This is a genomic window from Desulfatitalea tepidiphila, assembly GCF_001293685.1.
GTDB lineage: Bacteria > Desulfobacterota > Desulfobacteria > Desulfobacterales > Desulfosarcinaceae > Desulfatitalea > Desulfatitalea tepidiphila.
In genome coordinates, this window is record NZ_BCAG01000003.1 from 1,038,089 (window position 1) to 1,499,461 (window position 461,373).

At 52.9% G+C, this 461,373-nt stretch carries 441 protein-coding genes, 6 tRNA genes, 2 pseudogenes and 1 CRISPR repeat array (2 of these 450 only partly in view); of the genes and pseudogenes, 286 read left to right on the forward strand and 163 right to left on the reverse strand.

Translation table 11 applies throughout. The features are described 5' to 3' along the window. The 15 genes from csm4 to DFT_RS09260 all read left to right on the forward strand — a co-directional run. Positions 1-365 carry the 3' end of a type III-A CRISPR-associated RAMP protein Csm4 gene (gene csm4 / locus DFT_RS09190; protein WP_054030904.1) on the forward strand. The gene continues 613 nt to the left of window position 1, outside the view, so the window shows 365 of its 978 coding nt (coding positions 614-978); its start codon lies off the left edge, out of view; the stop codon is at positions 363-365. Continuing rightward, on the forward strand, positions 355-1,863 hold the full coding sequence (gene csm5 / locus DFT_RS09195) for a type III-A CRISPR-associated RAMP protein Csm5 (protein WP_054030905.1): 1,509 nt from the start codon (positions 355-357) through the stop codon (positions 1,861-1,863). The genes csm4 and csm5 overlap by 11 nt, the downstream gene beginning before the upstream one ends. A 46-nt stretch (positions 1,864-1,909) precedes the next feature. After that, positions 1,910-3,157, forward strand: coding sequence for a TIGR02710 family CRISPR-associated CARF protein (locus DFT_RS09200; protein ID WP_152971914.1), 1,248 nt, complete (start codon positions 1,910-1,912; stop codon positions 3,155-3,157). A 296-nt stretch (positions 3,158-3,453) separates the two neighbouring features. Next, a CRISPR array of direct repeats spans positions 3,454-5,467; the repeat unit is 36 nt; unit sequence ATCTGAAGAACTGACCCGATTAGAGGGGATTGAGAC. Between the two features lie 140 nt (positions 5,468-5,607). Next, the gene (locus DFT_RS09205; protein WP_054030907.1) at positions 5,608-5,916 is read left to right on the forward strand and encodes a single-stranded DNA-binding protein; all 309 of its coding nucleotides are present in this window, start codon (positions 5,608-5,610) and stop codon (positions 5,914-5,916) included. A gap of 504 nt (positions 5,917-6,420) precedes the next feature. After that, a complete protein-coding gene (locus DFT_RS09210) occupies positions 6,421-7,194 on the forward strand; it encodes a PEP-CTERM sorting domain-containing protein (RefSeq protein WP_054030908.1) in 774 nt (257 codons plus the stop codon). Between the two features lie 157 nt (positions 7,195-7,351). After that, positions 7,352-8,179: a LamG-like jellyroll fold domain-containing protein gene (locus tag DFT_RS24970; RefSeq protein WP_076750473.1), complete on the forward strand. Its 828-nt coding sequence runs from the start codon at positions 7,352-7,354 to the stop codon at positions 8,177-8,179. A gap of 661 nt (positions 8,180-8,840) precedes the next feature. Beyond that, complete coding sequence (locus DFT_RS09220) at positions 8,841-9,185, forward strand: single-stranded DNA-binding protein (protein WP_054030910.1); 345 nt, start codon at positions 8,841-8,843, stop codon at positions 9,183-9,185. 15 nt (positions 9,186-9,200) lie between these two features. After that, positions 9,201-9,341: a hypothetical protein gene (locus DFT_RS26200; protein WP_161807117.1), complete on the forward strand. Its 141-nt coding sequence runs from the start codon at positions 9,201-9,203 to the stop codon at positions 9,339-9,341. A 64-nt stretch (positions 9,342-9,405) separates the two neighbouring features. Next, positions 9,406-10,275 carry a hypothetical protein gene (locus tag DFT_RS09225; RefSeq protein ID WP_152971915.1) on the forward strand — a complete coding sequence of 290 codons (870 nt, stop codon included), beginning with the start codon at positions 9,406-9,408 and terminating at the stop codon, positions 10,273-10,275. A 147-nt stretch (positions 10,276-10,422) separates the two neighbouring features. Further along, a complete protein-coding gene (locus DFT_RS09230; RefSeq protein WP_054030912.1) occupies positions 10,423-11,250 on the forward strand; it encodes a RecB family exonuclease in 828 nt (275 codons plus the stop codon). Continuing rightward, positions 11,228-11,518: a hypothetical protein gene (locus DFT_RS09235; protein WP_054030913.1), complete on the forward strand. Its 291-nt coding sequence runs from the start codon at positions 11,228-11,230 to the stop codon at positions 11,516-11,518. The genes DFT_RS09230 and DFT_RS09235 overlap by 23 nt, the downstream gene beginning before the upstream one ends. Next, the gene (locus tag DFT_RS09240; RefSeq protein WP_054030914.1) at positions 11,515-13,392 is read left to right on the forward strand and encodes an ATP-dependent helicase; all 1,878 of its coding nucleotides are present in this window, start codon (positions 11,515-11,517) and stop codon (positions 13,390-13,392) included. The genes DFT_RS09235 and DFT_RS09240 overlap by 4 nt, the downstream gene beginning before the upstream one ends. 91 nt (positions 13,393-13,483) lie before the next feature. Further along, the gene (locus DFT_RS09245) at positions 13,484-13,960 is read left to right on the forward strand and encodes a hypothetical protein (protein ID WP_054030915.1); all 477 of its coding nucleotides are present in this window, start codon (positions 13,484-13,486) and stop codon (positions 13,958-13,960) included. 346 nt (positions 13,961-14,306) lie between these two features. Next, a complete protein-coding gene (locus DFT_RS09255; protein ID WP_054030917.1) occupies positions 14,307-15,236 on the forward strand; it encodes a DUF932 domain-containing protein in 930 nt (309 codons plus the stop codon). Positions 15,237-15,558: 322 nt separating this feature from the next. Next, on the forward strand, positions 15,559-16,836 hold the full coding sequence (locus tag DFT_RS09260; protein ID WP_152971916.1) for a hypothetical protein: 1,278 nt from the start codon (positions 15,559-15,561) through the stop codon (positions 16,834-16,836). 108 nt (positions 16,837-16,944) lie between these two features. On the opposite strand, the gene DFT_RS25755 is transcribed toward DFT_RS09260, so the two are convergent. Continuing rightward, entirely contained in the window at positions 16,945-17,400 is a 456-nt protein-coding gene (locus tag DFT_RS25755; protein WP_152971917.1) for a DUF4156 domain-containing protein, read from the reverse strand. Positions 17,401-17,740: 340 nt separating this feature from the next. On the opposite strand from DFT_RS25755, the gene DFT_RS09270 reads away from it, so the two are divergent. From DFT_RS09270 to DFT_RS27260, 6 genes are all read left to right on the forward strand, one after another. Next, on the forward strand, positions 17,741-18,016 hold the full coding sequence (locus tag DFT_RS09270; protein WP_054030920.1) for an HU family DNA-binding protein: 276 nt from the start codon (positions 17,741-17,743) through the stop codon (positions 18,014-18,016). An 86-nt stretch (positions 18,017-18,102) separates the two neighbouring features. Then, positions 18,103-19,206 carry a PAS domain-containing protein gene (locus DFT_RS09275; RefSeq protein ID WP_054030921.1) on the forward strand — a complete coding sequence of 368 codons (1,104 nt, stop codon included), beginning with the start codon at positions 18,103-18,105 and terminating at the stop codon, positions 19,204-19,206. A gap of 74 nt (positions 19,207-19,280) precedes the next feature. Then, the gene (locus DFT_RS26490) at positions 19,281-19,493 is read left to right on the forward strand and encodes a hypothetical protein (protein ID WP_076750401.1); all 213 of its coding nucleotides are present in this window, start codon (positions 19,281-19,283) and stop codon (positions 19,491-19,493) included. A 492-nt stretch (positions 19,494-19,985) separates the two neighbouring features. After that, on the forward strand, positions 19,986-20,753 hold the full coding sequence (locus DFT_RS09285) for a DUF5131 family protein (RefSeq protein WP_054030923.1): 768 nt from the start codon (positions 19,986-19,988) through the stop codon (positions 20,751-20,753). Between the two features lie 196 nt (positions 20,754-20,949). Further along, positions 20,950-21,558, forward strand: coding sequence for a DUF488 domain-containing protein (locus tag DFT_RS24980; RefSeq protein WP_076750475.1), 609 nt, complete (start codon positions 20,950-20,952; stop codon positions 21,556-21,558). A gap of 37 nt (positions 21,559-21,595) precedes the next feature. Beyond that, the gene (locus tag DFT_RS27260) at positions 21,596-21,715 is read left to right on the forward strand and encodes a DUF4186 family protein (RefSeq protein ID WP_152971918.1); all 120 of its coding nucleotides are present in this window, start codon (positions 21,596-21,598) and stop codon (positions 21,713-21,715) included. 541 nt (positions 21,716-22,256) lie between these two features. On the opposite strand, the gene DFT_RS09295 is transcribed toward DFT_RS27260, so the two are convergent. Continuing rightward, entirely contained in the window at positions 22,257-23,162 is a 906-nt protein-coding gene (locus DFT_RS09295; RefSeq protein WP_083453407.1) for a tyrosine-type recombinase/integrase, read from the reverse strand. Between the two features lie 161 nt (positions 23,163-23,323). Here DFT_RS09295 and DFT_RS09300 point away from each other — a divergent pair, with 161 nt between their 5' ends. Further along, entirely contained in the window at positions 23,324-24,958 is a 1,635-nt protein-coding gene (locus DFT_RS09300) for an IS1634 family transposase (protein ID WP_054030144.1), read from the forward strand. On the opposite strand, the gene DFT_RS09305 is transcribed toward DFT_RS09300, so the two are convergent. Then, on the reverse strand, positions 24,909-25,541 hold the full coding sequence (locus DFT_RS09305) for a hypothetical protein (RefSeq protein ID WP_054030926.1): 633 nt from the start codon (positions 25,539-25,541) through the stop codon (positions 24,909-24,911). The two genes, DFT_RS09300 and DFT_RS09305, sit on opposite strands and share 50 nt — an antisense overlap. Before the next feature lie 379 nt (positions 25,542-25,920). Between DFT_RS09305 and DFT_RS09310 the strand changes: the two genes are divergently transcribed. From DFT_RS09310 to DFT_RS09320, 3 genes are all read left to right on the forward strand, one after another. Continuing rightward, positions 25,921-26,196 (forward strand): HU family DNA-binding protein, encoded by a 276-nt coding sequence (locus DFT_RS09310; RefSeq protein WP_054030927.1) that lies wholly within the window; start codon positions 25,921-25,923, stop codon positions 26,194-26,196. A gap of 125 nt (positions 26,197-26,321) precedes the next feature. Continuing rightward, the gene (locus DFT_RS09315) at positions 26,322-27,419 is read left to right on the forward strand and encodes a PAS domain-containing protein (RefSeq protein WP_054030928.1); all 1,098 of its coding nucleotides are present in this window, start codon (positions 26,322-26,324) and stop codon (positions 27,417-27,419) included. Between the two features lie 90 nt (positions 27,420-27,509). Continuing rightward, entirely contained in the window at positions 27,510-27,932 is a 423-nt protein-coding gene (locus DFT_RS09320) for a PilZ domain-containing protein (RefSeq protein ID WP_054030929.1), read from the forward strand. 97 nt (positions 27,933-28,029) lie between these two features. Here DFT_RS09320 and DFT_RS09325 read toward each other — a convergent pair whose 3' ends face one another. From DFT_RS09325 to DFT_RS09335, 3 genes are all read right to left on the reverse strand, one after another. Then, positions 28,030-28,743, reverse strand: coding sequence for an FHA domain-containing protein (locus DFT_RS09325; RefSeq protein WP_054030930.1), 714 nt, complete (start codon positions 28,741-28,743; stop codon positions 28,030-28,032). Between the two features lie 22 nt (positions 28,744-28,765). Next, complete coding sequence (locus tag DFT_RS09330; protein ID WP_161807118.1) at positions 28,766-30,445, reverse strand: ATP-binding protein; 1,680 nt, start codon at positions 30,443-30,445, stop codon at positions 28,766-28,768. Between the two features lie 592 nt (positions 30,446-31,037). Further along, the gene (locus DFT_RS09335) at positions 31,038-31,457 is read right to left on the reverse strand and encodes a response regulator (RefSeq protein WP_054030932.1); all 420 of its coding nucleotides are present in this window, start codon (positions 31,455-31,457) and stop codon (positions 31,038-31,040) included. A gap of 294 nt (positions 31,458-31,751) precedes the next feature. On the opposite strand from DFT_RS09335, the gene DFT_RS09340 reads away from it, so the two are divergent. Next, complete coding sequence (locus DFT_RS09340) at positions 31,752-32,777, forward strand: GGDEF domain-containing protein (RefSeq protein ID WP_054030933.1); 1,026 nt, start codon at positions 31,752-31,754, stop codon at positions 32,775-32,777. Between the two features lie 160 nt (positions 32,778-32,937). On the opposite strand, the gene DFT_RS09345 is transcribed toward DFT_RS09340, so the two are convergent. From DFT_RS09345 to DFT_RS09360, 4 genes are all read right to left on the reverse strand, one after another. After that, positions 32,938-33,873: an HD-GYP domain-containing protein gene (locus tag DFT_RS09345; RefSeq protein WP_054030934.1), complete on the reverse strand. Its 936-nt coding sequence runs from the start codon at positions 33,871-33,873 to the stop codon at positions 32,938-32,940. A 186-nt stretch (positions 33,874-34,059) separates the two neighbouring features. Beyond that, positions 34,060-34,278, reverse strand: a complete 219-nt coding sequence (locus DFT_RS09350; RefSeq protein ID WP_054030935.1) for a hypothetical protein — start codon at positions 34,276-34,278, stop codon at positions 34,060-34,062. Between the two features lie 496 nt (positions 34,279-34,774). Further along, a complete protein-coding gene (locus DFT_RS09355; RefSeq protein WP_054030936.1) occupies positions 34,775-36,112 on the reverse strand; it encodes a sensor histidine kinase in 1,338 nt (445 codons plus the stop codon). Then, positions 36,109-37,293: an HDOD domain-containing protein gene (locus DFT_RS09360; RefSeq protein WP_152971919.1), complete on the reverse strand. Its 1,185-nt coding sequence runs from the start codon at positions 37,291-37,293 to the stop codon at positions 36,109-36,111. The genes DFT_RS09355 and DFT_RS09360 overlap by 4 nt, the downstream gene beginning before the upstream one ends. A 742-nt stretch (positions 37,294-38,035) precedes the next feature. Between DFT_RS09360 and DFT_RS09365 the strand changes: the two genes are divergently transcribed. Continuing rightward, entirely contained in the window at positions 38,036-38,794 is a 759-nt protein-coding gene (locus DFT_RS09365) for a DUF5131 family protein (protein ID WP_054030938.1), read from the forward strand. 192 nt (positions 38,795-38,986) lie between these two features. Here the strand turns inward: DFT_RS09365 and DFT_RS09370 are convergent, their stop codons facing one another. Next, complete coding sequence (locus DFT_RS09370) at positions 38,987-39,460, reverse strand: hypothetical protein (RefSeq protein WP_054030939.1); 474 nt, start codon at positions 39,458-39,460, stop codon at positions 38,987-38,989. Between the two features lie 305 nt (positions 39,461-39,765). Between DFT_RS09370 and DFT_RS09375 the strand changes: the two genes are divergently transcribed. The 6 genes from DFT_RS09375 (at position 39,766) to DFT_RS26495 (ending at position 43,861) form a co-directional block, all read left to right on the forward strand. After that, the gene (locus tag DFT_RS09375; protein WP_054030940.1) at positions 39,766-40,524 is read left to right on the forward strand and encodes a helix-turn-helix transcriptional regulator; all 759 of its coding nucleotides are present in this window, start codon (positions 39,766-39,768) and stop codon (positions 40,522-40,524) included. 116 nt (positions 40,525-40,640) lie between these two features. Further along, positions 40,641-41,141: a VOC family protein gene (locus DFT_RS09380; protein ID WP_054030941.1), complete on the forward strand. Its 501-nt coding sequence runs from the start codon at positions 40,641-40,643 to the stop codon at positions 41,139-41,141. Positions 41,142-41,162: 21 nt separating this feature from the next. Then, positions 41,163-41,537, forward strand: a complete 375-nt coding sequence (locus DFT_RS09385; protein ID WP_054030942.1) for a response regulator — start codon at positions 41,163-41,165, stop codon at positions 41,535-41,537. 439 nt (positions 41,538-41,976) lie between these two features. Next, positions 41,977-42,303, forward strand: a complete 327-nt coding sequence (locus tag DFT_RS09390) for a hypothetical protein (protein ID WP_054030943.1) — start codon at positions 41,977-41,979, stop codon at positions 42,301-42,303. A gap of 267 nt (positions 42,304-42,570) precedes the next feature. After that, complete coding sequence (locus DFT_RS09395; protein ID WP_054030944.1) at positions 42,571-43,407, forward strand: SDR family NAD(P)-dependent oxidoreductase; 837 nt, start codon at positions 42,571-42,573, stop codon at positions 43,405-43,407. 277 nt (positions 43,408-43,684) lie between these two features. After that, positions 43,685-43,861, forward strand: a complete 177-nt coding sequence (locus tag DFT_RS26495; RefSeq protein ID WP_200907047.1) for a hypothetical protein — start codon at positions 43,685-43,687, stop codon at positions 43,859-43,861. A gap of 69 nt (positions 43,862-43,930) precedes the next feature. Here DFT_RS26495 and DFT_RS09400 read toward each other — a convergent pair whose 3' ends face one another. After that, complete coding sequence (locus tag DFT_RS09400) at positions 43,931-44,212, reverse strand: HU family DNA-binding protein (RefSeq protein WP_054030945.1); 282 nt, start codon at positions 44,210-44,212, stop codon at positions 43,931-43,933. 421 nt (positions 44,213-44,633) lie between these two features. Between DFT_RS09400 and DFT_RS09405 the strand changes: the two genes are divergently transcribed. The 4 genes from DFT_RS09405 to DFT_RS09420 all read left to right on the forward strand — a co-directional run bounded on the left by DFT_RS09405 (position 44,634) and on the right by DFT_RS09420 (position 48,576). Continuing rightward, positions 44,634-45,785 (forward strand): sensor histidine kinase, encoded by a 1,152-nt coding sequence (locus tag DFT_RS09405; RefSeq protein ID WP_083453411.1) that lies wholly within the window; start codon positions 44,634-44,636, stop codon positions 45,783-45,785. Positions 45,786-45,869: 84 nt separating this feature from the next. Continuing rightward, on the forward strand, positions 45,870-47,207 hold the full coding sequence (locus DFT_RS09410; RefSeq protein WP_054030947.1) for a sigma-54-dependent transcriptional regulator: 1,338 nt from the start codon (positions 45,870-45,872) through the stop codon (positions 47,205-47,207). Between the two features lie 265 nt (positions 47,208-47,472). Further along, positions 47,473-48,051: a CBS domain-containing protein gene (locus tag DFT_RS09415; RefSeq protein WP_054030948.1), complete on the forward strand. Its 579-nt coding sequence runs from the start codon at positions 47,473-47,475 to the stop codon at positions 48,049-48,051. A gap of 120 nt (positions 48,052-48,171) precedes the next feature. Continuing rightward, the gene (locus tag DFT_RS09420) at positions 48,172-48,576 is read left to right on the forward strand and encodes a GreA/GreB family elongation factor (RefSeq protein ID WP_054030949.1); all 405 of its coding nucleotides are present in this window, start codon (positions 48,172-48,174) and stop codon (positions 48,574-48,576) included. A gap of 55 nt (positions 48,577-48,631) precedes the next feature. Here the strand turns inward: DFT_RS09420 and DFT_RS09425 are convergent, their stop codons facing one another. From DFT_RS09425 to DFT_RS09435, 3 genes are all read right to left on the reverse strand, one after another. Then, entirely contained in the window at positions 48,632-49,483 is an 852-nt protein-coding gene (locus DFT_RS09425) for a YitT family protein (protein ID WP_054030950.1), read from the reverse strand. Between the two features lie 9 nt (positions 49,484-49,492). Then, complete coding sequence (locus DFT_RS09430; RefSeq protein ID WP_054030951.1) at positions 49,493-50,557, reverse strand: lipid II:glycine glycyltransferase FemX; 1,065 nt, start codon at positions 50,555-50,557, stop codon at positions 49,493-49,495. Between the two features lie 366 nt (positions 50,558-50,923). Beyond that, positions 50,924-51,208, reverse strand: coding sequence for a hypothetical protein (locus DFT_RS09435; protein ID WP_054030952.1), 285 nt, complete (start codon positions 51,206-51,208; stop codon positions 50,924-50,926). A 463-nt stretch (positions 51,209-51,671) separates the two neighbouring features. Here DFT_RS09435 and DFT_RS09440 point away from each other — a divergent pair, with 463 nt between their 5' ends. From DFT_RS09440 to DFT_RS09470, 7 genes are all read left to right on the forward strand, one after another. Then, entirely contained in the window at positions 51,672-53,000 is a 1,329-nt protein-coding gene (locus DFT_RS09440; RefSeq protein ID WP_054030953.1) for a PAS domain S-box protein, read from the forward strand. Positions 53,001-53,181: 181 nt separating this feature from the next. Beyond that, the gene (locus DFT_RS09445) at positions 53,182-54,387 is read left to right on the forward strand and encodes a CaiB/BaiF CoA transferase family protein (RefSeq protein ID WP_054030954.1); all 1,206 of its coding nucleotides are present in this window, start codon (positions 53,182-53,184) and stop codon (positions 54,385-54,387) included. A 62-nt stretch (positions 54,388-54,449) separates the two neighbouring features. Further along, positions 54,450-55,790 carry a CaiB/BaiF CoA transferase family protein gene (locus DFT_RS09450; RefSeq protein ID WP_054030955.1) on the forward strand — a complete coding sequence of 447 codons (1,341 nt, stop codon included), beginning with the start codon at positions 54,450-54,452 and terminating at the stop codon, positions 55,788-55,790. Between the two features lie 120 nt (positions 55,791-55,910). Next, positions 55,911-56,423 carry a TRAP transporter small permease subunit gene (locus tag DFT_RS09455; protein WP_054030956.1) on the forward strand — a complete coding sequence of 171 codons (513 nt, stop codon included), beginning with the start codon at positions 55,911-55,913 and terminating at the stop codon, positions 56,421-56,423. Between the two features lie 72 nt (positions 56,424-56,495). After that, on the forward strand, positions 56,496-57,815 hold the full coding sequence (locus tag DFT_RS09460; protein WP_054030957.1) for a TRAP transporter large permease: 1,320 nt from the start codon (positions 56,496-56,498) through the stop codon (positions 57,813-57,815). Positions 57,816-57,891: 76 nt separating this feature from the next. Beyond that, a complete protein-coding gene (locus tag DFT_RS09465) occupies positions 57,892-58,923 on the forward strand; it encodes a TRAP transporter substrate-binding protein (protein ID WP_054030958.1) in 1,032 nt (343 codons plus the stop codon). A 369-nt stretch (positions 58,924-59,292) separates the two neighbouring features. Next, the gene (locus DFT_RS09470; RefSeq protein WP_054030959.1) at positions 59,293-60,078 is read left to right on the forward strand and encodes an enoyl-CoA hydratase/isomerase family protein; all 786 of its coding nucleotides are present in this window, start codon (positions 59,293-59,295) and stop codon (positions 60,076-60,078) included. A 287-nt stretch (positions 60,079-60,365) separates the two neighbouring features. On the opposite strand, the gene DFT_RS09475 is transcribed toward DFT_RS09470, so the two are convergent. From DFT_RS09475 to DFT_RS09495, 5 genes are all read right to left on the reverse strand, one after another. Further along, on the reverse strand, positions 60,366-61,187 hold the full coding sequence (locus DFT_RS09475; protein ID WP_054030960.1) for a hypothetical protein: 822 nt from the start codon (positions 61,185-61,187) through the stop codon (positions 60,366-60,368). Between the two features lie 753 nt (positions 61,188-61,940). Beyond that, positions 61,941-62,390, reverse strand: a complete 450-nt coding sequence (locus tag DFT_RS09480; RefSeq protein WP_054030961.1) for a CHC2 zinc finger domain-containing protein — start codon at positions 62,388-62,390, stop codon at positions 61,941-61,943. A 589-nt stretch (positions 62,391-62,979) separates the two neighbouring features. Further along, the gene (locus DFT_RS09485) at positions 62,980-64,146 is read right to left on the reverse strand and encodes a tyrosine-type recombinase/integrase (RefSeq protein WP_161807119.1); all 1,167 of its coding nucleotides are present in this window, start codon (positions 64,144-64,146) and stop codon (positions 62,980-62,982) included. Between the two features lie 117 nt (positions 64,147-64,263). Further along, positions 64,264-64,512 carry a hypothetical protein gene (locus DFT_RS09490; protein ID WP_054030963.1) on the reverse strand — a complete coding sequence of 83 codons (249 nt, stop codon included), beginning with the start codon at positions 64,510-64,512 and terminating at the stop codon, positions 64,264-64,266. Positions 64,513-64,517: 5 nt separating this feature from the next. After that, complete coding sequence (locus tag DFT_RS09495) at positions 64,518-65,042, reverse strand: hypothetical protein (RefSeq protein ID WP_152971921.1); 525 nt, start codon at positions 65,040-65,042, stop codon at positions 64,518-64,520. Between the two features lie 214 nt (positions 65,043-65,256). Here DFT_RS09495 and DFT_RS09505 point away from each other — a divergent pair, with 214 nt between their 5' ends. Beyond that, positions 65,257-66,591, forward strand: coding sequence for a hypothetical protein (locus DFT_RS09505; RefSeq protein ID WP_054030966.1), 1,335 nt, complete (start codon positions 65,257-65,259; stop codon positions 66,589-66,591). 62 nt (positions 66,592-66,653) lie between these two features. On the opposite strand, the gene DFT_RS09510 is transcribed toward DFT_RS09505, so the two are convergent. From DFT_RS09510 to DFT_RS27265, 6 genes are read right to left on the reverse strand one after another with little or no spacing between them, the layout of a single operon-like run. Next, positions 66,654-66,848, reverse strand: coding sequence for a hypothetical protein (locus DFT_RS09510; protein WP_054030967.1), 195 nt, complete (start codon positions 66,846-66,848; stop codon positions 66,654-66,656). Continuing rightward, the gene (locus DFT_RS09515; RefSeq protein WP_054030968.1) at positions 66,839-67,048 is read right to left on the reverse strand and encodes a hypothetical protein; all 210 of its coding nucleotides are present in this window, start codon (positions 67,046-67,048) and stop codon (positions 66,839-66,841) included. The genes DFT_RS09510 and DFT_RS09515 overlap by 10 nt, the downstream gene beginning before the upstream one ends. Further along, complete coding sequence (locus tag DFT_RS09520; RefSeq protein ID WP_054030969.1) at positions 67,045-67,293, reverse strand: hypothetical protein; 249 nt, start codon at positions 67,291-67,293, stop codon at positions 67,045-67,047. Before DFT_RS09520 ends, DFT_RS09515 begins: the two co-directional genes overlap by 4 nt. Next, the gene (locus DFT_RS26205) at positions 67,280-67,486 is read right to left on the reverse strand and encodes a hypothetical protein (RefSeq protein ID WP_054030970.1); all 207 of its coding nucleotides are present in this window, start codon (positions 67,484-67,486) and stop codon (positions 67,280-67,282) included. The genes DFT_RS09520 and DFT_RS26205 overlap by 14 nt, the downstream gene beginning before the upstream one ends. Next, positions 67,483-67,965 carry a hypothetical protein gene (locus tag DFT_RS26210; protein WP_076750477.1) on the reverse strand — a complete coding sequence of 161 codons (483 nt, stop codon included), beginning with the start codon at positions 67,963-67,965 and terminating at the stop codon, positions 67,483-67,485. Before DFT_RS26210 ends, DFT_RS26205 begins: the two co-directional genes overlap by 4 nt. A gap of 1 nt (position 67,966) precedes the next feature. Then, the gene (locus tag DFT_RS27265; RefSeq protein ID WP_076750479.1) at positions 67,967-68,221 is read right to left on the reverse strand and encodes a helix-turn-helix transcriptional regulator; all 255 of its coding nucleotides are present in this window, start codon (positions 68,219-68,221) and stop codon (positions 67,967-67,969) included. Between the two features lie 85 nt (positions 68,222-68,306). Here DFT_RS27265 and DFT_RS09535 point away from each other — a divergent pair, with 85 nt between their 5' ends. Together DFT_RS09535 and DFT_RS09540 are read left to right on the forward strand one after the other, a co-directional pair. After that, positions 68,307-68,882 carry a hypothetical protein gene (locus DFT_RS09535; RefSeq protein WP_152971922.1) on the forward strand — a complete coding sequence of 192 codons (576 nt, stop codon included), beginning with the start codon at positions 68,307-68,309 and terminating at the stop codon, positions 68,880-68,882. A gap of 43 nt (positions 68,883-68,925) precedes the next feature. Then, positions 68,926-69,480, forward strand: a complete 555-nt coding sequence (locus DFT_RS09540) for a M48 family metalloprotease (RefSeq protein WP_054030973.1) — start codon at positions 68,926-68,928, stop codon at positions 69,478-69,480. 45 nt (positions 69,481-69,525) lie between these two features. Here DFT_RS09540 and DFT_RS09545 read toward each other — a convergent pair whose 3' ends face one another. From DFT_RS09545 to DFT_RS09570, 6 genes are all read right to left on the reverse strand, one after another. Then, positions 69,526-70,599: a type I restriction endonuclease gene (locus DFT_RS09545; RefSeq protein ID WP_054030974.1), complete on the reverse strand. Its 1,074-nt coding sequence runs from the start codon at positions 70,597-70,599 to the stop codon at positions 69,526-69,528. A 97-nt stretch (positions 70,600-70,696) separates the two neighbouring features. Then, positions 70,697-71,398, reverse strand: a complete 702-nt coding sequence (locus DFT_RS09550) for a hypothetical protein (protein ID WP_054030975.1) — start codon at positions 71,396-71,398, stop codon at positions 70,697-70,699. A gap of 69 nt (positions 71,399-71,467) precedes the next feature. Next, positions 71,468-72,421 carry a S1 family serine peptidase gene (locus DFT_RS09555; RefSeq protein ID WP_054030976.1) on the reverse strand — a complete coding sequence of 318 codons (954 nt, stop codon included), beginning with the start codon at positions 72,419-72,421 and terminating at the stop codon, positions 71,468-71,470. 63 nt (positions 72,422-72,484) lie between these two features. Then, entirely contained in the window at positions 72,485-73,357 is an 873-nt protein-coding gene (locus DFT_RS09560; protein WP_054030977.1) for a hypothetical protein, read from the reverse strand. Between the two features lie 314 nt (positions 73,358-73,671). Continuing rightward, on the reverse strand, positions 73,672-76,050 hold the full coding sequence (locus DFT_RS09565) for a P-loop ATPase, Sll1717 family (protein ID WP_152971923.1): 2,379 nt from the start codon (positions 76,048-76,050) through the stop codon (positions 73,672-73,674). A gap of 309 nt (positions 76,051-76,359) precedes the next feature. Next, positions 76,360-76,782 (reverse strand): hypothetical protein, encoded by a 423-nt coding sequence (locus DFT_RS09570; protein ID WP_054030979.1) that lies wholly within the window; start codon positions 76,780-76,782, stop codon positions 76,360-76,362. A gap of 1,167 nt (positions 76,783-77,949) precedes the next feature. Here DFT_RS09570 and DFT_RS09575 point away from each other — a divergent pair. From DFT_RS09575 to DFT_RS09585, 3 genes are all read left to right on the forward strand, one after another. Next, a complete protein-coding gene (locus DFT_RS09575) occupies positions 77,950-78,642 on the forward strand; it encodes an SOS response-associated peptidase (RefSeq protein WP_054030980.1) in 693 nt (230 codons plus the stop codon). A gap of 117 nt (positions 78,643-78,759) precedes the next feature. Then, positions 78,760-78,966, forward strand: a complete 207-nt coding sequence (locus DFT_RS09580) for a type II toxin-antitoxin system HicB family antitoxin (protein ID WP_054030981.1) — start codon at positions 78,760-78,762, stop codon at positions 78,964-78,966. Further along, the gene (locus tag DFT_RS09585; RefSeq protein ID WP_054030982.1) at positions 78,963-79,187 is read left to right on the forward strand and encodes a type II toxin-antitoxin system HicA family toxin; all 225 of its coding nucleotides are present in this window, start codon (positions 78,963-78,965) and stop codon (positions 79,185-79,187) included. The genes DFT_RS09580 and DFT_RS09585 overlap by 4 nt, the downstream gene beginning before the upstream one ends. A 56-nt stretch (positions 79,188-79,243) precedes the next feature. Here DFT_RS09585 and DFT_RS09590 read toward each other — a convergent pair whose 3' ends face one another. The 31 genes from DFT_RS09590 to DFT_RS09735 all read right to left on the reverse strand — a co-directional run bounded on the left by DFT_RS09590 (position 79,244) and on the right by DFT_RS09735 (position 108,568). Next, positions 79,244-79,435 carry a hypothetical protein gene (locus tag DFT_RS09590; RefSeq protein ID WP_054030983.1) on the reverse strand — a complete coding sequence of 64 codons (192 nt, stop codon included), beginning with the start codon at positions 79,433-79,435 and terminating at the stop codon, positions 79,244-79,246. Between the two features lie 22 nt (positions 79,436-79,457). Beyond that, the gene (locus DFT_RS09595; RefSeq protein WP_054030984.1) at positions 79,458-80,156 is read right to left on the reverse strand and encodes a hypothetical protein; all 699 of its coding nucleotides are present in this window, start codon (positions 80,154-80,156) and stop codon (positions 79,458-79,460) included. An 84-nt stretch (positions 80,157-80,240) separates the two neighbouring features. Next, the gene (locus DFT_RS09600) at positions 80,241-80,456 is read right to left on the reverse strand and encodes a hypothetical protein (RefSeq protein ID WP_152971924.1); all 216 of its coding nucleotides are present in this window, start codon (positions 80,454-80,456) and stop codon (positions 80,241-80,243) included. Next, positions 80,453-80,794, reverse strand: coding sequence for a hypothetical protein (locus DFT_RS09605; protein ID WP_054030986.1), 342 nt, complete (start codon positions 80,792-80,794; stop codon positions 80,453-80,455). Before DFT_RS09605 ends, DFT_RS09600 begins: the two co-directional genes overlap by 4 nt. Positions 80,795-80,925: 131 nt before the next feature. Next, on the reverse strand, positions 80,926-81,459 hold the full coding sequence (locus DFT_RS24990) for a DUF2793 domain-containing protein (protein ID WP_235506201.1): 534 nt from the start codon (positions 81,457-81,459) through the stop codon (positions 80,926-80,928). Further along, complete coding sequence (locus DFT_RS09615) at positions 81,414-83,642, reverse strand: hypothetical protein (RefSeq protein WP_054030987.1); 2,229 nt, start codon at positions 83,640-83,642, stop codon at positions 81,414-81,416. Before DFT_RS09615 ends, DFT_RS24990 begins: the two co-directional genes overlap by 46 nt. Then, positions 83,635-83,841 (reverse strand): hypothetical protein, encoded by a 207-nt coding sequence (locus tag DFT_RS09620; protein WP_054030988.1) that lies wholly within the window; start codon positions 83,839-83,841, stop codon positions 83,635-83,637. Before DFT_RS09620 ends, DFT_RS09615 begins: the two co-directional genes overlap by 8 nt. Next, positions 83,832-84,179, reverse strand: a complete 348-nt coding sequence (locus tag DFT_RS09625; protein WP_200907048.1) for a hypothetical protein — start codon at positions 84,177-84,179, stop codon at positions 83,832-83,834. The genes DFT_RS09620 and DFT_RS09625 overlap by 10 nt, the downstream gene beginning before the upstream one ends. 7 nt (positions 84,180-84,186) lie before the next feature. Next, the gene (locus tag DFT_RS09630; RefSeq protein WP_054030989.1) at positions 84,187-84,975 is read right to left on the reverse strand and encodes a phage/gene transfer agent baseplate hub protein; all 789 of its coding nucleotides are present in this window, start codon (positions 84,973-84,975) and stop codon (positions 84,187-84,189) included. Continuing rightward, complete coding sequence (locus DFT_RS09635) at positions 84,965-86,632, reverse strand: hypothetical protein (RefSeq protein WP_054030990.1); 1,668 nt, start codon at positions 86,630-86,632, stop codon at positions 84,965-84,967. The genes DFT_RS09630 and DFT_RS09635 overlap by 11 nt, the downstream gene beginning before the upstream one ends. After that, complete coding sequence (locus DFT_RS09640; RefSeq protein WP_054030991.1) at positions 86,629-87,624, reverse strand: hypothetical protein; 996 nt, start codon at positions 87,622-87,624, stop codon at positions 86,629-86,631. The genes DFT_RS09635 and DFT_RS09640 overlap by 4 nt, the downstream gene beginning before the upstream one ends. Before the next feature lie 9 nt (positions 87,625-87,633). Then, positions 87,634-88,569: a hypothetical protein gene (locus DFT_RS25770; protein ID WP_152971925.1), complete on the reverse strand. Its 936-nt coding sequence runs from the start codon at positions 88,567-88,569 to the stop codon at positions 87,634-87,636. Further along, entirely contained in the window at positions 88,455-90,506 is a 2,052-nt protein-coding gene (locus tag DFT_RS09645) for a hypothetical protein (protein ID WP_054030992.1), read from the reverse strand. Before DFT_RS09645 ends, DFT_RS25770 begins: the two co-directional genes overlap by 115 nt. 3 nt (positions 90,507-90,509) lie before the next feature. Then, the gene (locus DFT_RS09650) at positions 90,510-91,118 is read right to left on the reverse strand and encodes a hypothetical protein (RefSeq protein WP_152971926.1); all 609 of its coding nucleotides are present in this window, start codon (positions 91,116-91,118) and stop codon (positions 90,510-90,512) included. Next, positions 91,066-91,416 (reverse strand): DUF1799 domain-containing protein, encoded by a 351-nt coding sequence (locus DFT_RS25775; protein ID WP_054030994.1) that lies wholly within the window; start codon positions 91,414-91,416, stop codon positions 91,066-91,068. The genes DFT_RS09650 and DFT_RS25775 overlap by 53 nt, the downstream gene beginning before the upstream one ends. 26 nt (positions 91,417-91,442) lie before the next feature. Next, positions 91,443-91,766 (reverse strand): hypothetical protein, encoded by a 324-nt coding sequence (locus DFT_RS25780; RefSeq protein ID WP_054030995.1) that lies wholly within the window; start codon positions 91,764-91,766, stop codon positions 91,443-91,445. Between the two features lie 12 nt (positions 91,767-91,778). Beyond that, complete coding sequence (locus DFT_RS09665) at positions 91,779-92,726, reverse strand: phage tail tube protein (protein ID WP_054030996.1); 948 nt, start codon at positions 92,724-92,726, stop codon at positions 91,779-91,781. Between the two features lie 40 nt (positions 92,727-92,766). After that, complete coding sequence (locus DFT_RS09670) at positions 92,767-93,243, reverse strand: hypothetical protein (protein ID WP_054030997.1); 477 nt, start codon at positions 93,241-93,243, stop codon at positions 92,767-92,769. A 16-nt stretch (positions 93,244-93,259) separates the two neighbouring features. Then, complete coding sequence (locus DFT_RS09675; RefSeq protein WP_054030998.1) at positions 93,260-93,655, reverse strand: hypothetical protein; 396 nt, start codon at positions 93,653-93,655, stop codon at positions 93,260-93,262. A 68-nt stretch (positions 93,656-93,723) separates the two neighbouring features. After that, positions 93,724-95,832 carry a prohead protease/major capsid protein fusion protein gene (locus tag DFT_RS09680; RefSeq protein WP_054030999.1) on the reverse strand — a complete coding sequence of 703 codons (2,109 nt, stop codon included), beginning with the start codon at positions 95,830-95,832 and terminating at the stop codon, positions 93,724-93,726. Next, a complete protein-coding gene (locus tag DFT_RS09685; RefSeq protein ID WP_054031000.1) occupies positions 95,829-97,364 on the reverse strand; it encodes a phage portal protein in 1,536 nt (511 codons plus the stop codon). The genes DFT_RS09680 and DFT_RS09685 overlap by 4 nt, the downstream gene beginning before the upstream one ends. Continuing rightward, positions 97,361-97,576 carry a hypothetical protein gene (locus tag DFT_RS09690; RefSeq protein ID WP_054031001.1) on the reverse strand — a complete coding sequence of 72 codons (216 nt, stop codon included), beginning with the start codon at positions 97,574-97,576 and terminating at the stop codon, positions 97,361-97,363. The genes DFT_RS09685 and DFT_RS09690 overlap by 4 nt, the downstream gene beginning before the upstream one ends. 282 nt (positions 97,577-97,858) lie before the next feature. Continuing rightward, positions 97,859-98,446, reverse strand: a complete 588-nt coding sequence (locus tag DFT_RS09695) for a hypothetical protein (RefSeq protein ID WP_054031002.1) — start codon at positions 98,444-98,446, stop codon at positions 97,859-97,861. A 72-nt stretch (positions 98,447-98,518) separates the two neighbouring features. Continuing rightward, complete coding sequence (locus DFT_RS25785; protein WP_152971927.1) at positions 98,519-100,099, reverse strand: hypothetical protein; 1,581 nt, start codon at positions 100,097-100,099, stop codon at positions 98,519-98,521. Between the two features lie 296 nt (positions 100,100-100,395). Continuing rightward, a complete protein-coding gene (locus tag DFT_RS09705) occupies positions 100,396-100,641 on the reverse strand; it encodes a hypothetical protein (RefSeq protein WP_054031004.1) in 246 nt (81 codons plus the stop codon). 2 nt (positions 100,642-100,643) lie between these two features. Further along, the gene (locus DFT_RS26965; protein WP_161807120.1) at positions 100,644-101,375 is read right to left on the reverse strand and encodes a terminase gpA endonuclease subunit; all 732 of its coding nucleotides are present in this window, start codon (positions 101,373-101,375) and stop codon (positions 100,644-100,646) included. Continuing rightward, positions 101,278-102,606: a phage terminase large subunit family protein gene (locus DFT_RS26970; RefSeq protein ID WP_054031006.1), complete on the reverse strand. Its 1,329-nt coding sequence runs from the start codon at positions 102,604-102,606 to the stop codon at positions 101,278-101,280. Before DFT_RS26970 ends, DFT_RS26965 begins: the two co-directional genes overlap by 98 nt. Positions 102,607-102,609: 3 nt before the next feature. Continuing rightward, positions 102,610-103,353, reverse strand: a complete 744-nt coding sequence (locus tag DFT_RS09720) for a hypothetical protein (RefSeq protein ID WP_054031007.1) — start codon at positions 103,351-103,353, stop codon at positions 102,610-102,612. Further along, positions 103,350-105,086 carry a ParB/RepB/Spo0J family partition protein gene (locus DFT_RS09725; RefSeq protein WP_054031008.1) on the reverse strand — a complete coding sequence of 579 codons (1,737 nt, stop codon included), beginning with the start codon at positions 105,084-105,086 and terminating at the stop codon, positions 103,350-103,352. Before DFT_RS09725 ends, DFT_RS09720 begins: the two co-directional genes overlap by 4 nt. Further along, positions 105,079-106,596: a hypothetical protein gene (locus DFT_RS26215; RefSeq protein WP_054031009.1), complete on the reverse strand. Its 1,518-nt coding sequence runs from the start codon at positions 106,594-106,596 to the stop codon at positions 105,079-105,081. The genes DFT_RS09725 and DFT_RS26215 overlap by 8 nt, the downstream gene beginning before the upstream one ends. Before the next feature lie 310 nt (positions 106,597-106,906). Then, positions 106,907-108,568, reverse strand: a complete 1,662-nt coding sequence (locus DFT_RS09735) for a DNA primase family protein (RefSeq protein WP_235506202.1) — start codon at positions 108,566-108,568, stop codon at positions 106,907-106,909. A 394-nt stretch (positions 108,569-108,962) separates the two neighbouring features. On the opposite strand from DFT_RS09735, the gene DFT_RS09740 reads away from it, so the two are divergent. The 21 genes from DFT_RS09740 to DFT_RS09840 all read left to right on the forward strand — a co-directional run bounded on the left by DFT_RS09740 (position 108,963) and on the right by DFT_RS09840 (position 128,590). After that, a complete protein-coding gene (locus tag DFT_RS09740) occupies positions 108,963-109,235 on the forward strand; it encodes a hypothetical protein (protein ID WP_152971929.1) in 273 nt (90 codons plus the stop codon). A 319-nt stretch (positions 109,236-109,554) separates the two neighbouring features. Continuing rightward, positions 109,555-110,085 (forward strand): DUF2569 domain-containing protein, encoded by a 531-nt coding sequence (locus DFT_RS09745; protein WP_054031011.1) that lies wholly within the window; start codon positions 109,555-109,557, stop codon positions 110,083-110,085. A 208-nt stretch (positions 110,086-110,293) separates the two neighbouring features. Next, complete coding sequence (locus DFT_RS09750) at positions 110,294-111,259, forward strand: hypothetical protein (protein WP_054031012.1); 966 nt, start codon at positions 110,294-110,296, stop codon at positions 111,257-111,259. 552 nt (positions 111,260-111,811) lie between these two features. After that, entirely contained in the window at positions 111,812-112,090 is a 279-nt protein-coding gene (locus DFT_RS09755; protein WP_054031013.1) for a hypothetical protein, read from the forward strand. Positions 112,091-112,095: 5 nt separating this feature from the next. After that, a complete protein-coding gene (locus tag DFT_RS09760) occupies positions 112,096-113,574 on the forward strand; it encodes a phage portal protein (protein WP_054031014.1) in 1,479 nt (492 codons plus the stop codon). Beyond that, positions 113,567-114,655, forward strand: coding sequence for a S49 family peptidase (locus DFT_RS09765; protein WP_054031015.1), 1,089 nt, complete (start codon positions 113,567-113,569; stop codon positions 114,653-114,655). The genes DFT_RS09760 and DFT_RS09765 overlap by 8 nt, the downstream gene beginning before the upstream one ends. A gap of 2 nt (positions 114,656-114,657) precedes the next feature. Next, a complete protein-coding gene (locus tag DFT_RS09770) occupies positions 114,658-115,032 on the forward strand; it encodes a head decoration protein (protein ID WP_054031016.1) in 375 nt (124 codons plus the stop codon). Between the two features lie 3 nt (positions 115,033-115,035). Beyond that, a complete protein-coding gene (locus DFT_RS09775) occupies positions 115,036-116,046 on the forward strand; it encodes a major capsid protein (protein ID WP_054031017.1) in 1,011 nt (336 codons plus the stop codon). Continuing rightward, positions 116,046-116,360, forward strand: a complete 315-nt coding sequence (locus tag DFT_RS09780; protein WP_054031018.1) for a head-tail joining protein — start codon at positions 116,046-116,048, stop codon at positions 116,358-116,360. Before DFT_RS09775 ends, DFT_RS09780 begins: the two co-directional genes overlap by 1 nt. Beyond that, on the forward strand, positions 116,357-116,824 hold the full coding sequence (locus tag DFT_RS09785; RefSeq protein WP_054031019.1) for a hypothetical protein: 468 nt from the start codon (positions 116,357-116,359) through the stop codon (positions 116,822-116,824). Before DFT_RS09780 ends, DFT_RS09785 begins: the two co-directional genes overlap by 4 nt. Before the next feature lie 15 nt (positions 116,825-116,839). Continuing rightward, a complete protein-coding gene (locus DFT_RS09790) occupies positions 116,840-117,787 on the forward strand; it encodes a phage tail tube protein (RefSeq protein WP_054031020.1) in 948 nt (315 codons plus the stop codon). 21 nt (positions 117,788-117,808) lie between these two features. Further along, a complete protein-coding gene (locus DFT_RS09795) occupies positions 117,809-118,078 on the forward strand; it encodes a hypothetical protein (RefSeq protein ID WP_054031021.1) in 270 nt (89 codons plus the stop codon). A gap of 14 nt (positions 118,079-118,092) precedes the next feature. Beyond that, positions 118,093-118,479, forward strand: coding sequence for a DUF1799 domain-containing protein (locus DFT_RS27270; RefSeq protein WP_369688322.1), 387 nt, complete (start codon positions 118,093-118,095; stop codon positions 118,477-118,479). Beyond that, positions 118,382-118,942, forward strand: coding sequence for a hypothetical protein (locus DFT_RS25790; RefSeq protein ID WP_054031022.1), 561 nt, complete (start codon positions 118,382-118,384; stop codon positions 118,940-118,942). The genes DFT_RS27270 and DFT_RS25790 overlap by 98 nt, the downstream gene beginning before the upstream one ends. Next, positions 118,939-120,906, forward strand: coding sequence for a hypothetical protein (locus tag DFT_RS09805; protein ID WP_054031023.1), 1,968 nt, complete (start codon positions 118,939-118,941; stop codon positions 120,904-120,906). Before DFT_RS25790 ends, DFT_RS09805 begins: the two co-directional genes overlap by 4 nt. Positions 120,907-121,091: 185 nt before the next feature. After that, positions 121,092-121,514, forward strand: coding sequence for a hypothetical protein (locus tag DFT_RS09810; protein WP_054031024.1), 423 nt, complete (start codon positions 121,092-121,094; stop codon positions 121,512-121,514). Positions 121,515-121,528: 14 nt separating this feature from the next. Further along, on the forward strand, positions 121,529-121,780 hold the full coding sequence (locus tag DFT_RS25795; protein WP_152971930.1) for a hypothetical protein: 252 nt from the start codon (positions 121,529-121,531) through the stop codon (positions 121,778-121,780). Beyond that, the gene (locus tag DFT_RS09815; protein WP_054031025.1) at positions 121,777-124,188 is read left to right on the forward strand and encodes a DNA primase family protein; all 2,412 of its coding nucleotides are present in this window, start codon (positions 121,777-121,779) and stop codon (positions 124,186-124,188) included. The genes DFT_RS25795 and DFT_RS09815 overlap by 4 nt, the downstream gene beginning before the upstream one ends. A gap of 503 nt (positions 124,189-124,691) precedes the next feature. Continuing rightward, on the forward strand, positions 124,692-125,165 hold the full coding sequence (locus DFT_RS09825; protein ID WP_054031027.1) for a hypothetical protein: 474 nt from the start codon (positions 124,692-124,694) through the stop codon (positions 125,163-125,165). Then, the gene (locus tag DFT_RS09830; RefSeq protein WP_054031028.1) at positions 125,149-127,023 is read left to right on the forward strand and encodes a phage terminase large subunit family protein; all 1,875 of its coding nucleotides are present in this window, start codon (positions 125,149-125,151) and stop codon (positions 127,021-127,023) included. The genes DFT_RS09825 and DFT_RS09830 overlap by 17 nt, the downstream gene beginning before the upstream one ends. Positions 127,024-127,372: 349 nt before the next feature. Then, on the forward strand, positions 127,373-128,590 hold the full coding sequence (locus DFT_RS09840; protein WP_076750674.1) for a tyrosine-type recombinase/integrase: 1,218 nt from the start codon (positions 127,373-127,375) through the stop codon (positions 128,588-128,590). Positions 128,591-128,620: 30 nt separating this feature from the next. Here DFT_RS09840 and DFT_RS09845 read toward each other — a convergent pair. Then, positions 128,621-128,718 (reverse strand) — tRNA-Sec (locus DFT_RS09845). A gap of 74 nt (positions 128,719-128,792) precedes the next feature. Between DFT_RS09845 and larC the strand changes: the two genes are divergently transcribed. The 43 genes from larC (at position 128,793) to DFT_RS10065 (ending at position 181,383) form a co-directional block, all read left to right on the forward strand. Continuing rightward, positions 128,793-129,971, forward strand: a complete 1,179-nt coding sequence (gene larC / locus DFT_RS09850) for a nickel pincer cofactor biosynthesis protein LarC (RefSeq protein ID WP_054031031.1) — start codon at positions 128,793-128,795, stop codon at positions 129,969-129,971. A gap of 145 nt (positions 129,972-130,116) precedes the next feature. Then, positions 130,117-130,578, forward strand: a complete 462-nt coding sequence (locus DFT_RS09855; RefSeq protein WP_076750489.1) for a phosphatidylglycerophosphatase A family protein — start codon at positions 130,117-130,119, stop codon at positions 130,576-130,578. Positions 130,579-130,949: 371 nt separating this feature from the next. Beyond that, positions 130,950-131,597, forward strand: coding sequence for a signal peptidase I (gene lepB, locus DFT_RS09860; protein ID WP_054031033.1), 648 nt, complete (start codon positions 130,950-130,952; stop codon positions 131,595-131,597). A gap of 80 nt (positions 131,598-131,677) precedes the next feature. After that, positions 131,678-132,616 (forward strand): aspartate carbamoyltransferase catalytic subunit, encoded by a 939-nt coding sequence (locus tag DFT_RS09865; RefSeq protein WP_054031034.1) that lies wholly within the window; start codon positions 131,678-131,680, stop codon positions 132,614-132,616. Then, the gene (locus DFT_RS09870; protein ID WP_054031035.1) at positions 132,600-133,910 is read left to right on the forward strand and encodes a dihydroorotase; all 1,311 of its coding nucleotides are present in this window, start codon (positions 132,600-132,602) and stop codon (positions 133,908-133,910) included. The genes DFT_RS09865 and DFT_RS09870 overlap by 17 nt, the downstream gene beginning before the upstream one ends. A 122-nt stretch (positions 133,911-134,032) precedes the next feature. Beyond that, entirely contained in the window at positions 134,033-135,433 is a 1,401-nt protein-coding gene (locus DFT_RS09875) for a sigma-54-dependent transcriptional regulator (protein WP_054031036.1), read from the forward strand. 590 nt (positions 135,434-136,023) lie between these two features. Then, the gene (locus DFT_RS27450; RefSeq protein ID WP_083453420.1) at positions 136,024-136,632 is read left to right on the forward strand and encodes a prepilin-type N-terminal cleavage/methylation domain-containing protein; all 609 of its coding nucleotides are present in this window, start codon (positions 136,024-136,026) and stop codon (positions 136,630-136,632) included. Between the two features lie 364 nt (positions 136,633-136,996). Then, positions 136,997-137,758 carry an ABC transporter ATP-binding protein gene (locus DFT_RS09885; protein WP_054032421.1) on the forward strand — a complete coding sequence of 254 codons (762 nt, stop codon included), beginning with the start codon at positions 136,997-136,999 and terminating at the stop codon, positions 137,756-137,758. After that, a complete protein-coding gene (locus DFT_RS09890; protein WP_054031037.1) occupies positions 137,733-138,536 on the forward strand; it encodes an ABC transporter permease in 804 nt (267 codons plus the stop codon). Before DFT_RS09885 ends, DFT_RS09890 begins: the two co-directional genes overlap by 26 nt. Beyond that, a complete protein-coding gene (locus DFT_RS09895; RefSeq protein ID WP_054031038.1) occupies positions 138,533-139,354 on the forward strand; it encodes a hypothetical protein in 822 nt (273 codons plus the stop codon). Before DFT_RS09890 ends, DFT_RS09895 begins: the two co-directional genes overlap by 4 nt. Before the next feature lie 119 nt (positions 139,355-139,473). Next, the gene (locus DFT_RS09900) at positions 139,474-140,406 is read left to right on the forward strand and encodes a glycosyltransferase family 2 protein (protein WP_076750491.1); all 933 of its coding nucleotides are present in this window, start codon (positions 139,474-139,476) and stop codon (positions 140,404-140,406) included. Positions 140,407-140,408: 2 nt separating this feature from the next. After that, positions 140,409-141,602 (forward strand): glycosyltransferase, encoded by a 1,194-nt coding sequence (locus DFT_RS09905; protein ID WP_076750492.1) that lies wholly within the window; start codon positions 140,409-140,411, stop codon positions 141,600-141,602. Positions 141,603-141,889: 287 nt separating this feature from the next. Beyond that, positions 141,890-144,073: a hypothetical protein gene (locus DFT_RS09910; protein ID WP_152971932.1), complete on the forward strand. Its 2,184-nt coding sequence runs from the start codon at positions 141,890-141,892 to the stop codon at positions 144,071-144,073. Further along, positions 144,070-144,795: a hypothetical protein gene (locus DFT_RS09915; RefSeq protein ID WP_054031041.1), complete on the forward strand. Its 726-nt coding sequence runs from the start codon at positions 144,070-144,072 to the stop codon at positions 144,793-144,795. The genes DFT_RS09910 and DFT_RS09915 overlap by 4 nt, the downstream gene beginning before the upstream one ends. 13 nt (positions 144,796-144,808) lie before the next feature. Beyond that, entirely contained in the window at positions 144,809-145,336 is a 528-nt protein-coding gene (tssJ, locus tag DFT_RS09920) for a type VI secretion system lipoprotein TssJ (protein ID WP_054031042.1), read from the forward strand. Next, positions 145,333-146,721, forward strand: a complete 1,389-nt coding sequence (gene tssK, locus DFT_RS09925) for a type VI secretion system baseplate subunit TssK (RefSeq protein WP_076750493.1) — start codon at positions 145,333-145,335, stop codon at positions 146,719-146,721. The genes tssJ and tssK overlap by 4 nt, the downstream gene beginning before the upstream one ends. Before the next feature lie 7 nt (positions 146,722-146,728). Then, positions 146,729-147,406: a DotU family type IV/VI secretion system protein gene (locus DFT_RS09930; protein ID WP_054031044.1), complete on the forward strand. Its 678-nt coding sequence runs from the start codon at positions 146,729-146,731 to the stop codon at positions 147,404-147,406. After that, the gene (locus DFT_RS09935) at positions 147,407-150,895 is read left to right on the forward strand and encodes a type VI secretion protein IcmF/TssM N-terminal domain-containing protein (RefSeq protein ID WP_054031045.1); all 3,489 of its coding nucleotides are present in this window, start codon (positions 147,407-147,409) and stop codon (positions 150,893-150,895) included. Continuing rightward, positions 150,883-151,617, forward strand: coding sequence for a TagF domain-containing protein (locus DFT_RS09940; protein WP_054031046.1), 735 nt, complete (start codon positions 150,883-150,885; stop codon positions 151,615-151,617). The genes DFT_RS09935 and DFT_RS09940 overlap by 13 nt, the downstream gene beginning before the upstream one ends. 59 nt (positions 151,618-151,676) lie before the next feature. Continuing rightward, positions 151,677-153,344 (forward strand): type VI secretion system protein TssA, encoded by a 1,668-nt coding sequence (tssA, locus tag DFT_RS09945; protein ID WP_054031047.1) that lies wholly within the window; start codon positions 151,677-151,679, stop codon positions 153,342-153,344. 183 nt (positions 153,345-153,527) lie between these two features. Further along, on the forward strand, positions 153,528-154,016 hold the full coding sequence (gene tssB / locus DFT_RS09950) for a type VI secretion system contractile sheath small subunit (RefSeq protein ID WP_054031048.1): 489 nt from the start codon (positions 153,528-153,530) through the stop codon (positions 154,014-154,016). A 14-nt stretch (positions 154,017-154,030) separates the two neighbouring features. Further along, on the forward strand, positions 154,031-155,521 hold the full coding sequence (gene tssC, locus DFT_RS09955) for a type VI secretion system contractile sheath large subunit (RefSeq protein WP_054031049.1): 1,491 nt from the start codon (positions 154,031-154,033) through the stop codon (positions 155,519-155,521). 27 nt (positions 155,522-155,548) lie between these two features. After that, positions 155,549-156,064, forward strand: coding sequence for an Hcp family type VI secretion system effector (locus DFT_RS09960; protein ID WP_054031050.1), 516 nt, complete (start codon positions 155,549-155,551; stop codon positions 156,062-156,064). Between the two features lie 72 nt (positions 156,065-156,136). Beyond that, entirely contained in the window at positions 156,137-156,550 is a 414-nt protein-coding gene (tssE, locus tag DFT_RS09965) for a type VI secretion system baseplate subunit TssE (protein WP_054031051.1), read from the forward strand. 18 nt (positions 156,551-156,568) lie between these two features. Next, positions 156,569-158,302 carry a type VI secretion system baseplate subunit TssF gene (gene tssF, locus DFT_RS09970; RefSeq protein ID WP_054031052.1) on the forward strand — a complete coding sequence of 578 codons (1,734 nt, stop codon included), beginning with the start codon at positions 156,569-156,571 and terminating at the stop codon, positions 158,300-158,302. Beyond that, positions 158,266-159,306 carry a type VI secretion system baseplate subunit TssG gene (gene tssG / locus DFT_RS09975; RefSeq protein ID WP_054031053.1) on the forward strand — a complete coding sequence of 347 codons (1,041 nt, stop codon included), beginning with the start codon at positions 158,266-158,268 and terminating at the stop codon, positions 159,304-159,306. The genes tssF and tssG overlap by 37 nt, the downstream gene beginning before the upstream one ends. A 46-nt stretch (positions 159,307-159,352) precedes the next feature. After that, positions 159,353-161,971: a type VI secretion system ATPase TssH gene (gene tssH / locus DFT_RS09980; RefSeq protein ID WP_054031054.1), complete on the forward strand. Its 2,619-nt coding sequence runs from the start codon at positions 159,353-159,355 to the stop codon at positions 161,969-161,971. A 3-nt stretch (positions 161,972-161,974) separates the two neighbouring features. Further along, on the forward strand, positions 161,975-164,095 hold the full coding sequence (locus tag DFT_RS09985) for a type VI secretion system Vgr family protein (RefSeq protein WP_083453421.1): 2,121 nt from the start codon (positions 161,975-161,977) through the stop codon (positions 164,093-164,095). Between the two features lies 1 nt (position 164,096). Then, on the forward strand, positions 164,097-164,624 hold the full coding sequence (locus DFT_RS09990; protein WP_054031056.1) for a DUF6484 domain-containing protein: 528 nt from the start codon (positions 164,097-164,099) through the stop codon (positions 164,622-164,624). Between the two features lie 18 nt (positions 164,625-164,642). Further along, positions 164,643-165,662 carry a DUF2169 family type VI secretion system accessory protein gene (locus DFT_RS09995; RefSeq protein ID WP_054031057.1) on the forward strand — a complete coding sequence of 340 codons (1,020 nt, stop codon included), beginning with the start codon at positions 164,643-164,645 and terminating at the stop codon, positions 165,660-165,662. A gap of 182 nt (positions 165,663-165,844) precedes the next feature. Continuing rightward, a complete protein-coding gene (locus DFT_RS10000; protein WP_054031058.1) occupies positions 165,845-166,927 on the forward strand; it encodes a beta-ketoacyl synthase N-terminal-like domain-containing protein in 1,083 nt (360 codons plus the stop codon). Positions 166,928-166,943: 16 nt separating this feature from the next. Continuing rightward, positions 166,944-167,324 carry a DUF4150 domain-containing protein gene (locus DFT_RS10005; RefSeq protein WP_054031059.1) on the forward strand — a complete coding sequence of 127 codons (381 nt, stop codon included), beginning with the start codon at positions 166,944-166,946 and terminating at the stop codon, positions 167,322-167,324. A 17-nt stretch (positions 167,325-167,341) separates the two neighbouring features. After that, positions 167,342-168,490 carry a hypothetical protein gene (locus tag DFT_RS10010; protein WP_054031060.1) on the forward strand — a complete coding sequence of 383 codons (1,149 nt, stop codon included), beginning with the start codon at positions 167,342-167,344 and terminating at the stop codon, positions 168,488-168,490. A 104-nt stretch (positions 168,491-168,594) separates the two neighbouring features. Continuing rightward, positions 168,595-169,548 (forward strand): hypothetical protein, encoded by a 954-nt coding sequence (locus tag DFT_RS10015; protein ID WP_054031061.1) that lies wholly within the window; start codon positions 168,595-168,597, stop codon positions 169,546-169,548. Then, positions 169,548-170,927: a hypothetical protein gene (locus DFT_RS10020; RefSeq protein WP_054031062.1), complete on the forward strand. Its 1,380-nt coding sequence runs from the start codon at positions 169,548-169,550 to the stop codon at positions 170,925-170,927. Before DFT_RS10015 ends, DFT_RS10020 begins: the two co-directional genes overlap by 1 nt. A 219-nt stretch (positions 170,928-171,146) precedes the next feature. Continuing rightward, positions 171,147-171,923 (forward strand): hypothetical protein, encoded by a 777-nt coding sequence (locus DFT_RS10030; protein ID WP_054031064.1) that lies wholly within the window; start codon positions 171,147-171,149, stop codon positions 171,921-171,923. A 335-nt stretch (positions 171,924-172,258) separates the two neighbouring features. Further along, positions 172,259-172,726, forward strand: coding sequence for a GspH/FimT family pseudopilin (locus DFT_RS10035; RefSeq protein WP_054031065.1), 468 nt, complete (start codon positions 172,259-172,261; stop codon positions 172,724-172,726). Continuing rightward, positions 172,713-173,624 carry a PilW family protein gene (locus DFT_RS10040; RefSeq protein ID WP_054031066.1) on the forward strand — a complete coding sequence of 304 codons (912 nt, stop codon included), beginning with the start codon at positions 172,713-172,715 and terminating at the stop codon, positions 173,622-173,624. The genes DFT_RS10035 and DFT_RS10040 overlap by 14 nt, the downstream gene beginning before the upstream one ends. Positions 173,625-173,636: 12 nt before the next feature. Then, a complete protein-coding gene (locus DFT_RS10045; RefSeq protein ID WP_054031067.1) occupies positions 173,637-174,062 on the forward strand; it encodes a prepilin-type N-terminal cleavage/methylation domain-containing protein in 426 nt (141 codons plus the stop codon). 49 nt (positions 174,063-174,111) lie between these two features. Next, positions 174,112-174,648 (forward strand): PilX N-terminal domain-containing pilus assembly protein, encoded by a 537-nt coding sequence (locus DFT_RS10050; RefSeq protein ID WP_054031068.1) that lies wholly within the window; start codon positions 174,112-174,114, stop codon positions 174,646-174,648. 101 nt (positions 174,649-174,749) lie between these two features. Beyond that, on the forward strand, positions 174,750-178,448 hold the full coding sequence (locus tag DFT_RS10055) for a pilus assembly protein (RefSeq protein ID WP_161807122.1): 3,699 nt from the start codon (positions 174,750-174,752) through the stop codon (positions 178,446-178,448). A gap of 268 nt (positions 178,449-178,716) precedes the next feature. Then, positions 178,717-179,451, forward strand: coding sequence for a hypothetical protein (locus DFT_RS10060; RefSeq protein WP_054031070.1), 735 nt, complete (start codon positions 178,717-178,719; stop codon positions 179,449-179,451). Between the two features lie 105 nt (positions 179,452-179,556). Beyond that, positions 179,557-181,383 carry a GspE/PulE family protein gene (locus tag DFT_RS10065; protein WP_054031071.1) on the forward strand — a complete coding sequence of 609 codons (1,827 nt, stop codon included), beginning with the start codon at positions 179,557-179,559 and terminating at the stop codon, positions 181,381-181,383. Positions 181,384-181,477: 94 nt separating this feature from the next. Here the strand turns inward: DFT_RS10065 and DFT_RS10070 are convergent, their stop codons facing one another. The 5 genes from DFT_RS10070 to DFT_RS10090 all read right to left on the reverse strand — a co-directional run bounded on the left by DFT_RS10070 (position 181,478) and on the right by DFT_RS10090 (position 186,084). Continuing rightward, complete coding sequence (locus DFT_RS10070; protein ID WP_054031072.1) at positions 181,478-182,539, reverse strand: LysM peptidoglycan-binding domain-containing protein; 1,062 nt, start codon at positions 182,537-182,539, stop codon at positions 181,478-181,480. A 235-nt stretch (positions 182,540-182,774) separates the two neighbouring features. After that, on the reverse strand, positions 182,775-184,421 hold the full coding sequence (gene groL / locus DFT_RS10075; RefSeq protein WP_054031073.1) for a chaperonin GroEL: 1,647 nt from the start codon (positions 184,419-184,421) through the stop codon (positions 182,775-182,777). A gap of 36 nt (positions 184,422-184,457) precedes the next feature. Continuing rightward, positions 184,458-184,745: a co-chaperone GroES gene (gene groES / locus DFT_RS10080; protein WP_054031074.1), complete on the reverse strand. Its 288-nt coding sequence runs from the start codon at positions 184,743-184,745 to the stop codon at positions 184,458-184,460. Between the two features lie 285 nt (positions 184,746-185,030). After that, entirely contained in the window at positions 185,031-185,300 is a 270-nt protein-coding gene (locus DFT_RS10085; protein ID WP_054031075.1) for an FmdB family zinc ribbon protein, read from the reverse strand. 232 nt (positions 185,301-185,532) lie between these two features. Continuing rightward, a complete protein-coding gene (locus DFT_RS10090) occupies positions 185,533-186,084 on the reverse strand; it encodes a hypothetical protein (RefSeq protein WP_054031076.1) in 552 nt (183 codons plus the stop codon). Positions 186,085-186,237: 153 nt separating this feature from the next. Between DFT_RS10090 and DFT_RS25005 the strand changes: the two genes are divergently transcribed. Then, complete coding sequence (locus DFT_RS25005) at positions 186,238-186,336, forward strand: 30S ribosomal protein bS22 (RefSeq protein ID WP_073474648.1); 99 nt, start codon at positions 186,238-186,240, stop codon at positions 186,334-186,336. Positions 186,337-186,442: 106 nt separating this feature from the next. On the opposite strand, the gene hflC is transcribed toward DFT_RS25005, so the two are convergent. Together hflC and hflK are read right to left on the reverse strand one after the other, a co-directional pair. After that, positions 186,443-187,420 (reverse strand): protease modulator HflC, encoded by a 978-nt coding sequence (hflC, locus tag DFT_RS10095; RefSeq protein WP_054031077.1) that lies wholly within the window; start codon positions 187,418-187,420, stop codon positions 186,443-186,445. Next, positions 187,417-188,448 carry an FtsH protease activity modulator HflK gene (gene hflK / locus DFT_RS10100; RefSeq protein ID WP_054031078.1) on the reverse strand — a complete coding sequence of 344 codons (1,032 nt, stop codon included), beginning with the start codon at positions 188,446-188,448 and terminating at the stop codon, positions 187,417-187,419. The genes hflC and hflK overlap by 4 nt, the downstream gene beginning before the upstream one ends. A 371-nt stretch (positions 188,449-188,819) precedes the next feature. Here hflK and DFT_RS10105 point away from each other — a divergent pair, with 371 nt between their 5' ends. The 9 genes from DFT_RS10105 (at position 188,820) to murI (ending at position 194,640) form a co-directional block, all read left to right on the forward strand. Then, a complete protein-coding gene (locus DFT_RS10105; protein ID WP_054031079.1) occupies positions 188,820-189,137 on the forward strand; it encodes a DciA family protein in 318 nt (105 codons plus the stop codon). 4 nt (positions 189,138-189,141) lie between these two features. Beyond that, entirely contained in the window at positions 189,142-189,864 is a 723-nt protein-coding gene (locus tag DFT_RS10110; protein WP_054031080.1) for a tRNA1(Val) (adenine(37)-N6)-methyltransferase, read from the forward strand. A 116-nt stretch (positions 189,865-189,980) separates the two neighbouring features. Then, a tRNA-Ser gene (locus DFT_RS10115) sits at positions 189,981-190,072 on the forward strand. A 64-nt stretch (positions 190,073-190,136) separates the two neighbouring features. Further along, positions 190,137-190,230: transfer RNA gene (locus tag DFT_RS10120), tRNA-Ser, on the forward strand. Positions 190,231-190,606: 376 nt separating this feature from the next. Next, positions 190,607-192,283, forward strand: a complete 1,677-nt coding sequence (gene dnaX / locus DFT_RS10125) for a DNA polymerase III subunit gamma/tau (RefSeq protein ID WP_054031081.1) — start codon at positions 190,607-190,609, stop codon at positions 192,281-192,283. Between the two features lie 11 nt (positions 192,284-192,294). Beyond that, positions 192,295-192,606, forward strand: a complete 312-nt coding sequence (locus DFT_RS10130; RefSeq protein WP_054031082.1) for a YbaB/EbfC family nucleoid-associated protein — start codon at positions 192,295-192,297, stop codon at positions 192,604-192,606. Positions 192,607-192,805: 199 nt separating this feature from the next. Further along, positions 192,806-193,405: a recombination mediator RecR gene (recR, locus tag DFT_RS10135; protein ID WP_054031083.1), complete on the forward strand. Its 600-nt coding sequence runs from the start codon at positions 192,806-192,808 to the stop codon at positions 193,403-193,405. Further along, positions 193,395-193,814, forward strand: a complete 420-nt coding sequence (locus tag DFT_RS25010; RefSeq protein ID WP_076750677.1) for a YkgJ family cysteine cluster protein — start codon at positions 193,395-193,397, stop codon at positions 193,812-193,814. Before recR ends, DFT_RS25010 begins: the two co-directional genes overlap by 11 nt. Before the next feature lie 40 nt (positions 193,815-193,854). Then, positions 193,855-194,640, forward strand: a complete 786-nt coding sequence (murI, locus tag DFT_RS10140) for a glutamate racemase (protein WP_054031084.1) — start codon at positions 193,855-193,857, stop codon at positions 194,638-194,640. Between the two features lie 72 nt (positions 194,641-194,712). Here the strand turns inward: murI and DFT_RS10145 are convergent, their stop codons facing one another. From DFT_RS10145 to DFT_RS10190, 10 genes are all read right to left on the reverse strand, one after another. Further along, the gene (locus tag DFT_RS10145) at positions 194,713-195,270 is read right to left on the reverse strand and encodes a response regulator (protein ID WP_054031085.1); all 558 of its coding nucleotides are present in this window, start codon (positions 195,268-195,270) and stop codon (positions 194,713-194,715) included. A 40-nt stretch (positions 195,271-195,310) separates the two neighbouring features. Further along, positions 195,311-196,252 (reverse strand): CheR family methyltransferase, encoded by a 942-nt coding sequence (locus DFT_RS10150; protein ID WP_083453427.1) that lies wholly within the window; start codon positions 196,250-196,252, stop codon positions 195,311-195,313. 49 nt (positions 196,253-196,301) lie between these two features. Continuing rightward, a complete protein-coding gene (locus tag DFT_RS10155) occupies positions 196,302-197,447 on the reverse strand; it encodes a protein-glutamate methylesterase/protein-glutamine glutaminase (RefSeq protein WP_054032423.1) in 1,146 nt (381 codons plus the stop codon). Positions 197,448-197,504: 57 nt separating this feature from the next. Continuing rightward, positions 197,505-197,978 carry a chemotaxis protein CheW gene (locus DFT_RS10160; protein WP_054031086.1) on the reverse strand — a complete coding sequence of 158 codons (474 nt, stop codon included), beginning with the start codon at positions 197,976-197,978 and terminating at the stop codon, positions 197,505-197,507. Positions 197,979-198,061: 83 nt separating this feature from the next. Further along, entirely contained in the window at positions 198,062-201,469 is a 3,408-nt protein-coding gene (locus DFT_RS10165) for a hybrid sensor histidine kinase/response regulator (RefSeq protein ID WP_054031087.1), read from the reverse strand. A 322-nt stretch (positions 201,470-201,791) separates the two neighbouring features. Next, the gene (locus DFT_RS10170) at positions 201,792-202,544 is read right to left on the reverse strand and encodes a response regulator (protein WP_054031088.1); all 753 of its coding nucleotides are present in this window, start codon (positions 202,542-202,544) and stop codon (positions 201,792-201,794) included. A 418-nt stretch (positions 202,545-202,962) separates the two neighbouring features. After that, entirely contained in the window at positions 202,963-203,727 is a 765-nt protein-coding gene (locus DFT_RS10175) for a succinate dehydrogenase/fumarate reductase iron-sulfur subunit (RefSeq protein ID WP_054031089.1), read from the reverse strand. After that, the gene (locus DFT_RS10180) at positions 203,724-205,637 is read right to left on the reverse strand and encodes a fumarate reductase/succinate dehydrogenase flavoprotein subunit (protein ID WP_054031090.1); all 1,914 of its coding nucleotides are present in this window, start codon (positions 205,635-205,637) and stop codon (positions 203,724-203,726) included. Before DFT_RS10180 ends, DFT_RS10175 begins: the two co-directional genes overlap by 4 nt. 15 nt (positions 205,638-205,652) lie before the next feature. Further along, positions 205,653-206,294 carry a succinate dehydrogenase cytochrome b subunit gene (locus tag DFT_RS10185; protein ID WP_054031091.1) on the reverse strand — a complete coding sequence of 214 codons (642 nt, stop codon included), beginning with the start codon at positions 206,292-206,294 and terminating at the stop codon, positions 205,653-205,655. Between the two features lie 197 nt (positions 206,295-206,491). Next, positions 206,492-207,040, reverse strand: a complete 549-nt coding sequence (locus DFT_RS10190; RefSeq protein WP_054031092.1) for an HD domain-containing protein — start codon at positions 207,038-207,040, stop codon at positions 206,492-206,494. Positions 207,041-207,421: 381 nt separating this feature from the next. Between DFT_RS10190 and tolQ the strand changes: the two genes are divergently transcribed. The 14 genes from tolQ (at position 207,422) to rpsI (ending at position 218,240) form a co-directional block, all read left to right on the forward strand. After that, positions 207,422-208,147 carry a protein TolQ gene (tolQ, locus tag DFT_RS10195; RefSeq protein WP_054031093.1) on the forward strand — a complete coding sequence of 242 codons (726 nt, stop codon included), beginning with the start codon at positions 207,422-207,424 and terminating at the stop codon, positions 208,145-208,147. Positions 208,148-208,226: 79 nt separating this feature from the next. Then, on the forward strand, positions 208,227-208,658 hold the full coding sequence (gene tolR / locus DFT_RS10200) for a protein TolR (RefSeq protein WP_054031094.1): 432 nt from the start codon (positions 208,227-208,229) through the stop codon (positions 208,656-208,658). A gap of 11 nt (positions 208,659-208,669) precedes the next feature. After that, the gene (tolA, locus tag DFT_RS10205; RefSeq protein WP_083453428.1) at positions 208,670-209,539 is read left to right on the forward strand and encodes a cell envelope integrity protein TolA; all 870 of its coding nucleotides are present in this window, start codon (positions 208,670-208,672) and stop codon (positions 209,537-209,539) included. Between the two features lie 37 nt (positions 209,540-209,576). Further along, positions 209,577-210,875 carry a Tol-Pal system beta propeller repeat protein TolB gene (gene tolB / locus DFT_RS10210; protein ID WP_083453582.1) on the forward strand — a complete coding sequence of 433 codons (1,299 nt, stop codon included), beginning with the start codon at positions 209,577-209,579 and terminating at the stop codon, positions 210,873-210,875. A 36-nt stretch (positions 210,876-210,911) separates the two neighbouring features. Then, complete coding sequence (gene pal, locus DFT_RS10215) at positions 210,912-211,472, forward strand: peptidoglycan-associated lipoprotein Pal (RefSeq protein ID WP_054031096.1); 561 nt, start codon at positions 210,912-210,914, stop codon at positions 211,470-211,472. 144 nt (positions 211,473-211,616) lie between these two features. Then, positions 211,617-212,504, forward strand: coding sequence for a tol-pal system protein YbgF (gene ybgF / locus DFT_RS10220; RefSeq protein WP_054031097.1), 888 nt, complete (start codon positions 211,617-211,619; stop codon positions 212,502-212,504). A 120-nt stretch (positions 212,505-212,624) separates the two neighbouring features. Beyond that, positions 212,625-213,131 (forward strand): crossover junction endodeoxyribonuclease RuvC, encoded by a 507-nt coding sequence (locus DFT_RS25015; RefSeq protein WP_076750499.1) that lies wholly within the window; start codon positions 212,625-212,627, stop codon positions 213,129-213,131. A gap of 90 nt (positions 213,132-213,221) precedes the next feature. Then, a complete protein-coding gene (gene ruvA, locus DFT_RS10230) occupies positions 213,222-213,836 on the forward strand; it encodes a Holliday junction branch migration protein RuvA (protein WP_054031099.1) in 615 nt (204 codons plus the stop codon). A gap of 16 nt (positions 213,837-213,852) precedes the next feature. After that, positions 213,853-214,893, forward strand: coding sequence for a Holliday junction branch migration DNA helicase RuvB (ruvB, locus tag DFT_RS10235; protein ID WP_083453583.1), 1,041 nt, complete (start codon positions 213,853-213,855; stop codon positions 214,891-214,893). Between the two features lie 47 nt (positions 214,894-214,940). Then, positions 214,941-215,747 (forward strand): SAM hydrolase/SAM-dependent halogenase family protein, encoded by an 807-nt coding sequence (locus DFT_RS10240; RefSeq protein ID WP_054031101.1) that lies wholly within the window; start codon positions 214,941-214,943, stop codon positions 215,745-215,747. A gap of 155 nt (positions 215,748-215,902) precedes the next feature. Further along, entirely contained in the window at positions 215,903-216,940 is a 1,038-nt protein-coding gene (locus DFT_RS10245) for a hypothetical protein (RefSeq protein ID WP_152971935.1), read from the forward strand. A gap of 11 nt (positions 216,941-216,951) precedes the next feature. Beyond that, positions 216,952-217,299, forward strand: coding sequence for a bactofilin family protein (locus DFT_RS10250; protein ID WP_054031103.1), 348 nt, complete (start codon positions 216,952-216,954; stop codon positions 217,297-217,299). 87 nt (positions 217,300-217,386) lie between these two features. Further along, on the forward strand, positions 217,387-217,824 hold the full coding sequence (rplM, locus tag DFT_RS10255) for a 50S ribosomal protein L13 (protein WP_054031104.1): 438 nt from the start codon (positions 217,387-217,389) through the stop codon (positions 217,822-217,824). A gap of 20 nt (positions 217,825-217,844) precedes the next feature. Next, on the forward strand, positions 217,845-218,240 hold the full coding sequence (gene rpsI / locus DFT_RS10260; RefSeq protein WP_054031105.1) for a 30S ribosomal protein S9: 396 nt from the start codon (positions 217,845-217,847) through the stop codon (positions 218,238-218,240). Positions 218,241-218,327: 87 nt separating this feature from the next. On the opposite strand, the gene DFT_RS10265 is transcribed toward rpsI, so the two are convergent. The 6 genes from DFT_RS10265 to DFT_RS10290 all read right to left on the reverse strand — a co-directional run bounded on the left by DFT_RS10265 (position 218,328) and on the right by DFT_RS10290 (position 226,505). Next, the gene (locus DFT_RS10265; RefSeq protein WP_054031106.1) at positions 218,328-219,299 is read right to left on the reverse strand and encodes an ABC transporter ATP-binding protein; all 972 of its coding nucleotides are present in this window, start codon (positions 219,297-219,299) and stop codon (positions 218,328-218,330) included. Beyond that, complete coding sequence (locus DFT_RS10270; protein ID WP_054031107.1) at positions 219,296-220,303, reverse strand: ABC transporter ATP-binding protein; 1,008 nt, start codon at positions 220,301-220,303, stop codon at positions 219,296-219,298. The genes DFT_RS10265 and DFT_RS10270 overlap by 4 nt, the downstream gene beginning before the upstream one ends. Before the next feature lie 41 nt (positions 220,304-220,344). After that, positions 220,345-221,475: an ABC transporter permease gene (locus DFT_RS10275; protein WP_054032425.1), complete on the reverse strand. Its 1,131-nt coding sequence runs from the start codon at positions 221,473-221,475 to the stop codon at positions 220,345-220,347. Between the two features lie 50 nt (positions 221,476-221,525). Next, complete coding sequence (locus DFT_RS10280) at positions 221,526-222,485, reverse strand: ABC transporter permease (protein WP_054031108.1); 960 nt, start codon at positions 222,483-222,485, stop codon at positions 221,526-221,528. 14 nt (positions 222,486-222,499) lie between these two features. Continuing rightward, positions 222,500-224,602 carry a peptide-binding protein gene (locus DFT_RS10285; RefSeq protein ID WP_054031109.1) on the reverse strand — a complete coding sequence of 701 codons (2,103 nt, stop codon included), beginning with the start codon at positions 224,600-224,602 and terminating at the stop codon, positions 222,500-222,502. A gap of 214 nt (positions 224,603-224,816) precedes the next feature. Further along, on the reverse strand, positions 224,817-226,505 hold the full coding sequence (locus tag DFT_RS10290) for a hypothetical protein (protein WP_054031110.1): 1,689 nt from the start codon (positions 226,503-226,505) through the stop codon (positions 224,817-224,819). Between the two features lie 230 nt (positions 226,506-226,735). Between DFT_RS10290 and larE the strand changes: the two genes are divergently transcribed. Then, on the forward strand, positions 226,736-227,572 hold the full coding sequence (larE, locus tag DFT_RS10295; protein ID WP_076750679.1) for an ATP-dependent sacrificial sulfur transferase LarE: 837 nt from the start codon (positions 226,736-226,738) through the stop codon (positions 227,570-227,572). Positions 227,573-227,586: 14 nt separating this feature from the next. Here larE and DFT_RS10300 read toward each other — a convergent pair whose 3' ends face one another. Further along, positions 227,587-227,802, reverse strand: a complete 216-nt coding sequence (locus DFT_RS10300; protein WP_054031112.1) for a hypothetical protein — start codon at positions 227,800-227,802, stop codon at positions 227,587-227,589. A gap of 503 nt (positions 227,803-228,305) precedes the next feature. On the opposite strand from DFT_RS10300, the gene DFT_RS10305 reads away from it, so the two are divergent. From DFT_RS10305 to DFT_RS10325, 5 genes are all read left to right on the forward strand, one after another. After that, positions 228,306-228,776, forward strand: a complete 471-nt coding sequence (locus DFT_RS10305; RefSeq protein ID WP_054031113.1) for a GNAT family N-acetyltransferase — start codon at positions 228,306-228,308, stop codon at positions 228,774-228,776. Between the two features lie 114 nt (positions 228,777-228,890). Beyond that, on the forward strand, positions 228,891-230,117 hold the full coding sequence (locus DFT_RS10310) for an FtsX-like permease family protein (protein ID WP_054031114.1): 1,227 nt from the start codon (positions 228,891-228,893) through the stop codon (positions 230,115-230,117). A 55-nt stretch (positions 230,118-230,172) separates the two neighbouring features. Beyond that, positions 230,173-230,625: a hypothetical protein gene (locus tag DFT_RS10315; protein WP_054031115.1), complete on the forward strand. Its 453-nt coding sequence runs from the start codon at positions 230,173-230,175 to the stop codon at positions 230,623-230,625. Positions 230,626-230,769: 144 nt separating this feature from the next. Next, on the forward strand, positions 230,770-231,480 hold the full coding sequence (locus DFT_RS10320; RefSeq protein ID WP_054031116.1) for a DUF6901 family protein: 711 nt from the start codon (positions 230,770-230,772) through the stop codon (positions 231,478-231,480). Between the two features lie 396 nt (positions 231,481-231,876). Further along, the gene (locus DFT_RS10325) at positions 231,877-233,304 is read left to right on the forward strand and encodes a DEAD/DEAH box helicase (protein ID WP_054031117.1); all 1,428 of its coding nucleotides are present in this window, start codon (positions 231,877-231,879) and stop codon (positions 233,302-233,304) included. A gap of 16 nt (positions 233,305-233,320) precedes the next feature. Here DFT_RS10325 and thiL read toward each other — a convergent pair whose 3' ends face one another. From thiL to DFT_RS10350, 5 genes are all read right to left on the reverse strand, one after another. Next, complete coding sequence (gene thiL, locus DFT_RS10330; RefSeq protein WP_054031118.1) at positions 233,321-234,298, reverse strand: thiamine-phosphate kinase; 978 nt, start codon at positions 234,296-234,298, stop codon at positions 233,321-233,323. Positions 234,299-234,311: 13 nt separating this feature from the next. Next, the gene (locus DFT_RS10335) at positions 234,312-235,889 is read right to left on the reverse strand and encodes a type VI secretion system contractile sheath domain-containing protein (protein WP_054031119.1); all 1,578 of its coding nucleotides are present in this window, start codon (positions 235,887-235,889) and stop codon (positions 234,312-234,314) included. 21 nt (positions 235,890-235,910) lie between these two features. Continuing rightward, a complete protein-coding gene (locus DFT_RS10340; protein ID WP_054031120.1) occupies positions 235,911-236,894 on the reverse strand; it encodes an FHA domain-containing protein in 984 nt (327 codons plus the stop codon). A gap of 35 nt (positions 236,895-236,929) precedes the next feature. Further along, positions 236,930-238,498, reverse strand: coding sequence for a tetratricopeptide repeat protein (locus DFT_RS10345; RefSeq protein WP_054031121.1), 1,569 nt, complete (start codon positions 238,496-238,498; stop codon positions 236,930-236,932). A 67-nt stretch (positions 238,499-238,565) separates the two neighbouring features. Then, positions 238,566-239,621 (reverse strand): polysaccharide deacetylase family protein, encoded by a 1,056-nt coding sequence (locus tag DFT_RS10350; protein ID WP_083453431.1) that lies wholly within the window; start codon positions 239,619-239,621, stop codon positions 238,566-238,568. A 209-nt stretch (positions 239,622-239,830) separates the two neighbouring features. On the opposite strand from DFT_RS10350, the gene DFT_RS10355 reads away from it, so the two are divergent. From DFT_RS10355 to DFT_RS10370, 4 genes are read left to right on the forward strand one after another with little or no spacing between them, the layout of a single operon-like run. Continuing rightward, positions 239,831-241,450, forward strand: coding sequence for a serine/threonine protein kinase (locus tag DFT_RS10355; protein ID WP_054031123.1), 1,620 nt, complete (start codon positions 239,831-239,833; stop codon positions 241,448-241,450). Then, a complete protein-coding gene (locus tag DFT_RS10360) occupies positions 241,443-242,171 on the forward strand; it encodes a Stp1/IreP family PP2C-type Ser/Thr phosphatase (RefSeq protein ID WP_076750501.1) in 729 nt (242 codons plus the stop codon). The genes DFT_RS10355 and DFT_RS10360 overlap by 8 nt, the downstream gene beginning before the upstream one ends. Next, positions 242,168-243,100: a S1 family peptidase gene (locus tag DFT_RS10365; RefSeq protein WP_054031125.1), complete on the forward strand. Its 933-nt coding sequence runs from the start codon at positions 242,168-242,170 to the stop codon at positions 243,098-243,100. Before DFT_RS10360 ends, DFT_RS10365 begins: the two co-directional genes overlap by 4 nt. A gap of 2 nt (positions 243,101-243,102) precedes the next feature. Next, the gene (locus DFT_RS10370; RefSeq protein WP_054031126.1) at positions 243,103-244,365 is read left to right on the forward strand and encodes a serine/threonine-protein kinase; all 1,263 of its coding nucleotides are present in this window, start codon (positions 243,103-243,105) and stop codon (positions 244,363-244,365) included. Positions 244,366-244,580: 215 nt separating this feature from the next. On the opposite strand, the gene DFT_RS10375 is transcribed toward DFT_RS10370, so the two are convergent. Beyond that, positions 244,581-244,657: transfer RNA gene (locus DFT_RS10375), tRNA-Arg, on the reverse strand. 125 nt (positions 244,658-244,782) lie between these two features. Here DFT_RS10375 and DFT_RS10380 point away from each other — a divergent pair. The 15 genes from DFT_RS10380 to DFT_RS10450 all read left to right on the forward strand — a co-directional run bounded on the left by DFT_RS10380 (position 244,783) and on the right by DFT_RS10450 (position 263,215). Further along, the gene (locus DFT_RS10380; protein WP_054031127.1) at positions 244,783-245,748 is read left to right on the forward strand and encodes a sigma-70 family RNA polymerase sigma factor; all 966 of its coding nucleotides are present in this window, start codon (positions 244,783-244,785) and stop codon (positions 245,746-245,748) included. Positions 245,749-245,817: 69 nt separating this feature from the next. Beyond that, entirely contained in the window at positions 245,818-247,551 is a 1,734-nt protein-coding gene (locus tag DFT_RS10385; protein ID WP_054031128.1) for a tetratricopeptide repeat protein, read from the forward strand. 137 nt (positions 247,552-247,688) lie between these two features. After that, the gene (locus DFT_RS10390) at positions 247,689-248,354 is read left to right on the forward strand and encodes a DUF4292 domain-containing protein (RefSeq protein WP_161807123.1); all 666 of its coding nucleotides are present in this window, start codon (positions 247,689-247,691) and stop codon (positions 248,352-248,354) included. Positions 248,355-248,478: 124 nt separating this feature from the next. Next, positions 248,479-248,946 carry a Mut7-C RNAse domain-containing protein gene (locus tag DFT_RS27280; RefSeq protein WP_369688325.1) on the forward strand — a complete coding sequence of 156 codons (468 nt, stop codon included), beginning with the start codon at positions 248,479-248,481 and terminating at the stop codon, positions 248,944-248,946. A 149-nt stretch (positions 248,947-249,095) separates the two neighbouring features. Continuing rightward, a complete protein-coding gene (locus DFT_RS10400; RefSeq protein ID WP_054031131.1) occupies positions 249,096-249,971 on the forward strand; it encodes an Mrp/NBP35 family ATP-binding protein in 876 nt (291 codons plus the stop codon). Between the two features lie 32 nt (positions 249,972-250,003). After that, a complete protein-coding gene (locus DFT_RS10405; protein WP_152971937.1) occupies positions 250,004-250,780 on the forward strand; it encodes an ATP-grasp domain-containing protein in 777 nt (258 codons plus the stop codon). Beyond that, positions 250,767-251,945 (forward strand): deoxyguanosinetriphosphate triphosphohydrolase family protein, encoded by a 1,179-nt coding sequence (locus DFT_RS10410; protein WP_054031133.1) that lies wholly within the window; start codon positions 250,767-250,769, stop codon positions 251,943-251,945. The genes DFT_RS10405 and DFT_RS10410 overlap by 14 nt, the downstream gene beginning before the upstream one ends. Positions 251,946-252,039: 94 nt before the next feature. Further along, positions 252,040-252,471 carry a LapA family protein gene (locus DFT_RS10415; RefSeq protein ID WP_054031134.1) on the forward strand — a complete coding sequence of 144 codons (432 nt, stop codon included), beginning with the start codon at positions 252,040-252,042 and terminating at the stop codon, positions 252,469-252,471. Between the two features lie 122 nt (positions 252,472-252,593). Then, on the forward strand, positions 252,594-255,218 hold the full coding sequence (mutS, locus tag DFT_RS10420) for a DNA mismatch repair protein MutS (RefSeq protein ID WP_054031135.1): 2,625 nt from the start codon (positions 252,594-252,596) through the stop codon (positions 255,216-255,218). Between the two features lie 392 nt (positions 255,219-255,610). Further along, a complete protein-coding gene (locus tag DFT_RS10425; RefSeq protein ID WP_054031136.1) occupies positions 255,611-257,536 on the forward strand; it encodes an N-acetylmuramoyl-L-alanine amidase in 1,926 nt (641 codons plus the stop codon). 51 nt (positions 257,537-257,587) lie between these two features. After that, positions 257,588-258,379 (forward strand): enoyl-CoA hydratase/isomerase family protein, encoded by a 792-nt coding sequence (locus tag DFT_RS10430; RefSeq protein ID WP_054031137.1) that lies wholly within the window; start codon positions 257,588-257,590, stop codon positions 258,377-258,379. A gap of 100 nt (positions 258,380-258,479) precedes the next feature. Then, the gene (locus DFT_RS10435) at positions 258,480-259,781 is read left to right on the forward strand and encodes a phenylacetate--CoA ligase family protein (protein ID WP_054031138.1); all 1,302 of its coding nucleotides are present in this window, start codon (positions 258,480-258,482) and stop codon (positions 259,779-259,781) included. 85 nt (positions 259,782-259,866) lie between these two features. Further along, a complete protein-coding gene (locus DFT_RS10440) occupies positions 259,867-260,298 on the forward strand; it encodes an ACT domain-containing protein (RefSeq protein WP_054031139.1) in 432 nt (143 codons plus the stop codon). A gap of 324 nt (positions 260,299-260,622) precedes the next feature. Then, positions 260,623-260,874 carry a hypothetical protein gene (locus DFT_RS10445; RefSeq protein ID WP_054031140.1) on the forward strand — a complete coding sequence of 84 codons (252 nt, stop codon included), beginning with the start codon at positions 260,623-260,625 and terminating at the stop codon, positions 260,872-260,874. A gap of 28 nt (positions 260,875-260,902) precedes the next feature. Further along, on the forward strand, positions 260,903-263,215 hold the full coding sequence (locus DFT_RS10450; RefSeq protein ID WP_083453433.1) for a GspE/PulE family protein: 2,313 nt from the start codon (positions 260,903-260,905) through the stop codon (positions 263,213-263,215). 179 nt (positions 263,216-263,394) lie between these two features. Here DFT_RS10450 and DFT_RS10455 read toward each other — a convergent pair whose 3' ends face one another. The 8 genes from DFT_RS10455 to DFT_RS10490 form a co-directional block, all read right to left on the reverse strand. Continuing rightward, on the reverse strand, positions 263,395-265,236 hold the full coding sequence (locus DFT_RS10455; RefSeq protein WP_054031141.1) for a M48 family metallopeptidase: 1,842 nt from the start codon (positions 265,234-265,236) through the stop codon (positions 263,395-263,397). Between the two features lie 16 nt (positions 265,237-265,252). Next, entirely contained in the window at positions 265,253-265,819 is a 567-nt protein-coding gene (locus DFT_RS10460) for an epoxyqueuosine reductase QueH (RefSeq protein WP_054031142.1), read from the reverse strand. Continuing rightward, the gene (locus DFT_RS10465) at positions 265,816-266,523 is read right to left on the reverse strand and encodes a YggS family pyridoxal phosphate-dependent enzyme (protein WP_054031143.1); all 708 of its coding nucleotides are present in this window, start codon (positions 266,521-266,523) and stop codon (positions 265,816-265,818) included. Before DFT_RS10465 ends, DFT_RS10460 begins: the two co-directional genes overlap by 4 nt. Next, positions 266,513-267,163 carry a Maf family protein gene (locus DFT_RS10470; RefSeq protein ID WP_054031144.1) on the reverse strand — a complete coding sequence of 217 codons (651 nt, stop codon included), beginning with the start codon at positions 267,161-267,163 and terminating at the stop codon, positions 266,513-266,515. Before DFT_RS10470 ends, DFT_RS10465 begins: the two co-directional genes overlap by 11 nt. Before the next feature lie 136 nt (positions 267,164-267,299). After that, on the reverse strand, positions 267,300-269,270 hold the full coding sequence (locus DFT_RS10475) for a methyl-accepting chemotaxis protein (RefSeq protein ID WP_054031145.1): 1,971 nt from the start codon (positions 269,268-269,270) through the stop codon (positions 267,300-267,302). Between the two features lie 145 nt (positions 269,271-269,415). After that, positions 269,416-270,411: an ABC transporter substrate-binding protein gene (locus DFT_RS10480; RefSeq protein ID WP_054031146.1), complete on the reverse strand. Its 996-nt coding sequence runs from the start codon at positions 270,409-270,411 to the stop codon at positions 269,416-269,418. A 346-nt stretch (positions 270,412-270,757) separates the two neighbouring features. Beyond that, a complete protein-coding gene (locus DFT_RS10485; protein ID WP_054031147.1) occupies positions 270,758-271,183 on the reverse strand; it encodes a hypothetical protein in 426 nt (141 codons plus the stop codon). A gap of 206 nt (positions 271,184-271,389) precedes the next feature. Continuing rightward, positions 271,390-272,433 (reverse strand): 3-deoxy-7-phosphoheptulonate synthase, encoded by a 1,044-nt coding sequence (locus DFT_RS10490; protein ID WP_054031148.1) that lies wholly within the window; start codon positions 272,431-272,433, stop codon positions 271,390-271,392. A 492-nt stretch (positions 272,434-272,925) separates the two neighbouring features. Between DFT_RS10490 and DFT_RS27285 the strand changes: the two genes are divergently transcribed. From DFT_RS27285 to yjgA, 3 genes are all read left to right on the forward strand, one after another. Next, complete coding sequence (locus DFT_RS27285) at positions 272,926-273,918, forward strand: peptidylprolyl isomerase (protein WP_054031149.1); 993 nt, start codon at positions 272,926-272,928, stop codon at positions 273,916-273,918. A gap of 124 nt (positions 273,919-274,042) precedes the next feature. Beyond that, complete coding sequence (locus DFT_RS10500; RefSeq protein WP_054031150.1) at positions 274,043-274,384, forward strand: hypothetical protein; 342 nt, start codon at positions 274,043-274,045, stop codon at positions 274,382-274,384. A 22-nt stretch (positions 274,385-274,406) separates the two neighbouring features. Then, positions 274,407-274,919 carry a ribosome biogenesis factor YjgA gene (gene yjgA / locus DFT_RS10505; RefSeq protein ID WP_054031151.1) on the forward strand — a complete coding sequence of 171 codons (513 nt, stop codon included), beginning with the start codon at positions 274,407-274,409 and terminating at the stop codon, positions 274,917-274,919. Here the strand turns inward: yjgA and hemW are convergent. After that, entirely contained in the window at positions 274,912-276,075 is a 1,164-nt protein-coding gene (gene hemW, locus DFT_RS10510) for a radical SAM family heme chaperone HemW (protein WP_054031152.1), read from the reverse strand. The two genes, yjgA and hemW, sit on opposite strands and share 8 nt — an antisense overlap. Positions 276,076-276,115: 40 nt before the next feature. Continuing rightward, a complete protein-coding gene (locus DFT_RS10515; protein WP_054031153.1) occupies positions 276,116-276,550 on the reverse strand; it encodes a hypothetical protein in 435 nt (144 codons plus the stop codon). Positions 276,551-276,823: 273 nt separating this feature from the next. On the opposite strand from DFT_RS10515, the gene DFT_RS10520 reads away from it, so the two are divergent. The 5 genes from DFT_RS10520 to recD are packed head-to-tail and all read left to right on the forward strand — an operon-like array spanning position 276,824 to position 283,868. Then, positions 276,824-278,107: a flagellar hook-length control protein FliK gene (locus tag DFT_RS10520; RefSeq protein ID WP_054031154.1), complete on the forward strand. Its 1,284-nt coding sequence runs from the start codon at positions 276,824-276,826 to the stop codon at positions 278,105-278,107. Positions 278,108-278,151: 44 nt separating this feature from the next. Next, positions 278,152-278,418, forward strand: coding sequence for an EscU/YscU/HrcU family type III secretion system export apparatus switch protein (locus tag DFT_RS10525; RefSeq protein WP_054031155.1), 267 nt, complete (start codon positions 278,152-278,154; stop codon positions 278,416-278,418). Continuing rightward, positions 278,415-278,804, forward strand: a complete 390-nt coding sequence (locus tag DFT_RS10530) for a UvrD-helicase domain-containing protein (RefSeq protein ID WP_054031156.1) — start codon at positions 278,415-278,417, stop codon at positions 278,802-278,804. The genes DFT_RS10525 and DFT_RS10530 overlap by 4 nt, the downstream gene beginning before the upstream one ends. Before the next feature lie 46 nt (positions 278,805-278,850). Next, entirely contained in the window at positions 278,851-281,997 is a 3,147-nt protein-coding gene (recB, locus tag DFT_RS10535; RefSeq protein WP_054031157.1) for an exodeoxyribonuclease V subunit beta, read from the forward strand. Next, positions 281,994-283,868, forward strand: coding sequence for an exodeoxyribonuclease V subunit alpha (recD, locus tag DFT_RS10540; protein WP_054031158.1), 1,875 nt, complete (start codon positions 281,994-281,996; stop codon positions 283,866-283,868). The genes recB and recD overlap by 4 nt, the downstream gene beginning before the upstream one ends. Here the strand turns inward: recD and DFT_RS10545 are convergent. From DFT_RS10545 to DFT_RS10550, 4 genes are all read right to left on the reverse strand, one after another. Then, positions 283,861-285,198 carry a hypothetical protein gene (locus tag DFT_RS10545; RefSeq protein ID WP_054031159.1) on the reverse strand — a complete coding sequence of 446 codons (1,338 nt, stop codon included), beginning with the start codon at positions 285,196-285,198 and terminating at the stop codon, positions 283,861-283,863. The genes recD and DFT_RS10545 overlap by 8 nt on opposite strands. Positions 285,199-285,271: 73 nt before the next feature. Further along, entirely contained in the window at positions 285,272-285,454 is a 183-nt protein-coding gene (locus tag DFT_RS25805) for a hypothetical protein (protein WP_152971938.1), read from the reverse strand. 57 nt (positions 285,455-285,511) lie between these two features. Further along, on the reverse strand, positions 285,512-285,667 hold the full coding sequence (locus DFT_RS26220) for a hypothetical protein (RefSeq protein WP_161807124.1): 156 nt from the start codon (positions 285,665-285,667) through the stop codon (positions 285,512-285,514). An 18-nt stretch (positions 285,668-285,685) separates the two neighbouring features. Beyond that, positions 285,686-287,644 (reverse strand): aconitate hydratase, encoded by a 1,959-nt coding sequence (locus DFT_RS10550; RefSeq protein WP_054031160.1) that lies wholly within the window; start codon positions 287,642-287,644, stop codon positions 285,686-285,688. A gap of 511 nt (positions 287,645-288,155) precedes the next feature. On the opposite strand from DFT_RS10550, the gene DFT_RS10555 reads away from it, so the two are divergent. Beyond that, positions 288,156-288,392, forward strand: a complete 237-nt coding sequence (locus tag DFT_RS10555; RefSeq protein WP_054031161.1) for a hypothetical protein — start codon at positions 288,156-288,158, stop codon at positions 288,390-288,392. A 212-nt stretch (positions 288,393-288,604) separates the two neighbouring features. Next, the gene (ilvA, locus tag DFT_RS10560; protein WP_054031162.1) at positions 288,605-289,834 is read left to right on the forward strand and encodes a threonine ammonia-lyase; all 1,230 of its coding nucleotides are present in this window, start codon (positions 288,605-288,607) and stop codon (positions 289,832-289,834) included. 81 nt (positions 289,835-289,915) lie between these two features. On the opposite strand, the gene DFT_RS10565 is transcribed toward ilvA, so the two are convergent. Beyond that, positions 289,916-291,079 carry a cation:proton antiporter gene (locus DFT_RS10565; protein WP_054031163.1) on the reverse strand — a complete coding sequence of 388 codons (1,164 nt, stop codon included), beginning with the start codon at positions 291,077-291,079 and terminating at the stop codon, positions 289,916-289,918. Positions 291,080-291,091: 12 nt separating this feature from the next. Next, positions 291,092-291,574 carry a cation:proton antiporter regulatory subunit gene (locus DFT_RS10570; protein ID WP_054031164.1) on the reverse strand — a complete coding sequence of 161 codons (483 nt, stop codon included), beginning with the start codon at positions 291,572-291,574 and terminating at the stop codon, positions 291,092-291,094. Between the two features lie 336 nt (positions 291,575-291,910). On the opposite strand from DFT_RS10570, the gene DFT_RS10575 reads away from it, so the two are divergent. From DFT_RS10575 to DFT_RS10590, 4 genes are all read left to right on the forward strand, one after another. Then, a complete protein-coding gene (locus DFT_RS10575; protein ID WP_054031165.1) occupies positions 291,911-292,252 on the forward strand; it encodes a hypothetical protein in 342 nt (113 codons plus the stop codon). A 106-nt stretch (positions 292,253-292,358) separates the two neighbouring features. After that, positions 292,359-292,577 carry a hypothetical protein gene (locus DFT_RS10580; protein ID WP_054031166.1) on the forward strand — a complete coding sequence of 73 codons (219 nt, stop codon included), beginning with the start codon at positions 292,359-292,361 and terminating at the stop codon, positions 292,575-292,577. A 480-nt stretch (positions 292,578-293,057) separates the two neighbouring features. Beyond that, on the forward strand, positions 293,058-293,306 hold the full coding sequence (locus DFT_RS10585) for a hypothetical protein (protein ID WP_054031167.1): 249 nt from the start codon (positions 293,058-293,060) through the stop codon (positions 293,304-293,306). 419 nt (positions 293,307-293,725) lie between these two features. Then, on the forward strand, positions 293,726-298,195 hold the full coding sequence (locus DFT_RS10590; RefSeq protein WP_054031168.1) for a YCF48-related protein: 4,470 nt from the start codon (positions 293,726-293,728) through the stop codon (positions 298,193-298,195). 100 nt (positions 298,196-298,295) lie between these two features. Here DFT_RS10590 and asd read toward each other — a convergent pair whose 3' ends face one another. Then, the gene (asd, locus tag DFT_RS10595) at positions 298,296-299,414 is read right to left on the reverse strand and encodes an aspartate-semialdehyde dehydrogenase (RefSeq protein ID WP_054031169.1); all 1,119 of its coding nucleotides are present in this window, start codon (positions 299,412-299,414) and stop codon (positions 298,296-298,298) included. A gap of 209 nt (positions 299,415-299,623) precedes the next feature. Between asd and DFT_RS10600 the strand changes: the two genes are divergently transcribed. Further along, a complete protein-coding gene (locus DFT_RS10600) occupies positions 299,624-300,091 on the forward strand; it encodes a hypothetical protein (RefSeq protein ID WP_076750684.1) in 468 nt (155 codons plus the stop codon). Between the two features lie 18 nt (positions 300,092-300,109). Here DFT_RS10600 and DFT_RS10605 read toward each other — a convergent pair whose 3' ends face one another. Then, positions 300,110-301,024: an adenylate/guanylate cyclase domain-containing protein gene (locus tag DFT_RS10605; protein WP_054031171.1), complete on the reverse strand. Its 915-nt coding sequence runs from the start codon at positions 301,022-301,024 to the stop codon at positions 300,110-300,112. A 196-nt stretch (positions 301,025-301,220) separates the two neighbouring features. Here DFT_RS10605 and DFT_RS10610 point away from each other — a divergent pair, with 196 nt between their 5' ends. Together DFT_RS10610 and DFT_RS10615 are read left to right on the forward strand one after the other, a co-directional pair. Then, a complete protein-coding gene (locus DFT_RS10610; protein WP_054031172.1) occupies positions 301,221-302,042 on the forward strand; it encodes a YpsA SLOG family protein in 822 nt (273 codons plus the stop codon). Between the two features lie 266 nt (positions 302,043-302,308). After that, positions 302,309-303,631 carry a DUF1015 domain-containing protein gene (locus tag DFT_RS10615; protein ID WP_054031173.1) on the forward strand — a complete coding sequence of 441 codons (1,323 nt, stop codon included), beginning with the start codon at positions 302,309-302,311 and terminating at the stop codon, positions 303,629-303,631. 159 nt (positions 303,632-303,790) lie between these two features. Here DFT_RS10615 and DFT_RS10620 read toward each other — a convergent pair whose 3' ends face one another. Both DFT_RS10620 and DFT_RS10625 read right to left on the reverse strand, forming a co-directional pair. Next, positions 303,791-304,225 (reverse strand): DUF3783 domain-containing protein, encoded by a 435-nt coding sequence (locus DFT_RS10620; protein WP_054031174.1) that lies wholly within the window; start codon positions 304,223-304,225, stop codon positions 303,791-303,793. Positions 304,226-304,240: 15 nt separating this feature from the next. Then, positions 304,241-304,894 carry an O-methyltransferase gene (locus tag DFT_RS10625; RefSeq protein WP_054031175.1) on the reverse strand — a complete coding sequence of 218 codons (654 nt, stop codon included), beginning with the start codon at positions 304,892-304,894 and terminating at the stop codon, positions 304,241-304,243. Positions 304,895-305,155: 261 nt separating this feature from the next. On the opposite strand from DFT_RS10625, the gene mutM reads away from it, so the two are divergent. Continuing rightward, positions 305,156-305,983, forward strand: coding sequence for a bifunctional DNA-formamidopyrimidine glycosylase/DNA-(apurinic or apyrimidinic site) lyase (gene mutM, locus DFT_RS10630; RefSeq protein WP_054031176.1), 828 nt, complete (start codon positions 305,156-305,158; stop codon positions 305,981-305,983). A gap of 209 nt (positions 305,984-306,192) precedes the next feature. On the opposite strand, the gene DFT_RS10635 is transcribed toward mutM, so the two are convergent. Further along, the gene (locus DFT_RS10635) at positions 306,193-306,501 is read right to left on the reverse strand and encodes a hypothetical protein (RefSeq protein ID WP_054031177.1); all 309 of its coding nucleotides are present in this window, start codon (positions 306,499-306,501) and stop codon (positions 306,193-306,195) included. A 114-nt stretch (positions 306,502-306,615) separates the two neighbouring features. Between DFT_RS10635 and DFT_RS10640 the strand changes: the two genes are divergently transcribed. After that, positions 306,616-307,341: a uracil-DNA glycosylase family protein gene (locus DFT_RS10640; protein WP_054031178.1), complete on the forward strand. Its 726-nt coding sequence runs from the start codon at positions 306,616-306,618 to the stop codon at positions 307,339-307,341. Here the strand turns inward: DFT_RS10640 and DFT_RS10645 are convergent. Genes DFT_RS10645 through DFT_RS10655 form a run of 3 tightly spaced genes read right to left on the reverse strand, consistent with a single transcriptional unit; the run spans position 307,338 to position 311,150 of the window. Then, positions 307,338-308,522: a geranylgeranyl reductase family protein gene (locus tag DFT_RS10645; protein ID WP_054031179.1), complete on the reverse strand. Its 1,185-nt coding sequence runs from the start codon at positions 308,520-308,522 to the stop codon at positions 307,338-307,340. The two genes, DFT_RS10640 and DFT_RS10645, sit on opposite strands and share 4 nt — an antisense overlap. Next, complete coding sequence (locus DFT_RS10650) at positions 308,519-309,391, reverse strand: RluA family pseudouridine synthase (RefSeq protein WP_083453584.1); 873 nt, start codon at positions 309,389-309,391, stop codon at positions 308,519-308,521. Before DFT_RS10650 ends, DFT_RS10645 begins: the two co-directional genes overlap by 4 nt. 19 nt (positions 309,392-309,410) lie before the next feature. Further along, complete coding sequence (locus DFT_RS10655) at positions 309,411-311,150, reverse strand: ATP-binding protein (RefSeq protein ID WP_054031181.1); 1,740 nt, start codon at positions 311,148-311,150, stop codon at positions 309,411-309,413. Positions 311,151-311,411: 261 nt separating this feature from the next. On the opposite strand from DFT_RS10655, the gene DFT_RS10660 reads away from it, so the two are divergent. From DFT_RS10660 to DFT_RS10670, 3 genes are all read left to right on the forward strand, one after another. Then, entirely contained in the window at positions 311,412-311,897 is a 486-nt protein-coding gene (locus DFT_RS10660) for a ferritin family protein (RefSeq protein WP_054031182.1), read from the forward strand. A gap of 399 nt (positions 311,898-312,296) precedes the next feature. Continuing rightward, positions 312,297-312,710, forward strand: a complete 414-nt coding sequence (locus DFT_RS10665) for a tellurite resistance TerB family protein (protein WP_054031183.1) — start codon at positions 312,297-312,299, stop codon at positions 312,708-312,710. A 17-nt stretch (positions 312,711-312,727) separates the two neighbouring features. Then, positions 312,728-313,777, forward strand: a complete 1,050-nt coding sequence (locus tag DFT_RS10670; RefSeq protein WP_200907050.1) for a calcium:cation antiporter family protein — start codon at positions 312,728-312,730, stop codon at positions 313,775-313,777. A gap of 127 nt (positions 313,778-313,904) precedes the next feature. Here the strand turns inward: DFT_RS10670 and DFT_RS10675 are convergent, their stop codons facing one another. After that, positions 313,905-314,318: a helix-turn-helix domain-containing protein gene (locus DFT_RS10675; protein ID WP_054031184.1), complete on the reverse strand. Its 414-nt coding sequence runs from the start codon at positions 314,316-314,318 to the stop codon at positions 313,905-313,907. 272 nt (positions 314,319-314,590) lie between these two features. Beyond that, positions 314,591-315,637: an HDOD domain-containing protein gene (locus tag DFT_RS10680; RefSeq protein WP_054031185.1), complete on the reverse strand. Its 1,047-nt coding sequence runs from the start codon at positions 315,635-315,637 to the stop codon at positions 314,591-314,593. A gap of 239 nt (positions 315,638-315,876) precedes the next feature. Between DFT_RS10680 and DFT_RS10685 the strand changes: the two genes are divergently transcribed. Beyond that, entirely contained in the window at positions 315,877-316,854 is a 978-nt protein-coding gene (locus DFT_RS10685) for a quinone oxidoreductase family protein (RefSeq protein ID WP_054031186.1), read from the forward strand. A gap of 157 nt (positions 316,855-317,011) precedes the next feature. Beyond that, positions 317,012-317,512, forward strand: coding sequence for a dihydrofolate reductase family protein (locus DFT_RS10690; RefSeq protein ID WP_054031187.1), 501 nt, complete (start codon positions 317,012-317,014; stop codon positions 317,510-317,512). 226 nt (positions 317,513-317,738) lie between these two features. On the opposite strand, the gene DFT_RS10695 is transcribed toward DFT_RS10690, so the two are convergent. Then, a complete protein-coding gene (locus DFT_RS10695) occupies positions 317,739-318,011 on the reverse strand; it encodes a hypothetical protein (RefSeq protein ID WP_054031188.1) in 273 nt (90 codons plus the stop codon). A gap of 235 nt (positions 318,012-318,246) precedes the next feature. Between DFT_RS10695 and cysS the strand changes: the two genes are divergently transcribed. After that, positions 318,247-319,635: a cysteine--tRNA ligase gene (gene cysS / locus DFT_RS10700; protein ID WP_054032428.1), complete on the forward strand. Its 1,389-nt coding sequence runs from the start codon at positions 318,247-318,249 to the stop codon at positions 319,633-319,635. Between the two features lie 2 nt (positions 319,636-319,637). Then, entirely contained in the window at positions 319,638-320,519 is an 882-nt protein-coding gene (locus DFT_RS10705; protein WP_054031189.1) for an NUDIX hydrolase, read from the forward strand. An 89-nt stretch (positions 320,520-320,608) separates the two neighbouring features. On the opposite strand, the gene argF is transcribed toward DFT_RS10705, so the two are convergent. Then, on the reverse strand, positions 320,609-321,526 hold the full coding sequence (gene argF / locus DFT_RS10710; RefSeq protein WP_054031190.1) for an ornithine carbamoyltransferase: 918 nt from the start codon (positions 321,524-321,526) through the stop codon (positions 320,609-320,611). A 275-nt stretch (positions 321,527-321,801) separates the two neighbouring features. Between argF and DFT_RS10715 the strand changes: the two genes are divergently transcribed. The 6 genes from DFT_RS10715 (at position 321,802) to DFT_RS10740 (ending at position 326,435) form a co-directional block, all read left to right on the forward strand. After that, entirely contained in the window at positions 321,802-322,314 is a 513-nt protein-coding gene (locus tag DFT_RS10715) for a PocR ligand-binding domain-containing protein (RefSeq protein ID WP_054031191.1), read from the forward strand. Positions 322,315-322,363: 49 nt separating this feature from the next. Next, the gene (locus DFT_RS10720) at positions 322,364-322,807 is read left to right on the forward strand and encodes a hypothetical protein (RefSeq protein ID WP_054031192.1); all 444 of its coding nucleotides are present in this window, start codon (positions 322,364-322,366) and stop codon (positions 322,805-322,807) included. A gap of 37 nt (positions 322,808-322,844) precedes the next feature. After that, on the forward strand, positions 322,845-323,792 hold the full coding sequence (locus tag DFT_RS10725) for a tRNA dihydrouridine synthase (RefSeq protein WP_161807126.1): 948 nt from the start codon (positions 322,845-322,847) through the stop codon (positions 323,790-323,792). 60 nt (positions 323,793-323,852) lie between these two features. Further along, positions 323,853-324,284, forward strand: coding sequence for a hypothetical protein (locus DFT_RS10730; RefSeq protein ID WP_054031194.1), 432 nt, complete (start codon positions 323,853-323,855; stop codon positions 324,282-324,284). Between the two features lie 62 nt (positions 324,285-324,346). Then, entirely contained in the window at positions 324,347-325,435 is a 1,089-nt protein-coding gene (locus tag DFT_RS10735) for a lytic transglycosylase domain-containing protein (protein ID WP_161807127.1), read from the forward strand. A 61-nt stretch (positions 325,436-325,496) separates the two neighbouring features. After that, positions 325,497-326,435: an Hsp33 family molecular chaperone HslO gene (locus DFT_RS10740; protein WP_054031195.1), complete on the forward strand. Its 939-nt coding sequence runs from the start codon at positions 325,497-325,499 to the stop codon at positions 326,433-326,435. Between the two features lie 7 nt (positions 326,436-326,442). On the opposite strand, the gene DFT_RS10745 is transcribed toward DFT_RS10740, so the two are convergent. From DFT_RS10745 to DFT_RS10765, 5 genes are all read right to left on the reverse strand, one after another. Continuing rightward, positions 326,443-326,982, reverse strand: a complete 540-nt coding sequence (locus tag DFT_RS10745; RefSeq protein WP_054031196.1) for an NUDIX domain-containing protein — start codon at positions 326,980-326,982, stop codon at positions 326,443-326,445. A gap of 3 nt (positions 326,983-326,985) precedes the next feature. Continuing rightward, a complete protein-coding gene (locus tag DFT_RS10750) occupies positions 326,986-327,609 on the reverse strand; it encodes a tetratricopeptide repeat protein (protein WP_054031197.1) in 624 nt (207 codons plus the stop codon). 133 nt (positions 327,610-327,742) lie between these two features. Further along, entirely contained in the window at positions 327,743-328,324 is a 582-nt protein-coding gene (locus tag DFT_RS10755; protein ID WP_054032430.1) for a lipid-binding SYLF domain-containing protein, read from the reverse strand. 216 nt (positions 328,325-328,540) lie between these two features. After that, positions 328,541-329,077: a hypothetical protein gene (locus DFT_RS10760; protein WP_152971941.1), complete on the reverse strand. Its 537-nt coding sequence runs from the start codon at positions 329,075-329,077 to the stop codon at positions 328,541-328,543. A gap of 49 nt (positions 329,078-329,126) precedes the next feature. After that, entirely contained in the window at positions 329,127-331,544 is a 2,418-nt protein-coding gene (locus tag DFT_RS10765) for a hypothetical protein (protein ID WP_054031199.1), read from the reverse strand. Positions 331,545-331,978: 434 nt separating this feature from the next. On the opposite strand from DFT_RS10765, the gene DFT_RS10770 reads away from it, so the two are divergent. After that, a complete protein-coding gene (locus tag DFT_RS10770) occupies positions 331,979-334,075 on the forward strand; it encodes a hybrid sensor histidine kinase/response regulator (protein WP_054031200.1) in 2,097 nt (698 codons plus the stop codon). A gap of 25 nt (positions 334,076-334,100) precedes the next feature. Here DFT_RS10770 and DFT_RS10775 read toward each other — a convergent pair whose 3' ends face one another. Beyond that, positions 334,101-335,240, reverse strand: coding sequence for a DNA-methyltransferase (locus DFT_RS10775; RefSeq protein WP_076750503.1), 1,140 nt, complete (start codon positions 335,238-335,240; stop codon positions 334,101-334,103). A 241-nt stretch (positions 335,241-335,481) separates the two neighbouring features. On the opposite strand from DFT_RS10775, the gene DFT_RS10780 reads away from it, so the two are divergent. Further along, a complete protein-coding gene (locus DFT_RS10780; RefSeq protein WP_076750505.1) occupies positions 335,482-338,271 on the forward strand; it encodes a UPF0182 family protein in 2,790 nt (929 codons plus the stop codon). A gap of 53 nt (positions 338,272-338,324) precedes the next feature. On the opposite strand, the gene pgm is transcribed toward DFT_RS10780, so the two are convergent. Then, positions 338,325-339,965, reverse strand: coding sequence for a phosphoglucomutase (alpha-D-glucose-1,6-bisphosphate-dependent) (gene pgm / locus DFT_RS10785; RefSeq protein WP_054032431.1), 1,641 nt, complete (start codon positions 339,963-339,965; stop codon positions 338,325-338,327). A gap of 259 nt (positions 339,966-340,224) precedes the next feature. On the opposite strand from pgm, the gene aceE reads away from it, so the two are divergent. The 3 genes from aceE to lpdA all read left to right on the forward strand — a co-directional run bounded on the left by aceE (position 340,225) and on the right by lpdA (position 345,758). Beyond that, positions 340,225-342,909, forward strand: a complete 2,685-nt coding sequence (aceE, locus tag DFT_RS10790; protein ID WP_054031201.1) for a pyruvate dehydrogenase (acetyl-transferring), homodimeric type — start codon at positions 340,225-340,227, stop codon at positions 342,907-342,909. Between the two features lie 85 nt (positions 342,910-342,994). Continuing rightward, a complete protein-coding gene (locus DFT_RS10795) occupies positions 342,995-344,320 on the forward strand; it encodes a 2-oxo acid dehydrogenase subunit E2 (protein WP_054031202.1) in 1,326 nt (441 codons plus the stop codon). A 16-nt stretch (positions 344,321-344,336) separates the two neighbouring features. Continuing rightward, positions 344,337-345,758: a dihydrolipoyl dehydrogenase gene (gene lpdA, locus DFT_RS10800; protein ID WP_054031203.1), complete on the forward strand. Its 1,422-nt coding sequence runs from the start codon at positions 344,337-344,339 to the stop codon at positions 345,756-345,758. 149 nt (positions 345,759-345,907) lie between these two features. Here lpdA and DFT_RS10805 read toward each other — a convergent pair whose 3' ends face one another. Beyond that, the gene (locus DFT_RS10805; RefSeq protein ID WP_054031204.1) at positions 345,908-346,375 is read right to left on the reverse strand and encodes a universal stress protein; all 468 of its coding nucleotides are present in this window, start codon (positions 346,373-346,375) and stop codon (positions 345,908-345,910) included. Between the two features lie 255 nt (positions 346,376-346,630). On the opposite strand from DFT_RS10805, the gene lpxD reads away from it, so the two are divergent. Together lpxD and DFT_RS10815 are read left to right on the forward strand one after the other, a co-directional pair. After that, a complete protein-coding gene (gene lpxD, locus DFT_RS10810) occupies positions 346,631-347,665 on the forward strand; it encodes a UDP-3-O-(3-hydroxymyristoyl)glucosamine N-acyltransferase (protein WP_054031205.1) in 1,035 nt (344 codons plus the stop codon). 88 nt (positions 347,666-347,753) lie between these two features. Continuing rightward, a complete protein-coding gene (locus DFT_RS10815; RefSeq protein WP_152971942.1) occupies positions 347,754-348,146 on the forward strand; it encodes a hypothetical protein in 393 nt (130 codons plus the stop codon). 23 nt (positions 348,147-348,169) lie between these two features. On the opposite strand, the gene DFT_RS10820 is transcribed toward DFT_RS10815, so the two are convergent. Together DFT_RS10820 and DFT_RS10825 are read right to left on the reverse strand one after the other, a co-directional pair. Beyond that, the gene (locus tag DFT_RS10820) at positions 348,170-350,662 is read right to left on the reverse strand and encodes an ATP-binding response regulator (RefSeq protein WP_054031207.1); all 2,493 of its coding nucleotides are present in this window, start codon (positions 350,660-350,662) and stop codon (positions 348,170-348,172) included. Positions 350,663-351,004: 342 nt separating this feature from the next. Beyond that, positions 351,005-351,081: transfer RNA gene (locus DFT_RS10825), tRNA-Arg, on the reverse strand. 99 nt (positions 351,082-351,180) lie between these two features. Here DFT_RS10825 and tadA point away from each other — a divergent pair. The 4 genes from tadA to DFT_RS10840 all read left to right on the forward strand — a co-directional run bounded on the left by tadA (position 351,181) and on the right by DFT_RS10840 (position 353,257). Next, complete coding sequence (gene tadA / locus DFT_RS10830) at positions 351,181-351,699, forward strand: tRNA adenosine(34) deaminase TadA (RefSeq protein WP_054031208.1); 519 nt, start codon at positions 351,181-351,183, stop codon at positions 351,697-351,699. 118 nt (positions 351,700-351,817) lie between these two features. Beyond that, positions 351,818-352,273 carry an adenylosuccinate synthetase gene (locus DFT_RS27455; RefSeq protein ID WP_439950909.1) on the forward strand — a complete coding sequence of 152 codons (456 nt, stop codon included), beginning with the start codon at positions 351,818-351,820 and terminating at the stop codon, positions 352,271-352,273. Continuing rightward, entirely contained in the window at positions 352,216-353,109 is an 894-nt protein-coding gene (locus DFT_RS10835) for an adenylosuccinate synthase (RefSeq protein ID WP_439950912.1), read from the forward strand. The genes DFT_RS27455 and DFT_RS10835 overlap by 58 nt, the downstream gene beginning before the upstream one ends. A gap of 71 nt (positions 353,110-353,180) precedes the next feature. Further along, positions 353,181-353,257 (forward strand) — tRNA-Pro (locus DFT_RS10840). A 260-nt stretch (positions 353,258-353,517) separates the two neighbouring features. Here DFT_RS10840 and DFT_RS10845 read toward each other — a convergent pair. From DFT_RS10845 to DFT_RS10875, 9 genes are all read right to left on the reverse strand, one after another. Continuing rightward, complete coding sequence (locus DFT_RS10845) at positions 353,518-354,549, reverse strand: GTP pyrophosphokinase (RefSeq protein ID WP_054031209.1); 1,032 nt, start codon at positions 354,547-354,549, stop codon at positions 353,518-353,520. Positions 354,550-354,656: 107 nt separating this feature from the next. Next, positions 354,657-355,292, reverse strand: coding sequence for a hypothetical protein (locus DFT_RS10850; protein WP_054031210.1), 636 nt, complete (start codon positions 355,290-355,292; stop codon positions 354,657-354,659). 382 nt (positions 355,293-355,674) lie between these two features. Continuing rightward, complete coding sequence (locus tag DFT_RS25810; protein WP_152971943.1) at positions 355,675-356,037, reverse strand: hypothetical protein; 363 nt, start codon at positions 356,035-356,037, stop codon at positions 355,675-355,677. A gap of 116 nt (positions 356,038-356,153) precedes the next feature. Further along, positions 356,154-356,636 carry a hypothetical protein gene (locus DFT_RS10855; protein WP_054031211.1) on the reverse strand — a complete coding sequence of 161 codons (483 nt, stop codon included), beginning with the start codon at positions 356,634-356,636 and terminating at the stop codon, positions 356,154-356,156. Positions 356,637-356,720: 84 nt separating this feature from the next. After that, entirely contained in the window at positions 356,721-357,293 is a 573-nt protein-coding gene (locus DFT_RS25815) for a hypothetical protein (RefSeq protein WP_076750507.1), read from the reverse strand. Positions 357,294-357,376: 83 nt separating this feature from the next. Then, positions 357,377-358,504, reverse strand: coding sequence for a hypothetical protein (locus tag DFT_RS10860; protein WP_054031212.1), 1,128 nt, complete (start codon positions 358,502-358,504; stop codon positions 357,377-357,379). Positions 358,505-358,582: 78 nt separating this feature from the next. Beyond that, positions 358,583-359,089, reverse strand: a complete 507-nt coding sequence (locus tag DFT_RS25025) for a HEPN domain-containing protein (RefSeq protein ID WP_076750509.1) — start codon at positions 359,087-359,089, stop codon at positions 358,583-358,585. After that, on the reverse strand, positions 359,089-360,168 hold the full coding sequence (locus DFT_RS10865; protein ID WP_054031213.1) for a tyrosine-type recombinase/integrase: 1,080 nt from the start codon (positions 360,166-360,168) through the stop codon (positions 359,089-359,091). Before DFT_RS10865 ends, DFT_RS25025 begins: the two co-directional genes overlap by 1 nt. A 368-nt stretch (positions 360,169-360,536) precedes the next feature. Then, on the reverse strand, positions 360,537-360,998 hold the full coding sequence (locus tag DFT_RS10875; RefSeq protein ID WP_152971944.1) for a hypothetical protein: 462 nt from the start codon (positions 360,996-360,998) through the stop codon (positions 360,537-360,539). Between the two features lie 21 nt (positions 360,999-361,019). On the opposite strand from DFT_RS10875, the gene DFT_RS10880 reads away from it, so the two are divergent. From DFT_RS10880 to DFT_RS10980, 22 genes are all read left to right on the forward strand, one after another. Continuing rightward, complete coding sequence (locus tag DFT_RS10880) at positions 361,020-361,307, forward strand: helix-turn-helix domain-containing protein (RefSeq protein ID WP_083453439.1); 288 nt, start codon at positions 361,020-361,022, stop codon at positions 361,305-361,307. Positions 361,308-361,357: 50 nt separating this feature from the next. Beyond that, complete coding sequence (locus DFT_RS10885; protein ID WP_054031217.1) at positions 361,358-361,846, forward strand: hypothetical protein; 489 nt, start codon at positions 361,358-361,360, stop codon at positions 361,844-361,846. Beyond that, positions 361,824-362,027: a hypothetical protein gene (locus DFT_RS10890; protein WP_152971945.1), complete on the forward strand. Its 204-nt coding sequence runs from the start codon at positions 361,824-361,826 to the stop codon at positions 362,025-362,027. The genes DFT_RS10885 and DFT_RS10890 overlap by 23 nt, the downstream gene beginning before the upstream one ends. Positions 362,028-362,142: 115 nt before the next feature. Continuing rightward, on the forward strand, positions 362,143-362,367 hold the full coding sequence (locus DFT_RS10895) for a hypothetical protein (protein WP_054031219.1): 225 nt from the start codon (positions 362,143-362,145) through the stop codon (positions 362,365-362,367). A gap of 15 nt (positions 362,368-362,382) precedes the next feature. Continuing rightward, entirely contained in the window at positions 362,383-363,522 is a 1,140-nt protein-coding gene (locus DFT_RS10900; RefSeq protein WP_054031220.1) for a DUF932 domain-containing protein, read from the forward strand. Positions 363,523-363,576: 54 nt separating this feature from the next. Beyond that, a complete protein-coding gene (locus tag DFT_RS10905; protein ID WP_152971946.1) occupies positions 363,577-363,801 on the forward strand; it encodes a hypothetical protein in 225 nt (74 codons plus the stop codon). After that, positions 363,782-364,177, forward strand: coding sequence for a hypothetical protein (locus DFT_RS10910; protein WP_054031222.1), 396 nt, complete (start codon positions 363,782-363,784; stop codon positions 364,175-364,177). The genes DFT_RS10905 and DFT_RS10910 overlap by 20 nt, the downstream gene beginning before the upstream one ends. A gap of 4 nt (positions 364,178-364,181) precedes the next feature. Further along, positions 364,182-365,045: a PD-(D/E)XK nuclease-like domain-containing protein gene (locus tag DFT_RS10915; protein WP_054031223.1), complete on the forward strand. Its 864-nt coding sequence runs from the start codon at positions 364,182-364,184 to the stop codon at positions 365,043-365,045. Then, positions 365,032-366,021 carry a hypothetical protein gene (locus DFT_RS10920; protein ID WP_054031224.1) on the forward strand — a complete coding sequence of 330 codons (990 nt, stop codon included), beginning with the start codon at positions 365,032-365,034 and terminating at the stop codon, positions 366,019-366,021. The genes DFT_RS10915 and DFT_RS10920 overlap by 14 nt, the downstream gene beginning before the upstream one ends. After that, positions 366,018-366,470: a hypothetical protein gene (locus DFT_RS10925; RefSeq protein WP_152971947.1), complete on the forward strand. Its 453-nt coding sequence runs from the start codon at positions 366,018-366,020 to the stop codon at positions 366,468-366,470. Before DFT_RS10920 ends, DFT_RS10925 begins: the two co-directional genes overlap by 4 nt. Then, positions 366,470-366,688 carry a hypothetical protein gene (locus DFT_RS10930; RefSeq protein ID WP_054031226.1) on the forward strand — a complete coding sequence of 73 codons (219 nt, stop codon included), beginning with the start codon at positions 366,470-366,472 and terminating at the stop codon, positions 366,686-366,688. The genes DFT_RS10925 and DFT_RS10930 overlap by 1 nt, the downstream gene beginning before the upstream one ends. Next, complete coding sequence (locus tag DFT_RS10935; protein ID WP_054031227.1) at positions 366,685-366,981, forward strand: hypothetical protein; 297 nt, start codon at positions 366,685-366,687, stop codon at positions 366,979-366,981. The genes DFT_RS10930 and DFT_RS10935 overlap by 4 nt, the downstream gene beginning before the upstream one ends. 13 nt (positions 366,982-366,994) lie before the next feature. Further along, positions 366,995-367,906, forward strand: coding sequence for a hypothetical protein (locus DFT_RS10940; RefSeq protein ID WP_054031228.1), 912 nt, complete (start codon positions 366,995-366,997; stop codon positions 367,904-367,906). Continuing rightward, a complete protein-coding gene (locus DFT_RS10945) occupies positions 367,903-368,511 on the forward strand; it encodes a RuvC family protein (RefSeq protein ID WP_054031229.1) in 609 nt (202 codons plus the stop codon). The genes DFT_RS10940 and DFT_RS10945 overlap by 4 nt, the downstream gene beginning before the upstream one ends. Positions 368,512-368,619: 108 nt before the next feature. Beyond that, positions 368,620-368,871: a hypothetical protein gene (locus DFT_RS10950; RefSeq protein ID WP_054031230.1), complete on the forward strand. Its 252-nt coding sequence runs from the start codon at positions 368,620-368,622 to the stop codon at positions 368,869-368,871. Positions 368,872-369,137: 266 nt separating this feature from the next. After that, entirely contained in the window at positions 369,138-369,296 is a 159-nt protein-coding gene (locus DFT_RS26225; RefSeq protein WP_161807128.1) for a hypothetical protein, read from the forward strand. Positions 369,297-369,349: 53 nt separating this feature from the next. Further along, positions 369,350-369,994 (forward strand): ParB/Srx family N-terminal domain-containing protein, encoded by a 645-nt coding sequence (locus tag DFT_RS10955; RefSeq protein WP_054031231.1) that lies wholly within the window; start codon positions 369,350-369,352, stop codon positions 369,992-369,994. A gap of 3 nt (positions 369,995-369,997) precedes the next feature. Continuing rightward, positions 369,998-370,759, forward strand: coding sequence for a GREB1-related protein (locus tag DFT_RS10960; RefSeq protein WP_054031232.1), 762 nt, complete (start codon positions 369,998-370,000; stop codon positions 370,757-370,759). A 3-nt stretch (positions 370,760-370,762) separates the two neighbouring features. Then, a complete protein-coding gene (locus tag DFT_RS10965; RefSeq protein WP_054031233.1) occupies positions 370,763-371,452 on the forward strand; it encodes a hypothetical protein in 690 nt (229 codons plus the stop codon). Further along, on the forward strand, positions 371,415-373,376 hold the full coding sequence (locus tag DFT_RS10970) for a terminase gpA endonuclease subunit (RefSeq protein ID WP_054031234.1): 1,962 nt from the start codon (positions 371,415-371,417) through the stop codon (positions 373,374-373,376). Before DFT_RS10965 ends, DFT_RS10970 begins: the two co-directional genes overlap by 38 nt. Continuing rightward, positions 373,377-373,610 carry a hypothetical protein gene (locus tag DFT_RS10975; protein ID WP_152971948.1) on the forward strand — a complete coding sequence of 78 codons (234 nt, stop codon included), beginning with the start codon at positions 373,377-373,379 and terminating at the stop codon, positions 373,608-373,610. Positions 373,611-373,776: 166 nt separating this feature from the next. Beyond that, entirely contained in the window at positions 373,777-375,801 is a 2,025-nt protein-coding gene (locus tag DFT_RS10980; RefSeq protein WP_054031236.1) for an ATP-binding protein, read from the forward strand. A 110-nt stretch (positions 375,802-375,911) separates the two neighbouring features. On the opposite strand, the gene DFT_RS25820 is transcribed toward DFT_RS10980, so the two are convergent. Further along, positions 375,912-376,175 (reverse strand): hypothetical protein, encoded by a 264-nt coding sequence (locus DFT_RS25820; RefSeq protein WP_152971949.1) that lies wholly within the window; start codon positions 376,173-376,175, stop codon positions 375,912-375,914. Between the two features lie 207 nt (positions 376,176-376,382). After that, the gene (locus DFT_RS25825; protein ID WP_152971950.1) at positions 376,383-377,816 is read right to left on the reverse strand and encodes a hypothetical protein; all 1,434 of its coding nucleotides are present in this window, start codon (positions 377,814-377,816) and stop codon (positions 376,383-376,385) included. Positions 377,817-378,020: 204 nt separating this feature from the next. Between DFT_RS25825 and DFT_RS10990 the strand changes: the two genes are divergently transcribed. The 25 genes from DFT_RS10990 to DFT_RS11105 all read left to right on the forward strand — a co-directional run bounded on the left by DFT_RS10990 (position 378,021) and on the right by DFT_RS11105 (position 398,470). After that, positions 378,021-378,584 (forward strand): hypothetical protein, encoded by a 564-nt coding sequence (locus DFT_RS10990; RefSeq protein ID WP_054031238.1) that lies wholly within the window; start codon positions 378,021-378,023, stop codon positions 378,582-378,584. After that, positions 378,581-380,059, forward strand: a complete 1,479-nt coding sequence (locus DFT_RS10995) for a phage portal protein (RefSeq protein ID WP_054031239.1) — start codon at positions 378,581-378,583, stop codon at positions 380,057-380,059. The genes DFT_RS10990 and DFT_RS10995 overlap by 4 nt, the downstream gene beginning before the upstream one ends. Next, positions 380,037-381,926 (forward strand): phage major capsid protein, encoded by a 1,890-nt coding sequence (locus tag DFT_RS11000; protein WP_054031240.1) that lies wholly within the window; start codon positions 380,037-380,039, stop codon positions 381,924-381,926. Before DFT_RS10995 ends, DFT_RS11000 begins: the two co-directional genes overlap by 23 nt. Positions 381,927-381,964: 38 nt before the next feature. Beyond that, positions 381,965-382,258, forward strand: a complete 294-nt coding sequence (locus tag DFT_RS11005) for a hypothetical protein (protein WP_054031241.1) — start codon at positions 381,965-381,967, stop codon at positions 382,256-382,258. 16 nt (positions 382,259-382,274) lie between these two features. Continuing rightward, on the forward strand, positions 382,275-382,748 hold the full coding sequence (locus tag DFT_RS11010) for a hypothetical protein (RefSeq protein ID WP_054031242.1): 474 nt from the start codon (positions 382,275-382,277) through the stop codon (positions 382,746-382,748). Positions 382,749-382,761: 13 nt separating this feature from the next. After that, a complete protein-coding gene (locus DFT_RS11015) occupies positions 382,762-383,712 on the forward strand; it encodes a phage tail tube protein (RefSeq protein WP_076750511.1) in 951 nt (316 codons plus the stop codon). 18 nt (positions 383,713-383,730) lie between these two features. After that, positions 383,731-384,033, forward strand: a complete 303-nt coding sequence (locus DFT_RS11020) for a hypothetical protein (RefSeq protein WP_054031244.1) — start codon at positions 383,731-383,733, stop codon at positions 384,031-384,033. A gap of 113 nt (positions 384,034-384,146) precedes the next feature. Further along, on the forward strand, positions 384,147-384,443 hold the full coding sequence (locus tag DFT_RS11025) for a DUF1799 domain-containing protein (RefSeq protein WP_054031245.1): 297 nt from the start codon (positions 384,147-384,149) through the stop codon (positions 384,441-384,443). Next, entirely contained in the window at positions 384,355-384,984 is a 630-nt protein-coding gene (locus tag DFT_RS11030) for a hypothetical protein (RefSeq protein ID WP_152971952.1), read from the forward strand. The genes DFT_RS11025 and DFT_RS11030 overlap by 89 nt, the downstream gene beginning before the upstream one ends. Then, positions 384,981-387,005 carry a phage tail tape measure protein gene (locus DFT_RS11035; protein WP_054031247.1) on the forward strand — a complete coding sequence of 675 codons (2,025 nt, stop codon included), beginning with the start codon at positions 384,981-384,983 and terminating at the stop codon, positions 387,003-387,005. Before DFT_RS11030 ends, DFT_RS11035 begins: the two co-directional genes overlap by 4 nt. Before the next feature lie 3 nt (positions 387,006-387,008). Continuing rightward, positions 387,009-387,605: a DUF2460 domain-containing protein gene (locus DFT_RS11040; protein ID WP_054031248.1), complete on the forward strand. Its 597-nt coding sequence runs from the start codon at positions 387,009-387,011 to the stop codon at positions 387,603-387,605. Then, on the forward strand, positions 387,595-388,218 hold the full coding sequence (locus DFT_RS11045) for a DUF2163 domain-containing protein (protein ID WP_054031249.1): 624 nt from the start codon (positions 387,595-387,597) through the stop codon (positions 388,216-388,218). Before DFT_RS11040 ends, DFT_RS11045 begins: the two co-directional genes overlap by 11 nt. Next, on the forward strand, positions 388,218-389,792 hold the full coding sequence (locus DFT_RS11050) for a phage tail protein (RefSeq protein WP_054031250.1): 1,575 nt from the start codon (positions 388,218-388,220) through the stop codon (positions 389,790-389,792). Before DFT_RS11045 ends, DFT_RS11050 begins: the two co-directional genes overlap by 1 nt. Continuing rightward, the gene (locus DFT_RS11055) at positions 389,776-391,404 is read left to right on the forward strand and encodes a LamG domain-containing protein (RefSeq protein WP_054031251.1); all 1,629 of its coding nucleotides are present in this window, start codon (positions 389,776-389,778) and stop codon (positions 391,402-391,404) included. Before DFT_RS11050 ends, DFT_RS11055 begins: the two co-directional genes overlap by 17 nt. Positions 391,405-391,427: 23 nt before the next feature. Continuing rightward, the gene (locus tag DFT_RS11060) at positions 391,428-391,721 is read left to right on the forward strand and encodes a hypothetical protein (protein ID WP_054031252.1); all 294 of its coding nucleotides are present in this window, start codon (positions 391,428-391,430) and stop codon (positions 391,719-391,721) included. A gap of 5 nt (positions 391,722-391,726) precedes the next feature. Further along, positions 391,727-392,398: a hypothetical protein gene (locus DFT_RS11065; protein WP_054031253.1), complete on the forward strand. Its 672-nt coding sequence runs from the start codon at positions 391,727-391,729 to the stop codon at positions 392,396-392,398. A 54-nt stretch (positions 392,399-392,452) separates the two neighbouring features. Then, entirely contained in the window at positions 392,453-392,854 is a 402-nt protein-coding gene (locus DFT_RS11070; RefSeq protein WP_054031254.1) for a hypothetical protein, read from the forward strand. 139 nt (positions 392,855-392,993) lie between these two features. Then, entirely contained in the window at positions 392,994-393,335 is a 342-nt protein-coding gene (locus DFT_RS11075; protein WP_054031255.1) for a hypothetical protein, read from the forward strand. Continuing rightward, positions 393,332-393,754, forward strand: a complete 423-nt coding sequence (locus DFT_RS11080; RefSeq protein WP_054031256.1) for a D-Ala-D-Ala carboxypeptidase family metallohydrolase — start codon at positions 393,332-393,334, stop codon at positions 393,752-393,754. Before DFT_RS11075 ends, DFT_RS11080 begins: the two co-directional genes overlap by 4 nt. Beyond that, complete coding sequence (locus DFT_RS11085) at positions 393,744-394,274, forward strand: hypothetical protein (RefSeq protein ID WP_054031257.1); 531 nt, start codon at positions 393,744-393,746, stop codon at positions 394,272-394,274. The genes DFT_RS11080 and DFT_RS11085 overlap by 11 nt, the downstream gene beginning before the upstream one ends. Positions 394,275-394,387: 113 nt before the next feature. Beyond that, a complete protein-coding gene (locus DFT_RS26740) occupies positions 394,388-394,492 on the forward strand; it encodes a TraR/DksA C4-type zinc finger protein (protein WP_235506254.1) in 105 nt (34 codons plus the stop codon). Positions 394,493-394,875: 383 nt separating this feature from the next. Further along, positions 394,876-395,157, forward strand: coding sequence for an integration host factor subunit alpha (locus DFT_RS11090; RefSeq protein WP_054031258.1), 282 nt, complete (start codon positions 394,876-394,878; stop codon positions 395,155-395,157). A 693-nt stretch (positions 395,158-395,850) separates the two neighbouring features. Further along, positions 395,851-396,741: an HDOD domain-containing protein gene (locus DFT_RS11095; RefSeq protein ID WP_054031259.1), complete on the forward strand. Its 891-nt coding sequence runs from the start codon at positions 395,851-395,853 to the stop codon at positions 396,739-396,741. Between the two features lie 88 nt (positions 396,742-396,829). Then, complete coding sequence (locus tag DFT_RS11100; RefSeq protein WP_235506205.1) at positions 396,830-397,660, forward strand: MBL fold metallo-hydrolase; 831 nt, start codon at positions 396,830-396,832, stop codon at positions 397,658-397,660. 351 nt (positions 397,661-398,011) lie between these two features. Continuing rightward, positions 398,012-398,470, forward strand: a complete 459-nt coding sequence (locus tag DFT_RS11105; protein ID WP_054031261.1) for a hypothetical protein — start codon at positions 398,012-398,014, stop codon at positions 398,468-398,470. Here DFT_RS11105 and DFT_RS11110 read toward each other — a convergent pair. The 3 genes from DFT_RS11110 to DFT_RS11120 are packed head-to-tail and all read right to left on the reverse strand — an operon-like array spanning position 398,467 to position 401,096. Then, on the reverse strand, positions 398,467-399,219 hold the full coding sequence (locus DFT_RS11110) for a PilZ domain-containing protein (RefSeq protein ID WP_152971953.1): 753 nt from the start codon (positions 399,217-399,219) through the stop codon (positions 398,467-398,469). The two genes, DFT_RS11105 and DFT_RS11110, sit on opposite strands and share 4 nt — an antisense overlap. 14 nt (positions 399,220-399,233) lie before the next feature. Further along, positions 399,234-399,671 carry a response regulator gene (locus DFT_RS11115; RefSeq protein ID WP_235506206.1) on the reverse strand — a complete coding sequence of 146 codons (438 nt, stop codon included), beginning with the start codon at positions 399,669-399,671 and terminating at the stop codon, positions 399,234-399,236. Positions 399,672-399,731: 60 nt separating this feature from the next. Further along, positions 399,732-401,096, reverse strand: coding sequence for a sigma-54-dependent transcriptional regulator (locus DFT_RS11120; protein WP_054031264.1), 1,365 nt, complete (start codon positions 401,094-401,096; stop codon positions 399,732-399,734). 548 nt (positions 401,097-401,644) lie between these two features. On the opposite strand from DFT_RS11120, the gene DFT_RS11130 reads away from it, so the two are divergent. From DFT_RS11130 to DFT_RS11145, 4 genes are all read left to right on the forward strand, one after another. After that, positions 401,645-402,979 carry an ATP-binding protein gene (locus DFT_RS11130; RefSeq protein WP_054031266.1) on the forward strand — a complete coding sequence of 445 codons (1,335 nt, stop codon included), beginning with the start codon at positions 401,645-401,647 and terminating at the stop codon, positions 402,977-402,979. 86 nt (positions 402,980-403,065) lie between these two features. Then, a complete protein-coding gene (locus tag DFT_RS11135) occupies positions 403,066-404,523 on the forward strand; it encodes a tetratricopeptide repeat protein (RefSeq protein WP_054031267.1) in 1,458 nt (485 codons plus the stop codon). 4 nt (positions 404,524-404,527) lie between these two features. Then, positions 404,528-406,072, forward strand: a complete 1,545-nt coding sequence (locus DFT_RS11140; RefSeq protein ID WP_054031268.1) for a glycosyltransferase family 2 protein — start codon at positions 404,528-404,530, stop codon at positions 406,070-406,072. Between the two features lie 25 nt (positions 406,073-406,097). Next, entirely contained in the window at positions 406,098-408,119 is a 2,022-nt protein-coding gene (locus DFT_RS11145) for an O-linked N-acetylglucosamine transferase, SPINDLY family protein (protein ID WP_439950913.1), read from the forward strand. A 298-nt stretch (positions 408,120-408,417) separates the two neighbouring features. Here DFT_RS11145 and DFT_RS11150 read toward each other — a convergent pair. The 3 genes and pseudogenes from DFT_RS11150 to DFT_RS25830 form a co-directional block, all read right to left on the reverse strand. Beyond that, a pseudogene (locus DFT_RS11150) lies at positions 408,418-408,990 on the reverse strand (IS1634 family transposase); the annotation flags it as partial. A 212-nt stretch (positions 408,991-409,202) separates the two neighbouring features. After that, a complete protein-coding gene (locus DFT_RS11155; RefSeq protein ID WP_054031270.1) occupies positions 409,203-409,529 on the reverse strand; it encodes a DDE-type integrase/transposase/recombinase in 327 nt (108 codons plus the stop codon). Between the two features lie 81 nt (positions 409,530-409,610). Next, positions 409,611-410,438 carry a hypothetical protein gene (locus DFT_RS25830; protein ID WP_152971954.1) on the reverse strand — a complete coding sequence of 276 codons (828 nt, stop codon included), beginning with the start codon at positions 410,436-410,438 and terminating at the stop codon, positions 409,611-409,613. 24 nt (positions 410,439-410,462) lie between these two features. On the opposite strand from DFT_RS25830, the gene DFT_RS26230 reads away from it, so the two are divergent. The 6 genes from DFT_RS26230 to DFT_RS27295 all read left to right on the forward strand — a co-directional run bounded on the left by DFT_RS26230 (position 410,463) and on the right by DFT_RS27295 (position 414,390). Then, positions 410,463-410,612 (forward strand): hypothetical protein, encoded by a 150-nt coding sequence (locus tag DFT_RS26230; protein ID WP_161807130.1) that lies wholly within the window; start codon positions 410,463-410,465, stop codon positions 410,610-410,612. Between the two features lie 135 nt (positions 410,613-410,747). Next, positions 410,748-411,014, forward strand: coding sequence for a hypothetical protein (locus DFT_RS25835; RefSeq protein WP_152971955.1), 267 nt, complete (start codon positions 410,748-410,750; stop codon positions 411,012-411,014). 29 nt (positions 411,015-411,043) lie between these two features. Then, on the forward strand, positions 411,044-411,328 hold the full coding sequence (tnpA, locus tag DFT_RS25035; RefSeq protein ID WP_268750686.1) for an IS200/IS605 family transposase: 285 nt from the start codon (positions 411,044-411,046) through the stop codon (positions 411,326-411,328). A gap of 105 nt (positions 411,329-411,433) precedes the next feature. Then, positions 411,434-411,694, forward strand: coding sequence for a glycosyltransferase family 2 protein (locus DFT_RS27290; protein WP_369688326.1), 261 nt, complete (start codon positions 411,434-411,436; stop codon positions 411,692-411,694). An 803-nt stretch (positions 411,695-412,497) separates the two neighbouring features. Beyond that, positions 412,498-413,964, forward strand: coding sequence for an IS1380 family transposase (locus tag DFT_RS11175; protein ID WP_054030223.1), 1,467 nt, complete (start codon positions 412,498-412,500; stop codon positions 413,962-413,964). Positions 413,965-414,156: 192 nt separating this feature from the next. Beyond that, a complete protein-coding gene (locus DFT_RS27295; RefSeq protein WP_200907052.1) occupies positions 414,157-414,390 on the forward strand; it encodes a glycosyltransferase in 234 nt (77 codons plus the stop codon). Between the two features lie 185 nt (positions 414,391-414,575). On the opposite strand, the gene DFT_RS11180 is transcribed toward DFT_RS27295, so the two are convergent. After that, entirely contained in the window at positions 414,576-415,754 is a 1,179-nt protein-coding gene (locus DFT_RS11180) for a glycosyltransferase family 2 protein (protein WP_054031274.1), read from the reverse strand. Between the two features lie 371 nt (positions 415,755-416,125). On the opposite strand from DFT_RS11180, the gene pseB reads away from it, so the two are divergent. The 17 genes and pseudogenes from pseB to DFT_RS11265 all read left to right on the forward strand — a co-directional run bounded on the left by pseB (position 416,126) and on the right by DFT_RS11265 (position 438,494). Continuing rightward, positions 416,126-417,145, forward strand: coding sequence for a UDP-N-acetylglucosamine 4,6-dehydratase (inverting) (gene pseB / locus DFT_RS11185; RefSeq protein WP_054031275.1), 1,020 nt, complete (start codon positions 416,126-416,128; stop codon positions 417,143-417,145). Positions 417,146-417,154: 9 nt separating this feature from the next. Continuing rightward, the gene (gene pseC / locus DFT_RS11190; protein ID WP_054031276.1) at positions 417,155-418,321 is read left to right on the forward strand and encodes a UDP-4-amino-4,6-dideoxy-N-acetyl-beta-L-altrosamine transaminase; all 1,167 of its coding nucleotides are present in this window, start codon (positions 417,155-417,157) and stop codon (positions 418,319-418,321) included. 24 nt (positions 418,322-418,345) lie between these two features. Continuing rightward, complete coding sequence (locus DFT_RS11195; protein WP_054031277.1) at positions 418,346-419,386, forward strand: N-acetylneuraminate synthase family protein; 1,041 nt, start codon at positions 418,346-418,348, stop codon at positions 419,384-419,386. Continuing rightward, positions 419,383-420,012: a pseudaminic acid biosynthesis-associated methylase gene (locus DFT_RS11200; RefSeq protein WP_054031278.1), complete on the forward strand. Its 630-nt coding sequence runs from the start codon at positions 419,383-419,385 to the stop codon at positions 420,010-420,012. The genes DFT_RS11195 and DFT_RS11200 overlap by 4 nt, the downstream gene beginning before the upstream one ends. 5 nt (positions 420,013-420,017) lie before the next feature. Further along, positions 420,018-421,082, forward strand: coding sequence for a UDP-2,4-diacetamido-2,4,6-trideoxy-beta-L-altropyranose hydrolase (pseG, locus tag DFT_RS11205; protein WP_054031279.1), 1,065 nt, complete (start codon positions 420,018-420,020; stop codon positions 421,080-421,082). Between the two features lie 17 nt (positions 421,083-421,099). Further along, a complete protein-coding gene (locus DFT_RS11210) occupies positions 421,100-422,146 on the forward strand; it encodes an N-acetylneuraminate synthase family protein (protein ID WP_076750694.1) in 1,047 nt (348 codons plus the stop codon). A 75-nt stretch (positions 422,147-422,221) separates the two neighbouring features. Further along, positions 422,222-422,926, forward strand: a complete 705-nt coding sequence (locus DFT_RS11215) for a class I SAM-dependent methyltransferase (protein ID WP_054031281.1) — start codon at positions 422,222-422,224, stop codon at positions 422,924-422,926. A 4-nt stretch (positions 422,927-422,930) separates the two neighbouring features. Further along, on the forward strand, positions 422,931-423,833 hold the full coding sequence (locus tag DFT_RS11220; RefSeq protein WP_054031282.1) for a methionyl-tRNA formyltransferase: 903 nt from the start codon (positions 422,931-422,933) through the stop codon (positions 423,831-423,833). Further along, a complete protein-coding gene (locus DFT_RS11225) occupies positions 423,830-424,447 on the forward strand; it encodes a class I SAM-dependent methyltransferase (RefSeq protein ID WP_054031283.1) in 618 nt (205 codons plus the stop codon). The genes DFT_RS11220 and DFT_RS11225 overlap by 4 nt, the downstream gene beginning before the upstream one ends. Positions 424,448-424,686: 239 nt before the next feature. After that, positions 424,687-426,345 (forward strand): B12-binding domain-containing radical SAM protein, encoded by a 1,659-nt coding sequence (locus DFT_RS11230; RefSeq protein ID WP_054031284.1) that lies wholly within the window; start codon positions 424,687-424,689, stop codon positions 426,343-426,345. A 69-nt stretch (positions 426,346-426,414) separates the two neighbouring features. Then, a complete protein-coding gene (locus DFT_RS11235; protein WP_054031285.1) occupies positions 426,415-427,113 on the forward strand; it encodes a WbqC family protein in 699 nt (232 codons plus the stop codon). Continuing rightward, positions 427,110-427,817: an acylneuraminate cytidylyltransferase family protein gene (locus DFT_RS11240; RefSeq protein WP_054031286.1), complete on the forward strand. Its 708-nt coding sequence runs from the start codon at positions 427,110-427,112 to the stop codon at positions 427,815-427,817. Before DFT_RS11235 ends, DFT_RS11240 begins: the two co-directional genes overlap by 4 nt. 4 nt (positions 427,818-427,821) lie before the next feature. Beyond that, positions 427,822-428,502, forward strand: coding sequence for a PIG-L deacetylase family protein (locus DFT_RS11245; RefSeq protein WP_054031287.1), 681 nt, complete (start codon positions 427,822-427,824; stop codon positions 428,500-428,502). 105 nt (positions 428,503-428,607) lie between these two features. Further along, positions 428,608-434,394 (forward strand): glycosyltransferase, encoded by a 5,787-nt coding sequence (locus DFT_RS11250; RefSeq protein WP_054031288.1) that lies wholly within the window; start codon positions 428,608-428,610, stop codon positions 434,392-434,394. 71 nt (positions 434,395-434,465) lie between these two features. Next, positions 434,466-434,825, forward strand: a pseudogene (locus tag DFT_RS11255) (ISNCY-like element ISDol1 family transposase); the annotation flags it as partial. Positions 434,826-435,001: 176 nt separating this feature from the next. After that, complete coding sequence (ptsP, locus tag DFT_RS11260) at positions 435,002-437,287, forward strand: phosphoenolpyruvate--protein phosphotransferase (protein WP_054031290.1); 2,286 nt, start codon at positions 435,002-435,004, stop codon at positions 437,285-437,287. Positions 437,288-437,477: 190 nt separating this feature from the next. Next, positions 437,478-438,494 carry a cyclic nucleotide-binding domain-containing protein gene (locus DFT_RS11265; RefSeq protein ID WP_054031291.1) on the forward strand — a complete coding sequence of 339 codons (1,017 nt, stop codon included), beginning with the start codon at positions 437,478-437,480 and terminating at the stop codon, positions 438,492-438,494. Between the two features lie 12 nt (positions 438,495-438,506). Here DFT_RS11265 and DFT_RS11270 read toward each other — a convergent pair whose 3' ends face one another. Genes DFT_RS11270 through DFT_RS11285 form a run of 4 tightly spaced genes read right to left on the reverse strand, consistent with a single transcriptional unit; the run spans position 438,507 to position 441,424 of the window. Next, positions 438,507-438,824: a hypothetical protein gene (locus DFT_RS11270; protein ID WP_054031292.1), complete on the reverse strand. Its 318-nt coding sequence runs from the start codon at positions 438,822-438,824 to the stop codon at positions 438,507-438,509. 36 nt (positions 438,825-438,860) lie between these two features. Then, a complete protein-coding gene (locus DFT_RS25490) occupies positions 438,861-440,504 on the reverse strand; it encodes a universal stress protein (protein WP_083453447.1) in 1,644 nt (547 codons plus the stop codon). A 23-nt stretch (positions 440,505-440,527) separates the two neighbouring features. Beyond that, on the reverse strand, positions 440,528-441,181 hold the full coding sequence (locus DFT_RS11280; RefSeq protein ID WP_054031293.1) for a DUF1638 domain-containing protein: 654 nt from the start codon (positions 441,179-441,181) through the stop codon (positions 440,528-440,530). A gap of 15 nt (positions 441,182-441,196) precedes the next feature. After that, on the reverse strand, positions 441,197-441,424 hold the full coding sequence (locus DFT_RS11285) for a hypothetical protein (RefSeq protein WP_054031294.1): 228 nt from the start codon (positions 441,422-441,424) through the stop codon (positions 441,197-441,199). 240 nt (positions 441,425-441,664) lie between these two features. Here DFT_RS11285 and DFT_RS11290 point away from each other — a divergent pair, with 240 nt between their 5' ends. From DFT_RS11290 to DFT_RS11310, 6 genes are all read left to right on the forward strand, one after another. Next, positions 441,665-443,050 carry a sigma-54 interaction domain-containing protein gene (locus DFT_RS11290; RefSeq protein ID WP_054031295.1) on the forward strand — a complete coding sequence of 462 codons (1,386 nt, stop codon included), beginning with the start codon at positions 441,665-441,667 and terminating at the stop codon, positions 443,048-443,050. Positions 443,051-443,255: 205 nt separating this feature from the next. Continuing rightward, positions 443,256-443,453, forward strand: a complete 198-nt coding sequence (locus DFT_RS25050; RefSeq protein WP_076750518.1) for an FmdB family zinc ribbon protein — start codon at positions 443,256-443,258, stop codon at positions 443,451-443,453. Between the two features lie 67 nt (positions 443,454-443,520). Next, positions 443,521-445,602 carry an ASKHA domain-containing protein gene (locus DFT_RS11295; RefSeq protein ID WP_054032432.1) on the forward strand — a complete coding sequence of 694 codons (2,082 nt, stop codon included), beginning with the start codon at positions 443,521-443,523 and terminating at the stop codon, positions 445,600-445,602. Between the two features lie 13 nt (positions 445,603-445,615). After that, positions 445,616-446,596, forward strand: coding sequence for a 4Fe-4S dicluster domain-containing protein (locus DFT_RS11300; RefSeq protein WP_054031296.1), 981 nt, complete (start codon positions 445,616-445,618; stop codon positions 446,594-446,596). Beyond that, the gene (locus tag DFT_RS11305) at positions 446,593-447,075 is read left to right on the forward strand and encodes a FeS-binding protein (protein WP_235506207.1); all 483 of its coding nucleotides are present in this window, start codon (positions 446,593-446,595) and stop codon (positions 447,073-447,075) included. The genes DFT_RS11300 and DFT_RS11305 overlap by 4 nt, the downstream gene beginning before the upstream one ends. Before the next feature lie 97 nt (positions 447,076-447,172). Beyond that, positions 447,173-448,501 carry an adenylate/guanylate cyclase domain-containing protein gene (locus tag DFT_RS11310; RefSeq protein WP_054031297.1) on the forward strand — a complete coding sequence of 443 codons (1,329 nt, stop codon included), beginning with the start codon at positions 447,173-447,175 and terminating at the stop codon, positions 448,499-448,501. Positions 448,502-448,523: 22 nt separating this feature from the next. Here DFT_RS11310 and DFT_RS11315 read toward each other — a convergent pair whose 3' ends face one another. The 9 genes from DFT_RS11315 to DFT_RS11355 form a co-directional block, all read right to left on the reverse strand. Beyond that, positions 448,524-449,243 carry a glycosyltransferase family 2 protein gene (locus DFT_RS11315; protein WP_161807131.1) on the reverse strand — a complete coding sequence of 240 codons (720 nt, stop codon included), beginning with the start codon at positions 449,241-449,243 and terminating at the stop codon, positions 448,524-448,526. A 74-nt stretch (positions 449,244-449,317) separates the two neighbouring features. Continuing rightward, entirely contained in the window at positions 449,318-451,270 is a 1,953-nt protein-coding gene (locus tag DFT_RS11320) for a glycosyltransferase family 4 protein (RefSeq protein WP_054031299.1), read from the reverse strand. Between the two features lie 178 nt (positions 451,271-451,448). Continuing rightward, positions 451,449-452,624 (reverse strand): class I SAM-dependent methyltransferase, encoded by a 1,176-nt coding sequence (locus DFT_RS11325; RefSeq protein WP_054031300.1) that lies wholly within the window; start codon positions 452,622-452,624, stop codon positions 451,449-451,451. 108 nt (positions 452,625-452,732) lie between these two features. After that, positions 452,733-454,202, reverse strand: coding sequence for a tetratricopeptide repeat-containing glycosyltransferase family protein (locus tag DFT_RS11330; protein WP_054031301.1), 1,470 nt, complete (start codon positions 454,200-454,202; stop codon positions 452,733-452,735). Continuing rightward, entirely contained in the window at positions 454,192-457,248 is a 3,057-nt protein-coding gene (locus DFT_RS11335) for a tetratricopeptide repeat protein (RefSeq protein WP_076750520.1), read from the reverse strand. The genes DFT_RS11330 and DFT_RS11335 overlap by 11 nt, the downstream gene beginning before the upstream one ends. 270 nt (positions 457,249-457,518) lie before the next feature. Further along, a complete protein-coding gene (locus DFT_RS11340) occupies positions 457,519-459,291 on the reverse strand; it encodes a tetratricopeptide repeat protein (RefSeq protein ID WP_054031303.1) in 1,773 nt (590 codons plus the stop codon). 501 nt (positions 459,292-459,792) lie between these two features. Next, positions 459,793-460,176 (reverse strand): flagellar biosynthesis regulator FlaF, encoded by a 384-nt coding sequence (flaF, locus tag DFT_RS11345; protein ID WP_054031304.1) that lies wholly within the window; start codon positions 460,174-460,176, stop codon positions 459,793-459,795. Further along, a complete protein-coding gene (locus tag DFT_RS11350) occupies positions 460,157-460,555 on the reverse strand; it encodes a flagellar biosynthesis repressor FlbT (RefSeq protein WP_054031305.1) in 399 nt (132 codons plus the stop codon). The genes flaF and DFT_RS11350 overlap by 20 nt, the downstream gene beginning before the upstream one ends. Positions 460,556-460,870: 315 nt before the next feature. Then, on the reverse strand, positions 460,871-461,373 hold the 3' portion of the coding sequence (locus DFT_RS11355; RefSeq protein ID WP_054031306.1) for a flagellin N-terminal helical domain-containing protein. Its footprint extends 343 nt past the window's final position; the window shows 503 of its 846 coding nt (coding positions 344-846); its start codon lies off the right edge, out of view — the gene reads right to left on this strand; its stop codon occupies positions 460,871-460,873.

Below are 461,373 nucleotides of genomic sequence, written 5' to 3' on the forward strand. Positions count from 1 at the left end.
GGTTCGGTGCTGATCGCACCACCGGCAAGGGGCAGTTCAAATTCGAGCGTGATAATACCTTTGATCCGGCCCCCTTTCTCGCCGAAGGCACTCATCGGCTCTCCCTTTCGGTATGCGCGGCCATGGACATGCGTTCTTTCGAAGGCTATTGGATTCCGTTCGTCAAGCATGGACGTGCCTGGAACGGTTTCGGTGAAAGCAATCCCTACAAAAAGCCGTTTATGGCTTTTGCCGAGGGCAGCCTTTTCAAACGAATGCCGAAAAGTGGCTACCTGCTTCGAAACATACATAGTGACCCGGGAATCGTTCAAGTCTGCTGGCCTTTGACGATCCCCGTTACCCTGGAGGAAAATCATGCGGACTGACTTTTTTAAGGTGGATCTTCTATCACCTGTCCACATCGGCACCGGGGATGAGTTGGACCCCATGAGCTATCTCATGCGCAAAGAAAACGGCGCAATAAATTGCCATGTTCTCGACACCAACGCCTGGGCCAGAGAATATCCCGATCCCGCGGAACTGAGCACCCTGTTTTCAGGTACCAATGTTCCGGCCATGCGTGGGTTTCTTGCCAATCACATTGAGCCAGCTCTTTTTGGCACGCGGCGATTGTTGATCAAAAATCCAAAGATTTATGATGAATACATGCAAAAGCTGTCCGATCAAAGGACCAGCCATCAATTGCTCTTCAGTCCTCATACCACTTGTGCGGACCGGATACCCCTGATACCCGGCTCCTCGCTCAAAGGCAGTCTGCGTACCGCCGTTATCGATTGGCTGGACCGTGAGAAGCGTTTGGGGCTGAAAGAGGCCAGAGAAAAGGACCGCAAAGGCCTGGAATATATCAGACGCCTTGAAAGCGCACTTGGCCCGGTAACGGATAGCGCCTTTAAGCAGCTCAAAGTAGGTGATGTCAGCGGCTATTCAGACAGCACATGTTTGGTGCAACCCCTTGAACTGCGGCGTAAGCAAGAAAAATCCGCCACCCCGAAAAGCATGTGTGAGGTGTTGCCCAGCCGGCTTCTTGGGGAAGAAGGGCGATCGATTCTATTTCTTAAAATCGGACTTGGTTCACCGCTCAAAGCCGCCGACAACCGACTGACACTGAAAAATGGTGTCAGTTGGACCTGGACTGAATTGTGCGAATTGGTGACCAGCTATTACCGGTTGCGTTTCGAAGAGGAGAAAACCAAATTCTATGGGCTTTCCCATTTCGCCCCGGCAAAACCCGCAATGGAAAGCCTCGAAAAAGAATTCAATACCGCGCCGGGACAAATGGTGTTGCGGGTCGGGCATTATTCACAGGTTGAATTCGTCACCGTCCGCAACAACAAACCTTTTACGCGCAAAGGTAAACAGGGCACTCCCATGCCCTATGGCACTACCAGGACCCTTGCCGACGGCCTGTACCCCTTTGGATGGATCAAGCTCACGCCGTGCAGCGAAAGTGAATACCGAAAGGGGAGCATCGCCTGCGAAGCCGCAAACAAAGCTTCTGAGCAGGAGCGGATCGTCCGGCGCCGGGCGCTGGAGGCGGAACGTACGCAGCGGCTTGCGGAAACCCGTGATCGTGAAGAAGAAGCCCACCGCCAGGCCGAACGCGAACGCCGACAGCAGGCGGAATTGGAGGCATTGCCGGAAGATGAACGCAATGTGCTCTTGTTGGAAAGAGGCGATCTTGACGAGCAGCGGATTTCAGCGCTGGTTCAAAAAATCGACTCATTCGATCCGCAGCTGCAAGTCAAGGCGGCCAAAGCCTTGAAGGAGCTCTGGATCAGCCAGAAGCGCTGGACGAAAAAAGAGTGCTCTAAAAAGCAGCTTATAAAAGTCGCCGCAATAAAAACGATTTTAGGTGAAATATGATCTCTTTATTGGTGAGAACACCGGCACGAAAGGCATTGATATATCCATGACGCTATCCACAGATATCCGCCTGATGATCGTCTCCCTCGGCGGATCACCCGAACCGATCCGCTTGAGCATAGGGCGCTACCGGCCCGAACAGGTGATCTTTTTTGCCTCACATGACTCGGCGGCGCTGGCCGGTGAAACCCTGGCCGCGCTGGACTACAAACCCCGCCTGGCCTTCGAGATCACCGAAGATCCCAACTCCTTGCTGGAGTGCTTTCGCAAGGCCCGGCAATGTGTCCAGCGCGCCCGCATAAGCGGCTTGGCACCGGACCGGGTCATGTTGGACTACACTGGCGGCACCAAGGTCATGACCGCGGCCCTCCTGCTGGCCGGCATCGATCAGCGTTACCATTACAACTACGTGGGCGGCGACCGGCGGGACAAAGAGGGCGTGGGCGTGGTGCTCAGCGGCCACGAGCGCCTCTTCACCGAAATGAGCCCTTGGGCGGTATGGGCCGAGGAGGAGCGGCGCCAGATCGTGACCCTTTTCAACCGGCGCCGCTATGCGGCGGTCATCGAAATCATCGATGGCCTGCTGGAGAATGATCTGCCGACATCCATCGGCGGTTATTTTAAATTCGTGCGTCAGGCGGCTTATGCCTTCCTGCGATGGGACCAGTTCGAACTCAAGCAGGCCATGGGCCAACTGCAAAAAGCACAGGATCTGCTGGCCGCCCACCGCCGTGATTTTCCCAACGCCGAACTCGATGCCTTCCGGGACGAACTCGGCCTGCTCAGCATGCGTCTGGAGGATATCCTAACGCAGACCAAGGACCTCATGGAGCCCCATCCGCTGCTCGTGGCGGACCTGCTCAACAATGCCCGGCGCCAGATGGCCGACAAGCGCAACGATGACGCCGCGGCCCGCATCTACCGCGCCCTGGAACTATACGGTCAAATTTGCTTCCGGCAATCGACGGGACTGGACAATGACGCGGTGCCACCGTCCGCCGTGCCGGCTGAAATTCGGGCAGAGTTCGAAGCCAAATACAGGGATACGAAAACACAAAAGCTCAAACTGCCCCTGCAAGCCACCTTCCGCTTTCTGAGACACAGCGGGCATGAGGCCGGCGAACGCTTTCAGGCCCGCCAAAATGAGATAAAAAAAATTCAATCCAATCGCAACCACTCGATCCTGGCCCACGGGTTGAAACCCGTAAGCGATAAAGCCGTTGAATCGGTTTTCGCGACCGTTGCGGCGTTTTTGGAATTTTTGGACCCTTATGATTTTCCGCAGCTACCATAGCCGCTGAAATGGGCTCTTTGACAATTCGTATCCCTTTTCAAGACACGGTTCAATGCCCCGGCAACCGCTTGCGCGCCGGCCGGGGCACATATAAGGTGTATTTCCAAGGTTTGGCGGGATGATCAGAACGCATAGAAGGAGGTGCGTGGAAATGAAAATTAAAAAAAATTTCAAGAAGATAGATTTAATATCAAGGGGCATTCAGCGCGACGGCCGTTTCCCGGAAGCCGATTTCGGGCATGTGCGTGGATTTGCCATCGTAACGAACCGGAAGCTTTGTGGAAACTGAGGGGGCAATCTGAAGAACTGACCCGATTAGAGGGGATTGAGACATCTCGACATAGACCGAAGGGATCACCGTTTTGATCTCAAATCTGAAGAACTGACCCGATTAGAGGGGATTGAGACCCATGTAGATTGTGTCGCGGATTGGTTTCATTGATCCGATCTGAAGAACTGACCCGATTAGAGGGGATTGAGACATGATCCAGGCCCAGGCGGCCGTTGCGATGATGGCATCTGAAGAACTGACCCGATTAGAGGGGATTGAGACACCTTCTTCGGTCCGTCTTCGACCACCTCGCGCTTAATCTGAAGAACTGACCCGATTAGAGGGGATTGAGACAAGGTGGCCCTTGATTATGTCGATTGGGTCTTCGATTTATCTGAAGAACTGACCCGATTAGAGGGGATTGAGACATCCAGCTCGGATCTACGGTTTCAAGATGGGATTTTATCTGAAGAACTGACCCGATTAGAGGGGATTGAGACCTGATGAGTTTTCGCAGATCGTCAGAAACCTTGATTTCATCTGAAGAACTGACCCGATTAGAGGGGATTGAGACTCAATAGCTATCTCCGGTCGCTTCGGGCGGGGAAGACGGATCTGAAGAACTGACCCGATTAGAGGGGATTGAGACGTGATGGTGCGCGGCTTTTGTTCCTGGCGTGATTCGTATCTGAAGAACTGACCCGATTAGAGGGGATTGAGACTTTAAACTTCCCCGGGCAAATGATTTTGCATTCATCCGATCTGAAGAACTGACCCGATTAGAGGGGATTGAGACAATATGGTCACACGGATAGGATCACGACGTTTACCATATCTGAAGAACTGACCCGATTAGAGGGGATTGAGACAGGTTGGCACCGCTCAGGTAGGCACCGCGCAGGTTGGCATCTGAAGAACTGACCCGATTAGAGGGGATTGAGACCCTTTCGCTGACTGGCATCGTTGATTGCATTTGCTTTCATCTGAAGAACTGACCCGATTAGAGGGGATTGAGACATATTCATGGTTTTCACAAGATGAAATAACACTTTCAACATATCTGAAGAACTGACCCGATTAGAGGGGATTGAGACTCTTTATTTGCCCACAAAACAAATTTTACTATATCAGATCTGAAGAACTGACCCGATTAGAGGGGATTGAGACTCAAAGAGTTGATGGTCGGTGAAGTCTGTGGTAATTGTATCTGAAGAACTGACCCGATTAGAGGGGATTGAGACTTTAGGGCTTCTTTTATGGCGTTCTCGCAGCCGTTGAAATCTGAAGAACTGACCCGATTAGAGGGGATTGAGACTTTAGGGCTTCTTTTATGGCGTTCTCGCAGCCGTTGAAATCTGAAGAACTGACCCGATTAGAGGGGATTGAGACCTAAAAAAGCAAGCCAATGTCAAGTAAAATCTTACTCATCTGAAGAACTGACCCGATTAGAGGGGATTGAGACTCCTTTCCTCCAAAAAATGTTGGCAAATCCTCATCGGTATCTGAAGAACTGACCCGATTAGAGGGGATTGAGACGTGGTGGCGTTCTGCTTAAAGTGCTGAAACAATGCAATCTGAAGAACTGACCCGATTAGAGGGGATTGAGACTACCTCCCCATAGCGTTAAAGATTTCCCAAACGATATCTGAAGAACTGACCCGATTAGAGGGGATTGAGACCAATCCACGGCTCTCCAAAACGTAAGACCAGGACGATCTGAAGAACTGACCCGATTAGAGGGGATTGAGACACTTATGCCGTGGCGATCCCGGCTATCAACGCTGAGAATCTGAAGAACTGACCCGATTAGAGGGGATTGAGACTCTTCATCCCGGCGCTTCATGTTCTGCCCGCGCATATCTGAAGAACTGACCCGATTAGAGGGGATTGAGACTTAAAGATTTCGTACCAAAACCAGGCCCAGGCCGATCTGAAGAACTGACCCGATTAGAGGGGATTGAGACACATTTGTGGTTTCATCTGTTACCCTCCATAGCCTTTAAATCTGAAGAACTGACCCGATTAGAGGGGATTGAGACCAGCGCAGCGCATCCTTATCACTGCCTGACGATCTTCGGCGAAAAACGGCAACGTTGCAATCGTTGCCAACCGGTGTGCCTCCCTCGTAGGATCGCCCTCATGGAGATCATGATGTTGGATTTCAACAAGGAGGTGGCCCATGAAGGGTGCATTTGACAAGTTGGCCGACCCCGAGATTTTCTACTCCAGCGAGGGCGACCCGGTAGCCACATTCAACCTGGCCTTCAGGTCATCCAAGAAAAAGACCGGCTGGATCAAGATCACCTGCTTTCAAAAGCTGGCAGAAATCACCGAACGTCATCTGCACAAAGGCGCCCGGATCGCCGTGGCCGGCATCTTGGAACAGAACAAGTGGGAAACCGATGAAGACGCCGCCCGCACATCGATCCAGCTCATTGCTAATACCATCGAGTTTATCAAAACAGACGGCATCCGCCACACCCAATGATTTTTTATTGTTGATTGTACTTGGCAACCATAAAAATATCTGCTCAACAGGGATTGCAAACGTTTGGAATCCTCCGGCAATTCGCAGAATGTTGACAGAAACGACAACCAATTAGGTGTTTAGGGTGTTTTGAGGTGTTTAGCTGGAGGGTTAACACCTAATAAATGGGTTATTGCATTGTTTTATTTATGAAGATTTGATTCGATTATTTAGGTGTTAAGGTGTTTAGGGCGATTTCGGCTGTTGGATTATTATTCTCGCATCATAGGCTCGAACATACCTGAAGTCCTCACCCGAATTGATTGGGCGGAAATTAACATCGTTAAAATTACTATTTTCTTTTCAATCTAATAATATCCTAATAATGATATGACATTAACGCATGATAAAATAGCCTAAAGCTGGGTCCTTTGCTGCCCTGAACCTTTTGGAAACAGAAAGCCCGAATGAGGAGCATGGTGCTCTTGATTCGGGTTTTTTTTATTCTTACCAGAGGAGACAGAAATGAAACGGATTGCATTGATGGTAGTTGTAGGGGTTTTCTTGTTTTCTGGAATAGCTAACGCTGCTTTGACACTGATAGGTACGGCCAGCTATGACAGCGACGGTAATGGTACCCCTGAAACCTATAACCTTATCCATATGGACGACGGCCCGTTCGGCCCTATCACCTGGCTGGATTATACGAAAGAAGGTGATAACTGGCAGAACCAGATGAATTGGGCATCCGGGCTGAGCTTCGCAGAAGCAGATATTCAATTGAATCCCGGCTACAAGTCGAGCATTGACTGGAGCACGGGGTGGCGGCTGCCGGAGACCGATGAGAGCCAGGCCAACCTGAGCGGCGGTTTCGGCTATGAGGGACCAGACGGGAACGGGTACCACGATTACATGTATGGTTACAACATGGTCAACTCAGAGATGGGTCAACTGTATTACGAAGAGTTGGACAACAAGGGATACTATGCAACCGACGGCACGAATCCACAACCCGGCTGGGGGCTAAATAACACAGGTGATTTCAATTACTTGCAGGCCTACAACTACTGGTCGGGTACGGAGTCTTCTCCGTACGACGCGTGGAACTTCAACTTCAACGTCGGCAGCCAGGGCAGCTACAATAAGGGCGGCCACCTCATCCCCTACGCGTTAGCGGTTCGCCCGGGCGATGTCTCCGCCGTTCCTGTGCCCGGCACGGTGCTGCTTCTGGGAACTGGCCTTGCGGGTTTGGGGGTCTTTCGTCGGGGTCAAAGGCGGAGACATTGGGTCATTGGGTGATTTGCGTGATTTGGTTATTTGGGGGTGCAGGGGGGTAAATTTTTTCATTATTAAGGCAATTTATTCTTGCTGGCTATGTGATTTGCCTTAGATCGATCATAACATTTTCGAAATGTTTACCAGATCCAATATGCCTCAGTGAGAAGGGAAAAAAGAAATGAAAAGCATCTTATTATTATGTCTCTTTTCACTATTTTATTACTGCCCTGTTTCAGCTAATTTGAATGACGGCCTGGTAGCTTACTACCCTTTTAATGGGAATGCTATTGATGAAAGTGGTAATGGTAATCATGGAGAGGTATTTGGAGCAAGTTTGTGCCCGGATAGACACAATACTAATTATAGTGCTTTCAGTTTTGATGGGATTGATGATTGCATTTTTGTGGGTAGCAGTAGTGAAAGCAGTATCAATATTTCAGGTGCAATTTCAATTTCAGTCTGGGTAAAGCCAAGTGAAATTCCAGATGGAAAGAAAATGATAATAGGAAAATCGAATTATTCGTATTATACCAATTACATTCTTAGATACGTTGGCGGCGGTTTGCAGTGGGAATATGATCAATGGAACAATACTGTAGATAAAGTATTAGAAGTTGATGCCTGGAATCACATTGTCGTAACCGCAGACAATCCTATTGGTTTAAAAAAAATTTACATTAATGGAGATTTAGTTTATTTTAAAACGATAACTACGATGCACTCCCATGGGTTAGTAGTTGACTATCCCTTAACTATTGGATGTGCATGGTACACCCCTCCGTTTCCTCCGACGACAGAGAATTTTGGAGGCCAAATTGATGACATACGCATTTACAACCGTGTCCTCTCAGAAGAAGAAATCAATCAGCTGTTTGGAGAACCCGGATCTATAAGTGTGCCTGCCCTATCCGGATGGGGCATGATCATACTTTTTGCACTTCTTCTGGTATTTGGATTTATGGTCGTGATGAGAAGAAACGTGAGTCTCAATACAAACATAACCTAACGAATAAGAATAGATCATGAGAGCGCAGCGAACAACGATCTTATCCTGTGGAACAAGTGCTATGATTCTTTAGCACTGAATCAAAAAATAGAGTTTAATCCTATTAAAAAAGAAGTACAGAACTCGATATTCTATATGCGCACGGATGTGAGGAATGTCCGGTTCATTTCTCGCTTTTCTGTTTTTGGCCGCCTCCACAATATCTGGTGGTGAGCCATTTATTAAAAGGTGGTGGGAAAAATTATCTTTACATATGTGCCGCTTGTAAAAACGTAGAGTAATCACACGCAATTTGGACTTCCGAAAATTCGTAGATACAATACCAGGCTCAAATTGAGACGCAATCGATTCAACAGACCGGTAACATACAATTTAGTTGTATAATTCCACGCAAACACCCTAAACACCTTAACACCTGCTCGAAGATCACCAACAACCGATTGAATATATGCCATTTATTTCCAAAAATAGGTGTTTACCCCCTGCCTGAACACCTATAAACACCCTAAACACCGTATAAATCTATCCTTTCGCAGCAAGAAACCACGCCATTTCCACGCCATGATCCATCATGTCTTCGTCTATCCATATATATTAATCCCCAATAGACCACCAAACCCAATCCACCCAAATCCATCAACCCAACCAAGGAGGCAAATCCATGATCAATCAACTGATCCTGATTGGTAATCTCGGGAAAGACCCAGAATCTTTTTTCGGGAGCGAAGGGAACCAAATCACATCATACCCTCTTGCATTCAAATCGGGACGCGACAAAACCAGCTGGATCAAATGTGTCTGTTTCGACAACAACGCCGAGGTCGCTGAAAAATACCTCCATACGGGCGCCCGTGTATGTGTTGTCGGGTATCTTCAGCAAACAAAGTGGAAAACCAACGATGGCGAAAACCGAAGCAGTTTCGAGATGATTGTAAACAAGATTGAATTCATCAAAACAGACGGCAGAGGATTTGGAGACAACCCAGCCGATGATGTCCCTATCTGAACCACAAGGAGGGCGATGAAAACAAGAACCGTTGAACTGATCATCGCAATAGGACTTGAGCTGCTCGACTGGCTCAAAATCATACTCACGGAGAAACGGAGGAACCATGACGGCAAAAGAGATACAGAAAAGAAACCAGAAGGCGGAACAACTTAAAGTGCTGCAAAGCGATGACGGACAATACTTTGTCGAAAGCAGCGAGGGCAAGATTTTATACAACGTGATCATCAGCGATGCCGGAGATAGCTGCACCTGCGGCGACTATGCCCGCAATGTGAAAAAGGCACCTGATTTTAAATGCAAGCATATCCTTGCCGTGTACAACGCCATTCCCCAAAAACAGGTCGAAGGGGCCACTTTCTTAGAACGACAAGCTCCAAAACTGGATGAACGCTGGATCACCAAGATCGAGGGGAAAGAGTTCGTCAAATATCCGGGCCTGCTCGATCTGGGACACCAAAAGGGCATATCGAGCATCGAAGTAGAAATCGTTCAGATGCCCACCGGGGACAATGGCCATTTTGCCGTCTGCCGGGCAACCGTGATGTCAAAGTTGGGAGAAACATATTCTGACATTGGAGATGCCAATCCTTCTAATTGCAGCAGCAAGGTGTCGAAACATTTACTCAGGATGGCCAGCACCCGTGCCATTGCAAGAGCGCTGAGGTCCTATACCAACGTGGGCATGACGGCATTGGAAGAGCTTGCCGACATCAATGAAGCGATCAACGAAGGGGGAAATCATGAGCATCCTAAAGCGCAATCCAGACCGGCGAAAAAGGCTCCTTCCAAGGCGCCGAAAAAGAGTGCACCTGAAGATGACCAACCGAAATCAGACACAGAGCCGGTGGCACCTGCCGTGGAAAACCAAAATCAACCGGAGCCTTCTTCAAACACTGCTTCAAAGAGTCCTGCCCGTGCTGGGATGAGTGAGGCGCAGCGCCGTGCCATATTCAATCTGTCCAGACGCCGGGGAATCAGCGTGGAAGAGATCGAGTGCATGGTTGAAGAATCCTATGGTGTCACGCTCGACAACCTAACGAGCAGCGATGCCTCGGCCTTCATCCGGCAACTGCAGACTGCTGCCTAACCTAAAGATAGCAGATCCTTAACGTATGCCATTTTAAAGGCGATAGGCAGATCCTAACTCGCGCCAACCGGATGCCTATCGCCTTTGTATTTTAACAAATACGCAGCAACTGCGCTTTTAGGATCAACCTAATGGAGGTGACTTAAAATGGTTTTAAGTGAATTGCGGCAAACGCCCCACCTGTCGGCATCGAGCATCAACGAATATGTGGAGTGCTCGTTGCTGTATAAATACGGGCGCATCGACAAACTGCCTATGGAATTTAAATCCGATGCCCTTGAGTTTGGCACCTGCATTCATCGGGTGCTCGAAGCATATTACAGCGCCAAGATGATGGGGGACCGGATGCTGTTAAAGGACGTGCATGAGTTTTTCGTGTTCACCTGGCTGGATATGGCAAGGGGCCGCGATGACATCCGGTATGCGGACGGTAACGATTACAACTCCCTTTTGATGTTTGGAAGAGATCTACTGACTGCCTGGTATACCAAGTTGCCCGATGACGATTTTACCATATTGGCTATCGAGGAAGCGTTCAGTTTCAACCTGCCGGGCATCGATATTCCCATCATCGGGGCCATGGATCTGGTCGAACAGGACAGCTGCGGCACCATCATCATCACGGATTTTAAAACCAGCGGTCGGGCCTATTCCAAAGACGAAGTCGATCAAAACCAGCAGCTGACTATGTATCAAATCGCCGCCAAACAAAACGGTTATGCCGATCATGAAATTCTGCTTCGATTCGACACCCTGATCAAGACCAAAACGCCCAAATTCGAACAATACTGGACTACCCGAACTGAACTCGATGAACGGCGCCTGATCAAAAAGGCCGCTCAGGTGTGGGACGGGATCTCAAAGGGAGTCTTTGTGGCCAATGACACCAGCTGGAAGTGCAAGGGGTGCGCCTATAAACAGGCATGTGACGCCTATCTGGAAGGAGAGGAATATGACCAAGCGAGCCATCCATGACGTTCAATCGTTTTTAACGTTCATGCAGTCAGACGGGGACCGGGTCTATCAGATTGTGAATGTGGAGCTGTTGCTCAGACGCCATCCACCCGAGGCGGTCGTGTCATTTTTGCAGGAGCTTCACAAAGATTACGGCAAAGCGCTGTCCAAACTGATTCAGGAGGACAAGACCAGTTCCCGGATCAATGAGCTGGTGGCCAAGCGCTTCCGCATCAAGATGGCCATCAACACGATTCGCAACCTTGAAAAGGAGGATCAGGCAGCATGAGCGAATTGAATCCCAAACAACAGGAAGCGGCACAGTTTAAAGAGGGCATTGCCGCTGTGATTGCCATTCCGGGATCAGGAAAAACGAAAACCATGTTAGAGCGCATAAAATACCTCGTAACTGAATACGGCATACCGCCCGAACATATCCTGGGATTGACCTTTACCAGAAATGCAGCCGACGAAATGCGATCACGCCTGGTGCCGGTATTAGGGGAGATGTCATCACGGGTCCGGTTGTCCACCATCCATTCATTCTGTCTGCATCTGCTCAAGGTCGAGGGCAAAGTCTTTGAAATCCTATCCGGCAAAGAGCAGCTGGTGTTCATCAAAAACGTCATGAAAGGTCTGAAGTTAAAGGATTTGACTGTGGGCACCGTGCTGAGAGAAATCTCTTTGGCCAAAAACAACATCATCGACCCGTTAGAGTTTAAAGCGCTTTTTGAAGGGGATAAGACCATGATGCGCATTTCCGAGATCTATCAGGCATACGATGAAGCCAAGGAACACAAACTACTTCTGGATTTTGATGACCTGCTTCTTGAAACCTACTTTCTGCTGCGGGATAACGATGAAGTACGAGCGAAATACCAGGGCAGCTTTCAATCGATCCTCGTCGATGAATTCCAGGACACCAACCCGGTGCAATTCGAGTTGCTGCGCCTGTTGATTCGGGAAGACAGCGGTCATGATCCGGCAAGCTTCTGGGTAGCTGGCGATGATCATCAAGCGATCTATTCATTTACCGGTGCATCCGTTGGCAATATCCTCAACTTTCAATCGATGTTTCCCGGCTCCCGTCAGTTCATTCTCGACTTGAACTATCGTTCCACACCTCAGATCCTGCGTGCCTGTCAAAACCTGATCCGTCACAACGTCAAGCAGATCCATAAGGAATTAAAGACCGACAACGCCGATGGAGATGATGTCGTTGTGCTCGAAGCGTCCAATGAGGAAACGGAAGCCATGGGCGTGGTCAATGAAATCGTGGATCTTATCGAGCGCCGCGGGTATCAATACAGCGATATTGCCGTGCTCTATCGAGCCAATTTTCAATCCCGGTATGTGGAAGAGGCCTTCTTGCAAAACAAGATCCCGTATCACATTCAAAGCGGGCGCACCTTTTATGATCGATACGAGGTCAAGTGTTTGCTCGACTATCTGCGGGTGATCCATGCCCCTGACAGCGATGAAGCAGACGAGGCGCTACTCAATATCCTCAATGTGCCGGTCCGTTATGTGAGCAACCAGGTCAAGGACCAATTGAAAGAATACTGCCGGAAGCGGGGGATTCATCTGTATGCGGGATTAAAGTCCCTGATCATCACGGTGCCGTTCGTCCGCAAGCTGGTTAAAGAGATGGTGGCATTCATGGATCCGTTGATTGAAAGCGCCGAAACATTAGAGCCCGTGCAGGTCATACAGAAAATTCGCATCATCTGGGACTATGATCGCTTTATCGTGGACGAAGACATTCCAAGCCCAGATGACATCAAGATTTCAAACATCAACCAATTGCAATTAGCGGCCGCCCGTTATTCAAACATTGCCGCCTTTCTCGAATATGCCGACAGCTTCACGGATGAGACAGTCAGCGATGATAAAGAGGGCGTGAGTTTAATGACCGTGCATAAGGCAAAGGGTCTGGAGTTTGCCGTGGTGTTCGTCATTGGTCTGGTTGAGGGACTGATGCCAAGCGGTAAAGGAAACCTTGAAGAAGAAAGGCGCATATGTTTTGTCGCCATCTCAAGGGCCATGAAACTGTTGTTTGTGTCATACCCATTGAACTATCTGGGGCAACCGGCCAAAAAGTCCCAGTTTCTGGATGAAATGCTCGGCAAGCGTGACGTCGACCTGCATAAATCCGCCGCTTAAAACCCCGCACAACCGCTACAGCACCCGTTCTGTCGTTACCCCGCATATCATATAAAACAGCAATCCATACCTATATAAAGGAGGTCCAATCGTGGATTTTCAGCTGATTCATTTCAGAGACGCAGACAGGATCATCGAGCAAAAGGCAATGGTCTCGGATGTGGCCATGACCATGGAATATGTGTTTACCGCCCTGCAAGGATCGCTTTATCGAAAAGAGCTGCTTCGTCTTGCCCTTGATGAGATGGGATGGCGTGAAAGCGGATGTCTTAATGTCATCGCCGGCCGCCGTTACCAATACAAGGGGTTCAAGCACGGTGTTGCCATCGATGGGCATTTTAGCGCTTACGAATACATCCTGGAGGGTCTGATGCGACTTCAAATCGGGTATGACAAGGGCAACATCGAAGCAGGAATTCTCATGCTGACGGCCAAACGCAGCGAAAAAAGTCCCTATGGCGATATCGTAAACATGGTCAAAGAGGATGTGGATTCGCTTTATCCGACCATATCCATGCCCGTATCGATCTGTCTGTTTGATTTGGGAGAACCTGAGCTGCCCGAATAGATGGAGGTGATGACATGGCCTACCCATTTGAAAAGATGGCGACCCGCAAGCTGAGAAGTAAAATGCATGATAAATGCAAACGGGATCGTTGTCATGGTGATCAATTTGATCATACAGAATCAAACCCATCGAACATCAATCCTCGCAGATCCAATCCCACCCATTGTAAAATCAACGAGAACCAATCCAGCCGGTAATCATCACCGACAATCAATAAATTCAAAATTTCCGGAAGCCACCCGTCCGCTCGTATGGATACGCACCCTGTAGAGTCGTCAGGGAAAATTTAATGCGCCAGGTGGTGAAAGGCGCATCTTTCGGAAATCAACCTTTAAAGGAGAATCGTATGAAACCCAATTTGACTACTCTTGGCAAAGTGTTCGATCGCGTGGATGCAATGTCGGCAAACTGCTTTGATCAGAACATCGCCGTGCCGGACATATCGTTTGATAACCTGGACATCGTTCGCATTGCAGGAGAGCCCCATCCGCTAAGACCTGTGGCGCAACGATCCATATCCAATCGCCTGGGGATTCCATACCCCTATTTGACCAGATGTCCTGCCGATGTGCAGGCAATGAACCTGAACCACTGGATCAAGCATGAGAAAAATGACCAATTGCTGTTCCGGTTCGATGGCCAGGAGGTACGGGCCGTGTTTACCACCAAGTATATTCCCGTGGATAATTTCGAGGTGATGGAGCGTCTGGATTCTCTGGGATACAAACCCGAGACCCCGGTTCAATGTCATCTGGATACAGAGTTCATGTCGTTGAGCATCCCCGATGGCGCAAAGGCGTTTGACATCAACGGAGACAAATTCAAACCGGGCATCTCCATATCCAATTCTGAAGTGGGCCTGGCATCGCTATCCATTGCGGCGTTTGTGTTGAGACTGGTCTGCACCAATGGTCTGGTGGCCAAGTCGGACGTGTCGGCGTCGTATCGGCATGTCAGCACCAAGATCCTGAATGAGTTTCCCCAGGTGATGGATAAGGTGTCATTTGAGTTGGGCGCTCAGCGGGAACAGTTCCGGTTGTCGCTGGAATCCCGGGTGGATAATCCCGAATCGACGCTGGCCAGTTTCAATCGTCAGTTTGCGTTGAACGGTGGTGAAAAGGACGCTGTGGAGTGGGCATGGCCTCAGGAAGCGGGAGAGACCATGTTCCATGTGGTCAACACGTATACCAGAGCTGCACAGAAGGAGGATTTGCCGGCCGAATCCAGTTTTCGACTGTCGCGTGTCGGCGGAAATATTTTGGGGATGTTGAACTGAAAAACGAACTGTAGTTCGTTTTCTGTGTGAAGGAATATGGCCCGGTGGGTATGGAGGGGACACCGGGCTTTATCTGTAGAAATCGATCTAAAATTTTTGACAGGTCGCCGTCAAAAAATAGGCAATTTTAGCGATAAGTCTGCACCGTTGATATTCATGCGACAAAACATGTTTGAGTAAGAATATCGTGTAACTCATTAAGATATAAAAATTATATCATTAAAAAATATAAAAAGGCATAAAGGTCATGTGTGGCATGTCGATTGCAAATTTATGAAAAATGATCATTAAATTCGGCAACTATAGTTTGGAGATTAAAAGTATGCTCATGACGCGACGAATAATCTATGTGTTTATCTGTATTGCCCTTTTGGGGATTACGTTTAATTGCGGTGGTGGTGGCGGAGGTGGCGGAACATCCTCAAGTCCTAACGACGGCTCCACAGAAGTAACATTGAAAGGCACTTTCGAAGGGGGGCTTCACGCGAAAAACAATTGGCTGGATTCTCTCTTTTCTATTTTTGCGAAAGATGCCATCGCTTTAGATGAGGATCAAGTTTCCAAGGTATTAATCTTCACCGCAGGATCATATACTTATCAGACGGCAGATGTTGTTGATGGAAGCTTTAGTGTCGATGTGCCCAGAAGCAATCCGGTTGGGATGATATTTGTTGGGCAAAATAACGATTATCTGGGATATCTTTATCTGACATCCAACATCGCTTCTTTGCCGATGAGCAAAGTGCACAGTAGTGTTGCCACCATTGACTTGGGAGCGCTATCTTCATCTGGTCTCGTTGTCGAACCGGCAAATAATCCATTTGAAAACGAGATACTTATGACTGATGATGAGTTAAATGCTTTATCACAGTTTAATGGATTGTTTGCAGAATTAATCAAATTTCCTGACATCGACGGCAATGGAACTATCGATATTTTAGAAAATAAAACATATTTTATGGAAATAGGATATGGCGTACTTGGCGGAAGATATGATGGACTGTTAACACCCACAATTAATACCCAACTTGAAATTTACCAACTTCACTTTTTTACCAATATCGATAATTGCCCTGAATCTGTTACACTAACTGGTCCAAATGGATCTCCCTATTCTGATCCCACATCAATTGATCGTGTTCAAATCGGTTCTTATTGTACGCACAGGACTATTCATTATTCCACACCCGGTGATTTCGATATCCCCTTCAACGGAAATTATATTATCGATTATCCTGGTGAAAGGCTGACGTTTAGCGTGCCTGATCAAGCCCTTATTTTGGATAATATGATAACTATTGTTCCCACAGTGACGCTTGATGAAAATGAAATTATTCAAAAAATATCATGGGTATATCGTCTCGCCGACGGATTGGGGCCATCAATTGATCCAGAATCGATTATTACACAAATTCAAATTACTATTGCGGACAATGAATTCTCAGCTGAGGGGCTTTTCAGCTCTTCCTTGATTTTTTCAACTTCAACCACTGAAATTGATTTATCCGGCGAGGAAATTTATTGGGGTGATGTTGGAGCAGTAAATACAAGCTATTTTGATGTGTTTGGAAACGGTTATTCGATAAAATGGTATAGGTAAACTTATATCAAAAGATCAGCCAAATTATGTTAGTTGGACTTTTAACAAGTGTCCATCTATAATTAAGAAAATTGAGTTGAGATCAAGGCACACGAAAAATTTAACCGTTTATGGGCAATGATATGCGTTGCCGGTAACGGTTGAGGTATAGCCCCCGTAAATTGATTGCCAAACAATGTGTGTCCCATTTAGTTGTGCCGCTTTTTCCTTAGCTTCATTTTTGGCATTATTGATCCCGATCGGTGAGGCAAGATTCCCCCATCCTGATGTTCCGGTTACAGTTCCTAAGAATTTACAATTGGCAACCATTTGTTGATCTGCTTCCTGAACTTGAGCTGCATTCGGAGAAGGGGCCGTTGCGCATCCAAAAAGGGTAATGTGACCAAGCAAGATCAATAGACAATAATTTTTCATAGCCATACTCCCTGAAGTGTCGTCCCGTTTGGTGATTACCTCATTAAAGATAATAGAATTCCCCCTAAAAATGACCACATCAAAAAGAGCACAATGCCAGCCGGGATCAAAGCTAAAGAAAACATTATGGCCAACTTTACCAATGACCAAAAAGGAACATCAATATCAATAAGTTTGACTGATTGGACATTTGATATTTTCTGTTGTTCAGCTGCCCACTCCATCTCTCTCTGGACCAGTGCTTGCTCGGGGGTTGGAATTGAGCCTCGCATTTTATTTTCTCCTTTTTGGGGTTAAAAAAGGCGAGCTGCTGATTAATTAGTTGAAGCATATAGGAAGCTGGGGGGAGTTTCAATATGGGTTTGATTTAATAACCATTCTGTGTCTTTCTATTCTCGATGCCTATCAAGTCTCTTCTGAACTTGGATTTTGTGGATAAATGGCCAGAAAACTGAACCATCTCAGCTAATACCGATACCAGGGAGACACCATGAACAAACTCGAACTCATCCAGGCCCTGAAAGATACCCAGAACCTGACCAAGACCGAAGCAATCAAGTGTGTCGATATATTTTTCGGTGAAATGGCCAAAGCGCTTGAAAAAGGTGACCGGGTTGAAATCCGGGGATTGTGCTCGTTTCACATCAAAACATATGATTCATATACCGGGCGCAATCCGAGATCGGGTGAGAAGGTCGTCGTCAAACCAAAGAAGCTGCCCTTTTTTAAAGTGGGAACGGAGTTGAAGAAGCGGGTGGATCGATAATTGCTTTAAATTAACAAAAGGGCGCATCCTTGAAACTGCATCGAGAACTTGCATTGATCTGATTTTGATCCTGAAGAGGTGTCAATATGGAATCGAAACCGTCATACGCAGAATTAGAGCAAAGGGTCAAAGAGCTGGAAAATGAACTTCAAACTAAAGAGCAATTCTTCAACAATATCCTGAATCAGATCCCTGACATCATTTTCGTCAAAGACGACAGTCACCGCTGGGTAATGTTAAATGAAGCTTCGTGCAACCTTCTTGGTCACCCAAGGGATCAATTGATTGGCAAAACCGATTATGATTTCCACTCAAAAGAGCAAGCGGACGTGTTCTGGGAAAAAGACAACGAGGTGCTTTATTCAGAATCTCTCACCGTAAATGAAGAATTGATTACAAACGCTCAAGGAGTTGTTCGAACAATCCTGACCAAAAAATCCGTATTCAAGGACGACAACGGAAATAAATTCATAGTTGGCATCTCCCACGACATCACCGAAAAAAAGCAAGCCGAGCAAGCGCTGGCAGATTCACAACGCCGCCTGGCTGACATCATAGAATTTTTGCCTGATCCAACGTGTGTCATCGACATCGAAGGACGTGTGGTGGCATGGAACCGGGCAATGGAAAAGCTAAGCGGCATCAAGAAGGAAGAGATTCTCGGAAAGGGCGATTATGCCTATTCCGTCCCATTCTACGGAGAACCGCGTCCCACCCTCATCGATTTGGTATTAAAGCCGGATAGGGATTATGAAAAGCAATACCTGTCTATAAAGGAAATTAACGGTGACTTGTTTGCCAGTGTTGCCTTCAGCTCATCACTTGGAATCGACGGAAGATATTTTGAGGGGACCGCTGGAAAGCTTTACGATTCAGAAGGCAATGTGGTCGGGGCAATCGAAACCGTGAGAGACATTACCGCTATGAAACGCGCCGAGCAGGAGCGGGAGCGATTGATATCAGAGCTCCAAGACGCGCTGGCCAATGTTCGGACGCTGAAAGGACTGCTCCCGATCTGTTCAGCGTGCAAGAAAATTCGAGACGACAAGGGATATTGGACCAGGATAGAGGCGTACATAAAAAGACATGCGGAGGTTGATTTCAGCCATAGTCTGTGCCCCGAATGTGCGGAAAAATTGTATGGCCATGAGGATTGGTTTAAAAAACGAGAGGATAAACCCAAAAAATAGCTATGGGCAGACCTCTGTTGAAACTTGCTCCCTATGCGGGAAACCGATAGAGTTCAATCTCTTGGATAAAATCCATGAACCGTGAATACGGCGACAGAAAGGCCAGTCCTTTGCCAGAAAAAACTGATCCGATCATATGTTCAGGCGATACCGAGCAAATCGTTATCAATGTTCCATGCCGGCTGATCGAAAGAGCGCAGAAATACGCTGATGAGCATGGTAATACCGTCACAGGTGTGGTCATCGAAGCCTTGGATGCGTTGTTGGGAGGAAGAACAACCAGATGATTTAATCACATGCGCCCCAAAATCAGCGGCATCCTATAGGTTATACTTGCAGTCGGCATCTATGCCTGGAAATTCAGAGAGACGCCCCTGTGCCGACGATGAATCATGTTGCCCCTTGGCATCGGCGTCGGCTACGCCGTTTATTGGGTGGTGAGACGGATGGTCTGATATAGTAAAGGCCAAAAGCATGTCCGAGAGAATCACCACCTCCCTTACTGCCCTGAAAAAAATCCGCATTTCGATCACTTTTCAAATCGATGGATAAGGACCGTCAATACACACAGGACAAAGTCATTGATGCCATCCGAGTCCATGCACTTGATTTCAGCGTTTTTGACGTTTTTCGATTTCATCATATTTGATTATTCCAAAATTGATCTCAATGAGCATGCCTTTAGTCTAAGTCAATTTTGCCGATAATAACTGTGGCATATAAAGCAAAACGATATTCCCGATTCAAACTTGATCCTAAATTTTCAAGGAATCAAACCAATGGCAAAACAGAAAATTCGAAATCCAGAAATGGGAGATTCCGGCAAGAGCTGGAATGTCGTGACCGGTTGCGACAAATACAGTGATGGTTGTCTGAATTGTTATGCTGTAGATCAGGTTAAATGGTTAGCGAGATTAGGTCAGGACGTCTACATTCAAAATGGGTTCAATCTTACATTGCACCGCGACAGATTGAATTGGCCATTAACCAAATTCGCCAAGAAACCAAAGAAACCCGCTAAGAGCTTCGTAACTGAGATGGGGGATTTATTTCACGTTAATGTCCCTGATAGCTTCATTAAAGAGGTTTTCGATGTGATGCTTCAAGTTCCCCAACACAGATTTTACGTCTTGACCAAACGGGCGGAGCGATTCGGTCAATTAGCGCCGCAACTTCCATGGAGACCCTGGATGTGGGCTGGTGTCACAGTTGAATCCGATAAATATTTGGAAAGAATTGATGATCTCAAAAAACTTCCACCCGAGGTCAATAAATTCGTCATGATGGAACCACTGTTGAGTCCGATGCCAAAAATTGATCTTTCTGGAATTCACTGGGTTGTTGCAGGAGGTGAAACTAACTCAAAAGGGAAATTCCGGCGCATGGATGAAAAATGGGTTATAGACATCAGGGATCAGGTTAAGGCAGCAGGCCTTCCTTTCATGTTCAAGCATTGGTCTGGATATAAGCATAATTCAAAACCGGCGTTGCTTGAAGGTAAGATTTGGGATGAATATCCGTTAACGTTGATGCGAAACGTTAATTGATTCGTTCTCCCTATTGATTGAAGTATAAGGACTTCCTATACACCCAAGACAGTGGAAATGGCACCGGATTAAAAAAGGGCGGTTGCGAATGATGAGATTGGTTTTGTGGTGGAGTTGGTGCTATTTGACCATTCTCCAGCGTGATTTCAATGCTCCTGCCTATAAAACCACAAATCAGAGGTAGTGATAAAATATTATGCATAGAATCTATACCATTGGTCATTCAAATCACGAGACCGAACACTTCATCCGACTGTTAAAGATGCATGGAATAACAGCTGTTTGTGACGTTCGTTCAGAGCCGTACAGCAAATATAATCCTCAGTTTAATCGTAATTCAATTAAGCAGAGTCTGGGTGACGCGGATGTCGAATATTTCTACTTGGGAAATAGACTCGGAGCGTGGATTGATGACCCCACCTGCTATATAGACGGAATAGTACAGTATGATCGAGTAGGGAAAACCAAAACTTTCAGAGACGGGTTGGATTGGATAAAAATAGAGAGTAATAATTACAACTTAGCCCTAATGTGCGGAGAAAAAGAGCCCGTAGGATGCCATCGGATGTATTTAGTATGTCGTCACATTCGGGGAGAATTTGAAATCATGCACATCTTGGCGGATGGAAATTTGGAAAACAATCGCAAAGCGGAACAGCGTATGATGAAGGATCTAAAAATTCCTGAAGTGTTGACCTTCGACGAGATTGGCGATCCGATAGAAAGGGCCTATGTGGAAATGGGCAAAATAAGTGCGCTCAAACATCCGAAAAATAAACACAAAAATTATTCAGGAAGAAAATAACAAAAATAAAACGCATAAAAACTAACCGCGTACGCATTTGTCCGATGATTTCATCACCACCAGGTTAGCACCTTGGCACCGGCGCTGGCGTTACCCGAAAAATGATGGCAAGCAGACGCCGATGAGAGGGCACTCGGTGTTTATTGCCGGCCTGTAATTTACTCAATTCAAATCAAATAGCGCTTTCCAAAATCAAAAACCCAGTTTTATGGAGAAAGGATTACAAACGTTTGTAATCCCTCCTGTTCATAGTCCAGCATGCGACCGCTACTTTTTGCTGGCCAGGGCTGTGGGATGTCTGTGGAAATGGAACCGGATTGAAAAAGGGAAGGGCGCTTACGGAGGATGAGATCGGGGTTGTGGTGGAGTTGGGTGGGGGCCAGATCTAATCGCGTGGGGCAGGTGGGGGCTGCAAATTCACTGAGTGAAAAACTGAGTGAAAATGGTATAGGGTATTCCGGTTTTCCCCTATTTTTACCCACATATTCCCGCAAATACTCACTCAGTAACATTTCGAAAATATTACAAATATAAGATATTATTATAAATACCAAAATCGGCACTACTGCCTTTCACGCCGGCGACAGGGGTTCGAATCCCCTTGGGGACGCCATAATTTCAAATAGTTACAGTTCGCGAATAAGCCGATTGGGGAGTTGACGGCTCCCCAGACGGCTTTTTTCGTTGTGGGTTTTACATTAGCCAGATTGCTTATGATTCACCGGCATCGAAATCACTTCCGCGCCGCTGCACTTCAAATCCTCCAAGGCATTTCTGACCCTCTCAATTCCGATGCTATGCAAATAACGCACAGTCGTATTAGGGCTCTGATGCCGAAGGATTGTTTGAATCACCGAAACTTCATATCCAAGATTGAACAATAGCGATGCGGACAGGTGCCGAATCGCATGGAAACCGAAACGGGTCACGCCAGCTTTGTCGCACAGCCTGTTCATCAGGTGCCTTCGGTGTTCAAATGGTTTTCCGTAATATTCCCGGCAAAACTCTATCTGATCAAGGCATAGAAACACATGGGGCTTGTCCTTGATAGGCCGGTGTTCCCACCACCATAGCATCGATTTTCGCAGTTCTCTGGTCATGGGCAACCAATCATACTCGTAGGTGCCACCTTGGCGCTTTCGGGTCCATAGTCTCACTCGGCTATTACCAAAATCGATGTCCTCCCAAGTCAGACGGAAAATTTCACCTCGACGAGCCGCCAAATGGAGAAAGGCCAGTAGCATGACCTTGTCCTGTCCTTCGGCAATCGCGTAAGCTTTCCAGAAATCTTCCTCCGGTGGGACGTATCGTGGCTGCCGTATTTCAGCCATTCGTTCGACAAGACAGGGATTGGGGCCGGGAAGGGGAGGGTCCATGTATTTCATTCCCCAGTTCCATCCCGCTACCAGGTTTTTCCTGTCCTTGTTCGAAGCGTACCCGGAGCGCTGCTCCTTCTGTTCAAGGATGTAGGTCATAATCTTTGCCGGCTTGAGATCGGTAACCGGCATTGCGGGCGCTATCGTTTTGAACAGGCGTTTGAAAAGAGAGCGCTTTTCGGCATAAGTTTTGGCTGAAAAGCTTGACCGGCAATAATCCAGATACATCTGAGCCCGGGTTCGACAGTCATAGGCATAAAATTGCTTCTAAAATTCAATAACTGCCTGTTTTTTCATGTTCGGGTTCCAGTTTGAACTCAGAATGCATAGGCACACGAAAATTCATATTAAGCTTGACTTAACTGTAATTACATGCTTTTAGAATAGGCATGTATCTGCGAACCATAAAGCGCAAAAACAAAGACGGCTCGGTCGTAGAATATGTCCAGCTGGCCAACAACGTCTGGAACAAGGATAAGGGCTTTGCCCAAGCGCAAGTCATTCACTCCTTCGGCCGCAGCGACCAACTTGACGTTGAGGCTTTAAAGCGCCTGATAAAAAGCGCCAGCCGCTTTCTCGACCCGCAAGATGCCATCCGTCTCGAACGTCAAAGCAGCGATCTAAAATTCATCAGCAGCCGGCCTGCCGGTGGTGCCCATCTATTGAAGGGCCTGTGGCAAAGGCTCAATATCGACGATTGCTTGAAAAAGGCCCTGGATCAGCGATCCTTTACCGCTCCGGTGGCCGATGCCCTGTTTGCTATGGTGGCCAACCGGGCGCTTGCGCCGTCATCAAAGCTGGCCATCGAACAGTGGGCGGCCGAACAGGTATATCTTGGCGACCATCCAGCGCTGCAGGTCCAGCACTTTTACCGTGCCATGGATTTTTTGCTCGAGCACGGCGAAGCCATACAAAAAGAAGTATTTTGGTCCACGGCCAATCTGCTCAACCTGACCGTCGATCTGATTTTTTTCGATACCACCAACACCTATTTCGAGATCGATGAGCCGGGGCCTTCGGATTTGAAGGCCTACGGCAAATCCAAGCAAAGGCGCGATGATCTGCCCCAGGTAACCATCGGTCTTGCGGTCACCCGCGAGGGCATTCCAGTGCGCTGCTGGGTGCTGCCGGGCAATCAGCACGACAGCCAATGCGTCGATCAGGTACAAAAAGACCTGAACAGCTGGAACCTGGGCCGGGTAGTCTGGGTGATGGACCGCGGCATGAGCAGCGAGGAAAATCAGCGCATTCTGCAGCGTGGCTGCGGCCAGTACATACTGGGTGAAAAGCTCAGCGGCAATCATCTCAATGAAGCGGCGCTGGCCACACCGGGACGCTTTAAAGTCGTTTCCGACAATCTTCACATCAAAGAAGTCTTTGCCGGTGAAGGCACCGGCCGGCGCCGCTATGTGATTGCCTACAATCCGCAGCAGGCAGAGCTTGACCGCATCAATCGAGAGCAGATCCTCGAACGCTTGTCTTGTGAGCTGGAAGTTCTCAATCGCAAGAATAAAACCAAGGCTCAATGCAAGTTGATGCTGCACCGCTCCATGGGCCGTTATGTCAAAGAGCTAAAAAGCGGCAAGCTCAAAATCGATAAAGCCAAAGTTGCCCAAGACGAAAAGCTTGACGGCAAGTATCTGCTGTCCACAAGCGATCAGCATTTGTCAGCCGAAGATATCGCCTTGGGCTACAAACAGCTGCTGGAAGTTGAACAGGCTTTTAGAACACTGAAAAGCACCTTGTGCCTGAGGCCGGTATATCACTCCAAAGACGATCGCATCCGTTCCCATGTTCTTATCTGCTGGCTGGCGCTTTTGCTGATCCGCATCGCCGAAGTGGAAACCGAGCAGACCTGGCCCAGGATCCGTAGGCAAATGCAGCAGCTAAATTTAATCGAATTTTTTGACAATAATGGGCGTATTCTACAGCACACCGAACTGACCGCCAATCAACGCAACATATTGAATAAGCTTAAAATAAAACCTCCCAAACGGGTCCTGAAAGTCGATTTGGCCTCATAATTTCATAGGCACTACGCTGAATTTCATTCGGTCTGTATCTGACTGATATTTTGCCGTTTTCCCGTTTTCGTGTAACTATGACTGTCGAACCCGGGTCCAGGTATCGCTTTGACTTGGCCACGTCGGCCCGCTTGCGCTCTTCCGGGGGCATGGACTTCCGGACCTGGTCCATCTGCATGATGATTTCAAGCAGCTTTTGGAAACCTGCATAATAGATCTTGTGTGCCGCTGTCTGGCTTACCTCATACTTTACCGCAAGATCCGCATAGCTCATTTTCCCGAAAAACCGATCAATGAAAATCCCGGTCTGTTTGTGGTTGTTTTCGTAGTGCCGGAAAGGATTTTCATTTTCGGTGCTGAAGGCTTGCGCCTCTTTGGATGATAGCCGGGGATCACCAGCCTTGTCTTCCCCGGTTGATAGATTGGACTCCTGTTCCTCCCTCGATCGAGGATAAAGGGTGACGGTGTCCCCTTTCCATTTTTCATAAAGGGTTGAGTTCCCTTCGGCAAGGTACAGCTCAACCGCCCGGCAAGGAACCTTGCAGGTTTTCCTCTTTTTGCTTTTGATACAAAGGTCATGCATGAGTTCACCGTGTCCGGGCGATCGATCGGCCCCGAAGGTACGGCCGAAGGATGTTTTGAGCCTTTGTTGAATACCAGGCGGGCTCATCCGTGCATTGAGGCAGCTTGATATTCAAGAGGCCGTCCAAGGACAGGGTATAGGCCTGTGACACATTCGGTTACTCGATGCGCAGGAACTGCGTTTTTTCTGGAAGGGGCGCTTTTGGTATAAATGCTTGACAGTTGGGCACTTATAAAATTAGATATCTATTAAATTTCAAGTCGTTAATGGCAATATAAATGCAGGTGCTCTTAGATCCCGGAAGCGCCCAGAGATGTCATCGCATCCTTTGCAGGTTACACACACAACAATGAATTCATGCCGATAACAGGGAGTCATAATGAACAAACTCGAACTGATCCAGGCCCTGAAAGATTCCCAGAACCTGACCAGGATCGAAGCAACCAAGTGCGTCGATATATTTTTTGGTGAAATGACCAAGGCGCTCGAAAAGGGTGACCGGGTTGAAATCCGGGGATTGTGCAGCTTTCATGTCAAGAAATATGATTCTTATGCAGGGCGCAATCCCAGATCGGGTGAGACGGTCGTTGTTAAACCCAAGAAGCTGCCGTTTTTCAAGGCGGGAACGGAGTTGAAGCAGCGGGTGGACAAATAGAGAGGCAAATCAAGTAGATCGATTCATCGAATCCGATGAGTAACGTGGCATTAAAAACAATACGGCATTTGTCTGCATTTCAACGGTTGTAGTGAGCCTTTGTCGAATCATGAAAGGTGGCCAAAATGACGTCGAAACCATCCTATGAAGATTTAGAGCAAAGGGTCGCAGAGCTTGAAAAAAAGCTGGAGACAACAGAACATTTCTACAACAACATCCTGAACAGCATTCCGGACATCATATTCATTAAAGACGACAGTCACCGTTGGATTCTTTTAAACGATGCCTCCTGCGAAGTTCTTGGCCACGAGAGAGGCGAACTGATTGGCAAAACCGATTATGATTTTCATTCGAAAGAACGGGCCGATGAGTATTGGGAGAAGGACAACGAAGTGCTCTTCTCGGAAAGCCTCAATGTAAACGAGGAACTTATTGCGGACGCCCATGGAAACGTTAAAACTATTCTGACCAAAAAATCTGTATTTAAAGACGATATCGGCAATAGATTCATAGTGGGTATTGCTCATGACATCACCGAACAAAAGCGGGCCGAACATGCGCTGGCAGATTCAGAACGTCGTTTGGCCGATATCATCGAATTTTTGCCTGATTCAACATGGGTCATTGATATCGAAGGACGCGTGGTGGCATGGAACCGGGCAATCGAAAAGATGACCGGCATTAAGAAGGAAGAGATCTTGGGAAAAGGCGACTATGAATACTCAATCCCTTTTTACGGAGAAAGACGTCCAACCCTTATCGACTTGATATTAAAACGGAATCAAGAATATGAAAAACGATATCTATCGATCAGGGAAACGGATGGGGAATTGGCCGCAAGTGTCTCTTTCAGTCCATCGTTTAGGACAGGGGGCACTTACCTTGAGGGCAAAGCTGCCAAATTATATGACGCAGAGGGCAATGTGGTCGGAGCAATTGAAACCGTCAGAGACATTACCGCAATTAAACGCGCCGAGCAGGATCGGGAACGCCTTATTACTGAGCTCAAAGAAGCACTGGCCAACGTTCGGACGCTCAGCGGACTATTGCCGATTTGTTCATCGTGCAAAAAAATTCGAGACGACAAGGGATATTGGACCAGGATCGAGGCGTACATCAAACGGCATGCTGAAGTTAATTTTACCCACGGCCTATGCCCCGAGTGTGCTGAAAAGTTGTATGGCCGTGAGGATTGGTTTAAAAAGGGAAAGTCCACAGAATAGCTCTGGTATCTGAATTGTATGAACGTATTGAAACAGTTATCACAATGATTTCGGTATGCTCAATAACCTGAATTAGACGAGAGAGAACGAATGTATCAATCCGAACGGTATGATATTACGATTCGTAAACTCATCGATTTGATTTTACAAATGACCCCAGATGAGCGGGGTTTGCTGCTGAACGAGGCAGAACGGATCAAAACCAAATTCCGTGCTACTCGCCGCAACTGCTGCATGCCGATAGCGCTTCACTATGGTGAGGAGGTCCATAATGCCACCATTACCAACCTGAGCTTCACAGGTGCCTTCGTGGAATGCTACATTCCAGTGAAAATTGAAGACCCGGTCAATATCGAATTTAAAAACGTTGATGGTTCACAGAATCTGAAGTTGGGTGCCCGTATTGTTCACGCCACCAAATGGGGAATAGGCGTTCGATTTAGCACAGTACGTTCTTTGCAAGCCCGTTTTTTGCAGAAATGTCTGGACGAGTTTCGGCAAAACGAGTTTTAACAATCGAAGAAACGCACGCCTTTCGCAAATAGCATTCGGGCAAATGGGGTTTCAGTCTTACTGCAGATGAGAAGAGAATTCGAAGGCAACTGGGTATCTATTTAGAAGGACGTTTGAAGCTGCGATATTGCATTTCGAGAGGGCCGATTTTAATTGTATCCTGATGTTTGAGTGTGGTCGGTTTGTTTATCGGTATGCCGTTGACCTTGGTTTTCAGTCTTCCCCCAACGTGTTCGATAACATAAATGTTTTGATTTTTTTTGATCCTTGCACTGGGTTTACCGGCAAAAAATGACCAAAGGCCGCTGATTTTTATCTTGTCCTCGTTGTTTTTACCGATCGTTATAACCTGTTCTATCAGATCATAATCCTCACGGGCGGCATTTAAGAAAAAAAGGTAATTGTAATAGTTCCAACCGGATTGGAATTCCTCTTTTTCCAATACCATGGTCTGATCCGATTCCCGGCGGGACATAGAATTTATATTTAGTTCATTTTCCGTGGCCTCCATTGACAAGGATTCGTATAAGTCAACGATCAGAATATATTTACCAACGGTGATCCAGTCCTGATGAGCCAATATGCTTTTTTCTATGCGCTCATCATTGACGAATGTACCGTTTTGGCTTCCCAAATCTATAAGCGTTAGCTGCTCATTTACCAGTTTGACGGCGGCATGATGTCCGGAAACGGACATATGGTCTATACAAATGTCATTGTCGGGATGACGTCCAATGGTTACTTGCTTTCCGGGTGCAACCCGATGATGGCTAAGCACCCTGTTGTTCATCGTCAGATACAAGCGAGCCATCATTTCTCCTATGTCAGATAGATCAGGCGAAAAAAATCATCTGAAATTTCGAACCGATGCCTTCTCTGGATTTGAATGTTAATCTGCCACCTGATTTTTCGACGAATTTTTGTACCATTGGCAAACCCAGACCGGTTCCTTTTGTTCCCTTGGTCGTAAAGAACAAATCGAGCACTTTGTCCGTTTTAGAGGAGGGGATTCCGCATCCATTGTCAACGACACTGACCGTTAAACACCGATTCGCTTTAACTTCGGTGCTGATTCGAATCTTTCCTCTTTTCTTGTCCTTTATTGCTTCGGCTGCATTGATGACAAGATTTAGCAAGGCTCGTTGAAATTGGATCTCATCCATCATCCAGACTGGATTTTCGGCGGACAAGGCAAAATCAAAAGAGATGCCTTCATGAGAAAACCTTCTCTCTAATGAATGACGGTATTTCATAATCGCCTTGTTAATATCGGTTGGCCTATTTAAAAACTGATCTTCTTTGACATAATCCAAGATGTCGGTGGACAGTTGATTGATGCCTGCAAGGCTTTGCTGCATCCACTGCCAGCATTTTTCCATCTGGCCATCCTCGGACGCGGCAATATGACGATCCATTAACTGCGAGGCGCTTTGGTTAAGTGCTATCAAGTTTTTGATATTATGTGCCAAGTTTCCAATGGTTAAGCCGACCCCGGCCATGCGTTCGTTTTTCAGTGCTTTTGCCAGGAAGCGGATGTTGTCTATGTTTAATGCCAACTCATTTGCTACGGCGGACGCGAAGGTCGCATCGTCCTTGGTGATTGGCGCAATCAAATTGTCAGATTGGGCATAAAGCAGTCCAAGGACATCGTTCTTTCCAACTATTGGCACACAGATGATAGACCGCAGATTGTGAATTCTTATTGAATCTGAATCCTTAAATCTCAAGTCCTTGCTGACGTCTTGGCTCACCAAGGTGATTTTCTCTGAAAGTACCCAGTCAAATAGCGTGCGGCTTACAGGGATTTCATTTTTAGTTGTATTTTGATCTCCATTCAATTTTGAGGCCACAATTTTATAGGATCCATCAGCGTCTGACTTTCTGACTATTAAAGCACAATTGGCTGATGGGATGGACTCCATGATGAGGTCAAGCCCTTTTTCATAGATTTTGGCTACCTCATTGATCGTTCGAAGATGATCACTGAGCTGATAGAGCATCGAAAGCCGTTTATAATCTGATCTGTCAGGCTCAATGGCTTTGTTGGAGACCTCTGTGGCTGCGTTTTGTAAAAAAAACCGAGCGGCATGTTCTGTATTTTGAGCCCACAGCTCACTGAGCTTTATCTCTTCATTGCTGATCATTATGGTATCCGTGGCCGAGAAGGAAGGATCAATCAACAGATCGTCAACGGTTTCAGGCTGCAATAAAAAAAGAAACCATCGGTTCCCGACACGTATCTTATCATGACTCTTGAGTGCTGCTTTTTGAATGGGTTTATTGTTGAGGAAGGTCCCGTTTTGAGAATCCAGATCTTCAATAAAAAAACTGCCATTTTCGCTGGTGATCACAGCATGCTGACGCGAAACAGTCTTGCCTGCGATTTTAATATTACCCGTTGGATCCCTGCCGATAAAGGTTTGTTGATCCTCGATCAATATTGGCCGGGAAAACGACTCAATAGGATAGGGTATTAGATATGCTTCTACCTTATGATGATTCCGTCCAGACACGTACAATCCCATGCAACATGATTGGATATGACGTCACGAACGCAATTCAAATGGATTTTTATAACTTTTAAATTTTCTCCTCCAATTGTCAAGCATCTTTACGGTGCACTCTCTGGCCAAAGATCGTATTTGATAGCGAGTTACTACCAATACCGCATTTATCCATCGTAGACTTTCTATCAATATTGCGCTCAGGTGCGAAAAATGACAAAGTTCTGAGGCGAAACAGGCCCACGCTTTGGCTCGGTTTATATCGTTGATTGACGATTCCTCGCTCAAAAAGGACTTAAACACATGCTCGCCAAAATCATTGGCATTTTATCCGGCAGTCACACTATGACAGGTCAACCTATAAGTCTGAATGATATCGGCAATTAGATCGATTGTTAGTGCATGATATCAAATACGGATCCTCTTTTTAAGATTCCTGCAAAATTGGCACCAATACGGCCGCAGGGGTGGATACGGTCCTGATCCCGGGCATGGTTTTAATGTTTCGATGAGAGAGGGTTTTTGCGATTAGCTCGAAAATTTCATTATGTTCCTGGGTCATTGGACGATGTTTATAATGAAATTGAAAGTTGCAGGATGGCTAAATTTTTGCGGAAGAATTATTATCTGTCAAAATTTTTTGGATTTCCAGGTGCAGTCCAGAAAAACTGTATGGCTTTTGAATGAACGAACTTGCCTTTCCTGAAACGACATCATTTAAATGATCTTTATAATTGTAACCGCTGACGAATATCACCGGAATGTCCGGTCGAATGCTACGAATGTGAAAAAACGCTTCTTTACCGTTCATGCCCGGCATTAGCATGTCAAGTATAACGACGTCTATGTCATCACACTCCTGCTTGAAGAGATCAATTGCCTGTTTGCCGCTTTCTGCACATATGACCTTATAGCCCAATCTTTTAAGCAACTCACAAATGGGTTCAATTATGGTGAGTTCATCGTCAACTAACAAGATTGTATGCCTGGTTTTAATCGGTCGATTCTCATCTTCGCCCATAAAAGTTTTCTCCACTGGGATAAATGTCAAAAACACCCCCAAAAATCTTAATTATCATGATATACTAATTAGTTAAAATAGAATTAAAGAAATTTTTTGCTCAATATAGAAGCAGCATGATATTGCTAAATTTTAAAAATGAGGTTCAAGCCTGAAAAAACCATACGATCCCGAGAGACACAATGAACAAAAAAAGTGCGGCAACTTGCCTCAATTCAAAGTCTAAACATCAGCGTCATTAATCTATCTATATGTTATTAATTATAAAAACTCATTGAATCGGGGTATTATAACATGGCGAATAATTTAAATGATGAGTCCAAGGGCTTGGTCCGCATCGTTCTGCCTTTGATGGCCAAGCATAAGGTGCCGATCACCCCCCAAAACTACGCCGTCTGGTATGCTTATGTCAGCGGGGAAATCGACGAGCTTCAAAAAATGCTTGATACAATGATACAAAATCAGGCTTCGTTTACCGATGAAATCAATGAGAAGCTCTGCGCAAAATTTGGATTCATTACCGAGGTGGGTGAAATCAAAAAACTTCGGGATGAATTGTTACAGGTTCTGTTGGCCATTTTAAATGACATCGCCGAGATTAACGGTGAAACCGCGCATTATGAGTCGTTTTTATCCAAATCCGTCGAGTCGCTCTCAAAGGAAGTGTCGGTTGAAGACCTCAGAACCATCGTTGAGTGCATTATTTCAGAAACAAAGGCGGTTGTAGAATTCGGAAAGGCTACGCAGGAAAAGATACAAAACATCACAAGCGAGCTGAAGGCACTGAAAAGGACTTTCGAACAAACACGCACCGAAGCTTTGATGGACTTTCTGACTGGCGTCGCCAATCGAAAGGCATTTGAGGAGGAGTTGATCAAACTGATTAGCGAGGCTGCTGCATCAGCAAAAGAATTATGTCTGCTGGTTTTGGATATCGATCATTTTAAGCAATTTAATGACCAGCATGGGCATGCCGTGGGCGATGAAGTGTTGAGATTTACAGCCCAGAAATTGAAGAGCCGGGTCAGGGGCAACGATTTTGTGGCCAGAACCGGTGGAGAAGAATTTGCCATTCTTTTGCCTGAGACGTCACTGGCTGGGGCCCAAGCAGTTGCTGAAAACATAAGGAGTTTCTTTTCAACAGCGACGCTTAAAACTTCAGGGGGCGATAAAAAGTTGGGCAGGATAACGGTATCCATAGGTGGTGCACGATACAGGGCAGGTGAAACAGCAGAATCCTTTGTGCAGCGTTCCGATAAAGCCATGTATGCCGCAAAGGTGTCAGGCAGGAACCGTGTGGTATTAGCGTCTGACAATTAGCTCACAACGGATTGTTAAACCAAAATCGCTGCCGATTCTAAAAGCGGGAACGGATTTGAAGAGGCGGGTGGATCGATAAATTGCGGCACCAGGGGGGTTGAAGGATTGAGCGAACTGTTGACATGAACAAGTATCGTATTCTCATAGCCGATCGCATACATTAAGAATAATTATATTTCCGTTGTCCTATTAAGCTCAAACATAAATCCCTAAAGATTGCTTTGTCGAATTTTCCATCTTTTTGCATCTCATCTTGAATTACCCTCAAGGCACTAAAAGAACCTTCCTTTTTCCTATGTGTCCTTTCGGTGTTCGTTAAATTGTCAAAACTGTCTATCAACCCGAGTAAACGCCCATCGAATGTAATATTGGTTATTCCTCGGGGATAGCCACTACCGTCTAAGCGTTCATGATGTTCAAATACTGCTGCTGCAATCGATGGATCGATCTGCTTGTTTTCGATAATGATGTCATGGCCTATAGCCGGATGGGTTTTGTAAATATTGAACTCGGTATCTGAAAGCTTTCTATTCGATTCAGCTACCATCTTGGGAACCTTGGTTAAGCCGATGTCGTGTAAAAGCGCGCTAAGGCTAAGCTTTTTGGCAATTTCATCATGGAATTTATTGTAAATACAAAAATTTAATACAATAACCATAACATTTGCAGAGTGTTCGACCAGGGTTGTACCACCGAATTGAAGGCCTTCGATTTTCCGCAATAACTCGGATGTGTTTGCATACTCACTATAGATAATATCGATGGTTTCTGGTAATATTTCAATTTCTTTACCCAACGGTTTTTGAAACACTTCGTTCACAATTTCACATAAAGCCGACTTTATACTCAACAAATCACCTGATTTTATTCTATCTTTGAGCTTCTTGATTAATCTTTCTCGGACTTCATTCAGAGCAAACTCCTTCATCTCTGAAGGAATATACAACTGAGGAAATGAATCCTCCAAAAGGCGTTTTGAATCGATCTCGATTCTTTCGGCCTTATACAGGATAAAATCTCCGGTTTCGTTCTTAATAAAGAGGGGGGTTTCAAAATAATTATAGGTTTGGGATTTTTTGATCGGCAAATAATCCATATATGCAACTTATTCTATGAGTTAGGTGGATTTGAGCCTTAATTATTTACCTGGATACCAAATGATCGGTATCAATGAGCCAATAGCTGAATTGGCCTCTTTATTCCAATCAATTCTTATTTGAAATACTTGCCATGATAGTTCTCCAATACGATGTCGCTCTTTGGGCACGAGACTTTTAGAACATCAACCAGTTACTATGATCGATTTTGCTTTTTCCATTTGATTCGGAAACAAATCTGCCGGGACCTTAGGCTTGCCAAGTTTTTTAAAAACCACAAATCTGGCACATTGGGTATTGTCGCCCTTACAGTATTTTTTCTTCATCGATTCAGCAAGTTGAGGCATATTTGCCATTTTGTCATTGAAAAATACACAACCTGCTACACATTCGCACTCTGCCATTTTCGCACCTTCCTTTAAAATGCTTTGATACTATAATTAATTATATTTAACGGTACGTTACAAGGATCTAAAACTTTACTTGTTATTTAGTCTGGGCGATGGCGTAGTGAATATCGGCATGTAAAATTATTTCTTTAGCTTGAATTCCGAAGAACTGTGAGACCCTGCACTCCGTCCGATGATTTGAATTGCTGGCGGGGCGGTTAAATTTGCCGTAACAGAAAATAAAAAGGTAAAAAGTGGAACGGTTCCAGAAATCATCGGTATCGTTCGTTGACATGATAGGTGTCGGATTTCCCGGTTCGAAATCTGGCCGATCTTTACTTCTACCCTATGATCATTTTTTGAGTCAGGCGAGTAGCCTCAGCGTGCCGATAAAGCCATGTATGCCGCAAAGGTGTCAGGCAGGGACTGTGTGGTCGTCAAATAGTTGATAACCAATCCTCAAAGGGCTTTATGACAGGGCTCTATTTGCGATATATATGCACGTGTCCAATCAACGGGCCAGCGGCAGATAAATGGTTACGGTTGTTCCTTTGCCCACTTGCGACTCGATGGTGATCTCACCGGCGTGGTTTTTCACAATTCCGTAAGCGGCTGCCATGCTCAGACCGCGTCCGGTGAATTTAGTGCTGAAAAATGGATCGAAAATATGCTCCATCGTGCGCTGATCCATTCCTTTCCCGTTGTCTTTAACCTTAATCTTAACATATTCACCCGGTGCCAGCTCTATCAGCTTCGGATCATCTGTCAATTCATCGATTGAAATTTTTTCCGCGCTAATGACCACCTGACCATCGCTTTCCATCGCTTCAATGGCATTTGTGATGATACCTGAAAGCGCTGATTCCATTTGGGTGCAATCGACCTTGACATAAAACGTATTTTCCTGAACCGTAGATACAAACTCGATGGGACTATCCAATGACTTTTTGGCGCCACCCAAAGCACTCCTGACCAACATGTCGACCAAGGTCTTTTCGGTCAGGTACTTTCCGCCACGTGCATAGGCAACCAATTTGAAGGTCAGATCTTGCATTCTCTTGGCGACAGTTTCCAGGCGCTTTAAATTGCTGCCAGGGTCCTGGCCCTGGGACATTTGCAGTTTAATCAAATCCACGCTGCCGATCAAAACCGCCAGCGCGTTATTAAACTGATGCGCGACACCTCCTGCCAACGTTCCAATGGCATCCATTTTCCGCGCGTTGAGCAGTTGAAGATCACGCTGGCGCAACTGATCGACTTTTTCTGCCACCTTTGTGTGCAGCTCCGCATTCTGGCGCTGGAACATGTCCAAGTATTCGAGACTTTCCAGGGTATTTGCGGCATTTCTCAGCAACAGGGAAAGGGCTTGCATGGATCCTTCTGGAACGCTGCAGTTTTCAATCGGCAACAAGCCAACGAACAACCCGCGAATCCGGCAATACGTCGCCATGACATGCAGCACAACCCGGTAGCGCCGGTCTTGAGAGTAGATCATGATCCCGCGCCGCTCTCTAAGTGCCCAGGAGACGTGATCATGGCTGACCAGGGACTCGAACTGATTTTCAAGCACCCCCTGGCTCTCCGGTGGGATGCAGCATGCAATGCTGAGATTGGATGTTAGCTGGTCAACTTTATAGATGGCACTGGTGTCAAATCGCATCAGCTGACTGCTTTGCTGCGCTGTCAGTTTGATGAGCTCCTCGGCGCCTATGCGATTATCGACATGTTTTTGAAAATCACCTACCTCAAGCACCTGCTCCATGGCGCTTAACATACAGCGGTTCTTTTCTTCCTGTGCAAAGAGCAGCAGATCATGGCCATCGGCAGGTGTCTTTCGCCTATCATTCATTCGGCAAGTCCCCAGTGAGGCGTCCCCATGATGTCCATCTGCTCGATGGTCTGACCGATGGATATCTTCAACGCGTTTGGTGACAGGTTCAATCGGTTCCAGACCCTTGCATCGAAATGCGGGACCGCATGCTCGCCGCTATGACCCAGACCCAGTGCGTTGACGGCAAGATCCGCCATTTGCACGATGCCGGGGCCGGTTGGATCCGGACAGCGGGAGGGACGATGATGGTACACGATGCAATCGGTCAGGGTCTCGGGCAATTTCCACTTGTCTAAAAGCTGGGCAGCGATTTGTTCGTGATTGATGCCCGAACACTCGGTTTCGATCTCATATAAAGATAACCCGGTCTTTCTGGCGAGCTCCAGACACAATCCTGCCTGTTCGGGAAAATAACGGTACCACACCAGGCGGCCGATATCATGAAGCAGGCCGGCAACGAACATCTGCTCCGTATTGGGCCGATTAAGCCGCGCTGCCATTATTCTGGAAAGCAGCCCGCATGCCAGGCTGTGGCGCATAAAGGTGGACATATCGACCAGGTCTTTGGGTATGTTGCTAAACAAACGCATGACACTGATACCCATGATCAATGAACCGACTTCCCGTGTGCCCAAAAGCGCTACGGCACGGGAGACGGTGTCGATCCTGGAAGGAAAGCCAAAGATGGCCGAGTTGGCGATTTTCAGCAGTATCGCTGCCAGACTCGGACTCGTGTTGACCACCTCGGCAAGGTCGTTGCCCGAGGATCTGGGATTCGCAGCCACCTCATTGAATTGCGTCACTATTTGAGGTGACTCGGGCAGTTGTATCTCGGAAAACCGGATTTGGGTTTGAACGGCCCTGTGAAGGTCAAATCTAAAATCAGGTGAAAGTCGCTTCGGATCCTCAAATCCCAGCATGAAATTATGCTGGAATCGATATTCTATTGCCGACTTGATAATGGTAACGATAGCAGGATGCTCGGTATCGACGTTTTGCAGCATCCTGACAAGAGCCCCCTCGATGGCTTTCCGTTTAGGATTTTGCCCATCCAATGGAGCGGCAGCCGATTCTATCGGCCCCTGCACGTCAACTTCAGCCACCCCCCACATTTTGAGCAAACGTATCTGTTCACGATCGACCGCTTTGCCTTTGGTCAATAACAAACGGCCGTTGATGTCCCGCACATCTTGACTCAAGATGCATCCGGAGCCCAATTTATCCAAAGCAACAATGCCCAAAAAAGTCTTCCTAACCTGATATTTTTGGAGTTATTTCGTTATTGGTGCGCTTTGATGATCTTCAAAAATGGCTCCCGTCATGGGTGTTGTCTCTGCTTAAAATATTTTTCTAAATCGAATACAGTAAGTTATAAGCAAATTGAAAAGTTTTAGTTTAAAACACCACAACGATTCCGGCGTATTTATAATCCTGGATTTTTCATCGGCCCTGCACGGTAATTACTTGAGTTGTCAAAAAAATGTTCGTGAGACGACAGGCATCCAATAACTTTTTTACAGCATTCGATTGCCATCTGTTACATAGGGTGGGTTTAGGAAAATGGCCTGGGCGTCGGGTACGCTATTTATTGGGTGGTGAGATGAATGGCCTGATATAGAGTAAAGGCCAGAATCATATCCGAGAGAATCACCACCACCCTCACCTCCCTTAAAAAAATCCGCATTTCGATTACTGTTCAAATTGACGGATACAGACCGTCAATACACACACAGGACAAAATTATTGATGCCATCCGAGTCCATGCACTTGATTTCAGCGTTTTTGACGTTTTTCGATTTCATCATCCTTGATTATTCCAAAATTAATCTCAATGAGCATGCCTTTAGTCTAAGTCAATTTTGCCGATAATAACTTTGATATATAAAGCAAAACGATATTCCCGATTCAAACTTGATCCTAAATTTTCAAGGAATCAAACCAATGGCAAAACAGAAAATTCGAAATCCAGAAATGGGAGACTCCGGCAAGAGCTGGAATGTCGTGACCGGTTGCGACAAATACAGTGATGGTTGTCTGAATTGTTATGCTGTAGATCAGGTTAAATGGTTAGCGAGATTAGGTCAGGACGTCTACATTCAAAATGGGTTCAATCTTACATTGCACCACGACAGATTGAATTGGCCATTAACCAAATTCGCCAAGAAACCAAAGAAACCCGCTAAGAGCTTCGTAACTGAGATGGGGGATTTATTTCACGTTAATGTCCCTGATAGCTTCATTAAAGAGGTTTTCGATGTGATGCTTCAAGTTCCCCAACACAGATTTTACGTCTTGACCAAACGGGCGGAGCGATTCGGTCAATTAGCGCCGCAACTTCCATGGAGACCCTGGATGTGGGCTGGTGTTACAGTTGAATCCGATAAATATTTGGAAAGAATTGATGATCTCAAAAAACTTCCACCCGAGGTCAATAAATTCGTCATGATGGAACCACTGTTGAGTCCGATGCCAAAAATTGATCTTTCTGGAATTCACTGGGTTGTTGCAGGAGGTGAAACTAACTCAAAAGGGAAATTCCGGCGCATGGATGAAAAATGGGTTATAGACATCAGGGATCAGGTTAAGGCAGAAGGCCTTCCTTTCATGTTCAAGCATTGGTCTGGATATAAGCATAATTCAAAACCGGCATTGCTTGAAGGTAAGATTTGGGCAGAATATCCACCATCTTTGCTACAATGAACAACGGAAATAGGAGTTAGAATTATATTCTCCCCAAAATTATCGGCATCATATCCGGAATCCTCGCAGTCGGCGTCTATGCCTATGCCGGCCGTGAATCATGTCGGAGTGGATTTTAACGGCGAGGGTAGAAAAAAACAGGATATGGCTTAGTGCGCTGATGTATCATTTTTCAACCGGACGATCAGTATTTTAATCAACTTGCTCTTCTTGTTCAGCGAACAACACCGTATCTGTATCTACATCCGCTTCCTCTGATTCGATTTCAATTCCGAAAAAGTGGATTCCTTCTAAATTCATACTATTGAGCCAACTCAACGCCGCTCGGTGCTTTTGCTCGAAATACTCGGAGAGCCATGCGATTTTCAGAATTTTAAATCCGCCGGCACTAATATTTAATTCAGTGAGACTGGTAAATTTGTTTTGCGGGGGGCCAATCAGGAAGAGCACGTATGCGTCGGTTCGTATATCCTTGCAAAGGGTGCCGCTTTTGATGTGTCCCGCGCGAACCTTTGGCTCGATGCATGTAAGCTGCATTCCGATGCAATCCCCGATGCGCCTCAAATTTTCCGGGTGCACATACCATTTATCTAAAAAACTTTGACCGCTGCTCGGACCGACAAGGGCCACTTTTTTGAGCCTGCACGAAAACAGTTTGTCATCCATGATCCCTCAATTGATGGTTGGGGAACAAGAAGGCGTTTTTGTTTCATTTTTAAATTGTTAGAGTAGGTGACAAGGCCAGATTGTGATCATTTACGTGTTGACTAAAAATGTTTTCAGATCAACTGTCACAAGTGACAGGTGCCGGCTTAACGTGCCGTATCCATAAGATAAAAAATATCCGATGGGGATTTACAGAGCCTTGAAATTAACATATCATAAATTTGTCCAATCAATTCTGATATCACAATTCGATCTTATGGCGGCCTCACATTGATCTGCCCACTTCAAACGAGGAAGGGGTAAAGATGATGCGAAGTGATCTGCTGGAACACCTGTCCTCCTGCGATCGTACCGAACTGATGATGCTGAGTCATCAGTCTCTTAAATGTCAGACCAAAGACCAATTGAGCAGGCTTGTACTGGATTTGAAAGGCCTCATTGGATTCGAAAACGCGGTCTGTGCCCAAGCCAAAATCCCCGATGCCTTCCTCGATCCTGACGCGCGGATAGAGTATCTGGATGTGAGTTATCCGGGCGGCTACATGGATCTTTACTTGGAAAAGAAGTTCCAACTGACCGATGCCGTTTTGTGTGAATTTTTGAACCACCTGTCACCGGTGAACTGGGGGAGTTTGAACCGAGACTATGGGTTTGACTATGCTGCCTCGGTGCGGGCAATTGACTACAATATGCGGGATGGGTGGACCCATGGCATCATCGACCCGTCCACGATGACCAGCACCGTCTTTTTCCTGGGCGGCCCAAAAGCGGATGCTGACATCCGGTCCCAAGCCGTTTTATCCTATATCATCCCTTTTTACGCGGAGGCCTTCAAAAGGGCTTTCGACACCACGATAAAGCCCATCCAAAGTCTAACCCAAAGAGAAATTGAGGTCCTCAGGTGGATAAGGGAGGGTAAAAGCTCCTGGGAGATGTCCGTTATTTTAAAGTGCAGCAAGCGGGTGGTCGATTACCATGCAAACAACATAAAACAGAAGCTCAACGTCATGAATCGCGCGCAGGCCGTAGCGGTTGGTCTTCAACGCGGCATCATCCAATTCTAATTTCACATCGATCAAGAAAATGCTGAAGTTGATTTCAGCCATGGCCTGTGCCCCGAGCTCCCGAAAAATTACATGTTCGAGAAGATTGGTTTAAAAAAATCGAGAGGATAAAACATATGCCCAAAGGAACAAAACACCGGTTCGCGCACGTCTGCATATTGGTAAAGGATATCGATACGGCCATTGAGCACTATACACGCATCTTAAAGGCGGTGGCGCCGCAGATGCTCGCGGAGAAAGTCGTCAAGCAGGAAGGGCGCATGGGTAATGACCACTATCTGACGGCCTTCTTTCCCGCAATCGGAGAGGCCTGCGATATCCAATTGCTGCAGCCGGTAAATGCCGATTCGGCTATCGCGCGGCGGTTGGCTAAACATGGAGAGGGCGTGCACCACATTGCTTTTACCACGGGCCATCTTGAGGATACCTTTCGAGAACTCAAAGAGCAGGGGGTGCAGCTGCACGGTGATAATTTTCTCAAGGACGGCAGCAACCCGAAGCTACAACTTGTCTGGATACATCCGGAATACGCCCACGGCGTGCTGATCGAGGTGATGGACGAGTATCGACTGGAGGATGGGTTGATTAAGGAAGTGCAAGGCAGTGTGGAAGATTGAAAGATTGCTGAGGCTGTTGAGGTGAACAAGTATCGTATTCTCATAGTCGATGACGAGCAGGCCATTCGTGATGTACTAAAAGAATGGCTGGAAACCAACGGTTATGAAGTGGCCGTCGCTCTGGGCGCCGAGGATGTCATTTGGCTGTCGGACTGGCAATGGAAGGGTTTTGACTGTATCGTTACCGGGATCAATCAACCCGGCTTAAATGGTTTGGAATTTACAAACCTTGTAAAATGTTGTGATGGTCCCCCAGTTGTCGTCATGACTGGATACCAATCTGAAGAAGTCAGGCCAATCGCCTGCAGGCTCGGTGCAGCGGCCTTTATGAATAAACCGTTTAATCTTGATGATTTTTTGCAAATTATTGATGACTGCTGCCGAAAGAGGCATTAACACCCTCCGTCCTAAAATCATCAACGAAGTTCTGGCGGCGTGTCCTCCGGTTTTGAATCACGGGGCGGCATTTTCAAAACAGCTTGACATAATATCCCATAACAAGCATTGTCCAAATAGTTCCTTTAATCCCACCTTTCATTGAACAGTTCCATAACCTTGGCTTTCCGGAGTCGAATATGGCCGGACAACTGCCACAGGATACCTGTTTTGGTGCCTCAAAGGTTTGGCGCGCCCTTTCAATTCAATTTATCGGTCCCTACGTAAAGTTGGAGCGACTCAAATTACCTGATTAAGCCTTCAGGGAACTGATCGTCTCTTGGAGGCAGGGTGTAGATCGTTATTCCGCATTGATTTGAAACTGTATTACGGTAGCGGTCTTAAGAGTATATTTTTCAGAAAGAATCTTCAAAACCCGGCAAATAATAAGGAGGACTCTATGACTGTTTTAGCGATTGATATCCAATACCCATTAAACAAAAACACAGAAGTCGTGGCTGCATGGTTCAGGGCCATAGAAAAATATCCGCAGCCAGAAGGTCTTTTTACTACGTTGCTGGACAATGTTGTTAGGGTCGACAAAAAGGGCGTTAAGGTCTTGGCGGCGTATCTGATCAATCCTGGAAAATATGATGGTGCGTCTTCCTATTGGGTCAATTTTATGAAAGAATATTGGGATATTGAAGGCTTTAGTTATGAATTTTCAACCTGGCTGACAATAGAGGAGGCAATGGGGGTAATCGACCAACAGGCACCTGGAAGATAAAATGCTACCCAGTTGTCAGCAAGAATTTAGTCTGACGATAAAATAGGAGCCAAACCATGAATGAATAAAAACATATTGAACTCGCACATGTCCTTAATACACTCCCGAATGGATTTCCAGCAACCGATTCGGGTGTGGAAATCCGCTTATTGAAAAGGATTTTCCGACCGGAAGATGCCGAACTCTTTTGTGATTTGAGGCTGGATTTTGAAACACCAAAGCAAATATCTGCGCGAACAGGCAGGCCCCTTGAAGGATTAGAGCACCATGATGAGTATTTTTAAAGACAAAGTGGCTATCGTGACAGGAGGGGCGGGTGGTATCGGAAAAGGTTTATGTGAAGAACTCTGCAAGCATGACGCCATAGTGATCGCTACCGATATCAACGACAACAAATTGAAAAAAACAGTGAAAAAAATATGCGATACCTATGGCAGGTGTTCGGCAGTGACATTTAGCTCGACAGACTATGATGCCTTTAAAAAGTGCATTGAAGACACGGCAGCACGCGAGGGACGATTAGATTATATTTTCAACAATGCCGGTGTTGGCATCTGTGCTGAATGTCATGTAAGTGAGGTTGAACATTGGAAACAAGTGCTGGATGTAAACCTCTACGGGGTGATATATGGATCTTTGATCGCCTACAAAATAATGGAAAAACAGGGTTTTGGCCACATTGTGAACATGAGCTCGGTTGAAGGGCTGATACCATTTCCCCTGGCATCTCCCTATGTGACAAGCAAGTTTGGCGTGATGGGGCTTTCACAGGCCATGTGGGTCGAAGGTCATGATCTTGGAATCAAAGTAAGCGTGGTATGCCCTGGTTTCATTAAAACCGATATTTTCGATGTTTCTCCAATGATTGGAGTGGATGTGACGAAATGGCTGGCGGCTAATGCAAAATGGGAACGGTTTGGAATCTCCCCCGAAAAATGCGCCAAGCTTATATTGACCGGGGTTGCAAAGGACAAAGCCATTATCCCTGTCACCTTTTTAGCGAAATTCTTCTGGCTGCTGGCCCGAATTAGCCCAAACTTAATTCTCAAGACGATTTTAAAAGATTTTCGGACTTGGCGGAAGGCGGTCCGAGTCCCATTATGAGACTTCAGGCACCTTATTGCCCTTCCGATTGAAGAGATGCTGAGGGCAATTGTTGCACCTTATTGTTGTTTGCAAACAAGTTTCTCAATTGCGCAAACATCAATCAGTACCGGGATTCGGTCGGTGTCGCCCTGGGTATGTTGAGAGCAACAATGACGGCATTATGCAACCACTGGCATATACAGCCTGAAGCCAATGGCTTTAATCAGTGAGGCATGGCAGAATTTGGTCCGCGTGTGATTCTCTTCATATAAAAATTGCAACAGGAAGGACCCACATGCTCAGTAAACCTGAATCGAGCAAATGTTCAGACGATACCGAGCAAATCGTTATAAACCTTCCTTGCCGGCTGATCGAAAGAGCGCAGAAATATGCCGATGAGCACGGCAACAGCGTCACAGGTGTGATCATCGAGGCCCTGGATGCGCTACTGGGAGGCCGGACAACCAGATGATTTACTCAGATGCTCCCCAAAATCATCGGCATCATATCACTAGACGACCCAATTTTGATTTACCATTTTTCATTCACCCCGATCCACCCGCTCCTTCAGTTCCGTTCCCACCTTGAAAAACGGCAGGCGTTTGGGCTTGACCGTTACAATTTCTCCGCTTTTGGGGTTGCGCCCCGTGTAGCTATCGTACTCTTTGACTTTGAAGGAACACAGCCCCCGGATCTCCACGCGGTCGCCGTTGATGAGTGCATCTGATAAGTGGTTGAAAAACAGGTTGACCACGTTTTTGGATTGCGCCCTGGAAAGTCCTTGCTCCTCTGCCAACTTCGTTATCAATTCGAGTTTGTTCATGGATACTCCATGGGTAATGGTCATTGGTAGGATTCCGGATTTGTATTGCCATATGGGCTAACGGTCAAGAATATAATGGGAAAATGGTTTAAGAGGATCATTTCATTATGCCGCATTGCTCGAAAACATTACACAATCCGTAAGGCCTGGAATACCCCATCGATGACCCGGGGGTACCAACCATATGCACATCTGATATCAATCAAAAATCATCGTCTGAAAATCGAATGGGAAATCGGTCTCAAAGGTATTGAAGGAGCGATGGCTAATGAAATTTGAAACCAAATGCGAAACAGGGTAACTTCATTGCGGTATAATTAAAATTGCCGGTGACCTGGACAGGGATCAAACCATAATTTTTACCGGCAAGCCCTTCCCCAATGGACGGACCCATTGCGGAAGGGAAAAAGGAGTATGGACAATGGTGGACCGGAGTGTTGTAGAAGAGCAGTTAGAGCTGATCGAGCGCAACAAGGAGCTCTCCTGTCTATACGAGATCGCCAAGATCATCGCCCCTTCGGACAGGTCCTTCTCAGACGTATTACAGGCAATAGTTTCCATATTGCCATCGGCCTTTCACTATCCTGGAAGAGTGGGGGCTAGCATCCGGGTAGACGACCAAGTATTCACGACAGACGGTTTTAGTCCAACCACCAGCAGAATAAACGCCACACTGACGATTGAGGGGCGCCCCAAGGGAATGATCGAGGTCTTTTACAAGCAGTTTAAAGAGGATGCGGATGGTGATGGGCAAGGCCATTTTTTGACGGAAGAAACCAACCTGCTGCAAACCATTGCACGCCAAGTCTCCTTGATGATCGAGATAAAGCTGGCCAATGAAAAACAGGCCCGGCTGGAAAGTCAGTTGCGTCATGCGGATCGTTTGGCCAAAATCGGGCAATTGACGGCCGGCGTGGCCCATGAGCTCAATGAGCCGTTGTCGGGCATTCTGGGTTTTGCGCAGTTGGCATTGAAAAAGATCGATACCCCAGAGCAGGCTGCCCGTTATCTGGATCGCATCGTGCAGTCGTGCCTGCATGCCCGCGAAATCATCAAAAAAATGATGCTGTTCAGCAGTCCCATGCCCCAGCACATGGTGCGGGTGGATTTGAATCAGTTGCTGACTGATGGAATGTCATTCATTGTTCCCCGCTTCGAGGGATCCGGGATTCGGTTTGATGCTGATTTTGATCCCGCTTTGCCGAACATCTCCGCGGATGCGTCCCAGATCACCCAGGTATTGGTCAACTTGGTGATCAACGCGATCCACGCCATGCCCGATGGTGGCGTCTTGACGGTGAAAACCGTTTGTATTGAGGGCAAATCCTGCTTAATCGTGCAAGATACCGGCGTCGGAATGGATACCAAAACCCTGGAGCAGATTTTTTTGCCGTTTTTCTCCACTAAGGATGTGGACCATGGCACTGGCTTGGGACTGTCTGTCGTCCACGGTATTCTATCCGCTCATGACGCGACCATCGATGTTCAAAGTCAATTCGGTCGAGGTACTGTTTTTACCATCGCTTTTCCGGCTATCGAAGGAGGTGATTGCGGCAAAGGCGGCGATCCTTGACACAGACATACATTTACGTTTGCAGCGTACCAGGTTTTCCGGATAATCCTGCGCGGCATTTTTTAGGGACCATGGAGGAGGAATATGAGTGGCGCGGACGATTTTAATGCGCAAGATTTCAGCATCCTGGTGGTGGATGATTCGGTCGATGCCCGCGAGGTGATCCAGGCCAATCTGGAAGACGAGGGTTATGCCGTGCACACCTGTTCCAGTGTGGATCAAGCGTTACAGATGTTGTCCCAATCCGACTTCGATATCATTGTCACCGATCTGAGAATGCCCAGAGTCAGTGGTTTGGCGCTGATCCGCCACGTCAGGCAACACCTGCCGGCCGTGGAGATCATGATGATCACCGGGTATCCCTCTATCGAGGGCGCCGTCGAGGCGGTCAAAAGTGGCGCCGAGCACTATCTGGCCAAACCTTTCACCGATTCGGAACTGATCGAAGCAGTGGGTGCCATCGCAAGGAAGGTGCTCCGCAAGCGATTGGCGCACGACAAGGTTACGCCTGCAGAAACCTACGGCATCGTGGGCCAATCGTTACCCATGCAAAGGGTTTTCCGGTTGATCAGCAAGGCCGGACTCACCGATGCGAATGTCCATATCAGCGGGGAGAGCGGCACGGGCAAGGAGATGGTGGCACGGGCCATCCATTACGCCGGAGCCCGCCGCACTGAGCCATTTGTGTCGGTCAACTGCACCGCAGTGCCGGAAAGCCTGATCGAAAGTGAGTTGTTTGGCTACGTCAAAGGCGCATTCACCGGCGCCGGCAATGCCCGCACCGGTTTTTTCGAAATCGCCAATGGCGGAACCCTATTCCTGGACGAGATCGGTGACGCCAGCCTGGCCATGCAGGCCAAACTGTTGCGCGCCATCCAGGAAAAAACCATTTACAGGGTGGGATCCAGCCGGGCCATTCATGTGGATACCCGTTTGATCTGCGCGACCAATAAGGATCTGCTCCAATTGATAGGCAATGGGCTTTTTCGTGAAGATTTGTACTATCGCATCAACGTGATCGATATCCCCCTGCCGCCCTTGCGCGACCGCGGCGATGATCTTTTTTTGCTGATAAAACACTTCCACGCCAAGTTCACCAAAGAGATGGGGGCGGATGCGCCGCGGTTCAGCGATGAGGTGCTGCGCCGCTTGAAGGCATATCGATGGCCGGGCAACGTGCGGGAGCTGGAGAACCTGGTGCAGAAACTGGTGTTGATGGCCGACGGCCCGAAAATCGATGTGGCAGATTTGCCGCCTGCCATGAAAAGCTGGGTCGAACCGTCCTGGCGATTGGACCGCAGCCTGGCCGAAATGGAAGCCGAGTACATTCGGCAGGTATTGGAAAGCGTCCATGGCAACAAATCAAAAGCTGCCGAGATCCTAAAAATAGACCGAAAGACGGTGCGCGATAAGCTAAGATAAGATAAAGCGACTACCGGCAACGCACAGATGGGGCAAATTCTCCCACTGGCCGCTTTTTTCCCATCTGCACCCTCCAGTGTCTCTCCGTAGTCGTCCATCCCACAAGCACCCATAGTCCCCCCGTCGGGGCTATCCGCAGATGGATCAACCCATTTTACTCTCCTTTACGATGGCATGATAACTGCTCTCATGAAAGGCATCCCGGCGCCCAATGCTTGTTTCGCGCCTTTCCCGCAATTTTTTGGTCGATTCATGGAGAGTGAAAATGGAAAAGATGAAAGTAAGAGAACTGATGCGTCCCATCGATGAGTTCCCCCGCATTTCCAGCCGCGCCACATTTATGGAGGCGGTGGAGAGCCTGGACAGCGCGGATTTGGCCTTCAGGGCCGGCAAGGCCCCCGAACGCATCGTGCTGGTTTCTGACGAGCGGGGAAGGATCATCGGCAAACTGTCTCCGATCGATGTGGTCAAAGCCCTCGAACCCAATTTCAGCTATATCAATGATCTGAAAATCGGGTTCCACAAGCATTTGGTGCAGGCGTCACTGGATTCCATGAAAGAACTCTATCGGGTTTGGCATAATCCCCTGCTCGACCTCTGGCAGAAGGCTACCAGTATCAGGATTCGTGATTTCATCAATAGGCCGCAACCCGACCAGATGGTTCACGCAGATGATACCATGGACACTGCCTTTCACCGTTTTGTGGAAGGACGCCATGGTTCGCTATTTGTGCGAGACGGTGGGGAAATTGTCGGCCTGATCCGATTCTCGGATGTCTATCGAAAAATTAAAGAAGCCATGCGACTGGCGCCTGTTGGTGAGGCTACGGCCGAAACGGTGTAATGACCATATGGGTGCGACTATCGCCCGGGCCACCAGGGCTCATATTCGCACCCGCTCGACTTTAGGGGGCTCGATCCAATCAATACCATTCAAGAAAAGACGTGCAGCTGGAGGTGACGCGTGAGTTACAGTCCCATCTATATTACTGCGGAAGACAGGGCACGCGTGGAGTGGTTGATGCTGTTTTACGACCTTTTCACGGAGGAGGAACAGAAAAGGATTCGACGTCTGTATTATGAGGTTTCCCAGGGCCTAGTGGTCAGTGCGGACCAGATTCCGAGCAATGTGGTAACCACCCATTCGCGCATTAAGTTGGAAGAAATAAAGGGCGACACGGAGGTCGCCCTTTATTTGGTGTTTCCAGACGAGATGAAGCAAGGCTTCGGCCGAGTTTCAATATTGACAGCTATCGGGGCCGCGCTTTTGGGACGCAGGGTAGGTGATATCGTCGAATGTCAGACCACCACGGGGGTCCGCCGATTCGCGATTACATCGACCAAACATTTCAATCGAGACAGTGTCTGAAGGCAAGGTCGGCGCTCGACAGGCGAACCGTCGGGCAACCATACAAATCTCTGCGCTACCATTGGGGTTGATTACCGATCCTCAAGCCGGTGACGTCGCCGGCCGTCATCATCGCTATGAATGCATCAGGATCCTTTTCCAATACGATCTTTTTTAACGAAGCTATGTCCTTTCGATGGATGACCGAAAACAGGATCGTCTTTTCGGTTCCGTGATAGCCACCCTTTCCATTCAGTTTTGTAATGCCCACCTGATAATTGTGCGTCAGAATATCTGCAATCGCATCGCAGTGATTGGAAATGATGATAGCAGCCTTCCGTTTTTTCATGCCATGATAGATGGCATTTGTCGCCTGCATCGCAACTATCGCGTATATGAGCGAATATAAGACCTTGTCGACGGGAAAAAGAAGTGCAGAAACTGCCAATACGCCAATATTGATCACCACGGCACCAGTTCCTATCGAAAGCGAGAAGAGCTTGTGAAATATGACACCGATGATGTCGCTGCCTCCGGTCGAGCCACGGGAGCGTAATATAATCGCCATGCCCAGACCGGTTATGCCGCCTGCAATCACGGCATTAAGCATTTGATCGGGGACTTCTATCTGAAAATCGACCAGGTAAAGCATTGCAGAATAAATCAACATGCCCCACAACGAATACAAAAAAAATCTAATGCTGACAAAGTATAACCCCAATAAAAAAATCGGGATATTCAGCAATAGGTAGATGGTGGTTAATGATAGCGCAGGATGAAGATAATATAAGATCAAGGCCGCTCCCGTCAGTCCCCCCGATAAGAAACCTCGAGGGATCAAAAAGGCTTTGACGGCAAATGCGCATATGCTGCTGCCCAGCGTCAGCAATAAGGTTTGAAGTAGGCTGTCTTTCAATATTCTGATCATGATGCTCTCTTAGTTTTCTGCACAGGTGGTTTCCCAGTTCCGAAATGCAAGATAGGCGGTTTCGTCTACTGGATAATCCCAGGTACCGCTGTGATGCACAATTTGGCCGCCGAATCCAGATTTGAAGAGGTATAAGCCATAAAAGGTGAATTGCGGATCGGCTACGGGAGAGACGGCGCCCATATCGTACACTCGACAATTATATGCTCTGGCACACTGAATCGCTTTCCAGTGAAGTGCATAAGAGCCCATGTAATTTCTCTTGATATTGGCAGAAGCACCGTGAAGAAACAGCGCTCCGTTTTGGGAAATAACGATAATGGCACCCGCCAATACGTCGCGGCCATGGGTTGCCATAAGCAAAAATATCTCAGAGTTACCCTGGTGTTCTTTGTGGGCCGAAAATAAAGCCTCAAAAAAGCGGTATTCACTCATCTGAAAACCGTTGCGCTGCGCTGTTTGGCGATACAGGTCGTAAAAAATCGGCAGCTTTTCTACCGAGAATGCACTTACCCGCACACCTTTTCGATGCGCAAGTCCTATATTGTATCGAGTCTTGGGCTTCATTCGAGAAAGCACGTGCGCTTCATCACCCTCAATGTCTACAATGCAGCTGTGGGCAACCGTCATGTCCACCGGCGCTTTTTTCAACTTCCAGTTTCTTGTGCCAAAATTCATGCGTATTTCTCGAATTCTGGGGTCGGGGTAATCGTACCGCTGGCATTTTTCGATTTCACGTGCGTATGACGATTCCCAAGGCAGATCATAGCGAATGAAGGCAACATCCTTCTGCATCTGAGTGATCAAGGACTCTGACATGGATTCCAGAAAGCGTCCATAATCTTCCGGCTCCGGTGCGAACTCCGGTCCCTGTGGGACGTACAGACCAACCGTGTTGCGGCCAATCGATTTGGCCAACACGAGCAGGTCTCTTCCCGACTTTGCACCGTCCAAATCGAACGCATAGGTCTTCCACCCCAATTGCCTCTTTACCGTCTCCCAATAAATACTTTGGAAAAGGATGTCAGTTGGGTAAAGCTTTTGCGAATCCTTGGGCTTCAGAATCACGTCCACGGCCTATCACACTCCTCTTTTTGTTTTGCGCTTGCAATATTTACAACGCGTTTGAATTATTGAAAATTTTCCAGCCCTAAATCCTTATGATTAAAAGTCCTGAAAATGAAGAGCACCTCAAGCCGTCACCTATCGCAACTATTGTGCCTATTGTCCGCCCCCAATTTGTGTGACGATTGAATGGAAAGGTAACTTATTGTTATTAAACGCGATGATTCAATTTTACATAGCAGATAAGACTATGGCTATAGGTGATCGAGCTGCACATTGAAATTTGATTCGATGGATTGGTTGGGAGTTTTTTGGCCAGTGATCCTATTTTCCCCAGTCTCCATAAGATGATCATTCAACTTTCGGGATAGGTTTTTAACCGGTCAACAATTTGTTCTTTGACAAGCCAACACACTGCAACGCTGCGTCCATGATCGCGTCGAAGAAGGCAATCGCCGTCTTTTCGCAGAAAGTGCCCAACTGCCTGAGCCTATCGGTGGCCAGCATCAAAATGCGACATAGCGCCTCGATAAATGAGATGTCGGCCATCCCATATCGATGCATGAGCGGCGCGATTTTAAAACTGCCAAAGAAGTCATCGTTTTTGCTTTGAAAATGAACAGAATCTTGCGACTGAGAGGGGATGGTGGTTTGGTCCATTTGAGCCCTTCTTTTCGTATTTATTGCGAATTTTCGTAAATCCACCATAAATCAATAAGTATGGTTCATCAATTATATTAGTATGAAAACAATATCATAGACCATATTTCATCCTCTCAATCGATAACCGAAAGTTGAGAAATTATTAATGACTGCTGCCAAAAGAAGCATTAACACCCCGCTCCCCAAAATCATCGGCATCGTATCTGGCATTTTGTTCGTTGAACTCTTTCAGAAACCCGTGTTCCTTGAAAAAGCTAACAAGGTACGGAAACCTCAGAATTTGAATGATGCCGATTCTATTTAATGATATGATATTTCTTTAAATATTTGCTGAACTGGCGATCATCAGCGAAAAATGGGGAAATTATGATTTCTTAAAATATCCCCTTTTCAATACCTTGGTTTTGTAGGTAGGCACATTTTATAGTGTCGGAAATATTTTTTAGAACGGGGTTCAAAAATGAAAAACGGGAAAATGGATTATAAACCTGAACATAATCAACATCACAGGCTGAATAAGCAATCATCGTTGAAAAAGAAAAAATTATCATTGCAGAGCAACCTTGACCTACCAGCTGACTACATGAGGTTAGTCCTCGAAAATACACATGAAGCCATCATGATCATACAAGATGAAAAATATAAATTCATAAATCAAAATTTTGCCAACGTATACGGTTATTCGCCGGAAGAGATGTATAGAAAGAGTATAAAGGATATTGTTCATCCAGAAGACTACGAAAGAGTCCGTAGTAACTACTACAGACGCCTTAAAGGGGAACAAGTTGAAAAGTATCCATACAGAATTATTGATAAATCAGGGAACATTAAATGGATGGAACTAAGTGGTGTGGAGATATTATGGAAGGGAAAACCGGCTGCTTTAAATTTTATAACCGAGATAACGCGTAGAGTTATTGCCGAGGAAGCACTTAAAAAGTCGGAACGTCAGCTTTCCGATATTGTTAATTTTATGCCACAAGCTCTATTCGCGATAGATAGAGAAGGCAAGGTGATTGCTTGGAACATGCGGATGGAAGAATTATCTGGAATCAAGTCGTCCGATATGATCGGTAAGGGCAATTTTGAATATGCCCTTCCGTTTTATGGGCAGAGAAAACCGATCCTAATAGACCTAATTACAAGGCCGGATATTTCCGCTGATAAGGACTATTTATCCATAAATAGAGGGAAAAATTTTCTGCATGCTGAAAAGTTCATTGAAAATAATGGAAATCCTCTTTGGTTACAGATCGAAACCAGTCTGATACATGATCACGAGGGAAATGTTCTCGGAGCAATTGAATCAATCCAAAACATAACGAATTTGCGAAATGCACAGAAAGAGTTGAAGGAACAGACGGTGCATCTGGAGGAGGCCAACACGGCCCTTAAGGTGTTGTTGAGGCATCGTGAGGAGGACAGAAATGAAATAGAGCAAAAGTTTGTCAGCAACATTAAAAACCTTGTAATGCCCTACTTAGAGAAGCTGAAGACAACCGGTTTGAGTACCAATCAAACAAACTATCTATCGATAGCGGAACTACACCTTTCAGAGGTTTTGTCACCCTTCCTGATAAAAATGGAACGGGGCAAGACTGGACTTACACCGAGGGAAATAGAGATAGTCGCGCTCGTGAAAGACGGTAAAACTACAAAAGAAATCGCACAGCTGCTGTGCATTGGAGAGACGACTGTCAACAATCATCGACGACGGCTTCGTGAAAAAATGGGACTGAGAAATAAAAAATCAAATCTTCGTTCACACCTATTGTCTTTTGAGGAATGATCCAACGATATAGTCATTATTAGATTATTCTTTGGTTATTGCATCTCCCTGCCTTTCTGTTAATTTGTACACATAAAAATCAAGTTACTGCTTGCCTACAGTATCAATGAAGCGCTGTCGGTCTACCGATCAGGTAATCACGCATAATTTCATATTGCGCGATAAGGAGGATGTTCAAAGTATGGGGAAGCAACCGTTCGAAGGCATCAGGGTTCTTGATCTGTCCAATTATATAAGTGGTTCATTTTGCTCCAAGCTTTTTGCAGATTACGGGGCTGATGTCATTAAGATTGAAAAGCCGGGCAGGGGGACATTGACCCGTCACATGCCTCCATATATCGGAGACTTACCAGATATCAACAAAAGCGTTTATTTTTTATACCTCAATACAAACAAAAGGAGTGTCACTCTTAATCTGAAAACAGATTCTGGGAAAAAGATTTTTGGTCAACTCATACAGGACGCTGACATTTTGTTGGAAAGTTTTTGCCCAGATACAGCGTCGCGATTAGGACTAACGTATGACGTGATAGAGAAATTGAATCCAAGTTTGATCATGGCCTCTGTTACAAATTTTGGGCAAACAGGGCCTTATCGTGACTTTAGGGCGTCGGATTTGGTTCATTATGCCATGGGAGGTGCGATGTACTCTACGGGCCTTCCAGAGATGGAGCCCTTAACCAAGGGGCCCAATGCCCTGCTATTCGAGACAGGATTACAGAGTTGTTATGCTGTTTTAGGAGCCTACATGGCAGCGCGCCATGATGGTGTCGGCGACCACATCGACATTTCCATAATGGAAGCACAACTAGCCGGATGTGAGCGAAGGACGGCTAATTTGCTCACTTATCAATATACTGGCGATTTTACCCGACGCACCACTCCTATTGCAGGCCTCTTTTCGACGGTTCCCCCATTGTTGCCCTGTAAGGATGGTTATGTAACTGTCTCGATTGGACCTAAGAATTTTTCAAAATTTCTTACTTTGATGGGGCGACCAGACCTTGCCAATGATCCAAAATGGGACGCTAACAATATGGAAGTATCGTCTGAGGTGTTGAAAGTTTACCACGATTGTTTTCTAAAAAAGACAAAGATGGAATGGTCTGAGATGTTTCAAAAGGAGGGTTTGATTTGTACTCCGTTGAGCACACCAGAAGACGTTTGTACTGATGAGCATTGGAAATCACGGAATTTTTTTGTGGAAGTTCCATATTCTTCGAAAGAAATGGTAAAAATTCCCCGCGGTTTTGTTCGTGCAGAGTCCGAATGGTGGAAGATAAGGAGGCCAGCCCCTTCGCTTGGACAACACAATAAGGAAATTTATGGCGAATTGGGTTATAGCATTGAGGAATTGGTTGCACTGGAAGCGCAAGGAATAATCTAATCTTTGAAATTATATCAAAATGTTGGAGGTGGTGCTTGCGGATTAGGCACAGCAAAGAAGAGATGAAAGCGAAAAGATTTCCCTTGGAAGGTATTAGGGTGTTGAGTTTGACACAATCGTGGACTGGTCCATTCGGAAGCATGTTGTTGGGCGATTTAGGTGCAGAAGTATTAAGGTTAGAACAAATCCAATATATCGGCGGATTGACACGGGGTGTAGAAGCCAGGCCCAACGAGGAAAGGTGGTTAAACGACAAGGGTGGGGGGATCATGCAATATGTGGATCGAAAGCCGTGGGGGCCAAACGGCGAGTACCCTTGGAATCGATTCAGTTTCGGCAATTGCCACCTGCAGAATACATACAGCTTCACGCTCGATTTTTCCCGACCTAAGGGGTGGGATTTACTTAAAAAAATAATCAAACTAAGCGATATTTTCATAGAAAACAATACCCCCACCACAGCACCAAAGTTGGGATTCACATGGGATTTTCTTCATGAGATTAATCCAAAACTTATTGTAATTCGTTCGCCTGCATTCGGTCTAAGTGGTCCACATACGAACTGGAAGGGATTTGGAAGGAACGTTGAAGGGGCAATTGGTCACGCTTGGTTGTGCCGGTATTCCGAGGCACCTGAGCATTTAATCAGTAATAGGCAGACATATCTCATGGACAATATGGGGGCCCATACGGTCGCCACGGCCGCAATGATGGCGCTGCTGGACAGAGATAAAACAGGGGTCGGTTCCCACGTTGAAGTGGCACAGGCGGAGGCTGCAATGGGTGCTTTACCAGCTCCCTGGATCGACTATTTTGCTAACGGAAAAGTGCGTTCAGCAAAAGGTAACCGTCTTGATACGGCTGTGCAGGGTTGTTATCCGACTTTGGGGGACGACCAGTGGGTAGTTATTTCAATTGGCAACGATGAGCAATGGAAAGGCTTTTGCAAAGCCATAGGGAATCCACCATGGACGAAGGAATACCGCTTTAGCGATCTGGTGGAAAGACTTAAAAACCAGGATGATCTTGATGCTCAAATTAGCAAATGGACACGTAAGCGCACAAATTATGATGTTATGTATATTTTGCAAGCACATGGGGTGGCTGCTGGTCCAGTGACGACGGAAAAGAATATTTTCGAGGACGGCCACTTGAAGGACCGTGACTTTTTTATTGAAGAGACCCAGAAGTGGTGCGGGACTCACCTGTATACAGGGTACACTGGAAAATATAACAAAACACCGCGAAAGAGCCGCGCGGAGATGCCGCCTTGCTGGCTCGGAGAACATAACGAGTATGTTTTTAAGGATCTCTTGGGGCTTTCCGAGAAGGAGTATGCTGATCTGGAAAGGGAGCGTTATATAGGAACCGAAGTCTTAGCTGAGGCAAAGGTTAGCCTATAGGAATGGTTGGATTGCGATTCCAAACATCTTACTGATACCAAAAAATTAGCGGAAAATCTCATTTGAGAAAGCGGTTCATGCACTTGTAGCCACTTAGAAAAAAGGCCGGAGGAAGAGCTTATGTTAAAACTTCTCATAAATGTAATCAACCGAATAAATTACATTGTGGGGCTTTTACTAGGGCTTACGATTCTCTTAATAGCTGCACTTGTCGTCTATGAGGTGACGTGTCGCTATTTTTTTAATGCGCCGACGCTCTGGTCCATGGAGATCAACGAGTACCTTTTTTGTGCGGTTTCTCTTATGGGCGGAGGGTACTGCCTGCTGAAAGATGGTCATGTTCGGGTTGACCTACTGTACCCAAGGCTATCAGCAAAGGGACAGGCTGTTGTGGATTTCTGCACATTCCCGTTAGCACTACTATTTTGTGTGCTGCTGGTTTGGCATGGTTGGCAGGAAACCTGGGGTGCTTTTGTAGGACATCATTTGTCCGATTCGGTAATGGCAATGCCTCTTTGGCCAGCATGGCTCACTGTCCCTTTGGCAGGCTTCTTGATGGGCATCCAAATTATATCGAGATTACTTGGCCATATAGACAACCTGATGTCTACGGATGCAGCGGAGCAGGGCTGATCTTAATAGTGCCGTTTGCGCATCTGTTAAGGTCAATCGCATATTGGATTTCAAAAGGGAAGGTAATTAATAATGGAAATATGGATCCTTTCTATTATAACCATCACCAGCCTTGCTGTACTACTTATTTTTGGTTTTCCTATATCATTTACAATGGCGGGACTTGCGATTTTCGGAACCCTTTATGTGTGGGGGCCAGCTGGACTCTATATGGTTGCTGCCAGCGCATTCGGAAGCGGGACTCATTTTACTTATATTGCCATCCCCCTTTTTCTTCTAATGGCCCATTTTCTTAAATCCAGCGGATTAGCAGAGGACTTGTACGAAACCATGTACCGCTGGTCGGGCCATTTAAGGGGAGGGTTGGCCGCCGGAACAATTATTATTTGTGCAATATTTGCGGCAATGGCTGGTATCAGTTCGGTGGCAACCGTCACAATGGGATTGATCGCCCTGCCTTCGATGCTAAAGAGAGGCTATGATAAGTCGTTGGCCTTGGGAAGTATCATGGGGGGAGGCACATTAGGTATCCTTATTCCGCCTAGCATTATCATGATTATTTATGGCGGAGTTGCTGAAGTATCAGTTGGTCAACTCTTCATGGGTGGCGTCCTCCCAGGTATCCTGATATCGCTTTTTCTTATTCTCTATGTTTTAATAAGATGTTGGATTAATCCCAGCATGGGGCCTCCGGTTGAAACGAATTTTACCTTTAAAGAAAAACTCGTGATATTAAAAGGGGTTATCCTTCCGGTTCTTCTGGTTATGTTAGTCTTAGGCACAATCTATCTTGGTATATGCACACCTACGGAAGCAGCCGGCATCGGTGCGTTTGGTGCATTTTTATGTGTGATAATCTATCGACGCCTGACGTGGGACACTTTAAAAAGTGCGATTTTGGATGTCACAAAGACAAACGCTATGATCATGTGGATCATTATCGGTGCAGCGTGTTTTGCAAAATTTGTTGCTGTATCTGGACTTCAAGACAGCATCTTCGAGTTAATGGTCAATTTGGATATATCACGGTGGTGGATTATCATTTTTATGCAAATGGCCTTTTTCATCTTAGGTATGTTCCTTGATCCAGCAGGTATTGTCACTTTGTTAGGACCACTTTTCGTGCCGATTGTCATTAATTTGGGATTTGATCCCCTTTGGTTCGGTATACTTTTCGTTGTCAATATGGAAATCGGTTATTTAACCCCACCCTTTGGATTTAACTTATTTTATATGAAGGGAGTCGCACCGCCCGAAATCACAATGAAGGACATCTATCGTGCGATAACACCTTTTATAGCCATTCTTTTGCTTGGATTGATAGTACTAATGATTTTCCCACAGATTGCGTTGTGGTTGCCGAGTATGATGACTGAAGGTGGGGCCAGTTAGAGCTCTACTTCATTGTATATAAAATCGGAATACGAGAGAATAAAACGCAATAACCAAAGGAAAGGAGAAAAATGTGATGCGCAAAAATTGGATGGTCAGTTTGCTAATCGTGATAGTGTCATTGTCTTTTTTTATGTTGGCAAATGTAAATCATTTGCATGCGGCTAAAAAAACGACCATAAAGCTACAGACAGTATATCCAGCATTGAGCCAGACTGCTACGAATCTCAAATTTTTCGCCGAGAGAGTCGATTTGTTGACCAATGGAGAAGTGGAAATCAAAATTTTCTGGCCTGGACAAATGGTCGGTGCAAAAGAGGGACTGTCTGCAGTACAGCGAGGAATGATAGATGCCTTTTTTGCTGGTATGGGGCTCTATTTTTCAGGGATAATTCCAGAAGCGGCTGGTGTGTGGCTTCCCTATGGGTGGGGTAATACTAACGAATTGTTTGATATCATGTTCAACTATGGATATCTTGATTTATTAAAGCAAGCATTCGATCAACATGAAGTTCACTATGTGGCTCCAATGTGCGTCGGAACTCAGGGATTAATTACCAAATTCCCGGTAAGAAAACTGGAAGATGTCAAAGGGAAAAAAATACGGGCGGCGGGCATGGCTGGCTATACGGTCAATGCTTTCGGAGCCGCTCCTGTAAATCTACCCCCAGCCGAAATATATACCGCACTTCAAAGAGGCACAGTTGATGGAACCACTTATCCCTGGTATACTATTGAAGATTATAAATTTTACGAAGTGGCGAGTTATATTAGTACTCCTGGCTTTTTTACTCCTGGTGTGTGCGATCTGATAATGAACAGGAAAGTATGGGAAAAACTCACCCCGGAGCAACAAAAAGCCATTGATACTGCCGGTATTGAGATGTTTCACAACTCAAAGAAGTTAAACGATGAATCGGATGAAAAAGCGCTGGAATTTTGCAAAGCTCACAACGTTGAAAACATTATTCTTAGTGACGATGAATTTCAGCGTTTCAGAAAAGCTGTTGAGCCCGTTTATGAAGAGCATGGGAAAAAGTCAGAATTGTGCGCCAAACAGCTCGATATTATCAATAAATACCGAGAACAGGCAGCATTAAAAAAATAACTAATGGGTTAATCTACAAAATATTGCTGCCACCAGCACAGCAGAAAAAAGAGCGCCTTTTTTTATAGAGAAATCCCTTTGATATACTCCTGAAACTTCCCCTCCATGAGCAAGTGGAGGGGAAGTTTTCTTTAGGTATTACTCCATAATCTGTGTAATTTGGTCAGATGCGATTCGGTTCAGCCAGAGCAACAGACTTGGAAGGTCAACAAAAAACAAGCAAGAATTCCTCCGAATCGCGGTTGTTGTTAGGTACGATTATATGATCCGTGAATTAATTAAAACCATCTGTCAATATCATATTAACCTTCTGGGATTGTTTAATAATAAAAATTTCAATAAGCAACTTGGCTCGTAACGGAGTAGAAAATGAATTTTGAAAATGTCCAATTAGAAACATCAAACCATATTGCCACAATTAAGTTGAATATGCCTGGGTCGTTCAACACACTTACAGACGAACTGAAGGCCGATCTTTTACGGGCGATAGAGCTATGCGCCGATGACGACGACACCAAAGTGGTAGTCATTACCGGCTCAGGAAAGGCATTTTGTGCCGGAGGAGATATAAACCTGTTTAAGGACTCTTCGAATGTGTCAGACAGGCTCAGGCAAGGATTGAAAATAGTTAATCTGATTATAATCGGAATTCGCAGGATGCCGAAACCTGTGATAGCGGCCATCAATGGAGTGACGGGTGGCGCAGGCGTCAGTATTGCCGCTGCCTGTGATTTGAGGATTTGCGCGTCGTCCGTAAAATTTAAAATAGGCTATACCTCGATTGGCTTAATCCCAGATGGGGGGTGGACTCTTTTGGTGCCGCAACTTATCGGCTTCAGCAAAGCTACTGAGTTGGTTTTGCTTGATTCCCCGTTTGACGCCGAGAAGGCACTTGAGTATGGTTTTGTGAACATAGTGGTGCCTAACGAACGGCTGGATGAGGAAGTCTATGCTGTGGCTCAAAAGCTGGCTAAGGGGCCTTCTGTTTCTTATGCAATTACAAAGGGCAATCTGAACCATGCAATGTATGGTTTGTTAGAAAGACAGTTAGAGCTTGAAAGGGAAGGCATGATAAGGGCAGGAAGGACGGACGACTCGAAAGAAGGGTTCAAGGCATTCCTGGAAAAGAGATCCCCCAGTTTCAAAGGAAAATAGACAGCTGTGATCAATGAGCCCCCTTCAGTTTCGTCTGTGCCAGCTAACAGATTGAATCATGTTTCACTTTGGCATCGGCGCCGGTTACGCCGCTTATTGGGTGGTGAGATGGATGGTCTGAAAATGCCAATCCCTACTCACTTGGGGTATAGTTTGCGTGTTGGGTATAGTGTTGGGTATTAAAAATCAGCCAAAAAAAGGGCTTAGATCGATCTCTAAATTGAAAACCAATAAATAGTCTGTGCTTATCTTAAAAAACAACCAATCTAAGAACTCGGAATTGAAAATCATTTTGCTATTTTTGACATGCTATTTGTTCTCTTAGAATTTCTTACATTGTGATTTAACCTACTGATATTTATTTCTATAGATTGAATAGAGGAATAAATCGAAGCGATATGCGGTTGCAGTTGAAGTTGAATTGCAATTTCTTCAATCTTTCTACGATTTAAACCAACTGCTTTTAGTATCTCATCAGTGGTTTCTGTCTCGAAAAGTAATACGTCAAATAACAAGCAATCTCCTTGGGGGGAAAAACCAATCGTGGTTGAATGGCCAGCGTCGTGAAACGTAGGGTTCTTTTTGTGTTTTTGATATGTTATCCAGTCATATTCTGGAAATGCCTTCCTTGCCAACGCTTCCTGCCATTCAGCAAGATAAAAACAACCACCGAAACATTGATACCACCTATAAGTATTTTTTTGTGGGTAATATTTGGACTCAATACGGTTATATTCTTTTTGATATAGTAGGTTAATTTTCTTTAATTTTTTATCTTTTGTATCTTGAAAAAGATCACCGTCAAAATCAGCATTATCGAGATCAACACCCATGTTACTTAATTTGTTAAAGTAATCATTAGATAATTTAGAATACTCTGGATCTTTCATCAGTTTTTCAGATGCATATTCACCATGAGTATCAAATTTCGTATATTGCCATGGACCGTGTCCATTCTTTGCATCCCATAGTGGCAAATGTTTCCATTTATCATGACGCTTCGAGAATCGGAGCATTCCCTTATCAAGAAGTTTTTTTACCTCAGAATCTTTAAGGTGGGGCTCGACAAGTTTCCAATCCTTTTTAAAATCAAAAACTTTGATTTGCACATTTCACCTCCATAATTATTGCGTGATAGTTTGTGTATCGGCTGTAATGCGATTTTCCTAAGAAATTTTTTTTAATCTATAAATCAATGAGATAAGAGCGCGTTTAAATGCGGTCTAAATTTATAAATCAATCCAGCCGGCGCTTGAGATCGGTGTCGGGTACGCCGTTTATTGAGTGGTGAAACGCGCTATTTTCATGGGTCTCGAACGATGAAAACAGCTCAACCACGCCGTAAATCTGCCCTCAAAGTTGACGGCTTTTTTGACGGCTTTTGGTTCCCCTAAACGGATTTTAACGGTCAAAAAAGGTAATAAAATCAGGCAGGATACGCGTTCGCACGGCCTTTCACGCCGGCGACAGGGGTTCGAATCCCCTTGGGGACGCCATTTTAAATACAGTGGGTTATGCTACACGACCCACGTTCTAGCCAAGCCGGACGTAAAATCCGGACGCAAAACGGCATCAGGATCGCCCTCCTGATGCCGTTTTGCTTTTATCGAACGGTATTAGGACGTCAACCCGTAATCATGCACGATTTGGCACCTGTGCAGGTCCTCTTCTTCTGTCGTGTTGTATCCGATAAGGATGTAAACCCCGTTGGATGTTGACCGCAGTTTATGCTTATTTAGCAATTGCAGGCCATGACGGATAAGCGGCTCGTCGCCCACCATAAACATCGGCTATGAAGATGTTGATGTCCCAATCGAACAGAATAGAAGCATAGGTCAAATCGGCATGGAATATCGGATTGTTCAAAAAGCTTCATCGCCGTTCGCCTCGCCCCAGAGCATGGTCTGCACCTTGCGGGTCCCCATGCCCTCCCAGGCCCGGGCCAGGTCGGCCGGCGCGACCGGCTTGTCCCCGGAGGACCGGGGGGCTTTCTTCTTGAGGGGGGCGTCGCCGTCTTGACGCCTGCCGCGGCCCTCGAGCGCGATGCCGTACTGCCGGCAAAACGCCTTGAAGTCGTCGGTCAAGTTCCCGGTGCCGGCCGCCTTGGACCACAGCTTGATCAGATCCCCGCCGACCCCGCAGGCCAGGCAGTTAAAGACATCCTTTTCGACGTTGTACGAAAACGACGGATTGGAATCTTCATGATAGGGGCATAGGCCGTGGAGCTCCGGTCCGCGCACCGACCGGACCTGGAAGAGCTTGCGGGCGATCTCTTCCCGCTGCTGGTACGATAAACTCAGCGCCTTGCCCATTTGCCACCCATATTAAATAAATAATAAAAAACAAACACATATAAAACCGCAAGCCATGGTGCAAAAAAGCCTCATTCCAAAATCAAATCCAAATGGTGTTTTTGCGTGCGAAAGCCACCCGGGCCTGCTGAAACCGTAACTGGGGGCACCCTCCGGAAAGGACCCGCACTGCTCCCCCCGGAAGGGACTGGAGGGTCCGCTTTTGGGCGGCCGGGTGACTTCCAGGGGCACGGGGCCTGCGGCGGCCGGGCACAAAAAAAGCCTCGGGCGGCCGTCTCGTGCGACCGTCAACGAGGCTATGCATCAAGGAAAAAGAATGATAAGGAATGCTGTCGATTTGATGTTGCCTGCCGGTAAACTCGGTGTGCTTTCTGGCCACCCGCAGTGGGGCCAAATTGGGGCACTTTTGGGGCACTATTTTAGATGGTGATGAAGCGGATGATGTGCTATAAGGGGTTGAAAAAGTTGGGAGTGATAGCAAGAAAAGTGGCGGAAGTGCATGGGAATCGAAACCATTTTCCGGTTTCTATCCCGCAGCAATTAAAAGACATTTTTTCCACTTTTTTTCTTTTGGACTCGTTATGGGATTTCATCCCTGCCTCATTCGTTTGTTGCGCTCCATCAATTCACGTTTTCTCGCCAAGGTAATTTCGGCATAATGCCGCAATGAATCGCGCCTGGCGTGACCCGTCAGCATCTGCAGTTCGTCGATCGTTCCCCCCGCCTCCAGGAAGTGGGTGCAGCTGGTGTGCTTGCATCCGCGATAGACCCATATCCTTCTCACTCCGGCGGCATCGCAGGCCGCGTACCAGACCTTGCGTAACGACTCGAGCGTATAGCGCCGGTGATCCCGGCGCGCCCGGGCGTTGACGAACAGGTAGGGGCTATCGGTGTCCTGCTTTAACAGGTGCCTGGCAATGTCCGTGAAATCGCTGTCGCAGGGCACGTAGTGCTCCTTCCAGGTCTTGGTGGCCTGCACGACCTGGCGCTTGGACAGGGTGCGCCGGATCCAGAAGGCATTGTTGATCTGATCGTAATCGGTCTTGTACAGCGCGCAGGCCTCCCCCGGCCGGCGATAGTGCATGTTGAGCCACTGGAACACCGGAAGGTGCTCGGGCGGTATCTCGGCCAGGACCTTGTCGCGCTCCTGGTGCGTCAGCCATTCCGGGATCCTCTGAACGATGCCGTATTGCTCGCGCCTGGGAAAGGGCGGGATGCGCGGAATGCGCTCGCAGCGCCAGGCGTAGCCGAGCATGGCGCGAACGGCCATCATCACGTTGAGCCGGCCCTTGGGCTCGAGCTCGATGGTGGCCATGAGCTTGTTGAGCGTGTCGTGCTTGATCTCGTGCAGACGCATTGGATTCGCCTTGAAAAAGGGTTCGATCCAGTTGCGGAAATAGCTCTCGTAGCAGTGGATCGTGGCCGGTTTTCGTTTCGGCATGACATCGTCGCGCATCCACTCCTTGTAGAACTCGATCACGTCGGACCACAGCTCGCCGGTGAACTCCTCGAGGCGGAACTCGCACTTGCCGTCGAGGTATTGCTCCCAGCGGGCCTGGATCAGCGATCGGAGTTTGACGGCCGTCTTGTAGCCATTGCATCGCCGCAGGTCCGGCCGGCCATCCTTGTCGTAGTGGGTGCATGCCATGAACTCGCGCTTGTAGCGCCTGATTTTCACCGCCTTGCCGACCTGGCCGGCCCTCCAGGAGACCACCCACCGGCCCCGGTCGGCCTCGAAATAGATTGATCCGCCCATATAGTTCACCCCCATCTGTTGACTGTCATGGAGGTGATTATGAATCAACGCGGCGTTCATTGGCAAATCAAGTTCGCTATTTTTTGATCCTGTTCAAAGCCGGCGGTCACCCACCAGCTAAAATAAACTCATCTGCACCGGGCGCGCGGGCTTTGGCGGCGCCTGCGCCGGCCGGTCCGCCGACCTGGTGAACAACCCGGTCTTGTTGGGGATGTATTCCGGCGAAATTGGCGGCGGGTTGATGTTGAGCCGCGGGTTTTTCGCCATCACCTCGCCCATGCAGACCGGGCAATACCTGAGAAAGCGCATGTAGCGCTGGTTGTGCTTCGGGCAATAGTTGCTCAGCTCGTGCCAGTAATCGGCCATTTGCGTCACCATCCCACCGGCTTGCGTCCCGGCCGCTTTTTCGCCAGAAGATAGGCCAGGGGCGGTTTGCCGGCATGGGGCCGGGCCGCGTACCAGCGGCGCGCGCGGGAGACGACCCGCGACTTGCACGTGGCGCAAAACGGCGATTTCAGGCCCACCGGCGGCCGGTTGCATCCCGGCACGGCGCACACCGCGCCCCGGGGCGGCAGATCGAACGGGAACCGGCCTCTTACCCTGGTCCGGATCGCCGCGTTGCCCGGCTTGGATCGGCCGGCGGCAAGGGCCCTGGCGGCCGCCTCGTCCGGCCCGCGGCCGCCGTACATCAGGCGGCAGGCGTCGCACAACGCGTTGCCCTTGTCCTTGCCCGCCAGGGGACAGGGGCGGCCCGTGTCCGGCCGGCACTTGCAAGGGCTGGCCAGGATGCCCGGCTCCAGGGGATTGACCCGCCGCGCGCAGCCCGCATCGTCCAGCAAGGGCGCCGCATGGAACTGACCGGGGATATCGCCCGAGGACCTGCTCGATCGCAGCATGGCCATCTATCCTTTCGCCACCGGCGTGCCGGGCAGGTGTTCAGCCCCGGCCGGCGCCCGGCAACTCATCGCCAGCAAGCCACCGGAAACGACAGCCTTTCCCCTGCGGCGATAAACGTTGGACATTTTTTCCCACTTCATGTACATAGCCACATTTGTTTCCATATTAAAACGGCACGTTAGAAAATCTTTCCACTTCAAGCGCGGAGGTGTCATGCGAAAGTTCTCCTGGTCCAACCTGTTGATCCTGGTACTGGTGGCCGTGCTGTGTGCCTGTTCGGGCGGCGGAAGTGATGACGGGAACGAAAACGGTGGCGACATTGTCCGTTCCTGGGGAACGGCCGAGACGCTTGAAACCAGCAGCCAGGACGCGGAAGCTCCGCAGATCGCCATGAGCGACGACGGCACGGCCATCGCCGTGTGGCGCCAGTTCGACGGCACGCAATACGACATCTGGGCCAACCGCTATGACGGCAGCTCCTGGGGCACGGCCGAACTGATCGAAAGCGATGACACAGGCGACGCGGAATTTCCGCAGGTCGCCATGGACGTTGACGGCGGCGCTATCGCCGTGTGGGGCCAATTCGACGGCACGCTTACCAACATCTGGGCCAACCGGTTCGACGGCAGCGCCTGGGGCACCGCCGAGCTGATCGAGCACGACGACACCAACAACGCGGCATTTCCGCAGGTCGCCGTGGACGCCGACGGTGGCGCCATCGCCGTATGGGAGCAATACGACGGCACGCGCTTCAGCATCTGGGCCAACCGCTTCGATGGCAGCGCCTGGGAAGGGGCCGGGCTGATCGAAACCGACAATGCCGGCGACGCATCTAAGCCTCAGGTCGCCATGAACGAAAGCGGCCAGGCCATGGCCGTGTGGAAGCAATCCGACGGCACCCGGAACAACATCTGGGCCAGCCGGTTCAACGGCAGCACCTGGGACACCGCCGCAATGATCGAGGACGAAAATCTGGGCAGTGTGAACAGTCCCCAAATCGCCATGAGCGCCGACGGCCGGGCCATCGCCGTGTGGGACCAGAACGACGGGTTCCGGGACAACATCTGGGCCAACCGGTTCAACGGCAGCGCCTGGGGCACGGCCGAAAAGATCGAGGACGAAGACCTGGGCCATGCGAGAGACCCCCAGATCGCCATGAGCACCGACGGCGACGCCATCGCCGTCTGGCATCAATACGACGGCTTCCGGTTCAGCATCCGGTCCAACCGGTTCGACGGCGGCGCCTGGGGCACTGCCGTGCTGATCGAAGACGACGACACCGGCCACGCGACTTTTCCGCAGGTCGCCATGGATGCCGACGGGTGCGCCATCGCCGTTTGGTATCAGTATGACGGCCTCTGGCACAACATCCAGGCCAACCGCTTCGATGGCGCAACCTGGACCGGGGCCGAAATGATCGAAGACGACGACACCGAAAACGCATATGATCCGCAAATCGCCATGACCGCCGACGGCAACGCCATTGCCGTATGGCAACAAACCGCCGACGGCAACCACGACGACATCTGGTCCAACCGCTACGAATAACGCAGCGGCCACCGGCGCCGGCGCGCCCGGCGCACACCCGAACCAAGCGAGCGGGAAGATTCTCATGGCCAGATGCCCCTGTCCCGGGCCAGCCACTCGGGGATTTGCATGATGCAGTCCACATTGTTTGGCAGCATGCGCAGGTCCTTGACCAGGCTCTTGGGGATCCTCACCGTGCTCTCCCCGTCGTAGACGAACCAGCACGCATCCGTTTCGCCCTGCAGCTCGCCGCAAAACTCCACCGTCTTCACGTCCATGGCCGGGCTCCTTTCGCAGGGGGGATCGCCTTGGCCGCGTTTGTCCGGGCCGGGCAGCGGGGCGGCGCATCGGGCCGAAGATCGCAACTGTCCCGGCACCAGCGCGAGCCCGACTCCACGCACGCTGCGCAAAAGGCCGCGTGCAGGGCCCTTTTCCGGGCGAGCTCGGCCACTTCCTCGGGGAACAGAACGTGTCTCATGGCGCCATCTCCTTTAAAGGGTGGACCCGGGCGGCCATGGAGGCCCGCCCGGGCGGGGGATAAGGAGGGGCCGATACTGGCGCCTCGGACCCGGGCGCTGGGGCGGCGGCAAAGCACGAGAGGGTGGCGGTCTCGCGCCTGGCGGCCGGTGGAAGATTGGCGATGGAGAACAGCAGATAGGCGATGCAGCCCAGAACGAGGATGAGAACGGCGGCCTGCCGGACGATGGCCTCAACCCTTGCCATGGCACCGCCTCCTTAATTCCTGGAAAAAATCATAATTGACCCAGATGCCGAACGACGCGCGGTCGCCGAGCCGCCGGTTGAACGCGTTCTGCTCGTCGTAGGTCATTTGCAGGTAGGCCAGCGGGCCCTCGCCGCTGCGGCCCATGCGGTAGAGCACGCACAAGTGCCTGTCCGGACCTGTGCACGGCGTCATGGCTCCCTCCGCGTGCCCGCGTCCAGGAGCTGATCGAGCTCGTGGCGGGCCTTGTCGTGGGCGTTTCGAATGCGGATCAGCTCGGTCGTCTCCAGCCGGCCGTCCTTTCGCGCCTCGCGGATCCGGGCGCCCAGCTCGCCGATGGCCACGGCCAGGTCGGCCAGCTCCAGGTCCGGGCACCCCTTGTCCGACGTGGCCGTGCCGTCTTTTTCCACCACCGCCAGGCCCAGGGGGGCGGCCAGAAGATCCAGGGCCGCGTGGGCCACGTCCCTGCGGCCGTGATCGTCCAGGGCGTCTAAAAACAGCGCCACCTGGTCGAGCACGTTTCGGCGCGTCACCCCGCAGTGGCGCGGATCGGCCGCCCACATCTGCATGTAGCGGGTCGTTCGGCCGAAAATCTCGTGCATCCGGCCGTCGGAAAGGGTTTTGCGGGCGATGTGGAAAATCTGATGGCTCTGGTATTGGTACCGGTACCGCATCTCATCCCCCTTGGCCTGGGGTTCGTTTTGCGCCTGTTTCGAACTTTTCTGGGCAACAAGCCCCCCGGTAAAGATCTGAAAGAGCGGCCCTGATCTCATCGGGCGTGCCGTCGAGCCAGAGCTGCGGTTCAGTGCAGGTCACCTGGGCCAGGCGTTTGGCAAGCTTCCAGGATGGTCGGCGACGCCCATTCAGAATGTTTGAAATGTACGGCTGTGTGGTGCCTGCGGCCTGGGCTACTTGGTTTTGTGTTTTCATACCTCGTTGAAATATTACGTGACGTAATGCAAGTCAAGCGAAAAATTACACCATGAAATGATTAACTGTGATATTTCACCTTGGAATGAATACTGATATCAAAAAATATAAGAAAAACTTCTGCTTAGCCGTTAAGAACTGGTTTTTTACCAAATATAACCCAGTTAAAAGAGGCGATGTAACTGCGGCTGCGGAATATTTAGAAATAAGCCAGCCTCTGATGTCGCTTATTCTGGCTGGCGAAAAATGGTGTGGGGAGGAAACTAAGCGCCGTGAAATCGCCCAAAAAATCGGCATCCCCTACGAAGAAATGATCGGCCTGAAAGCCGGAGGCAACGATCAGACGCCCTGCCCAACGGAAAGCACCTGCCCATCTGAACAAAACGAAAAGACCGTCGATGAATCGATGGCTGAATTGATGAAATTGCCCCCAAAGAAGAGGGGGATCGAAATCGTCATGCTCGCCGCCGCCAGCAACATGATCACGGACGTCCAGGTGTCGCATGGCGACCGCGAACGCAGCGACAAGTATTTCGGCCCCCTGAAACGCTATTGGGATGGCGAAATCACCGAACAAGAACTATATGACGAGTCCTACCAATTCTTTAAAAGAATCAGGGAAAAAGCGGATAAACTGCTCAAGGAACATGGTCTGAAGTAGGGACGTTTAAGATGCAAGCCGGTAATCATTCTTAGGGGTGGGAATGATCTACACTGCTATCAAAACGCTTGAAAAGCGCTGGCCACTGTTCAACCGGGAACCTCTCACAAAAGCGCACTGCCTCAAATTGCTCGAAGAGATGGGCGTCATCGCGCTTGAGGACAGGCAGGTGCCGGAAGCGATGGCCTTGTGGTACCAAAAAAAGGCCTTCGTGATCTACAATCCCCATCTGAGCGACAGCGACCTTGTGCTGAACATCGGGCATGAGCTCGGCCACTTCGCTCTCGGCCACATCAAATCCACCCGCCTGCCGATACTATCGCGCATATTCAGCAAAACCATAGAAGAAAAAGATGCCGGCATCATCGGATTTCTCATGTGGGCGCCGACCGCCGAGCTTTGCCGGATGTACGACAAGGGGCGGCTCAATATCGAGGAGCTCTACCGTTACGTCAAATTCAGGGACGGTGACATCGAGGAGGACAAGGCGCTACGGCTGTGCCACAGCCGTATCCGGATTTTCAACGGATTGCAGCGAACCCTCCGGCAGCTCAGGATGCCGGTGCAATTCCGCGTGCCGCCGTATTTTGGGATCTAAGCGGGGGGTGCTATGCGATCTGGGAACAGAAGACCCCTTTTTTAATTATTTTATATATGTTGTTAAAATTTCAAGAATTTTGTCAGCATGTTGATAAATATCAACGGTTGACTCGATCGGGATTCTTGTTTCAACTTTGTTAACATCGAAAACGCCGAGATATTTGTTTTTGCTGTTAAACCACAATCGACAAATTGGCTTCCTGTTATTATCGTCAAGCAGAATGCCCATATAGGATTTGGTGTCTCTGTGCATGATTCGTGAGGGAACAACTTTTTTTGCGCAGATTGCCCTCACTATATTCCAGCCATCCAGTTCTTCATCAGTAGTAACTATGTCATTTCGTGTCGATTCCTGGCCTGATTCAGAAGCTACCTCTGGAACGTTTTCAGTTGTTACATTTTCATTTTCCAGAGCGTAACGGAGTCGGTCGCTTACCTTATCGCTAAGAAACTGATGAAAAGCCTTTGCCACCAACGGGGTAAATAGTTCTCTGTAAGTGGATGTAAATCTGCTGCTTGGAATTACCCGCTGAAAAAAGAACCTTACAAACTCTTCATCGGGGGACTCTGATTGAATTTGAATAACCTTTTTAATCTCGGAGGTATATTTGAGCTCACTTGCAGTACTGAGCATGCGATCAAGGTCAAAATCCTCTTTTGCCATTTTTTTGACCTCGAACAGGGCATTAGATTTTGGGTTGGAAAGGTCAAGTTCTAAAAATGGCTTGTTATCCATCCTATTAGTTTCTTCTAGATCAGAAAAAAATTTGTATTGGATTCCATTCGTTAAAATGGCAATGCGCGCTTTTGTTACGCTAAAGTAACGATAAAGCTGGCTCATGCATTCTTGGGAAAGGTCACTATTTGCCTTTTTGCATTCGAATAATATGATGGTCTCTCCATCTCGCATTATTGCATAATCAACTTTTTCCCCCCTTTTAGTACCAATATCAGCAGTGAATTCTGGAACGACCTCCTTGGGATTAAAAACATCATAGCCAAGGGCAGCAATGAAGGGCATGACAAGAGCGTTCTTGGTGGCTTCTTCAGTCTGTAGGTGGTCTGTCAATTTTGGAAGCCTCTGGATCAATGCTGCAATTTTTTCATCGAAGCTCATGTTTAATCCTCCATTCATTCATAGCGCTCATTTTTCTTTTGGAGCTAACGACAAGCTGTCGGGCGGCATGGCCCTCGCCGTACCGACCAGCGTCAGGTTAGGCATTTTTTGGTATCCAGTTTAGCTGATTAGCATGAAGGAACTCTAACGTATTGTTATATTTCGTTCTATTTTTTTCGTCAGCCTTACGCTTCATTGCCTCTAGTGGCCTGATGAATACACTTTGTCCGTTTATTTGCCCGTTGTTGAAAGCAAAGGCATAGACTGGGCCGCTCAATTCTGAATTAATAATCCCATCGCCAGGTATCATCCTGTAGACTAAGCGTTCATGAGCTGGCAAGCCTATTCGATCTAGTTGCTTGATTGCGGACGGAGTAAGAACGAACCCTAACCAATTTTGGCCTTCTCCATATCGGTAGGCCTCAATGAGTGCTGGGCCTATAAATACGTTGCGTTCAAGTTGAGTGTACAAATCACCGCAAGAGATGGCTCCACGAACTGGGATTTGATTCATAATCAATTTTTGAAAGAAAAGGCGACCGGCTTGCTCAACTAAAGCGAATTCTTGTGCGGAATTCGACTGTGAAAAGATTATAAAAGTGTCAGAAAACCACGAAAACGAAATACCATGTTTTCCTTTATCGTTACGCGAAATATCTATGCTATCGAGCGCTTTCTCGTATAGAGGAAGTATCTGGTTAATGCTTTTAGTTTCGACTTGTCGTGCGAATCCAAGTAAATCTAAATAGCAAAACCATCTAGATCGATATCTTAATTCTTTCGGTAAATTTATCTTCATCGCGTCCACTGCCTAACGTCGTCTTCAGGGGCTGCAACGGCCTATCAGCAGTCCGACTGAAAGATATGGTTAGAGGTTCTCGTTCGATTTTACTTTTCGCTGTATTTCTACAACCATGCTTCTAAAGTCCTTTTGATCTTCGGAAAAAATAATGTCCATCACATAATCGATTGGAACAATTTTGGTGATGCCTGTATTTTCAATCAACAGAAGCTTTTCGTGCTGTTGCTCCTGATCAGTTTTTACTTTGTCCATTCTTAATGGGCTTGGTACAAATTCAGTAACAATTCCTAACAATCCAAATCTCCACCCTGCAAGCAATGGCCCTTTTTCCGAACGCTCTATAAGAACATACGCTGGACCGCCGCTGTTACCACCAAATGCCTGACAGTCAATGAAATATGCTTTTTGCTTTCCTCCAGGAAGCATTATCTCGCTTTCAGGAATTAATGATATAGTCCCGAATCTAGAAAGAACCATATTTGGTCCTTCCTCAGCAAATATGTATGGAACCAATCCTAAGGTAAATACCTGGTCTCCTTGTGCCACTTTGTATTTCTTTAGCCACTCAGAAGATGCAATAAACTCATCATCAGATGTTTCAATGGGCTTTACCCCAATATCTAATCTATCCATAATATTAAAAATATTTAATAGGGCAACCGCAAGATCGATCGACTCGTTTGGGTGCTCTATCCATCTTTTTCCCTTAATAGTATAGGTGGGGAAATTGATTATTTCTGCCCCTATTTTTTCTTTCAAATTGAATCTAATTGAAAGAGGGGTCGATGGATTTTCAAGAACTGGTTTGATTACATGTTTGGCAGATATTAAGTAGCAGAAATAGTTATTGTCTTGCTTCATAAAGAGCAAGAAACCTGTACCTACAGGTTTCCTATTTTTCATAACGAAGACGCAGGAATTTCTTACCCATTCTGGGATTGTAAATACCCCAGCTATAGTGGTTTGACAGAGCGTAAACAATAGAACAAACGTAATCGTAACCATCTTTACAATACGCATATGCTCTCCTTTAACGTCTTTCTTTGGGGCGGCATGATCCTCGCCGTCCCCAACAGAAAAATGCTATGTGCGCATTTTATAAAGGTTTTCATTAATTTCAAAGATCGCTGCCTTAAGGACCTGCAAACATATCTTAGCTGTATGCTCTCTTGGATTAAAACCTGAACTCATCTGCTCGAACGGATGTATATAATTCCTGAAATCCCTTAATGAGTGACTAAATTTTTGAGTATCATGTTGTATAAGGCCAAGATCTCTTGCTACATCGATAAAAGCGCTAAGGCTCCAATCATGGAACTGCTTAACTTTTCCGTTTCCATCTTTGGGTGATGATTTGGCCATATTGAAATTTTTTGGATACTGAATGGCAAGACCCAAAAAAATACCTTCAAGGGTACTACCTGCAAGAAGAATAACTGCTAAAGGCGATCCAGATGAGAAGCATTTTTCAATCTCTTTTATTCTATATTGCAAAACATCTGAAACAACACCTTCAAGCCCTATACCTTTAACATTCACGTCATTGAATTCTCGATTGAGAAAATCATTCTCTGTTTCTTCAGCAATGTCGCAATCATCAATTTCAACTTTATCCAGTTTTTGAAATATGATATCTGCGCCATTCCGTACAACCTTCCATTTATCAAAGGCCAAGAATTGGTTAAAATCTTTTATATATGAGTCCAGCGCACCATACTGGCCGATAAAATTGACTGGTGCAAATACATTCTTTATACATTTATCTAATTCTGGAGTGCCATTAATCACCTCTAATTTTTGATCCGTGAAATACCAACGCGAGGGAAAACCTTGTCCATAAGAATCATTAAAACCCAATTCATTAAAAAATTGAACAATCTTAGGTCCAGATCTGTATTCCGTCTCCTCATTTATTAGCTGTCTGAGTTTTTCTAATGTCTTCTTACTAAGAATCATTGTATTACTCTAATTTCACATGCATTAGTGCATTAGGGGACATACATGAAAGTATAAAAAAACATGGACGGTGTACAGGGTGTACAGGGACGCCTTCAGATTTGTACATTTGCAATCCATTTTCTGCAATATAGCTCGGGTAATGTAAAAATCCGAAGGGCGTCCCTTAAATCCACGTCCCTTAAATCCCCCAAAATTATAAAGCCAGAGATTTTTAAAATTTTTTAATTTAAATCTTCGTTAAAAAGTATAACGGCATTGTCACGGGCGGCATGCGCCGCTGCCTTCCCGTTGACATTTTGGTTCGATGATTCCTATGGAGCTATATCAAGTGCACGATGGAATGCAGGATGCACATAAAATGCTTTCTTTGAACTTTCTATATTTGGTAAATAAATTTTTAATTTTTCAATATCATATGCCAATTCGAATGAATATTTAACTTCATCACCAAATTTCACGCCTAAAAACGAAAACCATAGCAAAATATCTATAATCTCATCTATATTTTCAGACTGCACATTCGAGTCCAGAAAAATTAACTCTATGTCATCTCTAGAAATACTCGGTTCTTTTCCAATGAACAGCTGAATTAATTTAGGATATTTTGGGAAAACGTCTCTGATTTCATACTTCAAGTTATTAAATTCATCTTCAGAGTAGCCTTTCTCCGCAAATAATATATCATCTTCAGTAACCCGATTATGCTCTCTGCTAATTGCCGTTTGAATACATTTTGTTATGAAATTAAGAACAGACCTTGGATGGTAAAATGACCTTTCCAGAATATATCTAAAAGATTCCATTCCTCCAACATGAACCTCAAATAATTTTTGCCAAATATCCCTAAAATTTGTATCTATTATTCCTTCCGTTGCAACAAACCTTTTTCGTACCAGCTCCTCAAGTAATATCTGATCAGACCAATCGAGGTTCGCAATTGATTCCTTACCTCTATCTGGCGTATGCTCAACCAAAAGATCACAAATATCTTTCCGCAGAAAAACTACACTATTAAAATTCACATCGTTTGATTCTAATTGACGTTGTATTTTTCTAGTGGCATTTAATAAGCTTCTAACTATGGCTATATCTGCTTCTGTTGCCCCCTTCATAGACCAGCCCTTATCAATATTATCAAATAATAGCCAAACTTCTTCTTTGTCTTTTATGTGCCCAATCACCAAGTCATTTAATTCTTTTACCTCAGATTGATATATCATACGGGTTATGTCTGGGGACTTAAGTTTTCCCTGCAGTTCTTTAGGATATGCATTAACAATTTTTTCGACAAGTGCGAGAATGCGTTCAGAGAAATCCCCACCAGAATCATACTGATGCTTTTCAAATTCAAATTTCAAGTTATCGTAATTTTTTAAACTTCGCGGATCCTGCCATGCACTACCGCGTTTGTTTTCAAGAATCTTTTTTGAAAGCTCCAAAAGGATCAGATAGTTCCAGAACGATGTCAATGTGTGCAACTGCAATCCTTCGCTCAAATTATCAATTACAAACTCTTTGAGTTTCGTAAAATGGTGTCCTTCTGGTTTTAAATCCAGAACTATTGCATTTTTATTGTTAAGGACATCATTTCTAACGCCATAAAATATGGCTGTTTTGCCAGATCCTTTTCGTCCTACAACTAATCTTGTATTTCCTGACCTAGTTTGAAGAAACTGTGGAGTTTTTACGAAATACTGCCTTAGCGACCTTATTTCATTTTCAGCTGCAATATTTCCTATATTTATTTTTTCTAAGAGTCCTTTTATTGGAGTACCCGTCAATTCAGGTTTATAATAAAGTGATTCTGAAACTTCTCTGACAAATTTGTTGATAATATTAGGAATGGCATTATGATCCTGATAAATCACCATAACATCACGATAATCAATTGGCTGAATCGTATACCCTTCCTGCAACATAAGTACATGTTTACCTTTTGCCATCGCCAGTCCGCTAACAAAGGCGCACAAAGCGTTGTGTGTCTGAGCTCCGTCTCGATTTACGTCAATTAGATGCGCAATTACAGCTTTTGAATGGCTAACCTGTCTTATGGCTTCATATAAAGATAATCGCGTTGTCTCATTTGGGTCATAAGTTCGGAATCTAAATAAAGCAGATTTTTTTAGGGAAGAAATCAGTTTTACACTTCCATCAGAATTATAGGGGCTCCTTAGAAGGAAAGTAGGTTGGCTATCATCAATTGCGTGAGTGGATTCTTTTATGGGCGTAAATGAATCTTTTCTAGTTACAATTTTCCGTAATTGTTGACTGTTTTGAAAATCTTCATATCCTAGTACGTCAAAAATTCCTAATTCTTCAAATATCTCTTTATCCTTATTAAAAGAAGTATCTCTAACTGGAACTACGGGCTTACCCATGCCAATTGCATAGCCAATTTCAAATAAGACATTAAAATTTAAAGTCGTTATGTTTGCTACGACAAAATCTGAGCTATTGATTGCATCACAGATCTTGCAAAAAATTATTTGTCCAGTCGTTAGGAGGTCTTCCCAGGATTTCCAAGAAGCAGCTGATGAATGCTTTTGTAAATCTCGCACAGCTGATAAAACTGTTTGGGATAAGTGAGCTGGGGTGCTTGGATAGATAAAGAAACCGTTTAATGTCTGATTCTTAGGTAGTAAATCCTCACATTGGCCTTTCTTGTATTCGCAATACTTAGATACGACCATTGATGCTCTCCATTATATTAAAATCGAAAGATGAGCTGTGGGGCGGCATGGCCCTCGCCGTCCCACACCAGCGAGTTGTTGGTGTACCGGCTTTCGCTTATGTATATTCTTCAATTTGGCTAAGTTGGGGACGGGATACGGACGGGATACGGGACGCCCTTCATATTTGTATATTTGTAATATATTTTCGGACATATTATTTTAGTAATATGAACGGCGTGCCCTAAACCACGTCCCCTGAACCCCTAATTTTAATTCGGCCCTTTAATCCTCCGGTCAAGTTTAATTGGTTGTTCGGGATGACTTATGTCACCCAGTTATCCGCTTAACCAGCAAAATGAGTGAAACAAGCGCAACCGCGAATTGCATCGTAACGATATAATTGGTAGTGTTAAATCGACCAGTAATACCTTCTTTGGATTTCTTAAGCAAAGGCTCTATTAATTCATAAAGACCGAGCTCTTTCTCGTAAGCTTTAATTATTTCAAACTTTTCTTTTTGTCGTCGTCTGTGATGCAGGGCTATAATCAGACCTGTAATTGCAGTGCAAGATACGCCGATATAACCTACAACAAGGACAAAAGAGTCAACCCCTTTGATCTCTAAGCCAACAACACCGATGAAAAAAAGGATTGAGTACTGAAGGACTTTCCATGTTTGGTCACGCATGTGGAAGTGATCCTGCCATTGAGTTTGTAGATCTTGAGAAATATTTTGCGGACTTGCGACCATTTTTATGTCTCCTTGACCAGCACGAACTGATTTGTGGTAGGGGCTTTAGGGGACGGGCGGTACCGGGACGCCCTGTATATTTGTAAATTTGCGATTCATTTTCTGCAAAATCGTTCGGGTAATGTATAAATGTGAAGGACGTTGCTTCACGTCCCAACGTGCTGCTTTGGGGCGGCATGCCCCTTGCCGTCCCCAACAGCAGGTGGTTGGGCCTCTCATTACATTAGTTCACAAGCCCAGAGCCAAGCTTACCAACTGTTAAGTAAGGGCAGCGGTGCAATAGTTCTGCTAAAGCGATAAGGTCGGAAGTCCTTTTTTCGCTCGGCGGCATGCCATATCCATTATTTATTCTCATTGTTTTTGTCAGTTAAAAATTTAACACGATACTTGAGCAAAATAAAATATAGAAGACTTCCACCTACCCCTAATATTATGGAGATTATAAATATTGTTTTCATCTTTCCGTGCCTCCTTATCTTTAGATTCCCGACCTTATATATATCAAAGCACACACCCTCGATTGTCTATAGCAGTCCAGCGTAAATTCATACGTATCTCTCCGGCTGCCCAACTTTAATATTAGTCGTCACGATCGTTTATAATACAATCATATATTATCCATCAGGCATGCCTGTGGTCTGGGCGAATGACAATTATTCAGCAAATTGATTGAAACAAAAGCAAACATTATAAAAATATCGCCTAAAACCATTTCGATGCACTTAGGTTCGATTGTCGATCTGTGATGGCCCCCGCCTCCAAATGAAAAGAAATCGTAAACATTCACTGTATAGTGGACAGCTAGAATTTTTATCGCAGAGCATAATTGTTTGGCCCGATAGACCTGATGAAATAGAATTGGGGCCTTACCTGGGCCTTATCAGCACGCCCCTAATCCTTTGATTTAATAACCCAGTATCAAAAAAGACATAGGCCAATGAAAAAAAAGACGCCGCTTCATCCTTTATCATCTATTATATTGCCATGAATATGGAGCAGGGATCGCCTGGTACCTATCGCCATGGCTTTCTTATGTCAATGAAATTATTGAAAAAGACATTATAACAAAATGTTAGAAGGACAATGAAGGCTGGATTGACGGGCCGGTGCCAATCAGGCTATCGATGGGACAAAGAGGGGGATTTGTTTTATCAGAGGTGACACACCATGTGCGGCCGTTTCGTAGGATTTCGGAACCTTGAGCAGCTCAAGCCATATTTCCCCATCGATGAAGCCATCGGCGGGGAGGCGGTGGCCAACTACAATGTGGCGCCCACCCAGGAGATCCTGGCTATCGTCAGGCACGACGGACGCAACATCCTGGACCGGTACCACTGGGGCCTGGTGCCCTTCTGGGCCAAGGACAAGTCCATCGGTTACAAGATGATCAACGCGCGGGTGGAAACCGTGGCCTCCAAGCCCAGCTTCCGGGAGGCCTTTAAAAAACGGCGCTGCCTGATCGTGGCCGACGGCTTTTACGAGTGGGCGGGCAAGAAGGGCAGCCGGCAGCCGATGTACATCACCCTGCCGGATGAAACGCCGTTTGCCTTTGCCGGGCTGTGGGAGATCTGGCACGACAGGGAAAAAGATGGGGAAGCCTATCGATCGTGCACGATCATCACCCGGCCGGCCGCGGGGGGCATAGAGCGGCTGCATGACCGCATGCCGGTGATACTGTCTGCCCAGGCCTACGATCCCTGGCTCGATCCCGGCAACCAGGATGCGGCGCTGCTGGGCCGGTTGCTGGAAGAAAAGGCGCTGACCGAATTGACGTTTCACCCCGTGACCCGGGAGGTGAACTCGGTCGGGCACAACGATCCTTCCAACCTTGCGCCGGTGCAGATGGAGTTCGGGTTTTAGCGCGATGGCCCGCCGTTCCAACCACTTTTTACTTGAACCGCTTGCAATTCAGGCATGATGATTCTAAATGATTCAATCATTCGCAGCCCATTTTCATGTGTTTCGGGAAGATAAACGATGAGAGAGTTCAGCGTGATCATCGAAAAGGACGAGGATGGCTACTTTGTAGGCACCGTTCCGGCGCTCCGGGGTTGCCACACCCAGGCAAGGTCGCTGGATGTCCTGATGAAGCGGATCAAGGAGGCGATCGAGCTTTGCCTGGAGCTGCAAGAACCGGTTTCAAACGAGTTCATCGGCGTTCAAAAGGTGGCGGTCAATTCGTGACCACAGTCCCATCGAGTACCGGCAGCCGGCTTGTCCGGGACTTGCGCAAATTCGGATTTGAAGTGGTGCGCGCCAAGGGCAGCCAGCATTTCCTTCAACACGCAGACGGCCGGTGCACGGTCGTTCCCATCCATAAAGGCGAGACCATCGGGCGTGGACTTCTTGCGCAAATATTGCGCGATTGCGACCTGGATGGAGAAGAGCTCCAAAAGAAATTATAAAAGGGCGGCAAGATCATGCCGCCCAGGAGTATTCCGCGTATTTCAAATCCCGCCGATTAACCTGTCTCCACCTCATTCAAAGCCGCCCGCCGCTCCTCCTCCAGGATCTTCGATCGCACTTCCTCATCGGCGATGGCCGCGTCCAGGTCGGCCACGGTGACCCTGCGGCCGGTGGCCAGGGCGAGCACGTCGGTGAGCAGTTTGAGGCCCGCGGCCCACAGGGCGGCCTCTTCCTTGGTCATTGCCATGGGGGTTCTCCTTTCGATGGGGTTAGTTTTGGGTCAGCAGCACGAAGCCCGCGTCGATGAGCTGGTTTTTGGCCTTGCGGAACGCTTCCCGTTCGAACGTGTCGACGCGGCTCAGGGCCAGGGTGGCGCCCCAAAGATCCAGCGCCCGGCCCACGTCGTCGAGCAGGGCGTTGAACCGGCGGCGCTGATCGATGGCAAGGGACGCCTGGCTGTCGATGAAGCCTTGCTGGGCCTGGTTGTACCAGGTGCGCGCATCCAGGTAGACGGCTTTGGCTATAGCGTGGGGGTGGGAGGTTTCGCTCATGATCTGGGAGGTTGCGGTCTGGTTGGGGGCGCAACCGCAAAACGAGAGGGCCACGGCGCCGGCCACGAGCAGGGCGAGCACCAGGGGCAGGGCGATCGCTCCGGCCTGGCCGGTTTTTTTGGCTTTGGCCTTCTGGCGGTACTTGCTCACGATGGCCATGAGCACGCCGGCGGCGGCCAGGACGGATTCCACGGCGCCGAAGGCGGCCTGCTGGTCGTCGGGGCCGAACTCGATGCCCCGGCCCTGGAGGATGAAGGCGGTGAGCACCAGGGCGGTGCCGCCGATGCGGCCCCACAGCACGCTGCCGATCCATGGGTCAGTTTTTTGGGGGTCTGTTTTAGGGGGATCGGTTTTTGGGAGATCTGTTTTTACGGGATCTGGTTGGGCAAGATTGGATTTCAGCGGTGCGGTTTTCATGGCTTGGGCTTCTCCTTTGACGGGCTGCGGGTTGAAGGGTTTGACCGGCCGTTAACACCTGGGGGCCCGGCCGGGTAAAGTTCGTTATTTTTCCTGGGGCGAACCTGCCCGGGCCCGCCGCAGGGCCCTGTCCTTGGCCGATGCGATCTTGCGCAGGACGGCCGGGTCCATGTCGAAGGCGATGTGGCACCGGGCGCACAGGCAGGTCTTGGCCTGGATGCGGACGCCGCAGTAGGGGCAGATGCCGGTGATAGACTCGCCCCGGGGGCCTTTCATGGCGCTGTCCGGGACGGGTCTCATTGTTTCACCCCGGCATCGACGTTGAGCATCTTCAAGGCGAAGCGGATGCCGATCCACAGGAGGGTGCCGAAGCCCCCGGCGATGGAGACGGCGATGAAGCACGCCACCGCCCCGCCGATCTTTTCTCCCCGGCGCCGGATTTTGATCCAGGCCTTGATCGCGTCGCTGGCCTCCTCGATGCCCTTGTTCAGGTTGCCGTCGCCCATGTCGCGGAACCGGCCGACGAGGTGGCCCATCTCGGCCTGGGAGGATGCGGCCAGGCCGCACATGCAGCTTCCCTGCATGGTCTTTTCGATGATCCGCGCGATCTCTTTTTTGTCGTCATCGGACAAGGCCATGGGCCTTTACTCCTCGCTTCTGCTTATAGATGGATCATCCGCCATAGACGGCGATGGCAAGCGCCATGGCCAGGTCGACCAGCACCAGGATCAGCAGCGCCAGGCGCACCCGCGTGATCATGGCGGGCGCCTCAGCTCCAGGCGGCGACGGCCGCCCGCACCCAGGTATCGGCGGCCACGCAGAGGTAAAGATAGCCGGCGTCAAAGGCCATCTGGCCCGGGATGCCCGGATCGGCGGCCGACGCGGGCGGGTCCACCCATTGGGGCCGGCTGACCAGTTCCCAGGAGGATGGGCCGCGCACGGCCTCGGCGTTTTGATCCTGCACCCAGGCCCGCCAGCCGAAAGAGGGCGTGTGGTACTCCCAGGCGCCCGCCACGCGCACGGCGATCTCTCCCGCGTGGGCGGACCAGTCGCCGGTGGCGCCTGCGGGGATGATGTAGCGGTCGCCGTTGGCGGGCGAGGCCGGCGGGGCGGCGGTCTCCATGCTGATCACCGACAGGTGGACGACGGCGCCGAGTTTCTTTAGATTGGCGTCCATGCCGGCCTTCCAGCCGGATTCGCGGAAGTCCCAGCCGTAAAAAAGGTTCAGGTTCGGGTCGTTTTGTGCGGCCATGGTTTTTACTCTCCGTAGTGGTCGCCGTAGAACATGCCGTAGCCCCGGCACTCGGCGATGGTGTGGTCGTGGGTCTGCCAGCTGTTCCAGCCCCCGCGCTGGGCGTCGAGCACGAAGCGAAGCGATTCGTTGGGACGGCCCAGGGCGCCGCTGTCGGCGATCTCCTGGGCGATGGTATAAAGCTGGGAGGTGCCGACGATCCCGGTATAGGTGCGAAGCAGGGCGCCGGTCTCGCCATAGATCCTTAAGCGGTAGGTGACCCCCGGCTCGGGGCCGATGTTGCCCTCGTCCTGCTCCACGATGTAGGCGGTCTGCTGGATGCGGTCGCGGTGGGCCCAGGTGAGGGACAGGGCCCCGGCGATGGCAACCGGATAGGGCTCGGCGTTGACCTGGACGTTTCCCGGCGGATAGGGGCGGATGGCCCGGGCGCCGTAGGTCATGGTGTCCGTGGGGGCGGCGGCGATGTCAAGCTCGCCCTTGCCGGTGATCGGGCACCCCCGGGTCGTGGCCACATCACCCGATTCGAGCACCCGGGCGTCGGTGCCGTGGCGGCCGTCGGCGAACCAGATCCGCGTGCCGGCCGCGTGATCGGCGGGCACGGTGTCGAGCACGCCCCGGGCGATGGCGCACACGCCGGAGACCGGGTTGACGGTGAGCATCTTGACGAGCTCGTCTCCGATATAGGCGTAAGAGTCTTCTGCCACCAGGTCCACGTCGAGCATGTTCTCGAGCCGGATCTCGCCGTCCGTCTTGCCGATGGGATCGACCAGCAGGGCCGAGGGGGCAAAGGCGAAGGTGCCCCGGTCCATGTAGGTGGGGATGAGCGACCGGCCATAGGGCTGAAGGGTCCACAGGCGGTAGGAAAAGGCATCGTCCGTGGGCTTGACATAGAGCGTACCCACGATGCCGGACGTCTCCTCGAACCCGTCCCAGAACGTGGTGCTCTCGCCATAGAGGCGCACCAAAGAATAATAGGGAATCTCGACCAGGCGGCGGTAGGGCGACGGGGCGGGCAGGTTGACCGGATCGACCCAGCCGCTTTGGGGAACCTCCACGTAGCTGGCCTCCGGGGTGGCGTAGATGTCCTGCATGGCGGTGACGCGCACCTTGCCGGAAGACAGCGTGCCCCAGTCGATGGTGACCACTCGCATGACTTCTTGCTGTATGCCGTACTTGGGCCAGGAAAAGACAAAGGGCGAGCCCTCGCGCAGGCCCTGCACGGCGCCCACGGGCAGGGCCACGAGGGTGGCCGACGACAGATCGCTCGACGCGCTTTTAAGCTCCCTTGCGGCGACCTTGGCGGCCAGGGCCGCGCGGGAAATGCCGTGGTAGTTGATCGCCTTGTGGATGGTCTGGCCCAACCTCTGGATCATGGCCGTGTGGTGCACGGTGATCGACTCTTCCCGGTCGCCGGTCGCCGTGTGCTTCTGGTATTTTAACACCACGGCGTTGATCATCTCGGCCTGGGTGAGGCGCTTGTAGCTCTCCACCGATACGATGTTGGACGGATCGAGCACGGGCAGGTTTTCGATGTCGTAGTCGTCTCGAAGCAGGTGAAGCTCCCATTTGCCGGTGGTGCGCTCGACATACAGCACGGCATCGATGTGGCGCTTGATCTCGTCGATGAAGTCCTCGATGGAGATCGCCCGGTCCCAGATCATCGACAGGCCGAAGCCCTCGGCATACAGGGTTTGGGCCGCGGCGGAAAACGACGCGTCGTCCACGTCGCTTTCTAAGTACCCCATGCCCCATACCGTGTTAACGATGCAGGCCCGGATCATGTGGGCCGGGTTGGCGTCGCCCGAGATATTGGCGTTGCCCGGGTTCCAGCCCGGGGCCAGGCGGGCGCAGTTTCTCACCCGAAACGACCAGGGCTTAAGATAATGGCTGTCGCCCAGGTAGCAGCGGCGCAGCACGAACTGGAGCACGCCCCGGAAGGCGGGCGTCACCGGTCCGAACCGGGAAGTCAGGTAGCTGTTCTGGCCCTGGTCCGCGTCGCCGAACTCGATGTCGATGTCTCCGACCACGCCGCCCTCCTTGCTCGATCCGCCGTACAGCTCGGGCTGGTTGACGTGGATTTGGGAAGTAGAAGAAACGGCGCCGCTCCATACGATGTAGTCGTCGGTGCGCATGCCCAGCACCGCGTCCACCGGGCCGTGGCAGGCCACCATCTGGATGCCCAGGGAGTACTTGTAGCCGACGACATAGGTGACGCACTCGCTCTTGCTACCCATGGCGCACCGCCTTCAATAACCGCCGGCACATGGCGTCGTCGATGCCTTCCAGCCGGGCGGCCTCGATGCCGTTTTTGACAAAATCGTTCCAATCGATGCCCCGGGCCGCGGCCCAGCGCCGCACCCCGCCGTGGCAGTAGCGCATGCGGCGGATGTCGCTCAGATAGATTCTGTCGGCCGAACGGTCGATCATGTGCATGTCTTTTCCTTCTTTTCTTCCACCCGCAGGTGGCCGTACCACACCACGTTGGGCGAATCGATCCAGCGGGTGCCGAACACCACGGGGATCTCCCGGCCGGCGGAGGCCGTGGGCACCTTGAACTCGTCGATGCCGTAGGGGTCCGGCGCCTCGGGGGTGGTGGGCTTGGGCTTGGGGATGAGCACGTAGCTCAAGATGGCGATCACAAGGAAGATGATGATCTCGGCGGCCAGGCCCAGGACCCCGGCCAGGTGGATATCGGGATTGCCGGCGGCCATGATGCCGGAAAAGGCCCAGCCGATGGCCACGATGGCCACCAGGAACACGATGCGAAGCATTTTTGGATCAAAATTGCGCATGGGGCGAAGCATTGGGGCCGGAGATGAACGCCTGGCCGCCGGAAAAGGGTGTCCTTCCCGGTGTCATGGGAAAGCCGCCGTAGTTTAAGATGTTGTCGAACTTGGCATGGCACGTTGCCATCCAATGATCGCAGCCCGGATAGAGGTACGCCTGGCCGTAGCCGGTGACGCGCCGGTCGGTGACGAGCGTCTCTGCCGCGTGGGTGGCGATCATTATATATTGGCCCTGGTAGACGAGATAGCCGTTGTCGAAGTAGCCGTCGGCAAAGCCGGCCGCGGCCGGGACGGTGAGCGTGTGGCCGTCGTAGGCGGTGATGGCGGCGGTGACGCGCCAAGCCTCGGCGGACAGATTGCACCCCGGCTGATATAGGCCGTGGCGGCAGATGATCTGGTACATGGCCCGCAGGCCGGGCCGGCCAAGAGAAGTGAAGATCGACTCGCAGGCGATGGCGGCCGTGCTGTCCTTCAGCCCCACGCCCACGATGCGGCCCTTCCAGATCAGGTTGACTTCCGTTACCGGATAATCTGCTTCGAAGATCGACGCCGATACGATGGACTCGGGCCGCGTGCCCATAAACAACGCCACCAGGTCGTTGTCGCGCGGGGCGGTGATCTCGAGATCCGCCTTGTGGATCGATCCCATGGAGCGCAGATTGCCCCGCGACAGGCCCGGCACGGCGATGTAGGTGTTGGGGCCGTGGACGATGTTGCGGTCCGCCGACGTGTAGCGCCAGTTCTCGGATGCGGACTGAAAATGGTAGAGTTCAACTTTCATGGTCCGGGTCCAATCCGGTCAATCCGATGGAAGATGCGCCGCACCCCACGCGGGCCCACTCGATCTCCACGCGGTCGGCGGACAGGCGGCACAGGGGCATGAAGCTGATGCGGTCAAAGTCGGCGCCCGTGCCGTCGAACCCCAGGGCCGCGTCGAGGGTGAGCCATTCGGCGGCGGTCACCTCCTGGGCGTTTGCGATCTGCCGCAAGAGGACCTCGCCGGTGGTCCGGAACAGCGCCAGGTGCCGGAACTGGGGATTGACAAAGAGCATCTGGGTGTAACGGATGGGGGATATGACCAGCACGGTGTCGGCGGCGGCAAAGGGCTCGATGATCTCGATGTCCCGCTCGAAGGTGGGCACCCATACGGGCCGCAGGCGGCCGGCCCGGCGGTGGAGCCATTGGCGGTACTGCCAGGCCCCGGCCTTGGACCGAGTTTTAAAATGGGCCTCCTCAAAGGCCAGGCGGCCCCAGTCACCCCGGGGATCGACCAGGACCTTGCCGGTCTGGCCGTCGATGGTCTCGGCCGGCCGGATCACCTGGCGGGCGGAAAGCTGGCCCGGGGCGCCGTAGGGGGTAAGCCACGTATCGAACCCCAGGTACTGGGTGGCCGACGGTTCGGCCTCGAGCGGGTCGTTGTCCTCCACGGCAAAGCCCAGGTCCGCCTCGGTGTAGGCGGCGGCCTCGGTGTATTTGGGCGTGCCGTCCATGCGGGCGATGCGCACGGGCATGATCGAGGCCCGGGGGTAGGCGTTGTCCACGGGCAGCATGAGGGTGATCCCATCCGGCTGGATGTCCAGGATCGCCCGCAGTTCGCCCTGGCCCCAGGCGCCGCCCGCGATGTAGCAGTAGCCGCCCGCCTTGTACGAGGCATGGTCGGTATCGAAGCCGATCCACTGCTGGCCGGCGGCGATGGCCCCGATGTAGGCGGCCTCGATCCACACCGGGTAGCCGAAGTAGCGCATCTGCCAGCCGGTGGCGATGGCCTTGAGTGTCGCCCGGCCGGCGGCGGTGCCGATGCGATACTGGGCGTGAAAGGACTGGCGGGGGGCGATGCGAAGCTGTTCGCGCGTCTCGGGGCCGTCGTAGGCCTCGTTGACGTCGGTGAGCCAGGCGAGGACCTCTTTTAGGCCGGACCGGGGCCTAAAGGGAAAGGGGATGGAGCGGGTGCCCGTGCAGGTAAGATTTGGAACCTGGGCGCTGTCGAACACCAGATCGAACCGGGCATCGATGCCGGGCGGGCCGGCCATTTCGGTGACCAGGGTGGCCACGGCGTCTTTCATCGGTTCGATGGCAAGGGGCAGTGCGCCGGCGGTCAGCAGCATGCCCGCTGCGTTGACCGGATCGACGGACAAAAGCGTGCGCTCATCGGTCAGATGGGCATTGCAGACCAGGATCGTGTCCTCGCGACGGGCGAGCAGAAAACCGAAGTCCAGGGCGTCTGGCACCAGGTGCACCCATCCGAAGTACAGATCGCCCCAGGAGGCGGCCCGCAGGCCGGTCTTGCTCAATCCGGGTTCGGTGACCGGCTGGGTGTCGGTCTTTGCCCCGGCGCCGGGGGATGCGGCCGCAGGGGCCGACTGCGGCAGGGGGGCAATCGCCTCCCAGGCCGGAAAGTCGCGGTAGTACGCGAGTATGGGTTCGGCTAAAAGGCTCATGCGCCGGTCACCCTGATGGCGATGCCGTATGGGTAGGCCGCGTCGGCCCGGTTGCACGGCAGCACCACGAAGTCCTCGCCGCCCACGGCGATCTGCTGGCCCACGGCAAAGCCGCCCATGTGCGTGACGCGCGCCAGGGCAAAATGGCCGATGGGCAGCCGGTAGCCGGAGTACTCCACGCCGATCTGGGCGGGCAGCAGCGGGGCGAGCCCGCCGATATCGGCCGGCATGGATGACAGCAGCCCGTGCATGTAACCCCAATAGGAAGAGCTTTCGGAGGATATCGCGTATCCCTGCCCCAGCGACGAGATGGGGTGGATCACGAGGCCGACCGGCGATCCGCCGCTGTAGGCCCAGGCGTCGGCGAACCGCACGGTGCAGTTGGGGTAGTAGGAGTTGATCTGGTTGTGGGCAAAAATCCGCCGCATGTCGGCCGGGCCCAGGCCGTTGCCGCCCACGCCGAGGCTCGCGCATAAATAAAAGCCGTTGGGGGCCGCGCCGATCGCGCCATAGGGGGCAAGCGTGCCGAAGGCGACCCACCGGAAATCGCCCGCCGCTATCTCCATGGCGCAGATGAAGTTGTCGCCGTCGGCCGCCATGTGGTAGCTGGCCACCGCGCCGGTCATGTCCGCCACGGCGCAGGCAAAGATGTTGTCGGCATAGGCCATCAGGCCCGTGCTGCCGCGCGAAAACGCGCCGGGCATGTTCTTCCAGGCCTTGGCGCCCGTGGGCGATGCGCTATAGCCCGTGGAGGGCGAAAAGGCGATGCCGCTCATGCGGTAGGTGGTGCTGGTCCACGCGTTGGTGGTGATGGGGTCGGACTCGATGGTGGAGAAAAGGTTCACGCAGATCGCGCCCATTGAAAGATGCAGGCGGTGGCCGTAGGTCTCGGTGACAAAGCCGTTCTGGGTCCAGCCGTTTGCGACCAGGAAAAGCCGGATCTTTTCCAGCATGTCGTGGGCGTCCGTGGCCGATCCGATCTCGTAGTCCATCTTTGCTTCCTATGCGAGTTTGACGGCGCAGTAGTCGCCGATGGTGTTGCGGTAGACGTTTTGCACCACCAGGTAGCTGTCCGCGCCGATGGTGACGATGTTCTCCACCGCGTTAGAAAACCCGGACACGTGATGGATCCCGGCCAGCTCGCCGAACACACACCTGGACGGCGAAGTGAAGTCGATGATCACCGGGGTGAGCACGTAGCCGTCGTCGTTGGGGTTGGTGCGCATTTGCGAGTAGTGGTAGCCGCCGTTGGTGGCATAGGGCCAGATGTGCTTCCAGCGCGTGGCATTGGACAGCGAGCTGTTGTAGTAGTTCTGAACGCCGTGCCACTCGCCGAACCAGAACCGGGCGGACGATCGGGGGTTGGTCAAAATGGTGTTCTCCGTGCTCGATCCGTTGGCGCACACCGGCTGCATGACGCCGAACGAGTGGGTGTCGTGCACCGTGCTCCAGCGGCTGCCGTTGGATGCCGTGGAGGTGCCCGCGACGAGCAGGGGATAGGGCATGTTGGTGGCCGGAAGGTACGGGTTGATCCACCCCAGGTAGGCCAGTTGATAGATGGTGGAGATCTTGGCCACCACGACCACACGCCGGGGATTGACCACGAACCAGTAGGGGATCGCGCTGTTCCACAGGTGCAGCCGGGGAAAATGGGGCGCCGCGCTGTAACCGATGTTGCCCGGCTGGGCGGCGAAGGCCTGGCCCGCCTCGAACCCGGTCATACCGTTTAACTGCCAGTTGAACCAGTCCGCGCCGGCATCCGCTTCGGCCTTGATGCCGACAAAGATCGAATCCGTTCCGCCCAGGCCCTCGCCCTCGGCGATCAGCTCGGACCCGCCGTCGAAGCGCAACGACGCCCAGCCGTTGGCCAGCATGAAGGTGCGCAGCCGGTCGAGCAGATCGAGGTAGTCGGTGGCGGTGCCGATGGAAACGGCCATGTCACTGGTTCCTTCTCATGACGTTTTAAGATCACTCGCTCGCCGGACGGCGAGTTGGCCCACTCCTCGACGACGGACGGGTCCAGCACGTTGATGTTGCGCAGGTGGACCGCCACGCCCTGGCCGCCCTCCTTTAGCGGTTCGACGTACCCGCCCTGGTTGCCGCCCATCATCAAATACTGCTTGCCGCCGGTGCGCAGGATTTCGGGCACGCCGATCTCGTACAAGCCGCCGGGGGCGACGGGCCCGCCGGAATCGCGCGAGGCTGCGGCCACCACCAGGTTGACCAGGGACCCGACCCAGCCGTAGTTGCCCCCACCGCCGCCACCCCCCGAACTGCCGGAACTGCTGGCCGCCTGGCCGATGGCCTGCTGGATCAGGATCTGGGAGAGGGCTTCTGCGGCCATCTTCGCCATGGATTTCCAGAAGGCGGCCCAGTAGTCCTCGAAGCTCTTTAACTCGCCGGTGATGGCGTCGAAGAAAAAGTCGCTCAAGGCGCTTTGCATCTGCTCGGCGGTGTACTGGGTGATCTTGAGCAGCTCGTCGTTGCCCTTTTGCATCAGGGCGTTGCGCTTCTTGATCATCTCCTCGATGTCGCGGTAGCTGCGTTCGGCTGTATCGTCGGGCAGGTTGAGACTGACCATGTCGGCGATGTCGATGCCCAAGTCCTTGTCGGAGATGCGGATTTGAGCTGCGATCATCTGGCGGTAGTTTTCGATGGCGGCATCCAGCTCGGCCTGGAAGATCCGGGCGCTGTTGTCGAAGGGGACCGGTGCGGGTGGCGGCGTGGGGGTTGGGCTTGGCGCCGGGGCGGCTTTGGCCCTGCCGGCTTCGGCGCTGGCAAAATCCTCGGCCGAATAGCCCGGGATGGCGTTGATCCTGGCCTGCTTGGCCAGGATGTCGTCGACCATGCGCTGGCGTTCCAAAAAGCTTGCGTCGGCAAAGGCCTTCAGATCGATCAGGCCCTTCTTTGCAAGTCCAACGCCCTGGTCCCAAGTGGTGAGCACGCTGCGCAGGCCGGCGTATTTGGCAATGCCGGCCAGGGCATCGAGCACGGCCACGGCGGCGCCGGCGAGGGCGTTTAAATTTTCCGCAAAGTTGGATACCCAGGCGGCCATGTCCTGAGCCAGTAGATCGCCGTTGCGCTCGATCCACTCGTTGATCTTGGTGATCAGGGCGGTCTTGGCGGGGATCAGGTGCTTGCCGATCTTGGCCCGCAGGTCTTCCATGCGGCCCCCGAGCTCGCGCTGCTGGTTGGCGAGCCCCCCGCTGGTGCGGGCGTAGTCGCCGGCGGCCACTCCCGCCTCGCGGGTGATCACGGCCACGGCGGCCATGGTTTTGTCCAGTTGTGTCAGCTCGTCCTTGCTCTTTTTGCCTGTGCGGGCCAGGGCCTCGAGCTCGACGGCCGCCGCGTTGATGGTGCCGATGTACTTCTGGATGGGGTCGTATTCTCCCCGGAAGGCGCTATGCATGTCGGCGAGCACCTGGTTGGCGCCGCCGGCCACGTTGTTGAACGAGGCGATGTCGGCGGACAGCTGCACCAGGCGCTGGCTGGTGCCCACGGCCTGGCCGCTGTTGGCCCCGATCTGCTGGAACATGTAGCCCAGGGTGCCGGCGGCCTCCAGGGCCTGCCGCTTGGCCAGGCCCATGGCGTCGGCCGCCCCTTCGGCCCAGCGGTCGAGGGTGACGGATAGATCCTGCCCGAACACTTCGCGCACCTTGTTGGCCGTCTCTTCAAGGTCGCTGGCCGAATCGGTCAGACTGTTGAATCCCCGCACGATGCCGGCGATGGAGGCGCCGGCCAAGGCGCCGGCCAGGGCCCCCTTGAGCAGGGTGGAGGCCTTGGTCAGGCCGCTGATCTGGCTTTTGACCTGGTTGAAGGCCGCGTCGGCCATGTTCTTTGCGGCGAGCAGGATTTCAAGCTTGGCGTCGGCCATGGGTCAGATATATTCTCCGCGCATCTTGCGCCGGGTGTTGACCAGTATGTTGCGAATGGCGGCCGCCCGGTTCGCCCGCCAGAACGGCTCGATCATGGGCCGGGCCGGGGTGCGCAGCGTCGTGGTGCTTGCCCGCAGGAAAAACACCTTGCGCCGCAGGGTCTTTGTGCCGCCGTAGATCTTGTAGTTGACCTTGGCGCCCTCGCGCGCGAAAAGCTCGCGGATGGTCACGTTGCGCCGCGTTCTTCTGAAATAGGGCGCATCGGCGCTGGTGGTAAAGCCGCGCTGGTGCTTTTGGGCCATCTTGCGCCAGGTGGAAGAAGAGGCCGGGCCGACGAATCCGATCTTCAGGACATAGGGGGATTTGTCCAGGACCTCGTAGCCGATTCTCGATCCGAACCGGTAAAGGGGATTGTTCGCGCGCAGGTTGCCGACCTCATCCCATCTTTTGTAAATGCCCATCATGGTGCGCTGAATGATCGACAGCGGGGCAAAGCGCTGCCCGCCCGGGGCGCCGGCCCGGATCTCTTCGCGAAGCTTACGCATCAGGCGGAAGCCTTCAACGCGGACGGCGGTATTTTGGGCCTTGAGCATGCGCTCCTTGGCTTTCATCAAGCCATTGACCGCTCCTTTCGCGCCCTTGATCGTCGCCTCGACCGATATCATCGCTTTTTTCCTCCCGCTCCATCTGGAACCGTTCCAGGGCCAGCATCTTGCGCCACAGGCCGGCGGTCCACCTGACGCCCAGGTCGCGCGCGATGGCCCGCACGGCGCAGTAGTCCAGACCGATAAGCGCAAAGCCAGCCGCCCGCCATTGCGTGTTGACGTGCAGCCATAAATCCAGGGCCTCCCGATTGGCCGGCCATAGCGGCGTGGCGGATGTCGTCCACGCACACGAGGAGCACGGCACCGGACGGCCTTCCTGTTTTGCGGATGCTACGCATGTTCGGCAGTACTCCCTTCGGGTGCGGTCTGATCGCTCGGACCAGACCGCGGTGAGTTTTTTTCCTCTTCCTCGCTGGAAAAGCTTTCCTTGATGATCTGATTGAAAATTTTGAGCAGGTCGGCATTTTCCAGGTCCTGGTCCTTGAACTGGGTGTCGACCACGGCATCGATGGCTTCTTCTTTTTGATCTTCGGGCAGATCGAAGATATTGCAGCGCATGTATCCGATGCCATACTTGGAAAGCGATTTGATCTCGCTGCGGCGCAGGCCGCGCACGGTGACCATTTCTCCGGTGGATAATACTACTTCCCGCATGATCTCTCCTTGTTAGGCGTGGGCGTCGGCGTTGGTCAGCCGGGCCACGATGGCCGAGCCGGCCGCGCCGTCGTCGTGGTAGGCCTGAAAATCGAGGGTCACGCGCAGGCCCTGGGGGCCGGGCACCTCGGGGCCGTTGACGGCATAGTTGATCTCGGGCATCTCCAGCTCGAAGATGCTGCTGGCATTGCCGGTGACGGTGATTTTCAAGGCGCTCTCGGCGCTGTCAATGGCCTTGACCAGCAGGGTGTCGTCTTTAAAGAGCGTGGTGACCGATCCGCCGACGGAAAGAATGCCTTCGTTGATGTCGCCGCGCACGCCGCCCCCGCCGATGACAAAGGTGTCGGCATCCAGGCCCATGTCGATGTTGAGCTCGATCTGGGGGGAGTTGGAAAGCGTTGCACCCCCTTCGGTGACCGCGGCCTGGAAGTTGTGGACCCGGGAGAGGCCAATGGGCGTGGGCGAGGCCGCAAAGGAGCTGGCGGCGATCTCAAAATCCGCGCCCACCACGGTCAGGGTCATGATCAGCTCACCGTCTCCGCCCACGGTGATGGCGGCGGTCGAGATCTTGCACCCCTTGTAGCGGATGTAGCGCGGGGCGGCGAGGCTGCCCATCTGCTCTTCGATGGTGAGCGACGGCTGGAGCTCCGGGACGGTGAAGGTGTGAAGATACGGGGCGGCACTGCCGGTGGTGACGGGCAGGCCGAACATGGCCCGCAGCCAGTACCACATGGCGCGGGTGTCGACCGGGATAACGATCTGGCCGCCCACGTCCTTGTTGCCCCGGAAGGGCTGGACCGGGTTGCGGGTGCCGGTGAGGGTGGCGGCCGCGTTGATGGCCTGGGCGGGCTTTAAGGTGGTGCTGTTGATCGGCAGGATGAAGCCCTCTGTGGGGGGCGTGGCGAAGGTCTCCTCGAAGCCGACCACGATCTTGACGGTTGCGCCGCGTTGTTGTGCCATGGTCTGTATCCTTACTTAAAAAGGGTTTGCTCCTCGGTTTTTAATCGAGCGGGTCCTGGCCGATGGTCAGCCGCTCGAGCAGGCCGGCCTGGAAATAGCCGTGCACCTGGTCGCCGGCGCCCAGGGTGTCGGCCGCGGTCTCGAAGTTTGAAAGCACGATGTCGCCGGGCAGCGCCGCGCAGATGGCGTCGCGCACCAGGGTCAGGGCCTGGGCGATCTGCTCGATGCCGGCCGGCTCGATGACGTTGGGGAGCGAATCGGCGCGCATCCGGCCGCACGACAGGCCGATCCAACCGGAGAGCTCGTAGTCGATGGTGCTGTCTTCCATGCCCCGGCGGTCGGCCGGATCGCCGAGCACCACGAAGGGTCCGTCGTCGTCGGGATAGGGCATGCGGCTGCCGGAAAGGCCGGCGAACACGGTCACGTTTTTGGAGAATCGGGCGGCGGCCCAGGCGGCAAGCTGCGCGTCCTGGGCCACGCCGTCGCGGATGGCCGAATAAAGAGCGTAAAGGTTCATGTGCGGTCGGCTCCTTTTAGGCCGGGATGACGTACTCCAGGGCCACAACGATCTTGCCGGCGGTGATGGCCGCCACCGACGGAGTGAAGATCAGGGTGGTCAGGTTGGCGGTCAGGCGGATCCAGGTGGCGGCGGTCTGGGGCACCGGGACCACGGCCCGCAGAGCGTTTTCGGTCAGGTTGGCGACTTCGGTGGCCGCCAGGATGTCGCCGGCGCCAACAGCCCGCACGGCCATGAAGCCGCCCGAGCCGGCCAGGCCCTTTTTGACGTAGACCATTCCACCGGTGATGACCGCGCCGGCGGGCAGGGCCTCGCCGCCTACGGGGATGTCGCCGATGAGGCCGCCGTGCTTCTCAAAGTCCCATTCGAAGTAGGCGACGTTTTTGTATGACTCCAGTCCGGATGCTTGCATGGTGTGTCTCCTTCGTATGCTTCAAGGGGGGCGGGCCCGGGGGTGGACCCGCCCGGTGGATTTAGGGCCTATGCGCCGTTGTTCCTGAACAGCCCGCGCCAGTCCATGGCCTTGGCGCCGGCATCGATGCGCACCTTGTACTCCACGCCGTCCACGGTCCAGCCGGCCTGCATCTCCATGTAGGGCTGCTGCACGCCGTCGAGGAAAAAGACGGTGACCGTGCGCCGGCGCCCCTTTTCGGCGGCGGCGTACCAGGCGGTCTCGCTGTCGTCGTCCAGGCGGCCGTCGTAGACGCGCTGGAAGGTGTCGCCCGAGTAGATGTTGCGCCGGGTGGCGGCGAGCGAACTGTCGGTGGCTTCCGCCACGGAATCCGCATAGCGCTCGCTCTGGAAAAAGACTTCCGAGGTGCCTTTAAGGGCCATTGGCTGGATGATATAGCGGGGCTTGATGTTCAGGCGGCGCTTTCCGCGCAGATCCTTCTGGGTGCCCATCTTCCGATCGCACTCGGCCATGGTCTCCATGGCCGGGGCCCCGGCTGCGGACGCCTGGTTGAAGTGCTTGGCGGCATCGAACAGGGCCACGCCGTCGCCCATGGCGGCGTTGCCGGTGAGCACGGCATAGGGCAGGTCGCCCACCTTGCGGGCGGCCATCTCGCCGTGGCTGCGGGGGATGACCACCAGGGCGTCTAAGTCGTCGTTGATGATGGTGTGGCGGGTGATGGCCTCGATCTTGCCGTAGGTGGCGATGGAGTAGGTCTCCTGGGTCTCGGTGCGCTCGCCGTACTTGTACTTGCCTTTGTCCGGGATCTGATCCAGGTCGTCGCCTTCGGACAGGCGCGGGGAGTGGTGGGTCTTAAAATCGCTCACCGACCCCACGTCGCACCAGATGCGCCAGGTCTCGTCGGCCCCTTCCCAGCCGTCAAACAGGGATTTGTTGGCCACGTTGGCCAGAATGAAGGGCAGGTCCGAGGTGGTCAGGGCACGGCCCACCATCTCCATGGCATGGCCCCGGTCCGATACCCCGGCATTGCGCAGGCAGTGGCGGGCGAGCTCGCGAAGCGAATAGCCGCGCAGCTCGTCGGTGCCCGGGGCGGGTTCGGAGATGATCACCCCGCCGCGCAGCAGCATAGCATGGCCGGCCGCGGACCGGAACTTGTCGCGGGAGTCGGCGCCGAGCTCCACGGGGGTGCGGTGGCCGTAGCCGCCGCCGTTTTCGATGGAGGACAGCACGCGCTCTATCACCTCTTCGCGCACCTGGTCGACGGGGGTGCCCTCGGCGATAAAGCTGCGGGCCAGCTCTTCGCACCCGGCCCGCTGGCAGATGGCGTCGATGCTCACGATGCGCTCGCGCTCGGCGCCCACGGCCTGGCGGCGCAGCTGGTCGACGTCGACGTCGGGATCGGCGCCCGGATCGGCCGGGGGCGGTTGGGCGGCGCGCGCCTGGGCAGCGGCCGCGTCGTCGGTTCGCAGTTGATCGAAAAAGGCCCAGGCCGCCGCTTCGTCGGCATCCTTGGCCAGTCCTCGGGACTCCAGATAGGCTCTCAATCGAGGGTCCATGGTCTTTTGCTCCTTGTGGTTGGGAGAATTGGGGGGTTGTTTGCTTCTGGCCTTGGCCGCCTCGTCGGCCCCGATGGGGCAGATGGAAAGCTCCTTGACCCGCCAGCGGGTGGTGACGCGCACCGGGCCTTCGAAGACCCGGCCCCGGATGGTGGCCTTCTGGCCCTTGTCCACCCACTGGCTTTCGATGACGCGGTACCCGACGCTGAAATCGGTCAGGTGGCCCTCGCGGGCCTTGGTAAAGGGGCTTTCGGCCTCGGCCGTATGGGAAAAGAATACGCGCCCCACAAGCTGGCCCTTATCGACGCTCATCTGTCGGTAGGACCCCAATACGCTGGCGGTATCCCAACGGTTGTGCGTGTCCAGCAGCGGCACCTGGCGGTTGCCGGGCATCTCGCAGCCGTCCATGAGAAGGATCTCGGGCACGACTTCGTAGCGATCGTAGTCAAACACCTCGACGGGCGCCTCGGTGGCCCCGACCACCTCGAACGAGCGGCTCTCGGCATCGAGGCTGGCCGGCGTGCCGTCGCCTGAAAGACGCAGGCTCATGGTGCGGTAGGCCATGTCCCGGGGTTGCGGCGGGGTGCGCATGGTCAGCGGTGAAAAGAGGGAAGGGGTCATGACGATGCCTCCTGTGCGGCCGTCTGGGCCGGTTGCTTGGCGGTGGATGCCGTCTGGGCGGCGGCGGGCAGGCCGAGCTCTTCGGCCAGGGCGTTGGCGTCGGCGATCTCCCGGTAGACGTCTTCGAGCTCCCGGCCCCGGCCGCGCACGATCTCCTGGGGAGAGCGCAAGAGGCTTGCCACCGCCTCGGCCTGGGCCTTGCCCTCGCGCTGGGGATCGAGCGACTCCATGCCCGGGGGCTGCCACTCGCTTCGAAAATAGCGCTGGGGATCGGACGCAAAGCCGGGCAGGGCAAGGCGGCCGGCGAGCCAGGCCTCGCCGATGACATTGCGCACGATGGGCTGGGCGAACTGCAGCACGTGGCGCCGGCACACCGGGCGCAGCTGGTGGGAGAAGTCGTTTCTGATGGTGCGGGCCGTGGAGTAGTTGATGTCCTCGTAGTTGCCGGACAAAAGCTCGTAGGGGATGCCGGCCGTGACGGCCAGCATGCACAGCACCAGGCGCACGAACGGCGGAAAGTTGTCCCCGGGCCGCGGGTTCTGGGCGAAGGTGACCTCTTCTCCGGGCCGCAGGTACTGGATGATGGCGTTTTCCAGCTCCTCGATCTTCTTGTTGGTCTCCTTGTCCAGGGCCGCGCCCACCCCGGCCTGAAAGGTCATGGGGGTGGGGGTCTTGATCAGGGCCAGATACTTTGAGGCCATCTTGGCGGCATCGATCTCGGCCTCCATGTACTCGCGCAGGCTGTGGGCCACGAGCACCGCGGGGGCCAGCGGCGAGATGCCGCGCAGCTGGCCGGGCCGCAGCATGTCAAAGCCGTGGATCACTTTATCGGCCGGGATGCGCCGGGTTTTGCCCCAGCTGTCCGGATCGGTGAAATGAAAGGCCGCCACCCGGCCGGTGGCGGCGTTGAACTCGATGCCTTGCTCCACTTCGTTGCCGGCGGAAACGTCGCGCAGGGTGTTGGAAGAGAGCCAGTCGGCCTCGTAGGCCTGCAGGCAAAAGGGAAGAAATCGCCTGCGGTCGTCCGAGCGGGTCTTGACCAGCAGAAACTCGCCGCTTTCCACGTCCTGGCGCTTGGCAAGGCGCATCAGCTCGTAAAAGTGCAGCTTGCCTGAGATGTCCGCCTCGTCGGCCCAGCGGGCAAAGACGTCTTCGATGCGCTGGTTGGTCTTGCGGTCGAGCTTGCCCGATCCGTCCTGGACCCGGGCCTGGTAGACGATGCCGGCGCCCACCACATAGTCCACGATGATGTTCACGGCCCGGGCAAAGTAGGGAAAGTCGCGCACCAGCTGGCGCACCCGCGCCCGTACGGTGGAAGAAGATGCCCCGATGATGTCGTTGACATTGGTGTTGCCGGGCGACCAGGGCCCGACCAGGCGGTTGCTTTTGGCCGCGGCATAGGTCTCGCGCCGGATCCGGTCAAGGCGCCGGGCACGGCCCATCACCTCCCGGGCCAGCATGCGCCGAACGCCGCGCTCGGGCGAAATGAGCCCGATCAGGGCGTCGATGCCCCGTGGCAGGGACGTGATCACGAGGCGGCTCCCGCGTTTTTGGCGTAGGTGCGCAGGCACGCCGTGCCCAGCTCGGTCTCGGCCGCGGCGATGGCCGCATCCAGGTCGGCGATCTTGACGGCTTGGAACTCAAGGGTCTTTCCCGCCACTTCCGAACGGACCACGCGCTTGCCCTGGAGCAAAGACATCTTCATCGCGTGGAGGGTGGTCAGGTCTTCCTGGGTGTATGCCATTTAAAAACCCCATGTGTGGTGTGGTGGATGTTACAGGGCCACGGTAACATGGGGTTTTGGGGGGTCGGGGTGTTTAGGGGTATTTAGGGTTTTTTGTGCCCTATTTAGGGTTATTTAGGGATATTTAGGGTTTTATAAGGTTGACAGGGGTCTTTGGCATCTGAATGGAAGGCAGGGATCGAGATCGGATTCTGCTAAGGCTATAAAACACCCGCGGTGAAAAGCAGAGCGAGGAACGGGCGCCGCTTTTCACCGCTCGAGTGCATTTATCTTGTTAGGTAATTATTCGATTGTTGCCCATTTAAGCTCTTCGCCTGTTTGCGGATCATAGTTATAGTAACTGGGCCAAACACGTTTGGTCGTGGGGTTGAGTCTTACTTCGCCTACGTCATCCGAAAAAACCACTTTATTAACATACTTACCCTCCCGGGTATGCCAATGAAACTTAAGGCTTGTAATTTCATTGGTAAGTGGATTTATTTTATCTCCGGCAATTTCTTCCATGCCATTTTTGACAATCACAATAAAATTTTTTCCATTCCTGAGCTTGATATCAAAGTGATATTCCTTGCATCCGTAATACACACTGGTTGAACAGCCATCACGATGGTGAACTTTTACAATTGTCATTTCCTGAATATCACTGACCGGCACTTTCAATTTTTCACCTTTGAGATGAACCTCAAGGAGGTCTCTGTTTTTAGCGACGTTGTATCCCGGGGCAGAAGTAACAGAGATAAATTTGCTGGTCGAACCATCACTAAAATAGAGGGTTGCCCCAAAACCCTTTATGTCTTTTGCCTGAACTGACGGCACTAACAGTGCAGCAAGGACCAATATCGGCAGCATGCCCAGACTTGCTTTACTCATTATGAATGTCTCCTTTTATTTGCCCTACGTCGAGGGTTGAATGCAGAACCAGTCAAAAGTCGGTCCCATATTTCATCTGCATATTGAAGAAATTGGTCTGCGCCCGAACACAACATCCTCGACGCGATCCGAGATGTCCCACTTTTTTCTTTCGTATACGCTGCACACCCTTGTTAGTTTGGATGCTCTTGAATACTTTGTGGCTATAGCGGAATATGGATCTTCGGTCTCTATCGATGCAATAATTGAGTCGTTCAACACGGCAAGTGCATACAACGAATCACTTGTCGAAAGTACAAAATTTTCTATGTCGGACATGGCTCTATAATATTCTTTATATCTTCTGAGCTTGAATAATACCACATGGGTGTAGGCTGGCCCGCCACTGTTAGGCGTCACATGGCCAATTTGATAATAATCAATAACGCCCCGATTGCCTCCATTGTACTTGTTAGCGCTATGGTTGTATGGCGACGTTCTGTTGCTGCTATTGTCGCGCACAATTTCCCAATCATGATCAACTCTATTAGATTGTTTTTTAGAGATAACTCTTTCATTCGAATTATGATTGTCTATCTTAGCTAACGCGGGCTTTGTGTCATAATATTGGAGGACAAGTTCATGGTGTTGCCCATTGTCTGCAAAAAATTTCACGACGCCGCTGGATCTCTTAATTGAACTGCTATATTGTGCAAATTTTGCTGGAATGCGATTCATGGCAGACTTTTCGGAAAAATATTCGTCGTTGCTTTTCAGGCTAATTATAAATTCATTGCTTTTCTTTCCTTCCACCACATGGAAAGTATCAGAATTGGCGGGGCGAAACTTGATATGATCCAAACGCTTTTTTTGCATATCATTTCTTACGAAATGAGGATAATTTTTAAGAATAGTCGCGACAATCTTTCTTCTTTTTGTATCATCCATTAATGTCTTAAAACGTTCCTTTTTGGATTTACCGAATAAGTTTAAATACATATCTTCTGTTTGATGTTCTGGATCACCATCCTTATAAAGATTGTAATTTCTGCCATTGCGTCTGATATATGGAGTATAAGAAGCACTTCCAGGAAGTCCCTCACTGAATTCGTATTCATTAGCATCATATAAATCAAACCCCAAGAGACCTTCACATAGTTGAGCATCTGATCTCTTCCAAGACCAAGACCATCCAAAGCTGATAATTAGCCTCGGTTGTGACAATTCGGGTTTGTCAATTTCTTTGCCTATATACTGAAAGTATACACCGGATACATTTTTAGGCAACTCGGCAGTATAAGTCGGCGGTAAATAGACATAATCCATGTCGCTTAAATCAAATGTTTTAGGTTCTCTTCTATAGAAATAAAAGGTACTAATATGTTGTCTTCTGTAATAGACTTCTCTAAAGGCAATCTCTCCTTCCGAAATAGTTTCAAAGGCATGAAGTACAGTTTTAAAACGAGTATCAGAAACTTGTTTTAGTGTGGATTCAATGGATTGTTCAACTTTTTTAATTGGAAAGGACTCAATTCTATCTGAAATCACTGTTGGGTCTTTAGTATCATTCCGTATTCCTTTTAATCCACAGGATTGTAGAATAGGTAACAATAAAACCAAAGTGAGCGCCATGAGCCATTTCTTCGCTGAAATTTGGGAGCTTTTACCTAACATAAGTAATCCTTTCTACTCTACATGAAAACATCTGGTCGCAAATCCATCCCGGTTCCGTGGAAGGGCCACCTCGCAAACTCCTCCGCACACTTGGACGAGCTTTTTTCGTTTATCATTCATCTCCCATTGAGCCAACCTTAAAATTACCCAGTTATCCACCAAACCCAATCGATAAAAAAGTGCGGCCTGCTTGGACTGTGTTTGACATAGGCGGTCGGTATCATTCTAAATCCAGGATTGACCATCATTTTAATTGTTCAAGGAGGAAATAGGGGATGAAGCAATTGCCAGTTATTTTAGGTCGATAATTTTCTAAGATGGTTTTTTGCTTCGGCATATGCCTCAAGATTATCAGTGACAAAGTAACTCCACCAGTGGACCATTTCCTCGCGCATAGTAGTCCATTGGCCCTTGATTTTCCGCATCGGCATGGATGGGAACTCGCGCTTCCATTTCAGGATCGTACTTTCGCTGGCGCCGCCCAGTACCGGTTGAATCTCCTTGATGCCAATCAAAATATCATCGTTAATTTGTTTTGCCATTTTCACCACATCCTTGCCTTTTCAGGTTTATCGTCAAGCTGGCGCTTCCGGGTCTCAGTTTGCTGAGCTTCCGCACCGTCCGGCCGCGGCCAGAACTTCACGCCCAGGATCTCACGGGCGGCCATGATCAGCACCGAACAGTCCCAGCCGTGATTCGCCCGCCCGGCAGTGATCGGCTCCCATAGCCCTTTTTCGTTGATGCCTTCGGCTACCATGTGGCGGGCCCACTCGATGCTAAGCTCCGCGTGGAAGTGCCAGGCGCCGGGATCCCCGGCCTTGATCTTGAGTTTCCCGTCGAGCTGGTTTTTAAAGTAGTTTGTGTCCACCTTGACCAGTTGCAGGCCGCCGGGGATGGGAACGCGGCGCCCCTTGGCATCCGGTGGAAAATATTCCAATGTGGTGAACGAGACCGGCACGGCCTGGCGCACCTTGCCCTGGGAGGGCAGAATTCGGCCGCGGTGGCCCATGCAGAAGGTATAGACATCGGCCGTGCGGTGGCCCATGGCGTCCTGGATGGCCAAGTGCACGGGGTAGGGGGTGCCGGCTGAGTCGGTATACACATCCTGCCACAGGACCCGCTCCAGGACCTCGAAGCTCTGGACAAACCCGCAGCGCACCCCCCAGGAGTCCCACGATTCAAGGCCGTAGCCCACGGCCCGGATCTCGAACCAGAACCCGTCGTCCTGGGTGTCGATGCCGGCAAGCAGACACGCAACCTCGCCGCTTCCGGGCACGCTGCCCTCGGGCCGATCGTCGCACAGCTCGAGGGATGGTATTCTCCGCGCGGTCCGAAGCGGTCGCCCGCCAAGGCCTGGCCGCAAAGCCGTTGTTAAAGTCGCGCAGCTTGATCAGATAATCGGGCTGCCCTTTCTGGGCCTTTAAAAAAGCCGCCGCGCACTCCCACATGTCGACAAACGGCGATACCCAGGCCGGGGCATGAAAGCCGATCCTGAGCGGCCGCACGGCCTCCAGGGCCTCCTGGACCGGGCGCCGTTTCTTGCGGTCCCGCCACTGGCCGGCCCGCACGGCCTTTTTGCGCTGGCCGTCGTCCCATTTGCTTTTACAATGGATGCACTCGTACCAGACATCGCGCGTGGCCTCGATGACCATGGGATGGCGCACGCCGGCGCTCCACTTGATCTGTTCGAAGGCCATCAGCTGCTCGTGGCCGCAATGGGGGCAGACGGCATAATAGTCGAAGATCAGGTGGCAGTTGTTCAGCGCCACCCAGATGGCGCCGTCCTCGACCGTGGGGGTGCTCGCCCGAAACATCTTTCGCATGTGCTTGTAGGTGCGCATGCGCTTTTCAGCCAGGGCATGGGGAGAGGACTCCTTTTTGCCCACCGTGGGCGGGTACTTGTCCTCTTCGTCCAGGAACACATAGGGCAGGGGACGGTTGGCCAGGCGGGCGGCAGACGTTGCCCAGGCCATGGTGATGCGCATATGCTGCAGGGTGATCTTGATCCCGGTCTCGTCGTCGGCATAGCCGGTGCGGTACGATTTGAGCCGCGGCGAGTCGTTGAACATGGGGGTGATGCGGTCGCCGGCATTGTCCTTGGCGTCGATCTCGTTGGGAAAGACTACCAGCCAGTTACCGGGCTTTCTGTCCGCCGTGTAGCCCATGCAGGTGTAGACGATCTCGGTCTTGGCGCCCTGGGGGGCAAAGCACAGCACGATCTCCTGCACTGAGGGGTAAAAGGCCGCGTCCATAATGGCCGGCGCATAGGGCACGGTGCTGTTTTTCCAGCGGCCGGGGACCGCGGCATCCCGGGGAAGATAGCGGTGCTTTTCTGCCCACACGCTGGGGGCGATTTTTTTGCGCTTGCGAAGCACCCGCTTTTCCTGGCGGGAGAATTTGATCCGGGCGGTGCCGCCCCCAGGGCCGATGGGGTAGCGGGTCAGGGCCTCGAGGTCGCCGATGGCCAGCAGCCATTTGGGATCGATAGGCAGGGGTTGGGGGATCATTGGCTATCGCTCCGGCCCGGCCGGCTGCAGTGCGATCTGCAGCTCGTCGAAGTTGCAAAACTCATTCATCAAGGCGTCAATCTCTTCGAAAATGGTGCCTTGCAGGTCTTCGGAGAGCTTGGGATCCCCGCCCACCGACTCGATCCACTCCACCAGGTTGACGGCGATCAGGTTCTTGACGCCGGCCTCGATGGCCCCCAGTTTCATGGCCAGCTCGGCCCGCACGTCGGCCTTGGGCAGGTAAAGCCCCATCTCGCGCTCGTGCTCGAAGCGCAGCTTGGCCTCACGGGCCCGCAACAGGTCCAGCTCGGCCGAGGCCTTGTCGGCAAAGATTCGATCGTCGACCTTTGTGCTTTTTTCCGGGGTCTTTTCAAGGCCGGCCCGGACCGCATAGGCAAGCACATCGCTTTCGAGCACGCTGCGGTCCTCCTGGACGGCCAGGATCCCGCGCTGGGCGTCGGCGTACATCTTGGACTTGGCGATCTTGTAGCCCTGCGCCTTTAGGAACTCGAGGGCCTCCTTGACGTTGGCAAAGGACTGCGGTTTTCCGAAGTGCCTGGACTCAAGGTCGGAGAGCATTTGATCCAGGGCCGATGAGGCGGCCTGGTGGTCGCGCAGCCTGGCCGCCGAATTGTCCGCCTTGTAGGCGGCCAGGGTATCGGCGGCGGCTTTCTGCAGCGTCGAAAGGATCTCTTTCTGGTCGTCGCCGACCACGGCGAACAGTTTTTCGATTCTGGAAGCGGTCACGCCAGGATCTCCGCGGGCACCTTGCCGGTCAGGTCGATGCCGGATTGTAAAAAGACCTTCATCAGCTCGGCCTTTTTGAGCTGGTGGAAGTTTGTATGGCCGTGGGCGGCCACGGTGTAGTTCATCACCTGGTCGTCTTCAAAGATCTCCAGGTCCTTGCCCATGGCCAGCATCTCGGCGATGGTTTTCTTTTTGAGATACGCTTCGGTGACGGCCCACTCGGCGGCCAGATCGATGCCGATCCGGTCGGCCAGGGCCCGGCGGATCACAGGAGAGGCATGCTTCATCACGATATCGATGGCGAGCTCGTGAAGGAGCTTATCGGCCTGCTCGTCATTCAAGGCAAAGACTTTTTCCATTAACTTGTCGGTGTTCCAAAGGTCTTCCGTTTCGCTCAGGCCGAGGCGCTTGCGGATCCAGTCGTTTGCGCCGTAGTGAACGACGCTAAAGGCGATAATGGTGGCCTGGAGCACGGCCAGGTGGCCCGAGATCAGGTCCATGAACTTTTTTGGCAGGGCCTCGGCGTAAAACAGCTCCCTGAACTCGGTGCCGTGATTGGCGGCCCGGGTCTCGGCCTTGGCCTGGGCGGCGTTTTGCGGATCGGCATCGTCTTCGCCTGAGGTTGACTTCGCTCGGTAGATGCCTTTGAGGCATGCCTTGTCGCCGGTGCACACGCGCTTTCTGTGGGATTGCACGCTGCCGTCAATCTCGACGACGGTCACCAGGTGGGGGCATTTTTTGCAGGCCGCCCGGATTTTGGCATCGATCCGCTCGTAATCGTTCCAGCTGATATTCGACTCGAAGACAAAGCCGTTGGTGCCGTACTGGGGCTTAAACTCTTCATCCCAGTGGGCGAGCAGGTGGTTGTTCACCTGCTGCTTGTAGCATTTGAGATTGAGGCATTTAAGATCGTCATCCTCGTCGGAAGCAAAGAGTTTTTTCTGCACGCTGCTGTTGCTGTAGCACTGCCGGCAGCCGGCCTGCTTCTGATCGAAGATTGTCTCCTTGAGACTGGGCGACTCCATATCGATATCGTGCTTGAGCTCGCGCACGGTCATGGCACCTTCCCACCCATCGGTGTCGGACGCGCGGTGGACGATCTGGGCGACAAAGCGGGCGATCTGCTTTTTGTCCTTGAGCCGTCGCAGCTGCTCCAGGTGCCCGTAGGTCATCTGGCCCCGCTGCCAGGCCTTTAGCGCCGGTTGCGGAAGGTCCAACACGGCCACGCGCCGGCGGATGTACGATTCGCTCACACCGATGCGGTCGGCCAGGTCGGCCGCGGCATCGTCGCCGCGTTTTTGCAAAAATTGCTTGAATGACTGGGCCTCTTCCAGGGGGTTTAGATCCTGGCGCTGCAGGTTTTCGATGATGGTCAGGTCGAAGGCCTCGTCATCGGTCAGGCGACGGACCAGGGAAAGAATCGTATTCTTCGCCGGCCCGCCGTTTTTATTGGCGATGGCAAGGCAGGCTTTGAAGCGCCGCTCGCCGCACACGATCTCATGGTCCACGCCGTTGTTTTCTTCCACCGGCCGCACCACCACGGGCTGGATCAGGCCCTTTTTCTCGATGGAGGCGACCAGCTCCTCGAACTCCCGGCCGCAGTAGCGGGACCGGGATTTGGTGTTCCAGGGGTTGGGCTTGATCCTGGACAGCGCCATGGCCGTCAGCTTGTCGCCGGCGGCGCTATTGGTTTTGCGTGATGCGGTTAGTTTGATCAGGCTCTGTTTACCCATGTTGGTTCCCTCCTTGATTTGCGGTGTTCGGCGCCAGGGATCCGCCGATGAGATAGTTGTGGCCGTGGACCAGCTCTTCCGGATGATTGAACAGGTGCGCCCGGCAGTCCGGATCGAAAAAGACCAGGGTTGATATGCGTTTTTCTGCGGCATCGTTTCTGAACTGGCTTGGCTTTTCGATGGCGGTGCGCTTTTCGGTGTTGATGATCCGGACCGGGTACCGCCGCAGCAGGTCGCCCAGCTCGATGACGGTTGCGGCAAGGCCGCGGCCCTGGGGCTGCGCCGGCGGCGGCTCGGGGGCCGGGACAGGGACGCTTTGCGGTGCCGGTGGTGGCGGTTCCGGATCCGGATCAGGGGCAGGCGCGTTTTGCGATTGTGGCGGCGCCTGGGCTTCGGCTCGTTTGAGGCCCTGGGCCGCAAACGGCGATATTTGGACATGCCAGGCGGGCGGCAGGCCGGCCAGCACCCAGGCCCGGATGTCCACGCCGGCACGGCAGGCGTCGCCGGGGTCTTTGCCGACCGGTACCGGCCAGCGCTCGGCCTGGGGATAGGCCGCCTGCCACTTGGGCCAGGCCTTGCCCCCGGCCTGGTCAAAATCAAGGGCGTTTAAGATCACCAGGGCCTCGGCAAGGTGCTGGTGGCAGTAGTCGTCGGGCATGTTGGACGCAGCGCCCAGCGACAACACGCCCACCAGGTCGCAGGCCTCCTGGTCGACCAGCAGGCCGTCGAGCTCGGTTTCGATCACGATGTAGGCCCGGCGCTTTTCCCCGATCAGCCAGGGCATGCCCGAGGAACCAGGGAGCATGTAGTAGCGCGGGTCCTTTTCGCTTCGCAGGTGCTCTTTTGGCCGGCGGATCCGGATGCGCTGGAGCACGCCATCCCGTCGGTAGGGGATCACCAGGCCCCGGGGGATCCACAGCTTCTTTTTCTTGCCGTCCTTTTCGACGATCTCAAGGCCCCAGGCCTCCCGAGCCCGGAACAGGTCCTTGCCGTCGTTGCCGGGGTTATAGCCCAGGCCCCAGCGCAGCACGGTGGACGGATCGATGCCCCGGCCGGCAAGGTAGCGCATCTGATCCGGGTGGTGTTCGACGAGCTGCTCATGGGCCCAGGCGGCGAACTTTTCGGCATGCTCGCGCCACTTGTCGGCCGGTTCCTGGTAGGTAGAGGCCGGCCGGTCGGGCGATGGGCGGTGCCGGCCGGAGGATCGAGGCTTGATGGGAACGGATGGCGCTTCGGGCCTGTCGACGCCCAGGGCCGCGCAGGCCTCCTTGTAGGACAAACCGTCCATGGCCATCACCAGGGCGATGCGGTCGCCGCCCTTGTTTTCAACACGGCACCACCAGGATCCCTTGCCCTCATTTTGTGCCGGCCAGATATGGAATCGGTCCGACGCGGCGCCCTTGCCCCCGTCGCCGCAGATCGGGCAGCTGCTGTGCCACTCGCCGCCCTTGGCCGAGGATGCCCGCCGGGGTTCGATGCCTTTTCTGCGCACCAGGTCGATGACGTTCATGGTGTTTTGGCCTTATCAGGACCATTGGGCGATTTTGGGGACCATTTCGGCAATGGTCCAGCAATGGTCCTGCCAGGTTAAGAAGCTGTTATCTATTATTATTTTATATTTTTAGGACCATAGGACCATCACTACATAAAAAAGAAAAACATTAGTACCCTCAAAACATTTGAAAATTTGGTGAGAAATGGTCCTATGGTCCTGCGCAGCTGTGCCGCGCTTAATTTTTTGTAACGTTTCAGCCGGTTAAAAGGCCGGCCGCCTCTGGACGAACATCAGGACCATCCGTCCAATGGTCCCAATGGTCCTGTTATGGATCGTCTATGGTGGAGAGCAGGCCGACGCCGTAATAGCGATAGATGCCGCCGACCTTCTCGCTGCGGAAGCGCTTGCGCATGGCCTGGCCGAACTTCTTTTGTTTCATCGGGTAGTTGGACACGAACTTTTTCCACCAGGCCTCGAAGGCCTCGTAGAGCTGAGTTGCGCCGGCGTGCATCTGGTCGTTGTCTGGATCGACCACACAGCAGTGATCTATAAAAGCGCCCACGTTATCTTCGTCGGCCTGGTACTGGGCGTTGGCCTCCAGCACCTGGGGCGGCGGCTTGAGCCCGATCTGCTGCCACTGCAAACACCCGCGCAACAGCCAGGCGAGGATGCCGGAGTCTTCTTTCAGCAGACGGGATTCAAGATCCGGATCCGCCATGCGCTCATTGTCGCGCTGCGGTTCGCGCTTGACGAAAGACAGCCGGAACGGCACCAGGTGCATGCGCTGCCAGAAGGCAAAGTCCTCGGCTGGCGCGATCGGCTTGCTGTTGGTCATTAAAAACAGGCTGTGGGTGGGGTGCCAGCTCACCTCGTACTTGTCGTGGGGGCTGCGGCCGGTGAGCTCGTCGCCGCCGGTCATCCACTTGACCCGGGAGGCCGACACCCGGCAGCCCTCGTCCGTCTCCGAGGCAAAGGCCACGCGAAGGCCGCGCAAGGCCATGATGTCCGGCGTGGGCCCGGCAGATGAGATGTTCCTGGATTGATCGAGCAGCATCTCGGATCGGACCGGCCCGGCCAGGTTGCCCAGGACGTGGATCAAAATGCGTTGGATGGTGCCCTTTCCGTTTCGGCCGGCGCCCTCGAACACGGCAAAGATGTGCTCGGCCGTCTCCCCCACGATGGCCTGGCCGAGCAGCCGCTGCATGAACTCACACATGGGCCGGCCCTCTTTGGGATCCAGGTGGTCTTCTTCCAGGATCTGGGCGAGGAACCGTTCCCACTCGGGGCATGGCTCGTCGATCCCTTTCCACTCGGCCGCGGCGTGCTTGTGCAAAAAGTCCTCGGGCCGACCGTCGCGGGACTTTCCGGTGCGCAGGTCGACCACGGCGTTTTTGCAGGCGAGAAGCCAGGGCTTGCGGTCGATCTCCTCGCCATGGATGGCGATGGCTTCCTCGCAGGTGTGGGCCATGCCCAGGCAGTTGTTGCGCCGGCGGGTGGTGCGCAGGGCCGAAATGCGCTGGTTGAGGGCATCGCGCAGGGCCCCCAGCGACCGCTCCCGGGCCGCGTCCTTGCCGTCAAGCTCCCGGATCTCGGCGCACACCCGCACCACCTCCCGGATGTACTTGGCCACCACGTTTTCAACCGACATCTTGGCAAGCTCCATGGTGTCGATGTCCCAATAGTGGCCGGCCCAGATCATCCAGGCGTCCATGGCCTTGTTGAAGATGAACTTGCCCCGGTGCAACTCTCGGAACAGGATCCCGTCTCCGAGCTCGTTCATTTTCAGGCAGTCCCGGACGAATGCGCTCGAGACATCGTCGCCCCCGTCGTCACCGCCGCCGTACTTTTCGGCCTCCTCGGCTTTTCTCGCCTCGACCTGGTCGCGGATTTCTGCCACCTTTTCCTTGCCGGCTGCCCGTTCGGCCAGCGGGATCACATTGCTCTCCATCGATACCCCCTTGTCCTGATCGCCCCGATCGTCAGCCATCGAGCGTCAACCCCGTCAAAAACGGCCACGTTTCCACGGCCATTCCATTTTCCGCGCCGAATTTATTTTTCACCTGGACGCACCGGGGGCGAGATGTGAAACCGCTCCTGGAAATCACCAGGAAGGACCCGCGACCCCTGTAGGCCATCGGACCATTGGCCTGTTTTTCTTTTGGCGGGGGTGCGGGGACGCGGCGACGGCGGTCGGGCACAAAAAAAAGCCGCGGGCGGCCGTCTCGAGCGACCGTCAACGCGGCGATGCGTCAAGGGCAACGATGTAAAAGGAATGCTGTCGATTTGATGGTGGGCGGTATCGCATTCCGCGGCATCAAATAATGACATGGGGGTTGATTGCGATCGGTGAGCGCAGGGCACAAAAAAGGAAGGTGGCCCACTTGGATGCCGTCCAGGGGGATAGGTTCGATCATCCTGAACGTCAAAGTGCTGGCGAGTGGCGGCCCCAGGCCATTGATTTTGGACTCGTTTTGGACTCGCTATTTGCTTGCCTAAAGGTACCGGAGGGTGATAGAAGTATGCGAATTTACAAGGTGTGGGGAGGGGATAAGTGGCGGAAGTGCATGGGAATCGAACCGGCCAAAACCCCATTTTTAGGCAAAAAAAAGTATAACAATATCATGGTGATAAATATTAATGAAATCAAGGTGTAAAATTCTATTTTACACCCTTTTTGTAACACAGATAAACACAGATAAAAGTAGGCATAGATATAAGATTTGTTGACCAAATGTTGACCAAAAAGTGCATGGGATAAAATCCTATTAATAGACTGGACAGTTGACCATCGAATACCCAAAGAGCTGATTTAACCCGTACGCACTATAAACAAAAGAAGGCCGGTCACTTGAATGTGATTGGCTCTTTTTTTTGATAACAGCTTGACATAATTAAATCAAAAATACTAATCGATAGTCTGTCCATCAACAAATTTGGAATTTCGGTTCTCTATCTGAACCCATTGGAGACATCATGGATTGTCCTAATTGCGGTTTAGCGAACTCTGAATCAGCCCTTAGGTGTGATTGTGGATATGACTTTCAATCTGGCCAGATTGCAGAACCATATTTAAATAATCCAACAGAAAGACTGAATAGTATCGGTGGCTGGTTAATTTTACCAGCCGCTGGTTTAATTATTGGACCGATTATCACAGTCATTAAATTAATCCCGTTTCTAAAAATCTTGCCGGATGTAATCGGGGAAGACATTGCTGTCCCCTTTGCGTTTATTTTAATACTGCTGCTTAGCGGCGTTATATTTATGATTTATACTGCAACTTTATTTTTTCGCAAAAAGAGAAAAACGCCTCGCATCTTTATCAATATGTTAATTTTCATTCTTTGTATAATTTTTATTGAATTGGCAATTCTATACATTATCGGAGATAAGTGGTCCTTAGCAGATTTTGGTCGAGACATGATTGGATCAATAATCGGAACTATAATTTGGATACGATATTTTCAGGTATCAAAACGCGTGAAGGCTACATTTATAAATTAAATATCAGGAATTAAAGATTTTGAATAATTTGGTTAAAAATTTTTCGAGGTTTAACTTTATAAAAGTCAATGATGCAAAAGAACAAACATAAGGGTGTAAAACTTTGTACAAAGTAGATTTAAATAGATATTAAATAAATATGTTATGGTTTATTTTTGTACAAGAATAGTGCAAGGACTTCTTTTATTGATTTTGGAGCCGGTGGGATATGGTGATTAAGAAGCAGAGTAAAAAGCCAAATACCAAAACGAACGAAGGGTCTGAGTTACTAAACGCCATAAAAAACTATCCAATAAAGGTTAAAATATTAAATCGACAGCGCCTCGCATTATGGGTATCTATCTTTTCAGTCATTATTGCATTAGGATCTTTTATAGTAGTTATTTACAAGGAATTTCTTCAGACGTATGATATTGCTGCGAATTACTCCCAGATCATCATGGCGAAATTGCCGGAGGGTAACAGGCAAAAAATAATAAAAGACCATTTTGTCAATATACTTCTTTTTGGAGATGACTCGGAGAAACAAAATGCTAGAAACAATATCAGATTAGAAGATTTGAAGCAGTTTCCTGATTTCTTTAAAGCGATTGAACGGAAGGACAAGGATAGATTAAACGAAATTTTTGAAAATATGAAGGTACAGAATTATAAACTGCCAGATGAAATTATAAAAAAATATATCGGATCTCAAGCTTTCTCGCCTACGTTTTGTATTCCCTTGGTCATTTCGAATAAAGGCAGCAAGTTCGCGCATATTTCTTTAATTTATTTAATTTCCCGCGATGCTAAAAATACAAAAAAAAGATGGCTATTCAAATGTATGACCGAAATGAATACGGAAAGTATAGTCCACCGAGAGAATACAACCGATGCTTCCAGGATTAGTGATATTTTCCCTGGAACTTCGGTAGGACCTAAAGAAAGATTAAATATTTATCCCTATTTTTTTCCTATATGGGAATACGAGAACCAATCAATAGCCACTAATTCTATGGTGCCTGGTGAATATTTCATTCACCTTGAAGGATTAGGGCCAGATGGAGAACCAGTTTTCATCACAAAAACAGAAAAACTGGTTATTAAGGAAGAGAGCTTAGTCAAAATGTTTAAGGGGACCGACATGGCGCAGTATATAGAGCACGATTCATTTATGAAGGAATTTATTAAATAATCATTTATGTTCATTGGATATTCGGCGATTAAAGGCCGACCACAAATTACATAATGTGGGCGGCCTTTTTTGTTTCTTACCCGATCAGCTTCTTCAACCTCTCATACCTTTCACGATCCGCTTTTGACCTATCCTTGTTTTTGACCACCTCAATCGCCAAATTCATCAATTCTGAAATTTCATCGACCCGATTCCCGTCATCCATTTTTTATCCCTTTCGTTGGAAGTATTGATTGAAAATTTATTCACCTTGACCACCACCAAAAGGGGATTGCAAACAAAAAACGCGAATTATCACTACCGGTAATAATTGATCGGTAAAAGCGACAATTTTCTTACCTTCAGTAATGTTATTTCCTGCCATTTTTAGGTGTCACCAAGCCAAGGTGACAAAAAAAACTTGCCGAATAAGCCGAATAAGCCCGATTAGGCCCCTTCTCTTTTTTTAAATCTCATGCAAATGCTAGTATCGGTTCGGATATTTGGCCCCTTGTCGGGCAAGGCTGTGTCGAGCCGGCCTTGCCCGACGCCCTTCCATGAAAGATGAATTTTATGGCTTTCAATCATGACGATGGCCTTTTTATAGCAACCGATTTTCGCAGTGCAGCATTAGAAGAGCGTGCCGAGGCCATTCATGGCGCCATTGCCGAATTGCTTGCTGGCCAACGTGTCACCAGATTGACCATAGCGGGCAAGAGCATTGAATACGGCCAGGCCGACCTGGTAGCACTTCAAAAATTAGAGGCCGACACGCTCGCTGAACTGCGAAGATATCAGGGCTTGTATCCAAGCTATAAATGCTTGAGGGCTTCGACCAGCAAGGGTTTTTGATCAATATGGCCTACCTGAAAATTTTAGACCCACACGGCAACAGGATCAAAGCACAAAGCAGCACCTATGAGGCCGCAGGCTTCACCAGGCGCCTGAACCTGTGGGGCACTTCAACCCTGGGGCCTGACGCTTCGCTCTATGGCAGCCTGGCGACCCTTCGCGCGCGATCCCGTGAGCTTGTACGCAACGATCCTCTGGCCGGCGCCGGTCTTGACACCCTGGTGTCAAACCTGGTCGGCAGCGGCATATCGCCACGATGGCAGCTATCCGATGCCACATTGAAGGCACAGCTTCAACAGCTGTGGGCCGACTGGGCCATGCAGTGCGATCATGACGGCATCGCCGACTTTTACGGCATGCAGGCGCTTGCGGCACGCTCCATGATCGAATCAGGCGAAGTGCTCATTCGCTTCTTACCTCAGCGGCCGGGGCGCATGGCCGTGCCTCTTAAAATCCAGATAATCGAGGCCGACCACCTGGACGAAACCTACTCGACCACACTGGACAACGGCCGAGAGATCCGTATGGGCATCGAGTTCGACGCATCCGGCCGGCGTGTTGCTTATCACCTGTTTAAAGACCATCCAGGCGAGGCTTTTATAACGGCCGACACCGTGACCCGCGTTCGAATCCCGGCAAGCGAGATCCTTCACGTCTACCGGCCTTTACGACCCGGCCAGAAACGCGGCCGGCCGTGGTTATCTGCCGTCATCACCACACTGCATGAGCTGAATAAATACCTCGATGCGGAGCAGGTGCGTAAGTCTTCGACGGCGATGTTCGGCGGATTCGTGACCGTACCGCCTGAGGGCATCGACAGCGTTCCTGACATCCTGGGGCAGTCTGGCATAGACGCCACAGGGCAAGAGGTCTTGGCCCTTGAACCGGGCAGCTTTCCCACATTACCGCCGGGCATGGACGTGAAATTTTCAGAACCCGCCGACGTAGGCGGCAGCTATGAGGCGTTCGTCAAACACATGGAACGGCGCATAGCGCGCGGCTTCGGCGGCCTGACCTATGAAAAATTGTCCGGCGATCTTTCCGGCGTGAACTACTCTTCGATCCGTGCCGGAAACCTGGAATTTCAACGCTTTTGCCTTCAAATCATCGGCAATGTGCTGGCCTTTCAACTCTGTCAGCCTGTGGCGCGCTACTGGATCGACCAGGCTGTGCTATCGGGCGCTGTCAAAATCATCGATTTTATCGAGCACCGTCAGCAGTATTACCGCATCAAGTGGTGCCCTGACGGCTGGCCCTGGGTAGATCCCGAAAAGGACCTGAAAGCCGAACAGATGGCCATTCGCAGCGGCTTGAAATCCCGTGCCGAGGCAGTGGCCGAGCGAGGCCGCGACGTCGAAGAGGTTGACATGGAGCAGGCCGAAGACAATTGGCGCACCGATGCCCTGGGCCTTTCCTATGACAGCGACGGCCGGCGCGCCAAGGATGCCGGCATCCCCACACAGGAACCGAGCAACAATGAATGATTTAATGATCGATCCGATTTTTTTAGCTTCCCCATACCGCCAGGGCGCAGCATTGGAAAAATCTTTCACCACACATTCCAAAGCCCTGGCGGTCATATCCATCCATGGGCCGCTATCGCACCGGGCGCAGGGGGGCTTCTTGTCGATGCTGTTCGGCGACACGGCCACATATGACCAGATCCGAGCGGCCTTTCAATCCGCCCTGGCCGACGATGCCGTGGGCGCTATCGTCTTTGACATCGACAGCGCCGGGGGCGAGGTGGCCGGGTGCTTCGATCTGGTGGATGAGATCTACCAGGCGCGCGGCACAAAGCCCATCTACGCGATAGCCAATGAGGCCGCCTTATCGGCCGCCTACGCGATTGCGAGCGCAGCGGATAGAGTCTACCTGACCCGAACGGCTGCGGTCGGCAGCGTGGGCGTCATGGCGGTTCATGTGGATCAATCCGGCCTGGATGCAAAGACCGGCCTCAAGTATACCGCGATCCATGCCGGCAGTAAAAAGACCGACGGCAACCCACACGAAGCCTTGAGCAAAGAGGCCGCCGACGCCATCCAGGCGCGCGTCAATGCCACCTATGATCTGTTTTGCGCCACCGTGGCCCGCAACCGTGGCCTTTCCGAGCAGACCGTCAAGGTAACAGAGGCGGCCATCTACACAGGCGCCGACGCAGTGGCGGCCGGCCTGGCCGATGCCGTCCAATCATATGAGCAGTTCATTCAAACCATCATCGAGGGTAACAACATGACTTTAAAAACCGATCTACGGGCACTTATCGCAGGCAAAAAGCCCGAAGAGATTGCCGAGGCCATGGCGGCCTGTGGCTTCATGCCGGCCGATCATAAGCCGGTCGAAGGCATTCTTGAACTGTGTGACATGATGGGCGTCTCCGACGTCGGCTTCATCAAGGCCGTGGTCAAAGACGGCCTGAACGTCGAGCAGGTCAAGGCGGCGATCCTTGCGGCCAGGGCCGAAAATTCAAAAACTATCTTTTCTACCGTCTCAGCGACCGGCACAGGTGAAGTCAATCCCCTGCTTGCCGACGCCAAGCGCCGGGCCGGCATCAATGGAGGTGCATAATCATGGCCATTACCGAGGGCAACTACAATTCTGATTGGTTGGCTTGGGAACAGGATAACGACTACAGCCGGAAAAAGGTCACCATCGCCGAGTCGCAGACCATCACCAAGGGCGAAGTGCTGGGCGTCGTGACCGCTTCCGGTCAATACGCGGCTTTCAACCAGGACGGCGATGACGGCACCGAGTCGGCCGCCGGCATCTCTTTGGGCGACTACGCCACAGCCGCAAGTGAAACCGCCTCAGGCGTGGCCCTGGTGCGCGACGCCATCGTCATCGAAGACAATTTGACCTTTCCCAGTGATATTACTTCAGGCGAACAGGCCACTGCCATGGCCAGTCTTCTGGCCCTGGGCATCATCACGAAAACGGAGGCTTAATCCATGCTGAACCCATTTGAAACCAACGACGCCTTTTCCATGGTGTCTTTGACCAAGGCTATCAACCTGCTTCCGAACAACTACGGCCGCTTGAAGCAGATGAACCTCATGCCGGGCAAGGGCGTTCGGACCCGCTCCATTGTGGTCGAAGAGCGTGCCGGGGTGCTGACCCTGCTTCCCACACAGCCTGTGGGCGCGCCTGGCCTGCAAAACGCCATGGGCAAGCGAACCGTTCGAACCTTTGTCATCCCGCATATCCCGCTCGATGACACCATCTTGCCCGATGAGTACCAGGGCATCCGGGCCTTTGGCCAGGAAGACGGCACGGCCGCCTTGGCGCAAGTGGTCAATGATCACCTGCAAACCATGCGCAACAAGCACGCCATCACCTTGGAGCACCTTCGCATGGGCGCCTTGAAGGGCATCATCTACGATGCCGACGGCTCAACCGTGCTTTACAATCTTTATACCGAGTTCGGCATTACGGCCAAAACCATTGACTTTGTGCTTGATAACTCTGCCACCAATGTGGGCGGCAAGTGCCGGGAGTCCGTGCGTCACATCGAGGACAACCTCAAGGGCGACGTGATGAGTGGCGTGCACTGCCTGTGTGACGAAAATTTCTTCGATGCGCTTGTCAGCCATGACAACGTGAAAGAAGCCTATATGTATCACTCAGAGGCTTCCCAACGCCTGGGCGAAGACAATCGAAAGGGTTTTCGCTTCAACGGCATCACCTTTGAAGAGTATCGCGCAAGCGCCACAGGCAGCGCCGGCAGCACCGTAGCATTTATTCCGGCCAATACGGGCTACATTTTTCCCGTGGGCGGGCAGAGCACCTTCGAAACGTTATTTGCCCCTGCCGACTTCACCGAGACGGCCAATACCCTTGGCCTTGAGCTGTACGCCAAACAGGAACCGCGCAAGTTCAACCGTGGCGTTGACCTTCACACGCAGAGCAACCCCTTGCCGATCTGCTACCGGCCGGGTGTGATTGTGACAGCGACCATCTAATGAACCTTGACGATGCCAAATCGGCCGCCCTGGCGGTCTGGTTCGATACCGGTATCGCCGAATCGATCACTTACAACGGTTCGGCAATACCGGGGCATATCTCTTATAGTGAACCGGGCAAGGCGGCCTATGCCAACCATGCCGTGCTTACCGTGAGGCGCAGCGACGTGCCGGCGCCGGCCTACCGCGACACGGTAGTCATCGACGGGGCGACGTGGCGAGTCTACCAGGATGACGGCCAGGCGCCGATCTGTGGCGGCGATGAACTGACGTGGGATATCCCCATCATGCGAGGGGAAAGGCGCGCCATATGAATATCAACACACTACTTGGCAACCTGGCGACAGCCATCAGCACCAACGCGGCACTTACCACATGGTGCAACACGACCTATGGCCATGCGCACAAGGTCTTTGTCAACCTGGATCACCGCAACCCGCCAGGTGACAGCGATTGCCCCTTTGTGACGCTCTATCCGATCAGCAAGAGCGCCGGCCTGGGGGTGAGCACCAAGCGCCACGCCTTCGAAGTGGATTGCTGCATTTATGACGACACCACACGCACCACCGGCCAGGTGCTCGAATACAATTCGATCCGGCGTGTCGAAGAGTTCAGGAAATTGATTGAATCGGCCATCATGGGCATCGATACGGGCAACGCTCTGATTGAGACGGTCGAAATTGAGTACAGCGTGGTCGAGGCTTTCCCCTTTGCCTGGGCCGGCATGGTCATCGAAATAAACGAGCACTTCATTTTGGGGTCAGATCCCCTTGAATAATACGAGGTAAAAAAAATGGCACAAGTACTAGGTTACAAATCCCGCCTGGTAGCCGACTTTGAAACCACTTGGGGTCAAGACCCGGCATCACCGGCCGGCATCGTACTGCCGATCAACCGTTATTCATTGGCAGCACGCCAGAATAAAATTCATGCCCAGACCTTGAACGGCAGCCGGAACCCTGTCAAGCCGATCAACGGCAATTTGGAAGTATCAGGCGAGGCGATAGTGCCCCTTTGTGTGAACAGCATAGGCTATTGGTTCAAGGCCATGTTTGGCGCACCGACCACCACCGGGGTGGGGCCATATCAGCATGTTTTCAAAGTCGGCGATGGCCAGCTGTCCATGGTCAATGACTTGCGCTATGCCAATGCCGCGACCGTGGTCACCTATGCGAAGTATTCGGGCGTCAAAACGTCGGGCTTTTCGATGGATCTGAGCGACGGTGATACTGAATTGATGGCCAAGATCGGGCTTGAGGCCGCAAACGAAACGCTCTCGACCAGTGCATACGGCGGCACACTCACAACGCCTTCACTGCTCGCATTGAGTAACTTTGATGCAACCATCGAAGAGGGCGGCAGCACACTGGCGAAGTGCACGGCCATCGATTTTTCGATAAATTTTAATCTGCTCAGCTACTACGCGGTCGGCAGCGGCATCCGGGCAGGTATCAGTGAAGGTATCCTGGGTGTTTCGGGCAACGTAACTACAATTTTTGAAGACTTGACCCTGCTCAACAAGGCGATCAATAGCACCGAAAGCAGTATCGTGATTGAGTTTGCTTCGGGCACCAATGTGCTTGAAATAGCATTTAACGAAGTGATTTTTGAGCGCAACACGCCGGGCATCGAGGGGCCACAGGGGATTTTGATCAGTCTGCCCTTTGTTGCCTATACCGATGACGATGCGGCTGCATCATGTGTGGTGGCCACACTGACAAATGGCGTCGCAAGCTATTAAAAAATCGTAGCGGGGTAAAAAATGCGCGAAGTCAAATTGACCGATAGTAAAATCATCGAAGTCCATGCCCTGACCCGTGGCCAGGTCAAAGACCTTCGCCGTCAGGGCTTCAACCTCATGGCACTGACCAAAGACCAGGCAGAGGAAGCGATGGACGCGGCCTTTGCCATGGTCTTGGCGCCTGAAGAGATCGAAGAGCTAAACGGCCTGGCCTATCCCGTGGCTCTTGCTGTCTGGCGGGCGATCCTGGCCGAAACCTATGGAGCGCCGGGCGAGGAAAAAAACTCTTAGAGGTCTGGCGGTCCCTGGCCGACGCGCAGCGCCGGCAATACTGCCAGACCTGCTTCAAAGCCAACAGCGGCAACCCGCCATGCGAGGATTGCGAGTGGCAACCACCTGCCTTACTGCCCGAAAATCAAGACGCTTTAGAATTGTGGCTTGCCGTGCAGACGCAGTGGCGGGCCGGTCCGATGGGTGTCATCGGCCTGGACTACAACGTCTTGTATCAAGAGGCCATACGCCTGGGAATAGATCTGTCACCGGGCGTCATGAAAAAGATCCGGACCTTAGAGGCGGCCACACTGGAAAAGGTCTATGGAAGTCACACTAAAGGGCGCGCCGGAACTTCAACGAGCACTCAAGTCACACCAGGCGAACGCCATCAAGGCCCTGCAAACGGCGCTCAAAGTTGAAGCCTTCAGGCTATCTAAAGAGCTAAAGGCAGAGATCCGGGCCGGCGACCGCTTCGCACCTCTAACCTTCCTGGCACGTCGCCGAAATAAATCCACACGACCAAATAGGCCACTTCAACGCCTGGCGATCCCGATCCGCTATCACATGGTCGATGATATGACCGTGGCCATCGGTTGGACCGGACCGAAGGTGTCGGCATCTTGGAAGCGCATCGCGCAGCGGCAGCAAGAGGGCTTCACATCGCAGGTGACCGAACGGCGCCGGCGCTTTTTTCGGCACAAGGCCGACAATTTGAGCGAGCGTTCGGCAAATCGAAAGTTTCTCTTTTTGCGCGACACCACACGTGCCTTGAAGACACCGGCGCGGCCGATCATCGATCCCTTTTATGAGCGCCACCACATCCAGGCATGGCGCAATATCCAGGCAAACTTCCGGCGAAAATTGGCGGGTGAAAGAATATGACCGATCACAAACTTGAAATCATCCTATCTGCAAAAAATATGGCCACCGGGGCCTTTGACAGTATCGGGGCGCAGGTCACCAACTTGACCAGGACCTTTTCAGGATTGCAGGGCGCCATGGCAGCGGCGGCCGGCGTGGCGGGCTTCGGGCTTCTGGTCAAGGGCGCCATCGACTCGACGGCCGAGATCAAGCGCAACGCAGAGATGGCCGGCGTGAGTGCCGAAGCCTACCAGGAATTGACCTATGCGGCGAAGCAATACCAGGTGACGGCCGACGCCTTGACCGATGGCTTGAAAGAATTGAACTTGCGTGCCGATGAGTTCGCAGTGACCGGCGCCGGCAGTGCTGCCGAAGCCTTTCAACGCCTGGGCTACACACAAGAAGAGGTCAACGCCAAGCTATCCGATACACCAGGATTGCTTCTTGAGATCACCGACCGCATCCAGGGCCTTGGCCGGGCCGCTCAGATACGCATCGCCGATGAATTATTCGGCGGGCAGGGCGGCGAGCAGTTCGTGGCGATGCTTCGGGCCGGTTCGGGCGAAATCGAGCGACTACGCGACCGCGCGCGATCACTGGGATTAGTTTTAGACAGCCACCTGGTGGACCAGGCGGCCGAGGCCAAGGCAAAACTTGACACACTCGTGGATGTGCTTGGCGTGCAATTCAAAGGCGTGCTTGTGACCTTGGCGCCATCGATCACGAATGTGGCCGACCGCTTCACCACCTGGATCGAAGAAAATCAGAACTTGATCGATCAGAATTTGCCCCAGTACATCGAAAGCCTTGGCAGTGCCCTTGAAGGTGCAGCCGGCGTGGCGGCACGCCTGGCGGGCTATATTGCCAAGATTGCCTCTGTGGGGGCGCAGTTCGAAGAGTTTCACGGCATCATGGAGCGGGCCGGCGAGTATGCAAGGCGGGGCCTGTTTGACTTTTCACAGCTGGCCGGCCTGGATACCGACGCGGCACTTGCAAAGACCCGTGAGATTGTCGAAATGCTCGACCGCACCGTTCGCATCACGGAAAACGGCGAGATCCGCTATAAGATAGGCGTGCACACCGAGGGCTTCGAAAAGTTCAAGGCCGACTATGAGCAGTGGATTGCTTCACTTCATACGACAGACAAGACAAAGCCTGTGGCGCCTCTGCCCTTGGTGCCGGCATTGCCCACACCACCACCGGTCAACGTGAGTTCAAATACTGCCGATTGGGTATCTATCAATACGCCAGGCGATGAGGCCGACCAGGGCTACAGCGAGATTGAAGAGCTACTGAGCAAGCGCAACGAGCTTTTCCAGACTAAAAACGATGAGCTTACCGGCATGACAGAGCGTACCGCCTGGGCGATGCAGGAAAATTTTTCGAATCTATTCTATGACGCGATGACCGGCAAGCTTGATTCGTTCGAAGACTATGCCAGTTCAATATTCGACTCAATCGTTCGGGCTTGGTCGGATATGATTGGCCAGATGGCAGCCAAGGCCATCGCCAACAATATCATCGGCGGCATGTTTTCCACAAATAGTACAAGCGTATCACTTGGCACAAACAGCCAAACAGGTGCCCTGGCGAATTGGGGCGCCAAGGGCCTGGTCTATGATCGGCACGGCATCAAGTGGCATGCTTCGGGCGATATACTTTCAAGCCCGACAGTATTCCCACTCACAAACGGCCAGTGGATTGGCGCCGGTGAGGCCGGAACCGAGGCCATCATGCCCTTGCGTCGTGGCGCGGACGGCCGCCTGGGTGTGGAAGCAAATGGTAGTAAAAACAACACAGTAGTAAATGTGTATAACTCTTCGGGGGTGGAAGCACGGACAGAAGAGCGAGACGGGCCCGGAGGCCTGGAAATAGATGTGATCATCGATAGGGCCTTCGCGCAAAAAATCGCACAGAGGGGCAGCGTCACCGAAAAAACGCTTAGAATGCAGACCAACTATCGCAAGCCCTTGACATTACGATAAAAAAACAAAATCCCTGCCTTTTTAAAGTGTAAAATCCCGCTTTACACACTGAAATAATTTAAAAAAAATCAAAAAATGACCTTGTTCGAGGCCAAAAATTGAATTATATGGAATCCAGCTTAATGCAGTAAAGACCCAAAAGACAGGGTTTAACAAGATTAACAACCCACACATGGAGCATCAAAATGAACCGAACATTTACCAACCGCGATCTTGCCTTCATTACCGGTAAAAGCATAGGCACCATTAGGGCCTTGCCATCGACCACACTGTGCTTGCCCAGTTATCCGCCAAGAGAGCCCGACTTCATTACTCGCTGGTCATTCGATGACCTGGTGGGGGTTTATCTCTTTTTCACAATTGTTCAAGGCGGCATTTCACGCGAATACGCAGGCGAGGCCATTAACGGCACGGATGTCATCAAAGCGTTTCAAATAGATAGCCCCCCTGATTTTGTAATATTTATTGAAAAAGATGGCGGCGAGTGGGCGCCAAGGGTAACTGCCGAAGGCATGGCCCTGCTTTCCAAATTTCAATATGCTCAAGCCAGGGTGTTCAATTTAAAGTACTACAAACAGGCATTCGAAGAGCGTATCGCCAAACTATAATTAGAGGTGCAACAATGAATATCCGACCAGAAAACCCTATAGATCACGCTTTAGCCGAAGCATTACTGATTTTTATCCAGTCAACCGGTCCGACTGAATATCATCGATTAGCAGAAGTTCTATGTTGCAAATCATCGACAGCTAAAAGGATGACGGTCGATGAGTTGAAAAGGGCACTCAATATCCTTGCGGCAAATGGCTTGATAAATCTCAAGCCACTAAGCAACGCGGGTATATTGATCGACGTTCAGCGGGGGGTGGCTTGATCGGTGAATTTTTTGCAACGTTCTTTAGCCACAAAGAGGAATGCCTCTATTTTCACCTGTGGCGAAGCCGTAGCAAAATATCCACATGGTTCACCGATCCGGCCGATGCAGCCGCATCGGTCAAGGCCGATGATACCAACGTATATTTCGGAATGGGGCTATCAAGAAAAGACCTTGGACCCCACAAGAGATTGACCGCTGACACCACAGCTGGGATAGTCGGCCTGGGCATCGATCTTGATATCGCCGGGCCGGGCCATCAGAAGAAAAACCTGCCACCTGATATCAATGCTGCCCGAAAGATTATCGATGGGTTTCCTCTACGGCCTACCATGATCATTCATTCAGGACATGGCCTGCAAGCCTTCTGGATTTTTAAAGAGCCATGGATTTTTGAGTCTGAAAATGAACGTGAACAGGCCCAAATCTTAGCGCGTCGGTTCAACGGCACCTTTCAAAAAAAGTACAACCTGAAATATGAAATCGACAGCACCTTCGACCTAAGTCGGGTTTATCGTGTGGCCGGCACGATCAACAGCAAGCCCGGATGCCCGGATGTAAGGGCAGAAATTGTCGAGGTCAACGACTACTATTATAATATAGATAGCTTCGAAGCATTTCTGCTTCCCATCGATCAGATCGAAAATAGGCCGTCCGGCAAAGCCGATTGCAAGCCTGTCACAATCGATCCGAATCAAGTGGTCGATCCCGGTTTGACCGAACTGCTTTCACAGGCTTCTGACAAATTCCAGGCGACTTGGAATCATCAACGTCCTGACCTACCATCGCCGAGCGAGTATGATCTTGCGCTTGCATCACAGGCGATTAATTGCGGCATCGACGAAGAGAATATTGGCCCGTTAATTCTTGCATTCAGGCGAAAGCATCATTTAGAGCCTCAAAAGGCGCTTCGTGTGGATTATATCCAGCGCACCATTGCCAGGGCAAAGCAGAGCATTGCCAACGGCCAGACATTAAAGAGCTATCCCCTGACCGATACCGGGTTAGCTGAACGCTTCGCAGAACAGTACCGCGATCAAGTGAGATACTGTCACACTATGGGCAAGTGGTTCATATGGAACGGCCGGCAATGGGCACCTGACAATGGTGGAAAAATAAAAAGCCTTGCAAAAAATGTTGTCAGAAAAATCTATGGTGAAGCACAATCGGAAAACGATCCTGACCAAAGAAAGAAAATCGTGCAATTTGCTGTGAAAAGTGAATCCAAAAGAGCACGAAATGACATGATCGATCTGGCGCAGAGTGAAGACGGGGTGCCGGTTCGGGCAGAAGAGCTTGACGCTAACCCGTGGCTGCTCAATTTGAAAAACGGTACGCTCAATTTAAAGACCGATGTGCTTCAATTACACAATCCGGGTGACATGATCACAAAAATGGCGCCCGTGGCCTATGATCCGAGCGCCACAGCGCCGACCTGGATCAAGTATCTATCCGATGTGTTGGCGCCAGAAGATGCAGCTTTTGTTCAACGGGCGGCCGGATACAGCCTGACCGGGGACACTTCCGAGCAGTGCCTTTTCTTTCTTTATGGCGATGGAAGCAACGGCAAGAGCGTCTTTGTCAACACATTGCGCAAAATTTTGGGCGATTTAGCTATCCAATCGGACTTTGGCGCATTTTTGGTCAAAAGAGGATCGAGCGTCCCAAATGACATTGCCAGATTGGCGGGCGCCCGAATGGTAATTGCCAACGAACTGGCAGAGGGTGAGCAGTTGAACGAGGTGTTCGTAAAAACCGTCACCGGAAATGACACAATTGCAGCCAGGTTTCTGCATCAAGAATTTTTTGAATTCGAACCGCTTTGTAAAATCCTGCTTGTCGGCAACCACCTGCCGAGAATCACCGGCACTGACCATGCAATCTGGCGACGCATCAAATTGGTCAATTTTCCGAACCGCATTGCCGACCACATGCAGGACAAGCGCCTTGAACAGAAGCTAAGCCGCGAATTGCCCGGCATATTGAATTGGGCGCTTGAGGGCTTGCGGCAGTGGCGGAAAAGCGGCCTGCAACCGCCTCAGAGCGTTCAGGTTAACACAGATCAGTATCGGGCTATCAGCGATTCGGTTCAGCTGTTCATCAATGAGCAGTGCGCCCTTAGCCAAGGGGCCTGGGTCGTAAAGGCCGACTTGTATGCAGCCTATTCAAAGTGGTGTCAGGACAGCGAGATTGAATGCCTATCTGATAATTTGTTCAGCCGTAGGGTGAAAAATTGTGGTGTGTCCGATAGTCACTCGCGCGTCAATGGCACACCTAAACGAATTTGGACCGGAATAGAGCTTTCCGATGAAGATGGCAAAAATGCGTTAACAAAAACCAAATGCGTTAACAAATGCGTAACAGCGGAAGTTATTGAATTAAAATCAAAAATGACACAGTTCGACTGATTTGTTACGCGTTACGCTTTTTTCGGAGTTTAGTCCTAGGAAAAAACATATGTAAAGGTAGTTTCAAAATATGCGTAACCGTTAACAAATTGAGATAACATATTGAAAATTATAAAAATAAATGCGTAACACAATTAAAAAAATGCGTAACAATGCGTTAACAGCCTGATAACACACTGAAAATAAATATAAAAACATAAAAACGCGTGTTCTGTGGTAGGCACTGTGAAAGGCGGCAGTTGTGCACAAAAAGATACAGGGCCAAATAGAGCAAGTCCAGCAGATCGCCGAGCAACTTCTGTGGGTACAACGCCAGATCCCGAAGCGGTCACCTGCCCGGAAACGATCCGAAGCAGCTGTGTTCGAACTCGTTCAGCTGATGGCCGAATTAGAGCGCCAGTTGGGTCCTTCCGGGCCGAAGAGCTATCGAGGTCGCGCCCAGCCCGATAGCCATCCAGGAATAGGGGCCAAAAACCTATAAAGATATCAGGAAGATAGCTAATATGAACGCAGCAAATTACGCAAAGCACCGCCAGGTGACCCCATCGCAGGTTACAGCATGGATCAAAAAGGGCCTGCTTGGCAACGCCTGCCAAAAAGTGGGCGCGCGCTACGTCATAGACCCTGTGGCAGCCGACGCGGCCTTAGAGGGCGGCCTGCATCCGTCATACGATCCAGGCGATACCGGTCCATCCTTCGCCGAGGCCAGGCGCCAAAAAGAGCACCACCTGGCAGAGCTTCGACGGCTGGAACTGGAAGAAAAAAAGGGCATGCTCGTGCCGGCCGCAGAGGTGCAGGGCCTGCTTGAAAAACTCATCATGCAGGCGCGCACCAGACTGCTTGGCATCAAGGCGCAGGTGGCCCCACTGGTGCATGAGGCCATCGCCGACGCGGCACAGCGTGAGCGCCTGCTTTTCACTGTGGAAGAGATCATCGAGGGAACTCTGAAAGATTTGAGCGATGCAAAAATTCAGTAGTGCGGCCATCGATATATGGAACCAAGCCATCACCGCATGGCGGCCACCGCCTAAAATGACGCTCAGCCAGTGGGCCGACACGTACGCGTATCTATCCCCGGAATCGAGCGCAGAGGCCGGAAAATGGCGCTCCTTGCCTTACCAGGCGGGCATTATGGATGCCATCACCGACCCCTGTGTGGAGCGCATCACCATCATGAAATCCGCTCGTGTGGGATACACAAAAATAATCAACCACACCATCGGCTATCACGTGCACCAGGACCCGGCACCGATCCTTGTGGTGCAACCGACCATCGAGGATGCCGAGGGGTATTCCAAAGACGAAATCGCTCCAATGTTGCGCGATACGCCATGCCTGGCCGGCCTGGTGGCCGATGCCAGAACGCGCTACTCAAACAACACCATCCTGAAAAAATCTTTTCCAGGTGGCACGCTCATCATGGTGGGCGCCAACAGCCCGCGTGGTTTCCGGCGCATATCGGCACGCGTCGTGCTCTTCGATGAGACAGACGGTTACCCGCCAGGTGGCGCCGGCGCAGAGGGCGATCAGATCATGCTTGGCATCCGGCGCACTGAATATTTTTGGAATCGAAAAATCGTGCTTGGATCGACGCCAACCATCAGCGGTCTAAGTCGCATCGAGGACAGCTTCAACCAAAGCGATCAGCGGCGCTACTTTGTACCATGCCCGCACTGTGGCCACATGCAGGTGCTTAAGTGGCAACGCCTGACCTGGCCGAAGGGGCAACCCGAACAGGCGGCCTACCAGTGCGAGTCATGCGAAAAACTCATTGCACACAGTCACAAGCGATGGATGATTGAACGCGGAGAATGGCGGGCGACAAAGCCCTTCAACGGCCATGCCGGTTTCCACATTTGGGCCGCGTACAGCTACAGCCCAAATGCCACCTGGGCCAAACTGGCCGAAGAGCGCGAATCCATCGGCAAAAATCGCGACAAGTTAAAGACCTTCATCAATACCGTGCTGGGTGAGTGCTGGGAGGATCGAGGCAGCCAACCCGCCTGGGAAAACCTACACACACGCTGCGAACCATATCCGTTCATGGAAGTGCCGGCCGGCGCCTACCTGCTTACCTGTGGCACCGATGTGCAACACGACCGCCTTGCCGTGGTCATTCGGGCCTGGGGCCGTGGCGAGGCGTCATACCTGGTGTTCTGGGGCGAGCTATACGGCGACACCTCACAGCCCGAAGTGTGGGGGCAGCTGGATCAATTATTAAATCGAAATTACCGACACGCATCGGGCGCCGATCTGCAAATAGTCAGTGCTGCTATCGACAGCGGCGACGGCAACCGAACGCAGGTGGTCTATAACTTTGTCCGAACGCGCGGGCCGCGATGTTTTGCGGTCAAGGGCCAGTCGCAACCGGGCAAGCCGATCATCGGCCGGCCGCATGCTGTGGACGTGAGTTATCGAGGCACCACCATCAAGGCCGGCGTGCAAGTCTGGCCTGTGGGCAGCGACACAGGCAAATCAACGATTTACTCCCGCCTGCAGCAGACCAATGGGCAAGGCGTCTACCATTGGCCGATCGGCCTGGATGCCGACTACTTTCAACAGCTGACAGCCGAAAAACAGATCACAAAATATCACAAGGGCTATCCGGTCCTTGAGTGGCAAAAAATCCGCAGCAAAAACGAGGCGCTCGACTGTGAGGTATACGCCTACGCGGCAGCGATCCGGGCGGGGCTTCAAAGGATCAATTTTGAGCAATTAGAGCAACAGACCAGGGCCACAAAAACCACCACCACCAACACGGCACCATCGCGCCAGGCGCAGAGCACCAGATCTGCCCGGCCGGCAGTTTCTAGATCAAATTGGATGCAGAGGTAAAATAATGAAAGAAAGGCAGCAATATATACAGGTTTCGAAAGCTGCAAAAATGCTTGATTGCAGCGCCGAGTATGTCCACAAACTGATTGCAGACCGGCACCTGACAGCCATCAATGTTGGGGCTCGTATGACGCGCGTCAGTGTTGAGTCTCTAATGAATTTTATCAGGCGGTCAAGGGTCGATCCGGATAGCTATGCTCAGTGATCAAAGATGCCAGGTATTGCCATAAACAATCAAATCGGGATACAAAGTGACACCCACAGGATAGGGTCGCTCCCGAAAAGCCGGAAACCCTTTGCCGGCCTGCCTGTGGGCATATTCAAAGGGGCAGCCAAAAAGGGGGCTAAGATGGCAATTTTACAAGAATGTCCGGCCTGCAAGCGCAAACAATCCGTGAAAAAAAAGCGATGTGTTTCTTGTGGCCTGGAATTGGATGAGTTAAAAAAATCCCGACTGGTCAAATACTGGATTGATTTTAGATATCGCGATCCAAAGACCGGCAAGACCGTACAACGACGTGAGAGCGTCGAGGCCATGGAGGGGCTTCAAGGAAATTCCATTGCCGATGCACGCACAGCCCTTGCAAAGCGGTCGGTTCAGAAAGCAGAAAACCGGGTGCTCGATATCCTGCCTGAACACAAACTCACATTTTCAGAACTGGCCGATTGGTACTTGGCGTTAGAGTCTGTAAAAACACTAAAATCATACAAAACGGTAAAGGGATACATTAACAAATTCAAAGAGGCTTACGGGCAACGAATTGTGGCCGATATTTTACCGGCTGACCTTGAGGATTTGCAAGCCAAGCGCCTGGGGCAAAATTTAAAATTAAAAACCATTGACGATGAAATAAATTACGTCAAAACGATGGTCATCAAGGGCTTCGATAACGGCAAGGTCGGGGGTGATGCCCTTCGCTCTTTCCGGCGCGTCAAAAAATTGTTAAAGGGTCATGCCAATGCTCGAGACAGATATTTGACCATCGATGAATTTGCCCGGCTTCTTGAGGCCAGTCCGAACCATCTTAAAAATATTTTGACGATCGGGTATTGGTCCGGTATGCGCAAAGGTGAAATTACGGCGTTGACCTGGGATAAAATCGATATGAAGGGCCGCATGATCCGGCTTGAGGCCGAAGACACCAAAGAGGGGAAGGCCAAGTCGATCCCGATGGCAGAGGCCGTCTATCGGGTTATCCAGTCAATTCCAAGGTCTATTCACGATCCCCATGTGTTTCTCTATTACAGCAAGCCGATCACCAGGAATTTTAGCCAGGGGCTTAAATCTGCCTGCAAAAATGCGGGCATTGCCTGGGGGCGTGACGTGAAAGGCGGCTTTATTTTCCATGATCTACGGCACACCTTCGTCACTGATATGAGGCGAGCAGGTGTTGACCGTACCGTTCGAATGGCGATCACCGGTCACGCCATCCACGATATGGATCAGCGGTATGATGTGGTCGAAGAGTCGGATAAACTGGAAGCGATCAGGCGGCTTGAAAAGTATCGTTCGAAGGTGGCCTGTTTAACGAATGTTGACCAAACGTTGACTAAATCGGGTTTTTAATTTTTAACTTATTGATTTTAAAGGAAAAAGTGGCGGAAGTGCATGGGAATCGAACCCACCCGGGACGGTTTTAGCGCCCCACACCGGATTTGAAGTCCGGGAGCCCCACCAGTGAGCTGTCCACTTCCGCAGATTTTTCGTGCGCTATATTAACCCTGCGAAAAAAATTGTCAACCGCTAATGGAATAGGAGCTTCCCTGGCATGAGTCTGGCCTATTTTGACTGTTTCTCCGGTATCAGTGGGGACATGGCCTTGGGGGCGCTGGTTCACCTGGGGGTACCGGTCGACTGGCTCAAGGAACAGATACGCGCGCTGCCTTTGGATGGATTTGACATTCGATCCCAGGCGGTGTCGAGGCACGGAATTGCAGCGGCCCAGGTGGCGGTGGTTTCCGAAGAGACCCATCACCACCGGGATTACCAGTCTATCCAATCGCTTATAGAGAAAAGTCCGCTTTCCGATAGAGTCAAGACGATGAGCTTGGCGATTTTCGATCGCATTGCCGCGGCCGAAGCTCGGATTCACGGCTGCGACAAGGCTTCGGTGCATTTCCACGAGGTGGGCGGGGTCGATGCCATTGTGGATATCGTTGGGAGCTGTTTGGGGCTGGAGTGGTTGGGAGTGGAGACCGTGGTTGCCTCCGCGCTGCCCATGGGCGGTGGTTTTGTGCGCTGCGCCCACGGTGTTTTGCCGGTGCCGGCGCCGGCCACTGTGGAGATCCTCAAAGGCCTGCCGGTGTACGGCAATGGGATCGAAAAGGAGTTGGTGACGCCGACCGGTGCGGCCATTGTGGCTGGCAGCGCCGGACACTTCGGGCCGATGCCGGTGATGCGCGTGCGGCAGGTCGGCTATGGGGCCGGGACGACCGAGCTGGAGAGTCAGCCCAACCTGCTGCGGGTGATGCTGGGCGAGGTCGAAAACACATGGAAAATTGATGGTGCCCAGCGATTGGTCATGATCGAGACCAATATCGATGATATGAATCCGGAGATTTTCGGATATCTGATGGAACGCCTTTTTGAAGACGGTGCGCTGGATGTTTTTTGGGTGCCGGTCTTCATGAAAAAGAATCGGCCGGGCACCATGGTCCAGGTGCTTTGCGGGCCGATAGATCGCGAGCGGGTCGTTGGGCGCATCCTGGCAGAGACCTCATCGCTGGGGGTTCGATTTTACGAGGTGTATCGCACGGCGCTGGAGAGGGAATTGGTGGAGATGCCATCACCCTTTGGTCCGGTGAGGGTGAAAAAGATCAAGGGGTTTGCCGGTGGGGATCGCATTGTGCCTGAATACGAGGTATGCAGATCCATCGCCAGGGAGCGCCAATTGCCGCTGCAGGAGGTGTATGCGGCGATTTTGAAGGCTGCGGCAGACCAAAAATAGTCGGATGGCTCGTCGGATGAACCGTCGTTTGAGTAGACCGGCATTCGTCGGATCGCAACCGGTGGGATTTAAAAATAGTGTTTTTGCGCCTACTTGCCGTCAACAGCACCTTGACAAAAGTCGAAGCAACCGGTAGAAGCGGGCCATGCTTTTAAGGCGCCGGGTGGTCATATTTTTGGCGACAGGTGGCTATATCGGTCGTGCGCCGACGGCACCGGGAACATTCGGAGCCTTGCTGGGGTTGCCGCTTGCGTTTGTCCTGTCGAGGGTAAGTTGGGTCGGGTCCCTGGCGATCATGCTTGTTTTGACCCTGGTAGCGGTCTGGAGCGCCGGCGAGGCTGCGCGCCATCTCGGGGACAAAGATCCGGGCTGCATCGTTATTGACGAAATTGCCGGCATGGCGGTGGCGCTGCTCGGCATGCCCTTTACTCCGGTGAATTGCCTCGCCGGTTTTATTTTGTTCAGGTTTTTTGACATCCTCAAACCGCCGCCGGTGCGGCAGCTCGATCGCAACCTGGGTGGGGGATGGGGCATCGTGCTCGACGACATCGCGGCCGGGATCCTGGCGAACATCGTGTTGCGGATCGGGAATGCCGTATTGAACTGATCTGTTACATAAATGACATGATAAAAAAAGAGAACAAAAGCAATTTGTTAAGATATAAAGTGTTAAGTTTTAAGTGCAAAGTCTAAAGTGAAGGAATTCTGCCTGTTTTGTGATAGGTTGTTGTTGCCGATAACTGTCGTGATGGCCATGTGAAAAGTCGTTGCCGGACGGCGCCGTAAGCAGTTTGAGAGCAAGGCGCGCGACATTCCGTGGCATCATGCCGGGCTTCGGATCGTGGTCCGGGGACGCTTTTATCCGGCATACAGAACTGATTGAAAATGCTGGGTCCCGGGTTTCGCCGGGATGTCCGTAAGTGAACATCGAACCGCCCCGCTGACCGGGAATGGAATGCAACGAGGTAGAAAAACGATTTGAAAAAGGAATCCAACCAGGAAGCCGCTCCTTCATCCCGACCTGCAAAAGGTAAGCTTCGCGAAAATATCGAGGCCCTCGTTATTGCCATCATACTGGCCCTGTTTATTCGCACCTTTGTCGTCCAGGCGTTTAAAATCCCATCGGGCTCCATGCAGGACACGCTGCTGATCGGAGACTACATTCTAGTCAATAAGTTCATTTATGGAATCAAGATCCCCTTCACCGACAAAACCCTCATTCCCATCAGCAAGCCGGAACCCGGCGACATCGTGGTATTCAAATATCCTGAGGACCCCAGCAAGGACTTTATCAAGCGGGTTGTGGCGGTCGGTGGCGACAAGGTGGAGATCAGAAACAAAAAAGTTTACGTGAATGGAGCGGTCCGCGAAAATCCACACGCCATTCATGTCGATTCCCGGGTTTTCCCCCGCGGGTATCAGCCCCGGGACAATTTCGGCCCGGTGACCGTCCCAGAGGGGAAGCTGTTCGTCATGGGCGACAATCGCGACGAGAGCAACGACAGCCGTTTCTGGGGGTTCGTGGATGAATCGGCCTTGCGCGGCAAGGCGTTCATGATCTATTGGTCCTGGGATCGGGACGAATTCAGCGTGCGTTGGGACCGACTGGCCGATATTATCCGTTAGATTCATAATGATACATAACACTATCTGATTGTTAGGAATTCATCCGGTACTTTTCCCTCGAACCGGGGTTCAGGTGGGCCATGCCGCTGGAACGAAAAGACATCCTCGATATCGCCTCGCTGTCACGCCAGGAGATCCAGTTGATCCTGGATACGGCCGAGGGCATGAAAGAGATTTCCGAACGGCCCATCAAGAAGGTGCCCACCCTCAGGGGTAAAACCGTGGTGCTGTTCTTTTATGAGCCGAGCACCCGCACCCGCCTCTCGTTCGACCTGGCGGCCAAACGGCTCAGCGCCGACAGCCTGGCCATTTCGGCCGACATGAGCAGCCTGGTCAAGGGCGAAACCCTGCTGGACACGGCCCGCACCCTGGAGTCCATGCGGCCCGATGTGGTGGTGCTGCGTCACGCCTATTCTGGAGCGCCCCAGTTCCTGGCCGAACGCATCCAGGCATCGGTGATCAATGCCGGTGACGGCACCCATGCCCATCCCACCCAGGCGTTGCTGGATATGCTGACCATCCGGCAGCACAAAAAGACCTTGTCCGGCCTGCGCATTGCCATTGTCGGCGATATCGCCCACAGTCGAGTGGCGCGCTCCAATATTGAAGGATTGACCAAGATGGGGTCCAAGGTCGTGCTGGCCGGTCCGCCCACCATGATGCCCCGTGGTATCGAAGCGCTGGGGGCCGATGTGGCAGGGAGCATGGACGCTGCGATCGACGGCGCCGATGTGGTGATGATGCTGCGGATTCAGAAGGAGCGCCAGAAGCGTTTTACCATGGCGACCGAGCGCGAGTACGCTCGTCAGTATGGATTGAATCGGGAACGTCTGGCCCTGGCCAAGCCTGATGCAGTGGTCATGCACCCCGGCCCGATCAATCGCGGCGTGGAAATTGCTCCGGATGTGGCCGATGGGCCCCATTCCCTTATTTTGAATCAAGTGACCAACGGAGTGGCCGTGCGCATGGCGCTCCTTTACCTGGTCCTGGGAGGCGGTCGCAATGCCGATGCTGATTAGAGGCGCGCGGGTCATCGACCCGGGAAAACTGGACCAGGTGAGCGATGTCCTGATCGAAAAGGGGCGCATCGCCGCGGTGCAGCCGGTCGGCACACTGGATCGAGTGGGCGGCGAAAGCGAGATGCAGGTCATCGAAGCGCAGGGCTTATGGTTGACGCCGGGGCTCATCGACATGCATGTCCATTTTCGCGAGCCGGGACAGGAGTATAAAGAGACGATCCTCACCGGCAGCCGGGCCGCGGCGGCGGGCGGGTTCACGGCCGTAGCCACCATGCCCAACACCGATCCGGTGAACGATGAACCGGCCATTACCGCCCTGATCCGCCAGCGAGGGGTCGAGGCGGGCCTGGTGCGGGTGCTGCCCGTGGCCGCCATCAGCAAGGGGATCAAGGGCGAGCAGTTGTGCGAATTCGGCGAGCTGAAGGCCGCCGGCGCCGTGGGTGTGAGCGATGACGGTCGGCCTGTGATGAATGCCCAGCTCATGCGACGTGCACTGGAATATGCGGCCGCGTTCGGCCTCCTGGTCGTCTCCCATTGCGAGGACTTGCATTTGGCAGAGGGCGGCGCCATGAACGAAGGGGTTACCGCCACCCGCATGGGGTTGTCCGGTATTCCCAATGCCGCCGAAAGCGTCATGGTGATGCGCGACATCGCTCTGGCCCAGCTCACCGGGGCGCCGGTGCATATCGCCCATGTCAGTGCCCGCCAATCGGTGACCGCCATCCGGCGCGCCAAAGAAGAGGGTATTCGGGTGACGGCCGAAACCGCGCCGCACTACTTCACGCTCACCGACGCAGCCGTTGAGGGTTACAACACCCACGCCAAGATGAACCCACCCCTGAGATCCGAAGAGGATCGCGAGGCCGTCAGGCAGGGATTGGCCGACGGCACGCTGGATGCCATCGCCACGGACCATGCCCCCCATTCGGTGATGGAAAAGGAGGTGGAGTTCGACCGGGCGGCCAACGGCATCATCGGCCTGGAGACCTCCCTGCCGCTGGGGTTGAAGTTGGTGCAGGAGGGGGTGTTGACCATCGATACGCTCATCACCCGCATGGCCGCGGCGCCGGCCCGCATCCTGGGGATGGAGAGCGGTGTGCGCGCTGGGCTGACGGCCGATTTGACGCTCATCGACCCGGAAAAAGTCTTCACGGTCAAGGCCGTCGATCTAAATTCCAAGAGCCGCAACACGCCCTTCGACGGATGGCAGCTCAAAGGCAAAGCCGTGATGACCATCCTGGGCGGCAAGATAACGTATCAAGATGTCGGCGCTGGGTCTTTGGGGCGGGGATAAAACCCGCCCCTTCGAGACCCCATTCATAAAAGCGGTCGCTGGTTTGATCTCGGATGTGTAGGGGCGGGCTTTGCGCCCGCCCACACTTTAAACTTAAAACTTCAAACTTTAGACTATCTCCTATGACCCCATCCGATGCCCATCTGCTGATTGTCGACGACGAGCGGAGCATGCGCGAACTGCTCGAATACATGCTCTCCAAAGAAGGCTACCAGATCGACCTGGCCGAAAACGGCCGCAAGGCGATCGAGAAGATCCAGGCGACGGATTATGATCTGGTGCTCACCGACATCAAGCTGGGGGACCTTACCGGCCTGGATGTATTGCGCGCTGCAAAGCGGAAGAACCCCAACATCGTGGTCATCATGATTTCGGCCTTCGCCACCACCGAAACGGCGGTCGAAGCCATGAACGACGGGGCCTACGACTACGTTCCCAAGCCGTTCGACAACGACGAGCTCAAGGAGACCATCGCCAACGCCCTGGAGCGCAAGACCCTCGATGCCGAGCGCGAGGCCATGGAAGACGAGCTGAAAAGCACGGTTCATTTCGATAAGATCGTGGGCGGCAGCCCCCGCATGCTGCACATCTACCAGATGGTGCGCCAGGTGGCCAAGACGCGCACCAATATATTGATTACCGGCGAAAGCGGCACCGGAAAAGAGCTCATCGCCCGGGCTATTCATGACAACAGCGACCGCGCCGACAAGGCCTTCATCCCCGTCAACTGCGGCGGCATTCCCGAAACCCTGGTGGAGAGTGAGTTTTTCGGCCACAAGAAGGGTGCCTTCACCGGCGCCACCCAGGACAAGCAGGGCCTGCTCGAAGCGGCCCACGGCGGCACCATCTTCCTGGACGAGGTCGGTGAACTGAGCATCACCATGCAGGTCAAGCTGCTGCGGGCCGTGCAGGAGCGCAGTTTTCGCGCCGTGGGCGGCACCCGCGACATCAACGTGGATATTCGCATCATCTCGGCCACCAACAAGCGTCTAGAAGACGAGGTCATCGCAGGGCGTTTCCGCGAGGATCTGTTTTACCGACTCAACGTCATCGAGATCAAGGTGCCCCCCCTGCGCGAGCGCAAAGGCGACCTGAAGATCCTTACCCAGCACTTCATCGAGAAATTCAGCCGCGAGATGGGCAAAGAGGTGACCAAGGTTTCTTCTTACGCCATCGACCTGCTCAAAAAATACAACTTTCCCGGCAACGTGCGCGAGCTGGAAAACCTCATCGAACGCTCAGTGGCCCTCTCCTCCACCAACATTCTGTTGCCTGACAGCCTGGCCATGTCCATCCACAAGCGCCGCTGGATCGAGGGTGTTCAGAACAAGCGCTTCGATCTGGACGAAGTGCCCCACGGCGTCTCCCTGGACAACATCCTGGCCGACATCGAACAGGCCTACCTTAAAAAGGCCTTGGAGTGCACCAGCGGCAACAAGAACAAGGCCGCCGAACTTCTCGGCATCACCTTCCGGTCGTTCCGCTATCGGTTGGACAAGCTGAATATCGAAGCGGCCGATTAGCGTCGCTCGCCTTCCTCATATAATATTCGTCAATTTTGTACTCCCTGGCCGGTCAAAAGAAGTCGCAGAGGTGTCATGCCGGAGCCGGGTCGTGGTCCGGGGCAGGCTTCGAATCGGCATCCAGAACTTATTGAAAATACCGGATTCCGGATTTCACCGGAATGACTGCAAAACCTGATTCCGGGCCTCTACGAAGCCATCAATATTAGATGAAAGCCAAATCGCCAGAGCATGTGGCTCGGCGGGTTGTGGTGTAATCGAAGATTTTTCAGCCGGGCACTTGACGATTTTTGTCAAAGCGCGCGTAATTTGTTTGGCACACGGTTGCCGAGTGCTATCAAATTGACGGTACGTTTTGGTGGATAATCCAATAAGTGCCAAAAAACAGAGGGTTGCCGAAAATTCCATCCCGATTTAAAAAGTGGCACACCGATTGCTTTATCCCTTCGCAACGAGAAACTGAAGCGCGAAGGAGGTGACACAGAGAGCGGCCCCTGTGGACCAAAAATTTGAAACAAAGTTTCAGTTCACCCTAAAACCCTTTTTTTAACCCAGCATTCTATTGTTGAAAGACCAAAGGAGGAAAGACCATGTTTAAACGGAATCAAAAAGGTTTCACACTCATCGAACTTATGATCGTCATCGCCATCATCGGCATCCTGGCCGCCATCGCCATCCCGCAGTTTGCGGCCTACCGCATCCGCGGTTTCAACTCTTCGGCCCAGAGCGATATTCGCAATTTGTCCACGACGCAGGCCGCACTCTTCTCGGATTGGCAGATGTTTGGCGGAACTGACGCCGTCCCCCAGGCCAATCCATTGGTCTTCAATGCTTTTGGTGGTGGAGCGGGTGTGCTTTTGACCGGACCGACCGGTGCTGTCGGCAACAACGTTCCTGTGGTCAACGTAACTGCCCAGGGTGACGACCGCGGCATCCAGCTTCCCTTGGGAAACAATGTCATGCTAGTTGCTGGTACGGAAGCTGCCGGTGGATTTGCTTCCTTTGCCGGAATTTCGAAACATATCAACGGAAACACCTACTTTGCGGTTGATAGCGATGTTACTGCAGTTTACTTCGACGAAGCGCCCGGCACAGACGGTACATTGCTGGCAGCTGGGGATGACCCTGGCTCAACGGCCGGAACAGATGATCTTCAGGGCCAGAATGGACCGAGCGGAAACCCCTGGGCTGTGAGATAATAGCCAAGTTTAAAAGAATCACTATCTATCAATATTTCTAAGAAAAAGGCGCCGGCATAATGCCGGCGCCTTTGTTTTCCGACGAATAGGCAGTGCGGGAGAGTTGCTCTTGTGTCGTATTGAAAGAGCCAGTCTCGGTGGGCATTGTCCATTCAGATGGGGCATCAAATACTACGTGGTGATAGATATGGAAATTCATGCGCATTGATTTGGCTTTAGCATTGAAAAAAAATATAAATTCGGTCATATACATATTGTAGGGGTATGGTGATAGCGTTATGAGATCATAGCCTGTGCATTTGTTTCAGTTCGCCGGAATGCAAAATTCCTGTTTTAGCGACAAAATGATCATAAAGGCCACATGATGACAATTGACATTCAACATTTGAGCAAAAAGTATCGAAAGGGGCTGCGAAACAGCAAGCCCGCAGTCAGTGATCTCAATCTTAAAATCAACAGCGGGGAGGTTTTCGGGTTCCTGGGGCCAAACGGGGCTGGTAAGAGTACGGTCATTAAGATTCTGATGGATTTTATCAGACCCAGTTCCGGAGAGGCCAAGGTCAATGGTCGCCCGGTCGACGATCCTCTGGTGCGAAAGGATGTCGGTTATCTTCCGGAGAACCCCTTTTTTTACGACCATCTAACTGCTGAAGAAATCTTGACTTTTGGGGCCAAGGCGGCCCATATGAGCAAGAACGAATCTGTTCAGCGAATTGATGAACTGCTGGAAAATCTAAATCTTCTGCATGTCAAAAAACAGCGTTTGCGAACTTATTCCAAGGGGATGGTCCAGCGCACCGGCTTGGCTTTGGCTCTGATTCACAAGCCTGAGATCTGCATATTGGACGAACCCATGAGCGGTCTTGACCCCTTGGGGCGTCGATTGGTGGCCGACCTGATTCTGGAGTTGCGGAAAAATGGCCAGACCGTTTTTTTCAGCTCTCATATTCTGAGTGATATTGAAAGGGTCTGCGACCGCGTGGGGATCCTCAATCGTGGACGTCTTCTCTACTGTGGCGGCTTGAAGGATCTGACGCCCCAGGTCGGCGGGTTGGAGCAAGCTTTTGTTGATTTGATCAAACAGGATGAGGGCAAAAGTCATGAAGCAGATCTGGTTATTGAGTAAGATCACATTCAAGGAAGGGGTTCGAAACCGCATTCTGCTTGGTATCCTCCTGGTGGCCGTTCTTTTCTCCGCTTTCAATATCGTTTTCACGCAGATGTTTGCGCATGACTTGAGCAAGGTTTCGGTCGACTTGGGTTTGTCCACCGTGTCCCTTTCCGGTCTGGCAGTCATTTTTTTCATGGGGATCAATCTGCTTTCAAGGGATTTTGAAAAAAGAACGATTTACATGATTCTTTCGCGTCCCATCGCACGATGGCAATATGTGCTGGGAAAATTTTTCGGTTTGACATTCATGGTGGGCACCTCAGTTGCAATACTTGGTTTTTTTTCTGCCGCCGGTGTCAAAGCCACCATGCTGATAGCGCCGCCATACGTTCCGCCCAACTATTCTTGGCTTATTTTCATACTGTCTATTTTCTTCAGTTATTTGAGTCTGATCATATTGACGGCCATAGCTCAGCTCTTCACCTGTTTGACCACGAGTTCCTACATTGCCCTCTTGATCACGGCATGTACTTATTTCATAGGACAGAATGTTGAAATTGTAAGAAATATGTTCGATGATGGCAAGGGCGTTAATGAGATCTATGCTGGTTTGATCAGTGTGGTGACATGGGTTTTCCCCAACCTTCAAGCTTTCGATCTTAAAACCGCGGCTGGATATGGCCTTCCGCTTGAAACCGGCGCACTGATTTGGACCGCCGTTTATGGCCTTAGTTATGTGGTCATTGTTCTTGCTTTGACAATTCTCGTGTTTCAGCGCCGGGAGTTGTCATGAAAAGAAAAACAATCATTTTGACTTCCGTTCTGATCGTTGCCATCGCACTGCATGTGTTGGCTCGTTTTAATACTGACAACCATCGCACTGATTATGTCTACCGGTTGCACGCTTCCGTGCTGCCGTTCCCAACCGAGATGATCAAGGCACTTGCAGGCGAATTCAAGGGGATGGTGGCCAACTATCTCCTGCTGGAGGCCTCAGCTTTCATCGGCAGTGAGCAATCACCTGCGGCTGGTGCTGAAGAGTGGGATGCTGTAGCAAGATTGATGGACCAGAGCAGCCAACTTGACCCCTATTTCAAAAGCACCTATCGTCTGGCTCAGACAACCCTTCCCTGGGAAGTTCAAAAGTTTGACGAAACATTGGCCATACTGGAGCGCAGTAAAGAGCATCGACCCTGGGATTGGGAGCCGGGTTTTTTTATTGGGTTCGACTACTATTATTTTCTGAACGATCGCCTGAAGGCCTCTGAAAAATTAATGGAGGCATATACTGTTCCTGGTGCCCCGCCATTTCTCATAACACTGGCTTCAAGACTGGCATCTCAAGCGGGTCACACGCGAACCGCTATCGAATTCTTAACAGCCATTTATGAAAAAACCGATGATGAACGCCTGAAAAAGTCCCTGAGCGATAGAATAATGGCACTGGAGGGGGTGGTCTTGCTGCAATCAGCAGTAGATATCTTTCATTCGAAATACGATCGTTACCCTCATACGCTTGATGAGTTGGTGGAAAAATCGATTTTGCCCGATTTGCCGGTGCATCCTTATAACCGAACCTACACGTTGAAAGACGGGAGAGTTGATTTTTAATCGAATACAACTGTTTTAGAAACTCTGATTGAATCACCCCGAATCTGTAACGGAACGATGTTTTTACCCAAAATATGACATCATCATTTTCTTGAGATCTTAAACATCTGCCAAGGGCTATGGCGAATCGAAAAATCTCCATCACCATTCCTGCCTACAACGAGGATGCTTTTCTACGCCGATTAATTCCGGAGCTGAAACTTAAGTGCCGTTTCCATGAAGTGGTCCTTGTCAATGACGGCTCTACAGACCAATTTTGCGAAGCAACAGCTTTGCATGGGAATATCTTGGCGGTCCATCATCCCTATAACATCGGCAACGGTGCGGCCATCAAAACCGGCATTCGAATCGCTAAAGGCGACATCCTGGTGTTCATGGACGCCGACGGCCAGCACGACCCCGAAGACATCCCCAAGCTGTTGACCCACATGGACGGCTACGACATGGTGGTCGGCGCGCGCACGGATCGACAGCATTCCTCGCTGGGCCGGCGTTTGATGAACGCCGCATACAACCGGCTGGCTTCTTTTGTCACCGGTTTTCCTGTCAAGGATCTGACTTCAGGCTTTCGGGCCGTGAGAGCCGATCTGGCCCGTGACATGCTGCCGCTTTTGCCCAACGGGTACTCGTGGCCTACGACCATGACGCTGGTGCTGTTGCGTAGCGGGTTCAGCGTGAAGTATGTGCCGATCAACGTCCGGCCGCGGCAGCATGGCCGCAGCCGCATCCGGCCGGTGCGCGACGGCATCCGCTTCTTCATGATCATTTTGAAAATCTGCACGCTCTACTCGCCGCTGCGCATTTTTTTGCCGGTGTCCGGCGGAATCTTCCTGATGGGGTTGATCAACTATGCCTATACTTATCTGACGGCCCATCGTTTCACCAACATGAGCGCGCTGCTGTTTTCCACGTCGGTGATCATCTTCATGATGGGACTGATCTCCGAGCAGATCAGCCAGATCAGCTTGCTAAGGCAACAGGTCAGGCCACCCGAAGGTCAAGCCTGCAAAAAAGACGGGCAAGAAGATCTCGATCCCAAGCATCGGGATTGACCATGCGGTTGCTGGTACTCACTACTTCTTTTCCTTCGTCGGTTTACCCCGCCAGCGGCGTATATATAAATAGGATGTTGCGCGAGTTGCCGAAGAGATTCGTAGTGACGGTGTTGACGCCGGCCTGTGATCGGTCGATGGATGGGCCTGCGGCATCACAGGGTATTCGAGTCAGGGCAATTCGCTATGCGCCCCAAATCTGGCAAATCCTTTCTCATCGGCCGGGCGGCATCCCAGCGGTCCTGAACGAACACCGATGGGCATGGGCGTTGGTCCCTCTCTTCTTTGTCTCCCTGTTAGTTGCTACCATTCGTCATGCCCGCAGAGCCGACCTGATACACGCCCACTGGTCGTTTGCGGGTTTGATTGGAGGGATTGCCGGCCGCTGGGTCGGGGTGCCGGTCATCACGAGTCTGCACGGCAGTGATGTACGCCTGGCTGCCAAAAATCGGATCTTCAGGCGACTGATTCATTGGGCTTCGCGTCTGAATGATCGGATCGTCTGCGTGGGGAACGATCTGGCCGGCAGGGTTCGACCATGGGTGCCGGCCGGCCGCCGCGACATTCTGGTGATTCCCAATGGTGTGGAGATGACCTTTGGGAGAGCCGGGAAGACAATCGAGACCCCGTTCGTGGTCGCGGTAATCGGAAACCTCATTGCGCTTAAACAGGTCGATGTCGTCATCCGTGCGTTTGCGTCTCTTCCGGAAACGGTTGGCCGGCCCCAGTTGCTGATCATCGGAGACGGTCCGGAGATGGGACGGCTTCAATTCCTGGCAGACGAGCTTGGCATCGATTATCGCGTTCGATTCACGGGACAGGTGCCGCCCGAACAGGTGACCGATTACCTTGCAGCGAGCGATCTGCTGGTCCTGGCCAGTGCCGGCGAAGCGCGTTCCAGCGTCGTCATGGAGGCCATGGCCGCCGGGGTGCCGGTGGTGGCCAGCGATATCGAAGGGGTGCGGGAGTTGATCGCGGACGGCGAGCGGGGTTTGCTTTTTCCGGTGGGCGATGCGGCTCGTCTGGCCGCCTGTATGCAGCGCATCATGGATGACCCGGGGTTGGGCCGGCGATTGGCGGCCAATGCCGCCCAGTGGCTGCGGGCGGAGCAATTGACCTGGGAAAATTGTGCGGGGCGTTACGTAGAAATATACGAACAGGTATTGGCGGAATTCCATCAATGGACGGGGCGATGAGCCTTTGTCGCGTAAACCTGGTTCCCACCGATATGAATCTTGACTATTGCCTGGATTTATTATATTTTCACTTGGTAATACTAACCACCAGTCTCCCGGCCGACAGGCGGCATACCAGGGGGAGAGGTCCACTATGGACCAGGCACATTTTAGCGTTCTTTTCCGTAGCAAACTGCAATTAACGTTGATCGTGGATCAGGGCTAAGGCTGGATCAAGGCGAGATTGGAAACGGATCGAGTCAGGGCATAAAGCGACCTGCCGGCTTATTTTTGGGGATTCATCGGTTATGACCGGAACGAACACGACAACCCATCCCACTTTGTTGCCTTATCTGAATGGCGCTGGAACAGGGCTGCGACTGGTGCTGCCGGCATTGATGCCGGACCAGGCGAAGGCGCCGGTTCGCGGCGTGTTGGAATCGTCCGGGCCTTTTGCCGTGGTGTGCGAAGGCAGGGTTTCAGGCGGGCAGGGCGGAGCGATGGCGGATCTCTTTCTGCTCGTCCAACCGGATCGCTATCCTGTGCCAGGAGCGGAGCTCTTGCCGATCAACAATGTCATGGTGGAGCAGTTGTGGCAGGCCGCATTCAAGCGGATCGAGATCCGACGGCCTGGGCAATGCCAACCGGTTTTCGAAGAGCAGGTCGACGCGGAAAGGCGGTTGCGGGCCTTTCGTCCGCTATTTCGCTGTGACTACCGGAATCGATGGTGCCAACCCCGATGCCCCGGTTGCGGACGAGACTTGACCGTATGCCGGGAAGACCGATTACTTCAAGATGCGGGCCTTGGGGACTACAGCAATTCCCTTGAACGATATCTATACTGCCCTGCCTGTGCCGGCGAATCACCGGATTTTCCATTTTACGCACCTGATCGTCAGGCCTCGGCCCCTGAAAGGCTCAAGGATTGCGCCGCCTTGATCGAAGGATTCAGTCGCCTGCTCTCCCACAACGAACTGGCCGGCGATTTGCCTTGTGTGGGGTGCGTGGAGGCTGTCCATTGTTATGGCCCTGAAACCCTGGTCCACCAGCGGATGCGGCCGGTCTTTTTCTATCCCTTTTTTATGCTGATGATGCCGGCGGCGACGATCAATTTGCTCGAATTTACGGCCTTGTTGTCCGGTGAGAGGCGCGAATCGATCGCACAGCGGCTTGGTCGGACAGGTAAACCCGGACGGATGGCGGCATTCAGAAAGATCGATGATGCACTGCCGGATTCCTGGGGCTTGCTTTTTCCAGAAGACGGCCGTCGATTTTTGGAGGTCCTCTTCCTTAAACTCAACCTGTTGGGGGATATGATTCGGCTCCTGCCCGAAGAAGAGGCCGGGGTTGCCGATCCGGTCGGCCGCATGTCGCTCGAGGCTATCTGGGTGGATCTGCCGGTGAAAAACGCGCGGTTGCCCTGGTCGTGGAACTTTTCGCTGTGCCTGATCGATCCGGTGGGCCAAGTGGATCACGGGCTTTCAAAAAGCACGCGGATCGTAAACCGCAGGCTTCATTTCCTCGGCGCCGCATGGGGTTATGTCTTGCTGACCGGTGCCGGGCAGAGCATGGAGGCGGTTTGGGCGGCGATCGAAAAGCTGGTCGGCCACCCGGAGGTCCTCGCGCCGGGTGAAGAGATAGATCCGGCCGCCATCGATCCGGCATTGGATGCGCGGCACCTGCTAAACGATGGCGCGGCGTTGCGGATCGAACCGGCATGGCGCACGTTTTGGCAGCGCGCCGTGTTGATGGGCGGTGAGCTGTTCCGTGCCAGTAACGAACCAGAACCGGCATGGCAGGAAACGTCGTTTCTTCAAGCCCTCGAAGCGCTTTGCAGCGATATCCGGCAGGTTCTTTTTCAGCCAGCTGGGGCGGTTTCAGGCGTCGCGGAAGAGCGGCGGCAATCGGCGCAAGTCGACGCCGACACTGACGCAACCGCCAACAACGACGCCGCCATTGCCGATATCCTGAATCAAGTACTAAAACACTGGCCCGAAGCGAAGCCACCTTCCGGGGAGGAAGAGACCTTGGTGCGCCAGTCGCCCGGCATTGAACCCGCGGCTTCGGAGCCATCCTCCGCAAATTCGGATTCATCCAATGAAGACGGCGATTTCGTGGAAACCGTGATCCTGGGATCGTCCGGTGAGCCGGAGACTTTGCCCGAAGGGACTCAATCGGCGCCACCGGATCTGGAAGAGACCGTGGTCATCGCACCCGATGAAAAGCCCGTCTCACCGGTGCGCAAAGAGGAGATCCATTGGGAGGCGGATTTGGAGCAGACCGTGGTCATCTCGAGAACGGAAAAGATCGATCCGTCCACCGAAGATCTCGAAGAAACCGTTCTTATCGGATCCGCGTCGTCCGATGAGCGTGCCAAAGGGCGGACAGAGCGGTCAAAGCCGGGGGATCAAAGTTCTTCCGAAGACCTTGACCTGGAAAAAACGGTGGTCATTCAACCTGAACGATCGAGGGAGCGAAAGCCCAAGTCATGAGCGATGACGTCCTGGTGCAACAACTCACCGACGAAATCCGCGCCATTTACACCGCCGACCCGACTCGCGCGTCCCAGGCCATCGAGGCGCATTTGATTCTACGGTTGGCCGACCGGGGTGACGCCGGCCGGCCGGTGGTCGAACGCATCATGCAGCGGCTTTCGCCCAAGGGCGTACCCGCCGAGACCATCGGCGATGCTGAAGTGCTCACCCGCATCTTCGGGCTTCTGCTAGGACGCAAGGTGCACCCGGAAGATCTCTCTTCAGCGGAACTGCTCGAACGCCTGGCCCACTCTCTGAACACCATTTTCGATACCCTCAATGAATTGATCAATGTGATCAACACGACCTTCTCCGCAGGGACCCGAAAAGAAGAACAGACGATTCGGCAATTCATCGGTTATCACCTGGAGGGAGAGGACCAGACCCAATCCCTGGAAGATTACCTGGGACAGATCGGCAAGGCCTTTCTCACGACCCAGGAGGCCTTTAAAAAGGCGGCTCGAATGAAGGTTGCGCAAATCTTACAGACCCTCGACCCGGATAAAATCGCCACCGAGCGAAGTGGCGGTCTCAAGATCGGTCCGCTGCGCAAGGCCGAAGATTTCGATATTTTGAAGGAGAAAATCGAAAAGATCCGCCGCTGGTTCGATTCGGGGCGCTTCATGGAAGATTTTCTCAGGGAGTTTGAACGAAACTGTGAATCACTTTCAATGAAATAAGGAGGTTGTGATCATGCCCTATAAATATCTGACGATGTTGACCGTCGTGGCGTTGATGTTGACGGCCTGTGCGTCGGCACCGCTGCCGCCACCCACATGGACGTATGAAAAGGATGCCATCGAAATCCATCTGGTTGCCGACCCCAAGCTCAATTTCGATGACGGCGTGCCGCACACCCTGGTCCTTTGCCTCTACCAGCTCAGGGATCCCAATACCTTCAATCAACTCTCCGACGATACGGAGGGCATTTACAAACTACTGGAATGCGACCTCTTCGACGCCAGCGTGGCCACGGCCAAGCGATTGATCGTGCATCCGGGCCAGGACGTGACGGTCACCCTGGACCGGGCCGAAGGGGCCAAGTATGTGGCCCTGGCCGCAGGATACTATGCACTGGAAAAGGATCGCATGATCCGGCTGTTCGACATTCCGGTGGTCATCGATACCAAGGGGTTCATCAAACGGACCAAAGAGTCGAAACCGGGACGCCTGGCCATTGAACTGGAACTGGGACCATCTCAAATCAGCAGGGAAAAATGATGGAAAGACCGCTTTTTTGGCATCAAGGGCTTTTTTTGCAGCCCCAGCACCTTCAGTTGAGCAGCCGTTACCATGAAACGCTGAGCCAACCGCTGAACGGGTTCGTGCAACCCTTCTTCTGGGGCGTCGGTAAATACGAGGTGCAGGCCGCCGCCCTGGCCAATCTCAGTTTTCAACTCGGCTCCGGCCGGTTCTTATTTCCCGATTCAACCTATGTGGAATACCCCGGGAATGCGGTGGTGATGCCGCGTTCGTTCGAAAAGGATTGGGAGCAGGGCAGCCAGGCGTTCGGGGTCTACCTCGGTCTGCGCAAATTCAATGCCAAGGAGCGCAACGTCACGGTGATCGACGACCTGAGCCATGTGGTGGATGTCAACACCCGCTGGGTGGCGACCCATACCGCCGAACAGGTACCGGACCTTCATCTCGACGGTCCGGATGCCGATGTGCAGCGCCTGAGCTACGTGCTCAAGATTTTTTGGGAATCGGAGCGGGAGCGTCTGGGCGACTATGAGTTGATCCCTCTGGCCCGATTGGAGAAGGACCAGGATCAGGTGCGTCTTTCGGGCAAATACGTGCCGCCCTGCGTCTCCATCGGCGCGGATGAACGTCTCTTTGCATTGATCAAGGAGATCAGGGATCAAATCGGCGCGCGCAGCCGCCAGCTGGAATCCTACAAGCGGGACCGGGGACTTCATTCGGCTGAATTCGGTGCCCGGGACATGGTCTACTTGCTCGCTTTGCGTTCGCTGAACCGCTATGCTTCATTGCTGGGCCACTACACGGCCGCCCGGTACGGCCACCCCTGGCATGTTTACGGCCTGTTGTGTCAGTTGATCGGAGAGTTGTCCACGTTTTCCGGCGATATCGGATTCACGGGCGAGGACCGCGAGGGGCAACGCTGGCTCAAGGAGTACGACCATCGCGATCTGGGCGGCTGTTTCGGCGGAGCGCTGGCGTTGATCACCCAACTGCTCGATCAGATCACGGCGGGGCCGGAATATATCCTGCCCATGCTCTTCGACGGCACCTATTTCGGCACCGATCTGCCGGCGGCGGTCTTCGAAGGCCGAAACCGTTTCTTCCTGGTGGTGGAGACCGAAATCGATGCCCAGGCGGTGTTGCCGGGGCTGGAAAGCATTGCCAAGCTCGGATGCCGGGAAACATTGCCGATTCTGATCGCGCGATCCCTGTCGGGTGTGGGCATCGCTCACTTGACCGCACCTCCTCAGGAGCTGCCACGGAGAACCCATGCCCTCTATTTCCAGATCGATCATCACAGCGATCAATGGAGCCAGGTGCAAAACAGCAAGAACCTGGCGCTCTATTGGGACACGGCACCAGAGGACTTGAAGGTCGAACTGATGGTCGTGGGAAGGAGTTGAAGCCGCCATGCGTTTGTCCGATTGCTTCATGGAAATCATCGCCTACATCACTTTCGTCACGCGCAATGGCGCAGGTGCACCGCTTTCTTACGAGCAGGTGCGCGCCAACGTGCAGCGCTTGATCGCCGAGAGCGAAACCTGTCTGGAAAAAGGACAGTTCAATCTGGAAGATTTCAACTTGGCGCGTTTCGCGGTGTTCGCCTGGGTCGATGAAATGATTCTTGCGTCCCAGTGGGAAGGGCGGCAACAGTGGCAACGGGAGCAGTTGCAGCGACAGTATTACCAGACCGCCGATGCCGGCGAGCTCTTCTTCGATCGGCTCAATGCCATCGGACCGCATCAGCGAGATGTCCGCGAGGTCTATTATTTGTGCCTGGCGCTCGGCTTTTCCGGGCAATACTGCAACGAAGGCGATGATTTTCTTCTCGATCAGCTCAAGACATCCAACTTGAAGCTGCTGACCGGCAGCTCGGTGGGCATCCCCAGCCTGGAAAAAGAGGAGCTGTTTCCAGCGGCCTATCCCGTCCAAGTCGCCGAAACACCGTCCACGATGCGACGGGAACCCCTGTCGCGGTTCACTCTTTTGGGCGCTGCTGCGCCCGTGGCCCTTTTCGGCCTCTTGTTCCTGATCTATAAATTTATTCTGGGCAATATCGCCGGCAATCTCATTGGTACGGTGCAGTAGATGAAACCAATTCTCATATGGGTGTTTAAAGGCCTGTTGCTGCTGACCCTGTTGGCACTGCTTGTTCTGCTGATTTTCGGACTGGTGCTCTGGATCGGCTGGTCGTGGTGGGTCGGTTTTTTCCTTTTGATCGGATTGATCGGGCTGACCCTCGGCGCCCTCGTGGTTCGGAAAATCCTGCTGCGGCGGCGGGAACAGATGTTCGTGCATGAGGTGATCGCCCAGGACGAGTCGATCCAGAGGGGACTGGCGCCCGCCGAGCAGGATACGGCCAAGGAGCTTCAGGCACGCTGGAAAGAGGCCATTGAAGCCCTGCGGAAATCCCATCTGAGAAAATATGGCAATCCCCTTTATGTGCTGCCCTGGTATATGGTGATCGGCGAAAGCGGGTCCGGCAAGACTACGGCCATCAAGAGCGCCCGTCTATCCTCGCCCTTTGCCGAAGTGAGCCACACCTCGGGTATTTCCGGCACACGCAACTGCGATTGGTGGTTTTTCGAACAGGCCATCATTCTGGATACGGCCGGGCGATACGCACTGCCGGTGGATGAAGGCCGGGACAAGGACGAATGGCAGAAATTTTTGACCCTGCTCGCCAGGTTCCGCAAACGCGAACCGCTCAACGGGCTGGTGGTCACGGTGGCCGCCGACCGGCTGGCCCAGGCCACGGTGGAAGCCTTGCAGGAAGATGGCCGCAATATCCGGCGACGCATCGAAGAGTTGACCCGGGTCCTGGGCGCCCGATCGCCGGTCTATGTAATGGTGACCAAGTGCGATCTGATTCAGGGGGCCAGCCAGTTCTGCTCCCAGCTGCCCGAAGAGGCTCTGAACCAGGCCATGGGCTATTTGAACCAGGAGATGAGTTCGAATGTCGGCGCCGTGATCGACAAGTGCATGCGCACGGTGGGCGACCGGTTGCGGGATTTGCGGCTTTTGCTCCTGCAGCGGATCAAAACACCCGGCTCGGCGGCGGACCTGCTGCTCTTCCCCGAAGAGTTGGAGAACCTGAAAGAGAAGATAGCGGCTTTTGTCGGCAGCGCCTTCCAGGAAAATCCCTACCAGGAAACCCCCCTGCTGAGGGCCATATTTTTCAGCAGCGGCCACCAGGAGGGAACTCCCTTTTCACATTTCCTCAATACGTTGGGACTCATTCAGGCCCCCGAGGTGTTGAAGGGGACCGATATCGGCCTCTTTCTTCACGATGTGTTTGCCAAAATCCTGCCCGCCGATCGCCACCTTTTCCGGCCCACCCAGCATATGCAGGAGTGGCGGAAATTGACCCGCAACATGGGCCTGACGGCCTGGATCGCCTTCATGGTGGCGCTGTGCGGATTGCTCAGTTATTCCTTCGTGAAGAATCTGGCTGCGTTGTCCGATGTGCGCAAAGAGTTCGGCAAACCGGCCGTGTTGCAAGGCGAGCTGCTGGCGGATGTGATCACCATGGATCGCTTCCGGAACGCCGTGATTCAGGTGGAGGAGCAGAATCGCCGGTGGTGGATTCCCCGACTGGGGCTCGATGAAAGCCTTGAACTCGAGGCCCAACTAAAACAAAAATATGTGGATCTTTTCCAGAAAGGGTTTCTGCAGCGTTTCGATCAACACATGAACGATCGGCTCACCGGATTTGGTCCGTCCACGCCGCCGCATATTTTTGGAGCCCATGTGACCCATCTGGTGCGGCGGATCAATCTGCTCAAGGGGCGTCTGGCCCAGGACGACTTGTCCCGGCTGAGCGCGCTCGCTCAAGCCGATTATTCTCCGGAGGTGTTGGGGCGAACGGAACTTATCCCCGAAATCCAGAAGAAGGTCGCCGCGGATTACCTGTATGCCGTGGCCTGGGATCAGGACGCAAGCCGCTTGAATACCGAACTGACGGCGTTGCAGACATGGCTCAAGCACCTGATGACCATGCCGGGTGCAAACCTGAACTGGCTGGCAGAATGGGTGAACGCCGACCCTTCGGCAAAACCGGTCGCGCTGCATGATTTTTGGGGCGGTGCTTCAGGGCAAACACAGGCCAAAGTGCCGGGCGCCTTTACCCATGACGGCAAGAAGATCATCGACCAGACGATTGCCGAGATCGAGTCCGCGCTATTCGATCCCTTGATCATAGCGGCCCACAAGGTGACCTTCGCGGATTGGTATCGCAGCCAGTTTTTCAAATCGTGGGAGGCCTTTGCCGCTTCTTTCGGCGAGGGGACGAACTTGCTGCAGGAACGGGACAACTGGCAGGTGGTGGCCAAGCGGGTGCCGACCGAAAGCGGTCCATATTTTTCCCTGATCGATCGCGTCGTCACCGAATTCGATGCCTTCGATCCTGAAATGGAGATGCCGGCCTGGGTCGGTATGGCCTATGCCTGGCAGGATGTGCTGGCCGAAGCCCAGACGACCCATGCGGTCGATCTTCAAAAAGCGGGCATCATCCGAAAGGCGACTCAAAAGGTCACTTCGAAGATCAGAACGGCCGAACGTGCCTTGGGCGTGAAGGTGCGCAAGCCCATGGATGCCAAGGCCCAACTGGATGCCGCCAAGGCGATGACCGCTTATTTAAATGGATTGGACGAAGCCGCCAAGGCGACCCAATCGCGCCTGGTGGCCTTTGAAATGGCCTCCGCACTCTATCAACAGGAGGCTGCCACCGGAGATTCGCCATTCCTGACGGCTACGCGGGCCGTCGATGACATGAAGGCCCTCATGTCCGATGCAAAGGACGAGCAGGAGAGGCTTTTTTGGGACCTGATCCAGGGCAATGTCGAGTTTTTGCATGCCTACACCAATCGCGAAACGGCCTGCCATCTCCAAGCCTTGTGGGAACGCGAAGTTCTTCTCGAACTGCAGGATGTCAGCAGGGATACCGATGTGGCGCAAATGCTGATGGGCAGCAGCGGATACGCGACCCAGTTCATCAAAGGGTCGGCCGCGCCGTTCATCGGCCGAAGCCTGAGCAAAGGCTACTATGCCAGGAAGATACTCGGGCAGGAGGTGCCCCTGGAGAGCGATTTTCTTCCCTATCTGAGCAAGGGCGCCCGCGCGGCGCGGCCGACCCAGAGCAGTTATCGGGTAAAGGTGAGAGCCTATCCTACCGATACCAACACAGAGGCCACCGTGCGACCGCACGCCACGGTATTGGAACTCCAATGTGCCGACAGCAGCGAGCGACTGGAGAATTTGAACTACCCGGTGGCCAAGACCTTCACGTGGTCGCCGGGCAATTGCGGCGACGTCCTCTTTCGAATTTCGGTGGGCAACCTGTCACTGACCAAGACCTACGGAGGGCATCACGCCTTTGCCAAGTTCTTGAACGATTTCAAGACCGGCCAACGCACCTTCATGCGCGATGAATTTCCCAGTGAGGAGGCAGCCTTGAGGCGCATGGGAATCCGTTTTATCAAGGCCAAATATCAATTTCAGGGCCATTCTGCGGTACTGGAGCTGTTATACAGCGCTCCGGGAGCACCGCCACGGAAAATTGCTCCATGCTGGGATTGAATCGCCAGAACGCCGGATGGCGATGGAAGGCCATCGGCAAACACCCGGCCGCCATGGATTATTTTAGCCTGAACAACGGCACGCCCCTGATGGACGCGATTGCCGAGTGGGTGACCAAGGGCTACGAGGGGCTGACGGCCCGCGGCCCCGCTTCCAACGGGCCCTACTCGTGGCGTTTCTGGTTCAGGGGCAGTAAGAAGGGCACCCTGGTTTGCGGCGTGGGGCGCGACAGCAGCGACCGGATCGGCCGGCCCTATCCGCTGCTGCTCTTGGGCGAGGGACCCTTGAAGGGCTGGGAGAAGATCTGGACCCTGCTTCCCACGGTGCTGGATCGCACGTGGACGCAGATCGAGCGTCTGGCCACCCAGCGGTTTGCAGACCTGAACGAACTGAACGAGGCGGTGACGCGCATTCCGCCGCCACAAATCCAAGGGCCGCCGCCCGCCTTTGCCGATTTGGCGCCACGGGACCTGCAGGGACAGGCGGAGGTGGATCGATGCATGCAGGCGCTGCAGCATGAGGGGCGGGTGATCGTTCCCTTGGGCGATGGTGCGGACGTCGAGACCAGCCATGCGGCCTTTCGGTGGCAGGGCAAACTGGCATCCTGCTGCCCGGAAACGCCGCGCGCGATATTTCTTGGCGGGCATCCGCGGCGCATTTTTTTAGTTTTGGTTAAGGAACCGCTGTCAACTGCCGATTTTATTGCTTTGTGGAGCGTTTGACGGCAATGAAGCCACCAGAACGGATTTGATCATAGCGCTGCTGAAGAGGTTGGCCAATCATGGATCTGACCACGTTAGGAATCGTTCCCATTCCCGGCGACCATCCCGCCGGATCGGACGTACGTTATGAACCGGTATTTGAACAGCTTCAGGCCGAAATCGACAAGCTCTCTTCGCCGTCCGCATCGGGCCAGGTGGATTGGGCCCGGGTCGAGGAATATGGTATCGAGATCTTGAGCAGCAAATCCAAGGATCTGACCGTTGCCTGTTATCTGGCCGCGGCCCTGGTGATCAACCGCCGGATCGAAGGTTTGGATGCCGGCCTCAACCTGCTCAAGGATCTGCTGGAAACTTTTTGGGACCAGCTCTACCCGCCCAAGAAGCGGATGCGCGGTCGCAACGGCGCCATTACCTGGTGGTTGGACCGCATGGAAGTCGAGCTGCAGAAACTCTCTCCGGCGCCTCTTTCCGCCGAACTGGTCGAGCGCCTCAAGACCCATGTGAAACGCATCGATGCCGTACTGTCGGAAAAGATGCCCGATGCGCCCATGATGCGTTCGCTGGAGCGTTCCATCAATGCTTTCCCGGTTCAGGAACAGCAGGAAACACCACCCGACGGCTCTGAAGCAACGGTCGAGGCGGGGGGCGTCGCCGGGACCGCTGCTGCTGCCGTTCGGCCCGCCGTTTCCCCCCCCGCGCCTGCCGAAGAAAATCGGGTCGCTCCTGCGGCTCAGGAAAGCGGCGTACCCGGTGCCAAGATTGCGCCGCAGGTTTCCGCGGCGAGTGACGGGGCCTTGGACGGCGCCATCACCGACGAGGTCGGTGCGCGGCGGGGGGCGGATGCTGCCTTCCAGCGATTGCGCCAGGTCAGCCTCTTTTTGCTGCAGCAGGATTATAAAAACCCGTTGGCCTACCGATACCGGCGCATCGCCTGCTGGGCCAAACTGACGACCCTGCCGCCCAACGCCGACGGCGTGACACAGATACCGCCACCCGCGCCCCAGGTGATCTCTGCTCTGGAAACGCTCCGAACCGAGGGCAACCTGTCCGCCCTGATTCAAAACGCCGAGCAAAAACTCTCCCAATTCATCTTCTGGCTCGATCTCAACCGCTGGGTGGTCGAGGCGCTCGATGGGCTGGGCGGCGGCTGCCAGCTTGCATCTTCCGCCGTCAGCCAGGCCACGGCCGATTTGGCTACGCGCCTGCCAGGCCTGGCATCGCTCCGATTTTCCGACGGCATGCCGTTTGCCGATCCTGCCACCGCTCAATGGGTGCAGGGTCTTGAAACGGCCGCTCCCGCGGTTGGCGTTTCCAGGCCGCCCACGGCAAACCGGGAAGATGGGGATGACCTGCTCGGGGCAAAGATCCAGGAAGCCGCGTCGTTGGCCGGCAAGAAGCAGCTGTCTGAAGCCGTCGGCCTGTTGCAGGAGGAGATGCGCCGCAGCGCCTCCCGACGCCAGAGCCTGCAATGGCGCCTGGCCATCGTCCGACTGTTCATGGAAATGAAAAAGATCAGCTTGGCCTTGCCCCATCTCGATCAGGTGCTGGCCGATATCGACGCCTACCGCCTGGAGGTTTGGGAACCGGATCTGGCCCTGGAAGGCCTGACCACCGCCTGGCAGGCGTATGGTGCCGGGGGCAATAATGACCTTAAAGCGCGCGCCGCGGAGTTGCTCGATCGCATCGCCCTCTTGGATGCGGCAGCGGCCGTGCGGTTATCCCGTTAGGATCATACGAAAAAATTTATGAAGCAATTCTGATTAGTAGCATAGGTTGGTGTAGGGGCGGGGTTTATCCCCGCCCGATCAGAACCCATAATTTGTATGGAGATATTCAATCTCAAACGTCAGGATCCTACATGCTGTCGGAGCGTTTTTCTTAAATTTTAACCCCGAGAAGGGAGAAGTGCCATGGCTAAAGAAGGAACCGTCGCCCCAAAGGAGAGAGTCAATATCGTTTATCGACCGGCCACCGGGGACGCCAAGGAAGAGGTGGAACTGCCGCTGAAGATGTTGGTCGTCGGAGACTTCAACATGAGGGAAGATGACCGCATGATCGAGGAGCGCGAACCGATCAATATCGATAAAGATAATTTCGACGAAGTGATGCGCGCCCAAAACCTGAAACTCGATGTGGATGTGGCCGACAAGATTTCCGGTGATCCGGACAAGGAGATTGCCGTGTCACTCAAATTCGAGTCGATCAAGGACTTCAACCCCGAAGCCATTGCGCAGCATACACCCGAGTTGAATCAGCTGCTGCAACTGCGGGAAGCGTTGAGCGCCCTCAAGGGACCGATGAGCAACCGGCCGGAATTCCGCAAGAAGATACAGGAGATCGTCAAGGACGAAGCGGCACGGGAAAAACTGCTCAAAGAGCTCAATCTCGACAATGAGTAGAAAGGGAGGATCGTATGGCTGAAGAACGAGAAATGCAAAAGGCCGAGGCACCCGAAGCCCAAGTCGATACGACCACATCCTTACTGGATGACATCGTCAACGCGACGAAGCTGAAACCCGCCGATGAGGGCTACGCCATCGCCAAAAAAGGGGTCGAGGCGCTGCTCGGCCAGCTGATCGAGCCGGGGCGCAAGATAGACAAGATATCCAATGCGGTGATCGACGAGTTCATCGCCGAAATCGATCAAAAGCTCAGCGCCCAGCTGGATGCCATCATGCATCATCCCCAGGTGCAGAAGCTGGAGTCGGCCTGGCGTTCGCTCAAATTTCTGGTGGATCGCACCGATTTCAGGGAAAACATCAAAATCGAAATCCTGAGCGCCACCAAGGAAGAGCTGCTGGAAGACTTCGAGGATTCACCCGAGGTCTCCAAATCGGGTCTATACAAGACGGTCTATACGGCGGAGTATGGTCAATTCGGCGGCCAGCCGTACAGCAATATCATCGCTAACTTCGATTTCGGGCCGGGGCCTCAGGACATCAAGCTGCTTCAATATGTGGCGGCCGTCTCCGCCATGGCGCATGCGCCCTTCATTGCAGCGGCCGGGCCTCAGTTTTTCGGTGTGGAGAGTTTTTCCGAACTGCCCAACCTGAAAGATCTGCATTCCATCTTCGAAGGCCCGCAATACGCCAAATGGCAGGCTTTCAGAGAGTCAGAGGATGCGCGCTACGTGGCATTGACCACGCCGCGATTTCTGCTGCGTCTGCCTTATGGCAGGGATACCCAGCCGGTGAAAAGCTTCAATTATGAGGAGAATGTCTCCGACTCCCATGAGCGTTACCTCTGGGGCAATGCCGCTTTTGCCTTTGCCAGCCGGCTGACCGACAGCTTCGCCAAATATCGCTGGTGCACCAACATCATCGGTCCTATGGGGGGCGGCACGGTGGAGGATCTGCCCTTGCACCAGTTCGCTTCCATGGGCGCGATCCAGACCAAGATTCCAACGGAGGTGTTGATATCGGAACGTCGTGAGTTCGAGCTGGCCGAGGAGGGGTTTATCGCCCTGACCATGCGCAAGGGCAGTGACAATGCCTGTTTTTTCTCCGCCAACTCGGTCCAGAAGCCCAAATACTTCGGAAACAGCGAGGAGGGCAAGGCGGCGGAGCTCAACTTCAAGCTTGGCACCCAGTTGCCATACATGTATGTGGCCAATCGCCTGGCCCACTATCTCAAGGTGATTCAACGGGAAAATATCGGCAGCTGGAAGGAGCGTTCTGATCTGGAGCGCGAGTTGAACCAGTGGATTCGCCAGTATGTGGCTGATCAGGACAATCCGCCGGCCTCGGTGCGGAGCCGCAGGCCGCTGCGCCAGGCCCAGGTCACGGTTGAAAGTGTTGAGGGAGAACCCGGTTGGTATCGGGTCGGAATGAAAGTGCGCCCGCATTTCAAATACATGGGTGCGTTTTTCACCTTATCTCTGGTTGGAAAGTTGGATAAAGAATAAAATCATATCGAACGAGGAGGAAACAGCATGCCAACACCAGCGTATCTTACCATCGAGGGAACCAATCAAGGCGCGATCACAAAAGGTACCTTTACTCAGGAGAGTGTGGGCAATGTGTATCAAGAGGGGCACGAGGATGAAATCCTGGTCGAGGCGTTTTCCCATCAGGTCACCATCCCCACCGATCCGCAGAGCGGCCAACCTTCGGGACAACGGTCTCACCGACCGCTGGTCATCACCAAGGTTTTCGATAAATCCTCTCCTTTGCTGTATTCGGCCCTTACGTCCGGAGAAAAAATGACCAAGTGCCAACTGAGATTTTTCCGGACGAGCCCCGATGGCAAGCAGGAGCACTATTACACTATCGAACTCGAGGATGCCATCATCGTCGACATCCGGGCCTACATGCCCAATTGCCAGGATCCGAATCTGGCTCACTTCACCAACCTGGAAGATGTTTCCTTCACTTACCGGAAGATTACCTGGACCCACGAAGCCGCGGGTACCTCCGGAAGCGATGATTGGCGAGCGCCGAAGGTATAGTATCTTTTTTTCAGAGAGGAGCAAACACACGGGCGGGCGTAAAGCCCGCCCCTGCGCAATGAGAGAGATTCAATGCGAGAGCACCGCCTGCTGGACCGAATTCGCCTCGCGGCCAGGAATCCCAGCCGCAGGGTCACAGAAGATCCGAAGCAGATGATCCGCTCGGTTCAGGAACATCTGCAGCGAATTCTCAATACGCGGCAGGGCAACGTGCCCATAGCGGATGACTATGGCATTCCGGACTTTACCAACCTGATGAGCGGCTTTCCTGAGTCGAGACGTTCCATAGAGCGGACCATTCGGAATACCATTCAGACTTTTGAGCCGCGGCTGCAAGGGGTTCGCGTCGCATTTTTAGATCAGCAGGAGGACAAGTTGACCCTCAGCTTTCAGATCTCCGCCCAGTTGGTGCTCGCCGGGCACAAGGATCCGGTGACCTTCGAAAGTGTCCTGGATGCCGGCGGCCACATCGAAGTGAAGAATTAGCAGAATCGGGTATCGGGAATGTTCAATCAATACTTCCAAAACGAGCTGGCCAACCTGAGAGAATTGGGCGCCGAATTTTCACGCCGTCATCCGGCGGTGGCGCCGATGCTCAATGGTATGTCCACCGATCCGGACACCGAACGGTTGATGGAGGGGGTCGCTTTTTTGACCGCCATGCTGCGGCAACGTCTGGACGATGACTTCCCCGAAATCATCCAGGAGCTTTTCCAGCTGATCTGGCCGCACTACCTGCGTCCCATACCATCGACGACCATCGTCAATTTTTCTCCCAAGGCCGGCTTGAAGCAGACCGTTCATGTGCCCAGGGGGGTACAGCTGGCATCCGAACCGGTGGATGGCACCCTGTGCTATTTCCAGACCTGCTATGATGTGGATGTCCATCCGCTGGTGCTGGAAAAGGCGCAACTGGAAGAGAAGCCCGGTCAACCGCCGGTCATTCGTCTGGCATTGTCACTGCAAGGCACGCGGCTCTCCGAATGGCAGCCCAACACCCTGCGGTTCCATCTGGCCGGAGACCCGAGGCAGGCCGCCGACATCTATCTTCTGCTGGCTCGCCATTTGAAACGCATCGTCTTAGTTCCGACCGGCGGCGGGGAGACGTGCACCCTTTCAGCGGAACATCTCAAACCGGCCGGTTTCGGGGCAAAGGATGCCTTGCTGCCGTACCCGGCGCAATCCTTCTCCGGGTATCGAATCATCCAGGAGTATTTTATTCTGCCGGAAAAGTTTCTTTTTTTAGATATCGACGGGGTTGGGGCCTGGCGCCAGCGGGGCGGCGGCGACCGCTTTGACATTCGCTTCGAGCTCGAGGGCCTGCCATTTGCCGCGCCCAGGATTCGAAAGGAAAACTTTGCTCTTGCGGCAACCCCTGCGATCAATTTGTTTCCCCACGATGCAGACCCGATCCGGCTCGATCATCGCAAAAGCGAATATCTGGTGAGACCGGCGGGAAGCAACGATCGCAATTATCAGGCGTATGCCATCGACAGCGTGACCGGATACATACAGGGCACAGCCCAGGAACGCAGCTACCGACCTTTCGAAATGTTTTCACCCAATCCTGAAGCCGATCCCACATTTCATGTCAACATCCGTCAGTCGCCGGTGCGCCAGGGCTTTGATTTTTACCTGTCGGTGGCCTATCCCCCCGGAACCGGTGAACCGCCGATAGAAACATTGTCCGTGGATCTGCAGTGCACGAACGGGCTTCTGCCGGAAGGGCTGCAAACCGGTGATATCCGCTACGCCACCAGCAGCACCCCTGAATTCGTCGAATTTCAAAACATCAGGCCGCCCACATCGACGATCGTGCCCCAACTGGGACGCAATCTGCACTGGAAGCTGCTGTCGCATTTGTGCTTGAATTATCGTTCATTGGCCAGCGCACCGAATCTCAAGGCCCTGCTCGAGCTGTACAATTTTGAAGAAAGCCGGGACCGCCCGGCCTTTCTGGCCAATCAGAAGAAAGTGGCCGGCATCGAAAGCGTGTCGACCCGCACGGCCGACAGGTTGGTGAATCGGGTCATCATGCGCGGTCGCGAGATTCATCTGGGTTTGCGCCAGGACCACTTCGCCGGCATTGGGGATCTGTTTCTTTTTGGTTCGGTACTCGACCATTTTCTGGGATTGTACGCATCCCTGAACACCTTTACGCAACTCGTCGTCAGAGAGGCCTTGAAAGGAGAGGTCTATCAATGGCCGCCGCGCATCGGAGAACATCCGCTGATTTAACGCCGGTCCCCGGCAACCCGATCTCCCAGGCGCTGACGACCCAGGCGGGCGGTTATTCATTCTTCCAGGCCATACGCCTGCTTCGCCACCTCACCCGCGAAGAGGCTTCCACGGAGGAAGCACACCGCGTCGGCAGGATCCGCGTCAGGCCCAACCTCTCGCTGTCATTTCCCTCCTCGGACCTCGAGACGATCGAACGGGTCGAGGAGGACGATCATTTTCGTGTCACAGCAAATTTTTTAGGGCTGTACGGCTGCGCATCACCGCTGCCGACCTTTTACACCGAAGATCTGCTGGCCGAAGCGGCCCAGGACGAATCGGTTTCCAGGGAATTCATCGATATCTTCAATCAGCGCCTCTATGACCTCCTGTATGAGGGATGGTTGAAGTATCGTCAGTATCTGAACGTCGCCGAAACCAAAGACGCCCGATATATCGAGCGGCTCTATTGTCTATTGGGCCTCGGGCCTGAACCGCTGCGCCAATCCCATGGCTTGCCGGGCGGAGATTTCCGCCTGTTGCGCTACATCGGACTCTTTACACAGTTTCCCAGATCGGCGGAGGGATTGGGCGCGCTGCTTCGGGATGTGTTTCCCGGCATTACGCTGACGGTCGTGCCGTGCGTGTTGCGCAAGGCCGTTATCCCAGCGTCCCAGCGGATGTGCCTCGGCCAATCGGGAGGACGGCTGGGGATAGACAGCTACGTGGGCCAGGAAATCGATGATCGCATGGGCAAATTCCGGATTCAGATCGGCCCCTTGGCGCAGGCGGAGTTTTTGAAATTTACCCCGGGCAAGGAAAACCACAACCTGTTGACTGCATTCACGGAAAGCTATCTGGCCGATCCCCTGGCGTATGAGGTGGAGCTGATCCTTGGCGCTCACCAGGCCAAAACCACGGCGTTGGGCAATCCGGTGAGGTCCGTGTTGGGAGTGACCACCTGGGTGTTTTCGACGCCACATCTTGGAGAGGTGCGCACGCGCTTTAACGTTCAGCGCGCTTGAACCAGATCCCATACCGATATTTCAAGCACATCAAGGAGGATGGCATATGATTTCAGTGGACATCAAAGCGCTGCTTCGCCGAATGAACGGTTATTGCACCGGTGCCCTGGAGAGCGCTGCCGGGCTATGCGTGTCGCGCACCCATTACGAGGTGACGGTGGAGCACATGATGCTCAAACTGCTCGAGGATCAGCAGGCCGACTTGCCGCTTATTCTCAGACATCAGAATATCGATGGCGGACAACTACGCAAGGCACTGTCCGACAGCCTGGAAGATTTCAAGACCGGCAATGCGGCCAAGCCGGTGTTTTCACCGCTGCTGCTCGAGTGGCTCCAGGATGCGTGGCTGACCGCCTCAGTGGATCTGGACGAGGCACGGATTCGTTCCGGCGCCCTTTTGCTGGCATTTCTCAATCGCCCCCACCAGTTCGGCAGCGGCGCTTACGTGGATCTGATCAGGGGAGTCGGTCGCGACGCCGTTTTGGCTGGTTTCTGGGACATGGTGAAAGGTTCGTCTGAAAAGGCCGTGAGGACCTCGGAAGTGGAGGGCGAGGCTGCGGCGCCGGGAGAGGCGACGGCCCTCAAGCGTTTCTGCGTGGATTTTACGGCCAAGGCCGCCGCGGGGGAGATCGACCCGGTGTTTGGACGTGACCGGGAGATCCGACAAATGGTGGATATCCTGGCCCGGCGGCGCAAGAACAATCCCATCGTCGTCGGCGAGGCCGGGGTGGGTAAGACGGCCGTGGTCGAAGGGTTGGCCCTGCGAGTGGTCGAGGGGGACGTACCTGAACTGCTCAGCGATGTGGCCATTATCGGTCTCGATATGGGCCTGCTGCAGGCCGGGGCAGGCATGAAAGGAGAATTCGAAAATCGACTCAAGTCGGTGATCAATGAAATCAAATCCTCCGAAAAGCCGATCATCCTGTTTATCGATGAGGCTCACACCCTGATCGGGGCCGGCGGGCAGGCCGGCATGAGCGATGCGGCCAACCTGCTTAAACCGGCTCTGGCGCGGGGTGAGTTGCGCACCGTGGCGGCCACCACCTGGTCGGAGTATAAGAAGTACTTTGAAAAGGACGCGGCGCTGGCGCGGCGATTCCAGCTGGTCAAGTTGGACGAACCGTCGGAGGATACGGCCAAGTTGATTTTGAGAGGATTGAAAGAAAAGTACGAAAACGCGCACCATGTGGTGGTGCGCGACGATGCCATCGCTGCGGCGGCGGAAATGTCCAGCCGTTATATCTCCGGCCGCCAGTTGCCGGACAAGGCCGTGGACCTGCTCGATACCAGCGCGGCCCGTGTCAAGATTCTCCTCAGCGCAAAGCCGGATATCGTGGAAGATCTGGAGCGCCGTATCCAGGCCCTGACACGGGAGATGAAGGCCATTGCCCGCGATGAGCAGCATGGCCTTGCCGTGGATGCGGAGCGGCAGGCGGCCTTGAACCAGGAGCGGGAACAGCTGGAGACGACACTCGAAGAGACCCGCCGGCGATGGCTCGAGGAACAGGCCCTGGCCCGGAAGGTCATCGAGATCCGCGAGCGGCTTGCGGAGGCGGCCCAGGCCGGTGAAAATATCGAGGCCGTCAAGGAGGAGCTGCGCCAAAGCACGGCCGATTTGGCGCAACTGCAAGGGGATTCTCCTCTGGTCCGTACCGAAGTGGATCCGGATGTTGTGGCCAAGGTCGTGTCCGACTGGACCGGCATCCCATTGGGTAAGGTGATGCGCGACGAGGCGCGCAACATCATCAAGCTGGAAGAGAACCTGCGACAGCGCATCAAGGGGCAGGACCAGGCCCTTGGCATCATCGCCCAGACGATCAAGGCGGCCAAATCGGGTCTGAAAGACCCCCATCAACCCTTAGGGGTCTTTCTTCTGGTGGGGCCCAGCGGGGTCGGCAAAACCGAGACGGGTCTGGCGGTCGCGGACCTGCTGTTCGGGGGCGAGAGCTTCATGGTCTCGATCAATATGAGCGAATTCCAGGAAAAGCACACGGTCAGTCGGCTGATCGGTTCCCCGCCGGGCTATGTCGGCTACGGGGAAGGGGGGGTGTTGAGCGAGGCGGTGCGTCAGCGTCCATACTCGGTGGTGCTGCTGGATGAGGTGGAAAAAGGGCATCCCGAAGTGCTCAATCTCTTTTACCAGGTGTTCGACAAAGGCATGCTGGCCGACGGCGAGGGGCGCGAGATCGATTTCAAGAATACCGCCATTTTTCTCACCAGCAACCTGGCCACGGACGTGGTGACCGAAATGTGCGCAGGTGAAGAGGTGCCGCCCCTGGAGGTGATCAGCTCGGCCATTCGTCCCATCCTCAGCCAATACTTCAAGCCGGCGCTCCTGGCCCGCATGAACGTGGTCCCCTTCAAGATACTGCCCCCCGATATTCTCAAGGATATCGTCGAGCTCAAACTGAACAAGTTGGTCCGCCGCATGCATCAAACCCACCGGATCGAGATGCACTACGCCCAGGCCGTCGTGGACCAGATCGCCGCCCGATGCACCGAGGTGGAGACCGGTGCCCGCAATATCGACTACATCATGAACGGCACCGTCATGCCACGCATGTCACAGGAGATTCTGACCTACATGACGACCGGTGAGATGCCGGCCCAGGTTCGCCTCGACCTGGACGACAGCGGCGGGTTTACCGTCACCTTTGGAGGATGATGGATGGCTGTCCAATTAATGGCGAATGCGCCCCGCTTCACCTTTTTTGCTGATGGCAATGAGCTGAGCGTATATGAATTCAAGGTGCGCGAGCGCATCTCCGAGCTGTTCGAAGGCAACATCAAACTGGTTTCGGAACAGGAGTATGGTTTCGAGGATATCATCGGTAAAACCGCCCTGCTGACCGTCGAAGGTCCGGATGGGGATCGCCATTTGAACGGACTGGTGCACCGTTTCATGCTGATCGGCACCAGGGGGCGATTTTTTCTCTACGAAGCCCATCTGGTCCCCCAGGTCCATTTGCTCACGCTGCGGCGGGATTGCCGCATCTTTCAGAATCAAAGCGTTCCCGATATCGTCAAAAAGGTTCTCGATGACGGCGGCGTGGCAGGCGATCTGTTCACGTTCCGATTGAAGGGGACTTACGCCGCGCGGGACTATTGCGTTCAATATCGCGAAAGTGATTGGGCGTTTATATCGCGCCTTCTCGCAGAGGAGGGGATATTCTACTTCTTCGAGCATTCGAACGAAAATCACCGGCTGGTGTTCGGAGATGGTACGGTCAACTACCAACCCATTGGGGGCAATGAGCAGGTGACAGTTCACCCAGGCGCCGGCCTGGTCGCCGATGAAGAGGCCATACAGGAGCTTCAGGTGAGCCGGCAAATCCGATCGGGTCAGTATGCCACGAAGGATTTTAACTTCGAAAAGCCTTCCCTGACTCTGAGCGCCGAGAATTCGGACGTTGAGCATCGGCATCTGGAAATTTACGATTATCCGGGTGAATTCGACACCCCGGAACAGGGTCGCCACTATGCCCAAGTGCGGCTGCAGCAGGCCGTGATGTTCAAGGAGACGGCCGAGGGAAAAGGCACGGTTTGCCGCTTCGTGCCGGGTTTTACCTTCAAACTGGCCGGGCACGCCATGGAGCGCCTGAACCAGGCCTATTTACTGGTGGGGGTCACCCACACGGGCGCGCAAGCCCAGGTGCTTGAAGAGATGGCCGAAACGGAGTCATCGACCCACTATGAAAACCGCTTTCTGGCAGTGCCGTCGGAAGTGACCATCCGACCCGAGGCCGTCTATGCCAAGCCTGTGATCGAAGGGGTGCAGACCGCCATCGTCACGGGTCCGGACGAAGAGGAGATTTATACGGACCGCCACGGCCGGGTCAAAGTACAATTTCATTGGGATCGCGTCGGCAAAAGGAATGAAAACAGTTCGTGCTGGATTCGCGTGAGCCAGCAATGGGCCGGCGCCGGCTGGGGTGCCATGTTCATTCCCAGGGTCGGTCAGGAGGTGATTGTCGATTTCATCGAAGGCGATCCGGACCGGCCCATCATCACCGGACGGGTCTATCATGGCACCAATACGCCCCCGTATGCACTGCCGGCAGAGAAGACCAAAAGCACGATAAAGTCCAATACGTACAAGAAGGGCAATGGTTCCAACGAAATCCGTTTCGAAGACAAGAAGGGCAATGAAGAGATTTACCTGCACGGCCAGAAAGATTGGACCATCGCCATCAACAGCAACAAGTCGCAGACCATCGGTTATAATGAAAGCCTGTCGGTGGGCAACGACCGCACCAAAACCGTAGGCAAGAATCAACAAATCACCGTGGGGCAGCATCATACCGAGACGGTGGGCGGCAGTATGAGCGTCGGTGTGGCCCAGAACATGAGCGAGTCCATCGGCCTGGCCAAATCGCTCTCCATTGGCGGTGCCTATCAAGCCACCGTCGGCGGGGCCATGAACGAGACCGTCGGCGGCGCCAAGACCGAGCAGGTCGGCGCTGCCAAGAGCGTGGCCGTGGGGGCCCACAGCAGCGAAGTGGTCGGCGGCAACAAATCCGTGGATGTCGGCAAGAGCATGGTCGAAACCATCGGAGACGAGTTCGTCCTGAATTCAGGCGGGTCCATGAATATGAAGGCCGGAGACGACTATGCATTGACGGTATCCAACAATGGCGTCATGGACATCGGGGACCAGTTGACCATCAAAGTGGGGGCTGCGTCGATCACCCTCAAGAAAAACGGCGATATCACCATCAAGGGGAAGAAAATCAATATCCAGGGATCCGGCGATGTCACCATCAAAGGAAGTAAAATCAAGGAGAATTGATATGGCTGAAAAGCGTCTGCATCTTCTGGAACGCGGCCACGACAGAAAGGAGAAGGATAGCGACGCGAGCGGTTCATGGCCCGCCGGGAACAGGGATACCATCATCGGGCGCATCACCGCGGTGACGGCAGACGGAGCGATCTGGGTCGATTTCGAGGACCATCCCGGGCAGCCGTTGCGCGCCGTGACCACTGCCAGCATATCCATACAAGATGTGGGCCGCGAGGTGTTGATTCTCTTCGAAAGGGGAGACCGGCGGCGGCCCATCGTCGTGGGCTGCCTTTCGGACAAGGCGGCCCAGGCCCCGGCGCAACAGATAGCGCTCGAACTGGACCGGCGCAGCCCTGACGAGATACGGGTCGACGGCCGGCAGGTGGTGATCGAGGCGGCTCAGGAGTTGCTGCTGAAATGCGGAGAGGGTTCCATCCTGGTGAAACACGACGGCAGCATCGTGATCAAGGGGACCCGAATCGTCAGCCGCGCCAAGGGGATTCAAAAGATCAAGGGCGCGGCCGTCAGCATCAATTGACAAGGAAATGGTTCGGGCATGCTGCAACTTGAAAACGAGACGCCCTTTTGCGCCAATATGACCCTGCTTGCCGATGAGCGAGGTGTGGATCACGTGATCCTTACCGTCAAGGCCACCTTCGAGGTCGGCGAGGGTGTCTCGGTGGCCGAACGGCAGGACGATCTGGTCGAGGCCGACGTTTACTGGGGGGAGCCGGGCGTGTCGAGCTTGAAATATGCTTCCGAGATTCATCTTCCCAAACCCGCAACGGACATCGTCGCCGTGGGGGAGGCGTGCGCTCCCGATGAAACACCGGTGACCCATCTTGTCGTGGCGGTCGCCGTGGCCGACCGGCTGAAGACCATTCGTGTTTTCGGAGACCGGTATTGGGAAAGCGGCCTCGTTGGGCTCGCCGCTTCTGCGCCCCGGCCCTTCGTGCGGATGCCCCTGGTCTATGAGCAGGCGTTCGGCGGCACCATAGAATCCGACAGCGGCTCAGGGCGAAGGTTTGTCGAACCGCGCAATCCGGTGGGCGCAGGGCTCAATGCCGGGCGTAAAAAGGCAGAGATCAAAGGCAGGCCGTTGCCCAACCTGGAACATCCCCGTCAGCGCATCCGGCATCCAGGCGACACCTCAGCTCCGGCCTGTTTCGGTTTTGTCGCCCCGTCATGGATGCCGCGCCGAAAGTATGCCGGTACCTATGACGAAGGATGGGTGAAGCGCCGGGCGCCTTTTTTGCCTGACGATTTCGATGCCCGTTTTTTCAATGCCGCACATCCTGATCTGACCTGTCGCGGCTTTTTGAAGGGGGGGGAACCGGTCAACGTGTTGAACATGTGCCCCGGGGGGTCGCTGAGGTTCCAGTTGCCGGTGTGTGACATGGACGCACGGGTGACCATTGCCGGACGCACCTCCGCGATGCCTTTGACCATCGAAACCCTGCTGCTGGAGCCGGGCCGTTCGCGGTTTGCCCTGTTGTGGCGCGGAAAGGCGCCCTGTGACAAACGGAGTTTGCAGGTTGAGGAGGTTCGTTTGACGGTGAACCGTCTGAAATTTTGACGCCACCGTAAAAAGCCCAATATCTGCGTTGTGCTCATCCCCGTCGTCCTTGCGGCGTACGACAAGTATGCCTCAGGACACGGAATTTCGCGCGCCTTGATTTTGAACTTGTTACGGCGCTGTCCGACAGCGGCTTTTTACATAGCGATCAAATTTTTAATAAATAACTATTTAAGTGGGTTATGTCCGAACACGGAAAGAATACGGCCGCTGACGAGGTCATCGTCATCGTTCAGATCGGCGTGACCACGGCCGTGGGGCTGGATGGCCTTCAGACCTGTGCGTCGGTTCGGGCCGGCATTTCGGGATTTTACGAGCTTGACTGGATGGACAAGGTGGCCCACCCGTTCGTAGCCGCCTTCTTGCCCGATGACTGCCTGCCACCCATTTCCGGGCGGGATCGGTCCGAGGGTTTGGACGATCGAGCCTATCGGATGCTCGGTCTGGCGCAAATGGCCCTGGAACAGATCCAGGGCGTTGAAGAAGCCGTAGCGCTGATGCTTGGATGGCCGGAAAAGGAGAGCCCGCCTTGCGGTGCCGAACCCTGGCTGGCACGTTTGAGCGACCCATCCCCGGTGCCCATCGACACGGTGAACAGTCGTGTGTTCGAAACGGGCCGAGCGTCCGGACTGACCGCCCTGCATCACGCCTGTAAGGTGCTGCGCGCCGGCCAGGCCGAAGCCTTGCTGGTGGGCGCGGTGGACACCTACAAGGATCTGGTGCTCATGGGCCGGCTCGATCGGGCAGCGAGAATCAAATCCCCTGCCAATCTGGATGGTTTCATCCCCGGTGAAGGGGCCGGTTTTCTGCTGGTGACCTCCCTGAGAAACGCCCGGGTCCGTCAATGGCCGGTGATTTGCACCGTCGAATCGACGGCCGTTGGCTTCGAAGAGGGCCATCTTTTCAGCGAGGCGCCCTATCGCGGCGAAGGCCTGGCAGCCACGGTAGATGCCCTGCTAGGCGCCGTACCGGTTCATCTGGACCGTCCCCGATGCGTCTTTTCCAGCATGAACGGGGAGTACTACTGGGCCAAGGAGTGGGGCGTGGCGGCCGTGAGGTGCCGTGACTATCTCGATCCGGGAGCCCGCTTCGAGCACCCGGCGGACTGCTTCGGAGACATGGGCGCTGCATGCGGCCCGGGAATGGTTGCGTTGGCGGCCATCGGTATGCAGAAAGGCTACCTGCCGGGCCCGGCGCTGGTCTACGGCGCTTCGGACGGCGGCGAACGGGCCGCGGCCCTGGTGGCCCGCCTGGAAGAAAGATGATCGGGAGGAGATGCGCATGGGACAGACGACTTTCGCCAATTCGAGGGGCATCGTTCACAAGGGCAGCGGGGGGGTGAGCGTGGTTTTTCCCGATGTCTGCAAGACCCCTACTCCCAGCGGACCGGTTCCCATTCCCTATCCCAATATCGGTAAATCTTCCGATACCAGCGGAGGGCCGATCAAGGTGAAAACCGACGGTCAGATGCCTATGGTCAAAGGCGCCAAATACGGCCTGACCACCGGAGATGAGGCCGGAACGGCGGGGGGCGTCGTCAGCAGCAGTACGAAAGGGGAGGCGGAATTCATGATTTACTCGTTTGACGTGAAGTTCGAAGGCAAGAATGTATGCCGAATGGGAGATCCGTTGTTTCACAACAAGAAGAACATTATGGGGTAAGCCCTCTCTGAGCGACGATGACCGACATCAAAGAAAAAATCGCCATGTTCGAAAAGCTGGCTTCGGAAGCGCACCATACCTTGCTGCAGCTGAAGGAGATCGAGTTCTCCGACGGCCATGTGGTGGAAAAGGACACCACCGGAGATTTTGCCAAACCGGAATGGCAGCGCAAACGGGACCAGGCCAGGCAGGCGCCGATATGCTACACCCGCAACACACCACCGAAACTGAAAGCCACCTTCAGCGTGGTGAGGGCGCCCACCGCCGCGGAGTCCGTCGAGATCGGCGGGCAGTGCAAGATCGGGGGGGCTACCCTGGAATGGCGGGCCAGCGTGACGGTCCAGCCGGCGGACAAGACCATCGTCAGCCCAGTCATGACGAGTTCCGCCAATCTTCCCGATCATGTGGCCTGCTACGATCCCTTGATCATCGCCTGGGAGATCAACCCTGCCAACCAGGGCTGGATTTCGGTCGGTGACAGCCGGCACGTTTTCTATGTCACACTGGCCGATCCCTCGGGAACACCGGCCTACTGGACCCTGCTCGACATCTCATGCCGGGCCGCCCATGGGGAGCGGACGGAAGCGGGTGTGGTTAAAAAGGTCTTCGCGCCCTTCAGCGGTCGTTCCCTGATACGCAAACGGGACGGTCAGGGATTGACCTACTGGAATCCGCGAACGACCAATGCGACCAATACCCGGGAATTGCTGGCCCGGGGGGATGGCAGCGGACAATGCGGCTCCTGGTCCGAGTTTTTACTCGACATGTACAAGGTGCATGGCATCCTGGGGGGCCGCAAGATCATCGTCGTGCGCAGCGTGGCCGAGTGGCAGGCCGCACAAGTCGGATTTCTGGTGAAAAACTGGATGTTCAAGGGCTTGGGATCCCTGGCATCGCCTTTCAGATATCGGATGTACACGGAGTGTGTCAAATTGCCGGGAATCGCCGGACAGCGGAATCCAAATCCACCCCCAGCCTTTTTCAACCACTTTATCGTGGCATACGGGGGTAAATACTATGATCCCTCCTACGGTGGCGGGCCATTCGACGATCAGGAAAAATGGGAGGAGGGGGCTATCGACGGCCTGTTTCAGCAATCCAGCAATGGAGCCGGGAAGAGGGCCGCATTCGGGGCAGGGAATATTCTTGAATTTCACCCGATTTAAGAGGTGCATGTAAGATGGCCGGCCAACGCCTGACCCGGATGATCGCTCTTGTCGCAATCTTTCTGGCGGGGAGCCTAACCGCTTGTTGCCTATGGAGTACACCCATGAAGCATCGTATCGATCCGACACCCACGCCGCTCGAAATAGAGGATGCAGGCACCCTCAACGGCATCCACCTGGTAGCCTTGGACACGGGCGTAGCCCTGATCGCATCCTCACAGCACCAGGCCGCGAGCGGGTTTCCACCGTATCGAATCACGCTGCGCAAGATGGCGCTGGCGCCGGCGCTGTCTGAGCCGGAGGCCTTGTTCGACATCGGGCTGTTGCTTCCCTCTCCGGCGCACTGGGAGGCATCGCAGAATCCCGATGGCCAGTGGACGGTTGTCTATGAGTATAATGGCGGTGCCGTCAATGCCTTGCTGCTGGCGACCCCGGCCGGAGACACGATAACCGTTTCAAGCCAAGTTCCTTTCGGCAGTTTTCACTATCCGCATTTTGTGCGCAGCGCCAAGGCGCCGCAAGGAGAAAGGATAGTGGCCTCGAGAGACAAAAAGGAGATTGTTGTTTTCGCCAGGGAGCAGGATGGGTCATTCGGGGAACTTCGAACACTCACCGATGGGGTCGAAGGCCTTCTTCTGGAAACCGCCCGGGAAAGCTTTCTCCTGTTCAAGCGGCTGATCCCGGGAACGACGAGATCCGACCGGCTGCCGGGCAGATTACACGCCACGCGGTTGAGCGCGGATTACGGCATGAAGGAGGTGCATCCGGCGCTGCCGGAAAATGCGGTCTGCTACGATTTCGATGCCTGCCTGCACGGGGACGCGATTTATTTGCTGGCGGTGACGGAGCGCGGCGTCACGCTTTTCAAGGGATCCGTGCAGGATGAACCGCTTCAATTCGCTCCGTTGTCGGAGATCGGCAGCGGTGACCGTCTTTTCACCCATCCGACCCTCGTCGATTCCGGCGCAGGTGTTTACGGCGCGCTGATCGAGAACGAAAACCAGTCCGGCGCGGGAATCGTCTATTTCAAACACGCCGTCGAGGCGGCCGGAAGATAATGGTGATGACCCTCTCCGACGTCAACGAAGCACGCCTGCGTTTCAGCCGCGCGCTATATGCCGAGCATTTGGAGGAGGCCGCTTTCCTCTACGATCAGCGCGGGGTACTGCTGCATGATGAAGGCGTCGCCTGGACAGATCTCCAGCATCTGGAAGAACGGCTGGAGGCCCACCTGGACGGCCTCTTTGTCGGCCATCAGACCGCCGAGGAGATGTTTTTGAATGCTGTGGCCGAAGGCGAACCCGGCGAGAAGCACGCAGCGGTCAGGATTTTTTGCCGGCAGGATCGGGTTGATCGGGTCGCACGGGCGATGGAAACATTGGACCTTCACGATGACGAATCGGTCCTGGCGCTGCGCAATGGCCTCAAACAAGAATGGCCGGCGGCGTGGCGCCCTGAATTGCCAAGAATATTCGAAGAGAAGACCGACGCGAGTCTGTCCGTGCTGACCAAACTCATCGGATTTCAACGCCTGCCGTTCGAAGAACTTTTGATAAAATTCTTCCCCTTGTGCTCCCACGATCTTCGTTATCCGCTGATCTGGTCTCTCGGCCGCCTCAAGGCAAGATCGGCACAAGGGTCGCTGAACGCCTGTCTGGAGGAACCGGATGCAAGTCAAAGCACGGCAGCAGCACTGGCGCTATTGAGAATGGGCGATCCGTTGGAGGCCTTGCCTGCCGTCGGAAAACACGAGACCGGGTCCCTTGGGATGCCGCAACTGTTCAAGCTGATGTTTTCGGGAGGGAAAGAACAATGCGGCCATTTAATCCGCTGCCTGGACGGCGGCACGCAAACTGCGGATCTGGCCATTGCATTAGGGGTCCTCGGCGATCCGACGGCTGTACCGCCGCTCCTATCTCTCGCGGGCGATAAGGAACACGGCGACGCAGCGGCATTGGCGCTCAATCTCATTACCGGGGCATACCTGTTCGAAGAGACGTTCGTTCCCGAAACGGTCGATCCGGATGAACTTTTTGATGACGAACTGACATCGAAGGGTAGAGATGGCGTCAATGCTGCGCCGGATCCATCCGCCGGAGAGACCGTCACCAGGCTCTCAAACACCAAGGAGGCCTGGCAGGGGTGGTGGCGGACGCACCGTTCGGCGTTTCAATCGGGCATATGCTACCGCAACGGGCAACCCTATGGCCCGGCCGCATTGATAGACAGTCTGAAATCCGAACGAAGTTCACCATTTGTGAGGCGATTGGCCGCCGAAGAACTGGTGATTCGTTACGGCATCGATGTGGCCTTCGAAACGGACATGACGGTGCGTGACCAGAACGCTGCGCTCGACCGCATGTCATCGTTATGCGGGTCCGGAGCTTCGGAATTCGAGGCCGGTCATTGGTATTTCGCCGGCAAGAAGCTTGTTTGAGGTGGGGGATGATGCGGTGACGACCCATGTCGTTCTTCTCATAGGCGGCCTGTTTGCCGGTCTGGGCGTTTTCTTTTATCTTTCAGCTGTGTTCACCACCATGGATAGACCCCTGGCATCCAGAATACGGAAGCGGTTGGGGGTTGTCTTCGGCCTGGTCGGTACATTATTGATCGGGTTATACTTTTTGACCCAACAATAGTATGGAAGGGACTTAAAATGAAGTCATTTGGGTTGACCGCCCTGGGAGGCGACGAGCAGGCTGCAAAAGTCATGATGAAAAAGATGCAGACCTACGGATTGGCCTGCACCGGACATGTCTGGAAAGACGATCTTCAGGATATGGGCTGGCTGGCCCCAAAGGACGAACTGTGTCAACCGCAGACCGCTTTTTGGGCCATCATGGGTCCGCCAAAGGCGTTTATCCAGCCGGATACCCGTTACGGCCTGTCGCTGCTGGCCCTCTGCCTGCAGGCCAAAAGGGGTAAGGGTTTCCCGATTGTCGTGCTGCAGACCGCCGGCGACTTGATGTCCGCCCAAATGCTGCCCACGCCTTTTCAACATGCCATCGTGCTCTCCGCAACCGATGCGGCTACACCGGCCAAGCTCGTTGCCAAAGCCCATCTTCAAGTGCCTGATTTAAAATCAGAATATTATCTGGACATGGTCGGCAATCCCCAGTTCGGCCAGTGGTTCGAGGTTCATCCCGCTGAAGGCGAATGGCTGGGTATCATCTTCGGGGTGGACGAAGGGGAGATCAAGTTTCAGGCTGTGGGACCGGCCGGCGGCCTTCCCAAAACAAGCACGCTCAACTATCCCATGCAAGGGCTTCACATCGAATTCATCGGCAAGCGATATACGGCATGGTCCGTTCGTAACGGCATCACCGTTGACCGTTCTTATTTCGTCAAGGTGGAAGGCGCGCCGTCTGCCATTCTCTTCGGCGCTTTTTCCGAGGAGAGCGAGGCGCAAATGTACCATATTAAACTGAAGTAAATCGGCAGTTGTGAATTTTTAGCTTGACATCGGCCTTTGAGCTCTCTAATAAAAGGCCACATCAAGCTCAAGTTAAACTGTTCACCATCCGGTTCGATTCGGATCTTCGTCCTCTTCACATCGTGACGACAGAGTGAAACTGTACAACGGCAGTATTCTTTGAGCATATCTAAATTTTTGCCCGCCATGCGTGAAGGCCATACTCTTTGGCCCAAAGAATGAATTAAATCTGTAGTGAAGGCAGTCGATTCTTTTTGCCCATGTGTCTGCTCGGGTTCAACGGGCAGGCATGATTCCCTGCGTCATGGATTTGCCTGCACAGAAACGAGGAAACGTTGAGAAAATGTCACGGGTTCACCTTGCTCGAGTTGTCGGTGGTGCTGGGCATCATCTGCCTGGTCGTGATTGCCGCGGCGCCTATTCATTCCTGGATTCAGCGACAAGGCACCGGACTGGCCACCGAGCAATTGCGCGGAGACCTGCAAATGGCCCGTTTGATGGCGATTAGCCGCAAACAGACCTGCTCGATAGTAGTCAACGCACCTTCCAAAAACCAGTATTTAAATTCGCTGAATCGGCAGTGTGTCGATTTGGACTCTTATCGCGGTGGTGTTCATTTTCTTCAACGAGGACCGGATGGCAAACCGGCGTCCGATGCGATCACCTTCAACCGAAGAGGCATGGCGATTTCCCTGGGCTCGATCTATCTGGCGGACGATCAGATGAGCGACATTTATCGTGTGCGGGTGATGACCCCTGGAGGAATTTCAATTTATCGTTGGAGCGGCGATGGTTGGCAATAATTCATTCAACGTATCGAACGCCACGCAGGTCGGGTCGACCGCTCGATTCAAGAAGAGATCCGGAGGCTTTACGCTGCTGGAAGTATTGATGGCACTGGCCGTCGGACTGATCGCCATCGGGGCGGCCTATTCGGTCTACGATGCTCAGTTGAAAGCACATCGGAACCGCAAACTATCTCTCGAATTGCAGCAGAATCTGCGTGCCGCGCTGATGTTTGTCGAGCAGGAGATACGGATTGCAGGGTTCGATCCCGAGGGCAGCGGCCATTTCGGTATCGTCGATGTGCGCCGCTATGAACTGGAAGGCACCGGCACGGATTATGCGGGTCAACCGTCCCTCTTCTACACTGTGGATCATGATGAAAATGGTGAACTGGACGCCCGTAATCACGATCGAAACCAGGAGCATTGCAGTTTTCGGATCCGGCATGACCCGGCGATCGGTCGACGCTATCTCTCCTGGGACAATGGGGCCGGCCGCCATCCGCTTTCGGAAACAATCCACCAGATCGGCTTCGCTTATGGTGTCGATGCTGACGAGGACGGACGTCTTGACACATGGAATGGGGGTACGCATCTGGTTTGGGCCGTCGATTCGGACAACGACAACAGGCTCGATACCCATCTGGACGCCAACGGAGACGGTGTGATCGACCCATCGGACGACACCAATGGAGATGGCCGTATCGACCCGGCCGACGGCGGCGCGATCGATCCGCCCCTCTCAGTGGACCGCATCAGGGCGGTCCGGGTATGGTTGCTGGCTCGAAGCCGTACGCCGGTTCCAGGCCGGTACGATGCGAACCGTCTGGTGGTCGGCGATCGGATATCCGCGCCGGTCGACGGGCGTTTTATGCGCAAAGTCATCGAGGCTGACGTTATCGCGCGCAACCTTTAGGTGGTGAGGCAAATGAAGACATCATCGCGATGTTACGCCAGACAGGGGTTTACGCTCATCGAGGTGATGGTGGCGTTGACCATCTTCACGATTGGAATTCTGGCTGTGGTTGCCATGCAGGGCATCGGCTTGAAAACCATGCGATATGCTTTTTGGGAAACCCATCGGTCGGTCTCGGCCGCCAGCCATATCGAGACTCTCTTGTGCAAACCCTATGATGATGTCCAGTTGACCGATAAGGATCACGGATACGATCCGGAAAATCCGGACCACGGTCCGTTTGCCGTGTTGGACGGTCAGGCCACCATCCAGTGGGAAGTGGCGGATGATCTTCCGGTGGCCGGTACCAAGCGTATTGCGATCACCATTCGGCCGATGCGACCCGCTGGCAGCATGGCGACGACGACCTATGAGTATGTCAAGGCAAGAGATTACTAAAGGCAAGCATAGACATTCGTCTAATGGACTTCGATGGAGACAATTCTGCATGCGGAGAGACGAAGGACTGACAACCGTGAGCCCATATCGGTCCTGCGGCAGGGAAGACGGATCGGTGTTGATCGCCACACTCCTGGTGCTGCTGGCCGTCACGGTCCTGGGCGTCGCGAGTATCAACAACAGCGTGGTCGAGATGAAGATCGCAAGGGCTGAGAAGGAGACTCGCGAAACGTTTTATCGAGCAGAGGGTGCCGTTATGGAAGGCCTGCAGCGTCTGATCGCCATGGACGCGGTAGATAAGAACGAACAGTTTCCTTTCTGGTATCATTCCAGCGAATCGATAAAAGATGGCGAGATCGAATTCCGGGATCCGGCCCGATGGGATGTCGATGGCATGGGCGAAGACAATGGCTTGGCCAGTGGCCTGGATCCGGATATCTTTCTGGCCGCCGTGGAGTGGCGGGTAGCCACCGGCGGGTCATTGATTCAAACTCAATCCCGGCTGTATCAGAACAGGGTATATGGATTATGCAAAAAGTACGGTATCAACAGCATCGTCGAGATCGGGTACGATTTGCGCTATTGATCCTTGCCGAGGACCGGCGTCGTCGTTCTTCCGATAGGGTGTTGCGGACGAAACGAGCGTATCTGTTTTTCATGGCGGGTCTGGCTGTATGGATCGCCTTCATGCTTACGTCGCATGCCTATGGTTTGGATCTCAGCGATACGCCATTGGATATTCAAGTCCAGGCCCCGCCACCCAACGTGATGATCGTCTGGGACAATTCCGAACATATGGACTGGGAGGTCCTGACCGACGAAGATAAGGGGGCTTTTTCCGGATGCGGTTATATTTTCCCTGAACACCCCCGTGGCGCTCGAGCCGGCCATGAGTTGTTATTGAGTGAAATCCAGCGCCGGTTGTGGCTGTCCCAGTGGGGCGGCTATAACCGGTTGTACTATCGGCCGGATAGGGGGTACCCGCCGTGGCCCGGAACCGGGAAATACGCTTTCGGCAAGGCCGATCTCCATTTTCCGCTATCAGACCCTGCATGTTCCGCGCGCGATGGCGTTCGCTGTAAAATGAGCCAGCCGTTCATGACGGTTCACTGCGATGGAGAAACGTATGTGATCCCCCAGGCTCATTACTTTGTGCTTAAGGATGACAACGGGAATGGGGTTCGGGATAGGGACGAAAAAGTCTACCTCGTGGCATGGCGGGACGGAGATGGAAATGGCCTTCTCGATTTGTCCAACCGGATCGACGATGACCGGCGTGTATACTTTCGTTATATGGATGGCGGTGACGACACGCTTCAGGATGATGAACTGGCGCTCGTCGATGATGAAGCGGAAAAATTCAGCATCCGCCCCGCGATTCATGATGAACGGGGCGAGGTGGTACGTTATCTCACCGACCAGGAAGAGTTGCAGAATTATGTCAACTGGTTCAGCTACTATCGAAAACGCGGCTTCGTGGCCAAATCCGCATTGGCGCAAAGCATTGCGGCAGCTCGTGAGTTGAACATCGGGATCTATCCGGTCAGCGGGAAACCGGCCCTGGGGGTCGTGCCCGTGGGGGTGACCTGGAAGCCCGGCGATGTTCCGTTGCCAGGAGAAAAGGCTGAGACCGGACCGGTTTTCGACAGTAGCGAGCAGCTGCTCGATGCCATTTACGCCGCCCCTTTCCATGGACCGCCGGCGCTTCGGGAAGCCCTTGATCTCGTGGGGCGATATTTTAAAACGGATGCGACATCGACCTTGGGGGCTTCCCCATACGTTTCTGAAGGAAAAGGGGGATGTTGCCAACAAAGTCATGCCATCGTGGTCGCGGGTGGGTACTGGGATGACCGGTTCTCAGGGGCAGGCAATGCCGACGGCAGCCGGGGTATACCGTATGCCGATGGCTACTCGGATACCCTGGCCGATGTGGCCATGTATTATTACACGTCCGATCTTGCACCGGGTCTTGAAGACGGGATGGGATCAAGAGGGTGTGACGATGCCTCCCATCAGCATATGGTCACCCATGCCCTATGGGCGGGTGGACCCGACACCTTGGATCTGAAACGGCTTCTTCTTCCCGGCGCGTGGGATGATGCGGGACAAAACGGCGGACCTTGTTTGGCCGGGGCGCTTGCATCCGTGCCCGATTGGCCCCGACCTGAGCCTGGCGAGGCGACAACCGCCGACGACATTTTCCATGCTGCAGTCAACGGGCGAGGTTTTTTCCTTGCGATTGACGAACCGAGCGCCATGACGTCGGCCCTGGATACCGTCTTGGGTCTTATCCGCCAGGGCTCGGGATCAACGGAGGGGCTGCATTATGGACCCCAAGTGATCGTGCCTCCATATATTTACAAGGTCGCTTACCGGTCGGATGGCTGGGAAGGTGACGTGCAAGCGTTCGAATATGATCCCCAGAGCGGCGCGGTGGGCGATACCCCGCTCTGGTGCGCGGCGGAGCGACTCAACCGCTCAGATGTGACCCATGAGAGCCGTCGTTTGATCACCTACGGCGGGATCTGGCGCCATCCTCAGGGCATCCCCTTTCGCTACGATGACCTTGCCGAAGGAGAGAGACAAGTCTTGGGCTCGGATCTGAAAAGCGGTTCCCCGGCCGATAAACAGGCACGGCGGCTGCTCGATTACATCCGGGGCAAAGATGCATCTGGGTATCGACGGCGCGCCAATCGATTGGGCGACATTGTCCACAGTGTGCCGGTTATCGCCGGGCAGACTCTTTTTGTGGGCGGCAATGACGGCATGTTGCATGCGTTTGACACAACCCATGGTGATGAACGCTTCGCCTATATCCCTCGGCTGGTATTCGAAACTTTCAGTGCGCTCGCTTCACCCGGTTACGACAGCCGCCATCGATTCTTCGTGGATGCCACGCCCCATGTCGGTGAGGTGCTCGATGGACCGTATCAAAGGAACACCTACCTGGTCGGAGGGTTGGGGAAGGGTGGCCGGGGCTATTTCTGTCTGATGATCGGCAGTCGCCATAGAGAACTTGACGGCGGTCAGTATGGTCCGTATGTCCAGACGTTCAGCGCCGACGATATTTCAGCGGACAGCTCCGAGCAGGATGTCTCCCGGATCGTCATGTGGGAGTACCCATCTTCCCGCACAGGCGATGGCAGCGCGGACAACGACGGTGATGGTCTGGCGGATGAGGCGGGCGAAGTCGATAACGACATGGGCTTTAGTTTTGGCCAGGGTTGCGCGGTCAACGCCAATGCGCCCCGAGAGGCGTATCGCAGCGTGGTGATTTTCGGCAATGGGTACGACAGCCCGAACGAACATGCGGTTCTCTATATACTGGATGCCGCCAGCGGCGCGCTGGTTCGTAAAATCGACACCGGTGTGAACGGTGACAATGGGTTGTCGGTACCAGCGCTGATCGATGTGAATGGAGATCGATGCGTGGACTACGCTTATGCCGGAGACCTGAAAGGTCATCTCTGGAAATTCGACCTGACGGCCGAAGACCCCGGTCGTTGGGGAGTGGCCTACGGAGAGGATCATAACGCCGACGGCGTCATCGACGCGGCCCAAGGTGATACGCCTGCCCCCGTTTTTCATGCCCTGAACCAGCCGATTACCGCTCGGCCGGACGTCATGGCCATGGCGAATGCCTGTGCTCCCCACCTGCATGGCTATATGATCGTCTTCGGCACGGGCAGGTACCTTGGCGAGAGCGACCGGTACGATCTCAGCCAACAGAGCATATATGGTATCTGGGACTTTGGTGATGATAGCGATGACAGCGAATATTTGGGGTACCTGGTCGATCGCACGACAGGCCAATTGTCCAATGGATTGTCTTTGCATCCCATCGGGGCTACGGTCGATTGCGATCGGGATGGCACTCGCTACCGTCAGCTGACAGAATGGCTGCCGGATTACGCCACCGTCGAAGACGCAGAAGATGGCGACGGCGTTCGGGCGAACAATAGAAGCGAGGACAAGCGTGCCAATCCGGAATATTTTTCCGGATGGTACCTCGATTTTCCCATCGCTTCCGACGACGGGCAGGAAGCGGCAGAGCGGGTCATCGACAATGTTGCCATTCGCGGCGGAAATGCCGTGGTGACATCCTTTGTCCCCAGCAACCGAGTCTGCGCCTCTGGCGGCACGGCTTGGCTTTACATCCTGGATGGCTGCGGAAAAGGAGCCATCCAGAAAGAGGAGGATGGGGTATCCTTTTTACCCATGCGTTTCTCAAGCCGATTGCATTCAAGTTTGACGATTATGAAAAAGGACTGCAGGTCCCGTGTGGACCAGGTTCTCTTTAGCGACCACCAGGGCAGGCTGTTCGAAAAATCCTTCCTGGGAGAATCCTGGGGCAAGGTTTTTTGGCGCCAAAACAGCCAGGATTAAACCGGGAGGATTATGGAAACGCCTCACTGCGAAAGGAGATGGTTTCTGTTTCCAGAATGCCGCGTTGACACCGCCCCTACGTTCAACTAAATAGAATTGATTGCAACTATTCCAATATCGCGGCATGAAGCTCACCGAAGTTCGGGTGCTTCATGCCGGCAAACAGATCACATGACGCGTTATGGTGACTCCCCCTGTTTTGCCCACGTCAAATGAAAAGTCCCGTTCTGGGGACACCTCGATCACGGAAGAGCCAGGGCAAATCCTATTGGTCGAGCTTCTCAATCAGTTGGGGTTGTTCTTTAAACACACCCCGGACGCTAAAGGTGCTCGCGCCACCGCTGTTATTTTTGATCAGATTATTCAACGGCTGAGAACCATTGAAAAACTGCCCGGGAATTCCGGTGGTTTGATTTTTCGGCGCATCGCAGGGAGAGAGGGGATCGCTGAGGATAAACCGGATTATCGAATTCTTTGCGGCAGCATCGTCTTCGAAGGCTCTGAGATCCTACATCGTTTGGGGAAAAACCGGAACACCAACCGGCATTTGACCAACGCATTGGATTTAGCCTTCGGCTGTTTTGTGGAACACGGGATCTTTTCTTTATATATCGAGTTCCCCGGCGATGTACCCGAGCACATCGATCAGCTGAGGCTGGCCCTTAACATCGTGGCACGATTCCATTATGCCGTAGAAAACAATGCCTCCATAACATTCAGATATTTCGGCCGGGCCATGACGATTCCCTTGATCAGGGACCAGCGGGGCCGCCCGGATGCAAACTTGACCCTCGTTGCGGGGCTCAACGGATTGACGGCCACCAACATGAGAGAACTGGTGAAGCAAGCTGAGGCATTTTCCCAGCTGTCGGGGAAGAAGGCCACGGCGGCATCGAATTTCAGCAGCTACAATTTGATATTCGACGTGAAGAGTTTGAAGACCCAACTCATACGACCATTGGTCGAAGTCAACAATTTGCCTTGGATGCACGACGAAGACTGAAATAATGCGATGCCCCGATTCCCGAGTGCCATCCTATCGAGGCAAAGGGGTCCATCGCATGACACTTGATTTGGCATGGCGCACCAACGCATACGATGAAGGAGCATGATGGAGAATTTCTCGAAGAATGCATTTCAAGCGGAGGTCGTGTGCCAAACCCTCGTTCAAAACAAGTTACTGGCCACTGCCACCGCAAAAGAGATTTTGAGAAAAAAAGATGTGTTGATCCAAAAGCTCGAGAAGATAAGAGAGAAAAAGTATGAGAACACCGCTGCCATCGAATTGATCAACAACCCCATTACGATCGTCGATGTCATCGCATCGCTCAACCTCAGCCGTTTGGACAAGCCTGGTCTTCCATTGGATGAAGAGACGATTTTCGAAACCCTGGCGGCCGGCTGGAATGTGCCATTTTTCAGGCTCGATCCATTAAAGCTCGATTTGAATGTGGTTACCACCACCATACCGCGCTCCTTTGCCATGAAACATCTGGTGTTGCCCGTGGACGTCAAGGATGGGATCCTGACCGTGGCCATGCCCGATCCTTTTAACCTGGAAGTGCTCGACGATATCACTATGGCCAGTAAGTTGAAGGTTAAGGCCGTGGTGAGTCCAAAATCGGACATCATCAAGCTGATCAACGAATTTTTTGGATTCAAACGATCTATCGTTGCAGCACAGGATCAATTCGGCGGCCCGAGTGTAGATCTCGGGAATCTCGAGCAATATGTGCGGCTACGGTCGGCTGATGAACTGCCCTCCAATGACCAGCATATCGTCAATGCGGTCAACCACCTGTTCATGTACGCCTTCGATCAGAAGGCAAGCGATATTCACATCGAGCCAAAACGCGAATTGAGCCTGGTTCGCATGCGCATCGATGGCATGCTGCACACCACCTATAAACTCCCCAAAGCGGTTCATTCCGCGATTATCAGCAGAATCAAGAACCTGGCGCGAATGGACATGGCCGAAAAACGACGCCCCCAGGATGGCAGGATCAAAACGGACAAGGGGGATGTGGAGGTGGAAATCCGGGTATCCACAATCCCCGTGGCCTTTGGTGAAAAGGTCGTCATGCGGATCATGGATCCCGATATCCTGTTTCGTGACTTGGCGCAATTGGGTTTTTCTACTGTCGATTTGGAGCGCTACCAGAACCTGATCACCTTGCCCCATGGTATTGTCCTGGTGTGCGGTCCCACGGGAAGTGGAAAATCCACAACGCTCTATTCCACATTGAGCAAGATCAACAGTCCGCATATCAATATTACAACTGTTGAAGAACCTATTGAAATGGTTCACGAAAGCTTTAATCAGATCGCCGTCCAGAATCAAATCGGCATCACCTTTGGTTCGGTTTTGCGCAACATCTTGAGGCAGGACCCGGACGTTATCATGATCGGCGAAATGCGTGACCTGGAGACTGCAGAAAATGCCATCCAGGCCGCGCTGACGGGGCACCTGGTGTTTTCCACCCTGCACACCAACGATGCCCCATCGGCAGTCATGCGGCTCCTGGAATTGGGTGTGCCCAATTTTTTGATTCAAGCCACCCTCTCAGGGGTCTTGGCACAGCGGCTGATTCGCAAGATATGCAACTACTGTAAAGAATCCTACGAAATGGAGAGCGACAAACTCAGGACCATGGGAATTGATTTGAACCGCGATGGGAAATTGAATCTATACAGGGGAAAGGGTTGTGAAAAATGCCGCGGCACCGGATATCTCGGCAGGACTTGTATCCTGGAGTTGATGCCCTTTACGGAATCTATTCGTCGGCTGACGACGGCTCAGGCGGATGTGGACGCCATCCGCACCAAGGCCCGTGAAGAAGGCATGCGCACGTTGCGCGAATGTGCCGTCGAGAGATTTTTAGAGGGAGTGACAACGTATCAAGAAGTATTGCGGGTGACATGGGAGCAGCATTAGGCCGGGGGGTACCTGTAACCTGAAACCAAATGATGGCAAAGGAAAGGCGCGGCGGTCGATATATGCTTCGACCGCCGCGCCTTTATAGCTTCTGTTATGGGGTACGGAAGGGTTGACCGGGGGTGATGTTGCGATTGCTGCTGGTGATGACTGCCGTCGACGTATTTTTCTCCGTATGGAGTACCAGAAGGGAACCGATACTGACGGGATCCAGCAATATATCGCTGCCAGAGCTTCCGGACGGGGCATGTTCCTGAAAATAGATGTCATAAATTTGGCCCGGCAGGATCTGGTCGTCCGTGCCCTTATCGATAAAAGCGATGAACAAATCACCGAGCATCTTGGTGTGCTCTTCACCTAAAAGAATACGACCGTCTATCCCCGGCGTGCTGTCCATGACGGTGATGTCGGGGTTGCGGGGTTCAAAGTGCATCACAAGATCACCGGCCTGAATTTTACGGGCCGACGACATGACCTCGGCGATGGCGTAATCATCTTTAACGGTAATGACTTCGACAATGCCCAGCAGGTAGTGCTGCGAACCATATCCTTTTGCTTCATTGGGTTCGAGTGTTCTATAGGCCGTCAGGCGAAGCCCAGGCGCAAACTGCTCTTTTCCCCCTGAATCGGAATAGCGAATGTAGACTTGGTCCCCCTTGCTGATCAGCTTTTTATCATCCAGGCTCTTAAAGATTTCCCCCATCGGATCGACCGCGGGATCGCGAATAAAACCGACGCGATCGATATTGGCATAGTGAAAATCCACTTGCGGTTTAGGTGGTTCAGCAGGTTCGGATGCTTCCGCCCGGGGTGGTGCCGAAGGGGCTTGGTTTTCTACAGGTACTTGGTAACGATGTTTGTCGGATTTGCGAAACAGCCGGATCCGTTCGCCTGGATATATCCAGTGCGGATTGGGGAGTTGTTGATTTTCACGCCAAAGATCAGGCCACTGCCAGGGCGTATCGCTGAATCGCTGGGATAGATCCCATAGGGTATCCCCCTTTTTAACTGTATAATAGAAACCCGCTTCATACGCCACTTCCGGGTTTTGATTGACCGGTTCGGCAGCTGCTGCAGGGCCAACCAGTACGAGTGTCATACATGCGCTCAGCAAGAGCGTCGCGGTGAACTTCCAGCAACATTTTTTGATTTTCATCGGCAAGGTCCCCATGATTTTTCGGTTTTTGAACTTAATGCAAAACTTTTTTATTAATTTCAGTAGCCTGGTTCAAGGGTCTTTGTCAAGTTTTCTATCGTCCAAACCCTGATTTGTGCCTGCAGCGGCGAAGTGAGAGCAGACTTTACCAGCTCCGAAAAAACAGACAAAAAAAGCCTCCGTGTATGGCAACACGGAGGCTTTTAGCGATTTCAGAGAAGGGCAGGGGGTGAGATTACATCATGCCGCCCATGCCGCCCATGCCACCCATACCCGGTGCGCCGCCCGGCATGGCATCTTGTTTCTCTTCAGGCTTCTCGGCGACCATCGCCTCGGTCGTCAGCATTAACGAAGCGACGCTGCCTGCATTCTGGAGGGCAAACCGAACCACTTTGGTGGGATCGATGACGCCTGCCTCAATGAGGTCTTCATAGGTGTTGGTATCGGCGTTGTAGCCCATGGCACCTTCCGAATTCTTAACCTTATCAATTACCACCGAACCTTCAAAGCCGGCGTTGTTGGCGATTTGACGGAGGGGTTCTTCGATGGCGCGCATCACCACTTTCACACCCAGTTTTTGATCGGATCTGATCTTGATCTTTTCAAGAGCCGGAATCGTCCTGACCAGAGCGACGCCGCCACCGGGCACGATGCCTTCTTCAACCGCCGCGCGAGTTGCATTGAGGGCGTCTTCGACGCGTGCTTTTTTCTCTTTCATTTCGGATTCCGTGGCAGCGCCGACATTGATGACGGCCACGCCGCCGATCAATTTGGCCAGACGTTCCTGGAGCTTTTCACGGTCGTAGTCCGAGGTGGTCTCTTCGATTTGGGCGCGGATCTGTTTGACGCGGCCTTCCAGCGCGGAGCGCGCACCGGCGCCATCGACGATCGTGGTGTTGTCCTTGTCGATGGTTACGCGTTTGGCCTTGCCCAGATCGGCCAGGGTTAGGTTCTCAAGCTTGATACCCAAATCCTCGGAAACAACCTGACCGCCGGTCAGAATAGCAATATCTTCGAGCATGGCTTTGCGGCGATCACCGAAGCCGGGTGCCTTTACGGCTGCAACCTGGAGAGTGCCGCGCAGCTTGTTGACGACCAGTGTGGCCAGCGCTTCGCCATCGACGTCTTCGGCGATGATGACCAAGGGCTTACCCATTTTGGCGACCTGCTCGAGGATCGGCAGGAGATCCTTCATGTTGCTCACTTTTTTCTCGTTGATCAACAGGTAGGGATCTTCAAGGGAAGCCACCATTTTTTCCGGATCGGTCACGAAATAGGGGGAAAGGTAACCCCGATCAAACTGCATACCTTCTACCACATCGAGGGTGGTTTCCATGGATTTGGCTTCCTCGACGGTAATGACGCCTTCTTTCCCGACTTTGTTCATCGCTTCAGCAATGATGTTGCCGATGGTCTCGTCGTTGTTGGCGGAAATGGTGCCGACCTGGGCGATTTCACGCTGATCTTTGGTGGGTTTGCTCATCTTGTGCAACTCTTTGACGGCGACTTCAACGGCTTTCTCGATGCCGCGCTTGATCGCCATGGGGTTGTTGCCGGCCGCAACGAGCTTTTGCCCTTCTTCATAGATGGCGCGTGCCAGAACGGTTGCCGTCGTGGTGCCGTCACCGGCCATATCGCTGGTCTTGCTGGCAACCTCTTTTACCATCTGGGCACCCATGTTTTCGAACTTGTCTTCCAGCTCGATCTCTTTGGCAACCGTAACACCGTCCTTTGTGACGGTGGGTGATCCCCATGACTTGTCGATCACGACATTACGCCCCTTGGGGCCCAATGTGACGACGACTGCGTCTGCCAGTGTCTGAACGCCCTTGAGCATGGCTTCACGGGCTTTCATGTCGTACTTAATCACTTTAGCGGTCATTGTATATCCTCCATTCGTTGTGTGTGATTTTTTGGTCTAGCCAAGGACGCCCAATACGTCGTCTTCACGCATGATGAGATATTCTTCACCATTAATCTTTACTTCGGTACCAGCATATTTCCCAAAGAGGATACGATCGCCGGTTTTAATCTCCAGGGGCACGCGCTTACCATCGTCACCCACTTTACCGTTTCCAACAGCCACCACTTTTCCTTCCGCCGGCTTTTCTTTGGCGGTGTCTGGAATGATAATGCCGCCTTTTGTCGTGGTTTCTTCCTCCACCCGCTGTACGAGAATACGATCCTGCAATGGTCTGAGTTTCATTTTTCGTCATCTCCTTTAGTTCTATTATTTCGGCAAAGGGGCCATTTTCTAAGCCCATTCAAATCAGTTCAAAAAAATCCAGTATGCAATGACCATCGAGCTTGCGCTTCACCCCCCCTCAAAATGTTGCGATATTAAATTGGTCCGGTGACACCACCTGAACCTGCAAATCGTTTGAGGCCGCTGAAATAACGAAAAAACGCACGTGATGTCAACGCGTTTGCGTTTTCGCCATTATGTCACTATCCCGCATAAACCATCAGCTATGTTTTATTCCAGCATGGATCAATCGGTTTTGTTTTTTTCGGTTGAATTGGATTCGCCGGATTTGGCGGCATTGGGGGAAGCATTACTGGTGCTTTCGCGGCCTTGGGACTTTCCCGCATAATCGGTTACGTACCATCCTGTTCCTTTAAGATGGAACGCGCTATGAGATATGAGCTTGTGCATTTTTCCGTTGCAGTGTCCGCATTTGGTTAGCGGTTTTTCAGAAATTTTCTGCATCACCTCTTCGACTCGACCGCAATTCGCACATTGGTACTCATAAATTGGCATTTCCTTTCCAACCTCCCCGATGACCAAAATATTCTATGACAAGACAGCGCCGTATGAGTGCGCATCCCCTATAATCGGATTATGAAAACGCTTTTCTATTCAATGGTTATCCGCTGCCGGTTTGAAAAATCTGGTCAAATATAGTGTGTGAAATCGAGTTGTCAAGGCATCTCGAAACAGAAAATTCAGGGCCGTACAGACCCTTTCGCCCAAGGGTCGCAAGCGGCATTTTTTAAACATTAGGTTCCATGTTCTCGATGGTTGTGCCCCACTGGTGATAATAAGTAATGACACAACAAAGGCCCTTCAGGCGAACGCCGGTTAGAATTTTTCGCGTGAATTCATGTACGCGATGCTCCTCGGCCAGCTTTTCATTGGGACTTGCATCGAAATGTTGCAGGAATTTACTGAATCGAACGATATGGACCAGCTCGTGTGTGATGATATAAAGGGCGAAAGGTAGGAGTTGCAGGTCGGGATTTTTGCGCAAAGTGGCTAATATGGCATGATCCTGGATACAAATCTTATAAAAATCATATACCTCTGATCCCAGTGTGGAGCCTCTGCGTTGCCCTTCGTAGCGGATGATTTGCGCAAACGGACCGTCTATGATTTCAGCTTCCGCCAGTTCGGCAAGGGTTTTGACGTCGTATTTGGGCCGCAGCCATTGGGTGGCAGACATTTTGTAATAGTTGCTCACCAATTCCTCGGCCATGGTGACCGCTTGATTGATCGTCAGGAGTTGGTCCGCATCGAACGTTTTTTTGCTATTCGTTTGCCCCATGGTGCGCCATTAGCATACAAGGTCAACGATATCAATACAATGAGCGTGTCCCGTGCAAATTGTCCATGGAGTTTTGTGCGCAAAAAGCTGTGGACAAGGCCTACACGTGGGTGTTATAGAGGCCGGCTATATTCCGTGAGAGGAGGTGATCCATTGGGCAGCGTTATCAAAAAGCGCAGAAAAAAGATGAGAAAGCATAAACATCGCAAGCTGTTGGCTCGCACCCGACACCAGCGTAGAAAGGGCAAATAATGTTTGGTGTAATTGCGCATAACGGCAGGCAATAGAAAAGCACCGCTGAATGGATGGTTTGATTCAACGGTGCTTCTTATTTCCAGCAACCCACCCGAGCGAATTACTACCTTTCGCCGGCGTACCCCTTCAGAAACTTGAATAACTCCGATTCGGTCGAAAGAACCAGATTGCTGTCCTTGCCGAGGGTCTCCGCATAGATTTCCATGGTTTTCTTGAAAGAGTAAAATTCAGGGTCAATGCTGTATGCCTGAGCATAAAGCCGAGTCGATTCGCCGTCCGCCTTGCCTTTGATCTGCTGAGCGGTGCGATAGGCTTCGGACTGGATTCGTTTCAGGTCCAGCTCCTTATCGCCTAATATCTTCTGGGCTTCACCGCGCCCTTCAGAGCGGAATTTCTCCGCAATCTGCTTTCGCTCGGCGATCATTCGGGCGTAAACCGATTTGCGCACCTCTTCCACGTAATCGATGCGCTTGATTTTGACATCCACCAACTCGATACCGAATTCCTCCAACTTGTCCCGGGCCTGCTCCAAAATCAAGGCGTCGATCTGGCTCCTGCCGACCTGGATCGTATAGGTCGATGGCTTGCGTTCGGTCACATCCTCCGTATCGATGGTGACGTCTCCCGTACCTGTATCGAAAACTTCCAGGGTGTCCAGTTCCCGGTTGGAGTTCCGGACCGCTTCGATCAGCCGGTTGGAGGTGATCAGGTTGCGCGCGGCCGGATCGATGATTTCGTTCAAACGGGGAATGGCCAGTCGCGAATCCGTACCGATGGTTTTGAAAAAGAGGACCGGGTCGACGATCTTCCAGCGACCGAAGGAGTCCACCCAGATATAGGTCTTGTCCATTGTCGGGATCTGGCCTGGATCACCGTCCCACTCCTGCAAGTTCTTGGGATAGATGATCGCCTTTTCGATAACGGGGATCTTGAATTTCAGTCCCGGCTCCTGACTGACCCGCTCGACCCGGCTGAATCGGGTAATCACGACTTGTTCCGTCTCGTCCACGGTATAGGCGCTGGAAAAGGCCACGATCAATACGAAGGCGGCCACTGCACCGATGATGACTTTGATATTCATTGATCCCTACCTTTTCCTTGTTCTCCCAGGTTCAACAACGGCAGCAGGTTCTGCTGATCCTCATCCACGATGTACTTGGGCCCCAGTTTGGGGATGATCTCGCGGATGGTTTCCAGATAGAGGCGTCTTTTAGTCACATCCTTGGCTTTAGCGTATTCATCGTAGAGGGCTTTGAAACGTTGTGCATCGCCCTGCGCCCGGTTGACCCGATCCAGTGCGTACCCTTCGGCCGCCTTGATGGTCCTCTCGGCTTCGCCGCGCGCCGCTGGAATCGCCTTGTTGTAGTCCTCCTTGGCCTCGTAGATCATCTTCTCTTTATCCTGGATGGCCTGGTTGACTTCGTTGAAAGAGGGTTGCACCGGCGCGGGAACATTGGTGCGCTTGAGCTCCACGTTGACGAGCAATACGCCGGTCTCGGCCCGATCCAACTCTTGTTGCAGTACCTCTTCGGCCTGGTCGGCGATCTCCTGGCGCTTGGTGATCACCTCGTTGATGCTGCGATCACCCACGACCAGCCGCATGCTCGCTTCCGAAAGATCACGCAGCAGGGCTTGAACATTGGAAACTTTGAAGAGGTAATTGAATGGATCTTTGACACGGTATTGAACGATCCAGGGGACCACGGCCACGTTGAGATCGCCGGTGAGCATAAGGGATTCACCAGCCGATTCGGACAGGGTCGGCACCCGCTGCTGGCTGGTACGTTCCGCCTGCAGCCCGAACTCTTCCTTGAAAACCTTTTCCAGGGGAACCTTCGTGACCTGTTCGACGCCGAAGGGCATTTTGAAATTCAGTCCGGGTTGAGCCGTTCGAACAAACGCCCCAAATCGTCGGATAACACCGACTGCGCCCGTGTCGATGGTGAAAAAACTTGAATAGAAGATTGCGGCCACGACCACGAGCGCTGCGATGACCAGCATTCCTCCTGGAATTTTCATGTTTTTGAACTGCTTTAACACATCTTCCACGTTGGGCGGCGGTCCGCTGCTTCGTTGCTGTTGATTTAGTTTTTCCCAATCCCAAGCCATATTAGCGTCACCTGCACTTTCTATGGGTTTGAATATTTGTGATACGAGTGAATTGCCGTTCAAAAAAATGGGCCACATCCCAGGCCATTTCACTCAGAATGTGGTGCCTTCACGCTCTTTTATAGTAATTTCAAATCCTTCCATAGCGTCACAATTTAAAGCGCAGATGTCTGTAAGTCAAGGAAAAATCGTTAAATCGAAAATGGCGGCGGAAAAGCCTGGTTCTGCCGCTATCCATCTGGTTCTGCCGCTATCCATTTGGATCGCTGGTAGCGCGTCGTTTCGCTTGACAAAACAAAAGCGGCTGATCTATGGCCCAGAGAAGTTTAAGGCATACCATACGAATTTTGATAAAATCAATAAACAGGCCAATGAGTTCTTATCGCCGCAACCGCAATCAATTTGTTCCCATCGGCAGCGTCATCGATAAGCTGATGCAGCACCATCGGCCGGTGAAAGATCGAGAACTGCTGCGAGTCTGGGAAGTCTGGGATCGTGCCGTCGGCACAGCCATCGCAGCCAACGCACGGCCAGCGGCCTTCAAGGGTGATACGTTATTGGTACATGTGAGTTCATCCACCTGGTTGCACCATCTGCGCTTTTTGGAACAGGACCTGATCGCCAAATTGAATGCTGAGTTGGAGCAGCCTTATATCCGGTCGGTTAAGATCAAGGTCGGGAACATTTAACCCGATGACCGAGGTTACCAAAGACGCCTTTTTTGATGGACAATTGCAGGTTACCCAATCGCTTGCCGGATACAGATTTTCCATTGATGCGGTTTTGCTGGCCGCCGTCATTCGACCCAAGCCAGGCGAATCTGTTCTGGATATGGGAACCGGTTGCGGCATAATACCGTTGATACTGGCGACCCGTTATCCAGGCGTTCAGATCACAGGCGTGGAAGTGCAGGCGGAACTGGCCAGGTTGGCACAACTCAATGTTGCCGAAAATCGATGCGACGATCAGATCAAAATTCGGCACGTCGATATGAAATTGCTTCCTGATCCTGAAACACCCGGGCCCTATGATTGGATCGTCACCAACCCGCCCTATCGTAGGCCCCAGACCGGTCGTTTGAATCCTAATGAACAAAGGGCATTGGCCCGGTTCGAGCTGAAGGTGGATCTGGCCCAATGGATGCGAACCGCCGCGAGGCTCCTCAAAGCGGGAGGGCGTTTGGCCACGATCTTTTCTGCGGCGCGAACCGTCGATCTACTTTGTCACATGCGACAGGCCGCCATTGAACCCAAATGGATTCAAGCGGTTCAATCTTATTGCGGGGATCCGGCCAAACTTGTGCTCGTCAAAGGCGTCCAGGGGGGCAGGCCCGGTTTGGACGTAGCATCGCCTCTCGTTGTCTACGAAAGGGATGGTCGTTATACCGAATCGGTGCAGGAGATGATGCGTCCTTGATCCTGAATTTTTTACGGCGCTGTTCGGCCAAGCCTTTTTGCGAATACATCAACCGTTGACACTGCGTATCAAAAAGGCTATTGAACCAAACCTGCACGCGGCCCCTTGGGAAATCCGGAGAGGTTGCCGAGTGGCTGAAGGCCCCGCTCTCGAAAAGCGGTATCCCGTTTACCCGGGATCGTGGGTTCGAATCCCACCCTCTCCGCCACGCCCAACAGTGTGATCGGAAAACAGATCCGCCATGGCCATGTGCATCCAAAGTCGTTTTACACGGAGAGATGTCCGAGCTGGCCGAAGGAGCACGACTGGAAATCGTGTGTGTCGTTTATAGCGGCACCGAGGGTTCGAATCCCTCTCTCTCCGCCATACCCTCCTTCATATGATTCCCTGTAACCCCATTTGATACTCCCCGCACTTGGACTCTGGGCGTGTGGCATCGGCCACATCGGCCACCTGTTCCACACACGCCGGGTTTACTGAATCGAGTTCAGGTAGTGTCCGTCCACAAATAGGCAGATTGGGTCGAGATCAAGGCGCACGAAAAATTTAACCGCAGGCATATAGTTGATATTCCGAGGATTAAATTCTTCGTGCAACGCCGATATTGGGCAAATTGGAGATTTGTGGATGGACACCAGTTAGAATCCCTGGGAAAGCGCAGGCCTTATTGCACCAGCCTACCAGGTGCGCTATAAGAACCATCTGAGTTGAATGATAGCAGAGGGAAAGCATCGTAATTGCCATGAGCTACTTGGTATTTGCCCGAAAATACCGGCCTCAGGATTTTGACGCCGTGGTTCAGCAGGCGCATGTCACGCGCACCTTGATAAATGCCATCGAGGCCGGACGAGTGGCGCATGCGATCCTGTTTGCCGGCCCTCGGGGCACCGGCAAAACGACCATCGCACGAATTCTGGCCAAGGCCCTGAACTGCGAACAGGGGCCGACCGGCAACCCTTGCGGACGATGTCGATCCTGCCTGGAGATTCAGAGCGGCCATGCGGCGGATGTTTTCGAGATCGACGGCGCCTCGAACAACAGTGTCGATCAGGTTCGTGAGCTTCGCGATAACCTGAAGTACATGCCATCCCACAGCCGCTATAAGATCTATATTATCGACGAAGTCCATATGCTCAGCCTGGCGGCTTTCAACGCCCTGCTCAAGACCCTGGAGGAGCCGCCGGCACACGTGATGTTCATGTTTGCGACCACTGAGCCGCATAAAATTCCGGTGACCATACTGTCCCGGTGCCAGCGGCATGATCTGCGCCGGATCGAGCTGGCGGCCATTGTTTCTCATCTCAAGGCTATCTGCGATCAAGAGCAGGTCAACATCGATGACCAGAGCCTGGATCTCATCGCCCAGGAAGCGGGCGGCAGCATGCGTGATGCATTGAGTCTTCTGGACCATGTATTGGCCTGCGCCGAGGCCGAGATTACGAGCGAGCTTGTGGCCGACTTGCTCGGCGCGGTCGAGCGCAGGCACCTGTTTGACGTTTCCGAAGCCGTCTTTTCGCGCGATGCCGCCGGCGTACTCGAGCAGATCGATGCGGTCTGGCGCCATGGCTTCGAGATAAAAAGGTTTTATGCCGATCTGGTCGCCCATTTCCACAACTTGGCGCTGGTCAAACTCGGGGATCGCGCCAGCCGTCTGGTCGATCTGCCCGCACACGAAATCAGGCAGATGGCGGCTCAGGTCAAAGAGGTGCCGGGGCCATTCTTGATTCAGATACTGGAATTGCTTTTCCAGGCAGAGCAGGGTATCAAATTTTCGAGCCAACCGAGGTTCGCGCTGGAACTGCTTTTTCTCAAACTGTTTCAAACACCGCCGGCGTTGTCCATCGATCGACTGGTCGCCGGGCTCGAACAGCTTCGTCAATCCGGACCTGCGGACCTGAAGAGGATGGTACCCCCAACCCCAGTTGCGACAAATCCTGAGACGGCGCCCATCTCGGACGAAGCGGAAGCTGGGGCCACGACACCACCCGCGAGACAGGATTCCTCTTCAAAGGTACAGGTACTTGAGATAAGAAATGTCGAGGGTGGAAACGGGGGCGGTGAAGACATTTGGGAAGTCATTTTAGGGCGTATAGATCAGGATAAACCGGCGTTGGGTGCGGTCTTGAGAAAAAGCCGGATCATTCCCCAGGGCAATGATTCCTGGGAGATAGAAGTCAGCGGTAACGACTTCAACCTCAAGAGCGTCCAACGCCAATCGAATCTTTTGCAACAATACTATTTAGAGGCCAGTGGCAGACAGCTGCAATTGAAATTGCTTTCAAATATTAAAGATATGGACGAACGGCAAAAGAGAAAGCAAAAAGGCGAAGAACTCAAACAGAAAGCACTTGGGCACCCCCTGGTGATGGACGCCTTGGAACTTTTCAGCGGAAAAATCGTGGACATTAAAGTGCCATAGGAGGTTTGGTGATGAAGGGTATGGGAAACATGATGAAGCAGGCCCAGAAGCTTCAGTCCAAGATGTTGAAAATGCAGGAAGAGTTAGCGGAAAAGACCGTCGAGAGCACGGCTGGCGGTGGAATGGTGAAGGCCGTCGCCAACGGCCGTCAGCAAATCGTTTCAATTTCCTTGGAAAAAGAGGTCGTCGATCCGGAAGATATTGAAATGCTGCAAGATCTTATCTTGGCAGCCGTCAACGATGCCTTGAACAAGGCACAGGAGATGGTCGCCTCGGAAATGGGCAAATTGACAGGTGGGTTCAACCTGCCGGGATTTATGTAGTGCCCATCCACAAATGGCCAATTGGCTCGATATCGGCGTTCTGCTCAAAATTTTATCCTCGGAATATTCGACATATACCTGCGGTAAAATTTTAGCATGCCTTGATCTCGACCCAATTTGCCTATTTCTGGATGGACACTATGTATACTTTTCTGATTTCATTTGATTCAATTTTCACTGTCGCGCACGAGAGAATTAGATGCAACATTATCCCGAATCCATCAGGTCGCTCATTCGAAGTTTCGCAAAGCTTCCCGGTGTGGGTGAGAAGACCGCCGAACGTCTGGCCATGCATGTATTGAAACGACCGCTCAACGAGGCAGAGGCACTGGCGCACAGCATCATGGACGTCAAGCAGAAGGTGAGACTCTGTCAAAAGTGTTACGGCCTGAGCGATGCTGAATTATGCCACATCTGCAGAGATCCGTCGCGGATGGCGTCCCTGGTGTGCGTGGTTGAACAACCGGCCGACATGATAGCCATCGAAAAATCGGGCGCCTTCAGGGGTATATATCATATCCTGGGCGGCACGTTGCTGCCCATGGAGGGCATTGGTCCACAAGATCTGCGTATCCGCGAACTTTTCGATCGCATCGCTTCCGGTGAAGTGAAAGAGATCATTCTGGCCACCGGTACGGGCGTGGAGGGGGAGTCCACGGCCGCCTACATCGCCCAACAACTCGCCGGCAAGGGGGTCATCGTTTCACGGATAGCCTCGGGTGTACCTGTCGGTGGTGATTTGAAATATATCGACAAAATGACTTTAAAATGTGCCTTGGATGGCCGCCATGCCCTCTGAAGAGTTAACAGCCGAATACCTTTTCGAATGCACCCAATGCGGCGAGTGCTGCAAGGGGTTCGGCGGCACTTACGTGTCATCTGAAGATATCGAACGCATCGCAAACTTTTTGAATCTTTCGCCGGATACGTTGCGACGTCGCTATTGCGCGCCTTCGGGGCGCCGGTTGGTGTTGGCGCAACAAGAAAATGGCTATTGTGTGTTCTGGGATCGGATTTGCACCATTCACCCGGTGAAACCCCGTATGTGCCGTATGTGGCCTTTTATTCCCAGTCTGCTGAAGGATGTCGATAATTGGTGGATCATGGCGGACTCTTGCCCGGGAATTCGACAGAACCTGGATAAGGCGTCATTGTCAGCTTGTTTGAGACGGATCATTGGAGACCTCGAGGGAGACTCCAGGTGTTGACTTTGCCGCAACGATGCGTGGGAGAAAGGCCGGGGCGCCCATGATCGGCGTATTCGATTCTGGAATCGGTGGACTTACCGTGGTCAAGGCGCTTTTGGAGCAGGTGCCGGGCCACGACATTACTTATCTGGGAGATACCGCCCGCACACCATACGGCAGCAAGAGCGCCGACACCATTATTCGGTATTCGATCAACAATACGGGTTTTCTGCTTCGAAAGGGCGCCCGCTTGATCGTCATTGCCTGCAATACGGCTTCCAGTTACGCTTTCGAAGCCGTGCGCGAGCAGTATCATCTGCCGGTGTTCGAGGTCATCGAACCCGGCGCCCGACAAGCCGTCGAACGATCAAGACGTCTGCGAATCGGCGTCATCGGCACGCGTGCTACCATCGCAAGCGGGGGCTATGAAAGGGCGATCAAGGCACTGCGTCCAGAGGCAAAGGTGGTGACCGCCGCCTGTCCTTTGTTGGTGCCCTTGGTCGAGGAAGGTTGGATCCGCAAGGCGGAAACGGCCATGATCGTCCGAAAGTACATGCATCCGCTTAAAACCATGCAGATCGACACGCTCATCCTTGGCTGCACCCATTATCCTGTCCTGCGCAAGGTTATCCAGCGCAAAATCGGCGCCCGTGTCGTGCTGGTCGATTCGGCCAATGCCATTGCGCAACGGGTAGGGCACTACTTCAACACCCACCCTTCGGACGGGCCCCAAAACGACCGACCTGGCCGGCTAAAGATTTTTGTGACGGATACGGCGGATCAATTTCAGAGGAGTGCACGCTTGATATTGGGTCGTTCGGTCCACATCGAATTGGCCGACCTTTGACTTCTCAAATCGTGCATCTGGCTGGGTAACAAAACAGAAGACAACACGGGGCGAACGAACGCTTTCAACGCACTAACACGCCAAGGCCATGCCGATGCGTTTTTCAGGTGCGATTTCCTGGCGATTCAATATGGAGCGCATCGAGGTGATCCGCTCCTCAAGTTCAGCCACGGTGATCTCCAAATTTTGAATGGTCTCGCCCGATGCCTGTTCGGTCACATCCATGGCGACGCGAAGATCGCTCGCATTCTTGATCAAGTGTTTGAGATTCTGAATTTTTGCAAGCCTCAGGATTAATTCATCCAAGTTGATCGGCTTCTGTAAATAGTCGGTGGCGCCCTTTTTCATGGCCATGATGGCATTGTCGATCGATCCGTGTGCCGTAATCAATATAACTTCTGTTTTGATATTGTTCTCCTTGGCTGTCTCCAGTACCGCAATGCCATCGACGCCGCCGGGCATCATCAGGTCGGTCAACACGACATCGAAGTATTGATGTGAGATCATTCGAATGGCTTCCACGCCGCTGTCGGCGGTCTCGATCTCGTAATCCAATTTGGTCAGTCGCTTTTTTAAAAGCGAACGCGTGACCTGATCATCATCGACGACCAATATTTTCAGTGTTTGCATTGATTTTACCTCCCCAGACCAAAGCAACGTCTACCTGGTATTACTTAAGCTGGTAGAATATCGACTTCAAATGGCGTTTGGGTATAAACCGCGGGCACACGCCCGTGAGCGATTCTGTGGCCCCAATGACCAGGTAGCCGTCGTTTTCAAGGCTATCCGCGATTTTTTCGAATACCTTGATTCGATCCTCGAGCTTGAAATAGATGGCGACATTGCGGCAGAAAATGATGTCGAATTTTCCTATGCCGTTGAATGAACCCATGAGATTGAATTTGCGAAATGTCGCCATTGACCTGATTTCGTCGTTAATTTTCCAGTTTTCACCCAAAGCCGAGAAATAGCGCAACAATCGGTCTCGTGGCAGCCCGCGTTCGATTTCAAATTTATTGTAAGTGCCGTAACTGGCCTGTCTGATCGCCGCATCGGAGATGTCACTGCCGATTAATTTGATGTTGTACCGGTTCAGCGGCGACAGGAGTTCCTTGAGCACGATGGCAATACTGAAGATCTCCTGGCCGGTCGAACAGGCCGCGCTCCAGATGCGAATGGGAATCGGCATGCCGGGAAGCGCGGATGCCGAGCGTTTATCTACCACCTCCGGAACTATTTTATACTTGAGCAATTCGAAGGGGTTGGCATCCCGAAAAAAAAGGGTTTCATTCGTGGTGATGGCATCGACGATTTGTTTTTCCAGCATTTTGGAAGGGTCGGATTTGGCCTTGTAGTAAAACTCGCTAAAAGATTCGCATCTCTCCTTTTCCAGCAGTTTGCCCAGGCGGGTTTCGAGCAGATACGCCTTGGACGGTTCGATGTGGATACCCGAAATTGTGTAGATATATTGGGAGAGGAGTTTGATCTCCTCGGTCGTTACCTTGATCGATTTCTTGATCCCCGGAAAAGCATCGAAGTTCAGCTTCGAAGTTGACGGCGCGGCTTGAGCGCTGATGCTTGGGGAGAGATTCCCGGTTGTCGTGAGACTCATTTCAGTTCATCTCGATTCGTCGTTTGATGGCCTGCCGCCTTTGTCGGTGTCAACCTCTGACCAAAGCCACGTTTGGCACTTTAGCAGCGCGATAATGCACGGTTTTGAGTATCTCGGCCGCAATCAGATCGAGGGGGGCGACCACATCTGCGACACCTGATTCAATAGGCTCTTTGGGCATGCCGAACACGACACAGGAAGACTCATCCTGGGCGATGACGGTGGCGCCGTTGTTTTTCATCAGCTTCAACCCTTTGGCGCCATCGGACCCCATGCCGGTCATGATGACGCCTGTGGCCCTACCCACATAGTGGTCTGCGATCGACCGGAAAAGGTAATCCACAGAGGGCTTGCAATTGTTTTCGGGAGGATCGTTGGAGATTTTAATCACCCGTTGTTTACCATCGGCTCCGGCAACAATCTTCATCTGCATGCCGCCCGGCGCTATATAGGCCACGTTGGGCAGCAGCGGTTCCCCATTGACCGCCTCTTTGACTTCGATTTCGCATTTGTTGTTGAGGCTGTTGGCCAACGATCGGGTAAACAACGGCGGCATATGCTGGACAATGACAATGGGGACGCCAATGTCACCCGGGATTTTAGGAAGCATCTTCGCCAGGGCATTCGGTCCTCCTGTGGAGATACCGATGCCGATGATGGAAGCGGTTTCCGATCTTCCGGCCATCTTTGAAGGCATCGTCCGGATCGGCACGCTTGCAGCAGGACGCCGCACCACTTGCGACCTGGACAACAAGGAGAGTTGGGATTTGATCTGCCTGCTGCGTTCGAAGGCTTTGAGCATGGGGGCCAGGGCCCCTTTGACGGCCGCCTTGTTTTCGGCCATGGTCCCGGCCTGGGGCTTGGGAATGAAATCGAATGCCCCCAATTCCAGGGCGCGCATGGTCATGGCGCCGCCTTCCTGGGTCAGTGTGCTCAACATGATGGCGCCGACCTGGGGCGCCTCGGTCTGCAATTGCTGCAGCACTTCCAGACCGTTGAGCTCCGGCATTTCGATATCCAGCGTGAGCAGGTCGGGTTTCAGCGTCTTGATCTTGAGCAGGGCGGCTTTACCGTTATGCGCCGTGCCGACGACCTCCACGTTGGGTAGTTCCATCAGGACGTCGCTGACGATTTTTCGATAGACCACCGTATCGTCCACGACCATGACCCGCAATATTTCCTGGGCTTGAACCATTCTCTCGTTCCAATGCCTGTCTCGGGCGCCACCGGTCTTCAAGGCGGCAGGCACCATTTAGGCCCTTTCGGTGATGTTTTCCTCGGACAGCACCCGGTCGGCATCCAGAATGCCGATCAGCCGGTCTTTCATTTTAAAGACCCCTTTGAAAAATGCCCCCTGGACACCTCCGATATTGGCCGGCGGGCGTTCGACTTTTTCCCATTCGGCCTCAACGACATCGCCGATGCGCGAGACCAGCAGGCCGATATATTCGTTGTCCGAGTTGACGATGATGTTGCGAGAAGATTCAGAGACATTGACACTCGTCAATCCGAGTTTTTTGCCCAGGTCGATAATGGTGACGATCTGGCCGCGAAGATTGAGAATGCCCATGACATAGCTCGGGGCCTGCGGGACTTTGGTCATCTCCATGAGCTTGTTGATTTCCTGGACCTTCAAAATATCCATGCCGCACAGCGCCTCGCCGACGTAGAAGGTGGCGAGCTCTACGGTGCCGCTGGCTTTCGGCATATCAGTCGATGTTTTCATCGGGGGGTCCTTTCTCCTATTCCCACAAAGGGACGTGTAAAAACCGAACCATCAGTATTTGATTGATCACGCGGTTGATCGTTCTATGCTGCGGCTGCCACCAGGAAACCATGAATGCTTCGGATCAGCCGCTCGCGATCGAGTTTGATTTGATAGTCGTCGATTCCCACCTCTTTTCCACGGGCGATATCCTCCTCGCCGGCCAGAGTGGTCAAGGCAATGACCGGCAGATGCGAATAGGCGGGATTTTCCTTGATCATCCGGGTTAATGCAAAGCCGTCCAGGTTGGGCATTTCGATGTCGGTGACGACGATGGAAACATCTTTTATGTTTTCCTGCAGCAAATTCCAGGCAATGGCGCCATCTTCGGCTTCAAGAACATTGAACCCTTCCTTTTCCATGGAGGCTTTCACCTGATTGCGGAAAAAGTTGGAGTCTTCGGCAAACAGGACCGTAGCGCCGTTGCCGTCTTCGTCCACGATTTTTTCAAGTTCCTTGAACCATTGCGGGTTAAGGGTTTGTACGATTTCCACGATATCGATGAGCAGGGTGGTGTGATCGTTGATAATAGCCGATCCCATGATACCGGGTTGACGCAAGGTGCTGCCATCGACGTTGAGATTGACTTCCACGGCGTCCACGGGCCCGATGGCGAGCAGGCCGATTTCCCGGCCGCCGACCACGAAGACGATGACCAGCAGATTCTCCTGTTCGGCCAAGGGCTTGACGTTGGCCACCTGGTCAATGTTGAAGAGCGGCAGGGAGCCGCCCCTGTATTTGATGACCTGTTTGCCACCGACCTCTTCGATATCGCTGCGTTTGATTTTTTCAATGCGCTCGACCAGATTCAGCGGTGCCGCAAATTGCTCGTCGGTCGCGCTGCGGAAAAGCAGCAGCGACTGTTTGTCGCGACTGGTGCGCATGGCTTCGCGTTCGATCTCGGCGACTTCCGCGGCCCGGACCGTTCCTTCAACCGTTGTCAGGCCGGCCATTTGGGCCAGGTTGGAAACATCGAGAATCAAGGCCACACGACCGTCGCCCATGATGGTGGCCCCGGCATATCCCTTGCATTTTTTAAGGTCACGCCCGAGGGGTTTGACGACAATCTCTTCCGAGTCATGCAGGGTGTCGACCACCAAACCATATTTGACGGCCCCGGTGGAAACCACGACAATATTCAAGGCACTGGCTGCATGGTACCTTCTGTCCGGGGAGCGCCTGGGTGTCTCTTCGTTTCTGGTGGTTTCGTCACCGGCTGTTTCTTCCGCATCGATGTCATCAGGGGAAATCATCGGACTCTTTTTCGATCGGCGATCGGCAAGCGCCTTGCGTCGATCCGCTTTTGTCTCACCATCTGCCGGGTCCTTGTAGAGCGCATCGACACCGATGATTTCGGACAGCCGGATCAAGGGCAGCAGATTGCCTCGGAGGCGGACAACGTCGGCGTTGCCGACCCGTTCGATGCGGCTGCGGACCTGTTCGGCCGGTATGCGCAGCAATTCCTCCAGGTTGACTTGGGGGATGGCGTAGCGTTCACCGCCGGTGACCACGATCTGGCAGGGAATGATGGCCAGCGTGAGGGGCAGTTTGATCCGCAACGTGGTGCCTTTACCCGGTTTGGAGTCGATATCGATGATGCCGCCCAGGGAATCCAGATTGGTCTTGACCACATCCATGCCGACGCCTCTGCCGGAAACATCGGTCACTTTTTCGGCAGTGGAAAAGCCCGGGAGGAAGATCAGATTGGTTTTTTCCCTGGCCGACATCACCTTGGCCTGTTCCTCGGTGATCAACCCCTTTTCGACGGCTTTGGCTGCCAGGTTGTTGCCGTTGAGTCCCTGGCCGTCATCGGAAATTTCGATGTTCACCTGGCCGGCCTCATGGTATGCCCTGAGGGCGATCTGGCCAACCGGGTTCTTGCCGGCCCGTTTGCGTACGTCGGGTTTTTCGATCCCATGGTCGACGGCATTGCGAACCAGGTGGGTCAAGGGGTCGCCGATGGCCTCGATGATCGTCTTGTCCAATTCGACGTCCTTGCCTTCCAGAGTCAATTCCACCTGTTTGCCGAGATTGCGCGCCAAATCCCGGACGACGCGGGGGAAGCGGTTGAAGACATTGCCGATCGATTGCATTCGCGTCAGCATGATCGCTTCCTGAAGCTCCGAAGTGATCAAATCGATGCGTTGTCCGGCCACTTCAGATCCTCGTTTGTCGCTCGATCCCATGGATTGCAGGAGCTGATTACGGCTCAACACCAGTTCCCCGGCCAGGGTCATGAGTTGATCCAGCAGACTGACGTGGACCCGCAAACTGGTTTCGTGCTCGTATTTCGCCGACTTCCTTTCGTTTCCGGTCTCGGCTTTGGAGTCACTGAACTGGGTGCTTTGCTGGTAGTCTTCCAGCATGGATTCTGTCTCTTCGGATTCCAGTGCCATGTCTGTCGTATCCATTTGGTCGTTTTCTTCGATTGGGTCGTCGATTGCGGGCGGGGAGAAGTCGCCGACCGAAGTCCTTGTCGGTTCAGCCGGCTTCGACTCGTTTCCCGGCGTCGATACACGCTTTTTATCGGCGGATTCGTCGATGGATCCGTCGATTCCATACAGCTGTAAATCCGGACGAAGCTCCATAATGTGATCCGGATCGATTTCAAAAAGCACGTTGATGTCGGACGGCTTCAAGATAGTGGCAAACAGAAAAGAAATCGTCGGCGCATCCGGAATCCAGTCATCCTTCAATTGGTCAGATGGCAAAAGGGCGACGTCGGCACAGATGATGGTGCCTGTCTGCTCCATTTCTTCGAGTAACCCGCGACACGTTTTTCCCTGGGCATGGATGTGGTCGGCGACGTCGATTTTCACCAGGTAGACACACTTTCCTTCTCCAAAGAAAGGTGTGACGTGAGTTTTATCCGTGTTGAGGACTGGTGCTTCACCGGGGAAGGACAGCGCGAGTTTTTCAACCGAGGGCGCAGTTTCATTGTTGGTCGCTGTCTTCGGCGCTTTGGCCTTTTTAGAGACAGGGGCTGATTTTTTTGGCTCTTTTTCAGCTGTTTTGGTTTTGGTCGCGCCCGATACCTGCGTTGCATCGGTCGGTGCGGCGGCATGATTGGCTTCCAAGATGGCCTTCAGCGCTCGAACATGCATGCTGATGTCGGTGTCGTTGCTGTTGAGGATATCGCCCATCAACGCTTTCAGCTGGTCGGCGGCCGAGAGCAGGACATTGATGATGTCCGGGGTCGGCACCATATCCCGACTGCGGATTTTGCCCAGAATATTTTCCATTTCATGGGTGAGGTCTTTTATGTTGGTCAGTCCCATGAAACCGGCCCCTCCCTTGATCGAGTGGGCGGCCCGATACACTTTGTTGACCAGGTCCTCGTTGATGTTGGCGCCGTTTTCCTCGATGGCGAGCAGATCTGTTTCAATATCCGCAAGATGTTCCAGCGATTCCTCTAAATACATCTGCAAGGTTTCATCATCTTGAATGGTCATAGCCGTGCTCCTTCGAGTCGCTTATTGGGTTATGGCACTGCGACGCATTTGGCGGTTCGGTTGGACTGCCGACATTGCAACAAGCCATTACGTTTAGCTGTGAAGAACATGGCGGACAGCCCGCTCCTCACCCTATTTATCTGCAGCAATTTAAAAAACTTTAGGTGATTTTAGATGAGGCCGTGCTCTGTGCGGCGCTTGGCCGCATCCTGAAAACGGGAATTGGGATCGGCGGGAAACCTTGATTGAAACATGTGCGCGTCAGCTTTCACGTCGGGACCGGGTGTCGGAATTGTATGACGCGGCAAAGGGCAACATGCGGTCAGAAGTCCGCTTTGGCGGCTTCGACAGAGAGCTTGGTGGGGATAACGCTGGTTTCCTTGAAGCCCTTGAGGGCTTCGGCCTGACTGTTTGTGGCGGCCAGGCGAATGAGCAGTTTGGCCCGTTCGCAGATATTGACCAGGGAAAGGACGGTTTGCATGGCCGCCATATTCAGATTAACCACCTGGCTGACATCGAGTACGAAACGATTCGCTCCGGCGGAAACCATATGCTCGCTTTTTGTTTTCACCATTTGTTCGATTTCCGAAGCCTTGGCGCGTGTGATCTTTTCCGGCAGGGTCAACACCACAATGTCGCCATCTATAGAGAAAAGATGGTCGCCCTGTCCCTGGGCTCCTGACACGGGTGCGTCGATGCGCGTTTTGAGATCCTCCAGAATCAGTTTGACCCGTTCGATCAACTGTTCCCCTTTGAAGGGCTTGACGATGTAATCCTTGACGCCCATTTTGACGATGTTCATTACATTGTCCCGACCCGATTCCGCCGTCAACATGATGACCGCCGTGTGTTTCAGCTCGTCGTCGGCCATGAGGCGGCCGAGCATTTCGATGCCGGTCATAACCGGCATGGTAATATCCAATATGATCAGGTCGGGATGAACTTCAGCCGCCAGGGCCAGACCGTCCCGTCCGTTTTCGGCTTCGAACAATTGGCAATCATAATTTTTGAACGCGTTTTTAACGATCATCCGAATCGTCCGGCTGTCATCAACCGTCACTATTTTATACGTCATGCGGTATCTCCAGTAAGGCCATGGTGACCCGTCCGCTTTGGGTTCAAAAATGTGGCGTTGCTTTTATCCTTATTAAACACAGACTATTCGCGGCTTGGGTGTCGTCCAATGCCGATACACTTCCTATATCGACGCAACCGTCTGGAACTTTAACCATTAAGGAGTTGACGGCACCGCAAAAAGCCCAATATCTGCGGTGCGCTCATCGAACAGACACATGGCGGGAAGTGACAACACTATCTTTACTGGTCGTCGGAGTTGAAGGAGAAGGTGTTGCGGGCGGGCATAAAGCCCGCCCCTAATAGATCTTTTAAAAATGCAATAAGTTGACATGACCTGGCGTTGTAGGGGCGGGGTTAGGCCCCGCCCGGATGAAAACCCAACGCCTCAAGTTCACGGCACGGGCTCAACCCGCATGCTATTTGATGGAAGAGCCGAAATGGGCCTTGAAAAATTCCCGATTGAGGCGGGCGATGTTCGTGATCGATATTTCCTTGGGGCATTCGGCTTCACATTCGGTTTCATTGCTGCAGTTGCCGAACCCCCGAGCGTCCATTTCGCGTATCATGGCAATGGCGCGCCGGGCGGCTTCGGGCCGCCCCTGGGGCAGAAGGGCCATTTGCGAAATTTTGGCACTTACAAAAAGCATGGCAGACGCATTGGGACAGGCCGCCACGCAGGCGCCGCATCCGATGCATTGGGCGGCGTCCATGGCCAGCTCGGCCTTTTCCTGGGGCACCGGGATGGCGTTGGCATCCTGGGCGCCGCCGGCGCTGACGGAGATGTAGCCGCCGGCTTGAATAATTTTGTCCAGGGGACTGCGATCCACGACCAGGTCCTTGATCACTTTAAAAGCCATGGCGCGGAAAGGCTCGATGGCAATGACATCGCCGTCTTTAAAATGACGCATGTGCAGTTGACACAAGGTGGTGCCTTTGAGCGCACCGTGCGGGCGCCCGTTGATGACGGCACCGCACATGCCGCAGATACCTTCCCGGCAGTCGTTATCGAAAGCGATCGGTTCCTTGCCTTCCAGGGTCAACTGGTCGTTCACCACGTCAAGCATTTCGAGAAAAGACATTTCGGTGGAAATGTCATTGGCCTGGTGCGTTTCAAAGCAGCCTTTGTCCTGGGGGCCTTTCTGGCGCCACACTTTGAGGGTGAGGTGGATGCTCTTGCTCACTTGTAGCTCCTTTGCGTAAGTTGGACATTTTCAAATGCCAGCGGCTCTTTGTGAAGTTCCGGGGCCTGACCGTGACCCTTGAACTCCCATGCGGCGACATGGCAATAATCCTCGTCATTGCGTAGCGCTTCGTTCTCCTCGGTTTGGTAGGCTTCGTTGAAGTGGCCACCACACGACTCCTGGCGGGCCAATGCGTCATCGAGCAACAACTCGGCAAACTCGAGGAAATCCGCCACTCGGCCGGCCCGTTCCAGGCTCTGATTGAAATCCGCGATAGAACCCGGTACCTTGACATTTTTCCAGAATTCATCCCTCAGTTCCTGGATCATGCCGCGTGCCTTTTCCAGTCCGGCGTTGTTGCGCGACATTCCGCAATGGTCCCACATGATCAGGCCCAGATGCCTGTGGAAATCATCCACCGTTCTTTTGCCCTGGATGCTGAGCAGTTTGTCGATACGCTCCCGGGTGGCTTTTTCCGATGCCTCGAATTCAGCCTGGGAGGTGTTCACATCCAATTTGGTGGCGCCGGTCAAGTAGCCGCCGATGGTATAGGGAAGGACGAAGTAGCCGTCTGCCAGGCCCTGCATCAGAGCGCTTGCGCCAAGGCGATTGGCGCCGTGGTCCGAGAAATTGGCTTCACCGATAACAAAAAGTCCCGGGACGTTGCTCATCAAGTTGTAGTCCACCCAGAGCCCGCCCATAGTGTAGTGGACTGCGGGATAGATCATCATCGGGGTGGTGTAGGGATCCTCACCGGTGATTTTTTCATACATCTGGAACAGGTTGCCGTATTTTCGTGCAATCACATCCTTGCCGTCACGTTTGATGGCATCGGCGAAATCGAGGTAGACGGCCAGTCTGGTGTCGCCGACCCCCTTGTTTTCGTCGCATTGGGCCTTGGCATTTCTGGATGCCACGTCCCGGGGTACCAGGTTTCCAAAGCTCGGGTATTTGCGCTCCAGGTAATAATCCCTCTCGTTTTCGGGGATCTGGTGGGGCGGACGGGTGTCGCCGGGCTTCTTCGGCACCCAGACCCGGCCGTCATTGCGCAGGCTTTCACTCATAAGGGTGAGTTTGGACTGATAGGTGCCGTGCACCGGAATACAGGTCGGATGGATCTGGGTAAAACAGGGATTGGCGAAAAACGCGCCTTTGAGGTAGGCCCGATACGCGGCGGTCACATTGGAGCCCATGGCATTGGTGGAGAGGAAAAAGACGTTGCCATAGCCACCGGTGGCCAGGACCACCGCATCGGCCGCATGGCGTTCGAGCTGCCCGTTGATCAGGTTACGGACCACGATGCCCTTGGCGTGACCATTGACCAGCACCAGGTCGAGCATTTCACGACGGGGATACATTGTCACTTTTCCCATGGCCACCTGGCGCATCAAGCTGCCGTAAGCTCCCAGCAACAATTGTTGCCCGGTCTGACCGCGTGCATAGAAGGTACGCGAGACCTGGGCGCCGCCGAACGAGCGGTTGGCCAACAACCCGCCATATTCGCGGGCAAAGGGAATTCCCTGGGCCACACAATGGTCGATGATATTGTTGCTCACCTGGGCCAGGCGGTAGACATTGGCTTCGCGTGCCCTGAAATCCCCTCCCTTGATCGTGTCATAAAAAAGTCGCCAGATACTGTCGCCGTCGTTGGGGTAGTTTTTGGCGGCATTGATTCCGCCCTGGGCGGCAATACTGTGCGCCCGCCTGGGGCTGTCTTGAAAACAGAAGGATTTGACGTTGTATCCGAGTTCCGCCAGAGTGGCGGCCGCCGATCCACCGGCCAAACCCGTACCCACCACGATAATATCGAACTTGCGTTTGTTGGCCGGGTTGACCAGCTTGAGTTCGAAGCGGTGACGATCCCACTTGTCCTTTAATGATCCCGCAGGAACCTTGCCGTCGAGCAACATAGGTTATCCTTTCTGTTATGCGCTGATGGAAACGAAGATGGGCAGTATGCCAAAACCAAAGCCGACCACCAGGGCAAACACGATACTCAAGGTCCGAATCATCGGCATATATTTGGGGTGGTTGGCGCCGACGGTTTGAAATGCACTCCAGAACCCGTGACTGACATGCACGGCTGCCACAATCATGGCGATCACATAGATGCCGACATACATGGGGCTGGCAAACGCCTGGGAAACGATGTCGAAGATAGTCGTCTGGGTCTTGTCGACAAAATGAAAATTGATCAGGTGAAAAACGATAAAGGCCAGCAACAGGACGCCCGTATATGGCATCGTCGCAGATCCGATCGTTCGCCCGCCGGCGCTTTTATTCACCGCATAGCGGTTGGGCCTGGCCTTGATATTCTGGTAAAACAAGGTCAGTCCGGTTACAATGTGTACCAGGGCAAACAGCAACAATACCCATTCGCCTACCAACAGGAGAACCCCCAGGGCGTGCAGGTGGGCGGCGTAACTATTGAACATCTCCCTGCCCCCGAACAACGTCAAATTGCCGGCAAGATGCACGGCCAGAAACAGGCAGAAACAAAATCCGGTCAGAGCCATCATCAGCTTTTTGCCGATCGATGAAGCCAGCGTATCCAACAACCACTTCATAAACGCCTCCGTTTCCTGAGTTGTGACTTGGGCCGACCCTATTCATCGCCAGAAAAATGACCTGCTATTTGCTGGCAACGTTGTTACTGTTTTGTTTGCATGAAACCCGCGAAAAGAAGATGCTCTCGAAAAAAAATTCCAAATTCAAGGCTATTTCACTCGCAAGAGATGAACGCTAAGAAAGAACATTGTTACTGTCAACAAAAAAGTCTATACCACCAATCGTCCCGATGGGAATCGATCAACGCCTGTGCCAACTGCCTGGCCACATCGGTCTGCATACGATCGAGGACGTGCGGCAGCCATTTCTGTGGAGATTGGTAACCCACATCCTTTAAGCATTTGAGGTCCACGAGGAGCGCCAGTTGATCTGCGTCGCGGGCCAGTTTGGATTCCAGCGATGTGCCTTGGTTGAACTCAGCCAGAAGGGAACCGATCTGATCACCGAATGGCAGGCCCCGCAAGGCATCGACCCTTGCTTCAGCCTCATCGGGTTTCACATAGCGTTTTTGGACGTAGTTTAGATCACCGGTGCGTGCTTCGGGAAGGTCATGCATCAGACACATGCTGATCAGGCGCTCGCTGTCGGCCATGGGTTCCAACTTAGCCAACACAAAGGCAATGAAGGTGGCGGCATAAGTGTGCTCGGCGACCGATTCTCCTCCGGCGCCGAGAAACTGGTAGCCGCTGCGCGGTATCTGTTTCAAGAAGAGTGCTTCGAATACGAGTGCTGCAATTCTTTCCATTATTACTCCCATCTTTTGAGAATAGATCCATCTGGCGATCTATTCATAGTTTAGTTCATTGATATCCATCTATAAGAGAAGCAGGATTGGCATCCGTCATCGAAATTGTGCGCCGAAAAGATGGTGCGTTGCGGGCCATCCAATTGACTTGACACATAAGGCCAATTTATATAATTTAGTCAATCAAATAAAATCTATTAAAGCTTTTTCAAAGGTTAATCATTTCACGGCGCACAAATCATTTTTTCAGGCAAAAGGCCTAAACCTGCAACCATTACCTCACCCGAAAGCGCAATTTTTCCATTCTATTCTCGACGGTGTGATTTTTGAGGCGATGGCGTGTGCGGTTTTCGCAGGCACAAAGCGTAGGAGAATGGATACATGACTCAAACGGATATCGATATCATCCAAATTGTTGGCAGTGCCGGTCTAATGGTGCAGTTTGTGTTGTTGTTGCTCCTGTTTTTCTCGGTCACCTCCTGGGCCATCATTATTATAAAGTGGCGGTATATTCAGAAAGCTTTCCGTGAATCGACGCTTTTTACCGAACATTTCTGGAAAACAAGGGACCTGGCGGGCGCGTATGCCAAGGCCAAAGAGCTGACCGGATGCCCGGTGGCCAGAATTTTCAGGATCGGTTACGTCGAATTGAAACGGGTCACCCAGTCGGGCCGGGGAAAAGGCCAGGAAGCGGGGCAGGAAGGGGCGGCCCCGATGAGTACGCGCATCACCGGTGCGGACAATGTCAAGCGCGCTTTGCGTCGCGCCATCAACAGCGAAACCACGCGCATGACCCAAATGGTGCCGTTTTTGGCCACGACAGGAAACACTACCCCGTTTATCGGGCTTTTTGGGACCGTATGGGGCATCATGAATTCTTTCCACAGTATCGGTCAGCGAGGGTCTGCCAGCTTGGCAGTCGTCGCACCGGGCATTTCCGAAGCGCTTATCGCGACGGCCGCAGGGTTGGCCGTGGCTATCCCCGCTGTCATCGCGTTTAATTTTTTCATGCAAAAGATACGGGTGGTCGAAACCGAGCTGATCAGCTTTTCAGCCGATTTCCTCAATATCATCGAACGCGATATTATTTCCGGCAATCAACCCTAGCCGGTGTATCCGAAATCATGGAACAGGCCCTGAACAAATGGGCTATCATTACGGCAATGGCGACTTAGAGGATTAAGAAATGGCCCTCGACACCAATACCGATCGTCTGATGTCCGATATCAACGTCACCCCTTTCGTGGACGTGATGCTGGTGCTGCTGATTATTTTTATGGTGACGGCCCCTATGATGATGCAGGGGGTTGATGTGAACTTGCCCGAAGCGACCACAAAACCCCTCGTGGCCCAAAAAGATAACCTGGTGGTTTCCATCGACCAGGATCAACAGGTTTACATAAACGATTTCGCCGTGGAAGTGGATTATTTGAGAGAGAAGTTGCAAAAAATTTTGGAAAATCGATCCGATCGTGCTGTCTACTTCAAGGCCGACCGAAGTGTTCCATACGGTACGGCAGTAAAGGTGATGGCCGAGATTAAAGGCGCCGGCGTCGATAAGATCGGCATGGTGACCATACCGGTGGAAGAAGATCGCGGAGCAGGTAATAAGCGATAAGCGATGGTGAAATGATTTCTGGAATCATGTCATATCCACACGGCGAGCATCGTAATCCGTTCTTCTGGCCTTTTTTATTCAGTTTCCTGGGGCATATACTGCTGTTCGCATTTATCCTCTACACACCGAAACCGGATGTCGGAGAGAGCTTTTTCCCATCGGTTATCGATGTGCAGATGGTGGATGTTCAGGCCACCTCGCCGTCGTCCGAAAAGTCGTCGAAAGCTGCAGACGAAAAGGTTGCTCCTTTAGAGGAAACGGAACCGGAACAGGTCCAGATAGAGGAAGCACAGCCCCCCAAGCCTGCTGCGGAGGCGGAGGTGTCGCTTGCCCCAGCCACGCCCAAGACCAAGACCGCCCTCAAATACAAGACCTTAAAAACCCAGGAAGTTTTAAAGAGCACGCTGGAGCGGATTGAAAAAAAAGTAGAAGTCGCGCCCCCCCGGCCATTGGAAGATACGATCAAACGCTTGAGGGAAAAGGTGGAAAAGGAGGGGCGCCCCGATTCAGCGGAAACAACCGGAAGTGGGGAAGGTACGGCGACAAGTGGGAAAATGGGGTTTGGGGGTGGTGGAAAGCAAGAGGGTGAACTCATAGATATGTACAGGCTCGAGATTGCCTATGCCATTCAAAAGAATTGGGCTTATGCCGATCAACTGGGCGGAGACAAGGGGCATCTCGTGGCCAGTATCGTGATGAAGGTACTTCCTGATGGTCGGATCGAAGATATTTTCTTTACCGACCGTTCGGGAAACCCTTATTTGGACGATTCGGCCTACAAGGCGATCATAAAATCCAGCCCGGTCAGGCCGCATCCGGATGGCCTGAACCGCCCTTTTATTGAAATGGGTCTGCGGTTTACGCCCAAAGGCGTACAGTAGAGGAGATATGCGACACAACAATTGGATGTACCATTTTATGAAAGTGTTGATTTTTGTCGGATGCCTATGCATCCCAGGGGAGGGTTTGGGCGACGTTCAATACATCGATTTGACCAATCCTTTTCTAAGAAAAATACCCATGGCCGTGCCGGTATTCAGCCCCGTTTCACCTGGCGGCGCCAATGGCGCTTTGAACGCCGGTCTGGCGGACAGCCTATCGCGCATGCTCGACTTTACAGGGTATTTCAAGATCCTGGACAGAGGGTCTTTTCTTCATGACCCGAAAAGTGGAAATATCACCCAGAACAAGATTAACTTCCAGAACTGGACGACTGTCGGCGCCGAGCTGCTGATCACCGGAGGCGTGAATGTTCAGGCCGACGAGCTCGTGTTGGAGTTAAGGTTGTTCGATACATTCAAGGCTTCTCTGGTGGTGGGCAAGCGTTACCGCGGTCGTGTACAAGATCAGCGGGATATGATTCGCCGTTTTTGCGCCGAAGTCATTCAGGCCCTAACGGGGAACCAGGGGGTTTTCGATAGTCAAATCGCCTTCGTTTCAAATGGAACGGGACAAAAAGAAATTTACGTTTGTGAATTTGACGGCCATGATGTCCGGCAGGTCACGAAAAATCGCAGCATCACCTCTTTTCCCGCCTGGTCTTCCGATGGACGCTATCTCGCATTTACCTCCTTTGCAAAGGGACCTGCGAAAATCCACGTGCGAGACTTGAAGAGCGACCTGGAGACGATTTTCAATTTCAGTGGAGGCCAAATCGCGCCCGCATGGGTCCCGCACCGATTCGAACTCACGGCCACCTTGTCCTTGGGGGGAGACCAGGAAATTTATTTATTGACCGGTGGGGGGAAAATGATTAAAAGGGTGACCAATAGCCCGGGAATTGATGTGGATGCGACATGGTCGCCCGATGGCCGCATGATAGCTTTCGTTTCCAATCGGGCAGGGACTCCACAAATCTACGTCCAGGAAATGGGCAGCAACCGCATACAACGACTGACGTTTGAAGGGCGATACAATACGCAGCCCAGTTGGTCCCCCAAAGGCGATAAAATCGCCTATTCATCCATGGCGGAAGGGCAAATAAATATCCACGTCATCGATATCGAGGGAAATCACCCAATCAGACTAACCTACAATCAAGGCGATAACGAAGCACCATCCTGGTCGCCTGACGGAAGTCTTATCGCATTTAAATCCACCCGAGAGGGTGTGGCGAGAATATACATCATGACAGCATATGGAACGGACCAGAGGCGTCTGTTGGCCCTTTCCGGAGAACAGAGTCAACCCAGATGGTCGCCGAACATACTACCGTAAAGTTGTTGTAGCGGCATCGAAAAAAAGGAGGAAAAAATGAGGAAAAACAGTTGGTTGGTAATCATGTTGGTGCTTGTTATCCCGGCCATGCTATTCACGGTGTCTTGTGCCAAGAAAGCCGTTGAGACCGCGCCGGCCGAAACGGCGCAACCGGTCGTGACACAACCGGCAACGGACACGGTTGCCGATCAGGCGGCCGCAGAACGTGCACGTCTGGAGCAAGAACGAATCGCTGCGGAGCAGGCGAAACGCCAGGCGGCGATGGCCTTCAGCGAAGAGGACGTTTACTTCGAATTTGACAGCTCGGCGCTGAGGCCGGATGCACAGGATACGCTGGTTCAAAAAGCGGCTTACCTCCGAGCCAATCCGAAAGTCACCGTGACGGTCGAAGGGCATTGCGACGAGCGCGGCACCGAAGCATACAATATGGCTCTGGGGGAACGACGTGCCCAATCTGCGAAAGATTTTCTCGTGAACCTGGGTATCGCCAGCAATCGTTTGAGCATCATCAGCTATGGCGAAGAACGACCGATCGATCCCGGCCAGAATGAGGCCGCCTGGGCCAAGAACCGCCGCGCGCATTTCGCCATCGACTGATTCAATTCCTGCAAAGCACCGCAACCGGCCGTTGCCGGGGTCAGAATAAAGACTCCAGTTAAGCCGGTGCCATCTTGACGTTACTTACTTCCCGGCATCGTAACACAGATGCCGGGAAGTATATGCCAAAATGGAAATATTCCAGTGAAATCATCACGTATCATTCCCCGCATATGTTCCCTGGTGATTGCCCTGGCTCTCATCTGTGCTACCATTGTGGGCTGTGCGAGCCAGAAAGATGTGCTTATTCTCGACGAACGGCTCATGCTTTTGGAACGCCAGAATCAGGAACTGCAAAGACAAAACAGCGACATGCAGAAGCTGGTTCAAAAAGAATTGGCCGTTGTGGGTGAAACCAGCCAGACCACCGAAACGACCTTGCGATCCAAGTATGCAACGTTGGGCGCTCAAATGGATACCCTCCAGGAAGATTCGCGACGGCTTTCCGGGCGCCTCGAAGAGATCGAGTATCAGCTGAATCAAAAGCTTGCCACCTTCGAGAAGGATCACCAGAAAATCGATGAGCTGAGTCTTCAATCGGCGAAGCTCGAAAAGCGACTTATGGAGATCGAGCAATATCTCAATCTCGGGAGTGGCGGTCCAAAGCCCACGGCTGGTGTGCCTTCCAAGAGTGACGCTGCCGGCAGCCCTGACAAATCGACCACCGACGATCAACTATACAACGAAGCTAAACAGGCCTACGACAAGGGCAGCCTGGACAAGGCCCGACAAGGTTTTCAGCAATTGATCAAGACTTTCCCCAAATCCGCCAATGCCGACAATGCCCAGTTCTGGATCGGGGAGAGCTACTACCGGGAAAAATGGTACGAAAAGGCGATCCTGGAGTATCAGACAGTGATAGAAAAGTATCCTAACGGCAACAAAGTGCCGGCCGCTATGCTTAAGCAAGGCTTGTCATTTCTGGCATTGGGAGACAGGTCCAATGCACGTTTGATACTCAAGGAGCTCGAAAAGAAATATCCAAACAGCAACGAGGCCAAAGTTGCCGCCACAAAGCTAACCGAGTTTTGACGGGTTGGCAGAGGAGGGTGTGTCCATACCTGCTCTTGCCTGTCACAGAACAGAAGTCCTTCCGTTCGATCAAATCGGTGATACTTTGAAACCACCCACCTTCTCACACCAGCCGAAACGATGAAGATCAAGATCGTGGGAATCGATCCGGGTCTTGCGGGCACGGGGATCGGCATCATTGAAGGCACTCACCATCGGGTTGAAAATTTTGCTTTCGGAGCAATAACAACATCGGCCAAAGACCCTCAGCCTCTCCGCCTCCAAAAGATATACAACCGATTGTGCGATGTATTCCGGAATGAAGATCCAGACCTGATCGTGATTGAAGATGTGTTTTTTCTTGAAAAGTATCCCAAGTCCGGCATCGTTTTGGGCAAGGTCTCGGGTGTGGTTTTGTTGGCCTGCTGTATGACGCGTGCCGCTGTCAAGGAAGTCGCAGTCCGCGAAGCCAAGCAAGTATTGACTGGAAATGGAAACGCGACGAAGGTCCAACTTGAAACGGCGGTTCGAAAAGCATTGGGTTATCCACACCCTATACGCCCATACCATGCCTCGGACGCATTGGGTCTTGCCCTCATCGGGCTCTTTCGTTATGGTGGCAGTCAAATTCGCTTCCTGCAGAGCTGAACATGATGCTGGGCATGGGTAAGGTTAAAGGGTGCCATCGATACTAAGGCTTTATCCGCATTTGTATGAGGTGCCCGGTGGTGAGAAATTATGATTGCATATCTTGAGGGACGACTCTTAAAGAAAGAGCAAGAGCGGATTATACTGCTTGCCAACCAAGTGGGGTATGAGGTGTTGGTACCTGCTTATGTTCGGGATACGCTCAATGCCAGGCAGGTCGGAGAGCAGGTGGCGCTTTATATCTATTACCATCAGACCGAACGGCAACCCAAACCCGTGTTGATCGGGTTCAATCTTGAGGCCGAAAAGGAGTTTTTTCAGCTGTTCATATCGGTCGACGCCATTGGGCCGCTCAAGGCGGCCAAGGCAATGACCATCCCGGTGAGCGATATCGCCGACGCCATCGAATCCAACCGTCTGGATCAGTTGAAGCAGTTGAAAGGGATCGGCCTTCGGTCCGCTCAAAAGATCATTGCCACACTGCAAGGGAAAGTGGGAAAGTTCGCCTTGATTCGAAAGAGCGACGTGCCGGATGCACCCGAATCCGTGGATTTTGTTCAGCCGGTGCTGGAGGTGCTGGTCGAGCAGTTGGGCCACAAATTGGCGGATGCCAAGCGGATGATCGGTGCAGCCTTGAAGCGAAATGACCGCATCGACAGCCCTGAAGCCTTGTTTGACGAAGTTTATCGGGGCGAAAAGGCTTAATTAAGGTTAGTAGATGATGAAGGATGATGCGTTTACCAGAGGGACAGCCCCCCAAGGCATTGTAGACAGTGCGTGCCTGTTGGATGACAGCGATCCGGACATTCAATCTCTGCGACCGGAAAAGCTCGATGATTATGTGGGACAGGGCGATGTCGTCAATACCCTTAAGATCGCTATTGAAGCTGCGCTGTTTCGCAACGAGCCATTGGAGCACGTTTTATTTCATGGCCCGCCCGGTCTTGGCAAAACGACCCTCGCGCATATTATCGCGCGTGAAATGAATGGCCGCTTAACGGTCACCTCGGGTCCGGCCCTAGAAAAGGGCGGTGATTTGATCGGTATTTTAACCCATCTGGAAGAAGGGGACATCCTATTTGTGGATGAAATCCACCGGCTGCCTAAAACGGTGGAAGAATTTCTCTACCCAGCAATGGAAGATTTCGCCGTGGACTTTGTTTTCGACAAGGGGATCCACGCCCGAAGTCATCGATATCGATTGAATCGTTTCACTCTCGTGGGAGCCACAACCCGTGTCGGGCTGCTTTCCGCGCCTTTGAGGGATCGATTTGGATTGTTTCGCAGCCTTGATTTTTACAACATTGAAGACTTGATGCACATCATACGCCGTTCTGCAGCAATCCTGAACGTATCCATCGACGAGGGCGGTGCGCGCAACCTCGCCCTTCGATCGCGGGGTACCCCGCGAATCGTCAACCGGTTGCTCAAGCGCGTGAGAGACTACGCACAGGTCAGAGGGGATGGGCGCATCAGTATCGATATCGTCGAGTCCGCATTGAACCTGGAAGGAGTCGACGGTAAAGGATTGACCCATCTGGATCGGCGTTATTTGAAAACGATTATCGACTACTATCACGGAGGACCGGTGGGGATCGAGGCCATTGCGGCAACATTGCAGGAGGAGGCCGACACCCTAGTGGACGTCATCGAGCCCTTTTTATTGAAAATCGGTATGGTCGTTCGCACCTCGTCCGGCCGGAAAGCGTCTGAGAGTGCTTTCCGGCACCTCGGTTACGCTGTTCAGGAAAAATTGTTTTAATGGCATAACTTCTTCTCCAACCCATTGCCGTTCAAAGGGGCTGGGACGTGGGCATCATCACTTTGTTGAGCGATTTTGGTACCCAGGATGAATATACAGGGGTGCTCAAAGGGGTGATCTTGAGCATCCATCCGTCCGTGACGATCGTCGATATCACCCACCATATCGCTCCTCAGCAGATTGATCAGGCGGGGGAGGTGCTCGACGCTGCATTCAGCTGGTTTCCCATTGGAACGATCCACGTGGCCATCGTGGATCCAGGGGTGGGGAGCGCCCGCGATATCATCGCCGTTCAGCAATCGGGGCATACCTTTATCGCTCCCAACAATGGGTTGCTGACACCGCTTTTCGAGAGAGAAACGCCAACCGTAATGGTCCGTGTTGAGAACACGGCGTTCTTTCTGCAGCCGCTGAGCAGCACATTTCATGGCCGTGACATTTTCGCACCCGTGGCGGCGCACTTGTCGTTGGGTATACCCATCGAAAAACTCGGGCCGGTGTTGGATCCCGACCACATCCAAAAACGGGCCAAAAAGCGTTGCGCTTTTTCGGTACAGGGTGATATCGCAGGTAAGATCAGTTATGTGGATCGGTTCGGTAATCTGGGAACCAACATCGACAGCGACAGCCTGACACAGCTGATGAGCCGATCGCGGCAAGGTGTGATCGAGGTGGAGATTTGTGGGCGGAATATCCAAGGTCTCGCAAAAACGTATGCCGAAGGCGAACCCGACCGATTGATCGCTCTGGTCAACAGCCGTAACCGGCTGGAAGTCGCCGTCAATGGCGGCAGTGCGTTTAACCTGCTTTCCGCCGGTCCGGAGACGGCCGTTCGTGTCACCGTGAAAAAGTAACGATAGGTCCTGGGATTAATATTTAGATGAAGACAACACGCAAAAAGAGTGAATCCAATCTTTCAGTAAAAGGGCAACGGTACTGGAGCCTGATGCTGGTGGGGGAGCATGGACGGGTCATTCCCTTCAACCGCTTTAAGGAGGTGGCCATCGCTGTGTTTGCCATTGCGCTCCTGAGCCTCGCGGCGCTGGTGATTCTCGGGTTTTTTTACATTCGTCAGGGGCGCACCATCGAGGGGCTGCAGGCCGAACTCATCGGACTGCGTCAATATGCCAGCGAGTTGAAGGACGAGAAAGATGTGCTTCATGCGAAACTTGGCATTCAGAAGGCGCAACTGGCGACAGAGCCGGAAGTCTCCGGCAGCTCGACCGCCGCTGGGCAGGACGGAAACACAGCACCGGTCACGGCCACCCAAGAAGACGAAGGGGATGCGGATAGCGGTAAAACCCCTGCAAAATCGACGTCCAAAATGAGCGAAAATGATAAGCCCAAAGCGCCGGAGACCCGATGGGGTGCCGAAGTGAGGGATATGGTTATTGATTACGACAGTCGGCAAAAATTGTTGAAGGCGACCTTTCGGCTGTACAATCGATCCGTGCCAAAGAAGAAATTGTCCGGTCGGGCGGTGGTCGTATTTAAAAATAAATCCGATCCGCCGATCAAATGGTTCGCAATTCCCACCGCGCTTCTGGCCGATGGACAACCGGATGGCCGCACCGGCCAACCTTTTAGCATCAACAACTATATCACCATGAAACACCGGGCATACGGGTTGAAGGGGCCCCTATCTTATGACGTGGCGGTAGTTTATGTGTTTTCGGAAGAAGGCAAATTGTTGGCGTCCAGGGAGTCCGATATCCAGATTGAAATCGAACCACCTCCCCCACCAAAACCGGCGGCTGCAGCGCCTTTAAAAGAGTCCTCGACAGAACCGACGTCGTCTCAACCTTCGGTAGTCGAAGCACCTGCCGCGACTTCGGAGGCCGCCTCACCCGCACCGGCAGGATCTGTTTCCGAGAAACCGGCGGAAAGTGGTATTGCCGAACCCTTGGATGCCGGTTCCAAGGCCACAAACGACCCTCAGGTTGACCCCCTGGAAGAGATTCCAGCGGTCGGAGCAGGTCAACCTTCAGGCCAAACAGAAGCTTCAGAGACCGAGCCGGCGCCCGATCGTGAAAAGAGCGAACCCTAAGGAGAACTGCCGTGAAAACCGATCAGAAACAATTTTCGATCATAGACGAAGGCTTTACCGTCGAAGGAATGGTGGTGGGCAAGGGCCGCCTGGTGATCAAAGGAATCGTGAAGGGATCTGTCAGCGGCGATAACGTGGTGATCGCCGAGGAGGGATCGGTTTTTGCCGAAGCCAAGGCCAACAACATGACCATCGGCGGACAGTTCGATGGCCAGATCGAGGTGGACAAGGAACTGGTGATCCTATCGACCGGCAAATGCTCGGGAAAAATTAAATGCAACGACCTGGTCGTGGAGGCGGGCGGCTTGCTGAACGCCGAAGTGACATGTACGCGACAGGTGGTCAAACAGGGAGGCTGAACTGTTTTCGATTAAATTTTCCTTGACTTACCCCTTGGTTTCATCTAAAAGTGCTGGATTCCGAAACACGCTTAGGAGTGAAAAACAGTGAAAAAATACACATATAGTGCCAAACCGAGTGACAATCAGGACCGCTGGTGGGTCGTGGATGCAGACGGCGCGGTCCTCGGACGTCTGGCGGCCGAAATTGCCGCCCGTATTCGTGGAAAATATAACCCGATGTATACCCCTCATGTGGATACCGGCGATTCCGTCATTGTGATCAATGCCGAGAAGATTAAACTAACCGGCCGCAAGATGGATCAAAAGACCTATTACCGGCACAGCGGTTATATCGGCGGTCTTCGATCGATCACCGCCCGTCAGCTGTTGGAAAAGCGCCCGGAAGATTTGATCCGTAACGCCGTTCGAGGCATGCTGCCCAAAAACAGGCTGGGACGACAGCTGAATAAAAAACTTAAGGTCTATGCCGGTAGCGAGCATCCCCATAGCGCCCAGCAACCCGAAACGTTGACCCTTAATTGAGTAGATATCAGGATTTTTAAATGGCACAAGAGAACGTATACTACGCAACTGGAAAACGGAAGAACGCCATCGCCCGAACCTGGATCAAACCGGGGAACGGTGACATCAGCATCAATGGTCGCAGCCTGGAGGACTATTTCAAAGTCTATACGGCCAAAACCATCATCAAGCAGCCGCTTACACTGACCAACAATCAGGATAAATTTGATATCAAAATCAAAGTATTGGGAGGCGGTACCATCGGCCAGGCCGGAGCGATCCGACATGGCATTACCAAGGCGTTGATGGAATTCGATCCCGAGTTGCGTTCGGTCCTGAAGAAGGCTGGATTCGTGCGACGCGATCCCCGTGAAAAAGAGCGCAAAAAATACGGACAGAAGGGCGCGCGCGCGCGTTTCCAATTCTCCAAGCGCTAATATTTGCTTCTATTCTAAATTCGTGGCAACAAGGGGGGCCTGTTCTGATCAGGTTCCCCCTTTTTTTTACCTGCCCGTCCGATCGCTTCAGTGTTCGGATAATCCTGATTTGCCACAGCGTACGAAGTGGCCTTGCCTGATTTCACGAAGAACAGGAGTGCACCTTTCATCGGATTCAGCACAGTGGTCGCTGAAGGGGCAACCGTTCCCCGGCGAATCGTCCCTCGGCGGTGGCGCGTTCCATCTGGACTTTGATGTTTCTGTCTCTCCCGGGGCGGCGGCCAGAAGTTTGAGGGTGTAAGGGTGACGCGGGTTGTCGAAAAGCGTGGGCGCCGGGGCAGACTCGACGATCAGACCGCGATACATGACGTAAACCACATCACAGATATAGCTCACCACATTGAGATCATGTGAGATAAAGAGATAACTCAGCCCCAGTTCCGACTGCAGGTCCTTCAACAAGTTTATGATTTGGGCTTGAATGGAGACGTCCAGGGCAGAGATCGGCTCGTCGCACAGCATCAGCCGCGGTGAAACGCTCAAGGCGCGGGCGATGCCGATGCGTTGACGTTGTCCGCCGCTGAATTCATGAGGATACCGATCCACGCTGGCCGATGGCATTCCGACCATGTCCAATAAGGCTTTGATGCGTCGGCGTTGGGCCGAGCGAGTCGTGATCCCGGCGATTCGTACCCCTTCACCGATGGATTGGGCCACCGTCATCCTGGGGTTGAGGGAGCTGTAGGGATCCTGGAAAACCATCTGCATCTGTTTCCGCATGGGTTTGAACTGACGCTCGCTCAAGCCGCTGATCTCCTGTCCCTCGAAGCGGATGAGACCTTCATCGGGCAACAAAAGCCTGAGGATCAAACGGGCCACCGTGGATTTGCCGCAACCGCTTTCACCCACCAGTCCCATCGTCTGATTCGGCAGTATAGAAAAATCGACGCCGTCGACGGCTTTAACCGCATCTGTCGATTGCTTGAAAAAACCGCGATTGGAAATAAAGTGCTTCTTTAAATGGGCTACTTCAAGAATCGGTGACGTGGGAGCATTCATCCTGCCGCCTCCTTCTTCATCTCCGCTGCGAAGATGACAGGGCATCTGGCCAGATGACCATGGCCGCAATCACAAAGCTCTGGAAATGAAATTTCGCAGGCGGGCTGCCGATTTTCACAGCGGGGATGAAACGGGCATCCCTTGGGTTTGTAGGCGGGATGGGGTACGCTGCCCGGGATGCTGTACAACCGCTTTCCGCGCTTTTCCCGGGTCGGTAACGCTGCCAGCAAGGCCCGGGTGTAAGGGTGTCGGGCGCCTTTAAAGATATGCTCTGCAGTGCCCTGCTCGACGATGATGCCGGCGTACATGACATAGATGTGATCCGCGATCTGCTTCACGACGCCTAAATCATGGGTGATATATTGAATCGTCATCTGCTTGTCATGCTGCAATTGCTTCAGCAGATCCAGGATCTGGGCCTGTACGGTGACATCCAATGCGGTGGTGGGCTCGTCGGCAATGATCAGGTCCGGCCCGCAAGCGAGGGCCATGGCGATCATGACCCGCTGACGCTGGCCGCCGCTGAGTTGGTGCGGGTAGGCGTTGATCCGCTTATGGGGCTCGACGATGCCGACGTCATCGAGCAATTGAATGGCCCGCTGGCGTGCTTCAGAAGCACCGATGGCTTCATGCGCCAAGATGGCTTCGCTGATCTGGTCCCCGATGGTGAATACCGGATTCAAGGAGGTCATGGGTTCCTGGAAGACCATGGCGATGCCCTTGCCGCGAAGGGCGCGCAATTGTGCAGGGGGCATATCCAGAAGAGATTGGCCCTTGAAAAGAATGCGACCCGAAGCGATCCTGGCAGGCGGTTGCGGGAGAAGCCCCATCACGGCCAGCGCGGTAACGGTCTTCCCACATCCGGATTCTCCGACGACACAGACGGTTTGTTGTCGAAGTACGCGAATATCGATTCCGTCCACCGCGAGCGCCTCCGGTCCTTCGCCTTGGAAGTAGACGCGGAGGTCTTCGATGGCCAGTACCGTATCCTTTTCTGTGGACATTGTAGGGTGCGATCCTCCAGGATGTGCCGGGGTTCGGCGGTTTAGTTCCGCTCTCGCAGTTTGGGATTCAGAATATCGCGCAAGCCTTCTCCGAAGAGATTGAAGGCCAGCACCACGACCAGGATGACGATGCCGGGTGCAAACGTGAGCCAGGGTGCGTCGAAGATGAAATCTTTGCCGTCCGAAAGAATGTTTCCCCAGGTCGCATGGGGCGGCGGCACCCCAAAACCGAGGAAACTCAATCCCGCTTCGGTCAACATGGCCGAAGCGATGCCCAGTGTGGCCGAGACCAGCACCGGCGCCACGGCATTGGGCATGATATGACGGAAGATAATCCGCATATCGCTGAGCCCGAGTGCTCGGGCTGCGGCTACGAAGTCCTGCTCGCGCAGGGAGAGAAATTCGGCGCGAACAAAGCGGGTGGTTCCCATCCAACTGGTCAGGCCGATGACGATCATGATGTTGTAGAGGCTTGCCGGCAGCAGGGCGACCACCGTGAGGATCAGGAAGAAGGATGGGAAACAGAGCATGATATCCACGGCGCGCATGATGAGCGTGTCGACGCTCATCACCGGCCGTCGCAGCGGGTCGTACCAGCGGCGCTGACCGGGTGAAGCCTGTGCCTCGAACCATCGGCCCGAGCGTCGGGAAAGCATCCATCCGGCGGCGGTCAAAAGGGCCGCAAGTCCTGCCAGGCGATACATGCCGGACATCAATGCAAAAAGCAGGATTGCGAACAGGGTCCAGACGAGAAAATGTCCTAAACGGACAGGCATTTGTCCGAAATAGCCGGCCAATCCGCCGAGAAGAATGCCGATGACCACTGCGATGCCGACGGCCACGAACCCGACCGTCAGCGAAACCCAGGCGCCTTGCAGCATGCGGGCAAACACATCGCGCCCCAGGTCGTCGGTACCGAGCAGATAGATGCCGAGGGTGGGCCGCTCCGCAGGCTGCAGTATGTCAATCCTGGGTAGCGACAGGGGCGGGCGAAGCTTTTCCTGGAGACGCACCTGGGAAGGGTCGAGCAAAGGGTGTTTGCCCGAGGTGAGCAATACGCCCGTGACGGCCAGAAGGAAAAACGCCACGAATATGGCGAACCCGAAAAAAGCCATGCGGTTTTTGCGCAGCAATCGCCACGTTTCCGACCATGGCGAGCGCGAGGGCGGCATCCAGCTTTCGTCGACGGCAGGTGGCACTCTATGCGTGTCTGAAGGCGGCATTAGAGTCGAATCCTGGGATCCACCGCCATGTACAGCAGGTCGGAGATCAGGGTGCCGACCAGCACCAACACCGCGGTGATAAAGTTGAGGGTCAGGATGATGGGGTAATCGCGGGCCAGAATCGCTTCATAGGCCATGCGCCCCATGCCGGGCCAAGAGAAAATCGATTCGATGATGACCGATCCACCGATCAGACCGGGCAGGATCAGACCGAACATAGTGACAAAGGGCAGCAGTGCATTTCTCAAGGCATGCCGGTAGTAGACCGTATCATCGTCCAGCCCTTTGGCACGGGCGGTTCGTACGTAGTCCATGCCGATGATCTCCAGCATCTGGCTGCGCACGTATCTGGACAACACGGCAATGCCGCCGGTGGCGCCGAGAATGGAGGGCAGGACCAGATGCCAGGTGCGGTCCATGAATTTGACGATGGGCGAGGCGCCGGTGACGCCAAAGCTCTCCATCCCGATCACCGGAACATGCAGGTGGGTGACCACCAGGATGATCAGAATGTAAGCAAAAAAGAAACCCGGGATCGAGATGAGCAGATAGGCGAAAAAGGTGGTCGTCTTGTCATAGAGACCATCGCGCTGGATGGCCGACCGGATGCCTACCGGAAACGAAAAGGTCCAGGTGAGCAGGGTGCCCACGACAAAGAGCGGCAGGCTGTTTAAAAAGCGTTCCCAGACTTTTGCGAGCACCGGTTGATTGTCCCGCCACGAGACGGTTTTGCCCGTGAAAAGATCGCGGTAGAAAAACAGATACTGGACGTATAGGGGGCGGTCCAGATGGAACTCTTTGCGCATGCGTTCGACGATTTCGGGTGTGAACTTGGGATTGAGCGGGTCGATCTGGCTGGGCTCTCCGGGTGCCAGGTGGATGATCAGGAAGGAGACCACCGATACGCAGAACAGGGTGATCGATTTCTGGACCAGGCTTTTGCCAAGAAAATGCAACATCGGCTTTCCTCGATTCAGCGCGATTCGAACACCGGCGCTTTGGGCAGCTTGATCCATTGGTTGAAATGGAAGGTGTAGCTGCCCGTTGGCGTGGGGGTGATGGGTTTATAGACGGTTTCACCTTCCGCTGTCATGATTTTTCGCACGATGCGCTTGTCGAGAACGGCCGTCCAGCGGCCCACGTAGAGAAAGGTATACGGCTGGGCCTCGGCGATGATGCGATGCAGTCGATGGCAATATGCGACTTGGGTGGCATGATCGTACTCTTGCCTGATCTTGATGATCAAATCGTCGGCTTCGGGATCGTTGAAGCCCACGAAATTCAGTTGATAGGGGGCGCTTTGACTCGAGTGCCAGATTTGATAAAGATCCGGGTCGATGCCCAGCGACCACCCCAGCACCAGGGCATCGAAATCGAGTTCATGGACCCTTTTCTGAATAAAAACCGACCATTCCAGCAGATCCGTTTCCACCTGAATGCCGATTTTTTTCCAGGCATCCTGGGCAATGGCCAGAACCGCCTTGCGCAACGGGTTGCCGTTGTTGGTGATCAGGGTGAAGGCCATGCGGCGCCCCTTTTTCTGCAGGTACCCGTCGGGCCCGGGAGTCCATCCCGCTTCGGCCAACAGCGCCAATGCGCCCTGGGGGTCGTAGGGCAGGGGCTCTATCGCATCGTTGTAGTAATCGGTTTGCTTGGCAAAAGGCCCGGTGATCGATTCACCCTGGCCGTAAAGCACATAATCGATGATCTCCTGGCGGTCGATGGCCATACCCAGGGCGCGCCGCACACGGACATCGTCGAACGGTGCCCGGCGCAGGTTGTATCCGATATAGGTATAACCTAAGGCGATGCCTGAAAAGTGTTGAAAACGCTCGTCTTTTTCAAGACGTGCCACTTGATGGGGCAGGACGCTGTAGTTGTCGATGGTGCCGGAGTAGAATTCCATTTCCTGGGTGAGCATGTCGGGAATGATACGCATCACGTAACGATGGTAGTTGGGTGGACCTTCCCAGTAATCGTCAAACCGTTCGAGTCGCAGGAATTGATCGGACTTCCATTCCTGGAAGACGAAGGGGCCGGATCCGATGGGGTGTCGATTGAAGCGGCTTTGTCGCATCGTGAAGGCATCGGGGTCTTTTCCGGAATCGATGGCCTCGGCCCGCAGTGCGTCGTCATCGAGCAAATGCGCCGGCAGGATGCCCATTCCCCATGTGGCCAGGGCCGGTGAATAGAGCCGCTTATATACAAAACGGATGGTCAGCGGATCGATCACCTCGACCGACTGCACCGGTTCGAAATCCGGCAGGCGGGGTGAAAAATTCTTGGGATTCAGGATCGCCCGATAGGTAAATGCCACATCGGCCGCGGTCAGCGGATGACCGTCGTGGAATTTGACATTCGGCCGCAAGTAAAAGTCGATGACCGGGTTGTGCCGGGTCGACGGCAACAACCGTCGGGCCGCGGCCGCCAGTTCGGATGGGGGGATTTCGTCGTCCGTGCGGACATGCGCAGTCGGATCGAATGCATCGAAATAGTCTTGCCCCAGGAGGGTTGCGAGGCGCTCGAAGAGCATTTGATCTACCTTGCCGAGGGTTATCCGTATGGCCTCTGGCGCGTCGATGCGAACGACGGCGGTGCGTTCCCTCTCCCCCACCTTGAACGAGATTGTCTCTTCACTCGTGGCGGGCTCCAGCAGTGATACCTCTTTCACGTGGCGCCATTGTGGATCGCCCTGGAGGAACAGGGCACGCAGTTCAGATGCCAAGGTGCGGTTGTCGATCTTTCCCCAGCGGGCCGTCGGCGTCCCTTCGTTGCAAAAAAAATAGGCGTGTTCATAAACTTGCCAGCGTGTCGCAACGCGTCCCCTGAAATGCAACGCTTCATCCCTGTCGATGAGGCCTTCGAAGACGAATGCGTTGATTTCACTGCTGGTGCCGTCGCTGGACAGCACGGGGTTGAGCATGCTGGCATCTCCGATGGATGCAGTGATGAACTGATTCAGGCGGTCGGGATTGCCGCGGGTTTGGTCTTCGTAGCTCGGGGCCCAGAAGTAGGACGCCAGCAGGACGATGATCACCAGGGTCGGGGCTGCAATGAGAAAACGTCGGATATTCATGTGTTGCGGCCCTTAGGGGCGGTTCGTGAGTTATCCGTCGGCAGGTCTGTAGCCATGCCAGATTTATGATTTGATTGCAAAATAAGTATGTTGACCATAGGCGATGGATCGATTCAAGTCAAGCGGGGAGACTCGACTGGGAGCGTGCAAAAAGAGGGGGAACCCTCATGATGAGGATTCCCCTGGAACTGTTTTGGTTGAGCGCGACGTGTGGCTATTCTCGTGTTTCCGCCTCCGTCGGCGTTTCCGCTTGTTGGGCGGCGGCTTCCTCGGCTCGGCGGATTTTTGCCGCTTCCAAGGCGGCCGTGACCGAAGCGATTTTCTGCTCAACCGCCGACAACTGGGTCGGGTCGGTGGTCAGACGTTGAACCCTGGCGAGGTTGTCGAGTGCGGACGTCAGCGATTCGACGGTGTTTTTGCTGGCGTCAACTTCGGCCTTGTAATAGAGGGTCATGCGCTGGATGTTGTTTTTTCGATGTTCAATTTCGGCGCGCATCTCTTCGCTTAATGCGTACTGTTCGGCCCGATCCAGATAGTCGGCGATGGCCTTGTAGTCAGGGAGTCCGCTAGTTTCAAGCAGTGCATCTGCTTTATTCAGGTAATAACCAAAAATTATTGGAAAAACATCTTTCTGACGGTAGATGTCCTGGACGGGTTCGGCAAGTTGGTAGCCGTGCAGAACAGCAAAAAATTGTTGGCCCGTGGGTGAAAAATTGCCTTTCCAGATCTCAACTGCGCCCCGCTGGGGAAGAATGAAATATCGGCCACTGTTGGTGTAGCTGGTCCAGATGATGAGCAAAAAGATCGCGGCGGCGATGATGGCACCGATTTTGGCCGCGCGAAGCACTGGATCGGGCGGTTCTTTGTCCGGGCGGGTTTCACCTCGAGCCGCCTCCACAGGGTGAGGTGCTTCGGTCCGGGGCTGTTGGACCGGCGGTGCCGCCGCTTTCTTGGGTTCGGTTTCGGAAGGTGCCGGCTCGCCAGCGGCCACCGGTGTTTCGGACGCCGTTTTCGCTTCCGGTGTCGGTTCTTTTACCGGTTTTTCAGCCGGCTTTTCTAATTTTTTTTCGCTCGGTTCTTCTGACGCCTGGGGCGCAGGTTTCTCCTCGGGTACTGGCACATCGGCAGGCGCCGGTGCCTCGACTTGGGCGACCGGTTCCGCTGGCGGCTTGGCTGCGGCCTTGATATCGGCCATATCGAAGCGCTTGAAGAGCAGATCACGAAGCCGCTGGGCCTCATCGGGGTCCTGGGTGTCGATGAACGGCGGAGCGGTCATCTGAGAAAAGTCCGGGGTGGCGGGTTTGTCGCCCACAGGCGGTCGCTGCCCGTCGAATTTTTTGAAGATGAGTTCCTCGCGAGTTGGTTTCGGGGCTGGTTCCTGCGCTGCCGCCGGGGGTATTTGGACCGCTGCAGCATCCTTTTCGGGCTCAACGGGTTGGCCCCCGGCCGGTGCCTCGACTTGGGCGACCGGTTCCGCTGGCGGCTTGGCTGCGGCCTTGATATCGGCCATATCGAAGCGCTTGAAGAGCAGATCACGAAGCCGTTGGGCCTCATCGGGGTCCTGGGTGTCGATGAACGGCGGAGCGGTCATCTGAGAAAAGTCCGGGGTGGCGGGCTTGTCGCCCACAGGTGGTCGCTGTCCGTCGAACTTTTTGAAAATGAGCGCCTCGCGGGTTGGTTTGGGAGCAGGCTTCGCGGCGGCCGCTGGGGCTTTTCCGGCAGTTTTTGAAGCCTCGACGGGCGCAGTAGCCTTGGTGGTTTGTGCCTTTTGAGATTTCTTTTTGGAACTTTTGGGAGCAGATGCTTTGGACGCTGACGTTTTAGTGGCTTTTTTAGGTTTTTCTTTCTTTTTTGCCGCTTCCGTTTTCTTGGCCGTGGATTTGATCAAACTGTCCTTGCCCATACGTTGCCCCTTTGCAATTGCGTATATTTACATGTATTTTTAGCATTGCTGAACGAAATGCCAACATAAAGGATCGTCATTTTTTTGTAAACCCTTTTTTCCGGTAGAACCTTGCACAGCAACTCTTTGGCCCTATTTTCAACATCATTGTCCATGGGTGTTGGGAGTGCGCTGGGATCTCAACCGAAAGCATCCGAAAGGTACCCGCAATGACCTGCCGAGACAACGCTATGATAGATGAAAAAGCACAGACGCTACAGAACCTGTTGACTGCTTACGACGCCGTGGCAGTGGCTTTCTCGGGCGGCGTAGACAGCACGCTGCTGCTGGCTGCGGCACAGAGGGCGTTGGGAGAACGTGTCGTGGCGATTACCGCCGTTTCGGAGATTCATCCCAGCGGCGAAAAAGAGCTGGCCGTTCAAATGGCCAAGCAACTTGGGGTGCGCCACGTGCTTGTGGAGACCGATGAACTCGAGGACCCGCTTTTTTCCAGAAACACCCTGGATAGGTGCTACTATTGCAAACGACGTCTCTTCGCGGTTTTGAAAAGAAAAGCTATAGAAGTGGGGGCCGAGGTGGTCTTACACGGTGCAAATTTAGATGACCAGCAGGATTTCAGGCCTGGTCTGCAAGCCGCTCGTGAGCAAGAGATTTCAGCGCCTTTGGTCGAGGCCGGGTTTTCAAAATCGGAGATTCGTCAATTGGCCAGGCGGTGGGGCCTCGGCAATTGGAGCCGACCGGCGATGGCCTGCCTGGCAACCCGCATACCCTACGGGAGGCCGATACGACCGGCGGACCTCAGGCAGATTGATCGTGCCGAGGCTGTACTTCGAGATATGGGCGTAGACCCCTGCAGGGTGCGCCATTATGGAGATATGGCCCGAATAGAGGCCGATCCTGCACAGATTCCCCGTCTCGCAGGTGTTTCACTTCGCATCGAAATCGTAAAAAAGCTTCAAGCCTTAGGATACACTCATGTGTGTCTCGATCTGGAAGGATATACAAGCGGAAAAATGAATCGGGGCATCACTCGCACGGGCAGATCCATATCGACAGATACCACCTGATTTTTTCTGCGCCGTCAATTTTGTTTTTGCGTTTCGGCTATCTTCAAAATAGCCTGCTCGATCACTTCCGAAGTCGTGCTGTTGGTGCGGCGTTTTTCTCGATTGAGAATGATTTGGGCCTTGAGCGATATCATGGCAGAGATTTGTTTTTTGCCATCTTTTTTTTGCTGCTCGCGCCATCTTTTCTGGCGTTCCCGGTCCGTTTTGCGGCGCTGATTCAATGTGGCCATGTTCAATTGTCTCCCTGAACATTAAATTAAATGGGATCGCAACTCGGTTATATGTCACGTTAAATTCTATTACTGCGTGAGAACGCCCCAAAAGTCAATCCGTAGGTTACCCCATCAGCCTGCAATTCTTACTGAATTCGCTTCATTAAACCCGGCGTGGGTGGAGCAGGTGGCCGATGCCACACGCCAAGCGGCCAAGTGCCGCTAAGAATGCACAGCGGGCGGCCCAGAAACTCGCTGCGCTCAAACAGTCTGGGCCGCTTGTCCGCCGTTTGCATTCGAGCGGCACTAGGACCGCAGGCGTACGTGGCCCTGGCCACCTGCCACACCCACACCTGCCATCTCCGTCGCAATGCGAATATTATTAACAAATGTCTTCTGTAATGAATGCCCTTCAAGATGAATCACATTCAGTTAGAATCCCTGCTTGTCAGCGATTCCCACTTGTTAAAAAAGTCATTTATTGTTAATAAGTTACATTTTTAAAGGTAAAAGGGTACCTTATGGCCGATTTGCTGGTTCGATTATACCGGTTGCCTCAAACAGACTGCTCACTGTCTCTATTCGCCGAACAAGGCGTGTCCATCCGAAGGGCGATGGCCTATGAGCGCCAACAAGTCGTCCGGTGGGTGGGCGAAACCTTCAATGCGCTTTGGGCCGGTGAGTGTGAAACTGCTTTCGGACGCCAACCCATCGGCTGCTATCTTGCCGTCAAAAACCGCGCTATCGTGGGTTTCAGCTGTTTAAATTGCACCTTTCGAAATTTCGTTGGCCCTATCGGGGTCGCTTCCGGCGCTCGTGAAGGTGGCATCGGACGAGCATTGCTCCTCGCTTGTCTGGAGGAAATGCGGCTTGCGGGATATGCATACGCTATCATCGGCGATGCCGGTGAACCGAAATTTTTTGAAAAGGCGGCGGGTGCGACGGCCATCAGTGATTCGACCCCCGGGCCCTATCCGCCCAAGCTCAAGTGAGACCTGTTAGTTTGGCCTACCTATTGCATAATTTTTTGCAAGGATCATCGATAAGGTGTGATGGGAGACAGGGTGATGTAATGTTGATGAATGAGAGAAGAGCGGGATTGATCCATGTCGTTTGAAACATTCGTCGCCGGAAGGTTTTTAAAGATTCGAAGCCAACGTAAGCTGGTGCCGGTCATCACGATCCTATCGACGTTAGGTGTCACGGTTGGGGTCATGGTCCTGATCGTGGTCATTGCCGTGATGACGGGGTTTCAGTCAGAGTTGAAACGGCGCATTCTGGATATCGATTCGCATATTACGGTGATGCGTTTCAATGACTGGATCCGAAACCCCAGTCAAATCCTTAGCCAGGTCAAAAATGTCGATGGGGTGGCTTCCGCCGCTCCTTTTGTCTATGCGCACGGCATGCTGCGTTCGGCCGACGGGGTCTCGGGGGTCGTTATCCGGGGCATCGATCCAGAGCGCACCGGCATCCAGGTGAAGGTCAACGGCACAGCGCTCATCGGCGATGTGTTGGCCGCTGCCGCCGGAGAGCAGATGGAGCAAGGTGTGATCCTGGGAAAGGTGCTGGCCGACAAACTGAAGGTTGCCGTCGGCAGCGGCGTTCTGCTCATGGTTGCGGATGCCCGACACGCCAGTCTGCGCACCCTGCCTCAGACGCAACGTCTGAAAGTGGTCGGATTGTTCGATACCGGGATGCACCAATATGACGGCGCCATGGGTTTCGCGCGCATCGACAGCCTTCAGCGGATGATCGGCGTGTCCGAGTCGGTCACAGGAATCGAGGTGCGGGTCGAACAACCGGATGAGGTGGAGAAGATCACTCAAGAGATTCACACTGCATTGGGGGATGCCTATTGGACCACCCACTGGAAAAGGATGAACCGTAATTTGTTCTCCATGCTCGCCATGCAGAAAGTGATGATGTATGTCATTTTGACTTTGATTATCCTCGTCGCCGCCTTTAATATCGCCAGTGCCCTTATTATGATGGTCAAAGAGAAAGTCAAAGATATTGCCATCTTAAAGGTGATGGGGGCGAGCAATCGAAGCATCCGCACCATTTTTCTGAACAAAGGCATGGTCATCGGTCTGGTTGGCATCTGCGCCGGCGCCTGCTTGGGATTGGTCTTATGTTGGATTATTGCACAGTATCCGATTATCGAACTTCCGGGCGACGTCTATTTTTTAACCACTCTGCCGATAAAAATCACAATAACCGATTTAGCCCTGATCGGGCTGGGTACCTTCGCGATTTGCATCTGTGCATCCCTTTACCCTGCGAGCAAGGCGGCCAGGTTGAAGCCTGTCGATGGGGTTCGCTATCGTTAACGGGTAGCCGCGGAGATCCCGAGAGCGGTGCAACGGTTCTACCCTTGGAGGATGGGTGCGAAAAATCTTGAAAATCCTGTTGATGATTCTGTTCCTGTCATTGGTGGTTTTTGCCGCCATCGTGGACCGGCTTGCCATTGAGGCCGTTCTGGGCGGCTTACGGCCAGGACCCTACCTGCGGTTGATCGGTGTCCTGGGAATGTTCGTGGCCATGTTTCTTTCTTGGGGTTATAAGAGAAAAATCGAGGCATCTCAGAAATATGTGCGCGCCCAGGAGGTGCTGACCCGGGCGGACCAGCAGTTCGAACAGGCCCGATTGGAAAGCGAACGTCTCGAGAAACGGCTGATTGCCGAATACCAGCAGAAAAAGGCGAATCTGGACCAAAAGCTTTCTCAGTTAAAACAGGAGCATGAAGAAAGGATAATGGCCCTTAAGGAGCAAAACATGGCCTTGAAAGAATCCGTAGGCAAGCTGATGAAAATGGTTCGGAAGGGCAAGGTGCAGTAAGGGCCATCAAGAGTATTGGTCATGCCCTGCTATTGTGATAAGGTCCGGCAGACAGGGAAAAATGTTCCATGGATGGACACAATTTCAAGAAGGGTAACGGGTGACGATGAAACGACAAGACCGGCAGGAAGGAAAGGTGTTGCCATGATCAATCGGGGACCGTTTCAATTTCACTACCAATTTCAGTTCTCCAACGGCCAGATTAAAGATTATGAAATCTCTCTGGACCCGGATACATTGAGTTTGATCCCTGTCGCCACTGTCGCCGATACACCGGAATGGGTTCATCTGGAATATCAGCAGTGCCCGGATTGCCCCCTGCACCCGGATGCCCACCGGAATTGTCCGATCGCCGTAAATATCATGGAACTGGTCGAATCGTTCAAAGCCGTCTTTTCATATCATGACTGCACCGTCGTCTGCGAGACTGCAGAGCGTTCTTACATGAAAAAGACATCCGTGATGGAAGGGTTGTCGTCCATCTTCGGGGTGATCATGGCAACGAGCGATTGCCCGGTCATGGAATTTCTCAAGCCCATGGCACGGTTTCACCTGCCTTTCGCAACCATCGAGGAAACCACTGTCCGCACGGCTTCCATGTATCTGCTGGCTCAATACTTCAAATACAAGAATCAGCCGGGAATTCGTTTCGACTTCAAAACCCTGGAACAACATTACAGCAGGGTGCAGGTGGTCAACGAAGGTTTGCTTGGCCGCATCACCAGCGTCGGCAGTGAAGACGCAGATAAAAACGCGATCGTAACCCTCCACTCCCTCTCCCAGTTTTTGTCCATGGAGATGGACTATAGCTTGAGCGGATTGGAATATATCTTTGCGGGGCGCTTTGCCGATTGAAGACCTTGGCCTGTAACGCATGCGCATTCAAAACAACGACACTGAGTATCTTTTTCACCATTTTTTTCCAACCCTATTTGTGCAGTTCCGCCTCCACTTGACGAAGAATTGTTCAAAGACAAAAGTACAGAAAGAAGTATAAAATTGATCAAGCTGCTGAAATCATTTCTATCCAAGCTCGGATCGACGCGGGCTCCAAAAGAATCGCAACCACCAGAGACGACCCCCCAATCACGTCAAACAGTGCCATCGATCCCCAATACCGACCGTTCCCGTGGGGCGAATTCAAGCGTCGCGTCTGGTAAACAGGCCGATGGCGGCAAGCGGCGGTCGATTGGACCCGCAGCGTCTGCCAAAGTGGCGCCTGAGGCTATTGTAACGCCACGTTGGGACCTCATGTCCTTTCAAGTGGCTCCCGAGGAAGGAAAGGTCCGGTTTCACGATCTCGGATTGCCGGATCCCCTGATGCACGCCATCGCCGATCTGGGTTTTCGGTATTGCACGCCTATTCAGGCCGAAATCCTGCCGAGTACGCTGTCGGGCAAAGACGCCACCGGCCGTGCCCAAACCGGTACCGGTAAAACGGCCGCCTTCCTGATCACGATAATCACCCGTTTGCTGAGCGAGACGCCCAAGACCCAATTGCCCAAAGGTTCGCCGCGGGTTCTGGTCCTCGGCCCGACCCGGGAACTGGTCATGCAAATCGCCGAGGAGGGACGCCAGCTCGCCAAATATACAGACCTGACCATCACTAGTGTGTTTGGCGGCATGGATTATGAAAAGCAGCGCCGCCAGCTGACCCAGACGAATAGCGATATCGTGGTGGCGACGCCCGGACGTTTGCTCGATTACAAACGGCAGGGCGACATCAGACTGGATCAAGTGGAGATTCTGATCATAGACGAAGCGGACCGCATGCTCGATATGGGGTTTATCCCGGACGTGCGCAAGATCATTTATGCCACGCCGCACAAGGATAAACGCCAGACCCTGCTGTTCAGCGCCACGCTGACGCCGGAAGTAACACGCCTGACGGCCCAGTGGACCCGGAATCCCATCCATGTGGAAATAGAGCCCGAGCAGGTGGCTGTCGATTCGGTCGAACAGATCGTCTATATCGTCACCCGGGAAGAAAAGGCCGCCTTGCTTTACAATATTCTTGAGCGAAAAGGGCTGAAGCAGGTGATCGTGTTTTGCAATCGTAAGGATGAAACCCGCCGTCTGGCCGATCTTTTTCAGCGGTATCAGATGGATTGCGCGGTGTTGTCAGGGGATATCCGCCAGCGTACGCGCGTGCGCACGCTGGAAGATTTCAAGGCCGGAAAGATTCGCGTGCTGGTCGCCACCGACGTTGCCGGAAGGGGAATCCATATCGAGGGTATGGACCATGTCATCAACTATACATTGCCGCGGGATCCGGAAGACTATGTCCATCGCATTGGACGCACCGGAAGGGCCGGCGCATCCGGAACATCGATCAGCTTCGCCGACGAAGAGGATGGTTTTTTTATACCGGCCATCGAAGAGCTGATCGGCTATAGACTTCCCTGTATTCATCCAGAAGAGGGATGGTTGACGCCGCTGCCACCCCCTCCGGCGAAACGAAAAGCGCGAGACGAAGATCGAAAGCCGCAGCGGTCGCGCTCTTCCCAAAGGAGCCGCCGGCGACGGCCTTCCGGTTCTGCGGCTGGTGCTCAGGGCGAACGCAAACAGAGAACCCGCCCGCCGACGCGATCCGGATCGCGTCGGCGGGGCCGGGGCAAGGACGATCGGTCTGGCGTTGCTGCCGCGAAAACCGAAACGGGACCCATCCAAAGCCAATAGCCGAGCGCCTCAAACGTTATCCAAAATGGTTGTATCCACCTGTCAGCGGCGTGGCATGGCCATCTGCATCGATAAGAAGGGCGCGTCCCGCCTGGTTCGTTACGCGCCCTATTTCGTAGCAATCGACACCACTCTGCAATAGGGTGGGGAGATTTTGCGGCGATATGGAGAAAAGCAGTTCGAAATCCTCTCCGCCGCCGAGCGCCCATTGCATCGGGTCGACGCCGATCATCCGTCCTGCCTGGATCACCTCATCTTGCAGTGGAACTTTTTTTGCATCTATTTCAGCCCCTACCTTGCTTTGGGTGCAGATATGATGCACTTCGGCGCCCAAACCATCGCTGATGTCGATCATGGCATTGGCCAACGGGGCGATCAATCCGGCCACGTCCATGCGGCATCTGGGTTCAAGGTGCTTTTTCAAGAGATAGTCGGAAGGCTTTCGACCGCTGATCAACAGCGCCAGACCAGCGGCTGATCCCCCCAGGCAGCCGGTCACCATCAATCTATCGCCGGGCCGGGCCTGGCTGCGAAGACACAGATGCACGGGCAACACCGATCCAAGCAAGGCAATGTTGATGGTCGTGGTTGGGCCCTGGGTGGTATCGCCGCCAAGCAGCGCGGTGCCATGCTGCCGGCAAGAGGCCATGATCCCCTGGTAGAGTTTTTCAACCCAGGTAACTTCCGTATCTTCGGGCAGTGCAAGGGATACGAACATCCATTGGGCGGTGCCCCCCATGGCTGCAATATCGCTCACATTGCATTCCGATGCCTTGAATCCGATTTGATGGGCACTGGCCCACGTGCTTTTGAAGTGCCGCCCTTCGACAAGCAGGTCCGTGGTGACCAGCAGGTAGGGGGCCGGTTCGGGGGCTGTGCGGATGACCGCAGCGTCATCGCCGATGCCTTGCACGACCTGCGCATGATTTAGGGCGACCAGATCCGCCAAGCGGTCGATCAGGGCAAATTCTCCACCGATGTCCTTGATTTTCATAGGACTGAATACTCTACCAGTTGAGCCGTAACTCGATGGGCCGGCGGTTCTGCAGAAACGCGGCACCCGGCATCAACTGGATGGTCAGCGGGATGCCGCTTTCGGCCTGGGTCGCTTGCGTTTCAATGTCAATTACGATGGAAGAAAACAGAGGCGGATCACTTTGTTCGCTGAAACGGATCAGATACGATTCCAGCTGCCGCTTCAAATCGTCCGGGGCGTTTTCCGCAGGAAGGTGGTCTTTGCACCACAGGATAAACTGAGTCGCCTGGGTGAGAAGGAGCTGATAGGCCAGTGATTGACCGCTGACCGTCACCGCTCCGGGGAAAAATGCCCAATCCTTTTTGGGTGCCGTGGCCAGCGGCGTGAATCCGGCCTCCACGAATTGGGACAAGCGATTCTGATCGAAATGAGTTTCGGATACCATGGGTGGTAGGTGCCCATCGGTATGGAACGCCAGATCTTGTATCAGAAAGTGCTGCTTATCGCAAAAGCCGGTCGGCCAGCGATGCCTGGAAACACTTTGAGCGATTAAAGTGCCGAGGCCCCAAACCGGTGCGATCCAGTTCCGGCCGGACTCGACAAAAGGGGTGTGGCGCGGTGGATTCTCTTCACCATAAGGGTAGCGAACCAGAAAGCGGTTGCACGTCAGGCAGATCCAATAGCCGTCCGACGATTGGCGCAGGCGGTTGAACTTGGCATAAGCAGAGGATCCCAGGTGGTTGGGGATGTAGGGCAGGGTGCCCAAGCTTGACCATTGGGACAGCTGGAAAAACGAGGCCGGCACCCAGGCGATGATCGGCACCATCCATGTGGCTGCCCAGCGGGCGGTGATTTCGAGTCGTTCCGCCGCCAATGGGGTGTTGTCAAAGGGCAGGTCGAGCAGGATGACGTTGGGCAGATCGGCGATGATGTGAGGGCTCAGCGCTTCCAGGTTCGCTTCCAACGCCTCGGGCTGCACGCTCGAGATCGAGACGGTGGTCTCTGTAGTGTCAATGCCCTGTTGGAGCAATAGCCTCAACCCGCGCCAGGCGCTTTCCATGGTTTGAAACCGCTTGTCATCGAAAAGCGCATTCAACAGGCCGCACGAGATGGCATCGAGCTGCTGCGTGTCTGTTCGAATTGAATCCGCCTTGGTGTGAGTGGCGCTGTCCAGGGCGACCATATTCAGAATATGATCGATTTGACTAAGTTGATTCGGCGTCTTGGGCGAAACCGGGGGGGCCTGGAGCTCGATCGGCGGCAGTTCCGGCCACTGGTGTAACTCCTGGCGGATATGGTCGTTGGGTTCACCATTTTGACGGGCTTTCTTAATATAATCTTTTACTGTGGAGATCTGTTTAAAAAAAGGATGCGAGGTGACCACACCATCCGGATGGAAGGCCTTCAGGCGGTCAAATCGGAAGGCCAGCCGGCCTTGCGGACACAGGGACTTTTCGACAATCAGGTCCAGATGAAGGGCCATTTTTCCCATGACCTCATCCAACGATGCGCGATCAACCACCTGCGGCTGGATGGCGAGGGCGTCATCGGGTTCCGGAGCGAAAGTCGCCAAGGCGAGGATTTTAAATCGGGTGTCAACAGTAGACATACCAATTTGCCATGAATGGGGTTATGAGAAAAATTTTTTAATCAGGCCACCGGCTTTGTGGCTCAATTTTTCCGACCATTCCTGCTTTTGGGGCGTTTCAGGAGCGGGCGGCCGTGTCGGCGTCGGCTCTACCGGTGCTGGCTCTTCGACCTCCGCCAGACGACCTCCCCCCAGAAACCTGAATTTTGGTCCGTGTTCGCCGAGTGAGAGTTGTGCGTTGGGTTCGAGATACATTTGGGTTTGGATCGGCTGCCCGTCGATGGTGATGCAGTTTAACCCGGTCAGGTCCTTGATCCAATATCTATCTTGCGCGAAAAAGATTTGCGCATGACGTTCCCGGACCCCGGGATGGGCGATCAAAAAATCGCATCCCGCACCGCTGCCGATCACTATGGGCAGTGCTTGAAATGACTTGAGCGCCGGGCCGTATTGAATGGCCAGTGGTGCTTTAACCTTTTCGGCCGTCGGCATGGCCGCAGATGGTGGAGATTTCAGCGGCGGGGAAGTCTGGTTTGCGGATGCCGCAAATGCAGGTTTTTCGGTGTGCCTGGGCGGCTGATGCAATTCACGGCCCTGGGGAAAAGGTTGCGCTTTTACCGGTTGAACCTGGTGCGGTCTGAGGGGCGGAGCTGGCGACGCGGTTTCCGGCGCGGCAACATTCTGTGTTTGTGGCGGTGGGGTGGCGCTGATTTGCGTCAGAAAGCTCACCTTTGGGCCGCCCTCGGCGAACATGAGCACGTCGCCATCTTTGAGATAGGTTTCCGATACCCGTTGGCCATTGACATAGGTGCCGTTGGTGCTTTGATCGATGAGTTTGAAACGATTGCCTTCCCGAACGATACGAGCGTGCACGCGTGACAGCGTCACCATCTCTTTCGGAAACAGGACCTCACAATCCGGGTGGCGTCCCACTCGGATATCTCCTTCCGACAGTTCTTGAATTTCGCCCTTTAACGGACCTTGCAAGTGGACCAGTTGGACCGTGATGTTGGGGATGGTGCTCATGATGGAAACTCGATCACTGTTTGGGGGTTATATAATTATTGATGGCTCTTTTTGATGCGCTCCAATTTTTCCAGCAGTCTTCTGGCTTGGCTCAAATTCTGGTCCACTTCTTTGTAACCGGGGTCAACCGCATAGACCTTTTCCCACTCGGCGATGGCTTCGGTCAGCTGTTCCTTGCCGAAATGGATGATACCCTTGTTGTAATGGGCCTCTTTATAGTTGACCAGGCATTGATCGATATAGGTCGCACACTGCTGGCAATTGGCATCGTTGGCGGCGGCCGCCTCGAATCCCTTCTTGGCGATCATGTAATCGCCTCTGTTGTAGGCCGTCATGGCCTGTTCGAAATAGGCCTTGGATAAGTAGGTACGAATCTCTTTGTCCTGAGGTTGGTTCATCAAATACTTTTCGAATTCCTGGACCGCCAGGCTGAATTGGTTGTCGTTAAAGTAATCCAAGCCCTTGTTGCGGTGCATTACCAATGGGCCGATTTTGCTCTTTTCGATATAGGACGTACACTGCTGGCATTGGGGATTGTATTGCAGCGCGCTTTCAAAGGCCTCTTGTGCAGCGTCGTAATCGTGTTGATCAAACAGCTGCTTTCCGCTCTCGTAGTAGGCGCGGGACAGGTAGTCCCGGGTTTGAGAATCGTTTGGAGATGCTTCGATTGCTTTGTTGAGTTCGAATATGGCGTCTTCGTATTTGCCCTCATTAAAGAGGTCGATGCCGGAATCACGATAGGCGATGATCTGCATTTCGATTTCGTTCGACTCACCATTTTGCTGGGCGGCCGGGTATGCATCAGACGGGGGGACTTCGGCAGGCATTGTCGTTTCGGCTGCGGTTTTCTTTTTCTGATCTCCTGCAGTTACAGGCGCGTCGTGAAACGGAAGCCCGGCAACCTTGGGTACCTTTATGGTTTGTCCGACTTTAACCTGAGTGGCGTCTTCCATCCCATTGAATTGCGCGATGATATGAAATTGTTTGTAATCACCATAGTATTGTTGGGCCAACTTTGAAATGCTTTCTCCCGGACGCAGCACATGCTCGACATAGGAGGTCGCCGAACCCTGGTGCTCCGGAGTGCCTGTCAAGGGGGCCATTGAGTCGAGTTCCGGAATCATGATGCGCTGGCCGGGTCTGACTTTGGTTGCGTCGTCGATGTCGTTGAATTGGGCGATGACATGGTACTTTTGATAGTCTCCATAATACGTCTTAGCGACCATCGAGAGGCTCTCACCGGGTTTGATCACGTGAAATACATATTTAGGAGCTTTTTCAGGTTCCCTCGAGACCAACATCTTAGATGCATGGGGATGATCCGGCTGATATTTCAGCGCGGTGAGAAATTCCTTGCGGGCCAAGCCATATTTACCCTGGGCATGATACTTCATGCCGAGTTGATAGCGTTCATCAGCCAACTGTGCCAATTGCCGGGTCAATCGTTCTGAATTTTCTTTTGCGGTCTGGTTTTGCGGATCCGCGGTCAGGGCCAATTTGTACTGTTCCAGGGCAGCCGCCTGATCACCCTGATGTTCCAGGTCCTGTGCACTGCGCACATATTGGGCCGCCAACTCCGGATCGGGTCGTTGGCCCGTTAACATGGCGCAACCTGCGCAGATCCATCCAACAACAAAAAGGCTTAAAATTCTCGAGCAAGGTTTCATGGGATCACCTGAGGGACAAGGGTTGAAAAATTTTTAAATGCGATACGAATGTGACCATATCCCTTTTTAAAACCTGATCGCGTTGAAGTGCAAACTGGTCTGAAAAAAATGGGTTGCCACCACGTTGGACCGTTGCGGCCAGTTTGTATCCGGCCCGCTGCGCGATGTGTATGGCGCTGCTGTTCAGGCGGCCAAACGGGTAAGCGAAAAATGTGGTATTCTGGTTGAGTTTTCCATCCAGGATTTTTTTCGAATCACCTATTTCGTACCAAAGGCGCTGCATGTAAGCCTCTTCGCTTTCATTGTCGCCTTTTTTGGAAAGATCACTGTGTGCGATCGTATGGGAACCAATGGTGAAGCCCTGGGCCCTTAGCTCGCGGAGCTGGTTCCAAGAGAGGGCTTTGCTCGATACGCCCACGAAGTTTGTGTAAATGAACAAAGTCGCCGTAAAGCCATACTTTTTCAAGATTGGATAGGCAACTGTATAAAACGAACTGTATCCGTCATCAACGGTAATCATGACCGACTTGAGTGGAAGGGGGCTGCGGTATTCCAAAAACCCCAGGAGATCATCCGGGGAGATGGTGCGATAACCGTTCTCCTTCAAATAGCGCATTTGCCTTTCAAACAACTCCTCAGGTACGCAAAGAGGGGAGTCGCAATGATTTCCGAAACGATGATAACACAGAATCGGGACCTGCTGCACGCCATTGTCAAACACACCTCCCCGATTTCTGATTTTCAAGGGAATGACGACATATCCATCCGGCCTGAAAGGTTGGGCGTCATTGGCATCATCGATCATCCAGGCCAGCTCTGCATCGCCAAGAAAGCGCTGGGCCAACGAGGCGGTGGTGTCACCGGGGCCGGCACGGTAGAGGATATAGTCCTTGGAACGATGAAACTGGGGCGTAGCAGGTGTCGTCGAAACGGGTTGGGTCGCGCATCCCGAACTCCACATCACCCAGATTAAAAAGCACAGCGAAATACCACGGGCTCGTAGGATCTGCATTCGTTTTTCCATACCGGTAGAAGGTTTGCCGATGAGCAGGTGAATCAATTAGTGCTTTTAAATCAAAAGTTTGTTAACGATGCATATCACATCGGGGATGCACATGCAACCTGGAAGCACAACACCGAGGAATTTCTTAAATTGACAATAACCGGATATTATAATAAAAATCATCAATTTGAGCCTAAATGACCAGCGCGATCGATAATGGGTTGGTATGGGTTGGTTCTCAGTGATACGGGATCAGGAGTTCGAATATGCCCGAACCTCAGAAAACTTCAGCGACAAAGCTCTGGCTCAAGCAGTTGACCACTGGAACGTTCAGGTCCTTCAATGAAAAGGTGGATCGGATTGCATTTTTTCGAAACAACAAGAAGGCGCTGGGGATTGTTCTGGTTGGATGGTGTTTGACGCTCTTTATCTGCTTCTTTTTTCTGGATTCATTCGGCGTCCGCCAGAAAGAATCCTTTTTCCTGAGGCATGCTGTCGCCGCAGAGGCTCTGGCCAACCAAAGCGCGCCGAAACTGCTGGAAGACGATCTGTTGGGGCTGAACAGGGAGGTCGCCGATTTTTCCAAAACCTATAAGGTCATTTTTGCGACAGTCTTGAATCATGAGCGCAAGGTGGTGGCGCACACCGATGCCGAGCGATTCAACCAGCCCTATCAAGATCTCGAAGCCGCTGAACAAATCCAGGTGCTGAACGAAGTGGTGGTCCAATCTGGTGTGATGGCGGATGGCTTGGATACCATCACGTTTACCCAGAACATCACCTATTCAGGGGTAAAAATCGGAAGCGCGGTTTTCGGTGTGCCGAAGAAACGAATCACTGATATCGACAGCCGTACCAGGCTCTACAAACTGCTCGCATTTGCCTCGACTTTGTTCATTGTCGCAGTGATGGTGTTATGGCTGAGCCGACGAAAAACGAGTGTTTCACCAAAACATCTTTCCATCTCGGCGGATGGATCCATCATCGGGCCCTACCGTCTGAAGGACAAGATCGCACAAGGCGGAATGGCGGAACTCTATATCGCCGATTATGTGCGCGAAGACGGCTTCAAACGCAAAGTGGCCATCAAAAAAGTCCTCCCTCATCTGGTCGAGAATCAGGACTTCATCAACATGTTCGTTCGCGAGGCAAGGCTTGCCGCACTCCTGCAGCATCCCAATATCGTTCAGATATTCGATTTCGGTAAAATTCAACGCACCTATTTTATCGCCATGGAGTATATCGACGGCCTGAATCTGGGGCAGATCATGGCCAAATTGAAAGCGCCGTTGCCGGTGGATATGGCGATATTCATTGTGATGAAAATCAGCCTCGGCTTGCATTACTCACACACCCGGAAGGACGATGACACCGGCCGGTCCTTGGGGATCGTCCACAGGGACATCAGTCCGCAGAACATATTGATATCCAATCAAGGTGAAGTCAAAATAAGTGATTTCGGTATTTCCAAGGCGACCACCGAGCCCAGTCTGACACAGGCTGGCGTGATCAAGGGGAAGCTGGCCTATCTGGCACCTGAGCAGGCTCTGGGCAATGAGGTGGATCACCAGGCAGATATCTACGCATTAGGGTTGGTTTTTTATGAAATTCTATCCGGCAGGCGCCTGTACCATTTCGATTCAGATATTCAAGCCATTCGGACCATACCGGAAATGGTCATACCGCCTATTGTTTCCGTAAGGCCCGAGGTTCCTGACGCCTTGAACCGGATCGTGATGCAGTGTCTTGAAAAGGACAAGACCAGGCGTTATGCCGACGCCATGTCGCTGCATAACGATCTGAGAAAGTTGAGAGCCAGGCTGCAAATGTCTTACGGAGAATCCGATCTTTCCAACTTTATACGAACACTAATGAAAAATGCATAAAATAGAATTTATCGGTAGAACGGATACAGGTCTCGTTCGGTCCAACAATGAAGATACCTTCATGCTCGACCCGGCAATGGTGTACTGTCTTGTCGCAGATGGCATGGGGGGCGCCGCGGCCGGGGAGATGGCCAGTCTGATCTTCGCACAAACCACTGCGGAACTCTTTTCATTCCCCAAGCCGGCAACCGAACAGGAACTCGTCGATCGCGTCCAGGCTGCATTTCGAGATGCCAATGATCGAATTCTCGACCATGTCGCGAGTCATCCCGAGCACAAAGGCATGGGCTGCACAGCGGAGTTGCTGGCATTTACCGATACCGGTTATGTTATCGGGCACATGGGAGACAGCCGGACCTACCGGCTGCGGCAGGGCTATCTGAAACAGCTGACCAAAGACCACTCCCTGGTTCAGGATCAAATCGATCAGGGCCTGATTACCGAAGAACAGGCAAGGTCCCACCGGATGCGTAACATTATTCTCAGGGCCGTCGGTGTCCGCCCGTCACCGGCTCTCGATACGCTCCGGGGACCGATTTTTTCCGGCGACCTGTTTCTTCTTTGTTCCGATGGATTGACCGACCTGATTGAGGATCGCGATATTTTGAGGGTTTTACTTCAGGACGGACCCATTGCGTCGAAGGCGGACCAGCTGGTGGACATGGCCAATGCGGCCGGTGGGAAGGATAATATTACGGTGGTGTTGGCCCAGGTTGCATGAATTTTACTTTGCGCATATTTATGCTGGTTCTGGTGTTGCTCAACACACCGGCCCGAGCGGACGAAAAGGCCGCCGTCAACGACTTTATCGTCTCCATTCCCATGTCCGAAGCGGAAGAAGTGATCAGATCCTGGTTGAGTGTAAACGATATCCAACTCCTCCATTATGTTCAGAACCAGGGTCATCGCGTCATTGAAACACGCGGTCAGGATCGTGCCTGGATTATTGAATTGAGTGCCCATACCCCCTTGGCCACGCGACTTCAGGTGACCGGGGATGCATCAGCACAACCGTTACAAATATCATCTCTACGATCTTATCTGGAAGGGTATGTCCATCGTGCCGATGCCAAGGAAGTTACCCTGGACGATGCGATTCCACAAGCGGTGAAGGATCTTCTCCCGGCGATTGTTTGCATCTACGCTTCGGGAAAAGAAAGGTCGGTTCAGTTAAGTGGCTTCTGCATCGACCCTGGCGGGCTTGTTGCGACAACGGCCCACGATCTTGTCGTCGGGCAATCGGTCAGGGTTTTATTTTCCGATGGTCATGGTGTGTCTGGGCGTGTCTTGAGTTTGGACGCGAGCCGAGATCTTTGCCTGATAAGGGTGCCCAAGCAGCTGGCTGCGATTATCCCACTAGACAAGGGGCGTTTCGCGCCTGGCGGAAGCGAGCCGTTATATGCCTTGGGATGTCCGCGCGGAGAGACAGGGATGATCCAGGTCGGCGCACTGGACGGGCCTCCGAGACGGGTAGACGGCTTTCCGCTTTGGCAGGCACATATGCATACCGAACCGGGAAGCAGCGGCAGTCCGGTGCTCGACAGCCGTGGAAGGTTAACCGCCGTGGTCAAAGGCCGCTACCGCGGCACAGATGCCGTCGGGTTTCTTATACCGTTTGAAACGATTCTCCAGTTTTTAGGAAAATATTGACAATGACGGAAAGTTACGGCCGTTACCGGATCATCGATGAGTTGGGCAGAGGGACCATGGGCGTGGTGTACAAGGCCCATGATCCTCAAATCGACCGTTTGGTGGCCTTGAAGGTGCTGCGACCGGACAGGGTCACGAGCAAGGATTTTGTGGCGCGTTTTCTAAAAGAGGCGCGTGCCATTGGCCGATTGTCGCACCCTCATATCGTGACCATCTACGATGTCGGCGAGGATCATGGGACGATCTATATTGCCATGGAGTATCTTCAGGGCGAGCCCTTCAACGCAGTGGTGCGATCCGGCCGCCTGAGCCTTGTGGAGAGCCTCGATATTACAAGGCAGGTTGCCGAAACGTTGGATTATGCCCATCGCCAGGGGATCGTTCACCGGGACATCAAACCCTCCAACATTATCCTGGCCGATGGAAACCAAGTGAAATTGACCGATTTCGGCATCGCCAGAATCGAAGACGCCTCCTCGGCTTATCAAACCCAGGCCGGTGAAATTCTGGGTACGCCGGTCTACATGTCGCCCGAACAGGTCATGGGCCAAACGGTGGATGGCCGCTCCGACCTTTTTTCGCTGGGTGTCATTCTTTACGAGATGATTTCGGGATCCAGGCCCTTTGGGGGAAACACTATCGCCGCGATTTTTCGCGCGATCACCCAGGACCAACCGGTACCTCCAGAGCAGAAAAATCCATTCATCCCGAAGATTCTATCGGAAATGGTATTAAAGTGCCTTGCCAAGCCGCCTGAGCAGCGTTTTCAAACGGGTCGACAACTGGCCGATGCGCTCACTAGCATGGTACCCGTGCTGCAACCAACCGATGTGCCATCCCAGCGACCCGAGAAACCGGCCCTGCATCGCAGGCCGTTGGTGTTGATCGGTGGCTTGGCGGTGTTTGTGGTCCTCCTAGGATTGGCCTTCCAATTCCGTTCGTCCTCGCCGCCAGTGGATGACAGCCGCGTCAGCAACGGCCTTTCGGTTAGCGAACCGGCCGGGCCAATATCCGCCGTTCAGGAGGGACCTTCCACAGGCGATCTGCCTGCGGCTCAACAAGCCCACTTGAATGTCAGCAGCGTACCCGAAGGTGCCGAAGTATTTGTGAACAATGGTCTAAAAGGTCAAACGCCCCTGTCGCTTTCACTCCCCGAAGGAAAATATGAGCTGCGATTGAATCTGCCTGGATATTTTGAGTGGGAAGCCCAGGTCGACATCTCAGGAGAAACACCGCTTCACATTCCCATGCGACCCTTGCAATAGTACACGCCTGCCCGGAGAACGTCTCGCCATCGGTTGACCCTTGACCCAATGTTGGCCTGACACAGGCCCGCAAGGGGCGTGAAAGCGGATGTATATTATTTTGAAAACCTACTAAGAATATGATATCCTGCAATTCTTTATGGAGGAGCATCCGAATACAGGGGGCTTTCGAGTCAGCGGGTATGATTCAAAACAAGACGCCGGGATGGTTGCTGTGGCGCGCCTGGCAGGATTCGAACCTGCGGCCTACGGATTAGAAGTCCGTTGCTCTATCCAGCTGAGCTACAGGCGCTTGGGCGACGGACGGATAAGCCAAATAGCATAGGAAATCGGGGATGTCCACAGAAAAGGCAAGTTGCATTCAGAACCGATTGGAGATGCAATAACGGGTAAATATTCAATGAAAGTTGATGAACCATGAGCAAGACGAAACAAACATCGGACGCGGCGACGGGTGAACAAAAGCCGCTTGCAAAAGAAAAAATTGATAATCGGAGTAAACGTGCGGAAGCTAGTAAATCGCTTGCCAAATTTGATCCGCTGCAGCGCTACTTGTCCGAAATCAGTCGGTATCGCCTATTGACACGTGAAGAAGAGATCGAATTGGGCCGCAGGGTTCAGGAAGAAGGGGATATGGAGGCCGCGTATCAGCTGGTGACTTCCAATCTCAGGTTGGTGGTAAAGATTGCGTTGGAATTTCAGAGGGTCTGGATGCAGAACCTGCTGGACTTGATCCAGGAGGGCAATATCGGCCTTATGCAGGCTGTAAAGAAATTCGATCCATACAAGAACGTCAAATTTTCATATTACGCTTCGTTTTGGATCAAAGCCTATATCCTAAAATTCATTATGGATAACTGGCGCCTGGTGAAAATCGGAACGACCCAGGGTCAGAGAAAGCTTTTTTTTAAATTGAAAAAAGAAAAGCAGCGACTGATCGAACAGGGTTTCGATCCCAAGCCCAAGCTTCTATCCCAGCGATTGGGGGTGTCCGAACGGGAAATCGTGGACATGGATCAACGCCTGGATGGTTGGGATGTTTCCCTCGACTCTCCACTCAAAGACGGATCTGATACGGGAAGAATAGAATTCGTCAGTGAGGGCACCGCCTCGGCAGAGGACAGGGTTGCGAAAAAGGAGATAGAGGTGTTGTTGCATAACAAGGTGGCCGAATTCCGGGAGCAGATGACGGACCGTGAGATGGAAATTTTCGACCAGCGCATATTTTCCGATAGCCCGGTCACCTTGCAGGAAATCGGAGATCGCTACGGCATATCACGCGAGCGTGTCAGGCAAATCGAGAAAAACGTCATCAAGAAAATGCGAGATTTCTTCAAGAGCGAAATCCCCGATTTCGAAGCATACACCAACGAAACCGATTAGAAAGTGTGCATGCCGTGTGCCTGAGCTTTGCTGCGCCTGGTGCGGGTTCCTACGGCATGGAAGTGATATATGATTTTGAGATACAAAAGCTGCTTGCTTCAACTGCTTTGTCTTTGTTTCCTGATGGGTTGTCAAGGTGTGCTTGACCGCTTCCGGGATAACGCAGGGCATGACGCCTATGTCCCGGAGTTTCCCTCGGCTGTCGCGAGTTCCAACGCCGCTGCGTATTACTATTTTTCATTGGCTCAGATGAAGTTGAAGTCCGGTGATCTGAGCGAAGCAAAATGGTATTTAGAAAAAGCGATGCAATTCGATCCAAGGTCGGTTGCCATCCGAATGGAGTTGGCCAATCTGCATCTCCTGAACAATGATACGGATGCTGCACTGACACTTGTTCAGCAAGTACTTATAGACCATCCGGATAGCAGCGATGCCCTGACCCTGGCGGGCAGAATATATCAGCAGAAGAAGATGGATGCAGAGGCCAAGGCTTTTTATGAAAAAGCCTTGGCTGGAAATCCTTCCGATCCGAACATTTATATCCACTTAGGAAGAATTTACTGGAATGAAAGAAACTTGGCCAACGCCGAGCGTATTTTCCGTCTTATGGCGAAAAATTTTCCGGGATCTTACGCCGCACATTTTTTCAATGGGAAGGTGTTGGCCGATCAAGGAAAATTTGATGAGGCCATTGCCGCTTTTAATCGTTCTCTTGAGCTGGAGCCCTCTTTGGAAGAGACACGATTTGAATTGATCGATATTTATCGTAAACGACAAATGAACGCCGAGGTCGTCAAAACATATGAGTCTATTCTGGATTACAGCCCCGATAATATCAGAGCCTCCTTCGAATTGGCGGTCTATTTTCGGGAAATCGGCAAAGCGGCCAACGGATTGCCCTTGCTTTTAAACCTGGGCGCAAGAAGCCAAAATGACAATAGTATTCTATCCCACGTCTACGAAAACTACCTGGAGACTAAACAATATGAGACCGCAGCGTGGATTTTTGAGGGCATGCTGAAAGGCGCACCCGGAAGTTCCGAGCTTCATTACCTTGCTGGGGTGACCTACGATGGTTTGAATCGCGCCGAGAAGGCCTCAAGCCACTTGGAACAAGTCGCGCCGTCGTCCAGGTTCTATGCCAACGCAATGATTCATCGCGCTGTTTTGAAGCATGATACGGGGCAGGTCGATCAGGCGATAGATATTATTCGCCAAGCGCTTAAAACAGACCCGGAACAGGCGGAGTATTACCTCTATCTTGGCTCTTTTTACGAGGAATCGAAGCGATATAAAGAGGCCTCGGATATATTGGAAAAGGGATTGGCGCTCGATGCGGAGAACGTGCGCATGCGATTTCGGCTCGGTGTCGTTTTTGACAAAATGGGTCGGCGACAGGAGGCCATTGCCCTTATGGAAAAGGTCCTGCTTGCTGAGCCGGACAATGTCAAGGCGTTGAATTATCTGGGCTATACCTATGCAGAGATGGGCATTGAACTCGATAAGGCCGAGGCCCTGGTCATGCGCGCTTTGAAACTCAAGCCCCAGGACGGTTATATTACGGATAGCCTGGCGTGGGTTTATTTTAAGCAGGGAAAGTACGAGCAGGCGCTGATATGGCTGGAGAAGGCAGTGGCCTTGGTGCCCGACGATCCGGTCATCCTGGAACACCTCGGCGATGTGTATCAGAAGTTGAATAAGTCGGATCTGGCCTTGAAATATTACCAGCGTTCATTGGAGATCGAATCGAAAGATCGAGAAGATCTGGCAGAAAAAATTCGAGCCATCACGAAAAGGCCATGAAAGTTGCCATGCAGACCTTCACCCGATGCAATGGGACGTACTTTACTGGCTTGATCCTTCCTCTGATACTTTGCCTTTTTATCTTTTCGAGCATATCCGGATGCGGCTGGATGGCGGGGCCCCCAGAGCAAGACCCCATGGCACGGGATTTGATTGAGCAGTTGGCGCTCAAAAACCAGAATCTGAGTCGGCTCAAAGGAATCATGCACATTCGATTGATTTCCGCCCAGGGCAATTTGTCGGGGCGAGCCGCACTTGCCGCCATCTATCCGGATCGAATCAGAGTCGAGTGGCTTACATTCTTAGGGCAGCCACTGATGCGGTTCGCTGCGGACGGCAAGAATGTGGTGATCGATCTTCATGACGAGGATCAGATGTATCGGGTCAAACAGTCCCCGACGGCCCTGCAGAAGCTTATCCAGATTCCCATCGGGATCGAGGATCTTCTGCAAATATTGAAAGGCGCACCGCCATTGCCTGAGTATGCTGCCGCTCAGATGCGACCTGCCGAGGCCCAGAAAACGAAAGTCGCCCTGATTGGTCGTTGGCATGTGCTCAAGGGCGAGTTGAAAACATCCGCGGACTGTACCATCGAGGAAATGACCGCTTTCCAAAATGACGGCGCCATCGCTTATCGCGTGCGCTGGAAGGATTGGCGACCGCAGCAAGGGTATGAGTTGCCGAGAGAAATCGAAATCACAGCTGGCACAGGAGACATCTTGTCTCTGTTGATCGATCGGGTTTATCCGGAAGTCCCCGTCCTGCCGGAATTGTTCCAACTGGACGTTGCGCCTTCGCATTAGACTTCTCTTTAGAAAATGGCTCTTCATGTACACCCCTGTCGGGCAGGAACCGATGCTTGACAACTAAAGGCTCATATCGACCTGGATTTAATGGCTTCGGCCATTTCCATGGATAGACGCCATGATGCCCCATGCCTTGCCACGCCTTGTCGCAGATGCCACCCTGGGCAAGTTGATGACCCATCTGCGCCTTTGCGGATTTGACACCCTATTCGATCGGGGTATTCCCGACGCAAGGCGTCTGGAAAGGCTTTCTGGGGGGCATCGTATCGTTTTGACACGATGCCAGCGGGTTTGGCGGATGTTGGGGCACCCGCTATGCCTGTTTGTCGATGACGACCATCCGCTTGCTCAAATCCGTCAGGTGCTGCTCGGTTTAAATGTCCGAGCCATCGACCTTAAGCCCTTGAGCCGATGTTGCAGGTGTAACGAATTGCTGGAAACCGTGCCCAAAATGGAGGCTGCGGGATGTGTCGCCGATTATGTATGGCAATCCCATAAGCATTTTAAAAAATGTCGCTCGTGTGGACGCATCTACTGGGCCGGAAGTCATACCCAACGGTGGTTAAACCAAATGAATCAGTGGTTTTAGACCGTTACGGGCCCTTGGGGTGGCATTGCAAGCGACGCTGATTCTTGCTATATGCCCGAACAGCAGATGCGCCCGTGCGGCGACTGTCATCTGTTCGAGATAATGAGTGACCTTTAAATTACGAGAAAAGTCGAAAGCGAGCATCAGTTATGGCATCAAGAGAAAGCACGCCTTCCGGTACATCCGGTCAAAAGGCGCCATCGCAGAATGGGGACGACTCGATCAAAGAGGTCCTGGCGGACATTAAAACAAAATTGCTGGTCATGAGCGGCAAGGGCGGCGTGGGCAAATCGAGCGTGGCGGCTGGATTGGCGATGTATTTGGCGGTAAGGGGGTATCAGGTGGGCCTTCTGGATGTGGATATCCATGGCCCGAGCCTGGCCGGCATGATGGGGCTTCAAGGCCTTCTAGATATCGACGAGAACCAAAGGGTGTTACCCAAAGCCGTCAATGCAAATTTAAAGATCGTGTCGATGCAATCTTTAATGCAGAATAAAGACCAGGCGGTTATCTGGCGTGGCCCGGCAAAATCAGGAGTCATCAGGCAGTTCGTCGGTGATGTGCGCTGGGGGAAGCTTGATTTTTTGATCGTCGACGCCCCGCCGGGCACCGGTGACGAACCGATGAGCGTTGCCCAATATATTCCGGATGCACAGGCGATCATTGTCACGACTCCTCAGGATGTCGCTTTGGCCGACGTGCGCAAATCGATCAATTTCTGCCGAACCATACAGATGAAGATCATGGGATTGGTTGAAAACATGGGCCCCTTCACCTGCCCATGCTGTGGCAAGACCATTTCGCTGTTTAAAGCGGGGGGTGGACAACGCACGGCGTCTCAAATGGACGTGCCCTTTTTGGGAACGTTGCCTTTCGATCCCCAGGTGGTGAAGGTTTTCGATGGCGGGACACCGTTTGAATTGAAATCGGCTGCGGCCGACTTTATCGATGCCTTGGCCCAGCTTGTAGAAAAGGTCGAGGCTATTGCCAAAAACATGTGGGGCGGGCAATCGTCTGCCCAATGAGCGATCGCTGCGCAGAATCGAAATGCGGCGTTGTGCCGCCTCGTATTGCTTTAGGCCGGCGGCTGAGCCATTGCGATTCGGTGACGACCCTGGGCGTGCGACCCAATTTCGACGATTACAGCGACGAAGAACAAGAATTGATCCGACGGGCATCGACCATTTACTACCCGTCTTCCTTCTACGCCGAACTGTTCGATGCTTTGGGGAAAAAAACCTTCCCGAGTTACCACACATATAAAATCGCACAGGACAAAATCAAACAAACGGCGCTTTTTCAAATAGCCCGTATTCCCCATCCGCGCACACGCGTTTTTTTTGGAAAGCGCCAAAAAAAGCGTATCCTCGATTTTTTTACGTTGCCTCTGGTCGCTAAAGTGGCGCGGGGGTCCTCCCTCGGCAAGGGGGTTTTTCTGATACGAACCCCGGATGACCTGGCATGCTATTGCCTCGACCATTCGCCTGCCTATATTCAGGAGTATTTGCCGATCGACCGCGACATCCGCATCGTGGTCATCGGTGCGAAAGCCAGGCATGCCTATTGGCGGATGGCACCCCAAGGGGAGTTTCGCACCAATGTGGCCCGTGGAGGGACGATCGACCTTTCACCGGTGCCGCGCGAGGCCATCTCGCTTGCGGAGCGCACAGCCAGGGTTTTGCGCTTGGACGATGTGGGATTGGACCTTTGTGAACACAACGGCCAATTTTTGATCCTCGAGGCCAACATGAATTATGGCCGGGAAGGGTTCAAACACTCCGGCATCGATTACGGTAAAATGATGGAGCAGCTCATTCACGATGGACAGATTTGAAAAGAAAACGCTGACGCTTTCCAACCTGAAAGCCGAGCTCAATCAGAGAGAGACGGTTATCTATTCTCAGTCCGCTGCATTCAGCAAGGACGCCTTGCGCCGCCGGCCAGAGGAAAGGGTGCAATCCGGCTATCGACAATCCTATGCCCTGGACACCGACCGCATCCTTCATTCGATGGCCTATGCGCGCTATATCGACAAGACACAGGTTTTTTACCTGATTCGCAACGATCACATCACCCATCGCGTCCTGCATGTGCAACTCGTTTCCAAAATCGCCCGTACCATCGGACGGTTTTTACACTTGAACGAAGACCTCATCGAAGCGATCGCCCTCGGACACGATATCGGTCATACGCCGTTCGGACATGACGGGGAGCGTTATTTGAGCAAGCTATGTGTAGATGCCGGTATCGGCCATTTCCTGCACAATGTGCAGAGTATCCAATTCCTGGACTGCGTCGAGCGCAAAGGCAGGGGGTGGAACCTGACATTGCAAACCCTGGATGGGATCCTCTGCCACGATGGTGAAATTCATAACCAGGTATTGCGGCCACAGGGAGAAAAATCATTCGACACGCTCGGATTGGAAATGGCGAAAAAAAAAGCAGATCCCGATTTCGCCCTGATGCCCATGACACTGGAAGGTTGCGTGGTCCGAATGGCCGACACGGTCGCATATATCGGACGCGACCTGGAAGATGCGATACGTCTGCAGGTCGTCCAGCGCGGCGATTTGCCCGTTGAGGTAACCGCGGTATTGGGAGACAGCAACGGCACCATTGTGTATAACCTGGTGACCGACATCATCCACTGCAGTCATACGACAGGCCACATCGCTTTCAGCGACCGTGTTTCCAATGGCTTGAAGCAACTCAAACAGTTCAACCTTGAGAGAATCTATCTCAATCCGACTATCAAAAAGAATGCCGCTGCCATTCAGACGCTATTTGAACTTCTGTTTGAATCCTACCTGAACGATTTGCAGAAAGGAAACGAGAGATCCAAGATATTTACCGGCTTTTTGGCCGATATGTCGGAAGAGTACATCGAGTCACATCGACCCGCCGAGATTGTGCGTGATTTTATCGCCGGAATGACAGACCGCTATTTTCTGCTCCAGTGTCCCGAGCGTCTGCGTCCCAATGTCATCGATGTGTCCTGATCGAGACCAAAAAAGGGTTGAGTTTTAAGGTCGAAAACTATAAACATTAAAGCAATTTAATGCGCATTTCGAAACTTTTCGAGGGAGAACCCGAATGAAAAAGGTCAAGATCGGCATATGGCTCATCATCATCGTTTTTCTCGGGCTTATTATTTACCAGAATAGGGATTTCTTTTTTGTCAAGAGAAGCTTGGGAATTGATCTGACATTTGCCGTTTACGATTCTCCGGAATTACCGGTGGCCCTCTATTTTACCGCGATTTTTTTTATCGGCGCGTTGATCGTGTACTTGTTCGGTCTGGCGGAGCGATACCGCTCCGGCAAGCAGGTCAGGGTGCTGCGGCAGACCTGCGATGCGCAACGACAAGCCATCGATGACTTGAAAAAAGATGTCCAGGCGCTCAGACCCCAGCCGCTTTCCGGCCAGACCTCATCCCCTTCACCGGTTGAAACGGAGGTTACTCAAGAACAGGGGCCAGAACTTCAGGTCGAAGACGCAAACGGACAACATGCCGCGAAGCAATAACGGACGGTGGATAATCTTCGGCCAAGCCGAAGTTGGACGAGAAGATATATCGGCAGCCATGACAACGGGCTTGCCGATTTTCCTTACCCGCGAACCTCACCCTCATAAAACATCAGTTTGACATGAATGCCCCGAAAACCACCCCCATGCTGCAACAATACCTGGCGATAAAAGCTTCTTGCCGGGATGCGATTCTTTTTTATCGCATGGGCGATTTTTACGAGATGTTTTTTGAGGATGCCAAACTGGCCTCGCGGGAGTTGGAAATCACACTCACTTCGAGAAACAAAAACGAACCGGCGCCTGTGCCCATGTGCGGCGTCCCCTACCGGGCAGCACAGAACTACATCGCCCGCCTCATCGATCGTGGCTACAAGGTGGCCATCTGCGATCAGGTCGAAGATCCGGCCGCCGCCAAAGGGTTGGTGCGAAGGGAAATCGTGCGTGTCGTCACGCCGGGCATGATTGTCGAAAATGAGTTGCTCGATGCCAAGACGAACAATTACCTCCTCGCCCTGGCTGTTGTTCAGAACACCTTGGGGCTTGCGCATCTCGATATTTCCACCGGAATGTTCCGTGTGGCGGAAACCGGCCAGGCCCAAAAGATCGCAGACGAAGTGCAACGGATTACTCCCAAAGAGGTGTTGTTGCCCGATGGATCGCAGCGTGAAGCACTCGTACAACATCTCGCGGCTGCTTTAGGCGAACGCACCGTCAACTGGTTGGATCCTTCCGTATTCGAACACCATCGCGGCCGCAAACGATTGATCGAGCAATTTCAGACACGTTCCCTGGAGGGTTTCGGCTGTCAGCACATGACGGCCGGAGTGGGCGCGGCCGGTGCGCTGCTGTTTTACGTACAGGAGACCCAGAAGCAATCGGTGGCCCACCTGCGACATATCGAGACCTACCATCTCGAAGAGCATCTGGTGATCGATCTTTCGAGCCGTCAGAACCTGGAACTTGAAAAAAACCTGCGTGCCGGCGGTCGCCAGGGCACTTTGATCAGCATTCTGGACCACACCAAAACCGCTATGGGCGGTCGGATGCTCAAACAGTGGTTGCGTTATCCGCTGATCGAGGCCCAGCTCATCGGTGACCGCTTGGATGCCGTGGAAGAAGCTCTGGCGCAAAGCGAACTGCGGCGAAAGCTTTTGGAGGCCTTGACCGCGGTGTACGACCTGGAGCGGCTGAACAGCAAGATCGTCATGGGCCATGCAAATGCCCGGGACCTATTGGCCCTGGGGCGTTCCCTTGAGGGCCTCCCGCAGATTTGGGCGTTGCTGACCTCCTTTCACAGCCCGCTGTTTCAGGTGCGGTTGCCGCTCGATGAACTTCAAAAGCTGGGAGAGTTGATCGGTCGTGCCATTCGGGAGGACGCCCCACCGACGATCAATGAAGGCGGAATGATACAAACGGGGTATCATGCGCCGCTCGACGAGCTGATTCAACTGTCCAAGGACGGGAAAGGATATCTGGCCCAACTCGAAGCACGCGAACGGGAAGCTACAGGTATCAATACTTTGAAAGTACGATACAACAAAGTCTTCGGGTACTATATCGAAATCTCCAAGGCTCAGGCCAAAGAGGCGCCGGCCCACTACGTACGCAAGCAGACGCTGGTCAATGCGGAACGGTACATCACCGATGAACTCAAACAGTTCGAATCCAAGGTCCTCGGTGCCGAGGAAAAGCGATGCGCCCTGGAACTGTTACTTTTCAACGATATTCGGGAGCGGGTGAAGGACAACAGCGACCGGTTGCAGGGCGCGGCCAAATTTATGGCCAGAACTGACTGCCTTCTGGCCCTGGCCGAGGTGGCCGATAGAAATGACTACTGCCGGCCCCGGATCAACACCGAGGGCGTGATTCATATCCAAGAGGGGCGGCATCCGGTGGTGGAAAAGATGATTCGTGGCGAACGATTCGTTCCCAATACGATCCACCTCGATGACGACCAACAGCAGATACTGGTGATCACCGGTCCCAATATGGCCGGAAAATCAACCGTGTTGCGCCAGGTGGCGCTGCTGGTGATCATGGCTCAGGTTGGTTCTTTCGTTCCCGCCGAAGCGGCCGACATTTCCGTGACCGATCGGATTTTCACCCGCGTCGGGGCGTTGGATAACTTATCCGCAGGTCAGAGCACGTTCATGGTCGAAATGGAGGAAACCGCCAATATCCTCAATCATGCCACCCCCCGCAGCCTGGTGATCATGGATGAAATTGGCCGCGGTACGAGCACTTACGATGGGTTGAGCATCGCCTGGGCCGTGGTGGCTTTCCTGCATGATCTGAAGGATAAGGGGGTCAAAACCCTGTTTGCCACCCACTATCACGAGTTGACCGAACTGGCGGATTGCAAGTCGCGCGTCAAAAATTTCAACATCGCCGTCAAAGAGTGGCAGGATCAGATCATCTTTCTGCGGAAACTTATCCCCGGGGGGACCAATCGCAGTTATGGCATCCAGGTGGCAAGACTGGCAGGTATTCCGGAACAGGTCATTATAGAGGCCAAGAGGGTGCTCGAGCGGGTGGAAAACCACGCCCCGGCCGGCAACGGCTCGATGCCGGCGCAAAAGGGCCGTGATGGCCGGAAATCCAGGCCCGTTCAATTGGACTTGTTCAAACCGTTCGAGACAGAGGTCATCGAGCATTTACGAGCCATTGATTCGAATTCGATCACTCCTTTGCAAGCATTGAATTTGATCCAGAATTTGCAGGACAAGATCAATAAGACACATTGACAATGGGCAGTGCTCATGTTTTCTTGGATACAAAAAATGACGCCACCGTAAAAAGCCCAATATCCGTGTTGTGCGCATCCCGTCGTCTTTGCGGCGTGCGACAAGTACGACTCAGGACACGGAATTTCGCACGCCTTGATCTTGAACTTTTTACGGCGCCGTCCTACAGAGACTTTTTACATTGCTATCAAAAAATAGACGTGTTCATCGAGACAGACGGATGTAATGATATGGCCAATCGCGATACAACACCTCGCTCCGGACAAGAGAGAAAATTTTCATTTACATGGTTTTGGTGCTGGCTTCTTGTTTTCTCAATCTCCTCTGTCCTCGTCCCGGTGTCTCTCTGGGCGGCGACCGCTAAATCCAAATACTATACGGCCGAACGCTGTATGCTGGAACTGCGCAAGGACACCAAGCGGCAGAAATATCGTGACCAGTGGATGCAGTGTATCCAGAAGTATCTTGCCGTTTATCGACACGACCCGCATGGGCCCTGGGCTGCGGCAGGACTTTATAACGCAGGGATCATGTATGGCGATCTCTACCAGCTCTCGTATCTCGAAGCGGATCGACAAGAATCGCTTGACCTGTTGGGGCGTGTGACGCGGCATTTTCCGAAGAGCAGGTACAGCGCAAGGGCCCAAAAGGCGATCGACCAATACACCCCCGATCAAGCCACCGCTCAGAAATCGGCTGCCGACAGACCTGAAAAGCAAGCCGCGACCCACCTGCAACCATCGGCCGCCCAATGGTATGAACGAGCGGAGGCCAATGACCAAAAGCTGAAGGAGAACCTCAGACTACAGAAATTTCGAGATCAATGGATAAAATCCATCACCGCATATCGCAACGCGTATCAAGCGGAGCCGGACGGCGCTCTTGCAGCGGCCTCCATGTATGGCTTGGCCGGAAGCTACAGCGGGCTTTACAAATGGTCCCGCAACGATGTGGATCGCAACCAGGCCCAGAAAACCCTGGAGGATTTGATCCGGCAATTTCCCAACAGCCCGTTTACCGAGAAGGCACGCAATGATCTGGCGAGGTTCGCGCCTTCGAGTGTTCATGCCGCCTCGCCCGATCCCGTATCCGACGTGATTCTATCTGCTGACGTGAGCAATCGGCCGGTGGTCGAAGCAGTTCCGGGCGTGGCTTCCGGCGAAACCGCTGTCGTGGAAGGCTTGCGGTTTTGGTCCAATCCGCGATATACGCGCGTGGTCATCGACGCCAACCTCGATACCATCTTTACGCATCACGAATTGCGCGAAGATCCGGCCATCGGCAAACCCCAACGCATCTATATCGATGTCCATAACAGTCGTTTGAGCAAGGATCTCCAAAAAGTCGTCCCGATCAACGACAACCTGCTCAGCGATGCGCGCGCCGGACAATATAACAGCGATACGGTGCGCGTGGTTGTGGACATCAAATCTTCCAAGACATTTAAGATATTTTCGCTGAAGAATCCGTTCCGCATCGTGTTGGATGTGTGGGGGGAAGATTCGGTCGACGGGGTGCAAACGGCGGCGACCGAAACGGGCGTAGTGGCTCGCAGCAATGGCAAACTGCCCCAGAGTGCCATCGTCAAACAGCTGGCATTGGGGGTCAGGCGCATCGTTATCGATCCCGGCCATGGCGGCAAGGACTATGGAGCTCCCGGATACCTGAAAGGCGTGCATGAAAAACAGGTTGTTTTGGAAATCGGAAAAAGACTGGCGCAGAAGATACGCACCCAGCTCAATTGCGATGTGGTCCTGACGCGGGATCGGGATGTCTTCTTGAGCCTGGAAGAACGAACTGCTATCGCCAACACCCAAGGGGCGGATTTATTTGTCTCCATCCACACCAACGCCTCACCCGACAATCGTGCCTATGGCATCGAGACGTTTATCCTCAATCTGGCGACCGATGACGATGCGATCCGTGTGGCGGCCCGGGAGAACGCCACCTCATTAAAGAACATCAGCGATCTTGATTCGATTTTAAAAGATTTGATGAATAACGCCAAGGTGAGCGAGTCGACCCGTTTGGCCAGCTATGTCCAAAAGGGAGCCCTTGCCCAGCTGAAACAGAAGTACAGCCACATCAAAAACAAGGGGGTGAAAAAAGCACCTTTTTATGTGCTGCTCGGTGCCGAAATGCCCTCGATATTGATCGAAACCTCGTTCATCAGTAACCCGAGGGAATGTCAGCGTTTGACCAATGGGCATTATCAGGATCTGTTGTGTCAGGGCATCGTAGACGGTATTAAGCGGTATATCGAAGAGATCAACCCCATGGCGTTTCAAAGGCGCCAGATGGAAAAAGATGAAGGCTGAGTGGCAGCCCATTTCAGACAGGTTTGAAGATTGATTCACAAGGAGGCACAGATGACTTACAGCAACATCATGTTTGAGACGACCGATGGGATTTCGACCATCACCTTTAATCGACCCAAAGCGCTCAATGCGCTGAACAGCGACTTGCTGGGTGAGCTCGATCGCGCGTTGCAGGAAATCATTGGAAACGAAGAGATCCGGGTGCTGGTGCTCACCGGTACCGGTGAAAAGGCGTTTGTCGCCGGGGCGGATATTACGGAATTGGCCAAACTCGATACCCTTTCAGCCAAGGTGTTTATCAATAAGGGGTTGTCGATTATCAACAAAATCGCGGAGCTGCCCATACCCGCCATCGCTGCGGTCAACGGTTTTGCCCTCGGTGGCGGTTTGGAAATCGCCATGGCCTGTGATTTCATCTATGCCTCCACTTCGGCCCGTTTCGGGCAGCCTGAAATTAATCTGGGCCTCATCCCCGGATACGGAGGCACCCAGCGGCTGCCTAGAATCATCGGTATCGGTCGAGCCAAAGAGCTCCTTTTATCCGGCAAGATGATTTCCGCAGAAGAAGCCTATCGACTCGGCATCGTCAATCGCACCCTGGCTCCCGACGCGTTGATGGGGGAGGTCATGAATATCGCGCGGGAAATGGCCACCAAGGGAAAAGTAGCACTGCGCGCCATCAAACAGGCGGTGAATTATGGACTGAATGTGGACCTCCCTTCCGGCCTGCGGATCGAGACGGATGCGTTCGCCGTCTGCCTGGCCAGTTCCGACGCAAAAGAGGGGACGTCGGCGTTTCTCGAAAAGCGCAAACCTCTCTTCAAAGGCCGGTTGATCCCATGACGGCAAATGGGGCATTTGTTGAGAGGCCTCTATTGAACAGGTGAATACTCAGAGCGACCTGAACTGAATCTCGATGCGAGGGAAAAGGAGGAGCACCCCGATGATATATAATATGGAATTCGAAACCATGCCGCGAGAAGCGCTGGAGGCCATCCAGCTTCGCCGATTGCAGGCAACCGTTGAACGCGTATTCGCCAACGTTCCTTTTTACCGGAAGAAATTCGCCGAAGCGCACGTCACACCGAACGATATCCGTTCCATTCAGGACCTTCGCCGGTTGCCGTTTACGACCAAGCAGGATTTGCGGGATAATTATCCTTTTGGCATGTTCGCCGTTCCCATGGATCACGTGGTGCGCATCCACGCTTCTTCCGGAACCACGGGCAAACCAACTGTTGTCGGCTATACGGCCAGGGATATCAAGACCTGGGCCGAATTGATGGCACGAGCCTTGATGGCCGGCGGTGCCGATAGAGGCGACATCATCCACAATGCCTATGGCTATGGCTTGTTCACCGGAGGCTTGGGCGTTCATTACGGCGCGGAGCTGCTGGGTGCTTCGGTCATCCCGGTATCCGGCGGCAACACCCGGCGACAGGTCATGATCATGAAGGATTTCGGGCCGACCATCATCACCTCGACACCGTCCTATAGCCTTCATCTATCCGAAGTGGCGGAGGAGATGGGCGTTTCTTTCAAGGATCTGAAGTTTAAATACGGCATTTTCGGCGCCGAACCATGGTCCGAGACCATGCGGAACGAGATCGAGAAAAAGCTCAACCTGGTGGCCGTCGATATTTATGGCCTGAGTGAGGTGATGGGGCCGGGGGTGGCCATCGAGTGCAAGGAAGCAAAGAACGGTCTGCATGTCTTTGAGGACCATTTCATTCCGGAAATCATCGATCCCGAGACCCTCGAACCGCTGCCCTTCGGCCAGCTTGGCGAACTGGTCTTCACGACCATCACCAAAGAGGCCTTTCCGGTCATTCGCTACCGGACGCGAGACATTTGTTCCCTCAATCCAGAGCCGTGCATTTGCGGAAGAACGCATCTGCGTATGAGCCGGGTCACGGGTCGAAGCGATGATATGCTGATTATCAGGGGGGTGAATGTCTTTCCATCCCAGATCGAAAGCGTGCTGATGGATATAGAGGGCGTGACGCCCCACTACCAGCTGGTCGTGGACCGCGAAGGTGCACTGGATATTCTGACGGTCCGGGTAGAAGTCAGCGAGGGGATGTTTTCGGACGAGGTAAAACAACTGCAGAGTGTGGAGCGGACTATTTCAAAAAATATCAAAGAGTTGTTGGGTGTATCGGCTAAAGTGAAACTGGTGGAACCCAAGGGAATTGCCCGCAGCGAGGGGAAGGCCGTTCGGGTGATCGACAATCGAAAGCTCTAAACTTGACAGCGGCGAAGCATGTTGGCGCACTGAAAATTGAAACTACTCGTCCGTGAGGTCGACTCAAAGGATATAAGGAGGCACTATGCTGGTGGAACAAATTTCCGTCTTTCTCGAAAACAAATCTGGAAGGTTGTCGGAAGTGACCGCTATCTTGACCGAAGCAGGTGTCAATATTCGCGCACTGGCCTTGGCCGATACATCCGATTTTGGCGTGCTGCGCCTGATTGTGGACAATAAAGACAAGGCGATTGATGCCCTGAAGGACAATGGGTTTACCGTCGGCAAAACCCAGGTGCTCGCCGTTGAGGTGGAAGATCGTCCCGGTGGTTTGAATTCGATCCTGGAAATATTGAAAGCCAACAAGATCAACGTGGAATATATGTATGCCTTTGTACGGCACACGGGCAAAAATGCCGTCATGATTTTTCGGTTCGATAATATTGCGGCAGCCACGGAGATCCTTAATTCCAAGGGCGTGACGATTTTAAATGAGGAGCAGTTAAACGCACTATAGTCCCACTCGAAAAGTTTGCAGGGCTGAAAACGCTCGGGTGGCATCGCTGTTCACTGCCGCTGCTCGGGCGTTTTAATTTTTATTGCCGGAATTGACCTTAACGTTTACCTTTCAAGGGCCGATATTAACTGTCAGGCGGACAGTCGGCTCACACTGGGTCTTCCGGCCCATAAGTGATAACTCACTGTAGGTGTTGGAGAAATGCACCGTAGAGGCCATTGACTTAACTTTAGCTTTACGTTTATATTGAATTTTATAATTTTATTTACTTAACATAAAACCTGAAGGGCCGGGTCAGCCCCTCATACCCTGTGGGAAAGGTTTATGCAAAAACAAGAGCCATCGTCTATCGGCACGCTTCAATTGATTTGGGGAATCGCGCTGGCCCTGGCCGGCGTGGGCGTGTTTGTGCGAATCCCCCAGGTGATGCCCAAAATCGCTCAGATCGAGGTTTTTTCAACCAGCACCGGCATAATCCGCATCTGTTTCTATTTAATGGGTATTATTCTTTTAGGTGGTGGGATACAAAAGATCTACCGATACATGATATCATCGAAACCGGATCGCAATAGTTGAACCAAAAATCCGGTGCAGGGATTGTGATATGCTAAAAGCAAACGAGGCACAAACCATCTTGGACAACGACGGCGCAGGACCGGGGCCGGTAGCCGACTACAGGGCCAAACTCCAGGAGATCGGCAATCGTATCAATGCTGCCCGGGATCTGGACGATATTCTCATCGATTTGAAGGAAGAGATTACTTCTCTTTTTTCCGCGGAACGCATGACGATCTATGTGATTGACGGCGTCAAGCGGGAGATGGTTTCCAGGTTCAAGACCGGCGACGAGATCGCCGAGATTCGGGTACCGGTCGGCAAGGATTCCCTGGCCGGTTATTCTGCCCTGACCCACAAGCTACTCAATATCGAAAATGTGTATGATGACAGCGAATTGGCTGCCATCGACGAAAGTCTCTGTTTTGATAAATCCTGGGATCAGAAAACCGGATACCGTACAAGACAGGCGCTGGTTTACCCGATCATATTTCAAAAATATCTCATGGGCGGCCTCCAGCTGATTAACCGTAAGGGCGGCGGTCGATTTACATCCGAAGATGAAAAGGCCATTGCCGATCTGGCCAAAATTATCGGTATCGCCCTTTACAATCAGAAACGAATGGCCGCCAGGGGAGGGCGTACCACCAAGTTCGATCACCTGCTGGAAAACCATCTGCTTACCCAGAAAGAGATTACCAAGGCCATCACCGACGCCCGTCAGCGCAAAGAGCCGATCGAAAGTGTGCTGATTCGTGAATACAAGGTCCCCAAATCAGAGCTGGGCGAATCCCTGGCAAGATATTACAAGGTGCCATTTGTGGCATACAACGCCACCTTTCCCATTCCTGGAGATCTGCTCACCGGCCTCAAAGTCCCATTCATGCGTAACAATGTGTGGGTGCCGCTGAGAACCGAAGACAACAACCCCGTCGTCGCCATCGACGATCCACACGACCTGAAACGCATCGATGAGATCAAGGCTCTGTTCCCCGGCCGCAGGATGAAATTCGTGGTGGCCCTAAAGCAGGACATTCTCGATTTCATCAAGCTTTTCACCGCCGACGAAAAGGAGATGGCCCAGATCGATGACATCCTGTCCCAATTGCAGGATGAACATCATGAGATCGAAGAGGCCGAATCGGGGGTGGGCGAGGAGGACAGCGCCGTCGTCCAACTGGTCAACAAAATCATCCTGGACGCCTATGCCCGAAATGCATCGGACATTCATATCGAGCCCTATCCGGGCAAGCAGAACACGATGGTTCGCATTCGCGTGGATGGCGCCTGTACGGTGTATCAGACCATCCCTTTTGCATACCGTAACGCCGTGGTGTCGCGTATTAAGATCATGTCGGACCTGGATATCGCCGAGCGGCGCCTGCCTCAGGACGGCAAGATCAAGTTTAAAAAATATGGCGGGAAAGACATCGAGCTTCGTGTCGCGACGATTCCCACCCAGGGGGGGCTCGAAGACGTGGTCATGCGTATTCTGGCCGCCGGAGAGCCGATTCCGTTGATCAAAATGGGGTTTTCAGAGGCCAACTACGAGAGTTTCCTCCAATCCGTGGTCAAGCCATATGGATTGATTCTCGTTTGCGGCCCCACCGGCTCGGGTAAGACCACCACCTTGCACTCGGCCCTCGCCTATATCAATAAAACCGAGACCAAGATATGGACCGCCGAGGACCCGGTGGAAATTACCCAGAAAGGGCTTCGGCAGGTGCAGGTCAAACCCAAGATCGGTTTCGACTTTGCCGCCGCCATGCGATCTTTTCTCCGTGCCGACCCGGACGTCATCATGGTCGGCGAAATGCGCGACAAGGAGACCACCCACATCGGTATCGAAGCGTCGTTGACCGGTCACCTGGTTTTCTCCACACTGCATACCAACAGCGCGCCGGAAAGTATCGTCCGTTTGCTCGATATGGGAATGGACCCCTTCAACTTCGCCGATGCCATTTTATGTATCTTGGCCCAACGCTTGGTCCGCACCCTGTGCCCGGATTGTAAAAAAGAGTACAATCCATCCGAAGAAGAATTCAATGAACTCGTCAGAGAGTATGGGCAGGAAGATTTCGAGCGCAATATGGGGCTCAAATTCAACCCGGAGATGATCCTTTGCAAGCCGGCGGGGTGTGAGTTGTGCAATAATACGGGGTATCGCGGCCGTATGGGCATACACGAACTGCTCACCGGGACCGACGAGATGAAGAAGTTGATTCAGGTGCGGGCCAAGATGGAAGACATTCGTGACCAAGCGATCAAGGATGGCATGCGTACCCTCAAACAGGACGGTATCGAGAAAATTTTCGGCGGGCACACCGATCTGTTGCAGGTGCGCAAAGTTTGTATAAAATAAGTTTAAAGTTTAAAGTGTTAAGTTTAAAGTCTTGCGTCTTAAGGCGCTTGGGCTTCATACAGGCGAGGTTAAACCCCGTCCCTGCGCCGCCCGGTCAGGGCAACTGTCGGTATTGCCACCCAGCTCTCGTAGGGGCGGGCTTTATGCCCGCCCACGGCATTTCAAGCATCTGAATGCTTTCACTGTGAGTTTTGCAATGCTTTCCTGAATTTTTCGAGTTGTTCCTCGTAGATTTTTCTGTCCTCGGGATTCATCTCCAATGCCTGCCGTTCGGCGGCAATGGCCTCTTCTAAGCGACCGTTCACGAATAGCGCCTCGGCCAGCGTGTCCCAGATGTGCGGTGCGGGTTTCAGACCGATGGCCCGCTGGGCAAGGATAAGTGCGCGTTCGGGATCGTATGCCTCGCTATCCCTGCTGGTGGCCAGCAGCCAGGCGAGGTTGTTGAGAATGTCCGGATCGTTGGAATTGAGCGCAATGGCGTTTTCGTAATGCGCTATGGCGGCATCGAGGTTATTGCGCTCCAGGTAGATGGTCCCGATCAGGCCGTAAAGCAGGGCGTCTTCTTCGGTCTTGGGTTCCTTGTCGAGCAAATAATTTTCTATCGCCGTGAGAGTGAATTGTCGATTGCTCTGATTGAGCACCATCTGATTGAGTTGGAAAACCGCGACGGCCAATATGGAAAAGCCGATCAGGTAAGCGATGATGCTATTGCGTACCTTACGGTCGTGCCGGTCGATCCAGGCAGGGGATTGCTCGCAACGTACCAGGTAATCGATGCGTTCGCGAATACTGAAATGGTGCCAGTTGGGCTTTTCCGCCGGCTGGCCGCTGGCATCCACGATTTTATTAAAGGTTGCAATCAAGGCATGGGCATCAGGAAAGAGGCGATAGACAAAGAGGTCGGCCTGGCGCTCGAAATTTCGGATAAAAAAACCGAAGATGAAACGGAAGTAGAGAACAATCCCTAAAACGAGAAAGAGCGCGTACAGACTGTAAATAAAATTCACCGGGTTGATCTTCAAGGAGAGAATAACACCCAGAATCGTTTTGGAAAAAATCGTGGTGGCGACGCTCAGCGGATAGGCCGCGTAGGAAATCAGCATGAACCCGACAAAAAGCAGCAGGTAAAGGGGCAGGTGTCGGCGTTTGACATGGCCGATTTCGTGGGCGATGACCTGATCGATCTCCTGGGGGCTCAAGAGTTGCAGCAGCGCATCGGTGACCAGGATATATCGAAAGCGACCGACGAGCCCCATCACGCCGGCCGTTATCATTCGGCCCCCGAATATGGGCCAGTAGACTATGTCGGCGTAACGGACGCCGGTCCTTTGGCAAAGGGCTTCGATACGGTTCCGGAAAAACCCTTTTTCCAAAGGGCGACAACGCCAAAAACGTTGGATCAGCAGGGGGGCGAAAATGGCTGCCACCACCAGAAAAATCAGAAAATAGAGCGTTTGCCCGACGGAACTGTCGAGGATGCGTTTGGGAAGTTCAGATGGGAGCAGGTGGATCACATCCGACAGCCCGAACAACACCAGCCAGGGAAGCAGGACCGGAACGCTCAGGGCGACATTGGAATAGACATAGTCTTTGCGTGAGAGGTCGCTCTGGTAAATCACTCGTTGGGCATCGTAGGCGAAAACCCATACCAGGGTCATGTATCCGACGAAAAGGATGAGAAACATCAGGTCCGCCAACGTGGGCATCATCTGGAAGAGTGTTACCTGCGCGAGGTGGGAGGGTAATTCGAGTGCCCAGATAGCTATTCCAAAGGCGATCAATGCAAGAATCAGGTGGCGTGTCACCAGAAGACCGAACCGATGGTCCAGCCGCAGGCGATTCTCCGATCCGACCCGCTGAGCCAGACGATGAAAGCGATTTCGCGTATAGACAATGAAAAGGATAGATAAACAGATCAGGCCCAAAAAGGATTCGTAGGGACCGAGCGCCGGTGTTGAGGATGGCTGATAAAGGGTCAGCGTGATCAGTGCAATGATAAAGTAGATGAAATGTGCGAACATCGTCGGTCACCGTATATCATTGCGTTGGAGCGTCGATGGCGTGAGCTCGTTTCGTTCCGGGGAAATAGCGCTCTTTCTCGCTGTAGATGCAACCGCAATATGCTTGGCGATACATACCCATTTGTTTGGAGGCCTCTATGCCTTCTTCCCATCCCAAGCGAAAATCCTGATAGTGGAAGGGAATTCCAGTCTCCTTGCCGACCGCTTCGCCAATCGATCGGATGGCATCGTGTTTTTGGAATTTGCTGTAAAGCAAAGTGGTCGAGAAACAGTCGAATCTGCCCCGCTTGGCGATCAGCGCCGTAGATCTGAGGCGATCATGATAGCAAAGGGCGCAGCGGTTCGATTCGCGGAAAACCACGTTTCGAAGAAAGCCTTCGAGGTCGTATTCGGGTGCGATGATCAGCTTCAGATCGGCCGACCGGCCGTAAGATTCAAGTGTCTCCTGACGCTTCAGGCATTCAGTGAAGGGATGAATGTTGCTGCGATAGAAATAGCCCATTACGTCGAAACGATCTTCGCGTAATATCCTGAGGGGATAGATGCTGCAGGGAGCGCAGCAGATATGCAACAAGAGTTTCATGACCGCTCACCAAAAATACAGGTGCCGAGTCGAACCAGTGTGGCTCCCTCTTCGATGGCGGATTCGAAATCGCCGGTCATTCCCATGGAGAGTTCTTTCATGTCGACTCCTTCGATGCTCAAGGCGTGGAGCCGATCTTTCAACTGTTTCAGTGCAGCAAAAAATGGACGAGCGCCTTCGGAATCGTCGAAAAAGGGCGGTATGGTCATCAACCCTTTGACGCGGATGCTTTTGAATCCGGAAATCGACCGAATCAATTTTTCGGTCTCGGCCTCGGCTGCGCCCGATTTGGATGCCTCGCCACTGATATTCACCTGAACAAGGATATCCTGGACTTTACCGACTTTGCGTGCCTGCTTGTCCAACTCCGCAGCCAGTTTGATCGAATCCACCGTGTGGATCAGATCGAACAGCCGGACGGCATATTTGGCCTTGTTGCTTTGCAGGTGGCCGATGAAATGCCACTGTACCGGTGTGTGGACGAGGGCATCGAATTTTTCTCTCGCTTCTTGAATGTAATTTTCGCCGATAATGGCGGCACCGGCATCGATGGCGGCCTGTATGGCTTCGACAGAATGGGTTTTGCCCACGGCGACCAGCCGAATCTGTTCAGGGGACCGGCCGCTACGTTGCGCCGCAGCAGCGATGCGTTCCATGGCCCGCGACAGGTTGGCCCGGATGGTTTCTTTCAGTTCAGAAGTCATTGTTCATCACCGGGTTGTGCATCTTCTGTCCTTGATATCCCGAAGGGGTGATGCGCACCACCCTTTCACGGATCAGGTGTTCGATCACTTCGCATACCGGCAGGCCGACCACATTGGTATACGATCCGTTTATTCGCTTGACCAAAAATGTCCCCAATCCCTGGATGGCATAGGCGCCGGCCTTGTCAAAGGGTTCACCGGTGCTGATATACCATTCGATCTCTTCGTCTGAAAGCTGTTTGAAGATTACATCGGTGCAGACGCTGTCGGTGATTTCCTTTTTTTCCGTATCACAACAAATCGTATACCCGGTATAAACTTGGTGCGTCTGTCCACTCAAGCGGTACAACATATCACGGGCTTGCTCAAGGTCATCAGGTTTTCCCAATATCTCATCTTCAATCACGACGATGGTATCGGCGGCAATCACCCAGCTGTCTGGATGCAGTGCGGAGATCTCTTGTGCCTTTAAACGTGACAGGGTGCAGGTATATGGAGCGGGTCGATCCATTGCCAGTGCATTTTCATCGATATGACTGGGCAACACATCGAACTCGAGGCCGGCCTGGGTTAGCAGGTATTTGCGTCTTGGCGATTGGGAGGCCAGGATGATTCGTCCATTTTGCGTTTTTTTCACCATGCGGTGGGTTCTATCAAATGGACCTAAGCTTGGCAAGATCGCGGCCGACCTCAAAGAAAACTTGATCAAAATAGAAAAAACGCCCGGTCATGCCGACAAAGCAAGGGACCGGGCGCATGAATCAAGATGATTTGGGTTAGAATTTGAATTTGCCGACCGTGGTATCCAATTGCGAAGCCAGTTTGGAAAGCTGTTCGGCATTCATATTGACCTGGGCGCTGCTGTTGGACATATTGCCGGCCGCCTGGGTGACCTCGGAGATCTCTCTGGCGATATCGGCGGCCACCGTGTTGCTTTGACCCACGTTGAGATTGATGTCGCCGATCCCTTGGGATGCCTGGGCCACGTTTCCTGCGATCTCCTTGGTGGTCGTTGACTGCTCTTCGACCGCCGCCGCAATCTTGGACACGATATCGTTGACCTCGTTGACCACCTCGGTAATGTTGCTGATCTGGACCACGGTCACCTGGGTCGATGATTGAATGGCCGATACCTGACGCTTGATCTCGCCGGTGGCCTTGGCCGTCTGCTGGGCGAGTTCCTTGATTTCATTGGCAACGACGGCAAAACCCTTGCCGGCTTCACCGGCACGGGCCGCTTCAATGGTGGCATTCAAGGCCAATAAGTTGACCTGCTCGGAGATATCGGTGATGGTTTCGACCACTTTGCCGATCTCCTGGGCCGCACGCCCCAATTCATCTACCTGTCCCGAGGCCCCTTCCGCATGGGAGACGGCGTTGTGCGTCACGCTGCGCGCTTTTTCGGTGCTCTGTGCTATTTCGCTGATCGTGACGCTCATCTCCTCGGTGGCCGAAGCGACCATGTTGACATTGGTGGCCGCTTCGTCCATGGTGCCGGCCACGGTGCTCATGTTGGCACTCATTTCTTCGGAGGCTGAAGCCACCGATTGCGCGCGTTGGGTGGTCTGGTCGGCGCCTTCGGAAAGGGCTGCCGATATCTCATACAATTCGCTGCCGGATTGCTTGAGTCTGGCCGCGTTGTCCGCCACCTCCCTGATGATCGCCTGCATCTTCTCGTTGAACAGATTGAACCATTTGGCCAGGTCACCCACCTCGTCCTGGCTGCTCACGGTGATCCGTTTGGTCAGGTCACCTTCGCCTTCGGCGGCGTCTTTGAGACCGGCCACCACATTATTGATGGGTTTGGCGATGGAGTTGCTGATCACAAAGATCATCAATGCGGCCAGCAGTACGCAGGCGATCGTGACCACGAGGCTCACCTGACCCAATCTTTTGGCCGGCGCCAGGACTTCGTCCATATGGATGGTGATCGCTACCTTCCATGGCATGGTCGAGAGCTGTTTGAAGGCCGCCCACTTGGATACGCCGTCCAATTCATAGGTATACATGCCTTCGGTTTTGCCTTTCATTTCATCGAAACCGGTTTGCTTGCTCATATCGAAATTGAGCTGCATCTCCCGCTTGGGATGGGCAATGATGCGACCTGCGGATTCGTACAGATAGGCATGGCCCGTTTGACCGATCTTGATGCGATCGATGAAAAGTTCATTGATTTTCGAAATGTCGATGATCCCCAGCAGCGCACCGGTGGATTGATCCGCCTCTGAGATGCGGGCCGCCAGAATCATTTCGGGGGCACCGGTATCCGGGTTTTTTTGTAAATGAATGGCAAAAGGCGCCCCTTCCATGATGTTTTTGAAGTAGGATTGATCCTGAATGGTAAGTTTCCCTATGACCTCCGTGTCGGCAGCGGCTGTAATTTGCCCCTTGGCGTTGGCCAGGCAGACATTCCTGTAATACCCATAGACCTCTTTGAGATTGGCGAGCTGGCCGTTGGCAGATGACGCCGCTGCCCTGCCCATGAACGAGCCCTGCACGGCGGTCATATAGATTTTTTGCTGGGACCAGTTTTGGACATCCAGGGTGCGGTCGCTCAACCACCGGTCCAGCATCTGGGAGGCCAGGTCGATCGTTTTTCCCAGATCCTTGGAGAGCATGTCGCTCAGGGTGTCTTTAGAAGAGACATAGGAGATCGTCGAAGAGATTCCCATGCCCAGCAGGATCAGAAGGATCGTGGGAATAAGGAACTTGTTGCGCAATTTGAGTTTTGTCCATAGGCTGCTCATAACATTTTCTCCATTGACCGGCTTGGCCGGGGATGCGTGGTACGACGTGATTCCCGATCGGCCTGCCTCTTTGACGCTGCTCGGAGTGACCCCGCGGTGTCGGTAAGATGCGGCCGGATCGGGAACTATAGGGATAGGCGTTGCCTTATTCTTCGTAGATCGCTTCGGCAGTCGAGAGGATCTCGTATGGAATGTCGATCTTGTATTTTTCGGCGGTTTTCACGTTGATGACAAGCTTGCCCTTGGTGCTGGCGACGTAGGGGATGTCCTTAGGCGCTGTACCCTCAAGGACTTTAAGGGCCACTTCGGCGGCCTTCATGCCCATGGCCTTTTCCGATGTGACGATGGAGAAGAGGGCGCCGGCCTTGACATCCACCTCGGATGCGGCAATGACCGGTACCTTGGCATTGTCTACGGTCCAGCGGGTGGTTTCGGTGCGGCTCAGCTCCCTATCGCCTTTGACGACCCGGCTAGTGTCTGCCAGGTAGATGAAATCTTCTGAGAAATTTTTAACCGTGTTTTCCCACTCCTCGAAGGTGTCCACCAGATACATCTCCTTGAAACGCACGCCCGAGGCAGCTTCGAGTTTGTCGGCGCCTGCGAACAGGTATTGGCGTACCCCGGCCATGGCGAGGCTCTGTTTGCTGATCAGGGACACGGTTTTTGCACCGGTCAGTTTATGGGTCATGGACCAGATGTCGGCGGCATAGGATCCGCGGGTCACGCCGGTGATATTCTCCTTGGGCAGCCCCAAAGTTTTAGGGTCCCCAAAAACATAGGTAAAAACGATCGGTATATCGTCAATTTTCATACCCACGTTCTTGACGCAGTCATCGGAAAGGGTGATGATCAAGTCTGGTTTCGCTTGTCTGGCCTTTTCAACCGCCCTGGCGCCGACAGCCGCTTTTTGTTCCTCGCTTTCGGCCATATCCAGCTCGACCCACTGATATATCGGGGTAATGCCGGCGGTCTGCAATCCCTCATTGATGCCATCGTATACAAGCGTATAACCCGCGGCGGCGGCCTTTTGTTCCGATACGGCCGAAATGACCACCACTTTTTTGGCGGCCAGGGCGTTGCCCGTCAGCAGCGCCATCGTCAATACAATTGCCGTGAATACTCCGATTTTAAAACGTATCATTATCGTCTCTCCTTAACTTTGAATTGATTGTAAACAAAATGGGATGAATGGTTAGCGTATCTGGATGAAATTGAAGTGTGTTCTCCTGGTACGAATTCGCTCGTCGGCGCTGTGGCCGGCGAACGTGCGTTTTTAGTCTCGGACAAGTGCCTTCGATTTCGATCTTTGCTTATTTAATCGGCATGACAGGCGGGAACTTTAGGGCAGGGGGGCAAATATTGGATTCGGACAGGTCGAACACGTTCAATCGCGTTTTGTCACTCAGAGCTGTCGGTGACAATAATAAAGGCCGGAGCCGCCGATCCTTCGGATGGCGGCACCGGCCGTGGAAAGCAGAGGCTATGAATCAGTAGTCTATTCTATTGGATTTTTTTTGTTCGTCGTTCCAGCGCTGATACTCTTTCCAGCGTTTCCATTCCAGGAATTCCTGATATTCCTGAGCGCCTTTCTGGGATTGTTTCCATTCCTGGAACGCTTCGTATTCCGCTTGCTCTTGCTTCCACTCCTGGAATTGACGGAACGCCTCTCCATCTTCCGTGGCGGGTGCTGGAGCGGAAGGGCTGCTCACCGCCTTTTCCTCTTTCGCAGGCGCCGACGCCTTTTTGTTTGAATCGTAAATGGTAAATTCGCCTTTTTCCCTGGAGAGCAGCCCCGGCCCTTCTGGGATTTCGTTGCCGGAGTGATACTTGAAAGGCTTGGAATTAGCGCAACCTAATATCATAAGGAATCCCGCCATCCAGACGAGGGACAATAAAATCACTCTCTTTTTCATGATCATACCCTGTGTGCAGTGAATGGTTGTGCCGGCCTCACGCTAAAGTGACGTGGCTGCTGTCCGCATGGCCCGACCGGCAGTGATACGGCGGTTCCCGGGGCAGATGTAAAAAGTCGTTTTGCCGGACCCAGCCGTTCTATCCAATTACAAATACCAAAAATCAGGCAAAGTGGGAACGTTTTTCTTTGGGAATTCCCCTTGTATCAGGTGTTGCGCAGTTGCCTGCAGGCGTCGAGAATCAACCCCTCGGTGGTTTCCCAGGATATACAGGCATCTGTGATGGAAACGCCATAGGCCATGGTATTGAGATCACCGGTGTTTTTCTGTTGCCCTTCATTGAGGTTGCTTTCCAGCATCATGCCGATGATGGCGTCATTTCCGGAAATTCGCTGGTGGAGGACATCGTTCCAGACCACCGCTTGTTCCTTGTACTGTTTGCGGGAGTTGGAGTGCGAGCAGTCTACCACGATGCCGTTGGTTAATTTCTTTTCGGACAACATGTCCATCACCTCTCGAATTGTGACCGAATCGTAATTGGGGCGCTTGCCCCCGCGCAGGACCAGGTGAGCGTATGGGTTTCCGGTGGTGGCGACGATGCTGGCCTGTCCGTTGTGATCGATTCCCAAAAAATGTTGGGGGGAACCTGCGGCGATCATGGCATTGAGGGCCACCTTGAGGTTGCCGTCGGTACCGTTTTTGAATCCTACCGGCATGGAGAGACCGCTGGCCATTTCGCGATGGGTTTGCGATTCCGTGGTGCGGGCACCAATGGCGGCCCAGCATACCAGGCCGGCGAGGTATTGGGGGATAAATGGATCGAGCAACTCCGTGGCGGTCGGCAGGCCCATATCGGTAATTTCGTTGAGCATACGCCGGGCTTTTTTAAGTCCCTTTACGATATCGTAGGTGCCGTCAAGGTTGGGATCATTGATCAGGCCCTTCCATCCAACGGTGGTGCGGGGTTTCTCGAAATAGACACGCATGACCAGAAAAATTGTATCGTTGACTTTTTCCTGAAGGGCTCGAAGCCGCTGGGCATACTCGATGGCAGCCGCCTCGTCATGGATCGAGCAAGGTCCCGTAATCACCATAAAACGCTTGTCTTTTCGAGAAATAATGTTCTGGATGATCTGTCGTCCCTCCAAAATCGCATCGGTGGAACGTTCACCAATGGGGATGTCGTCCTTGAATGCATCCGGTGAAACGAGGGGGGTGAAATCTTTGATACGGATATCGTAGGTTTTCATCTTCCATCTCCTTAAAACGTCGGTGTTCGTTCGTATATGTGTTTGCATCTTGTTTCGGCAAAAAAAAAAGCCGCAGGCGGGTTTGCCTGCGGCTTTGGGCTGAATTTGAATCGCGTCAGCGCACCCCAGGCATCCGGGCGTAATAATAAAAGTAATAATAGTTGAAAGAATAAGGGGTGATGGCAGGCGCTGGTAATAGACGTTTCATTTTGGTTGGCCGACTATAGGTTGATTTTTTGGAAAAATAGCGACATCTCAATCAGATGTCAATGAATAATCCTGCAATGCGGTTTGCCGCCGGATAATCAGTTTTGTGTCCCCAATTCAATGGTGGAGACGACTCGTCATTAACTGGAAGGATTTTCGGTGTTTAACATTACGATTCGGTAAGTTTCTAAATTTTTATTTACTTTGGATGATCGGCTGGATAATCTGTGGCCGTAAAAAATGGAATAGGGGTTTTCTATACATTCATTGCAAGGAGAGATTTCAATGACCTTAAATTACAAAAGATATGCAGCCGTGATCCTGGCTCTGGCGGGTCTGCTGACGATGCCGCTTTCGGCCGTCGCCGAGCAGAAAGAGAATGCGGGATCTCCTGCCCATGTGGCCATAGTGAATGGTGAAACCATATCCAATCAAGATTACCAAGCCGAATTGGTCCTTTATAAACAGCGGTTGCAAGCGCAGGGAATGCAGATCCCTGAGGATTTGCAGGATCAGGTGCGGACTGAGGTGCTCAATCAAATGATCGGTCGCGAATTGATCTTTCAGCAAACTCAAAAAAGTGGCATCGAGGTCGATTCTGTCCAGGTGGATAGCGAGCTGACGGCCATTAAAGAGCGTTTTGGCGATCCTGAAGCCTTTCAGGCGGCTCTGAATAAAATGAACATGACCGAGGGCAAGTTGAAAGCCCAGATCGTTGAACGTACGGCCATCAGGTCCTTTATTGAGAAAGAAATCGTTTCCAAGATTCAGGTTTCGGACGAAGAGGCCAATACTTTTTACAAAGATAATCCCAATTACTTCAAACGGCCCGAAGAGGTGCATGCCCAGCATATCTTGATCAAGTCGAACAAGGAAGACGACGAAAAGAAAAAAGAGGCGTCTCGTCAGGAGTTGATGAAGATAAAAAAACGCATTGATGCGGGTGAGGACTTCGGCGAACTTGCAAAGGCTCACTCCCAGTGTCCCAGTGCCCAGAACGGCGGCGACTTAGGCAGTTTTGGCCGAGGTAAAATGGTGCCTGCCTTCGAAGAGGTGGCTTTCGGCTTAAAGGCCGACGAAGTCAGTGATATCGTGGAGACACAGTTCGGCTATCATCTGATTAAAGTCCTAGAGCATCGCCAGGCGTCTACGGTGGATCTTGAAGAGGCCCGGCCGCGAATTGTCGCCAACCTTCGCAACCAGAAAATTCAGTCAGAAGTGAATACTTATGTGGAAAAGTTGCGGGGCGAGGCCAAAATCGAGACTTTTCTAAAGTAATCGAATTCGCGGATGCGTTAGAACGCCGACGTCGCGAGACTGCCGGTCATAAAAGGATCCTTTGTGGTCGAGAACAGGCCGGCAGATGGTTTGTGAGACCGGTACGGCCTGCTGGAGGTGTTCCATGACCACATCGATACTGATCAAAAAAACCTCTAATTTCGAAATCGATATTTTCAAGCGTCCCCAGGATGTGCGCCACCTGAAAATGACCCATGTGGCATTCAGCGGTTCACCGCGCAAACACTGGCACGATTCGTTTAAGGTCATTCTCGTGGCTGATCCTTTTAGCCACAACACATTTTACTATGAGTTTCAAATCGAGGATATCGACTACGTTCAGGAGATGCCCAATCTGGTCAGTGTCGATGGCGAGGTGATTCCCATCGTACGCGTGTGGGTGAAAAAGCGTAGCGTCGCCGTGCGCTGCACGCCTTTCATCGTGGACGATATCGGCATCTTGTGATCCGGATGAGGGGTGCTCCCAATTGCCTTCCGACATTGAAACGCAGGGCCTTGAAACAGCACAGAGGCCAAGCAAAACAAAGCAAAAAAAATCGGCCCACGATGCTCAGCGCGTGGGTGAGGCACTTTGCGCTCTGAACGATACAAAGCTGAACGCGATCCAGATGCCCGCGGAGTTGCGTGAAGCCGTGGTCGCCGCACGCCATATGCGTCAACATGGTGCGCGGCGGCGTCAGATGCAATATATCGGCGCTTTGATGCGTCGCGTCGATTTAGCGGCTCTGCAGAAAGAGATCGATTCGGCCAATTTCGAAGGGCATGAAGAAAGACGGCGTTTCAAGCAGGTCGAGATTTGGCGGGACGAGCTTGCAGCGGGGGATGAGAGCCGCATGGCATGGCTGGAAGAAGCGTTCCAAAACCTGGAAAAGGAACATCTTCGCAGCCTGATCGATGCCGTAACCCGTTCAAATGCCGAGGCTGAACGTCGCAAGGCGGGAAAAGCGCTGTTTCGGTACCTTCGACAGCTGGTCAGTTGATCATATCCACCAACTCTTCCACGATCCGATCCAGAAAGAGCATGCCCTCAACCGTCAGGCGGCATCGCTGATCGTCTATTTCAATCCAGCCTTCGGCGGAAAAACGGTCGAGCGCCGTATGGAAATAGAGCTTGAAATCACTGTGAAATCGATTTTGAAAACGGATGAAGTCGATGCCATCGGACTGCCGTAACCCCAGGAACAAGGATTCGATCATTTGCTGTTCTTCGGAAAGATGCTCCTGGTCGGATACCGGGAGCTGGCCTTGGGAAAGGGCTTTTAAATAGTCGTCCAGGAATCGATGGTTCCATCGACGTTCGGGCGGGTTGAAACTGTGGGCCGATGGCCCCAATCCGATATAGGGCACGAAGTTCCAATATTTTTGGTTATGCTTGGAACGCCAGCGGCTATTTTGGGCGTAATTGGATACTTCATAATGTTCGTACCCGGCGACCCCCAGAAAATCGTGCGTCATGCGAAACAGATCGGCGGTTCGCAATTCCGACAGCGGGACGACGCGGCCGCTCTGCATGTCCTGGTGCAATGGCGTATGAGGTTCATAGGACAACATGTAACAGGCCAGGTGTTTGGGAGCCAAACGAATGGCCTGCAACAGATCATTTTTCCAGGTGCTGGTCGATTGATCCGGCAAGCCAAAGATGAGATCCAGGCCGATATTGGTGAAACCTGCCTCCACACCCGCCCGCACGGCTGCCAAGGCCTGGTCCGCGCTGTGCCTACGGCCTAAAAACGCCAGGTTCTGGTCGTTGAAGGACTGAACGCCGATATTCAAACGGTTGAAACCGAAGGCGGCATAATCCTGCAGATCTCGTTTGGTAGCAGTGGCCGGATTGATTTCCAGCGTCATTTCCGCGGTAGGGTCGAGATTGAAACAGGCCGCCGCCCAATCGACAATAAGTCCCATCTGTTTGGGTGTCAGAAGCGACGGTGTCCCCCCTCCGATATACAGAGTGTCTGCCCGCGTACCCGTTGTTGCAGCCAATTTCATTTCGACTTTCAGAGCCTTGAGAAATTCAGGGATGCGGCTCGTATCGATGATCGAGTAGAAATCACAATAGGGGCACTTGCTCTGGCAAAAGGGGATATGCACATAGATGCCGCTGTCCGCCTTCGTATCGTTTTCCTGCTGACGCATGGGTTCTTTTTCCTGAAATGGGGAGATTGCCGCGAAACCGTCAGAATGCGCCTATCTGGCATTTGGATATCTTCACCTTCATGGCATTGCAGAACTTGGCGATTCGGGCTCTCGGAATGCCCCGCGCATCTGCGATCCGCCAAGCATCGGCGCACCCCAAGCGTCCATCGATGACCGCCGCTTCGATGTCGGCCCGAAATTCAGGCGGTACGGTATCTGACGATGCTGCATCCTCATGCGGTTGTCCGTGACCGAAGAGACCCAGCTGACATTGGGATATGCGAGCCTCCAGCAGATCGATACCAACCCCCACCTCCTGGGGTTCGACGCCAAGGGCCGCGGCGATGTCGTGGGCCGCGCGGCAGGTGATTTTGTTGTCCGTCATTTTGTCTCGGATCGCTTGTTCTATGGATGGTGACACGCGAGTTCCAGGGGGGTGTTTGGCGGCATAGTGGCCTGCATTCTGTTTGGACATTGGCGTTCTCCTGTGAGATCATATTGAGGATTCACTTCCCATTGGGTGCCCATCCGTAGCTGATCCATATGGCTCTTCGTGGGCGGACACCAGATAATTGGCCGTATGTCGTCAGGTTCCGTTCGACACTGCGCCAATCCCGAAACAACGAACATTAACATAGTGGTCATTGGGGTGCAAATCCGCTATGATAAAAATTAATTTTTCATGAAGATCCATCCAGGACCGCAGCCTGGCACGTGTCAGACATGAACGTCATCATTTAAAAAAATTATGGATATTACCGGCATCTTCAAGGCGATCCTCTCGCCCGATCAAGAACAGATTTCAGGGCCTTTTGAAGGTTTGCGTCCGGGCGAGAGTTTGACGGGCAAGGTGCTGCGGGTGGAAGCCGACGGCAGACTGCTGATCGATTTGGGCAGGTTCCGGGCCCTGGCTCAGGCCAACATTCCTGCCCAGCCCGGCCAACGGCTGAATCTGATTGTCGAGACGGTTGGTGATCCGATTCACTTGCGGTTGCAACAGCAAGCAGATGCGTCTGCGGCCCGGCCTGTGCCGGAAATGGCGCCGACGTTTATGTTCAAACCCGCCGAACTGCAACTCATCGCCAAAACCATTGCCAGGCTCGTCGGCCGGGTGCCCATGCCGGCCCAAACCCAGACCCTGGCTGACAGCGGAAAGCCGGTTGCCGTCGAGCCGCTTCCCGAAGGTTTCAACTCGAGGGGGAATCTCCCGGCTCTCGGCGTGGTAAAGGGCGCAGTGCAGGCGAACAGTGCGGTGCGGCCTATCGAACAGTCCCTGCTGCAGTTGGGCGTTTTCCTGGCAAAGCCAAGCATTGATGCGCCGGTTCAACAATGGGTGGAGGTGCTGCGCTCGCACGTCGAGGACAACGGTCACCTATTTGAAACGCGGTTGGCCCATGTCCTGGAATCCGCCCACCAGGGTGCCGAAAAGGGCGCTGAACCCGCATTGCAGGGCGTCCTGAGGCATGATTTGAAACCCCAATTGCTGACCCTCAAAAGCTTTCTATCGGCATCGGACGATCAGGTCGTCGCCGCATTGGCCCAACGCGCCGACGCCCAGGAAGTCGCCATGCTGCGCCAAGCCGTGGATCGGCTCCTGGGCCATGTCGAACAGCAGCAACAAAGGGGGATTCAGCGTTCGGGAGACGGCGATACCTTTCAGGTGTTCGCCCACCTGTTGCCGGTTAAAGAGGATGCCGAGCCGGTGCGAATCAAGATCTACTATCCTCGAAAGCGTGCCGGCGGCCAGGAGCGGGAGCCGCACCGGATCGCGCTGCTGCTGACCATGGATCGCCTGGGGTCGGTGCGCGCCGACATCGCCATGGTCGGGCGGCTGTTGAGTGTCCGTTTCTTTGTCGAGGATCGATCGGTTTGCGACATCTTCGATCACCATCTGCACCTGATAGACGAACTGTTGGCAGGATATTTCGATCAAGTCGATGTCGCCGCCTTTGTATCCAAAGAGAAGATCGACCAGTTCGAAGGCGAGGACTTGACCGGCGTGCCGGCCGGCAAGGTGGATGTGACGATTTAAGAGCTTGACATCCTGACAACCAGAAGGGGGTTGGATACCTTACGATGTCTGATCAGCAACCCAAGAAAGCGGCAGCCCTGCGCTATGATCAGATTCAGGATCGAGCGCCGAAGGTCGTGGCCAAGGGGCGTGGCAAAATGGCGGCGCGGATAGTGGCGGCGGCTCAAGAGCATGGTGTCCCGCTTGTCGAGGACCCCAATCTGGTGCAGATGCTCGAGACGCTCGATATCGACACCGAGATTCCGTCCGAGCTTTACCAGGCCGTCGCAGAGGTATTGGTTTTTGTCTATCGCCTGAATCGAAGCAGATGAAATCATTTGAATTGATGCAATCGCCCCTGGCGGGCGTCCAACTCATAGAGGCAGGTGCCGGTACCGGTAAAACCTACAACATTGCCGCTCTTTTTCTGCGTTTGATTGTGGAGAGGGGGTTGGGGATCCATGAAATCTTGGTGGTCACCTATACCAAGGCGGCCACCGAAGAGTTGAAGAGTCGTATAAGGCACAGATTGGTGAGTGCCAAAACATGCCTGATATATGGGAGTTTAGATAAATTAGTTGATGCGATAGTTGAGCGTTGCGGGGATCGGGATATCGCTCTCCAGCGTATCGTCGACGCGCTCACGGATTTCGATCGGGCCGCTATTTTCACCATTCATGGTTTCTGCCAGCGTCTGTTGAACCATTTTTGCCTTTGAGACCGGCTACCTGTTCGACGCTCGACTCGTTCAGGACGATCAACCCGTGGTGCTGGAAATGGCCGAGGATTTTTGGCGGCGTTACCTCTCTCCAGCCCCCGCTGAGTTGGTCGCTTTTGCCATCAACCATCTCAAGGGACCCGAGGAACTGGCCGCCTTGTTTCACCAATGCCGCGCCCCTCAAGCGGACGTCCTGCCGCCGGCCATAGAACCACCCCTGACGGCTATCGAGGATTGGCGAAACGCGGCCCGTCAGGTTGCTCAGGCGTGGCCTACCTCAAGGCAGGCGGTCCTGGGACTGCTTGCCTCAGAGGGGTTGAATGCCAAATACTACGGTAAATGTGCGCCCGACCCGAAGTCATCAGCCAAAACCACCCCGCGACAAGCACTGTTGGCCCTGCTGGCCAGTCAAATGGATGGCTGGGACGGACGCTATCCATGTGTCGACCTGCTGGAGCGTTTGGCACCTTCCTTTTTGGTCAAGGCCACCAAAAAAAAATTCATCACACCACAGCACTCTTTTTTTGAACTCTGCGAGCATGCCCTCGCCTGCCAGGTGGAGATGGAAACCCAGATGGCCTCCTATTTGCGTTATCTCAAGGCGCGACTGCTCAACGAGGCCAGAGAGCGATTGGACGAAAAAAAGCGTCGGCAGAACATGCTGTTTTTCGATGACCTGCTGATTCAGGTGCATCGTGCCCTTCAAAGCCAAAATGCGCCAGGACTCGTCCAGGCAATCCGCGGTCAATACCGAGCCGCCCTCGTGGACGAATTTCAAGATACCGACGCGCTTCAATATGAAATTTTCACCCGTCTTTTCTCCGATGAAAGTGCATTGCTTTTTATGATAGGCGACCCCAAGCAGGCCATTTACAGCTTTCGCGGGGCGGATCTGTTCTCCTATTTAAGGGCCAAGGCAGAGGCCCCACATCAATACACGCTGGCCCAGAACTGGCGCGCCACCCCCCAGTTGGTCCGGGCCATCAATGCCTTGTTCGTCGGCCATCCGGCACCGTTCGGATACCCGCAAATCGGCTATCCGCCGGCTGTGGCCGCGCGACCGGATACGCTACCCGGAATGACGCCTTTTCACCTTTGGTATGTAACCAGAGGGGAAACGCAGGAGCCGACACGACCCATTGCCCAGGAGGCGGCCACCGACCTGATCGTCGCCGCCGTGGCCGAGGAGATCGTGGCGCTTCTCAGCCGAAAAGAGGCCCAAATTTCTTTCGAACCCCAGCAAATTGCGGTGCTGACCCGCACTCACAGGCAGGCCCAGAAGGTCAAAAGCGCCCTTTCCGAGCGCCGGGTGCCGGCCGTACTGCACAGCGCGGGAAGCGTGTTCGAAACGCGTGAGGCCGACGCCTTGGGCTTCCTATTGGAAGCAGTGGCCGCCCCGTCGGATCCCTTTCGGGTGAGGGCCGCTCTGGCATGCGAGCTGATCGGTGCCCCTGCCAGGGAGCTTTGCGCCTCGGTCGAGGCGCCGACCCCCGAGTGGGAGGCGCGTTGGGCAAGGTTCGGTGACTATCATCATGTCTGGCAGCAAGAGGGATTCTACCCCATGTTCACCCGGATCATGACGGGCGAGGGGATCAAAGAACGCCTGCTTTGCCACCCGGATGGCGAGCGCCGCTTGACCAACTTGCTCCATCTGGCAGAACTGCTGCACCAGGCCTCGTCTCTCAATTCCCTGCGACCGGAAATGCTGCTCGCATGGTTCGAACGCCAACGCCGGGATGGGGGTCAGAGCGAAGATGTTCAAAAGCTTCGCCTGGAAAGCGATGCCAAGGCCGTACGCATCATTACCATTCATAAAAGCAAAGGCTTGCAATTCGATGTGGTTTTCTGTCCGTTCGTCTGGGCCGGTGCCCGGACCGACGACAAGAGTATCGCCTTCCACGATCCCGACGCCGGTCATCGGCTCACATACGCTATCGGGCCGGACATCGACCCGGGATATTCAGAACTGGCCTTGCAGGAGACGTTGGCAGAGAACATACGATTACTGTATGTGGCCGTCACCCGAGCCAAGAAGACATGCTACCTGGCATGGGGCTGCATCCGAGGCACCGAAATATCGGCGCCGGCCTATTTGTTTCATGGTCCATTCGATGGTGAACTGACGGGTAAAAGCATTGGCGCGCTGAAACTCAAAATGGCGGCGATGACCGATGCTCAGCTCATCTCGGAGTTGGCTCTCCTGGAAAAGCGGGCCGAGGGAACCATCTGCGTTCAACCTTTGCCGCAATCCACCGGGACTTTCCACAACGCCACTCACGATATTGCGGAGTTGATCGATCCGCGCCGGTTCCGAAGCCACTTGGATACCCGATGGCGGATTGCCAGCTTTTCGAACTTGACGGCCGGTGCCGCACTCCATGAGGTGGATGCTGCCGACCGGGATGCCGATCAGGTTACGGCACCCGCAGGCCAAGGCGAGGCGTCGAGAGTGCCTTCCATCTTCAGCTTTCCGAAGGGTGCCCAGGCCGGCCTGTTTTTTCACGATCTGCTGGAGCATTGGGACTTTACCAATATGGACGACGCAGAGCAGCGCGCACTGGCGGTCGCCAAGCTGACCCACCATGAATATGACATCGAGTGGCTCGATGCCGTTGTGGGCATGATGTCGCGATTGGGCCGGGTGCGCCTCGGTGCCCATGGGCAGGGGGCCCCCTTTTGCCTTTCGCAGGTGCCGTGGGGGCAACGGATCAACGAAATGGAGTTTCATTTTCCACTTAAGCAGATCGATGCTCAAACGCTGGGGCGGATTTTCGATGGCCACGGTCTGTCTCTGACGCCACACCAGTGGACTCGCCTCCATTTTTCGCCGATCCACGGCTTCATGAAGGGATATGTCGACATGATTTTTGCCCACGACGGCCGCTACTATCTCGTGGACTGGAAGTCCAATCACCTGGGCAACAGCCTCGATGAGTATCATCCGCAACACCTGTCCAACACCATGGCCGACGCATTTTACCATCTGCAATACCACCTGTACGTCGTCGCCCTCGACCAGTGGCTGCGCAGACGGGTCGGCGGCTATCGTTACGAGGCGCACTTCGGAGGTGTTTACTATATTTTTCTGCGGGGGATAGGGGAGCCCGATGCGGATACCGGCATTTATTACGACCTTCCCGGTGAAGGGTTGGTAGACACCCTGCGAGAGGCGCTATTGGAAGAGTGCCGATGAATCTATCTGATTTGTATGAATGCCAGACCATTTCCGCCCTGGACTGGACATTTGGGCGCACGGTGCAACGGTTGGGGCGTTGCGATGATCCCTGGGTCGGGCTGGCGGCGGCCCTGGTCAGCCGATCGGCCTCACGGGGAGACGTCTGCCTGGACCTGGCCCTTGCCCACGCCAAAGGCGAAGGAGGAATTCATTCTGAAGTGGAGCGGCTCGGAACGGCCCGGCCGTTTCCGTTTTCATTGGAGCAGTGGCGCGATCGGTTGATGACATGCGGCGCCGTGGGCGGCCCGGGCGATTTCCGCCCCTTGATTCTCGATGGGCAACGTCTCTATCTCCATCGTTACTGGTGCTTCGAACAGGTACTTGCCGGATCGCTCAAAGAAAGATGCGGTTTTCAGGCCACCGCCTTTCGTGCCGACCTGCTGGACCAGGCCCTGGACCGTTTATTTCCAGATCCCGCCACAATTCGCGATTCAGCCGGGAAAGAAGAGCCATGGGACGATCAACGCCAGGCTGCCCGGATGGCCGCTACGCGCATGTTCACGGTCATATCCGGTGGGCCGGGAACCGGGAAAACCTACACGGTCGCCAAAATCATCATGCTTCTGCAGATGCTCCATCCCGAGTGCCCCATGAAGATCCACCTGGCCGCACCCACCGGCAAGGCGGCGGCACGTCTCCAGGAAGCCATCGAAGCGGCCCTTAAGGCTTCAGGACCGGAGGTGCCTGCGTCCCCGTCGCTTCCTGCGGCCCAGACTCTGCACCGGCTATTGGGATACGTGCCGGCACAGTCGCGGTTTCGTTACGGGGCGGAACGGCAGCTGTCCACCGACGCGGTCATCGTGGATGAAGCTTCGATGATCGATCTCTCGATGATGCACCAACTGGTGCAGGCGGTACCCCGCGAAGCGCGGCTCATACTGGTGGGAGACAAAGACCAGCTCGCATCGGTCGAGGCAGGGGCGGTCCTGGGCGATATCTGCCATGGGATCTCCACGGTCGGTGAACCCAAGCCTCCGCCTGCCAATAAAAAGCCTGCCGGCCGCCCCAAACCGGAGCGCACCTGTGCGCTGGATCAACACATCCAAGTGCTGACGCGAAGCTACCGTTTCGATGCACGCAGTGGCTTGGGGCCTCTCAGCCGGGCGATAAACGAGGGAGATGCACAAGGGGTCGTCCAACTGCTCTCCGGGAAGGGATCGACGGCGCTTTGCATGGTGCCGCTTTCGGATTCACGCGCATTGGCGTCGGCCGTGGCGAAAGAGATCGCCGACAATCTGTCCGGCTATTTTGCCACCGAGGATCCGGAGGAGGCCTTTGTTCAGATGAACCGTTTCAGGATTTTGACCGTCTTGCGGCAAGGTTTATGGGGGGCGGAAGGACTCAACCAAATGGTCGAGGGCGTCCTGCGCCATCGCGGATGGATCGCCAAGGGTTTCGGACCCGGCTCGACCTGGTATCGGGGCCGGCCTGTCATGGTGACGCGCAACGATTATCATCAGGGGTTGTTCAACGGCGATATCGGCATCGTCTTTGGACCGCCGAACGGCGGTTACGATGACATGCGCGTGGTGTTTCCCGCAGCTTATGGCGGCTTTCGCAAACTGGCGCCCCACCAGTTGCCGGCGCATCAAACCGTCTATGCCATGACCATCCACAAGAGTCAGGGGTCTGAATTCGACCGCGTCATGGTGGTTCTTCCGGACCAGGATACCCCCTTGCTCACGCGCGAGTTGATCTATACCGCCGTGACCCGTGCGCGGCGCTCGGTCGTGATTCATGCCGAGCCCGAGCTCCTGCGCGCGGCCGTGTCGCGCCGGATTCAGCGCAGTTCCGGCCTGCGGGAGGCATTGTGGGGCGACGCTAATTGACGCAGCGGCCGATGGAAACGCCCTGTTTCATCTGGACGGCCAATAACTCATATTTAGCGCTGATCAGGTTGAAACCTCTTTTTGCCGTAAGCTCTTTCAGATACAAATCGGAAAGATACCAACGTCGAGTGTATCTGCCGACCTGCCTGAAGATGTCGCAGTTCCGGGCGACCATGAGATCGAACGCTTTCTTCCGCATGCCCAAGGTCTTGGGTGCCTTTTCAAAAAGGGTAAATCCGTAAACCTCTTTTTCGTATTCCGTCTTACGGTGAGACGGCGTCAGGATCTGTTGTTCGACCACAACGCCATCGGGCCGGGACAAGATATCGGCCGCCCGTTCGATCAGGAGCTTGAATAGACCGGCAAGTTGGTGCTGCCTTAATCTTCGCGGAAGTATTTGGAGGGGGACCCCTGGATTGAGATCCAGGAAACGGCGGCACTCCCTTTGGATTGTTGCGGCCCGCCAGCCGGCGATTCTCTTGACCTTACCCTGTTCATAGGGCGCGGCCGTCCTTCCCAGATATCTCTTTGGTCCTTTCCCGGCCACACTTTTCAGGAAATGCAATTCTTCCGCAACCTCCGCGTAAAGCGTATACCCGGCCTTGGGGCCGTACACGCGTTCCCGCAACCGTTGGATTTTTATCTCCCGTCCCGAGTTGAGTGCTTTTTCGGCGGCTCTTCTCATCGCCTCGACTCTTTGGAAAACATGGCGAGGGACGCTCTTCAATCGACCCGATTCGTATCGATTGAATTGCTGATGCAGGATCGCGCTGGGATGGATGCCGATCTGCTCCTGGAGGAACAACAGGTGTGGCCGGATCCGCCGATACGGTACACGCTCACGCTTGGGAATCTGCTTGAACGTTTCAATCCAATGAAGCATGGTTTTGCGATCGATGCCGTTATCCAGAAATTTTTGTTCCATCCGATGTTCCACTTCAGGGGGAACGGTCTTTATGTATCCGGTGAATACCCGGTAATCCGGTCTTTCAACATCTCTGCCGGCAAACAGATCTCGGTACAGATCCAGCTTGGTCGTGTCATCGTTCAGATACAGCCACAGCTCTACCATGTCCCTGAAATAGTCACTGGTAACCCGCAGGATCTGCGCCTCGGGTGGGGCTTCACCGAAAAGCAGACGGTAGTGCCGCTCGGTGATGGACGACACCCTGCCGTTGATGATGTTGTATGCGAGAAGATAGGGAAGTCCGAATCGCTTGGCGACAGCAGGGGCCGGTTGGCTGAAAACCGATGATGCAAATCGGCGACGAAGGTCTTCGGTCAATGCCACGCGCTGTTGGCGGTAGTGTCGCTTTTTGCTTGGATCCATGGTCGATCTCGAACGAAGCCCGACATGGTGATCGGGCTTCGTCACAACTATTTTGATTTTTTCTGCCCTGTGACTATGATGCCGAGGTCGCGCACGAACGGGATCTTTCCCCGCTGACGCGGGCCGCTTCGACATAGCACTTCTGGAACTCATCATAACTGGTGGAACAGTAATCGCATGCACGCAGTTCCTGCACCAATCGGTGACGCTCTTCCGTGCAGCAGTGACGGGCTTTTTTAGTAGCGGTTTTTGACATGGCACACCTCCTCTGGTTCACTTTGCAGTTATACCGGAAACGGTTTCGCCCAGACGGTTACATGCAACAGCAGCAATCGTCCTGCGGTTCAACAGCCGGCTCTTCGCGATCGTCCTTCTCGTCGACAACATAGCAGCAGCATAGATTGGTTCTTCCCCGGCTGTCGGTCACCCCCATGCTGCATGCCTCGTCCTGTTTTAGCTGCTCGTTCATCGATATCTCCTTTCTATGTTACGGAGCGGTGTTGCCCGCGGTTTGTCGGATATGGCGGATATGGTTGATCAGGCCGCCGGCTAAAAGTACTTCAAGTTGTCGTTGGCTCAACGCGAAACCGACCCTGAAGGCCCAGTTTCGCGTCAGGTTTTCGATGTCAAATGGCTCTCCCGCCTTCAAGCGGGCCACCAGTCCTGTCATACGCAGTTGATCGCCCTGTTCGACCCTCCGCCAATCGTCCCCATTTTCGAAAGTCAGGGGCACGATGCCGAAATTGATGAGATTCTGGGCATGAATGCGGGCAAAACTTTTGGCGATAACGGCACGCAAACCCAGATAGCGGGGCGCAAGGGCGGCATGTTCGCGGCTCGATCCCTGGCCGTAGTTGTCACCACCGATCACAAACGAACCGGTTTTCTGATACCGTATCGTCCGATCATAGTAATCGAGGTCGATCCGGCTGAAGGCAAAACGGCTGATTTCGGGGATATTGCTGCGAAATGGCAGCACCGATGCACCGGCCGGCATGATTTCGTCCGTGGAGATATTGTCCCCCATTTTGAGCAGGACAGGGCCTTCGATCCGATCGGGCAGCGCATCGAACTCAGGCAATGGTTTGATGTTGGGACCTTTTTCCAATTCCACACCCTCGCTGTTCTCCAATGGGCCGAGCAACAAGGTGGTGTTTACCGAAAGCCGCTCGGGTTCCTTGAACCGGGGGTAGGGCATGCTCAGCGTTCGGGGGTCTGTGATGACGCCGTTGAGCGCCGAAGCCGTAGCCGTTTCCGGACTGCACAGGTAGACCTGGTCTTCTATGGTGCCGGACCGGCCGGGAAAATTGCGCGGCACGGTACGAAGGCTGATCTTTCCGGTGGCCGGCGCCTGGCCCATGCCGATGCAACCATTGCAGCCGGCCTGGTGAAAGCGCGCGCCGCAATTGATCAGGTGGGCCATCAAGCCCAGTTCGATCATATTTTCGATGAGTTGGCGAGAGGTCGGATTCACGTCAAAGGAGATGTGATCCGGAATCCGGCGGCCGGCCACCATGAGGGCCGGCACGGCAAAATCGCGCAATCCCGGATTGGCCGAGGAACCGATGTACGCTTGATAGATCGGTCGGCCGATGACCTCACGAACAGGGACGACATTGCCCGGACTGCTGGGCAACGCGATCAGCGGCTCCAATGTTCCCAAATCGATGTGATCGGTCTGGTCATAGCCGGCGTCGGCATCGGCCTTGACTTCGCGCCACACCTCACCGCGTTGCTGGGTGTCGAGAAACCTGCGCACGGCGTCGTCCGAAGGAAACACCGTGGTGGTGGCGCCCAACTCGGTTCCCATGTTGGCAATGACATGACGATCCATCGCCGACAGATCGTCCAATCCCGGTCCAAAGTATTCGATGATCTTGCCTCGTCCTCCGTCCACGCCATACCGGCGCAGCATCTCCAGAATGACATCCTTGGCACTGACCCAATCAGGCAGCCGGCCTGTCAATCTGATTCCCAGCACCTCGGGCATACGTACATACATGGGTTCGCCGGCCATGACCGTCGCCACTTCAAGCCCCCCGGCGCCGAATGCCAGCATGCCCAGGGCGCCTGCCGCCGGCGTATGACTGTCTGATCCGATGAGGGTCTTGCCGGGAATACCGAAGCGCTGCATATGGACCGGATGGCTCACCCCATTGCCCGGGCGGCTGTACCATATCCCGAATTTCTGGCATGCACTGCGAAGAAACAGATGGTCGTCCGCGTTGCGGTAATCGGTCTGCAGCAGGTTGTGATCCACATATTGGGCCGACAACTCGGTTTTGACGCGCCCCACCTGCATGGCCTCGAATTCAAGCATGACCATGGTTCCCGTGGCATCCTGGGTGAGGGTCTGGTCGATGCGCAGACCGATCTCTTCTCCGGGACGCATTCGGCCGTTTACCAGATGCGATACGATCAATTTTTGGGTGACATTCATAGCCATGGGGAACTCCTCATTGATGTGAAGACCGTCAAGCGCAAAGCCCTGCCCAACGCAGCTCGTTTTTCAATGTGTTTTATATCGAAGGTGGTGAAGATGGACGTCCTTGTTTGGGAATATCTTCGGGGAGAAAATGGCACGCAGGCAGACACGGGGGGCTGGGCAGTTTTTTAATGGTGATCAGCTCATCACAGGCTCCGTCTTGTCCTGCCTGGCGCAAGACAATCAATCTGTTTTTCACAGCCCGCTTTTCTATATACCTCTTTTAAATATTCATCCAGCATCTTCATTATTTCAAAATTCGGCATCCTTGCTGCACATGTCAAGGGTTGGTGGTGTCAGGGGCTCAAGCTTCATGACGTCTGGTTCTGCTGTAATCACTCTTCGTCCAGAACGAGTTGCCAATTTCCGGATAGGCACTAGATTAATCAAATTGGATTGAGTTGATCAACATGTTCTGTTTCAAAAACAGTGTAAAGAATTGATGGATTGAAATTGAAGAAAGGAGGCGCACATGCGAATCGGTGATCGAGGTCCCATGAAGACCATTATTGATCGTGAAAAGCTGATGCGACTGAAAACCTGTTCGGCCTGCAACCGTCCGTTTAATCTTGGCGATCCGGTGGTGTTGGCCTGCGGCGCCTGGGAAGGCACGGCACGCTTGATTCATGAACATGAGGCCGTTTTCGATGCGTCAACCGGCGGTTACGTCGAAAGAAAGTGCTACGCCGCCCGATCAGGCCAAATATAAGTTGGTGCCCATCCACAAATGACCAATTGGCCCGATATAGGCGTTGCGCGAAAAATTTAATCCTCGGAATATCGACTATATGCCTGCGGTTAAATTTTTCGCGCGCCTTGATCTCGACCCAATCTGCCTATTTGTGGACGGACACAAGTCAGCGCGACATTCCCGTCAGAAGCGTCTGAATCGGCCGATGAAACGGCAAATAAGGAAATGCCATGATTTCGCTGGAGACCATCACCCAAGCCGCCCAACTGATTCGACACTTCACGGTCAAAACACCGCTTGTCTATTCCGCGACGCTCAGCCGCCGCTTCGATGCCCAGATCTACCTGAAGCTCGAAAACCTGCAAAAAACCGGATCCTTCAAGGTGCGGGGGGCTGGATATAAACTTATCCTGGGGCGACGAGAAGGTTTCATTTCCTCCAAGGGGGTAGTGGCCGCGTCCGCCGGTAACCACGCCCAGGGCGTTGCGCTGGCCGCGCGGGAGGCCGGACTGCCGGCCGCCATTGTGATGCCCAAATGGGCGTCGATCAGCAAGCAGGAGGCAACGCGCAACTACGGCGGTCGGGTTATCGTGCACGGCGCCACCATGGAAGAGAGCCTCAGGCATGCCGAGGGAATGGTTGCGAGCGGGATGACCTTGATCCATCCCTTCGATGACCCGGATATTATCGCCGGCCAAGGTACTGTTGCGCTCGAGATCATGGCCGATCTGCCTGAAGTCGATACCATTCTCGTGCCGGTGGGGGGTGGGGGGCTGATCGCAGGTATCGCCAGCGCCGCGAAATCGATACGACCCGGCGTGAGGATCATCGGCGTGGAATCGGCCGCATGCCCTTGTGCCCAGGTCTCGATGCGCACCGGCAAGCGGGTGCTTTTGCAGGCCAAGTCCTCCATTGCAGACGGGATCAGCGTGAACCAGCTCGGCGAGGCGCCTTTCGCGATCATTCAAGATCGGGTGGACGACGTAATGACGGTCGAGGAGGGCTATATCGCCGCGGCCATCCAGATGCTACTCGAACGAAAAAAAATATTGGCTGAAGGTGCCGGTGCGGTTCCCCTGGCCGCCTTGCTGAACAAAACGGTACGGCCGCACCAGGGCGAAAAGATGGTGCTCGTCATATCGGGCGGAAACGTGGATACCCCGTTGCTCGGTCGCATCATCCAGCAGGGGTTATTGAAGAACGCCAGGATCATGCGGGTTCGCCTGACATTGAGCGACAAACCGGGCACATTGGCCCAATTGCTTCAGAAGATCGCCGAACTCGAAGCCAACATTCTGCACATCCACCATGATCGCAGTGTCGCGCATCGTTCCATAGACGAAACCAGCGTCGAATTGGAACTCGAAACGCGCAACGCCGAACATATTCGTGCGATTACCGCCGCACTCGACCAGGCCGGATACCGGATAGAGCCGGTTGCCGGTCAACTCTCCACATAGTCGGTGACCGTTTCACCTGCAGATTCCATCGATGACCTCATCAAAGCGAGTCGCTGCAGGGACACGTTTTCAGCGGCGTCGTCAAGATTCGGCTTCGCATTTCCGACACCAGCGCTCGTGGTACCAGTTGGCCAACGTCGGTGCCTTCTGAAACAAGTAAACCCCCATGAAGGCCGTGACCAGGATGTAGATGCCGCTCAACAACTTGAGTTGAGGCGCGGCCAGGCTGGCGATAATGGCGGAAAACTCCCCCCGATGAATCAGTGAAAAGGAGGCCCGGATGGACACCTTCGGGCTGAGGCCATACAGGCGGCCGCCGGCGTACCCTGTGATTATTTTGCCGATGGCCGCCCAGACGATCAGCGCCACCAGAAGCGGCATCAGGGGGATACCTTCGCCCAGGCTGATAGTGGTGCCAAACCAAAAAAAGAAAAAGGGCAGGGTGATATCCCGAATAGGAAGCACGAGGTGCTCGAGTTCTGTCGAACGGCCGGTTTCGGAGAGCATCATCCCGGCCAGAAACGCCCCCAGTATCTCGGAAAGGCCCAACGCGATGGCAAGCCCGGCGTAAGACAGGGCGACGCCTGCCGTCATGAGGGTCATGAAATCCTTTTGCAGGTGCCGGATCACGAAATCGTTGAGCCGCTTGAAACCGAAATGTCCCAGGAAGATGGCGCCGGCTGCCAGGAGGACGATTTTGAAGAGAAGAAGGGCACCGAAATGCGGGGAAAGCGTCTCTCCCTGTCCCATGGCGGCGATGAAGGAAACGAGGATGGGCGCGACCAGATCCTCGAAAATCAGTATGGCCAGGATGAATTCCGCTTCCGGGTTGGCCAGTCGCTTTTGTTCCTGAAGCATTTTGGCCGAGATGGAAGAGCTGGTGGCATAAGCGACCGAGCCGATGACCAATGCGGCCGGGAACGCCAATCCAAATAGCCATGCCAGGGCGGTGGCGCCGCCGAGGTTCAGCACGACATCCATCAAGCCCGAAGGCCAAATTTTTTTGGAGATCGCGACCATCCGGCCCAACGGGAATTCCATTCCCAGAATAAAGAAGAGAATGACGATGCCAATTTCGGCCACAGTATGAATGGCGCTGCTATCTACGAAACGCGACGAAACCCCGACGCCCAGGATGATATAGACCAGCACCGAAGGCAGGCGTAGTTTTTGCGACGCGAAGCTGACCGCGAAAAAGACGCACAGGATCAATCCGGCCAATAATAGAAAGGGGACATTGTCCACTTGACCGCTCCTTTACCCCTGACAGAGATCTTGCAGTGATTTGACCTGTTCGCGTTTGCCAATGGCCATGAGGGTGTCCCCCGGGCGGATCACCTCGCTCACGTCCGGGCTGCCCATGATTTGCCCTTCGCGCTGGATACCAATAATGGTGCATCCGGTCAGGGAGCGAATGCGCGCTTCGTCGATGCGTTTGTTGGCGATGGTGCACTGCGGCTTCACTTTGATCCACTCCAGGCGCACATTGCGAAGGAAAAGTTCCATGCGGTCGTCGGCGATCGGCTGGTAATCCACGCCGAGCATGATTGCTCCGATCTGACGTGCCTCCTCGTCATTGAGTTGAAAGTTGTATTCGGCCTCATCGTCGTCCGGATGCTTGAAGTGGAAAAATTCACGCATCCCCTGTTGATGGATGATCAGAACAAAATGGCCGCTGTGAGATGTGTCAAAGGCATACTTTTTACCGATCCCTGGCAGATCGCTGACTTTGATTTCCATTTTTGCGCTCCTTGATGTCGATGACATTGGATTTTTTGAGAGGTATATATCGCAGGTTCGTCTGTCTGGTGCAACCCGATTTTAATGCATTTTGTATGGTTTATGGGCTGTTTTCCTGTGGGGAGAGAAACTCCTCTTCTTCCTTCTTTAAAATGAGCAGTATGTCAACTCACATGGCCAAAGAAATGCCGCCATTTTTTCCAAAAATGTTAGTCTGCCATCGTTGTTTTGAAACTGGTCAGGGTTTTAAAATTTTCAGATTATCCGAGCTTTTTAGAAATTTGTGCTTATGTTAAAAACTATGGGCTGTCTCTAAAGATCACAAGGAGAAATTTTATGAAACAAAGATACACCATATCTAAAGAGGGTTTGGACAATGATCTGATAATAAGGGAATATGCCGTCATCGGCAAAGCCCCCAATCAAACATACGGGTCTACACCATTGCAGGATGAATATGCCTTGCTCTATCAGGAGAATTACAAAGGCAAGGAGATCGAACCTTGGACTTCAAAAGGAATCAATGAGCTTATCACAGCGTTGCGCACTGATAATTTGTTTCCCATTGGAGTTTTGGCCAATAAAATCGCGGAATCGGTAATGGGCCTCTACCGCTCTTCCGAGGACGGTTCGACGGAATTGCTTTTTGACGATATAGAGATGTTCGACTGCAATTGATACAGGAATTTGATGTTGGCCAATTCGTATAAGAATAGAAAGGCGGCATCGCGCCTTTGCCGATATATGTCTGCATCGGCTCACCTCAACCAGGAAGGGAAGAAAAATGGGAGATGATTTTAAATTCGAAGTTGGTTCGACTTATAAGAATATGAAAGGCGCCTACGAGGTCGTTTCCATACATAAGGATACGATGGTCATTCGTTGGGATGACGATCAACGAATCACCACGAGCGTGGACCTGCAAAAACGAATCCTTGAAAGAATGCGTTACGACAATGATTTGCAGCAACGAAAGAATGAAGGAAAGAAGCATAAGAAATAGATGGGACCCACGTTGATGTTGCTATCCTCCGCTACCTAATCCTGCCTTTAACACACAAGCCTGGATGTTCGGCAATGGTGAACAAAACCGATGGTCTTGTTCGGTAATACGAAAGGCGGGACATTACAATTTTATTCTTTTAAACTCCTTGACAGTATGCCTGGGCTAAGCTGTCAAAATAAAAAGATCTTATCCTCACGGGGCACTCTTTGCCGCCATTACAATTAGATCCATTCATTCCGCGCATTTTATAATGGCGACAATACGGTAAGCTATCACTATAGGAAGAATAAAAAGACGGCGGGGGATTCTGCTGTAAGCAATTTCCGAATACGTTACGCTGAGGCAGTCTTTCTTTTTTCTCAACCTTTATTGTACTGGTATCCCTTTTTTCTTCGGTAGAGGATCTCCTCGGGCATGCTTCTCTGCGAGTGCTATCTGCGGACCGATCCCTCTACCCATGAGAAAGGAGTAGATCTCATGTGGGAGTCGGTTTTCTTTATCCTTACCAAGACCATCGCGGCACTGGAAGCGCACGACAACCAGATCCCGTGCATCCTGGGCGCGCGGATCCGCAAGGTCGAGGTGATCAGAGATCGTGTCCTTTCACATCCGGGTAGCCATGCCGCCGACGATACAGCAGGTGTGAACAGGCGTCAAAAAACCTTAAAGGGTAGTGCCAACAGCTTTTTTGTGCCTTGTAGCTATTTGAAATCAAAACTAATTTAAAATTGCACGGTTGAACTTCAGTCAAAAATAATAGGAAAGAAGGACTTTGAGTGGAAAAGAGACATCTCACCAAAGAAGCGTGCTTGACAGCAATTAGTATGTAAGCTATTTAAAAATATACAATATTTCCAACTGTAGACGCGTTCGGTAGCTGAATTGCGAACCTCTCCCGTTGCGAGTCTCTCCTATACTCCATTTGCACCCGGTATTTCCAGGCGATTTGGGTGGACACGATATTCCTTAATTGATGGCACCGTAAAAAGTCGCTGTCGGACGGCGCCGTAAAAAGTTCAAGATCAAGGCGTGCGAAATTCCGTGTCCTGAGGCGTACTTGTCGTACGCCGCAAGGACGACGGGATGAGCACAATGCAGATATTGGGCTTTTTACGGTGGCGTCTTTATCGAAAAGGGTGGCATCTATGAGTGCACCCACGGTCACCGATGCTCCGGCCCCTGGCGGACGGCGCATCCATATCACTGGATGGCTCATCGGCATGTGCCTGGCACTGTTCGTCAACGCCACATACCTCGCCCTCGGCCAATCCCCCCGCAATGATCCGCTTAAACCGGCGACGCTCAAAACTAAAATAATGTTGCCCTATGAAGAGAACGCATTCATGCGCTTGCCGGCAATATCCGGCAATCTGAACGATCTTCTCGTCACACCGAAAAATGGACACATCTGGGGGGTCGGCAGCGGCGGTTTGATCATCGTCAGCCGCGACAACGGACAATCGTGGGAGCGGAAAACCTCACCGATTTCCGTTCAAAGGCGAGTTCCAAGCGTCCCCAGTGCCCCTAGCCTCACCGCGCCAAGCTCCATGAAGCTATCTGGATCGTTGCGAAATCGGGTCGAGTTGGGCATCCGAAGCGCCAATGCGGCCAGCCAGGAGCAATTTACACGAGACACCCCGAACCAGTCCAAGGACATACGCCAGCAGGCACCGGCGGAAAAAGTGCCCGAAAGAAAGATAGACCCACGACTACAGAAGGTTGCTCCGGAAGAAATCCCAATCGCGCTTGTCGAATCACCGCCTGATTTTTCATCCGTGTTCTTCGTCGATGACTCTTTCGGGTGGATTGTCGGATCGGGCGGCTTGATTATGTGGACCGGCGACGGCGGAAATAGTTGGCGGGTACAACCCAGCGGCAGCGACCGTGATCTTTCGGCCATTTATTTTATAGACCGCAACCGGGGTTGGGCCTGCGGTTCGAACGGCACGATCCTGTCGACCGAAGATGGCGGGGCGAATTGGAAAGGGCAGCGTAGTACCACCTCTGTCTTCCTGGGCTCGGTATCTTTTGCGGACCGTGAACGGGGCTGGGCGTGCGGGAATGATGGCCTCATATTGTCGACCATCGACGGCGGTGTATATTGGAAGCCGCAACGCAGTCCCACGACGAGCAATTTGGCGGCCATCCATTTTGCCGATCCCAAAAATGGTTGGGCGTGTGGAGCTGGGGGCACGTTACTGTCGACAACCGATGGCGGCGCGACCTGGCGAGCCCAGAATAGCGGTACATCCTTTGATCTGAACGCCGTTCATTTCGCAGATCGCAATCTCGGTTGGATTTGCGGCACCGGCGGTACGATATTGATGACCCCCGATGGCGGCAGGAACTGGCAACCTCAGACCAACGGGACATCTCCTGCCCTGAGAGGTATCCATTTTACAGGCAGCAAAAGCGGTTGGGCGTGTGGAGCCGGTGGCACGATTCTGTCGACGACCGACGGCGGTGCGACCTGGCAGGCGCGGAGCAGAAGTCAGCATCTCATTCTGACATCCATACATTTCGCAGACCTCGATCATGGCTGGGCCGGCGGCACCTTTGGTAATGTCGTGTCGACAACCGATGGCGGTGCAAGCTGGCAGGTGCAGTCGAGCGGGACGCGGGACTTTCTATTCTCGATCCGTTTTTCGGACCGACGGCATGGCTGGGCCTACGGGTACGATGGTACCCTTTTGTCGACGACCGACGGTGGTGCAAACTGGCGGACGCAAGTTAATACCTTGCCTAATGGTTTGGTTTCGATCCATTTTCCAAATCGGCAGGAAGGCTGGGCGTGTGGGAGGAACGGCACGATTCTGTCGACGACTGATAGTGGTGCGAGCTGGCAGACGCAGGTCAGCGGGACATCCGTCGACCTGACATCGATCCATTTCATTGATCGCGAGTACGGCTGGGCGTGTGGGGCAAACGGAACGATTCTGTCTACGCGCGATGGTGGTGCGAGCTGGGAAGCACAGGTGAGCGGGCAATCTTTCGGCCTTTCATCCATCCATTTTGTTGACCGCGAGTACGGCTGGGCGTGTGGATCAGGCAGTCCGATCCTGTCGACGCGCAACGGTGGTACCAGCTGGCAGACGCAGTTCAGCAGAGAATCTCTCGACCTTTCATCGATCCATTTTATAGACCGCGACCGTGGGTGGAGTTGTGGATCAAAAGGTACGATCCTGTCGACGGTCGACGGAGGAGTGAATTGGCGGATTCAGGATGGCGGCACATCCGCCGGCCTGTACCGCATATACTTTAAAGATCGCGACCGCGGATGGGCCTGCGGCACAGGCGGTACGATACTGTCCACCACGGACGGCGGGCAGACCTGGCGGCTGCCCAACTATCGGCGCCTGCCCGCGCCTTGGTATTGGAGTCTCTGTTTGGCTTTGATCCTGGTATCCCTGTTTGTGGTGCAGCGGAGGGGTCAGCCGGAACAGGGGAGCGAGACGGTGGCGGACCTGCTCGCCTCCGATCGGCCTCTGGTGGCCGGGGATCCCGATCCGTTGAATCTGAAAAATATCTCATCGGGACTGGCGCGTTTCATCGCCAACCGCAACACAGACCCCCCTCTGACCATTGCGGTGACCGGCGAATGGGGCACGGGTAAATCCTCTCTGATGAACCTTCTTTATCATGACTTGAAGCAGCGCCACTTCCAGCCGGTCTGGTTCAATGCCTGGCATCACCAGAAGGGAGAGCAATTGTTGGCCTCTCTGTATGCCCACATTCGCAATCAGGCGGTGCCGCCCCTGTGGCATCCCAGCGGTGTCATTTTCCGGCTGCGTCTTCTGTTCCGACGGGGACGGCGCAACCGTCTCGCCTTCGGCGCTCTGGCTTTTTTACTGTTTGCAGCATATCCGTTTCTGCAAGATGTGGTACTGGCGATCGTCGGCGGTATAGGCGCACTGGTGAGTGCCCTGGTGGCAGAGGACTCGGCGCGAATCCGGCAGCTTTTTTCGATCGGTGAATGGGTGTCGGTGATTCCAGACAACTGGATCGGTGCGCTGCTCGCTTCGCCGGCGGTCGCCGCAGTGTTGAAGGGTATACGCGCCTTCGGTCTTTCTCCTCAGCGCCTGATCGCCTTCGATTCGTCCGAGAGCGGTAAAAAGAGCGGTCTGGATCCAGGGGCGCGGTCACGTTTTGCCCAGGAGTTTCAGGATGTGGCGGCCAGTCTGGACCTGGGGGCCATGGTGATCTTTATCGATGATCTGGACCGATGCAGCAAGGAAAACGTGGTCGAGATACTGGAGACCATCAATTTTCTGGCAGTCTCCGGACGGTGTTTCATTATTTTGGGCATGGCTCGCCAGTGGGTGGAGACCTGCGTGGCCCTTCAATTCAAGGAGTTGGCTGAAGAGACGGGAAACGAACAGGGTGGCAGCGGGGACGGCTTCGTCCACCGCAGGCAGTTTGCCCGACAGTACCTGGAAAAACTGATCAACATCGAAGTGCCTGTGCCGCTTCCCCCACCGGATGCCACCCGGGCTCTACTGACACCTCCAATTAAAGCTCTGGGTTCACCGATGGCCCGCTTTTTGTCCACCCTCGGCAAGGGATCGAAAAAATACGCGCCGGTGATCTGCCTGGCGGTGTTGGCCCTGTTGGCGGTGGGGCTTCAGGATCTGCTCGTTCCTATGACGCCCTCTGAAAAACCCCCGACGCAAGAGGAGCTGCTGGTACTACCGGCGCATACGCAACAGGGAGAGCTGGTTCTGGAAGAGGGGCGCATTCGAATTCCCCTGAATGAGAACACAGACATGCCGGGTGTGCCCGATGGCCGGCCACTGGAGCTCGTGCTCAAGGGAACGCCCCGGGTGCTTGAAGAAGGCCTTGCCATCGGCAAAATCGGCAAGGACGATCGCACCGCCGAACTGGTGTTGCGGTATCGACCTCAAGATGTTCCCAAAACAACCCTCTCCCCAGCCAGGGGCGAACAACCGTTGGGTCAGCCGCCGAAAGAGAGAAAAATAGATGCCGCGGATTTCATGCCGGGAGCCGAGGACAACAGTCAGACCGGTCAATGGATGGCCTTGTTGGCCGGTATCGGGTTGCTGGCCATCGGTACGCTCTACATGGTGCAGCGGCCCCAGCGCTTCACCGCAGACTCAAAGAACTTCCGCGATGCCCTGGCGATCTGGCATCCCTGGATTGTTCTGGTTCGACGCACGCCGCGCACCATTAAACGCTTTCTCAACCGGTTGCGCTATGTGGCCATGCGGTTGAAATTCGAACCGAAGCGGCTCAGCTTGTGGGATAGCATGAAATCCAAGGTTCTCAGGAAGAGACCAACCCAACTCGGGCCGGTTTCTGTCGAGGGAGTTCCGGAACCGGTACTGGTGGCACTTGGCGCCATCTACCATGTCCAACCCGCCTGGTTGAGGGATGCCGATATTCTTCGGGAAATTTTTTCATCGGATCGCGAGAAGTTGATCCGTCGATTGAAAACCACCTTCCCGGAGCTGACGGACCGATCCGGCGAGCTGCACGGAACCATCGACGCATTGTCCGCGGCCATCAACGAATTTCAAGATACCTTCGGGCAGGATGTGGAGATCCTGATTCAGTATCGGGATTCGTTTCTGTCGGTGTTGGCCGAAACAGGGATGTGAGAAGATTGCCGAATCTATGAGGTTCGACGGCTGTATGGATTCGTTTAGCAGACCAGGCCGGCGGCGGTTAAGCCGCAGGCCTGTTCGCGTTATGGATGCCTTATGAAAGATGCTCTTTGAGAATGCCCAGCATGCGGCGCAGAGGCTCGGCGGCTCCCCAGAGCAACTGGTCTCCTACGGTGAAGGCGGTCAGGTATTGGGGGCCTATATTCAATTTCCGGATGCGGCCCACCGGTACCTCCAGTCTGCCCGAGACTCTGGCCGGCGTCAGTTCGCGCAGGGTGATCTCTTTTTGGTTCGGAACCACCCGCACCCAGGCGTTGTGTTCGGCCAGCATCGCCTCGATTTCATCCAGAGGGACATCCCTGGTCAGCTTGATCGTGAGGGCTTGGCTGTGACAGCGCATGGCGCCGATCCTGACACAGAGGCCGTCGATGGGAACAGGGGTGTTTTCACGGCCCAGAATCTTATTCGTCTCGGCCATGCCCTTCCACTCTTCACGCGTCTGCCCGTTTTCCATGGGGCGGTCGATCCAGGGAATCAGGCAGCCGGCCAGCGGCGCGCCGAAATTTTCAGTGGGGAAATCTTCTCGGCGCAGCGTTTCCGACACATTCCGATCGATTTCGAGGATGGCGGATGCCGGGTCTGAGATTAAATCGCAGGCATGTTGACCGATCACCTGCATCTGGCAAACCAGTTCGCGCATGTTCTGGGCGCCCGCACCCGAGGCCGCCTGGTAGGTCATCGAGGTCATCCATTCGACCAGGTTGTTGGCAAATAGACCGCCGAGCCCCATCAGCATCAGGGAGACGGTACAATTGCCGCCGATGAAGTCTTTGACCCCGGCGGCGAGTGCCTCCTTGATGACGTGGAGGTTGACGGGGTCGAGGATGATCACGCTGTTTTTTTCCATCCGCAAGGTCGAGGCCGCGTCGATCCAGTATCCATTCCATCCACTCTGGCGCAATTTGGGATAGGATGCCTGGGTATAATTCCCGCCCTGGCACGACACGATGATATCCATCTGCTTGAGGCGTTCAATATCGTTTGCATCTTCCACGGGACCGGTTTCATGACCGATCCAAGGGCCCGGTTGTCCGGCCTGTGAAGTGGAAAAGAAAACAAAGTTAAAATTTGCAAAATCATTTTCGCTTCGCATGCGCTCCATGAGCACCGAACCGACCATTCCGCGCCAGCCGACAAATCCGACCGTTAGCATGGTGTTTCTCCTTTTTTAGAGCGATTCATTGTAAACCCACTTCATTAGGGTGACTCCTTAAAATTGTCAAGATGATTGTCGGCCAAAAGCGCATGAATTTCTTGGTATTCCCGCCAGTTCTTGTCGGAAAGGGTGACCCTGTGCTATGTCGATGCCATCATCGCCGAAGAGACGCGATGCTTTTTTCGGCGACATGGGAGATAGGAGAGATGGAAACGCCAACTGAGCTGAAAGAGGTCGTCATACCGCCCGAGCGCGCCGTGTTCTGGATGGATCGATTCGGTCGATGGTGCAATGAAAGTGGCCGGTTCAGACATAAAAAGTTGATCGACTACTTCAATTCCTCGATCCGCAGGGATGGACACGGATACTTCGTCGAGCAAATCAGGGAAACGGTTCGCGAGAAGGTCTATTTTCTCTATGAGGACACCCCCCTGTTTGTCGTCGATGTGAGTCTGGGACCGCCGATTGATTTCTTGCTCAATACGGGAGAGCGGTTGCCGTTGATTCCGGATCGGCTCTTTGTCCACGGTGACGATCTGTACATGGAGAGGGAGGCAGAGCGGATCAAATTTACCGATCGGGTTCTGCTCAAAATTGCGGGTCTCATCGATTTCGATGGCCGGCACTATGCCATTTCCGTCGATGGGCGCTGGCATACCCTGGCTGAAAGATAACCGCTTATTCTTGACATTCTATCCGGGGACGGTCTGGAACCGGATCGCCAGCGGTGAGTCTTTCGGTATCTGCTGTCCCAGCGCAATCACGCCCATTTCCGGAAGGGGCATCTCATCTCGCCGGACGGTCGCTGTCTGACCGTCCGATTTCAGCACATAGGTCCCGTTGGTGCTCTCATCGATCAGGATGAAGTTCTCTTTGCGCAATTCGACTCTCGCATGCAGTCTGGATACACTGGGATCGTTAATCACGATCGTATTGATCTTGTCTCGTCCGAGGGTAACTACCGGGCAAGATGAGTCGACGCAGACCCGCTGGCCTTCGCTGGTCAACACCAACCTGGCACGTTGAACCGTTTGACATGCCTGTGGTTGACCACCGACGGTGGTGATCATGGTCAGTTCTTCGGGACGACCCCATGACAACTCGTAAATATCGACAGGCCGCCATTTGCCTTTAATCCGGGCTTGATCCACGAGCCTTGCACAGGATAGATGAACCCCTGTAAAAAGCTTTATGGTGTAACCCGAGGTGATGATTTGACCTGCCTTGGCCTGATCCACCATGCGCGCGGCCATGTTGACGGCATCGCCGAATACGTCGTCCGATTGGCGGACGATCGGGCCGTGATGCATGCCGATGCGCAGTTGAATGTGTTCGGCCGACATTTGCGGATCGGCGGATATCTGCTCCTGCATGTGCGTGGCGGCCGAAGCCGCTTGATCCGGCGTGTCAAAGGTGCACATCACCTCATCGCCGATAGTTTTGATCACCGTACCTTTTTTTTCTCTTGTGAGGGCGGCCAGTTTGTCCATGCAGGTGGTCACCAATAGGCGTGCACGCTCGTCTCCAAGCTTTTCATACAGGCGTGTGCTTCCGGCGATATCTGCGAACAGGATGGTTTGATAGATTTTTTCAGAGGATAGCAGCATGTGATGTCATGATTTCGATTGAATTGATGGCTCATCGGCTTCGCTACAAAATAGTGGTTGATAGATCGCATGCAGAGCGGAATGATGTCAAGTTGAAGCGAACCGATCGACGACGGGGAAATCGTTTTTACCTTGCCAGAGGGGCAAATGGCGGTTTATCAGATCCTTTTTAGAATGCTTTTAAGGGGGGCAAGGCGTGATTCGAAAAATTGTATCGGCCGGTCAGACCGGCGTTGAGCTGGCGGCTTTGGATATTGCTATCAAGCTGGGTATTGCGCATGGTGGTTGGACATCGAGGGGTCGACACAACGAGGATGGACGGCTTCCTGAAATGTACCGGCTCGAAGAGACATCGATCCTGGGATTTCAGGAGGCTTTGCGGAAAAATGTGTCTGAATCGGACGGCACGTTAGTGATTTCCAGGGGAAAGAGTACCCCCCATACGAAAGAGGCCGTGCGGACGACACTCGAACTTGAACGGCAGCTGCTTCATGTCGATCTATCCCAGCATCCTCTGTTCGAGGCCGCTTCGCTTGTCAGTTCATGGATGGCCCAAAAGCACATCAAAATCGTCCATGTGACCGGTCTGCTGTCGAGCGAAGATCCCGCCATTTATGATCAAACCCGAAAGATATTAGAAACAGCGTTTTATCTTGGATTTATTAAATCAGATGTTCAACAAACTATGCGCGGTCCCGATGTGAGTTCCGCCCCTGGTGTGGAAAGCTTGCCGCATACTGTATCTGACGCCGTCAAAGCTCTTAAGACGACCCTTACCCTGAAAGACCGAACCCTTTTGGCGAACATGCAATTGGATGAATTGGATCACCTTCGTTCGGGCTTGGGAGAATATATCAAGCAGCACTTTGGCTTGTATGCCGGAAACCAGTCGCTTTTGGAATCATGCGCGCAGCATGCCGGCCTGATTCGACCGCTGCCAGACGAGGCATGCGCGGTGATCCTGCGGGCATTATGGGAGGATCTCGGTCGGAGTCACAAGCTCAGAGTCGTTAAGTAGCGCCCATCCACAAATGGCCAATTGGCCCGATATCGGCGTTGCGCAAAAAATTTAATCCTCGGAATATCAACCATATGCCTGCGGTTAAATTTTTCGCGCGCCTTGATCTCGACCCAATTTGCCTTTTTGTGGACGGACGCTAAGTAGTGCCATTCGCCTCCTCGAAGGACACTGAGTAGAATGGCTCAGAGTAGAATGCCAGAATTGACTTGCATCGGAATTGCTGCTATTGGCCACAAGGTTTTTGCTGCCCAAAGGAGAGATCAATGGCTGAAGTGGTTCCGTTCCAAGGTGTCCGGTACAATCCTGAGTTGATTCATGAAATGGCAGATGTGGTCGCGCCTCCCTACGATGTGATTTCACCGCAAGAGCAAGATGGGTTTCATCAGCGTCACCCCAACAATGTCATCCGCCTCATTCTGGGACAAAAGTTCCCCTCGGACAGCGTACACGAGAATGTCCACCTTCGGGCAGGCCGTTTTTTCGAAGCGTGGCGGTCCGAAAATATCTTGATTCAAGATTCCACATCGGCCTTTTACCTGACGACGGTGTCGTTTTCTTGGCAGGGCGAACAGTACAGACGTTCGGCGATCGTCGCCCGTGTGAAACTGGAACCGTTTGACAAAGGAATCATACTGCCGCATGAGCGGACGTTTTCCAAGGTCAAGTCCGAAAGGCTGCAACTGATGAAGTGTTGCCACGCCAATTTCAGTCCGATCTTCAGTCTTTTTTCAGATGGGGAGGATGACCTGTCGGCACTGTACAGGCTTGCCGATACGACCGTTCCTGAAGTGGACCTGGTCGACGATAAAGGCCACCGCCACTGTCTCTGGCCCATTTCAGACCCGCACATGATCCATCGGATCACCAGTTTTTTTCAGCACAAGATCATCTACATCGCCGATGGCCACCATCGATATGAAACGGCACTGAATTACCGCGATTGGGTGAAGGAAACCGATCCGTCCTACTCCCCTGATCATCCGGCCAATTTTGTCATGATGAGTTTGAGCAGCATTGAAGATCCAGGGATGATCATACTGCCTGCGCATCGGCTTCTCAAACAGGTTTCGGACCAGGAATTCGCCAGGCTGATGAACGGGATAACGGACTATTTCGATATTTTGTCATTTGACACGAGTGGCGGCATGGAGGCCGCACTTTCTGAATTCAGCGCTTCGCTGGCCGCACATTCGGATCGAAAGGCGATCGGATTCTTTTCCAGGGACAAGTCGCTCCTGCAGGTCATGACCCTGAAAGAGGGCGTGATGGCCAGGTTGTTAGGCGAAAAGATACCTGCCGCCCTGAGGGATTTGGATGTGACCGTATTGACGCAGCTGATCATGGTGCATGTGATGGGGTTTGACCAGGCCCGGCTCGACGATGAAACCAAGATCTCCTATCGCACCACGATATCGGATGCGGTGGCGGCCGCCATGGAAGGGGAGGCGGACCTGGCATTCATTTTGAATCCCACCAAAATCGATCAGGTGCGCCGGGTCGCCGAAAACGGACTGATCATGCCGAGAAAATCGACCTATTTTTTTCCGAAAGTGATTAGTGGGTTGGTGTTCAACCTGCTCCGGTAGTGTCCATTCACAGACGGCATCTTGCGCTCCATCTCTGCGTTCTCCCATTTTTGAGATCCTCGACGTAGAATGACTACGGCTGCGGTTTCAAAAATGGTGCGGCCTTGATCTGAACCCCAATCTACCATCTGTGAATGGACACCTGGCTTTTCCATTTTTTTATTTTCTGTTTGGGGTGCGGGCGGCCATGGCTCGATTTTCGGCCGCGAGTTCGGTCAGCAACGCCCCAAGGGTCCATCCCTCCGAGGTGGGGGTCAAGGTGGCCCACAAGGATTTTTGCATGCCGGCCTGGCGGCAACCCGACATCAACCGGTGGAGTTCATTTTCCGCCACACCTGCTAAAATTATGGCTCGCGGCAATTCCGACGGGATGCCTTCGCCGCTGCCGTCCGATCTCTGCATGAGCTCGGCCAATCTCGTTTCGCTGTCCTGTTCTCCTGTCCATACCAGGGGTATGCTTTTCAGTCCCAGCATATCCAACAACATTTTAAACTTGGATTGTGCGTCGATCGGGAATCCACACAGCAACAGCTTGCGTGGTCCGTACAGGCATTTGTCGGATCGTCCGATTTTCTCGAAACTTGCGTCGGTCATGAGGCTTTCCCCTTTTCACTGATTTACGGCTGTCTCAATCTTTGACCATTGCGATCGGTTTTTAATGGCAATGCATATGCCATCATGCTCAGGTGAATGGGTTGGTAAAAATGCCCACAGATTCACCGATTGAAAGCGCGGATCTTTGTGCATGACCCGGTTGAATGGATCCGCATCCTTGAAACCGGTATTGTCCACCACGAGAAGACCACCGGGTGCCAGCAGGCGATGGCATTCGGGAAGTGTCCGCACATAGTCTGCCTTTTCGATGTCCATAAAAATCATATCCACCGGTCCCTCCAGCGCAGGCAAAGTCTCAAGTACATTGGCGCAGATTACGTCAACGACATGATCCAACCCGGCGTTTTGAATGTTGTTGCGGGCACGTTGGGCCAACGCTTCGTTCATTTCCAGCGACAGGACCCGGCCATTTTGGGTATGGCACGCCTCTGCCAAAAATAGCGTCGAATAGCCGGTGGCCGTGCCCAATTCGAGGATGTTTCTGGCGTTCTTCAAGCGAGCCAGCAAATAGAGCAGGCGGCCGACTACAGGCCCGACGATGGGGATTTGCTCCTCTTGGGCTTCGGTTTCCAGATGAAGGAATATGTCGGGCCGTCGCGGTATCCATTGTCTGAAGTAATCGAGAGGGGACGCTATCATGGTGTTCATTTGTCACGACTCCTTGGCTTCAGGCGGTCGTTTGCGTGAACGGCTGCTATGTTTTTGCCATTGTTAAGAAATGTGGTTTTATCTTAGGACATGAAAAGGGGAATGGCAATATCCCTTACGGTCCCTGGCGCAGGCGCTCTCAAGTGATGTCAAAAAAAGATCCCGCCACCGCCTCGACAATCCCCGTTTGCTGATGCTATTTTCCCATTTTCGAGTTGGTTGTCATTCTCGTAATAGAGCGATTCATCCCAAGGGGGTCCAGTGCCTGAATTACCTGAAGTCCAGACCATCGTAAACGATTTGATCGGAGCGGGGATTGTTGGACAGAAGATCATCGATGTCAGCGTGTTTTGGCCGGCTACGATCGCGATGCCGTCCCAGTCGGATTTCGTAAGGCAACTACGCGGGCAACCGATCAATGCCGTTTATCGCCGCGGAAAATTCATTGTTTTTCAACTGACAGGTCCTCGGATACTTGCCGTTCATCTGAGAATGACCGGTCGATTTTTCCTGGCCGAGGGGCGGGCCCTTCGACTCCCGCATGTGCACGTGGTCATGACACTTTGTGGTGGCCGAATCCTCTGTTTCCATGACACCAGAAAATTCGGTCGTTTTTATTTGATCGATGACCCGGAACAGTTCTTGGGTGCGCTGGGCTCTGAACCGTTATCGCGTGGATTTACCGCTCAAAAACTGGCCGATGCTCTTGCCGGTCGCAAGCGGCAGATCAAACCGTTGCTCCTGGATCAAACCTTCATTGCGGGGCTGGGGAATATTTATGTCGACGAGGCCTTGTGGGCGGCCGGGATTCACCCCCTGCGCAGGTCGGACGCATTGACGATGCCGGAGGTTCGCGACCTGCACGCAGCCATTCGCCGGGTATTGCGGCAGGGACTGAAAAACAGGGGGACGACACTGGGGAGCGGACAGGGTAATTTTGCTTCCTTGGGCACGGCTCGGGGTGCCAACGCAAGGCTGCTTAAGGTGTTTCGCAGGACAGGACAACCCTGCCACCGATGCGGGCAGGCGGTGGAGCGCATCATCGTGGGGCAACGCAGTACGCATCTGTGTAAGGGATGTCAGATATAGGTAGTGCCCATCCAGAAATGGCCAATTGGCCCGATATCGGCGTTACGCTCAAAATTTTATCCTCGGAATATTCACCATATGCCTGCGGTAAAATTTTTCGCAGGCCTTGATCTCGGCCCAATTTGCCTATTTCTGGACGGGCACTAGGTAGTAGCCCTCAACAAATGGCCAATTGGCCCGATATTGGCATCGGCGCTTTACTTAAAACTTTAGGTAATAACCAGATACCCGCTAAAATTATTGAGTAAAGAGCGAACACGATTCAATATGATCCGCGCCGGGTCCTCGTGTTCTCCGTCGACGGATTGGTAACAGGACGCCAACAGTTCGTTATTGCCCTGCCATATCTGGAACTCATCGATCAAGAAAGGGGTGACATGGTCGCACAATCGATTGAATTCCTGCTCGGTCATTTTTGATAAGGCATTCAGGTGCTGGAGTAACAGGTCGGACAGGAGCATTTCGGCGGCTTCGTTTACGGTTTTGGGCTTTCGACATGTTTCTTTATGTGTCAACATCGTTATTTCCCGTGAAATGATTTGTCGCCATTTAAAACTCATTGGCTGCATTGCTGTTCTGTTTTATTATCGACAGCCTCGCTGTAAGGTTTAGGTGAAAAAGGAGATGCGGGCATGTCAACTCCCCCATCGCGTATCGATGCCATTTTTGACAACCTGATGCGACACGTCGACGGGCTCAAGTTCGGACCACCGGTTGCATTTGTTTACAATCCGCTCCTATATGCAAAAAGCAGCCACCTCGAATATTGGCACCGTTATGGGGCCGGGCCGAAGGAGATCATGCTTCTCGGTATGAATCCGGGACCATGGGGCATGGTGCAAACCGGGGTCCCTTTTGGCGATGTCGAGATGGTCACGGGCTGGTTGGGCATGCGTGGACCGGTCGACCCGCCACCGCGGCAGCATCCCAAGCGTCCCATCAGCGGTTTTGACTGCCGGCGGTCTGAAGTCAGCGGCAAGCGCCTATGGGGATGGGCTCGCGAGCGATTCGTAACGCCGCAACGCTTCTTCGAACGGTTCTGGGTCGCAAACTATTGCCCATTGGCCTTTCTGGAGGCAACCGGTCGCAACCGCACACCAGACAAGTTGCCGGCCAGAGAAAAAGTGCCCCTTTTGGCCGCCTGTGACGAGGCATTGATTCAAATCGTGGCTGAGCTGCGTCCCTCGATCGTGGTGGGTGTCGGCGGATTCGCTGCGGCCCAGGCCATGCGCGCACTGCACGATGTGAACGTGCGGGTGGGACAAATCACACACCCCAGTCCGGCCAATCCCAAGGCCAATGCAGGTTGGCGTGAGCGGATCGAAAGTGAGTTCCAACTGATGGGAATTGTTGTTTAAAATGGAGACAAACGACCCGATGACCTTTGCGCGCACCAAAGGCGTCTGAAGGAACGCGTGCCTTGCACCGCCGCTTCAAAGGGTTTGGGGAACAGCTGAAGACACAACTTCAGACCCCGGTAACGGCGATGATGCCCGCCTAAAAAGAGGGCGTTTCGAAAAGCCCTGATCCACCGTAACTCCTTCAAGATTTTTTCATTCAACTGTTTGGCATATGAACCGGCTGCTTTGTGCCAGTCAGGCGCACAATCGGTGATCGCCTGGGCGGCCAGGGCGGCACTGAGATGGGCATAATAGATTCCTTCGCCGAGCAGCGGGTCGGCGAGGCCGCACGCATCCCCGATCAGAAGCGCCCTTTTTGTCGCGGGGCACTGGAGATAGTTGCCATAGGGCAGGGGATGGCTGTGTATGACTTGGTAAATTGCGTCCCGACCGATGCCGTTCAATGCCAGAAATGATTTGAAGGCGCGCTTGATTGAGCGCTTATGGTGGCGTGGCAGAAAGCACATGCCAATGGTCTGATGGGTGGCGCCGGGAAACGACCAGCCATATCCCCATGGCACATGGCCAAAATGAAGGGCTGCGAAAGATGGACGCAGTCTTTGGTCATTATAAGGCAAACGGGTCTCCACGGTGCCGGCCAGGTTCAACGTCCATCTCTTCCACGCGGCAGGGGTCTGTTGAAGCGCACTGCGCACCTTGCTCCAGACCCCATCGGCGCCAATGATGATTTGGGCCTTGATCCGCTGCCCGTCCGATAGGTCGAGCAGGCCCTCTTCATGATCGACGCGGACGACTTTCGCGGGTGTTTGTATATTTGCTCCGGCGGCCCTGGCCCGCGTCACCCAATAGGTGTCATAGGTGCGGCGATCGGTAAAGTGAAAAGGGGTGTCGAGATGCCCCCGGGCGATCTCGGATTCGCGGTAAAAGATACGGTATTTCCCGCAGGAATGGTCGATGACCCGATCGTTATTCAATTGGTCGATATTCGTATGGAACAGCTCTTCGAGGAGCCGGGTGGTTTTGCAGGTCAACAAGCCGGCGCATACCTTGGCGCGTGGGAAAACCTGCTTGTCGATCAGGCCAACCTGGAAGCCTTGGCGAGCTAACAACCAGGCGGCCGTGGCACCGGCCGGTCCCGCGCCAACCACTGCGATGTCGAAGACGAGGGGCCGGCTCACGTTTCAAACCCCTTGAGGTTGATTTTCGCTTCAATGTGTCCGTTGCCAAAAGGGCAATCAAGGGCGATTCGGAAGGCGACGAGTTGCAACCCCTCGGGGCAGTGGTTGCCTCGTCCATAACGCGGATCGCCCATGACCGGAAAGCCGATGTGCGAGAAATGGCGACGAATCTGATGCAGGCGCCCGGTATGGATCTGAGCATGGACCAAGGTCCGGTCCTTTTCTGGATCATAGCGGATGAAACGGAACCGGGTGAGTGCCGTTTTCCCGTCCAGATCGAGGTCGATGCGGCCATTGGAGGGGCTTTGGGTCAAATCTCCCCGCACCCACACCGCATACTCTTTTTCAATACGGTTTTTTTGTAAGAGGCCCGAAATTTTGGCTGCGGCCGGCTGGTTGTGAGCCAAGATGACCAGCCCGGACGCCTCCCGATCGATTCGGTGAACCAGAAAGACGTTCCGTTTCATTTTGAAATACTGCTCGACCTGGCGGGCCAGTGAACAGTGATCGCCATAGCGCGTTCCCTGGGTCAGGAGACCGGCGGGTTTGAACCAGATTGTATAGTGCCCCAGATCTCGGACACAATCCGCAATCGGCGGAGAGACGGCCAGGATCGCCGGGTCATAATATAGCTGTAACGTGTCGCCGGCTTTAAGAATCGTGGTGGCCTTTCGTAGTCGTCGTGGCTTGGATTTGGACCGGCACAACCACACGGCGCCTTTGATCATGGCTTGTTTGATGGACGATTTGGATAAGCCGGTTCGCGCTGCCAAGGCATCGCAAGCCGTATCGGGGCAACCTGGGCCGAAGGTCACTTCATGTAGGGTGGCGGTCATTGGATCGATGCTGGCCTGGCGGGAAATTTGCACGCCCCTGTTATCGTTTCTGTCACTGCGAATCATCTGGGTCGCTCGACGCAGGGTCGCCGACTGGGGCGGTCTTTCGGGGAAACGACATGATGAAGGTGGCGCCGGCGTCGGGGGCGGATTGCAGGGTTAGAGAACCCCCCATCTTCTCCACAAATTTTTTGACCATTGGAAGCCCGAGTCCACTGCCGCCAGAGCCTTTGGTGGTAAAAAACAGGTCGAATATTTTTTCCTGGCGGTCTGCGGCGATACCGCATCCGTTATCTGAAATGGTGACCTTCAACCGATCGTCGTTGTCCAATTGGGTGGCAATCGTAATTTTGGCGTTGGGTTTGCCCTTGACCGCATCGATGGCATTGACCAACAGGTTCAGCAAAATTCTCTGAAATTGATTGGTGTCCATCATCCAGGGAGGAATGTCCGGGTTGAGGTCCAACGCCAGTTCGATTCCTTTGCTTTCCAGGCTCTGCTCGATGGCATCCCGGTTGGAGAGGATGACTTTGTTGATCGATACCGGCCGCAGTACGATATCCTGCTCTTTGGCAAAGGCCAGCATATTGACCGTCAGGTTGTGAATCCGGGTGAAACTCTGCTGGATGTAACTCCAGCTCTTGTTGATTTTTTCGTTTTGCAGCTCTTTGAGCTGAAGTTTCAGCAGATCCACCGCATTCTGGTTCAGGGCCAGAAGGTTTTTCATGTTGTGCGCCAGGTTGGACATGGTCAGTCCGATGGCCGCCATTCGTTCATTTTGGATCAACTCTTGCTGCAAGCGGACATTTTCGATGCACAGGGAGAGCTCGTTGGCGACGGCCGCGGAAAATGCGACATCTTGCTGGTCAAACGCATCCAAAATTGTACGGCCGTCGATATACAGCATGCCGATGACCTTGTCTTTCTTGATCAGCGGCACCACGAGGATCGAATTCAGATTGTGGATGCGGATGGATTCGGAGTCTTGAAATCGGCAATCCTCCGACAGGTCCTGGCTGACGAGGACCATTTTTTCCGTCAATACCCAGTCCACGATGGTCCTGCTGATGGGAAACGAATCGGCCTCTTTGCGGGTGTCGCGATACTTGACGGCACCAATGCGAAGCTCTTGCCGGGGATTGGATATCAATACGATCATGGCGCGTTCGGCGGCACCGATGGCCTTCAAGATCAGTTCCAGGCCCTTGTCGAGAATTTCATCCAATTCGTTGGTCGAGCGCAGCTTTTCGCTCAGCTGGTAAAGCAGGGACAACCGTTGATGCGCCAGCAAACTTTTATCCGGAGGTTGTGCCGCAGCACTCTCCGAATCCAAAAAAAGCGACAGTGCGGCATCTTCCGCTCTTTGGGCCAAAAGTTCTGAGGGGTCGACATCTTCCTCGCTAATGGTGATATCCGTATGGCTTGACGGCAGGATCGATTTGTACCCGCTTTTGTATTCTGGATGGGATTTGGTCAAAAAAATAAAAGTGCGGTCGCCGAAAGAAATTTTATCATGATGCTGGAGAGCGGCTGTTTTCACTCTCCTCCCATTGAGCAGCGTACCGCTTTCGGAATCGAGGTCTGTGATCAGATATTGTCCGTCTTTGAATGAAATCCGGGAGTGATTCCCGGACACCGAATCATGGGCGATCTGAACGACATTGCCCGGATCCCGGCCGATGGTCGTGTCACCCAATTTTATGGGCACCGGTTTGGAGAAGGACTCCGCGGGAAATGGAATAAGATAAGCTTCAAGGCCCTTGAGCGTTTTCTTAGCCCGTGGCGTTGTCATTTTGTGTGCTCTAGTCGAATTTTTCGAAAATGCCCTGGAGGAACGACACCGGATCCCATCTCACGTCCAACGTTGATCCGGTATTTTCTAATTCAAAGAAACCTATTATGATATTAGAACTTTGTCAATACGTTGATCTGGATGTCAGGGATTCCAACTGAATGGTATTCATGAAACCCGGCGTGGGTGGAACAGGTGGCCGATGCCACACGCCAAGCGGTCAATGGCTTGTATTACCCCCTATCCCAAAGGAGATGGCGCATGTTTACGTTGGCCGATATTTGTACGATTGCCATACAGATCGAGCGCAACGGCGAAGCAGCCTACCGAAAGGCCGCTGAAGCTACCAAAGTGCCTGAAGTGGCCCGTGTGCTCGAGATGCTTGCCGATGATGAAGCAAACCATCTGAGCTGGTTCGAAAAAATGGATGTCGCGCAAACGGTCGAGATCAAGGATGAGCAGATTGCCCGCATCGGGCGAGATTTGCTCCAGGATATGATGGCGGCTCAGACGTTCTCTTTAGATCCAAAGGAATTGGCGGGCACGGACAGCCCTAAAAGCATGTTGGATCAATCCATTGAGTTCGAAGAAGATACGATTTTGTTTTACGAAATGCTGTCCGGTTTTTTGGATGATGAGGAAACCAAGCAGCAACTCGACAAGATCATAGCGGAAGAACGGACGCACATCGCTAAACTCAAAGCGGTTCTGGCACTTTACCAGGAGCTGGAAAATCGGGTTTCATGACTGATTGTATTTGGAGGAGGTGGCAGGGTGGCATTAAATGCCACCCTGCTTGCAAGAGAGGAAGATGATGAAAAAGTTAGGCTTCGTTATGAGTTAATGCAGAATTGATGCCAGAACCAAAACAAAATCGAGAAAATAAAAAATAACATAAAATACAATAACATAAAATATTTTCAGTATGTCTTGTCAGCTGAATCGTCCGTCCTTTTTATGCTATTTGCAAATACAAGTTGCAAAATGCAAAATGCTTAGGGGGAACAAAACTGAAACCTACGTCCAGTCGATCGTGCGGTAGTGTGCATTGTCCGGCCAGTGGATTAAATTTTTTTTCCATAGGGCCGATATTGATTGTGTCGGTCAACTCACGCCAACCCTATCGAACAAGAAAGATTGGTGCATATGGATTTTGATTTTTTTAATATCGATAGCTCTGAATTCGATATCGAGACTTATATACGGATGCTCATTGCGATTGCCAAGGCCGATAAGGACAACGGCCCGGCCGAGTTCAATTATGTTCGAAAAAAGGCGCTTGCGCTCGGCGTCGATTACGATCTTTTCTTAGAAACTACCGACAAGGATTATCAGTTGACCAAAAAGAGGGTGTCGCGCTTGACTGCCTTTATGATCCTCACGGATGCGATCGTTTTAGCCTCGATGGATCGCAACTTTTCACTCCCCGAACGTCAACGTGTTTACACCTATGCCCAGGACTTGGATATACCGCGCAAGGATGTGGACGAATTGGAATCCATCGTCCAGGGATTTCGCCGGTTGAACCGTCAGTGGCAATCATTGGTCAAGGCCGCATAGCCGCAGGTGGGAGGCCGATGGCTTTTTCGATTTCCAGTGACAGTTTATCGGCAATACACGGGCAAATCTACCCGCGTTGGAAAACGCTGGTCGAGGTTCTTTCCGAAATGGAACCCTGGTTTTCCCTTTTTGTGTTTGTCGGGGCCTCCTTTCTCATGATTTGGCGACTCGGCGTGCTCGAGCGTAAAGGCTTGGAGGGAACGGTTCTGGGAACGGTCATCATGCCTTACGCCTCTGGTTTTTCGAATCTGGCGTTTGCATTCGTCATGGGTCGTTCAGGTGGGAGTGGGACCTTGGTCCTTGAGAACTGCCTCGTGAACAACGTCACCAACCTTACGCTGTTGATCGGCTTGCCGGCACTGCTGTGCCCTCTATCCATTTTTCCAGCCAAAGGCAAGGCCGGTGCCAAGAGGCTTGCCTTCAAAACCCATCGGCTCAACTACCTTTCGTTGATGTTGACTCTACTGGCCGTCTTTTTTTTCACCGGTGTCCTGTGGGCACTGGCGCGCGATGGGGCTTTGGATTTCAGTGACGGGCTGGTTCTGGTCGGCGTGTTTTTGTTCTGGCAGATTTTTCATGTTTTTGATGTGCTCAAGCACAACATCTATCGCGGTCACTCTCTGAAATGGTCCATCGCCTGGGACGTCTGTCTGGTCGTTGGCGGTGGATTTTGCGTGTATCATGCCATAGAGGGGTTGGTGGCCTGGATCCCCCATACCGGGCCAGGAATTTTGGTGCTCGACAACCTGGGATGGCTCAGTGGTTTGCTGATGGTTTTGCCCAACGGCCTGTTAGCGATCTATTACGCCCATATCAAACGAGCCGACATCGTATACAGCTCACAAATCGGGGATGGCCATATCTGTATCCCCATGTGTATCGGTCTTTTCGCACTTTTCAACCCGATCAGTATTCCCAGTTACTTTCATCTGGGAATCATCCTCATCGGTGCGGCGGGGTTGGTGCATTTGTTTTTTATTGCTTTTTTGGGACGGCTGCCGCGCTTGATGGGTTTGGTGTTTGCGGCGGCATATGGTCTGTTCTTATATCGGGGAATATTGATGTAAGTCCCCATTTTTGGACACAAATCCATACCCCCAACTGGTTGAAGCTCCCATGGGGCAAGATTCACCGATCGCACCCTAATGATCTGAATGCAACCTGATGGGTTCGTCCCGGAACCCTGTGGAAATCCTATCTCACGAGGTGTTTGATATCGCGTCTCTCCAAATTGGATGCGTCGACGACCCATTTGCCGGAAGTGTCCCGCGCGCCCTTGAGGCGGCCATCCTTCAGATAGCGTTCCACGCCATAAGGCGTCAGGTAGGTGATTTGGCTGAATCGCTCCAGGGAGTATCCATTTTGCGGGTTGGCAGCCGCCGGTTTTTGGGCAGCCGCTGTTTTGCTTTCAGCGGCAGGTGCTGCGATTGTCGATTCTTTTTCAGGCGAGGTCTGTGCGGGCAGCTGATCGGCGGAAATCATCCATTTCCCACCCTTTTTGATGCCCTTTATTTTACCATCGCGCAACCATTTGGAAACCGTTGACGGGGAAACGGAGGCGCGTTCGGCGAATTGCTGGGTCGTGAACATATGGGTTGAAGTGGTCATCTGCAAACTCCTTTCAGTTGACACTTGGTCGATGAATCAAAAATCAACATATGAAGCCTTCAGATCATCTCAAAATCTGATGCAATAAGCAAGAGCGGGTACCTTGACCGCCCCCGTGCAATCGGGTCGCCGGTTTGCGACCCTCTGCCTGTTACAATTTCATCAAGATCCTTTTGGATAGCGGGGTTGCGACGGCTCAAAGATGGCGGTCGCTTTTTCCTCGAGGCGTCAAAAGGAGCGCTTTGCGCATCGTGAAATGTTCTTATGCCTGGTCAGCTCAGTGTCGCCGTGATTTCCTCTACGGACGAGGCCACCTGGGCTGCCAGCTCTTCCAGGGTAGCGGTTTTCAGGACCATGAATTCAAGGCTGGCGGGTGATACGGGCAGGTCCGTAAAGCCGGGACCGCCCCCAAACCCGGCCAGGCAGGCGACATAATTTGCCAGGTGGACGATATGGGCCAACTGGTTGTCCTCGGATTTCTCCGGACAGTGGTGAAAGCGCATGGCCGCTGCCTGGCTATCCGGGAGTTTCCATTTTTGACAAAGATCTTGAGCGATTTCCGTGTGGTCAAACCCAAGAATGTGATGTTCGGCAGACAAAAATGAGGGCGATACATCTTTAAGATATCGATCGATCGCCTTGCGATGCTTGGCAATGTAGGGATCCAGGGCCAGTTTGCCGGCATCGTGAATGAGGCCGACCGAAAATGCATCGTTTTCCATGCTCGGCGCGCGTTTGAGCGCGATCAGGCGGGACGCCAGGGCTGTTGCCAGGCTGTGCTTCCACAAGCCGCCCGCATTCAGGCAATACCCTTTCAGCTGTTGGCCCAGCATCGAGGCGGAGGAGACCATGGTGATCACCTGTTCCAGGGTCTGGTATCCTAGTACGACCGAAGCCTGGTGGATGGAGCTCACCATGCCGCTGAGGCCGTAATAGGCCGAGTTGGCGACTTTCAGGATTTTGGCGGCAATGGCCTGGTCCGTTTCGATGATTTTTGAAATATCTTTGAAGCTTGAATTTGGATCGGATAATACCTGGCGCGCCTTGAACAATACCTTTGGCATCGGTGGCAGGTCGTTGATGCGCTTGATTATTTTTTTCTTCATGTCATCGCTGGTCAGCTGCGATTCGGATTCTTCGTTCAACGGCTTAAACACCAGGCGATCACCGTCTGATGCGTCCTCTTTGGCGGGTTCGCGAAGATCCAAGGTGATCTTGGATTTGCATGCGGGACATGGAAAGGAGACCACTTTTCCATGGGGGAGACGATCATCCGGAAGGGTATATGTTTTGCCGCACTCTTTACAAGCAATCTGCATAGATGTCCTCACTGGTTCTATTGGACCTTTCGTCGCCCAACCGGGCAAAATTGCCGGCACGCGTATCAGACCGCGTAAATCCCGACAAAATATTCACCTTTTGCCTTTTCTGGGTCACGGTCAGTCTTATTATCGGTTTTATGGGTTGGAAAGTTGAGGATGTTTTTAACGTGAACAGAGGGTTGATCTCCCATCCATGCGATCATCAGTCTATTCACTCATTCAGAAGGAGGTGTCCCATGGGAATCGCCATTCGCATCCATGAAACAGGAGCTCCCGAGGTGCTGCGGGTGGAACAGCATGATCCCGGCCAACCTGGAACCGGAGAGGTGCTGATAAGGCACGAAGCCATCGGATTGAATTATATTGATGTGTACCACCGTAGCGGTCTTTACCCGCTGTCGGAACTCCCGGCCGTCATCGGCATGGAAGGCGCCGGGGTGGTGGAATCGATCGGCAGCGGGGTGACGGATTTGAATTTGGGGGATCGGGTTGCCTATGCAGGACTGCCTCCCGGCGCCTATGCCGAACGTCGGTGCATTCCGGCGCATCGCGTGGTTAAGCTGCCCAAGGGTATCAGCACCGCCCAAGCGGCCGCGATCATGCTCAAAGGCATGACGGCTAGATATCTCCTTTTCGGTTGCTATCCGGTGAAAATCGGGGATACGATCTTGATCCATGCCGCTGCCGGAGGAGTTGGCAGCCTGGTGTGCCAATGGGCCCATCATTTGGGCGCCACCGTGATCGGCACGGTGGGCAGCGAGGCGAAGGCCGCCTATGTCTCGGAGCGGGGATGCGATCATCCGGTTCTCTATCAGAAAGAGGATTTCGTAGAGAAAGTCATGGCGCTGACATCCGGGAAGGGGGTGGATGTGGTGTATGACTCTGTGGGCCAGGCGACTTTCGAGCGATCGTTAAGGTGTTTGCGACCTCTGGGCACGATGGTTTCTTTTGGTCAGTCCTCGGGTCCGGTGGCTCCGTTGGACTTGGGAAAGCTGGCTGCCTATGGCTCCTTGTTTTTGACGAGGCCGACCCTGATGACCTATACGGCTCGACGTGAAGATTTGCTGGTCCATGCCGAGGACTTGTTCGACGTGGTGATCAAGGGTGCAGTCCGTGTTGAAATTAACCAGGAGTTTGCGCTCAAGGATGCGGTTCGAGCCCACCAGGTGCTGGAAAGCAGAGGCACGATGGGGTCGTCCTTGCTGCTGCCCTGAACACCGCTCTACGGACTGCGGTCTGTAGGGGGAGTAGCCGAATGACATTCATTAAAACCCGATCGGGTGGGGCAGGTGGCCGATGCCACACACCAAGCGGTCAAGTGCCAGTAAAACGCGCATAGCGCGCCTTGACGGAAAAGGAGGGATGGGGAAGATGAAGGTGACGTTAATCATGGCCATGACGGTCGATGGCAAAATCGCACGCCACAACACCCACTATCCCGATTGGACCGGCAAGGCGGACAAGCGCATGTTCAAGGAACTCACCACCGAAAGTGGCGTGGTCATCATGGGCTCGCGCACCTATAGTACCATCGGCAAGCCGCTTCCCAATCGATTGAATGTGGTCATGACCCGCCATCCGGAGCGTTTTTCCAGTGGCAGCAACCTGATGTTCACCTCCTTCTCGCCCAAAGAATTACTCGCCCATCTCTCATCCATGGGATACACGAAGGCATCCTTGACTGGAGGGGCGACCATTAATGCCCTCTTTGCGCGGGACCGATTGATCGACGAGATGGTATTGACGGTTCTGCCTGCGGTATTTGGAGAGGGGGTGTCCCTGTTTGCCGAACCGATGGATGCAATCCTTGAGCTCATCGCCTATCGGGAGCTTGAACCGGGGGTAATGGTGATGCACTACAGATTTACCTAGTGCCCATCCACAAATGACCAATTGTCCCGATATCGGCGTTGCGCGAAAAATTTAATCCTCGTAATATCGACCATATGCCTGCGGCTAAATTTTTCGCGCGCCTTGATCTCGACCCAATTTGCCTATTTGTGGTTGGACACTACCTATAGCACGTCCACAAATGGCTGATTGGCCCGATATCGGTGTTGCGACAACAATTTCATCCTCGGCATATCCGCCGGGCTTGCTATGGATTGCCAAGGTGGAGAGTCATCAGCTTTTTCCATAAATCCGCATCCACGATGCACACGTCCCCCTTTTCGTCGCGGGTTGCAACGATTTGGCCGAAAGTTTCAGGGGGCAGGCCTTTCACCGCTTCGCCCGTCCACTTGGAAAATTCCGGATGAACCGATATAAAATCGTTCAAAACCTTTTGGTCGACGCGGACCAGCCGTTGTATTTCGGGTAAAACCACCACATCCTGATTCTTGTTCCGATCGTGTACGAGAAATGCGCGCATGAGGCCTCCTTGAATTTGAGTTGGCCAATAATAATTCCCAATCTACGGTTCGTCCACCTCGTTGATGATTTGAATCGAGGAACCATCCGTCGTAGGGATCAGCTTTTCGACCGGGTGCGCTGACAACTTGTTTTAAATGGTAATATTTGACAAAAACCCGGACGTTGAGGCATAAATTGAACGCTGAGTGAAATGGTTTCAGGATTATTTTTATAACCACAACATGCGAGAACACATGGAACTTCAGCTGTACAACACGATGACCCGCCAAAAAGAGGTTTTTACGCCCATCAAGCCACCCCATGTCGGTCTCTACACCTGTGGTCCCACGGTTTACAACTTCGCCCACATCGGGAACCTGAGGACATATGTCTTTTCCGACATCCTGAAGCGGGTGTTGACCTACAATGGCTTCAAGGTCAAACACGTCATGAATATCACCGATGTCGGTCATCTCACCGGCGATCGGGATATGGGTGAAGACAAGCTGGAGAGCGGTGCTCGTCGTGAAGGCAAAAGCGCGTGGGAAATCGCGGAATACTACACCCAGGCCTTTAAAAAGGATTTGAAGAAACTCAATATCATAGAACCCACCATCTGGTGTAAGGCGACCGATACGATCGATGATCAGATCGCCTTGATCCGGACGCTGGAAGAAAAGGGCTACACCTATCGCACCAGTGACGGGATCTATTTCGACACTGCCAAGTTCCCCGATTACACCAAGTTGTCGCACCAGGATCTGGACGCATTGAAAGAGGGCGCGCGGGTGGAACGCAATCCCGAAAAGCGCAATGCTACCGATTTCGCATTGTGGAAATTTTCTCCTCCGGAGGCGCACCGTCAGATGGAGTGGGATTCCCCTTGGGGGGTCGGCTTTCCCGGCTGGCATATCGAGTGCTCGGCCATGAGCATGAAGTATTTAGGAGACATGCTCGACATTCATTGCGGTGGAACCGATCATATCGATGTCCACCACACCAATGAAATTGCGCAGTCCGAGGCGGCCACCGGAAAGACGTTCTTCCGATTCTGGATGCACGGTGCTTTCCTGATCATCGCCGGAGGGAAGAAAATGGCCAAGAGCGAAGGTAATTTTCTCACCCTTTCAAAGTCCATTGAGGAGAACAGGATCGATCCTCTCGCTTACCGGTTCGCGACATTCCAAACCCATTACCGAAAACCCATGGAATTCAGCCCGGACGCTATCGCGGCAGCTCAGAACGGCTGGCAACATCTTCGCAACCAGGTGCGGACCTTGATGGATGCGACCGAACCCGGGAGGGCGGATGTCGATTATCAGACCAAGTTCCAGCAGGCGACCAACAATGATTTGAACATGCCCCAGGCGCTGGCTGTCGTGCAGGAGCTGCTCAAATCCGACCTTTCTCCGGATGTCAAATTGGCGACCGTTTTTGATTTCGACCAGGTATTGGGACTTGACCTCAAACAGACATCAACCGGCCAAGCCTTGCCTGACGATATCGCCTCGCTCGTAGAGGCGCGTCAGAACGCCCGTGAAACCAAACAGTGGGCCCTTTCGGACAGCCTTCGCGACGAGATTCAGTCCAAAGGATTCGTCGTTCAGGACACACCCCAGGGAATGAAAGTGTACAAACCGTAACCATGGAAGACAATGACCGATCGACACTTCTCGAGAATCCCCCGACCCTGATGCAATTTGTGCATGAGCAACTGGGGGATCTTTCGCCCGATGAGCTATCCGGCATGGATTCGGATAAGCTCAAGAGGGGATCGGTGGTGCTGTTTATCATCAGCCCTCGTGAGGGGCCCGAGGGGCAATTGGAACCGTGCCTGATACTGAATAAGAGATCGGCCAGGGTGCGTCAGGCAGGTGACCTGTGCTGTCCGGGGGGAGGAGTATCCCTGCCGCTGGATCGCAGGTTGGCCCATTTGGTCAAGATACCCGGCGCACCTCTGCATCGCTGGACACCATGGCCGCACTGGCAGAAAAACCATGCCGAAAGCAGTCGCACACTTGCCCTCTTGCTGGCGGCCGGTTTGCGTGAGGCGTGGGAGGAGATGCGCTTCAACCCGTTCCGGTTCACTTTTCTAGGCATGCTGCCCACACAACGGCTGGTGATGTTTGACCGGGAGATCTACCCTATGGTGGGTTGGGCGCCACACCAGTCGCTGAAACCCAACTGGGAGGTCGAGCGCATCATCTCCATTCCCTTGCGTAAATTACTCGATCCCAGCCAGTACGGGCGTTTTCGGCCGATGGTGGCCACAGGCGACAACGGCGATGTGCAACAGCTGCATCACAATGATTTTCCTGGATTTATTCATGAAGACGATGAGGGCCGGGAGATGCTCTGGGGCGCCACCTACCGCATCACCCAGGAATTTCTGGCCAGGGTGTTTGATTTTTCCCCGCCCGAGGAAGATGCGTTGCCCCTGGTCCACCGGCATCTGGATGAGAGTTATTTGAATGGCTCGAGCTGGCGACACGGTCAGCGGCAGCGCCATAGCCGGTCGGATTGGTAAATCTCATCCCCCGCACCCTATCGCGTGTGATGCAGTGATTGATTCTACCACCGGACGCGCTCTTGTGGAAAAGACAATCCTTTGAGAGGTTATCCCAGTCCGGCGAGCTTGAGCATGATGGCGTTTTGCATGTGCATGCGGTTTTCGGCCTGTGGGAAAACGATGGATGCCGGTGATTCGATCACCTCATCCACGACTTCAAGGCCCCTCTGGGCGGGCAGACAATGCATGAACAACGCATCCGGTTTGGCTGCCGCCATGATTTCAGGGGTTACCGTGAAGCCCATGAAGTGGCGTTTGCGCTCGGCGAGTTCGTGTTTTTTCCCCATGGAAGCCCATACATCCGTGTAGATGACGTCTGCATCCTTGGCTGCTGCCAAGGGATCGTGGCTGATGTCCACCTTGCTGAGCCCCCCTTGTCGCGCCAACTCCAGGGTGCTGCGGTCAGGCGGGTAGTTCAACGGGCAGGCACAGACAAAATGCAGGGGTAGACGGGTCGCCAGACGCAGCCAGCTGTGCACAATGTTGTTGCCGTCTCCCACATATGTGATTTTGATCTGATCCAGATGCCTTCGATGCTCCTTGATGGTCAGCAGGTCGGCCATGATCTGACAGGGATGATTGTAGTCGGTCAGACCGTTGATAACGGGCACCGTGGCAAACTGTGCCAACTCCAGCAGATGGGCATGGTCGAACAATCGCGCCATGATCATGTCATTGTATCCACTCAGGACGCGTGCCACGTCCTTTGCCGGTTCCCGGTTGCCGACATCCACCTCTGAAGGCCCAAGGTAAACGGCATGGCCTCCCATGCGCGAAAAGCCGGTTTCAAAAGAGACGCGGGTGCGTGCCGAAGGTTTCGCAAAGACCATGGCCAGAGTCCTGTCCTTGAACGGTGCGAACGGTTCGCGGCTTTTGAGTTTGGTCTTCACCGCTGTCGCCAAATCCAGGACGCCGAGGATCTCATCCGTCGACCAATCATCGATATGCAAAAAATCTTTCTTCACAATAGGCTCCTTTGTTGCGCCACAACAGCCTCACCGGCAGCAATATTTAGAAACAAAAACAAAATCTAAAGCAAAGAATGTCCTGCACGTCAAGATTTCTCTGCTGAAATGATCGTCATCGAGCATTGGCCAAGGCCGTCCTCTCTGGTGATGGTTGAATTTGAATTACCTGCATGACTTGAATTTTCAAATCATTGCGACTATAGGTCATATTCGGAAAACAAAAGAGACGTGAAGCACGGGCGCCTGGACGTCCGTTATAAAAGGAGGCTTCAATGGAACTGGTTGATCTTAGCCCTCTGGAAACTTGGGCAGCTCTGGAAGATGAAATTTATGAGAGATCTGGTGTGAATCCAGCTGTATTTGATGTCGCGGGCGTGCGCATCAATCCGCGTCCTCGCTGGCCCAACCGGTTGTGCCCGGAGATCAAGGCAAATCCGAAAGGGCAGAGTTTTATCTGTGCCACCGCCCATATGAATATGGCCAATCAGGCCAGGCAGAGTGGACAACCGGTGATTGACGAATGTGACGCCGGTATGATCAAACTGGTCGTTCCCATATCTGTCGACGGCACCTTCCTCGGGTCCGCCGGCGGATGTGGTTTACTGCTCGAGGGTAACGAGATTGATACCTTTTTGATCAACAAGATCGTGGGGTTGGAAGAAGACAGGATCGAAGCCTTGTCTGAAGGCATACCCGCACTGAGCATGCAGCAAGCAGAGGAGTTGGCCGCTTTTATCCAAGGTCGTATCGAACAGATCGTATCTGATTTCAAGGCGCGTCGATAGCCCACCGGCATCGGACGACGCCAAGGGGATAAGATCCAAAGGAGGGGGTATGCGCTTTTGGGTGGGGTTTGTAATTACCCTATTGGTTTCAGTGCTTGCAGTAGGATGTGCATCCAAGGACCAGCAAGCGGGCTATGCCGCAGTGTTTGAAGATGCACCCAATCTCTATGATGACGGTGTTTATGACTCAGGCCATCGCGTCGGCAACATTCTCGCCCAAGAGACGGCGGCGACGGGTGAAACGCGATTGATGATTACCCTGTCGCCTGAATTTTTGAGTGACACAGGCAATAATTTTGTTTTATACGCACATGCCGGACGTCTCGAGGTCGACAAGCTCCATGCTTTTGGTGAGCCGCTGTCCCCAGACGCGCTCATTTGTGGTTTTACAAGCAAATCTAAACTGACCTGGTTCAAATTAAAAACCCTGCTCAACGATCGCGTTCGTGCCGCCCAGAAGCGAGCCAAAGCTCTGCAGGCAAGGATCGGATAGCGCCCCGGCAATGGATGTGCTTCGGATTCAGTTGTGTATGGCGCCCCTGCGCGGTTTGACAGGGGCTCTTTTTCGAAACACCTACAGCGAATTTTTCCACGGCATAGATTGGGCCGTCACCCCTTTTCTAACGACCACACAGGGATCGCGCATCAAGCCGAGCCAGCTCCAGGATGTATTGCCCGAAAACAATACCCGCATACCCATCGTTCCCCAGGTCATTGGAAATCGTCCGGATAAATTCATCACTCTGTCGAAGGCACTTTTCGATCTCGGTTACGAAACCGTGAATTGGAATCTCGGGTGCCCCTTTCCGAGGGTAGCCAAAAAACAGCGTGGGTCAGGTCTGCTCCCCTATCCGGATATCGTCGATGCATTTCTCGAGGCGGTGATACCCAAAATCCCCAATCGTATCAGTATCAAATTGCGATTGGGGCGTCATGAACCCGAAGAGATTTTCGCCTTGCTGCCGGTGTTGAACGGTTACCCGGTTCAGGAACTGATTCTGCATCCGCGCACCGGCGTCCAGATGTATACCGGGACGGTGGATTTGAATGGCTTTGAAGCATGCCTGGCCCTGAGTCGCTGCCCGGTTATCTACAACGGCGACATCGTCAGTCGGGCTAAGTTTGAATCCTTGAGAGACCGGTTCCCCAGTGTCGGGACTTGGATGATTGGAAGAGGCTTGCTTCAAAATCCATTTTTACCGGCGGAAATCAAAGGGCTTGTGACCGATCCCATTGAGCGTGTGAACCATTTTCGAGATTTTCATGATACCCTGTTCGATCGTCTTTCGGTGGTTCGCCAAGGCCCGGCCCACCTGGTCGATGCCATGAAAGGCTACTGGGGTTACTTTCACCATTTTTTCGAAGACGGCGGAAATGTCTTAAAGGCGATCCGCAAGATCCAGCGGCCGGAACACTATCGGGATTTTCTCAAAAGGTTTTTCGATCACCAGGCCAAATGGCGTGGAGACTCCGCTTGATTGACTTTCAACACGACAGGGGCTGCATCTCGTCACCGAAAAATGCCAAAGGAGTGTGTGTTGGATCCGATCTATTGGGCAGCGCTATTCAGCTTCATCGCAGGTGCCAGCGGTTATGTCATGGTTCGCTTCTGGATGATTCCCATTTTGCGATACCGGCGCATCAAGGGTCGTCTCTTAAGGGCCCTCGGGGATCTGTCACGGGACCTGCCCGAAGGAAATGATCAACGACCAAAAGACCGTCTGGGCAAAAAGCGGATGCAGGATATGCGTCGTCTGGCGATGCAATTGGTGGAATTGAACGATCACGATTTACCCTACTGGTACAGATTGATACTTCTCACGCGCAAAGAGTCGGCTCCGAATGCTTCCGAAGCGATCATGCGAATGGAGAGTTTGCCCACCAACGAGCAGGTCCACGAATGCTTGCGGGAAGCTGCATTGAAATTAACGACCCCGCGAGGGCTCATCAGCATTGGCTTGCGTGGCTGATATGTGGCAACCATGGTGTTAACGAAAGCAAAAGCATGTTGGCAGGAAAATGGGAGCGTGAAATGAAAAAATGGATGCGATGGGCTCTCTTTTTGGCCGGCATTCTGGCAGCCGCATCGGCCCATGCAGATCGGATCATAACGGCCGAGGATGTGAGGCCGCCCGAAGGGCTCACGTTGTGCGGCGAGCCTGTACCGTTCGAGTTGAACCACGTGCGCGAGCGATTTGAAAAAGAGATGCTGCTCTCTTTGTGGGACCGGCCTCAGGTGCTGTTGTGGCTCAAGCGATCCACCCGCTATATGCCCTTTATTTCCAAAGCGCTCGAGCAAGCCGGTATGCCCGACGATATCAAGTACCTGGCCATTGTGGAAAGTGCGCTCAGGCCGCATGCCGGGTCCCCCAAGGGCGCCATGGGGTTCTGGCAGCTGATGCCGGCGACCGCACGAAAATTTGGACTGACTGTGGATGAATTCGTCGATGAACGCCGCGACTTGTACTTATCGACCCCGGTGGCGCTGGCATATTTAAAAACGTTGTATGCAAAGTTCTCTTCGTGGACGCTTGCCCTGGCCGCTTACAACATGGGAGAAGAGGGGGTGGATGCAGAGGTTATCGAACAGAGGACCCATGATTACTACCGGCTCTATCTGCCATTGGAAACCCAACGGTTTGTCTTCAGGATGCTCTCTGTAAAACTCATCGTCAATGACCCGGTGGCTTACGGATACCAGCTTTCCCCCGAAGATTATTATGCACCCATCGGTTTTGACACCATATCTGTCGATTGTTTTCAGGAGGCACCCCTTCGGCTGGTGGCACAAGCCGCAGATGCCGATTTCAAGGAGATAAAGGACCTCAATCCTCATCTGCGGGGCCATTATCTTCAAGCGGGGCATCATCAATTGCGGGTCCCGGAAGGCAGGTCTTTCGGATTTTCTGCCAAATTCGAAGCATTGCTCGAAGCCCATAGCCAGGAGCTCGGTCAACGCATCTACGTGGTTCAAAACGGAGATTCACTCTCTTCCATCGCCAAAAAATTCGCTGTCCCGTTGCAATCCTTGCTCATTTGGAATCGTATCGATTTAGGAAAAACGCTCCATCCCGGCGATCGATTGGTTATTTATCCCCGAGAGGCCGTCGCCGGACACTGATCGGCCAACGATATCGCAGCTGTTCGGATGGGAAGGTCACAGCAACATATGGAAACTGAAAATGAATAAGATCAAACGTTACGGCAACACCCTCAAAGAGCAGTTGCTGGCCAGTACCCGGGATCGCATCTACAACTTCATGATGGCCGATGACCGAATTCGTGGTGTCGTGGTCAATGGCACCCGAATGGTCAATGAGATGCGCTGGAACCATGAACTGGGGATTTTAGAGAGCCTGGTGCTGGGCCATGCTTATCTGGCGGCAGCCTTGATGGGCGCAGGCCTGAAAGGAAACGACCGGTTGTCGATCTCTGTGGAATGCTCGGGGCCTATAAAGGGATTCCATGTCGAATCCAATGCGTTCGGGGAGGTTCGGGGCTACCTGAAACAGGTGCCGATTCCCATCGATACGCCGCCCGTGGACTTTAATCTGTCTCCCTTCTTTGGCGCAGGCTTTTTATCGGTCACAAAATATCTGGAGGGAGCCAAGCACCCTTTCACGGGGAAAGTCATGATGGAACATGGGACCCTGGCCAAGGACCTGGCACTGTATTATCTGCGATCCGAGCAAATTCCGTCATCGTTTTCACTCAGCATCGCTTTTGATCAACAGGGGGAAATCACCGGGGCCGGCGGGCTTTTTCTGCAAGCGCTGCCAGGAGCATCGGAAGAGATGCTGAAAGAGGCGGAACAAGTGGTCACCAACCTCCCGTCCATAGGACATGAGGTGCACGGCGAGGGGTTTCCGCAGGCATGGATCGACCAGAATTTCAAAGGCATGTCCCCCAGGTATCTCGATTCGCGGGGAGTGGAGTTCATGTGCCACTGCAATCGAGAACAGATCAGAAGCATGATAATGCTCCTCGAAATCGCCGATATCCAGGATCTCGCCGAAAACGGTCCATTTCCCGTTCAGATTCGATGCCACAATTGCAATACCCGGTATGATTATGATCAGGCTGAACTCAAGGCCATTTATTCAGCCCGCGTTTCCGGATGATATCGACTCAGGGCGCCAAATGGAATTTTTGGGTCAAGGTGAAAAATATTCCGGCAATGGTTTTGCCGTCCTGGATCTCGCCCGATTTAATCATCTCAACGACTCGAGCAAGGGGCAGGGGGTGGACTTCCAATATTTCATCCTGGTCCAGAGCCTGTCTGGCCGGCGATAGATTCGAAGCCATGAACAGGTGGATGGTTTCGTCGGAATAGCCGGGTACGGGTATGATGGATCCCAAATGATCCCAATGGTCTGCCGTATAACCCGTCTCTTCGGTCAGTTCTCGTTGTGCACATATCAATGGATCTTCTTTTCCGTCAAATGTTCCGGCCGGTATTTCCCAGATGAGCCTGCCCACGGCATGGCGATATTGTTTGAGCATCAACACCCGATCCCCGTCCAACACCGGTACGATGGCCGAAGCGCCTGGATGGCGGATGACCTCCAAATCCAATGTATAGCCGTTGGATAGAGTGACATTTTCAACCGTCACGTTGAATACCCGACCTTTGCGCAGGATCTGCTTTTTATGGACAAGAGGTTCCATTTTTTATGATTTGGGCCTTTTCTGTTCGGTTGAAAGGGTTTGCTTTACCTGTTGGATGATTTGATTCAGGGGTTCACCGGTCGGGGTCTTGGCATTCGGGTTGATGGCTACCAGGTTCTCCCAGGCCGATAGCGCACCGGCAGGGTCCTGCATATCGTGCATCAACACCACTCCTTTATTATACATTGCAATTTCATGGTTTGGATTCGAAATTAAGGCGCGATCAAAACTTTCAATGGCTTTTTGGGGATTGCCGGTGCGGCGGTGCATCACGCCCAGATCGGTCCATACATCCGGACGGTTCCCGTCGATACGCAATGATTTTTCATAGGATTCGATGGCCAGGTCGGGTTGCCCCGTATCGAAATAGAGATGGCCCAGATGTGTCCACGCATCCACATCCTCCGGGTTTTTTTCGGTTCTCGCGACCAGATGGGCGATTTGTTCTTTTTGCTGCGGTGTCATCTGGGGGGATTGTGCGTCCCCCGAAAGCATGGCCGATCGGGTGGAACGGTAAACGCTGAAGGTCACACCACCGACAAATCCGACGGCCAGGGCGATGGCGATCAGCAAAATGACATTCTCTGTTTTGATGTAACCTTTTAGGGCGGCATTGGTTTTAGACACGAACGCGTACCTTTCTGTTGGCTGTCGTTGGGGTTGAATTCATTCGTGACAATATAGGCGTGGAAATCTCCTCGGGCAAGCCGAAAGCGAGGATTGCTCTTTGCGAATTCTTCAAACTTGAATTGATAGGGAATCAGCGAATCGGCTCAAAGGTGAATTTCTGTCCACCGATGGCGGCCTCGGCCATGAAACCACCTTTGGCGTGAACAAAAATGGCCATGCCCTTGGTGTAACCCGGGGCGGACTGAAGACCCGTATCCGGTCCAGTGCTTACCCCCGCACTTGTCCCCCCTGTGCCGGTCTGGGCCTGTGCACCTGCTGTGATGGCCACCGCCGAGGCGGTTGCGTCAAGTTCAAAACTACCGCTGGTAAATTCATCATAGGCTCTTTTATCCTGAAAAAATATGATTTCCTGGAATACCTGCCCGCCCACCTGGAAGCCTACGGAGATCTTGGCAAGCGTCGCGACACCGGTGACCTGGCCGTGCTGGTAGACCTTGCCGTGCCCGTAAGCACCACCGATACCCACCGCCCCTTTTCCGATGCTTGGAAAGACCGCATACCCATATGCCGAATCAAAATAGGGCTTCAACTCTTCTGATTTTTGAAATAGAGCGATGGTCTCGGTGAACTGGTCCGCCATGACCGGAGCGCACACGCTGAGCACCAGGACGGCGACCCATACATAACGACATCTGCAGATCACACGCTTCATGATTTTCCTCCCTTTGGCCGGAATGAAAATATGCATCAATTCCGGTACTGGTTGAGAAGCCAGACATCATGGCCCAATCCATTTTTCTATGGTGGAGCCCCACAGGCACTCAATTAAACTGAAGCGCCGCATTTATCAAGGAAAACGGCTGGGCGGCAGGTCAAACTGAAGGCAGGATCATGCAAACAATAGCTGAAAAACAGGAAAACGATATGATCATCGGCCCTTGCTGACTCGCTCCCAGACTTGATCGATGGTGGCCAGGGACAGGCGTTGTGGATCGATTTGAATCGTATGTGCTTCAGGAAGATATCTATTGATGACCAGGGAAATCTGTGTGGTCAGCGCATCGATTTTGAGGTCGTTCAAAGTGGTGATCATTTTAATGTCGTCCTCTGCCAATTGACGAAGATAGGCCAGGCGGTCACGGCCGGTTTGATACCCCAGCAGTTTTGCATCCAGCTCATCCATATAGGTATAGACGGTCCGCAACAACTCCAGATTATAGTGTAGGCGCAGATGTCGTTGGGCTTGTGAGAGATTTTTAATTCCAAAGCTTTTCAGTACCACTTGGATTTCGGCGGCCAGGGCTTTGTGTTGCCCAGCGAGACCCTCACGGATGGATTTCACCTGGGCCGAACGATCCTCGAGTTGCTGAACGAGCAAATCGATATCGGCAATTTTCTGTTCGAGCTCCACGGCCTTTGGGTTGGCCCAGGCCGATTCGACAGTCGTGGCATGGCTTCCGATCAAAATGCCTATCCAGCAAATGGTCCAAAAATATTGCTTTGCTTTCATAGCGCTATTGTGCCTCCAGTTGTCTTCTGAGCTTTTCCGAAAGAAACAATCGGGTGCCGTAATTTTCCCAGGGGCCGATGGCATGCAACCCGACCAGTTCGAGCTGTTCCCCCCGCCATCGTGAAAGATGGGCCGTGACTTCGGGGGACAGTTGCGTCAATCCGTTCAAGGAGAGCCGTTTGCCGGGCCAGGCAGCCAGCTGTTTTGCAGATTCGACCGGCAAGTCCTTCAATCCGTTCAAGCTGATCCATTCACCTGGCCATTTCGCCAATATTTCGGCCACATCCGGTGGCAACTCGCTTAACGAATTGAGATATAAATCTTTTCCAGGCCACTTGACCAGGCAGCGTGCTGTTTCAGCCGACATGGCGGTTAATTGATATTTTCGGTCGTAATTCCCCTGGCAAATCTCTTTGCTGATGGCTCTGTTCAGAGGCGCCCGCTGGGCTAGTAAGTTAGCCCGCTGACCGATCTCCGCGCTGATTTCAGTCCAGATCGAGGCCAGTTGGACGGCCGGCACGTCCACCTGATCGATGGAAAGCTGCGTGTTATACTGCATGTAGCTCGTGAGTGCCGTTTGAGCCTTTCGCACAAAATCGTCGATCGGCAACCCATAGATACCCGTAGACAGGATGTCGTAAGTATCTGTTTTGCGCTCCAAATAGAGGAGTTCTTCTGCCATGGCCGTGAGCTGGGCGTTGGGGGTGTTAAGTTTCGAGATATACGTTTTACGACGTTGAATGGCTCTGAGCGCCAACTCGATTTTCTTGTCGTTCATCGCCTCGCTGAAAGCTGGAATACGGCCCTGTTCCAGAGTTTGCTCGATTTTTTCTTTTTCTTCTTCGATGCCACGGGCATAATAACTTTTCAGCTGTTCGATGTCGTTGATTTTGATTTGAATTTGCTCCCTGGCCTTGGAAAGGTTTTGTTTCAAGGATAAAAATCCACTTTCAGGGTCAACGTCGACAGGCGTTTCAATGACCGACGTAATGCTTTTGATGCTCTCGTTTTCATTATCCGCAGGAGCAGGCTCTGTTTCAGTCGGATGGTTCTCGGACACCGTCATGGGTTCCGCGGTAGGATCGACTTGCGTATTGCTGGACGCGCTGATTGGCGTCGATTTTGGACGTATGTCATAGCGATCCAACAGGTATACGCCGAAAATGATGACACACGCGGCGATCGCAATGACAGCAGCGATTCGTTTGCCACGCTGCCGGAGGAAAGATCGTCGGTCGGATTTTTTTGGGATTGTTGAATCTTCAGGATGAATTTCTTGAAGTATGGGATACGGCTGTGTCCGTGTTTCTTGTATTGGATCGTCAATTGGTGCCGATGGTTCCACGGGGGGCGCTTTTTTCATATCCGACGATGATGCTTCCGGGGTTGCCTCGGTTAGTAAATTGCTCAGTTCATCGTCAAATTCTTCGATGGTCAACCCTTTGTTTTCCTCGGCTTCCTCTTCTCCAACAGCAGCATCAGCGGATACTTCATCTTTAAGCTTTTTTGCATTGATATCGGCCATAATGGCGTCGAGGGCCGCCTGCTGATCCTCAGACAGGTCGTTATCTCCCGCATCGTTTTCGGAAGCGGGCTTTTCTTCCTCTGTCGTATCTTTCTGCCTTTTTGAACTGATTTCGGCCATGATGGCATCGAGAGCCGCTTGCTGATCCTCAGACAGGTCGTCATCTCCCGAATCGTTTTCGGAAGCGGGTTTTGCTTTCTCTTTCGTGTCTCCCTGCCTTTTCGCACTGATATCGGCCATGATGGCGTCGAGGGCCGCCTGCTGATCTTCAGATAGATCGTCATCCCCGTTGTTGTTCTTTTCGATTTGATTTTTGGGATCGATCGTTTCGGTTTTCCGTTTGGCGTCAATTTCGGCCATGATGGCATCGAGGGCGGCCTGCTGATCTTCGGACAGGTCTTCACCCTCGGTGTTTTTTCCGATGTTCGCTTTTTCATCCCCTGATGCATGGCCTTCGCTTTTGGAATTGATCTCGGCCATGATGCGATCGAGGGCTGCCTGTTGATCCGAATCCAGTTCGTCTGGGGCTTTGATAGAGGCATCATCCGGGGAGGCGTCCCTGCCCCCGGCGCCAGAATCGGTCGTCGTGTTTGAAGTGGGTTGGGTCTCTTCAGCTTTCACCGGCGGTGATACGTCGACATCGGCGGACGGCGAAGATGCAACTGCCGAGTCGGATGCCATTTCCGAGCCTGAACCGTCCTTGGCATTTGTATCGGCTTTCAGCGGTGGTTTTTCGGAAGCCTCGCCGGCAGGTTCCTCAGACGGACCACTGGCAGCGTTGATTTCAGCCATGATTTTCTCAAAAGCGGCTTTTTCATCGGCGCTTAGACTGGCCAGTTCGTCATCAAAATCAGCATCCTCGTTATCCCGCTTGTTGTCTTGATCCATCTCTGCCATCGCTACAATCCACTAAATATATTAAATAAATTAGATCGACCGCCGATGTTGCCCCCCCCTTAACAGCATGGGCCTGGCTGATGCTTTCCTTATTATATACTGTCATATCGACAGGTTTGATCCAAACTTGAATAGGGAACCACCGCGTTCGAGAAATGGCAATTCGCATGGGTCGTGGTGTTTCTGAACAGGCAGAACGGCGCCGGTCGCTGCCGTTTTTCAAAGCCAATATCTTACGTTTAATTCTCATAACCACTATGGTATAAAGATTTTTTAAAATATGAGGTCAAAATCTTTCGTTTGGACTGCCGATGGGTGATCGCGTCTGTCCCGGCGAAGGTTTATTATTTTCATTACTATCAAAGGCTTCTCCTGAAACAATGAGTAGTGATGCAAGGGAAATATTGCAGACGTCCGCAATTGAATCATTGGAGATGCAACTGCAAAAGGAGCGCGGAGCGCGACAGGCGGCCGAAGAACGGATCCGAAAGGTTGTCGCCGATCACAAACGGCTCGAAATAGAATTGGTGCGTTACAGGGACCATTTTGAAAGTCTGGTCGCCAATCGCACGGCAGAGTTGATGGCCACCAATGAAAAGCTCATGGTTGAAAACCGTGAGCGTCGAATGGCCGAGCGTGAACGGCGCGCCTTCGAGGATCAGTTCCGAGAGGCATCACTGATGCTGGAGGCCATGCTCAACGCCATCCCCGACATTATCGGTGTCCAGGACAGCAATCATCGCATCATTCGTTTTAACAAGGCTGGCTACAAATTTTTCAACCAAGTCGAAAATGAGGTGATCGGCAAACGCTGTTATGAACTGATCGATCAGGGGGCGCCTTGCGAAAATTGCGTGACGCGGCAAATTCTGGAGACCAATCAGCCCGCACAACTCGAAAAATATATTGATGCCAAGGGCGTCTGGATGGATATCCGCGCCTATCCGATTCGGGACATGGACGGACGGGTGTTTCGAATCGTCGAGCACTGGCGTGACATCACGGAATTGAAACACAGTCAGGCCTCACTTGTCGAATCCGAAGAAAAATACCGGTTGCTGGTCGAGAATGCCAACGAAGGTATCTTTATTTTTCAGGAAAACCAGTTCAAGTTTTCCAACCGCAAGGCCAGGGAAATCGCCCGTCGGCTGGGCATGCCGACGTTACGAAAACCATTGATCGACTATATCTACAAATCCGACCGGGGCAAAGATCCGGGTCTTTTCATGCGTCGATTAAATGGCGAAGACCCCAAACCGCATGCAATTTCCTTTAGGGTCGTCGATCAGGACAACGAGATCCTGTGGGTCGAATTGAACACCGTCAATATCACCTGGAAAGGCAGACCGGGTACCCTCAACCTGGTCAGGGACATCACACAAAGCAAAGATCTCGAACGTCGCTTCCAGGAGGCTCAGCGGATGGAGTCGCTGGGCACCCTCGCCGGAGGAATAGCGCATGACTTCAATAACTTGTTGATGGGCATCCAGGGAAATGTCTCCTTGATGTACATCGACGCCGAGTCTGATCCGTCGTTGATCGAGAAGCTTAAAAACATTGAAAATTGTGTCGACAGCGGTTCGCGACTGACCAAACAGCTGCTCGGTTTCGCCCGGGGGGGCAAGTATGTGGTCAAGCCCATGGATATGAACCAAATCCTGCAAAGTTCGGCGGATATGTTCGGGCGCACCCGCAAGGCGATCAATATCCATGGCAATTATCAGGAGGGACTGTGGACCGTGATGGTCGACGGGAGCCAGATTGAACAGGTGCTGGTCAACCTTTTTCTCAATGCCTGGCAAGCCATGAATGGCAGCGGTGATCTATACTTAAGCACCAGTAATGTGACGCTCAGCGAGACTTTTACCAAGCCGTTCGAGGCGGCGCCCGGGCAATATGTCAAGATCAGTGTGACCGATACCGGTATCGGTATGACAGAAGAGACCCAACGGCGTATTTTCGAGCCCTTTTTCACGACCCAGGAGCCGGGTCGCGGCACGGGACTCGGATTGGCCTCTGTGTTTGGGATCGTTAAAAACCACAACGGTATTATCACAGTGAAAAGCAGCCCGGGTATGGGCAGCACCTTCGAGGTCTATCTGCCGGCGTCGGACCAGCATCCTGAAGTCGATCCGGTTCCGGCCGACTCCATCGAGCTCGGGTCGGAAACGATCCTGCTGGTGGACGACGAAGACTACATCATCGATGTGGCCCGTCTCATGCTTGAAGGCCTTGGATATACGCTTCTGATTGCAAACAACGGTCAATCCGCGATGGAACTCTTCAAGGAGAATAAGTCGCGTATCGACCTCGTAATTCTCGATATGGTGATGCCAGATATGGATGGCGAAGCCGTCTTCAAGCAGATGCGCGCTATCAAACCCGACGTCAAGGTCTTGTTCGCCAGCGGGTATTACGTCATTGAAGAGACGAGCAGCCTGCTGCAGGAAGGGGGTAGTGATTTCCTGCAAAAACCCTTTAACATGAATCAGCTTTCAACCAAGATCCGCAACATTTTGGGCAAGTCCTAATCACCTGAACCATCTTTGAAGTGTTTCAGAACAGTTTTAACTGACGGCCTCGATGGACGGGTGCAGGCATGACACCCGGCTGGTCTGAGGATGGCTGGCCCTGAGTTTGTCCTCTCTGCAATTTAAACTCTTCATGCGTCACACAAACCCGATCGGCGCCGATGAAACGGATATCGTGGATGGTGTCCAGCCGCAAATCCTCTTCCTGGCGAGTGACCACAGGAAAGCCGTAGTGTCGGTTGTTGTGTTTGAGACTACCCCTGGTCTTGGTTTTTTCATCTACAAACATCAAGTGTTGCTCGACTCGGCGGGCGACGATTTGGTTGGCAATTTTGGGTATCGCTGCCACCCGCTGAAGGATGACCGTTTTTAAGGCCGGATCGCATTCGAACCCAATGCAGTTTCGGCCGCTGCACATGGCCGCCAGCATGGTGGTGCCTGTGCCGAGGAAAGGGTCCAGGACCGTGTCGCCTTTCACAGAGAACATGTGGATCAGGCGGTAGGGCAGTTCTATAGGAAAGGCACCACTTCGATCCATGTTCTTTTGGCCGTTGATTTGCTGCGCGACGCCGCGCAGATCAAACCAGACATCAGAGAACCAATGGTTGCGCTCCTCCCAGAAATATGCACTTTCCCGGCGCAACTGTTTTTGTTCTTCCAGGGGGAATTCACGTTTGGCTCCCCACCGAAATATCAATATGAACTCATGTTCCAGGGTGACGTACCCACCGGGCGGCAGCATGCCCGACCCCATGAATTTGTTGGGTGCATTGGTCGGCTTGCGCCACAATATGGCGGGCAGTTGGCTGAATCCGAGGGCGTTGAAAGCCGAAATGATGCGAGCGTGATTGGCAAATAGCCGAAACTGGCTGTCGAAAGTTCGGGTGGCATCACCGATATTGATACATACCAGGCCGCCGGGGCGGATGATGCGCCGGACTTCGCTCCAGATTCTGTCCAATATGCGGTGCATGCTTTCAAAAGCCAAATCCGTTTCGCAAGTGGAAAGGGCCTTTTCAATGGTCGGGTTCGCGGCACAGAACAGTTCGTCCCACATCTGGATCATGGGATAGGGAGGCGAGGTGACCACCAGATCGATGCTCTGGTCTGCCACCGTCTCCATGGCCGAAGCGTTGCCAATGACGATCTGGTGGTTTGTTTTCATAAGGAAAATCCGGTCCACCTTGTGGCATTTCAAGGATAAGTTGTCAATAGATGGGGTTCCCCCGGCCAGGGGTGATGGGACGGCGCGGATCGAGGCCTGGCGCTGAATCGTTAAACCATCGGCTCGCCATGCCTATTCAGATCATCAGCTGGGTATTGCATGTTGCAGCAATCATGCGTAAGATGGCCGCGCTTGATCACCCCCTATTTCAATCATCACAAACAAGGAATAATCAGATAAGATGGAAAGCAAACAAGTCGGGAAAAGATTTTCCGGTCGCTTGATCGTTGTCGGCGCTTTCTTGGCGCTTCTTGCGGTCGGTCTCGCCGCGCTCAGCCTGGTTGCCGCCAATGAGCTTGTGGACATCTGGTGGTTCGACAGCCTGGGGTACCAATTTTACTATTGGCAGCGCAAGCTCTACCGATACCTGGTCTTTGCCGCAGTTTCGCTCCTTTTTTTCATGATTTTCTTTCTCAATTTCTGGATCGCCTCACGTTCGCTCAAGCGTGCATCGAAAACCGACGTCGGGAGCAACCCAAAAGGGCATCGCTCGATCGTGAAGGCCTTCCAAAGCGGCTCCATGATACTATATGCGCCATTGTCTCTGGTGATGAGCATCCCCCTGGCCATGCCGCTCTACCAGCACTGGGAAAAATTTCTCTTTTTTGTCTTTGGTTCTCAGGCAGGCATCGAGGACCCGTTTTTTGCCAAAGATATCAGCTATTATCTTTTTTCATTGCCCATCTACAGCCTGCTGCAGCGGAGACTCTTTTTCGCGTTGCTGGTCCTTCTGGCCGGCCTGTTGCTGATGTACATCATCAAAAATCGGCTGCTGACCCAGCGCCTCTTTCGTTTTTCAGGCATCGCCAAATGGCATCTGAGCCTCTTGCTACTTTGCATATTCGGTATGGAGATATGGGATCTGGCCCTTCAACGCCATAGTCTGGTCTATGATCCCAGCCATCAGCCTCTTTTTTCGGGTCCGGGCTATGTGCAAATGAATCTGGTCGTCCCGCTCCTCTGGTTGGGCATGGGTCTGCTGGCGGCTACCGCTGTGATGCTCATCGTGGCGATTCAGTTCAGAAAAGGGATCAAGCTGTTTGTCGGATTAGTCGTCGCCCTGGCGTTAGTCCTGGCGGTTCGATATACCCCCTTTTTACCTCAGTTCGTTCAGACTTACTGGGTCAAACCCAACGAAATCGAAAAAGAGAGCACGTATATCAGCAGGAGTATCCAGGCCACCCTGGATGCCTATGCATTGAATCGGGTCACCACCCTGGATTTTGAACACCAGCGGTTCCCCATCGGATCGGCCGTGCACGAGGTGGAGGGTATCTTGCGGAACATACCGGTGTGGGATTCCGAGACACTGGAAACGGTTTTTCAACAGCTGCAGGAATTGCGAAGTTACTATACTTTCCCGCTGGTCAGCGTCGGCCGGTATGACGTATCCGGCCATTCCCAACAGGTCTTTTTGTCGCCGCGGGAGCTTGAATACGACAATCTGCCCGGCGACGCCAAAAACTGGATTAACAACCACCTGATCTATACGCACGGCAATGGAGTTGTCATGACACCGGCCAGCCAGGTCAGTGGGACGCCCATGACATGGTTCGTGCGCAACATTCCCGCCGAATCCCAATACGGGATCGAAATCGGTCAACCCCGCATTTACTATGGTATGTCACCCTATCCCTATGCGATTGCGCCCAACAAGGCGGGTGAAATGGACTACCCCAAGGGTGGCAGTAATGTGACCAATAACTACGATGGGCGGGGAGGCGTCGCAATCTCTTCCCTGGCACGAAAAGCTTTATTCGCCTATTACCTGAAAGATAAGAATATTTTCTTTTCGTCTAAGATCACCGACGAGAGCAGGGTCCTTTTCAGACGACAGGTTATCGAGCGGATACGTCACCTCGCACCTTTTCTGCAGCTCGATCAGACGCCCTATCTGGTCGTGACGCCCAGAGGGATCCACTGGTTCATCGACGCCTATACCACATCCGACTGGTATCCCGGCGCCGCGTCCTACCAATACGGCGGCAAGACGTTGAATTACGTCCGCAACAGCGTCAAGATCGTGGTGGATGCCTACCATGGCAGCGTGGATTTTTATGCCTTCGATGAGAGCGACCCAATCATAAAGGCCTATCAGCGCATCTATCCTGGTTTATTCAAGGATAAGGCCAGCATGCCGGCGGAATTAAAAAAGCATGTGCGCTATCCCAAAGATATGTTCGATGTCCAGATGCACATCTATGCCAAATATCACCAGGTGGATCCCCAGGTTTTTTATCAGCAGGAAGATTTGTGGACATTTGCCGAAGCCCTCGGCGAAAAGACATCCGTACCCCTCAAGCCTTACTATTTGACTCTCGATCTCATTGAACGGGGGCAGCTTGATTTCATGCTGCTCGTTCCCATGTTTCCCAAGGGCCGCGATAACTTGAGATCCATGGCCGTGGTCGGCTGCGATGAGGACAACTACGGTAAGATTATCGTATATGATTTCCCCAAAGGCGAACTCGTCTACGGCCCTGCGCAAATCAATGCCCTCATCAATCAAGATCCCGCCATTGCCCAGCAGTTTACCCTGTGGGACCAGATCGGTTCTTCCGTTGTCCGTGGGAAAATGATTATTCTCCCCGTGGAAAACAGCATTATTTTTATCCAGCCGGTCTATTTGAAATCCACCTCGAGGGTGAGCATCCCGGAATTACAGCGAATCATCATGAGTGAAGGCCGGGCGGTGGTTATGGAGACTTCTCTGGAAAAGGCTTTTGCCACTTTGCAGGAGCGCATCCGGCAGGAGATTCAGGACACGGAGCAGCGGTTTCCTACCGTAGAGGAGGTTGACCGTCAGGCCCCCGCACCATCGATGCCACCCGCACCGGAGGCCGGGCAGGCGCCATCCGATACCGATATCCAGCCGGCACCATCGGGGAATTTGCCGGCGCCGGATGAAACGGCGCCTTCAATAACAGAAGCACCACACGGAGAAGAGAAGCGGGCCCCAAATGCCGATTAACGGCCAAATGGTGTTTCGGGAGCTTTAGGCAGATCGATTATGATGGTTCGTGCCTACGTTACCGCGGAGGAGACAATGGCCTGCGCTTCCGCCTGGATTTGTTTCAGGTGCTGTTCATCCTTGAAACTCTCCGCGTAGATTTTGTAGATATCTTCGGTGCCCGAGGGGCGGGCAGCAAACCAACCGTTGGCCGCAACCACCTTCAGCCCGCCGATGGCCGCTCCGTTGGCAGGAGCGTGCGTCAAAGCGATTTGTATCGGTTCACCGGCGAGGGTGTCGATGTTGACTTTTTCGGGTGTCAGTTTGGATAGCGCCGATTTCTGGGCCTTGCTGGCCGGCGCGTCGATGCGTGCGTAAATCGGCGATCCGAATCGGGTCTCCAGGTCGGTGTAAATTTCGGCGGGATCCCGATTTATACGCGCGGTGATCTCCGCCGCCAGCAGGGCGGCAATCATGCCATCTTTATCCGTGGACCACGCCGAACCATCCATGCGTTCGAAAGACGCGCCGGCGCTCTCTTCGCCGGCAAATCCCAGCGAACCGTCTAAAAGGCCGTCCACAAACCATTTGAATCCGACCGGTACCTCATAGAGCCGGCGGCCAAGATGGGCGGCCACGCGGTCGATCATCTGGCTGCTGACCAAAGTTTTGCCCACGGCCGCCGTCGCCGGCCAATGGGGCCGGTGTTGAAATAGATAATAGACGCAAACGGCCAGGTAGTGATTGGGCGGCATCAATCCCTTTCCACGTGTGACGATACCATGCCGGTCATGATCGGTATCGCATCCGAAACCGATCTCGAATCGATCCTTTAAACCGATCAGGCGCTGCATGGCGTAAGTGGAGGAGGGGTCCATGCGGATGCGGCCGTCCCAATCCAGGGACATGAAGCGAAACGTGGGGTCCACGCCACCATCCACCACCGTGAGATTCAGATTGTAACGATCGGCGATGGCCGGCCAGAATCCCACGCCAGAGCCGCCCATGGGATCGACGCCCAGGGGTATGCCGGACGCGCGGATGACATCCATATCGATGACATTGGCCAGGTCGAGCGTATAGGTGCCGATGTAATCATAAGTATGAGTGGTTGCCGCGCGGCGCGCGCGTTCATAGGGTGTGCGGAGAAGAGGTTTTAAACCATCGGCCAGAAGCGTGTTGGCACGTTGCTCGATCCAGGACGTGATCTCGCTGCCGGCTGGCCCGCCGTTGGGTGGATTGTATTTAAATCCGCCATCTTCCGGGGGATTGTGGGAAGGCGTGATGACAATACCGTCGGCCAGGCCATTGGTACGGCCCCGATTGTGGAGGAGAATGGCATGGGAGATGGCCGGCGTGGGCGTGTAGGCATTGCCTTCGGCCAGCATCACCTCGACATTGTTTGCGGCGAGCACCTCGAGCGCTGTCACCATGGCGGGTGTGGACAGGGCGTGGGTATCCATGCCCAGAAAGAGCGGTCCGGTAATATTCTGGCTGCGGCGATAGTCGCAGATCGCCTGGCTGGTGGCCAGAATGTGATCCTCGTTAAAGCTGTTTTTGAAGGAAGAACCCCGGTGTCCCGAAGTGCCGAAGGCGACCCGTTGCTCTGGAATGGAGACATCCGGTTTCCGGCTGAAATAGGCGGTAATCAGATCGGGGAGGTTGACCAGCATCTCCGGCAATACCGGCTGGCCGGCGCGTTCATGGATCGTCATGACCTTCTCCTTTGTGATAATGACGCATGATCTCTCTTGGGCTGAAATCGGCAGAAAAATTTTGAAAGCATAAAATTCGAAACGTTTCGAACACTCTAACATGTCTCCGAAACATTGAAAAGGATGTCGCCCGGGGAGGGCATAAACCGATTCGACGATCAGGAGAAATTCAACCTCAGGTCATCGGGCACTTGTCAGGAGGTCTGTTCATATTTAAGATATTATTATTTCAGGCCTTCATTCAATGGAGGATTTTGCCATGGCCAATCATGATGACGGCGGCGACCGCGCGAGTGCACAGATCGCATACGAGAACCGGGAATGGATCGAATCCCTGGATTATGTCTATGAGAACCAGGGACCGCAGCGGGTCAGGGAACTGTTGCGGTTACTGCAAACACGCGCCCAGAAGCGGGACGCTGAATTTCCCTTTTCCGCCAACACCCCCTACATCAACACGATCGGCGTCGATCGGCAACCGGCCTATCCAGGCAGCCGTGAGATAGAACGTCGCATCAAGAGTATCATCCGTTGGAACGCCATGGCCATGGTCGTGCGCGCCAACCGTCAAAGCAGTGGCATCGGCGGCCATATTTCTACTTACGCCTCCTGCGCCACGCTCTATGAAGTCGGTTTCAACCATTTTTTCCGTGCCAAAAGCGCCGACCATCCTGGAGATATCGTATATTTTCAAGGGCATGCGTCGCCGGGTATCTACGCCCGCGCATTCTTGGAGGGGCGCCTCGAGACAGTCCAACTCGAAAATTTTCGTCGGGAGCTGAGGCCCGAGGGTGGGCTGTCCAGCTATCCGCATCCCTATCTGATGAGGGATTTCTGGCAATTCCCAACCGTATCCATGGGGCTCTCGCCCCTGATGGCCATCTACCAGGCGCGTTTCAACCGATATCTGCAGGACCGGGGGATAAAGCCACGGGACGATCAGAAGGTTTGGGCCTTTCTCGGTGACGGCGAACTGGACGAACCCGAATCCCTCGGCGCCATCACGCTCGCCTCCCGTGAACAGTTGGACAATTTGATTTTTGTGGTCAACTGCAACCTGCAGCGCTTGGACGGACCGGTCAGGGGCAACGGTAAGATCATTCAGGAGCTCGAGGCCGCATTCCGTGGTGCGGGATGGAACGTCATCAAGGTGATTTGGGGCGGTGACTGGGATCCGCTGCTGGGCCAGGACGACGACGGACTGCTCGTGAAGCGTATGGAAGAGGTGCCCGACGGTCAGTATCAAATGTACTCGGTGGCCGGCGGTGATTACATCCGCAAAGACTTCTTCGGCAAGTACCCCCAACTGGAAAAGATGGTCCGTTCCTATTCCGACGAGCAACTTTTCAAACTGCGGCGGGGCGGCCACGATCCCGATAAGGTGTATGCCGCCTACCAATCCGCGATCCATCATGAGGGGGCTCCCACCGTTATCCTGGCCAAAACCATCAAAGGATACGGACTCGGAGAGGCCGGTGAGGGGCGCAATATCACCCACCAGCAGAAAAAGCTCAACGATGAGGAGTTGCGATACTTTCGCAGCCGATTCGGGATTCCCATCCCGGATGAAGAGATTCAGAAGATGCCGTTCTACCGACCGTCACCGGACAGTGAAGAGATCCGATATCTGCAGGAGCGAAGACGTCGATTGGGCGGCTATCTGCCGGCGCGGAGCTGGTCGGTTCCGGCTGTGAGACCACCGGGGGAAGCGCTTTATACCGAATTCATGGAGGGCACCGGCGATCGCGAGGTGGCCACCACCATGGCCATGGTCCACCTCCTGGGAAAACTTTTGAAAGACAAGAATACCGGACCGTATATCGTGCCCATCGTTCCGGACGAAGCCCGCACCTTTGGCATGGAGGCCCTTTTTCGATCCATCGGAATCTACTCCCATGTGGGACAGACCTATGAGCCGGTAGACAAGGAGAGCTTGCTGTACTACAAGGAGGCCAAAAACGGTCAGATTCTGGAAGAGGGAATCACCGAAGCCGGCGCCATGTCGTCGTTCATCGCTGCCGGAACCTCGTACTCAAGCCACGGCATCAACATGATTCCCTTCTTTTTTTACTATTCGATTTTTGGCTTCCAGCGCATCGGCGACCTCATATGGGCGGCCGGCGACGCCCAGGCCCGAGGTTTTCTCCTGGGTGCCACTTCCGGTCGAACCACGCTGGCCGGTGAAGGGTTACAGCACCAGGATGGTCACAGTCATCTGCTGGCATACGCCAATCCCTCGGTCCTAGCCTATGATCCGGCCTTTGCCTATGAACTGGCGGTGATCGTGCGCGAGGGTATGCGGCGCATGTTCGAGGCCGGTGAAAATTTGATCTACTACATTACCATCATGAACGAGTTGTACCGCATGCCGCCCAAACCGGAAGGCATGGACGAAGGGATCCTGAACGGGATTTACCGATTCCGTCGATCCGATACAAAAAGAGCCAAGGCGAAAGTCCACCTGCTGGGAAGCGGCACCATCTTGAACGAGGTGCTCAAGGCCGGTGATCTGTTGGAAACGGATTACGGCGTGGCGGCGGATGTGTGGAGTGTGACCAGTTATAAAAGCCTCTATTGGGATGCCATCGACACCGAGCGATGGAATTGGCGCCATCCGGATCGAAAGCCGAGAGCGTGTTTCTTGGAAAAGCAGTTGAGCGGCGAAACCGGTGTGTTCGTTGCGGCATCGGATTATGTCAAGACATTGCCGGCCAGCATCGCCAAGTGGGTGCCAGGCCCCATGGTGCTTTTGGGAACAGATGGTTACGGCCGAAGCGAGTCCCGCGCGGCCCTGCGCGACTTTTTCGAGGTCGATGCGCGCCATATCGCATTTGCCGCATTGGGAGCGCTGGCCCGGGAGAAGGCCGTCACGGCCGCGATCGTCAAAAAGGCGGCCAATGCTCTGGAGATCGATCCCGAAAAGAGCAATCCGTTGTTCGTATAGCGCTTTTTTCGTTCGAATGAGAAACGACCCAACCACCACATCCTTATCAAAAAAATAATAATCAACTCAAGGAGAGGGAGCCCTTATGATCAAAGAGGTCACGATCCCGGAGATCAGCGAAAACGTCACCTCCGGCAAGGTGGTCAAGGTGCTGGTTCAAGAGGGGGATAGGGTCGATATCGATGACATTCTCATCGAATTCGAGACCGAAAAGGCGTTGGTCGAAATCCCATCCACCGCCAAAGGGAAAATTGTCGAGCTGCCTGTCAAGGAAGGCCAGGAGCTGCGCGTGGGCGATGTGATCGCCAGGGTTGAGATCGAAGAAGAGGGCGAGGAGAGAAAAAAGCCGGATCGGGCAGAGACGAAGGCTGACGCCAGTTCGAAGGAAGCGGAAGCTGAATCACCGACTCCCGATGATTCGGTGTACCGTCCGGCGGCAGAAAAGAAGCGCGATGAGAAACAAGGCAAATCGTCTGGCCTTGAGAAGGAACCGCCATCCCGAGAAGATCGCCCGCCGGCGCCCGCCGCTCCGTCTGTCCGACGTTTTGCCCGCGAGTTGGGAATCGACATCCACGAGGTGCATGGCACCGGACCGGGTGGAAGAATCACCGAGAGCGATGTAAAGGCCTTTGTCAAAGAAGGTCGGGAGGCTGCAGGGCAAACTGCCCTCCTGGGCGAAATTGCCGAAACGGCTTTACCGGACTTCGCCCGATGGGGCGATATCGAAACGGTCGAATTACCCGGGGTTCGCAAACTAACCGCCAAAAGCACGGCCCTGTCATGGCGCCTTGTGCCCCATGTGACGCAATTCGATAAGAGCGACATCACGGCATTGGAAACATTTCTCGGCAAAAACGGGCCAGGCCCTAGAGGAAAGGATGTCAAGCTCACCGTGACGGCGGTGTTGGCCAAGGTATGCGCCGCCGGTCTGTTGAAGTTTCCGCGTTTCAACGCGAGCATCGATATGGCCAACAATCTCATGATTTATAAAAAATATGCGCATATCGGCATCGCCGTGGATACCGAGCGAGGGCTACTGGTCCCGGTGATTCGCAATGCCGATAAAATGTCCATTCGTGAACTCGCCACTGCAATTGCCGATCTGGCCGAAAGATCACGAAACAAAAAGATCAAACCAGATGAGATGGAGGGCGGTACCTTTACCATTTCCAATCAGGGCGCTATCGGAGGCACCCAGTTCACACCCATCGTCATGTGGCCCCAGGCGGCCATTCTGGGTGTGAGCCGGAGCACGGTCGAACCCGTTTATATGGACGGCCAATTCCATCCTCGCACCATGTTGCCACTGGCACTCTCGTACGATCATCGAATTATCGATGGCGCCGATGCGGCCCGTTTTCTGAAATGGATTTGTGAATGCCTCGAACAACCGTTCAACCTTCATCTATAAATGCGGAGGGATTGACATGACAGATCACGCTACACAAGTGGTCGTTATCGGCGGCGGCCCAGGAGGTTATGCGGCAGCGTTTATGGCGGCGGATCTGGGGTTACAGGTCACGCTAATCGATCCGGGTGAGAATCCGGGCGGTGTTTGCCTTTACAGGGGCTGTATTCCCTCCAAAGCGCTTTTGCATGCGGCCAAGGTGATCCGCGAAGCGCGGGACGCCGAAAATTTTGGTTTGCATTTCAGCGGGCTGAAAATCGACCATGCCCGTCTTAAAGAGTGGAAAGAGTCGGTGGTCGCCAAAATGACCGGTGGCTTGGGGCAGTTGGCTAAACAGAAAAAGGTGCGTTACATCCAAGGCAAGGCGACCTTCAAGGATAGCCGGACACTGCATGTTGTAGCAGGTGAAGACAAAACACAAGATATGGTATTTGAACATGCCATCATCGCCACCGGTTCCCGACCCATTCGGCTGAAGCATCTCGACATCGATTCCGAGCATTTGTGGGATTCAACGGACGCGCTCGCTCTTCAAACCATCCCCAAACGACTGCTGGTCATCGGGGGCGGCTATATCGGCCTGGAACTTGGAACGGTTTACGCCGCACTGGGCTCAACAGTGCAGGTGGCCGAAATGACTCCAAGTCTGCTTCCAGGTGCGGACAAGGACCTTGTGCGGTTTGTGCGAAATGATCTGAAGGAGAAGTTCGAAGCCATCCATTTGGAAACCACGGTGACGCAGTTAAGAGACCAGAAAAATGGCATAAATGTGACCATGGAGGGACCGGAGTCCGATGGCAAACCGAAGCATTTCGACAAGGTGCTGATGGCAGTCGGACGCAAACCCAATTCCGGCGATCTGGGTCTTGAGAACACCAAGATCGAACTCGACGACAAGGGGTTTATCCGCGTGGATCTGCAGCGCCGCACAGCCGAGCCTCACATCTTTGCCATCGGCGACGTAGTCGGTGAGCCGATGCTGGCTCATAAAGCCAGCCACGAGGGCAGGATCGCAGCCGAGGTGATCGCACAGCATAAAGTGGCATTTGAGCCCGCCTGCATACCAGCCGTAGTGTTTACAGACCCTGAAATCGCATGGGTCGGCCTATCAGAAGCCGAAGCAAAGGATAAGGGCGTGAAATTCAAGGCCGTACGCTTTCCCTGGGCAGCCTCCGGACGCGCCTCGACATTGGGGCGGAACGATGGTTTGACCAAGCTGCTCGTCGATCCGGAAACCGAACGCATTCTTGGCGTGGCGATAGTGGGGCCCGGTGCCGGCGAACTGATCGCAGAGGGTTCCCTGGCCTTGGAAATGGCAGCCACCGTGGCTGACATGGGATTGACGATTCACCCCCATCCCACCCTATCGGAAACGCTCATGGAGGCGGCCGATGTGTTCCAGGGCACTTCGACGCACTATCATGCCCCCAGGCGAAAATAGCCTTAGAGCAACCGGTGCTCCCAAAATGCTTGAATGTTTGGCTGAACCGTTTCGACGTTAAAAATACCATATGAGGTATAGCAAAAATATAAAGACAACAACATATGGTATATCGTTCCTTTTCTGGAAAATAGATGCGGCGACGTTTTTCACTGACCGACCCTACCGGACACTTCGCCGGAAGGCGGGATGGTCACCACCGGCACCGGACTGTTTTTGACCACCTTTTCGGTAACGCTCCCAAATGTAAAATGGCCCTTTGCACCTGTGGTGCTCATGACCACGAGGTCGGCTCCTTCTTTTTCGATCAATTTAAGAATCTCTTGGGCCGGATCGCCTACTGCGACATGGCGAACGTAAAGCGGGCAGTTGGAAAGATAGTCGCTGCATATCGTTTGCAGACGTTCCTCCGCCTTTTTTTGCTCCCAGGATAGAATTTTCTCGATACGATCCGGCTCGAACTGACCATACCAATCTTTATGGTGGGCCACATCCTCGATGACATAGAGGACATGTACCTCGGCTCCATATTTTTCAGTCAAGGATCGTACATAAGACATCGCATACTGTGCGCTCCCCGAAAAATCGGTGGGCCATAATATTTTTCGAATAGGCATGGCTTGCCTCCATTTCTGTAGGTTGTTGTCCCACGGGTGTTCACGGATTTTAAGGTTATCAAAACACTTTTCACCAAATTATGAAGGATTCACGCCAAGTAAAGGGCCGGGTGGTGCTTTGGTGAGCATTTGAACCCAGTTGAGGTAGTGCGATTTTTCTTGACCCGAAACACCATAACAATCCATATTAGCTGAACAATTTTGCATGCGCGACTGACAATGCACTTACCGTCAATATGTATCGGGGCAAGACATATGAAAACATTCACGCTGGGTGACTTAGCCTCCCAAGTGGGCGGAGAGGTCCTGGGGGATACAAACATCAAAATTCATGCAACGGCAGGGTTGGCCCAGGCTGGCGAGGGCCAAATCAGTTTTCTTGCCAATCGAAAATATACCCCCCTGGTTAAATCGACCCAGGCATCCGCTGTCATCGTCAAAGAAAAAATGGCGTCTAATGCAGCCCTGCTGATTTGTCAGGACCCATACTATGCCTTTACCCGGATTGCGGTGTTGCTTCACGGTTATCGTCGTCATCCCTTCAGTGGGGTCAGTACCGGGGCGAGCATCGCACCCAGTGCCCTCATCGGCCAAGGTTCAGCCATTGCGAATCATGTCAATATCCTGGAAAACGTGCGCATCGGTAAAAATTGTACCCTATATCCAGGGGTATTCATTGGCCCTGAGAGTGTCGTCGGTGATGATTGCATCCTCTATCCCAATGTCGTGATTTACGATCAGTGCCAAGTTGGGAATCGGGTGATCATCCAGGCCAACTCAACAGTCGGTGAAGACGGTTTCGGGTTTGCCACCCACAAGGGGATTCATCATAAAATTCCTCACATAAGCCGCGTGATCATCGAGGATGACGTTGAACTGGGAGCCGGTTGCGGGATCGAAAGAGGCGCCATGGAGGATACGATCATCGGAAAGGGCTCCAAAATCGGCGATGCGGTGGTGATCGGCCATGGCACCAAGGTGGGGCCTCATTGCCTTTTGGTACCTCAGGTGGGCATCGCTGGCTCGACAACACTGGGACACCATTGTGTCGCCGCCGGTCAGGTGGGTATCGGCGGGCACCTGCACATCGGCAACGGCGTCATGATTGGAGGACAAGCGGGGGTCACTGAAGATGTCCCGGACGGTGTCACGCTCTGGGGTACCCCGGCCTTCGAGGCGAGTCAGGCCAAGAGATCCTATTTTCTGATTCGGCGGTTGCCCGAAATATGGAAAGAGTTAAAGCGCCTCAGGGAAAGAATTGCGGCTATAGACGGCAAAACAGGAAAATGAAACATGTGAAGTATGCACCGTTTCGGTAAGGCTTAGGTTCTGAACAATTTGAAGTCAGGTTGAGGTCATGTTGAAGTCAGGGCTTCCCATGCAATACATGATCGATCTTTCAGAAGATAAATCATATATTATTCTCAAATATTTCGGCGACATCACCTCCCAAGTCGCATTGGTCGCCACCGAAGAATCGCATGCGTTGGGAGGTAAATACGGCATCAGGCATTATCTGGTCGATGCGACCGAAGCGAAGAATTTCGAAAACCCCTTTAAGAATTACAACTTTGCATATCAAGACCTGGAGAGAGCAAACATTGATCGGTCGGCATGCGTGGCACTTCTCACGTCCCCGGAGGATACGTCGCATGACTTTATCGAAACTCTAATGGTGAACGCAGGATACGATGTCAAGATGTTCAAGAACAGGGAAAATGCAATACAATATCTTCTTGCAGCGATCAGGGGGAAAAACTCGACTTCATAAACAGCCTTGCCCTGTCGTGGGAACTACTGCAACAATGCTGTTTTGACGGTTACCGATAGCTTTTCAATCGTATAAGGTTTGCGGAGATAGGGGCCGGCGCCTAATCTTTGAACTTCCTTTACCCGCGCGCCTTCGGAAAATCCACTGACGATAATCGCTTTCTGATTCGTCCTTATCTTGACGATCCGTTTGTAGGTTTCCAAACCGTCGATTCCCGGGTCCATGATCATGTCAAGGATGACCAAATCCGCTCGATGGTCTTTGAGGTGTTCCAGGGCCTCTTCTCCACCGGGTACGGCAACTATTGCATAGCCCAGGTTTTCCAGAATAGCGGTGGCGATTTGGCGCTGTTCCAGCACATCGTCTACGATCAATATGGTTTCTCCATTTCCCCGGTGATCTGAAAGCACAAATTGACTGATGTGTTCATCGATGCGTTTACGCGTTGCCGGAAAGTACAGTTTAAAAACCGTACCGGATCCAATCTCGCTTTGTATTCCAATGAAACCATCATGGTCCTTGACAGTACTCCACACCACGGTCATGCCGAGGCCGGTGCCACTTCTTCCCATGCTTTTTTTGGTGTAGAATGGCTCGAAAATTTTTTCCTTGTCTTCTTCCGACAAGCCTTGGCCCGTATCTGAGACCTTCACGAGTATATATTCACCCTCTTCGACATCATCGTAGTCCTTCAGCGTCCGATCCACATATCGATTCTCTGTGGAGATCGTTAATGCACCCCCGTTCGGCATGGCCTCCAATGCATTGGTAACAAGGTTCATGATCGTCTTGGAAAGATGCACTTCGGATCCCATGATATTAAATAGATTGGGATCGAGAAGGGTCTCGACAGTGCATGTGGGATGCGACTTTTTCAATTCCAAGAATTCGGCACTATGGACGTAATCCTCGATGATCCCATTCATCCCGACCGGCTTGAGTTTTGATACCCCCCGCCTGGCCATCGTGAGCAATTCCTGTACGATGTCGGCGGCTTTTTGCCCGGAACGCAGAATGGTCTCGATGGGTCGCCTCAACTCATGTTCATGGGGCAACCCCATCAATATCATTTCGGGATAGGAAATAACGCCCGACAACACGTTGTTCAGATCGTGGGCCACGCCTCCGGCAAGCGTGCCGATGGCTTCCATTTTAAGTGCCCTGCGAAGACGTTTTTCGAGGAGTTGCTTTTCGATCTGCGCCTTTTTGTGGTCGGAGATGTCATGGGCAATCTCAAAAATGTATTCGGCATTGTGATTTGAATATAGATTGGCTTTGATTTCCACTGGAAACAGGTCGCCATGTTTGTCTTTTTGGTAGGACTCGAACAGAATCGTGTCCTGGCTCCGCAGCTCTTTCAGGAGAGGCACAAGGGACGTTTTGGAAAAACCGGGGTCAACCTCAGAGAATGTCATCTGGGTCAATTCCTCGGTTGAATATCCCAGCCTTTCGCCGGCGGCCCTGTTGGCGAACATGATGCGACCGTCGGGCCTTATGAAATAGATGGGGTCTGAGAAGTGATCGATGACAAACTGGGTCAATTCCAAAGACTGTTCAGTCTTTTTCCGAACCTCGATTTCTCGAACCAGGTTTTGGTTGGCCTTCTCCAGATCGGCGGTCCGCTCGGCCACTTTATCCTCGAGCAAATTGTAAAACCCCTGCAGTTTAGAAAAAAGCGTATTGAAGCTGGTGGCAACAGCTCCGATTTCGTCGCGGGAAGGGGCCTGAATGTTTCCAATATCTTTGTAACTATCGAGAGCAGCCGCCTTTGACATGTGATGACTGATTTTTGACAGGGGGGTCGTGACGAAAAACCTGATGATGAACGTGATGGAGATGAAAAATAGCACCACCGTGGATCCTATCAACAGGAAGGTGTTCAGGGATTCGGACCAGATGGCCTCGGTCATTTTAGATACAGGCACAGCTACGGTGTCAGTGCCGATCACCTCACCGATCGGACGATAGAAACCTGCTTCATCTCCATATTGTTCAATCATGGAGTGGGGTGCATCTTTAGGATCACCATGGCATCGCAGACATGAAGTTTCCATCCTACGTGCGCGGAATTTGGCCCAAAAGGATCGCCCGTCGATATTGATTTGCCCGGTCCAACTCTTTTCCTCTGGATGTTCATTAAAATATTTTATGATTTCAAGTTCTTCGGGACCAGCCTGATTGGATGGATTGCGAGGATTGTCCGAAGAAAACTTGATGATGGCATTCGGGAAATCTTTGTTTACGTCCTCGAAGATACGCCGTGCAACAAAAGAGGTGGACATCGTTTCACGGATGAACTCGTCTTCGCCCAAAAATTGGTACATCACCGGTCGTACATACCGCCCGATATAATCGCGGATGGCCAGATCGAATTTTAAAACCATCTCAACTTGTTGAACATCCAAGCCCATGAGTCGCTTGTTGGTCATGCGGTAGGTTTCGTAAAAAAGATACGTCGCGAAAAGAATCGTAACGATACCGATAAATGAGGTTAGTTTATGTGATAAATGTTTCATTCAAATCAAATCCTGGAATGGCTGATTGATCCCCAAACACTGATATTATCGTACAGTTTGAAAAAAGATTAAAAGCTATTCGGGCAAACTTGGTCCTATCGATGATCGATTTTAAACCGCCTATGCCAAACCAAAAGGGGTCACGCCCCTGATGCCTCAACCGCTGCGGGCCACTGGATCCGACGGATTAGGCCCAGTGCAAGATGTAACGGCACGCAGTCCAAGACCATCCGGCGCGTTACACCATGGCTATATTGAAAAAATGTGGCTACATAATGGCTACATAAGTAAAAAACTGAAAAGGGGTTACGGCTTATTTTTACCGTAACCCCTTGATATTTATGGCGCGCCCGGCAAGATTCGAACTTGCGACCTACGGATTCGTAGTCCGGCACTCTATCCAGCTGAGCTACGGGCGCGTTGAAAGCGTTTGAAACAGGCGCTCTGTTTAAGATATAGTTATATGATTGTCAACGATTAGTTGTTGAATTTGTAAGCACCGAACAGGAAGCCCATTGATGATCGGCTATGTGGACCAGGACGATAATGATCGGTTGTTCATGAAGATTGCGCTCGAAGAGGCGAGGCGGGCGCGTAACGCTGGTGAAGTACCGGTGGGTGCCGTACTGGTCGACGCTGATAACAGGGTACTGGCCAGAGGGTGCAATCAAGCCATTGGGCACTGTGATCCAACCGCACATGCCGAAATAGTCATACTGCGGGAAGGGGCCCGGATTCTCGGAAACTATCGTTTGTTATCGACAACCTTATATGCTACCATCGAGCCCTGTGTCATGTGCATGGGAGCAATTATTCATGCAAGGGTGGCACGGCTTGTCTATGGGGCCCCCGATCCCAAATGGGGAGCGGCGGGCTCTTTGTATGACATCGCTCGGGATGCTCGCTTGAATCATCAGCCCGTTATCGTATCAGGGGTTTGTGAAGCGGATTGCCGGGCAATCATCCAGGATTTTTTTAAACTGAAAAGAGCTCAGGCCAAACAAGAGGCTGGCGACATGGGACGCACCCATATCTAAAAGGTGGCCTTACGCTGGCTTCGTTGATGATGGTTGAGATTTGACCTTTTGTGTGGGGCGAATGAGAGCGCAGTGGTGCGTCTTTGGGGTGTCAAACAGTGGATTTAAGGAGTTATCAGTGGCCAATATCGTGATCGTAGGAACCCAATGGGGGGATGAAGGGAAAGGAAAAATTGTAGACCTTCTCGCGGAAAAGGCAGACTTGGTGATTCGCTTTCAAGGCGGGAATAACGCGGGTCATACCATGGTGGTCAATGGCGAACAATTCATCAGCCATCTGGTGCCATCCGGCATTTTGCAAGGAAAAACGTGTCTTATCGGTAATGGTCTGGTGGTCGATCCGGAGGTCCTGCTCGATGAGATTGATTACCTCTGCAGCAAGGGTGTCCCATGCGGTCCGGAAACCCTGAAGATCAGCGAGCGGGCCCAGGTGATCATGCCCTATCATAAATTGATCGATATCGACCCGGGAAGAAAAAAAAGGGTAAGGACAAGATCGGCACCACGGGTAGGGGAATCGGTCCGGCCTATGAAGATAAAGCCACCAGGCACGGGTTCAGGTTTGTCGACCTGATCGATCCTCACGTTTTCAAGGAAAAACTGGCGGCCATATTGCCGGAGATCAATTTTTATTTGGAACAGTTTCTTGGCGAGCAGCCCATCGAGGCTGAGGCGATCATCTCAGCGTATGCCGCCTTCGCCGAACGCTTGACACCATACGTGGCCAATGTTTCTGTGGTCATTGACCAAGCGGTGAAAAGCGGGTGTCAGGTGTTGTTCGAGGGTGCGCAAGGGACCCATTTGGATATCGATCACGGCACCTATCCTTTCGTTACCTCTTCGAATACGGTCTCGGGCAATGCCTGCTGCGGTTCGGGTGTAGGACCAGGCACCATCAGCGGTGTTCTGGGAATCGTCAAAGCCTATACGACCCGGGTCGGTGCAGGGCCCTTTCCGTCGGAGCTCTTCGATGATATTGGCGACTATCTTCAGTCCAAAGGGGCCGAGTTCGGTGCCACCACCGGACGCCGGCGCCGCTGTGGCTGGCTCGATACGGTAATTCTGAACAATGCGGTCAGGTTGAATGGATTGACCGGAATCGCCATCACCAAGCTCGATGTTCTGGGTGGACTGAAAGAACTCAAAATTTGCACGGCTTACCGGTACAAAGGGCAGACACTGGAAAACTTTCCAGCCAGCCTCAAGATGTTGGGTGAGTGCGAACCGATATACGAGACCCTCGATGGTTGGGATGAAGACATATCAACCATCGGTGAATACGACCGGCTGCCGATCAAGGTCAAACAATATTTAAAGCGGATTGAGAAACTTACGGGTGTCCCGATTCAAATCGTCTCGGTCGGACCGCAACGGGATCAAACCATCGTTCTGGAGAACCCTTTTGGGTGAAAGTTGTCGAATAATTGCGAGGAAATATATTGACTTTCGGTGCGGTTTGACTTACAAACGGCGCTTTCATACGGGGCATGGCTCAGTCTGGTAGAGCACAGCGTTCGGGACGCTGGGGTCGTAGGTTCAAATCCTACTGCCCCGACCAAAGAAATCAAGGGCTTGTGAGGTGACTCACGAGCCCTTTTTCTTGGTTTTTGGCTATGTATGGTCAAGGTACGATTTTCACGGCTCATGTACATTTTGAGTATTTCTATTTTGTTATCCTGATGCTGTGTTTACCCACAGCAATTGCATATCCCTCGATTAGTAAGATTGGCGCCACGTAAGGTGCTATCGCCATAATTTAATTACCCAACGCCAAGCCTCAGTGGGTGCATGATCCTCGCGATCCACTGAAAGCCCAGGTTATACCCTTTTAATTACCAAATCATTAAATTCACTACGTTTTTCTCTCAGCTTTTCTGATTCGTAAAGCGCTTGAAATCCATTGTCTACAAATAATAATGCCGCTCGAACAAATCCTACAGCGGCATATTTACAAGGCTCACCAGATAGGTCATCCGTAGGTGGATACTTCTTTTCATAGGCAATAACGGCCTTCTCAGCTCTACCAACTGCATTATCGAGCTCAACTAGCTTTTTGTAATCAAATCTCTCAAGCTCTTTGAGTAACTCAGAAGTATGTTCAAGACTCATATTTTCTCTATCTGGGAATTTCCAACTCAAGTAGCCCCTTAGACTGTCTAAATTAATTTCATTGTTCAATGATAATTCTTTATCACGAGTAATTTCATTTCGGATTTTTTCCTGGTATTTCGACCGCGCAACCCTAATGTTCTCGAATTGATCATCAGCAGTTTCAAATAATCCAGATAGCGCATTCAATTTACGTTGAAGCTCAAGTGGAGCATCTGATTCTTGTTTATAGGCCAAATGATGCGCAACTTCTGCCCATGCATCTTGTAAAATCGTCCTGACCTGGACTTCGCACACCAGGTTTTTTAGATCATCGTACCTGGCGCCGCTATGGTGCTTCTTTATTCTTAAAAGGTAGTGAAGTGCTCCATAGCCAAATCTATCAGCGTGTTCTGTCGAAACTTTGTCAACCTTTTCCTCGATATCGAACTCACTTTCAATGATAGATTCAATCTCTTTCCGATCTGATGAATAGAGATATACAACTCTTACGCCAGCAAAATCTGTAATATCCTCAAAAGGTTTATTGTATTTTTTCCTAGAAATCTTTTCACAAAAACTCTTTAAGGATTTAGCTCTTGCTGTGATATGGGCATAATCAATACCTGCAGATTTAAGAGCCTTACATAGAATATATCTCACCTCATCGCAAAGATTCTTATTCCTATCCAAATTATCATAAAATCTTCTTATGTATTCCGGATTTTCCTTCCATACCCTATTAAGGGGGTCGCCAATCATAGTAGTTTTCCCTATATACACTCTGCATAACGCCAAGCTTACCGACTGGTGCATAGCGGCAGCGGAGCACCAGTCCGCGTATAGCGTGAGGTTAGCGTACGCTGAAACTATTCTTTATGAAATTTAAGCTGCATATCGCTTTTTGTCGCACCAAGTTTTTTTCTTAATGTTTCTATTTCTCTGAGCAACATTTTCTGATCATCAGAAAATGTAGGAATTAAATTTTCTTTCCTGTATGTGCCTGTAATTTTGTCTAATCTCTTCTGGAGATAAATGCCAGCATGCAAAATATTGGCATGTGACCTTACGTAGCCGTTTGGATTACCCACTTCAGCAATCAGCCCTTTTGTACCTTCACACCAAGTTTCAAAATAATTTAGTGAACTATAAAATGCTACAATTTCAGATATGATTTCTGGTTCGTGTATTTCACCAATTCTGCTGACATGAGAATCGAATACGGTAGTCGTAAACACAGGGCGGTTTATTGTGAATGGGACACCATCCGATAGTTGCTTCCTATAACTCATAAAATCACGCTTCATTAATAGAAGGTTTGATTCAATTTCTGATTGAAGCGCGATAATGAAAGAAAGTCGATCATGTGAACGCTGCTGATCAATCTTTTCAGTATCCCATTTGTGATTAAGATAACTGGTGATAGAACCACCGGTTATAGCAAGAAGTGCGCCCAAGACCAGTAGTAAAAGTTCTTTCAATAATGTACTGTGTTTATCGCTCATAATTCAAACTGCTAACATTAATATTATCCAGAATTCCGCCTTTCTCAGGCATTTTTCCAAGAATTCCCAACTACTTATAAAAAAAAGGTCGAACCATTTGTATTTAATACCTATATTGGCAATTCGAATAAAATGGCAAATAAATTTTGGACAAAAATCAAATTATTTTGCTAAAAACCTGCATTCTGACAGGCTAAGTTCAACCAACACACCAAACTATTGTATAGAAATCAAACAGATTTAAACGCTGCCGTTCAGAATTCCATAGCTGACCCTTCGACCCCGTTAAAGGCCGCATTCTGCCTTTTGCCCTTAATATTAATATCATGCAGCATGCTGCATAATTCTGGTGGATAACCGCGAAAAAAAAGAAATATTGCAGTTAGTATTTATTGCCACATTTTGAACATTTATAACTATAACCACTTTGATCGTTTCCTGGATTCATTAAACTTCTGCATTTAGGACATTTAACCTTGTCTTGATTTGATTTTAATAGATCTGGTTCGTAATTTTTTTTACTTTCCCTATTATAGAAATATTCAGGTAAAGCATTAGAGGGTCGCTTACCAAAAATTTTCGCATATGTTGCTGGGTCTACATAGCAATGCTTTTTCGAGCGAGCTCCAACTAATTTGCCATTGATTAATAGTTGTGAACACAGGTAACCTTTTCCAAGGGCTTGTGCAAATTCGACGTATTTACGAAAACCTATCATTACAAGGTTTCTAAAACGATCATTCATATAAGCCTCTTGATGAAAAAACCTCTATAAATTCGTCCTAATATTACATAGCTTTTATGGTGTTTCATTTTGTCAAATTCAAGTTGCTCAATGCACAACACATCCTGTTTTGCACTTTAGTTGCTGATGTATGTGAGGATGCTATTTTCAAGTTTTCCTGTAGAAACACATTGCCCTTTGGTTATTATTAACCTGCCGTCCCATGCATCATTAGCCTCTATTTCGAATTCACCAAAGAAATTTACATTAACTTTTGTTGAATTGCCGTTGATTTCTCTAACCGTCAAATTCAGCAACCCATATTTACTAATAACTGGGCTACCTAATGTTCCAGAGGCTTTTATATCCCCACAATCTAAGAAGTCCTCATTATCCGCATCGATGTAATATTTTGCCGTTAATAGACCGGACGACTTCTCAATTTTTTCAATTATCACACCATGATCAGCGAACCAATCAACAGCTCGTAGCCATGTTTTTTCATATGGGAATGAATAGTTTCTGCTTTTATCAATTGGATGTTCAACTGGTGGCTGAATATTTATGCTTGCACAGCCTCCAATCAAAATCGCCAGGATACCTGAGAGAATTAATTTCATCCATTCCTCCTTCTTAATTTATTCTTGCAGCTAAAGGCTCGTTTTAGCCAGCGCATGCCCCTTGCGATCCGCAAAAAACGCGGGTTAGCGATCTGGTATGTAGTAATGCCAAAAAGTGCCACCCCATATTATAGGTGAGGGATCATACGGTACAAATAACCTTGGTGCATTACTTTTCTCAATCTCCTCTTTACCATGAAAGCATTCTTCATAGTAATAAAGTATTCCGCATAATAAGCCACTCACAGAATTTAACGCATTGAATAGATTTGCTTCCTTAAAATTTTTGTCTCTTTCATGTTTAATTTTATTATATCCTTTTGACCACCATTCAGGAGAGACTGAATCAGACCATTGTTCCCAAGGTTTCAGCGATATTTTATATCTTGGTATATACATTTCGTAATTTGTAAAATTTGGGTATTTTGCTGATAAGATTGGGAAATATTGTAAAATATTTTTAGTTTCTTTCTGCGGATCAATAGATTTGCAAAGCAATTTTATTATTGTATCAAACTCGGAGCAGCTCGCCATAATAATACGCGCGAATTCAATAGAATACGTATTATAATTATCCTTACAAAACTCTACATATCTTGAGCAAGCCTCTAAGTCAGATTCTATTGACAGAAAATATTCCCAGTGTGGCATACTCATTTTGTCATCCTCTGCTAACGCTAAGATAATCGGCGCGGCTTTTTTGCGTCAGTTTAATTTTGATGTTGGCCGGACGCTCGAGTTCATTGTGCCGGTCCACTATCCCATTTGCCGATGATATCCAGCAGGCGTTTCTGTGCTTCCAGTCCTTCTTCCGAAAGCTCAAGATCTTTAACCATATTGTGGCACGCCCACATGACAGTCGTGCCTTCCAAACTGATCGGAGCATTAGCCTCGATTTCCTCCATCGAGAAAGTGTAGACCCTAGTGCCGTTTATGGGGATGTCAGGGTTGTCAGCTTTGTGAACGAGGCACCTTACCATGATCCCCTTGCCCCCGTTGTCTTTCTTGTGCTGCGTCCAATCCTCCTTGTTAAGCAAAACAAAGAGGTATGTTGCAGAAGACAATACGTTGAAGTCGCATTGAAGCGCCCCGGCCCTGTTGTATGGAGGAATGTATGAATGCTTTGAGCCGCTCAGAATCGCATTTCGAAGGTAGTCCGTCACCCCTTTCTGCGCAAGTAGGTCGACCCCCAGATAGGCTTTGGCACCGATATCGGTTTTGGTCTCATAAATTGGTTCACGAATCACATGGTCCTTAGCTCGGGGATTATCATCTGGTCCCGTGACAATCCTCTCTCTATATCCCTTGACAACCGTTGTGGAAGCCTTAGCGCGGGCCGTACTCCATTCGGGGCTGTCTTGGACGATCTCAGTCTCTGCGATAAATTTTTTGATTTGGCTGTCCATGTAACTCTTTAATTCCTCTTCGGTGAAGGGCCGGTCATCAGAACTGGCTACGTCGGATAGGTTCATTTTCTTCTGCTTGATGTACCACTCTACGTTACTCTGATACGGAGTGTGACCAAGAAAAAAGTCAGCTCGCATTGGTCCGGTGGTCGTGGTATCGTATACAAACCATACTGAGACCTTGTAGTCTATCTTCGGGTCGATACCTGCCAGACTCTTCAAAAACTGCTGGGCAGCTGTGCGCTTGGTTTCGTCTCTGCTGTTAAGGTCGTCAATCAATTGAAGGTATCTTTCTCCTGGTACAGACTTTATGGCAGCATAGGAAATCTCTTTTACTGCCGTTCTTGTTTCTTCCATTTGCCGGGCAAATTCGGCTCGAGTATCTTTTAATTCTTTCTCGATTTTGTTGCACCCAATTAGAACCATCAAGAGACATGGAAGCATAAAGGCTATCTTTTTCATCGAAAGCACCTCCTCATGCTATCGGTTAACGAATAGCTTTGGGGCGGTATGGTCCTCGCCGTCCCCAACAGCGACGGTTTAGGTGTTACTTATTTTCTTTTTCATTAGAACACGCCCAGCTTTTCTAAATGGGTAATTTTGATTGCCCCGATTTATTTCAGATAAAGCCTCATCAATTTCAGGAGGCATGGATCGACATAAAAAGCCAGTTAAAATTTCAATGTGTTTCCAGTCACCATCTCCTACTTCGGTAGGGGAATTTAAATTAGGATACCTTAGCTGTTCATATTTATCGAGTCTGTTTAATATGGCTGAATTATTAGCATCGAGAGGTTCAGTTACGCTAAGCGCTACCAAATTAGAATAAAGCATTTCAAGATTATGTGTGCCTTCGAATTCACCGGCGACTTCCAATAGCCAAGCTTTTAGAAGCATTTCAACGCCAAGATGTGCAAGATAACCTGCCGAATCGAAGTGGATCGGGTTAGATTCAAACAAAAGTTGTGCAGCTGAAAGGTGGTCCAATGCACAGTGGACAATATCAGCAGGTACAAGCCCATCTCTTTTTGTAAATTTCCTTACCATTATTCACCATGTTTATTGGAAATCTTTTTATGGTCAAGCCTCAGCGCAGGCAAAAGCTTTATCGCAGCGGCATGCATGTCGACGCTGGTGTGCTGGTATATCCGGGTCGTCGTGTCGGTGCGGGTGTGTCCGAGCATTTCCGAGGTGGATTTCAGATCGGCGTTGTTTTGCAATAGATAGGTGGCGAACGCATGGCGGAAATCGTAAGGGCGCAGGCGGCGTGTTATGCCGGCCTTCCGTTTGGCGGTGGCGAATGCCTTTTTCAACGAGAGGACGGGCGCCCCACGAAAGTTGATGACGGCCATGTCGTCCCCGAAGCCCTCGTCGATGTCCTCATGGTACCAGCGGATGAGCTGGCCGATGAATTCGGGGTGGATCGGGATCATGCGCGAGGGGCGACCGTGCTTTTTAGCGGAGCGGACGAGCACGGCGGGGATGCTGCAATCGAGATCGGCCCAGGTGATCGCGTACAGCTCGCCCCCAGGACGCAGGCCCGTGTAATAGGATAGGGAGATCGCGCGCAGCAGGTGGGGCGGCGAATGGGCGGCGATGCGGTTCAGCTCGTCGATCGTCGGCGGCATGATGATCTCATCGTCGCGCTTGGGAGGTTCGAACCCGATCGCGGGGTTGTGGGTCAGGTAGCCGCGGCGCACGGACCAGTTGAGCACGGCCTTGATGTCGGTAATTTCGCGGTGAATGGTCGTTCGTTTGACCCCGGCTGAAAGGCGCTTTTTGACGTAGGCATCGAGTTTCGCGGGGGTGATTTTAATCGCCTGGAATTCCTCGCCGATGGCAGGGACGACGACGCCCTTCATTTTCCACACGAAATTTTTAATCGATGAGGGCTGCATGCGCCCGAGCTTGGCCTCGGTGTAGGCGTTGACGATATCGACGAAAAAGGGGCTTTGCTGTTTGGGGGTGCGGTGGACCCACGGGCGCAGGTCAAGCTCGTCGTTTCGGGCGCGTGCCCGGCGTTCGGCCTCGATGCCCCGGCCGAAATATTCATCCTTTAGATTGCCGGTGCCTTTTTCACGGTAGCGTACGAACCAGCGGCCGTCTTTTTTCTGATGTACGGACATATCACGCTACCTCGACCTTTTCTGTTTCATCTGTTTTTGAATTCGCTGATAGGTGGAAATGAGAAAATTTCCGTCCCTGAGCTTTTCCACTGTGGAAATGATCCGGTGGCCCTCAATATTCGTGACTAGAAACCGGCCGGGTTTGATCGTTCGTCTTATAAGAAAGCGGGGGTGAGGGGATTGGACTCGTTGTTGGATCAGGTCAAAAAGGTTTTTCCCGACGCCGTTGCAGAACTGGGATCTTTTGGGAAGATCATAAGCGTTATGTGGAACGCTGCATAAAATGGCTCCGTCGGGAGCAACTACCATTTCACAAAGCCTGTAAGCCGATAAAAGATCGATCAGGCGCCCGCCCTCAAGCGGTGTATCTATTTTTTGGCGGCTTTTGACGGCGGGCGCTTTGACCCCCCCGGTTGTTGGCATTTCTCCAGATTTTCAAGCCTGCGTTCGATCGATTCGAAGCGGTCGCCCAACGCCCGAAGCTCGTCGATGATGGTATCGAGCTTTTCGGCCTTCTTTTTGGGCCTTTGGGGTTTCGGTTTCACGACATACGGCCCTGCACCCCTCAGATCGCGCCCTTTCTTTAAAAAGGATTCATAGGTGTGGCCATAATACTCGGCAATTTTGCGCCTCGTTTTTTCCCCACATTGCCGTTGTCCCTTAAAAAGCATACTAACAAATTGAGGCGTCAGTCCGATCGATTGGGCAAGGGTCGTCTGCTCGCCCCATTTCGAAGCGTAAAACCTCAGCGCGGCGAGAAAATCCAACTGAAAATCTTGTAAGTCGGTTTTGGTTTCCATTGGTGGCATTTTTACAACTAATTGTTTCATAAAGAAAGCCTTTTTTATTAAATGATTTTAAACAACAGGTTTAAAAAAAGATTGACAGCCAAACAATTGGTTGATAGCTCCGATCCTATAAATCAAAGAACGAAAGGTGGTGAACGGATGGCAACGCAAACCGAACTTGCAATGAAATTGGGGGTTTCCCAGCAGTTTTTGAGCAGGTGGAAACGCGGGAAGGTCGGGATCAGGAAGGCGACGGCGGTGCGATGGGGCAAGATCCTGAAAATTAAGCCGGAGCAACTGGTTTTCGCTGATGTTCAAAAGCGGCCCTCCATGTTGGGGTTGTCTGAGTAGTTAGTTGAAAAAATTACAACTCAATACAGAAACAACCGGGGGTTGATCGGATGGCGTATCGAAAGGTTCCGAAACGGTTCGATTACAGGGTGATCGCGGCGGAAATAAAGGCGCAGCTGCTCTACTCAAACGACTCCAGGCCGGACGCGGTGCAGGCGATCGCGGCCGAGATGGGGATCGACAACAAGACGGTCTATGACTACCTGGACGGGCGCATCAAGCTGAGCCTCGACTTTTTGCACGCGCTGGTGCTGGCGACGGACGGCGACCCGGCGTTCAAGCGGTATCTGGAGCCGGACGGGTGGCAGTTGAGAAGGGCGGGCACGATCGAGCCGGACAAGAAGACGATCTTCGAGGAGATCGTCGACAATCATCCCAAAATTACACTTCTTGAGCAATTGCTCATCGAGCAGACCTCGGCTACCGGGAAAAAATCGCAACTGAACAGGATAAAAAAACAACTTCAAGCCGTCGTGGACGATTTGCGCCAGGACGTGGCGAAATGGTGTGTGGATCATGGCATTGAAACCGATGTCTGAAAAGGACCGGCTGTACTTCGAGATGAAGGCGCTTTACACGCGGATCGGCAAAGTGCTGCGGGAGTACGAGGCGAGTTTGCCGCCCGTGGGGGAGGTGGACAAGAAGCGCCTGGTGGTTCTGGACCCGTGGACGGGAAAGCCGTTCACGGGCTTTAAAAAGCGAAAGGAGGTGAAAAAGTGAACGCGAAGGCAAAGAGGTTCGTCGCTGATTGCATCAAGTTCGTGGGGTTGTGGCTGTTGATGATCGGCGGCGCGTTGTTGCTCATCAACTGGACGATGGGAGGGCCGGTATAGCGATGAGATCGATTGAAGACGACAAAACGCTGTTTGTGGAGTTTTTGAAGTGGCGGGTGGCGCGCAGGATCGAAAGCGGCCGGTTGACGGTCGCGGACGTGGAGCGGGCGCTGCGCTCAAAAAGGATGCCCCCTGCAGAGAGCGGCTGCAGGGGGCAGAATGAAAAAAGCAAGGACTATGATGAACGAGTTAGTTACCACGGGCGGCACGGGGTGTCAAGCCCGTAGAAAGGAAAATCGACCATGAAACAAGGCAAAACCCTTCAGGAGCTGGCGGGGGAAGTTCAGCGGATCAGCGAAGCAAAAAAGGACTTCATCGCGGATACCCGGGAAATGAAAATGCAGCTGCAGGCGGCGGCGCCGGCCGGAACCGGCGCGGGCCTGCTGGACGAGATCGCGGACAATACGCGCGGCAGGGGCGGCGCGATCGTGGAGGAGATCGCATTCAACACGATGCTGATGCTCGGCGACAAGGGCCGGTTCGGGATCAATGACAATGCGCACCGGCAGATCGCGGCCTGGGCCGATGTGCCGTGGAAGTACTACGAGCGGATGCGGGGGGCGGCGCCCCATTTGCTGGCGTCGAACGTAAACCACTGGATGCAGAAGGAGCCGAAGCGGCGCATGGTGCGGACGCTGGACGGAAGCGCGCGGGCGTTTTTGTCGGACCGGTACCGGATTTTGGACAATGACGAGATCCTGGAGCACGTGCTGCCGGTGCTGGCGGATCTGAAAGTCCGGTTCGAGTCGTGCGACGTGACGCCGGGCAAGCTGTACCTGAAATGCACGTTCCCCACGATCGAGGGCGAGGTCAAGAAGGGCGACGTGGTGCGGGCCGGGTTCATTCTGAGCAATTCGGAGGTGGGCCACGGGTCGGTGAACGTGCAGCCGCTGGTGTTGCGGCTGGTGTGCACGAACGGCGCGGTGTTCAACGACATGGGCATGAAAAAGTACCATGTCGGGCGGATCGCGGGAGAGGGGCGCGACGCGCAACAGTTTTTCAAGGACGACACGCTGAAAGCGGATGATCAGGCGTTTTTGTTGAAGCTGCGGGACACGATCAAGGCGACGACGGACGAGGTCGTGTTCAATTCCCTGGTGGAAAAGATGCGCGACGCGGGCGAGCGCAGGATCGAGGGCGACGCGGTCGCGGCGGTGGAAGTGGTGCAGAAAAAGATCGGCCTGGGAGACGGGGAGCGGGCGTCGGTGCTGACGCACCTGATCCAGGGCGGCGACCTGACGCAGTACGGCATGGCGAACGCGGTCACGCGGATGAGCCAGGACGTGGAGAACTACGACCGGGCATCGGAGCTGGAGCGGGCAGGGGGCAGCATCATCGAGATGCAGGCCAGGGAGTGGAGGGAGATCGCGAAGGCGGCATAAACGGCAACGGGGGCGGTCGATACGACGCCCCCGAAAGCATTTGGGGGTGTGGAGATGACGACGACAACGTGCCGGTCATGCGGCGCGCCGGTCATTTGGGTGGAGATGAAAAGCGGCAGGCGGATGCCGTGCAACGCGGTGCCGAAGAAGATGATCGCGATCGACCAGTTCAACGGGCGGCTCGGGTTCATGGTGTCGGTTTACGAGTCGCATTTTTCAACGTGCCCGAACGCGAAGGAGCATAGACAAAGGGGGAAAAATGGCAATGGCGGCGACTGAGACGAGGCAGGTCAAGGATTTTGCGAAATACACGTTCACGGACAGGGAAAAGCAGGAGATGGGCAAGGCGCTGGCGGAAGGCATGCAGCAGCTCATGGACCTGAAAGAGGAAAAAGCGGCCGTCATGGCGGAGTACGGATCGCGGTTGAAGCGGATGAACCTGGACATGGCGGAGATCGCGCAGAAGCTGCGGAACGGGTTCGAGATGCGCGAGGGCGTGATCGATGTCGTGTACGACTACGGGGCGGGCACGGCCACATACTTCAACCCGTTCGACGATTCGATCATGCGGTCGCGGAGGCTGACCCAGGAGGAGATGCAAAAGAGTTTGTTCGACGGGGAGGGGGAGGCCGGGCAGCATGCGAAGGTTGCATAATTACATGGAGGCGCCCGGGGAGTGGGAACAGGGCATATACGCGCTCGAGTCCTACGAGCAGTACGCGGGCATCAGGGCGCTGCGGTCGAGCGAGCTGAAGCGGATGCGAAAGAGCCCGGCGCATTACAAGGCGGCGATCGAGTTCGAGGCGCCGGTCACGGCGATGCAGCAGCGGACGTTCGACAAGGGCAAGGCGTTCGACATCCTGATCCTGCACGGGCGGGAGGCCTTCGACAAAGCGGTGGTGGTGGAGCCGCCGATCAACAAGAACAAGAACGAATACAAGGAATGGAGGGAGCGGCAGGGCGGAAAATTGATTCTGAGCAAGATCGAGCGGGACAACGTCATCGACATGGCGGAGCGGGCGCGGTCGAAACGGCGGTTTTCGGAGATATTCGAGGCGCCGGGGTTTCCGCACCGGGTGATCGTGTGGAAGGACGCGCGCACGGGGATCTGGTGCAAGGCGGAGATCGACTGGATCACGGCGGACGGCAGGGTGGTGGATCTGAAATCGACGGCGGACGCGTCGTTCTGGTTTTTCATGCGCAACGCGTCGCGGCTCGGGTACGCGAACCAGGGGGCGTTCTACCTGGACGGGCTGACGCAGATCACGGGGGTCGAGCACACGGAGTTCTACCTTGCGGCGGTCGAGGTCAATCCGCCGTTCGAGTCGCACGTGTTCAAGGTGTCGTTCGACCAGGTGTTGCGGGCGCAGTCGGACAACATGGACTACATGGAGGCGCTGGCGCAGTGCTTCAAAAGGGATGAGTGGCCGGGGTATCCGGACGAGATCATGGACCTGGACTCGGGCCAATACATTTATGACGAATACGAAGAAACGGAGGGGGTTGACGATGTCGGATTCTAACGAGGCGGTCAAATACGACCTGATGCCGGCCGATCAGCGGGCGGCGGTGTTGTCGAAAGAGGATTCGGTGTTCTTGAACGTGGCGAAGTTCGAGCAGATGCAGCGGGTGGCGAGCATGCTGTCGGCGTCGGATTTCGTGCCGTCGCGGTTCAGGGGCAAGGTGGGCAACTGCATGATCGCGCTGGACATGGCGGCGCTGATGGGCATGCACGTGCTGATGCTGATGCGGACGATGTACGTCGTGCACGGGGAGCCGGGGTTCGAGGGCAAGTTCGTGTCGGCGCTGATCAACAATTCGAAGCGGTACACGGACCCGCTGGAATACGAGTGGCGGGGGGAAAAGGGCCGGGACGATTGGGGGTGCAGGGCGTTTGCGGTGCGCAGGAGCACGGGCAAGGTGATTTACGGGCCGTGGGTCGATTGGGCGATGGTCAAGGCGGAGGGATGGAACAAGCCGCGGGGCGACAAGCAGATGACGCCGAAGTGGGTCACGATGCCGGAGATCATGTTCATGTACCGGGCGGCGACGTTTTTCGGCAGGGTGCACGACTCGGATCTGCTCATGGGCATGAGGACGGTAGAGGAGCTGGAGGACATGCACCAGGAGCTGGTGAAGCAGGCGGACGGGTCGTTCGCGATGACGGCGCCGGAGTCGGAGAAAAAGGCGGACCTTTACGCGGTGACGAAGGAGGCCCCCGGGCCGGTCGAGGGGCCGGACAAGGGGCAGGGCAAAGCGGCGGAGGGGCAAAAATCGGGGGGTGAGACGGAGGACGGGGCAAGGACACGGCCGGGGGCGGGAAAGAGGCGGGAGCGGGGGCCCCTGACGGTTCCTATACGGTCCCAGGCGTCGGCGGCACGTTCACAAAGGGCAAGATGGAGCATGACGAGTTCGGGACGCATCTGGATCATCCGTTCGCGAAGCACAAGTGGGTCAACATGCGGCAGGGGCAGCCGGAGCGCGGGACGGGGTTCATGATGTACGTCCAGCAGTTCAAGGAGCAGTTGCCGGAGATATCGGACGCGGCGTTCGAGGCGTTGCAGGCGAAATACCGCAACTTGTACGGGCGTGAAATGCCGTGGGCGAAGTCGGGGGAGATCCCGGCGGAGGGCGGGAATCCGGATCCCGAAAATACAAGCGGCGGCGGTTCGCCTGACCCCCAGGACACTACAGGTGGTGGTGGCCCGGTCGAGGACGGCGGCGGTGATCAGGAGACGGGCGAGGTGCTGATGTCGGATGCGTCGGCGCAACTGGCGGAGCTGGCGGGCAAACACCGGCGGGAATACCTGACGGTGGTGCGGGGCAGGACGCCGAAGTCGGTCGACCAGATCCTGGCATGGATGGACGAGATCAACGAATTGGTCGTGTTCAACCAAAAGGGCCAAAAGAACCAAAGCGGCCAGGATGGCGAGGAAGGGAAATTCTGATGCCAACGCTCCGGCGCAAATTAGAGCCGGAGGAGGCGCACTGCGACAAGTGCGACTTTTTCGGGTTCGAGCGGCGGGAGTCGGGGGGATGGGCCTATTGCTGGATGAAGCAGCGCCATTTCCCCGACTCGGTCGAGCCGGGAAAGCATGTGTGCAATGGGATGCGGTTTGACGGCGAATGGGTGTTCGCCGGACAGGACAAGGGGGCAGGCAGATGACGGACTTTGACGGTTACCTATCGTTGGATGAGAACGACGAGGCCTGGCAGAAGTGGTGCTTCGGCAGGGATCGAGGCGAGCTGGTGCTCGCGGCTGATGCGGTGATGGCGATCGGGCCGATCAGGAAACGCGAAATCCCGGCCCTGGATAAGCCCGGCGGCAAGGAAACGGTGTTTTCCTCCAAGGTGTACATGAAGGGCGGGAGTTTCTTTTTTCTGGACTACGGGACGGAAGCGGAAGCCCGGAGCGGCCGGGAACGGTTGATGGTCAAGGTTGACGGTATCAAGAGGTGACGATGTGGCGCCCATGAGCTCCAAAGATAGGCCCTGGTTTCGTTATTATCCCAAGGACTTCAACGAGGACGAAAAGGTCAGATCGCTGAGCGCGATAGGCGAGCTCGTTTATCGTCGAATCCTCGATGTCATGTGGCAAGCAAATGCTGTGCATTTGCTGAACGATTGCTCAAAAATTTTCAATGCAATCGGCAAAGGTTTGACGTTTGAACAGGTCGAAAGCGCATGGAACGAGATCCAATATCCGGGGTGGGAAGCACTGAAAACGACCAATGACGGCAAGTGGGTTTATTCGCAGCGGTTGTTGGAGGAGAAGGAACATATTGAAAGAATATCAAAAAAGAGATCTACGGCAGCTAAAAAAAGCGTCAAGCAAAAGCTGATGCAAAAGCAGAGCAAATGCAGAGCAAATGCATCAGCAATTGCACAAGCAAATGCTCAGCATATGCTGATAGATCCAGATCCAGATATATTAGATTGTTTAGATAAATCTAAACAATCAAGATCGGCCCCTTCGGGGCAGCCTTCGGCTGTTTCTTTTTCAAATCCAAAGTCAAAGCATTTTTCGAAAAAGCTCGGGAGCTACCTCGACGAGATCGCGGAGGGGTGCGCGGTCATAGCCCGGTTTCCGGCAAAGGGGAGAAAGCAGTTCAACCCGTACGAGGCGGTGACGTGGGCGACGAATCACGGGGGGCACCCGAAGGCGATCGCGGAGGTCGTGACGGCATTGTCGGCAACGGAGCAGTGGGAGCAGGTGGAAAACCCGTGGCCCTGGTTCAGGGCGGTGTTCGCGCAAAAGAACGCGATGTACAACGAGGCGGACGCGATCGCGGCGGGCATGGCGTTCAAGCAGGGGGAAGCGGAAGCGGTCGAGGTGTTCAGGGCGGTATGGGCGGAAGCAATGAAAATGCGCGAGGCGAAATGAAAGCGCAACAGATAGGCCGGCACCTCCTTTCGCGGCTAAGCGCCCCGGCCGGTCGCGGAAAAAGGCCCCTCGAAACGCCGGTCGAGCCGGGCAGCGGGACGCCTGGCGCTCATCAGTCAGGGCAAGGGGTTCGAGGCCGGGGCTTTTTCATCGGGATAGATCCGGGCAAGACGGGGGCGGCGGTGGCGATCAGCAGGGACCTGATCCTGGTGCACGACTGGAAGTCGCCGGAAGCGGCGCGGGAGTTTTTCAAGCTCGTTTTGGAGCAGGGGCGGATCGAGATGGCGGTGATCGAGGACGTGGACCAGAAGCGGATGCCTCACAAGGGGCGGTTCGGTGCCTACGGGCTGGGGCTGTCGTCGGGTTTCTGGCAAATGCTGTGCATTTGCTTCGGAGTTGCTTACCAATTGCTTCCGCCGGGAGAGTGGCAGAAGGCGGTCCTGATGCCGGGCGGCGGGAAGGATTCGAAGGCGCGATCGATGGCAACGGTGCGGGCGCTGTACCCGGGGTTGAGGGAGTACATTTTTTTGAGGTCCAGGCATCACCACAGGGCGGACGCTGCATTGCTGGCCCATTACGCGGTCAGGACATCGGGCCGGAAGTAGTAATCGTCGTGGCGGGGCTCCTGGCAAGCGTGGGAGGCAAATCGTTGTTGGAGTAAGCTCGGCGAGGCAGGGAGACATCGAATCGGAAAAGCAGGACGGAGGTGTGTCATGGCGCTTTTTATTCTCGGGTTGATCATAGGGGCGATCGCCGGAATCGTGACCGTTGCCCTTTGCAGTGCGGCGAGGTGCAATTCATGCGAAGCGTTTCGAGCGATCGCGTATGCAGGGGGGCACGGCGAGAATGAAGTTTATGATGTGCGGATGCCGGACGGCAAGAGGTTCCGGTATTCGTCGGGGCAAATGATGCCGCACATGTGCGATCGTGAGCAGGAGGTCGAGACGTGCGGGGAATTCAACTGACGGTAGTTAAATGAGCGCATGCATGAGAGCTGTGGGCATTAAACAAACGGTAGTTAAATGAGCTCCCATCGATTCAACAAACGGTAGTTAAATGAGCTCCCGTCAGGTAGCTGCGGGCATTCAACCAACGGTAGTTAAATGAGCGGGTCCTTTTCGGCCGGGGGGCCTATAGCGGTTTCGGGTGGCGCGGATGTCGGGTCCTATCGGGAACCAATTTTTCGTATGTAACAATTTTTTTTCGGGTCGGTTGTGTGAGGGCTGCAGAGATGGCTAAACGGAAAAAGATCAAGATCAAGCTGCGCCGTGAAAACGAGGCCTGGACGCTCTACCGGTCAGACACGGGCAAGGTGCTGGTGGACGGGCTGAACGGCAAGGACGTGGAGTTCTACCGGCGGCTGTACTTCGAGAAGCTGAACAACAAATAGGCGGCAGGTAAAGCCGCATCGAGTTCGAATATCTTTGAAATGGAGCGCATCAGATGCCTATCAAGTGTTTTTGCGCGCATGACGGCATGGTCCCGATCGATCAGTTGAAACCCCACCCCGAAAATCCAAACAAGCACCCCAAACGGCAGATCGAGCTGCTGAAAAAGCTGATTCAAAAATTCGGATGGAGGGCGCCGATCACGGTGTCGAGCCGGTCGGGGTTGATCATTCGCGGGCATGGGCGTTTGGAGGCGGCGCGGCAGCTCGGTTTGGACGAGTGCCCGGTCGATTATCAGGATTACGAGTCGGAAGCGGAGGAGCGGGCGGACCTGGTGGCGGACAACACGATCCCGGAACTGTCGGTCATGGACGACGAGATGCTGCTGGAGCTGCTCAAGGAGATCGAGGCGACGGGGTTCGATGTGGAGCTGACGGGGTTCGATCATCGGGAGATCGAAAAGATCACGGACAAGGTCGACGCGAAGCTGAACAGCAAGCGGCCGGAGGTGGAGTTCAGCCAGGAGCTGCTGCTTGAGCACAACTACATTGTGCTCTATTTCGACAACCCCCTGGACTGGAACGTCGCGGTGGAAAAATTCGGGTTGAGGAAGGTCAGGGACCTGATCGAGCGCAAGGCGCAGCCGGTCGGGATCGGGCGCGTGATCAGGGGCGCGGAATGGCTGGAAAGGATCCACTGAGCGATGGGCGGACAGGTCAATATCGTGATCCCCACGTACAAGCGGGCGGATGCGCTGGCGGGAAAGGACTATTTCAGGTCGGCGCGGTACGTGCTGCCTGAGAGCCAGAGGGACGATTACAGGCGGGTTTTGCCGTCGGCGCGGATGATCGTCATACCGGACGGGGCGGACGGCAACATCGCGCGCAAGCGGAACTGGATACTCGAGAACGTGGAGCGGCCGGTTTTGATGATCGATGACGACGTCGCGGGGCTGATGCATACGGAAAAAGGGGCGCGGGCGTATTGCAGGCAGAACATCCCGCTGACGCCGGAGCAGGCGCAGGGGGTCATCGAGCAGGGGTTCAACCTGGCGCACGGTTGGGGGTGCGTGTATTGGGGGATCAACGTCAACACGGACGGGAGGAACTACCAGCAGTACAAGCCGTTTTCGCTGACCCAGGTCGTGCTGGGGCCGTTCCAGGGGCATCTGTGGCATGACCTGCGGTTCGACGAGCGCATGGGCACAAAGGACGATTACGATTTCAGCCTGCAGGTCCTGAGCCGGTTCAAGAAGGTGCTGCGGCTGAACAAGTACGCCTATGTGTGCAGGCACGGGCGCAATGCGGGCGGGATCGTGGCGTCGCGGACGATGGAGCGGGAGACGGCATACTGCAGGGCGATCGAAAAAAAGTGGGGGAGGCATATCATCAGGTATCCGCGGCGCCCGAAGCGGCTCGGCGAACTATTGAACGGTCGGGTCATGGTTCCGATCAACGGCGTGTGATGGATGACGGACGGATCGATCACGAAAACGGACATAGAGCGCGCGTTGTCGCTGGGGGCCAAAGCCAAGCTGCGGCTGTATCAGACGTTTCTGACGAGGATCGCGCAGGGCGAGCGGCTGACGGCGACCGAGCTGAAGAACATGCGGGCGCTGGAGACGGAGCTTGAGGAGTCGACGAACGGAGGGGAGAAGAAGGAGCAGCCGGTCATCATGTCGATGGATGACGCGGCGGCGTATTGCGGCATATCGAAGCGGACGGTCAGTTACCACCTGAAGCGCGGGAACATCGCGCAGAACGCGGACGGCACGTTCGACAAGGCGGTGCTGGACGCGTGGCTGGAAAAATACGGGCGGAAGAAAAAGGCGGAGCAGGGCGGCGGCAAGCGGGTGTCGCTGTCGATCGAGGAAAAGCTCGACCGGGCAAAATTGCGCAAGGAGGTGGCGGCGGCGAAGCGCAACGAGATCCTGGTCGCGGAGCTTCAGGGGCGGTTGGCCCCATGGTCGGAGATCGAGCGCGCGTGGTGCGAGCGGGTGGCGGTCGTGGCGGCGGGCCTGGACTCGCTGGCGGAGCGGCTGCCGCCGCTTTTGACCGGGAAGAAGCCGGACGAGATGCGCGAGATCATCCGGAGGGAGACAAACGAGTTGAGGCGGGCGTATGCAAGGCGCGGCAAGTATTGCCCCACGGACGCGTGAGGGGCTGTTTTTCGAGAACGAGGCGCGGCTGTGGGAGCCGGGGCGGGACCTGGCGATCGTGGAATGGGTCGAGAGCAGGCGGCAGCTGGGGGCCCGGTCCGAGGAAAAGGGGCCGATGCGCCTTGAGCGGACCCCGTATATCGTCCCGTGGCTGGAGGCGGCGGTCGACCCGAACCTGGACGAGGTGGTCGTGTGCAAGTCGGCGCAGGTGGCGGGCACGGAGTTCGGGCTGTCGGTGGTGGGGTATTACGCGGATCAGCGGCCGTGCCCGATCCTGATCACCATGGCGGACGAGAACACGGCGACCTACATCGCGCGGGACAGGGTCAAGAAGATGTTCGAGGACAGCCCGGAGCTTGCCTATCTCGTCCAGGGCGCGACGGTGTCGAACGCAAACGAGCTGGAGCTGGCGAACGGGGCCTATATCAACGTGGCTTGGGCGTCGAGCGTCGCGGCGCTGGGCACGAAGCCGTTCAAGATCGTGATCAACGACGAGATCGACAAGCCGGGGTACTACACGAAAACGAAGGAGGCGTCGCCGTTGTCGCTGAGCGGCGAGCGGACCGAGACGTTCTATGAGTTCAAGCATATCAAGTTCAGCACCCCGACGCTGGAAACGGGCAATATATTCACGGAGCTGATGTCGTGCGACGCGGTCTATGACTGGCATGTGCCGTGCCCGTACTGCGGGGTCATGCAGCCGTTGAGGTGGTCGGCGAAATACACGGAGGGGTTCAAGGGCGGCGTGTACCGCGACATCAAGGGCAAGAAGCGCAAGCTGGGCGGGGTGGTGTGGAAGGGCGGCAGCAAGGCGACTCGGGCGCAGATCATGGGCGCGCGGTACCAGTGCGGGGCATGCGGCAGGCTGTGGACGACGGCGCAGAAATACAGGGCGGTGGGGTTCGGCGCGGGCGTGCCGAGGGAAAAGGAGCCGGCCGTCATCAGGAAAAAGGGGTTTCACATCAACCGGCTCTATTCACTCCTGGGCAAATCAGGGTACCTGGACCAGTTGCTGGCGTCGTTCCTGGCGTCGCTGAAGGACAAAAACCCGAAAGTGTTGCAGGGGTTTCTCAATTCGGCGCTGGCGGAGCCTTGGCGGCCGGTGAAAAGGACGCGGCCGAAAAACAGGATCATGGAGCTGGCGGACGAGAGGCCGAGGGGCGTGGTGCCGGGCGGCGGGGCGGTGTCGTGCCTTCTGGCGGGCGTCGATACCCAGGATGACGGTTTTTATTACGAGATAAGGGCGTTCGGGTTCAGCCAGGATTTTGATTCGTGGTGCGTGCGCGAGGGGTTCGTGATCAGCTTCGAGGAGCTGGAAAAGGTGCTGTGGCAGGATGAATACACGGACGCGGGCGGGCGCCCGTACTCGGTCAAGCTGGTGTGCCAGGACGCGATGGGGCACAGGACGGACGAGGTTTACAGGTTTTGCAGGAAGCACAGGGGCAAGATGTTCCCGACCCAGGGCGTCGATTCGCTGACGCAGCCGTTCAGGTACTCGGATATCGAGTTTTTCCCAAAGAGCAAGAAGGCGATCCCGGGGGGGATCAAGCTGGTGCGGTTCGACACGAACCATTTCAAGAACAAGCTGCACACGATGCTGCAGGTGCGCAAAGGCGATCCGGGGTGCTGGTATTACCACAGCGAGCTGACGGAGGAGTGGGCGGAGCAGATGACGGTCGAGGGGATCGGCGAAAGCGGCAAATGGGAGAACCCCGGCGACAAGCCGAATCATGCCTGGGACGTCGCGGCCCTGCTGCTGCTGGCGGCGGAGATCGAGGGGGTCAGGTTCAAGAAGCGGAAAAAGGACGATGACGGGGGCGGCGGGCCGGTTCCTGGGGGTGATCCTGCGGGTCCGGAGGGGCAGAAACAGGCCAAAAAGCCGTGGATTTATACAAAGCCGGGCGGCTGGATGTCGGGGGTGTAGATGCCGAAACGGAATTGCCCTTTGCTGCAAGGGATCGGGGAGATCACGGAGGCATGGAATCTCACGGAAAAGCAGTTCAATATGTTCGTTGCGATCGGATTCCCGGCGCGGAAGGTTCAAGGACGGTGGTACGCGCATAGCGCGAATATTGATGAATGGTTCAGGAGGTTGCTAGGGCCGGGCAAGGAAATTGAAATTAAGGATATTTTGGTTGATCGGGATAATAGGTTTTAATATTGAACGATTAGGGTTACATCTGATTGAATTCAATTAAAATAAATTATGTTAAAAATAAAAAATGAGCTAACGAATTTTAGGTTGTGCTCGATTTTGTTTTCTTTATGAGTTATGAAAAAAATATTAGCCTTTTTACCCCCTCCAACTCATCCAAGGCAAGTCTATGAAATATACATTCACAACGAATAGCAGAGTGATTTCAAGTCTTCTTGCGAATTACAAAGATACTTTTGTTGCATTTTGTGAATTAATTAACAATTCAATCCAAGCCAGTGCTTCTGAGATCTATATCGACATCAGTCAAACGGCTGAGGAAATCCTCAACGAGTCCAGAATTACGAAAATAATGTTGAGAGATAATGGTATTGGTGTATCGCAATCTGATTTTAGAAAAAATATATTCGAGATCGGTACGACAGTAAAAAAAGGCGGTAAAGGAATAGGTAGGTTTGCAGCTTTTCAGATCGGCGCGTGTCAGACAATTGAGACGGTTGCTTTTGATAAAATATTAAAGGGTTATGTTAGAACATCTGTGCAGTTAAATAATGAAGATCTAGAGGGAAATAGCCTTGATATCGTCGAGCTTGATGTCAGACACGAGCAATTAAATGGTGAGCAACAAACGTATTATCAGGTAATTATTGATGAGTTATGGGATGATTCTGTAATTAACTCAGATAAAAAAAAGAAAATTCATTCGAAGTTGCTATCTGAAAATTTGGAAACATCGCTTTTCCTGCAATACCCAATCGAAATTTTAAATGATAAAATTTTTTTTAATATAAATGGAAAAAAAATAGAAAAAGAAGACTTTGTAATTGGAGAATTGGAAAATAGAAAAGAGACCTTTAATGATCTCAGGGGTAATGAACATGACTTTTATTTAACATTTATTAACTATAAATCTATAAGTAATGAGGTTAAGGTTTTTATTAGAACCCTTAATAATGATATACGCACAATCAGCTTTGAATTTAACTATACCGCTGACATACCAGACCAGAATAGCTGGCTTGTCTATGTTGATTCTGTCTTATTCGACAAAAACCAGGACATTTTTCGTAATCTCCTGGTTCCAGGTATGTTTAATGAAACAGAACATCTAATTGAGAGCCTTCGATCGTTCATAGATAAGTTTTTTAAAGAAAAATATAAAGAATATTTTAATTTTTCTAAAAAGCTTAGCGATGACACATACTATCCATACAGGCAAGTAGAGCCTTCCTCTGAAACCAAAAAAGTGGTTTTTAATCAACTTGCTTATTTTATTGAACAAGAACATAAGCTATTATCCAGAAAAGAAAATTTGCGGAAGATTGTATATCCGTTGGTGGATCAAGCGATTAATCATGGGGAATTACTTCCGATTATTCAAAATGCAATAAGCCTAAAAGGGGATCACCTTAAAAAGTTCAAGAATTTACTGGAGCGTGCAGATATTGAAGACGTAATTGTTTTTTCAGAAGAAGTCGCAAAAAAAATACAGTTTTTAAATTTTCTTCATAAAATTGTTTATGATGAACCGGCTAAACACATTAAGGAGAGAAAACAGTTTCATAAAATAATCGAAAAACACCTTTGGTTGTTTGGGGAACAATACAAAGACATACCTATTCTTTGTTCAGACACGAGTTTAAAGAGAAATCTTGAACAACTTAGAGAAACTCACTTTAAGTGGGAACCTGATCCAAAAGCAGATAATCACATTGAAATTGATCCTAAATTAAAAGATATAACCGATTTATTTTTTTATAATGAGAGGGTGTTAGATGATGACAATAGAGAGGTGATGGTAGTTGAACTAAAAAGACCATCCTGTAGAATAAGCCAAAAAGAGCTTAATCAAGTGCAAAAATATCGTTTTGATATTGAAGAAAATGGATTGTTCAGCAAAGATATAACATACAAAATCATCCTTGTGAGTAGTCAATTGAATAGATTTGCTAAATCAACAGTGGGATCAGAAAATCATAAGTCCCCATTCTTATACGAAAAAAGCAAGGTAGCTGAAATATACACTTATGTGATGAATTGGGCTGATATTATTCATACCAACAGAAAAAAGCTTTCATTCCTTGGTAATATTTTGAAGACAAAGGATAGAACGACTCGTGAAGTCTTTGAAAAAGATTATCCCGAGATTGATTTGTCCGGCATAATCTCTGAACTTGAAACAGCTAATAATTAAAGCCGTTACTAATATCAGAAAAAATTCTGATTTATAATTTTTTGGCGGAAAAGTATTAAACAGCTGCTTGAATGATTGCTCAGAAATAACGATTGGTCAAAAGAGAAGATTCAAAACCCATCTTCCATAATTATGGAATGATATTTGATTCCTCCTGCTGTTAAATTGGCTTCAACCTTCTGTTGTAATGCATCATATCTATCTGACATATCTCCGCACATATCTAGTCCAACGCAATATGTTGTTGCGGTCTGGTCAATAACTTCCTCTCCATTATCATCATAATAGAATATTTCTAAGACCGATAAATACTCTCGTCCATCATGCACAGTGCGGACATAGAGTTCTCTATGTTTGTTGTTAAGATTCTTCATGGTAAGAGCCTCATAGGGTTTTAATTTTCAAGTAAGAAGCCATTTCCAGGCGGCCATCTGAATTAAAATACATCTTTTAACTACTTATTACTGGTGAGAAGCATAACATGTGAAAAGAACTCCTCTTGTCATGCCTTATTCACCCAAGATGAAAGAATAAATCCTATATGGCTATTAGTGAATATTATTTACTTTTAAGTATTCATATTAACTGATATTATTTAAAAGATAAATTCTGTATAGCCAATCCTTTATATTTTTATCTTGCCTCGCGGCAGACTTCATGAGTGTAGGAGAATTTTTCCACAACATTGATATATAATCCTCGAATCTCATCGAAATAGGCACTACATTTTCCGCCTTCTTAAAATATTCATTGCCTAAACGAGAAACTATTCCCTCAGCATCTGGAGCAACAATTTCCAATGTAATGCGGTCAGCCCTTTTTTCCAGACATTCCTTTATCAGTGTTAACGAGCGCTTGTCAGTTGCTGGAAATGAATACCCTATAATAACAATTCTGTCTGATTCTATTAAGGCTCCCTCCGCTTGCTCCCAAAGTTGTTCAATGGTTTTTTGATACATGTCATACTTTTTTTGCCTAACCGGTGTGATTAGCAATGGCGAAGAAGGGATGCCAGTTGCTCGCTGCTCCTTTGCTGGGGAATATATTCCAGTCAAACTACTACTTATAAATACTTTACCTGGTGGTGCCGAAAGCCTTTTTTCATCAAAGGCATCATTAGGTAAGTTAGGCGGATAATATCCATAGCAAGTAGGGACATAACCGCCTCTCCATCTCCCTTTAAAAGTATCGTAAGGCAATGATGACTGCCAAAATAGGAAAACCTCATCTGAATTTTCAACCAATGGCTGCATTTCCCACTTATCAAACCTGATGGAAGTGTAGGGCACAAGCCAATTTGTAGAGCCGTGCAATTTCAATAACTTCCAATTTGCATTAAACGATGGAGACGACTCAATATTTAATTTCCATGAACTATCAAATGATGAATGAAATTTAAGCCCATATCCGACGTTTGGATCCCAACCACCTGTATCAGCCAACGCCCTATCTATCAAAGTATCCCAATTAAAAGTTATGAACGTGTCATTTGGGCTGCAAAACTTAAGAAGAAAATGATAGGCAGAGGGTGAAGGACCATTTTGAGCCTCATTCAAAACGTTAGCAAAAATAAAGGTCATATTGGTAAAAACTCCAGCCAACGAATATAATTTTAGGGTTTCATCTTCCTTGAGCTCCATATTTTTTGCTTTTGTCATGAGTTCATTCAATTCATCTTCAATAGTGGTCATAAATAGCTCAACATCTTCACTCCACGAACCTACCTCGCGTGGATTGATACCACGGTAATGATTTAAGAAAGAAATAAATGGACCTACAAATGCATGAAGTCCCTCCGAAGTCGGCAAATTATGAAATGCCTCAAAAAAGCTATTTGCTAAAGGGACTGGAACTCCTCTGGAATTTAAATCATAATGATGAGAGGCACCAGCCCCAAAGATCCAAGATGTTTTTTTAGAATTTTCTAATGCCTTTGCGCGCACTATTGGGGATAAATTGTCCCAGGCAAACCCAAGAAGTCCTTCTTCAACTTCATCAATATCAAAATTAGCCAAGAGAAAATCTCCTCAAGTATTCAAAGAAGGTCAATGGTTATCTAAATACAAACTATATCCAGTGAATTTTATGATGCGTCAAGCCCCTTATTGTATTCTTTAAGAACTCTTTATACCCCCAAATAACCCCAATAACAACAACCAGTTGTAAACCCCATGTTAAGGTGATCGCAAAACAGCGATAACCATAGCAAGGGGTGTCAATTGGCAGAGATCCCCACCATAGAGCCGGTTTCCTTTTACGCGGGAGATTCAGTCCGGTGGAAACGGAGCCTGGGCGAATTTCCCGCCTCGCAGGGGTGGACCCTCAATTACGTTCTGGTCAAGGAAGGAACCCCACCGATCAGCATCACGGCGCAGGCGGACGGCGACGATCACCTGGTATTGATTGCGCCCACCGTTTCAACTCAATACGCGCCGGGCTCGTACCGCTGGCAGGCGTCAGTCAGTAAAGGCACGGACAGGTTCACAATCGACAAGGGAACGGTCGAAATCAATGCGGATTTCGCCACCCAAACGACGGGATTCGATGCGCGGTCGCACGTGCAGCGGATGGTCGACGCATTGCGGGCGAGGCTGGAAAAGCGGGCGACCAAAGATCAAATGGAGATGATGGTTGGCGGCGAGAAATTGGCGTTGATCCCTATGCACAGGGTCAGGGAGCTGCTGTCGTTTTACGAGACGCAGCTCGAGATCGAGCGGAAGGCCGAACGCATCGCCAAGGGCCTTGGGGGCGGTGGCAATATCCTGACAAGGTTTGTCCGATGACGGTCATAAGGGACATCTGGCGCGCGTTCGTGGCGCACAAGGCCGCGAAGCAGCGGGCGTGGCGCGAGTTCGAGGCCGCAGGCACGGGGCGGCTGTTCGGCGATTGGGTGACCGAATCGCTCGGGCCGGACTCGGACGTACGCGGCAGCCTGCGGGTGCTGCGGGCGAGGTCGAGGCACCTGTGCCAGAACAACGATTACGGCAAGCGGTTCCTGCACCTGCTGGACACGAATGTCATCGGGCCGAAGGGCATCGAGCTGCGGGCGGAGGTCAAGGAGCGGCAGGGCGACAAGCTCGTCATCGACGCGGCGGCGAACGAAAAGATCGAGCGGGCGTGGCAGGCGTGGTGCAAAAAGAACAACTGCACGGTGGATAAAAAGATGAGCTTCCGGGACGTGCAGGGGCTGTTCATCAAAACGGTGGCGCGCGACGGGGAGAACATCACCCGCAAGATCCGTGGATTCGATAACAACGATTTCAAGTTCGCATTGCAGATGATCGAGGCGGATCAGCTCGACGATCAGTTGAACGACGAGGCCCGGCGCATCCGCATGGGCGTTCAAAAGAACGAGTGGAACGAGCCGGTGGGCTATCACATCCTGCAGAACCACCCCCAGGAGATGTTCTATTCCCCGAATTTCCCGCAACGGCATGCGGTGCTGCCGGCCGGGCAGGTGCTGCACAACTTCATTGTGGACCGGGTCAACCAGACGCGCGGGGTGCCGTGGACGCACGCGGCCATGCAGCGGCTGCACATGGTGGGCAAGTACGAGCAAAGCGAGCTGGTCGCGTCGCGGATCGGCGCGGCGAAGATGGGCTTTTTCACGTACCAGAACCCCGGCGGGTATTACCCCGGCGCGGACGAGGAGGACGGGGCCGGAAACTTCATCGAGGACGTGGAACCGGGTAAGTTCAAGGCCCTGCCGTACGGGTGGGATTTCAAGCAGTTCAGCGCGGATCACCCGAACGCGGGCTTCGACGCGTTCGTCAAGGCGGTGTTGAGGGGCGCGGCCAGCGGGTTGAACCTGTCCTATATCACGCTTGCAAACGACATGGGCGAGGCGAACTACAGCTCGATGCGGCACGGGGTGCTGGAGGACCGGGACGCGTGGAAGGTGTTGCAGGGGTGGATGATCGAGCATTTCGTCGCCCCGGTGTACGAGGCGTGGCTGGACATGGCGCTGGTGTCGCGGCAGCTGGACCTGCCCGCGCGCAAGATCGAGAAATGGCAGCAGGTAGCCTGGCAGGGGCGGCGGTGGGCGTGGATCGACCCGGCCAAGGAGATCACAGCGAGCGAAAGGGCGATCAAGTTGCGGTTGAAGTCGCGCACCCGGGTCGCGGCGGAGTCTGGCGACGACATCGAGGAGGTGCTGACCGAGATCGCGAACGAAAATACGCTGGCAAGCGGCCTGGGGGTCGAGCTGGAGCAGGCGCAAAAAGGGGCGGTGCAAAATGGAAACACGGCAGGGCAGTGATTTGATCGAGCGGGCGATCAAGGAGAAGCATTTCAGGACGGTCGAGATCCGCGCGAGCGACATCGACGAGGAGAAGCGCACGGTGTCGCTGAGCTTTTCGAGCGAGGAGCCGTACGAACGCTATTGGGGCGTGGAGGTCCTCGACCACGGGGCAAAGAGCGTGATCATGGACCGGCTGAACAACGGGGCGCCGTTCCTGGTGAATCACGACACGCGGGACCAGGTCGGGGTGGTTGAAAAGGCAGTCATCGGCAGCGACCGGAAAGGGCGCGCGTCGGTTCGGTTTGGGAGATCGGGCCGTGCCGAGGAGATATTGCAGGACGTGATCGACGGCATCAGGAAAAACGTGTCGGTGGGGTACCGGATACACGAGATGGTGCTGGAAAAAGAGGAAGAAGACAAGCGCACATACAGGGTCACGTCCTGGGAGCCGTTCGAGGTGTCGATCGTACCGATACCGGCCGACAACAGCGTCGGCGTGGGCCGTTCGGACGAGGAAGCAAAGCAAAACGTCGGAGAGGAGAAAAAGCACATGGAAAAAGAAGTGAGCACCACGGAGAGCACGGCGACGGCCCAGGCGCCCAAGACGGAGGTTCGGGCCGCTCAAAACGAGGTCGACCCGGCGGTCATCGCGGAGCGCGAGCTGGGCCGGATGCGGGACATCGCCGCGCTGGGCGCGCGGTTCAACATGCGCAAGGAGGCGGACGAGTACATCGGCAAGGGCAAGCCGCTGGGGGAGTTCCAGGCGCTGGTATTGGAACGCGTGGGGGCGGAGAACAACAAGCCGATCACCGTCGACGATCCCGAGATCGGCATGAGCAGGACGGACAAGAAGCGGTACTCGATTTTCAACGTGCTGCGGGCGCTGGCGTTCAAGGACAATCAGGTGTTCCACAAGGCGGCGGCGTTCGAGCTGGAGGTGAGCCGGGCGGCGGCGCAGAAGCTGAACCTGGAGCCGCAGGGCATCCTGATGCCCTACGACATCTACGCCAGCCGGGAGGTGCCTTATTTCCCGCAGAAAAGAACGCTGTCGGCGGGCACGGCGACGGACGGGGCGGAGCTGGTGGCGACGAATCTGCTGGCCGGGTCGTTCATCGACGTACTGCGGAACCTGGCGGTGGTCATGTCGATGGGGGCAAGGCCGCTGGCCGGGCTGGTCGGCAACGTGGCGATCCCCCGCAAGACGAGCGGTTCGACGGCGGGGTGGATCACGCCGGAGGGGAGCAACGCGGCGCTGAGCGAACCGCAGTTCGACCAGGTGATGCTGAGCCCCAAGACGCTGGGCGCCTATTCGGAGATCACGCGGCAACTGTTGCTGCAATCGTCCCTGGACGTCGAGAACCTGGTCCGGATGGATCTGGCGACGGCGGTCGCGCTGGCGATCGACATCGCGGCGCTGTACGGGACCGGGGCGACGGGGCAGCCGAGGGGGGTTCGCAATCAGACGGGCATCAACATGCCGACGGCGTTCGCGGGTGCGGTGCCGACCTATGCGGAAGTGGTCGCGATGGAATCGGCGGTCGCGGTGGACAACGCGCTGCTGGGCAACCTGGGATACCTGATCGAGCCGAGCATGAGGGGGTCGTTCAAGACCTCGGAAAAGTTCAGCAACACGGGCCAGACGATCTGGGAGCCGGGGAACACGGTCAACGGGTACAAGTCCGGGGTGACGAACCAGATCACGGGCGGCGACGTGTTTTTCGGCAATTGGGCGGACCTGCTCATCGGGTTTTGGGGGGCGCTGGACATCCTGATCGATCCTTACACGAATTCGCTCAGCGGCACGCTGCGGATCGTGGTGCACCAGAGCTGCGACGCGGCGGTGCGGCACCCGGTATCGTTCGCGTTCAACAATGACGGCGTCTAATCGATAGCCCGCGCGGTCGCGGGAAGGGAGCGTGCGGCATGACGATGGGAACGGATAACGCCTGGGCCTTGACCGGCCCAGGCCAGCAAGGGGGAAAAGCGAAAATGCGCGAAAAGGAAAAGAAGGTCGTGGTGGAGATCACGAAGGGCGCGGGCATCGACGGGGAGCGGTATTACCCGGGCGACGTGGTCGAGCTGGGCGCGGCCGAGGCGGGGTTGCTCATCGGCCAGAAGATGGCGGTCGAGTCCAAGAAAAAGCCGGAGCTGCTGCCGAGGAAAAAGGGCACGGAGCTGCTCGAAGGAGCCAAAAAGGACAGCGGCAAAAAAGAGTAACGGAGGCGCGGGAGCGGTGGACCTGTACGCGTTTTTCAATACGTTCTCAAGCGCGCTGGCATCGGATGACGCCCTGCAGACGTGGGGCGTTTCCAATTTCGGCAGGCAGGTGATGGTGCTGCCGAACGCGGAATCGGCGAACCTGCCGACGGTGGAGAGCATGCCCTATGTGCTGCTGGCGTCGCCGGGGTTCACGCGGTCGCAACTGAGCCTGGACCAGGAATACGTCATCGCGGCATGGCTGGCGCTGACCTGCACGGAGATGAAGCCGGGCACGGGCGGGAACGTGCGGGAGCCGGAAGGGGTGCGGCTGATCAGCGAGATGATCGAGCTGGTGCTCAACGCGTTCAAGGGGGCATTGCCGGACGGGTTCCAGATCAGGGAGGTGGTCGGCGATTCGGACACGCTCGGCATGCTGCCGGAGGTGCACGGCGCGGTGGTGTTCACATTTACCTATTACGGAACGATGGGCAACGACCCGTTGACGTAGGAGAATAGAGCCTATGGCACATCAAAAAGGATCTACAGCAAAGGTGGCGGTCGGGTTCGAGGCGGCGTTCAAGACCCCGGCGTCGGCGGGGTTCGTGATGCCGTTTTTGACCTCGGGCATGAGCGGGGATCAGGCGCGCAACAAGTCGGCGGTGATCCAGGAGGGGCGCAATCCGCGGGCGCCGTTTTTGGGCAACAAGGATGCAAAGGGGCCGTTGGTCGTGCCGGTGGACACGGTCGCAATGCTCTATTGGCTAAAGGCCATGTTCGGCGCGGCGGCGGTGACGGGGTCGGGTCCGTACGTGCACGCGTACAAGATCGGCGACGACATGCCGTCGATCACGTTCGAGCACAGGTATCCGCAGCTGGACACCCCGAAATATGAGCAGTTTTACGGGTGCAAGGTGGCGTCGGCGGGTTTTTCGTTCGGCGACGGCAACGCGGAGCTGGTCGCGAACCTGCAGTTGCTGGGGGCGGATTTCAGCATCGAGGACGCCCCGTTCGACGCGGCGGCAACGGTCGTGCCCCAGGCGAAGGTGTACAACTCGCAGGCGGCATTTCAGGAGGGAGGGGCGGCGTACGCCCTGGCGCGGCGGGTGGATCTCAACGTCAATTTCGGCCTGGACGAGACGCAGTTCACGATCGGCGGCGGCGGGACGCGGCGGTCCATACCGGAAGGGGCGGTCGAGATCGGCGGCGAGGTCGAGGCGGTGTTCGAGAGCACGGCGCTGCTGGAGAAGGCGGAAAACGACATGGAATCGAGCCTGGTCGTGACCGTCACGGGCGGGGCGTCGAGCGTGTTCGAGCTGCAACTGCAGGAGATCAAATACGCGCGGCGGTCGCCGGGGATACAGACCCCGGCAGGGCTGGTGGTGACGCTGGGGTTTGAGGCGTATTTCGAGGACGGGTCGGAGGCGTCGGCGATCGTGGCGCGGGTGACCAACTCGATAGCGGCGGCGGTTTAAAACAAACAGGGGGAGCGGATGCGGACGGTCAATATCGGCGGGAAGGATTTCAAGATCAGGGCGCTGAAGCGCAGGGAGCGGATCGAGCACGGCCTGGCGGAGTACGGGTACAAGGCGATGGTGTACCAGCCGCCGAAAAGCGAGGACGGCGCGATCGATTTCGAGAAGGCGTCGGAGGGCATGGACAAGGTCACGTTGCTGGTGCTGGGCGACGAGGCGGTCGACGCGATCGATGAAGCGGAGGGCATGGGCGGTTTGCGCAAGGCGTACAAGGCGATCATCGATGAGACGTACGGGTCGGGGGCGGAGGAAAAAAACTGATCGAGGCCTGGGCCGGCCGGTCTGACGGATCGGAGGAAAAGGCCCGGGCGTGCGAGGCGTGCCGGTGGGCGTTCGAGAGGAAAAAGGAGATCCCGCCATGCGGAAAGTGCACGGTGTTTCCGCCGTTGTGGCCGGAAAACGAGGAGGCGTTCGAGCTGTGGGCGGCGGTGTGCACGCAGTGGCGGGGCGCGGGCCTGGGCCTGGTCGGGCTGGATTACGAGGAGGTCAGGAAGTGGGCCGGGGATTTGGAAATAGAGCTGACAGCGGGCGTCTGGCGCAAGATCAAGGCGCTCGAACGGCACGTTCTAAAGAGGGCCGAAGATGCTGAAGGTGGAAGCGACGGTCAAGGGGGCGGAGCGGGTCGCGAGGACGATCAGCGCGGAAAAACAAAAGGCGCGCCGTTCGTTTGAAGCGGCGGTCAGGGTCGAGGCGTTCAGGCAGTTGAAGCAGTTGCGGGAGGATGTTCGGGCAGGCCGTCCGGGGGGGCACCCCTACGCGGCCTTTTTATTGTCGGCGATCGCGAGCCGGACGAAATCGGGCCGGCCGAAAAAGCGGCAGGTCCCCCTGTACCGGGTGGCGCGGCTGATCCGGTACGACATCAAGGGGGCGGGCACGGAGAATCCGCAGATATCGTTCGGGTTCGTGAGGGCGAACAACCCGAAGCTGACGAGCTCTTATAAGCAGTTGCTGCTCAAGCATCAGGAAGGCATCGATGTGCTGTATGCGGGCAGCAGAACGGAGCTGGGGGTTCATTTGGCGAGGGTCGGCGCGAAGTTGAAGAAAAAGGGCGACCCGGACGCGAAGTATTTCTTCCTGAGGAAAGAGACGGGCAGGAAGATCGATCTGCCGCAGCGGGACATCATCCGGACGTTTTGGGCGGCGCACAAGATGGACGCGATGAAGAACATTCGCCAGAACTACCGGCTTAAGATGAAGGGCGTGCGCATATGACCGACTCGCGGCTTGAAATCGTCCTGATGGCGAAAAACCAGACCGAGGCGGCGTTCAGGGGCGTGGTCGACGGGCTGAAAGGCGTCACGAGCACGGCGGGCCTGGTCAAGGGGGCATTGGCGGGCTTGGTCGCGGGCGTCAGCTTCGCGGGGCTGGTGCAGGGGCTCAACACGTTGAAAGCGGCGGGGTCGGACGCGGAGGAGACGTTCAGCAAGGTGCAGACCCTGTTCGGCGCGGACAAGGCGCGGGAGCTGCGCGAGTGGGGCGAGGCGGCGGATTATGCCATGGGCCTTTCGAGGACGGCGGCGCTCGACGCGGTCGGCTCGATGGGCAACATGTTTTTGCAGCTGGGCGCGAACATCGAGGAGTCGGCGAGGCTGTCTCAAAGCATGGTGCAGTTGTCGGCGGATCTGGCGTCGTTTCACAACGCGGCGGGCGGGTCGGCGGCGGTGCTGGAGACGATGCAAAGCGCCTTTCGCGGCGAGTATGACGCGTTGCAGCGGTACATTCCGACGATCAAGGCGGCATCGGTCGAGCAGGAGGCGTTGAGACGCTCGGGCAAGGCGTCGAAGGACGAGCTGACGGAGCTGGACAAGGCGCTGGCGGCGGTGGCGATCATCACGCGCGACGCGGGGGCGGCCACGGGCGATTTTGCGCGCACGTCGAACAGCGCGGCGAACCAGCAGCGGATATTCGACGCGCAGCTTGCGAACGTGAAGGAGAAATTGGGAGAGGCGGTGCTCCCGGCGTTCACGGAAGCGATCAGGCACACGAACGAGTGGATCAAGGAGAACGACAAGCTGCTCAAGCAGGACCTGCCGAAGCTGTTCGGAGACATAGCCGAATCGCTGGCGAACATGATCGAACCGGCGGCAAGGGTGGCGGAGTACATCGCGAGGATCGCGAGCGTGTCGCCGCAGTTCAAAGAGTTCCACGACATGATGGAGCGGGCCGGGGAATATGCGAGGCACGGCTTGCTGGACCCGTCGCAGTTGGCCGGGCTGGACACGCAGCAGGCGCTGGACCGCACGCGCGAGTGGGTCGAGTTGCTCGACAAGACGGTGCGGATCACGGCGGACGGTCAAATCAGGTACCTGATCGGCGAACACACGGCAGGGCGCAAGGCGGCGATCGCGGCGGACAAGGAGCGCATGCAGGGGCTTTACCTGACGGACGGCACGGCGGGCCAAAAGCCATTGGTGCCGTTGCCGATGGTGCCGCAGATGCCGACGCCCCCGCAGATAGGCGCGGCGGGGTCGGTGCATGATTGGGTGATGCTGGTCCAGCCGGACAGCGAGGCGGAGCAGGCGTACAGGAATCTGGACAAGATGCTGGAGGACCGCAACGCGTTGTTCGGCACGAAAAACGAGTCCTTGATTCAGTTGTCGGATCGGACGGCGTGGGTGATGCAGGAAAATTTTTCGAGCCTGTTCCTCGATGTCTGGCGGGGGGATCTTGAAGACTTCGAGGATTACTTCAAACGGTTTTTCGAATCGTTGCAGCAGATCGCGGCGGATTACCTGGCACAGATGGCGACGGAGTGGATATTCGGCGACAGCAGCACGGGCAAGAGCAGCGGGTTTTTGAAGTTTTTGCAGGGGATCACAGGTTCGGGATCGTCATCGGGCGCGGCGGCGGACACATCGGGCTGGTTCAATTACGATTTCACGATGGGCAGCGTGTTCGCAAAGGGCGGCGCGTTCGGCCGGTCGGGTGTGAAGTATTTCGCGGCGGGCGACATCATCACGGGTCCGACGGCGTTCAGGTACAACGGCGGGATCGGCGTCATGGGAGAGGCGGGCGACGAGGCGATCATGCCGTTGAAGCGGACGGCGGACGGCCGTTTGGGAGTCGAGGCGAGCGGCGGCGTCAACCTGACGGTGGCGCCGGTTTACAATGTTTATTCTGTCGATGACCGGTCGGTCGCGGATTTTTTCAAGCGCAACAGGGGCAAGTTGGCGTCAGAGCTGGTCGACGAGATGAAGCACAGGCCGGAGTTGACCCGGTTTTTTAAGGCGTAAGAGATGGCAGTATACCCGGAAAGCAGCCCGAGCCCGGTTTATCCGTTGATCGTGACCCCCAGGGGTAAAACGAACATTGTCGATTTGGGCGGGGGAGGCGAGCAGAGGCGCACGAACTGGCTGTATCTCAAGTATGACGTGGTGGTGAATTACGGGGCTTTGGAAGCGTCGGAGATTCAGGCGCTGCTCGATTTCTTTGTGGCGCGCAAAGCGGCGTTGGAGGGGTTCTATATCTACGATCTGGCGTTGCTGGCGTCGGTGACGTTCACGCACAGGGGGCTGTATTGCGGCACGGCGGACGGCGCGACGGACACGTTCGACGTGCCGGGGCGGAGCACGAGCGGGCATGCGGTCTATGTCGACGGGGCGCAGCAGGTCGGCAATTGGTCGATACTGACCGGCACGGGCGACGGCGGGGCGGACCAGGTGCAATTCACGTCGGCGTTGACGCAGGGGTCGATCGTGACGAGCGATTTCGCGGGGTTTCACAGGATGCGGGTCAGGTTCGCCCAGGATGAATTGTCGCGGGAGTTGTTCGTCAGGAATTTGCTGACATACCGGTCGGTCGCGTTGAAGGGGCTGAAGCCGAATGAAGGCTAGTTACGATCAGGCGTTCATCGATGCGTTGAAATCGGAGTCGGCGCGCGTCGTGTTTTTCGTGAACGCGGATTTCACACCGTCGCCGTGGCGGGTGACGAACCTCGATATCGATTATTACGTCGGCGGCGAGCTGTATCTGTCGCGCGAGGTGACGATCGGCGAGGTGGTCATGCAGGGCGGGTTGTCGGTCGATCGGGTCGAAATCAGGATGGCGAACGCGAAGCGGGAGCTGTCGGCGATATTGCTCGGCGCGGATCAGCGGGGGCGGGAGGTTTCGATCAGGGTCGGCGTGGTCGGCGACAACGGGGTGATGGTCGGGTCGGGCGAGCCGTTTCGCGGCATGCTGTCAAAGTACGAGGCAGAGGACGACGTCGCGGTGTTGAGCTGCGTGTCGGACATGGTGCGATGGCGGAAAAAGACGTTGCGCAAGGCGTCGAGCTCGTGCCCGTGGCCGTTCAAAGGGACGGAGTGCGCATACGGCGGCGAGGAGACGTGGTGCGATCAGACCTATGACCGGTGCGTTGACCTGGGAAACCATTTGAATTTCGGCGGCAACAGGTTCCTTGACGCGCTGGCCGAAACGCGGATCTGGTGGGGGAGGGTGCAGAGCTGATGTGGTTTGTTGCGTTCGTTGCATCGTGGATCATAAGCGGCATCGTCAACGCTATGATCGGAGAGGACGAGCGGGCGGACGAGGGCGGGCTGCAGGTGAACCCGCGAAGCACGTCGGAGATCGTGCCGTTGATCTATGGCCGGATCAAGACGAAGAAGATCAACACCCCGTACATGGCAAGCGGCGGCAACGAGAATAAATACGTTTTCATCATAGGAGAGATCGGGGAGGGGCCGATTCACGGCATTGTGCGACAGGACGGGAGCACGTTCACGTCGGCGGGCACGCAGTTTCCGGGCACGAACCCGCCGCTCCTGTACCTCGACGGCGAGCTGTGGACGGACAAATGGGGCCCCGATTTCGTTTACGCGGAGTTTTTCAAGGGCACGGCGGCACAGGGCGTTTGTTCGACGCTGCACGCGGCGAAGCCGGAGTGGAACGACCCGAAAAGACACACGGCTTATATCTTTCTGCGGTTGAAATACGATCTGAACAAATGGGTCACGGTCCCGAAGATATCGCTCGTTGTGGACGGGTTGGAAGTGTTCGACCCGGCGGCGGCCACGGTGGGGTTTTCGGACAATTTCGCGCTGATGGCCTATGACATGCTGACGAGGCCGAGCACGCGCGGGGGGTTGGGCCTGGATGCGTGGTTCGGGCCGGTGCCGGAGAGCCCGCGGGTGAACGTGGCGAGCGTCGAAGCGGCGCGGGCGTATTGCGAGGCAAAGGGTTGGACGGGCGGATTGATCATCGACGAGGATCAGTACTTTTCGGAAAATTTTCAGCTGGTGCTCAACTGCTTCAGGGGCGAGGCGATCAACAGCGACAATCAGGTCAAGATCAAGTTCCGGGATCTGAATTACGAGACGCCGGTCATCGATATCACGGAGGCGGATTTCGTCGAAAAGGACGGGCGAACGACCTTGAAGATCAGGCCGACGGCGGATCTGTTCGATTTGCCGAACGCGATCGATGCGGTTTTCTACAACGCGGACAAGCGGTATGCGGAGGACACGTTCGTCAAGACGGATCAGGACGCGGTCGCGAGCGATGGCGATTTGCGCAAGCTGACGAAAAGGATCCCCGGCTTGAACACGCTGGCGAAGTTGCAGCCGATGGCGAACTACTATTTGGAGCGGGCGCGGTTCGGTCATTTGGCGGAAGGGAGCCTGGCGGACAGGTTTTTCGCGCTGGAAGCGGTGGACGTCGTCAGGTTGACCCATTCAATGCCGGGGTGGGTCGACCGGTATATGCGGGTGCGGCAGGTCGGCGTCGGTGCGGGCAATGTGGTGTCGATCGAGCTGGAGGAGGAACTGCAGACGCTTTATGACGACGCCTACAACCCGAGCCAGATCACATGGTACCGAACGACGTTGCCCGATCCGACGGCGGAGGTGCCGAGCGTGATCAATGCGGCCATCGAGGAGGAGCTGTACAGCTTCAGGGGGCGGTCGTACACGCGGCTGGTGATCGGGTTCGATCAGCCGGCCGGTTACCCGTTTTGGGGCGGGCGCGGAAATCTGGTTGAGGATCGGCGCAGGCGGCGCGTGGGGGAAGATGACGGACAGCCGTGACGGGTACGTGCTCGAAGCGGTCGAGGAGGGGCAGACCTATTACTTCAAGGTCGTGTCGACGAACATTTGGGGCGGGTCGGAGAATTTCGACGTCGCGGTGCAGTTGGAGCGCACGGTGTTGGGGTTGACGGGAAGCCCGGGCGGCATGGCGAGCCTGACGGCGGTCGCAAACGGGGATTCGGTTTCGATCTATGGGCCGCAACTGGCGGAGGACAATGTCGAGGGGTACGAGGTGCGGCTGGGCGGAGTGTTCGCGAGCGGGTTGTTCATGTCGTTTAACAAGGCGCCGAGTTTGCGATTGAACGGGGTGCGGCCCGGGGTGCACACGTTCGGCATGTGCGCGAAAAACAATGCGGGGAGATATTCGTCGAGCCCGGTCTATGCGGCGTGCAGGGTTTTCATTCCCCCGGGGTTCACGATGGAGCACAGCTGGTCATGGGATTTCACGACGGGCACGTTCGACAACGCGGAGCACGGGACCTATAACAGCCAGGACATTTTGAAGTGTTCGCACACGGGGAACGAAACGATCGATCCGGATCTGGTCGCGAGGTGGAAATTGGACGCGGGGGCGCTGACGGTCGACAGCGTCGGCAGCAATACGCTGACAAATTACGGGGCGGCGTCGGACACGGCGATCCAAAGAGAGGGCGACGGTTGCGCGGAGTTCACGGCGGCGGAAAACGATTATTTGGAGATCGCGGACGCGGACCTCGCTTCTGGTTTTCCGTTGAAAAGCGGGGAATCGAATACGACCCTTTCGGTTTGCATGTGGTGTCGGCCGAAGTCGACAGGGACGCTTCAATACCTTGTCGCAAAGTACGATCCGACGAACAACAAGCGTTCGTTTGCGATCACCCTGCAGGCCAATGGGTTGATCGGGATAAATATCGGGTACAACAGCGGCGCAGCTTATGAGGGAAAAGAAGCAACACCGGTTCTGGCGGCGGACACGTGGTACCACATCGGCGTCGTGTTCAATGGAGCTGCGGAAACCTGCAAGGTCCGCATTCGGCCGGCGGGCGGTTCAGCGACGGAAGATCTTCTGGAGTTTGCGGAATCGATAAGCATTACCGACGCTGCCTTGAGGCTTGGGGCGCGCAGTGACAACGCAAATTACTTCAACGGATTTTTGGACGAGGTCTTGGTCTTTGACGACGAATTGACTTCGGCAGAAATTGACCAGATCGCCGAGCAGACGTTTTTCACAGTCTCTTCGGACATCGACCTGGTGGGGGTGTGGACGAGCCCGACCTATGACATGGGCGCATTGAAAAAGGTCAGGGTTTGGGGTGATTTCCTCACGGTGTTCTTTTCGGGTTCGAATACCTGGGCCGGGGTGCTGCCGAGCCCGGCGCCGTGGTCGAACGTGAACCCGTCGGCGTTTACGTGGGGAGAGATATTCCGGCAATTGGAAGCGGCGCGGCTTGAGGCGAAATTGCTGTTCAGCGAGGACGGATCGAGCTGGTCGGAGGTGGATTGGTTCGCGGTCCTTTGCGCGGAAGTATATGCACGCTACCACCGGGTCGAGATCAAGATCACCGACCCGAGCGCGGATTCGAACCTGTATGTGTACGAGCTGAACATGGTCGCCTACACGGGGCCGAATTGACGGCTCAACAAACCGGAGGAGAGATGGCGCTGGATTTCGAGATTGAATATTGCCACAGGGAGTTTGACGGAAAGCTGACGATGCGCATCATGCCGATGGCCGATGGCGTGCGGTTCGGCAAATCAATCGAAGTTCAAGGCGCTGACATGGACGAGATAGAAAGCTCATTGCGCCCGAAGTTGCTCGCGATAAAGGAAAAGTTCGAGGTGGCGGAATCGCTGAAGCAGTTGGCGCAGCAGCGGTTGGATGCGATCAAGGCGGAGATCATCTCGGGGTCGGCGGAAAAAACGGCAGATCAAAAAATTTCCGAGGAATAAAAGCAATGTCACAGCAATGGACGGACGACGTATTTGACCCGAATCACGTCGCGGCGACCGATTTGCAGAACATGGAGAACGATTTCGCCTGCCTCAAGTCGAGCTTTTCGGGCACAGGATACCCGAGCAATGTCGTGGGTGGGCAAGTGTGCCACAGGCCGAATGGGCGCAGGGCGCGGAATTATGCGAACAATGCCTGGCTGGGGGTATTGCTCGGCGACGCGAACCAGAAAATGTGGGTTTACAGGAACGACACGTGCGAGGGGTGGGTGATCGATCCTTCGGTCGCAGACGTTGTCCTGGGCATAAAGGGCGGGGCGGCGGCGTACAACGTGGACGGCGGAAATCTGGCGGGGTCGTGGACGTTGAGCGGGTTGACGCATGCGCACACGCACACAAACGGCGCGCATGTCCATCAGTGGTATGACCGGGCATCGGGCGCGGATCGGACGTTCAATTCGGCAGGAAGCGCGACGGCGATTGTCGGTGGCGGCAAACAGGACATCGAAATTTCCGTCAATACGGGAGACGTTTCAAGCGGGATTGACATGGATTGTTTTACCAGCTCGGTCGGCGGGCAGACGACGAGCGCGGCGTCGACAAGCGCGATTTCGTCAAACGGGGCATGGCGCCCGCGTGCTGCGGTCGGGACGCTGCAATACCCTGACCTGACATGAACCTACTTTTGATCGCATGGCGGTGCAGATCGGCGGGCCGGAAGGGGGCGAGGAGTGAAAAAGGAAACGCTTAAAGAGGCGGTCAAGGAGGCGATCGTCGAGCTGATGGCGACGCCGGAGGGCCGCGCGGCGTTCGGGCCGGTCGTGTTCGATTCGGTGGGACAGTATATTCAAAATTTCTATGAATTGGATCTGGAAAAGCACCACGGCGACGGGACGGTCGAACGGGTCAAGCAGCGCGGGGATATCCTTATTTATATAGCGGAATGGATCGGCAAGGCGGAAGGGGCGCTGCGAGGGGTTCAATCGGATGCGGGCAGGGCGATGAACAGAGCGCGCGAGGCGCGGGACATGGTCGGTGCGCTGGTGGGTCACATCGCAAGGGGTCGTGGTCAGGCCCCTGCATTTGGACCCGACGAAATCCTGAACAAAGACGGCGTTGATTTGATCGGTTGATCTCGTGACGAATGGAAGCGTCAAGGCGGTGCGATGGTCACAAGGACCAGGGCGGTGCTTGTCATCCTGATTTTGATCGATCTGGCGATCGTGATCGCGATCGCGGCATATCGCGGATGAAACAGGGGGGGGGCGGTTCATGGCGTTGTCGGGTGACGATAGGAAGGAGATCGCTCAGATCATCCAGACGGAGATGCGGGGAAGCTGCAAGTGCGGGTTGCCGGAATCGTCCCAGGCGGAAATGGGGCACTTGGTCGGGCGGTTCAGGGACATCGGCGGCGGCAACCTGAACAAGGGCATCGAGGAGGCGAGCGAGGCGATCAAGGCGTGGATCAGGATCAGGCGCCGGGGCGAAAAGATCGGCGGCGCGGTGACGTGCTTCATCGCGGTGTCGATCGTGGGGGGCGTGGGCACGCTCCTTTGGATCGGGGTCAAGTTCGCGTTGAGGATGCTCAACGTCGACGCGGGGATGAAGCAATGAACGGGGAAAAGGTTTCGAGGAATTTCTGGCGGCATGAGTTCGCGTGCAAGTGCGGGTGCGGGTTCGATGCGGTCGATGTCGAGCTGTTGACGGTGCTGGAGGAGACGCGGCTCTATTTCCAGGCGAGGTACATCGGCGAGAACGTCAAGATCGAGATCACGAGCGGGTGCAGGTGCGCGGCGCACAACAGGGCGGAAGGGGGAGTGCCGGGATCGATGCACATCAGGGGCAAGGCGACGGATTTCAAGGTGTGGATCGCGTGGCAGGTGAAGCAGGTGCCGGCCGACGAGGTGGCGGAATACCTGGAGCGCACCTACCCCGACAGGTTCGGGATCGGCCGGTACGATAATCGGACGCACGTCGATGTCAGGCAGGCGCGCGCAAGATGGGACAAAAGGACGGGACATCATGGCGTTTGAATGGAAAAAGCTGGTGCGGTCGGTGGCGCCGACGATCGCGCAGGCGTTGGGAGGGCCCCTGGCGGGGCTGGGGGTTCAGGCGCTGTCGGACGCGCTGCTGGGCAAACCGGACGGGACAGAGGAGGAGGTCGCGGCGGCGCTGCAGGGAGCGAGTCCGGAAACCCTGGCGGCGATAAAGAAGGCGGACCAGGACTTCAAGGTCAAGATGCGGGAGCTGGACATCGACTTCGAGCGGCTGGCGTTCGACGATGTCAGGGACGCGCGAGCGCGCGAAGTCGCGGTCAGGGACAAGATGCCTGCTGCGCTGGCGGTCATTCTGGTGCTGATGTTCGCGGGGGCGCTGGCGCTGCTGTTTTGGGTGCCGATACCGGAGGGGAACAAGTCGACCATTTACGTGATGATCGGATCGCTGGGCACGCTGACGATCACGGCGTGCCAGTATTTCCACGGATCGAGCAGGGGAAGCGCGCAGAAAAACGCGGCGCTGTTCCAGCAGGCGGGGCATAACGGGAAGGGATAGCGGGCATGGATTGGGCGGAAGAAGGGGCGGCGCTGGCGGATTTTCATTTTAGGGTTGCAATGGCGAACCGAAAAACTGTAAAGCAGGGCGGCAGGTGCTTGAAATTTTGTGAAATGTGTGATTTAGAGATACCCGAAGCCCGGCGCAAAGCATTACCAGGGTGCAGGCTGTGTGCAGATTGTCAGAATGACCTTGAAAAGCGGGCAAGGAGGGGTTGACCATACAAATGTATGGCCAACAAAAAATTCGGCAAGGTCCTGATAATAAAGTTAAAAAAATTACCCGCACCCTTCGGGACGCTGGGGTCGTAGGGTCAAATCCTGCTGCCCCGACCAAAAAACAAAAAGGGTTGCGATACTGCGCAGCCCTTTTTTAATAAATCAGACGATTCCGGTATGGAATGATACTGAATGTAATAAATAACAATGGGTTATAATTTTGCCAGTATTTATACCGTATAAACACAGTATTTGTCCGCACGCAGTTTTTAAATGGTAACGCTCTTATTTTCTTGACAAAAAACAGCACAGGAATTAGATAACTGAAATTGCTGACGATAATTGAGGGATCACCATACATATTATAAAGGAGCAGTTGGATCATGACCCTGACCAAAGCCCAAATCGTCGATATCATTCATGAAGAACTACCGTTTCCCAAAAACAAAAGCACGGAAGTGATCGAGGGCCTGATCGAGATCATCAAGCGGACCCTGGAAAGCGGTGAGGATGTACTGATCAGCGGCTTCGGTAAGTTTTGTGTGAAGAAAAAGAGAGAACGCAGGGGGCGGAACCCTGCAACGGGTGATGATCTTATTTTGTCCCAGCGAAAAGTTGTTACATTCAAGTGTTCCGGGAAGCTGAGAGAAAAAATCAATTCCTGATGGGAGGGGATTTACTCCCCTTCCACCAATCCTTTAAGAGGCCCGGCCCAACTGTTTGAGATGGGCGTTTTCTCATCAGGTGACAGGCGAACCATCCTCCGCACTTATCGCACCCCGCATGCCGCGCCATCGGTCAACGAACGTATGATTTCCCGGATTGAAATGTCAGGCATTCTTGCATAACTGCAGAATGCCTATTGCGTTTGAAAGTTGATGCTTTTCGTATCGTTTCAAAGGGACCGTTCGGCTGAAAAAGAGCATCAGCCATGGATATCATTTTGCGCTTTGATGGTCTTGGTGTTCGCACTAAAAGCGGCGTTGGTCAAAAATCGTATCGGTCAACTCTTCGGATAGATCGACATTGGAAGACTCCACCTCTTCGACGCGTCCGTTGCGGATAACTTTATCATCTTTTTTACAAGATGCTAATAATACATTGAAAACTAATTAAAAAGTGCGTATTGTAAAAAAATAATAGAACCGTAAGAAGTCCGAAATTCGCTTTTCCCGCCATTCCGGTGGAAGCTGGGATCCAGTATTTTCAATATGTTCTGGATGCCGGCGTTCGCCGGCATGACGCCTCTGCGGCTTTTTACAGTTTTATCGAATATTGTTGCTTAGTACATTTACGGTCGCGGTCATCATTTTTAATGTACGCGGCGCTGAACCTAAAATCAGTTGGAAGTGTTATCGATGTCTGATCCCATGTTGCCAGAAGAGAGGCTGAAACAGATACAGGTTTTTATTTCCAGGATGCCGAGTCTTTCCACCACTGTGACCAAGGTGCTTGAAGTCTGCAACAATCCGGACACATCACCAGATGAGCTCAACCGTCTCATTTCTTACGATCCGGTTCTGACTGGACAGGTATTGAGTCTCATTAATTCGGCGTACTACAGTCTCCCGAGTCGGGTGACCTCCCTGACCCGAGCCATCATTATCCTTGGACTCAACACCGTCAAAAACCTCGTGCTGGCAACATCGGTGCTCGCTTCTTTTAAAGAAACCTACACTGTCGACCATTTTTCCATTGACGATTACTGGGCGCACTGCTTGTGTGTCGGCGTAACCTCCAAAAAGATCTCTAAATTGATACGAATCCCGGCAAACGAGCAAGAGGAGTATTTTGTCTGCGGACTGCTTCACGATTTGGGCAAATTGCCAATGATGACCTGCTTCGGAGAGCTTTACGGTCAAGCCGTGAGTCGAAGCGAGAGCGACACGATACCTCTGTACCAGACCGAAAGACAGTTCATTGGATTTGACCATTGTCAGGTGGGATGGCTGATAGGTGCCAAATGGAAACTGAGCGATGCCATGAAGCAGGCCATCATGCATCATCATCAACCCTTTGATGAAAAATCCCCAGCCAGCAGTCTGGTCTATACCACGAGTTTGGCAAATCAAATCTCGCATCATTTCAAAATAGGTGCTGCCGGTGATGTAAGAGCGGATGAAGTGATGATCCAGCAATTGGCTGAACGCATTGCCTTGGATCTAGAGCGAATTTTTAGCATGCAGTCCCTGATAGCGGAAGAGATCGAAAAAGCAAGGGTCTTCCTAAAAAGCAGCAGCAAAGGGTAATCCCATGCGGATTAAGTTCTGGGGTGTGCGAGGCTCGATTCCCTGTCCAGGGCCTGAGACCGTGCGTTATGGCGGCAATACGGCCTGCTTGGAACTCTATATCGAACAATTGGATCGACTTATCATCATCGACGCGGGATCTGGTATCCGTGAATTGGGGGACCACATGATGGCCCAGCATGCCGATGGTACCCCGATCAAGGCGGAAATTTTCCTGACCCACACCCATTGGGATCACATCATGGGATTCCCATTTTTCGCACCCATTTATCTTCCCAGCTCGCAATTTACCATATACGGCCCAGTCACCTATGAGGAGGAGCCGCTTAAAGAGGTGCTTAGCGGCCAGTGGACCTATCGCTATTTTCCGGTGAGGCACGAAGACTTGTCATCCAAGGTGAATTACGTCAATCTCAAGGAGGGGCGATACGATTTGGGAGATGGTCTTGCGTTACAGACCAAATACTTGAATCATCCACTGCTGTGCCTTGGATATCGTTACGAATTTATGGGAAAAGTATTTTGTACTGCCTACGATACGGAGCCGTTTAGAAATTTGTTCTGCACTGATCCGACAGATCCCGGATACGACGCGGCTACCGCGGCCGAAGGGGAAGCCGCTGCGGTTGAAGCCAACCATCGCATCGGGCAGTTTGTGGAGGGTGCCGATTTGCTGGTGTTCGACACTCAGTACACCCGCCAGGAGTATTTCCAGTCTCGAATCGGATGGGGACATTCCTACATCGACCACGCCATCGGTATCGGTCAAAAATATCACGTTAAACGTCTCGCCCTTTTCCATCACGACATTCAACGTACTGATGATCAGCTCGATGCTCTCTGCCAGCAATATTGTGTGTCCAAAGGCGAGGATACCGAAATTTTCTTTGCCCGAGAGGGTATGGAAGTCAACCTGTAGACCCCACCTTCTGGCAGACGTTAAGCGATCTGCAAAACGCAGGCACCAGGCAAATATTTCCAGCACGAGGTTAAAATTGCTCTATTGCGATCTGCAGCTTCCAGTCGCCGCCCACTCGCCTGCAGATTGACTGGTGCCTGGATGAATTCATTAAATCACAAATAACAAGAGGTTGAGGACACTTGCAGCGTTAATTCATCGTTCAAATATTTACTTGAATGTGAAAATCGGAAAAAATCGGGCGATTTTTAAAAATTGCACGCTATTTGCTTACTCGTCCTTTTGATTACTGGATCTACGGCTAAAGACCACCCCAGGCGCAACCCCGCTTTGTGAAAGGAGGAATGGAAATTGAAGATCAGCAACGACCATCACGTGCAGGCCAATGTGCCGATTCGGCAGGATACATCGGTTACCCAAGGGCAAACGCCGGCGTTTGCTACGGTGCTCGAGAAAGCGTTCGACAAACCGGATGTCGAAAAAGCATCTGCACCGATTGGCGTTCCACCGGTGCTCAAGCCACCGATGGAAATTTCGACGCACCGGGTTTTTTCGCAAACCGACCGTTTGATCACAGCCATGGAAACGTATCAGGCGCTGCTCTCCGATAACCGAGCCGTCTTGCGTTCCATGGAGCCGGCGGTGCGGGAAATGAAAATTGAATTGTCATCACTCCAGGATCTGATGAGCGAAATGCCCGAGACACATCCCATGTACGAGATTGTTTCTGAAACGATCCAGGTTGGCAACGGGGAGATAGCTCGATTTGACAGCGGTTTTTATATAGAAGATGCCGATGAAACGATTTAGCTTTTTTCCTGAAGGCGATTCCTCAGGAAACGGCGTTGCATGTCGTAAATGATTTTTGTGAGACGTTTCTTGAACTCATTTTTGATCGCCAGGAATTCGAAGGCAATATCATAATTTTTGGCGATGGGTCCTTTATCGATTCGCCTCACAGCGATCCTGTCCACGGCGACAATACAGCTCACACCATCGAGTGTTACGAGAAGATCCGCGCCCTCCAAGATCATATCTGAAAGAAAAAGCGTTTTTACAGGGGCGTTGCAATGGCATAAAACACCCCCCAAACTCAGGTCGTCCACTGCGAGGCGTATCTCGCGCGATTCAATATGCAACACCAGTTCTGCCACGTCTGGCGCTTGAATGCGAAAGTCGCGCCTGTGCTGATCACGCTGAATCCGGGTAGGGCATTGCAACCACAACTCCTGATCGCTGATGGTGGCGACAGGTGCATCAAAACGATGTTGAAGCCGGTCTGTACCCGTAAACTCGAAATGGAGCATCGCCGGAGATGTTTCATTCGCAGCTTGCGAAAGGAGGTCCAGCAAGCCTTCCGGCGGGTCAATTTTGAAGGCGGCCTTGGCGTCCAGAATGCCGATGCCGATGATAAACGTGAGGCGTTCGTAACTGCGGTGGGGCACGGATAGTGTTAAAAAGGTGCGTGACTCCGCCAACCACGCGATAAGGTCAAGTGCCTTTTGGTCGGCAATGGTGTCATGACTCTGCATGTCCTTGGGCGGGTCAAAAGGCCTCATTGGAAATGGAATGCCTAAATTCCAGATACATTTTTTGCAAAATCAGGATCTTGAAAAAGCCTCTTGGCGAATTTCAGGTATTTTTCGGCAATGGCGCGGACCGCTAATTGCAGCGCATAGGGCTTGACCGGTTTTTCAAGCAGGTGATTGACATCCGATGCAATGCACATGTTGACGATGTCGTCGCTGGCATTGCCCGTGATGATGATGGCATCCGAATGCGCGGTAGGAAATCTTTCCTCGACTTCATCGAGGAAATAAAATCCGCTGACCCCCCCCAGAAAGACATCGACGATGAAAATAGCCACGCCAATGTCCCGTCCCTTGCAATATTTCAATGCTTCTTCCGTGTCTGAAAACGGAATGACTTCTCCCCAAGTGTAGAATCTTTTTACGATGGTTGAAATCAAATCGCATACAGCGGGATCATCGTCTACGATGATGACATCCAAACCGTCGGACATGGCGTTCTCCTGTGCAAAATGGATGATCGATTGGTTGTTGATCGTTTATCAAGTCAAGGCATCTGTATCGGTAATGCGATATTTTTCCACCTTGCGGTAAACGGTGGTCAAGTTGATCCCAAGAAGTTTCGCAGCCTCTGCCTTGTTGCCCTTTGTTCTCTGCAGTGCCCGCGTGATGAGCACCTTTTCATTTTCCACCAGATTGAAATTATTGTCGAGTATTGTATCCTTTTCTTTCATCGAACGCAACTCTGGAGGCAGGTCGGCGACCTCGATCGTTTCGCCGACACCCAATGCAAACGCGCGCTCGATCACGTTCTCCAACTGCCTTACATTTCCGGGCCAATCATAATTCATCATGAGATCGAGTGCCTCAGGTGAAATCCGGTCGACCACCCTGTGGCTCTCCTTGGCAAATTTCTTGATGAAATGGTTGACCAAAGTGGGAATGTCTTCGCGGATCTCGCGCAGGGACGGCATGTGCAGGGAAATGACATTCAGGCGATAGTAGAGATCCTCCCGAAAAGCTTTCTGGGTAATGGCCTGTTCAAGGTTCTTGTTGGTGGCCGCGATCACCCGCACATCCACCTCGCTCTCGCGGGTGTCGCCCACCGGGCGAATCTTTTTCTCCTGCAATGCCCTGAGCAGCTTGACCTGCAGTGTCGGCTGTACCTCTGCGATCTCATCCAGAAAAATCGTGCCCCCGTCCGCGGCCTTGAAAAGGCCGATGGTATCTTTGATCGCGCCGGTGAAGGCACCCTTCACATGTCCGAAAAGCTCACTCTCCAGCAAGCCTTCGGCAATCGCCCCGCAATTGACCGGTATGAAAGGCTTATCGCGACGCACGCTGTTTTGATGAATGACATTGGCCACCAGCTCTTTCCCAGTCCCGCTTTCCCCTTGTATCAATACCGTCGGACTGCCATTGCTGATCCGGTCGATGACGTCATAAATCTGCTGCATCTTAGCGCTCTTGCCAACCAACTGATCGTAATTGTATCGGTCCTTGAGTCGCCGTTTGATCAAATAGTTTTCCAGTTGAAGCGCGCGCTTTTCGACGATCCGGTCGATGAGGATCTTTAACCTTTCGAAATTGATTGGCTTTTGAAGGTAATCGTAGCTTCCTCTTTTTAACGCCTCGATGGCCGATTCGATGGTTCCATAACCCGTTACAATGATCACCTCGGTCGCCGGACTGATCTCCTTGATCGATTTGAGCAGGTCCAATCCACTGATTTCAGGCATGATAAGATCGGAAAAAACAGCGGCATACTCCTTCTGCTGGATCATTTCCAGGGCCTTTGGGCCATTATTGATCGTATCGACGCCATACCCATTGCGTATCAGATAGGCTGCGACGACATCGAGAATCTGTTGATCGTCGTCGACGAATAGAATCGGAAAGTTTTCCATATCGTCGTTGTTTTTGGAAATATTGAAGATGCGGATATTTTAGATTGAAAAAACGCGGAACAATCAGTTCAAACCGCGCGGGCTTGTCCTGCAAAGTTCCCCGAAGCCATTATCATCACTAAAAAACGTGTTATTGACAAGTGATAGATGAATGTATGCCATTGGATGGAAAGCGTGTCAAGGTTTTGAAATGATAATGCAATCAAAATATTGGATTCAAGGACAACCACCTGATGGGGTGGATCTCGATTCAAGTTTTTAAATCTCGGGAGGATCGACACCGCAAACATATTATCAATTGAAAGAGCGCAAGGACAAATCCTTAGGCATGATTCATAACAAAACGAAAGTCTTTCCATCAAGATTTGTACTACCTGTCAATAGTTTGACTTGAAAATCGGTATCCTGGCGATGATTAGGGATTTCTATACGGATATAGACTTATAAATCAGTAGGATAAGACTGTGGTATGTTCATTGCTTATGCCTTAGGCGGTTGAATCGCAATTGAAGTCAGAAAAGGATGAATGACGACCTGGAGACGTTGAAATGACTGCTGCTGTGACATTGTCCGAAAATGCATACTGGCTTGAACATGAGCATGACATCCTCCCGATCATGACCGCACTCTTCGTTGAAGGCTTAGAAACGGACACCAATCGCCCAATCGATAGTCAACGATGGAAACCTGAAAGGTCAGAAGAAGTTGATACGGCGCGAGTGTTCCGGTTGCCTACAAGAGTTAAGCCATACAGCCGACATGTAAATAAACTAAACAAAAAAAGTGAGGTTCATGATTTCATAATTAAAAATTTTAAAAAGCGGACGGTATCATCCCCTTCGCAACATACCATTGTGCGCCACCTAATCGGCGGAATCTCACATCATTTTAATAATCTGTTAATGGGCATATGGGGCAATGCAACTCTTATCCGCATGCAACTTGACCCTGCAGACCCACGCTACGTTCATGTAGATCAGATGGAACGATTGATTCAGAGCGGTGCCTTTTTGATCCATATGGTTTTAGGTTACCTCGGAGAAAGGCGAACCGTTGCAAAACAGATGCGATTGAATCAACTCATATCTGAGATCAAAAATGAGACCGGCCTCGCTGCCGGCATCGATGATCCCTGGAATTTTGAAGCCCGGCTCAAATGGGCCTCTCAGGTACAGCAACCAAGAATAATTGCAAGCAGTACTGCTCGGGTGTTAGAAGTGCTGTTCCAAGGGATTGAAAAGCATTGTAAAGAAATTATAGCGCTTGAAGACATTGATGCTGTAACTCAAAAAAAGCTTGCAACAATTGATGTTTTGGTTAGGAGAGGTCTCGATATCACATGGAAGTTGCGGCTTTACGCAGGTGATTTTCCTAAAAACCAAAAAACGAGAATTAGATTTGGGCCAATGGCCAAACGCCTTCTCAAGCGACTCGGCTTAAGATATCCAAGTATTGAAATATACTCCAAGATCAGCGAAAAGCTTCCGACAATAAAAGCCGATCGGTTTCAGCTGGAATGGGCGTTCGAGGAAATCATAGTCAACTGTGTGAATGCCATGCGCAATGGTGGCACTTTAAAAGTCACTGTCCACACACTTCAAGATGAATCCCCGAAGGTAAGGTGTGGCGTGCACAGCGGGGGTGATTACCTGATAATTAGCGTTCAAGACTCGGGTGATGGTATACCTTCACGAATCAAGAAACGCATCTTTGAACCGTTTTTTGCAAACCCTAAACTTCGTGGGAAAATGGGGCTGGGTTTGGCCGCAGCTGATGGGGTTCTCAGAAGCCTTCGCGGCTATATCCATCTTCAATCTTGTGCCAAATTTGGAAGCACGTTCAAACTGTATCTGCCGTATGACGACACGACTCTTCTAAAATGACCGTTAAATCGGTAGCCGAAAAGCAAGTCCAATTTCTGCGGACAACAGGAGCAAGAACAGATAGAAAGAAACGAGGAGAAGAAAATATGCAGTCACCCGAATACATCCTGAATGCCATAGACTCATTGGTACAGAGCGGTCAAACAGAGGCCGCATGCTGGTTTCTGGACCGATTTATGTTTGAGTTTCCTGGAAATGGCCGCGCACATTATATGAGAGCGACTATTGCGTTCGAGGACCATAATTTGGAAATAGCTCTAAATCATTTTGAGCAAGCCGTAGAGTTTGAAAAAGGTAATGCACAATTCCAAAAAAGTCTTGGTGACATCCATTACGTAATGCATAAGGATGCCTCGAAAGCATTGCAGTATTATAAAAAAGCGTTGTCAATTGAACCCGACGACGAAGCGACGCTATTGACGGTTGGGCATCTTTGCGTGTCGCTCCATCGTTTTGACGAGGCTCGGGACAATTATAAAAGAATAGTCGAATTAAACGCGGGGCATACTGAAGCGCTGAGGGCCTTGGCACAACTTCCCTCAGCGGGCGAAAAGGCGCCACCTAAAGAGGTTTCGGTCGACGAAATGTATGCCACAGCCGAAAATGAAATTGAAAATGGCCAGCGGGATAAAGCGATGGCAATTCTTCTAAAAGTGATCAAGATCGATGATGGACATGCCTTGGCGCATAATGATTTGGCCGTACTCTATTACGATCGAGGGCAAAAAGAGGCGGCCTACAAGCATTACACGAGAGCATGTGAGCTTTGGCCTGAAAATGCTGTTTTTCTAAAAAACCTGGCGGATTTCCTATGGGCTGACAGAAATGACGCCAAGGCGGCGATGGCCAAATATGTGCAGGTTCTGAAATTGGATCCGCAAGATATAGAGGCTATTCTCGGCAGTGCGCAAATATGCGATGCCATTGGCAGGCAGGATGATGCCAGAGAATTTCTCGAATTCGCTCTACAAATCGAACCATGGAACAGTGATGCAAAGCAATTGGAAGATAAACTAGATCGAAATAATTCCTTGCCAGATAAGGACGACCTGTATTTAAGGGCTCAGAAAAAGGCCGCGGGGGGAGATCAACGTGGAGCCATCCATGATTTGAATCAATTGCTGGAATATTCGCCCGACAACCCATTGGTCCACAACGATCTGGGCGTTCTTTATTATGAAACCGGCAACAAAGAAATGTCACTCTCCTGTTATCAAAAAGCTCATCAACTCGCTCCAGATCATCCCAGCATTATCAAAAATCTTGCTGATTTCTATCTGCTGGAGCAAGAACGCATTGAGGATGCCATAAAGCTTTATATAAAAGTTTTGGAGAAGTCGCCTGAGGATATTGAATGCCTGATGGCGACCGCACATGTTTGTAAGCTGATGGGGAGGCCAGATGATGCCAAGGACTTTTATCATCGAATCCTTGAAATTGAACCCTGGAACCAAGGCGCGAGTGAGGCGATAGACGAGTTAGAACAAAACTCACATCCGGTTAGCGGCGGTTTGCTGATCAGGCAAGTTATGGGATCAAGGTAAAGTCATGAACACCGCCTTGATTAACGAAACATATCAGAGACACGAAGTGTTGGATGATTTGGAGAAGGAGCTGCTTTCGAACCCGGGCGATTGCGATCTGGTTCGCCGCTATTTTGACGTTGCTGTCACCTCGATGCAGCTGGATCGGGGCAGGACCTTTTTAGAAAAGCTACTCACCCAATTCCCGAGCTACCGCCAGATCAGGACGCTATATATTTCCCTTTGCCTGCAGCTGAAAGAGTACCATGCGGCCATGGCTGCCATTGAAACCTTGATCGCCTTTTCTAATCTTGAGGATGATCTGATCGATGCGGCGTTGAATGTGAGAGCAAAAATCGGCCCCAAAAGAGTAACGCAGGGCAAACTAAATCACCTGTCGGTGTGCATGATTGCTAGAAACGAACAGCACTATCTGCCGGCCTGTCTAAATGCAATTAAAAGATTCGCAGATGAAATCGTATTGCTCGACACAGGTTCCGGCGATCGTACCCCAGACATCGCACGGGTATTCGGGGCAAGAGTGTTTCATTACCAATGGCAGGAAGATTTTGCAGCGGCGCGCAATGCAGGCTTGGAAAAGGCGGAAGGTGATTGGGTGCTGATCCTTGATGCCGACGAGATCATCGCAGAACAGGACCTTGAGGGGTTGAGAACGATTTTGGCAGAGCATGACGGGGGCCACACTGCTTTTTTGATGGAGACAAGAAATTACACCCATCAGGCCAATGCTTTAAAGTGGAACGCCAATGATGGCCGGTATCCGCAGTTCGAGGCCGGCATAGGTTGGTTTCCCAGTAAAAAAATTCGGTTGTTTCCAAACAACCCGTCCATCCGATTTAATTTCCCGGTTCACGAGTTGGTCGATCCCTCGGTCCAAAGGGCTGGATTAGACATTCAACAGTGTCACATTCCTATCCATCATTACGGCCATCTGAATGAAAAGCGGAACCGGAAAAAGGCTGAAGCCTACTTCCGAATGGGATATGAAAAGTTGGATCAGTTGGGAGAGGATGTGGGTGCCATTCGCGAGTTGGCGGTTCAGGCCGGGCAATTGGAGCTGTGGGCCGAATCGTTGGCCTTGTGGGATCGCCTGTTAAAGTCGAGGCCCGAATTTAGAGATGCATGGATCAACATGTCGGGCGCCTATTGGCAGTTGGGGCAATACCAGGCTGCCCTCCGGCATGCTGAGAAAGCCCTCGAGATCGATGGGCAGGCAAAAGAGGCACACTACAACATTGCCGTCAGTCTATTGATGTTGGGTAAAGCGGAAGCCGCCATGACAGTTTTATCCGACTTAACCGAAAAGCATGATGATTACCTTGCCGCGCGATTCATGATGGCGGCTGCTTCGGCTTGCAGGGGGTCTATCAAGGAAGCAGCCGCCATTTTCCGTTTCATTGAAAACTCAGCTGTAGGCAAAGCCTTGGTGTTTGGCATCCAAGACTTTGCGAAAAGACTTCAAACGGCCGGACTGACCGAATATGCTGCGAATTTGGGAATCACCGTCAAGCTGATCAGCTCTGAATCCAACCAAAAATCATGCGTATAACACCCCCATGAAGACACCCGCTGTGATGACCTCAGAAGCCCGATCAGATGGCATCAAGAATTGGAAAGAAGCCTATGAGAAGGGCAGGTTGGCGTGTGCAAGTGGTGATCTGCATGAAGCATCTATGGCCATCGAAACGGCAATTCGACTGAATCCCAATGCGTTTGAACTCCACCACGATTTGGGCGTCGTTTTCTTTCAACAAAATTCATACCATCAGGCGCTGACATGTTTCAGGAGCGCAATCGCGTTGAATCCCCGGAAATACCAAGCCTGGTTCAATGGGGCCAATGCGCTCTGCGCAATGCATTGCTACCAGGAGGCAATCCCCTGGTACCGAAAAGCCATTGAATTGAATCCCTCGTTTGCCGAGGCTCACTACAACCTGGCCAATACCTATAAAGCGCTTGACGCTCCACATGAGGCAATATTGCACTATCGGCGTGCTATGGACATCGATCCCAACATGCCCGAAGCCCTGAACAACATCGGCACCTTGTTGTTGGGCTGCGGCGAGTTGATCGACGCCCGGGAGTGTTTCCAGCGTGCTTTGGCATCAGACGCCAATTATACCCAGGCCAGCTATAATTTGAGCCTCACGTTGAACCGTCTCGGCCGGCCGGAGGAGGCAATAGCATTTGTAGACCGATGCCTCGGTCTGTATCCGGAACACGGCGAGGGTCTGGCTTTGCGGGTTTCATTGCTGCAGCAGGTGTGCGACTGGCCGGCCCTCGCCGACGCCGGTGCGCGACTGGACCGCCAGACCGATGAACAGCTCCGATTGGGGCAGAGGCCATCCGAGTCACCTTTTCTTAATTTCACCCGATCGGATGATCCTGAACGCAACTTGTTGATCGGGAAGGCATGGAGCGACTGGCTCCTGAAGCATGCGAACCATAGCCGATCGAATTTTGGATTTTCACATCGACCGCAGGCAACAAGACGCATCAAGATCGCCTACCTTTCGGAGAGATTTCGAAACGCCGCAACCGCGCATCTTGCATCGGGGGTGTTCGGCCGGCATGACCGCAATCGATTCGAGATCTACGCCTATTCCTGGGGGCAGGATGACGGGAGCGTCTATCGGCGCAAAATAGAGCAGGGTGTGGATCACTTTATCGATATCCGTAACATCAGTGACGCCGAGGCGGCCCAGCGAATTCATGCAGACGGCATCCAGATTCTGGTGGACATGATGGGGTGGATGCACGGCCATCGGATGGGTATCGCCGCCCGGCGCCCGGCACCGGTTCAAATCAACTACCTTGGCTATCCGGCAAGCACCGGGACGCCATTTATCGATTACCTGATCGCCGATCGCATTATCATACCCTACGAGATGCGACAGTACTTTTCCGAAAAGGTGGTATGGCTTCCGGATTGCTACCAACCCAATGACCCCGAAACGCCTATCGATCCGAGGCCGTGCAGTAGAATAGAATTCGGACTGCCGGAAAATGGCGTCATCTTCTGTTCGTTCAATACCGATTATAAAATCGAACCTGGGGCTTTCGCCTGCTGGATGCGGATCCTGCGTGCCGTGCCCGGCAGCGTGCTCTGGCTGTTGGTCAGATCCCAGCAGGCACGGGAGAATCTGATCCGTAGCGCCGGGAGCCTGGGCATTGCTCCCACACGCCTGGTGTTCGCATCGCCGCTGCCCAAGGCGAAGCACCTCGCAAGGCTCAAGCTGGCCGATATTGCCCTGGATACCTTGACCGTAAACGGCCACACCACCACCACCGATGCTTTGTTAGCCGGGGTTCCGGTGGTAACCTGCCAGGGACGCCATTTCGCATCCCGCGTGGCCGGAAGCATCCTCAGCGCAATACGTATGCCCGATCTGGTGGCCGCGGATATGGAGAGCTACGTACAAATGGCCATAACGCTAGCCTCTGAGGCGCACCTCCTCGATGAAGTCAGGGCAAGATTGGCCAATAACAAGACGAACGCACCCCTGTTTGATATCGATCGCTATGTAAGGAACCTTGAAGCTGCCTACGACAACGTGTGGAAGACCTGTGTCACCGAAAAATTCCAGCGGGCATGATCACCAAAAGAATCCAGAACCATTTTTCTGATTTTCCGAAAAATACGGTATCCCGCACTTCAACATGGTTGGTATGGATTTCCATCAATCGGTTTCCCTATTGAAATTTTCGCTTTGAGAAATCTTGTTTGATCGAAACCCGTACTAACGACATTGGCAAGCAGCCCCAAAAGACATATGAACACCGGGATATTCATATCGGGTACCACAGGAAGCTGAGCAAATGATCGAACCCAAACGACGACACCTGTCGCTACTGTGCGATATCAGTGAATTGTATAACCCCTAAATTCCCGACTTATTGTAACGAGACATGCTGCATAACACCAATGGTGGTGTACAGATCTATTTGACGTTTCGTTATTTCTCCGACCTGTAGTCGCTGACCCGGTACTTCATAGCATTCAATGATGTCGAACTCGTCCAAGACCTCTTGCATCGAATGGTTTTTGAACAGCTTGTTCTTGTTTTCCTGCATTTTTCTTGTGATGTAGGATAAATAGATCATGGCGATGAACTGCACAAAGAGCTCGCCGTCCAAACTTTTTGCCGATGAGACAGCCAAATGGCGTAGATTGAGTCGCTCTTTGAGATTATCGAAGTCCTTTTCCACCAGGTCCTTGTTTCGATAAATCTCCAATGCCTCTTGCGCTTGCTTTATTTCATTGCTCAACAGCGCTAAATATCCGTGATTGCGTTTTGCCTCGGCCAAGACCTCTTTCCTGGCAACTACCTTTGTGCCTCTGGCCGGTGTGCTTTTTACCTCAAAATATTTGGAATACTGCTGCTCATGATCCGCATGCCGGTGACTACTTTCCAATTCTGCCTGTAAATCGGCCAGCCGGCTGTTGAAGGCCATCTCATCCTCCAGGACACAGCACGGTGGGCTTTTCACGGGTCTCGCCATGGATGCGATGCGCACGTTGGCGACCGCATCGAGCCAGTGCCTGGCCGCCAGCGCAAGGGCGGTAAAATCGGGGATTGCCAGCCCGACCAACAAATTCTTTTTGACTTAGCCGACCCCGTTTTCCACCCGGCCCTTTCATTGCCCTTGCCCACATTGCACGCGCTGATGTCAAAGCCTCAGTGGGCGGCAAAGGTCAGGTACCGGGGGTTGAACACGGGCGCCTGGCCGACGATGCGCTTGAACACCGCGGTTTTCAGGTTGTCGACCATGATCCTTTTGGGCACCGCGCCGAAGTACTCGAAGGCGTTTTGATGGCAGTCCAAAAAATGCTCCATGGTCTGGGAGACGGTGAACTGCACATAAATCATGCGACTGTAGAAAAGCACCATGACAAAAAAGCTCAACCGCCGCACGGTCGCACCTACTGCAACGGTGCCAAACGAGCCCCAGTCGACCTGGGCGCACTCGCCCGGGGCAAAGGCCAGGGTCAAAAGGGCGCGCATCCGCACCGGCCGGACCTTGCCGAGTATGGGGGTGCTTCGAGCAGCCGGCCGATATCGCGCTTAAACGGGTCCAGCTTACTGTCACGCCGCGAACCGGTTCTGGGGGCAAATCTTTTGCGGAGGAGCCATTTTCGCACCTTGCGAACATCGGCAGCTAGGGCAGCGGCGATCTTTGAGGCGTTCAATCCCTCGTGGTTCATGTGCATCATCTTGCAATACATGGCGTAATCGATCATTTGAGCCCCTCCCCGATGCGGTTGAAGACCTGTTCGAGACTCTGCAAGGAGCCGTTTTGCCGCAGTGCATCGGTCTCGATGGCAAAGCACCTGGCAAACAGGCCTGCGATAGGCGATCAGCCCCCAGATCGATCAACTGCTGCCGATACCGTACAAGGGCAAACTCATCCATGGCCATGCGCCGGCACAAGGTTTGATCAGCATAAAAGCTCAAGCCGCGGGCATCGGCGTCCGTGTCCAAAAATAGATACAGCGTGCCTGCGCCGTGGGTGCACCGGTCGATGTAGTGCTCGCCGACCAGCCGCTGGTCGAGCCAGCTGAACTGTCTTGGGATTTTACGGATACACTCGGGGCAAATGGGACTTTTGACCGTCATGGCAACCTCCTTGGTTTGGGGGATGAAGGATATCGTCGCCAAATTGTTGCATACGGCGCACGCCATGACGAAGTCATCTTGTACCGCACATCCCGTTAATTGAGCTATAATACCTATGATAACCGAAGGTTGAACGGTAAAGAGATCTTGTAACGCACTTTGTGCAAAATCGATTTTATCTACTCTTATTTCAACAGCTTGCCCTATTAAGGAATCTTGTAACGCAAGGCGCCCGTATTGCGATTTGCCGCGCCAGTAGCCAGGATGTTCAGGGCGCCTGCGCTGCACAGGGCGCACGTGTTCCGGACCCCGAAAGTAATCATGGTTTTCTATCTTTTGAAGTCAGCGATGCTGGCTGTCGGCCTTGCTGGCCTTGCGGCACGCGGGTTGGCGACAGTAGTTTTGTCGGTCCTTGTTGCGCGGGTCGGGGATGAACAACTGATGGCAATGACGGCATTTTTTTTAGTTTAATCGCTGGCATTGATCGCGGTCCTCCTGCCAGCCAATGTGGCAGAAACCACCGCTGATGAAAGCGCTGGAAACTACAAGGAAAAAGAGCGAATTAAACAAGAAGAAGATTGTTTTAAAAAATCATAATAGAAGAAAATGGTGCTGGGTGTGATAGGCATTTTTAAACCGCCAAGAAAAGAACATATCAGTTCGCCACTGGCACGCGATGAAGCCGGTTGTTTTGTACTTTTGACCAATTTATGGGGCCAGCAAGCCAACTGTTTTTATGATGACTACCAAGTTCTCCTCCAGCATGGTTATTACGATGGGGAGACTGCTACAGCTTGTAAACCATTGAAATTTTTTCAACTGGAATACTTGAAAGCGTTAGGCGTGCCATCCGATGTATTTACTGTTCCATAAATTAGGAAAAAATAAGGTTAGGAAGTATTATCGATGGTGCTGAATGTAAGATAAAAGGGCACGCGATGCCAGATCATATTCACCTGTGCCTATCGATACCGCCCAAGTATTCCGTAGCAAATTTCATAAGGCTACTGAAAGGCAAAAGTGCATCGGAGGTGATGAGTTTCGGAACCAAAAACAGTCGAATGGTCCGTGGTCGTACCTTTTGGGCACGAGGCTACTGCGTCAGCACGGTAGGGCTCGATGAAGAATCGATCCGAGAATACATAAGAAACCAAGAGCATGCAGATAGACTGCAAGAGGAACCATAGTCGGTAATATAGTTTCGAGTAGTTGGACTGAGACCCCCTTTAGGCGGGCCTCATGATACCACCAGTTCACTGATGGTATTTATTATCGACATGAAAACTGAGCTGATGACCATAGGATTGCCTGTTTATAATGGCGCGGAATTTTTGCATCAGGCCTCGGAGGCTTTACTGGCACAGGATTATCGAAATTTTGAGTTGATCATCTCGGACAATGCTTCCATCGATGGTACCGAATTAATCTGCAATGAATTATCTGCCCGAGACTCCCGAATTAGTTTTTGTCGGAATAAAACCAATTTTGTACCATCGGCCAATTTCAGGAGGGTGTATGACCTCGCTCGCGGACAATACTTTATGTGGGCATGAGATCATGATCTTTAGCATTCAAATTATGTAAGCGCCTGCATAAATGAATTAGAAACTTACACCAGGATTGCACTTGCCTATTCGCGCCCCTTATTAATCGATATCAAAGGAAATCCCATTAAAATAATGAATGATAAAATAGACACAAGAGGGCTTAAGCCGTTGGATCGGTTTCGATAGATCATCTGGGAATTGGGTTATTGCAATATGTTTACGGGGTATTTCGAACTGGTTTTTTGGAAAAAATTACTTTTCCGCGAAGAGTTTCCATAGCGGGCGACAATGCCGCTCTTGCTGAATTAAGCCTTTATGGTAGCATTGCACAAATTCCTGAGGACTTGTTTTATCGACGTAACAATTTTTCAAATGAAACGTCGAGCAAGGCAAGATTAAGAAGGATAGGAACAAAAAAAAACTGGTTACGAATATGAAGCAATAACGACATTTACATTGTTGACATATTCTCATTTGAGGTAATTCATGAATCGGATTTATCTATACAAGATAAAAACTACTTGTATGAGGAGGTCGAAAAATGCTTTATTTCAAGATTTAAAATGCAAATAGAAGGAAAAAAGAGAGCTTTTCAGGCTATGATACAACATTTAGAATATATTAAGCAAACTAAAGAAAAAATAGTAATATTGAAGAGATTATCAAAGGCAGTAAAAACGACTTCTTGTTTCCATAAAATAAGTACCTGAATTTTGCACCTGAATAGCGAGAAAGGGTAGAAACCATCTGGGAACCCTTGCTACAATGGGGGTTACGAAGCCAACCCATAAAAGCAGGGAGGTACCCAGATGGTAAAATCCAAGAAATCAGATTTCAGCAAAAACCGCAACCCTAAAGGATTTAGCCCAAATGGCGCGAAGGCCAAGAAAATCAATGCGTCAACCGCTTATGATACGTGCAGCGAGCAGCTGAGCGCATTTGGCGGTGTTTTGCCGCTGATCAAATTTTTTGATCTGGTTGGTTTTCGAGAAATTTTTGACTTCGCCTATAAAGCGCCGGCCCGTGAACCCAAACTGGGCCATTATTCGATGATGACAGGCTTGCTGATGCTACTGTTTATAGGGTTCAACCGAATTTGGCATTTTTCCTACCTGCGGCTGGATGCGATGCTGTGCGGATTTTTCAACCTGACGCGGCTTCCGGTGGCCAGCACATTTTGGCGCTATGTCAACAGCCTGGGTATCAACCAAGCCAATTCACTGCTGGCTGTGATGGCCCATTTACGTGAGCGGGTCTGGCGGCTTTGCGATCTATCGTACTACCGCATCTGCCTGGATATCGATACGACCGTGGAAACGGTTTTCGGCAACCAGCAGGGGGCGAAAAAAGGCCACAATCCAAGAAATCGGGGCAAAAAGGGATACCGCCCGGTGTTATGCTTCATCGAACAAAGCCGTGAGTACCTGCTGGGCAAACTTCGCAAGGGCGAAACCATCAGCGGCGAGCAAACCGCCTCGTTTATCGCCAAAATCAAACAATACCTTCCCGGCTGTGTGAGGCAGGTGTTGATCCGCGCGGATGCCGAGTTTCAAAGCTGGGAAAGCATCCATGAATGCATCAAGGCCGGTTACAATTTCATCATCGCCAACAAAGGGTGCGAACCGCCATTTGATCCACGGCGCTGGTACCGCCCGCACAAGCGCAACGCCTATGAGTTCAACAGCTGTGTTTACCAGCCAATGGGATGGCAGATGCCGGTTCGATTCGTGGCCATGCGAATCCCCAAAGATAAAAATGTTGCCAAAGATCGATGCGTGCAATACGAACTGTTTGAGGCTGATCGTTATGAGTACCGCATCTTTTGCACGGATTTACGCCGTGCGGCTCACAAGGTCATCGCCGAGTATGACAAGCGGGCCGACGTCGAAAATCTTGTGGGAGAAGCCAAGCGCGAAGGTCTGGATGCCATCCCCTCGTCTCGCTTTAAAAACAACTATGCCTATTTCCAAATCGTCATGCTGGCCTACAATATCTGGCGCTATTTGAAGATATTGGCCGAGCAGAGCGCATACCCCAGACAAGCGGCCGGAGGCCATGGATTTGAAGGCATCCAAACCAACACGGTGCGCATTGCGCGGTTGCGCCTGTTAATGATCGCGGCCAAGGTGGTTACGGCTTCAAATAGAGATAAGGTTCGTTATTCTATCCATGACAGCCGAACGCCGGCATTGATGTCTTTCCTGAAATACATTGACGAAAAAAGGTTCAAGCCCAGGCCATGGGCTGGCGGTATACTCCAGGCACCTGGCGGGTAGATCTGTTGTTAATGCACAAAATTTCTTGCATGGAAATATGATGATTCATTATAAATACATACGACGCATTCTGTCGGGCAGTTCTACTTCAGGTCGCTCTCTTTATTGGTACTGACGGCGGCCTGAGGACGAGCGCGGTAGATTTGATCCATCTCGAGAATTTAGCGGGCATGAGCCGTTACGGCCGTATGCGTGCAAAATTCAGGAAGTAAATACAATAGAAACATAGATGGCTTGTTTGATGTTAATGTTAATTCAAAAACGCCTTTTATCAGCATTGTCATTCCGACCTATAATTGTTCATGTTATCTCAAGGAGGCGATCAATAACGCATTGGCGCAGCAATATGAAAATTTGGAAATTTTAATTAGTGCCCATCCACAAATAGCCAATTTGCCCGATATCGGCGTTGCGCGGAAAATTTAATCCTCGGAATATTACCCATATGCCTGCGGTTGAATTTTTCGCGCGCCCTGATCTCAAGCCAATTCGCCTATTTGTGGACGGACACTGAATAGTAATTTCCGTAAACCTTTACGCATTGCATATCATTTTGATCGATTGGCAGTCCAACGTTCGCCAAGCCGCCTCAGTGCATCACTTTACAGGCCTTATTTTATTATTTCAAAGGGCGTATTTTTCCTCGAATAGAAATACGCCTGGGCCTTGCTGAGTACTTTCCGAAAGTTCAGATTGGATGGGTCTATTTCAACGGCTATTTCAAGATGGTATAGAGCGTTATCACGGTCTGCGTTGAGCATATAGAGCTGTCCGAGGAAGTTGTGGGTATGCGAATTGTGCGGATCAAATTCGAGGCATGCTGCCAGCAGGGAGATCCCACTGGCAACATCTCCGTCACGGGCGAGTTCCAACGCTTCTTTTGCCCGAAGCACGCTTCTCATGAAAGCCTGCCCCTTGAGGATTTCGGGTCTGTTGCGAGTTTGGGATTGATATTTTTCAAAAATTCTTTCACAGGTGGTTCGAAACGCTTTGGCTCTTCCGCTGGTCATGGAACTCCCGTCGTTCCGGGCAGTATACTCGCAGGTCAACATTTTGATGTGAGCCATTTTGAACTGCATGGACATCCGGATCCAAAGGTCCCAGTCCTCGTGGCGCTTTAGTGTTTCGTCAAAATTGCCGATCACCTCCAGGCAGGCCTTTTCATGCATGAAACACGGCACAGGGATGTAATTCTGGTAAAAAATGCGAGAGTAATCAAAATCGTAAGAAAAGTTGATCTCGCGACGGGTCACGAAATACTCGTTTCCTCGTTTCTCCTGATGGGCGCAATAAGCATCGGTGTACGCCACCTTGTAATCGCTTTTTTCCAGGAATGAGAGGAGCGTTTCCAGGTGAAATGGGTAAAAGAGATCATCGTCATCAAGATAGGCGATATATTTGCCCCGAGCCATAATGATCCCTGTGTTTCGAGATGCTGCCAGGCCCTTGTTTTTTTTATGACGGATATAGGTGATATTGTCTTCCTGATTTAGTGCACTCACGACAGATTCGACATTTTCGCCGGCATCGTTGACAACTATGATCTCAACCGGTCGGTAGGTTTGAGCCTCTATACTCTTTAAGGCTTTCGCCAGCATCCCCGGACGATTGAATGTGGGAACGATAACGGAAACCAATGGGCCTTTTTCAGCGACCGGTGTGTTTGGGGGTATGGCCAATCTTTTTAAAATCCTTTCAATCCATATGAGTGCCCATTTGCGCAGCAAAGCATGTGCCAGTTCAAATTGAAAACTGTCCGGCAGTTTAAACTCGGGTTCAGCCAGAGACATTGCGAAACGTGGGCAGTCGCTGGATTATCCGGTCATTTGACTGCAAGAAGGGAGATGCCGGCTGGTGGCTTGTTTTGATTTTCCATCAGATTATGCATCTGTTCACCTGATTATCGCCATATTATTGAAACTTAAAGTCAATTTCTTGACATTAAAGCCAAAGCCAGACGGGCGTGGCAGCCAGGCCGCAAGTGATGCAGTCGCCAAGGCTATGTTGTAAAATTGCACTAATTACAATTACTAAACCGTTTCTGACTTGAGAAGGTGCAGGTCGCTATAAAGGAACGCTTGCTTGGTATGTCAATTGCAGAATCAGGGGATTAAGGGATCATAGATTAAAGCATTTCAATTGCATAGTGAGGACATGAAAGATGCTCAATGATAAAGTTATTTTAGTCACTGGAGGTACGGGATCCTTTGGTAAGGCCTTCACTGAGATTGCACTTTCCCGTTACAAGCCTCGAAAGTTAATCGTCTTCAGCCGGGACGAACTAAAGCAGTCGGAAATGCGTGAACAGTTCGACAAGTGCGAGTTCGATTGCATCCGCTATTTCATTGGGGACGTTAGGGATAAAGACCGTCTCTATAGGGCCTTTGACGGCGTTGACATCGTCATCCACGCGGCAGCGATGAAACAGGTCCCCACCGCCGAATACAACCCGATCGAGGCAGTCAAAACCAACATATTGGGTGCTTCCAACGTAATCGATGCGGCCATTGATCGCAATGTCGAAAAGGTCATCGCATTGAGCACCGACAAAGCTGCGAATCCGATTAATCTTTACGGCGCCACGAAACTTTGTGCGGATAAGCTGTTTTGCGCCGCAAACAATTACTCAGGATATCATTCCACCCGATTCAGTGTCGTTCGTTACGGCAATGTGATTGGCAGCCGGGGAAGTGTAATTCCGCTTTTCTTAAAATTGCGCGACAATGGTTTGATTCCCATAACGGACACACGCATGACCCGTTTTTGGTTGACGCTAGAGCAGGGCGTGGAATTTGTTCTGGAAAACCTGGCCCGCATGAAAGGCGGAGAAATTTTCGTGCCCAAGATTCCCAGCATGAAACTCATGGATCTGGCAGAAACGATTGCACCAGATTGTAAAATCGAGATGACCGGCATCCGGCCGGGTGAAAAACTTCACGAGGTGATGATTACCAGGGATGATGCGCATCATACGGTAGAATACGATGATTATTTTATTATTCTTCCAACCCTCGCAATAGAAGGCAAACATCCTCAAATCAAATTGAATGGCGGAAAACCTTGTTCAGAGGGATTCGAATACAGCAGCGAGACCAATACTTCGCAACTGACCAAGGCGCAGATGCATTCAATTCTCCAAAAATTTTTGGCCCCCAGCGAACGCACTGCTGTTCGGGCATAGGATGTGCGCATGTCGTTTCCCGTTCTGCCATATGGTCGCCAAAGCATAGATGAAACCGACATAGAAGGGGTCGTTGCGGCCCTCAAATCCGATTGGCTGACGACAGGACCCAAGGTGGACGCGTTTGAAGAAAAATTCGTCGAACTCTTGGGCGTGGATCACGCAGTGGCCGTCAGCAGCGGAACAGCTGCACTACATTGTGCGATGCATGCACTGGGTATCGGCCCGGGAGATGAAGTGATCGTACCCCCTTTGACTTTTGCCGCCACCGCCAATTGCGTGGTTTTCCAGGGAGGTGTGCCTGTTTTTGCCGATGTCGATCCAAAGACGCTGCTCCTTGACCCGGTACAGGTTGACAGGAAAATCAGCCGCAAAACCAAGGCGATCATTGCCGTAGATTATGCCGGACAACCTTGCGATTATGATGCCCTCGATTCCATTGCGAAATCAAAAAATATTCCCATTGTCGCCGATGCCTGTCATTCCCTGGGTGCCCAGTACAAAGACCGGACCGTCGGTACACTCGCCGATATCAGCGTCTTCAGTTTTCATCCCGTTAAACAAATTACCACTGGTGAAGGCGGAATGGTCGTTACCGCTAATTCCGAATGGGCGCAACGCATCCGACGTTTTCGAAACCATGGCATTTCATCCGATTTCAAGCAAAGAGCCCATGAAGGGTCTTGGTTTTATGAAATGATGGAATTGGGGTTCAACTACCGTTTGACGGATTTCCAAAGTGCACTGGGGATCAGCCAGTTGGGCAAGCTGTCGGGGTTCGTTCGCAAGCGACAGGCTATAGCCGATATCTACAACCAGGCATTCGCTTCCATACAAGGGGTCTCTCCTTTGGAGGTCAGGTCTGACGTAGCGCATGCATATCATCTGTATGTCACTCGTATCGCATCGGAAGCCCTTGGGATCACCCGCGAAGCACTGTTTGCAGCGCTGCGGGCAGAGGGGATAGGGGTCAATGTCCATTACATTCCAGTGCACCTGCATCCATATTACCGGCAAAAATTCGGTACAGGAAGGGGACTGTGCCCTGTAGCCGAAGAAGCCTATGAGCGAATTTTAAGCCTTCCCGTTTTCCCGTCAATGGCCGTCGGGGAAGTGGACAGGGTTGTTTCAGCGGTGATGAAAAATGTGCGCCCAAGTGGATCTATGCCCAGATAAAATCTCAGTAAAAGGAGAAGAACGGTGAGAACAATAAGGATCGGCGACCGCAATATTGGATCTGAAGCGCCCGTTTTTATTGTGGCGGAGGTGGGAACGACTTCCAACGGAGATATCGATACCGCTTTAAAGCTGGTGGATGCCGCCAAGGCAGCAGGCGTTGACGCGATTAAGTTCATGATCCTGGGGCCTGACGAGTTCATGAGCGATAAAACCGTCACATACGAATACGATTGGGCTGGGGGGCATCACGTCGAGAACATGTACGAAATGTTTAAAAATCTCATGTTTACTCATGATGAGTGGTTGAAAATCCGCGATCATTGCAAGGCTCGTGGGATCTTATTTTATGCCACCGTAGACTATCTATCCGGTGTCGAACTCGCCGAATCTTTAGACGTGCCCGCATATAAACTCAGCTCATGGGATATTACCAATTTCCCTCTCATTGAAAAAATGGCAGCGACAAAAAAACCGATACAATTGGATTTGGGACCTGCCAGCCTTTCGGACATAGAGAAGGCCGTGAAGGTCATCCATTCTAAAGAAAACGATGACGTTATACTGGTTCATTGCAGCCATGCCGTTTTGGAGGAGGGCGCCCAACTGCGAAGCATTCCATACCTTCGGGGGGTTTTTCAGATCCCGGTCGGGTACTCCGCAGACAGCCTGGACACCGTCCCCGATATCGCAGCCGTGGCAATGGGCGCTTGCATGATAGAGAAACGGCTTACCCTCAACAGGGGATATTTTGGCCACCATCACGTCAATGCACTGGAGCCGTCTGAATTGAGCGATTATGTGAAGACCATCCGTCGTGTCGAAAGGATGTCCGGGGATTACGGAGTATATCCGTCACCCGAAGATTTGAGACAGAAGGATCTTTACTACGTCAGTATTGTTGCAGCAGAAGACATCCCGGCCGGTGCCGAAATCGTTCGGCACATGCTGGCCTGCAAGCGACCGGGGACAGGGATTTCCCCGGAGTTTCTCGACATCTTGGTCGGGCGCCAAGCCAAAAGGGATATTTCATGCAATACGGTTTTGACCTGGGAGCATGTATGAGCCAGGTATGCATGCAACAAGCGACGGACACAAAAAGGCTCGAACACTTGTGGTCGGGCGAATTTGGTGTTCGTTACACCGATCGAAACCGCCAAGTGAATGCCGAAACCGGCAATTTTCATCATTCGCTCTGCACCCAGTTGGGCGCCCGCAGAGTTCTGGAAGTCGGATGCAACATAGGGCTCAATTTGACGGAACTGGCGGGAGAATCCCATTTCGAGGTATGGGGGGTCGATCTCAACGGCTATGCCATTGCCGGCGCCAAACGACGTCTTCCAAATGCCAGATTCGCATTGGCTTCGGCCTACTCTCTTCCCTTTGGTGATGGCGCGTTCGATTTGACGTTTACGTCGGGTGTGCTTATTCACATCCCCCCCCATTCGATTGAAAGGGTGATGACCGAGATCCATAGAACAAGTCGAAAATGGATTTGCTGCTGTGAATACTACAGCACCGAGGTTATCGAAGTTCCCTATAGGGGCGAAAAAGGCGCTTTGTACAAAAGCGATTTTGGCCGATTGTTTTTTGAATGCTTCCCGAGCCTCAAATTGGTTAAAAAAGGGTTTTTGGCAAAAGAGACGACGGGATTCGACAATTTGACCTTTTGGATTTTCGAAAAAGGATAACCATCATGTCCAAGGTTCTGTTCCGCTGTGATGGTTCCTTGACGATCGGCATGGGTCATGTGGCGAGATGTGTTTCCCTGGCGGAGGCATTGAGAAGAAGGGGGGTGGATGTCTGCTTTGCCATGAGGGCATTAACCGGTGAAGCGACCGCCTTCCCCCACGATGCGGGATTCCGGGTACATTCCTTTGCCTGCGAAGATGGAGAAGGAAACTTGTTGGGCGGCATAGACTTGGAAGCGACCTGCCGCTATGCCCGCAGCCTGGGAATTAGATGGATTCTGGTCGATCATTACGGAGCTTCGGCACAATACTTCGCTGAATTGAGATCGCAAGGCTTTCGGGTGGCCGTATTGGATGACATGGCCGATCGGGACTTGAGAGCTGCCCGTTGGATTCTCAATCAGAATCTCGGTGCCGAAAAGTTACCCTATCAAATCGAATCGGACTGTGTCCGGCTGTTCGGTCCGCGATATGCGCTGTTAAGACCGCAGTTCGCAGAAGCAAGAGCAGGCGTGCAAGAACAAAGGGCCGGCGTATGCCCGCATCCCATTTTACTCCTGACACTGGGAGGGGGAGACACTTCTCATCTGAGTTCCGAGGTGATCCGGTCGTTGGAAAAGATAGAATTTCAAATGACGATCCAATGTGTACTCGGCGGAAAACAGCCAACGCCTGCTCGATTGCGGGATGCGGCGGAGGCATCCAAACATGATGTCACCATTTTGAGAAACGTTGCCGACATGGAAATTCTCATGCAAAAGGCTCAACTCTCTGTCAATGCAGGCGGATCGACATGCTGGGAGCTATGCTGTCTCGGGGTGCCGATGGTGATTCTGGTCACATCGCCGGATCAGGCAATGATTGCCGCTGAGCTTGAACAGCACGGATGTGCACGCAATATTGGCAAATGGGAAAACGTAAACGCCCCATCCGACTTGGTGCATGCGGTCGAAGAATTGATCGGCCATCCGCAGGTTCGTGCTCAAATGTCCGCCAGGGGGCGGGAAGTCGTCGACGGATACGGGAGCAATCGAAGCGCAGCTTCGCTGCAGGAACTTATCGAGGATTGAAACGGCTGGGATTGAACATGAAGTCTATTGAAATAGGATCTTACACAATCGGTCCGGAGAAGCCCTGTTTTCTCGTGGCGGAAATAGGAATCAATCACAATGGTCATTTGGACCTTGCCAAACAGACCATTGATGCGGCAGTACAAGCCGGCGCCGATGGGGTCAAGTTTCAAAACTACCGAACAGAGGATTTCATTTCCGATCGCTCGCTCACATACCAATATATGAGTCAGGATGCACCGGTGACGGAATCCCAGTTTGACCTCTTCAAAAGGTGCGAACTGGATCGTGCGGCGCTGAAGGAACTCAAAGCCTACTGCGATGACAAGGGGGTTATTTTTCACAGTACTCCGACGAGCAGGGAAGGCATCAAAGACCTGATGGAAATCGGCGTGCAGGTCATCAAGAATGGCTCAGACTTTTTGACCCACCTGCCTCTCATCAGATCGATGGGAAACACAAAGTTGCCCGTGGTTTTGTCTACGGGCATGGCAACGGTTTCTGAAATATATGAAGCGGTGCGTGCGTTCAGGGAAACCGGTAACGATCGTTTGGTCCTGCTTCACTGCGTTTCGGCTTATCCCGCGCCTCCGGAAGATGTGAATTTGAGGAAAATACCCGTTTTGGCCTCCGCATTCGACTGCCTTGTCGGGTTCAGCGATCATACGGTCGGCACCATTGCCGCAACCGGCGCCGTGGTCATGGGTGCCAATTGGATTGAAAAGCACTTTACGCTCGATAAGTCCTTGCCGGGTCCGGATCATTGGTTCTCAGCGGACCCAGCGGAATTTAAACAGCTGGTGACCTCGGTCCGCACCATGGAAAGATCGCTTGGACATTCAAAGCTGGGATTGGCATCCAGCGAATCGAAAAATCGGGAGAGCTTTCGACTCTCATGTGTGGCAGCCGAGGATCTGAGGGAAGGGCATGTACTTTGTGATGCGGATGTGCTTTTCCGCCGTCCCGGCACCGGTCTTGCTCCGGCCTGGCTGCCCATGTTATCGGGTCGGCGGATTAATAGAAATATTGAAAAGGGCGAGATCATCAAGATGGAAGATCTCTGAAACGGGTTTGGGCAAGTGATGTCGGGCCTTATTGTTCTCAGTCCGCGACGATGAAAAAACGGAGGTTATCGGAGAATGCCCCAGAGCTATTGGATCGAGGAATATAGAAAAAAGGCCTCAATGCCAAATCCCATCGCGCAGTCCGGGCGTGGCAGACAATTTGATGCAATTGAGTTTCTGTACGTGGTCAAACAAGTAATCGAGTTGCTGAACCTCAACAAGGAGCACGCATTGCTTGATGTGGGTTGCGGAAACGGTCTCCTCGATATTATCCTCAGCTCCTGCTGCCGCCGGGTCACTGCCATTGAACCGGTGGAGGAACTAGTGGCCCTGGCCTGTCAGAACCTGCAAGGGTGCCCCAATGCATCGGTGACCGTCGGCCATGGCGCCGACATACCCGCGCCGGACGACAGTTTTCATCGATCATTGGTATTCGGGGTTTTACAGCTTATCCCCTTGCAAGAGGCAGAGATGACCTTCCAGGAACTCTATCGCGTCACCTGCTCGGGCGGGAGCATTCTGTTTGGGTCTATCCCAGATGTCGGCCATCGCGATGAGTTCTTAACCCCCTATCTGTCGGAGGTCCGATCCGCTCGGCATATCCCCGAGTGGCAAAAGGATGAAATCGTGAATCGCAATTTGAGTGCTTTCTGGCATGACCCTGCAGAATTGATGGATTGGTGGACATCTCGGGGGTGTTCGGCCACGCTCCATCCGTTGATATCCCAAGATCCTAATCACGATCACCGATTTCATCTGGTGGTCGGCGTGGAAAAATGAAGAGATGAAGGTATTCTTTCTCGGGAATCACACCGTAGGGGTCCGGACTTTGGAGACCCTCCTGGAAAGCGATCAGGTCATCGGCGTAGTGGCTCATCCACATGATCCGGAAGATGGCGTCGACTATTTATCGGTGTACGATTTCGCCCGCGAGAAAGGACTCGACGTGGTCCGCATGCACGGGCGAGACCGCAATTTGCCCGAATTGATTCATGACTGCAAACCCGATCTCGTCTGGGTAACGGATTACCGGTATCTGCTGCCCCCATCCGTGCTTTCGGCCGCACCGTTGGGAACCGTCAATCTCCATCCCAGCCTGCTGCCAAAATATCGCGGCAGAGCGCCGATCAATTGGGCGATACTGAATGGAGAGAAAGAACTGGGGCTGACCGCGCACTTCGTCGATGGGGGCATGGATACGGGGGATATCATCGCCCAGATCACCTACAATTTGAACACGGATCAGGATGTGGCCGATGCGCTCGAGATCCTCTATCCGCTTTACCGAAAGGTGACACGCCACGTTCTGAATTGCTTTCGAGCGGGGCAGGTACCCAGAAAAGCCCAGGATCAAAGCCAAGCCAGCGCATTCCCTCGACGGGGGCCGAAAGACGGATTGATCGATTGGGGACAGTCCGCAAGGCGAATCAGGGATTTGGTTCGTGCCGTTGCACCTCCTTATCCGGGGGCCTTTTCCCATTTGAGACATAAACGGATTAAGATCTTGTCCGCTGGATGTGATACCGAGAGGCCCCATATCGGCGTGCCCGGAGAAATCGTTGGCCGGAGGCGGAATGGCTTTGTGGTGGCTACGGGGAAAGGCTCTCTTTTGGTCAAAAAAGCCATCCTGGCCGAAGACGGCCGCCAGGTGATAGCTGAACCCGGAGAGATATTGGAGAACAGATGAACGCGCCTGAATGGGAAGACGAAACGCGCGGGATTGTCGACTATTATTCCAGGCTGTTGAACAAGCATGGTGTAAGCCCGAGGGCCCTGGATTGGGGAAGTCTGGAGTCGCAGCAACTGCGCTTTGCCGTATTGGCCGACATAGGCCGGATGGATGGATGCAGTCTCTTGGACGTCGGCTGCGGTTTTGCCGACCTGCTGGATTTCCTTGTCAGCCGGAATTGGAATGTTCACTATACCGGTTACGATTTGAATGGCGCTCTTATCGAACAGGCCAAATCGCGCTTCCCCCAGGGCACTTTCGAGGTGCGGGACCTTTTGGCTGAACCTGATTTGAGTCCCCGGTTCGATTATGTCGTTGCCAGCGGCATTTTTTACCTGAGGCGCAAGGATGCCCCGGCATATGTTGAAGAGATGGTCGGCCGGATGTTCAGCCTGTGCCGCAAGGGGTTGGCCTTCAATACACTCAGTATTCGGGCGGTCGCACGCGAGCCGGGAGAGCTGTATGCGGATCCGGCCAAAATATTGACAATGTGCCTGAATTTGACGCCCCGGGTGGTTCTCCGGCACGACTACCTGCCGCATGATTTTTCCATTTATATGTACAAAAAGTGAGAATCCCACCGCCACAGGCGCAGCCAAAAAGTCGGTCGACAACGCAATCCCAAGGCGGCGCTTTCCGGCAAAATACATCCAGTCTCTTTCTCAGCGGACTTTTCGGGTGAGCCGCATCGTTTATAAAGGGGCCGTCATCCTCACCATCAATCGAAACGCCAATAGATAAAAGAGCTTAGGCATGGCTCTTGCAAAAATAATCAGGTCGGGGATCAGCGGGAATCGTGGAGGATCACTGCATGCGACAAAGAAAAAAAATACTTCTTATTTCCTATTATGGGCGTGTCTGTTTGAGCACCAAGGTACTTTCGGCTGTGCTGCGAGATGCCGGACACCAAACGCATTTGATTTATCTGAAGGACGATAGAAGTACTCAGGTCGATACGATTAATCCGGACAGCAAGTGTTTTCAATTTATCCGCGCGGATATCGGTGGGGCGATCTACGGATCGGGCACCGATGTTAATCCAGTCACGCCAATTGAAATGGACCTCCTGGCACAAAAAGCCTTGGAAATAGATCCGGATGTCGTTGCATTGAGCTCGCGTTCGGTTCACTTGGATCTGAGCAGAACCGTCAGTCGACGCCTCAAAGAGGTCCTGCCACGGGCCCGGTTCATTGCAGGCGGGTATGGGCCGAGTCTGGAACCGGAGAAGTATCTTGAGTTTGTTGATTACGTGTGCATCGGTAAAGGTGATTCGGCAATCATCGACCTTGTCGAGCAAGCCGACCCGGCGTCCAGCCCCAATGTGGCATCGATCATCAACGGCCGGCTGCATGTCTCCGCGTTGGACAATCCCAGGGATCTCGACGCCCGGCCCTTTGCGGATTGGGGTCTCGAAAACAAGATCATGATTGAGGATGATACCGTATTTCCGCTTCATACGAAGTACGATCCGAAATCCTATGTGGTCATTGCATCGGAAGGCTGCCCATCCAACTGTACCTATTGTCAGGCGTGCCAGTGGCCAAGCATTTACGCTCTATATGGCGGGCGGGCAAAGAAGGTCGTCATGCGCAGTCCGGACAATGTGATCGATGAACTGAAAGAAGCCAAGGCGAATCTCAATATTACCACGATTCAGTTTATGGACTCGATTTTTACTTGGAATAAGAGATGGCTCCGGACTTTCCTGGATCTCTATGACCGATATATCGCCTTGCCTTTTTTCTGTTACACCGATGCTCGCTTTACTAACAGTGAGCAGCTGGAACGGCTCAAGGATTCTGGCATGTTTTCGACCACGATCGGCATACAGTCGGTCGACGAATGGACGCGAAGCAAGGTCATGGGAAGAAATGTATCCAACGAACAAATCATCGCATTTGCCAAGGAAGTAGCAAGCCTGGAAATCCTTCCAACTTACGATATCATTGTTTGGAATCCGTTTGAGACCAATGAGAGTCTGGCAAGCGGTGTAGAATTTTTGAAACGGCTGCCCAAGTCGAATCGAATTTTCATTTATGAGCTGAAATCGTTTCCTAAAAGCGCTTTTTCAAGACTCGCCGAAAAATGGAATCCCACCCCGTTGGCGCATAGCGACTATCTTTACTGGTCTTGGATATTCATGATGATTCTTCGAAGCCGAAAGACCGAAAAATCTATCGACAAGGTTTTCAGCGACAACGCATACAAAAAAAATCCTTACTTGTTGCGTGACCTATATCAGGATTTGCTGAAAACGATGAACGATCGCGAAAGGCTTTTCTGCATCCGGCCCATTGATAGAGGAGAAACGTTGCGACCAACCATGTTCGTTGAAAAAACAAGTCCGGACGCTACCGGGGTCGTCGGGGAAGACCGGCATTACATCGGCGGGAAAACGGCCCGACGATCGCTGCAGGCCGGCGAGTTGTTGCACTACAAGGATTTTTATGCCTCCTACCAGGATAAGTGACGGCGGCAGAAATACTCCTTTTTTTCGCCATAACATAAACGCAAATTCAAGCAAGAGAATAAAGACCGGATGATCGTTACCATCAGTCAGCCTCGTTACCTCCCATGGTTGGGGTATTTTCATCGGATCGCGGCGTCCGACCTGTTCATTTATCTGGATACCGTCCAATACACGCCAAGGGACTGGGAAAACCGTAACAAGGTCAAGACAAGCCAGGGGGCAGCCTGGCTGACAGTGCCGGTAAAAGCACGCTATCGGTGCCATATCCCCCAGGTGATCATCAGCGATACACAATCGTGGCAGAAAAAGCACTGGCATACGATCGTCTCCTGCTATTCCAGGGCGCCTTATTTTCAGCGTTACGAGGGGAAATTGAAGGAGATCTACCAGGATCGCACGTGGGCGGAACTTACGGATTTAAATGTGACGTTGACGAAAGTACTTTGCCAATGCCTGGGGCTGTCAGGAAAGCGGTTCATGAAGGCCTCGGAACTCGGTGTGCCAGGCAGGGGAAATGAATTGCTGTTGAATTTGTGCAAGGCCGTTGGCGCTACGGTCTATTTGTCAGGATCCCAGGGATGTCACTACATGGATGAAAGGGCATTTGGGGACGCGGGTATCGGGGTGCGCTATCAGAACTATCTGCATCCGCTGTATCCACAGCAATTTGGTGATTTCCTTCCCTGCATGGCCGTGGTGGATTTGTTATTCAACTGCGGTGATCAAAGCCTGGAGATACTCATGCAACATCAACAGGATATCAAATGATGGACTTCTCGGCGCGCAAACCGCTTTGCATCATTCCCGCCCGTGGCGGATCGAAGAGACTCCCAAGGAAAAACATCCTATCACTGGGAGGCAAGCCGTTGCTGGCGTGGACGATCGAGGCGGCTAAGAATGCAGGTCTTTTTGATTCGCTGTGGGTTTCTTCGGAGGACGAGGAAATTCTGGAAACGGCTTTGCGCTTTGGAGCAACGCCTCTGGTGCGGCCGGCCTCGTTGGCCACGGATCATGTCACCGTGGTAGAGCTATGCATCCATCTCATCGAAGAGTTTGAGTTTCTGGAAAAAGGTTATACCGACATGTATGTCATGCTGCCAACTTCCCCTTTTCGCAGCAGTGAAACCATAAAACGGGCATGGCGCGCCTACCTGGAAAAAGGGGCGGATGCGCTCATGAGTATCGTTGCACTTGCCCATCCTCCCCAGTGGGCGCTCATGGAAGCGGACGGACGGCTGAGCCCGTTGTACCCCGAGCAATACGAAACCCCGCGGCAAGGGTTAGTCAGCGCCTATCGGCATGACGGCGGTCATGCCATCGGGAAGATCCCCAGGTTCATTCGCACGCGGTCGTTCTTTGGTCCCGGCACGATTGCTTTCCCGGTACCTGAGGAGGAAGCCGTTGATGTCGACGAACCTATCGACCTTGCCTGGGCCGAATTTTTATTGCAACGCTCTGAAGGGAAATCTTAAGACGATGAATATACTCGTAATAGCGGCGCATCCCGACGATGAAGTGCTTGGATGCGGAGGAACGATCGCCAGGCATGGCAACCAAAACGATGTCGTTCATATCGACATAATGGGCGAGGGAATGAATTCGCGATTCGAAGGCAGCCAATCAGCAAGCCCACAAAAGATGAACGATCTGCACGATCAGAGTCGGAAAGCCGCCAAATTGCTTGGCGCACAGGAACCTGCGTTTCACAATCTCCCGGACAACAGATTCGATATGGTTCCGCTGCTTGAAATCATTCAGATCATAGAAAAGAGCATTCACCGGATTCAGCCCGAAATCATCTACACCCATCATGGAAGCGATCTTAATGTGGATCATGGCATCACCTTAAAGGCCGTGTTGACTGCGACGCGCCCAATGCAGGGCTGTAGTGTCCGCCAAATCTATGCCTTCGAGGTCCCTTCTTCCACAGGATGGTCGTTCGGACAGCAACTGCGTGAGTTTCGCCCAAATGTGTTTTTCGATATCAATGACACCCTGGAACTCAAAATTGAAGCGATGAGGCTGTACGAGAGCGAGATGCGCCCATTTCCTCATCCACGATCACCGGAAGCGTTACGCGCACTGGCAATGTTCCGTGGCAGTGTCTCTGGATTGCATGCGGCCGAAGCCTTTGAGCTGATCAGGCTGTTGAAGTGACGCCACCGGATTCTGTCGACAGGTCATTGTGATTTTGATTAAGCAACAAATGTATGCCTGTTATACAGGTTCATGAAGAAAAAGAGGGTTGACAAGGATTCGGTCATGGCAAGCCATTCGTCAAGCGTCGATCTTATGGAAAAACGAAAATCTCCCATGAAGGTGCTCTGCTACTCGCCCTACAATAAATGGAGATTGCACGGAATGTGGGAAACCACTATTCTCAAGGCGCTTGGTTTGCGCGGCGTCGAAGTACTGCATGTCCTATGTGACGGGCTATATTCGGAATGCGACATGTTTTGGGCGGCTTCGAATCCACGCAACGATATGTCATGCGTCGAATGCCAGGCCGCTGTTACCGACTTGGCCTATAAAATGGGGATGCCCTTTGAATGGTTGGGACGTTATGTGACTCCGAACGAGCTGGAAATCGCACGTGAATGGGCAAATGGCATCGAGAGGAATCATCTCGTTGACGCCGAATATGGGGATTGGAAAATCGGAGAATGGGTCAAGTCTTCGGTTCATACCCATTTTCGGATGACACGCCTGGATACCGGTTTGCCAAATGTGAGACGTACCTATCGGGAGTATTTATACAGTGGACTGGCAGCCTGCTTTGGGCTGAGTCGATTGTATGATCAGTTTCGTCCGGATGTACTGTTCATTTTCAACGGCAGGATGTCTTCGACGCGGATCGCTCTCGAACTCGCACGGGCAAAAGGAATACGATTCGTTTGCCACGAAAGAGGCGAATTGCCGGAAAGTGTTAAGCTTGTCCAGGATTTAATGTTTTTCGACGTAAGTGAAATCTCGCAGATCATTTGGAGGAATTGGGGAGAAGTGCCGCTCAGCGCCGATGAACTCGATCGAATCGCCCGGTATATGTGTGATCGCCGTTACGGAAAGGGGTTCGGATGGTTCTCATATGCGACACCACCCCAGGACTGCGACGAGGTTCGCAAGCTTCTTGGCCTGGAGATCACTCGACCTGTTTGGGTCCTATTCACATCCTCCGATGACGAGGGGGCCGGCATCCCCGCCTTGAAAGGCCCCTTTCCATCTCAATTGGAATGGATCAAAGAGACGGTGAGATACGCGGAAAAACATCCTGAAATAGATTTGGTCATTCGCGTGCATCCAAATACGGCCGGTAAAAAAGCGAAAAGAGGACAAAATATTCAACAGCTCCAGGACATGAAGTCTCTTGCCGAGGTACTGCCATCGAATGCAAAGATGGTTATGCCTGATGATCCTTTAAGTACCTATTCATTGATGGATCTCGCCAGCGTTGGCTTGGTATTCTTCAGTACGGTTGGACTGGAGATGTGCTGCAGGGGGAAGCAGGTTGCAGTTGCCGCAGGCTCGAGAATCAGCGGGCTTCCATTCCTCCATACCGCAAAAACATCGGATCAATTTTACTCGATTCTGGATTCACTGTTGGGCGTTACGCATGATCACATTTCGATGGACATCATGCGAAAGGCTTATCGGTATGCCTATTCAATATATTTCAGATGGATCATACCGTTCCCGCTCGTAAAAATGCCGGATCCTTGCAGCGCAGCTTTGGGTTATCGCTCTTCAAATGAGTTGCTGCCAGGTTGCGAACCAAATCTCGATCGGATTTGTCGGATTATTATAGGGAGCGAAGCCTTATGGACTATCCCGTCGAAGGATGAACGTTCGAGATCAGACGAAGAAGAAACCGCTGTTTTGAGAAAAATGTTGGCCGCTGAAATCGGCCATGAACATCATCCCACGGAGACACCGGCCGTTGTCCTTAACGCAGGACAGGGCGAGAAGATGCTTGCATCCCGTAAAGCGCAGCTACGCGGTAATGACGGCCCTCTTCCGTTGATCAGCATCATCATTCCGACATACAATCGATCACAAATATTGATCAAATGCCTGGAGGCCCTCTCAAAACAGAGTCTTCCTGCGGATAAATTTGAAGTACTGGTTTGCGATGACGGTTCTACGGATGGTACTGAAGCGATCGTAAAGGCTCATACCGCTTTGTTTACAATGAGGTACTTAAGGCAGCAAAACAGGGGGCCTGCCTCGGCACGCAACCTTGGGATCCGCAAAGCAAAGGGACAGTATCTGCTCTTTCTAAACGACGACGCGATTCTCTGTCCAGATGCCCTTGAGTTGCACCTCAAAGCACATGCAGCCCATGCCGAAAAGAGGATCGCAGTGCGCGGTCGTTTTTCATTCCTTAAAAAATATACGCAATCACTTTTCGGATATATGTTGGAACGTACCGATATTTTATTCAGCTACAGTCGTATGCAGGCCGGAAAACCATATGATTACAATTACTTTTCCACCTGTAACACCAGTATTCCGTCAACGGCCGTCACTGAAGTCGGTCTTTTTGATGAGGATTTCACTGGTCCTGCGGCAGAAGATATAGAAATGGGATATCGACTTTGGAAAAATGAATACCAGGTTTTATACGAACCGAGGAGTGTCGCCTGGCATGACCACGCCATTTCACCAGAAGATTTTTTAAAAATTCATAAGGTCAGGGGATGCGGTGCGGTGACCTTGATGGTCAAGCATCCGGAAATGCCTCTATTTCGCAATCACAACTTTGGAGAAGTCGAAGCATGGAGGGAAGAAAATAAAGCGTTCAAACCTAAAATAGAACAATGTCTTGAAATCATTAAACGCTTCGACAGCCAAATGTTAAACCAAAAAAATGGACCGGCGCTGGACAAAAAAATCAAACGCCTGTTGCCAATGATGCGGCTTCTTCAGGAATATTCGGTCCGTGAAGGCTTTTTTTCCAGTCCCTGGCTGAACAGGTTGGTTCAGATCAGAGCATGTAAGCGCATATCACTTTCCCGTGAGGATGAGCGGTCTGCCCCTCCTCTGGTGTCGGTTGTTATCCCTTGTTATAATTATGGCCGATATCTTTCCGATGCGGTGAAAAGCGTTATCGATCAGGGCTTCCAAAATCACGAAATTATCATAGTCAATGATGGCAGCACCGATAATACCAAAGATGTCGCCGAAAAGCTGATTGCTGATTTTCCTGAATGCAGGATAAGACTTTTCAACCAGGAAAATTCCGGGCAGCCGGCGATTTCCAGAAATTTAGGCATTGCAGCGGCACAAGGCACCTACATCCTGCCCTTGGATGCTGATGATAAACTGGCACCGCATGCACTATCAGTCCTTGTGGCTGAAGCTTCTAAACACCTCAATTTGCCCGTGGTGGTCTCCGGGTGGATTCAGACTTTCGGTGTCGATGGCACTCTCAGCAAGAACGGGCCGTTCAATCGCAATATGATATTGCGCCGCAATGCTTTGCCGTATTGTGCGCTTTACCATCGATCCGTCTGGGAAAAGCAGGGCGGATATCGAACCAATGTCCCGGGTTATGAAGACTGGGATTTCTGGGTCGGCGCCACTTCGAACGGTGCCACGTTTATACATCTTAAGATGCCTGTCCTTTTGTACCGTCGCACCGGAAACGGTTCGCTGTTGGACAAAGCTTGTCGAATGCATGAATGGCTCATGGCGGGGATAATTTTAAACCACAGGCAGATATATGAGTCAACCGAAGTCGCCTGGGCCAAAGCTTACCGCCAACATCACCCGCAACCGCCTGAGAACCGCAATGTCGCATGTGAGATTGCAAACTATCCTGAAGCGATGGCTGTCCTCATTATAAGTCATCCGGAACACTACCCGAAACCCACCGTCGATTGGGCCGCTAAATTCCTTCGTGAACGCCCCTTCGTCATCCATATGGGCATAGATGTTCCGGAAAGTCCCCGAGGAAAGATGATGGTCGCCGAACGTGGAAGGCTCGTGAGGGCACCTGGGCGAGCGGTCGGTCTCGTCCATGAAGCTACTGCCGATGCGGCCTATTTCATTCAGGAGGGCGAACAACATTTTTCAACTGGAAATTTTACCACATCAATAGACAGTTTCCAGGACACGGTAAAGCTGAAACCGGACAACAGCACGGCTTACAACAACATGGGGGGCGTCAACTGGCAGCTGGGAGATAAGAAAGAAGCAATTGAGTGCGTTCTGATGGCCAGCGGAAACGATCCGACCGATAAGTTGCCAGCCGTGAACGCAGGCAAGCTTCTCAGTGAGTTGGTTAGACAAGAGAGCACAAAGAACATACACCGTTCCTATTTGCGTCGGGTAACTGGAGATGAAACGGTCCTTGCTGCTTTGCGACAACTCGAAGGCGGCAAGATGGATGAAGAAATTGAACCGCGCTGTTCGATTATCATTCCGGTATTCAACCGATTTGAATTCACGAAACAATGTGTCGAGGCCATTTGGACGCAAAAGACCAAGGTATCCTATGAAATTATCATCATCGACAACGGCTCCACCGATGGCACCCAAGCATATCTCAACCAAATCAAACACCGGGTGACAGCGGTGACGAATGTCGAAAACAGAGGATTTGCGAAAGCGTGCAACCAGGGGGCGAAATTGTCCCGAGGGCATTATCTGCTTTTTTTGAACAATGACACAAAAGTGCTGCCCGGATGGCTTGATGCGATAGTCCAATGCCGCCAAAAGGAGGATAAAATTGGTATCGTCGGTGCCAAACTGCTGTACCCTGATCACACCGTTCAACATGCCGGGGTGGGTATCACAGATTCACCGAATCCTATCCATGCCTTTCATGTCTATCACAGATTCGCAAAGGATGCCCCGGAAGTGAACACGGAAAGGGAATGTCAGGCCGTCACGGGAGCATGCATGTTGATCGAGAAGGAACTTTTTGACTCGGCTGGAGGATTCGATGAGGGGTTCGTTAATGGATATGAGGATGTGGACCTGTGCTTTAGGGTGAGGGAACTGGGCAGGAAAGTGATTTACTGTCCTACAAGTGAACTGTATCACTATGAGTCGAGGAGCGAAGGCCGCTTCAGTGCTGCAATGCAGAATGTCAAACGACTGCACCAAAAATGGATGGGCAAAATAGTCCCGGACATAAAAAACTCAAGGATATCTGTGTACTCAAAATTGACCTCTATAATCGTTCTTACGTTTAACCAGCTCGAATATACCAAAAAGTGTATCGATAGTGTTTTCGCCTGCACCCGGCCTCCGTTCGAGCTGATTATGGTAGACAATGGATCAAGCGACGGTACTACGAGTTACCTGAGGCAGGTCCAGAAAGAAAGTCGTTGCGACGACATCCAGGTTAAGATCGTTGAAAACAAAAAGAATATTGGCTTTGCCGCAGGTAACAATCGGGGGCTTGCGCAGGCAGATGGCGATTATATTGTGCTCCTCAATAACGATGTAGTGGTGACGCCTGGTTGGCTTGAAAAAATGATTGACTGTGTCAACCGCTTTCCCATGGCGGGGATTGTTGGCCCTATGACAAACTACGTGGCAGGCGAACAGCTCGTTCAATCCGTGGGGTATGATCCTTTGCTACTTGAAAACCTTAACGAGTTCTCCTCAGCCTTTTACGCAAGGCATCAAAAAGAAACAAAATGCGTTCTTCGTGTGGTCGGTTTCTGCATGTTGATCAAGCGGGCTGTTATCGAAAAAATCGGTGGATTGGATGAGCGTTATGGCCTTGGAAATTTCGAAGATGATGACTTCAGTTTGAGAGCACGGTTTGCTGGTTTTCAGTCGTGGATTGCCGGCGACTGTTTCGTGCACCATTTCGGAAGCAGGACCTTCAGAGGGGAGGGAATTGCCTATAATGAAACCATCAAAAAGAATTGGCAATTATTCAAACAGAAATGGCAGATACCGCAAAATTTGCCTCATGGTGCGTATAATTTGACCCATATCGGCAAGAAAGATCTTGATAAAAAAGATATCTATGTCGCACTTGAAAATGAAAAGGAAGCCATCGCCAAGAATGATATATTAGAGGCTATCTCATGAATGGATCTTGAAGGGCAGATGCTATTCAGGAATGCATTACTTGTGTGAATAGCGGCATACCGATTTGATGGAAACTTGCGTTTCACATTGTCGATTCTCAGTCCATCCGCTGGTTTTGTCGAATCGGCCTGGCCGACGAGGGATTCAAAAAGTCGGCGTTGAACAAAAACATCAAAGCTCTTTCGGAACAAACCTGGCAAGCGATCAATGGCCGGATCCTGGGATATGCCAAGAAGGAGAACATTGAAAAGGGGCGCACCGTGCGGGTGGATTGCACCTGCGTTGAGTCCAACATCCACGATCCAAGAGATTCGAATCTTTTGTGGGATGCAATTCGCGTGTTGACGCGCCTGATTGAGCGATGCCGCCAGGAGGGCATCAAGGTGCCCGGATTTTCCAATCACACCCGCGTTGCCAAACGGCGCATGATCGGGACGCTGCGATGAATCCCATCAGCATGGATCTTGTCAGTCGGAACCCTATTGAAATTTTCGCTTTGAGACCAATCTTGTTTGATCGAAACCCGTACTAACGACATTGGCAAGCAGCCCCAAAAGACATATGAACACCGGGAAATTCATATCGGGTACCACAGGAAGCTGAGCAAATGACCGAACCCCAACAACACTTGTCGCTCGTGTGCGATATCGGTGAATTGTCCAACCTGATCATCGAGAGCAGGGACATCAACGCGTTTCTGCAGCAGACCGTCCAATTGGTGGCGGCGCATCTCCATGCAGATGTGGGCTCTATTTATCTTTATGATGATGATCTTGGGGAGCTTACCCTCAAGGCCACCGTGGGCCTCGATTCATCGTCTGTGGGGAAGGTCCGTATGAAGATCGGGGAGGGGCTGGTCGGGACCACCATGGCCCAGATGGCCCCCCTTTGCGACGGCGATGCCCGTCAACATCCTCAATTCAAATATTTTGTCGAAACAAAGGAGGATCCCTTCAAGTCCTTTCTTTCCGTACCGATTCACCGAGGCGCGGAGAAAATCGGCGTATTGGTCGTGCAGCATCGCGAGGCCGATTTTTTCGATACGTCCGACATCATGGCCCTGCGTGCGATTGCCGCCCAGTTGGCCGGCACCATCGCCAGTGCCCGTCTGATGATGGATCTGCCAAAACCCAAGGCCAAGGCCGGCGGTGCCGATCGTGTTTTGAACGCTTTGCGCATCGTCAAGGGCGAGGCAACCGTTCCTGGGTATGCGCTGGGGCCTGGGGCTTTGCTTCGACCGGTCGATCCTTTGCTCACGGAAACCCCTGACAGCGTATTTCACAATTCGCTCGACGGCTACCGAAAGGCCAAGCAGGAGACCCTGGATCAGCTCAAATTGTTACAGGAGCGTCTGGTACTGCAGTTACCCGAGAGCGCCGCCTTGATTTTCGAAGCGCACAACATGATCTTGAAGGACCGCCGCTTCGACGCCCAGGTGTCGGAGTGTATTCGAGATGGAAAGACGGCGGCCGATGCCGTGCGCCGGACGGCCCTTCACTTTGCCCAGATCTTTGAAGCCAGTTCAAGCCCCTACATAAGGGAAAAATCCCAGGACATCATGGACCTGGCCCGCCGTCTGCTTTTCAACCTGCAAAAGGAGAAAGCGGGAAACGCCAGCCCCATGGATGCCCACATCGTGATTTCATCCCAGCTCTTTCCGTCGGATGTCCTGAAATTGGCTTCCGAATCGGTGGCCGGCATTATTTTCGTCGGCGGCGGTATTACCTCGCACGTCGCCATTATCGCCCGATCCCTGAAAATCCCGATGATCATCACATCGGAAGTGCGATTGCTTCAAGTGCCGGAAGAGACCCAGGTGTTGATGGATGCCGATGTGGGGAACATCTATATCAACCCCACACAAGAGGTCTTGCGCCCATTCGAGGAACGCAATCGAACGAGAAAACACATCTCCGCCGGCCCGCTGATCGTGGCAGATGAAACGTTTACCGCCGATGGTGTTCGGGTTCACCTTCTGGCCAACATCAATCTGCTCGGTGAGCTGTCGCTGGCCCGGGAACTCAAGGCGGAAGGGGTTGGGCTCTATCGGTCCGAATTTCCTTTTATCGTTCGGTCGGTGCTTCCATCGGAAGAAGAGCAGCGCCTTGTTTATGCCCGCCTTTTCGAGCAGATGGCAGGCCTGCCGATTTACATCCGCACCTTGGATATCGGCGGAGATAAGGTGCTGCCCTATCTCGATCTTCCCCAGGAAGCCAATCCGGAACTCGGGCTGCGTTCCATCCGTTTCCTGTTGAAGCATCGGGAGGTGTTCGATCAGCAACTGCGCGCTATCTTGCGAGCCGGGCGGGATGCCGACCATTTAGGGATCATGTTTCCCATGATTGCCTCCATGGACGAGTTCGCCGCGGCGCGTCAAGCCCTGGAACAGGCGATATCGTCATTGGACACGGAAAATTTGCCTCATCACACGAATCCTTTAGTGGGCGCGATGATTGAAATGCCGGCGGTGCTGAGTGTCATCGATGAGTTGGCCGCTGCGGCTGACTTTTTTTCCATCGGTACGAACGATTTCATTCAGTATATGTTGGCGGTCGACCGGACCAACGAAAACGTAGCCGACTATTACCGGGCTTTTCATCCGTCCGTTTTGCGGGCCCTGGCCGGCATCGTGGCCAGCGTGTCCGCCCATCACAAGCCGATTTCCGTTTGTGGAGAGGTGGCACACGATCCGGAGTTCATTCCCTTTTTGCTGGGTATCGGTGTGCGGCGACTGAGCGTCGATCCCCAGTTTATACCCTCCGTTCAGAAAACCGTCGCTTCGACTTCCGTTTCCTCTGCTCAAGACTATGCGAAATCCCTTTTGGCTGTGCCGACCGTGAAGCAGGTGGACGAATTGAGGTGTCAATGGCACATTCGGCGGGATGCTCGATAAGTCCTGGCCTGCCGGTCGCCGTCGTGATCTCATGCCTCAAGACAAGGGGAGAACCGGCCGATAACCATACTGCGCCCGGTCTGGATGCTCCCCGGAATCGTGTCGAAAGCGATACCGGCCCGTCAAGGGAAAGGGAGGTCGATAGCACAGAGCGCAAAAAAAGGGCGATCGCCCTGTGAAGGTTCGTAATATGCCGACATTATTGGAACACGAAACACGCTTGAAGGATCTTATAGAGGCCGGCCAGACCGAACAGGCCGTGAAACTGCTTTGTCAGTTGGTGGCCTTCTGCGCTCGGAACCAGGATTTCGAAAGAGCCGATGCCTTTCGCGACCAGCTCTATGAAGTGGACAGCATGGCGCTGACGGCGATCGTCAAGATGAACGAGATCATCGAATCCGAGAAGAGCAAGGCGTTGACGCCGGACCGCAGGCGACTCTGGTCCCGGTTTTTCGAAACGCTGCCCGGTGAGGAGGCCAACGCGTTTTTTTTCGCTCTCAAGGAACGCGGCGTTCCCATCGACACGATGATCCTGCGTCAAGGCGAGCGAAACGACAAGCTTTATCTGGTGGAAAAAGGGCAGTTGAAAGTCGTCCACGAAAGGGAGGACAAGCAACAGCTCATTCAGACCATTGGCAGCGGCGATGTGATCGGGGAGGACACATTTTTCTCCATCAATGTCTGCACCGCATCGGTCACTGCATTGACCGAGGTCAAGCTCTCCTTCCTGGAGAGGGAACGACTCGACGGTATCACGATCCAGCACCCGCGGATCGAGCAGCGGTTGCAAAAGATCTGCGGCACAGGACGCAGGATCTATGATTGGTTGCGCCAAAAGGGGTTGGACAGGCGCGCCTGCAAGCGCATCAATTTAAGCACGCCGATCTGGTTTCAGGTGTTGAGTTCCGGTAAGGGCACATCGGTTTCGCGTCCGGTGGCCGGCGAGTTGTGGGATATTTCCAAATCCGGGCTCTCCTTTTATTTCCAGTCCAAAAACCGAGAGGCGGTCAGTCGGCTGGTGGGGCGAAGTATCGGTGTGCGTTTCAAGTTGACGGTCGACGGCAAATTGAAGGATGTCGCCCTTACCGGTATCGTTCAGGGCGTTCAGGATCATCCGTTGGACGAGTATTCCGTGCATCTCATGCTGCGGAAGCAATTCAGCGATGATGCCATTCGAACCATCCAGCGGGTCGCAGATAGATCCTGAGCGACAGTTCGCTTATCCTCCGAAATTTCCAGCACCGAGTCCGCGCATGGCCTCTTCCGCAGTGACGCGCAAGGTGGCAAGGGATTTGTTGTAGGCATCCCTTTCGCTTTGAATGTCTTCCATGCAGGTATCGGGAGAACATTTGTCCCGGATTTGATCGATGCGGTCATCCAGTTCGGCGATGAGCATATGCAGGTCTTCGATGTTTGGAAGTATCTTGGACTTTTCACCACCAGGCAGACTTTCCATCTTCCGGGTAATGTCATAGATGATGGCTTTCCAGCTGGTGAGCTCCATTTCCATGGTCTTGCAACAATTTCTGGCTTTCATGATGTGCTCCTTTCTTTGGGATTGACATTCCATTATTTAAAGCGAAGCCGCAGTTCGGGCCTGACCCGATGCTTCCGCCGATGCTTCACTTTTGACCCCTTGAACACCATGCTCCCTCGGCAAGCGAACGACCATCACCGGCAGGTCACTGTGCCGGATCACATCCGCGGCCACGCTGCCGATGATACGATCTTCGAACTTGCCATGCCCATGGGTGCCCATGATGATGAGATCATACCGCCCCTTTCTCGCCGAAGAGACGATGCAATCCGCTGGGTTTCCGGTCTGCACAAGGATATTCTCATCGGCCAACGGACACCTGGGCATCTGTTGGGTTACGCTTTTTGAGGTTTCGTGAATCCTCTGGTGAATGGCCTGCTGCGCTTTTTCGACACCGTTTCGGTTGAATCGTTCCCATTCGCGCTTGTCAATGTGATCGGCCAGATTGATGCCGGCCCCTTTGGACAACTCATCCAGGATGTCCGGAATGACATGAAGCACAGTGACTTCCGCATCGTAGCGGTGGCCAAGGCTGCACGCATATCGGACTGCATGGCGAGCCGTTTCGGAAAGATCCGTGGCATAGAGGATCCTTTTGAAATCCGGAACCAGCGACTCACCATCTGCCTTTGGCATCTCTTCGGGTATACGGCGCCCAATAGCCTCCTGCTGGACCAGCCTGACCGGTGCAGGTACGGCTTTGGCAACCGTAGCGCCGAAAATGAAATCCACGAAGCGTACATACCAGGCGGCCGATTGGATCTGGATCACATAGGCCAGGGCGATGAGCAGCGCAATGGTCAGACCTTGTTTCCCAAAGGCGGTCATGGCGATGGCCAGCGCAATGGACAGGTCCCGCATGACGACCCCGAACACCATGGCAATACCATCTTCGCGCTTGAAAAAGAGGCGACCGGCGACGGACAGGAAGACGTAGGTCGCCAAGTAGAAGATGGCCAGAGGGATCAAGATGGCGATGATGTCGCCCGGGTTGTCGATGATATTTCTGGCCTTCAGCGCCATGGCCACAAAAGCGATCAAAATGACGCCCAATGCAGAAAAGGGAGGGAACTTCGTCTTGATGCGCTCGTTCCAGGCTTTAGGGCCATATTTTTTGATGGCGATATATTGTGTCAACAATCCCATGACCAGCGGCAGAAAGACAAAAAGGGCAATCTGCTGGAACATGTGAAGCATGTCCACATCGATGGTGGCGCCCATGAACAGTTTGGTATAGATCGGTGCCGCCAGGGCACCCAGGACCAACCCGAAAATGACCATTTTAATGGCCGCTTCCTTGTTGCCCTTGGCAAAGCCGGTCCATGAAATGGTCATGCCCGAGGTGGGCAGCACACCGATCAAAAAGAGCCCTACCGCCCAGAGGCCGTGTTTTTCGAGACCCGTGGAGAAAAATAATCTTCCGGTATAGTAGGCCAGCAGGGGGATGATGATAAAGTTGATGGCCTGGGTGAACACCTGCAGTTTATAATCTTGGCCTTTGAATACGCATTTCACACTCAAGGTCACCATCATCGGGTAGACCATGGCGAAGGTCACCGGAATGATCGATTGCTTCAGAGGGGAGGCGTCGAAAAGGTAGCCGTACAGGAGCCCTGCAAGCATGGAGATGGGTATCGACCAGACCAGGTTTTTTTGCAGCATCGAAAGAAAACGCCACATGAAGTGATCTCCTTTTCACAGTCTTACGACATGAGCTTTTGCGCTTGGTCCAGAAGCAGTTGCTTGAGTCGATCGAGAGAGACTGGGTACGGAATGAGCGGTATGCCCATCCAATCGGAATATCCGAGAAAGCCTTCCGGATCGTTGGCCATGAATTCGTCCATATAACCGATGGCATCCAGGACGATGGCTCCGCCGGTGTGTTTGGGGAAATTCTCGTTGGCCAGGGCCTGGTCCCACCCCTTGAACACCTCTTTCTTGAACTTGATCCATCCCGGGGTCATCCACCATACCGGTTCGCCTCCGGCCATCTCCTTGCCAATGCGATCACGCTCGGATTGGCTGGCGATCATGTCCATGCAGTGGGTGGCTTCGATCCTGGCGACCTTGGGGCCCTGTTCTTCCACGATATGTTTCATCAGGCGGGTCGGCTGATCGATATTCACGTAGCAGAATTTACCGCCATATACGACGATGACCTTTTCGGTTTTTTCCTTGGCCTTTTGGATCCGGCGCACCAGCTGGCGCTCCAGTTCCGGCGGGTCCTGGTGGAGACCGGGGGTCGTGTAAAGAATCTGGGGCGTGTCCAGAAATCCTTCCTTCTTCAGTGCATTGAGTTCAAGATTCAATGTGCCGCAAGAGACGATGGAAATGTCGGAAAAAGAGATAGTGTTCATGGTCTGTCATCCTTTTTATTTCTTAAGAAGTCGAATAAAGAAGCCGTTTATCTCGCTAACCGCCTGATCCAGGAGGAAGATTTCGTATTCCCGCCGGGGCAGGATGCATTGCAGATCTTTTTCTACGGTGGCATCTGGGCAGATGATATCCACGACTTCCCCTGATTTCATTCTTTTAAAGTGGTTACTGATTTGAAGCAGTGAAAAAGGAATGATCGATTCACGCATATCAAATGTCGTCATCTCGATTACCCTTACTGATATCGATCTCTTGATATCGCTGGTATTGTCACTTTTCCGATTGTGCAAGCGGGATGCCACGAGAAAATTACGGTATCAACAGCCCGATAGGGCCTTGGTTGGCCTTTCCGGATGTCATTGAAGCTTGTTGGCCAAAAAATGAAAGGTGGCCTCTTGTCTCCAAACTGTTCATGTGTTAATTATTTTAACGTTTAAAATGTTAACAAACTGAACGGAACTGTCATGACTAAAAGCATCCTCAACGATTACTGGAAGGCGGTGGTCGATACCATCCAAGATGGTGTGATGATCGTCAATCCCGAAGGGACCATCATTGCCATCAATCGGGCTTTTGAAGATATTACCGGCTACCAACGTGAAGAAATCATAGGAAATTCGTGTGCAATTCTCAATTGCAGCGCCTGCGAGTTGGCCCGTCGGGCCGATGGTTGCCATTGGTGCGTGATGTTTCAGAAGGGCAATCTGAAGCGGCAGAAATGTCTGCTGCTGCGCAAAGACGGCCGTCCGGTGCATATTCTGAAAAACGCTTCCGTGCTCAAGGACGAGGAAGGCAATATCAACGGCGCCGTGGAAACCATTACCGATGTAACCGATTTAATTGAAAAAGAGACACAGATCGAAAGCTACCGGCGTGAACTGGACAGCGAGGACCGTTTCCACGGCATGATCGGTACGTCGGCGCCGATGCAACGGGTGTTCGAGCTGATTTCCAATGCGGCCCAATCGGATGCGCCGGTCATCGTCTTCGGTGAAAGCGGCACCGGCAAGGAGCTGGTGGCCAAGGCCATTCATAACACCGGTCTGCGGTCCAAGGGTCCTTATATAAAGGTCAATTGTGCCGCCCTGAACGAATCGCTGCTGGAGAGCGAGCTTTTCGGACATGTAAAAGGTGCCTTTACAGGTGCCCACCGCAGTCGCGAGGGCCGATTCGAAGCAGCTGACAAAGGCAGCATTTTTTTAGATGAAATCGGGGACATACCGCTCTCCACGCAGGTCAAGTTACTGCGCGTGCTCGAGGAAAAAGTGGTGGAGCGGGTCGGTGATCACGTGCCCATTCATGTGGATGCCCGCATTATTTCGGCCACGAATCGTGATTTGATGGCGCTGATCGAAAAGGGCGGCTTCCGGGAGGATTTCTTTTACCGCATCAACGTCATTCCCATTCATGTGCCGCCGTTGCGGGAACGCACCGAGGACATTCCCCTGCTGGCGCATTCGTTTTTCAACCGCATCAAACTGAGAAGCGGCAAGCGTATCGAAGGCATTTCCAATGACGCTCTGGAGGCCCTTACCCATTATCGTTGGCCCGGCAATGTCCGTGAACTCAAAAGTGCTTTCGAATTTGCCTTTGTCTCCTGCCAGGAGGAGATGATTCGGCCGTCCCATTTCCCTGCGCATATACTCGATCAGGCCAAAGCCGAATGTGATCCTGGTTTCGCGTCACCGCAGCGGATCGAGGATTTAAAAAAACAGAGCCTGTACAATGCGCTGAAGCGTGCCGGCGGTAATCAATCCGAAGCCGCGAGGTTGTTGGGTATATCGCGAACCAGCGTATGGCAGCAGATGAAACGATATGGGCTGAGCCCCCTGGATTTCAAAACTGTTTAAACGGTTGACGGATGTTCCATAACCGGCAGACGTGCTCAGCGCATCAAAATGCGTTTGGGAGTTTTGGCATCATTACTGCAATATGACCTGTCAAGCTTGGCAGCGAGATCCATCTCTTTACCTCCGTTGTGAGGGCCTGAAAGGGTGAGGTACCCTTCAGGCCCTTCACAATAATAGAGTCCCTGGCTGCAATGAAGGAGAAGAAATGCCCATTTACGAGTACCAATGTAAAAAGTGCCATCACTGTTTTGAGAGAATTGTATTTTCGAGCGACGAGTCAGAAAAGATCGAATGCCCCAAATGTGGCCACAAGGAAGTCACACGATTAATCAGTTGCGTGAGCGCGTTTGAAGGCGCCAAAAGCGGCTTTTGTTCTCCGGGTTCTTCCTCGGGCTTTTCATGAGCCGGTTGAACCCTTGGTAGCGGTCCGCTACTCAATCACAGAGGCCAAAATCGAAGAGAGGTCCAGCATGGGACAATGCCTTTGCCATCCTGAAGTGGAGACCAGTTATCTCTGCATGAAGCACAACGTCTATCTGTGCGATGACTGCCTCACTTGCCGTGATCCGGATATCTATTGTAAATTTCGGCCATCCTGCCCGATCTGGTTTATGAGCAAGCGAAAGGAAGGGTGGGATGCCGAATCCGCAGAACAGGTGAACGCCTCGACGTTTCAGATAGAGTTCCAGCCGGAGAATAAGACGGTATCGGTACCTGTCGGCAGCACCCTGATCGAAGCGGCCAACGCGGCCGGCGTCTTCATCAACGCGTCCTGTAACGGGAAGGGGGCTTGCGGCAAATGCAAACTGGTCGTGGTTTCGGGCAAATCCGAAACGACTCCCACCCCGTTGCTCAGCGTCCAGGAAAAGGCCAAAGGTTACGTGCTGGCCTGTCAGACGAAAATCACCGGCGACCTGGCCGTGCGGATTCCCGAAGAGTCGCTTCAGCAGCGCCTGAAGGTGGCCGGCATGGGTGAATCCGCCACCGCCAGACTCAAAGGATTGGTCCCGAATATCGAGCCCATGCTCAAGGAAGTGCATCTGACGCTCTCACCACCGACCCTGGACGACTCGGTGAGCGACCTGGACCGGCTTCAGCGCGGGCTGAAGGCTCAGGGGTGCGATCTGGAATGCCTGAACGTGGGGCTCCGCGTCATCCGGCAGTTATCCGAGGCTGTGCGCAAGGACAACTGGAAGGTCACCGCTTCGGTGATCCGCCGGAAATGCGCCAATGAGATCCTTGAGGTCCGACCGGGCGGTGAGGGGGATCGCGCCCTCGGGCTGGCCATCGACGTGGGCACCACCACCATCGTCGTCTACCTGGTGGATATGGCGGATGCAACCATTCTCGGCGCCGCATCCGGGCACAACCGTCAGGCATCCTGCGGCGACGATGTGATCAACCGCATCGTCTGTGCCGAAAAGGATGGGGTCCAGAAGCTCAGTCGAATGGCCTTGGCCACCATCAACAGCCTGATCGGAGAAACGTTGGACAGCGTGGGAGCGGATACCGACGACATCAGGAACGTCGTCATCTCGGGCAATACGACCATGGCGCACTTGCTGCTGAAAATTGAGCCCCGCTATATCCGCCGGGAGCCTTACATCCCGACCATTTCGGAGTTTCCTATCCTGAAGGCCGGTGACATCGGGATCAGGGCCAATGCCATCGCCGCCGTCTTCGTCATGCCCGGGCCGGCCAGTTATGTGGGCGGCGATGTCGTTTCCGGTCTGCTCTACGCCGGTTTCCATCGCCAGGAAGCCATCACGTTGTTCATCGACGTGGGCACCAACGGAGAGATCGTGGTCGGCAACAACGAGTGGTTGATGACAGCCGCGTGCAGCGCGGGGCCGGCCTTCGAAGGCGGCGGCATCCGCTGGGGCATGCGGGCCGAAGAGGGCGCCATAGAGCAGATCACCATCGATCCGGACACATGGGCGCCGACCTTTGTCACGGTCGGCGGCAACGCCCCACGCGGCATTTGCGGCTCCGGCATGATCGACCTGATGTCCGAACTGCTCAATGCCGGGGTCATCGATCGCCGCGGCAAATTCTCCACGGACCGTGAGAGCCGATTCGTTCGCCATATCAACGGCGAGTGGGCCTATGAGCTGGCGCCCGCCGATCAAACCCCCATGAACGAAGAGATCATCTTCACCGAGTCGGATATAAGAAACCTGATTTACAGCAAAGGGGCGGTATATGCAGGATTCACGACCCTGTTGAAGGTGGCTGGACTCGATTTTTCAGTGGTCGAAAAGGTGATCATCACCGGCGGTTTCGGCCAGTACATCAACATCGAAAAAGGAGTTCGCATCGGATTGCTTCCCGATATCGAGCGCGACAAATTCGTCTACCTCGGCAACAGCTCCATCGTGGGAGCTTACATGGCCCTGCTTTCCGAGGTACATCGCCGCGAAGCCGCGCAGGTGTGCAAACAGATGACCTATATCGATTTCTCCAGCCATCCGGGCTACATGGATGACTTCACTTCGGCATTGTTCCTGCCCCACACGAACCTGGAGATGTTTCCGAGTGTGGTTGGCTTTTAAGGAGGTCCGATACATGTCACTCTCACGCAGAACCTTTCTAAAAACCGGTGTGGCCGCTGCCTGCGCGGCTTGCGCATCCCAAGTGCCGAAAACCGCGTCCGCCGAACAACCCAGGGTGAAGGAGCTGGCCACCTTGATCGATATCCGTAAATGCATCGGGTGCGAGGCGTGTGTGGAAGCATGCCGCGATGCCAACGCGGACAAATACCCGGATCCCAAAAAACCCTATCCCAAAATGTATCCTTCCCGGGTCAAGGTCGAGGATTGGTCCGACCCGGAGGGCCGGGAGACCCGCGATCGGCTGACTCCTTACAACTGGCTCTTCATCCAGGAAGTCACCGTCACCCACAATGGCGAAGAGATAACCATGACGATTCCCAGGCGTTGCATGCACTGCCAGAATCCGCCCTGCGCCGATCTTTGTCCATGGGGCTCGGCCCGTAAACTCAAGAACGGCATCACGGTAATCGATGCGGACCTGTGCCTGGGCGGCGCCAAATGCAAATCGGTCTGCCCATGGGACGTGCCTCAACGCCAGACCGGGGTCGGCATGTACCTGGACCTGTTGCCCGCATTTGCCGGCAACGGGGTCATGTACAAGTGCGATCGATGCTACAACCGCATCGCAGAAGGCGAACTGCCGGCCTGCATCGAGGAGTGCCCAGAGCAGGTTCAAACCATCGGTCCCAGGGATGAGATTCTGCGCGAAGCTCACCGGCTCGCCGAGTCCGAAGATCTTTATATTTACGGAGAACACGAAAACGGCGGCACCAACACCATTTATCTCTCGCCCGTTCCGTTCGAGCTGATCAACCAGGCCATCCAGCAAGGGGAAGGCAAGCCCCATATGAATGCGGTGGCCGATCAAATGGCCCACGCCGACAACCTGGCCAAGGCCATGGTCATCGCCCCGATTGCCGGAGTGGCGGCCGCCGTCGGAAGAGTCTACAAGGCCATCAAAACCTCGGAAGAGAAGCAGGAGGTGACCAGGTGAGCCGACCGATTTTGCCCAATAAGACCATCGCGGAACAAGTCTGGATCAAGCCGGTCTATATCTTGATATTTCTATTGATGGGGTTGACCGGATTTGCCCAGATGCCAATTTTCAAGCGGTACTATATCGCCGATATCCCCGGCCTGGGGTGGCTGGATCAGTATTACGTGACGCACACCATTCACTATCTGGGCGCCATCGCGTTGTTGGCCCTGATTGCATATGGCCTGGTGACCTACTGGGCCTTACTGCGTAAGCAATACCGCCTGACGGTTCTGGCCTGGATACGCGTCGCGCTGCTGGCCGGCATTGTCGGCACCGGTATCTTCCGCGTCCTGAAAAACCTCCCGGATGTGGTCTTCTCGCCGGGGTTTACCATGTTCATCGATATCGCCCACCTGGGCTTCATGATGGCTTACCTCGTCATGGCTGGCGTTGCCTTAGTCGCCAAAAAAAGATGGCTGACGGCCAAGGTTTGATGCGATACGGCCATGCCGGACGGATTCATCCCTGATGACATTTGACTGACAGGCGTTATGTTGAGCCCATCAAACAATGTTGCGTCAGGGTGGAGGCATGGCAGCTAAAACAAAATATGCAAAAAGTGGCGATGTGCACATTGCCTATCAGGTGGTGGGCCATGGAAACCTGGACCTGGTCGTCGTACCGGGCTTCGTGTCCCACGTCGAGTACATCTGGGAAGAGCCCAGGGCGGCCCGTTTCCTGAATGGCTTGACCGATTTTGCCCGTTTGATCCTGTTCGATAAGCGGGGAACCGGACTCTCCGACCGCGTGGGTACCGTGCCGACCCTCGAAGATCGCATGGATGACGTGCGTGCGGTCATGGATGCCGCCGGGTCATCCCAGGCCGTCGTCATGGGGATTTCCGAAGGTGGCCCCCTGGCGCTCCTTTTTGGCGCGACCTATCCCCAGCGAACGGCGGCATTGATCATTTACGGCAGCTTCGCCCGGGCCATCCGCACAGCCGATTATCCTCACGGCATCAGCGAGCAAGAGTTGTCCACTTTCATCGATCACCTGGAGCGGCACTGGGGCGGACCATGGGGCGTGCGTCATTGGGCGCCCAGCCTTCAGGGCGATATCGCCTTTCGAAACTGGTGGGCCGCCTTTCTTCGGTTAGCCGCCAGTCCTGGAGCAGCGGCGACCACTTTGAAAATGCTCATGGAGATCGATGTCCGCCACATCCTGCCGGCGATCCAGATCCCCACGCTCGTCGTGCATGCCTCCAGGGATCGCATGCTCAGCATCGCCCATGCCCATTACCTCGCCGATCATATTCCCGGAGCCAAATTGGTCGAGGTGGACAGCGAAGACCATTTTCCATTCATTGCCGCACCGGATCTGATCGTCGGAGAAATCGAAGAATTTCTCACCGGCGCCCGCCATGAAAAGGAATCCGACCGCGTACTGGCAACCATCCTCTTTTGCGATATCGTCGATTCAACCAATATGGCCGCCGCCAAGGGGGACCGCATTTGGCGTGATCTTCTCGAGCAGTATTATCAGCTGGTCAGAAAAGAGCTGAGCCTTTTCCGAGGCATGGAAATCGACACAGCCGGCGACGGACTGCTGGCCGCCTTCGACGGGCCGGCCCGCGCCATCCGCTGTGCCCGCCAATGTGCCGCGAAGGTGCACACGCTCGGACTGAGATTGCGCGCCGGTTTGCATACCGGCGAGTGTGAAAGGATCGGTGACAAGCTGAGCGGTATTGCAGTGCACATCGGTGCCCGTATTGTTCAACACGCTCAACCCGATGAGGTCCTAGTATCCGGCACGGTTCGCGACCTGGTGGTAGGATCAACGATTCAATTTGAAAATCGGGGCAAACACATCCTCAAGGGCGTTCCCCAGGAGTGGCAGCTGTTCGCCGTGACATCTGCGTGATGTGCGATGCGGCGAGGGGGATTCAGGCATCCATGGTTGCGGTTGTCTGCTTCTCAATCTCGTGAGCAACTATTTGCCGGGCCTTCTCAAATTTTTCAATCAATTGTGTTGTGTTTTCGGGTGTCAGGGATTTGCCCTCGAACGCCATCATACGGTAGAGTTCTCCGGTCACCCACTTCTTGCTGAAGTAGAGCATGTCCTTGATTTTGATCATTTCAATACGCGGGTTGCCGCTGTTTCCCGAAGCACCATGATCATGCACACCTCTTGCTAGGGCGATGCGCCAGATCTCCCATCCTCGCGACCTGGCGGTAAAGGAATAATCGCTGTCGCTGCCGATAAAGACAAGATTTTTATCCATCAGCCCGATCTCTTCGATCATCTCTCTGCGCAGAATCATGCAGGCGCCGTTGGCCCAGTAAACCGGCTCGCTCTCTTTAAAACGGTGGAGGGGTCCATGGAGATGTTTTCCCAAGGGAAAGGCATCGAAGCATCCTGCCCAAATCACATAATCGGCCTGTTGGGGATGGATTTGAAGGGGGGCGCCGATGCCGCAACGCGGGTTGCGGTTCATGAAGTTGACCATCTCCTCGACTGCGTGGGGTTCAAGGTACATATCTTGGTTTAACAGGATCATGTATTTGACCGGCTTTTTAAGAAAATGGCGAATCCCTTCATTTATAGCGGCGGTAAAGTAGATGTTGTCCTCTGAGTTGTTGCGGATGAAGATGTCCACGGGCATGGTTTGGCGCCGGAGATGCAGCAGACATTTATCCAGTTGTGTTCGATTTTTATAAAATGGAATGATGACCGGTATCATATCATGCCCTTGGATAGGATGGTTTCAGCCACCTGGATGCCCGTTGCGGGCTGCCTGTTGATGCTGTTTTGAATCGGTTCTGTTTTGAACGGCAAAGGTGAATCGAAAATAAATGGGGAAGGGTATTCGTCGCAATGGGTAGCGCGGCCTGGGATAGGTGTCAATACGGTGCGTCCCACTTCGGCCAGTTTACGGAATATTAAGAAATCTAATGGAATTTTTCCGTTGCAAAAATGACGAAACACTTGCTGATCAGCCTTGAGCGTGCCGGCCTTGACAGCGAACGTCATGGTCGTTGAATTGGTATGTTTCCAATGGGATGAAGAGGTCAGAATCACTTTTGTGTTTTCTCCGCCACTGGATACCAATGGATTAGGGCTTTTTGCCATATACTTGTCGGCATGATCATAAAGGCTCACATAATCGGCGCGTTCGAGCCCCTCTGCGATGTATTGGGGACCTTTGGGCTGGTGCAGATAATCGTCCTCTACCAGGTAGACCGACTGGGCATCATCAAAGCCCACGGCAATGTTTAGAGCATGGATGAAGCTTGCAGAATTTCCGAGAGATGTCCTTTCGATAGAGTTGGAAAAACGGCTCAAGAATTCGATGGTCGCCTCACTGGTGTTGTCTGCGACGATAATCAGGTTGTCGTTTCCAAATACCTCGATAAAATTCAAAAAACATTGACGCTTGTTGATTTGCGGGATTTTGGTGCCACCATTTCGGTGATCGCAAATACGATAAATAATTTTCAGTTTGCTGTTATCAGCAACACGTTGTCTTGGAGGTGCCTTAAGTGCGTCCGTATTAGGAAATGAAATTTTCATTTGGGCCTGATTGAATGTTGTATTGGATTGTGATTGATAACAATTAGAATTTTTATAAGGTTTTGAATTGTAACCCTTTCTGATGATTTCCATTGATCTACTCACAAGCGCTTCGACTTCAATATCGATGTGAAAACGCTTGGCGCTTCGAAAACATGCTTCGTAATCGAATTGATGATCCAGGATATGCTCAAATTCTTCAATGGTGTTTGCTTTATACCCATTGACGTCATTAATTATCAATTCAGGCAAAGCGCCATTGCAAGTTCCCAGTACAGGGGTCCCCTTGGATATACTTTCAAGAATAGTTCGACCGAATGGCTCAGACATCTGACTGGGCATCAAGAAAAGTCGCGCCTTGGAAAATGCTTCTCTATGAGCTATGCCTCGCTTTAATTCACCTCTGAACTCGAAACCCTTGATTGTTTTACTCAGCTCCATTAATTGATTTTCAAGGGGTTTGTTGCCCGTTCCGTATGCCAAAAAGTTCTTTTCTGGATGTCTTCTGGCCAGTTCGACGAATAGGTCCAGACCTTTTGTTCGCCAGCCCCAGTTCAGTCCGGCTACCCATAAATAATAGTCCTGACGGTCGGAAGGGGGACATAAGAAATACTCATCTTCTGATAGCCCTGTGTGCAAGGAGAATGATACCGCCTGTTGCCATTCGGAGTTAGGGTCAACCCATTGGTTGAACTGAAATTCAGAAACAAAACGGTACCAAGTATTTTCACGAAAGGCAAACCACTCGCTTTTCTTTTTCGTATCCGGAACGAATTCATGAAATGTGCAAATTATTGGAATGCCCAAAGACTTCAAGGACTCAGCAGACCAGAAACTTTGAGACCAAATCACATCGGGTTTAACTTCTTTGATGATGGCCGGTAGGCTTTGGGCAAAGGGCCAAACATTTTTTTCAGGGCCAGGCAGTGGCGGAACATCCGATTCAATTATTTCAAACGGATATTCATTGATAACTGTTCTTTTGGGTACGATACAAACAAAATCCTTATGAGTATTGTGCAGACCCCAAGCTAAGTTTTCCACACATGCTTCTATGCCACCGTACGATATGGTAGGAAATTGCTGAAGGTCGCGACTCCCAATCAATGCAATTCTCATAATGAAAGCCTAAGATGCTGACTTGTTTTGCCCTGAAAAAGTAAAAGTATTTATATTTCAAAACAAATCAATAAATTCACTTTACAGCCTTTGGTATATTTCCTTAAAATAAGAATAAAAGATAATTGGCCCACTTAGGTAATGTTATCGTACAATTACACAACACCTCTTCCAGATATCACACCAAGCTACGTAAAAATTCGGGAAGATAACTTTGAGGCTTTAAATTTAGCAGGGTTCTTCTGTCACTTTGAAGGTCCTTAAAGGACAGGTGTTCTATCTCACGCATCGTCAAATCAAGCATGTTTTCAGCTTCACCTCGGCATACCACGCCGACCCCGAAATCGCAGTCAAGGACGAACACCCGTAGATCGTTGCGTGTGGACCGAAGCCGTACGACCGATTTCCACACATCACCGCACCAATTTCCATTCCATCCAGCAAGGTTCATTCTATGGGCAGCTTCCCAAGATTCGGCCGGTAAAGCAGATGCCTCGCTTGGCGGATTGCAGTCGTGCATGAGAATCAACCCTCCGTTTGCAAGAAAATCCAAAGCATTGGATACATCTTGATAGGATTGATGATAAGTGTTCAGCCCATCCACGAAGGCCACATCGATCTTTTGCTTGTCGAATATCAAAGGTGCATGTCGTGCAAAAAATACATCCGAGGTTAAATAGTAGAATTCACAGCTATCGACCAACTTAAATGTCGGCGGGGGATTTTCGTTCGTGGCCCTGAGCGTAAGGTGAACGGCTTTGCTGGAACCGGACTGCAAGCATTTAAAATGCGTCACCATCACATTTGTCATCATTTTGTCGACGAAGTCTTGAGATGGTGTCGGATCAACACCATATTTATTTTTAGCATCGATATTACAGAAGCATTCTCCTGCGTCTATACCAATTTCCAGATAGGTATTCGCTTTGGTATGATTTATGATTCGTTGAATAATTTCGAAATGATTCAATGAATTATCATTCGTTTCAAATTCGGATGGGAAAGGTTTATCCATCGCAGCAAGACGATCCTGAGCAATCTTAAGATGAGGGTTACACTGTAGAGATTGCCGATAACTTTTAATAGCATCATCCTTTTTGCATTGATGCGCATACGTTTCCCCGAGATTATAATGATATTCGGCAATTAAGGGATTGACGTCAATCGCTTTCTTGATGAGTTGCCCGGCTTCATTCAGTTTTCCGCGTTGCAACGAGAGGACACCCAGTAAATTCAAAGCATCAGGATCAAATGGATTTTGGGAGAGAATAGTTCTATAAAGAACCTCCGCGGCTTCTAACTCACCAGTTTGATGGATTGCCATGGCATCTTTTAAAATGGATTCTATTTTCATTATGTTTTCGCTTTCTATCTAGGAATTGGCAATAAAAAAATAAAGCAAATTTCAGGCCATCATCTTTTGTTTAACATGATCCGAAAATTTTCCGGGAAATAGATGATGCTAATGATGTGAAGCAGGAGACCACTGTTTAAGTTCCTCGACCAAGGTAGATACCAGAGCCCTCCAATCATCTTTTTCTGGTTGTCTAAAAAGGCGTGCCGTCGGATACCATGGGGTGTCCGAACGGATTTGAAGCCAACGCCAATCGGCTGCATGAGGCAATAGAATCCACACTGGTTTTCCCATGGCGCCGGCCAGATGGGCGGTGGCTGTATCAATGGAGATGACCAGATCCAGATGACTGATAGCTGCTGCTGTCGCATGAAAATCAACTAGAGAATTACCCCAATGTATCATATTGGCATGTTCGAGAAGGTCGGCGGTGATACCTGGCGGCAATTGTTTCTGCAGACTAAAAAATTGTAAATTTGTCATTACTTTCGTCAACCTTGAGATAATTTCCCACGGGCAAGAGCGTCGGGGGTCTGTTGCGCTTCCGGACCATACAAGACCAATGCGAGCTCCACATCGAGAAGAAAGTCGGGATTGCCACCGGGATACTTCCACTGGCGAAGGATGCAAATATGGTATTTGTGCTGGGATGCTTTCTATAGTCGTTCCGAAAAGAAGCGGAAGGCTCATCAGTGGAACATAGAGATCATAATCTATTTCCCGAGGCTTTAGACGGCCAAAGGGAATGATTCGATCGACAGATGTTATGTGTTCCAACAGAGATACGAGGGAGGCATGGACCTCAAGGGTTACGGTGCCACCTAATGCTTTGACCATCGGCATATAGCGGCAAAACTGAATGACATCTCCCAAACCCTGTTCACAATGCACCAATAGCCGTTTATCTTGAAAAGGTGCTCCATTCCAACGTAAGATGTTGAGTTGATGAGGGTATACTTGTCGCGCCGATTGGCGATGAAAACGCCATTCATATTCTTGCCATCCATTGCGGAAGTCTCCTTCAGCCAACAATGCTATCGCATGGTTGAAGTGTGCTTCAGGATAATTCGGATTCAGTTTCAGGGCGGTTTCATACCAGATTTTGGCTTTTTTCAGGTCGCCTTGATCGTGCCATGTCTTGCCAATGTTGTTCAAGGCCTTCAAATTTTCAGGATCAAATGCCAGCGCCCGGCCATATGGGGCAAGCGCACCGTTTGATCTTCCTTCTTTATAAATGGTATTCCCCAAATTGATCAACGCATCGGTATCACGGGGATTTAAATCTATTGCGCAACGGTATGCGTTCTCTGCTTCCAAGAGCATATCCATTGCCTGCAGAACGTCCCCGCGGCAGCGATGGAAGCGTGAGTCTTTTGGATTGATTGAAAGAGCCTTGTTGAACTGTGACAATGCAGCATCCCAGTCCCCGAGTTCCATGAGGACACGCCCGTGAAGGTAAAACACATCCGGTTCGTCTGGGTAGCTCAAGGCAAGTCGAGCGTAGGCAATGGATGCAGCCTGCCAATTCCCGCTGGCGACAAATTTCTCGGCCTCTTCGACGAAAGCACTACTTTCCACAACCGCACAGCTCCTTTTTTATGGCTTTCGAGACAAAGCGGATCGTGTTTTGCCAATCTCCGGCTATGGGCTGTCGGAACAGCCTCACGGTAGGGTACCAAGGCGAGTCATCGCGTTGAAGCATCCAGCGCCAATCAGGAAGATAAGGCAACAATACCCAAGTGGGTTTTCCCATGGCGCCTGCCAAATGAGCTACAGCCGTATCAACGGTGATCACCAGGTCAAGGCAGGATATAGCTGCCGCCGTATCGCAGAAATCTCTAAAATGCTGGCCCAAATGGATAAAGCCTTCCAATTGACCGACCTTTTCGGAATCCCTTGGGGAGAGTTCCTTTTGAAGGCTGTAGCACTGAACGCCATCGAAATTGATTATCTCCTGAAAGTCTAAAACATCACAAGAACGGTTATGGTCGTTAATGTGATTGGGATTGCCGGACCATACGAGACCAATCTTAAACTTTTCACAATTTATTCGATCGCGCCATAAAGCGATCTTTTCGGGCCTGGGTGTCAAATAGGGGATGGAGTTTGGAATCGTCGACGGTGTGATGTTCAGGTGGCTTGGTAAATCCAACAGTGGCACATAAAAGTCTGCAGGCGCCAATTCCATTGATTCGGAACTTAATTTTTCCAAATGATCGACACCCGGAAAACCCTGAAAGATTGGCATCAACTGGGGCTGTACTTGAAATGTCACCAATCCACCAAGTGCTTTAACAATTGGCAGAAAGCGTGAGAATTGGATGGTATCGCCCAAACCCTGTTCACAGTGGACGATCAACCGTTTACCAGGGAAAGGTTTTCCGTGCCATCGTGGGATGTTGAAGCGGTGCGGATAGGCTTGTTCTCGTATCCTCCCTTCTTTGAACCGCCATTTATAATGGTACCAACCGGATTCAAAATCCCCTTGCATCAGGCAGGTCGTGGCCAGGCTGAGTCTTGATTGAATATCATCGGGCGCCAGGTCGAGTGAGCGCTCAAAATGATGGCGCGCCTGTGCCAAGTCGAGTTTTTTCAAATAGAGTTTTCCCGTTTCACGGTGAGCTTGCGCATTGTCAGGCTGGATCCGGAGCGCTTTTGTATACCATGTGATGGCAGCTTCAAGGTCATCCAGGTCCATATATACGTTTCCAAGATTGTAATAGGCCTGTAAATAATCCGTGTTGCAGCCGATTGCGCTGAAGAACATGGCCATGGCTTTTTCTGGTTGACGCATTCGTTGATATGCCAGGCCGAGGTTATTCATAGAAAAATAATCGAATGGATTTTGCAGAAGAGCGAGGGGCAGTGTCCTGATCGCATCTTCGTATTTTTCGGCTTCAAGATAAAGTAATCCCAAGGTGGCTAATGCGGGGCCATTCTCCGGATCCAACGCCAATAAATCCAGGTAAAGGTTCTCAGCCTTTGCGTATGATTTTCTATGATGCAGTGAAACAGCAGAGTTATATAAGCATAGGTGCGGCTCATGAGTGTAGGGGGCCTTTTTACGTTCTGCCCATCGGGATAAGTCATTGGCGATCGCCCTGAGAGGCACATCCCAATTACCTGGCTCTGTTTGCCGAAAAAGCTGCATGGAAGAATACCAGGGCGTTTTGATATCGAAAAGGAACCAGCGCCAGTCGGGAATAAAAGGCAAAAGCACCCAGACTGGTTTTCCCATGGCTCCAGATAGATGGGCTGCAGCTGTATCGATAGAGATGACCAAGTCAAGATTGGCAATAACCGCTGCCGTGTCGGAAAAATCCCTCAACTCAGGGCCCAATTGGATTACCCATTCAGCGCTATTGTTTTGTTCCCGGCAGACATGTTTTTGCAATCCATACCATTGTATGCCTGGTATTTCGGACAGGATTTTGAATTTATTGAGACTGCAATGTCGTGACGGATCAGCAGCCGAGCCCTGCCAAACCAAACCGATTTTTAATCCGGCACCCGATAATCGATCTGACCAATATGCAGTCTTTTTACGATCTGCGAAAAGATAGGGAGCGTTGGATGGTATTGTTTCGCGCGTGATGCCAAGTTTCCCTGGCAGGCTGAGCAAGGGGATACAATAATCACAACGAGCGCTTGGGGGGGTATCCAAGTTTCGTAGGATGACTTCGTCAATATAAGGTAACGACCTGAATAGATTGAACAGCGCAGGTCTTGTTTCAAACACGACGTGTGCGCCTTTTGATTTCAGCACCAACAAAAACCGACTGAACATTAAGACGTCGCCAAATCCCTGTTCATCATAAACCAGGATTGTCTTCCCATTCAGCGACTGACCTTCCCAGAGTGGCAGATCATATCGGTTCGGGTAACCGTTATTTTCGCCGAAAAAACGCAGGCGCCATTCATATTCCTTCCAGCCTTCGTGAAAATCCTGCAACAGCAAAAGCACCAAACTTAAATTGAAGTGTGCCTCGATGAATTCCGGCTGTAATCGAATGGCTTCGCGATAATGTCGGGCTGCCTCCTCGAAATGGTGTGTCAGGCGCGCCAAGTTGCCGAGATTGCATTGGGTGCGTGCACAATAAGGGGCGATTCGAACTGCCTCCATAAGCACACTTCTCGCCTCTTCGGTCCGATTCATTTTTGATAGACAAATTGCCAACAGGTTGAAAGCCGGAACATAATTCGAATCGATTTTAATAGCAGTGCGCAAATGGCGTTCGGCGCCATAGAAATCATGTGTAGAAAGGAGGATCTCACCCCAGCTGAAATGGGCTTTAGCATGATTCGGATTAATCCCTAAAACGATTTTGAAACATCGGACGGCAGCGCCGAAATTCCCATCATTTTTGTGGACCAATCCTTCGTTGTAGAGCGCTGGCACCATGGCGGGTTCGATAGCCAATGCCCTTCTGAACGACAGCAGGGCGGAATCGTATCGACCGCAAGCCATCCAGGCCAGACCGATCTCATTATGAAAGTCAGGTTGACCTGATGGAACCGATAATGCTTGGGATAAATGCTTTAATGCTTCCGGGTATTGCCGCTGAGCCAAGGTAATCAAGTCGTGGAGATGTAATGTATCCGTTTGGTGAGAAACATTATCCATAGTATTTAGACCTATCGAGTAGTCTCGATGGGCCCGATCGGGTTGAACCGCATTGGAGATATTCGTTGAAGAATGGTTGCGAAAATCTGATGTCAAACGACTATTCATTTGGTTGATTAATTTTTGGAATGTATATTTAAGTTAAGAGATCGCTCAAGATCGTCCATGTTCGATCCGTAGGTTGAATTTTACTGGCTTCGATGGCTATCTTGGTTTGTAAATCCGCGTGTAAATGATCTTGGAGAAAATGCTTTTTTGCTTCTTAGTTGGTCATGGTTCTGTTCTCTTTAAGTGCCTTAGCTCCTGCTCCATGGATGCAGTGACCGATGCCCAGTCCTTAGGGCGCGGCTGGCGAAATAGCGTAATGGTTGGATACCAGTGCGTGTGTTTACCTTCCATGCCCCAGCGCCAATCCGGAATATAAGGAATCATAATCCAAGCCGGCTTTCCCATAGCGCCCGCCAGGTGCGCTACCGAAGTGTCTACGGTGATGAGCAGATCGAGTTGAGCCAGAACTGCCGCAGTATCGGAAAAGTCTTCCAGTCGGGTTCCCAACCTTGTAATGTTGGAGTATGGATAAGCATCCAGTTGGCGCTCGGCAGCCCCCTTCTGAAGGGCGATAAATTGGATCGCTTTATGTTTTAACAGTGGTGACAGCGCTTCAAAGCCACATGACCTGATGGCATCGTTGCCATGTTCGGGCCGGCCGGCCCATACCAGCCCGATTTTCAATGGGCCAGGTGGCAATAAGCTTTTCCATTGGGCGGTTTTATTTTCAGAAGCCCTGATATAGGGTGCCCATTCTCCCATTTGCTGCGGCTTTAATTTCATCAGCCATGGAATACTCATCAGGGGGATGTAGTGATCGAATGACACTTTAGATGGACCATTTGATGTGCGCTCGACAATTTGGTCGATACCCAGGGTGTTTTCAAGCAATGGAATGATCTCGGGCCTTGTTTCAAACACCAGACGGCCGCACATTGATTTAGCCCAGGGAAGATATCGGACGAACTGAAAGGTGTCTCCCAGGCCCTGTTCGTCATGCACGAAAAGCGTCTGATTAGGGATCGTCCTGCCATCCCAGCGTCGGCCATGGATACGATGGGGGTAGATGGTGCGCCAGTGACTGAGGTTGAATCGGTGCTCGAAATCCTGCCAGCCCGACTGCCAGTTACCCTTCAACAAATTTAGCAAGGCGCGATTCCAACGGGCAACCGCGAGTTTGGGTTCGATTTGGAGCGCACGATTAAAATATTTCCCAGCGCGATCGAAATCTCCTATGTTTTTACAGGTTAGAGCCAAATTGTTCCAGGCCTCTGCGTAGTCAGGACGCAATTGGATGGCTTTGGAAAAATGAAGAATCGCGGCATCATGCCTCTCCATCAATCGATATACGCTGCCCAGATTATAATGACCTTCCGCGAGTTTCGGATCGAGTGCCAAAACCTGTTCAAAAGCCGTAATTGCTTCCGTATAACGCTTTGAATTTTTGAGCATGTTTCCCATGTTATTATGTGCGGGCAGCATACCTGGATCTAATGCGATTGCTTTTTGGTATTTCTCAATTGCCGCTGTGGTTTTGGCTTTTCGGGAATCCAATTCTGCCAGGTTAAACCAGGCCTCGGCCAAATCCGGAGAGAGTCGCGCAGCTTGTTCGAAGCATGAGCGGGCTTTTTCGAATTCCCCCTTGGCAAGGTAGGCCTTGCCGAGGTTGTTTTCTAGTTCCGCCCATCTCGGATTAATGACTTTGGCATGTTGCAGCCATTGTATCGCGTTTTCATTTTCCCCTTTGATTAAAAGCAGACTGCCCAGGCAAAATGCGCCTTTGGCGTGATCAGGATCGGCGGCCAGGAGTTGTCGGTAGTACTTTACGGCACCATCGAAATTTGATTGTGATTTCAAGCATTGGGCCATATTAAATAGCGCATCCGGCCAAGCGGGGCGCTCAATCAGAGCCTTTTGGTATAAGTTGGCTGCTTCAGCAAGACGTCCTTTCCGGTGGAGAGCCACCGCAAGGTTATATAAATTCTGTTCCGGCATTGTGGGAATAGTCCTTGGAAAGACATAGGGGATAGAAACTTTCGAGTCCATTTAAAAATTCGCGATCGTCGAAGGTTTGAGGGATACTTGCAATGCATAGTTTGCAATTTGCTTCGACGTAATCGAGATTCTGTTTCAATGGCTTTAAGTGCTTTTTAGTTGGCTTCATATGCTTTGTAAATCTTTCACCAAAGAATAAATCGGTTAAAACCGATGTCCTGATGCCAAGGGTGGGATGCCAGAAAACATTTATCACCTGCTCCAGTCCAGTGCATGAATCACAGCAAAATCAATGCCATGCCAAATTGGATCGTGAGTATTTTAACGCTTTCTATTTTAAGGAAATTACATGCGAAAAGGGGAGCAACTAATATTTCAGCGCCAATTCATCGCCGTTCTAGTAAGTTGTCGTGTCAATTTGATGGCTATACGTCAGGGGAGAGGGAATAGATGAGCGCCGCCCGCCAAAAGAGGAGTCGAGCGGCGCTGGTAATGAAAGAGTTATATGTCAGAGGCTGAGCCGCGGAGGCCGGCGGCGATGTTCTGGTTGATCCTGATCAAGACATTCAATTTATGCGATTCGGGAAAGGCCATTGTGTCGAAAATGCGCTGATCGATAAATCGGCTTAGATGAATAATATTCTGCTTGATATCATTCGGTAAGGGATTCTCTGGCCGGGATACCTCGACCTGAAAAAAGGTCCATATTCTTTGATTGTATCTCAACGCCGCATCCAGGCGTTCATTGCGATCCGGGGCACTCCAATTCTTCTGGCAATCCACTAACTTCAGTGCGCCCTGAGTCAAGACGCGGGCCTCGGTTTCCCTTCCGGACATGGACTGCTTATCAACTGACTGATAAGAATTAACTGCATTTTGTAACACGATCCAATACCTCCTGTTCAAAATCAATCAAATGTTGGGTTGATTTGAGCGCCTGATAATAGTTCCCTTTGAAGATCATTTCGTTGATGTTGTCGACCAACTCTATCGAACTGGGGGCGGCTTGCACAAATTCCCGGATCAATCTCCAGTAAGCTTCTTGATACTTTGTGAAATTTGGAGAGTCGACATACATCAATTGAATCGCCAAATAGATTCTCCGCGCCGGCGTAACGGCATCATCAGGAGAAAGAATATTGTTCTGACGCAAAATAGGAACGTTGTTCTCAATGACAAATTCTGATTTGTTGGCACCATTGGAAATAACGGCACCACCGATAATCATTTTTTCATTGGGCTTGAGTGTGATTTTCAGTGCCATTTTTTAATGCCGTGTGTCAGCAGGTAATCTTTTTCAACTGTTAATCGGGCTTGTACTTATATCGACCAAATGTCGGATAACTTGAACAGCATTTTTTATGCCATCAACTGGAAAAGGTGCCCTTTTGGCTCTTGGAGGAAATTGGTGATTGTTCTTTATTTCTTGAATTTGCGAAGTTTTTTAACTGTAGGTGTGCAGGGAAGAATAGTTTCTCAACACTCTTTTGTTCAAATATATACATGGTAAAGGAGCGTTGCTCCTTTACCATGTTTTGATTGCACCTAATTGGAATGATCTATCCTAAAGAATAAAATCTTAGAATAGTCTCAATACCGATTGTGCGGCCTGGGATGCCAGACTCAATGAGGTGGTACCCAATGACTGACGCGTCTGCAGCATCAGCATATTGGCGCCTTCCTCGTTCATGTCAGCATTGGTCAGGTTGCCGGCACCGTCTTTCAGGGTGTTGATCATGTTGTTGGTGAAGTCCTGACGAATGGTGATGGTGCTCAGGTTGGTAGACAGTTTTTGGGCCTCCGACCGTAGCGAGGTGGTAGCATTGTCCAGGTTCGTGATAGCCGAGTTGATCGTTTCCAGGTCTGCCATCCCGCCAGTGCCGACCCAAGCATCTGTAGCTATGGAGATAAGGCTCAGGGTAGCGCCGGTGGAACTGGCATCAAAGCCGGTCATGGTCAAGCTGGAGTCGCCCTTTTCATCGAATTTAACCGTGTGAGTGACAAGAGTGCCATCAAGCAGGTTCACGCCCTTGTAGCCGGAGTCCTCTGCCAGGAGATCGATCTGGCAAAGCACCTGCATGT

Excerpts from the sequence above, each read along its gene's own strand:
- csm5 (WP_054030905.1), top strand. The coding sequence starts at position 355 with ATGCGGACTGACTTTTTTAAGGTGGATCTTCTATCACCTGTCCACATC.
- DFT_RS09200 (WP_152971914.1), top strand. The coding sequence starts at position 1,910 with ATGACGCTATCCACAGATATCCGCCTGATGATCGTCTCCCTCGGCGGA.
- DFT_RS09205 (WP_054030907.1), top strand. The coding sequence starts at position 5,608 with ATGAAGGGTGCATTTGACAAGTTGGCCGACCCCGAGATTTTCTACTCC.
- DFT_RS09210 (WP_054030908.1), top strand. The coding sequence starts at position 6,421 with ATGAAACGGATTGCATTGATGGTAGTTGTAGGGGTTTTCTTGTTTTCT.
- DFT_RS24970 (WP_076750473.1), top strand. The coding sequence starts at position 7,352 with ATGAAAAGCATCTTATTATTATGTCTCTTTTCACTATTTTATTACTGC.
- DFT_RS09220 (WP_054030910.1), top strand. The coding sequence starts at position 8,841 with ATGATCAATCAACTGATCCTGATTGGTAATCTCGGGAAAGACCCAGAA.
- DFT_RS26200 (WP_161807117.1), top strand. The coding sequence starts at position 9,201 with ATGAAAACAAGAACCGTTGAACTGATCATCGCAATAGGACTTGAGCTG.
- DFT_RS09230 (WP_054030912.1), top strand. The coding sequence starts at position 10,423 with ATGGTTTTAAGTGAATTGCGGCAAACGCCCCACCTGTCGGCATCGAGC.
- DFT_RS09235 (WP_054030913.1), top strand. The coding sequence starts at position 11,228 with ATGACCAAGCGAGCCATCCATGACGTTCAATCGTTTTTAACGTTCATG.
- DFT_RS09240 (WP_054030914.1), top strand. The coding sequence starts at position 11,515 with ATGAGCGAATTGAATCCCAAACAACAGGAAGCGGCACAGTTTAAAGAG.
- DFT_RS09255 (WP_054030917.1), top strand. The coding sequence starts at position 14,307 with ATGAAACCCAATTTGACTACTCTTGGCAAAGTGTTCGATCGCGTGGAT.
- DFT_RS09260 (WP_152971916.1), top strand. The coding sequence starts at position 15,559 with ATGCTCATGACGCGACGAATAATCTATGTGTTTATCTGTATTGCCCTT.
- DFT_RS09270 (WP_054030920.1), top strand. The coding sequence starts at position 17,741 with ATGAACAAACTCGAACTCATCCAGGCCCTGAAAGATACCCAGAACCTG.
- DFT_RS09275 (WP_054030921.1), top strand. The coding sequence starts at position 18,103 with ATGGAATCGAAACCGTCATACGCAGAATTAGAGCAAAGGGTCAAAGAG.
- DFT_RS26490 (WP_076750401.1), top strand. The coding sequence starts at position 19,281 with ATGAACCGTGAATACGGCGACAGAAAGGCCAGTCCTTTGCCAGAAAAA.
- DFT_RS09285 (WP_054030923.1), top strand. The coding sequence starts at position 19,986 with ATGGCAAAACAGAAAATTCGAAATCCAGAAATGGGAGATTCCGGCAAG.
- DFT_RS24980 (WP_076750475.1), top strand. The coding sequence starts at position 20,950 with ATGCATAGAATCTATACCATTGGTCATTCAAATCACGAGACCGAACAC.
- DFT_RS09295 (WP_083453407.1), bottom strand. The coding sequence starts at position 23,162 with ATGTATCTGGATTATTGCCGGTCAAGCTTTTCAGCCAAAACTTATGCC.
- DFT_RS09300 (WP_054030144.1), top strand. The coding sequence starts at position 23,324 with ATGTATCTGCGAACCATAAAGCGCAAAAACAAAGACGGCTCGGTCGTA.
- DFT_RS09305 (WP_054030926.1), bottom strand. The coding sequence starts at position 25,541 with ATGCATGACCTTTGTATCAAAAGCAAAAAGAGGAAAACCTGCAAGGTT.
- DFT_RS09310 (WP_054030927.1), top strand. The coding sequence starts at position 25,921 with ATGAACAAACTCGAACTGATCCAGGCCCTGAAAGATTCCCAGAACCTG.
- DFT_RS09315 (WP_054030928.1), top strand. The coding sequence starts at position 26,322 with ATGACGTCGAAACCATCCTATGAAGATTTAGAGCAAAGGGTCGCAGAG.
- DFT_RS09320 (WP_054030929.1), top strand. The coding sequence starts at position 27,510 with ATGTATCAATCCGAACGGTATGATATTACGATTCGTAAACTCATCGAT.
- DFT_RS09325 (WP_054030930.1), bottom strand. The coding sequence starts at position 28,743 with ATGGCTCGCTTGTATCTGACGATGAACAACAGGGTGCTTAGCCATCAT.
- DFT_RS09335 (WP_054030932.1), bottom strand. The coding sequence starts at position 31,457 with ATGGGCGAAGATGAGAATCGACCGATTAAAACCAGGCATACAATCTTG.
- DFT_RS09340 (WP_054030933.1), top strand. The coding sequence starts at position 31,752 with ATGGCGAATAATTTAAATGATGAGTCCAAGGGCTTGGTCCGCATCGTT.
- DFT_RS09345 (WP_054030934.1), bottom strand. The coding sequence starts at position 33,873 with ATGGATTATTTGCCGATCAAAAAATCCCAAACCTATAATTATTTTGAA.
- DFT_RS09350 (WP_054030935.1), bottom strand. The coding sequence starts at position 34,278 with ATGGCAGAGTGCGAATGTGTAGCAGGTTGTGTATTTTTCAATGACAAA.
- DFT_RS09355 (WP_054030936.1), bottom strand. The coding sequence starts at position 36,112 with ATGAATGATAGGCGAAAGACACCTGCCGATGGCCATGATCTGCTGCTC.
- DFT_RS09365 (WP_054030938.1), top strand. The coding sequence starts at position 38,036 with ATGGCAAAACAGAAAATTCGAAATCCAGAAATGGGAGACTCCGGCAAG.
- DFT_RS09370 (WP_054030939.1), bottom strand. The coding sequence starts at position 39,460 with ATGGATGACAAACTGTTTTCGTGCAGGCTCAAAAAAGTGGCCCTTGTC.
- DFT_RS09375 (WP_054030940.1), top strand. The coding sequence starts at position 39,766 with ATGATGCGAAGTGATCTGCTGGAACACCTGTCCTCCTGCGATCGTACC.
- DFT_RS09380 (WP_054030941.1), top strand. The coding sequence starts at position 40,641 with ATGCCCAAAGGAACAAAACACCGGTTCGCGCACGTCTGCATATTGGTA.
- DFT_RS09390 (WP_054030943.1), top strand. The coding sequence starts at position 41,977 with ATGACTGTTTTAGCGATTGATATCCAATACCCATTAAACAAAAACACA.
- DFT_RS09395 (WP_054030944.1), top strand. The coding sequence starts at position 42,571 with ATGATGAGTATTTTTAAAGACAAAGTGGCTATCGTGACAGGAGGGGCG.
- DFT_RS26495 (WP_200907047.1), top strand. The coding sequence starts at position 43,685 with ATGCTCAGTAAACCTGAATCGAGCAAATGTTCAGACGATACCGAGCAA.
- DFT_RS09400 (WP_054030945.1), bottom strand. The coding sequence starts at position 44,212 with ATGAACAAACTCGAATTGATAACGAAGTTGGCAGAGGAGCAAGGACTT.
- DFT_RS09405 (WP_083453411.1), top strand. The coding sequence starts at position 44,634 with ATGGTGGACCGGAGTGTTGTAGAAGAGCAGTTAGAGCTGATCGAGCGC.
- DFT_RS09410 (WP_054030947.1), top strand. The coding sequence starts at position 45,870 with ATGAGTGGCGCGGACGATTTTAATGCGCAAGATTTCAGCATCCTGGTG.
- DFT_RS09415 (WP_054030948.1), top strand. The coding sequence starts at position 47,473 with ATGGAAAAGATGAAAGTAAGAGAACTGATGCGTCCCATCGATGAGTTC.
- DFT_RS09425 (WP_054030950.1), bottom strand. The coding sequence starts at position 49,483 with ATGATCAGAATATTGAAAGACAGCCTACTTCAAACCTTATTGCTGACG.
- DFT_RS09435 (WP_054030952.1), bottom strand. The coding sequence starts at position 51,208 with ATGGACCAAACCACCATCCCCTCTCAGTCGCAAGATTCTGTTCATTTT.
- DFT_RS09440 (WP_054030953.1), top strand. The coding sequence starts at position 51,672 with ATGAAAAACGGGAAAATGGATTATAAACCTGAACATAATCAACATCAC.
- DFT_RS09445 (WP_054030954.1), top strand. The coding sequence starts at position 53,182 with ATGGGGAAGCAACCGTTCGAAGGCATCAGGGTTCTTGATCTGTCCAAT.
- DFT_RS09450 (WP_054030955.1), top strand. The coding sequence starts at position 54,450 with ATGAAAGCGAAAAGATTTCCCTTGGAAGGTATTAGGGTGTTGAGTTTG.
- DFT_RS09455 (WP_054030956.1), top strand. The coding sequence starts at position 55,911 with ATGTTAAAACTTCTCATAAATGTAATCAACCGAATAAATTACATTGTG.
- DFT_RS09460 (WP_054030957.1), top strand. The coding sequence starts at position 56,496 with ATGGAAATATGGATCCTTTCTATTATAACCATCACCAGCCTTGCTGTA.
- DFT_RS09465 (WP_054030958.1), top strand. The coding sequence starts at position 57,892 with ATGCGCAAAAATTGGATGGTCAGTTTGCTAATCGTGATAGTGTCATTG.
- DFT_RS09470 (WP_054030959.1), top strand. The coding sequence starts at position 59,293 with ATGAATTTTGAAAATGTCCAATTAGAAACATCAAACCATATTGCCACA.
- DFT_RS09480 (WP_054030961.1), bottom strand. The coding sequence starts at position 62,390 with ATGGGCAAGGCGCTGAGTTTATCGTACCAGCAGCGGGAAGAGATCGCC.
- DFT_RS09485 (WP_161807119.1), bottom strand. The coding sequence starts at position 64,146 with ATGGGCGGATCAATCTATTTCGAGGCCGACCGGGGCCGGTGGGTGGTC.
- DFT_RS09490 (WP_054030963.1), bottom strand. The coding sequence starts at position 64,512 with ATGGCCGATTACTGGCACGAGCTGAGCAACTATTGCCCGAAGCACAAC.
- DFT_RS09495 (WP_152971921.1), bottom strand. The coding sequence starts at position 65,042 with ATGCTGCGATCGAGCAGGTCCTCGGGCGATATCCCCGGTCAGTTCCAT.
- DFT_RS09505 (WP_054030966.1), top strand. The coding sequence starts at position 65,257 with ATGCGAAAGTTCTCCTGGTCCAACCTGTTGATCCTGGTACTGGTGGCC.
- DFT_RS09510 (WP_054030967.1), bottom strand. The coding sequence starts at position 66,848 with ATGGACGTGAAGACGGTGGAGTTTTGCGGCGAGCTGCAGGGCGAAACG.
- DFT_RS09515 (WP_054030968.1), bottom strand. The coding sequence starts at position 67,048 with ATGAGACACGTTCTGTTCCCCGAGGAAGTGGCCGAGCTCGCCCGGAAA.
- DFT_RS09520 (WP_054030969.1), bottom strand. The coding sequence starts at position 67,293 with ATGGCAAGGGTTGAGGCCATCGTCCGGCAGGCCGCCGTTCTCATCCTC.
- DFT_RS26205 (WP_054030970.1), bottom strand. The coding sequence starts at position 67,486 with ATGACGCCGTGCACAGGTCCGGACAGGCACTTGTGCGTGCTCTACCGC.
- DFT_RS26210 (WP_076750477.1), bottom strand. The coding sequence starts at position 67,965 with ATGCGGTACCGGTACCAATACCAGAGCCATCAGATTTTCCACATCGCC.
- DFT_RS27265 (WP_076750479.1), bottom strand. The coding sequence starts at position 68,221 with ATGAAAACACAAAACCAAGTAGCCCAGGCCGCAGGCACCACACAGCCG.
- DFT_RS09535 (WP_152971922.1), top strand. The coding sequence starts at position 68,307 with ATGAATACTGATATCAAAAAATATAAGAAAAACTTCTGCTTAGCCGTT.
- DFT_RS09540 (WP_054030973.1), top strand. The coding sequence starts at position 68,926 with ATGATCTACACTGCTATCAAAACGCTTGAAAAGCGCTGGCCACTGTTC.
- DFT_RS09545 (WP_054030974.1), bottom strand. The coding sequence starts at position 70,599 with ATGAGCTTCGATGAAAAAATTGCAGCATTGATCCAGAGGCTTCCAAAA.
- DFT_RS09550 (WP_054030975.1), bottom strand. The coding sequence starts at position 71,398 with ATGAAGATAAATTTACCGAAAGAATTAAGATATCGATCTAGATGGTTT.
- DFT_RS09555 (WP_054030976.1), bottom strand. The coding sequence starts at position 72,421 with ATGCGTATTGTAAAGATGGTTACGATTACGTTTGTTCTATTGTTTACG.
- DFT_RS09560 (WP_054030977.1), bottom strand. The coding sequence starts at position 73,357 with ATGATTCTTAGTAAGAAGACATTAGAAAAACTCAGACAGCTAATAAAT.
- DFT_RS09565 (WP_152971923.1), bottom strand. The coding sequence starts at position 76,050 with ATGGTCGTATCTAAGTATTGCGAATACAAGAAAGGCCAATGTGAGGAT.
- DFT_RS09570 (WP_054030979.1), bottom strand. The coding sequence starts at position 76,782 with ATGGTCGCAAGTCCGCAAAATATTTCTCAAGATCTACAAACTCAATGG.
- DFT_RS09575 (WP_054030980.1), top strand. The coding sequence starts at position 77,950 with ATGTGCGGCCGTTTCGTAGGATTTCGGAACCTTGAGCAGCTCAAGCCA.
- DFT_RS09580 (WP_054030981.1), top strand. The coding sequence starts at position 78,760 with ATGAGAGAGTTCAGCGTGATCATCGAAAAGGACGAGGATGGCTACTTT.
- DFT_RS09590 (WP_054030983.1), bottom strand. The coding sequence starts at position 79,435 with ATGGCAATGACCAAGGAAGAGGCCGCCCTGTGGGCCGCGGGCCTCAAA.
- DFT_RS09595 (WP_054030984.1), bottom strand. The coding sequence starts at position 80,156 with ATGAAAACCGCACCGCTGAAATCCAATCTTGCCCAACCAGATCCCGTA.
- DFT_RS09600 (WP_152971924.1), bottom strand. The coding sequence starts at position 80,456 with ATGAGACCCGTCCCGGACAGCGCCATGAAAGGCCCCCGGGGCGAGTCT.
- DFT_RS09605 (WP_054030986.1), bottom strand. The coding sequence starts at position 80,794 with ATGGCCTTGTCCGATGACGACAAAAAAGAGATCGCGCGGATCATCGAA.
- DFT_RS09615 (WP_054030987.1), bottom strand. The coding sequence starts at position 83,642 with ATGGGTAGCAAGAGCGAGTGCGTCACCTATGTCGTCGGCTACAAGTAC.
- DFT_RS09620 (WP_054030988.1), bottom strand. The coding sequence starts at position 83,841 with ATGCACATGATCGACCGTTCGGCCGACAGAATCTATCTGAGCGACATC.
- DFT_RS09625 (WP_200907048.1), bottom strand. The coding sequence starts at position 84,179 with ATGCTTCGCATCGTGTTCCTGGTGGCCATCGTGGCCATCGGCTGGGCC.
- DFT_RS09630 (WP_054030989.1), bottom strand. The coding sequence starts at position 84,975 with ATGAAAGTTGAACTCTACCATTTTCAGTCCGCATCCGAGAACTGGCGC.
- DFT_RS09635 (WP_054030990.1), bottom strand. The coding sequence starts at position 86,632 with ATGAGCCTTTTAGCCGAACCCATACTCGCGTACTACCGCGACTTTCCG.
- DFT_RS09640 (WP_054030991.1), bottom strand. The coding sequence starts at position 87,624 with ATGGACTACGAGATCGGATCGGCCACGGACGCCCACGACATGCTGGAA.
- DFT_RS25770 (WP_152971925.1), bottom strand. The coding sequence starts at position 88,569 with ATGGCCGTTTCCATCGGCACCGCCACCGACTACCTCGATCTGCTCGAC.
- DFT_RS09645 (WP_054030992.1), bottom strand. The coding sequence starts at position 90,506 with ATGGCCGACGCCAAGCTTGAAATCCTGCTCGCCGCAAAGAACATGGCC.
- DFT_RS09650 (WP_152971926.1), bottom strand. The coding sequence starts at position 91,118 with ATGAAAGCCAAGGAGCGCATGCTCAAGGCCCAAAATACCGCCGTCCGC.
- DFT_RS25780 (WP_054030995.1), bottom strand. The coding sequence starts at position 91,766 with ATGCGGGAAGTAGTATTATCCACCGGAGAAATGGTCACCGTGCGCGGC.
- DFT_RS09665 (WP_054030996.1), bottom strand. The coding sequence starts at position 92,726 with ATGGCACAACAACGCGGCGCAACCGTCAAGATCGTGGTCGGCTTCGAG.
- DFT_RS09670 (WP_054030997.1), bottom strand. The coding sequence starts at position 93,243 with ATGAACCTTTACGCTCTTTATTCGGCCATCCGCGACGGCGTGGCCCAG.
- DFT_RS09675 (WP_054030998.1), bottom strand. The coding sequence starts at position 93,655 with ATGCAAGCATCCGGACTGGAGTCATACAAAAACGTCGCCTACTTCGAA.
- DFT_RS09680 (WP_054030999.1), bottom strand. The coding sequence starts at position 95,832 with ATGACCCCTTCCCTCTTTTCACCGCTGACCATGCGCACCCCGCCGCAA.
- DFT_RS09690 (WP_054031001.1), bottom strand. The coding sequence starts at position 97,576 with ATGGCATACACCCAGGAAGACCTGACCACCCTCCACGCGATGAAGATG.
- DFT_RS09695 (WP_054031002.1), bottom strand. The coding sequence starts at position 98,446 with ATGAGTAAAGCAAGTCTGGGCATGCTGCCGATATTGGTCCTTGCTGCA.
- DFT_RS25785 (WP_152971927.1), bottom strand. The coding sequence starts at position 100,099 with ATGTTAGGTAAAAGCTCCCAAATTTCAGCGAAGAAATGGCTCATGGCG.
- DFT_RS09705 (WP_054031004.1), bottom strand. The coding sequence starts at position 100,641 with ATGGCAAAACAAATTAACGATGATATTTTGATTGGCATCAAGGAGATT.
- DFT_RS26970 (WP_054031006.1), bottom strand. The coding sequence starts at position 102,606 with ATGATCCCCCAACCCCTGCCTATCGATCCCAAATGGCTGCTGGCCATC.
- DFT_RS09725 (WP_054031008.1), bottom strand. The coding sequence starts at position 105,086 with ATGGGTAAACAGAGCCTGATCAAACTAACCGCATCACGCAAAACCAAT.
- DFT_RS26215 (WP_054031009.1), bottom strand. The coding sequence starts at position 106,596 with ATGAACGTCATCGACCTGGTGCGCAGAAAAGGCATCGAACCCCGGCGG.
- DFT_RS09735 (WP_235506202.1), bottom strand. The coding sequence starts at position 108,568 with ATGGCTGACGATCGGGGCGATCAGGACAAGGGGGTATCGATGGAGAGC.
- DFT_RS09745 (WP_054031011.1), top strand. The coding sequence starts at position 109,555 with ATGGATTGTCCTAATTGCGGTTTAGCGAACTCTGAATCAGCCCTTAGG.
- DFT_RS09750 (WP_054031012.1), top strand. The coding sequence starts at position 110,294 with ATGGTGATTAAGAAGCAGAGTAAAAAGCCAAATACCAAAACGAACGAA.
- DFT_RS09755 (WP_054031013.1), top strand. The coding sequence starts at position 111,812 with ATGGCTTTCAATCATGACGATGGCCTTTTTATAGCAACCGATTTTCGC.
- DFT_RS09760 (WP_054031014.1), top strand. The coding sequence starts at position 112,096 with ATGGCCTACCTGAAAATTTTAGACCCACACGGCAACAGGATCAAAGCA.
- DFT_RS09765 (WP_054031015.1), top strand. The coding sequence starts at position 113,567 with ATGAATGATTTAATGATCGATCCGATTTTTTTAGCTTCCCCATACCGC.
- DFT_RS09770 (WP_054031016.1), top strand. The coding sequence starts at position 114,658 with ATGGCCATTACCGAGGGCAACTACAATTCTGATTGGTTGGCTTGGGAA.
- DFT_RS09775 (WP_054031017.1), top strand. The coding sequence starts at position 115,036 with ATGCTGAACCCATTTGAAACCAACGACGCCTTTTCCATGGTGTCTTTG.
- DFT_RS09780 (WP_054031018.1), top strand. The coding sequence starts at position 116,046 with ATGAACCTTGACGATGCCAAATCGGCCGCCCTGGCGGTCTGGTTCGAT.
- DFT_RS09785 (WP_054031019.1), top strand. The coding sequence starts at position 116,357 with ATGAATATCAACACACTACTTGGCAACCTGGCGACAGCCATCAGCACC.
- DFT_RS09790 (WP_054031020.1), top strand. The coding sequence starts at position 116,840 with ATGGCACAAGTACTAGGTTACAAATCCCGCCTGGTAGCCGACTTTGAA.
- DFT_RS09795 (WP_054031021.1), top strand. The coding sequence starts at position 117,809 with ATGCGCGAAGTCAAATTGACCGATAGTAAAATCATCGAAGTCCATGCC.
- DFT_RS25790 (WP_054031022.1), top strand. The coding sequence starts at position 118,382 with ATGGAAGTCACACTAAAGGGCGCGCCGGAACTTCAACGAGCACTCAAG.
- DFT_RS09805 (WP_054031023.1), top strand. The coding sequence starts at position 118,939 with ATGACCGATCACAAACTTGAAATCATCCTATCTGCAAAAAATATGGCC.
- DFT_RS09810 (WP_054031024.1), top strand. The coding sequence starts at position 121,092 with ATGAACCGAACATTTACCAACCGCGATCTTGCCTTCATTACCGGTAAA.
- DFT_RS25795 (WP_152971930.1), top strand. The coding sequence starts at position 121,529 with ATGAATATCCGACCAGAAAACCCTATAGATCACGCTTTAGCCGAAGCA.
- DFT_RS09825 (WP_054031027.1), top strand. The coding sequence starts at position 124,692 with ATGAACGCAGCAAATTACGCAAAGCACCGCCAGGTGACCCCATCGCAG.
- DFT_RS09830 (WP_054031028.1), top strand. The coding sequence starts at position 125,149 with ATGCAAAAATTCAGTAGTGCGGCCATCGATATATGGAACCAAGCCATC.
- DFT_RS09840 (WP_076750674.1), top strand. The coding sequence starts at position 127,373 with ATGGCAATTTTACAAGAATGTCCGGCCTGCAAGCGCAAACAATCCGTG.
- larC (WP_054031031.1), top strand. The coding sequence starts at position 128,793 with ATGAGTCTGGCCTATTTTGACTGTTTCTCCGGTATCAGTGGGGACATG.
- DFT_RS09855 (WP_076750489.1), top strand. The coding sequence starts at position 130,117 with ATGCTTTTAAGGCGCCGGGTGGTCATATTTTTGGCGACAGGTGGCTAT.
- DFT_RS09865 (WP_054031034.1), top strand. The coding sequence starts at position 131,678 with ATGCCGCTGGAACGAAAAGACATCCTCGATATCGCCTCGCTGTCACGC.
- DFT_RS09870 (WP_054031035.1), top strand. The coding sequence starts at position 132,600 with ATGCCGATGCTGATTAGAGGCGCGCGGGTCATCGACCCGGGAAAACTG.
- DFT_RS09875 (WP_054031036.1), top strand. The coding sequence starts at position 134,033 with ATGACCCCATCCGATGCCCATCTGCTGATTGTCGACGACGAGCGGAGC.
- DFT_RS27450 (WP_083453420.1), top strand. The coding sequence starts at position 136,024 with ATGTTTAAACGGAATCAAAAAGGTTTCACACTCATCGAACTTATGATC.
- DFT_RS09885 (WP_054032421.1), top strand. The coding sequence starts at position 136,997 with ATGACAATTGACATTCAACATTTGAGCAAAAAGTATCGAAAGGGGCTG.
- DFT_RS09890 (WP_054031037.1), top strand. The coding sequence starts at position 137,733 with ATGAAGCAGATCTGGTTATTGAGTAAGATCACATTCAAGGAAGGGGTT.
- DFT_RS09895 (WP_054031038.1), top strand. The coding sequence starts at position 138,533 with ATGAAAAGAAAAACAATCATTTTGACTTCCGTTCTGATCGTTGCCATC.
- DFT_RS09900 (WP_076750491.1), top strand. The coding sequence starts at position 139,474 with ATGGCGAATCGAAAAATCTCCATCACCATTCCTGCCTACAACGAGGAT.
- DFT_RS09905 (WP_076750492.1), top strand. The coding sequence starts at position 140,409 with ATGCGGTTGCTGGTACTCACTACTTCTTTTCCTTCGTCGGTTTACCCC.
- DFT_RS09910 (WP_152971932.1), top strand. The coding sequence starts at position 141,890 with ATGACCGGAACGAACACGACAACCCATCCCACTTTGTTGCCTTATCTG.
- DFT_RS09915 (WP_054031041.1), top strand. The coding sequence starts at position 144,070 with ATGAGCGATGACGTCCTGGTGCAACAACTCACCGACGAAATCCGCGCC.
- tssJ (WP_054031042.1), top strand. The coding sequence starts at position 144,809 with ATGCCCTATAAATATCTGACGATGTTGACCGTCGTGGCGTTGATGTTG.
- tssK (WP_076750493.1), top strand. The coding sequence starts at position 145,333 with ATGATGGAAAGACCGCTTTTTTGGCATCAAGGGCTTTTTTTGCAGCCC.
- DFT_RS09930 (WP_054031044.1), top strand. The coding sequence starts at position 146,729 with ATGCGTTTGTCCGATTGCTTCATGGAAATCATCGCCTACATCACTTTC.
- DFT_RS09935 (WP_054031045.1), top strand. The coding sequence starts at position 147,407 with ATGAAACCAATTCTCATATGGGTGTTTAAAGGCCTGTTGCTGCTGACC.
- DFT_RS09940 (WP_054031046.1), top strand. The coding sequence starts at position 150,883 with ATGCTGGGATTGAATCGCCAGAACGCCGGATGGCGATGGAAGGCCATC.
- tssA (WP_054031047.1), top strand. The coding sequence starts at position 151,677 with ATGGATCTGACCACGTTAGGAATCGTTCCCATTCCCGGCGACCATCCC.
- tssB (WP_054031048.1), top strand. The coding sequence starts at position 153,528 with ATGGCTAAAGAAGGAACCGTCGCCCCAAAGGAGAGAGTCAATATCGTT.
- tssC (WP_054031049.1), top strand. The coding sequence starts at position 154,031 with ATGGCTGAAGAACGAGAAATGCAAAAGGCCGAGGCACCCGAAGCCCAA.
- DFT_RS09960 (WP_054031050.1), top strand. The coding sequence starts at position 155,549 with ATGCCAACACCAGCGTATCTTACCATCGAGGGAACCAATCAAGGCGCG.
- tssE (WP_054031051.1), top strand. The coding sequence starts at position 156,137 with ATGCGAGAGCACCGCCTGCTGGACCGAATTCGCCTCGCGGCCAGGAAT.
- tssF (WP_054031052.1), top strand. The coding sequence starts at position 156,569 with ATGTTCAATCAATACTTCCAAAACGAGCTGGCCAACCTGAGAGAATTG.
- tssG (WP_054031053.1), top strand. The coding sequence starts at position 158,266 with ATGGCCGCCGCGCATCGGAGAACATCCGCTGATTTAACGCCGGTCCCC.
- tssH (WP_054031054.1), top strand. The coding sequence starts at position 159,353 with ATGATTTCAGTGGACATCAAAGCGCTGCTTCGCCGAATGAACGGTTAT.
- DFT_RS09985 (WP_083453421.1), top strand. The coding sequence starts at position 161,975 with ATGGCTGTCCAATTAATGGCGAATGCGCCCCGCTTCACCTTTTTTGCT.
- DFT_RS09990 (WP_054031056.1), top strand. The coding sequence starts at position 164,097 with ATGGCTGAAAAGCGTCTGCATCTTCTGGAACGCGGCCACGACAGAAAG.
- DFT_RS09995 (WP_054031057.1), top strand. The coding sequence starts at position 164,643 with ATGCTGCAACTTGAAAACGAGACGCCCTTTTGCGCCAATATGACCCTG.
- DFT_RS10000 (WP_054031058.1), top strand. The coding sequence starts at position 165,845 with ATGTCCGAACACGGAAAGAATACGGCCGCTGACGAGGTCATCGTCATC.
- DFT_RS10005 (WP_054031059.1), top strand. The coding sequence starts at position 166,944 with ATGGGACAGACGACTTTCGCCAATTCGAGGGGCATCGTTCACAAGGGC.
- DFT_RS10010 (WP_054031060.1), top strand. The coding sequence starts at position 167,342 with ATGACCGACATCAAAGAAAAAATCGCCATGTTCGAAAAGCTGGCTTCG.
- DFT_RS10015 (WP_054031061.1), top strand. The coding sequence starts at position 168,595 with ATGAAGCATCGTATCGATCCGACACCCACGCCGCTCGAAATAGAGGAT.
- DFT_RS10020 (WP_054031062.1), top strand. The coding sequence starts at position 169,548 with ATGGTGATGACCCTCTCCGACGTCAACGAAGCACGCCTGCGTTTCAGC.
- DFT_RS10030 (WP_054031064.1), top strand. The coding sequence starts at position 171,147 with ATGAAGTCATTTGGGTTGACCGCCCTGGGAGGCGACGAGCAGGCTGCA.
- DFT_RS10040 (WP_054031066.1), top strand. The coding sequence starts at position 172,713 with ATGGTTGGCAATAATTCATTCAACGTATCGAACGCCACGCAGGTCGGG.
- DFT_RS10045 (WP_054031067.1), top strand. The coding sequence starts at position 173,637 with ATGAAGACATCATCGCGATGTTACGCCAGACAGGGGTTTACGCTCATC.
- DFT_RS10050 (WP_054031068.1), top strand. The coding sequence starts at position 174,112 with ATGCGGAGAGACGAAGGACTGACAACCGTGAGCCCATATCGGTCCTGC.
- DFT_RS10055 (WP_161807122.1), top strand. The coding sequence starts at position 174,750 with ATGCTTACGTCGCATGCCTATGGTTTGGATCTCAGCGATACGCCATTG.
- DFT_RS10065 (WP_054031071.1), top strand. The coding sequence starts at position 179,557 with ATGATGGAGAATTTCTCGAAGAATGCATTTCAAGCGGAGGTCGTGTGC.
- DFT_RS10070 (WP_054031072.1), bottom strand. The coding sequence starts at position 182,539 with ATGAAAATCAAAAAATGTTGCTGGAAGTTCACCGCGACGCTCTTGCTG.
- groL (WP_054031073.1), bottom strand. The coding sequence starts at position 184,421 with ATGACCGCTAAAGTGATTAAGTACGACATGAAAGCCCGTGAAGCCATG.
- groES (WP_054031074.1), bottom strand. The coding sequence starts at position 184,745 with ATGAAACTCAGACCATTGCAGGATCGTATTCTCGTACAGCGGGTGGAG.
- DFT_RS10085 (WP_054031075.1), bottom strand. The coding sequence starts at position 185,300 with ATGCCAATTTATGAGTACCAATGTGCGAATTGCGGTCGAGTCGAAGAG.
- DFT_RS10090 (WP_054031076.1), bottom strand. The coding sequence starts at position 186,084 with ATGGGGCAAACGAATAGCAAAAAAACGTTCGATGCGGACCAACTCCTG.
- hflC (WP_054031077.1), bottom strand. The coding sequence starts at position 187,420 with ATGAATATCAAAGTCATCATCGGTGCAGTGGCCGCCTTCGTATTGATC.
- hflK (WP_054031078.1), bottom strand. The coding sequence starts at position 188,448 with ATGGCTTGGGATTGGGAAAAACTAAATCAACAGCAACGAAGCAGCGGA.
- DFT_RS10105 (WP_054031079.1), top strand. The coding sequence starts at position 188,820 with ATGAGTTCTTATCGCCGCAACCGCAATCAATTTGTTCCCATCGGCAGC.
- DFT_RS10110 (WP_054031080.1), top strand. The coding sequence starts at position 189,142 with ATGACCGAGGTTACCAAAGACGCCTTTTTTGATGGACAATTGCAGGTT.
- dnaX (WP_054031081.1), top strand. The coding sequence starts at position 190,607 with ATGAGCTACTTGGTATTTGCCCGAAAATACCGGCCTCAGGATTTTGAC.
- DFT_RS10130 (WP_054031082.1), top strand. The coding sequence starts at position 192,295 with ATGAAGGGTATGGGAAACATGATGAAGCAGGCCCAGAAGCTTCAGTCC.
- recR (WP_054031083.1), top strand. The coding sequence starts at position 192,806 with ATGCAACATTATCCCGAATCCATCAGGTCGCTCATTCGAAGTTTCGCA.
- DFT_RS25010 (WP_076750677.1), top strand. The coding sequence starts at position 193,395 with ATGCCCTCTGAAGAGTTAACAGCCGAATACCTTTTCGAATGCACCCAA.
- murI (WP_054031084.1), top strand. The coding sequence starts at position 193,855 with ATGATCGGCGTATTCGATTCTGGAATCGGTGGACTTACCGTGGTCAAG.
- DFT_RS10145 (WP_054031085.1), bottom strand. The coding sequence starts at position 195,270 with ATGCAAACACTGAAAATATTGGTCGTCGATGATGATCAGGTCACGCGT.
- DFT_RS10150 (WP_083453427.1), bottom strand. The coding sequence starts at position 196,252 with ATGAGTCTCACGACAACCGGGAATCTCTCCCCAAGCATCAGCGCTCAA.
- DFT_RS10155 (WP_054032423.1), bottom strand. The coding sequence starts at position 197,447 with ATGGTTCAAGCCCAGGAAATATTGCGGGTCATGGTCGTGGACGATACG.
- DFT_RS10160 (WP_054031086.1), bottom strand. The coding sequence starts at position 197,978 with ATGAAAACATCGACTGATATGCCGAAAGCCAGCGGCACCGTAGAGCTC.
- DFT_RS10165 (WP_054031087.1), bottom strand. The coding sequence starts at position 201,469 with ATGACCATTCAAGATGATGAAACCTTGCAGATGTATTTAGAGGAATCG.
- DFT_RS10170 (WP_054031088.1), bottom strand. The coding sequence starts at position 202,544 with ATGACGTATAAAATAGTGACGGTTGATGACAGCCGGACGATTCGGATG.
- DFT_RS10180 (WP_054031090.1), bottom strand. The coding sequence starts at position 205,637 with ATGTTGCTCGACGGCAAGGTTCCTGCGGGATCATTAAAGGACAAGTGG.
- DFT_RS10185 (WP_054031091.1), bottom strand. The coding sequence starts at position 206,294 with ATGAAGTGGTTGTTGGATACGCTGGCTTCATCGATCGGCAAAAAGCTG.
- DFT_RS10190 (WP_054031092.1), bottom strand. The coding sequence starts at position 207,040 with ATGGAAAGAATTGCAGCACTCGTATTCGAAGCACTCTTCTTGAAACAG.
- tolQ (WP_054031093.1), top strand. The coding sequence starts at position 207,422 with ATGACTCAAACGGATATCGATATCATCCAAATTGTTGGCAGTGCCGGT.
- tolR (WP_054031094.1), top strand. The coding sequence starts at position 208,227 with ATGGCCCTCGACACCAATACCGATCGTCTGATGTCCGATATCAACGTC.
- tolA (WP_083453428.1), top strand. The coding sequence starts at position 208,670 with ATGATTTCTGGAATCATGTCATATCCACACGGCGAGCATCGTAATCCG.
- tolB (WP_083453582.1), top strand. The coding sequence starts at position 209,577 with ATGAAAGTGTTGATTTTTGTCGGATGCCTATGCATCCCAGGGGAGGGT.
- pal (WP_054031096.1), top strand. The coding sequence starts at position 210,912 with ATGAGGAAAAACAGTTGGTTGGTAATCATGTTGGTGCTTGTTATCCCG.
- DFT_RS25015 (WP_076750499.1), top strand. The coding sequence starts at position 212,625 with ATGAAGATCAAGATCGTGGGAATCGATCCGGGTCTTGCGGGCACGGGG.
- ruvA (WP_054031099.1), top strand. The coding sequence starts at position 213,222 with ATGATTGCATATCTTGAGGGACGACTCTTAAAGAAAGAGCAAGAGCGG.
- ruvB (WP_083453583.1), top strand. The coding sequence starts at position 213,853 with ATGAAGGATGATGCGTTTACCAGAGGGACAGCCCCCCAAGGCATTGTA.
- rpsI (WP_054031105.1), top strand. The coding sequence starts at position 217,845 with ATGGCACAAGAGAACGTATACTACGCAACTGGAAAACGGAAGAACGCC.
- DFT_RS10265 (WP_054031106.1), bottom strand. The coding sequence starts at position 219,299 with ATGAATGCTCCCACGTCACCGATTCTTGAAGTAGCCCATTTAAAGAAG.
- DFT_RS10270 (WP_054031107.1), bottom strand. The coding sequence starts at position 220,303 with ATGTCCACAGAAAAGGATACGGTACTGGCCATCGAAGACCTCCGCGTC.
- DFT_RS10275 (WP_054032425.1), bottom strand. The coding sequence starts at position 221,475 with ATGCCGCCCTCGCGCTCGCCATGGTCGGAAACGTGGCGATTGCTGCGC.
- DFT_RS10280 (WP_054031108.1), bottom strand. The coding sequence starts at position 222,485 with ATGTTGCATTTTCTTGGCAAAAGCCTGGTCCAGAAATCGATCACCCTG.
- DFT_RS10285 (WP_054031109.1), bottom strand. The coding sequence starts at position 224,602 with ATGAATATCCGACGTTTTCTCATTGCAGCCCCGACCCTGGTGATCATC.
- DFT_RS10290 (WP_054031110.1), bottom strand. The coding sequence starts at position 226,505 with ATGGGCAAGGACAGTTTGATCAAATCCACGGCCAAGAAAACGGAAGCG.
- larE (WP_076750679.1), top strand. The coding sequence starts at position 226,736 with ATGATAGATGAAAAAGCACAGACGCTACAGAACCTGTTGACTGCTTAC.
- DFT_RS10300 (WP_054031112.1), bottom strand. The coding sequence starts at position 227,802 with ATGGCCACATTGAATCAGCGCCGCAAAACGGACCGGGAACGCCAGAAA.
- DFT_RS10305 (WP_054031113.1), top strand. The coding sequence starts at position 228,306 with ATGGCCGATTTGCTGGTTCGATTATACCGGTTGCCTCAAACAGACTGC.
- DFT_RS10310 (WP_054031114.1), top strand. The coding sequence starts at position 228,891 with ATGTCGTTTGAAACATTCGTCGCCGGAAGGTTTTTAAAGATTCGAAGC.
- DFT_RS10320 (WP_054031116.1), top strand. The coding sequence starts at position 230,770 with ATGATCAATCGGGGACCGTTTCAATTTCACTACCAATTTCAGTTCTCC.
- DFT_RS10325 (WP_054031117.1), top strand. The coding sequence starts at position 231,877 with ATGTCCTTTCAAGTGGCTCCCGAGGAAGGAAAGGTCCGGTTTCACGAT.
- thiL (WP_054031118.1), bottom strand. The coding sequence starts at position 234,298 with ATGAAAATCAAGGACATCGGTGGAGAATTTGCCCTGATCGACCGCTTG.
- DFT_RS10335 (WP_054031119.1), bottom strand. The coding sequence starts at position 235,889 with ATGTCTACTGTTGACACCCGATTTAAAATCCTCGCCTTGGCGACTTTC.
- DFT_RS10340 (WP_054031120.1), bottom strand. The coding sequence starts at position 236,894 with ATGAGCACCATCCCCAACATCACGGTCCAACTGGTCCACTTGCAAGGT.
- DFT_RS10345 (WP_054031121.1), bottom strand. The coding sequence starts at position 238,498 with ATGTTAACGGGCCAACGACCCGATCCGGAGTTGGCGGCCCAATATGTG.
- DFT_RS10355 (WP_054031123.1), top strand. The coding sequence starts at position 239,831 with ATGCCCGAACCTCAGAAAACTTCAGCGACAAAGCTCTGGCTCAAGCAG.
- DFT_RS10360 (WP_076750501.1), top strand. The coding sequence starts at position 241,443 with ATGCATAAAATAGAATTTATCGGTAGAACGGATACAGGTCTCGTTCGG.
- DFT_RS10365 (WP_054031125.1), top strand. The coding sequence starts at position 242,168 with ATGAATTTTACTTTGCGCATATTTATGCTGGTTCTGGTGTTGCTCAAC.
- DFT_RS10370 (WP_054031126.1), top strand. The coding sequence starts at position 243,103 with ATGACGGAAAGTTACGGCCGTTACCGGATCATCGATGAGTTGGGCAGA.
- DFT_RS10380 (WP_054031127.1), top strand. The coding sequence starts at position 244,783 with ATGAGCAAGACGAAACAAACATCGGACGCGGCGACGGGTGAACAAAAG.
- DFT_RS10385 (WP_054031128.1), top strand. The coding sequence starts at position 245,818 with ATGATTTTGAGATACAAAAGCTGCTTGCTTCAACTGCTTTGTCTTTGT.
- DFT_RS10390 (WP_161807123.1), top strand. The coding sequence starts at position 247,689 with ATGGCACGGGATTTGATTGAGCAGTTGGCGCTCAAAAACCAGAATCTG.
- DFT_RS27280 (WP_369688325.1), top strand. The coding sequence starts at position 248,479 with ATGCCCCATGCCTTGCCACGCCTTGTCGCAGATGCCACCCTGGGCAAG.
- DFT_RS10400 (WP_054031131.1), top strand. The coding sequence starts at position 249,096 with ATGGCATCAAGAGAAAGCACGCCTTCCGGTACATCCGGTCAAAAGGCG.
- DFT_RS10410 (WP_054031133.1), top strand. The coding sequence starts at position 250,767 with ATGGACAGATTTGAAAAGAAAACGCTGACGCTTTCCAACCTGAAAGCC.
- DFT_RS10415 (WP_054031134.1), top strand. The coding sequence starts at position 252,040 with ATGAAAAAGGTCAAGATCGGCATATGGCTCATCATCATCGTTTTTCTC.
- mutS (WP_054031135.1), top strand. The coding sequence starts at position 252,594 with ATGAATGCCCCGAAAACCACCCCCATGCTGCAACAATACCTGGCGATA.
- DFT_RS10425 (WP_054031136.1), top strand. The coding sequence starts at position 255,611 with ATGCTGGAACTGCGCAAGGACACCAAGCGGCAGAAATATCGTGACCAG.
- DFT_RS10430 (WP_054031137.1), top strand. The coding sequence starts at position 257,588 with ATGACTTACAGCAACATCATGTTTGAGACGACCGATGGGATTTCGACC.
- DFT_RS10435 (WP_054031138.1), top strand. The coding sequence starts at position 258,480 with ATGATATATAATATGGAATTCGAAACCATGCCGCGAGAAGCGCTGGAG.
- DFT_RS10440 (WP_054031139.1), top strand. The coding sequence starts at position 259,867 with ATGCTGGTGGAACAAATTTCCGTCTTTCTCGAAAACAAATCTGGAAGG.
- DFT_RS10445 (WP_054031140.1), top strand. The coding sequence starts at position 260,623 with ATGCAAAAACAAGAGCCATCGTCTATCGGCACGCTTCAATTGATTTGG.
- DFT_RS10450 (WP_083453433.1), top strand. The coding sequence starts at position 260,903 with ATGCTAAAAGCAAACGAGGCACAAACCATCTTGGACAACGACGGCGCA.
- DFT_RS10455 (WP_054031141.1), bottom strand. The coding sequence starts at position 265,236 with ATGTTCGCACATTTCATCTACTTTATCATTGCACTGATCACGCTGACC.
- DFT_RS10460 (WP_054031142.1), bottom strand. The coding sequence starts at position 265,819 with ATGAAACTCTTGTTGCATATCTGCTGCGCTCCCTGCAGCATCTATCCC.
- DFT_RS10465 (WP_054031143.1), bottom strand. The coding sequence starts at position 266,523 with ATGACTTCTGAACTGAAAGAAACCATCCGGGCCAACCTGTCGCGGGCC.
- DFT_RS10470 (WP_054031144.1), bottom strand. The coding sequence starts at position 267,163 with ATGGTGAAAAAAACGCAAAATGGACGAATCATCCTGGCCTCCCAATCG.
- DFT_RS10475 (WP_054031145.1), bottom strand. The coding sequence starts at position 269,270 with ATGAGCAGCCTATGGACAAAACTCAAATTGCGCAACAAGTTCCTTATT.
- DFT_RS10480 (WP_054031146.1), bottom strand. The coding sequence starts at position 270,411 with ATGATACGTTTTAAAATCGGAGTATTCACGGCAATTGTATTGACGATG.
- DFT_RS10485 (WP_054031147.1), bottom strand. The coding sequence starts at position 271,183 with ATGAAAAAGAGAGTGATTTTATTGTCCCTCGTCTGGATGGCGGGATTC.
- DFT_RS10490 (WP_054031148.1), bottom strand. The coding sequence starts at position 272,433 with ATGAAAACCTACGATATCCGTATCAAAGATTTCACCCCCCTCGTTTCA.
- DFT_RS27285 (WP_054031149.1), top strand. The coding sequence starts at position 272,926 with ATGACCTTAAATTACAAAAGATATGCAGCCGTGATCCTGGCTCTGGCG.
- DFT_RS10500 (WP_054031150.1), top strand. The coding sequence starts at position 274,043 with ATGACCACATCGATACTGATCAAAAAAACCTCTAATTTCGAAATCGAT.
- hemW (WP_054031152.1), bottom strand. The coding sequence starts at position 276,075 with ATGCGTCAGCAGGAAAACGATACGAAGGCGGACAGCGGCATCTATGTG.
- DFT_RS10515 (WP_054031153.1), bottom strand. The coding sequence starts at position 276,550 with ATGTCCAAACAGAATGCAGGCCACTATGCCGCCAAACACCCCCCTGGA.
- DFT_RS10520 (WP_054031154.1), top strand. The coding sequence starts at position 276,824 with ATGGATATTACCGGCATCTTCAAGGCGATCCTCTCGCCCGATCAAGAA.
- DFT_RS10525 (WP_054031155.1), top strand. The coding sequence starts at position 278,152 with ATGTCTGATCAGCAACCCAAGAAAGCGGCAGCCCTGCGCTATGATCAG.
- DFT_RS10530 (WP_054031156.1), top strand. The coding sequence starts at position 278,415 with ATGAAATCATTTGAATTGATGCAATCGCCCCTGGCGGGCGTCCAACTC.
- recD (WP_054031158.1), top strand. The coding sequence starts at position 281,994 with ATGAATCTATCTGATTTGTATGAATGCCAGACCATTTCCGCCCTGGAC.
- DFT_RS10545 (WP_054031159.1), bottom strand. The coding sequence starts at position 285,198 with ATGGATCCAAGCAAAAAGCGACACTACCGCCAACAGCGCGTGGCATTG.
- DFT_RS25805 (WP_152971938.1), bottom strand. The coding sequence starts at position 285,454 with ATGTCAAAAACCGCTACTAAAAAAGCCCGTCACTGCTGCACGGAAGAG.
- DFT_RS26220 (WP_161807124.1), bottom strand. The coding sequence starts at position 285,667 with ATGAACGAGCAGCTAAAACAGGACGAGGCATGCAGCATGGGGGTGACC.
- DFT_RS10550 (WP_054031160.1), bottom strand. The coding sequence starts at position 287,644 with ATGGCTATGAATGTCACCCAAAAATTGATCGTATCGCATCTGGTAAAC.
- DFT_RS10555 (WP_054031161.1), top strand. The coding sequence starts at position 288,156 with ATGCGAATCGGTGATCGAGGTCCCATGAAGACCATTATTGATCGTGAA.
- ilvA (WP_054031162.1), top strand. The coding sequence starts at position 288,605 with ATGATTTCGCTGGAGACCATCACCCAAGCCGCCCAACTGATTCGACAC.
- DFT_RS10570 (WP_054031164.1), bottom strand. The coding sequence starts at position 291,574 with ATGGAAATCAAAGTCAGCGATCTGCCAGGGATCGGTAAAAAGTATGCC.
- DFT_RS10575 (WP_054031165.1), top strand. The coding sequence starts at position 291,911 with ATGAAACAAAGATACACCATATCTAAAGAGGGTTTGGACAATGATCTG.
- DFT_RS10580 (WP_054031166.1), top strand. The coding sequence starts at position 292,359 with ATGGGAGATGATTTTAAATTCGAAGTTGGTTCGACTTATAAGAATATG.
- DFT_RS10585 (WP_054031167.1), top strand. The coding sequence starts at position 293,058 with ATGTGGGAGTCGGTTTTCTTTATCCTTACCAAGACCATCGCGGCACTG.
- DFT_RS10590 (WP_054031168.1), top strand. The coding sequence starts at position 293,726 with ATGAGTGCACCCACGGTCACCGATGCTCCGGCCCCTGGCGGACGGCGC.
- asd (WP_054031169.1), bottom strand. The coding sequence starts at position 299,414 with ATGCTAACGGTCGGATTTGTCGGCTGGCGCGGAATGGTCGGTTCGGTG.
- DFT_RS10600 (WP_076750684.1), top strand. The coding sequence starts at position 299,624 with ATGGAAACGCCAACTGAGCTGAAAGAGGTCGTCATACCGCCCGAGCGC.
- DFT_RS10605 (WP_054031171.1), bottom strand. The coding sequence starts at position 301,024 with ATGCTGCTATCCTCTGAAAAAATCTATCAAACCATCCTGTTCGCAGAT.
- DFT_RS10615 (WP_054031173.1), top strand. The coding sequence starts at position 302,309 with ATGGCTGAAGTGGTTCCGTTCCAAGGTGTCCGGTACAATCCTGAGTTG.
- DFT_RS10620 (WP_054031174.1), bottom strand. The coding sequence starts at position 304,225 with ATGACCGACGCAAGTTTCGAGAAAATCGGACGATCCGACAAATGCCTG.
- DFT_RS10625 (WP_054031175.1), bottom strand. The coding sequence starts at position 304,894 with ATGAACACCATGATAGCGTCCCCTCTCGATTACTTCAGACAATGGATA.
- DFT_RS10635 (WP_054031177.1), bottom strand. The coding sequence starts at position 306,501 with ATGTTGACACATAAAGAAACATGTCGAAAGCCCAAAACCGTAAACGAA.
- DFT_RS10640 (WP_054031178.1), top strand. The coding sequence starts at position 306,616 with ATGTCAACTCCCCCATCGCGTATCGATGCCATTTTTGACAACCTGATG.
- DFT_RS10655 (WP_054031181.1), bottom strand. The coding sequence starts at position 311,150 with ATGACAACGCCACGGGCTAAGAAAACGCTCAAGGGCCTTGAAGCTTAT.
- DFT_RS10660 (WP_054031182.1), top strand. The coding sequence starts at position 311,412 with ATGTTTACGTTGGCCGATATTTGTACGATTGCCATACAGATCGAGCGC.
- DFT_RS10665 (WP_054031183.1), top strand. The coding sequence starts at position 312,297 with ATGGATTTTGATTTTTTTAATATCGATAGCTCTGAATTCGATATCGAG.
- DFT_RS10670 (WP_200907050.1), top strand. The coding sequence starts at position 312,728 with ATGGCTTTTTCGATTTCCAGTGACAGTTTATCGGCAATACACGGGCAA.
- DFT_RS10675 (WP_054031184.1), bottom strand. The coding sequence starts at position 314,318 with ATGACCACTTCAACCCATATGTTCACGACCCAGCAATTCGCCGAACGC.
- DFT_RS10680 (WP_054031185.1), bottom strand. The coding sequence starts at position 315,637 with ATGCAGATTGCTTGTAAAGAGTGCGGCAAAACATATACCCTTCCGGAT.
- DFT_RS10685 (WP_054031186.1), top strand. The coding sequence starts at position 315,877 with ATGGGAATCGCCATTCGCATCCATGAAACAGGAGCTCCCGAGGTGCTG.
- DFT_RS10690 (WP_054031187.1), top strand. The coding sequence starts at position 317,012 with ATGAAGGTGACGTTAATCATGGCCATGACGGTCGATGGCAAAATCGCA.
- DFT_RS10695 (WP_054031188.1), bottom strand. The coding sequence starts at position 318,011 with ATGCGCGCATTTCTCGTACACGATCGGAACAAGAATCAGGATGTGGTG.
- cysS (WP_054032428.1), top strand. The coding sequence starts at position 318,247 with ATGGAACTTCAGCTGTACAACACGATGACCCGCCAAAAAGAGGTTTTT.
- DFT_RS10705 (WP_054031189.1), top strand. The coding sequence starts at position 319,638 with ATGGAAGACAATGACCGATCGACACTTCTCGAGAATCCCCCGACCCTG.
- DFT_RS10715 (WP_054031191.1), top strand. The coding sequence starts at position 321,802 with ATGGAACTGGTTGATCTTAGCCCTCTGGAAACTTGGGCAGCTCTGGAA.
- DFT_RS10720 (WP_054031192.1), top strand. The coding sequence starts at position 322,364 with ATGCGCTTTTGGGTGGGGTTTGTAATTACCCTATTGGTTTCAGTGCTT.
- DFT_RS10725 (WP_161807126.1), top strand. The coding sequence starts at position 322,845 with ATGGCGCCCCTGCGCGGTTTGACAGGGGCTCTTTTTCGAAACACCTAC.
- DFT_RS10735 (WP_161807127.1), top strand. The coding sequence starts at position 324,347 with ATGAAAAAATGGATGCGATGGGCTCTCTTTTTGGCCGGCATTCTGGCA.
- DFT_RS10740 (WP_054031195.1), top strand. The coding sequence starts at position 325,497 with ATGAATAAGATCAAACGTTACGGCAACACCCTCAAAGAGCAGTTGCTG.
- DFT_RS10745 (WP_054031196.1), bottom strand. The coding sequence starts at position 326,982 with ATGGAACCTCTTGTCCATAAAAAGCAGATCCTGCGCAAAGGTCGGGTA.
- DFT_RS10755 (WP_054032430.1), bottom strand. The coding sequence starts at position 328,324 with ATGAAGCGTGTGATCTGCAGATGTCGTTATGTATGGGTCGCCGTCCTG.
- DFT_RS10765 (WP_054031199.1), bottom strand. The coding sequence starts at position 331,544 with ATGGCAGAGATGGATCAAGACAACAAGCGGGATAACGAGGATGCTGAT.
- DFT_RS10770 (WP_054031200.1), top strand. The coding sequence starts at position 331,979 with ATGCAACTGCAAAAGGAGCGCGGAGCGCGACAGGCGGCCGAAGAACGG.
- DFT_RS10775 (WP_076750503.1), bottom strand. The coding sequence starts at position 335,240 with ATGAAAACAAACCACCAGATCGTCATTGGCAACGCTTCGGCCATGGAG.
- DFT_RS10780 (WP_076750505.1), top strand. The coding sequence starts at position 335,482 with ATGGAAAGCAAACAAGTCGGGAAAAGATTTTCCGGTCGCTTGATCGTT.
- pgm (WP_054032431.1), bottom strand. The coding sequence starts at position 339,965 with ATGACGATCCATGAACGCGCCGGCCAGCCGGTATTGCCGGAGATGCTG.
- aceE (WP_054031201.1), top strand. The coding sequence starts at position 340,225 with ATGGCCAATCATGATGACGGCGGCGACCGCGCGAGTGCACAGATCGCA.
- DFT_RS10795 (WP_054031202.1), top strand. The coding sequence starts at position 342,995 with ATGATCAAAGAGGTCACGATCCCGGAGATCAGCGAAAACGTCACCTCC.
- lpdA (WP_054031203.1), top strand. The coding sequence starts at position 344,337 with ATGACAGATCACGCTACACAAGTGGTCGTTATCGGCGGCGGCCCAGGA.
- DFT_RS10805 (WP_054031204.1), bottom strand. The coding sequence starts at position 346,375 with ATGCCTATTCGAAAAATATTATGGCCCACCGATTTTTCGGGGAGCGCA.
- lpxD (WP_054031205.1), top strand. The coding sequence starts at position 346,631 with ATGAAAACATTCACGCTGGGTGACTTAGCCTCCCAAGTGGGCGGAGAG.
- DFT_RS10815 (WP_152971942.1), top strand. The coding sequence starts at position 347,754 with ATGCAATACATGATCGATCTTTCAGAAGATAAATCATATATTATTCTC.
- DFT_RS10820 (WP_054031207.1), bottom strand. The coding sequence starts at position 350,662 with ATGAAACATTTATCACATAAACTAACCTCATTTATCGGTATCGTTACG.
- tadA (WP_054031208.1), top strand. The coding sequence starts at position 351,181 with ATGATCGGCTATGTGGACCAGGACGATAATGATCGGTTGTTCATGAAG.
- DFT_RS10845 (WP_054031209.1), bottom strand. The coding sequence starts at position 354,549 with ATGATTGGCGACCCCCTTAATAGGGTATGGAAGGAAAATCCGGAATAC.
- DFT_RS10850 (WP_054031210.1), bottom strand. The coding sequence starts at position 355,292 with ATGAGCGATAAACACAGTACATTATTGAAAGAACTTTTACTACTGGTC.
- DFT_RS25810 (WP_152971943.1), bottom strand. The coding sequence starts at position 356,037 with ATGAATGATCGTTTTAGAAACCTTGTAATGATAGGTTTTCGTAAATAC.
- DFT_RS10855 (WP_054031211.1), bottom strand. The coding sequence starts at position 356,636 with ATGAAATTAATTCTCTCAGGTATCCTGGCGATTTTGATTGGAGGCTGT.
- DFT_RS25815 (WP_076750507.1), bottom strand. The coding sequence starts at position 357,293 with ATGAGTATGCCACACTGGGAATATTTTCTGTCAATAGAATCTGACTTA.
- DFT_RS10860 (WP_054031212.1), bottom strand. The coding sequence starts at position 358,504 with ATGAAAAAGATAGCCTTTATGCTTCCATGTCTCTTGATGGTTCTAATT.
- DFT_RS25025 (WP_076750509.1), bottom strand. The coding sequence starts at position 359,089 with ATGGTAAGGAAATTTACAAAAAGAGATGGGCTTGTACCTGCTGATATT.
- DFT_RS10865 (WP_054031213.1), bottom strand. The coding sequence starts at position 360,168 with ATGTCCGTACATCAGAAAAAAGACGGCCGCTGGTTCGTACGCTACCGT.
- DFT_RS10875 (WP_152971944.1), bottom strand. The coding sequence starts at position 360,998 with ATGAAACAATTAGTTGTAAAAATGCCACCAATGGAAACCAAAACCGAC.
- DFT_RS10880 (WP_083453439.1), top strand. The coding sequence starts at position 361,020 with ATGATTTTAAACAACAGGTTTAAAAAAAGATTGACAGCCAAACAATTG.
- DFT_RS10885 (WP_054031217.1), top strand. The coding sequence starts at position 361,358 with ATGGCGTATCGAAAGGTTCCGAAACGGTTCGATTACAGGGTGATCGCG.
- DFT_RS10890 (WP_152971945.1), top strand. The coding sequence starts at position 361,824 with ATGGCATTGAAACCGATGTCTGAAAAGGACCGGCTGTACTTCGAGATG.
- DFT_RS10895 (WP_054031219.1), top strand. The coding sequence starts at position 362,143 with ATGAGATCGATTGAAGACGACAAAACGCTGTTTGTGGAGTTTTTGAAG.
- DFT_RS10900 (WP_054031220.1), top strand. The coding sequence starts at position 362,383 with ATGAAACAAGGCAAAACCCTTCAGGAGCTGGCGGGGGAAGTTCAGCGG.
- DFT_RS10905 (WP_152971946.1), top strand. The coding sequence starts at position 363,577 with ATGACGACGACAACGTGCCGGTCATGCGGCGCGCCGGTCATTTGGGTG.
- DFT_RS10910 (WP_054031222.1), top strand. The coding sequence starts at position 363,782 with ATGGCAATGGCGGCGACTGAGACGAGGCAGGTCAAGGATTTTGCGAAA.
- DFT_RS10915 (WP_054031223.1), top strand. The coding sequence starts at position 364,182 with ATGGAGGCGCCCGGGGAGTGGGAACAGGGCATATACGCGCTCGAGTCC.
- DFT_RS10920 (WP_054031224.1), top strand. The coding sequence starts at position 365,032 with ATGTCGGATTCTAACGAGGCGGTCAAATACGACCTGATGCCGGCCGAT.
- DFT_RS10925 (WP_152971947.1), top strand. The coding sequence starts at position 366,018 with ATGATGTACGTCCAGCAGTTCAAGGAGCAGTTGCCGGAGATATCGGAC.
- DFT_RS10930 (WP_054031226.1), top strand. The coding sequence starts at position 366,470 with ATGCCAACGCTCCGGCGCAAATTAGAGCCGGAGGAGGCGCACTGCGAC.
- DFT_RS10935 (WP_054031227.1), top strand. The coding sequence starts at position 366,685 with ATGACGGACTTTGACGGTTACCTATCGTTGGATGAGAACGACGAGGCC.
- DFT_RS10940 (WP_054031228.1), top strand. The coding sequence starts at position 366,995 with ATGAGCTCCAAAGATAGGCCCTGGTTTCGTTATTATCCCAAGGACTTC.
- DFT_RS10945 (WP_054031229.1), top strand. The coding sequence starts at position 367,903 with ATGAAAGCGCAACAGATAGGCCGGCACCTCCTTTCGCGGCTAAGCGCC.
- DFT_RS10950 (WP_054031230.1), top strand. The coding sequence starts at position 368,620 with ATGGCGCTTTTTATTCTCGGGTTGATCATAGGGGCGATCGCCGGAATC.
- DFT_RS26225 (WP_161807128.1), top strand. The coding sequence starts at position 369,138 with ATGGCTAAACGGAAAAAGATCAAGATCAAGCTGCGCCGTGAAAACGAG.
- DFT_RS10955 (WP_054031231.1), top strand. The coding sequence starts at position 369,350 with ATGCCTATCAAGTGTTTTTGCGCGCATGACGGCATGGTCCCGATCGAT.
- DFT_RS10960 (WP_054031232.1), top strand. The coding sequence starts at position 369,998 with ATGGGCGGACAGGTCAATATCGTGATCCCCACGTACAAGCGGGCGGAT.
- DFT_RS10965 (WP_054031233.1), top strand. The coding sequence starts at position 370,763 with ATGACGGACGGATCGATCACGAAAACGGACATAGAGCGCGCGTTGTCG.
- DFT_RS10970 (WP_054031234.1), top strand. The coding sequence starts at position 371,415 with ATGCAAGGCGCGGCAAGTATTGCCCCACGGACGCGTGAGGGGCTGTTT.
- DFT_RS10975 (WP_152971948.1), top strand. The coding sequence starts at position 373,377 with ATGCCGAAACGGAATTGCCCTTTGCTGCAAGGGATCGGGGAGATCACG.
- DFT_RS10980 (WP_054031236.1), top strand. The coding sequence starts at position 373,777 with ATGAAATATACATTCACAACGAATAGCAGAGTGATTTCAAGTCTTCTT.
- DFT_RS25820 (WP_152971949.1), bottom strand. The coding sequence starts at position 376,175 with ATGAAGAATCTTAACAACAAACATAGAGAACTCTATGTCCGCACTGTG.
- DFT_RS10995 (WP_054031239.1), top strand. The coding sequence starts at position 378,581 with ATGACGGTCATAAGGGACATCTGGCGCGCGTTCGTGGCGCACAAGGCC.
- DFT_RS11000 (WP_054031240.1), top strand. The coding sequence starts at position 380,037 with ATGGAAACACGGCAGGGCAGTGATTTGATCGAGCGGGCGATCAAGGAG.
- DFT_RS11005 (WP_054031241.1), top strand. The coding sequence starts at position 381,965 with ATGACGATGGGAACGGATAACGCCTGGGCCTTGACCGGCCCAGGCCAG.
- DFT_RS11015 (WP_076750511.1), top strand. The coding sequence starts at position 382,762 with ATGGCACATCAAAAAGGATCTACAGCAAAGGTGGCGGTCGGGTTCGAG.
- DFT_RS11020 (WP_054031244.1), top strand. The coding sequence starts at position 383,731 with ATGCGGACGGTCAATATCGGCGGGAAGGATTTCAAGATCAGGGCGCTG.
- DFT_RS11030 (WP_152971952.1), top strand. The coding sequence starts at position 384,355 with ATGCTGAAGGTGGAAGCGACGGTCAAGGGGGCGGAGCGGGTCGCGAGG.
- DFT_RS11035 (WP_054031247.1), top strand. The coding sequence starts at position 384,981 with ATGACCGACTCGCGGCTTGAAATCGTCCTGATGGCGAAAAACCAGACC.
- DFT_RS11040 (WP_054031248.1), top strand. The coding sequence starts at position 387,009 with ATGGCAGTATACCCGGAAAGCAGCCCGAGCCCGGTTTATCCGTTGATC.
- DFT_RS11045 (WP_054031249.1), top strand. The coding sequence starts at position 387,595 with ATGAAGGCTAGTTACGATCAGGCGTTCATCGATGCGTTGAAATCGGAG.
- DFT_RS11050 (WP_054031250.1), top strand. The coding sequence starts at position 388,218 with ATGTGGTTTGTTGCGTTCGTTGCATCGTGGATCATAAGCGGCATCGTC.
- DFT_RS11055 (WP_054031251.1), top strand. The coding sequence starts at position 389,776 with ATGACGGACAGCCGTGACGGGTACGTGCTCGAAGCGGTCGAGGAGGGG.
- DFT_RS11060 (WP_054031252.1), top strand. The coding sequence starts at position 391,428 with ATGGCGCTGGATTTCGAGATTGAATATTGCCACAGGGAGTTTGACGGA.
- DFT_RS11065 (WP_054031253.1), top strand. The coding sequence starts at position 391,727 with ATGTCACAGCAATGGACGGACGACGTATTTGACCCGAATCACGTCGCG.
- DFT_RS11075 (WP_054031255.1), top strand. The coding sequence starts at position 392,994 with ATGGCGTTGTCGGGTGACGATAGGAAGGAGATCGCTCAGATCATCCAG.
- DFT_RS11080 (WP_054031256.1), top strand. The coding sequence starts at position 393,332 with ATGAACGGGGAAAAGGTTTCGAGGAATTTCTGGCGGCATGAGTTCGCG.
- DFT_RS11085 (WP_054031257.1), top strand. The coding sequence starts at position 393,744 with ATGGCGTTTGAATGGAAAAAGCTGGTGCGGTCGGTGGCGCCGACGATC.
- DFT_RS26740 (WP_235506254.1), top strand. The coding sequence starts at position 394,388 with ATGTGTGATTTAGAGATACCCGAAGCCCGGCGCAAAGCATTACCAGGG.
- DFT_RS11090 (WP_054031258.1), top strand. The coding sequence starts at position 394,876 with ATGACCCTGACCAAAGCCCAAATCGTCGATATCATTCATGAAGAACTA.
- DFT_RS11095 (WP_054031259.1), top strand. The coding sequence starts at position 395,851 with ATGTCTGATCCCATGTTGCCAGAAGAGAGGCTGAAACAGATACAGGTT.
- DFT_RS11110 (WP_152971953.1), bottom strand. The coding sequence starts at position 399,219 with ATGAGGCCTTTTGACCCGCCCAAGGACATGCAGAGTCATGACACCATT.
- DFT_RS11120 (WP_054031264.1), bottom strand. The coding sequence starts at position 401,096 with ATGGAAAACTTTCCGATTCTATTCGTCGACGACGATCAACAGATTCTC.
- DFT_RS11130 (WP_054031266.1), top strand. The coding sequence starts at position 401,645 with ATGACTGCTGCTGTGACATTGTCCGAAAATGCATACTGGCTTGAACAT.
- DFT_RS11135 (WP_054031267.1), top strand. The coding sequence starts at position 403,066 with ATGCAGTCACCCGAATACATCCTGAATGCCATAGACTCATTGGTACAG.
- DFT_RS11140 (WP_054031268.1), top strand. The coding sequence starts at position 404,528 with ATGAACACCGCCTTGATTAACGAAACATATCAGAGACACGAAGTGTTG.
- DFT_RS11145 (WP_439950913.1), top strand. The coding sequence starts at position 406,098 with ATGACCTCAGAAGCCCGATCAGATGGCATCAAGAATTGGAAAGAAGCC.
- DFT_RS11155 (WP_054031270.1), bottom strand. The coding sequence starts at position 409,529 with ATGCGCGCCCTTTTGACCCTGGCCTTTGCCCCGGGCGAGTGCGCCCAG.
- DFT_RS26230 (WP_161807130.1), top strand. The coding sequence starts at position 410,463 with ATGGTTTTCTATCTTTTGAAGTCAGCGATGCTGGCTGTCGGCCTTGCT.
- DFT_RS25835 (WP_152971955.1), top strand. The coding sequence starts at position 410,748 with ATGGTGCTGGGTGTGATAGGCATTTTTAAACCGCCAAGAAAAGAACAT.
- DFT_RS27290 (WP_369688326.1), top strand. The coding sequence starts at position 411,434 with ATGACCATAGGATTGCCTGTTTATAATGGCGCGGAATTTTTGCATCAG.
- DFT_RS11175 (WP_054030223.1), top strand. The coding sequence starts at position 412,498 with ATGGTAAAATCCAAGAAATCAGATTTCAGCAAAAACCGCAACCCTAAA.
- DFT_RS11180 (WP_054031274.1), bottom strand. The coding sequence starts at position 415,754 with ATGTCTCTGGCTGAACCCGAGTTTAAACTGCCGGACAGTTTTCAATTT.
- pseB (WP_054031275.1), top strand. The coding sequence starts at position 416,126 with ATGCTCAATGATAAAGTTATTTTAGTCACTGGAGGTACGGGATCCTTT.
- pseC (WP_054031276.1), top strand. The coding sequence starts at position 417,155 with ATGTCGTTTCCCGTTCTGCCATATGGTCGCCAAAGCATAGATGAAACC.
- DFT_RS11200 (WP_054031278.1), top strand. The coding sequence starts at position 419,383 with ATGAGCCAGGTATGCATGCAACAAGCGACGGACACAAAAAGGCTCGAA.
- pseG (WP_054031279.1), top strand. The coding sequence starts at position 420,018 with ATGTCCAAGGTTCTGTTCCGCTGTGATGGTTCCTTGACGATCGGCATG.
- DFT_RS11210 (WP_076750694.1), top strand. The coding sequence starts at position 421,100 with ATGAAGTCTATTGAAATAGGATCTTACACAATCGGTCCGGAGAAGCCC.
- DFT_RS11215 (WP_054031281.1), top strand. The coding sequence starts at position 422,222 with ATGCCCCAGAGCTATTGGATCGAGGAATATAGAAAAAAGGCCTCAATG.
- DFT_RS11220 (WP_054031282.1), top strand. The coding sequence starts at position 422,931 with ATGAAGGTATTCTTTCTCGGGAATCACACCGTAGGGGTCCGGACTTTG.
- DFT_RS11225 (WP_054031283.1), top strand. The coding sequence starts at position 423,830 with ATGAACGCGCCTGAATGGGAAGACGAAACGCGCGGGATTGTCGACTAT.
- DFT_RS11230 (WP_054031284.1), top strand. The coding sequence starts at position 424,687 with ATGCGACAAAGAAAAAAAATACTTCTTATTTCCTATTATGGGCGTGTC.
- DFT_RS11235 (WP_054031285.1), top strand. The coding sequence starts at position 426,415 with ATGATCGTTACCATCAGTCAGCCTCGTTACCTCCCATGGTTGGGGTAT.
- DFT_RS11240 (WP_054031286.1), top strand. The coding sequence starts at position 427,110 with ATGATGGACTTCTCGGCGCGCAAACCGCTTTGCATCATTCCCGCCCGT.
- DFT_RS11245 (WP_054031287.1), top strand. The coding sequence starts at position 427,822 with ATGAATATACTCGTAATAGCGGCGCATCCCGACGATGAAGTGCTTGGA.
- DFT_RS11250 (WP_054031288.1), top strand. The coding sequence starts at position 428,608 with ATGGCAAGCCATTCGTCAAGCGTCGATCTTATGGAAAAACGAAAATCT.
- ptsP (WP_054031290.1), top strand. The coding sequence starts at position 435,002 with ATGACCGAACCCCAACAACACTTGTCGCTCGTGTGCGATATCGGTGAA.
- DFT_RS11265 (WP_054031291.1), top strand. The coding sequence starts at position 437,478 with ATGCCGACATTATTGGAACACGAAACACGCTTGAAGGATCTTATAGAG.
- DFT_RS11270 (WP_054031292.1), bottom strand. The coding sequence starts at position 438,824 with ATGAAAGCCAGAAATTGTTGCAAGACCATGGAAATGGAGCTCACCAGC.
- DFT_RS25490 (WP_083453447.1), bottom strand. The coding sequence starts at position 440,504 with ATGTGGCGTTTTCTTTCGATGCTGCAAAAAAACCTGGTCTGGTCGATA.
- DFT_RS11280 (WP_054031293.1), bottom strand. The coding sequence starts at position 441,181 with ATGAACACTATCTCTTTTTCCGACATTTCCATCGTCTCTTGCGGCACA.
- DFT_RS11285 (WP_054031294.1), bottom strand. The coding sequence starts at position 441,424 with ATGACGACATTTGATATGCGTGAATCGATCATTCCTTTTTCACTGCTT.
- DFT_RS11290 (WP_054031295.1), top strand. The coding sequence starts at position 441,665 with ATGACTAAAAGCATCCTCAACGATTACTGGAAGGCGGTGGTCGATACC.
- DFT_RS25050 (WP_076750518.1), top strand. The coding sequence starts at position 443,256 with ATGCCCATTTACGAGTACCAATGTAAAAAGTGCCATCACTGTTTTGAG.
- DFT_RS11295 (WP_054032432.1), top strand. The coding sequence starts at position 443,521 with ATGGGACAATGCCTTTGCCATCCTGAAGTGGAGACCAGTTATCTCTGC.
- DFT_RS11300 (WP_054031296.1), top strand. The coding sequence starts at position 445,616 with ATGTCACTCTCACGCAGAACCTTTCTAAAAACCGGTGTGGCCGCTGCC.
- DFT_RS11310 (WP_054031297.1), top strand. The coding sequence starts at position 447,173 with ATGGCAGCTAAAACAAAATATGCAAAAAGTGGCGATGTGCACATTGCC.
- DFT_RS11315 (WP_161807131.1), bottom strand. The coding sequence starts at position 449,243 with ATGCCCGTGGACATCTTCATCCGCAACAACTCAGAGGACAACATCTAC.
- DFT_RS11320 (WP_054031299.1), bottom strand. The coding sequence starts at position 451,270 with ATGAGAATTGCATTGATTGGGAGTCGCGACCTTCAGCAATTTCCTACC.
- DFT_RS11325 (WP_054031300.1), bottom strand. The coding sequence starts at position 452,624 with ATGAAAATAGAATCCATTTTAAAAGATGCCATGGCAATCCATCAAACT.
- DFT_RS11335 (WP_076750520.1), bottom strand. The coding sequence starts at position 457,248 with ATGGATAATGTTTCTCACCAAACGGATACATTACATCTCCACGACTTG.
- DFT_RS11340 (WP_054031303.1), bottom strand. The coding sequence starts at position 459,291 with ATGCCGGAACAGAATTTATATAACCTTGCGGTGGCTCTCCACCGGAAA.
- DFT_RS11350 (WP_054031305.1), bottom strand. The coding sequence starts at position 460,555 with ATGGCACTGAAAATCACACTCAAGCCCAATGAAAAAATGATTATCGGT.